The organism is Vibrio sp. SCP2 (assembly GCF_059295395.1).
This window is the reverse complement of sequence record NZ_JCAFVV010000001.1, coordinates 921,310-1,382,682: the sequence shown is the minus strand read 5'-3', so window position 1 is coordinate 1,382,682 and position 461,373 is coordinate 921,310. Positions and strand designations below refer to the sequence as shown.

At 45.1% G+C, this 461,373-nt stretch carries 439 protein-coding genes and 1 riboswitch (2 of these 440 cut by a window edge); of the genes, 190 read left to right on the top strand and 249 right to left on the bottom strand.

The genetic code is table 11. The annotated features are described in order from the left end of the window. The 4 genes from AC5O63_RS06595 to AC5O63_RS06580 all read left to right on the top strand — a co-directional run. Nucleotides 1-873: the 3' portion of a magnesium transporter gene (locus AC5O63_RS06595; RefSeq protein ID WP_494504360.1), read on the top strand. It extends 474 nt beyond the left edge of the window; 873 of the gene's 1,347 nt are visible here — the last part of the coding sequence; its start codon lies beyond the left edge, outside the window; its stop codon occupies nt 871-873. Between the two features lie 796 nt (nt 874-1,669). Beyond that, nucleotides 1,670-2,908 carry a cytosine permease gene (gene codB, locus AC5O63_RS06590; protein ID WP_494504359.1) on the top strand — a complete coding sequence of 413 codons (1,239 nt, stop codon included), beginning with the start codon at nt 1,670-1,672 and terminating at the stop codon, nt 2,906-2,908. Between the two features lie 9 nt (nt 2,909-2,917). Continuing rightward, nucleotides 2,918-4,195, top strand: a complete 1,278-nt coding sequence (locus AC5O63_RS06585; RefSeq protein ID WP_494504358.1) for a cytosine deaminase — start codon at nt 2,918-2,920, stop codon at nt 4,193-4,195. Between the two features lie 899 nt (nt 4,196-5,094). Beyond that, on the top strand, nt 5,095-5,556 hold the full coding sequence (locus AC5O63_RS06580) for a dCMP deaminase family protein (protein ID WP_272787498.1): 462 nt from the start codon (nt 5,095-5,097) through the stop codon (nt 5,554-5,556). Here AC5O63_RS06580 and AC5O63_RS06575 read toward each other — a convergent pair. Then, nucleotides 5,553-8,189, bottom strand: a complete 2,637-nt coding sequence (locus tag AC5O63_RS06575; RefSeq protein ID WP_494504357.1) for a hybrid sensor histidine kinase/response regulator — start codon at nt 8,187-8,189, stop codon at nt 5,553-5,555. The two genes, AC5O63_RS06580 and AC5O63_RS06575, sit on opposite strands and share 4 nt — an antisense overlap. A gap of 164 nt (nt 8,190-8,353) precedes the next feature. Between AC5O63_RS06575 and AC5O63_RS06570 the strand changes: the two genes are divergently transcribed. The 7 genes from AC5O63_RS06570 (at nt 8,354) to AC5O63_RS06540 (ending at nt 14,255) form a co-directional block, all read left to right on the top strand. Then, nucleotides 8,354-8,776: a hypothetical protein gene (locus AC5O63_RS06570; protein ID WP_239851208.1), complete on the top strand. Its 423-nt coding sequence runs from the start codon at nt 8,354-8,356 to the stop codon at nt 8,774-8,776. Next, on the top strand, nt 8,751-9,827 hold the full coding sequence (locus AC5O63_RS06565) for a sulfate ABC transporter permease (RefSeq protein WP_494504356.1): 1,077 nt from the start codon (nt 8,751-8,753) through the stop codon (nt 9,825-9,827). Before AC5O63_RS06570 ends, AC5O63_RS06565 begins: the two co-directional genes overlap by 26 nt. A 329-nt stretch (nt 9,828-10,156) precedes the next feature. After that, a complete protein-coding gene (locus AC5O63_RS06560; RefSeq protein ID WP_494504355.1) occupies nt 10,157-11,593 on the top strand; it encodes a glyceraldehyde-3-phosphate dehydrogenase in 1,437 nt (478 codons plus the stop codon). Between the two features lie 235 nt (nt 11,594-11,828). Beyond that, nucleotides 11,829-12,035 (top strand): hypothetical protein, encoded by a 207-nt coding sequence (locus AC5O63_RS06555; protein WP_004745088.1) that lies wholly within the window; start codon nt 11,829-11,831, stop codon nt 12,033-12,035. A 22-nt stretch (nt 12,036-12,057) separates the two neighbouring features. Beyond that, nucleotides 12,058-13,230, top strand: coding sequence for an alpha/beta hydrolase (locus AC5O63_RS06550; protein WP_494504582.1), 1,173 nt, complete (start codon nt 12,058-12,060; stop codon nt 13,228-13,230). Nucleotides 13,231-13,382: 152 nt separating this feature from the next. After that, the gene (locus AC5O63_RS06545) at nt 13,383-13,868 is read left to right on the top strand and encodes an acyl-CoA thioesterase (RefSeq protein WP_494504354.1); all 486 of its coding nucleotides are present in this window, start codon (nt 13,383-13,385) and stop codon (nt 13,866-13,868) included. Nucleotides 13,869-14,009: 141 nt separating this feature from the next. Further along, the gene (locus AC5O63_RS06540) at nt 14,010-14,255 is read left to right on the top strand and encodes a hypothetical protein (protein WP_494504353.1); all 246 of its coding nucleotides are present in this window, start codon (nt 14,010-14,012) and stop codon (nt 14,253-14,255) included. Nucleotides 14,256-14,593: 338 nt separating this feature from the next. Here the strand turns inward: AC5O63_RS06540 and malG are convergent, their stop codons facing one another. The 3 genes from malG to malE all read right to left on the bottom strand — a co-directional run bounded on the left by malG (nt 14,594) and on the right by malE (nt 18,328). Next, nucleotides 14,594-15,484, bottom strand: a complete 891-nt coding sequence (gene malG, locus AC5O63_RS06535; protein WP_004744595.1) for a maltose ABC transporter permease MalG — start codon at nt 15,482-15,484, stop codon at nt 14,594-14,596. A 12-nt stretch (nt 15,485-15,496) separates the two neighbouring features. Further along, nucleotides 15,497-17,071, bottom strand: a complete 1,575-nt coding sequence (gene malF / locus AC5O63_RS06530) for a maltose ABC transporter permease MalF (RefSeq protein ID WP_239824804.1) — start codon at nt 17,069-17,071, stop codon at nt 15,497-15,499. A gap of 75 nt (nt 17,072-17,146) precedes the next feature. Then, on the bottom strand, nt 17,147-18,328 hold the full coding sequence (gene malE, locus AC5O63_RS06525) for a maltose/maltodextrin ABC transporter substrate-binding protein MalE (RefSeq protein WP_494504352.1): 1,182 nt from the start codon (nt 18,326-18,328) through the stop codon (nt 17,147-17,149). A 663-nt stretch (nt 18,329-18,991) separates the two neighbouring features. Between malE and malK the strand changes: the two genes are divergently transcribed. Continuing rightward, entirely contained in the window at nt 18,992-20,110 is a 1,119-nt protein-coding gene (malK, locus tag AC5O63_RS06520; protein ID WP_171319982.1) for a maltose/maltodextrin ABC transporter ATP-binding protein MalK, read from the top strand. Nucleotides 20,111-20,190: 80 nt separating this feature from the next. Here malK and AC5O63_RS06515 read toward each other — a convergent pair whose 3' ends face one another. The 3 genes from AC5O63_RS06515 to AC5O63_RS06505 form a co-directional block, all read right to left on the bottom strand. Then, on the bottom strand, nt 20,191-21,006 hold the full coding sequence (locus AC5O63_RS06515; protein ID WP_494504351.1) for a slipin family protein: 816 nt from the start codon (nt 21,004-21,006) through the stop codon (nt 20,191-20,193). Continuing rightward, nucleotides 20,984-22,351 carry an NfeD family protein gene (locus AC5O63_RS06510; RefSeq protein WP_494504350.1) on the bottom strand — a complete coding sequence of 456 codons (1,368 nt, stop codon included), beginning with the start codon at nt 22,349-22,351 and terminating at the stop codon, nt 20,984-20,986. Before AC5O63_RS06510 ends, AC5O63_RS06515 begins: the two co-directional genes overlap by 23 nt. Nucleotides 22,352-22,477: 126 nt before the next feature. Continuing rightward, nucleotides 22,478-23,296, bottom strand: a complete 819-nt coding sequence (locus AC5O63_RS06505) for a phosphate ABC transporter substrate-binding protein (protein ID WP_494504349.1) — start codon at nt 23,294-23,296, stop codon at nt 22,478-22,480. Nucleotides 23,297-23,474: 178 nt separating this feature from the next. On the opposite strand from AC5O63_RS06505, the gene AC5O63_RS06500 reads away from it, so the two are divergent. Then, on the top strand, nt 23,475-23,828 hold the full coding sequence (locus AC5O63_RS06500; protein ID WP_494504348.1) for a DUF3024 domain-containing protein: 354 nt from the start codon (nt 23,475-23,477) through the stop codon (nt 23,826-23,828). 30 nt (nt 23,829-23,858) lie between these two features. Here AC5O63_RS06500 and AC5O63_RS06495 read toward each other — a convergent pair whose 3' ends face one another. Together AC5O63_RS06495 and rnb are read right to left on the bottom strand one after the other, a co-directional pair. Continuing rightward, nucleotides 23,859-24,473 (bottom strand): porin family protein, encoded by a 615-nt coding sequence (locus tag AC5O63_RS06495; protein ID WP_367938542.1) that lies wholly within the window; start codon nt 24,471-24,473, stop codon nt 23,859-23,861. Nucleotides 24,474-24,695: 222 nt separating this feature from the next. Next, a complete protein-coding gene (gene rnb, locus AC5O63_RS06490) occupies nt 24,696-26,699 on the bottom strand; it encodes an exoribonuclease II (RefSeq protein WP_494504347.1) in 2,004 nt (667 codons plus the stop codon). 465 nt (nt 26,700-27,164) lie between these two features. On the opposite strand from rnb, the gene AC5O63_RS06485 reads away from it, so the two are divergent. Beyond that, nucleotides 27,165-29,111, top strand: coding sequence for a DEAD/DEAH box helicase (locus AC5O63_RS06485; protein WP_004744581.1), 1,947 nt, complete (start codon nt 27,165-27,167; stop codon nt 29,109-29,111). Between the two features lie 141 nt (nt 29,112-29,252). Here the strand turns inward: AC5O63_RS06485 and AC5O63_RS06480 are convergent, their stop codons facing one another. Beyond that, nucleotides 29,253-30,596: a DEAD/DEAH box helicase gene (locus AC5O63_RS06480; RefSeq protein WP_272788401.1), complete on the bottom strand. Its 1,344-nt coding sequence runs from the start codon at nt 30,594-30,596 to the stop codon at nt 29,253-29,255. Nucleotides 30,597-30,940: 344 nt separating this feature from the next. Here AC5O63_RS06480 and AC5O63_RS06475 point away from each other — a divergent pair, with 344 nt between their 5' ends. Continuing rightward, nucleotides 30,941-31,189: an Lpp/OprI family alanine-zipper lipoprotein gene (locus tag AC5O63_RS06475; RefSeq protein WP_004744579.1), complete on the top strand. Its 249-nt coding sequence runs from the start codon at nt 30,941-30,943 to the stop codon at nt 31,187-31,189. A 49-nt stretch (nt 31,190-31,238) separates the two neighbouring features. Here AC5O63_RS06475 and AC5O63_RS06470 read toward each other — a convergent pair whose 3' ends face one another. From AC5O63_RS06470 to AC5O63_RS06455, 4 genes are read right to left on the bottom strand one after another with little or no spacing between them, the layout of a single operon-like run. Beyond that, nucleotides 31,239-32,144 carry a L,D-transpeptidase family protein gene (locus AC5O63_RS06470; protein WP_494504346.1) on the bottom strand — a complete coding sequence of 302 codons (906 nt, stop codon included), beginning with the start codon at nt 32,142-32,144 and terminating at the stop codon, nt 31,239-31,241. Next, a complete protein-coding gene (gene phrB, locus AC5O63_RS06465) occupies nt 32,145-33,560 on the bottom strand; it encodes a deoxyribodipyrimidine photo-lyase (protein WP_494504345.1) in 1,416 nt (471 codons plus the stop codon). It lies immediately after the preceding gene. Nucleotides 33,561-33,569: 9 nt separating this feature from the next. Further along, a complete protein-coding gene (locus AC5O63_RS06460) occupies nt 33,570-34,355 on the bottom strand; it encodes a MerR family transcriptional regulator (RefSeq protein ID WP_494504344.1) in 786 nt (261 codons plus the stop codon). After that, nucleotides 34,345-35,298, bottom strand: a complete 954-nt coding sequence (locus AC5O63_RS06455; RefSeq protein WP_494504343.1) for a YbgA family protein — start codon at nt 35,296-35,298, stop codon at nt 34,345-34,347. The genes AC5O63_RS06460 and AC5O63_RS06455 overlap by 11 nt, the downstream gene beginning before the upstream one ends. 351 nt (nt 35,299-35,649) lie before the next feature. Between AC5O63_RS06455 and deoD the strand changes: the two genes are divergently transcribed. From deoD to AC5O63_RS06410, 9 genes are all read left to right on the top strand, one after another. Next, nucleotides 35,650-36,360, top strand: coding sequence for a purine-nucleoside phosphorylase (gene deoD, locus AC5O63_RS06450; RefSeq protein WP_004744574.1), 711 nt, complete (start codon nt 35,650-35,652; stop codon nt 36,358-36,360). Between the two features lie 60 nt (nt 36,361-36,420). Next, complete coding sequence (locus tag AC5O63_RS06445; protein WP_494504342.1) at nt 36,421-37,890, top strand: transposase; 1,470 nt, start codon at nt 36,421-36,423, stop codon at nt 37,888-37,890. A 124-nt stretch (nt 37,891-38,014) separates the two neighbouring features. Then, nucleotides 38,015-39,502, top strand: coding sequence for a YiiG family protein (locus AC5O63_RS06440; RefSeq protein ID WP_494504341.1), 1,488 nt, complete (start codon nt 38,015-38,017; stop codon nt 39,500-39,502). Then, a complete protein-coding gene (locus AC5O63_RS06435) occupies nt 39,483-41,063 on the top strand; it encodes a diguanylate cyclase (protein ID WP_494504340.1) in 1,581 nt (526 codons plus the stop codon). Before AC5O63_RS06440 ends, AC5O63_RS06435 begins: the two co-directional genes overlap by 20 nt. Before the next feature lie 208 nt (nt 41,064-41,271). Beyond that, complete coding sequence (locus AC5O63_RS06430; protein ID WP_004744570.1) at nt 41,272-41,661, top strand: DUF3302 domain-containing protein; 390 nt, start codon at nt 41,272-41,274, stop codon at nt 41,659-41,661. Beyond that, nucleotides 41,661-42,791 carry an HlyD family secretion protein gene (locus tag AC5O63_RS06425; protein ID WP_494504339.1) on the top strand — a complete coding sequence of 377 codons (1,131 nt, stop codon included), beginning with the start codon at nt 41,661-41,663 and terminating at the stop codon, nt 42,789-42,791. Before AC5O63_RS06430 ends, AC5O63_RS06425 begins: the two co-directional genes overlap by 1 nt. Before the next feature lie 249 nt (nt 42,792-43,040). Beyond that, the gene (locus tag AC5O63_RS06420; protein ID WP_494504338.1) at nt 43,041-43,589 is read left to right on the top strand and encodes an ECF-type riboflavin transporter substrate-binding protein; all 549 of its coding nucleotides are present in this window, start codon (nt 43,041-43,043) and stop codon (nt 43,587-43,589) included. Nucleotides 43,590-43,595: 6 nt separating this feature from the next. Beyond that, nucleotides 43,596-45,281 carry an ABC transporter ATP-binding protein gene (locus AC5O63_RS06415; RefSeq protein ID WP_494504337.1) on the top strand — a complete coding sequence of 562 codons (1,686 nt, stop codon included), beginning with the start codon at nt 43,596-43,598 and terminating at the stop codon, nt 45,279-45,281. Next, nucleotides 45,278-46,117 (top strand): energy-coupling factor transporter transmembrane component T family protein, encoded by an 840-nt coding sequence (locus AC5O63_RS06410; RefSeq protein ID WP_494504336.1) that lies wholly within the window; start codon nt 45,278-45,280, stop codon nt 46,115-46,117. The genes AC5O63_RS06415 and AC5O63_RS06410 overlap by 4 nt, the downstream gene beginning before the upstream one ends. Nucleotides 46,118-46,155: 38 nt before the next feature. Here AC5O63_RS06410 and AC5O63_RS06405 read toward each other — a convergent pair whose 3' ends face one another. Both AC5O63_RS06405 and AC5O63_RS06400 read right to left on the bottom strand, forming a co-directional pair. Further along, on the bottom strand, nt 46,156-46,503 hold the full coding sequence (locus tag AC5O63_RS06405) for a GlpM family protein (RefSeq protein ID WP_494504335.1): 348 nt from the start codon (nt 46,501-46,503) through the stop codon (nt 46,156-46,158). Nucleotides 46,504-46,511: 8 nt separating this feature from the next. Beyond that, nucleotides 46,512-46,868, bottom strand: coding sequence for a hypothetical protein (locus AC5O63_RS06400; protein ID WP_004744564.1), 357 nt, complete (start codon nt 46,866-46,868; stop codon nt 46,512-46,514). 207 nt (nt 46,869-47,075) lie between these two features. Here AC5O63_RS06400 and AC5O63_RS06395 point away from each other — a divergent pair, with 207 nt between their 5' ends. Continuing rightward, nucleotides 47,076-47,972, top strand: coding sequence for a DMT family transporter (locus AC5O63_RS06395; protein WP_494504334.1), 897 nt, complete (start codon nt 47,076-47,078; stop codon nt 47,970-47,972). Between the two features lie 10 nt (nt 47,973-47,982). On the opposite strand, the gene AC5O63_RS06390 is transcribed toward AC5O63_RS06395, so the two are convergent. Beyond that, nucleotides 47,983-48,444 (bottom strand): GNAT family N-acetyltransferase, encoded by a 462-nt coding sequence (locus tag AC5O63_RS06390; protein WP_494504333.1) that lies wholly within the window; start codon nt 48,442-48,444, stop codon nt 47,983-47,985. A gap of 284 nt (nt 48,445-48,728) precedes the next feature. On the opposite strand from AC5O63_RS06390, the gene AC5O63_RS06385 reads away from it, so the two are divergent. The 4 genes from AC5O63_RS06385 (at nt 48,729) to AC5O63_RS06370 (ending at nt 52,089) form a co-directional block, all read left to right on the top strand. Beyond that, on the top strand, nt 48,729-50,162 hold the full coding sequence (locus AC5O63_RS06385; protein ID WP_494504332.1) for a methyl-accepting chemotaxis protein: 1,434 nt from the start codon (nt 48,729-48,731) through the stop codon (nt 50,160-50,162). A 123-nt stretch (nt 50,163-50,285) separates the two neighbouring features. Further along, entirely contained in the window at nt 50,286-50,621 is a 336-nt protein-coding gene (locus AC5O63_RS06380) for a hypothetical protein (protein WP_239851250.1), read from the top strand. 232 nt (nt 50,622-50,853) lie between these two features. Continuing rightward, entirely contained in the window at nt 50,854-51,282 is a 429-nt protein-coding gene (locus tag AC5O63_RS06375; protein ID WP_004744559.1) for an acyl-CoA thioesterase, read from the top strand. Nucleotides 51,283-51,384: 102 nt separating this feature from the next. Continuing rightward, entirely contained in the window at nt 51,385-52,089 is a 705-nt protein-coding gene (locus tag AC5O63_RS06370; RefSeq protein WP_425667626.1) for a DUF445 domain-containing protein, read from the top strand. Nucleotides 52,090-52,130: 41 nt separating this feature from the next. On the opposite strand, the gene AC5O63_RS06365 is transcribed toward AC5O63_RS06370, so the two are convergent. From AC5O63_RS06365 to AC5O63_RS06340, 6 genes are all read right to left on the bottom strand, one after another. Continuing rightward, the gene (locus AC5O63_RS06365) at nt 52,131-52,607 is read right to left on the bottom strand and encodes an Lrp/AsnC family transcriptional regulator (RefSeq protein WP_004744557.1); all 477 of its coding nucleotides are present in this window, start codon (nt 52,605-52,607) and stop codon (nt 52,131-52,133) included. A 99-nt stretch (nt 52,608-52,706) separates the two neighbouring features. Then, nucleotides 52,707-52,940 carry a hypothetical protein gene (locus AC5O63_RS06360; protein WP_494504331.1) on the bottom strand — a complete coding sequence of 78 codons (234 nt, stop codon included), beginning with the start codon at nt 52,938-52,940 and terminating at the stop codon, nt 52,707-52,709. A 178-nt stretch (nt 52,941-53,118) separates the two neighbouring features. Further along, nucleotides 53,119-54,606 (bottom strand): sodium/proline symporter PutP, encoded by a 1,488-nt coding sequence (putP, locus tag AC5O63_RS06355; RefSeq protein ID WP_494504330.1) that lies wholly within the window; start codon nt 54,604-54,606, stop codon nt 53,119-53,121. A gap of 70 nt (nt 54,607-54,676) precedes the next feature. Further along, nucleotides 54,677-55,375, bottom strand: coding sequence for a hypothetical protein (locus AC5O63_RS06350; RefSeq protein WP_004744555.1), 699 nt, complete (start codon nt 55,373-55,375; stop codon nt 54,677-54,679). Between the two features lie 23 nt (nt 55,376-55,398). After that, nucleotides 55,399-58,518, bottom strand: a complete 3,120-nt coding sequence (gene putA / locus AC5O63_RS06345) for a bifunctional proline dehydrogenase/L-glutamate gamma-semialdehyde dehydrogenase PutA (RefSeq protein ID WP_494504329.1) — start codon at nt 58,516-58,518, stop codon at nt 55,399-55,401. 187 nt (nt 58,519-58,705) lie between these two features. After that, nucleotides 58,706-59,521, bottom strand: coding sequence for an AraC family transcriptional regulator (locus AC5O63_RS06340; protein ID WP_171320075.1), 816 nt, complete (start codon nt 59,519-59,521; stop codon nt 58,706-58,708). A 495-nt stretch (nt 59,522-60,016) separates the two neighbouring features. On the opposite strand from AC5O63_RS06340, the gene AC5O63_RS06335 reads away from it, so the two are divergent. From AC5O63_RS06335 to AC5O63_RS06325, 3 genes are all read left to right on the top strand, one after another. After that, entirely contained in the window at nt 60,017-61,114 is a 1,098-nt protein-coding gene (locus AC5O63_RS06335) for a PEGA domain-containing protein (protein WP_069668435.1), read from the top strand. A gap of 142 nt (nt 61,115-61,256) precedes the next feature. After that, nucleotides 61,257-63,077 (top strand): SUMF1/EgtB/PvdO family nonheme iron enzyme, encoded by a 1,821-nt coding sequence (locus tag AC5O63_RS06330; RefSeq protein WP_494504328.1) that lies wholly within the window; start codon nt 61,257-61,259, stop codon nt 63,075-63,077. Nucleotides 63,078-63,341: 264 nt separating this feature from the next. Next, the gene (locus AC5O63_RS06325) at nt 63,342-64,055 is read left to right on the top strand and encodes a helix-turn-helix transcriptional regulator (RefSeq protein WP_004745801.1); all 714 of its coding nucleotides are present in this window, start codon (nt 63,342-63,344) and stop codon (nt 64,053-64,055) included. A gap of 13 nt (nt 64,056-64,068) precedes the next feature. Here AC5O63_RS06325 and pdxH read toward each other — a convergent pair whose 3' ends face one another. Beyond that, on the bottom strand, nt 64,069-64,704 hold the full coding sequence (pdxH, locus tag AC5O63_RS06320) for a pyridoxamine 5'-phosphate oxidase (protein ID WP_004745800.1): 636 nt from the start codon (nt 64,702-64,704) through the stop codon (nt 64,069-64,071). Nucleotides 64,705-64,915: 211 nt separating this feature from the next. On the opposite strand from pdxH, the gene AC5O63_RS06315 reads away from it, so the two are divergent. The 4 genes from AC5O63_RS06315 to AC5O63_RS06300 are packed head-to-tail and all read left to right on the top strand — an operon-like array spanning nt 64,916 to nt 71,070. Beyond that, entirely contained in the window at nt 64,916-66,307 is a 1,392-nt protein-coding gene (locus tag AC5O63_RS06315; protein WP_494504327.1) for an HlyD family type I secretion periplasmic adaptor subunit, read from the top strand. 46 nt (nt 66,308-66,353) lie between these two features. Next, on the top strand, nt 66,354-67,022 hold the full coding sequence (locus AC5O63_RS06310) for a transglutaminase-like cysteine peptidase (protein ID WP_239854825.1): 669 nt from the start codon (nt 66,354-66,356) through the stop codon (nt 67,020-67,022). Between the two features lie 5 nt (nt 67,023-67,027). Next, nucleotides 67,028-68,938 carry a bifunctional diguanylate cyclase/phosphodiesterase gene (locus tag AC5O63_RS06305; protein ID WP_494504326.1) on the top strand — a complete coding sequence of 637 codons (1,911 nt, stop codon included), beginning with the start codon at nt 67,028-67,030 and terminating at the stop codon, nt 68,936-68,938. 17 nt (nt 68,939-68,955) lie between these two features. Continuing rightward, nucleotides 68,956-71,070 carry a type I secretion system permease/ATPase gene (locus AC5O63_RS06300; protein WP_494504325.1) on the top strand — a complete coding sequence of 705 codons (2,115 nt, stop codon included), beginning with the start codon at nt 68,956-68,958 and terminating at the stop codon, nt 71,068-71,070. An 83-nt stretch (nt 71,071-71,153) separates the two neighbouring features. On the opposite strand, the gene AC5O63_RS06295 is transcribed toward AC5O63_RS06300, so the two are convergent. After that, nucleotides 71,154-73,691, bottom strand: a complete 2,538-nt coding sequence (locus tag AC5O63_RS06295; protein ID WP_494504324.1) for a glycosyl hydrolase family 18 protein — start codon at nt 73,689-73,691, stop codon at nt 71,154-71,156. 355 nt (nt 73,692-74,046) lie between these two features. Beyond that, nucleotides 74,047-75,444 (bottom strand): tryptophanase, encoded by a 1,398-nt coding sequence (locus AC5O63_RS06290; RefSeq protein WP_171320081.1) that lies wholly within the window; start codon nt 75,442-75,444, stop codon nt 74,047-74,049. Nucleotides 75,445-75,872: 428 nt separating this feature from the next. Here AC5O63_RS06290 and AC5O63_RS06285 point away from each other — a divergent pair, with 428 nt between their 5' ends. After that, on the top strand, nt 75,873-76,511 hold the full coding sequence (locus AC5O63_RS06285; protein ID WP_494504323.1) for a DUF2057 family protein: 639 nt from the start codon (nt 75,873-75,875) through the stop codon (nt 76,509-76,511). Nucleotides 76,512-76,582: 71 nt separating this feature from the next. On the opposite strand, the gene AC5O63_RS06280 is transcribed toward AC5O63_RS06285, so the two are convergent. Further along, nucleotides 76,583-77,854 (bottom strand): HD-GYP domain-containing protein, encoded by a 1,272-nt coding sequence (locus tag AC5O63_RS06280; RefSeq protein WP_494504322.1) that lies wholly within the window; start codon nt 77,852-77,854, stop codon nt 76,583-76,585. 225 nt (nt 77,855-78,079) lie between these two features. Here AC5O63_RS06280 and AC5O63_RS06275 point away from each other — a divergent pair, with 225 nt between their 5' ends. The 6 genes from AC5O63_RS06275 (at nt 78,080) to sstT (ending at nt 82,936) form a co-directional block, all read left to right on the top strand. Then, nucleotides 78,080-78,613 carry a GNAT family N-acetyltransferase gene (locus AC5O63_RS06275; protein WP_494504321.1) on the top strand — a complete coding sequence of 178 codons (534 nt, stop codon included), beginning with the start codon at nt 78,080-78,082 and terminating at the stop codon, nt 78,611-78,613. Nucleotides 78,614-78,713: 100 nt separating this feature from the next. Continuing rightward, nucleotides 78,714-79,142, top strand: a complete 429-nt coding sequence (locus AC5O63_RS06270; protein WP_494504320.1) for a hypothetical protein — start codon at nt 78,714-78,716, stop codon at nt 79,140-79,142. Then, nucleotides 79,139-79,732 carry an SCO family protein gene (locus AC5O63_RS06265; protein ID WP_494504319.1) on the top strand — a complete coding sequence of 198 codons (594 nt, stop codon included), beginning with the start codon at nt 79,139-79,141 and terminating at the stop codon, nt 79,730-79,732. Before AC5O63_RS06270 ends, AC5O63_RS06265 begins: the two co-directional genes overlap by 4 nt. Nucleotides 79,733-79,737: 5 nt before the next feature. Then, complete coding sequence (locus tag AC5O63_RS06260) at nt 79,738-80,187, top strand: copper chaperone PCu(A)C (protein WP_272278817.1); 450 nt, start codon at nt 79,738-79,740, stop codon at nt 80,185-80,187. A 224-nt stretch (nt 80,188-80,411) separates the two neighbouring features. After that, nucleotides 80,412-81,491: a ribosome small subunit-dependent GTPase A gene (gene rsgA / locus AC5O63_RS06255; RefSeq protein WP_494504581.1), complete on the top strand. Its 1,080-nt coding sequence runs from the start codon at nt 80,412-80,414 to the stop codon at nt 81,489-81,491. A gap of 224 nt (nt 81,492-81,715) precedes the next feature. Further along, nucleotides 81,716-82,936, top strand: coding sequence for a serine/threonine transporter SstT (gene sstT / locus AC5O63_RS06250; RefSeq protein ID WP_049843302.1), 1,221 nt, complete (start codon nt 81,716-81,718; stop codon nt 82,934-82,936). 50 nt (nt 82,937-82,986) lie between these two features. On the opposite strand, the gene AC5O63_RS06245 is transcribed toward sstT, so the two are convergent. Next, complete coding sequence (locus AC5O63_RS06245) at nt 82,987-84,129, bottom strand: tetratricopeptide repeat protein (RefSeq protein ID WP_494504318.1); 1,143 nt, start codon at nt 84,127-84,129, stop codon at nt 82,987-82,989. A 381-nt stretch (nt 84,130-84,510) separates the two neighbouring features. On the opposite strand from AC5O63_RS06245, the gene nagB reads away from it, so the two are divergent. Further along, nucleotides 84,511-85,311 carry a glucosamine-6-phosphate deaminase gene (nagB, locus tag AC5O63_RS06240; protein WP_494504317.1) on the top strand — a complete coding sequence of 267 codons (801 nt, stop codon included), beginning with the start codon at nt 84,511-84,513 and terminating at the stop codon, nt 85,309-85,311. Between the two features lie 59 nt (nt 85,312-85,370). Here nagB and AC5O63_RS06235 read toward each other — a convergent pair whose 3' ends face one another. The 3 genes from AC5O63_RS06235 to AC5O63_RS06225 form a co-directional block, all read right to left on the bottom strand. After that, on the bottom strand, nt 85,371-85,544 hold the full coding sequence (locus AC5O63_RS06235; RefSeq protein WP_004745783.1) for a hypothetical protein: 174 nt from the start codon (nt 85,542-85,544) through the stop codon (nt 85,371-85,373). Nucleotides 85,545-85,626: 82 nt separating this feature from the next. After that, nucleotides 85,627-86,439, bottom strand: a complete 813-nt coding sequence (locus AC5O63_RS06230; RefSeq protein WP_494504316.1) for a PilZ domain-containing protein — start codon at nt 86,437-86,439, stop codon at nt 85,627-85,629. 499 nt (nt 86,440-86,938) lie between these two features. Beyond that, complete coding sequence (locus tag AC5O63_RS06225) at nt 86,939-87,658, bottom strand: SDR family oxidoreductase (RefSeq protein WP_494504315.1); 720 nt, start codon at nt 87,656-87,658, stop codon at nt 86,939-86,941. A 153-nt stretch (nt 87,659-87,811) separates the two neighbouring features. Here AC5O63_RS06225 and AC5O63_RS06220 point away from each other — a divergent pair, with 153 nt between their 5' ends. Next, nucleotides 87,812-88,711 (top strand): LysR family transcriptional regulator, encoded by a 900-nt coding sequence (locus tag AC5O63_RS06220; RefSeq protein ID WP_494504314.1) that lies wholly within the window; start codon nt 87,812-87,814, stop codon nt 88,709-88,711. On the opposite strand, the gene AC5O63_RS06215 is transcribed toward AC5O63_RS06220, so the two are convergent. From AC5O63_RS06215 to AC5O63_RS06125, 19 genes are all read right to left on the bottom strand, one after another. After that, entirely contained in the window at nt 88,708-90,144 is a 1,437-nt protein-coding gene (locus AC5O63_RS06215) for a coniferyl aldehyde dehydrogenase (protein ID WP_494504313.1), read from the bottom strand. The genes AC5O63_RS06220 and AC5O63_RS06215 overlap by 4 nt on opposite strands. 134 nt (nt 90,145-90,278) lie before the next feature. After that, nucleotides 90,279-92,012 (bottom strand): protein-disulfide reductase DsbD, encoded by a 1,734-nt coding sequence (gene dsbD / locus AC5O63_RS06210; RefSeq protein ID WP_494504312.1) that lies wholly within the window; start codon nt 92,010-92,012, stop codon nt 90,279-90,281. Next, the gene (locus AC5O63_RS06205; protein WP_494504311.1) at nt 92,009-92,893 is read right to left on the bottom strand and encodes an FAD:protein FMN transferase; all 885 of its coding nucleotides are present in this window, start codon (nt 92,891-92,893) and stop codon (nt 92,009-92,011) included. The genes dsbD and AC5O63_RS06205 overlap by 4 nt, the downstream gene beginning before the upstream one ends. Next, nucleotides 92,883-94,106, bottom strand: a complete 1,224-nt coding sequence (locus AC5O63_RS06200) for a DUF3570 domain-containing protein (protein ID WP_171320096.1) — start codon at nt 94,104-94,106, stop codon at nt 92,883-92,885. The genes AC5O63_RS06205 and AC5O63_RS06200 overlap by 11 nt, the downstream gene beginning before the upstream one ends. A 16-nt stretch (nt 94,107-94,122) precedes the next feature. Further along, nucleotides 94,123-94,599: a DUF4266 domain-containing protein gene (locus AC5O63_RS06195; RefSeq protein ID WP_494504310.1), complete on the bottom strand. Its 477-nt coding sequence runs from the start codon at nt 94,597-94,599 to the stop codon at nt 94,123-94,125. Beyond that, nucleotides 94,596-95,060: a TlpA family protein disulfide reductase gene (locus AC5O63_RS06190; protein WP_494504309.1), complete on the bottom strand. Its 465-nt coding sequence runs from the start codon at nt 95,058-95,060 to the stop codon at nt 94,596-94,598. Before AC5O63_RS06190 ends, AC5O63_RS06195 begins: the two co-directional genes overlap by 4 nt. Before the next feature lie 29 nt (nt 95,061-95,089). After that, nucleotides 95,090-96,289: a vWA domain-containing protein gene (locus AC5O63_RS06185; RefSeq protein ID WP_239854816.1), complete on the bottom strand. Its 1,200-nt coding sequence runs from the start codon at nt 96,287-96,289 to the stop codon at nt 95,090-95,092. After that, nucleotides 96,279-96,833 carry a tight adherence pilus pseudopilin TadF gene (gene tadF, locus AC5O63_RS06180; protein ID WP_494504308.1) on the bottom strand — a complete coding sequence of 185 codons (555 nt, stop codon included), beginning with the start codon at nt 96,831-96,833 and terminating at the stop codon, nt 96,279-96,281. Before tadF (AC5O63_RS06180) ends, AC5O63_RS06185 begins: the two co-directional genes overlap by 11 nt. After that, a complete protein-coding gene (locus tag AC5O63_RS06175) occupies nt 96,823-97,251 on the bottom strand; it encodes a TadE/TadG family type IV pilus assembly protein (RefSeq protein ID WP_069668463.1) in 429 nt (142 codons plus the stop codon). The genes tadF (AC5O63_RS06180) and AC5O63_RS06175 overlap by 11 nt, the downstream gene beginning before the upstream one ends. Further along, complete coding sequence (locus tag AC5O63_RS06170) at nt 97,248-97,988, bottom strand: tetratricopeptide repeat protein (RefSeq protein WP_494504307.1); 741 nt, start codon at nt 97,986-97,988, stop codon at nt 97,248-97,250. The genes AC5O63_RS06175 and AC5O63_RS06170 overlap by 4 nt, the downstream gene beginning before the upstream one ends. Beyond that, nucleotides 97,985-98,839: a type II secretion system F family protein gene (locus AC5O63_RS06165; RefSeq protein ID WP_494504306.1), complete on the bottom strand. Its 855-nt coding sequence runs from the start codon at nt 98,837-98,839 to the stop codon at nt 97,985-97,987. Before AC5O63_RS06165 ends, AC5O63_RS06170 begins: the two co-directional genes overlap by 4 nt. Beyond that, a complete protein-coding gene (locus tag AC5O63_RS06160; protein WP_494504305.1) occupies nt 98,836-99,750 on the bottom strand; it encodes a type II secretion system F family protein in 915 nt (304 codons plus the stop codon). Before AC5O63_RS06160 ends, AC5O63_RS06165 begins: the two co-directional genes overlap by 4 nt. Next, complete coding sequence (locus AC5O63_RS06155; protein ID WP_494504304.1) at nt 99,750-101,084, bottom strand: TadA family conjugal transfer-associated ATPase; 1,335 nt, start codon at nt 101,082-101,084, stop codon at nt 99,750-99,752. Before AC5O63_RS06155 ends, AC5O63_RS06160 begins: the two co-directional genes overlap by 1 nt. After that, the gene (locus tag AC5O63_RS06150; protein ID WP_494504303.1) at nt 101,084-102,247 is read right to left on the bottom strand and encodes a CpaE/TadZ family protein; all 1,164 of its coding nucleotides are present in this window, start codon (nt 102,245-102,247) and stop codon (nt 101,084-101,086) included. Before AC5O63_RS06150 ends, AC5O63_RS06155 begins: the two co-directional genes overlap by 1 nt. Nucleotide 102,248: 1 nt before the next feature. Further along, nucleotides 102,249-102,866 carry a CpaD family pilus assembly lipoprotein gene (locus tag AC5O63_RS06145; RefSeq protein WP_494504302.1) on the bottom strand — a complete coding sequence of 206 codons (618 nt, stop codon included), beginning with the start codon at nt 102,864-102,866 and terminating at the stop codon, nt 102,249-102,251. Nucleotides 102,867-102,879: 13 nt separating this feature from the next. Then, nucleotides 102,880-104,265 (bottom strand): type II and III secretion system protein family protein, encoded by a 1,386-nt coding sequence (locus AC5O63_RS06140; RefSeq protein ID WP_494504301.1) that lies wholly within the window; start codon nt 104,263-104,265, stop codon nt 102,880-102,882. A gap of 20 nt (nt 104,266-104,285) precedes the next feature. Next, nucleotides 104,286-105,128: a Flp pilus assembly protein CpaB gene (cpaB, locus tag AC5O63_RS06135; protein WP_239824859.1), complete on the bottom strand. Its 843-nt coding sequence runs from the start codon at nt 105,126-105,128 to the stop codon at nt 104,286-104,288. Between the two features lie 24 nt (nt 105,129-105,152). Beyond that, complete coding sequence (locus tag AC5O63_RS06130; RefSeq protein WP_004745762.1) at nt 105,153-105,335, bottom strand: Flp family type IVb pilin; 183 nt, start codon at nt 105,333-105,335, stop codon at nt 105,153-105,155. Nucleotides 105,336-105,411: 76 nt separating this feature from the next. After that, entirely contained in the window at nt 105,412-110,268 is a 4,857-nt protein-coding gene (locus tag AC5O63_RS06125) for an Lcl C-terminal domain-containing protein (RefSeq protein WP_494504300.1), read from the bottom strand. Nucleotides 110,269-110,457: 189 nt separating this feature from the next. Between AC5O63_RS06125 and AC5O63_RS06120 the strand changes: the two genes are divergently transcribed. From AC5O63_RS06120 to AC5O63_RS06100, 5 genes are all read left to right on the top strand, one after another. Then, nucleotides 110,458-112,443 carry a hypothetical protein gene (locus tag AC5O63_RS06120; protein WP_494504299.1) on the top strand — a complete coding sequence of 662 codons (1,986 nt, stop codon included), beginning with the start codon at nt 110,458-110,460 and terminating at the stop codon, nt 112,441-112,443. Between the two features lie 371 nt (nt 112,444-112,814). After that, nucleotides 112,815-114,566 (top strand): SgrR family transcriptional regulator, encoded by a 1,752-nt coding sequence (locus AC5O63_RS06115; protein WP_494504298.1) that lies wholly within the window; start codon nt 112,815-112,817, stop codon nt 114,564-114,566. Between the two features lie 227 nt (nt 114,567-114,793). Beyond that, nucleotides 114,794-115,783: an ABC transporter substrate-binding protein gene (locus tag AC5O63_RS06110; RefSeq protein ID WP_004745757.1), complete on the top strand. Its 990-nt coding sequence runs from the start codon at nt 114,794-114,796 to the stop codon at nt 115,781-115,783. A 93-nt stretch (nt 115,784-115,876) separates the two neighbouring features. Continuing rightward, the gene (locus tag AC5O63_RS06105; RefSeq protein WP_272787551.1) at nt 115,877-116,776 is read left to right on the top strand and encodes an ABC transporter permease; all 900 of its coding nucleotides are present in this window, start codon (nt 115,877-115,879) and stop codon (nt 116,774-116,776) included. After that, nucleotides 116,769-117,998, top strand: a complete 1,230-nt coding sequence (locus tag AC5O63_RS06100; RefSeq protein WP_494504297.1) for a quaternary amine ABC transporter ATP-binding protein — start codon at nt 116,769-116,771, stop codon at nt 117,996-117,998. The genes AC5O63_RS06105 and AC5O63_RS06100 overlap by 8 nt, the downstream gene beginning before the upstream one ends. A gap of 66 nt (nt 117,999-118,064) precedes the next feature. Here AC5O63_RS06100 and AC5O63_RS06095 read toward each other — a convergent pair whose 3' ends face one another. Together AC5O63_RS06095 and aroG are read right to left on the bottom strand one after the other, a co-directional pair. Further along, complete coding sequence (locus AC5O63_RS06095) at nt 118,065-118,388, bottom strand: hypothetical protein (protein ID WP_494504296.1); 324 nt, start codon at nt 118,386-118,388, stop codon at nt 118,065-118,067. A gap of 108 nt (nt 118,389-118,496) precedes the next feature. Further along, nucleotides 118,497-119,552 carry a 3-deoxy-7-phosphoheptulonate synthase AroG gene (gene aroG / locus AC5O63_RS06090; RefSeq protein WP_494504295.1) on the bottom strand — a complete coding sequence of 352 codons (1,056 nt, stop codon included), beginning with the start codon at nt 119,550-119,552 and terminating at the stop codon, nt 118,497-118,499. Nucleotides 119,553-119,858: 306 nt separating this feature from the next. On the opposite strand from aroG, the gene AC5O63_RS06085 reads away from it, so the two are divergent. The 4 genes from AC5O63_RS06085 to AC5O63_RS06070 all read left to right on the top strand — a co-directional run bounded on the left by AC5O63_RS06085 (nt 119,859) and on the right by AC5O63_RS06070 (nt 123,196). After that, nucleotides 119,859-120,575 (top strand): amino acid ABC transporter ATP-binding protein, encoded by a 717-nt coding sequence (locus AC5O63_RS06085; RefSeq protein WP_494504294.1) that lies wholly within the window; start codon nt 119,859-119,861, stop codon nt 120,573-120,575. A 2-nt stretch (nt 120,576-120,577) separates the two neighbouring features. Then, a complete protein-coding gene (locus tag AC5O63_RS06080) occupies nt 120,578-121,372 on the top strand; it encodes an amino acid ABC transporter permease (protein ID WP_494504293.1) in 795 nt (264 codons plus the stop codon). Between the two features lie 11 nt (nt 121,373-121,383). Further along, complete coding sequence (locus AC5O63_RS06075) at nt 121,384-122,223, top strand: transporter substrate-binding domain-containing protein (RefSeq protein WP_171320119.1); 840 nt, start codon at nt 121,384-121,386, stop codon at nt 122,221-122,223. 61 nt (nt 122,224-122,284) lie between these two features. Next, the gene (locus AC5O63_RS06070) at nt 122,285-123,196 is read left to right on the top strand and encodes an amino acid ABC transporter permease (RefSeq protein WP_494504292.1); all 912 of its coding nucleotides are present in this window, start codon (nt 122,285-122,287) and stop codon (nt 123,194-123,196) included. Nucleotides 123,197-123,245: 49 nt separating this feature from the next. Here the strand turns inward: AC5O63_RS06070 and AC5O63_RS06065 are convergent, their stop codons facing one another. The 5 genes from AC5O63_RS06065 to AC5O63_RS06045 all read right to left on the bottom strand — a co-directional run bounded on the left by AC5O63_RS06065 (nt 123,246) and on the right by AC5O63_RS06045 (nt 126,972). After that, nucleotides 123,246-123,662 (bottom strand): VanZ family protein, encoded by a 417-nt coding sequence (locus AC5O63_RS06065; RefSeq protein WP_486795888.1) that lies wholly within the window; start codon nt 123,660-123,662, stop codon nt 123,246-123,248. 86 nt (nt 123,663-123,748) lie between these two features. Continuing rightward, a complete protein-coding gene (cyoE, locus tag AC5O63_RS06060) occupies nt 123,749-124,645 on the bottom strand; it encodes a heme o synthase (RefSeq protein ID WP_494504291.1) in 897 nt (298 codons plus the stop codon). Further along, the gene (locus AC5O63_RS06055) at nt 124,638-125,678 is read right to left on the bottom strand and encodes a COX15/CtaA family protein (protein ID WP_494504290.1); all 1,041 of its coding nucleotides are present in this window, start codon (nt 125,676-125,678) and stop codon (nt 124,638-124,640) included. The genes cyoE and AC5O63_RS06055 overlap by 8 nt, the downstream gene beginning before the upstream one ends. Nucleotides 125,679-125,696: 18 nt before the next feature. Continuing rightward, entirely contained in the window at nt 125,697-126,239 is a 543-nt protein-coding gene (locus AC5O63_RS06050; protein ID WP_494504289.1) for a redox-active disulfide-containing membrane protein, read from the bottom strand. Then, on the bottom strand, nt 126,232-126,972 hold the full coding sequence (locus AC5O63_RS06045) for an SURF1 family protein (protein WP_494504580.1): 741 nt from the start codon (nt 126,970-126,972) through the stop codon (nt 126,232-126,234). The genes AC5O63_RS06050 and AC5O63_RS06045 overlap by 8 nt, the downstream gene beginning before the upstream one ends. Here AC5O63_RS06045 and AC5O63_RS06040 point away from each other — a divergent pair. Further along, nucleotides 126,971-127,219 carry a DUF2909 family protein gene (locus AC5O63_RS06040; protein WP_494504288.1) on the top strand — a complete coding sequence of 83 codons (249 nt, stop codon included), beginning with the start codon at nt 126,971-126,973 and terminating at the stop codon, nt 127,217-127,219. The two genes, AC5O63_RS06045 and AC5O63_RS06040, sit on opposite strands and share 2 nt — an antisense overlap. Nucleotides 127,220-127,236: 17 nt before the next feature. Here the strand turns inward: AC5O63_RS06040 and AC5O63_RS06035 are convergent, their stop codons facing one another. Genes AC5O63_RS06035 through coxB form a run of 4 tightly spaced genes read right to left on the bottom strand, consistent with a single transcriptional unit; the run spans nt 127,237 to nt 131,516 of the window. Continuing rightward, complete coding sequence (locus AC5O63_RS06035) at nt 127,237-128,121, bottom strand: cytochrome c oxidase subunit 3 (protein WP_494504287.1); 885 nt, start codon at nt 128,119-128,121, stop codon at nt 127,237-127,239. Further along, nucleotides 128,118-128,720 (bottom strand): cytochrome c oxidase assembly protein, encoded by a 603-nt coding sequence (locus AC5O63_RS06030; protein WP_494504286.1) that lies wholly within the window; start codon nt 128,718-128,720, stop codon nt 128,118-128,120. Before AC5O63_RS06030 ends, AC5O63_RS06035 begins: the two co-directional genes overlap by 4 nt. 10 nt (nt 128,721-128,730) lie before the next feature. After that, nucleotides 128,731-130,395: a cytochrome c oxidase subunit I gene (gene ctaD / locus AC5O63_RS06025; RefSeq protein ID WP_494504285.1), complete on the bottom strand. Its 1,665-nt coding sequence runs from the start codon at nt 130,393-130,395 to the stop codon at nt 128,731-128,733. After that, a complete protein-coding gene (gene coxB / locus AC5O63_RS06020) occupies nt 130,392-131,516 on the bottom strand; it encodes a cytochrome c oxidase subunit II (protein ID WP_494504579.1) in 1,125 nt (374 codons plus the stop codon). The genes ctaD and coxB overlap by 4 nt, the downstream gene beginning before the upstream one ends. Nucleotides 131,517-131,891: 375 nt before the next feature. Between coxB and AC5O63_RS06015 the strand changes: the two genes are divergently transcribed. Next, a complete protein-coding gene (locus tag AC5O63_RS06015) occupies nt 131,892-133,598 on the top strand; it encodes a phospho-sugar mutase (RefSeq protein ID WP_494504578.1) in 1,707 nt (568 codons plus the stop codon). 59 nt (nt 133,599-133,657) lie between these two features. Here the strand turns inward: AC5O63_RS06015 and metG are convergent, their stop codons facing one another. The 7 genes from metG to AC5O63_RS05980 form a co-directional block, all read right to left on the bottom strand. Further along, entirely contained in the window at nt 133,658-135,217 is a 1,560-nt protein-coding gene (gene metG / locus AC5O63_RS06010) for a methionine--tRNA ligase (protein WP_494504284.1), read from the bottom strand. A 493-nt stretch (nt 135,218-135,710) separates the two neighbouring features. Continuing rightward, nucleotides 135,711-136,409 carry a DsbA family protein gene (locus AC5O63_RS06005; RefSeq protein WP_494504283.1) on the bottom strand — a complete coding sequence of 233 codons (699 nt, stop codon included), beginning with the start codon at nt 136,407-136,409 and terminating at the stop codon, nt 135,711-135,713. Between the two features lie 9 nt (nt 136,410-136,418). After that, nucleotides 136,419-136,919: a protein disulfide oxidoreductase gene (locus AC5O63_RS06000; RefSeq protein WP_494504282.1), complete on the bottom strand. Its 501-nt coding sequence runs from the start codon at nt 136,917-136,919 to the stop codon at nt 136,419-136,421. Further along, a complete protein-coding gene (locus AC5O63_RS05995; RefSeq protein WP_494504281.1) occupies nt 136,919-139,027 on the bottom strand; it encodes a protein-disulfide reductase DsbD family protein in 2,109 nt (702 codons plus the stop codon). Before AC5O63_RS05995 ends, AC5O63_RS06000 begins: the two co-directional genes overlap by 1 nt. Nucleotides 139,028-139,159: 132 nt before the next feature. Continuing rightward, nucleotides 139,160-139,543, bottom strand: coding sequence for a hypothetical protein (locus AC5O63_RS05990; protein WP_494504280.1), 384 nt, complete (start codon nt 139,541-139,543; stop codon nt 139,160-139,162). A gap of 65 nt (nt 139,544-139,608) precedes the next feature. Continuing rightward, nucleotides 139,609-140,028 (bottom strand): GNAT family N-acetyltransferase, encoded by a 420-nt coding sequence (locus AC5O63_RS05985; RefSeq protein ID WP_272239374.1) that lies wholly within the window; start codon nt 140,026-140,028, stop codon nt 139,609-139,611. Between the two features lie 230 nt (nt 140,029-140,258). Next, nucleotides 140,259-140,891: a LysE family translocator gene (locus AC5O63_RS05980; RefSeq protein WP_004749145.1), complete on the bottom strand. Its 633-nt coding sequence runs from the start codon at nt 140,889-140,891 to the stop codon at nt 140,259-140,261. A 220-nt stretch (nt 140,892-141,111) separates the two neighbouring features. Here AC5O63_RS05980 and AC5O63_RS05975 point away from each other — a divergent pair, with 220 nt between their 5' ends. From AC5O63_RS05975 to AC5O63_RS05965, 3 genes are all read left to right on the top strand, one after another. Further along, nucleotides 141,112-141,936, top strand: a complete 825-nt coding sequence (locus AC5O63_RS05975) for an AraC family transcriptional regulator (RefSeq protein WP_494504279.1) — start codon at nt 141,112-141,114, stop codon at nt 141,934-141,936. A gap of 88 nt (nt 141,937-142,024) precedes the next feature. Next, nucleotides 142,025-142,744: an AzlC family ABC transporter permease gene (locus AC5O63_RS05970; protein WP_494504278.1), complete on the top strand. Its 720-nt coding sequence runs from the start codon at nt 142,025-142,027 to the stop codon at nt 142,742-142,744. After that, entirely contained in the window at nt 142,741-143,049 is a 309-nt protein-coding gene (locus tag AC5O63_RS05965; RefSeq protein ID WP_004745728.1) for an AzlD domain-containing protein, read from the top strand. The genes AC5O63_RS05970 and AC5O63_RS05965 overlap by 4 nt, the downstream gene beginning before the upstream one ends. A gap of 179 nt (nt 143,050-143,228) precedes the next feature. Here AC5O63_RS05965 and AC5O63_RS05960 read toward each other — a convergent pair whose 3' ends face one another. From AC5O63_RS05960 to AC5O63_RS05940, 5 genes are all read right to left on the bottom strand, one after another. Next, the gene (locus tag AC5O63_RS05960) at nt 143,229-143,843 is read right to left on the bottom strand and encodes a fumarylacetoacetate hydrolase family protein (RefSeq protein ID WP_494504277.1); all 615 of its coding nucleotides are present in this window, start codon (nt 143,841-143,843) and stop codon (nt 143,229-143,231) included. A 190-nt stretch (nt 143,844-144,033) separates the two neighbouring features. Beyond that, entirely contained in the window at nt 144,034-145,062 is a 1,029-nt protein-coding gene (locus tag AC5O63_RS05955; protein WP_494504276.1) for a porin, read from the bottom strand. Between the two features lie 356 nt (nt 145,063-145,418). Beyond that, on the bottom strand, nt 145,419-147,569 hold the full coding sequence (locus AC5O63_RS05950; protein WP_494504275.1) for a TonB-dependent siderophore receptor: 2,151 nt from the start codon (nt 147,567-147,569) through the stop codon (nt 145,419-145,421). A gap of 140 nt (nt 147,570-147,709) precedes the next feature. Next, nucleotides 147,710-148,633, bottom strand: a complete 924-nt coding sequence (locus AC5O63_RS05945; RefSeq protein ID WP_171320140.1) for an AraC family transcriptional regulator — start codon at nt 148,631-148,633, stop codon at nt 147,710-147,712. Between the two features lie 140 nt (nt 148,634-148,773). After that, entirely contained in the window at nt 148,774-150,792 is a 2,019-nt protein-coding gene (locus AC5O63_RS05940; protein ID WP_494504274.1) for an alkyl/aryl-sulfatase, read from the bottom strand. Between the two features lie 120 nt (nt 150,793-150,912). Between AC5O63_RS05940 and AC5O63_RS05935 the strand changes: the two genes are divergently transcribed. Beyond that, nucleotides 150,913-151,812 carry a LysR family transcriptional regulator gene (locus tag AC5O63_RS05935; protein WP_494504273.1) on the top strand — a complete coding sequence of 300 codons (900 nt, stop codon included), beginning with the start codon at nt 150,913-150,915 and terminating at the stop codon, nt 151,810-151,812. A gap of 60 nt (nt 151,813-151,872) precedes the next feature. Here the strand turns inward: AC5O63_RS05935 and AC5O63_RS05930 are convergent, their stop codons facing one another. From AC5O63_RS05930 to AC5O63_RS05920, 3 genes are read right to left on the bottom strand one after another with little or no spacing between them, the layout of a single operon-like run. Further along, nucleotides 151,873-152,997: a M20 family metallopeptidase gene (locus AC5O63_RS05930; RefSeq protein WP_494504272.1), complete on the bottom strand. Its 1,125-nt coding sequence runs from the start codon at nt 152,995-152,997 to the stop codon at nt 151,873-151,875. A gap of 9 nt (nt 152,998-153,006) precedes the next feature. After that, nucleotides 153,007-153,474 carry a YjiG family protein gene (locus AC5O63_RS05925; protein WP_069668508.1) on the bottom strand — a complete coding sequence of 156 codons (468 nt, stop codon included), beginning with the start codon at nt 153,472-153,474 and terminating at the stop codon, nt 153,007-153,009. Continuing rightward, entirely contained in the window at nt 153,471-154,211 is a 741-nt protein-coding gene (locus AC5O63_RS05920) for a nucleoside recognition domain-containing protein (protein ID WP_171320144.1), read from the bottom strand. The genes AC5O63_RS05925 and AC5O63_RS05920 overlap by 4 nt, the downstream gene beginning before the upstream one ends. A gap of 322 nt (nt 154,212-154,533) precedes the next feature. Here AC5O63_RS05920 and nhaD point away from each other — a divergent pair, with 322 nt between their 5' ends. Continuing rightward, on the top strand, nt 154,534-155,970 hold the full coding sequence (nhaD, locus tag AC5O63_RS05915; RefSeq protein ID WP_494504271.1) for a sodium:proton antiporter NhaD: 1,437 nt from the start codon (nt 154,534-154,536) through the stop codon (nt 155,968-155,970). Here nhaD and AC5O63_RS05910 read toward each other — a convergent pair. From AC5O63_RS05910 to AC5O63_RS05900, 3 genes are read right to left on the bottom strand one after another with little or no spacing between them, the layout of a single operon-like run. Further along, nucleotides 155,959-156,363, bottom strand: a complete 405-nt coding sequence (locus tag AC5O63_RS05910) for a hypothetical protein (protein ID WP_425667594.1) — start codon at nt 156,361-156,363, stop codon at nt 155,959-155,961. The two genes, nhaD and AC5O63_RS05910, sit on opposite strands and share 12 nt — an antisense overlap. Before the next feature lie 4 nt (nt 156,364-156,367). Continuing rightward, a complete protein-coding gene (locus tag AC5O63_RS05905; RefSeq protein ID WP_494504270.1) occupies nt 156,368-156,844 on the bottom strand; it encodes a methylated-DNA--[protein]-cysteine S-methyltransferase in 477 nt (158 codons plus the stop codon). Further along, the gene (locus AC5O63_RS05900) at nt 156,841-158,205 is read right to left on the bottom strand and encodes a DNA-3-methyladenine glycosylase 2 family protein (protein ID WP_494504269.1); all 1,365 of its coding nucleotides are present in this window, start codon (nt 158,203-158,205) and stop codon (nt 156,841-156,843) included. The genes AC5O63_RS05905 and AC5O63_RS05900 overlap by 4 nt, the downstream gene beginning before the upstream one ends. Nucleotides 158,206-158,356: 151 nt before the next feature. Between AC5O63_RS05900 and AC5O63_RS05895 the strand changes: the two genes are divergently transcribed. Together AC5O63_RS05895 and AC5O63_RS05890 are read left to right on the top strand one after the other, a co-directional pair. After that, the gene (locus AC5O63_RS05895) at nt 158,357-158,560 is read left to right on the top strand and encodes a hypothetical protein (RefSeq protein ID WP_171320148.1); all 204 of its coding nucleotides are present in this window, start codon (nt 158,357-158,359) and stop codon (nt 158,558-158,560) included. Between the two features lie 232 nt (nt 158,561-158,792). Continuing rightward, entirely contained in the window at nt 158,793-159,371 is a 579-nt protein-coding gene (locus tag AC5O63_RS05890) for an FMN-dependent NADH-azoreductase (protein ID WP_367937169.1), read from the top strand. Nucleotides 159,372-159,460: 89 nt separating this feature from the next. Here the strand turns inward: AC5O63_RS05890 and AC5O63_RS05885 are convergent, their stop codons facing one another. After that, nucleotides 159,461-160,357, bottom strand: coding sequence for a LysR family transcriptional regulator (locus tag AC5O63_RS05885; RefSeq protein ID WP_494504268.1), 897 nt, complete (start codon nt 160,355-160,357; stop codon nt 159,461-159,463). Between the two features lie 197 nt (nt 160,358-160,554). Between AC5O63_RS05885 and AC5O63_RS05880 the strand changes: the two genes are divergently transcribed. Further along, complete coding sequence (locus AC5O63_RS05880; RefSeq protein ID WP_004745710.1) at nt 160,555-160,917, top strand: MaoP family protein; 363 nt, start codon at nt 160,555-160,557, stop codon at nt 160,915-160,917. Between the two features lie 87 nt (nt 160,918-161,004). On the opposite strand, the gene AC5O63_RS05875 is transcribed toward AC5O63_RS05880, so the two are convergent. Then, the gene (locus tag AC5O63_RS05875) at nt 161,005-161,811 is read right to left on the bottom strand and encodes a MalM family protein (protein WP_494504267.1); all 807 of its coding nucleotides are present in this window, start codon (nt 161,809-161,811) and stop codon (nt 161,005-161,007) included. 92 nt (nt 161,812-161,903) lie between these two features. Further along, the gene (locus AC5O63_RS05870; RefSeq protein WP_004745708.1) at nt 161,904-163,193 is read right to left on the bottom strand and encodes a maltoporin; all 1,290 of its coding nucleotides are present in this window, start codon (nt 163,191-163,193) and stop codon (nt 161,904-161,906) included. Nucleotides 163,194-163,636: 443 nt separating this feature from the next. On the opposite strand from AC5O63_RS05870, the gene glgX reads away from it, so the two are divergent. Then, complete coding sequence (gene glgX, locus AC5O63_RS05865; RefSeq protein ID WP_494504266.1) at nt 163,637-165,586, top strand: glycogen debranching protein GlgX; 1,950 nt, start codon at nt 163,637-163,639, stop codon at nt 165,584-165,586. 155 nt (nt 165,587-165,741) lie between these two features. Further along, a complete protein-coding gene (locus tag AC5O63_RS05860) occupies nt 165,742-167,505 on the top strand; it encodes a GGDEF domain-containing protein (RefSeq protein ID WP_494504265.1) in 1,764 nt (587 codons plus the stop codon). Nucleotides 167,506-167,587: 82 nt separating this feature from the next. On the opposite strand, the gene AC5O63_RS05855 is transcribed toward AC5O63_RS05860, so the two are convergent. From AC5O63_RS05855 to AC5O63_RS05825, 7 genes are all read right to left on the bottom strand, one after another. Then, nucleotides 167,588-168,658 (bottom strand): YjhT family mutarotase, encoded by a 1,071-nt coding sequence (locus AC5O63_RS05855; RefSeq protein WP_494504264.1) that lies wholly within the window; start codon nt 168,656-168,658, stop codon nt 167,588-167,590. A gap of 11 nt (nt 168,659-168,669) precedes the next feature. Further along, nucleotides 168,670-169,824, bottom strand: coding sequence for an N-acetylneuraminate epimerase (locus tag AC5O63_RS05850; protein ID WP_272788403.1), 1,155 nt, complete (start codon nt 169,822-169,824; stop codon nt 168,670-168,672). A gap of 227 nt (nt 169,825-170,051) precedes the next feature. Beyond that, on the bottom strand, nt 170,052-170,885 hold the full coding sequence (locus tag AC5O63_RS05845) for a MurR/RpiR family transcriptional regulator (RefSeq protein WP_494504263.1): 834 nt from the start codon (nt 170,883-170,885) through the stop codon (nt 170,052-170,054). Between the two features lie 126 nt (nt 170,886-171,011). Next, entirely contained in the window at nt 171,012-171,908 is an 897-nt protein-coding gene (locus AC5O63_RS05840; RefSeq protein WP_494504262.1) for a dihydrodipicolinate synthase family protein, read from the bottom strand. Between the two features lie 27 nt (nt 171,909-171,935). Then, complete coding sequence (siaM, locus tag AC5O63_RS05835; RefSeq protein WP_171320162.1) at nt 171,936-173,219, bottom strand: sialic acid TRAP transporter large permease SiaM; 1,284 nt, start codon at nt 173,217-173,219, stop codon at nt 171,936-171,938. A gap of 2 nt (nt 173,220-173,221) precedes the next feature. Next, complete coding sequence (locus AC5O63_RS05830; protein ID WP_494504261.1) at nt 173,222-173,731, bottom strand: TRAP transporter small permease; 510 nt, start codon at nt 173,729-173,731, stop codon at nt 173,222-173,224. Nucleotides 173,732-173,798: 67 nt separating this feature from the next. Then, entirely contained in the window at nt 173,799-174,764 is a 966-nt protein-coding gene (locus AC5O63_RS05825) for a sialic acid TRAP transporter substrate-binding protein SiaP (protein WP_494504260.1), read from the bottom strand. Nucleotides 174,765-175,001: 237 nt separating this feature from the next. Between AC5O63_RS05825 and AC5O63_RS05820 the strand changes: the two genes are divergently transcribed. The 3 genes from AC5O63_RS05820 to nagA are packed head-to-tail and all read left to right on the top strand — an operon-like array spanning nt 175,002 to nt 177,712. Further along, nucleotides 175,002-175,724, top strand: a complete 723-nt coding sequence (locus AC5O63_RS05820) for a putative N-acetylmannosamine-6-phosphate 2-epimerase (protein ID WP_272787593.1) — start codon at nt 175,002-175,004, stop codon at nt 175,722-175,724. Further along, nucleotides 175,712-176,575, top strand: coding sequence for an N-acetylmannosamine kinase (locus AC5O63_RS05815; RefSeq protein WP_494504259.1), 864 nt, complete (start codon nt 175,712-175,714; stop codon nt 176,573-176,575). The genes AC5O63_RS05820 and AC5O63_RS05815 overlap by 13 nt, the downstream gene beginning before the upstream one ends. Before the next feature lie 3 nt (nt 176,576-176,578). Next, nucleotides 176,579-177,712, top strand: coding sequence for an N-acetylglucosamine-6-phosphate deacetylase (gene nagA / locus AC5O63_RS05810; protein ID WP_494504258.1), 1,134 nt, complete (start codon nt 176,579-176,581; stop codon nt 177,710-177,712). 21 nt (nt 177,713-177,733) lie between these two features. Here nagA and AC5O63_RS05805 read toward each other — a convergent pair whose 3' ends face one another. Further along, entirely contained in the window at nt 177,734-178,858 is a 1,125-nt protein-coding gene (locus AC5O63_RS05805) for a multidrug effflux MFS transporter (protein ID WP_494504257.1), read from the bottom strand. 96 nt (nt 178,859-178,954) lie between these two features. Here AC5O63_RS05805 and AC5O63_RS05800 point away from each other — a divergent pair, with 96 nt between their 5' ends. Both AC5O63_RS05800 and AC5O63_RS05795 read left to right on the top strand, forming a co-directional pair. Next, nucleotides 178,955-179,728: an AraC family transcriptional regulator gene (locus AC5O63_RS05800; RefSeq protein ID WP_494504256.1), complete on the top strand. Its 774-nt coding sequence runs from the start codon at nt 178,955-178,957 to the stop codon at nt 179,726-179,728. Between the two features lie 48 nt (nt 179,729-179,776). Then, complete coding sequence (locus tag AC5O63_RS05795) at nt 179,777-180,643, top strand: glycerol kinase (RefSeq protein ID WP_494504255.1); 867 nt, start codon at nt 179,777-179,779, stop codon at nt 180,641-180,643. Nucleotides 180,644-180,664: 21 nt separating this feature from the next. On the opposite strand, the gene AC5O63_RS05790 is transcribed toward AC5O63_RS05795, so the two are convergent. After that, nucleotides 180,665-181,543: a LysR substrate-binding domain-containing protein gene (locus AC5O63_RS05790; protein WP_494504254.1), complete on the bottom strand. Its 879-nt coding sequence runs from the start codon at nt 181,541-181,543 to the stop codon at nt 180,665-180,667. Nucleotides 181,544-181,691: 148 nt separating this feature from the next. Here AC5O63_RS05790 and hisC point away from each other — a divergent pair, with 148 nt between their 5' ends. Together hisC and AC5O63_RS05780 are read left to right on the top strand one after the other, a co-directional pair. Further along, on the top strand, nt 181,692-182,810 hold the full coding sequence (hisC, locus tag AC5O63_RS05785) for a histidinol-phosphate transaminase (RefSeq protein WP_494504253.1): 1,119 nt from the start codon (nt 181,692-181,694) through the stop codon (nt 182,808-182,810). Beyond that, nucleotides 182,794-183,567 carry an ABC transporter substrate-binding protein gene (locus AC5O63_RS05780; RefSeq protein ID WP_494504252.1) on the top strand — a complete coding sequence of 258 codons (774 nt, stop codon included), beginning with the start codon at nt 182,794-182,796 and terminating at the stop codon, nt 183,565-183,567. Before hisC ends, AC5O63_RS05780 begins: the two co-directional genes overlap by 17 nt. 39 nt (nt 183,568-183,606) lie before the next feature. Here AC5O63_RS05780 and AC5O63_RS05775 read toward each other — a convergent pair whose 3' ends face one another. From AC5O63_RS05775 to AC5O63_RS05740, 8 genes are all read right to left on the bottom strand, one after another. Continuing rightward, nucleotides 183,607-184,416, bottom strand: a complete 810-nt coding sequence (locus tag AC5O63_RS05775; RefSeq protein ID WP_494504251.1) for a substrate-binding periplasmic protein — start codon at nt 184,414-184,416, stop codon at nt 183,607-183,609. Between the two features lie 160 nt (nt 184,417-184,576). After that, nucleotides 184,577-185,005: a YccF domain-containing protein gene (locus AC5O63_RS05770; protein ID WP_494504250.1), complete on the bottom strand. Its 429-nt coding sequence runs from the start codon at nt 185,003-185,005 to the stop codon at nt 184,577-184,579. Between the two features lie 50 nt (nt 185,006-185,055). After that, a complete protein-coding gene (locus tag AC5O63_RS05765; RefSeq protein WP_494504249.1) occupies nt 185,056-185,367 on the bottom strand; it encodes an antibiotic biosynthesis monooxygenase family protein in 312 nt (103 codons plus the stop codon). 35 nt (nt 185,368-185,402) lie between these two features. After that, nucleotides 185,403-186,131: a sulfite exporter TauE/SafE family protein gene (locus AC5O63_RS05760; protein WP_494504248.1), complete on the bottom strand. Its 729-nt coding sequence runs from the start codon at nt 186,129-186,131 to the stop codon at nt 185,403-185,405. A 79-nt stretch (nt 186,132-186,210) separates the two neighbouring features. Next, nucleotides 186,211-187,422, bottom strand: coding sequence for an MFS transporter (locus AC5O63_RS05755; RefSeq protein ID WP_494504247.1), 1,212 nt, complete (start codon nt 187,420-187,422; stop codon nt 186,211-186,213). Nucleotides 187,423-187,431: 9 nt separating this feature from the next. Next, on the bottom strand, nt 187,432-187,611 hold the full coding sequence (locus AC5O63_RS05750) for a hypothetical protein (RefSeq protein WP_494504246.1): 180 nt from the start codon (nt 187,609-187,611) through the stop codon (nt 187,432-187,434). 128 nt (nt 187,612-187,739) lie between these two features. After that, nucleotides 187,740-188,345, bottom strand: a complete 606-nt coding sequence (locus AC5O63_RS05745; protein WP_494504245.1) for a glutathione S-transferase N-terminal domain-containing protein — start codon at nt 188,343-188,345, stop codon at nt 187,740-187,742. Next, nucleotides 188,336-188,749: a rhodanese-like domain-containing protein gene (locus tag AC5O63_RS05740; protein WP_239824920.1), complete on the bottom strand. Its 414-nt coding sequence runs from the start codon at nt 188,747-188,749 to the stop codon at nt 188,336-188,338. The genes AC5O63_RS05745 and AC5O63_RS05740 overlap by 10 nt, the downstream gene beginning before the upstream one ends. Before the next feature lie 133 nt (nt 188,750-188,882). Here AC5O63_RS05740 and AC5O63_RS05735 point away from each other — a divergent pair, with 133 nt between their 5' ends. The 6 genes from AC5O63_RS05735 (at nt 188,883) to AC5O63_RS05710 (ending at nt 197,806) form a co-directional block, all read left to right on the top strand. Further along, nucleotides 188,883-189,824, top strand: coding sequence for a helix-turn-helix domain-containing protein (locus AC5O63_RS05735; protein ID WP_494504244.1), 942 nt, complete (start codon nt 188,883-188,885; stop codon nt 189,822-189,824). Nucleotides 189,825-189,939: 115 nt separating this feature from the next. After that, nucleotides 189,940-191,469, top strand: a complete 1,530-nt coding sequence (gene norR / locus AC5O63_RS05730) for a nitric oxide reductase transcriptional regulator NorR (RefSeq protein WP_494504243.1) — start codon at nt 189,940-189,942, stop codon at nt 191,467-191,469. Between the two features lie 593 nt (nt 191,470-192,062). After that, nucleotides 192,063-193,352 carry a phosphatase PAP2 family protein gene (locus AC5O63_RS05725; protein WP_494504242.1) on the top strand — a complete coding sequence of 430 codons (1,290 nt, stop codon included), beginning with the start codon at nt 192,063-192,065 and terminating at the stop codon, nt 193,350-193,352. 20 nt (nt 193,353-193,372) lie between these two features. After that, on the top strand, nt 193,373-194,674 hold the full coding sequence (locus AC5O63_RS05720; RefSeq protein ID WP_494504241.1) for a phosphatase PAP2 family protein: 1,302 nt from the start codon (nt 193,373-193,375) through the stop codon (nt 194,672-194,674). Nucleotides 194,675-195,056: 382 nt separating this feature from the next. Beyond that, nucleotides 195,057-196,718: a hydroxylamine reductase gene (gene hcp / locus AC5O63_RS05715; RefSeq protein WP_494504240.1), complete on the top strand. Its 1,662-nt coding sequence runs from the start codon at nt 195,057-195,059 to the stop codon at nt 196,716-196,718. A gap of 56 nt (nt 196,719-196,774) precedes the next feature. Beyond that, a complete protein-coding gene (locus tag AC5O63_RS05710) occupies nt 196,775-197,806 on the top strand; it encodes an FAD-binding oxidoreductase (RefSeq protein WP_494504239.1) in 1,032 nt (343 codons plus the stop codon). A 43-nt stretch (nt 197,807-197,849) separates the two neighbouring features. On the opposite strand, the gene AC5O63_RS05705 is transcribed toward AC5O63_RS05710, so the two are convergent. Beyond that, entirely contained in the window at nt 197,850-198,746 is an 897-nt protein-coding gene (locus AC5O63_RS05705) for an EamA family transporter (RefSeq protein ID WP_494504238.1), read from the bottom strand. 97 nt (nt 198,747-198,843) lie between these two features. Between AC5O63_RS05705 and AC5O63_RS05700 the strand changes: the two genes are divergently transcribed. Further along, nucleotides 198,844-200,226: an aminotransferase-like domain-containing protein gene (locus AC5O63_RS05700; RefSeq protein WP_494504237.1), complete on the top strand. Its 1,383-nt coding sequence runs from the start codon at nt 198,844-198,846 to the stop codon at nt 200,224-200,226. Between the two features lie 66 nt (nt 200,227-200,292). Here the strand turns inward: AC5O63_RS05700 and AC5O63_RS05695 are convergent, their stop codons facing one another. Both AC5O63_RS05695 and AC5O63_RS05690 read right to left on the bottom strand, forming a co-directional pair. Then, complete coding sequence (locus AC5O63_RS05695; RefSeq protein WP_171320196.1) at nt 200,293-201,666, bottom strand: YjiH family protein; 1,374 nt, start codon at nt 201,664-201,666, stop codon at nt 200,293-200,295. 185 nt (nt 201,667-201,851) lie between these two features. Then, nucleotides 201,852-202,754, bottom strand: a complete 903-nt coding sequence (locus tag AC5O63_RS05690; protein ID WP_494504236.1) for a LysR family transcriptional regulator — start codon at nt 202,752-202,754, stop codon at nt 201,852-201,854. 95 nt (nt 202,755-202,849) lie between these two features. Here AC5O63_RS05690 and AC5O63_RS05685 point away from each other — a divergent pair, with 95 nt between their 5' ends. Further along, entirely contained in the window at nt 202,850-203,809 is a 960-nt protein-coding gene (locus AC5O63_RS05685) for a nitrilase family protein (RefSeq protein ID WP_494504235.1), read from the top strand. Nucleotides 203,810-203,845: 36 nt separating this feature from the next. Here AC5O63_RS05685 and AC5O63_RS05680 read toward each other — a convergent pair whose 3' ends face one another. Genes AC5O63_RS05680 through AC5O63_RS05665 form a run of 4 tightly spaced genes read right to left on the bottom strand, consistent with a single transcriptional unit; the run spans nt 203,846 to nt 209,934 of the window. Next, a complete protein-coding gene (locus AC5O63_RS05680; protein ID WP_494504234.1) occupies nt 203,846-204,817 on the bottom strand; it encodes a helix-turn-helix domain-containing protein in 972 nt (323 codons plus the stop codon). Next, nucleotides 204,817-207,906 (bottom strand): efflux RND transporter permease subunit, encoded by a 3,090-nt coding sequence (locus tag AC5O63_RS05675; RefSeq protein WP_494504233.1) that lies wholly within the window; start codon nt 207,904-207,906, stop codon nt 204,817-204,819. Before AC5O63_RS05675 ends, AC5O63_RS05680 begins: the two co-directional genes overlap by 1 nt. After that, nucleotides 207,906-209,045, bottom strand: coding sequence for an efflux RND transporter periplasmic adaptor subunit (locus AC5O63_RS05670; protein WP_494504232.1), 1,140 nt, complete (start codon nt 209,043-209,045; stop codon nt 207,906-207,908). Before AC5O63_RS05670 ends, AC5O63_RS05675 begins: the two co-directional genes overlap by 1 nt. Then, complete coding sequence (locus tag AC5O63_RS05665) at nt 209,035-209,934, bottom strand: ABC transporter six-transmembrane domain-containing protein (protein ID WP_494504231.1); 900 nt, start codon at nt 209,932-209,934, stop codon at nt 209,035-209,037. The genes AC5O63_RS05670 and AC5O63_RS05665 overlap by 11 nt, the downstream gene beginning before the upstream one ends. Nucleotides 209,935-210,116: 182 nt before the next feature. On the opposite strand from AC5O63_RS05665, the gene AC5O63_RS05660 reads away from it, so the two are divergent. The 6 genes from AC5O63_RS05660 (at nt 210,117) to AC5O63_RS05635 (ending at nt 215,728) form a co-directional block, all read left to right on the top strand. Further along, nucleotides 210,117-210,656 (top strand): hypothetical protein, encoded by a 540-nt coding sequence (locus tag AC5O63_RS05660; protein ID WP_494504230.1) that lies wholly within the window; start codon nt 210,117-210,119, stop codon nt 210,654-210,656. A gap of 16 nt (nt 210,657-210,672) precedes the next feature. Then, nucleotides 210,673-211,563 (top strand): sterol desaturase family protein, encoded by an 891-nt coding sequence (locus AC5O63_RS05655; RefSeq protein ID WP_494504229.1) that lies wholly within the window; start codon nt 210,673-210,675, stop codon nt 211,561-211,563. Between the two features lie 7 nt (nt 211,564-211,570). Then, nucleotides 211,571-212,245: a response regulator transcription factor gene (locus AC5O63_RS05650; protein ID WP_494504228.1), complete on the top strand. Its 675-nt coding sequence runs from the start codon at nt 211,571-211,573 to the stop codon at nt 212,243-212,245. Further along, nucleotides 212,246-213,541 (top strand): sensor histidine kinase, encoded by a 1,296-nt coding sequence (locus AC5O63_RS05645; protein WP_494504227.1) that lies wholly within the window; start codon nt 212,246-212,248, stop codon nt 213,539-213,541. It abuts the gene before it with no gap. A gap of 63 nt (nt 213,542-213,604) precedes the next feature. Further along, nucleotides 213,605-213,757 carry a hypothetical protein gene (locus tag AC5O63_RS05640; RefSeq protein WP_004743893.1) on the top strand — a complete coding sequence of 51 codons (153 nt, stop codon included), beginning with the start codon at nt 213,605-213,607 and terminating at the stop codon, nt 213,755-213,757. A gap of 138 nt (nt 213,758-213,895) precedes the next feature. Further along, nucleotides 213,896-215,728, top strand: coding sequence for an MFS transporter (locus AC5O63_RS05635; protein ID WP_494504226.1), 1,833 nt, complete (start codon nt 213,896-213,898; stop codon nt 215,726-215,728). Nucleotides 215,729-215,737: 9 nt separating this feature from the next. On the opposite strand, the gene AC5O63_RS05630 is transcribed toward AC5O63_RS05635, so the two are convergent. Genes AC5O63_RS05630 through AC5O63_RS05620 form a run of 3 tightly spaced genes read right to left on the bottom strand, consistent with a single transcriptional unit; the run spans nt 215,738 to nt 217,836 of the window. Next, nucleotides 215,738-216,736: a succinylglutamate desuccinylase/aspartoacylase family protein gene (locus AC5O63_RS05630; RefSeq protein WP_494504225.1), complete on the bottom strand. Its 999-nt coding sequence runs from the start codon at nt 216,734-216,736 to the stop codon at nt 215,738-215,740. 33 nt (nt 216,737-216,769) lie between these two features. Continuing rightward, nucleotides 216,770-217,198, bottom strand: a complete 429-nt coding sequence (locus AC5O63_RS05625) for a MarR family winged helix-turn-helix transcriptional regulator (RefSeq protein WP_494504224.1) — start codon at nt 217,196-217,198, stop codon at nt 216,770-216,772. A 14-nt stretch (nt 217,199-217,212) separates the two neighbouring features. Then, a complete protein-coding gene (locus AC5O63_RS05620) occupies nt 217,213-217,836 on the bottom strand; it encodes a cytochrome b/b6 domain-containing protein (protein ID WP_494504223.1) in 624 nt (207 codons plus the stop codon). Nucleotides 217,837-217,983: 147 nt separating this feature from the next. On the opposite strand from AC5O63_RS05620, the gene AC5O63_RS05615 reads away from it, so the two are divergent. Genes AC5O63_RS05615 through AC5O63_RS05605 form a run of 3 tightly spaced genes read left to right on the top strand, consistent with a single transcriptional unit; the run spans nt 217,984 to nt 219,649 of the window. After that, on the top strand, nt 217,984-218,415 hold the full coding sequence (locus tag AC5O63_RS05615) for a c-type cytochrome (protein WP_494504222.1): 432 nt from the start codon (nt 217,984-217,986) through the stop codon (nt 218,413-218,415). A gap of 46 nt (nt 218,416-218,461) precedes the next feature. Beyond that, complete coding sequence (locus AC5O63_RS05610; RefSeq protein ID WP_494504221.1) at nt 218,462-219,127, top strand: PH domain-containing protein; 666 nt, start codon at nt 218,462-218,464, stop codon at nt 219,125-219,127. Between the two features lie 30 nt (nt 219,128-219,157). After that, on the top strand, nt 219,158-219,649 hold the full coding sequence (locus tag AC5O63_RS05605; RefSeq protein ID WP_494504220.1) for an enoyl-CoA hydratase: 492 nt from the start codon (nt 219,158-219,160) through the stop codon (nt 219,647-219,649). Nucleotides 219,650-219,681: 32 nt separating this feature from the next. Here AC5O63_RS05605 and AC5O63_RS05600 read toward each other — a convergent pair whose 3' ends face one another. From AC5O63_RS05600 to AC5O63_RS05590, 3 genes are read right to left on the bottom strand one after another with little or no spacing between them, the layout of a single operon-like run. After that, nucleotides 219,682-220,587: a DMT family transporter gene (locus AC5O63_RS05600; protein ID WP_004749152.1), complete on the bottom strand. Its 906-nt coding sequence runs from the start codon at nt 220,585-220,587 to the stop codon at nt 219,682-219,684. Nucleotide 220,588: 1 nt separating this feature from the next. After that, nucleotides 220,589-221,332 carry a 2OG-Fe dioxygenase family protein gene (locus AC5O63_RS05595; RefSeq protein WP_494504219.1) on the bottom strand — a complete coding sequence of 248 codons (744 nt, stop codon included), beginning with the start codon at nt 221,330-221,332 and terminating at the stop codon, nt 220,589-220,591. A 15-nt stretch (nt 221,333-221,347) separates the two neighbouring features. Further along, nucleotides 221,348-222,559 (bottom strand): argininosuccinate synthase-related protein, encoded by a 1,212-nt coding sequence (locus AC5O63_RS05590; protein ID WP_494504218.1) that lies wholly within the window; start codon nt 222,557-222,559, stop codon nt 221,348-221,350. Nucleotides 222,560-222,658: 99 nt separating this feature from the next. On the opposite strand from AC5O63_RS05590, the gene AC5O63_RS05585 reads away from it, so the two are divergent. Next, entirely contained in the window at nt 222,659-223,573 is a 915-nt protein-coding gene (locus AC5O63_RS05585) for a LysR family transcriptional regulator (RefSeq protein WP_494504217.1), read from the top strand. A 45-nt stretch (nt 223,574-223,618) separates the two neighbouring features. Here AC5O63_RS05585 and AC5O63_RS05580 read toward each other — a convergent pair whose 3' ends face one another. Further along, on the bottom strand, nt 223,619-224,548 hold the full coding sequence (locus tag AC5O63_RS05580) for a Gfo/Idh/MocA family protein (protein WP_494504216.1): 930 nt from the start codon (nt 224,546-224,548) through the stop codon (nt 223,619-223,621). A gap of 8 nt (nt 224,549-224,556) precedes the next feature. After that, the gene (locus tag AC5O63_RS05575) at nt 224,557-225,735 is read right to left on the bottom strand and encodes an MFS transporter (protein WP_494504215.1); all 1,179 of its coding nucleotides are present in this window, start codon (nt 225,733-225,735) and stop codon (nt 224,557-224,559) included. A gap of 214 nt (nt 225,736-225,949) precedes the next feature. Between AC5O63_RS05575 and AC5O63_RS05570 the strand changes: the two genes are divergently transcribed. Continuing rightward, nucleotides 225,950-226,441, top strand: a complete 492-nt coding sequence (locus AC5O63_RS05570) for a GNAT family N-acetyltransferase (protein ID WP_494504214.1) — start codon at nt 225,950-225,952, stop codon at nt 226,439-226,441. A gap of 16 nt (nt 226,442-226,457) precedes the next feature. On the opposite strand, the gene AC5O63_RS05565 is transcribed toward AC5O63_RS05570, so the two are convergent. Together AC5O63_RS05565 and AC5O63_RS05560 are read right to left on the bottom strand one after the other, a co-directional pair. After that, nucleotides 226,458-227,423 carry an aminoglycoside phosphotransferase family protein gene (locus AC5O63_RS05565; protein ID WP_494504213.1) on the bottom strand — a complete coding sequence of 322 codons (966 nt, stop codon included), beginning with the start codon at nt 227,421-227,423 and terminating at the stop codon, nt 226,458-226,460. 2 nt (nt 227,424-227,425) lie between these two features. After that, the gene (locus tag AC5O63_RS05560; protein ID WP_494504212.1) at nt 227,426-227,707 is read right to left on the bottom strand and encodes a GNAT family N-acetyltransferase; all 282 of its coding nucleotides are present in this window, start codon (nt 227,705-227,707) and stop codon (nt 227,426-227,428) included. Nucleotides 227,708-227,878: 171 nt separating this feature from the next. Between AC5O63_RS05560 and AC5O63_RS05555 the strand changes: the two genes are divergently transcribed. After that, nucleotides 227,879-228,613: a flagellar brake protein gene (locus AC5O63_RS05555; RefSeq protein WP_239852237.1), complete on the top strand. Its 735-nt coding sequence runs from the start codon at nt 227,879-227,881 to the stop codon at nt 228,611-228,613. Between the two features lie 59 nt (nt 228,614-228,672). Here the strand turns inward: AC5O63_RS05555 and gltS are convergent, their stop codons facing one another. Further along, a complete protein-coding gene (gene gltS, locus AC5O63_RS05550; protein WP_171320220.1) occupies nt 228,673-229,899 on the bottom strand; it encodes a sodium/glutamate symporter in 1,227 nt (408 codons plus the stop codon). A 654-nt stretch (nt 229,900-230,553) separates the two neighbouring features. Between gltS and AC5O63_RS05545 the strand changes: the two genes are divergently transcribed. Then, the gene (locus AC5O63_RS05545) at nt 230,554-231,474 is read left to right on the top strand and encodes a polyprenyl-phosphate transporter (protein WP_239852236.1); all 921 of its coding nucleotides are present in this window, start codon (nt 230,554-230,556) and stop codon (nt 231,472-231,474) included. A 138-nt stretch (nt 231,475-231,612) separates the two neighbouring features. After that, on the top strand, nt 231,613-232,344 hold the full coding sequence (locus AC5O63_RS05540; protein ID WP_494504211.1) for a siderophore ferric iron reductase: 732 nt from the start codon (nt 231,613-231,615) through the stop codon (nt 232,342-232,344). On the opposite strand, the gene AC5O63_RS05535 is transcribed toward AC5O63_RS05540, so the two are convergent. Then, the gene (locus tag AC5O63_RS05535) at nt 232,341-233,549 is read right to left on the bottom strand and encodes an MFS transporter (RefSeq protein WP_494504210.1); all 1,209 of its coding nucleotides are present in this window, start codon (nt 233,547-233,549) and stop codon (nt 232,341-232,343) included. The two genes, AC5O63_RS05540 and AC5O63_RS05535, sit on opposite strands and share 4 nt — an antisense overlap. A gap of 153 nt (nt 233,550-233,702) precedes the next feature. Here AC5O63_RS05535 and AC5O63_RS05530 point away from each other — a divergent pair, with 153 nt between their 5' ends. From AC5O63_RS05530 to AC5O63_RS05510, 5 genes are all read left to right on the top strand, one after another. Next, nucleotides 233,703-234,470 (top strand): ABC transporter ATP-binding protein, encoded by a 768-nt coding sequence (locus AC5O63_RS05530; protein ID WP_494504209.1) that lies wholly within the window; start codon nt 233,703-233,705, stop codon nt 234,468-234,470. A 17-nt stretch (nt 234,471-234,487) separates the two neighbouring features. Next, entirely contained in the window at nt 234,488-235,381 is an 894-nt protein-coding gene (locus AC5O63_RS05525; protein ID WP_494504208.1) for an iron-siderophore ABC transporter substrate-binding protein, read from the top strand. Next, the gene (gene fhuB, locus AC5O63_RS05520; RefSeq protein WP_494504207.1) at nt 235,381-237,378 is read left to right on the top strand and encodes a Fe(3+)-hydroxamate ABC transporter permease FhuB; all 1,998 of its coding nucleotides are present in this window, start codon (nt 235,381-235,383) and stop codon (nt 237,376-237,378) included. Before AC5O63_RS05525 ends, fhuB begins: the two co-directional genes overlap by 1 nt. Before the next feature lie 197 nt (nt 237,379-237,575). Beyond that, nucleotides 237,576-238,532 carry a GntR family transcriptional regulator gene (locus AC5O63_RS05515; RefSeq protein ID WP_494504206.1) on the top strand — a complete coding sequence of 319 codons (957 nt, stop codon included), beginning with the start codon at nt 237,576-237,578 and terminating at the stop codon, nt 238,530-238,532. Between the two features lie 308 nt (nt 238,533-238,840). After that, nucleotides 238,841-240,997, top strand: coding sequence for a TonB-dependent receptor (locus tag AC5O63_RS05510; protein ID WP_494504205.1), 2,157 nt, complete (start codon nt 238,841-238,843; stop codon nt 240,995-240,997). A 76-nt stretch (nt 240,998-241,073) separates the two neighbouring features. On the opposite strand, the gene add is transcribed toward AC5O63_RS05510, so the two are convergent. Continuing rightward, nucleotides 241,074-242,066, bottom strand: coding sequence for an adenosine deaminase (gene add / locus AC5O63_RS05505; RefSeq protein WP_004743923.1), 993 nt, complete (start codon nt 242,064-242,066; stop codon nt 241,074-241,076). 193 nt (nt 242,067-242,259) lie between these two features. On the opposite strand from add, the gene AC5O63_RS05500 reads away from it, so the two are divergent. Continuing rightward, on the top strand, nt 242,260-242,925 hold the full coding sequence (locus AC5O63_RS05500; protein WP_494504204.1) for a Crp/Fnr family transcriptional regulator: 666 nt from the start codon (nt 242,260-242,262) through the stop codon (nt 242,923-242,925). A 59-nt stretch (nt 242,926-242,984) separates the two neighbouring features. On the opposite strand, the gene AC5O63_RS05495 is transcribed toward AC5O63_RS05500, so the two are convergent. Then, the gene (locus AC5O63_RS05495; RefSeq protein ID WP_494504203.1) at nt 242,985-243,962 is read right to left on the bottom strand and encodes an arginine deiminase-related protein; all 978 of its coding nucleotides are present in this window, start codon (nt 243,960-243,962) and stop codon (nt 242,985-242,987) included. A gap of 361 nt (nt 243,963-244,323) precedes the next feature. Here AC5O63_RS05495 and AC5O63_RS05490 point away from each other — a divergent pair, with 361 nt between their 5' ends. Then, nucleotides 244,324-246,177 (top strand): ABC transporter ATP-binding protein, encoded by a 1,854-nt coding sequence (locus tag AC5O63_RS05490; RefSeq protein ID WP_494504202.1) that lies wholly within the window; start codon nt 244,324-244,326, stop codon nt 246,175-246,177. Between the two features lie 53 nt (nt 246,178-246,230). Here AC5O63_RS05490 and AC5O63_RS05485 read toward each other — a convergent pair whose 3' ends face one another. From AC5O63_RS05485 to catB, 5 genes are all read right to left on the bottom strand, one after another. Then, entirely contained in the window at nt 246,231-247,055 is an 825-nt protein-coding gene (locus AC5O63_RS05485; protein WP_494504201.1) for an AraC family ligand binding domain-containing protein, read from the bottom strand. A gap of 33 nt (nt 247,056-247,088) precedes the next feature. Beyond that, nucleotides 247,089-247,682 (bottom strand): LysE family translocator, encoded by a 594-nt coding sequence (locus AC5O63_RS05480; RefSeq protein ID WP_494504200.1) that lies wholly within the window; start codon nt 247,680-247,682, stop codon nt 247,089-247,091. A 179-nt stretch (nt 247,683-247,861) separates the two neighbouring features. After that, entirely contained in the window at nt 247,862-248,710 is an 849-nt protein-coding gene (locus AC5O63_RS05475) for a pirin family protein (RefSeq protein ID WP_494504199.1), read from the bottom strand. 117 nt (nt 248,711-248,827) lie between these two features. Continuing rightward, nucleotides 248,828-249,325, bottom strand: a complete 498-nt coding sequence (locus AC5O63_RS05470; RefSeq protein ID WP_494504198.1) for a DUF2867 domain-containing protein — start codon at nt 249,323-249,325, stop codon at nt 248,828-248,830. A gap of 267 nt (nt 249,326-249,592) precedes the next feature. Further along, nucleotides 249,593-250,225, bottom strand: a complete 633-nt coding sequence (gene catB / locus AC5O63_RS05465; protein WP_494504577.1) for a type B chloramphenicol O-acetyltransferase — start codon at nt 250,223-250,225, stop codon at nt 249,593-249,595. Nucleotides 250,226-250,402: 177 nt separating this feature from the next. Between catB and AC5O63_RS05460 the strand changes: the two genes are divergently transcribed. After that, nucleotides 250,403-251,701: an alpha/beta fold hydrolase gene (locus tag AC5O63_RS05460; RefSeq protein WP_494504576.1), complete on the top strand. Its 1,299-nt coding sequence runs from the start codon at nt 250,403-250,405 to the stop codon at nt 251,699-251,701. A 56-nt stretch (nt 251,702-251,757) separates the two neighbouring features. Here the strand turns inward: AC5O63_RS05460 and AC5O63_RS05455 are convergent, their stop codons facing one another. After that, nucleotides 251,758-252,138, bottom strand: a complete 381-nt coding sequence (locus AC5O63_RS05455) for a VOC family protein (protein WP_239824967.1) — start codon at nt 252,136-252,138, stop codon at nt 251,758-251,760. A 172-nt stretch (nt 252,139-252,310) separates the two neighbouring features. Next, nucleotides 252,311-252,844 carry a dihydrofolate reductase family protein gene (locus AC5O63_RS05450; RefSeq protein ID WP_494504197.1) on the bottom strand — a complete coding sequence of 178 codons (534 nt, stop codon included), beginning with the start codon at nt 252,842-252,844 and terminating at the stop codon, nt 252,311-252,313. Nucleotides 252,845-252,942: 98 nt separating this feature from the next. Between AC5O63_RS05450 and AC5O63_RS05445 the strand changes: the two genes are divergently transcribed. The 3 genes from AC5O63_RS05445 (at nt 252,943) to AC5O63_RS05435 (ending at nt 254,724) form a co-directional block, all read left to right on the top strand. Then, entirely contained in the window at nt 252,943-253,509 is a 567-nt protein-coding gene (locus AC5O63_RS05445; protein ID WP_494504196.1) for a TetR/AcrR family transcriptional regulator, read from the top strand. 108 nt (nt 253,510-253,617) lie between these two features. Continuing rightward, nucleotides 253,618-254,031 carry an alternative ribosome rescue aminoacyl-tRNA hydrolase ArfB gene (gene arfB, locus AC5O63_RS05440; RefSeq protein ID WP_004743942.1) on the top strand — a complete coding sequence of 138 codons (414 nt, stop codon included), beginning with the start codon at nt 253,618-253,620 and terminating at the stop codon, nt 254,029-254,031. Nucleotides 254,032-254,082: 51 nt separating this feature from the next. Beyond that, nucleotides 254,083-254,724, top strand: coding sequence for an START domain-containing protein (locus AC5O63_RS05435; RefSeq protein WP_494504195.1), 642 nt, complete (start codon nt 254,083-254,085; stop codon nt 254,722-254,724). Between the two features lie 16 nt (nt 254,725-254,740). On the opposite strand, the gene AC5O63_RS05430 is transcribed toward AC5O63_RS05435, so the two are convergent. From AC5O63_RS05430 to AC5O63_RS05415, 4 genes are all read right to left on the bottom strand, one after another. Further along, nucleotides 254,741-255,397: a hypothetical protein gene (locus AC5O63_RS05430; RefSeq protein ID WP_367937237.1), complete on the bottom strand. Its 657-nt coding sequence runs from the start codon at nt 255,395-255,397 to the stop codon at nt 254,741-254,743. Nucleotides 255,398-255,532: 135 nt separating this feature from the next. Beyond that, nucleotides 255,533-257,710 carry a 1,4-alpha-glucan branching protein GlgB gene (gene glgB, locus AC5O63_RS05425; protein WP_494504194.1) on the bottom strand — a complete coding sequence of 726 codons (2,178 nt, stop codon included), beginning with the start codon at nt 257,708-257,710 and terminating at the stop codon, nt 255,533-255,535. Nucleotides 257,711-257,896: 186 nt separating this feature from the next. Further along, on the bottom strand, nt 257,897-260,077 hold the full coding sequence (gene malQ, locus AC5O63_RS05420) for a 4-alpha-glucanotransferase (protein WP_494504193.1): 2,181 nt from the start codon (nt 260,075-260,077) through the stop codon (nt 257,897-257,899). Between the two features lie 100 nt (nt 260,078-260,177). Next, the gene (locus AC5O63_RS05415) at nt 260,178-262,631 is read right to left on the bottom strand and encodes a glycogen/starch/alpha-glucan phosphorylase (RefSeq protein ID WP_494504192.1); all 2,454 of its coding nucleotides are present in this window, start codon (nt 262,629-262,631) and stop codon (nt 260,178-260,180) included. 566 nt (nt 262,632-263,197) lie between these two features. Between AC5O63_RS05415 and malT the strand changes: the two genes are divergently transcribed. The 3 genes from malT (at nt 263,198) to AC5O63_RS05400 (ending at nt 267,836) form a co-directional block, all read left to right on the top strand. Next, nucleotides 263,198-265,906 (top strand): HTH-type transcriptional regulator MalT, encoded by a 2,709-nt coding sequence (malT, locus tag AC5O63_RS05410; protein WP_494504191.1) that lies wholly within the window; start codon nt 263,198-263,200, stop codon nt 265,904-265,906. A gap of 79 nt (nt 265,907-265,985) precedes the next feature. After that, nucleotides 265,986-266,864: an AraC family transcriptional regulator gene (locus tag AC5O63_RS05405; protein ID WP_494504190.1), complete on the top strand. Its 879-nt coding sequence runs from the start codon at nt 265,986-265,988 to the stop codon at nt 266,862-266,864. Between the two features lie 111 nt (nt 266,865-266,975). Next, nucleotides 266,976-267,836, top strand: a complete 861-nt coding sequence (locus tag AC5O63_RS05400) for a nuclear transport factor 2 family protein (RefSeq protein ID WP_494504189.1) — start codon at nt 266,976-266,978, stop codon at nt 267,834-267,836. Nucleotides 267,837-267,906: 70 nt separating this feature from the next. On the opposite strand, the gene AC5O63_RS05395 is transcribed toward AC5O63_RS05400, so the two are convergent. The 10 genes from AC5O63_RS05395 to AC5O63_RS05350 all read right to left on the bottom strand — a co-directional run bounded on the left by AC5O63_RS05395 (nt 267,907) and on the right by AC5O63_RS05350 (nt 279,705). Then, nucleotides 267,907-269,325, bottom strand: coding sequence for an alginate export family protein (locus AC5O63_RS05395; RefSeq protein WP_494504188.1), 1,419 nt, complete (start codon nt 269,323-269,325; stop codon nt 267,907-267,909). Between the two features lie 92 nt (nt 269,326-269,417). Next, nucleotides 269,418-271,004, bottom strand: coding sequence for a PTS transporter subunit EIIC (locus AC5O63_RS05390; protein ID WP_004743024.1), 1,587 nt, complete (start codon nt 271,002-271,004; stop codon nt 269,418-269,420). A gap of 3 nt (nt 271,005-271,007) precedes the next feature. Continuing rightward, nucleotides 271,008-272,414 (bottom strand): Sapep family Mn(2+)-dependent dipeptidase, encoded by a 1,407-nt coding sequence (locus tag AC5O63_RS05385; RefSeq protein WP_494504187.1) that lies wholly within the window; start codon nt 272,412-272,414, stop codon nt 271,008-271,010. A gap of 59 nt (nt 272,415-272,473) precedes the next feature. Beyond that, nucleotides 272,474-273,178, bottom strand: a complete 705-nt coding sequence (gene rpiA, locus AC5O63_RS05380) for a ribose-5-phosphate isomerase RpiA (protein ID WP_494504186.1) — start codon at nt 273,176-273,178, stop codon at nt 272,474-272,476. 2 nt (nt 273,179-273,180) lie between these two features. Then, entirely contained in the window at nt 273,181-275,175 is a 1,995-nt protein-coding gene (tkt, locus tag AC5O63_RS05375) for a transketolase (protein WP_494504185.1), read from the bottom strand. 11 nt (nt 275,176-275,186) lie between these two features. Continuing rightward, complete coding sequence (gene tal, locus AC5O63_RS05370; RefSeq protein ID WP_494504184.1) at nt 275,187-276,140, bottom strand: transaldolase; 954 nt, start codon at nt 276,138-276,140, stop codon at nt 275,187-275,189. Between the two features lie 4 nt (nt 276,141-276,144). After that, nucleotides 276,145-276,879, bottom strand: coding sequence for an HAD family hydrolase (locus AC5O63_RS05365; RefSeq protein WP_004743018.1), 735 nt, complete (start codon nt 276,877-276,879; stop codon nt 276,145-276,147). Nucleotides 276,880-276,899: 20 nt separating this feature from the next. Beyond that, nucleotides 276,900-278,057 (bottom strand): iron-containing alcohol dehydrogenase, encoded by a 1,158-nt coding sequence (locus AC5O63_RS05360; RefSeq protein ID WP_494504183.1) that lies wholly within the window; start codon nt 278,055-278,057, stop codon nt 276,900-276,902. Nucleotides 278,058-278,136: 79 nt separating this feature from the next. Next, a complete protein-coding gene (locus AC5O63_RS05355; RefSeq protein ID WP_069668620.1) occupies nt 278,137-278,853 on the bottom strand; it encodes a ribulose-phosphate 3-epimerase in 717 nt (238 codons plus the stop codon). 9 nt (nt 278,854-278,862) lie between these two features. Continuing rightward, entirely contained in the window at nt 278,863-279,705 is an 843-nt protein-coding gene (locus tag AC5O63_RS05350) for an HAD family hydrolase (protein ID WP_494504575.1), read from the bottom strand. Nucleotides 279,706-279,919: 214 nt separating this feature from the next. Between AC5O63_RS05350 and ulaR (AC5O63_RS05345) the strand changes: the two genes are divergently transcribed. Next, a complete protein-coding gene (gene ulaR / locus AC5O63_RS05345; RefSeq protein WP_272787680.1) occupies nt 279,920-280,690 on the top strand; it encodes an HTH-type transcriptional regulator UlaR in 771 nt (256 codons plus the stop codon). A gap of 58 nt (nt 280,691-280,748) precedes the next feature. Here the strand turns inward: ulaR (AC5O63_RS05345) and AC5O63_RS05340 are convergent, their stop codons facing one another. Together AC5O63_RS05340 and AC5O63_RS05335 are read right to left on the bottom strand one after the other, a co-directional pair. Beyond that, nucleotides 280,749-281,105 (bottom strand): YibL family ribosome-associated protein, encoded by a 357-nt coding sequence (locus AC5O63_RS05340; RefSeq protein WP_004743013.1) that lies wholly within the window; start codon nt 281,103-281,105, stop codon nt 280,749-280,751. A gap of 80 nt (nt 281,106-281,185) precedes the next feature. Further along, on the bottom strand, nt 281,186-281,827 hold the full coding sequence (locus AC5O63_RS05335) for a CatB-related O-acetyltransferase (RefSeq protein ID WP_494504182.1): 642 nt from the start codon (nt 281,825-281,827) through the stop codon (nt 281,186-281,188). 218 nt (nt 281,828-282,045) lie between these two features. Between AC5O63_RS05335 and AC5O63_RS05330 the strand changes: the two genes are divergently transcribed. From AC5O63_RS05330 to AC5O63_RS05320, 3 genes are all read left to right on the top strand, one after another. Continuing rightward, entirely contained in the window at nt 282,046-282,819 is a 774-nt protein-coding gene (locus AC5O63_RS05330) for a DUF4344 domain-containing metallopeptidase (protein ID WP_494504181.1), read from the top strand. 37 nt (nt 282,820-282,856) lie between these two features. Next, complete coding sequence (locus AC5O63_RS05325) at nt 282,857-283,243, top strand: thiol-disulfide oxidoreductase DCC family protein (RefSeq protein WP_494504180.1); 387 nt, start codon at nt 282,857-282,859, stop codon at nt 283,241-283,243. A gap of 197 nt (nt 283,244-283,440) precedes the next feature. Further along, nucleotides 283,441-285,102, top strand: coding sequence for a methyl-accepting chemotaxis protein (locus tag AC5O63_RS05320; RefSeq protein WP_494504179.1), 1,662 nt, complete (start codon nt 283,441-283,443; stop codon nt 285,100-285,102). Between the two features lie 64 nt (nt 285,103-285,166). Here the strand turns inward: AC5O63_RS05320 and gabT are convergent, their stop codons facing one another. From gabT to AC5O63_RS05280, 8 genes are all read right to left on the bottom strand, one after another. Further along, nucleotides 285,167-286,438 (bottom strand): 4-aminobutyrate--2-oxoglutarate transaminase, encoded by a 1,272-nt coding sequence (gene gabT / locus AC5O63_RS05315; protein ID WP_494504178.1) that lies wholly within the window; start codon nt 286,436-286,438, stop codon nt 285,167-285,169. 15 nt (nt 286,439-286,453) lie between these two features. Continuing rightward, nucleotides 286,454-287,881: an NAD-dependent succinate-semialdehyde dehydrogenase gene (locus AC5O63_RS05310; RefSeq protein ID WP_494504177.1), complete on the bottom strand. Its 1,428-nt coding sequence runs from the start codon at nt 287,879-287,881 to the stop codon at nt 286,454-286,456. Between the two features lie 72 nt (nt 287,882-287,953). Continuing rightward, nucleotides 287,954-289,036: an agmatine deiminase gene (gene aguA, locus AC5O63_RS05305; protein ID WP_494504176.1), complete on the bottom strand. Its 1,083-nt coding sequence runs from the start codon at nt 289,034-289,036 to the stop codon at nt 287,954-287,956. 12 nt (nt 289,037-289,048) lie between these two features. Continuing rightward, on the bottom strand, nt 289,049-289,915 hold the full coding sequence (gene aguB, locus AC5O63_RS05300; protein WP_494504175.1) for an N-carbamoylputrescine amidase: 867 nt from the start codon (nt 289,913-289,915) through the stop codon (nt 289,049-289,051). 45 nt (nt 289,916-289,960) lie between these two features. Next, nucleotides 289,961-291,238, bottom strand: a complete 1,278-nt coding sequence (locus AC5O63_RS05295; RefSeq protein WP_494504174.1) for an NAD(P)/FAD-dependent oxidoreductase — start codon at nt 291,236-291,238, stop codon at nt 289,961-289,963. Nucleotides 291,239-291,269: 31 nt separating this feature from the next. Continuing rightward, nucleotides 291,270-292,754: an aldehyde dehydrogenase gene (locus AC5O63_RS05290; protein WP_494504173.1), complete on the bottom strand. Its 1,485-nt coding sequence runs from the start codon at nt 292,752-292,754 to the stop codon at nt 291,270-291,272. 36 nt (nt 292,755-292,790) lie between these two features. Then, complete coding sequence (gene puuR / locus AC5O63_RS05285) at nt 292,791-293,348, bottom strand: HTH-type transcriptional regulator PuuR (protein WP_239855126.1); 558 nt, start codon at nt 293,346-293,348, stop codon at nt 292,791-292,793. Nucleotides 293,349-293,364: 16 nt separating this feature from the next. After that, a complete protein-coding gene (locus AC5O63_RS05280; protein WP_239855127.1) occupies nt 293,365-294,111 on the bottom strand; it encodes a gamma-glutamyl-gamma-aminobutyrate hydrolase family protein in 747 nt (248 codons plus the stop codon). Between the two features lie 344 nt (nt 294,112-294,455). Here AC5O63_RS05280 and AC5O63_RS05275 point away from each other — a divergent pair, with 344 nt between their 5' ends. Both AC5O63_RS05275 and AC5O63_RS05270 read left to right on the top strand, forming a co-directional pair. Next, complete coding sequence (locus AC5O63_RS05275) at nt 294,456-295,799, top strand: glutamine synthetase family protein (protein ID WP_494504172.1); 1,344 nt, start codon at nt 294,456-294,458, stop codon at nt 295,797-295,799. Nucleotides 295,800-295,817: 18 nt separating this feature from the next. Then, entirely contained in the window at nt 295,818-297,293 is a 1,476-nt protein-coding gene (locus AC5O63_RS05270; RefSeq protein WP_367939168.1) for a Na+/H+ antiporter NhaC family protein, read from the top strand. Nucleotides 297,294-297,362: 69 nt separating this feature from the next. Here the strand turns inward: AC5O63_RS05270 and AC5O63_RS05265 are convergent, their stop codons facing one another. The 3 genes from AC5O63_RS05265 to AC5O63_RS05255 all read right to left on the bottom strand — a co-directional run bounded on the left by AC5O63_RS05265 (nt 297,363) and on the right by AC5O63_RS05255 (nt 300,471). After that, nucleotides 297,363-298,472: an alkene reductase gene (locus AC5O63_RS05265; RefSeq protein WP_494504171.1), complete on the bottom strand. Its 1,110-nt coding sequence runs from the start codon at nt 298,470-298,472 to the stop codon at nt 297,363-297,365. 69 nt (nt 298,473-298,541) lie between these two features. After that, nucleotides 298,542-299,720 carry an MFS transporter gene (locus tag AC5O63_RS05260; RefSeq protein WP_494504170.1) on the bottom strand — a complete coding sequence of 393 codons (1,179 nt, stop codon included), beginning with the start codon at nt 299,718-299,720 and terminating at the stop codon, nt 298,542-298,544. A gap of 82 nt (nt 299,721-299,802) precedes the next feature. Further along, nucleotides 299,803-300,471 (bottom strand): SDR family oxidoreductase, encoded by a 669-nt coding sequence (locus AC5O63_RS05255; RefSeq protein ID WP_494504169.1) that lies wholly within the window; start codon nt 300,469-300,471, stop codon nt 299,803-299,805. A 115-nt stretch (nt 300,472-300,586) separates the two neighbouring features. Between AC5O63_RS05255 and AC5O63_RS05250 the strand changes: the two genes are divergently transcribed. Continuing rightward, the gene (locus tag AC5O63_RS05250; RefSeq protein ID WP_494504168.1) at nt 300,587-301,501 is read left to right on the top strand and encodes a LysR family transcriptional regulator; all 915 of its coding nucleotides are present in this window, start codon (nt 300,587-300,589) and stop codon (nt 301,499-301,501) included. Here the strand turns inward: AC5O63_RS05250 and AC5O63_RS05245 are convergent. From AC5O63_RS05245 to AC5O63_RS05230, 4 genes are all read right to left on the bottom strand, one after another. Further along, complete coding sequence (locus tag AC5O63_RS05245; RefSeq protein WP_494504167.1) at nt 301,498-302,412, bottom strand: tetratricopeptide repeat protein; 915 nt, start codon at nt 302,410-302,412, stop codon at nt 301,498-301,500. The genes AC5O63_RS05250 and AC5O63_RS05245 overlap by 4 nt on opposite strands. A gap of 37 nt (nt 302,413-302,449) precedes the next feature. After that, entirely contained in the window at nt 302,450-303,145 is a 696-nt protein-coding gene (locus AC5O63_RS05240) for a phage tail protein (protein WP_494504166.1), read from the bottom strand. Between the two features lie 325 nt (nt 303,146-303,470). Further along, nucleotides 303,471-304,208: an AraC family transcriptional regulator gene (locus AC5O63_RS05235; RefSeq protein ID WP_494504165.1), complete on the bottom strand. Its 738-nt coding sequence runs from the start codon at nt 304,206-304,208 to the stop codon at nt 303,471-303,473. Nucleotides 304,209-304,238: 30 nt separating this feature from the next. After that, the gene (locus AC5O63_RS05230; RefSeq protein WP_494504164.1) at nt 304,239-304,697 is read right to left on the bottom strand and encodes a carboxymuconolactone decarboxylase family protein; all 459 of its coding nucleotides are present in this window, start codon (nt 304,695-304,697) and stop codon (nt 304,239-304,241) included. 161 nt (nt 304,698-304,858) lie between these two features. Here AC5O63_RS05230 and AC5O63_RS05225 point away from each other — a divergent pair, with 161 nt between their 5' ends. The 3 genes from AC5O63_RS05225 (at nt 304,859) to AC5O63_RS05215 (ending at nt 307,774) form a co-directional block, all read left to right on the top strand. Beyond that, nucleotides 304,859-305,326 (top strand): Fur family transcriptional regulator, encoded by a 468-nt coding sequence (locus tag AC5O63_RS05225; RefSeq protein ID WP_494504163.1) that lies wholly within the window; start codon nt 304,859-304,861, stop codon nt 305,324-305,326. 72 nt (nt 305,327-305,398) lie between these two features. Beyond that, complete coding sequence (locus AC5O63_RS05220; RefSeq protein ID WP_494504162.1) at nt 305,399-306,733, top strand: dihydroorotase; 1,335 nt, start codon at nt 305,399-305,401, stop codon at nt 306,731-306,733. A gap of 39 nt (nt 306,734-306,772) precedes the next feature. Further along, complete coding sequence (locus AC5O63_RS05215; RefSeq protein ID WP_494504161.1) at nt 306,773-307,774, top strand: CobW family GTP-binding protein; 1,002 nt, start codon at nt 306,773-306,775, stop codon at nt 307,772-307,774. Between the two features lie 44 nt (nt 307,775-307,818). On the opposite strand, the gene AC5O63_RS05210 is transcribed toward AC5O63_RS05215, so the two are convergent. Together AC5O63_RS05210 and AC5O63_RS05205 are read right to left on the bottom strand one after the other, a co-directional pair. Further along, complete coding sequence (locus AC5O63_RS05210; RefSeq protein WP_494504160.1) at nt 307,819-308,691, bottom strand: aspartoacylase; 873 nt, start codon at nt 308,689-308,691, stop codon at nt 307,819-307,821. Between the two features lie 153 nt (nt 308,692-308,844). After that, nucleotides 308,845-310,233, bottom strand: coding sequence for an SLC13 family permease (locus tag AC5O63_RS05205; RefSeq protein ID WP_486788575.1), 1,389 nt, complete (start codon nt 310,231-310,233; stop codon nt 308,845-308,847). A 336-nt stretch (nt 310,234-310,569) separates the two neighbouring features. Here AC5O63_RS05205 and AC5O63_RS05200 point away from each other — a divergent pair, with 336 nt between their 5' ends. Then, nucleotides 310,570-311,346 carry an SDR family NAD(P)-dependent oxidoreductase gene (locus AC5O63_RS05200; RefSeq protein WP_494504159.1) on the top strand — a complete coding sequence of 259 codons (777 nt, stop codon included), beginning with the start codon at nt 310,570-310,572 and terminating at the stop codon, nt 311,344-311,346. A gap of 4 nt (nt 311,347-311,350) precedes the next feature. Beyond that, the gene (locus tag AC5O63_RS05195; protein WP_494504158.1) at nt 311,351-312,346 is read left to right on the top strand and encodes an AraC family transcriptional regulator; all 996 of its coding nucleotides are present in this window, start codon (nt 311,351-311,353) and stop codon (nt 312,344-312,346) included. A 42-nt stretch (nt 312,347-312,388) separates the two neighbouring features. Here AC5O63_RS05195 and AC5O63_RS05190 read toward each other — a convergent pair whose 3' ends face one another. Next, the gene (locus AC5O63_RS05190; RefSeq protein WP_494504157.1) at nt 312,389-313,237 is read right to left on the bottom strand and encodes an alpha/beta fold hydrolase; all 849 of its coding nucleotides are present in this window, start codon (nt 313,235-313,237) and stop codon (nt 312,389-312,391) included. A gap of 108 nt (nt 313,238-313,345) precedes the next feature. Next, the gene (locus AC5O63_RS05185) at nt 313,346-313,933 is read right to left on the bottom strand and encodes a TetR/AcrR family transcriptional regulator (protein WP_494504156.1); all 588 of its coding nucleotides are present in this window, start codon (nt 313,931-313,933) and stop codon (nt 313,346-313,348) included. Between the two features lie 245 nt (nt 313,934-314,178). Here AC5O63_RS05185 and AC5O63_RS05180 point away from each other — a divergent pair, with 245 nt between their 5' ends. Next, on the top strand, nt 314,179-315,201 hold the full coding sequence (locus tag AC5O63_RS05180) for an acyltransferase (RefSeq protein ID WP_494504155.1): 1,023 nt from the start codon (nt 314,179-314,181) through the stop codon (nt 315,199-315,201). A 95-nt stretch (nt 315,202-315,296) separates the two neighbouring features. Here the strand turns inward: AC5O63_RS05180 and AC5O63_RS05175 are convergent, their stop codons facing one another. From AC5O63_RS05175 to AC5O63_RS05090, 18 genes are all read right to left on the bottom strand, one after another. After that, nucleotides 315,297-315,818 carry a DNA mismatch repair protein gene (locus AC5O63_RS05175; RefSeq protein ID WP_494504154.1) on the bottom strand — a complete coding sequence of 174 codons (522 nt, stop codon included), beginning with the start codon at nt 315,816-315,818 and terminating at the stop codon, nt 315,297-315,299. Continuing rightward, nucleotides 315,818-316,204: an MAPEG family protein gene (locus AC5O63_RS05170; protein ID WP_494504153.1), complete on the bottom strand. Its 387-nt coding sequence runs from the start codon at nt 316,202-316,204 to the stop codon at nt 315,818-315,820. The genes AC5O63_RS05175 and AC5O63_RS05170 overlap by 1 nt, the downstream gene beginning before the upstream one ends. Nucleotides 316,205-316,424: 220 nt before the next feature. Further along, the gene (locus tag AC5O63_RS05165; RefSeq protein WP_494504152.1) at nt 316,425-317,063 is read right to left on the bottom strand and encodes an OmpA family protein; all 639 of its coding nucleotides are present in this window, start codon (nt 317,061-317,063) and stop codon (nt 316,425-316,427) included. Next, nucleotides 317,060-317,809: a hypothetical protein gene (locus tag AC5O63_RS05160; protein ID WP_494504151.1), complete on the bottom strand. Its 750-nt coding sequence runs from the start codon at nt 317,807-317,809 to the stop codon at nt 317,060-317,062. Before AC5O63_RS05160 ends, AC5O63_RS05165 begins: the two co-directional genes overlap by 4 nt. Continuing rightward, nucleotides 317,806-318,666: a type II secretion system F family protein gene (locus tag AC5O63_RS05155; protein ID WP_494504150.1), complete on the bottom strand. Its 861-nt coding sequence runs from the start codon at nt 318,664-318,666 to the stop codon at nt 317,806-317,808. The genes AC5O63_RS05160 and AC5O63_RS05155 overlap by 4 nt, the downstream gene beginning before the upstream one ends. After that, complete coding sequence (locus AC5O63_RS05150; RefSeq protein WP_494504149.1) at nt 318,666-319,583, bottom strand: type II secretion system F family protein; 918 nt, start codon at nt 319,581-319,583, stop codon at nt 318,666-318,668. Before AC5O63_RS05150 ends, AC5O63_RS05155 begins: the two co-directional genes overlap by 1 nt. A 4-nt stretch (nt 319,584-319,587) precedes the next feature. Beyond that, nucleotides 319,588-320,856, bottom strand: a complete 1,269-nt coding sequence (locus AC5O63_RS05145; RefSeq protein WP_494504148.1) for a TadA family conjugal transfer-associated ATPase — start codon at nt 320,854-320,856, stop codon at nt 319,588-319,590. Beyond that, the gene (locus AC5O63_RS05140; protein WP_494504147.1) at nt 320,853-322,130 is read right to left on the bottom strand and encodes a CpaE/TadZ family protein; all 1,278 of its coding nucleotides are present in this window, start codon (nt 322,128-322,130) and stop codon (nt 320,853-320,855) included. The genes AC5O63_RS05145 and AC5O63_RS05140 overlap by 4 nt, the downstream gene beginning before the upstream one ends. Then, a complete protein-coding gene (locus AC5O63_RS05135; protein WP_494504146.1) occupies nt 322,131-322,658 on the bottom strand; it encodes a hypothetical protein in 528 nt (175 codons plus the stop codon). Continuing rightward, nucleotides 322,655-323,995: a type II and III secretion system protein family protein gene (locus AC5O63_RS05130; protein WP_494504145.1), complete on the bottom strand. Its 1,341-nt coding sequence runs from the start codon at nt 323,993-323,995 to the stop codon at nt 322,655-322,657. Before AC5O63_RS05130 ends, AC5O63_RS05135 begins: the two co-directional genes overlap by 4 nt. Before the next feature lie 10 nt (nt 323,996-324,005). After that, nucleotides 324,006-324,803 (bottom strand): Flp pilus assembly protein CpaB, encoded by a 798-nt coding sequence (gene cpaB / locus AC5O63_RS05125; protein WP_494504144.1) that lies wholly within the window; start codon nt 324,801-324,803, stop codon nt 324,006-324,008. Further along, on the bottom strand, nt 324,800-325,237 hold the full coding sequence (locus tag AC5O63_RS05120; protein WP_494504143.1) for a prepilin peptidase: 438 nt from the start codon (nt 325,235-325,237) through the stop codon (nt 324,800-324,802). The genes cpaB (AC5O63_RS05125) and AC5O63_RS05120 overlap by 4 nt, the downstream gene beginning before the upstream one ends. Nucleotides 325,238-325,259: 22 nt before the next feature. Continuing rightward, a complete protein-coding gene (locus tag AC5O63_RS05115; RefSeq protein WP_494504142.1) occupies nt 325,260-325,445 on the bottom strand; it encodes a Flp family type IVb pilin in 186 nt (61 codons plus the stop codon). A 359-nt stretch (nt 325,446-325,804) separates the two neighbouring features. Beyond that, complete coding sequence (locus AC5O63_RS05110; RefSeq protein WP_494504141.1) at nt 325,805-327,337, bottom strand: pilus assembly protein; 1,533 nt, start codon at nt 327,335-327,337, stop codon at nt 325,805-325,807. A 1-nt stretch (nt 327,338) separates the two neighbouring features. Continuing rightward, entirely contained in the window at nt 327,339-327,857 is a 519-nt protein-coding gene (gene tadF, locus AC5O63_RS05105) for a tight adherence pilus pseudopilin TadF (RefSeq protein ID WP_494504140.1), read from the bottom strand. Between the two features lie 5 nt (nt 327,858-327,862). Beyond that, on the bottom strand, nt 327,863-328,450 hold the full coding sequence (locus AC5O63_RS05100) for a TadE/TadG family type IV pilus assembly protein (protein ID WP_494504139.1): 588 nt from the start codon (nt 328,448-328,450) through the stop codon (nt 327,863-327,865). 436 nt (nt 328,451-328,886) lie between these two features. Then, the gene (sigZ, locus tag AC5O63_RS05095) at nt 328,887-329,459 is read right to left on the bottom strand and encodes an RNA polymerase sigma factor SigZ (RefSeq protein WP_494504138.1); all 573 of its coding nucleotides are present in this window, start codon (nt 329,457-329,459) and stop codon (nt 328,887-328,889) included. Next, nucleotides 329,446-329,739: an ArsR/SmtB family transcription factor gene (locus AC5O63_RS05090; RefSeq protein ID WP_069668661.1), complete on the bottom strand. Its 294-nt coding sequence runs from the start codon at nt 329,737-329,739 to the stop codon at nt 329,446-329,448. The genes sigZ and AC5O63_RS05090 overlap by 14 nt, the downstream gene beginning before the upstream one ends. Before the next feature lie 209 nt (nt 329,740-329,948). Between AC5O63_RS05090 and AC5O63_RS05085 the strand changes: the two genes are divergently transcribed. Together AC5O63_RS05085 and AC5O63_RS05080 are read left to right on the top strand one after the other, a co-directional pair. Then, nucleotides 329,949-330,131 carry a hypothetical protein gene (locus AC5O63_RS05085; protein ID WP_239825026.1) on the top strand — a complete coding sequence of 61 codons (183 nt, stop codon included), beginning with the start codon at nt 329,949-329,951 and terminating at the stop codon, nt 330,129-330,131. Nucleotides 330,132-330,325: 194 nt separating this feature from the next. Beyond that, nucleotides 330,326-331,039 (top strand): glutamine amidotransferase, encoded by a 714-nt coding sequence (locus AC5O63_RS05080; RefSeq protein WP_494504137.1) that lies wholly within the window; start codon nt 330,326-330,328, stop codon nt 331,037-331,039. Here AC5O63_RS05080 and AC5O63_RS05075 read toward each other — a convergent pair. Next, nucleotides 331,036-332,313 (bottom strand): peptidoglycan DD-metalloendopeptidase family protein, encoded by a 1,278-nt coding sequence (locus tag AC5O63_RS05075; RefSeq protein WP_494504136.1) that lies wholly within the window; start codon nt 332,311-332,313, stop codon nt 331,036-331,038. The genes AC5O63_RS05080 and AC5O63_RS05075 overlap by 4 nt on opposite strands. A gap of 413 nt (nt 332,314-332,726) precedes the next feature. Here AC5O63_RS05075 and AC5O63_RS05070 point away from each other — a divergent pair, with 413 nt between their 5' ends. After that, the gene (locus AC5O63_RS05070; RefSeq protein ID WP_494504574.1) at nt 332,727-333,800 is read left to right on the top strand and encodes a permease; all 1,074 of its coding nucleotides are present in this window, start codon (nt 332,727-332,729) and stop codon (nt 333,798-333,800) included. Nucleotides 333,801-333,977: 177 nt separating this feature from the next. After that, complete coding sequence (locus AC5O63_RS05065; RefSeq protein ID WP_171320292.1) at nt 333,978-334,484, top strand: hypothetical protein; 507 nt, start codon at nt 333,978-333,980, stop codon at nt 334,482-334,484. A 63-nt stretch (nt 334,485-334,547) separates the two neighbouring features. Here the strand turns inward: AC5O63_RS05065 and AC5O63_RS05060 are convergent, their stop codons facing one another. From AC5O63_RS05060 to AC5O63_RS05050, 3 genes are all read right to left on the bottom strand, one after another. Then, a complete protein-coding gene (locus AC5O63_RS05060; RefSeq protein ID WP_494504135.1) occupies nt 334,548-335,033 on the bottom strand; it encodes a VOC family protein in 486 nt (161 codons plus the stop codon). 198 nt (nt 335,034-335,231) lie between these two features. Next, entirely contained in the window at nt 335,232-335,840 is a 609-nt protein-coding gene (locus tag AC5O63_RS05055) for a hypothetical protein (RefSeq protein WP_004747318.1), read from the bottom strand. A gap of 224 nt (nt 335,841-336,064) precedes the next feature. After that, entirely contained in the window at nt 336,065-336,436 is a 372-nt protein-coding gene (locus tag AC5O63_RS05050; protein ID WP_494504134.1) for a nuclear transport factor 2 family protein, read from the bottom strand. Nucleotides 336,437-336,536: 100 nt separating this feature from the next. On the opposite strand from AC5O63_RS05050, the gene AC5O63_RS05045 reads away from it, so the two are divergent. Together AC5O63_RS05045 and AC5O63_RS05040 are read left to right on the top strand one after the other, a co-directional pair. Then, the gene (locus AC5O63_RS05045; protein WP_494504133.1) at nt 336,537-337,412 is read left to right on the top strand and encodes a LysR family transcriptional regulator; all 876 of its coding nucleotides are present in this window, start codon (nt 336,537-336,539) and stop codon (nt 337,410-337,412) included. Nucleotides 337,413-337,512: 100 nt separating this feature from the next. After that, a complete protein-coding gene (locus tag AC5O63_RS05040) occupies nt 337,513-337,803 on the top strand; it encodes a hypothetical protein (protein WP_171320296.1) in 291 nt (96 codons plus the stop codon). Between the two features lie 65 nt (nt 337,804-337,868). Here the strand turns inward: AC5O63_RS05040 and AC5O63_RS05035 are convergent, their stop codons facing one another. Further along, a complete protein-coding gene (locus AC5O63_RS05035) occupies nt 337,869-339,098 on the bottom strand; it encodes a hypothetical protein (RefSeq protein WP_069668672.1) in 1,230 nt (409 codons plus the stop codon). A 522-nt stretch (nt 339,099-339,620) separates the two neighbouring features. Further along, nucleotides 339,621-340,079: a MarR family winged helix-turn-helix transcriptional regulator gene (locus AC5O63_RS05030; RefSeq protein WP_494504132.1), complete on the bottom strand. Its 459-nt coding sequence runs from the start codon at nt 340,077-340,079 to the stop codon at nt 339,621-339,623. Nucleotides 340,080-340,411: 332 nt separating this feature from the next. Here AC5O63_RS05030 and AC5O63_RS05025 point away from each other — a divergent pair, with 332 nt between their 5' ends. Continuing rightward, entirely contained in the window at nt 340,412-340,603 is a 192-nt protein-coding gene (locus tag AC5O63_RS05025) for a hypothetical protein (RefSeq protein ID WP_494504131.1), read from the top strand. A 74-nt stretch (nt 340,604-340,677) separates the two neighbouring features. Here the strand turns inward: AC5O63_RS05025 and AC5O63_RS05020 are convergent, their stop codons facing one another. The 7 genes from AC5O63_RS05020 to thiD all read right to left on the bottom strand — a co-directional run bounded on the left by AC5O63_RS05020 (nt 340,678) and on the right by thiD (nt 346,683). Continuing rightward, the gene (locus tag AC5O63_RS05020) at nt 340,678-341,445 is read right to left on the bottom strand and encodes a phosphatase PAP2 family protein (RefSeq protein ID WP_494504130.1); all 768 of its coding nucleotides are present in this window, start codon (nt 341,443-341,445) and stop codon (nt 340,678-340,680) included. 108 nt (nt 341,446-341,553) lie between these two features. Continuing rightward, nucleotides 341,554-342,516, bottom strand: a complete 963-nt coding sequence (locus AC5O63_RS05015; protein ID WP_494504129.1) for a sensor domain-containing diguanylate cyclase — start codon at nt 342,514-342,516, stop codon at nt 341,554-341,556. A gap of 177 nt (nt 342,517-342,693) precedes the next feature. Next, complete coding sequence (gene tenA, locus AC5O63_RS05010; RefSeq protein WP_494504128.1) at nt 342,694-343,359, bottom strand: thiaminase II; 666 nt, start codon at nt 343,357-343,359, stop codon at nt 342,694-342,696. Continuing rightward, entirely contained in the window at nt 343,359-344,309 is a 951-nt protein-coding gene (locus AC5O63_RS05005) for an ABC transporter substrate-binding protein (protein WP_494504127.1), read from the bottom strand. Before AC5O63_RS05005 ends, tenA begins: the two co-directional genes overlap by 1 nt. Nucleotides 344,310-344,323: 14 nt before the next feature. Further along, nucleotides 344,324-345,124 carry an ABC transporter permease gene (locus AC5O63_RS05000; protein WP_367939197.1) on the bottom strand — a complete coding sequence of 267 codons (801 nt, stop codon included), beginning with the start codon at nt 345,122-345,124 and terminating at the stop codon, nt 344,324-344,326. Continuing rightward, the gene (locus tag AC5O63_RS04995; protein WP_494504126.1) at nt 345,117-345,863 is read right to left on the bottom strand and encodes an ABC transporter ATP-binding protein; all 747 of its coding nucleotides are present in this window, start codon (nt 345,861-345,863) and stop codon (nt 345,117-345,119) included. Before AC5O63_RS04995 ends, AC5O63_RS05000 begins: the two co-directional genes overlap by 8 nt. Further along, complete coding sequence (thiD, locus tag AC5O63_RS04990; RefSeq protein ID WP_494504125.1) at nt 345,853-346,683, bottom strand: bifunctional hydroxymethylpyrimidine kinase/phosphomethylpyrimidine kinase; 831 nt, start codon at nt 346,681-346,683, stop codon at nt 345,853-345,855. Before thiD ends, AC5O63_RS04995 begins: the two co-directional genes overlap by 11 nt. Before the next feature lie 100 nt (nt 346,684-346,783). Further along, a riboswitch (TPP riboswitch) is annotated at nt 346,784-346,893 on the bottom strand. Between the two features lie 167 nt (nt 346,894-347,060). Here thiD and AC5O63_RS04985 point away from each other — a divergent pair. Both AC5O63_RS04985 and AC5O63_RS04980 read left to right on the top strand, forming a co-directional pair. After that, complete coding sequence (locus AC5O63_RS04985; protein ID WP_494504124.1) at nt 347,061-347,891, top strand: HDOD domain-containing protein; 831 nt, start codon at nt 347,061-347,063, stop codon at nt 347,889-347,891. Between the two features lie 95 nt (nt 347,892-347,986). Beyond that, complete coding sequence (locus AC5O63_RS04980; protein WP_494504573.1) at nt 347,987-348,877, top strand: LysR family transcriptional regulator; 891 nt, start codon at nt 347,987-347,989, stop codon at nt 348,875-348,877. Between the two features lie 12 nt (nt 348,878-348,889). Here AC5O63_RS04980 and AC5O63_RS04975 read toward each other — a convergent pair whose 3' ends face one another. From AC5O63_RS04975 to AC5O63_RS04935, 9 genes are all read right to left on the bottom strand, one after another. After that, complete coding sequence (locus AC5O63_RS04975; RefSeq protein ID WP_494504123.1) at nt 348,890-349,300, bottom strand: VCBS domain-containing protein; 411 nt, start codon at nt 349,298-349,300, stop codon at nt 348,890-348,892. Nucleotides 349,301-349,583: 283 nt separating this feature from the next. After that, entirely contained in the window at nt 349,584-349,742 is a 159-nt protein-coding gene (locus tag AC5O63_RS04970; RefSeq protein WP_154662709.1) for a hypothetical protein, read from the bottom strand. 337 nt (nt 349,743-350,079) lie between these two features. Beyond that, nucleotides 350,080-351,981, bottom strand: a complete 1,902-nt coding sequence (mrdA, locus tag AC5O63_RS04965) for a penicillin-binding protein 2 (RefSeq protein WP_494504122.1) — start codon at nt 351,979-351,981, stop codon at nt 350,080-350,082. A gap of 187 nt (nt 351,982-352,168) precedes the next feature. After that, nucleotides 352,169-354,061: a PhoX family protein gene (locus AC5O63_RS04960; protein ID WP_494504121.1), complete on the bottom strand. Its 1,893-nt coding sequence runs from the start codon at nt 354,059-354,061 to the stop codon at nt 352,169-352,171. Nucleotides 354,062-354,596: 535 nt separating this feature from the next. Continuing rightward, nucleotides 354,597-355,649 (bottom strand): TRAP transporter substrate-binding protein, encoded by a 1,053-nt coding sequence (locus tag AC5O63_RS04955; protein ID WP_272787733.1) that lies wholly within the window; start codon nt 355,647-355,649, stop codon nt 354,597-354,599. Nucleotides 355,650-355,741: 92 nt separating this feature from the next. Continuing rightward, the gene (locus tag AC5O63_RS04950; protein ID WP_171320313.1) at nt 355,742-357,019 is read right to left on the bottom strand and encodes a TRAP transporter large permease; all 1,278 of its coding nucleotides are present in this window, start codon (nt 357,017-357,019) and stop codon (nt 355,742-355,744) included. Then, entirely contained in the window at nt 357,016-357,549 is a 534-nt protein-coding gene (locus tag AC5O63_RS04945) for a TRAP transporter small permease (protein ID WP_494504120.1), read from the bottom strand. The genes AC5O63_RS04950 and AC5O63_RS04945 overlap by 4 nt, the downstream gene beginning before the upstream one ends. A gap of 514 nt (nt 357,550-358,063) precedes the next feature. Continuing rightward, nucleotides 358,064-358,897: an arginase gene (locus tag AC5O63_RS04940; protein ID WP_494504119.1), complete on the bottom strand. Its 834-nt coding sequence runs from the start codon at nt 358,895-358,897 to the stop codon at nt 358,064-358,066. 5 nt (nt 358,898-358,902) lie between these two features. After that, nucleotides 358,903-359,628 carry an IclR family transcriptional regulator gene (locus AC5O63_RS04935; RefSeq protein ID WP_253649304.1) on the bottom strand — a complete coding sequence of 242 codons (726 nt, stop codon included), beginning with the start codon at nt 359,626-359,628 and terminating at the stop codon, nt 358,903-358,905. Nucleotides 359,629-359,901: 273 nt separating this feature from the next. Between AC5O63_RS04935 and AC5O63_RS04930 the strand changes: the two genes are divergently transcribed. Continuing rightward, complete coding sequence (locus AC5O63_RS04930; protein ID WP_367939205.1) at nt 359,902-360,993, top strand: efflux RND transporter periplasmic adaptor subunit; 1,092 nt, start codon at nt 359,902-359,904, stop codon at nt 360,991-360,993. Between the two features lie 122 nt (nt 360,994-361,115). Further along, nucleotides 361,116-361,721: a TetR/AcrR family transcriptional regulator gene (locus AC5O63_RS04925; protein WP_494504118.1), complete on the top strand. Its 606-nt coding sequence runs from the start codon at nt 361,116-361,118 to the stop codon at nt 361,719-361,721. Between the two features lie 298 nt (nt 361,722-362,019). Here the strand turns inward: AC5O63_RS04925 and AC5O63_RS04920 are convergent, their stop codons facing one another. Beyond that, nucleotides 362,020-362,517, bottom strand: a complete 498-nt coding sequence (locus AC5O63_RS04920) for a GlcG/HbpS family heme-binding protein (RefSeq protein ID WP_494504117.1) — start codon at nt 362,515-362,517, stop codon at nt 362,020-362,022. Nucleotides 362,518-362,683: 166 nt separating this feature from the next. Between AC5O63_RS04920 and AC5O63_RS04915 the strand changes: the two genes are divergently transcribed. Continuing rightward, nucleotides 362,684-363,358 carry a response regulator gene (locus AC5O63_RS04915; RefSeq protein WP_494504116.1) on the top strand — a complete coding sequence of 225 codons (675 nt, stop codon included), beginning with the start codon at nt 362,684-362,686 and terminating at the stop codon, nt 363,356-363,358. After that, nucleotides 363,342-364,733: a sensor histidine kinase gene (locus tag AC5O63_RS04910; protein WP_494504115.1), complete on the top strand. Its 1,392-nt coding sequence runs from the start codon at nt 363,342-363,344 to the stop codon at nt 364,731-364,733. Before AC5O63_RS04915 ends, AC5O63_RS04910 begins: the two co-directional genes overlap by 17 nt. A gap of 274 nt (nt 364,734-365,007) precedes the next feature. Here AC5O63_RS04910 and AC5O63_RS04905 read toward each other — a convergent pair whose 3' ends face one another. Further along, a complete protein-coding gene (locus tag AC5O63_RS04905; protein ID WP_494504114.1) occupies nt 365,008-366,393 on the bottom strand; it encodes a glycoside hydrolase family 1 protein in 1,386 nt (461 codons plus the stop codon). 205 nt (nt 366,394-366,598) lie between these two features. On the opposite strand from AC5O63_RS04905, the gene AC5O63_RS04900 reads away from it, so the two are divergent. The 4 genes from AC5O63_RS04900 to AC5O63_RS04885 all read left to right on the top strand — a co-directional run bounded on the left by AC5O63_RS04900 (nt 366,599) and on the right by AC5O63_RS04885 (nt 369,382). Then, nucleotides 366,599-367,018 (top strand): universal stress protein, encoded by a 420-nt coding sequence (locus AC5O63_RS04900; protein ID WP_004747364.1) that lies wholly within the window; start codon nt 366,599-366,601, stop codon nt 367,016-367,018. Nucleotides 367,019-367,487: 469 nt separating this feature from the next. Further along, nucleotides 367,488-368,147 (top strand): nitroreductase family protein, encoded by a 660-nt coding sequence (locus AC5O63_RS04895; RefSeq protein ID WP_004747366.1) that lies wholly within the window; start codon nt 367,488-367,490, stop codon nt 368,145-368,147. A gap of 27 nt (nt 368,148-368,174) precedes the next feature. Beyond that, complete coding sequence (locus tag AC5O63_RS04890; RefSeq protein ID WP_272787739.1) at nt 368,175-368,465, top strand: putative quinol monooxygenase; 291 nt, start codon at nt 368,175-368,177, stop codon at nt 368,463-368,465. A 44-nt stretch (nt 368,466-368,509) separates the two neighbouring features. Next, nucleotides 368,510-369,382: a LysR family transcriptional regulator gene (locus AC5O63_RS04885; protein WP_494504113.1), complete on the top strand. Its 873-nt coding sequence runs from the start codon at nt 368,510-368,512 to the stop codon at nt 369,380-369,382. 9 nt (nt 369,383-369,391) lie between these two features. Here the strand turns inward: AC5O63_RS04885 and AC5O63_RS04880 are convergent, their stop codons facing one another. The 4 genes from AC5O63_RS04880 to AC5O63_RS04865 form a co-directional block, all read right to left on the bottom strand. After that, a complete protein-coding gene (locus AC5O63_RS04880) occupies nt 369,392-371,068 on the bottom strand; it encodes an amidohydrolase (RefSeq protein WP_494504112.1) in 1,677 nt (558 codons plus the stop codon). Nucleotides 371,069-371,274: 206 nt separating this feature from the next. Next, nucleotides 371,275-372,030, bottom strand: coding sequence for an alpha/beta hydrolase (locus AC5O63_RS04875; protein ID WP_494504111.1), 756 nt, complete (start codon nt 372,028-372,030; stop codon nt 371,275-371,277). Beyond that, the gene (locus AC5O63_RS04870) at nt 372,027-372,410 is read right to left on the bottom strand and encodes a DUF2784 domain-containing protein (protein ID WP_494504110.1); all 384 of its coding nucleotides are present in this window, start codon (nt 372,408-372,410) and stop codon (nt 372,027-372,029) included. Before AC5O63_RS04870 ends, AC5O63_RS04875 begins: the two co-directional genes overlap by 4 nt. Before the next feature lie 102 nt (nt 372,411-372,512). After that, nucleotides 372,513-374,198: an SgrR family transcriptional regulator gene (locus AC5O63_RS04865; RefSeq protein ID WP_494504109.1), complete on the bottom strand. Its 1,686-nt coding sequence runs from the start codon at nt 374,196-374,198 to the stop codon at nt 372,513-372,515. Nucleotides 374,199-374,265: 67 nt separating this feature from the next. Here AC5O63_RS04865 and AC5O63_RS04860 point away from each other — a divergent pair, with 67 nt between their 5' ends. The 3 genes from AC5O63_RS04860 to trmY all read left to right on the top strand — a co-directional run bounded on the left by AC5O63_RS04860 (nt 374,266) and on the right by trmY (nt 376,210). Further along, a complete protein-coding gene (locus AC5O63_RS04860) occupies nt 374,266-374,421 on the top strand; it encodes a hypothetical protein (protein ID WP_494504108.1) in 156 nt (51 codons plus the stop codon). Between the two features lie 142 nt (nt 374,422-374,563). Then, a complete protein-coding gene (locus tag AC5O63_RS04855; protein ID WP_494504107.1) occupies nt 374,564-375,409 on the top strand; it encodes an MBL fold metallo-hydrolase in 846 nt (281 codons plus the stop codon). Between the two features lie 201 nt (nt 375,410-375,610). Continuing rightward, on the top strand, nt 375,611-376,210 hold the full coding sequence (gene trmY / locus AC5O63_RS04850) for a tRNA (pseudouridine(54)-N(1))-methyltransferase TrmY (RefSeq protein WP_425667488.1): 600 nt from the start codon (nt 375,611-375,613) through the stop codon (nt 376,208-376,210). A gap of 106 nt (nt 376,211-376,316) precedes the next feature. Here the strand turns inward: trmY and AC5O63_RS04845 are convergent, their stop codons facing one another. The 6 genes from AC5O63_RS04845 to gcl all read right to left on the bottom strand — a co-directional run bounded on the left by AC5O63_RS04845 (nt 376,317) and on the right by gcl (nt 383,898). Beyond that, nucleotides 376,317-377,453, bottom strand: a complete 1,137-nt coding sequence (locus AC5O63_RS04845) for a glycerate kinase (RefSeq protein ID WP_494504106.1) — start codon at nt 377,451-377,453, stop codon at nt 376,317-376,319. Between the two features lie 9 nt (nt 377,454-377,462). Continuing rightward, nucleotides 377,463-378,728 carry a GntP family permease gene (locus AC5O63_RS04840; protein ID WP_004412799.1) on the bottom strand — a complete coding sequence of 422 codons (1,266 nt, stop codon included), beginning with the start codon at nt 378,726-378,728 and terminating at the stop codon, nt 377,463-377,465. A 138-nt stretch (nt 378,729-378,866) separates the two neighbouring features. Then, complete coding sequence (locus tag AC5O63_RS04835; protein WP_038197483.1) at nt 378,867-380,009, bottom strand: sugar diacid recognition domain-containing protein; 1,143 nt, start codon at nt 380,007-380,009, stop codon at nt 378,867-378,869. 371 nt (nt 380,010-380,380) lie between these two features. Next, nucleotides 380,381-381,277, bottom strand: coding sequence for a 2-hydroxy-3-oxopropionate reductase (locus AC5O63_RS04830; protein WP_004747383.1), 897 nt, complete (start codon nt 381,275-381,277; stop codon nt 380,381-380,383). Nucleotides 381,278-381,327: 50 nt separating this feature from the next. After that, entirely contained in the window at nt 381,328-382,104 is a 777-nt protein-coding gene (hyi, locus tag AC5O63_RS04825) for a hydroxypyruvate isomerase (RefSeq protein WP_494504105.1), read from the bottom strand. Between the two features lie 18 nt (nt 382,105-382,122). Further along, entirely contained in the window at nt 382,123-383,898 is a 1,776-nt protein-coding gene (gene gcl / locus AC5O63_RS04820) for a glyoxylate carboligase (RefSeq protein WP_494504104.1), read from the bottom strand. Between the two features lie 313 nt (nt 383,899-384,211). Here gcl and aceB point away from each other — a divergent pair, with 313 nt between their 5' ends. Continuing rightward, nucleotides 384,212-385,840 (top strand): malate synthase A, encoded by a 1,629-nt coding sequence (gene aceB, locus AC5O63_RS04815; RefSeq protein ID WP_367937405.1) that lies wholly within the window; start codon nt 384,212-384,214, stop codon nt 385,838-385,840. Between the two features lie 56 nt (nt 385,841-385,896). Next, nucleotides 385,897-386,334 carry a GlcG/HbpS family heme-binding protein gene (locus AC5O63_RS04810; RefSeq protein WP_004747389.1) on the top strand — a complete coding sequence of 146 codons (438 nt, stop codon included), beginning with the start codon at nt 385,897-385,899 and terminating at the stop codon, nt 386,332-386,334. A gap of 82 nt (nt 386,335-386,416) precedes the next feature. Here AC5O63_RS04810 and AC5O63_RS04805 read toward each other — a convergent pair whose 3' ends face one another. Next, nucleotides 386,417-386,899, bottom strand: a complete 483-nt coding sequence (locus AC5O63_RS04805; RefSeq protein WP_171320329.1) for a MarR family winged helix-turn-helix transcriptional regulator — start codon at nt 386,897-386,899, stop codon at nt 386,417-386,419. Nucleotides 386,900-387,018: 119 nt separating this feature from the next. Between AC5O63_RS04805 and AC5O63_RS04800 the strand changes: the two genes are divergently transcribed. Then, nucleotides 387,019-387,915 carry a DMT family transporter gene (locus AC5O63_RS04800; protein ID WP_494504103.1) on the top strand — a complete coding sequence of 299 codons (897 nt, stop codon included), beginning with the start codon at nt 387,019-387,021 and terminating at the stop codon, nt 387,913-387,915. Between the two features lie 114 nt (nt 387,916-388,029). Next, entirely contained in the window at nt 388,030-388,587 is a 558-nt protein-coding gene (locus tag AC5O63_RS04795; protein ID WP_494504102.1) for an SOS response-associated peptidase, read from the top strand. Nucleotides 388,588-388,614: 27 nt separating this feature from the next. On the opposite strand, the gene AC5O63_RS04790 is transcribed toward AC5O63_RS04795, so the two are convergent. The 3 genes from AC5O63_RS04790 to AC5O63_RS04780 all read right to left on the bottom strand — a co-directional run bounded on the left by AC5O63_RS04790 (nt 388,615) and on the right by AC5O63_RS04780 (nt 391,606). Beyond that, the gene (locus AC5O63_RS04790; protein ID WP_494504101.1) at nt 388,615-389,946 is read right to left on the bottom strand and encodes an MFS transporter; all 1,332 of its coding nucleotides are present in this window, start codon (nt 389,944-389,946) and stop codon (nt 388,615-388,617) included. 150 nt (nt 389,947-390,096) lie between these two features. Continuing rightward, nucleotides 390,097-390,690, bottom strand: coding sequence for an NADPH-dependent FMN reductase (locus tag AC5O63_RS04785; RefSeq protein WP_494504100.1), 594 nt, complete (start codon nt 390,688-390,690; stop codon nt 390,097-390,099). 1 nt (nt 390,691) lies between these two features. Beyond that, nucleotides 390,692-391,606: an EamA family transporter gene (locus AC5O63_RS04780; protein ID WP_494504099.1), complete on the bottom strand. Its 915-nt coding sequence runs from the start codon at nt 391,604-391,606 to the stop codon at nt 390,692-390,694. Nucleotides 391,607-391,729: 123 nt separating this feature from the next. Between AC5O63_RS04780 and AC5O63_RS04775 the strand changes: the two genes are divergently transcribed. The 3 genes from AC5O63_RS04775 to nqrM all read left to right on the top strand — a co-directional run bounded on the left by AC5O63_RS04775 (nt 391,730) and on the right by nqrM (nt 393,067). Then, nucleotides 391,730-392,221 carry a MarR family winged helix-turn-helix transcriptional regulator gene (locus tag AC5O63_RS04775; protein WP_038197476.1) on the top strand — a complete coding sequence of 164 codons (492 nt, stop codon included), beginning with the start codon at nt 391,730-391,732 and terminating at the stop codon, nt 392,219-392,221. Between the two features lie 229 nt (nt 392,222-392,450). After that, complete coding sequence (locus tag AC5O63_RS04770) at nt 392,451-392,876, top strand: NifB/NifX family molybdenum-iron cluster-binding protein (RefSeq protein WP_494504098.1); 426 nt, start codon at nt 392,451-392,453, stop codon at nt 392,874-392,876. Beyond that, nucleotides 392,873-393,067, top strand: a complete 195-nt coding sequence (nqrM, locus tag AC5O63_RS04765) for a (Na+)-NQR maturation NqrM (protein ID WP_494504097.1) — start codon at nt 392,873-392,875, stop codon at nt 393,065-393,067. Before AC5O63_RS04770 ends, nqrM begins: the two co-directional genes overlap by 4 nt. A 7-nt stretch (nt 393,068-393,074) precedes the next feature. Here nqrM and AC5O63_RS04760 read toward each other — a convergent pair whose 3' ends face one another. After that, on the bottom strand, nt 393,075-393,347 hold the full coding sequence (locus AC5O63_RS04760; protein ID WP_004749376.1) for a DUF134 domain-containing protein: 273 nt from the start codon (nt 393,345-393,347) through the stop codon (nt 393,075-393,077). Between the two features lie 289 nt (nt 393,348-393,636). On the opposite strand from AC5O63_RS04760, the gene cysS reads away from it, so the two are divergent. Then, complete coding sequence (gene cysS, locus AC5O63_RS04755; RefSeq protein WP_494504096.1) at nt 393,637-395,007, top strand: cysteine--tRNA ligase; 1,371 nt, start codon at nt 393,637-393,639, stop codon at nt 395,005-395,007. A 51-nt stretch (nt 395,008-395,058) separates the two neighbouring features. Here cysS and AC5O63_RS04750 read toward each other — a convergent pair whose 3' ends face one another. The 3 genes from AC5O63_RS04750 to AC5O63_RS04740 form a co-directional block, all read right to left on the bottom strand. Continuing rightward, nucleotides 395,059-395,478 carry a VOC family protein gene (locus AC5O63_RS04750; RefSeq protein WP_494504095.1) on the bottom strand — a complete coding sequence of 140 codons (420 nt, stop codon included), beginning with the start codon at nt 395,476-395,478 and terminating at the stop codon, nt 395,059-395,061. A gap of 113 nt (nt 395,479-395,591) precedes the next feature. Beyond that, nucleotides 395,592-396,152 (bottom strand): sugar O-acetyltransferase, encoded by a 561-nt coding sequence (locus AC5O63_RS04745; RefSeq protein ID WP_494504094.1) that lies wholly within the window; start codon nt 396,150-396,152, stop codon nt 395,592-395,594. A 162-nt stretch (nt 396,153-396,314) separates the two neighbouring features. Continuing rightward, a complete protein-coding gene (locus tag AC5O63_RS04740; protein WP_494504572.1) occupies nt 396,315-397,211 on the bottom strand; it encodes a LysR family transcriptional regulator in 897 nt (298 codons plus the stop codon). A 131-nt stretch (nt 397,212-397,342) separates the two neighbouring features. Between AC5O63_RS04740 and AC5O63_RS04735 the strand changes: the two genes are divergently transcribed. Both AC5O63_RS04735 and AC5O63_RS04730 read left to right on the top strand, forming a co-directional pair. After that, nucleotides 397,343-397,648, top strand: a complete 306-nt coding sequence (locus AC5O63_RS04735; RefSeq protein ID WP_171380939.1) for a monooxygenase — start codon at nt 397,343-397,345, stop codon at nt 397,646-397,648. Between the two features lie 9 nt (nt 397,649-397,657). Beyond that, nucleotides 397,658-398,035 (top strand): hypothetical protein, encoded by a 378-nt coding sequence (locus AC5O63_RS04730; RefSeq protein ID WP_494504093.1) that lies wholly within the window; start codon nt 397,658-397,660, stop codon nt 398,033-398,035. A 47-nt stretch (nt 398,036-398,082) separates the two neighbouring features. Here the strand turns inward: AC5O63_RS04730 and AC5O63_RS04725 are convergent, their stop codons facing one another. From AC5O63_RS04725 to AC5O63_RS04695, 7 genes are all read right to left on the bottom strand, one after another. Next, nucleotides 398,083-398,505 (bottom strand): hypothetical protein, encoded by a 423-nt coding sequence (locus tag AC5O63_RS04725; RefSeq protein ID WP_004746289.1) that lies wholly within the window; start codon nt 398,503-398,505, stop codon nt 398,083-398,085. Between the two features lie 199 nt (nt 398,506-398,704). Continuing rightward, nucleotides 398,705-399,586 (bottom strand): L-ribulose-5-phosphate 3-epimerase, encoded by an 882-nt coding sequence (locus AC5O63_RS04720; protein WP_494504092.1) that lies wholly within the window; start codon nt 399,584-399,586, stop codon nt 398,705-398,707. A gap of 9 nt (nt 399,587-399,595) precedes the next feature. Continuing rightward, entirely contained in the window at nt 399,596-400,243 is a 648-nt protein-coding gene (locus AC5O63_RS04715) for a 3-keto-L-gulonate-6-phosphate decarboxylase UlaD (protein WP_494504091.1), read from the bottom strand. 5 nt (nt 400,244-400,248) lie between these two features. Continuing rightward, a complete protein-coding gene (locus AC5O63_RS04710) occupies nt 400,249-401,070 on the bottom strand; it encodes a pyridoxal phosphatase (RefSeq protein ID WP_171320346.1) in 822 nt (273 codons plus the stop codon). Between the two features lie 21 nt (nt 401,071-401,091). Beyond that, a complete protein-coding gene (locus AC5O63_RS04705; protein WP_494504090.1) occupies nt 401,092-401,784 on the bottom strand; it encodes an L-ribulose-5-phosphate 4-epimerase in 693 nt (230 codons plus the stop codon). Between the two features lie 9 nt (nt 401,785-401,793). Then, nucleotides 401,794-402,270 (bottom strand): PTS sugar transporter subunit IIA, encoded by a 477-nt coding sequence (locus tag AC5O63_RS04700; RefSeq protein WP_004746293.1) that lies wholly within the window; start codon nt 402,268-402,270, stop codon nt 401,794-401,796. Between the two features lie 71 nt (nt 402,271-402,341). Next, entirely contained in the window at nt 402,342-404,102 is a 1,761-nt protein-coding gene (locus tag AC5O63_RS04695; protein WP_004746294.1) for a PTS ascorbate-specific subunit IIBC, read from the bottom strand. Nucleotides 404,103-404,465: 363 nt separating this feature from the next. Here AC5O63_RS04695 and ulaR (AC5O63_RS04690) point away from each other — a divergent pair, with 363 nt between their 5' ends. The 3 genes from ulaR (AC5O63_RS04690) to AC5O63_RS04680 all read left to right on the top strand — a co-directional run bounded on the left by ulaR (AC5O63_RS04690) (nt 404,466) and on the right by AC5O63_RS04680 (nt 407,804). Then, the gene (gene ulaR / locus AC5O63_RS04690; RefSeq protein WP_239855801.1) at nt 404,466-405,221 is read left to right on the top strand and encodes an HTH-type transcriptional regulator UlaR; all 756 of its coding nucleotides are present in this window, start codon (nt 404,466-404,468) and stop codon (nt 405,219-405,221) included. Nucleotides 405,222-405,336: 115 nt separating this feature from the next. After that, entirely contained in the window at nt 405,337-406,404 is a 1,068-nt protein-coding gene (gene ulaG / locus AC5O63_RS04685) for an L-ascorbate 6-phosphate lactonase (protein WP_367937422.1), read from the top strand. Between the two features lie 152 nt (nt 406,405-406,556). Continuing rightward, a complete protein-coding gene (locus AC5O63_RS04680; protein WP_494504089.1) occupies nt 406,557-407,804 on the top strand; it encodes a leucine-rich repeat-containing protein kinase family protein in 1,248 nt (415 codons plus the stop codon). Nucleotides 407,805-407,839: 35 nt separating this feature from the next. Here the strand turns inward: AC5O63_RS04680 and AC5O63_RS04675 are convergent, their stop codons facing one another. Next, entirely contained in the window at nt 407,840-408,187 is a 348-nt protein-coding gene (locus tag AC5O63_RS04675) for a winged helix-turn-helix transcriptional regulator (RefSeq protein ID WP_494504088.1), read from the bottom strand. Nucleotides 408,188-408,377: 190 nt separating this feature from the next. Between AC5O63_RS04675 and AC5O63_RS04670 the strand changes: the two genes are divergently transcribed. Continuing rightward, a complete protein-coding gene (locus tag AC5O63_RS04670; protein ID WP_494504087.1) occupies nt 408,378-409,034 on the top strand; it encodes a cupin domain-containing protein in 657 nt (218 codons plus the stop codon). A 47-nt stretch (nt 409,035-409,081) separates the two neighbouring features. Here AC5O63_RS04670 and AC5O63_RS04665 read toward each other — a convergent pair whose 3' ends face one another. Then, a complete protein-coding gene (locus AC5O63_RS04665; RefSeq protein ID WP_494504086.1) occupies nt 409,082-409,813 on the bottom strand; it encodes a glucose 1-dehydrogenase in 732 nt (243 codons plus the stop codon). 38 nt (nt 409,814-409,851) lie between these two features. Continuing rightward, nucleotides 409,852-410,757, bottom strand: coding sequence for a LysR family transcriptional regulator (locus AC5O63_RS04660; RefSeq protein ID WP_494504085.1), 906 nt, complete (start codon nt 410,755-410,757; stop codon nt 409,852-409,854). An 83-nt stretch (nt 410,758-410,840) separates the two neighbouring features. Here AC5O63_RS04660 and AC5O63_RS04655 point away from each other — a divergent pair, with 83 nt between their 5' ends. Next, nucleotides 410,841-411,077, top strand: a complete 237-nt coding sequence (locus tag AC5O63_RS04655; protein WP_494504084.1) for a DUF2798 domain-containing protein — start codon at nt 410,841-410,843, stop codon at nt 411,075-411,077. A gap of 57 nt (nt 411,078-411,134) precedes the next feature. Here AC5O63_RS04655 and AC5O63_RS04650 read toward each other — a convergent pair whose 3' ends face one another. The 4 genes from AC5O63_RS04650 to AC5O63_RS04635 all read right to left on the bottom strand — a co-directional run bounded on the left by AC5O63_RS04650 (nt 411,135) and on the right by AC5O63_RS04635 (nt 413,882). Further along, nucleotides 411,135-412,364, bottom strand: a complete 1,230-nt coding sequence (locus AC5O63_RS04650; RefSeq protein ID WP_494504083.1) for a lysozyme inhibitor LprI family protein — start codon at nt 412,362-412,364, stop codon at nt 411,135-411,137. Between the two features lie 138 nt (nt 412,365-412,502). After that, nucleotides 412,503-413,219 carry a YebC/PmpR family DNA-binding transcriptional regulator gene (locus AC5O63_RS04645; protein ID WP_008074122.1) on the bottom strand — a complete coding sequence of 239 codons (717 nt, stop codon included), beginning with the start codon at nt 413,217-413,219 and terminating at the stop codon, nt 412,503-412,505. Nucleotides 413,220-413,311: 92 nt separating this feature from the next. Continuing rightward, nucleotides 413,312-413,521 (bottom strand): DUF3283 family protein, encoded by a 210-nt coding sequence (locus tag AC5O63_RS04640; protein ID WP_171320359.1) that lies wholly within the window; start codon nt 413,519-413,521, stop codon nt 413,312-413,314. A gap of 163 nt (nt 413,522-413,684) precedes the next feature. After that, entirely contained in the window at nt 413,685-413,882 is a 198-nt protein-coding gene (locus tag AC5O63_RS04635) for a PA3496 family putative envelope integrity protein (RefSeq protein WP_004746308.1), read from the bottom strand. 360 nt (nt 413,883-414,242) lie between these two features. Between AC5O63_RS04635 and AC5O63_RS04630 the strand changes: the two genes are divergently transcribed. Genes AC5O63_RS04630 through AC5O63_RS04620 form a run of 3 tightly spaced genes read left to right on the top strand, consistent with a single transcriptional unit; the run spans nt 414,243 to nt 416,493 of the window. Next, a complete protein-coding gene (locus tag AC5O63_RS04630) occupies nt 414,243-415,091 on the top strand; it encodes an ABC transporter ATP-binding protein (RefSeq protein WP_004746310.1) in 849 nt (282 codons plus the stop codon). After that, on the top strand, nt 415,088-416,020 hold the full coding sequence (locus AC5O63_RS04625; protein WP_494504082.1) for an ATP-binding cassette domain-containing protein: 933 nt from the start codon (nt 415,088-415,090) through the stop codon (nt 416,018-416,020). The genes AC5O63_RS04630 and AC5O63_RS04625 overlap by 4 nt, the downstream gene beginning before the upstream one ends. Then, a complete protein-coding gene (locus AC5O63_RS04620; protein WP_494504081.1) occupies nt 416,017-416,493 on the top strand; it encodes a transcriptional regulator in 477 nt (158 codons plus the stop codon). The genes AC5O63_RS04625 and AC5O63_RS04620 overlap by 4 nt, the downstream gene beginning before the upstream one ends. A 706-nt stretch (nt 416,494-417,199) precedes the next feature. On the opposite strand, the gene AC5O63_RS04615 is transcribed toward AC5O63_RS04620, so the two are convergent. Next, nucleotides 417,200-419,170, bottom strand: coding sequence for a replication initiator protein RctB domain-containing protein (locus tag AC5O63_RS04615; protein ID WP_272787769.1), 1,971 nt, complete (start codon nt 419,168-419,170; stop codon nt 417,200-417,202). A 1,237-nt stretch (nt 419,171-420,407) separates the two neighbouring features. Between AC5O63_RS04615 and AC5O63_RS04610 the strand changes: the two genes are divergently transcribed. The 16 genes from AC5O63_RS04610 (at nt 420,408) to AC5O63_RS04535 (ending at nt 438,928) form a co-directional block, all read left to right on the top strand. Continuing rightward, nucleotides 420,408-421,625 carry a ParA family protein gene (locus tag AC5O63_RS04610; protein WP_171320365.1) on the top strand — a complete coding sequence of 406 codons (1,218 nt, stop codon included), beginning with the start codon at nt 420,408-420,410 and terminating at the stop codon, nt 421,623-421,625. A gap of 7 nt (nt 421,626-421,632) precedes the next feature. Next, entirely contained in the window at nt 421,633-422,604 is a 972-nt protein-coding gene (locus AC5O63_RS04605) for a ParB/RepB/Spo0J family partition protein (protein ID WP_494504080.1), read from the top strand. A gap of 92 nt (nt 422,605-422,696) precedes the next feature. Continuing rightward, nucleotides 422,697-424,694 (top strand): tRNA(Met) cytidine acetyltransferase TmcA, encoded by a 1,998-nt coding sequence (locus AC5O63_RS04600; RefSeq protein WP_494504079.1) that lies wholly within the window; start codon nt 422,697-422,699, stop codon nt 424,692-424,694. 360 nt (nt 424,695-425,054) lie between these two features. Further along, nucleotides 425,055-425,339, top strand: a complete 285-nt coding sequence (locus AC5O63_RS04595; protein ID WP_069668749.1) for an STAS domain-containing protein — start codon at nt 425,055-425,057, stop codon at nt 425,337-425,339. A 2-nt stretch (nt 425,340-425,341) separates the two neighbouring features. Beyond that, a complete protein-coding gene (locus AC5O63_RS04590; RefSeq protein ID WP_004746322.1) occupies nt 425,342-425,701 on the top strand; it encodes a response regulator in 360 nt (119 codons plus the stop codon). 42 nt (nt 425,702-425,743) lie between these two features. Next, entirely contained in the window at nt 425,744-427,828 is a 2,085-nt protein-coding gene (locus AC5O63_RS04585) for a chemotaxis protein CheA (RefSeq protein WP_494504078.1), read from the top strand. A 9-nt stretch (nt 427,829-427,837) separates the two neighbouring features. Further along, the gene (locus tag AC5O63_RS04580; RefSeq protein ID WP_494504077.1) at nt 427,838-428,398 is read left to right on the top strand and encodes a chemotaxis protein CheW; all 561 of its coding nucleotides are present in this window, start codon (nt 427,838-427,840) and stop codon (nt 428,396-428,398) included. Further along, nucleotides 428,398-428,868, top strand: a complete 471-nt coding sequence (locus AC5O63_RS04575) for a chemotaxis protein CheW (protein WP_494504076.1) — start codon at nt 428,398-428,400, stop codon at nt 428,866-428,868. Before AC5O63_RS04580 ends, AC5O63_RS04575 begins: the two co-directional genes overlap by 1 nt. Nucleotides 428,869-428,938: 70 nt before the next feature. Beyond that, the gene (gene aer2 / locus AC5O63_RS04570) at nt 428,939-431,338 is read left to right on the top strand and encodes an aerotaxis transducer Aer2 (protein ID WP_494504075.1); all 2,400 of its coding nucleotides are present in this window, start codon (nt 428,939-428,941) and stop codon (nt 431,336-431,338) included. Next, nucleotides 431,323-432,180 (top strand): CheR family methyltransferase, encoded by an 858-nt coding sequence (locus AC5O63_RS04565; RefSeq protein ID WP_494504074.1) that lies wholly within the window; start codon nt 431,323-431,325, stop codon nt 432,178-432,180. Before aer2 ends, AC5O63_RS04565 begins: the two co-directional genes overlap by 16 nt. Nucleotides 432,181-432,189: 9 nt before the next feature. Beyond that, the gene (locus tag AC5O63_RS04560) at nt 432,190-432,837 is read left to right on the top strand and encodes a chemotaxis protein CheD (RefSeq protein WP_494504073.1); all 648 of its coding nucleotides are present in this window, start codon (nt 432,190-432,192) and stop codon (nt 432,835-432,837) included. Beyond that, nucleotides 432,837-433,877, top strand: a complete 1,041-nt coding sequence (locus AC5O63_RS04555) for a protein-glutamate methylesterase/protein-glutamine glutaminase (RefSeq protein ID WP_494504072.1) — start codon at nt 432,837-432,839, stop codon at nt 433,875-433,877. The genes AC5O63_RS04560 and AC5O63_RS04555 overlap by 1 nt, the downstream gene beginning before the upstream one ends. A gap of 30 nt (nt 433,878-433,907) precedes the next feature. Continuing rightward, a complete protein-coding gene (locus AC5O63_RS04550; RefSeq protein ID WP_494504071.1) occupies nt 433,908-435,071 on the top strand; it encodes a methyl-accepting chemotaxis protein in 1,164 nt (387 codons plus the stop codon). 42 nt (nt 435,072-435,113) lie between these two features. Then, nucleotides 435,114-435,413: an STAS domain-containing protein gene (locus AC5O63_RS04545; protein ID WP_004746336.1), complete on the top strand. Its 300-nt coding sequence runs from the start codon at nt 435,114-435,116 to the stop codon at nt 435,411-435,413. A 17-nt stretch (nt 435,414-435,430) separates the two neighbouring features. After that, a complete protein-coding gene (locus AC5O63_RS04540; protein WP_171320375.1) occupies nt 435,431-437,128 on the top strand; it encodes an ATP-binding SpoIIE family protein phosphatase in 1,698 nt (565 codons plus the stop codon). 120 nt (nt 437,129-437,248) lie between these two features. Continuing rightward, entirely contained in the window at nt 437,249-438,928 is a 1,680-nt protein-coding gene (locus AC5O63_RS04535; RefSeq protein WP_494504070.1) for a flagellar assembly protein A, read from the top strand. Between the two features lie 4 nt (nt 438,929-438,932). Here AC5O63_RS04535 and AC5O63_RS04530 read toward each other — a convergent pair whose 3' ends face one another. From AC5O63_RS04530 to AC5O63_RS04510, 5 genes are all read right to left on the bottom strand, one after another. Next, the gene (locus AC5O63_RS04530) at nt 438,933-439,208 is read right to left on the bottom strand and encodes a nitrogenase-stabilizing/protective protein NifW (RefSeq protein WP_004746340.1); all 276 of its coding nucleotides are present in this window, start codon (nt 439,206-439,208) and stop codon (nt 438,933-438,935) included. Nucleotides 439,209-439,213: 5 nt separating this feature from the next. Further along, nucleotides 439,214-439,825 (bottom strand): 3'-5' exonuclease, encoded by a 612-nt coding sequence (locus tag AC5O63_RS04525; protein WP_494504069.1) that lies wholly within the window; start codon nt 439,823-439,825, stop codon nt 439,214-439,216. Nucleotides 439,826-439,932: 107 nt separating this feature from the next. Next, nucleotides 439,933-441,090, bottom strand: a complete 1,158-nt coding sequence (locus tag AC5O63_RS04520; protein ID WP_494504068.1) for a winged helix-turn-helix domain-containing protein — start codon at nt 441,088-441,090, stop codon at nt 439,933-439,935. Then, the gene (locus tag AC5O63_RS04515) at nt 441,087-442,292 is read right to left on the bottom strand and encodes a multidrug effflux MFS transporter (RefSeq protein WP_494504067.1); all 1,206 of its coding nucleotides are present in this window, start codon (nt 442,290-442,292) and stop codon (nt 441,087-441,089) included. Before AC5O63_RS04515 ends, AC5O63_RS04520 begins: the two co-directional genes overlap by 4 nt. Then, on the bottom strand, nt 442,292-442,933 hold the full coding sequence (locus AC5O63_RS04510) for a recombinase family protein (RefSeq protein ID WP_494504571.1): 642 nt from the start codon (nt 442,931-442,933) through the stop codon (nt 442,292-442,294). The genes AC5O63_RS04515 and AC5O63_RS04510 overlap by 1 nt, the downstream gene beginning before the upstream one ends. A gap of 258 nt (nt 442,934-443,191) precedes the next feature. Here AC5O63_RS04510 and AC5O63_RS04505 point away from each other — a divergent pair, with 258 nt between their 5' ends. Genes AC5O63_RS04505 through AC5O63_RS04475 form a run of 7 tightly spaced genes read left to right on the top strand, consistent with a single transcriptional unit; the run spans nt 443,192 to nt 448,886 of the window. Next, nucleotides 443,192-443,794 (top strand): DedA family protein, encoded by a 603-nt coding sequence (locus AC5O63_RS04505; RefSeq protein WP_069668774.1) that lies wholly within the window; start codon nt 443,192-443,194, stop codon nt 443,792-443,794. Beyond that, nucleotides 443,778-444,908 (top strand): D-alanine--D-alanine ligase, encoded by a 1,131-nt coding sequence (locus AC5O63_RS04500; protein WP_494504066.1) that lies wholly within the window; start codon nt 443,778-443,780, stop codon nt 444,906-444,908. The genes AC5O63_RS04505 and AC5O63_RS04500 overlap by 17 nt, the downstream gene beginning before the upstream one ends. 35 nt (nt 444,909-444,943) lie before the next feature. After that, nucleotides 444,944-445,480: a hypothetical protein gene (locus AC5O63_RS04495; protein ID WP_494504570.1), complete on the top strand. Its 537-nt coding sequence runs from the start codon at nt 444,944-444,946 to the stop codon at nt 445,478-445,480. Between the two features lie 2 nt (nt 445,481-445,482). Then, on the top strand, nt 445,483-446,229 hold the full coding sequence (locus AC5O63_RS04490) for an NRDE family protein (protein WP_239823883.1): 747 nt from the start codon (nt 445,483-445,485) through the stop codon (nt 446,227-446,229). Further along, nucleotides 446,226-446,663: a YHS domain-containing (seleno)protein gene (locus tag AC5O63_RS04485; protein ID WP_486788478.1), complete on the top strand. Its 438-nt coding sequence runs from the start codon at nt 446,226-446,228 to the stop codon at nt 446,661-446,663. The genes AC5O63_RS04490 and AC5O63_RS04485 overlap by 4 nt, the downstream gene beginning before the upstream one ends. 17 nt (nt 446,664-446,680) lie before the next feature. Beyond that, nucleotides 446,681-447,133: a hypothetical protein gene (locus tag AC5O63_RS04480; protein WP_171802569.1), complete on the top strand. Its 453-nt coding sequence runs from the start codon at nt 446,681-446,683 to the stop codon at nt 447,131-447,133. A gap of 1 nt (nt 447,134) precedes the next feature. Continuing rightward, a complete protein-coding gene (locus AC5O63_RS04475; RefSeq protein WP_486796094.1) occupies nt 447,135-448,886 on the top strand; it encodes a bifunctional lysophospholipid acyltransferase family protein/GNAT family N-acetyltransferase in 1,752 nt (583 codons plus the stop codon). On the opposite strand, the gene AC5O63_RS04470 is transcribed toward AC5O63_RS04475, so the two are convergent. Together AC5O63_RS04470 and AC5O63_RS04465 are read right to left on the bottom strand one after the other, a co-directional pair. Further along, nucleotides 448,859-450,670: a diguanylate cyclase gene (locus tag AC5O63_RS04470; protein ID WP_494504065.1), complete on the bottom strand. Its 1,812-nt coding sequence runs from the start codon at nt 450,668-450,670 to the stop codon at nt 448,859-448,861. The genes AC5O63_RS04475 and AC5O63_RS04470 overlap by 28 nt on opposite strands. After that, the gene (locus AC5O63_RS04465) at nt 450,667-451,818 is read right to left on the bottom strand and encodes a substrate-binding protein (protein ID WP_494504064.1); all 1,152 of its coding nucleotides are present in this window, start codon (nt 451,816-451,818) and stop codon (nt 450,667-450,669) included. Before AC5O63_RS04465 ends, AC5O63_RS04470 begins: the two co-directional genes overlap by 4 nt. Before the next feature lie 323 nt (nt 451,819-452,141). Between AC5O63_RS04465 and AC5O63_RS04460 the strand changes: the two genes are divergently transcribed. Both AC5O63_RS04460 and AC5O63_RS04455 read left to right on the top strand, forming a co-directional pair. Then, a complete protein-coding gene (locus AC5O63_RS04460; protein ID WP_494504063.1) occupies nt 452,142-453,317 on the top strand; it encodes a lytic polysaccharide monooxygenase in 1,176 nt (391 codons plus the stop codon). Nucleotides 453,318-453,479: 162 nt separating this feature from the next. Beyond that, nucleotides 453,480-454,094: a TetR/AcrR family transcriptional regulator gene (locus AC5O63_RS04455; RefSeq protein WP_494504062.1), complete on the top strand. Its 615-nt coding sequence runs from the start codon at nt 453,480-453,482 to the stop codon at nt 454,092-454,094. Nucleotides 454,095-454,098: 4 nt separating this feature from the next. On the opposite strand, the gene AC5O63_RS04450 is transcribed toward AC5O63_RS04455, so the two are convergent. Genes AC5O63_RS04450 through AC5O63_RS04440 form a run of 3 tightly spaced genes read right to left on the bottom strand, consistent with a single transcriptional unit; the run spans nt 454,099 to nt 455,673 of the window. Then, nucleotides 454,099-454,794 (bottom strand): hypothetical protein, encoded by a 696-nt coding sequence (locus AC5O63_RS04450; RefSeq protein WP_494504061.1) that lies wholly within the window; start codon nt 454,792-454,794, stop codon nt 454,099-454,101. A 33-nt stretch (nt 454,795-454,827) separates the two neighbouring features. Next, entirely contained in the window at nt 454,828-455,073 is a 246-nt protein-coding gene (locus AC5O63_RS04445; RefSeq protein WP_494504060.1) for a hypothetical protein, read from the bottom strand. Between the two features lie 9 nt (nt 455,074-455,082). Further along, complete coding sequence (locus AC5O63_RS04440) at nt 455,083-455,673, bottom strand: TetR/AcrR family transcriptional regulator (RefSeq protein WP_494504059.1); 591 nt, start codon at nt 455,671-455,673, stop codon at nt 455,083-455,085. 105 nt (nt 455,674-455,778) lie between these two features. On the opposite strand from AC5O63_RS04440, the gene AC5O63_RS04435 reads away from it, so the two are divergent. From AC5O63_RS04435 to AC5O63_RS04425, 3 genes are all read left to right on the top strand, one after another. Next, the gene (locus tag AC5O63_RS04435; protein WP_494504058.1) at nt 455,779-456,681 is read left to right on the top strand and encodes a DMT family transporter; all 903 of its coding nucleotides are present in this window, start codon (nt 455,779-455,781) and stop codon (nt 456,679-456,681) included. Next, a complete protein-coding gene (gene tsaA, locus AC5O63_RS04430) occupies nt 456,678-457,070 on the top strand; it encodes a tRNA (N6-threonylcarbamoyladenosine(37)-N6)-methyltransferase TrmO (protein WP_486788467.1) in 393 nt (130 codons plus the stop codon). The genes AC5O63_RS04435 and tsaA overlap by 4 nt, the downstream gene beginning before the upstream one ends. Before the next feature lie 244 nt (nt 457,071-457,314). After that, complete coding sequence (locus tag AC5O63_RS04425) at nt 457,315-459,021, top strand: S8 family peptidase (protein ID WP_494504057.1); 1,707 nt, start codon at nt 457,315-457,317, stop codon at nt 459,019-459,021. 64 nt (nt 459,022-459,085) lie between these two features. Here AC5O63_RS04425 and AC5O63_RS04420 read toward each other — a convergent pair whose 3' ends face one another. Beyond that, entirely contained in the window at nt 459,086-459,778 is a 693-nt protein-coding gene (locus AC5O63_RS04420; RefSeq protein WP_239853997.1) for an MOSC domain-containing protein, read from the bottom strand. Nucleotides 459,779-459,866: 88 nt separating this feature from the next. Between AC5O63_RS04420 and AC5O63_RS04415 the strand changes: the two genes are divergently transcribed. Continuing rightward, nucleotides 459,867-460,673, top strand: coding sequence for an AraC family transcriptional regulator (locus AC5O63_RS04415; protein WP_494504056.1), 807 nt, complete (start codon nt 459,867-459,869; stop codon nt 460,671-460,673). Here AC5O63_RS04415 and AC5O63_RS04410 read toward each other — a convergent pair. Further along, nucleotides 460,670-461,152: an Lrp/AsnC family transcriptional regulator gene (locus AC5O63_RS04410; protein ID WP_004749350.1), complete on the bottom strand. Its 483-nt coding sequence runs from the start codon at nt 461,150-461,152 to the stop codon at nt 460,670-460,672. The two genes, AC5O63_RS04415 and AC5O63_RS04410, sit on opposite strands and share 4 nt — an antisense overlap. A gap of 121 nt (nt 461,153-461,273) precedes the next feature. On the opposite strand from AC5O63_RS04410, the gene AC5O63_RS04405 reads away from it, so the two are divergent. Further along, nucleotides 461,274-461,373: the start of a LysE family translocator gene (locus AC5O63_RS04405; protein ID WP_494504055.1), read on the top strand. The gene runs 503 nt beyond the window's last position; 100 of the gene's 603 nt are visible here — the first part of the coding sequence; it begins with the start codon at nt 461,274-461,276; the stop codon falls past the right edge of the window.

Here is a 461,373-nt window from a genome sequence, read left to right as displayed (position 1 = left end):
ATACTAATGGAGCGATACAGCTACGACGCTCCGCAGCACATTTACCTGATCAATAAGCGTAAGCAGTTTCGGGGTTTAGTTAGTTACATTGACCTTCTTAGAGCCGAGCCGAACGAAAGACTCAAAAACATTTCAATCGAAAATGTACTGACACTCAATGCAAAACTAACGCTGGCTGAGAGCATTGAAGCTTTGGAGCACTCCTCTTTATCAGCGATGCCAGTGACCGACGACAAGCAAATTTTGGTCGGAGAAGTTGATTGGCACTTTGCTCTCACGACTCAAAGGGAAATCTACGAGACCCGCTTAATGGCCGGTACCGGTATGGATGAAGGGGATGACCTATTCGCCCCTGTGCTTAAGAGTTCGCAAAAGCGTGGCGTCTGGCTTGGTATTAATTTAATGACGGCAATTCTGGCATCAGTGACTATCGGCCTGTTTGAAGATGTGATCGCACAAGTCGTCGCTTTGGCAGTGCTGATGCCAATAGTTGCGTCAATGGGAGGAATCGCAGGTAGTCAAACTCTGACCTTGATGATTCGTGCCATGGCGCTTAATCAAATCACTTCAGGTAACCGCTGGGCGCTACTAAAAAACGAAATTGGCATTGGCTCTATTAATGGCTTGCTTTGGGCGCTAATCATTGGCGGTCTTGCAGGATTATGGTTCCAATCAACTATTCTTGGCGCAACCATAGCACTTGCTATTGTGGTCAACATTATCACCGCGGCTCTATTTGGTGTCCTTATCCCTATTATTCTCGACAAACTGAAGCTCGATCCTGCCCTTGCGGGATCGGTCATTCTCACGACGGTGACGGACGTTGTAGGCTTCTTTGCCTTCCTTGGAACAGCGAGCTTAGTGATGTTATAACTTTGGTTAAGTTATTATCATATCATTAGCATTATTGTGGTTATTCGCATTTTGCAATTTCAATATGCAATTTGAATGGCAGAAATGTCCTAAAATCGATTAATTTCAGAGCAATTTGGTGCTATTAAAGTTGGCACATATAGTGCAACAGTAATAGCGACCCTTAATTAAGCCGAGGGTCACCTAGCCAACTGACGTTGTTAGTGAACCCATTTTGTTCACACTTATAGCGGCCAATCTCACTTCTTGAGGTTGGCCTTTTTGTTTTTGGAGAACTGGAGAACTGGAGAACTGGAGAACTGGAGAACTGGAGAACTGGAGAACTGGAGAACTGGAGAACTGGAGAACTGGAGAACTGGAGAACTGGAGAACTGATAAAATAACCATTTGGTCACAATATCAAGGTTAAAGTTTAAAAATCTGCACTTTACCTAGTCTTAACATTAAAAAAGGCTCGTTTAATTATAAGAGGTGAACAAAAAGCAAGCAGATCGTCTTCTAAACAAGCCCCACCACCAAACAGTACGTCATTTATAATAACTACATTCCATTAGTGTCATTTATTGAAGTAAATTAAACAACTTACCCCCTATCTATCCATTCTTGCTGATATTTTTTGAAAGTCATAGAAATCATAACCTATTGGTTATTATGATTATTATCAAAACAGACTTTCACGCAATCGATTTAGTTATCAATAAAGCATTGACTCTGTGATTTATATCACCATAATACGCGCCGTTTAACTGATTTTTACCTACAATTTGTATTGATAATCTATTTGCGGAGGTTATAAATGGCTGCGGACAATAACTACAGTCTTGGACCCGTGCCGGAAACGGCAAGGAAAGGAGTCGCTTCACTTACCATGGTAATGCTTGGGCTCACTTTCTTCTCCGCAAGTATGTGGACAGGTGGTTCTCTTGGTACTGGCCTCTCCTTTAATGATTTCTTCCTCGCTGTTCTCATCGGTAACCTTATTCTCGGTATCTACACCTCTTTTCTTGGTTACATTGGCGCTTCTACTGGTCTCTCTACTCACCTTCTTGCTCGCTTCTCTTTTGGTACTAAAGGCTCATGGCTTCCTTCTGCTCTATTAGGCGGTACTCAAGTCGGTTGGTTTGGCGTCGGTGTTGCGATGTTTGCCATTCCAGTACAAAAAGCGACGGGCATTGATACCAACACATTGATTGTTGTATCAGGTTTACTGATGACAGCTACGGTTTACTTCGGCATTAAAGCCCTTATGGTCTTGTCAGCGATTGCCGTACCTGCGATTGCCATTCTTGGTAGCTACTCGGTTTCTATGGCAGTAGATAGCGTAGGTGGTTTCGAACAGCTACAACTCATTCAGCCTGAAACGCCAATGGACTTCTCTATTGCGCTTGCCATGGTAGTGGGTTCATTTGTTAGCGCAGGTACGCTGACCGCTGACTTCGTTCGATTTGGTAAAAAACCGGCTAGCGCGGTATTAGTCACTATGGTGGCATTCTTTATTGGTAACTCGCTGATGTTCATGTTTGGCGCAGCAGGTGCCGCAGCGACTGGTCAAGCGGACATCTCTGACGTCATGATTGCTCAGGGCCTGTTACTACCAGCTATCATTGTGCTTGGCTTGAATATCTGGACAACTAACGAGAACGCGCTGTATGCCTCTGGCCTTGGATTCTCTAACATTACTGGTCGCTCTAGTACCACTATGTCAATTATGAACGGCATCATTGGCACCATCTTCGCGCTATGGCTTTACAATAACTTTGTCGGTTGGCTAACGTTTCTTTCGACAGCCATTCCACCGATTGGTGGCGTTATCATCGCAGACTTCCTAATCAACCGTAAACGTTACAAAGATTTTGCAAACGCGCAGTTCCAAACCATTAACTGGGCTGGCATTATCGCTGTTGCAATCGGCGTAGCCGCAGGCAAGTTCATTCCTGGAGTAGTACCGCTCAATGCTGTACTTGGTGGAGCACTTTGCTACGCTATCCTAAACCCAATTCTCAACAAACACGCGCTGAAAGCACAAACAGCGTAAGGAAGCATCATGACAACGCTATTGATCAAAAACGCGACACTACGCAATCAACAAGGTCTAAAACAGATCCTTATTGAGGACGGTCAATTTAAGCAAATTCTCGACAACGATGCAGACCTTGCTTTTGACGGTAATATTCTAGATGCCGAGGGCGGCTTAGCTGTCGCGCCTTTCTGTGAACCGCACATTCACTTAGATACCACTCAAACGGCAGGTGAGCCTAGCTGGAATATCTCAGGTACCTTATTTGAAGGTATCGAACGTTGGGCGGAGCGCAAAGAGCTCCTCTCAATTGAAGATGTAAAAAGCCGCGCGAAACAAACCCTAAAGTGGCAAATCGCTAACGGTATCCAACATGTTCGTACTCATGTAGACGTTTCTGATCCAACGTTAATCGCCTTAAAAGCAATGCTTGAGGTTAAAGAAGAGATGAAAGAGTGGGTCGACATTCAAATTGTCGCGTTCCCCCAAGAAGGTATTCTCTCTTACCCAAATGGCAAAGAACTGCTAGAAGAAGCGGTACAATTAGGCGCTGATGTTATCGGTGCGATTCCCCATTTTGAGTTCACTCGCGAGTACGGCGTCGAGTCACTTCACTATGTGTTCGAACTGGCACGTAAGTACGATCGCCTAATCGATGTTCACTGTGACGAAATCGATGATGAGCAATCACGCTTCGTTGAGACACTGGCTGCCCTAGCACACAAATATGAAATGGGCGATCGAGTGACAGCGAGCCACACTACTGCGATGGGGTCATACAACGGCGCGTATGCGTCTCGCTTGTTCCGACTGTTAAAGATGTCAGGCATCAGCTTTGTCGCTAACCCGTTAGTGAACATTCACCTACAAGGCCGTTTTGACGATTATCCGAAACGCCGTGGCGTGACTCGTGTGAAAGAGATGCTAAACGCTGGTATTAATGTCTGCTTTGGTCATGACGACGTGTTTGACCCTTGGTACCCATTAGGTACAGCAAACATGTTACAAGTACTGCATATGGGTCTGCATGTTACACAGGTGATGGGTTACGATCAGATCAACAATGGTTTGGACTTAATCAGCACTAATTCAGCGCGCACATTAAACATCCAAGACAAACACGGCATTGAGCAAGGCAAGCCAGGTAGCTTACTTATCCTACCGGCAGAGAATGGCTTTGATGCAGTACGTCGCCAAGTACCTGTTCGTTACTCGGTTCGTAACGGTAAGGTGATTGCTGAAACACAGCCGGCAAAGACTCATATCCATCTTGGTAGCCAAGAAGAAGTAACGTTTAAACGCTAAAACCAGATTAGTGTGAAATGCATAAAGGGAAGCGGCTGCTTCCCTTTTTGTTTTAGAACGAGTCATGTTTTATCTAGATAAAAGAAAACCCCACTAAGCTCTCGCCTAGTGGGGTTCTATTCTTACTCGCAGCGATCCGGCTACTAATAGGTGCTCCCTGCATCTATTCCTTGATAGTACGCTGAATCCTTCAGCACTTTCCTTATCATCGCCATCCTAGCGGTGTCCTTGGCAATCCAGCCCGTTAGCTATCCTCGCTAACTCTCATCGCTTTATCCTTAAGCGGTGTCCCTGACTCTATCATCCTGATAGAAATTGCCTTAGTCCGTTAAGCGTCCATTGTCTATCCTTGAGTAACCATCCTAGTTACTAGCGTCCAGCCAATGTCCTTCGCTTTCCATGCCAATTATTCATCCTGAATAATCGAATCTTCGTCCTGAAGATGACCGTTCCTTGGGTCTTTCCTGTTCCGTGTCTGCTCCCTGCTGACAACTTAAGATTATGGCTTCACCATTATTTTCACAACGCTATTTCTCGCTTTTCGGCAGCTTCCCGACTGTTTAAGAAACATACATAACCATAAATTTCATATACTTAAAGACAAAGCATCCAAATTTCTCAGCGTTCGTTTCTCATAATGCTCACGGCTTTGTAAGAGATCTCGCACACAGATGCGGGACTATTTCCGACTTCAACTCATCGAGCACCATCAATAAAAGGTGACCAAACTCCCACTAATCTGCCACTGTTTTACTCTTCACTTCTCCTACCAGCGGTTTTTTCTGGACTATACGACGTTAAACTAGGATATTATGTGGAGATCCATATCACATAATGTATTTTTCTAGCACTACACCAGTCTCGGTCTATTTGCTAACCATCTCCTAGAGGAAGATTGAATGATTTCAAAATGGGCGCAACGCTTTTACCAAATGGCAGAACTAGTTGGCTCTTGGAGTAAAGATCCCTCCACTCAAGTCGGCGCTGTAATCACAAAACAAAACCGCATCGTTTCGGTTGGTTTTAATGGCTATCCTCACGGCATTTCAGACAGTGCAATGACCGATGATAGAGAAATGAAGTACCTGAAAACACTTCATGCCGAGGAAAACGCTATCTTGTTTGCAAAGCGTGATCTGGATGGGTGTGAGATTTGGGTGACTCATTTTCCTTGCCCTAACTGTGCGGCAAAGATCATTCAAACCGGTATTTCTGCTGTTCATTGTCCAGAGCAAACGCCCGATTTCTTATCTCGCTGGGGAGATAAGATCAAAGTCAGTCAAGAGATGTTCTTACAGGCGGGCGTAAAGGTTAACTGGCTTCCGCTAGATGACTTGAAAGCGATCGAACAGGCGAATTAAAGCGTCACTTTTAAACGTTCAAAGGTATCGAAAAGCTGTTGCGATTTATAAGGTTTAGGGAGATAAGCATCCATACCTGCATCGAAACAGCTTTGAATTTCTTCAGGCAACACACTCGCCGTTAGCGCGATTATTGGCACTTTTTCTCTTCCTTTATCCCGTTCCCATTGGCGTATTTCTCGTGTTGCCGTCAAACCATCCATAATCGGCATCATGCAATCCATTAAAATGGCGCAGAACTTTTCTTCCGTTTTCACCGCATTGACGGCATCTAATCCATTACTCGCAATCACATATTCAATACCGATTTTGTTGAGAAAAAATGAGGCGATTTTTTGGTTCATTAAGTTATCTTCCACGATTAAAACTTTCTTTACATCGAGGGGATGGAAATCTACATCTGGATTAGTATCACGATTATCCTGAAGCTGATGTTTACTGGTTACCTCTTCTAAGATGGTTCTAAATTTATGGCCCAATAAGGGTAGAGTGATCGAAGCTCCCAACAACACATCTAACTCAGGCTTCACATACAAATGATGGTTCATGCCAATGATCTGACCTGTAGGACAAAGGCTTCTGATTTTCGACACATCTTTCCGAGCACTTCGGTTAAGATTGGTGCAGTACAGGATGAATGGAACTTCGTTTTCAATTGCAGAGATATCTTCAACGGTATTGAAAACCATAAGATCGATACCTAATCGTAGGCTCTCTCCGATAATAAGATGTTGGTACCTTGAATCATTGGCGATGAGAATTCCACGAGTGGATAGATCAAGCCCCATCTCCTGCTGCTCGCTGATACTCAGCGGAATAGTCAGTGAAAAACGGCTTCCAACTCCGATTGTCGAGCTAACTTCTATCTTCCCTCCCATCAGTTCTACGAGTTGACGGCAAATCGCTAAACCAAGTCCTGTTCCACCAAATCTACGTGTGATGCTGCCATCTTCCTGGGTGAAAGGTTTGAATATATCGTTGAGCTTGTCTTGTGAAATACCGATGCCATTATCGATCACATGACACTGTAGATCGCCTAAATGGGTACCCAGTTCAATAGTGACCACCCCATTACGAGTAAACTTAATTGCATTGCTAAGTAGGTTCATCACCACTTGTTTGAAGCGGAAATCATCGATATCAATTGAAGTTGGCAGCGCTGGCGAATAGACAACCTGTATCTCTACCTGTTGCTTAAGCGCATTAGCACAGACCAAGTTCACCGTTTCATACACCATGTCCCTGAGGTCAACACTACGAACGGACAACACTAAGTTGCCCGATTCGATCTTAGAAAGATCCAATATGTCATTAATGAGTAACAGTAGCGCATGCGAAGAGGTATCCACATCGGCAAGGATTTCTCGCTGAGCTGCCGTCAAGTGACTGTCTGAAAGAATCTCTGTCATGCCGATGATACCATTGAGCGGCGTACGTATTTCATGGGACATGTTGGCAAGAAAAATACTCTTAGCTTTGTTTGCCGCTTCAGCACTCTCTTTCGCTGTGACTAAGTTCCTCTCATACTCTGTTTGTTGCTCGATAATATGGTTAAGTTGATTAGCAAACGAAGAAAACTCATCTTTACCATCAATTGGGATCTGCTCAGCGCCATCTTTCTCCTTTAGCTGCCCCATAACATTGATGATCTTGGCCAGCTTGGAGTTGATCCGGTAAATCGTGCTTGTTCCCCACGCAAACATCACAATAAACACAGAGCAGCCTGCAATCGCAATTAGCCACAGCCCTTGTTTGGCACTGCGGATACTTTGATTCAGTTCCGTTCTTAACGTACTTGAAAAAGCCATCAACTGGCTCTCAACGGTTTTGTTGCGTGCGTGAATAATCTCAACGAACTCCGATGGCGGTAGGCCAGCCCCAGCTTGATTGAGAAAAGCCTCTTTCACCACAGAGCCCCGTTGAAACTCTCGACTGGCGAAAATGTCGAGTAGAGCTTCCACTTGATGCGAGTTCGCACCTAAGTTGATAAATTTATCGAGGTACAACTGCTGCCTTTCTCGAATCCGAAAGTACTCTTCAGCATAATCAGAGTACTGCCAGTCCAACCATTTAATTTCTTGTGTTAGCCACGCCTCCCTTTCCATCCAAAAATAGAGCCAGCTTAGATCAGATAACACGATATCTAGGCTGTGAATTGAGGGGGAAGCCTCGTGGCTTTCAAGGCTATGTATTTCGACCAGCAGATCATGGTAAATGGTGTAGATCAATTGACCTAACTCGATGGTAGAAGCCGAATCCGAAGTAAGGAGTTCAGGCAATAGATATTGAAGCTCTTCAATATAGCTATTGGCTTGGTTCGACGTTTGAATCCCATGGTGGACATGGTCAGAGGTATGAGCGGTCTGCGCGATCATCGACATAGTTTGTTGCGCTCTCGTCACCGCAGCATTGGCACTTTGGCCATTCAATCGACGATTAAACGCAACATATAGGTGATGAGAAAACTCCGTCAGTAAACTTATGCTGTCATTCTTCTCACCCACCAGTTGATAACTGTGTAGCCTGCTCTGAAAGTCCCTAGCTAAATTGGCACTGAAGGCAAGAATAGCGAGCGTAGGTATCAGACACAGAATAAATAGTCTACTTTTAATAGACATATTAGTCAGTAACATCCGGACTCATTCCTTGAATCGACTTTGGCGCGTATAAGGTTTAAGTCTAGATGATCAATTAACCACAAGCGTAAGTAATTGCACAGTTGGTTTCCGCCTGACTACTATTTATATAACAAAAACAGAAAGCTACATTAGTAACAACGTCGACAAGAAAGGATATTTTGATCAGGCTAGTTCTCACTACACTTCTACTTGGGATAGCTATTCAAGCAAACGCCTCTGGTTTTGCTGTGATTACTCTTAACCCAGAAATGAAGGCATTGCGCTCAAATCAGGTAAAACTACTTTATCGAGGTCGCATGTCCCACGTAAACGGCGCGCCTGTTCGTCTCCTTGATCTTCCCCGTGATTCCGAGAGTCGTGAAGACTTCTACCGTAAGCTACTGAATAAGTCTCCAACTCAAATGTCTGCTATATGGGCACGGCTCTCCTTCTCTGGTAAAGCCATCGCACCTGTGGAAGTACCGGAAGAGTCTCTCGAAATCATTCTCCATTGGCTAGAGAACAACGCAAATGGCATTGCGTATGTTCCCGAAGAACTGCTTCCTGAGGACGCCTATGTCATTTATCAGCTCTCGGATTAAACGAACTCACTTGCTTTTGGCGATGGTTTCCATGTCATGGCTTCCCGCAGTAAGCAATGCACAAATTGCACTTTCAGATGATTTTCAACTAAGTGGGTTTGGGACCTTTTCTGCCGCCAAAAGTAATAATTCACTGCCGATACTTGCTGGGCGAAACATTAGCGATGATTGGTGCTTTGACTGTGATACCACCTTAGGTATTCAAGCTGATTGGCAGATCACACCTAAATTGCGCTCAACGGTTCAAGTCGTCAAAAGACCAGAAGACCATTTTTCTTCACCCGAATTGGAAAGAGCATTGGTGGAATACAATGCTGGGATGTTTCGCGCTAAAATAGGGCGCTTAAGAACCCCAATGTTTATTATGTCTGAGTACTACTATGTCTCTAGCGCCTACCCTTCTTTGCGCTTACCTCCTGAGGTATACGATAACAATCTTGGACTCACTTACTATGAAGGAATCGCCGCGGATTTCTTACACGAATTTGATAATGGCAATCAAATCGTTTTTTCTCCCTATATCGCCATTCCGAGAGAGGAACATTTCGAACAGTACGGCTCTTCCTTTTCATTGGATATTTCAAGGGCGCTGGGTTTGAGTTCAGAACTCTTCTATGACGACAATTTACTCCGTATTGCTTACGTCAACCTAGACGCCACAATGACGGGGCAGATAGCGTCACCTAGATTCTATAATCTTGATATTTATGCCTTGGGTATAAGTCATTACTTTGGTCAGCTGCATGTACAAGCAGAGACCATGCTTGCTGACGAGCTAAGCTCTGATTGGTACATAAGCTTTGACTACCAGCTAGGTAAGATCACACCCTATATTCAATACGGACAAGCTCGATTGACCAAGGACACTGAAAGCTACTTGTTCGGTTTTCGCTACGATTGGACACCCCAATTAAATACGTCAATCGAATGGCAACGCTTCTACGGTAGAGAAAACGTGATCAGTGGACACTTCACCGTACCGCAAGATCCGACTAAGCCTTTTAGTACCAAAGTCGATCTCTTCTCCATTGGTTTATCGTTTACCTTTTAAGTAGATAGAGTGATGTAGATCTAATTGAAAAGGTTTTTCTTATGCCGTATTACATAAATTATGTGCTTCTAGTATTTTTTAGTACAAATTAAGATTGCTTATTTAAAAATGTCAATAGGCACTACTACCTACAATTTATAGTGAAATCCGCCAAGGGTAAGTGCCATAACAGCTAAAATAACCTGAATTAATTTTACTAGCAGAATAAGATATTAGGCCTTACAATCCTGCCGCATAAAAATTACAAAATTAATACATTTCCTCTATTCACTCCCCCTACAGGTGAAATAGAGTCAGTCCCCAAAAAACGTGAAAGGTCCATACAAACAATGAGTCCAGAGAAACACCTCTTAGATTGGCAAACGAGCCAAACGATTGCGGAAACTATTTCTCCACTTCTAGGTCAACTTTACCGTCACAAAGGCGTCGAAGTTCTACTCTTTGGTAAAACACTGGTTAATGCAGCGACCATCGACATCATTAAAACTCACCGTTTAGCACGTCGCTATACAGGTACTGCTCTTACTCCAGAGCAAACTCTTCCTCTAATCAAAGCACTTGCTGAAATGGAACTTTCTCCATGTCGCATCGATATCGGTCAGCTTGCCCATGAGTTCTGGCAAGGTCGCGATGACTCTCATGGTGTAAAAGACTTCCTTCACACCTCTCTTCTAGGTGCAATGAATGGCGAAACCGTCTCTGAGCCGCGTGACGTTGTATTGTATGGTTTTGGTCGCATCGGCCGCCTATTAACTCGTCTACTTGTAGAAAAGTCGGGGCCTGGTTACCCACTTCGTCTACGCGCTGTTGTTGTACGTGGCGGCAAAAAAGGTGACTTAGAAAAACGCGCTAGCCTGCTGCGTCGCGACTCAGTTCATGGTCAATTCAACGGTAGTATCGTCGTTGATGAAGAGCGCAAGGCGATTATTGCTAACGGTAACTACATTCAGTTTATCTACGCGAACAAACCAGAAGAAGTTGACTACACTAGCTACGGCATCAACAATGCATTGGTTGTTGACAACACAGGTGTATGGCGTGATGCAGAAGGTCTTGGTCAACACCTAGAGTGTAAAGGCGCTGAAAAAGTACTGCTGACTGCACCAGGTAAAGGTGACATCAAGAACGTGGTATTCGGTGTTAACGACAACGTTATCAAAGCCGAAGACAGCATTATTTCTGCGGCGAGCTGTACGACAAATGCTATTACCCCAGTTCTTAAAGCGATTAACGATAAGTTCGGCGTGACTTCTGGCCACATTGAAACCGTTCACTCATTTACTAATGACCAAAACCTGATCGATAACTTCCACTCAGGTGAGCGTCGTGGTCGTAGTGCGTCTTTGAACATGGTTCTAACCGAGACTGGCGCGGCGAAAGCGGTAGCCAAAGCCCTACCAGAGCTAGCGGGCAAGTTAACAGGTAACGCTATCCGTGTACCAACGCCAAACGTATCAATGGCGATTGCTAATCTGAACCTTAAACAAGGCACAGATAAAGAAGAGCTAAATGACTACCTACGTGAAATGGCACTGACGTCTGAACTGTCTGCGCAAATTGATTACACAGAGTCGACTGAAATTGTATCAACTGACCTAGTGGGTTCTCGTTTTGCGGGTGTTGTTGATGGTGCTGCGACTATCGCTCAAGACAGCCGCTGCGTGCTATACATCTGGTATGACAACGAGTTTGGCTACAGCTGTCAGGTTGTTCACTGTATGGAACAAATGATGGGCGTTCGTTACAAAACGTACCCAACAAAATAAGCTCAGGGATTCATTAATCTGGGTAAGTGATTTAGCTTTCTCAGATTAATCATAAGAATATCGCCCCGGGGTTTCCGGGGCAAAACTCCACAACACAATACCTATAATAATCCCCCGTAGTTGCCACTTTCTTTTAGAAAGTGGCTTTTTTGTATTCACCTTAAATTGTGTACCTGTTCATGTTTGATTCATTTACCTGAGGTTAATATAGTCCTGTAATCGAGAGGTAAAAATTATGAATAGAGTCATTTCTGGTTTTCTGGCATTGTTTATTGGTGTATTCACCCTTCTATTTAGCTTGATCATGGTGATTCCATTGACCATTGCCGCGGTTATTACAGGCAAGAAGATTGAGAAATCACTTAAGATGAATCGCTCTGCTTCTTCGCAGCAAAATGATCGCTCGGTACTAGAGGGAGAATATGAAGACGTATCAAAATAAAAAGGAAAAACTAGAATATATGATGCGTAAAAAGACGGCTTTAGCATTTTACTTGGCAGCCGCTGCAACAGCTGTCATGGTTGGCTGTACAACCCAGACTCAAGACCCAGCGTTTGATAAAGCTCAGCGCCTACCTAGCTATTCTCAAAATAGTTTTGAACAGTATGTGACAGAGACGAAACAGTGGCTTGAACACAACCGTCTGTTCATGACAGAGGATAAATCCACCGAACTTAACATGGTGCTGCCAAAAGAGTACCGACCAGAAAACCCAAACGGTCAGGGCGTCTTGCTGGTACACGGTTTAGGTGACTCTCCCTACTCTTTCACTGACGTTGCCACTCATCTTGCTGAGCAAGGCTACTTGGTGAGAACTATATTACTTCCTGGACATGCGAGTAAAGTTGGCGATCTTCAACTCCCTACACTAGAAGACTGGCAAGGTGTCGTCAGCCATCACATTGCACTGCTGAAAAAAGACACTAGCTCAGTATGGCTGGGAGGTTATTCTACAGGTGCTAATCTAGTGACGGCCGAAGCGTTAAACGATGAGACTGTCAACGGTTTGCTACTTTTCTCACCTGCGCTGCAACCTTACTCTGATTCCGTCAAGTATGCCGAACTGGCGAGCTATTTCATTACATGGGCAGACCAAGATCCTGAGGACAACCCGCTCAGATACAACTCTCTGCCAATGAGCGCAGCCGCAGTTTATTACCAAACCTCCTCTGAGGTGCGCGAGCAACTGTCTACTAAAGAGTATCTGAAGCCAGTATTTATGATGATGAGTGAGGGCGATAAAGTCGTTAGTACTCAGTTTGCCATCGATACTTTCAGCCAAAAAATGTCGAATCCCCGAGGACACATCGTTTGGCAAGGTGAGGATGACCTAACAGAGCCTCGCTCGACTAGATTCAGCATGAACTTACCCGAGCAACGCATTTCAAACGGCTCTCACATGGGGCTCCTTTTCTCCCCTAACAACCCTAACTACGGCGTAAACGGCAGCAACTTAATCTGTAGCAATGGACAAGGCGAAGACAACGAAGCGCGTTGCTTATCTGGCGATACAATGTGGTACTCAGCGTGGGGATACACCGAGCCTAACAAAATCCATGCAAGACTGACTTACAATCCTTATTTTGAACAAAGCATGCAAATAATGGATAAAGTGATGGCTACTCCATCTTCATAACCTCTTTAAGCCCGATTTAATCGGGCTTTTTGCTCTCTGACCGTGCTCAAAATAAACAATAAGAACTAAACTCTAATAGTTGTTGCAGATAATTAACCAGTTTGTTATTTAATATTAAACCACATACAACAATAACAACTAAGGATTGATAGATGAGCAATGGTCAACGCGATATTACGTTACGTTTTCTAGCAGAACCGGGAGATGTGAACTTTGGGGGGAAAGTCCACGGCGGCGCTGTGATGAAGTGGATCGACTTGGCAGCCTACGCCAACGCGGCGGCGTGGAGTGGTAAATACTGTATTACCGCCTATGCGGGTGGGATTCGTTTTGTGGCACCGATTCATGTCGGTAACCTTGTCGAAGTAAGCGCTAAGGTCATCTATACCGGTAGGAGCTCAATGCATATCGCCATTGACGTTCAAGCAAGTGACCCAAAAGAGATGAACAATCGCTTAACGACTCACTGCATTGTTATTATGGTTGCGGTCGATGAGAACGGCACCCCGACCTTTGTTCCAGAGTGGATTCCAGAAACGCCAGAAGATATTGAATTGCGCGACTCAGCAATCCGTCTAATGAACATGCGTAAAGAGATTGGAGAAGAAATGGAAGCGCACGTTAAGTATCTAAAATAGTGAGCTTTCTGCCAAATTGGAGGCCAAGTGCCTCCATTTAAGAACTAGTCACCGTAACGCCACATTTCTGTCATTTTTCCTTCATCTTGATTTGATTAAATCCGCTGACTAAATCAAACATTGCGTATGAAGGAAGGTCTCTTGGAACTCAACGAAACCACTTTGAGTGAAACTACATTGTCAAACTTGAAAGCTGTTGAGTACCAGTGGGTTCGTACCATGTATGTTGAAGGCTATGGTGACGACGAAATCAATCACTATATTCGCACCTGCTTCGGTGGCGACGATACCTTCGCAGACCTATTTCGAAAAGTCGCCCTATCTCAAGAAAGCATCTATGTGCTTCTGCAATATCTTGGCTGTGCGCCCTCAAGTCGGGAACTTTAACCAGAACAGCGTGTTGTTCACCGCAAGTTAATGCAACAAACACCACTGTTGCAATTCAGAACTTATACCTAGTCGCACCAACTCATCCCGTTGATTTCAATCCAACCTAAGCACTTTATACTGACTCTGACTTAGCGTTATTCAGACATAAAAAAACCCGGGACAAAGCCGGGTTATGGTTACAAAAACTGTTAGTAGTGAAATAGTAAGGAATCTAGCTAACAGCCAGCTATGCGTAACGCCAGTTCTGCTCTCTACTTAACTGATCGGCGGCCAAACCAAAAGTGTTAAGCTGAGAAACAAAATGGGCGACCTTGCGGTCGCCCTTATCGTTCTTATTAACCTTTCACACCACCAGCGGTCAATCCTCCGACCAACCAGCGCTGTGCAAGCAAGAATACGATGGTTATTGGTAACGCAGACAATACTGCTGCTGCTGCAAAATCGCCCCATAGATAGTTCTGAGGGTATAGATACTGCTGCATACCAACCGCTAATGTATACGAGTTTACATCAGAAAGTAGTAAAGATGCTACTGGAACTTCACCCACCACACCGATGAACGACAGAATGAACACTACTGCAAGGATAGGTACTGACAATGGTAGTAGTACCAATCTGAATGCTTGCCAAGGCGTCGCGCCATCTAGTGCTGCTGCCTCTTCTAGCGAATTATCAATCGTTTCGAAGTAGCCTTTAATCGTCCATACGTGAAGTGCGATACCGCCTAAGTAAGAGAAAATCAGACCGCCATGCGTATTCAAACCAAGGAACGGAATGTACTGACCTAGCTTATCGAATAGGGCATAAAGTGCTACGAGCGCTAGAACCGCAGGGAACATTTGGAAAATCATCATCGCTTTAAGGATGGTGTCTTTACCTTTGAAGCGCATGCGAGCAAACGCGTATGCAGAAGTCGTAGACAGCGCAACGATAAGAATCGAGCTAATGCCTGCCACTTTCACTGAGTTCCATAACCAAGTTAATACAGGGAATGGCGGCGGCGTTACACTGCCATCTGCATTCGTCACCGAAAATCCAAGCGCCAGTTTCCAGTGCTCTAATGAAGGATTATCAGGAATAATGCTACCCGTTGCGAAGTTACCTTCACGGAACGAAATTGCAATTACCATCAACAGTGGGAAGATGATTGACGCTAGGAACACCCACATAGCAATATGCGTTGCCCATACACGGTATTTAAGTGATTTACCTTGTACCATTGCCATTGGAATCTCTCCTTAATCCTGAGACAGCTTAGTGAAACGTAGGTTGATTAGGGCAAGCGCACCAACCAATAGGAAGATAAGCGTTGCAATCGCACTTGCTAGACCAAAGTCTTGGCCACCAGCACCTTCAAACGCAATGCGGTAGGTGTAGCTTACAAGTAGGTCTGTGTAACCTGCTGGCTCAGAAGTACCAATCATGTTTGGACCACCTTGAGTCAGAAGCTGAATCAATACGAAGTTGTTAAAGTTGAATGCGAAACTTGCGATAAGCAGCGGAGTCAGCGGCTTAATCATCAACGGCATGGTGATCTTGCGGAAGTTGTCGATGAAGTTCGCACCATCGATGGCAGACGCTTCATACAAATCTTCTGGAATCGCTTTTAGTAGACCCATACACAGAATCATCATGTAAGGGAAACCTAGCCATACATTGACAATCAGCACCATGCTCTTAGCCATGATTGGGTCAGAGAACCAAGCTGGGCTAATGCCAAATAGTGCCTCTAGCATCATGTTGATCTCACCAAAGCTTTGGTTAAACAAACCTTTGAAGATCAGAATCGAAATAAACGCTGGAACAGCATAAGGAAGAATCAGGAGCACGCGGTAAATCGCACGACCTTTCAGCTCTTCCCACTGCACCACACTCGCAAGTACTAAGCCGATCACAACGGTTAGGCCAACAGTTAGTGCAGAGAATAGTACCGTCCAGATAAAGATGCTGATGAATGGTTCTTTAATGCCATCATCTTTCCACACACGCTCAAAGTTGTGGGTACCGATATCAACGATAAAGCCCGGTGAAACGGTAGAGCCTACAAACTGACCTTGTTCATCGACTGGTTGATAGAAGCCCACTTCCATATTTGGACGCAAGTATTCTTGAGTGCGATTATTAAAGATCGTCTCACCATCATCTTGAAGAGTGTATAGAGGCACAACCGCAGCGAACTTACGTAGGCCGCTCATGCGAATGTCTTCACCCGACGGTAGGTGCAGATCTAAGCCACCTAGCGCGTTTTTGTTTTTGATGATGGTTTTGATTTTTTCTTTCTCGCCCGCTACTGAGTCGACTGGAGCTAAATCCATATCTGACGCAGATAGAGTGGCAAGGTTGAAAGTATCGGTTGCTAGCAGTTGATCGCCTTTCTTAACAGCAAGGCGGTGGCCATTATCTGTTTTGTACAGAGTAAACGGGTAGCTATCGCCGCTTTGGAAAGTACGGTCCATTAAAACCGACTGAGCACGTTCAAAGGAAAGTTGGTTTTTCGCACTGTAGTTTGTGAAGGCAAGACCGACGGTATACGCAAGTGGGAACAGGATGAACAGAATCATGCCCGCAATACCAGGGTAGATGTAACGGTGTGCGTAGGTCTTTTTACTACCGAAAATAAATAACGCGAGTGCGGTTAAGATTAGGGTCAGAATGGCAAAGGCCATCTCACCGCGAGAATACATAAGAATTGTGGCATATCCATTAATGATACCCACAGAGCCCAGTAAGCCCCATTTAATGAATACACTTTTACTTGATGGCAAGCTCGTTGTTGTAGACGCCATCGCATCTGTACCTTGAACTGACTGCATAAAAGAACCTGCTAGCGATAATAAAACTTGAAAATGAAGGAGGGGTTACCCCCTCCTTAAAAGGGTAGAACTTAATTATTTAGTCATTTGTTTTTCTGCATCTGCAAGTGCTGCATCTACAGTTTGACGACCATCAACGATGTTGATGATTGCGTTTTTCGCGCTGCCCCAGAATGCGTTCATTTGAGGGATGTTTGGCATGATTTCGCCGTTCATCGCGTTATCCATTGTCGCTGCAATGCGCTTGTCTGCATCTAGCTCACGTTGGAAAGAGTTAAGCGCTACCGCACCCAGAGGCTTATCATTGTTAACTTTACGTAGACCCTCGTTAGTCAGTAGGTAGTTTTCGATGAACTCAACCGCTAGATCTTTGTTTGGAGAAGCAGTGCTGATACCCGCCGTTAATACACCAACGAATGGCTTAGAAGATTGACCGTTAAACTTAGGTAGCGTCGTTACGCCGTAGTTGATACCAGATTTCTCGATGTTACCCCAAGCCCAAGGACCGTTGATTGTCATCGCAGTCTTACCTTGGTTGAATGCAGACTCAGAAACTGAGTAGTCCATGTCTGAAGAGATAACGCCTTTGTCAACAAGACCTTTCACAAAGTTCATTGCATCTTTAACGCCGTCATTTGCGATACCTGCATCTTTCACGTCGTAGCCTGCTGCACCGTATTTGAACGCATAACCACCGTCAGCTGCCATTAGCGGCCAAGTGAAGTACGGTTCTTTTAGGTTCCACATGATTGCAGATTTACCGTCTTTCTTAAGCTGCGCGTCTAGCTCAGCAACTTCTTCCCAGCTCTTAGGTGGGTTAGGTACTAGATCTTTGTTGTAGATTAGAGATAGAGATTCTACAGCTACTGGGTAACCGATGATTTTGCCATCGTATTTAACTGCGTCCCATGCGAAATCTACAATGCCTTCTTTGATTTCTGCAGATGGTTTGATCTCAGCTAGAAGACCTGCTTCAGCATAACCACCAAAACGGTCGTGAGCCCAGAACACAATATCAGGACCGTCACCAGTCGCTGCTGTTTGAGGGAATTTGTCTTGAAGCGCATCAGGGTGAGCAACTGTCACTTTAATACCTGTGTCTTCTTCAAATTGTTTACCTACTTCAGCAAGTCCGTTGTAGCCTTTATCGCCGTTGATCCAGATAGTTAATTGACCTTCTTCGATAGCAGCATTTGCACCAAAAGAGCCAAGAGCAACAAGTGTTCCTAGTGCTACTGTGCTTAGGGCATTTTTCATGTTCATATCCTTTTTATATTTGTGTTGTAGGGCTCCACCAGAGGTTTCGCCGTATTTCAGCACTTATTTTCAGCCAAACTGACAAAAGGCTCATCCTCCTACTCCCTACGCCCTCGCTATTATGGACTATTTTCGTGATCATCATCGTTACAGGTTGGTGACCAAAGTCTCAAAACAATCTCTTTGTGTGATCGATTTCAATGTAATCAAACAGAAATATTTGAACTCCGTCTCGCTACGCCTTCTGCGCTCTTTGGTACCTCCTCCCCTCCTACTACCCCTACAAAAAATCGGATTAGGAGGATGTAGTAGAGGGGTGAAAACAGCAAACTACAGCCATCCAAGAGTGGATGGTAAGAACCCTTTCCAGTAACACGTGTTTCATGGTGACTGGTTACAATGCCGCTAGGGTTTGCAAATGAGTGCACAAGTCACGTAGGTATTCAGGAAACTGACTCGTTCGGGGGAGAAGCTTGTGTCACACGGGGGAAAGCAAACCTGAATTTGGCTTGGTGGGTGATGTGAGGAACTCCTTCACCCATATTTTCTTACATTCTGTTATATAGAATCCATTCCTTACCAAATTCCTACTATTATTGCCTGCTCCATAATTCATATAATGATAGGCAGTAAAATATAAAAAATTGATCGAGGGCGAGCTAGATGGCGAGTGTCACGTTAAAAAATGTATGTAAAGCTTACGGTGACGTACTAATTTCCAAGAATGTTGATTTAGATATCAAAGAAGGTGAGTTTGTTGTCTTCGTTGGTCCATCAGGTTGTGGTAAATCAACACTACTACGCTGTATTGCAGGCCTAGAAGACATCACATCCGGTGATCTCTACATTGGTGATGAGCGCATGAATGATGTCGAGCCATCCAAACGTGGTGTTGGTATGGTATTCCAGTCTTATGCTCTCTACCCTCACTTAAACCTATACGACAACATGTCTTTTGGTCTTAAGCTAGCTAAAGCTGACAAAGGTGAAATCAGTAAGCGTGTTGAACATGCCGCTGAAATTCTACAGCTTAGCCATCTTCTTGAGCGCCAACCTAAAGCGCTATCAGGTGGTCAGCGTCAACGTGTTGCTATTGGTCGTACGCTAGTTTCACAACCAAATGTGTTCCTACTTGATGAGCCGCTGTCTAACCTTGATGCCGCACTTCGTGTACAAATGCGCTCTGAAATCACTAAGCTTCAGCGCAAGCTTGGCTGTACCATGATTTATGTAACACACGACCAAGTAGAAGCCATGACCATGGCAGATAAAATCGTAGTGCTAGATGCAGGTTTCGTATCTCAGGTTGGTCGCCCACTAGAGCTTTACCACTACCCAGAGAACCGTTTTGTTGCCGGTTTCATTGGCTCACCAAAAATGAACTTTATGAGCGTATTCATTGAAGCGGCTGAGAAAGATCGTGTTATGGTTCAGCTAGCGAATGGCACTGCGTTCTGGATTCCAGTTGATGGCACGACAGTGACTCGCGGTGAACGTATGTCGCTAGGTATTCGCCCTGAGCACTTGCTACCAGCAAACGAAGGGGATGCGACCATTGAAGGTGAAGTTAACATCGTTGAAAAACTAGGTAATGAAACTCAAGCCTACTTACACATCGATGCAGCCGATGCCGATATGATTTACCGCCAACCTGACACGCTAGATGTCGAACCAGGTGATAAACTGTCTGTTGGTATCCCAGCGCACCGTTGTCACCTATTCCACAGCGATGGCAAAGCGTGCCGCCGACTGTACAAAGAAGCGGGTGTTGATTTCGAATAACCGCTAACTCTGAGACAAAAAGCTCCTTTGATAGGAGCTTTTTTGTTTGTGCGTTAATCAAATCTCAATTGCCAGCCCAATTAAGATGAGTTCGAAGAGTCGTTATCCTTAGGTTTTTGATAAGGTTCTCCCATTCGTTTAAACAGTCCTTCCATCAGTTCCATAGGCAGTGGAAAGGCAATGGTCGAACTCTTTTCTCCGGCAATCTCCGTCAGCGTTTGCAAGTAGCGCAATAGCATCGCATTGGGTTGAGTTGCCATTTTACTTGCTGCTTCAACAAGCTTTTCAGATGCCTCCATTTCACCAGAAGCATGTATCACTTTCGCCCTTCGAGAGCGCTCTGCTTCCGCTTGTTTGGCAATCGCGCGAATCATACTTTCATTAAGATCCACGTGCTTGATTTCGACATCCGACACCTTAATTCCCCAACCATCCGAACGAGCATCAAGAATCGTCTGAATATCTGTATTGAGCATCTCTCGATTGGCAAGCATCTCATCGAGTTCATGCTGCCCTAATACAGAACGTAAGGTCGTTTGCGCGAGTTGAGACGTTGCCGCTAAATAATCCTCTACGTTGATGATTGCTTTTTGGGCATCGACCACTCGAAAATAAATAACCGCATTGACTCTAACCGATACGTTGTCACGACTAATGACATCTTGACTCGGTACGTCCATCACCACTGTTCGCATATCGACTTTGACGATCTGTTGAATCATGGGAATAACAATGATCAATCCCGGCCCCTTGACCATTTGAAAACGCCCAAGGAAAAAGATGACGCCCCGCTCATATTCCCGCAACACGTGGAACATGCTGAATGCAATCAAAAGTACCAACGCAACAATCAACACTGGGGTCAGCATGCCACTAGTGATTATTTGTTCCATCATAGCCACTTCCTTGCTGTTTACTAATTTTCAAACTCAGACCATCAATGGCCTCGACAATGACAATATCTCCACGAGAGAAACTGTCATCACCATGCGCAGCCCAGCGCTCACCTGCTATATGCACATAACCTTCCGCTGTAAAGCTGTTTTCGACAACCGCTTGCTGACCGATCAGGTATTCGACACCACTCACCACCTGACTTTGTCTAAGCTGCAACACTCTGCGTAAAACAAACACAACAAACGCTGCTGATAGCACCGCTATTGAATAGATAAGATTTAACGAGACTTGTAGCTCTGGTAGATCACTATCGATAAGAAATATCGATCCCAAGACGAATGCGATAACACCGCCAAATCCTAAAATGCCAAAACTTGGCACAAGCGACTCAGCCACCAGCAGTCCTATACCCAGTAGAATTAAACCAATTCCGACGTAGTTCACTGGCAACATCTGGAAAGCATAAGTCGCAATCAGAAGACAAATCGCACCGACGACACCCGCGACGCCAAACCCAGGGCTATAGAACTCTAGCAACAAGCCATAGATACCGATCATCATTAAGATATACGCGATATTCGGATCGGTAATAGTTGAGAGAAACTGATGGCGCCAATCCGGTGTCTCATACTCGACCTTTGCTTCTGCAGTTGCTAACGGTGTGCTTGTATCATTTAGGCTAACAGTTAGCCCATCCGATTGGATAAGGAGCTGTTCAGGGGTATCTGCAATAAGATTAATCACATTTTGTTCTAACGCTTCACTCGATGAAAGTGTGGCGGCTTCTCTAACCGCTTTTTCCGCCCATTCTGCATTCCTACCTCGTAGCTGCGCCAGCGATCGTATATAAGCAATAGAATCATTAAGCATTTTCTTTTCCATTGCTGACGGCTCGTTTGGCGCCTCATCGGATTTTTCTGGGCTTGCCCCACCAATACTTACCGGAGTCGCCGCTCCCAATGTCGTCGCAGGTGCCATTGCTGCAATATGGCAAGCATACAGAATAAATGTACCGGCACTGGCAGCGCGCGCACCTTGAGGGTAGACCAAACACAAAATAGGAACTTTTGAGGCGAGGATCGATTGGTTGATCTCTCTAAGGCTGCTGACTAGGCCACCGGGAGTATCGATTGTCAGCACCAGAGCGTAGATATTCGGGGTTTGGTTTGCTAACGTAATTTCTTCAATCACGTAGTCCCCCACAGCAGGGCCGATTGCTCCGCTGATATTGATAACAGGAACCACCTTGGTCGTACTAGACGCCGGCTCACTTGAGCTAAAAACAGATGGTCCTGACAAGAGTACAAAGCAAAACAAAAGTGCTTTGACAATCCGTAAGGGCATCTGACTTTCCCATTTTCCAGTCTATTATCAGTTTAGACTATTTAATTCATCACAATAGTGCCGCATTGTTCTCAACCAAAATAAAAATGGAGAGCCGAAGCTCTCCAATCAAACATTGTATCAATACTACTTCTTAATTGGCGTGTAGCCGTACTCTTCAATCAAAGATTTTGCTTGGTTGCTGTTTAAGTAGTCAATAAATGACTTGGAGTCTTCATCTACTTTGTCAGGATTGTATAGAACAAGGAAAGGACGAGATAATTCATACTGACCCGTGGCGATTGTTTTGTTGCTCGCTTCTACCCCTTCAAACTGGATCGCTTTGATTGAGCTATCCACTGAGCCTGTAGAAACAAAACCAATCGCTTGTTTATTGTGGTTAACAATCGTCTTCACCATGCTGTTGCTGTTTACCACTAGGTTATCTGGGTTGATATCTGACACGAGACGGCTATTGATGATTTTCGTCAATCCCATCAAGCTTTCAAAGCTATAGCGCGATCCAGAAGAAGCTTCACGCGTGACAACCGCGATTTTTTGATCGTTTCCACCTAGCTGTTTCCAGTTAGTTATTTTGCCTTTATAGATATCAAACAATTGCTCGCGAGTAACGTTCTGAATCGGGTTAGATTTATTCACCACCACTGCTAATCCATCAAAAGCAATTGGCTTAACAGTGAGAGATTCATCTTGTTCGCTTTCTGTTAGGTAACGAGAACTCATGCCTACATCAGCCACACCTTTCTTAACCAGCGTAATACCGGCTGACGAACCAATGCCTTGAACCGCAACGTAGCTGTCTGGATGAGTGCTGTTGTAATCTTCTGCGAGCACATCCATGACACGAGCAACCGAAGTCGAGCCTGAAACATTCACCTCTTTAGCCAACGTTGGCACTGAAAACAGTGATGTAGATAAAAGTGCAGCCAACGCAACACGAACCATAATAAACTCCCCACTAATAGATGCGATTGGTTATAACTAAACAGCGCTATGTTATTGCGGTTAGATGACATTTTTGTGAAAGCCTATGCAGACAATGAAATATCTAGTACATACTATGCTTAGGTTAGAGAAGTGTAACCTTTTGCACAGATACTCATATTGTTGAAGTGAGAGCGTCATGGGGCTAGTGAGTTTACTACAACGTCAAGTCGAGAGCAGAGCGCAGCTTATCTGTAAGCAACGCAATCAAAGTACGCCCGCTGAATTGGGCAAAGCAAGCTTTGAAACCATGAACAATGGCGTCATTTTTATCAAGCAGCACTTTTTACTGGATTCGAGCCACTGCAATTACATGAATCCAATCGCGAAAGTGGCGTGGAACGGCGAACTCAATCAATGGCAGCTGTTTATGCCACAAGAAACGGATAGTGATCAGTGGGTGCCCTACCCATATTTAGCTCAAAGTAGCGACCTAACCGCTATCATGCGCGAAATCGATAAAGACCCGAAAGAGATGTTTTGGCAGGATTAGGAGAGCAAGTGCTCTCCTATCACTATTGCTCTAAAACTTGTAAGTCGAACCAATGTAGAAAGAGCCCATACCCAAGGTATGTTCTGTGGTTTTCTTGGTTAACGAATCTTCAACGTCGGCAGCAAACGCGTCAACTTCATAGCCTGCTCTAACCGCCCAACCATCAAACATGGCAGGTGCATACTCAAGGCCAAGTCCTGCACGTACAGCAAACGTACTTGAAGATTTGTTGTTCAAATAGGCTGTCGCACCCGCATTTCGCACATCCCAGCTAACAATACCTGCACCTATTACCCCGTAAGGTCTTAGGCCGTTGTCAAAGGTATAACCTAGGTTAGCCGCCACGATTAGAGACTCACTGTCCATCGTCAGTGCTTTAGTGTTAGACAATTTAGTGTTTGCCGTGCCGTACTTTGTGTACTGAGCTTCAATCGCAGCGATCTTGTTGAACTGATAGCCACCGATCAGTTTGAATGATGCTCCATCTGTTTCAGTTGAAGTCGTGCCCTCAGTAACACTTTTGCCAAATCCATCATCGTCGTAGCTCGTATCACCGATACCCGCACCAATATAGAAACCATCAACTTTCTGAGCTGCAAAAGTCGGTAGCGCTACAAGCGCTGCAAGTAAAACAACCTTTTTCATAATTCTTACCTAATATTCCCTAATGAATTAAATCGGTTACAAACTATAGGAATATCCAATAAGCGTCTTTATGCGAAATGTATAGAATTGTCTGAGCTTTGTAATCACAGCGCAAATACTAATCAAGAAAGTATTTCCAAAACAGATAGCGCGCCTCTAGTTGAAGCAACAAAAAAGGCGCTGTAATAGCGCCTTTTGGGGTAACTCTAATGAGTTGATTCGTTACTCTGCTGAGGTTTCAGCTTCTGTCGCCGTCTTCACTTCTTCAAAGATTTGTGTCGGTTTAGCGACTAGACTGCGGTTTTCCTGATTTACGTCAGTCAGAACCACCTCTAGTACATCACCTAAGCGGTAAGTCACTTCTTTGTCGATTGAAACCGTACCATTTTCACCATTGCACTCGAGGCGCTCTTTGTTGGCTAAGATGAGTGAGCCTGGGATAAATGCCGCAGCGCCATTTTCAATCAAACGGATACGCATACCTGCACGGTTGATATCAAAAATCTCACCGTTGAACTTGGTCTCTTTAGCAGGTTCATCCGCAAGGGTGCGAGCATACAACCAATCACCAACATTGCGCTCAGCAATCTTGTGGTGTTTGCGATGAATTGCTAACTCTTCACCTACGCTATCATCGGCAGTCTGCACTGGTTCTTTGCCTAAGATGTGCGCTTTAAGCATACGGTGGTTGATCATATCGCCATATTTACGAATTGGTGATGTCCACGTCGCGTATAGGTCAAGACCCATTGCATAATGCGGTAGAGGCTGGTTACCGATTTCGCTGTATGCTTGAGCTTTGCGGATTCGGTTATCTAGGTAAGACGTTTCTTGACTACCCAACCAACGACGCAGCGCCGCAAACCCTTCTAGAGTCGCAATAGATTCAGCGGTAAACGGCAGTTCACCTTCTGGGTTGACCAAATTGACGACATCTTCAATCTTTTCAGGTTTGAAGCCCGCGTGAGTGTTAAACACACCGGAATTAAAGCTTGATTGCAGCGTTTTGCCTGCACAAATGTTTGCTGTAATCATCGCCTCTTCTACTAGGCGGTTAGCGCTACGACGCATGTCGGCATGAATAGCGACAACATCGTTATCTTCACTCAGTTCAAATCGGTAGTCTGGACGGTCAGGAAAAACGACCGCATGAGTTTCACGCCACTCAGCACGAGCACGTGAGAAATCATAGAGGTCACGAACGATCTCTGCGATTTCTTCACTTGGTTGCCAAGCATCTGAACTGCCATTTTCAATCCAATCAGAAACATGGTCGTAAGCCAAGCGAGCATGAGATTTAATGTTGGCAGCGAAGAACTTAATGTCATCACCGATAACACCCTCTTTCGTCACGGTCACACTACAACAAAGAGCTGGGCGTGCTTCACCCTCAATCAATGAACATAGGTCATCGGCGAGATCACGCGGAAGCATTGGAATATTTCTACCCGGTAGATAGATGGTAAAACCACGCTCGCGCGCCACTTTGTCCATATCACTATCTGGTGTGATGTAGGCCGTCGGATCGGCAATCGCAATCGTCAGTTCGAAATCACCAGATTCTGTCTTTTTAGCATGCAGCGCGTCATCCATATCTTTGGTTGACTCACCATCAATGGTCACAAACGGAATGTGTGTCATATCGGTGCGTTCAAGATCAGCGTCGTCTTTTAGCTCCCAGCTATCTAGTCCTGCTGGTTCGCTGTTTGGCAAATCATTTTGCGCCAAGGTTACCCACCAAGGTGCTATCTTGTCGTCTGCATCAGTAATTTTGTCGCTGATTTCGACAAAGAAGCCATTATCACCTTTAAGTGGATGACGAATAAGGTGTGCAACCACCCAATCACCCTCTTTAAGATCATCACTCTTGATGCCTTTACGTGTCTTAGCTTTTAAAGATAACTTTTTAAGCTGAGGATGGTCTGGCGTAACGTTCAGTTTGCCTTTGAATAGTTTAACTCGGCCAATAAAACGGTTAAGCCCTTGTTCAAGTAGCTCTTCTGGTTCAGCTTGCTCGCGATCTTTCTCTGTACGAATGATCGCTTTTACCTTGTCGCCGTGCATACATTTTTTCATGTACGGAGGCGGGATAAAGAAACTTGTCTTACTATCCACTTCAAGGAAACCAAAGCCTTTCTCTGTCGCTTTGATTGTGCCTTCTTTTTTAGGCAGGGTTTCTTGGATTTGCTGCTTAAGTTGAGCCAGTAGAGGGTTATCTTGAAACATCTATCTTGTTTTACCGAGTAAGTAACCGAAAAATTGCGCCCACTATATCACCGAGCCCTTGCCCCTGCTAGCGTAGAAGCATGACAATCTGGTGTTTAACGAACAATTCAATCAGTTAGCAATCACCTAAATTTGTGCATAAATTTCGCACCTAATGCATCTAGATGAACAAGAACTACACAAAAATTCTCATATCAGGAAAAAATTGTGATGAAATTCAATTTTTTCTAGCTTTTTTTGTGCTTTTAGGGAATAATCCGCCCCCTCATATTGGTGGCCCCCTTTCTGTTCATAGATTCTTTGAGTGAACGGACAGTAAACAACACCAATATCTCTTACGTCCCTAGTGGCTTGATGCGATTTACGACTTTTCCGCATCTGAACGGAATCAGCTCTCAACTGGATTGGTATTGGAATTGGTAGAGCTCGTGGGACCTTTTGTTGACATTATATAGTAGGATCCCAATGACAGATTCTGTAATTCAGTTTAGCGATCTAGCGCTTAACGACTCTATCCTTTCAGCTCTTGATGGTATGGGTTTTGTTTCACCAACTCCAATTCAGGCTGCTGCTATCCCGCACCTATTGGCTGGTAAAGACGCACTAGGTAAAGCTCAAACTGGTACTGGTAAAACTGCAGCTTTCTCTCTACCTCTTCTAAACAAGCTAGACCTTGCACAGCGTAAACCTCAAGCAATCGTACTTGCTCCAACTCGTGAGCTAGCGATCCAAGTAGCGGCTGAAGTTAAAAACCTAGGTCAAAACATCGCTGGTCTTAAAGTTCTTGAGATCTACGGTGGTGCGTCGATTGTTGATCAAATGCGCGCTCTGAAAAACGGTGCTCACATCGTTGTTGGTACTCCGGGCCGTGTTCAAGACCTTATCAACCGTGACCGTCTACACCTAGACGAAGTACACACATTCGTTCTTGATGAAGCGGATGAGATGCTTAACATGGGCTTCGTTGATGACGTAACTGAAATCATGGAGCACGCGCCTGAATCAGCACAACGTGTACTATTCTCTGCGACTATGCCTCCTATGCTTAAGAGCATTGTTGAGCGCTTCCTACGTGATCCAGAGACAGTAGACGTTGCAGGTAAAAACCACACTGTAGACAAAGTAGAGCAGCAGTTCTGGGTTGTTAAAGGTGTAGAAAAAGACGAAGCAATGTCTCGTCTTCTAGAAACTGAAGAGACTGACGCGTCAATCGTATTCGTACGTACACGTCAAGACACTGAGCGCCTAGCAGATTGGCTATGTGCACGTGGCTTCAAAGCTTCTGCACTACACGGTGACATTCCTCAGTCTCTACGTGAGCGTACTGTTGATCATATCAAACAAGGTGTTATCGACATTCTAGTTGCAACTGACGTTGTAGCACGTGGTCTTGACGTTCCACGTATCACCCACGTATTCAACTACGACATCCCATTCGATGTTGAGTCTTACATCCACCGTATCGGCCGTACAGGTCGTGCTGGACGTAAAGGTAAAGCGATCCTTCTAGTTCGCACTAACCAACTACGTATGCTTCGCACTATTGAGCGTGTAACTAAGTCATCAATGGAAGAGATTCAACTTCCACACCGTGACAAAGTTGCAGAAGCTCGCGTAGCAAAACTTGGTGCAGAGCTTGAAGCAGATAAAGAACACAAAGCACTAGAGAAGTTCTCTGAGCTAGTTGAAAAACTACAAGAGTCTCTTGAGCTAGACGCGGCAACACTAGCTGCCATTCTTCTTAAGCGTCAGCAAGGTAAGCGCCCACTATTCTACATTGGCGAAGACCCAATGATTGAAGCGATTGAGCGTGACAAGCAGCGTCGTAAAGAGCGCCGTGAAGGCGGCCGTGATGGTCGTGGTCGTGACCGCAACTTCAACAACCAAGACTGGGATACATACCAGCTGCAAGTTGGTCGTGAGCAAGGCGTTCAAGTTAAAGATATCGTTGGCGCATTGGCAAACGAGCTTGGCCTAGTTAAAGGTTCAATCGGTGCGATTAAACTAGCTCAAGGCGAAACTTACGTTCAGCTACCAAAAGCGATGTCTTCTGAGACAGCTAACAAGCTACGTAAACTACGCATTCGTCAGAAAGAAGTTGGCGCGGTAGTGTGTGACTTTGATGATTTCCGTGAGCCTCGTGGTCGTCGTGATGGCGGTCGCCGTGACGGTGGACGTCGCGATGGTGGCGGTTACCGTGGTAATCGTGATGGAAACCGCGAAGGCGGCTACCGTGGTAACCGTGACGGAAACCGCGAAGGTGGCTACCGTGGCAACCGTGAAGGCGGTCGTGGTAATCGCGAAGGTGGTCGTCGTGATGGCGAACGTCGCTTTGACCGTAACCGTGGTGGCGATCACCGTGGTAACTACCGTGGCGAACGTGGCCATGGTCGTGGTAACCGCGAAGATTAATCATCTCTGCTAGCAAGCATTAAAAAAGGAGCCAAATTTGGCTCCTTTTTTTGTCCGTTGATTTTGCGCTGCTTCAACCAAACTCTTGATACAAAAAAAGCCATTTGGCACAACCAAATGGCTTTGTTAGTTTAACTCTGATTATTCGCTATCAGGTTTAGGCGGTGTTTTCTTCTTAGGAATAAACACGCTATCACCCACAGCCACATTCTGGTGGAAGCTCTTGTCACGCTTGACAGGTTTCTTAGTTGATTTCTTCGCTTGCGGCTTGGCATTCTTAGTCGCTTTACCCTTGTTGCGGAAATCAGGTTTACGCGGCTTTAAGCCTTTGAACTTGCCTTTTAACCCTTCAAGCTCAGAGAAGTTTAAGTCTTGCTGTAAATAAGCCTCTACACGCTTAAAACTATCCCAGTCTTTAGGGCCTACCAGAGAAACGGCATCACCTTTATTACCAGCACGGCCTGTACGACCTACACGGTGAACATATTCTTCCGTGTGCTTTGGCATGTCGAAGTTAACAACATGGGTAACGTTAGCGATATCTAGACCACGAGAAGCAACATCTGTTGTCACCAGTATTTTGAACACAGCGCGCTCAAACTGACTCATGATGGTATTGCGTTGAGTCTGGTTTAAGCTACCACTAAGCGCGATTGCTTTAAGTTTCTTCTCGTTAAGCTTTTCTGTTAAACGTTCTGTATCAACACGCGTTGCAGTAAAGATAATCAGCTGTTTGTATTCTGCTTCTTCTAGAATACGCTCTAAAATTGCTTCTTTATGATCAAGATGATCACACAGGTAGAACTTCTGAGTAATGTCAGTGTGCTTTTCGGTCGCAGCGCCAATTGCAATACGTTTTGGAGCATCTAGCATCTCCATAGCAATGTCGTTAACTTCAGCATGGTCTAATGTTGCTGAGAACATCAATGTTTGACGGCGGCGGTGCTTAGCAGCGTTGTGAATACGGCGCAGTTCAGGTGCAAAACCTAGATCCAGCATACGGTCAGCTTCATCAAGCACTAGAGTTTCAAGGCCATCTAGAAATAGAGAGCGATGCTCAAGGTGATCGGCTAAACGTCCAGGTGTGGCGACAATAAACTTAGGGTAACGACGTAGCGCTTTAACCTGATCGTTAAAGTTTTCACCACCTACAATTAGGGTCGCGTCATAAGACAAGCCACCTAACATTGAACGCAACTCACCATACACCTGCTTTGCAAGCTCACGAGTAGGAGCAAGAATCACTGCGCGTGGGTCTTTTGCAGAGAATGCTTTGTTTTTTAGCGACTTGTGCAGCATAGGTAATACAAAAGCTAGTGTCTTACCAGAACCTGTCTTTGAAGACGCCAACAGATCTTTGCCAGCAATCGCGACAGGTATCGCGCGCTGCTGAATTTCTGTCGCCTTCTTAAAGTCAAAGTGCTTCAAGTTCTTTAGTAAGCGATTGTCTAAACCTAAATCTTTAAAGTGCAAAGTATTCTCCAATTGGTTACACAGCGTTGTCACCACAGCTCAAATGGCTTCGTACAACACGAATTATTCTAAAAACAGGCTATGATAACTGGATTCACTCTAAGAGGATAGAGATCACAGAAAATATTCTTTTGCCCTTACTTTTACTCTAAATGTCAGCTCTATGTCTCTTACATCTATTGCTCTCACCAATGAGACGTAGCTCAACTAATTTGATAATTACTTAAATTCTTGGGTTTTTTTGACTTTTGCTGGCTTTAGCAAGCGTAGAATTAGGGCTACACTGATTGACGTCACTATACGATAAAAAGGTATAGGACATATTATTGATACTTATTTATGCAAGGAGTTCTCTCATGAACAAAATGTTGATCGCAGCTGCAGCGTCTTCTGTTCTTCTACTAGCGGGTTGTGCGTCTGGTCCAGACGAAGCGACAACGGCGAAAATGGATGAGCTAAGCAATCAAGTAAGCCAACTAAGCCAAGATGTTCAAGCGCTACAATCTGAAGTACGTAAGTCTGGTGACTCTGCTATGGCAGCACAAGAAGAAGCGGCACGTGCAAACGAACGTATCGACAACATTGCTCAGTCTTACACTAAGTAATTTCGTCTTTTAAAAGAAAGGGTCTGCATGCAGACCCTTTCTTTTTTCTTTAATTTATTAATGTCGGAGCGACGATTTCGACTGGTACACCATTTTGCGCCAATATTGCGGCTCTCGCTTTCACATCCGATTGGTCAAACTCCTCTAACCACCAGCTAAGCTCTTGTGGCATCTCTAGCGCTTTTTTTACGCCATCACTACGAGTTAACGGCTCGTGTGCTTCTAGGAACACACTACGATCTGGTTCAAGCGCAACCTTGATAGGCTCATTAATCACGGTCACTTTTTCACCCAGTTTAACTTGAGGGAAAAGCCACTCGATATCCTTTGGCTCCATGCGAATACAACCCGAGCTCACTCGAAGGCCAATGCCAAAGTCTTTGTTAGTACCATGGATAAGATAATCACCTGCACCATGAGCTAATCGAAGTGCATACTCTCCTAGAGGGTTTTCTGGTCCTGCTGGCACCACAGCAGGCAACTCAATCCCTTTTGCTAAATAGTCTTTACGAATCGAAGCAGGAGGAGTCCAAGTCGGATTTGGACGCTTTTGGCTGATAGAGGTTTCCATTTCAGGTGTGTCACGCCCTACTCGCCCGATACCAACTGGGAATATATGCACTTGGTTAGATTCAGGCTCGAAATAGTAAAGTCGAAGTTCCGCTAGGTTAATCACGATCCCTTCGCGCTCTACGTTCGGCAATATGATTTGAGTCGGGATCGTTAACACATAGTCCACTTTAGGTAAAAACGGGTCGACGCCTTTATTGGCAGCCATCAAAGACAAGAAGCCGACATCATATTGCTTAGCAATGTTAGCGAGCGTCTCCCCTTCTTCTACCTGATGGTACTGAGTTCGTCCCACGATACTACTGCCTTCGACTGGTAACTCATACGTCGCAGCAAACAGAGGCGAGCTGACACAACACAAGAATGCGAGAAACTTACGCACCATTTAAACTTCCTTGGCTTCTTTATAGAGGCTTAAGGTTATCTCTCTTTCGGTCTTATGATCAACTATCGGTTCTGGATATGACAAATCTTTAGCATTGCCCCACTTATGGGGTTGATGGATGTACTTGTCTGGCACGCTCAACAACTCTGGAATCCAACGGCGAATAAAAGCGCCATCTGGGTCAAATCGCTCTCCCTGCGTAGTGGGATTAAAAATACGAAAATAGGGTTGCCCATCACAGCCTGTCGATGCACACCACTGCCAGCCACCATTATTGGCGGCGTAATCACCATCAATGAGTTTGGACATAAAATAGTGTTCACCAACACGCCAATCTGCGTGAAGATCCTTAACTAGAAAGCTTGCCACTATCATTCTCAAGCGGTTGTGCATCCAACCTGTTTGGTTAAGCTGGCGCATTGCTGCGTCGACAATCGGATAACCTGTTAAACCCATTTTCCACGCATCGATAGCAGCAGTAGGATTGAGCCAAACTAAATTGTCTCCCCATGAAGTAAAACTCTTACCTTGCGACAATTTTGGTTCAAAGTAGGCTAAATGCTGATAAAACTCACGCCAAATCAATTCACTTTGCCAAACCTCACGCCCACCACTTAAAGGAAGGGATTGCTGGTACATGACACGTGCCATGCATTGTCTGACCGAGAGTGCTCCAATCGCTAAATAAGGTGAAAGAGTACTCGTGCCGTCAATCGCAGGAAAATCTCGATTGGAGTGATAACTAGTAACCTTGTCACTATCGAATTTTCTTAGCGCTTGGATTATCTGCTCAGTCTCTACCACGTATCTTTCACTCGACTCTCTCGGATAATCAAAATCACACTGACTCGAAAAATCCGCCACATGATTTGATGTCAGCTTACCTCTTATCTGCTGGGGATTTAGCTTTGTGACGGCGACTGGTTGACGATACATCGCTGCCAAGTAGGCGCGTTTAAATGGCGTAAATACCTTAAAGTAATCACCTTGCTTGTTAACTAGGCTACCGGGCTTGAGAATGCACTTATCATCAAAGCTTTTGCACTCTATACCCTCAGTTGCAAGAAGCTCGAACAGTAACTCGTCTCTGCAGCGCTCATTGAGTTCATACTCTTTGTTGAGATAAACGCCGCTCGCACCCTCTTTCACGGCGACTTCAGCTACCAATCTCGCGGCATCTTTAAAAGATTCAGTTTGAGCGTAATAGAGAGAGATGTTTTTCTTACTCAGATCGCTTTGCAGTGCCAACAGTCGGCGATAGATTAAGTCGGCTTGAATGGGAGCAAGGGCGTGCTCCTGCCAGGTTTGTGGTGTTGCGATATAGAGAGCAACCACAGGCTCTCTGCTCGAACACGCGCAGTTCAAAGCGGTATTGTCTTCGGCTCGTAAATCTCGGCGCAACCAAACTAGCTTCATTTTAAGGCCTTAGGTTTCAATTAAGTCTGAAAGTAAAACCTCTCCTGGGAAGGATGATTTTATCTTTTCAACAGTGGCAGTTTGCCCTGCGGTAAGAGGTCGCGAGCTGTAAATGGCAATGGCAGCGTACGCGCTCAGTCCTTCATGCTCAACCAAGCCCGACAAGTCTTCAACCCCATCTATAATCACCAAGCTCTTACCCGACTCAGATAGTTTTAGTGCCCATAGGCGCGCATGGATGTTAACGCTGTCGTAGTTAATAAATAGGCATTTTCCAGATTTAGCAGCTTTGTTCTCTGACTCAATAATCGCATTAAGCCGAGCGACGAAGATAGACTCCATTAAGCCTTTTTGTAGCGCTCGCAGACCAATTTTGACCACAGATAATGCTTTCTCTGCTGGCTTAACAAACTGCTTTTGCACCACATCCAGTGGGTATTCTTTAAACACCGTAGCGACGATTGAATCCGCTTTCCCTTTGTTCAGCTCAGATAACGCTTGTAAGAAAGCGCTCACTTCGTCCAATTGTTCACTCGCAAGGTACTCTTCACCTTTATTGGGCTCATTGGACTCAAGTACATCTTTCACTTTACCAATCGGAACCCCTTTGCTGAGCCACCCTTGGATCTCTCCGATTAAGGCGATGTGTTCGTCGGAATACAAGCGATGGCCTTTTTCAGTCCTTTGAGGTTGCACTAAACTATAACGTCTCTGCCATGCGCGTAAGGTTACCGGTTTTACCCCGGTAATCTCAGAAATCTCACGAATCGCGTACAATTTTTTCTCATAACCCATATCTTAAACGTAACTCCTGTGGGTGCGGTTGCAGAAAAGCTTGGTCTTCCAGATAACAGTCTGGATGGGCGGCTAAATAGTGCTTAATTAATGTTAATGGCGCAAGCAAAGGTAACAGCCCAACTCGATAATCCTCTATTACTTGCACCAGCTCTTTCTTCTGAGAGCGACTTAGATCTCGTTTAAAGTAACCTTGTAAATGCATCAGCACGTTAGTATTGTTTTTTCTACTCGCTCTATGAGTCATCGCCGCCATCAAACCTTGTCGATACAGTTTATAGAACTCTTCGATGTCGTAATCTTTGACATTCGCAACCAGTTTACCCAGTTCTTTGTAAGAGGTTGGATGATGTGCCATTAAGGTCAACTTATAGCGTGAGTGAAACGCAACGATTTTCCCACGCGTCGGCTCATCACCGATAGAATCGTAAAAATCTTTAAGTGTATAAATGCGAGTAATGAAGTTCTCTTTCAAAACCGGATCGTTAAGCCGACCATCTTCTTCAACGGGCAACCAAGGCATGGCTTTCATCAATTCATTGGTGTACAAACCGACCCCAACATTCTCCGCGCTGTTCTTTTTGTAGACTTTGACTCGCTCCATCCCACACGTTGGCGATTTAGCGCAGACGATATAACCACATAGCTGTTCGCGCTCAAGCTCTACTACTTTGCTCTTTGAGTAATCAACGACAGCCTGCGTATGCTCTTTGGTTGGATCTTTAGTTTCCACCAAGGCAATTCTATCTTCATTAGACATCAATCGTATGGTTGGCCTTGGTACAGGCATTCCAGAGCCCACTTCAGGGCACACAGGAACAAACTCAAAGTAAGGCGTCAGCTCCTTAGTGACAAATTTGCTAATCTTATGCCCCGAGTCAAATCGAACACGCTCACCTAAAACACAAGAACTGATACCAATTTTTATCTGCTGCTGATTCATGATGAACTCCTTTGCCTAGCCATGCTGTACAAAAACATTTCTTGTATAATTTTTAGCACAATATTTATATCCTGTACAAAAAAATGTTTTGTACAACTCGTAAATAAGCTACGTGAGTAACGGCTTTTTAGTTCACTTAATGAAGCAAACGTTTTTACAAATCGATTGCTCATTCACTTTCAACAGTTTTAGTTATCAACGAACAATAAAAGCATCAAACACCCCCCTTTTGTGACATACTTCTCATGGAGCAATCTCAGATATAGCTAGTATTGCCTCAACAGATTTTTCAAAATCAACATAATTAGTAATCAGCAGTTCGAATTACTAATAATTTTTGGAGTAATAACTATGGCAACCCCACACATTAATGCACAACCAGGTGATTTCGCTGAAACAGTACTGATGCCAGGCGACCCACTACGCGCTAAATACATCGCGGAAACTTTCCTCGATGACGTGAAGCAAGTATGTGACGTTCGTAACATGTTCGGCTACACAGGTACTTACAAAGGTAAGAAAGTGTCTGTAATGGGTCACGGTATGGGTATTCCTTCATGCTGCATCTATGTTCACGAGCTAATCGCTGAATATGGTGTGAAAAATGTGATTCGGGTTGGTAGCTGTGGTGCAGTACGTGACGACGTTAAACTGATGGACGTTGTTATCGGTATGGGTGCGTCAACTGACTCGAAAGTAAACCGCATTCGCTTCAACGATCACGACTTCGCAGCGATTGCTGACTTCGGTCTTCTAGAAGAAGCTGTTAACCAAGCTCGCGCTCAAGAAGTACCAGTAAAAGTGGGTAACGTATTCTCTGCAGACCTTTTCTACACTCCTGAAGCAGACATCTTTGAGAAGATGGAAAAACTTGGCATCCTAGGTGTAGACATGGAAGCGGCAGGTATCTACGGCGTAGCAGCAGATCTTGGTGCAAAAGCACTTACTATCCTAACAGTCTCTGACCACATCATCCGTGGTGAGAAACTAAGCTCTGAAGAGCGTCAAAAGTCATTCAATGACATGATGAAAGTAGCACTAGAAACTGCAATCAACATCTAATTCCAATCTTTTCGCCACCAAACCGAGTTTGGTGGCCCGAATAATCCCGAGGGGGAGATAGTGACAGCCGGCCAACTGCCAAAGGAAGCGAACGGGTTACAGCTCAACTTTTGTAAAACATTGGCGTGTGACAACTTTGGATTGAGTGATGCACATCGTTACGTTGTGCAGCATGCTAACCCTAAGCGACCTGCGATGGTATGTCGGGAATGTGGCGCTTTCCCCCCCTTACTTAATAACCAAGAAGTTCTCAATGAGCTTCATCGACTTCGTCAACTCCATAGTGACGGGCTTCCTGCTTGTCGTAACGACGATTGCGATAATTTTGGTTTATCTGTTCATACCCACAAACACCTCTACCATGCTTTTGGTTATAGCGGCGATCGCCAACGCTATCGTTGTAAATGTTGCCAATCGACCTTTGTCGACAAATGGTCTGGGGCTAACAAAAAACTTCAATTCCAAGAAAACCTCCTTGGTTTGCTTTTTATGGGCTACTCGGTACGCGAGATCTGCCGTAAATTAGAAATTAATCCAAAGACGTTTTATGATCACCTCGATCATATCGCGAGCCGTTGCCGACGTAAGCTCGCAATGTTTGATGCCCGCTGGGTAAATCACGCAGCAAGTTATGAGCTCGCGTCATTCTATGTCCCCTTGCAGCCTAAAAGTAATAATGGCGTGTTGTGGATGGCAACGGGCGAAGCTCATAGTGGCTACATACTTTGCCAACACGTAAACTATTCAGCGGAAGAAGAGCCAAACGGGGATGTGGATCATGATCCGTATCAGTACCCTGCGCGTTTTGTCTCAAAAGAGCACTCTTCTGAAGCGAACATGCCCGCGCCTACCCCGTCGCCAGTGTTGCGAGAGCGAATTGATCAGCAGTATCAAACCATCTTAGCGCGGGGAAATGTTGAAGACCCTATGGGAAATCTCACGGTATTCAACTACCCATCTAAAGGGGCTTTAATTCGCCCGCCTTACACATCGTATGCGCACTTTTTACACGTACTCGATTTATGCCAAGACGATCGCCAAGTTTCAATCTACTTGCCGCAAGATCCTGTTTTGCGTTCTGCAGCGCTAAGTGTCTGTCTGCCACGCATTTTGCGTCAAAATATCGACCTTATGTATGTAGAAGAAGATAAAGGCTGGAATGAGAGTAACGCGATCGACAAAGTGGATATCGTCCATATGGGATGGTGGCGAGACCGTTGGGCAATCGCGTCAAACCAAGAGTCATCGAAAGGTATTTGTTACCTTGCTGGTCAAAATAATCAACCAAAACAATGGTTACGCAGCGCATCCATCAGACGCACTCAATTTTACCAGCAGCGCTTCCAGACCCTATTCGAAAGTTTTGTCAATGAACCTAGGCGTAAGTTACGCCCGGGCGGCCTAATGCCTATGTTGGATATTTTCCGAGCTTGGCATAATTTGTGCTACCAAGATAAGACGGGAAAGACAGCCGCTCAGAATCTAGAATTGACTCAATCACCTTTGACACTGCGCGAGCTCCTTTCATAATTATCAGTATTGTGACGAGTACCGTTAATCGATCGGTGTTTTGGCACTTTTAGTAGAGTTTAGCGCATGGCTATTCATATAATATGTTGTGTGCCTACGGTAATAGCCTTAAAGGATTGATTCATTGGATAAAAGCCAGCGACTTCTAGAGGTCGAAATAGATCAGCTAAAAAGCAAGGTCGAATCGGAGCCCGAAAAAGTTTGGGCAATCGCTGAGCAGTGTGCCGCGCGTTCTGCGCAAATCCTCTACCCCGAGGGGGAGATTCAGTGTCTTATTATTATGTCCCGATGCGCTTGGTGTATCATGGAGTACCGCAAAGGACTCAAGTACATCAAAGAGGCTCACGGTAAACTCAACGCCCTAGACACCGACGACCTACTCCCTGAAATTCTTCATATCCATGCCCTACATTATTGGGGGCAAGCGAGATACTATTCTGCCCAGCAATACTGGATCAACGCCTTAGAGCAATCCGCTTTGGTTGACGAAGTTGAAATTCAACTCGAATCCTTGATTGGTCTCGGTAATGTTTGGCGAATCACTCACGAGTATAATCTCGCTAAGACCACTCATGAGTTAGCCGTCATCGTAGCGAACAATGCTCGAATCAACTGGTTAGAAGGTAAAGCGCGTATCTTGTTGGCGTGGGATCATTACCTACTCAACAACTATGTTGAGATGCTTTCAGTTCTAGATGGTGCTGCCGAAGCGCTTAAAGATCATCACGACAATACTTGGCAAGCAGAAGTTTGGGACTTTAGAGGCCTTGCCCTGCTCGGTTTAGAGCGCGTTGAAGATGCAGAAGAAGCGACGCGTAAAGCCCATGAACTGGCGATGCGCCATGACCTTGTGTGGATGAAAGCACACTCATTTATCAGTCGTGCCCGAGTTGAGTTACTGCGTAAGAACCCTAAACAAGCCGCAGAACTGCTCATTCAAGCGGAGCAGTCAGCAGTCACATTTGATAATGGCGAGTTACTTTCACAAATCTGTTTTCAGCAATCTCGCGTCGCAGAAGAATCAGGTGACTATAAAACCGCGTTAGAAGCCTTCCAAAAATACCGTAAGCACTCAACCAATATGCTTAGGGAGCAAACCGCAAGAGTCAGTAACGACAAAGCGAGAGCCTCCAAACGCCAGCTTGAACAGAGAGCACGTAAACTTATCAATCGAATTCGTGGTCAGCATGAATTTGACCCTGAGAAGCAGCTCAGCCAGATGGTGTCAGAAACCTACTGGTGGGAACAACTGGTATTGTTTAAGACCGAGCTAAAACGCTCGAATCATGCTGTGATTGTGATTCAACATAAAGATTCCAATTACCTAGATGTGTGTACAGAGATCGCTCACTCGCTCTGTAATAAGCAAGATATGCTGTCTCGCCTCAGCAGCGAGCGTTTAGGAATCTTACTCGCTGATAAAGGCGATGAAGCCGTCAACGTTTTCCATGTCTTGGCCAAAATGATTGAGATCTACCCTTGGCACAGAAAAGGATTGAGTGATGCACTACCCAAAGTGATTTTCCAAGATATCCTGACATTCCCATTTACCTTAGAGCAATTAGAAGATAGCCAGCAACAGGAAGAGCAGCATGGAAGCCTTACTCAATAAAATTTCCGATTCTGGCTTAGATCCCTCCTCCGTATCCGGTGAAGAGGCGATCATTTTTTGGAATCATGTACGTCGACATGTAGCAACGTCACCCCAAGAGATCGCTCAATGCTTAATAATCAGTGCTGAGTACCGTGTTGAGTTAAAGCAACTGCAAACCAGTATTGATGAACTGAAAGAAGCACTCGATTACTTATCACTGCCTGAAGACGCAGAACTAATACTGGAAGTGAAGAATGGCCTAGCAGATAGGCTCGTCGAAAACGGCGACTTTCACGGCGCATTAAATGAATATATTAGCTCCTCAACCATTGCGGTAGATAGCGGTTATATTGATGCTTATGTCCTTGCCGTTCTTGGTATGGGGAACCTTTGCGATGCCTATGGGGATCACAACCGCGCACTCAGGTACTATCAGAAAATAGACAGTATTGACCACGCTATTAGCAGTCGCTCATTACGCCTCCGCTATAAGCTCTATATGCTCTCTTGTTACATAGAGCTCAAACGAACGACAGCAGCGAATGACCTGATTAAAGAGTGTGAAGAGCTAAGCATTTTGGTCAGTGACAAAGTACTCTCCGGACAGATATTGCTCTACCAAGCAAAGCTCTACAGGCAAAACAAACAGCTCGACTTAGCCATGCAGTCACTGGGCAATGTCCAATACTCAGCTGGTAACATACACTCTACTTGGCTCTCTAATATGATCCGCCTAGAGCTAGCCGCCTGTCTTAGTGAGCAAGATAAACCTCATATCGCCAACTGGGTGCTAGAATCAGCAAGGCGTCGAATCAAACTCTATGCCTCTCCTATTCTAAACCTAAAGCTGTGCAACTCCTTAGCTGAGATATGTGAACAAAAAGACGATTTTAAGGGCGCGTTAGAATATCAAAAAAGCGCTTATCGTATCGAAAGCGATCTGATGAAAAAGATTCCAATTGGAGAGCTAGGAGCTAGCCAATTACGCCGCTTGTCGCGCTTTGAGCTGCAATTAAAACTGATTCTTTCAGAACAAGAAAATAGAGAGCTGAAAGAGACTACTGAGAGCCAGAAACATACCGTGGCTCAGCTTCAGCAAGACGTGTTTACCGATCCACTTACCTCACTGCATAACCGTCGTTGGTTAGATGTTAAGCTCAAAGACCTGTTACTCCACGATGTACCTTTTGCTTTGATGGTAGTAGACATTGACCACTTTAAATCGATTAACGATGAACTCAGCCATTTAGTCGGCGATAAAGCGATTGTGAATGTCTCTCACGAACTCGCCGCATATTTCAAGTTCCGTGGCGCTTCATGTGTACGCTTTGGTGGTGAAGAATTCTTGGTCATTTTAGAGCGCGCAACCTTAGAGCAAGCTGAAATGCACGCCGAAAACTATCGTGAACGCATTTTCAATTTCGGTTGGCAAAGCATTTTGGGTGAACGTGGGCTAACAGTCAGTATCGGAATTACGCTTCACCGTGAAGGCGAGAATACCCAAAGAACCTTCTACCGAGCAGATAAAGCACTTTATCGCGCCAAAGCCAATGGACGTAACCAAGTCTGTACTGAATAGCCTATCCCCTTTGCCTGCGCCTATGATGTTCAATTATAGGCGTTTTAACCTTATCTCTTCTGCTTGACCTCCAATCTCATCTCTGATGCTCTAACCGTGTCATTATTTCTAACCAGATCAAGCAACAAACGCCTAATTGTTTGATTTTATTTCTATACTGATTAGAGCAGCTCTCTATATTTAAATACTATGACCAAGGATTGTTAGTATGTTTCTAGACTATTTCGCGTTAGGTCTTTTGATCTTCGTTGCGCTGGTTATTTTTTACGGCATTATCGTGATTCACGATATCCCTTATGAGATCGCCCGAGATCGCGAGCATCCACATCAAGATGCCATTCATTACGCAGGTTGGGTGAGTTTGTTTACACTCCATGCCATTTGGCCATTTCTTTGGATATGGGCCACTTTATGGCGCAAAGAAAGAGGTTGGGGATTCAAACGGCTTGAAGAGGAGCAGCACGATATTCATCATCGTGTAGATGAGCTCATTGACCAAGTCAGTCAGTTGCAAAAAGAAGTCGCTGAACTCAAACAGCAGAGCTACTCATCTTCAACGATACAACCTCAGTTTGATCGCAATGAGGAGGAGCAATAATGGATCTATTACTCATTCTAACCTATGCGGCGCTGTGCATTACCATCTTCAAAGTTTTCAATATTCCGCTCAATAAATGGACCGTACCCACAGCGGTACTCGGTGGAGTGGTACTTATCGGAACGCTCATTTTATTGATGAACTACAACCACCCTTTTACTCAAATTGGTAATCAAGTTTATTCCACCACCCCAATAGTCTCTGGTGTAAGAGGACGAGTCATCGATGTTCCCGTCGAAGCGAATAAACCGCTCAAGCAAGGAGAAGTGTTATTCACAATAGACCCCATTCCTTATGAAGCCGAGGTAGCTAAGAAGAAAGCGCAGATTAAAGAGGCTAGCCAAGGTGCTCTGGGACTCGACTCTTCCCTTCAAGAAGCCATTGCGGCCAAAAACAAGGCCATTGCAGAACGAGACAAAGCGAAGCGAGAGTTTGACCGCTATCAGCGCGGGTTCGACAAAGGGGCTTTTACCGAACAACAACTCGACACTCGACGTCAAGCCTATAAAGCCGCAGAATCTTCAGTTAATGTCGCGAGCGCGAAAGTCGAACAAGCCCAGTTGGCACTCGATTCAGAAATAGGTGGCGAAAACACAACCGTTGCCCGTCTAATCGAAGAGCTGCGCCAAGCGGAATTCAATTTAGAGCAAACCATAGTGAGAGCGCCAACAGACGGCTTTGCTACCCAACTAGCTCTGAGACCGGGTGTGATGGCAGTTCCGCTTCCACTCGCGCCAGTTATGACCTTTGTTCATACCGAAGAGATCTTCTATACCGCTGCATTTAGGCAAAACTCTCTACAACGTTTACAGCCCGGCTTTGAAGCTGAATTTTTGTTTAGAGCACTACCGGGTAAGGTGTTTAAGGGCGAGGTGGTAGAGATCCTGCCTGCGATTGGTGAAAGCCAGTTTCAAGCTAGAGGTGCTCTGTTAGGCACCGAAGCGCTAAGAACCAGTGGCAGAGTGTTCGCGAAACTAAGAATCACTGACGACCTTTCTCCGTATCACCTCCCTTTAGGTACCGCAGTAGAAGTGGCCGTTTATTCTGATCAGTTCACTCATGTTTCGATTATGCGCAAAGTACTGATTCGTATGAAAAGCTGGCAGAACTATCTCTATCTCGACCACTAGAGCCTGTTGACCTAAGAAAAATGACAATCACCCAAAGCGGGATTTGCTCTCCATTTGGGTGATGTCTGTCCACCTCTGGAATTGTACCTTTCCGTTTGCACACAAGGTATCCAGACGTCTAGCCCGTTATCTTTCCAAGCCATCGCTTAGGGGGTATAATCGGCGCCTTACCGTTACAAGCGTATAAAACTTAATCAAAATAACCGCTTGTGAACTAAGTTCTTTAAAGATTTCGACGAAGGGTTATCTATGAATCTTACGGCTAAAACCGTTGTTGTTATTGCGATTGGTGCTGCTTTATATGGCATTGGTGGTTTACCAATGTTCGGCATCCCAGTTTTCGCTAACACCACACTTAAGCCAGCTATGGCAGTCCTAGCACTTTTTTCTGTCCTTTTTGGGCCTGTTGTTGGCTTTTTAGTTGGGTTTATTGGTCACTGGGTCACTGACCTTTTCGCAGGATGGGGCGTTTGGCTAACATGGGTGCTAGGCTCAGGTATCGTCGGTCTTGTGCTAGGTTTCTTCCCAACGTTAACCCAAAATCGCCTAGCTGAAGGTCAGTTTAATTTAAAAGACTTTTCGCTTTTTGTCGTGCTCGCATTGTTTGGCAATATCATCGGCTATGGCTGTTCTGCCTTCCTCGATACAATTCTTTACGCTGAACCTTTCACCAAAGTGTTTACTCAGCTTTCAATCATCGCCGCAGGCAACACAGTACTCATCGCCGTTGTAGGTTACTTTATTCTTAAGTCTGTTGCGAAACGCAATAAGCAAAGCCGCAATCTGACTGAGGCTTAATCATCAATGACAATTGAATTTTCTGACTTCTCTTTTAGATATGAGTCACTGGATAAACCGACGTTAAAACATATCAATCTAAGGATAGAGAAAGGAGAGAAAATCGTCATTATCGGGCCAAGTGGTAGTGGTAAATCTACCCTTGGTCAATGCTTAAACGGGCTGATTCCTCACGCTATCAAAGGCGAAATTTCAGGGAACCTAACTCTAAACAGTCAGAGTGTCTCAGAGCTAGACCTACACCATTACACCGAGCAAATTGGCACCGTATTGCAAGATACTGACAGCCAGTTTGTTGGGCTCAGTGTGGGCGAAGACATAGCCTTTGCACTGGAAAACCAGCTTGCTTCCAACCTTGAGATGTACCCGCTGGTACAGTCCACTGCCAAAATGGTTGAGCTAGAACATATGCTTGAACGCTCACCTCATGATTTGTCTGGCGGTCAAAAACAACGGGTATCTTTAGCGGGCATTTTAGTTGACGACGTCGATACCTTGCTGTTTGATGAGCCTCTCGCCGCTCTTGACCCTAAAACAGGGCGCAAGACAATCGAGATTATAGATCAACTGCATCAAGAGACAGGCAAAACCATCATCATCATCGAGCATCGCATTGAAGATGTGTTGCATCGTCACGTTGACCGAGTGATCTTGATGGAGCAAGGCGAAATCGTCGCCGATATGTCACCAAACGAAATCCTCTCGTCTTCTCTATTAAACAGTCATGGCATTCGAGAGCCTTTGTATTTATCTGCGCTGAAAGCAGCTCAATGCCCAGTAGATGCAAACCATTGTGCCTCCCTGAGCACGATGCCCGTAGAATCGTACAAACCCTTATTTGCTCAGTGGCAAGCTCACCCTATCAACACAAGTTTGAGCAGCGACACTCTGTTGTCCATTAAGGGGTTAACCTATTCTTACGACGGTGAAAAAAATGCCCTTGAAGATGTCTCATTTGACATCAAGCAAGGTGAGTTCGTTTCTATTTTAGGTAAGAATGGCTCAGGTAAGTCAACCATTACTAAACTCATTATGGGCGTACTGAGTCCAGACTCAGGCTCTATCTCTTTTCAAGGCCAAGACATTGCCACTTTATCCATTTTCGAACGCAGTCAGAAGATGGGTGTCGTGATGCAAAACCCGAATCATATGATCTCTCATCATATGATTTTTGACGAAGTGGCATTTGGTCTGCGTAACCAAGGCTTAACAGAGCAAGAAATCGAACAGAAAGTTCTTGATACTCTAGAGTTATGTGGTCTCAGTAAGTACAGAAACTGGCCAATCGAGGCTCTCAGCTACGGACAGAAAAAGCGAGTTACGATTGCTTCAATTCTCGCGTTAGAACCGCAATTATTAATACTGGATGAGCCAACGGCAGGTCAAGATTACCGAAACTACACATCGATGCTAGATTTCATCGGCAAACTAAACCAAAAATTGGGTATTACCGTCATCATCATTTCTCATGATATGCATTTAGTACTGGAGTATACCCACCGCTCGATTGTCATTTCAGACAGCAAGCTCATCGCTGATGCTCCAATGACCGATGTGTTTACTCAACCAGAGCTATTAGATAAGGCTAACCTAACTACCACCAGCCTTTACGATTTGGCCGAAAGTTTAGAGGTGGAAAACAAAAACGCCTTTATGCAGTACTTTATCCAACAAGAGAAGAATGTCGCATGAATGCCTCTAAAATGAAGTTTGGCATTAGCTATGTCGATACCAAATCTCCGCTACATGCGTTAAACGGAATTACCAAGTTTGCTTTATTCATGGCTTGGGTCACGGTTGTGCTTACTACCTTTGATCTTCGCATGATCAGTGTGTTGATTTTAGCAGGCCTTTATCTGCTTAAACTCACTCAAGTGCCTTTTAAGGTGTATAAACCTTTACTGATTGGAACGGCGAGTGTTCTACTCCTTAACGCCCTGTTTATGTTTTTGCTTGCCCCACAGCAAGGCTCAGAGTTCATCGGCAGCCATAACGTTCTGTTCGCCCTACCCGGTGGTTACTCGCTTACCCAAGAGACGTTGTTTTATTTGATCACAGTAACACTCAAGTACTTCAGTATGTTCCCGATTGCTTTGGTGTTTGTTTTTACTACCCATCCAACCGAGTTTGCTGCCAGCTTAAACAGAATTGGTGTGCCATATAAGATTGCTTATGCGGTGAGTTTGACCCTACGATACTTACCAGAAGTGAAAAATGATTTCGTCAACATCATGCATGCTCAGCAGGCTCGCGGACTCGATATCTCTAAAAACACGCCTCTTTTCCAACGTATGCAGAATGTCGCAAAAATCCTCGGACCGCTGATTTTTTCAAGCCTTGATCGCGCCGACCAGATTTCGAATGCAATGACGTTACGAGGGTTTGGTCGACATAAAGCGCGTAGCTGGTATAGCGCTAGCCCTCTGCAAAGCTCTGACAAGCTATGTCTAGTCGCAGTGGTGTTGATCGTCTTACTCGCAATCGTGAAACGCTATTTGGAAACAGAGCTTTTTTGGTATCCATTCTAAGACAGTAACAAAGCCTAGGGTCCGCTCTAGGCATTTGTTTAACTCAGAGCTAATGCTTTGGTCCAAATAAGCAGCAACACCATCGAAGAGGTAAGCCACACCGCTGTCGCCATCGATAAGGTTTGCAAGAGCGAAAAGGTATAGCTGAAATAATACACCGCGAGTAAATAACTAGCGTACGGCAACAGCGAATAGAGTCCAAACAGTGCGGTAACACGCAAGTCCTCCATACTTCGCTCACTTCCCACCACATAGTGTGCAATCAGTGCAAAGGTTGGAAATAGCGGTACTAATCCCGCAATATAGAAACTCTTCGACTTAGACAGCAATGCGATCATCATCACCGCAGCGGCGCCGAGCAAACACTTTAGAAATAGCGTTATCATCTCCCCCCCTAAGCCAGATTCAGAAACAGTTCGTCGTCGGTCATATATTTATGTTTAGTGCCCAAGTTTCTTAGGTGCATAAACATAAAGTCAGGAAATCCAGGGGCGAGCAGATCATTGGGTTGCCAGACGACACCACCAACGAAGACATATCGACCTTGCTTCTCATCACTGTGTAGCGCGTTGTTAATCTCGGTCGAAAGCTCAGGGCGAACACCTTCAATCACGCAGACTATCTGCCCACGAGCGACACCAATAACACGCTTCACTAAATTGGCTTTCATCCCACACTTCCATGCTTGTCGCGTGGCCATTTCAAAGCCGTGTTTTCGAATACCTTTGTGGACATTAACGATCAAGTTCATAACGTGATGTGCTTATGCTAGGTAAATAAGTTCTAGGTTAGTAGTACTGCATTACGATGACGATGCCCTAAATTGGGCACTTTCTCATCAGATGGAAAAACACCGCAACATAAGATCCTAGCCACTTTCGGAAATCTAATCCTTTCTACTATTGCCTATTACATCAGTTTGCTTCACATTGGCGTAACAAATAAGAAGGGAATAATAATGAGTACAGCAAGCTTTCTTCGCTTAATCTGCCTAGCCGCTATATGGGGTGGTTCGTTTCTATTTATGCGCATCGCCGCGAATACCTTCGGCCCTGCTTTTTTGATTGAGTTTAGGGTTGGGTTCGCTGCGATCAGTTTGCTGCTTGTTTCACTGTATTTAAAACGGAAGCTCGCATTTCGCAGTAATTTCAAACACTTTATGATCATCGGGCTATTCAACACCGCACTACCCTTTATGCTGTTTGCCTATGCAGCGCAGACACTTAACGCCTCTACCTTATCGGTATTAAATTCAACTGCGGCGATATGGGGCGCGTTGATTGGTATTTTTTGGCACAAAGCTATTCTTACTGCTAAAGCCAGTCTAGGCATGTTGATCGGGGTTGCTGGGGTGATCACCTTAGTCGGTGTCGATGCAATCAACATCGGCCTTGATGCTGCGCTACCAATATTTGCAGGTGTAATGGCAGCGTTCAGTTATGGCATCGCAACAAACTATACGAAGACGGCACCGAAAATTGCGGCGTTCGACAACGCCCACGGAAATATGTGGGCAGCCGTGTTAATTATATTGCCCCTACTCCCTTTTATGCCTATGAGAGGTGAACCTAGCCAACAAGAGATGTTGTCGGTTCTTGCACTTGGAGTCTTGTGTACTGGCGCAGCCTATTTGCTTTACTTCAAGTTGGTTGCTGATGAAGGTGCTGCTTCGGCTCTGTCTGTCACCTTCTTGATTCCCGTATTTGGTATTTTATGGGGAACACTGATATTAGATGAGCCGATAGGCTGGAACACTATCGTTGGCACCACTTTGGTGCTAAGTGGCACCATGATGGTGACCGGGTTTTCACCTCGACAGATGTTCCAACGCCCAAAAACGATTGAACAGAGTTAGTGGGCTTGCGCTAACTACGCAGTTCTAAAGTCATAAATTGACTGTTTGGATCTAATGTGTAGTCACCAAATGGCTCACAGTAGTGAAAGCCGTACTTCTCATAAAGGGCTCTTGCGGGGGCAAAAAATCCCATTGAGCCCGTTTCCAGACTGACTCTAGTAAAGCCCTCATGCCGCGCAAAGTCTAATGCGTGCTGAAGTAAAAACGAAGCAACACCCTGATTTCTAGCGGCACTTGAGGTGCGCATGGACTTGATTTCAACATGATTAGCGTCCAAACGTTTAATCGCAGCGCAGCCCATAAGTTTGTTGGCTTTCCATCCACTCCAAAATGTTACGCTCTCATCTTGCAGTGAGCTCACATCCAATGCGTGGACACTTTCAGGAGGAGATGTCGCATTCATATCAGCAAGGTGCTCTTCTAACAACTTAAGAATTGCTGGGTGGTCTAACTGACCAGTTTTTATTTCCATGATTACTCCACTCATCATCGTTGCTAATCGCTACAGCAAGAATCAAGCCGACATAAAAACACTCTCGAAACTCGACTCACTCATCAGTGAGTCCATTGTTTGATTGGGATAATTACCCAGCAAATATCGATCATTGTCACATAAATAGCATAAACACAAATTATGATTACAAATTAGTGCGACAAGAGACTCATAATTCTTCACCTCAGACCGATAAATTTATAAACATATTTTTACAAAATGACAGATAAGCCATTTGGTATTGACGGTGTAGGAATCCTGATATGAAAGAAGTTGAATTTCGAACGATAGACCGCTTGTTTATCAAGATGTCCATCAATGACAAGATGTGGGTAATATTTGCCTTGTTCCTAATTGCAGTAGCAGCGATTGCGGGTGGCAGATACTACCAAGAGACAAATGCATTAGAGCAGCAAACAATTCAGGCGGCAGAGCACCAACTTAACGGGATATTAAGCGTTGGCTCTGCAGAGAGTATTTTACAACTGCCAAACGTCTCAGCGACGAGTTCGGTCAACAAACCTCAATACAATGATGGTATCGCAACAGTGACCGCGCAGGCTCCAAGTGGTCAAGCCTATCAACTTGTGCTCAACAACAAGAGCCTAGTACAAGCAGCGAAATCACAAGCACTAACCAGTTTTTCATTAAGCTTCCTTTGGGTGATTCCGTTTGCCATTTTTTGTTATTGGGTTGCCACCTTCCTCGGTGGTGCGCTTTGGGTGCTCTACACGACAACGCAACGTATTGGTGAAGGGGATTTAACCTCACGCTTAGGTTTCCATCCTGGGCGAGACGAATTCGGTACAATCGGCTGCGCGCTTGATAAGGCGATGGATACTCTGACCGAACTGGTTGTTACTGTGAAAGAGAATGCGACGACCTTAAGTGAGACCTCATCCTCTTTTGAGCAAGAGATGAAACTGAGCGAAACCCAAATTAGCCAGCAATACGCGTCACTAGATTCTGTTGCCACGGCGATGGAAGAGATGACGGCGTCTGCTAAAGAGGTGTCTAACATTTCTCAGCAAGCCACTTCGCAAACAGAGAACGATGCCCAGCATATCGAACAGAGTCACACTCGTGTTCAGTCAGCGATCAGCGAAATCTCTCGACTCTCCGATTACATTGGTAAAGCTTCTGAGTCAGTGGCAAGCCTGACGGAAAATACCACTCAGATTAATGAAGTAATTACCACCATTAACGCGATTTCTGAGCAGACCAACCTTCTAGCACTTAATGCAGCGATTGAAGCGGCACGTGCGGGTGAGCAAGGTCGCGGGTTTGCGGTTGTAGCCGACGAAGTTCGCACCTTAGCAAGCCGTACCCAATCTGCTACGGTTGAAATTCAATCCATGATTGAAAAGCTGCAATCTGAGACCCACAGTATTGCGTCTATTACGGAGCAAACTGTTAGCCAAGCGCAAACCAGCAGTGACTTAGTCGCGGATATCGGTAATGACGTACAGTCCATTTCTGAATCGGCGCGCTCACTGATGGATATGAGCATTCAGATCTCAACCTCGGCAGAAGAACAAAGCGCTGTAGCAAACGATATTGCGACAGAGCTGAGTGATATCCGCACTCAATCTAACACCATCAGAAATGTGGCTGAGCAATCCTCTGCTGGTGTCGCTAACCTAACGCAGGCTTCGGTTTCGCTTGCCGACATATTGAAAAGCTATCGAACTCAATAACTGGTGCTTTACCTAAATAAAGGGCTTCAATGCCCTTTATTTTTGTCTCAATAAAACTCTCAGCTAACTTCGACTCCCTTACCTATACTTAACTTAACTTTTTGGTGGGATAAGGACGGCGAAATGAGCACTTTATTACTGTATGTGCTGCTGTTGACCAACCCAAGCGCAGCGCAACACTCTTCATCACTTCCTCTAAAATGTAAGCTACTGCATACCGAAGACTCGTTTTGGTTCTATAAAGAGCAACTCGTCTACGAAAGCGAACAATTTATCTTGTTGCAAAACTTCAAAGGTAGAACCGTCACTCAGGTGGATATGAAAACTGGCGAACTCATACGGACAACCTACATCGGAGAGCCATACGACCCTAAATACCAGATTTTGCTAGGTAAGTGCCTAGATGTCAGTCATACCCTAAAAATGTGGCGACTTGATGATGTGCCGTATGATAACTAGAGAACTGGAAAACTGGAGAACTGGAGAACTGGAGAACTGGAGAACTGGAGAACTGGAGAACTGGAGAACTGGAGAACTGGAGAACTGGAGAACTGGAGATTTGCATCATTTGACTTAAATGAGTCAAGTATATTTAGTGCGAAACCTTTTTTGATCACAATTTGATAACATCGATAACACTTTATCCTCCGTTCGATTTAGACTATTTGCTCGACATCAATGGAGAATGAAGATGGAAGAGCTACTTGCCGACTACCCTATCGTCACTGAAGTCCCTGTTGCGTGGGGTGAAATGGATGCCCTTCAACACGTCAATAACGCGGTTTATTTTCGCTACTTCGAAACAGCACGTCTGGACTATTTCAAAAAAATCGAACTACTGGTCGATCTCAAAACGCATCATATTGGCCCTGTACTAGGGCACACCGATTGTCGCTATAAAATACCTGTGACTTACCCTGATACCTTACTGATTGGCTCTAGAGTATCAGAGCTAAAGGATGACCGCTTTACGATGGAATACCTTGTTGTCAGCAAAAAAGTCGGCAAAGTCACCACCGTTGGAACCGCCACTTGCGTTATGTTTGATTTTAAGAACCAAACCAAAGCGACGATTCCAGAGCACATCAAGCAAGCAATTGTTGCCACGGAAGAGAAATAACATCGTTATAACCGGGTCGTTTATCTTGGCAAATCAGTGTCACACAAGGATCGAGTTGTTATATACTGCGCTCCATTGTCAGTTAATCACCCAATTTTCTCCATGAACAAAAGTTTACTTACCAACATCATCGCGCTCGCACTCCTAGCCGGAGGCCATCAGGCGGGTAATCAAGTCGCATTTTATGCCGGTTTATTCGCTTTCTCAGGCGCTATCACCAACTGGTTAGCCATTCATATGTTGTTCGAGAAAGTGCCCGGCTTGTATGGCTCCGGTGTAATTCCAGCTCGTTTCGAAGAGTTTAAAGCGGCGATTAAGAACCTGATGATGGAACAGTTTTTCACTCAAGAAAACATCGATAAGTTTTTGAGCAAAGAAATGGCTGGAGGTAAGTCACTTAACCTTGAGCCAGTGATCGAGAAGATCGACTTTAACCCGACATTCGACTCACTGGTTGATGTGATTGCGAACTCTCAGTTTGGCGGTATGCTGGCGATGTTTGGTGGTACAGAAGCCCTTCAGCCAATGAAGCAGCCGTTTGTCGATAAGATGAAAGAAGCCATTGTGGATATGAGCCAAAGTGACACCATCAAAGAGGCTTTGAAAGAGCAGTTTGAAGCGCCTGCAATGATGGATGAAATACGAACCAACGTGGAAAACATTATCGATCAGCGCCTAAGCGAGCTAACGCCTAAACTCGTCAAAGAGATGGTGCAAAAGATGATTAAAGAGCACTTAGGCTGGCTGGTTGTCTGGGGCGGTGTCTTTGGTGGACTGATTGGTGTGGCGTCATCATTTGTCGCGTAAAGCACAGTTAGATTCAGTACGGGAAGCGTCGCTTCCCTTTTTTATAGCTTGGAAATCAGATCAGCATTAACCCCAAAGCTTGTCTTATGCTCTTCAATCACCACTTCACTGCGGGTTTGGATCACACCAGGTAAAGTGCCAAGTTTCGTCGACATAAAGTTTTGATAAGCCTTCATATCTTTAACTCTCACCTTAATCATGGTGTCAAAGTCCCCAGATAGAGAGTAACACTCCTCAATCTCAGGCATATCGGCAACAGCTTGAGCGAATTTTTCAAATATAGAGAAGCTCGTTTGATCCAGTCTGATATGAATAAAAACCTGAACGTCCAAACCCAGTTTTTCAGGGTTTAATTCGGCGTGATAGCCGGTGATATAACCTTCTTTTTCTAAACGTTTTACACGGTCGGAGCAGGGAGAAGTAGTGAGGTTTACTTGCTTAGCAAGTTCAACAATAGGTAGCCGACCTTTGAGGTTCAAGGCACGAAGAATTTCTCGGTCGATTCGATCTAAATCCATTTATCGCTCATAGTAAGTGACAACAACGTACCGCTATCTTAAGCCAAAAGCGTTACGGCACTGATACCTAGGCGAAGTTGGGATAAAGTTTTTGTGAAGTTATGCGATTTTCACATCTGAAAAAGTTTCTTGCGAGGTAATCACTTCAGACTGGCTGTTACAAACTCGGCAAAAAGCCTGTTTTTCCATTTTGACATAGTGCGCACCTTGGAGCAGAGTCGAAAAGAAACACGCCATACTTTTTACTACCGAATCATGTTGGACTTCGCAACGTTTCATCACGATCTTATGTGCTGTGCTTTTTCCGCAGCAGTGGCAGTGCATATGTGGCATTTTCTTCTCTCCTTAAAAGTTCGCGCTATTGATAATCGACACATTGTGGAAGCGAGAGTTCATTTAATTCAAACATTAGTTTAGAAAACGTGAGGCAAGTTCAATAAATAGCCGATTTAACTGCTTCTATACGAAAAAAGCCCCGAACTTCGGGGCTTATTGTCAAAAGAGGCACGAACTAATCAAGTTCAGTCAGCTGCTTCTTAAATTTAGCGTGCTGTGCTTTCACCGATTCTTCTGGTTCACCTGTCATTAGGCTAATAGCGATAATCGCGATAGTAGAGAAGATGATTCCCGGTACGATTTCGTACACATCGAACCAACCACCTGATAGCTGTTTCCATACTACGATGGTAATACCACCAACAAGAATACCTGCTAGAGCACCATTGCGGTTCATGCGTTCCCAGTACAAGCTAAGTACAAGTGCAGGACCAAACGCAGCACCAAAACCAGCCCAAGCGTAAGAAACCAGACCAAGTACAGAGCTGTCAGGTGTCATCGCAAGAACAAGTGCTACAACCGAGATACCGATAACGGCAACACGGCCAACCATAACGATCTCTTCAGAGCTCGCATCTTTCTTAAATACTTGCTTGTAGAAGTCTTCCGCTAGAGCAGACGATGAAACCAATAGTTGTGAATCCGCGGTACTCATTACAGCCGCCAGAATCGCAGCAAGTAAGATACCGGCAATCACTGGGTGGAATAGCGAGTTAACCAGCAACATAAAGATTTTCTCGCCGTCGTCAACGCTCACACCAGAGTTAGTGACATACACAAGGCCAACTAGACCAACTAACATCGCACCGACCATAGATAGCGCAGTCCAAATTACAGCAATACGGCGCGCAGTTGTTAGATCCTTATTTGAGCGAGATGCTTTGAAACGCGCAAGGATATGAGGCTGACCAAAGTAACCTAAACCCCAAGCAGCAAGCGAGATAATCGCAATTGCTGAAAGTGGCTCACCTTTTGAATCATCCCACAGTGACAGCAGTTCTGGGTTAATCGCAGCTAAGTCACTACCTAGTTGACCAAAACCACCTTCCATCGCTGCAATCGGTACAATTAATAGCGCCGCTGCCATCAGTAGACCTTGAACCAAGTCAGTCCAAGATACCGCAAGGAAACCACCAAATAGCGTGTAAGAAACAACACACACTGTACCGATGATAACTGCCGTTGTGTAATCTAAACCAAATACTGTCTCAAACAATTTACCGCCAGCTACCAAGCCTGAGCTTGTGTAGAAAAGGAAGAATAAAAGAATGAAGAAAGCAGAAATTACCTGAATCAGTTTTGAATTATCGTTGAAACGACGAGATAGGAATTCTGGTAGTGTTAGCGCATCGGTCGTAATACTGTACGTACGTAGACGTTTTGCGTTAATTAGCCAGTTCAACCAAGTACCTACAAGTAGACCACCTGCTAGCCAGAACGCTTCGATACCCGCTGCATAAGCATAGCCCGGCAGACCAAGTAGAAGCCAACCACTCATATCAGAAGCACCTGCTGACAATGCCGCAGGCCAAGGGCCTAGTGAGCGGCCACCCAAGAAGTAATCGCTTGAGCTTTTCGTTCGCTGGTAAGCGATAACACCAATGGCCAGCATTAGTATCAAATACGCAATAAACGTGGTTGTAATAGCAAAGCTATTTTCCATGTGATTTGTCCTCTTTTAAAAGATCGCCTTCCCTGAATGCCCCCGCTAAACGAGGGCAAATCAATGAAGATTAGTGGGTTTCGCTTCCTAGTTCGAGCAAGGTCGCGTTACCACCCACTGCTGTTATATTTATTGTTCTAGTGCGCTCAGTAATAAAACGAAGCGCTAGATGGGGATCGTGTGCCACCGATAGGCTCACAAAATCCGTTTCAGACGTCAGGCTTACAATCGCACCTGAACGTTTGGCGAGTTGTCGGTTGATTGTCCTTTCAACCTCAGTGTTACCAACATAACCAATACTGCGTACATCCGATTCCAGCAGTTGATGATAGGCATCAAGCGCAGCAAACTGTACTAGGTTAGTCGGCAACGAAGACTGCAGGTAAGCAGCTTCTAATGATTGACATAGCTCAGCGTCATCACTGCATAAGATGATGCTGTTACCCGCGATAAGTGCTGCGCTGATTTGCGCTACTACCGCTAGCTTTGCCTGCTCTCGTGTATCGTCCTGAATCACAAGAGCTACACCACGACCTGCGGTGTACAATTCGTTGGTTTCACCTGTTGGGCCAACCAATTGATGCGTCTCAGCAAGTAGTGCTGAAGCCTGTTCAATATGGTAAGAAACAACAGAAGCCAACTCAGGCTGAACTTGTTGTAAAGCCTGTTTAAAAGCGAGCAAACACTCACTCTTAGAATCAAAATTAGTTAAGTTCCAGTTTTCCCATGCAGAGAAAGCGTCAGAAAAACGAGTTACTTGATGAACCATGATTATTCTCCTTGCTCACTCAATTAAGAAAATTGTGTTTGGGTAAAACGGTACAGGTAGTGAGGGCCGCCAGCTTTAGGACCCGTGCCAGATAAACCTTGACCGCCAAACGGCTGAACGCCAACCACAGCACCAACTTGATCTCGGTTGATGTAACAGTTACCTACGCGAGCGTGCTTTTCGATCCAGCGATAGGTCGTTTCGTTACGGCTATGAATGCCCATCGTCAAACCAAATCCAGTGGTATTGATCTGGTCAACAATCTGGTGCAGCTCACTCGCTTTGAAACGAACGATGTGCAAGATAGGTCCAAACTGCTCTTCTTTAAGGCAAGAGATATCACCAATTTCAAAAGCGGTAGGAGCAACAAAATCTCCGTATTCATGCTCTTCAGACAACGCAAGCTGAGCGACTTTCTTTTCACTGCTGCTCATTCGCTCAATGTGCTGAAGCAGTTTCGTTTTAGCCGTTTGATCGATAACTGGACCAACATCAGTAGAATGAAGATAAGGCTTGCCTACGCTCAATTCCTGCATCGCCCCCTGAATAAGGGCAATGATGCGATCAGCGATATCTTCCTGAACATAGAGAACGCGCAGTGCACTACAGCGCTGACCCGCTGAAGCAAATGCAGAACGGATAACGTCACGAACTACTTGCTCAGGTAGCGCAGTACTATCAACGATCATCGCATTTTGACCGCCAGTTTCAGCGATAAACGGTACTGGCGCAGCATCACGCTCGGCCAAGGTTTGGTTGATTCGCTGCGCGGTTGCGGTTGAGCCTGTAAACGCGACACCTGCAATTGCAGAGTGCGAGGTCAATGCTGAGCCAATTTCTGCGCCGCGGCCAGGAAGGAGTTGGATAGTACCTGCAGGGAAACCCGCATCTAACATAAGTTCAACAGCGCGAGCTGCTATTAAACTGGTTTGCTCCGCAGGCTTAGCAACAACCGTGTTTCCAGAGACAAGAGCCGCAGTAATTTGTCCAAGGAAAATCGCCAACGGGAAGTTCCATGGGCTGATACAAACAAAGACACCACGTCCTTGACGAGTGACCACGCGACTTTGACCATCAAAGCCTTTCACTGCCAGTTCGCCAAGTGCATCGACTTGTTTAGCATAGTAACGACAGAAGTCTACCGCTTCACGAACTTCATCAATGCTGTCATGAATCGTCTTACCTGCCTCTTGATGACAGATAGCAACCAGTTCTGCTAAGTGCTCTTCAAGTAGGTCGGCTAAGGTATCCAGTTTTTCCGCACGTTGAGATTTCGGACTCAATTGCCATGCACTAAATGCTTGCTCTGCACCTTCAATAGCAGCGGAAACATGATCAAGGGTAGCGAAAGCCACCTGACCAACATGGATACGTCTGTCGTAAGGCGCTGTTACTGATTCAGTGTTGATGTTTTCCTTGATCATGCTTTCGGCAAGGAACTCGCCATTAATGATCGGCCCAGCCGTCCAATTTTTGTTCAAGAAGCTTTCTACTTCATGCTCAAACGGCTTAGCTTCACTTTCAATATCAACGTTGACGCCAAGTGAGTTCTTGCGCTCAGGGAACACATCAGTTGGCAGTGGGATACTGGTATTATTTAGCGTTTCAAACGCATTTAGCATATCAACTGGATGCTGGGTCAACGTCTCTACAGGACAGCGTGCATCGACCAATCGATGTACGAATGAGCTATTAGCGCCGTTCTCTAGTAATCGACGTACCAAGTAAGGAAGCAGGTCTTTATGACTACCGACTGGCGCATAAATACGAACTGACTGTTGGTAGGCTTCCATCGCGTGGTTGTATAGAGAATCTCCCATACCGTGCAGACGTTGGAACTCAAAATCTTTGTGCTCTGCCATGACAGCAATTGAAGTCACTGTCTGAGCATTGTGGCTAGCAAACTGTGGGAAGATATTACCGCGAACATTGTCGCTCAGTAGGAATCGCGCGCAGGCTAGATAAGCTACGTCTGTCGCTTCTTTGCGGGTATAAACTGGATAGTTAGTGTAACCTGCTTGTTGTGACCACTTGATTTCACTGTCCCAGTAAGCACCTTTTACAAGGCGAAGTGGAATCAAGTCACCCTGTTCTTTTGCTAGACCATTGATCCAAACTAGCACAGGCAAAGCACGTTTCGAGTAGGCTTGAATCACCAGGCCAAACTTACCCCAGCCTTTAACAAGTTCGCTGCGATACACTTTTTCAAACAGTTTTAGAGAAAGCTCTAGTCTGTCAGCTTCTTCAGCATCAATGGTAATTGCAACATCAAGCTCAACCGCACGGCGAAGTAACTGCTGCAGCGTGTCATAGAGCTCAGTCAGTACGCGCTCTTCATTGGCAACTTCGTAACGTGGATGAAGTGCAGATAGCTTGATCGAAACAGATGGCGCAGGGCTAGTATCCAATCCGTAATTGTCGCGCCCTACGGCTTCAATCGCCATGAGGTAATCTTTGAAATACTTGTTAGCGTCAGCGGTTGTGAGTGCCGCCTCACCTAACATGTCATAAGAATAGGTAAAGCCTTTGTCGCGCATTGGGCGACCATTTTTTTGCGCTTCCGCAATGCTGCGTCCAAGTACAAATTGGTGCCCCATCACTTTCATCGCCTGATGCATCGCCTTACGGATCACAGGCTCAGACATTTTGTTCACTAGGCGGTTAACCGCACTCACTGGGCTCTGAGATTCGTTTTCAGAGAGACCAACAACTTTGCCTGTCAACATTAATCCCCATGTCGAGGCGTTAACAAACACAGAGTCTGAATTCTTAAGGTGAGATTTCCAATCCGCAACAGTCAATTTGTCTCGAATCAGTGCGTCAGCCGTTGCTGAATCTGGGATACGCATCAACGCTTCTGCCAAACACATCAGCAAGATACCTTCTTGCGTATCAAGGCTGTATTCAAGCAGTAGAGCATCGATCATCTGAATCGACTTTTTATCCGCTCGTATCGCTTCAATAAGTTGGGTCGTCTTAGCCGCAATTTGTTCTTTTTCGCCATCGCTTGGCATTGCTAATGGCAACAATTGATTAAGCCATTGTGATTCATCCACCATGTATAGTGGAGAGATCAACGACCAAAGCTTGTTAAGCGGTTGCTCAACAAACTCAGCATTTAACACGTCAGTCGCTGTAAACATGCGTTTTCCTCAATCTCACACCTGAAATCAGTTCAGGTTTCCTACAATGGCTTGCAGTGTATTTTGAGCCCGAGAAGATTACTTGTCAAAAACTCCGAGTTTTTTGCTAAAAACTCTGATTATTAACAAAACAAATACAGAGTCACATGCAAATAAGCAAAATAATATATGGTTAAAGTTATCTTATTTAACCAAATTGTTTCTTGTACAGAGACGGCGACATGCCTTGTAGGCGAGAAAAGGTATGTGTGAAGGCACTTTGACCCGAGAATCCGGTAAATTCGGCCACTTGACCTAGAGTGAGATGACCCTGCTCTATCAACTGCTTGGCCATATCGATGCGTTTGCCCAAGACGTATTGATGAGGAGTGATGCCCATTTGCTCTTTAAACAACGAATGAAACTGGCTCTCTCCAAGGAACACACTGCCAGCAAGCTGCGTGACGGAGATTTTTTGACTTAGATGTTGCTCGATATAACGATCGATCGCCTCTAAATCAAAACGCGAATCTCGTCGAACACTGGCAAACGCTGACATGTGGCGCTGCAACAGCGCAACAACCGTATCGTTACAGGCTCGGCTTAGCAGAAGGTCATCTGGGCTAGACTGCATTTCCGCTACCAGCATTTGAATCAACTTTTGAATCTGGCTATCGAGCTGAAAGTAGGTATCCTTTTGATTAAGGTCGTTTAGCCTTTGTAACAACAAAGGATCATCGTCTTTAGGCAGTGGCATATTCAGCACTAAGATATCCGATTGCTCCAATACGCTACCAAAAGCATGGCCCGTCCCAGAAGTCACCACACAGCCTTGACCGGGTCCCACCAAATTACCGTAACCACTGACTTCGAACTCCGCTTTTCCTTTCAATCCAATGACTACTTGCGTGTAATTATGGTCATGACAATCCATATAAGATGGTAAAGTGACCAGTTGCGCTGGCAAAGGCGACAAATCTTTGGCAGCTGATGGTTTATTTTCTGACTTAAAGGGCGAAGACATAGCGGTCCACTAGTGTATTTGGTGGCGGAATGTTCATGGTATACCAAAAGTGATTCAACTCGAAATTCCTATTGATAATTTATCAAATAGGTTGCATTTTGCTCAGTAAGGCTCGTCTCTGACTCGGTTTCCAGTTGTTGAAAAAATCATCATCCAGCCTACTGGAAGAATGATCAAGTGCACATAAATTACGGCTTATGTCACTTCTATCCATTTTACCTCTAATCGATCAAGATTCTTTACTTGCATATTTCTTCAATGCGCCCAAAATGGATTAGGTAATGGATAAGTTTATCTCGATTTATGATAAGCTTAGGTCAGACTCTCTAGAAATGGAGAGTAATAAATGGAAGAAATAGACCTTTGCAAGGCACCTTAGCAATGGACTGTCAAAAGTTTGTCTTTTTCCTATTTTAAGGTACATATCGATTCGAACATGTACTGGGTTTAAATATTTTACTTTGGTAATTTAAACGTTAATTGTTGCAGGGACTTATGATCATACGTCGCATCCCAGCGCTTTTGCTTGCGCTAAGCCCTCTTTGGGTTTCGACTTCGATTTTTGCAGATGAAAATGTACAGGCTGATCCTGTCGCTGAAATCGAGAGTAAATTAGAAAATAAAGAAGCGGAAATGGGTACTATGGCTACAGAGTTCGACTCTGAAGCTGAACGCCTCCAACAACTTCAGAATGATAAGAGTAAACTTAAGCGTAGTGAGCAAGAGCTCAACGCTAAGCGTAATCGAACCAAGTCGGCACTGGACAAACAGTATAACCGTCTTTTAGATGATCCAGACATCGACTTAGTTTCTTTCCAGAAGGCCTATCAGGACGCTTGGTCTGAAGTGAAAGAAAACCAGTCTTCACTGCTTGAGAACCAGCAAGCCATCACAGAAAGTGAAATGCGCCTTTCGCAAATTAAGCAGAAACAGGCTCGACTCAACTCTGAGCTTTCTTACCTGCAAGAGCAAAAAGTGGAAGCACGTGTGAAACGTATTGCCGCTGAGCTCCGTGAAAGCGACGTTCTAGAAACGAGTTTCAAAACGACCTGTTCTTCGACCATGACATTGGGCGAATGTACTAGCCAAGGCCAATACCTAACTAAGCAAAAAGCGGTGAAAGCGTTTAAAGCTAAGTTAATGGATCGCTTAACTGAGTCGAACTTAGCCAAGCAAAATGCGAAAGGTGTTCAGCTAAACGTGCACGTTCAGGAAAGCCAAATCATCCGTTCTGGTTTTGAAGGTAACAATAGTTACTTCACGCAAATGCAGTCTCAACTTCAAGCTCGTCCAGAAGCTTCAGCAGCATGTAAGCTGCTCAATGTTTCTTCTCGCTACTGCTTGAAAGGCGAGCAAGCAGCAAAAACCAAAAAGAACGATAAGAACTGGGTAAACGTAACCGTTCGCTCTGATCAGTATGACGATGCAGTTGTTATCAACGGTATCAATTACGGTAGCACACCAGTAGAAGTTGTTCTTCCTCGTGGCCAGCACCAAGTAACCGTATCGAAAAGTGGGTACGAAACCTACAACCGTGAAATCAGTGTGAATGCAAATGACACGGTTTGGGTTAAGTTGCGTCCGAGTGGATAACGCTTGAAATTCATACTGAATTCACAAGATTGAGCTAAAAACGCCATTTTGATCCTAAGTTATTAAAGGATAACTTAAGACAAAGTGGCGTTTTCGTTTAAAATAAGCCAATTAATCAATAATTAGATGTAGAAGAAAGACAATGCGCCCAGGTTTACCAGCCCTTTTGTTAGCATTATCTCCGTGTTTGCTTCTCTCTCCTGTGGTAGCAGAAGAAGCGCCGAAGACATTGGTTCAGATTGATGACCAACTCTTCACTACACACGATGAGTTAAAAGCTGCGCTAGAAGCGAAAGAACAGCAGCAAGCGCTGCTAGATAGCAAGAAATCAGAATTGGACTCTCTTGAACAAAAGGCCAAGTCTTTGGATGACGCGTTCTCCAACGCGAAAAGTAAGCTAGAAAATGCTTACCAACGCATGATTGACGATCCAAACATTGATCTTGCTGCATCACAAAAAGCTTACCAAGATGCGTGGTCGGCGGTTAAACAGAACCAAAAAGCACGCTTGTCGACTGAGCAAGAGCTGGTAGAAATACGTAATGTCTTTGCAACTCGCCAAGCTGAGCTTGAAGCCATTGAACAAAAGATCGCTAGTTTAGACGAAGACAAGATTCGTGCGAGAGTTGAGCAGCTTAGGGCTGAGCTGAAACAACCACAGCAGATTTCCGTTAGCTTTACTAACCGATGCCAACCTTCGCTTACGCTTTCACAATGTGACCAGCAAACGAAAGAGCTTGCTCTGCAAAAAGCCGTCAAACAGTTTAGAGCTGAAATTGCCGAACAAACCAGCGAAAGTGGTCTAGTTAAGCGCAATATCAATGACACATCTCTTAATATCCATGTGATTAAACACGCGACTAAGCAAGCCGGTTTCTACGATGGTGTTCGTTATCGCACTATCATGGATGTAGAGTTGGAAGCACGCCCTAAAGCGAAAGCAGCATGTGACTTATTACAGGTTGGCACTCAGTACTGTTTCGCACCTGGCGTATCACGTGAGCTTCAAGCTGACCAAGAAATGGCATGGGTAACACTTGCAGTACGTTCTAATCAGTTCAACGACAGTGTGTATATCGATGGCGTTTCCTACGGTAGTACACCCGTTGAGATTATGCTGCCTATCGGTCTTCACGACATTACCGTACAAAAAGAAGGCTACAAAGCCTTTACCCAGCAAGTATCAGTGAAGTCGGACACGGCTATTCGAGCAGTTTTAAAAGAAAAGTCAAACCCACTTCGAGCGGGTAGTAAGTTTGCTGACGGTATGGCAAATGATGGTCAAGCACCTGAAATGATTGCTATTTTACAAGGAAAATACTTCACGGGGGAAAACGCTTCGAAACAAGTATTCCTTGATCATGCTTTCGGCATTGGCGCGACTCCTGTAACGGTGAGTCAATTTGCTACCTTTGTCGAGCACACCAATTACCAAACGGATGCAGAACTTAAAAACACCTGTACTGCACTTGTGAATGGTGAAGTTACCCCTGTGTCTAAAGCAAGCTGGCGTGATCCTGGCTTTAAGCAGTACCCGAACTCTCCTGTGGTTTGTGTCAGCCAAAACGATGCCAAGTCGTATGCGAATTGGCTACGCAAGCAGACAGGCGCGGCTTATCGTCTACCTACTGAAGAAGAGTGGGAAGTTGCTGCACGCGCTGGTAGCCAAGATAAATATTGGTGGGGCGACGCCTTCATCTCAGGTGAAGCCAATACCGGTTGGAGTGGTACTCCGTGGTCTAACGCGAGCACATCGCCAGTCAGTGCCTTTAAGCCAAACCAACTTGGTCTCTATGATGTAGTGGGCAACGTTTGGCAATGGACAAGCAGCCCTAAAGGTATCGCAAAAGGTGGCGCTTGGAATTTTTCCCCTGAAATGGCGGCTTCTGATAAGCAACTGTTCTTATCTACCTTTGAAGCGGCAAACTACCTCGGTTTCCGCGTCGTCCGAGACATCAACTAACCAGTCTAAAGGGGGGATTTCCCCCCTTTTTTATTACTATCAAAGAGATATGATAACTAACGAGTCAGGTTGTATTACCTAACTCAGTATCTATTGATACGTCTATACTCAGTGAACCACTGAGTTCATAGAACCTCTTCTACACGTCGACAAGATTATTTCTTGTGTTTGCCAGTCATCGTATGGTGCCTGGCATTTTTTATCGTACAGAATATTTAAATCTGATATGATATTCGTTCTGTTTTATAAGATTTATATTGATAAGTGAACGAACAACAAGCCTCTCTATTCAATCAACTCCCCGGCTATTGGGGCTGTAAAGACCTCAATTCTGTTTTTGTTTACGCCAACGATGCCTACGCTAAGCTTATCGGCTTTACGCAGTCGAGCCAGTGTAGTGGTTTGTCGGATAGCCAAATGCCAAGCCCAACCTCTCGTTGTGCTGCTGATTTCGTGCGCCAAGACCGATATGTCATAGAGAACAAGGCCCAACTTAAGATCTTAGATATTCACCCCTACCCTGATGGTAGTTGGCGTGCGCACATCTTTACTAAGACCCCTTGGCTAGACGACAGTGGGCAGGTACAAGGCACCATATTTTATGGCCAAGAGTTGTCGAACACAGCGATTTTAGAAGTGAGCCACTGGATATGTCGAGCGACTGGACTCACATCAAATGAAACGTTAGCAGGTGATACGCCACCAACCAGCACCTTAAACAGTAAACTGACCTCTAGAGAATCTGAAGCACTGTTTCTATTGTTGTATGGGAAAAAGCCAAGCTATATCGCGAAAATAATGAAGATATCGATCAAGACATTGGAAAGCTATGTCGTTAGGCTTAGGCACAAATTTGGTGCTCACTCTAAGGCTCATCTGATCGATCTGGCACTTGAGCAAGGCTACGGGTCCTACATCCCAGAAACCTTGTTAAAGACTCAGATTTCCGTTGCTCTTAATGCAGAAAACGCCGCGTAATGCGGCGTTTTGACTATGGAGCAAGGCGATCAATATGCCACGCTTCGTGATCTTTGGAAAACAAGAAACGGTCATGAAGTCGATGCTCGCCTCCTTGCCAGAACTCGATGCTTTCTGGCCTAATACGATAGCCTCCCCAGAAACTTGGTACCGGGATTTCACCTGCTTCAAACTTCTTTTTAAGCTCTAGGAACTTACCTTCTAAAACCCCACGTGCTGAAATGCGGCTGCTTTGTTTACTGGCAATCGCCGCAAGCTGACTGGATTTAGGTCTTGAAGAGAAATACTTCATATTTTCGACAGCACTGAGTTTTTCCGCAACTCCAGTAATATGGACCTGTCTTTCCAACGGATGCCAAGGGAAATGTAAGCTCACCTTAGCATTGTGCTCGATTTGTTGCGCCTTACGGCTACCTAAGTTGGTATAGAATATAAATCCTTGCTCATCGACGTTTTTTAGCAAGACAATTCGTTGGAAAGGCTGACCTGTTTCATCCACCGTTGCCACTGTCATTGCTGTTGGATCTGTTAGCTTGGCATCAATCGCTTGCTTCAGCCATAAATTGAACTGAGCAACTGGGTCTGACAACAAATCTTTTCTTCGCAAACCACCTTTTGTGTATTCGCGACGAATATCATCAAGTTCCATCTTTTCTCCTCGGCGAAATTTTTTTGTCGATTGTGCGCTCTTAATGATAAGAACTCAAGCCCAAGGCAACGGATAGCGCTACACTCTATAAAAACCATCGATTAAATCTAAGTTAACTATTTTACTAGAATAAATATGACAGCAAATCCTTAACATTTCAGGTCATGAGTAATAAAATCAATAGAATAACTCTATATAATAAGGACTACCCATGAGTAAGAGCGGTTATGACAAGCTTACTCCAAACGAACTGGACTATGTCGACGACAAAACAGCGGCACTACTTCTAAACACTCCGAATAGTGCGCGTGTGATGCTGTGGATCATGGTGCTGTTTTTTGTGCTTGCCGCTTTATGGGCATCTTGGGCAGAAATCGACAAGGTCACGGTCGGTCAGGGTAAAGTCGTTCCTTCTTCTCAGATTCAAGTAGTGCAAAACTTAGAAGGTGGTCTGGTCAAAGAGATCCTTGTTCGTGAAGGCCAAAAGGTTGAAAAAGGCCAGCAGCTATTGCTTATTGACGATACGCGTTTCCGTTCCGATTACCGTGAGCGTGAACAACAAGTCGCCAACTTAACGGCAAGTGTTTTACAGCTCTCGGCTTCCATTACTAGTGTAGAGCTCAACGAAAATTTTGATGAAACCAACTGGCAAAAGAGTGTACTACTCAACTTTAACAAGTTGGCCTTCCCACCGATTCTCGAAGAAACGCAACCTAATCTAGTCGCTCGCCAACGCGCAGAGTATCGCCAAGATTTAAATAATCTGCGTAACCAGATATCGCTACTTGATCAACAGGTAAAACAGAAGCAACAAGATCTGGTTGAAATCCAAGCTCGCGTTAGAAACTTACGCGAGAGCTATCGCTTTGCCAACAAAGAGCTTGAGATTACTAAGCCGCTTGCTGAAGAAGGTGTCGTACCAAGAATTGAACTGCTCAAACTTCAGCGTCAGGTTAACGATACTCGCCGCGAGATGACTTCTAGCGAACTCAAGGTTCCAGTCCTTAAATCTGCGATTCGCGAAGCCATGCTTAGCCGCATTGATGCGGCGCAGAAGTTTCGCTCAGAGCAGCAAGAGAAGCTAAACCAAGCACAAGACAAACTCTCTTCGCTCACAGAATCAACCGTGGGTTTAGAAGACCGAGTCAACCGTACTATCGTCACTTCTCCTGTGACCGGCACGGTCAAAACCCTCAACGTCAACACAGTTGGTGGTGTTATCCAGCCGGGTATGGATATTGTTGAAATTGTACCAAGCGAAGACACGCTACTCGTTGAAGCTAAAATTGCGCCTCAAGATATCGCGTTTCTGCGCCCAGACCTTCACACTATCGTTAAGTTTAGTGCTTATGACTTCACTAAATACGGTGGCTTAGAGGGAACGCTCGAACACATAAGCGCAGATACAACCACCGACGAAGAGGGAAATAGCTTCTATCTTGTGCGAGTACGGACTAAAGAGACAAGTCTAGACAAAGATAACTCGCTACCGATTATCCCGGGGATGACCGCATCGGTCGATATCATTACGGGTAAGCGCACCATTTTAGAATATCTGCTTAAGCCGATTCTTAGCGCGCAGAACAATGCTCTAAAGGAATAGCTTGAATGATGAACAAAGAGTCAGAGAAAACAATTTGAACGTTCGCATGTTTGCCAACGGCCTGATTGCTTTTGCTGTACTGCTGTTAGCCACTACCACATCGTTTGCTCTTAATACCCAAGAGCAACGTTGGGTCGATGCTGTCCGAAAAACCTACGGTGATCGGGCCGGTCGCCGTGTCGAGACGTGGCGCAAAGAGATGGCGCAGTATAAGTCGATCCCTGAACGGGATAAGCTGACCAAAGTAAATAACTTCTTCAATCAACTCAATTTCGTCAACGATATTCACCTGTGGGGCAAAAACGATTACTGGGCGACGCCTTTAGAGTTCCTTGGCAGTAATGCAGGGGACTGTGAAGACTTCACCATCGCCAAGTATTTTTCCCTTCTTGAACTGGGTGTATCAGATAAAAAACTCCGCTTGGTGTATGTTAAAGCCATTGAGTTAAATCAGTTTCATATGGTTTTAGCCTATTACTCCAAGCCAAGTGCAGAACCGATTCTGCTCGACAACATCAACCCACAAATTAAACGTGCATCTAAACGCCGAGATCTATTACCGATATACAGTTTCAACGGTAAGAATCTATGGCTGATGAAGTCGAAACAGGGACAACTTGCAGGGAAGTCTTCGAGGCTAAGCCTATGGAATGACCTCCGTGCGCGCGAGAAATCGCTCAAACTAAATAAACCAGTAGTCAATTATGATGAGTAGGCAATATGACTTTATATAAACAACTTGTCGCAGGTATGATTGCGGTCATTTTGATGCTGTTAATCTCGGTGTTTATCATCGAATTTAACACCACTCGAAATAACCTCATTCAACAGCAGCGCTCTGAGGTGAATAACACCATCAATACGGTCGGTCTCGCGTTAGCCCCGTATTTAGAAAACAAGGACCAAGTTGCCGTGGAATCGGTCATCAATGCCTTGTTTGATGGCAGTAGTTATTCTGTGGTGCGTTTGATCTTCCTTGATACTGGAGACGAGATTCTACGCTCGTATCCAATAAAGCCAAACAATGTGCCTAAATGGTTCACTCGCCTCAACCTGTTTGAAAAGATCCACGACCGACGCGTTGTGACGAGCGGATGGATGCAGCTAGCCGAAGTCGAGATTGTCAGCCACCCTGGGGATGCCTACACCCAACTATGGCTTGCATTTGAGCGCTTGGTGATTGCTTTCTGTATCATCATGCTGATTGGTTTGTTCTCTATCTCTTTCATCCTAAAACGCGCGCTTCGTCCTTTGCAGCTTATCGTAAACAAAATGGAGCAAGTCGCGAACAATCAGTTTGGCGAGCCACTTCCTCGACCAGCAACACAAGACTTAATCTATGTTGTTGATGGCATTAACAGCATGTCCGCCCAACTTGAGAAATCCTTCAAAGCACAAGCAAAAGAAGCTCAGCAACTTCGTGAACGTGCCTACATTGACCCAGTGTCGCAACTTGGTAATCGCGCGTACTACATGAGTCAGCTTAACTCGTGGATTGGCGAAGGTGGTATTGGCGGTGTTGCAATACTGGAAGCTAGCTTCATTCGCGAACTGTATGAAGAGAAAGGCTATGAAGCGGGTGATGGTATGGTTCGAGAGCTCGCAGATCACTTGAAGGTGTCTATGTCATCTCCAGATGTCACTCTAGCGCGTATCTCTACAGAGGAATTTGGTTTTATCTTACCAAATGTCGATGATTCTGAGCTTAAGTTGATTGCCGAGAGCATTGTTACATACGTGCAAGATATCAACGCCGATCCAACAGGTATGGCGACCGCCAACTTGTCGTTGGGTGTGGTTTTCAATAAGGCTTCGACAAACTCGACAGAACTGCTCACCATGCTTGATAACGCTTTGGCCAATGCAAAGTCAAACCCAGAACTTAACTACGGTTATGTGACTGGAGAAGACACTGACAACCTAATGGGTAAACAGCAGTGGAAAACCTTGGTGGAAGAAGCGATCAGCAATGATTGGTTTAGCTTCCGTTTTCAGGCTGCCAATAACAGTTGGGGGCAAGCTTATCACCGCGAAGTTTTCTCTGCGATTGAGAAAGATGGTGAACGTTACAGTGCCAATCAATACCTGTTTGCTTTAGAACAGCTCAATGCTAGCCACCTATTCGACGAGTATGTGATTAAGGCGATTGTCGAGCGACTAGAAGCAGGTGAATTTAGTGAACCTGTTGCGATCAACATTGCGCAGAGCAGTATCTCTCAGCCAAGCTTTATCCGCTGGGTGACACAATTACTAAACAAACATTCGTCCGTTGCCTCACTGCTGCATTTTGAGATTCCGGAAAACTGTTTTATCAACTCGCCGCACCACACCGCCCTATTCTGTAACGCGGTACGCGGGGCAGGTGCAGATTTTGGTGTCGATAACTATGGCCGTAACTTCCAATCTTTGGATTACATCAACGAGTTCCGTCCTGCGTATGTGAAGCTAGATTATCTCTATACTCACCACTTGGATGATGAGAAGCAGAAATTTACTCTGACCTCTATTTCGAGAACAGCGCATAACTTGGGCATCAAGACTATCGCTTCACGTGTCGAAACGCAGACTCAGTTAGATTTCTTATCTGAGCACTTTATTGAAGTCTTCCAAGGCTTCATCGTAGATAAATAATTAACAAAAGGTATAGCATGCAGGATCCGCTATTAAATTCACTTATCTACGTCAGTCGATACTACGGATTAGCGAACTCTCCAGAGGCACTCATTAATGGCTTGCCTCTGTCAGACGGTAAGCTGACCCCCTTCCTATTTCCACGTTCGGCGGAACGTGCTGGGTTGGTAGCAAAAGAGAACCGATCTGCACTCACTGAAATCTCACAACTTGTGTTACCCGTTGTGCTGATCTTAAAAAGCGGTGATGCCTGTGTTCTTAACAGCATTAATGACGATAAAACCGAAGCGGAAATCGTTACAGGCGAGTCAGGTTTAGTACCGATTTCGCTCCCGATCGCCGAACTAGAGCAACTGTATATTGGTCGCTACTTTCTAGTAAAGAAACAGTTCCGTTACGATGAGCGCTCTCCGGAAGTACTTAAAACCCGTGAAGGGCACTGGTTCTGGGGTACGATTTGGCAATCGAAAAAGATCTACCGCGATGTACTTATCGCCTCGATCTTAATCAACCTATTTGCCGTCGCTGCGCCTATGTTTACCCGCTTAGTGTATGACAAGGTGGTGCCTAACCTTGCTTTTGAAACGCTTTGGGTACTGGCAAGTGGTATCTTTGTTATCTTCCTCTTCGACTTAACTCTCAAGTTAATGCGTAGCTACTTTATTGATGTGGCGGGCAAGAAGTCAGACATACTGATTTCATCTAAGCTGTTTAGTAAAGTCATGGGGATTCGTATGGAGGCTCGCCCTGCTTCGGTCGGTGCATTCGCACGCCATCTTCAGGAGTTTGAATCTATCCGCGAGTTCTTCACCTCTGCGACCATTGGTTCATTGATCGATTTGCCTTTTGCGATTCTGTTCTTAGTGCTGATTTGGTTAATGGCAGGGAACTTAGTCATCGTCCCTATCGTCGGTGTGCTGATTTTGGTGATCTACTCTGCCTTGATCCAAGGTCCATTAAGACACACCATCGAAGAGGGCTCGCGTTTAGCGTCTCAGAAATATGCCAACCTTATTGAGAGCCTTTCAGGTCTCGAAACGGTCAAGCTTTTTGGCGCACAAAGTCAGTTCCAGTTCCGTTGGGAAGAAGCGGTTGCGCACATGGCAAACTGGAATATCAAGAGTCGCCGAATCACTGATGGTATCCAAAACACCGCGGGCTTTGTTCAGCAAGCCTCCAACGTGGGTATGATTATTCTCGGTGTTTATCTGATTTCCGAAGGCGAACTGACTATGGGTGGGCTTATCGCCGCAACCATGCTTAGTGGTCGTGCAATCGGCCCTATGGTTCAGCTATCTTTACTTTCTACTCGCTACAACCAAGCGAAATCATCAATGACTATCATTGAACAAGTAATGTCGATGCCAGACGAACAAGAGGAAGGTAAACGCTATATTCACCGCCCAATTGTTCACGGTAAGATCGAGCTAGATAAGGTCACATTCCACTACCCTGACTCTCCGATTGCCTCTATTCGAGATTTAAGCCTGACGATTAACCCAGGTGAAAAAGTGGCTATTATTGGTCGTATTGGTTCAGGTAAAACCACCCTTGAGCGCTTGATCATGGGTTTATATAAGCCTACTGAGGGCCATGTCCGAATCGATGATACCGATATCGAACAATTGCACCATATTGATATTCGCAGAAACATCGGTTGTGTGCCGCAAGATAGTCAGCTCTTTTATGGCAGCATACGTGACAACATCACGCTAGGTCGTCCTCTTGCTGACGACAGAGATGTACTCGATGCTGCTAACCGAGCGGGTGTTACCGTGTTTACGCAGCAAGACCCTGCTGGACTGGAGCGCCAAGTGGGGGAAGGCGGTATGTTGCTCTCTGGCGGCCAACGTCAGGCAGTGGCTATTGCTCGCTCTTTACTGGGTCGTCCGCCCGTCTTACTTATGGATGAGCCAACCAGTGCGATGGATAACCGCTCTGAAATGCACATCAAGCAGCAACTTTCGCAATTGAAGTCGAGTGAGACGCTGATTCTAATCACTCATAAAACATCGATGCTCGATGTAGTAGACCGCGTCATTGTAATGGAAAAAGGCTGTGTGATTGCCGATGGTCCTAAGTCTGAAGTTCTGACTAACCTTAAACAAGGCAAGGTTAGAGCAGTTAATTAATTACTTAGTTCAAACCAATAAGAAAAGCCATTCGGAGAACCCGAATGGCTTTTTGTTAGAGTTTTACATAGAGCTGGATTGTATTAGTTAGTTGGGCACTTCGCCGCACCTACTTCTTTCCACACACCCCATTGTCCAGACTGTGATGGATTATCACCTTGAGTCCACCATTTCGCTTCCCAAACTTTACCTGCCCAAGAAACTTGCTCACCACCGTTGTATACCGCTGTATCAACCCAAAGATTGCTACATAGCTCTCCACCTGTTGACTTCTTAGCCACGACAACGGTCGCAGAAGCCGTTGATGTTGCTTTTCCATCACTAACCGTCACAGTAAAGGCAAGTGATGTGTCCGCAGTGTATTCTGCGGCAGTAAATGTCACGCTAGACCCGTTTACTGTTGCATTAAGACCTGCTGGCAAATCCCAAGCGTATGTAAGTGGATCGTTGTCAGCATCCGTTGAAGCAGAGGCATCAACCACAACAACATCATCCGCATTAACATTTGCTGGCGCTGTTACTGCCGCAACCGGCGCTTGATTCACTGGCGGAACGTCTTTCGAGTTAACGGTAACAACTACGGTATCCGAAGCTGACGCACCTTCATTGTCTGTCACTGTAAGCTTAAAGCTAAGCGTTTCTGTCTGCGTGACTTCAGCCACAGCGAAGCTTGCACTCGCACTATTCGCTCCAGTAAGTGTCACAGGAGTTCCAGACACTTGTGTCCATTGATAACTCGCAATCGTGCCATCTGAGTCTGCTGACGCACTGCCATCCAAGGTCACATTTGCTGGACCAACAACAGTCACATCCGCACCAGCACTTGCTTGAGGTGCACGGTTTACTGGAGGACCACCAGCTAAACCTTCATGCATTGCATTAAGGATATCGCCGTTATCTGCATCAATCTCCCAAGAGAACAAGCCTGCAAGACCTAGACTACGAACATAAGCCCCTTTGGCTTTTACAGAACGGTCATCATCGAATGTGATCAGCTGACCTGTAGTACGGTTCCAAACCCAAGCGGCTTCAGCTTGTGCATCATAGCCATACTCAAAGCCGTTGATACCAGTGTTGTTTGCCCCCAACATGTGCGCTTTCACACCTTTGTAGTCAATAACACCATCTTCCCATACACCTTGAGCTGTCGAGCCTTTAAGTTTGCCGTTACCAACACCGGTCATAGGATCGGTTGGATCTGATAGAGTATCAGGTGTTACACCTTCCCAGCCTCGACCATACATTGCTGCACCGAGTACTAGCTTGCTCGCAGGTACACCTTGTGCCAATAGAAGCTGAATACCGTTGTCAGACGTGTAAGCAGGGCCTTTATACGCTTCGCCGTTTTCGTCGACACCACTGCCATCACATTGACCCGGACGCATGAAGCTACCGCAGTAAAGCGCAGTTTGGTGGCCTACAACGTTATTCCAGCCGCCGTAGAAGTCGTAAGTCATTGCGAAAATGTAGTCCATGTATTGAACCGCATCTGCATAGTTCACATCTTCAATCTTGTCGTAACCAACACCAATGGCAGAGGTGAGTTCATAAGTTCTGCCTGTCGATACTTCAAGCTCATCAAGCATTGCTCTTAGCTCTTGCATCAAGGCAACATAAGCTGGGCCATCATTTACTGGGTCACCCAAGTTTGCCGCAGCACCGCCGCCACCTGGGAATTCCCAGTCAATATCGACACCGTCATAGAATTTCCATGTGTTCAGGAAGCGCTTAACAGAAGCGACAAAGGTGTCTCGATTGGCTTTAGTGGTGAAGTCGAAAAATGGGTCAGATAAAGTCCAGCCACCAATTGACGGAATGATTTTTAGGTTGGGATTATTCTTCTTAAGCGCCATCAACATAGCGTAGTTACCCTTGATAGGAGAGCTATACTCATGGCCTGCCTGAGGGAAACTCTTTTGGTACGCAGCCCATGGGTCATGAATAACCACTTCATAATCAGGCACTCCCTGACAAGCGGTCATCAAAGCATTGTAACTATTGCCGCCCACTGACTTAACCGATTCATTCGGTCCACAAATTGGAATAAAGCCATATAGAATGTGAGTCAGATTATCGACTGGTAAGTTGTCGACCGTGTAATCGCGCCCATAAATACCCCACTCAACAAAGTAGGTACCTACAACCGTGTTTGGATCGATGTTGTAAGATTTATTGTTCGGATCGATGTTCATCACTAATGGCTTCAAATGCGAGCCATCAGTATCTGCTACGGTCACCTCTACCGGAGCACTTGTGCTACAACCAGTCGCATCACAAGCTTCAATGGTCATTTGATACAGGCCGCCTTGACCATATTTGAAGTTTGCTGTGGTTTGACTGCCAGTAATTGGGCCAGTTGCGACTTGCACACCATCAAAATACACCTTGTAGGTGTCACCTGATGTGCCACTCCACTGGTTAAACTTAATGGTGATATCTGCCTCGTCGAAATACTTAACCATCTGGTTATAACCAGACGTTGTCTCCATCGCCAACTGAATCTTAGAAAACTGAAGATTGTTGGAGCCATATACATCAACACTTGGAGCCGTTGGTGCCGCTATTGTCGTGCCTGAGATCGCTAACGCGATGCCCGCCGCGCACAATGTAATACGATTCATACCTATTTCTCTCATTCCTTGTATGTTCACTCTAAAGTCAGAGTTAAATCTGTTCTTCAACAAATCAAAGAACATCACACTCAAGTATTTAAGAGACTTTTTTTTAGGAGAAAAAAATAAAGGCTATTTTCGAGTGACGATAAGAAATCATTTTGTTGTTGCTAAGTTGTTACATTCCAAAGTGGATATCGAGCCAAAATTTATAAATTCAATTCGCGTTAGCATAAATAACATATCAATCAACAATTTACAGACATCGGTGCTATAAAGCCATTAATAACCGACATAGAAAACTGCCACAACTTAGTCAAACTGTGGCAGTTTTAATAACATTTGTTAAATCAGAAAAAGCCGATTACTTGGACTTAAAACGCGCCGTGAAATGACGAAGTACCGGCGGTTCGTAATCAAATGTCAGCCCTTTTAGCTCGTGGGCACGCTCTTTCAAAGCGATGATCGCATCGGCAATATAGTCCATGTGATCATTGGTATAGACACGTCTTGGGATGGTCAGACGCATCAACTCTAGCTCTGATGCTTTCTGTTCGCCTGTTTCAGGGTCTCTACCAAGAAGCAGTGAACCTATCTCGACTGCGCGAATACCCGCCTCTAGATACAAAGCATTACACAGAACCTGCGCAGGGAACTCATCAGCTGGGATATGGGGAAGTATTTTAGCCGCATCAACAAACACTGCGTGTCCACCCGTTGGATATTGGATTGGAATTCCACCTTCTCTTAGGCGCTCACCGAGATACTCCACCTGACTAATTCGGTAGTGTAAGTAGTCTTCATCCGCGCCTTCATACAAACCACGAGCAAGCGCTTCCATATCACGCCCAGCCATACCACCATAGGTAACAAACCCTTCCATGGGTACGCAGCGAGTCTGAACAGCTTGAAACAGCTCTTCATGATCGCGAATACAGCAGAGGCCGCCGATGTTGACCATAGGGTCTTTCTTCGCCGACATGGTCAGCATGTCGCCGTATTGGTACATCTCACGAATAATTTCTAAGATGGACTTATCTTGATAGCCCTCTTCGCGCTGTTTGATGAAATAAGCATTTTCACAGTAACGCGCAGAATCAATCACAACCGGAATATCGTTTTTGGTTGCAATCTCATACACGGCACGCATGTTCTCCATTGAGACTGGCTGACCACCAGAACTATTACACGTCACGGTAGTGATAATCGCGCAGATGTTTTCTGAGCCGTGCGCCTCAATCGTCGATTGTAACTTGTCTAAATCAAAGTTGCCCTTCCAATCGTAAGGTGTTGTCGTGTCAAAAGCGTGTTTATCCACCACGTTAATAGCCTTACCACCGTTGAGCTCAATGTGACCTGCCGTAGTGTCAAAGTGATAGTTGGAAATGAAAACTGGCTCCGTTCCCCCACGGACGGCTTTCATCCGCTCAATCAGTGCAGGAAATAGAATTTGTTCAGCGCCACGTCCTTGATGCGCTGGCACGGTGAGTTTATAACCAAAGAAATGTTCTACCGCTGCGCATAGGTTGTAGTAGTTTCGGCTACCCGCATAAGACTCATCCCCCATCATTAAACCAGCCCACTGGTTATCACTCATCGCTCCGGTACCTGAATCGGTCAACAGATCAATGTAGACATCGTCACTTCTGAGTAAGAAAGGGTTTAATCCCGCTTCATTTAACGCGTCAACTCGATCGTCATACGTCGTCATTTTGATCGGCTCAACCATTTTGATACGGAAAGGTTCTGGAATACGTTTCATCATTAATTTCCTTTAAATAGATCTAGTCCCCCGCTGCAGTTAATCGCGGGTAATATTGATTTTGAATAAGATTGCTTCGGCGCGGAAAGCACCTCAAGGTCATTAACGAAGAGTCGTTTCTTTGTTGAGTAGGGAAAGGGTGTAGTCAACGTTATACCATGGCGACAACACTAGTCTGCTGTCTAACATATCGGTATATGCCATAGCGTTATCCTCCTGATTCATTGTACACCTAGTTAATATAGTCTAGTTATTATCCAGATTACCGTGAAAGATAGCTCAAATTTATAAACTGACGTGCCACATTAACGTGAGCACTAGTTAAGATTTGATGAATTTTTCAAACTTCTTACATTCGCATCTTGAAATCATGCGGCGAGCTAGGCACTCTCTTTGCAGTTTAAGTGCCTGTTTACTAGGAACCAAAAATGAAAATAAAAACAACATTACTTGCTGCAATCGCTTTAGGTACCAGTGGTCTAGCTGCTGCTGACGTTACTATCTCGATTCCAGACACTATCGACGTCTTAGTGGTGAACGATGCAAAACCTGAGCTATCAGGCAGCTTCTTTTCATCCAAAACGCTTACGCTACCTAACGGTGAAAACCAAATCTTATTCACGTACCAGCCATACTTCGACCAAGGTAAAGATCGCGTCATCCTTGAAAGTGATCCAATCATCGGAACCTTCAATATCGCTGATCAAGAACTGGAATTTGAATTGCCTAAGTACCGCAATGAGAGCGAAGGCTCGAAGAAAATTCGTGACTTAGAGTGGTCTTTAAAAGATGAAAGCGGTCAAGCGATCGAGATGAAGCAAGACAAGCTGGTGAAGGAAGGGATGCAAATCGGCCGCAACCACAAGATTGAATTGGCTGAGTACAACCGCCGTGGTGGCATTGCAGCAGTTTCAACAGCAGCTGTGGTTCCAGTAACCTTGCCAGCACAAATTGACGGTAAGCCGGTGAAAGCTGGCGATAACACTGCAGAAGAAATGCTGCATTTCTGGTACAGCAAAGCAGATGCGGAAACCCAAGCTCGCTTCAAAGCATTTGTAAACCAGTAATGAACTGAGGGCCCACTGACCTTTAAGCTGACTTTGCAGTAGAAAGGCGCGCAAACCCTAACAAGCCAGTACTAAACGAGTACTGGCTTTTTACTTTCTTGGCCAGTCGAGATCCGGTAACACTCCTGCGCGTTCACTACCAAGCAATCAAATACCTTGCGATCAAGCTGATTGCGATTAACCATCTCTTCAATGATTTCAATCGCCTCCTCTAAAGGAAGACCTTCTCGATAAGGGCGGGATTGGGTGAGAGCTTGAAAGACATCCGTCACCGCAATCAATCGACTTGGCTGGTCGAGCTGGCAAGCGGACAATCCTAATGGATAACCTGATCCATCAAGTCGCTCGTGGTGATTCGATGCCCATTCTACGATTTGCTGATTGGTAAACATGCGTTGTATGGCATGACGCGAATCTGTGGCGTGACGGCGAATACACGCATACTCTTCATCCGATAGCTGAGCAGGCTTATGCAATATCGCACTCGGCGTTTTAAGTTTGCCAATATCGTGAATTAATCCCGCTAGATAAAGCATTTTTCTTGCTCGTTCAGAGTAACCTAATTTATGGGCGAAAAATTCAGCGAGCTGAGCAACGTGCAAAGAGTGTTGATAGGTGAACGAGCTTTTCGCATCGACGATTTGAGCAAAAAGCTCTGCCACTTCAATCGACTCGTCTAAGCCAATAGGATCTCGATAAAGCGGGGTGAAAGTATAAGACAGGCTCTCTATATATCTCGCTTCCATCGAAAACCAAAAATCATCGCATTGAACCAACTCACTCATCACTCCGACTTGAGTCGGTTCAAACATAGTACCCGAGTTTGCTTGTAGCTCACCGATAATACTCTTCTTACTTGCTTCGGTGATATTGCCATACGAATCTAACGCGTAGTTCCCGTGTAGGTAATCAAGCCGATCAGCTAAAAAGAGTAAGGTCGCATACTGCTTAACATCATCACTCACAGCATGAATGCCCTTTAACTCTTGCCACCAGGTATGATGGAGCAAAATAGGCATGGCAAGCTCAGACAAAGGCCGACAAGCTTTAAGCAGCTCATAACCTTTGACACAGTGTTTGCGAGTATTCCTTGGCGCGAGAGCAGCCAGCAGTTCACCGACCTCAGCACTCTCAGACACTCCGCAGTCATGAATCAAACCTAATGAGAAGATGGTTTGACATCGGTCTTCATTCCAACCCATCCGTTGAGCACAGCGATAGGCGATATACGCGACTCGGTGTCCATGATAAATATCATCAACACCTACCGCATCGAGGGCATAAGCAATTTCAAATAATACGCGACGTAGATCTACGCTAACATCGTCTTGGGGCACTTCCATACTAACGCTTTAGTCATTTATAAATAATTTTTATGCAAGGCAGGGTAAACGAAAGTACTATCTATAAACCATAAATTATGAATGGTTATTAACAGAATTGTGAACCGTGCAACGTAGTGCGTATTTTTCGTGCTAGAAATCAAACTCTTTTTTCATTTAATTAATCTAGCCATCACCTTTGTAGTTTGTTAGGTTAGTTTAATTAACATATGCAAGGAATAGACTATGTTTACACATAAAGTGGATGACGATATTTCCATCGCACTGGTTCAAGAATCCTTTGCAGTCAAATACAGTGAACTGGTCACTGACCAAATTGACTATTTATCCCAATGGCTTGCTTGGCCACCTCATTACACGAGTGAACAAGATTTTCGTCTGTTTGTACAACGCGTGCTGCATGAATACGCAGAAGGAAAAACCATTACTTGTGCCATTGTGTATCGTGGAGAAATCGTTGGAAACTGTAGCTGTTTCAATATTGACTATGACACTAAATGCCTAGAAATAGGCTATTGGTTATCAAAGCACCACCAAGGCAATGGAATTGTCACTCGCGTTGTCAAACATCTAATCGATTTTGCTTTCAACGAGTTAAACATGGAAAAAGTCCAACTTTCAGCAGCGGTAGAAAACCGAGCAAGTCGGAGTGTTGCTGAAAGGTCGGGGATGACTCTGGAAGGTGTGATCACCAATCAAGAAAAAATCGGTGAACGGATTCTCGACCACGCTATCTATGGCATTCACAGAAATCGCTAGGGTTGAGTTGACGCTGAGCACAATTTTACTCGTTATCTCATAGATATAGAGTGCTTTATGCTAGGATTGCGCTCGTTTTTAAACTCTCGGGATAGATGTTATGCCCAGCTATGCAAAGTTTCTTCTTATTGCCGTTGCGTTAGGTGCCGGTTTCTTTGCCAGTGATATTGTTAAGTGGTATCAATCAACAAACCAGCAGGTATCTCTAGACGACTACTGCCTGCTTACGACTAGCCAGTGTCAGCAAGACGCTATCTCTGTTCAGGCAAACAAAGACATCACTCACCCACTCGTCCCTACCCAAGTGACGGTTAACTGGGCAAACGCCAATAGCGATAGTCTGATGATGACTTTAAAAGGGTATGAGATGGAGATGGGCACTGTTGTGTTTAAGATCGACAAATCTGGCTCAGGAATCTTTACTGGTGAAGTCGTGTTACCTGTGTGCACAGAAGACGCGATGACTTGGTATGGCACCATCACTGACGGCAAACAATCAATCAATACATCAATAAGGATGGAACGATGAGTAAGAACTGGTCATTAATCCTAGTCGCTGCCTTTGTTCTTGGCTTTGGACTGAAAAGCTATCTCGATCATCAAAATAGTGATGCACCCGTCGCGCAAGATACATCTAGCATTACGCTGTTCGGTGAAGATAACAAAGCGGTGTCACTTTTCGATCCTCAAGATACACGAATTAGAGTCGTTTACTTTGGCTTTACTCGTTGTCCAGATGTATGCCCAACGTCTTTGGCCATGCTGGCAGGCGCGCTGAACCAAATTGATCAAGAAACGAAAGAACACTTCCGCCCAGTGTTTATCTCGCTGGATCCGGAGCGTGATGCGGCTGCTGACTCATACAAATACGCTCAATACTTTCACCCAATGATTGAAGGACTTTCAGCGCCTTTAGAGGTGACTACCCCACTTGCTCATCAGTATGGTGTGATTTTCCGTAAAACCGAACTAGAAAACTCTGAATTGAAATATACGCTGGATCACAGCTCCTATTTCTATTTCCTCAAACCAGATGGCACATTAATCACAAAAGTGCCACACACGCTCACTCCAGCACCGCTGGTTGAAGCCTTTAAAACGATTACATCGAAAGGATAGTCAGGATGAAACTTAAAGCCCTTCTCTTAGCCTCTTTGGCATTAAGCCCTTTTGCTTATGCAGATTCAGATATCATGGCTCATCACACCTACGCACGTGCTACGCCACCCAATGCAGCAACCAGTGCCGTGTTTGGTGAGTTTATGAATCATAGTGATAAAGACCGTTATATCGTCTCCGCTACCACAGATGCGGCAGGTAAAGTTGAACTGCACGATGTGATCAAAGAGGGCGATGTGATGAAAATGCGCCAAGTTGAGCAAATTACCATCCCTGCAAATGGGACTGCGGTCCTAAAACCTGGCAGCCTACATATTATGCTATTCAACCTAACGAAACCTTTTGCTGAAGGCGATAGCATTGATGTTCAGCTCACCTTTGCCAACGGTGACCAACAAACCATCACAGCTCCGATTAAGAAAGTGATGAGTGGTATGAAACATCACCACCACTAAGCAATGATTTTAATATAAGAGGTGGGCAAATGTTCACCTCTTTTGCTATCATAGCCGGCGTAAACAGAAATAAGTCCATAGGAGGATACGATGATTGTACTTAAACCCACTCGGCAAAATTGGTGAAGTCACTTTAATAACCCACTTCTACCCTTCCTTTGCCCGGTGTTATCTAAACCGGGGTCTTAAGACCCTAGCAAATTTATATGGATACAGATATCTGTATGCTTGGGGCAACTATGAATACCAAAGCAAATACGCCAATATCTTTAGCGACACTTGGTTGGAACAACCTATTTCAACAACAACTAACACTAGAAGATTTAGATCAAGAGTTCACTGCCGCTCGTATCACTGAGCACCACCGCAGTGGCTATAAGCTATTGAGCGAATCTGGTGAGTTTCCATTGGAGATCCACAAGTCACTACCCTCTATGACGGTGGGTGACTGGATTTTGATCGATAGCAATCAGCACTTTGTGAAGCTTTTGGACAGGCAATCCTTGTTCCATCGCAAAGCAGCAGGTAGCAAGGTCAACGAACAGCTCATTGCTGCTAACGTCACAACCTTGTTTATTGTTTGCTCGCTGAATGAGGATTTTAATCTCAGTCGAATTGAGCGTTACCTTGCGATTGCTCATGAAGCCGATGTTGAGCCTGTTATTGTTCTCACTAAAGCTGATTTGGCGAGCGATGCTGAAGACAAGAAAAGGCAACTACAGCAGCTAGACCCATTGTTGATAATCGAAACTGTAAATGCGCTTGATAAAACACACTGCGAAAAACTATTGCCTTGGTGTCAAAGCGGGAAAACCGTCGCCTTCATGGGCTCATCAGGTGTGGGAAAATCAACATTGGTGAACACCTTGCTGCAAGACCAAGTCCAGCTCACAGGCGGTATCAGAGAAGACGACAGTAAAGGTCGCCACACAACAACGAGTCGCTCTATGCACTTTATGCCGACAGGGGCCGTTTTCATCGACACCCCGGGAATGCGTGAATTACAATTGATTGACTGTGCAGATGGCGTGGCTGAAACCTTCTCTGACGTGGAGTCACTGGCTGCACAATGCCGATTTTCGGATTGCCAACATCAGGATGAACCTCACTGCCGAGTGAGAGAGGCCATCGAGTCAGGTGAATTAGAAGAGAGACGATTAACGAACTATATGAAACTACTGCGAGAGCAGCGTCGCAACAGTGCAACCATTGCTGAAAAACGTGCCTCGTTTAAAAAGCAGACCAAGTTTTATAAAAAAGTTCAAAATGCGAGCCGCAATCAGAAGCACAGTAACGGCTATTAGAGTTATTCTCACAACATGGTAAAAGGGGCGCTTGCCCCTTTTTTTGTTACTCACAAAGCACAAGATTAAAACATAAAATTCACAAAAACCGATTATAGTTAATTTTTAATGCTAATTTTCAATTAATTCTAGACACAATGTTTCAAGTCGCTAGTATGTCTGTCTCAGTTTGCAATAACTGAAATTACTATAAATTTATAAAACTATTCATTGCAGGGATAACTATGCAACACAACTCTCTTATTGCACGCTTTGCACGTGGCAATCTGGTTTTGCAGATCCTAGCCGGCATCATTCTTGGTGTGGGTTTAGCGACCGTCTCTCCAGAGCACGCAAAAAGCGTCGGTTTACTTGGAAGTCTTTTTGTCGGAGCACTAAAAGCAGTAGCGCCTATTCTTGTTTTCATTTTGGTAGCAGCATCGATTGCTAACCAAAAGAAAAACCAGCATACCTACATGCGCCCAATTGTGGTTCTTTACCTTTTCGGTACCTTTACTGCCGCTTTAACCGCAGTTGTACTTAGCTTCTTATTCCCAACCACGTTGACGCTTGTTTCTGGTGCTGAAGGGGCAACGCCTCCGCAAGGTATTGCTGAAGTACTTAACACGCTACTGTTTAAACTTGTCGACAACCCAGTCAATGCATTAATGAGTGCGAACTACATTGGCATCCTGGCTTGGGCTATCGGTCTAGGTTTAGCGCTGCACCACGCCTCTGGTACAACAAAGGCGGTGTTTGAAGACTTAAGCCACGGCGTTTCTCAGATCGTACGTTTTATCATCCGCCTAGCACCATTTGGTATCTTTGGCCTTGTGGCTTCAACACTGGCAACGACAGGTTTCGAAGCACTAGCTGGTTACGCACAATTGCTCGTGGTTCTTTTAAGCTCAATGGCGATCATCGCATTGGTTGTTAACCCAATCATTGTATTCGTTAAAACAGGTGAGAACCCTTATCCACTGGTTCTGCAGTGTATTCGTGAAAGTGGCGTAACAGCATTCTTTACACGTTCAAGTGCTGCCAACATCCCTGTGAATATGGCACTGTGTGAGAAGCTAAAACTGGATGAAGATACTTACTCAGTATCCATTCCGTTAGGTGCAACCATTAACATGGCAGGCGCTGCAATTACCATCACGACGCTAACACTTGCCGCTGTTCATACTATGGGTATTGAAGTTGATCTGCTCACCGCATTACTGCTTAGCATTGTTGCTGCGGTATCGGCGTGTGGTGCATCTGGTGTTGCGGGTGGCTCACTACTCTTGATCCCGCTTGCTTGTGGACTATTTGGCATTCCAAATGAAATCGCGATGCAGGTTGTTGCGGTTGGCTTCATTATTGGTGTTGTACAAGATTCAGCAGAAACCGCACTTAACAGTTCAACTGACGTAGTGTTTACTGCCGCAGTATGTAAAGCGAAGCAAAAACAAGCTCAGCAGTAATTGTTAGATGATATCCAATAAAATGGCCTCGTGAGTAACGAGGCCATTTTTTATTGCTTATCCATTGGCGACTGAGAATAGTCTACTTTGCCTGATGGCTCACTGACTTTAACTTCTTCATCAGGAGGTGGGCTTGCTTCCACTTGCGATGTGTTATCTGCTGTACCTGCTCCCAAAGCATCAATATGTTCATCTGTTGGTATAGAGCGCTTGTACAGCTTATTTAGAGCTTTAATAATCGAATGTTTACTGACTTTATTGTCGCGGATCCTTTTAACCATAGGTTTCGCTAAGCTTTGTAAGCCAACAACCGTGTCTACCCCGATATTCAAAGCGACCTGATCTCTTAAGTTTCTCGCTGGTTCATGGCCCAACTGGCCGGCTAAGAACAGCCAAATATACGCCAAAGCATTGCCATTGGTTTTTTGATCCATCCATGCTTCACCCGCTTTATACATAGCGTCAAGATGGCCTTTTTCAGCGGCTCGCTCAAGCCAGTAAATACCGCGTTCAAAATTACTCGCTACACCACGTCCTTGGATATAGTTAAGCCCTAACTTCATGCGCCCTTCATTACTGCGCAGCTCTGCTGCTTTGCGGTAATAGTCTGTTGATTTACTCGGACTTTTGTCTGGGTTATTCGCCGCGATATACCAATCGCCGAGGAAAACTAAAGCATTGATATGATCTTGTGCCGCGGCAGACTCCATGACAGATAACCCTTTAGGCAAATTCACTTCGGTTCCTCGACCAGTAAACAGTGCCTGAGCCATCTCAAATTGATGAGGTAAACTGCCCTCTGAAGCTGCAATGCACACCTGCCAAAACTTTGCTTGCTCCTTAAGCACAAGATCCTGCTTCATCTTGTTACTAATCCGCACCACACCGTACATTCCAGTGACGTTATCAAGTCTCGCAGCTTTGGTATACCAGTAGACCGCTTCCTGTGGTCTTGTTCTTTCAGCTTCTTTTGCTAGATACAAGATAGTGGGAACATGACCTCCTTCCGCTTGTATCACTCGCTCTTCTTGTTCCTGCTTACGGTTCTTTTCCATCGCTTTACGATAAGCGATTTCACGTTCTTTACGCTCCTGTTCGAGACGTTTTTTACGCAAAGATAGGGCTAGCATCCACAAAAACATGCAGAGAAGCAGCAAACCTGTCGCCCCAATGGCGATCCCCATGATATTCATTTGTTGTTCTTTTACTTCCTTTAGGCGCTCTACTAATAATAGTATCGGCACAAAAACCAAATGGTTGAGCGCACTATCTTAACTCAGAACACTAATCACCGTTATGCAATCGACATAAGGGTGGTATCTGCTTCACAACGTCAATCATAACTCTAATTCTATCACGCCTATATCTTATTTTAGCGACAAAAATTTTCTTCCATTCGACACCTTCGCTACTACTATTTTAGTCAACGCAATCGAATACACTGAACTCAGGCAAGAGACTTTCACAAGAAATCGAGAAAAATTGACCAAAAACAATAGCGGTGACGATGAACTTATTTTATAATGCGAATTAATGTTTCAGAGCATCATAAATTCCAATACTAGGGGCAAAAAATGAGACTTATCCCGTTAAATCAAGCAGCACAAGTAGGTAAGTGGGCAGCGGCGCACATTGTTAAACGTATCAACGATTTCAAACCTACTGCAGAGCGTCCTTTTGTTCTAGGTCTACCAACTGGTGGTACACCTTTGGCGACTTACAAAGCGCTTATCGAACTGCATAAAGCTGGCGAAGTTAGCTTTAAGCACGTAGTAACATTTAACATGGATGAGTACATTGGCATCCCTGCGGATCACCCTGAGTCATACCGTTCATTCATGTACAATAACTTCTTCAACCACATTGATATTCCAGAAGAAAACATCAATCTTCTTGACGGTAATGCACAAAACAACGAAGAAGAATGTCAGCGTTACGAAGACAAAATTAAGTCTTACGGCAAGATCAACCTATTTATGGGTGGCGTAGGTAACGACGGTCACATCGCATTTAACGAGCCAGCATCTTCTCTATCTTCACGCACTCGTATTAAAACGCTAACGGAAGATACTCGTATCGCTAACTCTCGTTTCTTTGATGGCGATATCAACCAAGTACCAAAATACGCGCTAACCATTGGTGTAGGTACACTTCTTGATGCTGAAGAGATCATGATCTTAGTAACAGGTCACAACAAAGCACTAGCTCTTGAAGCAGCAGTTGAAGGTAGCGTTAACCACCTATGGACGGTGTCTGCACTTCAGCTACACCCTAAGTCAGTAATCGTATGTGACGAGCCTGCAACTCAAGAATTGAAAGTGAAGACTGTAAAATACTTTACTGAACTTGAAGCAGAGAACATCAAAGGTTTCTAATTCCTTTGCCCAAATTGAAAAAATCCGAGCGATGCTCGGATTTTTTTATTCGGTCAATACTAGCTTTCAGGGATCTCTCCTCGCCCTTTCTGCCCTGCACTCGCAACCCAATGTTCATTCGGGTCAAACGCTTCATCACAAAGGTCTATCGAATAACCCATCTCTAGCACTTCTTTGATGGTGAGATTGTCCGCGACTTGAGTCACTTCACCACGTTCGTTACGTAATTCCATATGCGCATTCCTCTCAATATTATGATGTCTTCTTACTAAGTATAATCAAGAATTGAGAATTCATATGACGATTAGAGAACTGCTACAAAGTGAACTTCTGTTGCATGGAGCAGAAATTTAATCCTTCAATAAGCGCACTTACATACTCCAAGCTTTCATCTTCAAACTTAACGCCATACTTTACATAATGGCTAGTTTTTGACACGTTTTTAACTATTGCTTTGAGTACCTCATCAACAGCAGGGCTTTCTTCTTCTATACTGTGAATTTTTAGCTCCACCATTGATCCAACTCTGTAGTTAGTTTTACCTCTATCTACAACAATAAGACATCCTTGTTGGGACACGTCTCTAATTTGACAAAGATACTTACTGTCTGCAGGCGCAAGTATTCCATCAAGACTAATCTCTAAGCGCGCACTTTCTCTCAGGCCAACAACCACTTGAGTAGCCTTCGGTAAGGTGACGAGAAGTAAATCATTTTCCCCACCACTCAAAACGTACTCAATCTTGCTCTTGAAGTAGACTCGCGCCCCTTCTCCTTTTGAAGAGATTACACAGGCTTTTAATAGGTAACCTCGCTGCATAAACTGTGACTTTTCTTTAGGAGATACCGTCGGCATTTCGAGCAGCAGGATATTGTTTGAATGAAGACCTATGTACTTGGTGCGACATTTGAGAATTTTCCCAGTTGGTGTTGTCACTATGCACGCCACCTCACATAAAGGCATCACATTGAGAAAGGCATCTTCTCCATAATGAATCGACCCAGATGGCTCTGCACTTTTATCCATTCGATCTTGAGGTTGATTTTCTGGAGAATTAGCCTGTTGTTGGGGACTATCAGATAGTTGTAACTCTTCTAAGTTTTCGTTTTTCTTTTCAGCTACGTCCACAATCAGCGACTCCTATGCAATTTATCACTTATTTATTTATAGTCGCTCAAACGTAAATTGGAAAACTAGTCTGACCCGTTATATATGCAACTATAATTCTAGCCTGGTCATCCTACTACAAAAATCAAATCTGAAACATTAGCTTCAATAAAAAACTAAGGAATCAAATATGAAATATAGTAATCTTGTAATTTTCCACTCCTCATCGACTAAAGTCTAATGCACCACGGAATATATAGGCTTACAGAGCAATAACCAAGTCATCACTTCAAATATCACCCTTCGCAAAACATCAAATAAGAAACAGACAGACACAAATTGATTACATAAAGACAAGAAATCCTTCATGACCAAATCAAAAAAAAAACCGCTGCTATTTAGATAATTGTAAGTTAATCAGAAAAAACTGACTTGTCCGACGTTTTCGTCAGTTTATCCGCCAATAAAAAAGCTCTAGCGGAGGCTAGAGCTTTTTGGTGTTTGAACCTGCAATGAAGAATTATGGTTGCTGCTTAGTAGGCGCTAAAGCAATTTCGCGAACACAGACGTTTTGCGGTTGGTTATAAGCAAACTCCACAGCACGCGCCACATCATCGGCAGCCAATACACCGCCCATGTCAACTTTCCAGTCATCGTAACCATCTTTGATCTCTTGAGACGTAGTATGCGATAGCAGCTCAGTCTCCACAGCCCCTGGTGCAATGGTCGTAACGCGAACATTAGACGCGGCCACTTCTTCTCGAACGTTTTCAGAAATCGCGTGAACGGCAAATTTAGTACCACAATATGCAGCGTGATTAGGGAATGTCTTCTTACCTGCGATTGAGCTGATGTTGATAATTGTGCCGCTATTACGCGACATCATTGGCGCTAGCACTGCCTGCATACCGTTCAAAAGACCAATGACATTTACATCGAACATACGCTTCCATTCGCTAGCATCTTGAGTATCGATTTGACCAAGTAGCATCACGCCTGCATTGTTCACCAAGCCATCAACTGGGCCAAACTTAGCTTCCGCTTTAGCAATTGCCGCTTCAAAAGTTGCTTTATCTGTTACATCGACATGCTCGCACATGGTGTTCGGAAGTTCTAATGCCTCTAGGCGCTCTACACGACGAGCCAACAGAAGTAGAGGATGACCTTCGTTGCTTAAACGACGAGCAATCGCTTCACCAATACCTGAACTAGCACCTGTGATTACAATAAGTTTTTTCATCTTAATATTTCCTCTGATTTGGATTGAGATACAGCCTGTTTCGCTGCGATGGGGGTATATTAAGAAAAATAACTTTGTTGATATATATCACTTCAGTTGAAACACTGTTGCTATATTGCAACAATTAAGATTACTCAATTGATGGACTCTTATATGTTGAATCAGGTTAACCTCGCAGATGTACGCTCATTTGTTCTAATTGCTCAGCTTGGCAATTTTACCAAGGCAGCCGAAGCACTAGATGTATCTCGCTCCCACGTTTCACGCCAAATAAGCAACCTAGAGAAGCAGATGAAGGTAACGTTGCTAATTCGCACTACCCGCAGCTTAAAACTCACTGACGCAGGAAAACAGTTCTATTTGCAGTGTGAGAAGGCCCTAGCGGGAATTGATCAAGCCATCTTGTCTGCAGTCGATGACGTGGAGCAAGTTCAAGGTGAGATTCGCATTAACTGTGTCGGTGGCTATTTAGGGGAAGAACTCATTGCACAGATTACCTGTGACTTCATGAAACAGTACCCAAATACGCAGGTTAATCTAGATTTTAGTAGTCATAGAGTCGACTTGCTAGAAGAGGATTTTGACATCGCCTTCCGCATGGGACGCTTGGAAGACTCAGGCTTTGTTGCGCGCAAGTTGATGACAATTGAAATGAGCACACTGGCAACGCCTCAATATCTCAGTACTCATGGTCAACCTTCTCATCCTAAAGAACTCGCGCAGCATCAATGCCTAACTGGTTCAGTAAAGCGTTGGGGGTTCACCCATCAAACCAACCAAGATAAGGCTGAAATCGCCATTCATGGGCATTTACAGTGTAAAAATGGACGTGTCTTAGTGAAAGGTGCGTTGAATCATCAAGGCATTATTCGAGTCCCTGCCATCTACTGCCGAGAGGAGTTAGAGAAAGGGGAACTGGTTGAAGTATTCTCAGAGTGGGCTATCCCTAGTGTCGATTTCTCTGCAATCTATCATCGAGACAGATACCAGCCCAAGCGCTTAAGAGTGTTTATAGATTTCGTCAAACAGCGATTTGACGCACTTGCCATTTAGCGTAGAAACATACGCCCAAGTATCTTTGTGGCTAACTTACGGTATTTTAGCAGCAAGTAACTCCGCGGTAACCAAGCAGGAGAGTACAGCACTGTCTTCGCTTTAGAGAAAGTACGAAAGCCTTCCTCGCCGTGATACTGCCCTATCCCAGACTCACCTATTCCACCGAATGGCGCATCCTTGGCTGCCACGTGAAGCAAGGTGTCATTGACCACCACGCCACCGCTGTGAGTTTGTTCAATTACTTGGTGCTGTAAAATTTTGTCGTTTGACATCAGGTACAAAGCCAATGGCCGTGGCCTAGCGTTAATAAAAGCAAAAACTTCATTCAGGTGACGATAGCCAATAATTGGCAATATTGGACCAAAAATCTCTTCTTGCATAAGGAGCATTTTATCAGAGATACCCGTCACCAAGTGTGGAACCATCTGTCGAGGCTCAAGATTCAAGTAATCTATGGTGTGAACGGTTCCACCTAGGCTTTTGGCATCTTGTAAATAGTGCTGCAATCTTTGATATTGAGCGTCACTGACGATCGATGTTGAGGACTCTAGCTCCCCTTCTTTTACATAAAGTTGATAAAAGCGTTCTAAATAGCGCTCAATGAAACCTAACTCTTTACCCTGTGGCACCAAGACATAATCAGGTGCAACGCAAATTTGCCCGGCATTAATAGATTTTCCTAGTAAGATGGCATCTACCGCCTTGGCAATATCTGCATCGTTGGCAACAATAGCCGGAGACTTACCACCGAGCTCTAAGGTTACTGGTGTCAAGTTTTTAGCCGCTTCAGCAGCTACTAGTCTTCCTACCTTGGTTGAACCCGTAAACAGCAGGTGATCAAAGGGTAGCGCACTAAAATACTGTGATATATCAGCCCCGCCTTCAACTGGATAAACGTGCTCGCCTACTTCAGAAAATAGGTCACAGAGTACTTGATTGGTGTTTGGCGTGTGTTCGCTGAGTTTAACCATTACCCGATTTCCCGCAGCAATCGCCGTCACAATAGGGGTAATACTCAGTACGATAGGGAAGTTCCAAGGCACCATGACCCCAACAACACCTAAAGGTTGATAATTAACACGGACTTTGGAAGTGAACAGTAATAACCCTGCAGATCGCTTGCTTGGTTTGATCCAGCTTTTGAGATGTTTGATGGTGTAGTTGATATGGGTAATTGCTGGCAGTAAATCGCAGATCAAACTGTCAAACTCACTGCGGTATCCATAATCTTGGCGCAGCGCATCGACTAACAATTGTTTGCGCTCTAACAGTTCATACTTGAGGATGCGAAGCCATTCTAAACGCTGCTCCAACTCCGGATAAGGCAGACTGCTATAGCTCGCTTTTACTTCAGAAAACAGGTGCTTTAAGTCTTGCTCTGTTTTGACGTGTTCCTTCTGCCAACGATTAAGATCGACCACTTTTTCCATACGATAGCCAACAAGTTTTTCTTCAATTCTTGGTTAAGCTTAGTCATTTTCACAAACAAAGTCGCCTTATCCGATTGTGAAAGTGAAACTCCAATAAAAAAGCAGCGCGAGCACTGCTTTTTTATTCTTACTCTCTACAGGTTGGGAAATATTTGCTGAAACTTCTCTAAATCCACACCGCCTGCGATTCGATGACTCTCAAGCTCAACACCTTCTGGAGAATAGAAAAAGATCGCGGGAGGACCAAATACATCCCTTTCAGCAAGCCACGCCATTTGCTCCGGAGTGCTGTCAGTAACATCTAGTTTTATCGATGACCAGCTTTTTAACTTCTCTCGAACATTAGAGTCATTGAAAATCTCTTTTTCGATGACTTTGCACGAGACACACCAGTCGGCATACAAATCAACCACCACTGGCTCTTGATTGGATTTGGCAGACGCCAACGCCAGATTAAGCTGCTCAATGGTACTCACTTTATTGAACGCAGTTTTAAGATCAGATTGGCTTGACGTATTATTCGCGTGTTCCAAAGGATTAAGTGGGTCTTCATTGCCGAGAAGATAACCGACAAACAAAACCAATCCATAAAACAACGAAAGAAACGCCGCAAATTTTCGAGTCCTCGCCCATCCAGCTTCTGCTGCATCTAAGGCGCCAAAATGGATACCTGCACCAATAGCTAACATAGACCACATGAGAATCGTTACCCAAGCAGGAATGAAACGGCTCAGCAATACAATGGCAACCCCTAGCAGTAGCACACCAAACAACTGCTTAACGGCAATCATCCACGGACCACTCTTTGGAAGCAGTTTTCCACCACTGACGCCAATAAGAATCAGCGGAATACCCATACCTAAAGCCATGACAAACAAGGTAATACCACCAAATACCCAATCCTGAGTAGTAGAGACATAAAGTAGTGCCCCAGCCAAAGGAGCACTCACGCATGGTGAGACAACCAAAGCAGAAATTGCTCCCATACCAAACACACTCAGTACTCGCCCTCCTCCCAACTTATCGGAACGTGTATTGAGCTTGTTTTGTAGCGCTGACGGCAATTGCAGTTCAAAGAAGCCAAACATCGCAAGAGCGAGCAAAACAAATACCCCTGCAAATAGACTCAGCAACCAAGGTTGTTGCATTGCAGCTTGTAAATTGATCCCTTTTGCAACGGTAGTCACCAAAATACCGGTAAGCGCATAGCTTGTTGCCATCCCTAACACATACGATGATGAAAGCAGCAAACCTTTACGCCCAGTCATCTGAGAATCACCACCAATAATGCTAGAGAGGATTGGCACCATAGGTAAAACACAGGGGGTAAGCGACAGGCCTAAACCTAACAAAAAGAAGACCAACAGCGCTTGCATTCTAGAAGCACTATCAAGAAAGCTCGAAAGCCCCTTAGTATCATCAGCTAAGTTGGAAAGACGTTGCCAAACTGACGTCGCACTGTCTTGCATCCGATTTGGAAGAACCACTTCGAACGTTTGAGGTAGATAGCAAAGCCCTTTGTTGGCGCAGCCCTGATATCTAATTTTCACTTGCCCCGCACCTTGATAAGGCAACGATATGGTTACTGGCTTATCGAATACAATGACCTCACCAAAGTACTGATCTTTCTTAGACTTACCATTCCAAGAAAACTCTGGTGCTAATAAAGTGACACCATCACTAGAGGTGAATTTAAAGCGTGATTTATATAGGTAGTAATCTGGATGAACTGCAAAATGTAACTGAAGTCCAGAATCGCTTACAGACCACTGATAAGGGAAGGCCTGTTCGACAGGTAAAAACGTATCGTCGTCGGCAGCAATGGAAAAAGAAAACAGTAAAACGAACGCTAGTAGAAACCGTTTCATCGGGTCAAAAACTCCGTGTCCTGATGAATTTGTAGTTGATCATCAATAAAAATAACTCCTGCCCCTTGCGGCACAGGTAATAGAGGCTCAATCGTCAAGGCTGTGCTAATCGCACCCGCTTCTAACGCAGTTGGTGCAACTACCGTTACCGATAGAATTTTTGAATGCGTACCTTGATGGGCCAAAATGTGAGAAGTCGTCTGGTCAGAAAACTCTACTTTTCGTTCGTAGTGAGCAGAAGTCGTTAAAGCGGCATCCACTAAGGGTAAGGAAAAGTATGGCTCTGATGGCTGAGCAGGATTCAGCACCGCTACATTGAAAGGCAACGAGCCAGGTTTCGTTCCTAGCGTGCGAATATCTCCACCAAAGTTAATCAAAGCTGCCGAAACACCAAAGCTATCCGCAATGTTGATCGCTTGATCGATAGCAAACTCTTTAATTACGCCCCCGAAATCAAATCGTGTTTCTGAATGCGCAACCTCTAACGTCTTTCCATTTAACCTCCATGACTCCGTGCCCATGGCAGGCTGTGCACGCTGATATATTTCTTCGCGGCTGAGCTCACTATTGTTGGCAAGGAGCGACTTTACCGTCCCAACTGTTGGGTCAAACACACCATGAGTCCCATCAACAATATTACGTAGTGCACTGAAAACAATTAGAGACTCTTCATCTAGCTCTACCGAATGAGCAGAACGGCTGTTCACATATTGACTAAGCCAAGACTGGTTAGAATAGAAGTTATATTTTTGCTCTAAACGGCGAGTATTTTGTTCTATCATCAAGGCTATTTGGCTCGCGTCTTGCGAACCAAAAAGCTGAACCTCACAAGGAACCGTCATTGCCCGAAATTTATGGATAAATGGGGCACTAGAAGGCATAACTTGCTCCAATCGCCCACCAGCGTGCTTTAAAACCATTTGATTGCTCATAGTAAGCGCCAAGAAGGTTAACACTTAGCCCCTTATAAATCTTAAAGCTGCCGCCAAGTTCATATGCATTGGCGGTGAAGTCGCCTAAACGTAAATCTGATGTAGCGTATCCAGTAGCTGCAAAGGTTTTATCCGCACTTTTCGGATCACGGAAGAAATCCGCCCCATCTTGTGTATACCAGAAATAACCAGGCGCGAGCGTAAACCAATTAGTGACTTTCCAAGAGAGCTTACTACCAATTTGATGAGACTTAACGCCCCAGTCATCTTGGAACCACTTATAACGTGGTCGGATGGTCAGTGAATCCGTTATCGACCAGAAGGCTTGAATATTCACACCACCTGATAAGCGTTTATCAGGACGAGAATCTTGGCCTAAAAACACCTCATCAGAGCCAATCTGACCGTCATTGTTGATATCGATCTCACGCAACACTGTTAGATAGTGGTTGCTTAAGTAGCCTTGTCGATACCCCGCGTAGCCAGTGAATACCATATAGTAGTTTGGGCTAAATACTTGTGATAAGCCTGCCTCTACACTTCCTGTAAAGATACTCTCCCAATCTTGGGCATTGGTATTATTTGCAAACTTCTGAAACGCAAGCGTCTTATCAAACAGCATGGATGCACCAACGCTATAAGAGCGGTTTTTCAAGGAATCGGCAAAAATCAGTGCTTTTCCGTTAACACCAAGGCTTTCATAATCTTCTTCGCGGGAAAAGTTTTGACCTATGGTCCATTCATTACGACGTTCGTCTCGGTAAGTAACACTCGCTGCGATAGACTTACGAGTATCTTCCAGTTCGTATTTCTGAATTTGGTAACCGCTCGCATGGGGATCATAACCTCTACGGATCACTTCATCCGTCTTGCCCTGAGCGGCTTCAGTCGCTTTTACTCGATTAGCGGCATCACTTGGGCCACTGATTGGCGTCGTTGGTCCCCAAGATGGAGAAGCGCCGGAAACACTGTCGTAACCGATTTCAGCATTTAAGGTCCAATCAAGGCCGATGCTTTTTTCAAATGAGATAACGTGATCGCCCGCTTTAACACGACCGTCGTACTCTTCATAATTTAGGTAATGCTGTGAAATATGATCTTCTGCCAAGGCTGGATTGGCCACTGCTGCTGCACCAAGCAGCGTTAAAGGTAATTTTTTCATTTTGTTTTAGTTTTAATTAGTTACAACCACAACCGCCGCCACCGACGCCACTACCACCTACCGAACCTTGCTTGTAGGCGAATACTTTCTCTGAAAACAGATCAAACTCAGGTACAGGACCACCCGGCTTCATCTCTTTTTTAGCCAACGTGCCTTTTTCCCATGACTTAACCGGCTTAATACCAAGCGCTTTATCAACAAACTCAAATGCAGATTTGTTCTCTTTAACAACCTTCGGCTTTTTCAGCTGAAGTTGAGCCGTTGTCGGCCTCACAAGTTCTACGTTTCGACGCATACCAATGTCAGATTGCCCACTGGTATATACACGCGTTGAAATTACTTCTTCCTCAATCAATCCCGACTGAGTATCGACCTGCTGTACTTGCGGTGCTTTCTTACCTAGATTACTCAGGTCAACTTTAGGAGCGGCGACCGTAACTATTGGCTGCAGAGCGGCTAAAATAACGGCTAACTTGAAGGTATTACGCGTCATAACTGAACTCCCATTTCGGCGAGATCGTCAGTAATGACTTGGCTAATATTGTTAATTGCTCCGAAACGAACTTTGAGCACTTGTCCTTGGTAGATGTAATAAAGTGCTGGCATACCAATCGGCTTAAACTCACCAATTAGAGACTGTTCAGGGTCATTCACGACGGGAAAGTCGAGTCCAAGAGCTTTCTGAAAAGCCAAGCCAACTTCGACTTTTTCATCAACGTCAACACCGACGACAGTAACTCCGGTACCTTCTAATTCTCCATACAACTCATTAACTTCGGGTAACTCATGACGACATGACACACACCACTCAGCAAAAAAGTCGACGATAGTGAGTTGCTCAGCATCAAGATTTAAACGCTGAGCGGCTGAATCAGTAAGTACGTCACCTTCTTGGAAGGCCATAGCCGGTATCGTCCAAATGAGAGCCAGCAATACGATTATTCGATTAATCATCTTTTCTCCATAACTTATTGTTTTAATGTTTATTTATTTCCAAAATTGAGCACTGTTTCGTATTCAAGCTTTAAAATTTGTTCAAAGTACTCATTAAGCTCTTCGGTACTATTGGCTTGAAAAACCTTGCCTGAGTTAGCTGAACCACTCTGCGCACAACGTCTAAATTGTTCGAGACGAGGAGCTAGAACGTTAAAACCAATGAAATTCAACTGGATACCAAATGTGTTTGACGCTTTATCACATAGACCTGCACTGATGAGTTGATCCAAAGTGTCATTTGAATCAGCACCGTCCGTCATCAGTACCAGCTTTCGGGTTGGGCTTGTAGAAGAGCGAGAGGTAACACCCCAGTCCTTCTGCCAATTGGGAGTTAGCTGCCTAATTCCCCATATCAATCCTTGATACGATGCCGTTCCTCCCGTCACAGCCAACCTGTCAATATGATTTGCCACGACATCTAGATCTGATGTCAGCGGTAATAATGGGGAAGTCGCGCTACAATCCGCTAACCATTGATTTGGCGCTTTGAAGTCAACACTCACTTTGTCGTGGGAGGCATCTAGGTTTGATACCGTCTCGCTCGCTGAGACGTTGCCTCCTTGCTTCGTCAACCCATCAACACAAAACACGCCTGCTTGCGGTAACCAAGGAGCGTTGCTGACTGAGACTCCATCAGCGAATGGCACAACAGAGAGTTTGATATGATCTCTGCTGTTGGCTTGCGCTTGCTGGCTTTTTAACGAAGTAAGGGCATTGTTTAATATCTGCTTCAATGCCGTAATTGAGCTCGACATAGAACCAGAAATATCAAGTACCACTACCAATTCGGTTGGAGATGAGGAGACGCTAGGCTCTACCCTGACCAGTTCACTTGAATTCGCACTCGCTACAAAAGAAGTGTCAGATAAAGTCAAAGAGGTGAAGATTGAGTTTAAACGATAGCCCATCTTGACCTTGCAGCCTGAAGACATGTCGGGTTCAGCCGTCACACCAACTACTTTTGGACGATAGAAATCCAAATAGCGTTGATTCATGTTCTTGTCCGCTGTCCCTGCAAAAGCACAGGCCAAACTCGCCGCATCTACAGCTTGTGTCGCACGGTTAGATAACTGAACTTGGTAACCGATAACAATAGTCGCAGCGGCCGCCACCACCATAGGAATCAACAGAGCTAAGTAGCTTAAAGATACCGAGCCTTTCTGGCGCATTATTGGGTTATTTAGCATAGTGCCTCCCAATCAAAATTGCATTGCTAGATAGTTCGCTAGGTAAAACCAGACCATCAATCGCAAAACGAGACTCTGGATTAAACGGCTCTAAAACGCATAGGTGCAATTTTATCAAGGTCGCTTCTCTACCGTAGAAAGCACTGGAAACTTGTTGGTTAACGGGAACCAAGCTCTTGGGCTTCACTTTCGTCCCTGCCTCTTGGCATTGAGCGCCTGCGATTACTGAGTAAATCGGTACATTTGAGGTCTCATCATAGATATCTAATACAACACCCACCTTTTGGCGTTCAAAGCCTGTTGGTAGCATTCGAGTCGCAACTTCCAGCAAATTTTCAGCACTGTATTGACGGCTGTCTGGAGTCCCATTTAGGGTTCTGGAAACAGCCTCCGCTACCACAAAAGCACTGCTGTCCATGCGAGTTTGAACGTACATCAAGCGATAGATGGAGACTAAACCAAACACGATGACCATAATGCCGAGCACGACAAAGGGGAACTCGACAACCGTTGCACCTTGTTGTGATTTGATTTTAGCGGTCATAGCTCACCACAACCGTTCGCTTCAAAGTCGTCACTTCTGAAAAGGCTTCATTCAATCGCGGAACCACTAGGAAGGCGAATCGATATGAAACACTGTACTCCCCCAAAATAGCTTGTGAGGATGACACCGGAGTTTTCTGTGCCAACTGAGCGAAAGTTTTTGCGTAGCGAGGTTGACTCACTTCAATATCCTCAGAGCGCAAAAGAGGAAACTCCGCAATACGAGCCGCAAACTTTTGGTCCGCAGCATACGAAGGGCTTAGTACTCTCACTTCACGTATCGCGCTGTTTACCGCAGACTCAAAGATCATATTGACCCACAAGAATCGGGTTAACTCGAAAATCGCCAACATCAATAGCATAAAAGGCAACGCTATCATGGCGAATTCAAGAGTTTGGCTGCCTTGTTGACGTTTCATTGAGACACACCACCAAACTTGTTCGCCACACTCTGATAAAAACGAGCATTATTCTCTAGTTCTACTTGTGACAGGTCTTGCTGAGCGACCACTTTCGCTGCCTCCGCATCCCCACTCATCGCATATGACAACGCTAAATTAAGCCGTAGCTTACTGCTAGCCTCTCCCCTTTGATAAATGGGATACAGAATCCGAATACTCTGTTGAGGGTTGCCATCTAGCATCCATGCCAATGCCAAATTGTTTCTATATTCCAGACTATCTGGTTTTAATGCGAGCGCGTCAGAGAAAGCTTTTCTTGCCAATCCATATTGATGATTGAGGGAATGAGTAACCCCAAGGCTGTTTAAAGCGACATCGTCATTAGTGTCACCCTTTACCGACTTTTCAAGTGAAGATTGAGCTTGTACCAAGTTGCCGAGAGCCAAGTGCGCGCGACCAATTTCCCTCTCAAATTGATACGAAGGCGCGAGCTGATTACCCTTATTCAGATAGTGTAATGCTTCATCAAAACGAGCGGATTGATTGCATGCGGAACCGGCGAGAAACAACAGTTCAGTATCATTTGGACTGATAACCAAGCGCTGTTTATAAATTGTCAGTGCATTATCTGCATGCCCATTTAACAAGGCTGTATTGGCTAGTTTTAAATCTTCCTGCGCGCTATTGGTTTCTGGCGCAGACTGGCAACCCACTAGCAAGCCACAAAGCGCGATGGAAACAAGAGTTTTGTTCATAATTGCCCCAATGTGTCAAATAGGCTTAAGACGATTGGCGCTACGATAATGACCACAACGGGCAACATGATGAATACGACCAATGGAAAAGACATTTTGGATGGGATCTTGCCGACCCATTCTTCGAGTTCTAGCAGATGATACTGGCGACTATCGGAGGCAATAAGCTTGAGCGCCTCTGACATAGGAGTACCAAATTTAAGTGCTTGCGACATGGTAACCACCATGTTGTTCACTTCAGGTAGAGACAAGCGCTCATCGAGGTTACCTAGAGCTTGATATGGGGAATCAAGTACTGACATTTCAGTCGCAGTGAGTAACCATTCCCGTGATAGCGCCCTTGAGATAGACTCCATCTCACCGCCAACGGTTCTGAAAGTTTCCTCCAGTGGCAAACCAGAATTCACACATACCACCATCAGATCCAAAGCATCTGGCGTAATTCGTGCGATCTCTTGACGAACTATTTCCACTCGCCAGTCGAGGACCTTATCGACCGCAATACCAATCGAAATTGCAATTGCAATACCCTGCGCAAAACCTGCCGCATTCATCGCTAGCTGCTGCGAAACCATCCACACTGAGCCACCTATGAGCATGAGTGTTAAGCGCATCAGCATAAAGACCGTCTCAGCATAACTGGCTGAATAGCCGATCATTGCAAGCTTTTTCCCGCGTTTAGGGTTCGTCGCCCATCGCCATTTGTTACCTGAAGCCTTTGGAGTGGAAACTGATGTGGCAACTTTGTTCAGCCTTTGCTTTACTGCATCTCTTTGCGATGCATAGAAATAGCTTGAAATGGCTCCGATAACTCCCATGAGCACCAAGCCAATCCCCAACATAGGTATCATGAAAACCTCCGGTTTTTAGTCAGCGCTTGGAGGAGAGCAGCTCCAATTAAAATACTGATGCCGCAGTAAATTAGAACCGCTTGTCCGCTTTCTGTATCAATCAATAGCGAGAACAAAGATGGGTCCATCCAGGCAACAACGCCAAGTAAAGCAAACGGAAGAATCGACAAAAATCGAGCCGTCATACGAGGCTCTGAAGTCAAACTTTTTACTTTTTTCTGCATAGCACGATTGTCGTGCAAAGTGCGGCTTAGGCTATGCAGGATATCTCTCAGTTGACCACCATTACTTTGGTTGAGAATCAAAGCGACCGAAAAATAGCGAAATGCTTTATATGGAAGGCGTGCGCACGCCTCATCAAGCGTACTGCGTAGGCTACGCCCCAAGGAAAGCTGATCCTGAATTAGCAGAAATTCACGGCCAAGTAATCCTGACTGAGACTGAGCAACTTGTTCAATCGCTTGAGGAACAGACAGTCCCGCAGAAACAGCACGACTGATTAAGCCAAGTACTTGCGTTATATCGCGCTCAAATTCTTCTGACTGCTGACGCTTACGAACAATGTACAGAGCGCAACACGCCAACAATCCAGCGGTAAGACCGCTGATTATCCGCCAAGACCAAGCAATCTCTGTAACGAAATACAAGCTCAGACATGGTAAAGCGATCATACCAAGAGTAAGGACGAGCTTATCGCCTCTGGAAAACAAGGCATCCAAACGGGCAAACAAACTTCTCACAATGCCTTTAGACGTTGCTTTCTTTATGATCGAAAGTTCAGCGTCATGCCTTGGGGATAACGCCACCGAATCGACCCGCTGCTTAACCACTTTCTTGAGCGAGTGTTGACGCAACAAGTACAAGATCGCTAACAGAAAGAAAACGACAGCAAAAACTAAAACCTGAATCATTAATCCAGCTCCATAGCACTGCGAAGTTGTGGCTCCAACTGGTAATAGCTTGCTTTGTCGGCAAATCCTGGCACGGTTTTGGCGCTTTGGAATTGACCAAATAGGTTACCTTGAACATCTTCGCCTTGTGAGACATAACGATAGAGGTCTTGGGTAACGTACTGCTCACCTTCTAACCCAAGAATTTCAGTAATGGCAACCACGCGACGTTTACCATCTCGCATTCGCTCCACCTGAACAACAATGTCGATCGTATCTGCCACCTGACGACGCAATGCGAATAGCGGAAGGCTAGACTGCGCCATCATCAGCATATTCTCGATTCGAACCAGAGCATCTGTTGGTGAATTAGCATGCAAGGTAGACAAAGAACCATCGTGGCCAGTGTTCATTGCTTGCATCATTTCGAACGCTTCATCACCGCGGACCTCACCTAGAATGATTCGATCTGGTCGCATACGCAGCGCATTTTTCACTAACTCTCTCTGACCTATAGCAGGTAAACCCTCTGCATTGGCAGGGCGAGTTTCTGCACGAACAACATGTGGCTGCTGCAACTTAAGCTCTGCTGCATCCTCAATTGTGACAATACGTTCATTAGGCGAGATGCTAAAAGAAAGCGCATTGAGCAAGGTAGTTTTACCAGCACCCGTTCCACCAGCGACCAGTACGTTCAAGCGGCTACGGACAACGACATCAAGCAACTTAACCATTCCTTGCGACATCGCGCCGTTTTCAGCCAATTGATTCAAAGACATTTTGTCTTGGCTAAATTTACGGATGGAAATGTAAGTACCATCGAGTGCCAGAGGAGGTATCATGACGTTGACACGGCTACCATCTTCCAAGCGAGCATCAACCAAGGGTGACGTTTCATCAATTCTACGACCAATTTTTCCTACTATACGTCGAGCTAGATTGAGCAGCTGTTCTTCACTACGAAATACCACGTTGGTTTTTTGTAGTTTGCCTAACTTCTCAACATACACTTCGCGATAACCATTGACCATAATATCGGTGACGACAGGGTCATCGATTAAAGGTTGTAGCGGCCCTAGACCGCGCAACTCATCAACAAGCTGCTTCACTACCAGAGAAACATCTCGATGTCCCAGTGGTAGCTGATCCGTAGCAACAATCTCGTTCACGAGCATATGGATTCGGCCTTCAAGCTCTTTCGCTGAAAGCTTTACCACCACACTCGCCTCAATGGCATTGACGACCTGAGCATGAATGCTCTGATAATGCTCGCGTACGGGGTCCGTTGCTTTCTCTTGCACCACACTACTTAGCGTATGATTCGAAGGCGTTTTGACTCTAGAATGACCAAACATTACGCACCTCTTCGCCAGAAGCGAGGTTTAGCGACGGCAACTTGCCCAGAAGCAAGATCAGCCAGCTGCGCGAAAGCACGATTTACTTTGCGGTTACCTTTCAAAGACGATTGACCAAGCGCGCCTTTAGCAAGGAAATGTGTCGGAGCAAATGGCATAACCACGTCCACACCAAATCCAAGCGCTCGCTGAATGTCATGACAAGAGATAAGCGACGCTTTATCTGATTTAGTGTGGTTCGCCACTACAATATTGGTTTTACCAGACTGCGGCTGCTGTGAACTTTCTAGGGCAGAAAGGATTTGACCAGCATTTCGTATCGACGCCAGTGTCGGCTCAACTACAATAACCCTAACATCCGCATGTGCTAAGGAACTGAAACCAATCTGGTCACGCAGAGAGAACGATGGAAGGTCTAGAATAAGCTTGTCACTGTGCGATAAGCAGAACTTGCGAAAATGATCTAATGCACTTTTCTCAGGCCAAAACGGACTCACATCAAGAGGTAAATAACCAGTAAATAAGCTTATTCCTTTCCCAACTTGAATCGCGCTGCGTTCATAAACAACCGGCTCTAAACGCTCTGGGAATTGCAGCATCTCTACTAGAGCGGTATTGCCTTGAACATCAAACTGCAAGTCAAGGTCACCGGTAGAAAAGTCCATATCCGCAACCGATATGGTGTCTCCTCTTTGGTGCAATTCTCGGGCAAGGTTAGCAGCAATGGTTGAGGCTCCAACGCCTCCTTTAGAACCGACCACAGAGATAACTTGGCCTTTACTCTCTTCTTGAAAAGAAGTCTGAAAGTCAACGTTATTTAGTGCACCAGCTTCTACGGGATTTAACACATATTCTTGTGCCCCTGCTTTCACCACTGTTCGATAAAATGCAATTTGTTCATTACTGCCAATGGCAACAATATGACATCCAGTACGAACTTTGAGCGTATGAATCATAGCTTGCGCCTGCTCTAACGGCTGTTCAATGATATCTAAGGCAATGACTTTAAAGGCATGCTTAACAACCTGTTTGACGATTTCCTCTTCATTAATCGCCACGCTAGTCAAAGAGGTGATGCCCTGCTCCGCAAAAGCGGTGCTTAGAGCGTACGAGTCCAATAACGGGGAAGCCGCGACTAATACAGAGATATTTTGCTTTTGCATATTAGTTAGTTCCAAACGCAGACGGTAAAGTTTGCTGAGTATCTTCAGCCCCATTGGTGGAAGGTGGTGCGATATAGCTGTCGATCGCCGATACAGCCTTAGCACCATTGCTTGGACCGAGCTCTTCGCCAACAATGAGGTCTTTCGGATTTGCTACCATTTGCGCGAGTGCAGTTTGGTTAGCACAACCGAAGGATGGGTGTGTTTTAAACTGGTTTAAAAAGGTATTGCTGTATTTTTGAGGCTGACATTTCGGCACTTTGGCACGGAAAGACTCGACAAAAATTTGAATGTCACCCACTTTGGATTGTTCAATATGCGCTTGTTCTATATTGCTCAGCGACACCCCTTGCAATGCAAGGGTATTGACGAGGCGTGACGCTTGAGCTTGCCCCTTCTTGGTGTGGCTAACCACTTTCGCCCTTAGTGCATACGGCGTTCCCTTACGCTCAATAAAAGTACTTACATCTTGTCGCTGCTGCGAAGACAGAGCATTGCCTTTTAAATTGAGCGTTAGCTTATTGGTTACCGGGACAACATTAATTGTTGGCTCACGCTCAATAGGCGCAGAACTACAGCCACCTAAGATGATCAGAGCGGGAATTAAATACTTCATCATTCTCATAATTACCTCAGTAGTAGAATCCATTGTCACCGAGTAGGCGAGGTTTGCGGTTGTCTGTGTAAGTATTGCTATCTTTCACTTTTCTACCCTTAGGGCGAGGGATTGCCAGTAGACGTTCTAGATCGCTAAGTGGAACGATATTGTCAGTCGGCAATGGTAGAGAATCATTTCGCACAGGCTCTACTAGGTATGCTGTCGCAATAATGATCAGTTCGGTTTCACGACGTTGATATTCGGTAGAACGGAACAATCCTCCAAGCACAGGGATATTGGAAACACCCGGTAACTTCTGAATTTGGTCTATTTCGTGACTTTGTAGTAGTCCACCGAGAGCAAAGCTTTGTCCGCTCGCCAATTCAATCGTGGTAGAAGCTCTTCGTGAGGTGAACGATGGATAAAAGTTCCCATTCAAACTTGTCTGATTTTCGACAGCCACACTGCTCACTTCAGGTGAAACTTTAAGACTGATGCGATCTGGACCTAACACAACCGGAGTAAAGTTTAAATTGACACCAAAAGGTTTGTACTCAACTGTCGCTGTATCACCCTGAATCAATGGAATGGGTATTTCACCACCCACTAAGAAACTCGCATCTTCACCTGACATAGCGGTTAGGTTCGGCTCGGCTAAGATAGACATAGTGCCATCTGATGCTAGGGCATCGACCAATGCACTTAATGTCGGTTTGCCCCAACTGCTTACATCCCATGGTTTGGTGTAAAGAAAGCTTCCGACACCTTGACCTACAGAGCCCCACTTAATACCTAATTTGTTCGAAACGTTACGCGACACTTCAGCAATGCGAACACGGATATTCACTTGAGTGGGCATTGTTACGACTAACTGGTTTACCAGCTCGTCTTCTTTGTTGCTCTCGTTTGAACTGTTTTTGCTTGAGCTAGATGTACTCGTTGTAGAGTTGTTCGACTTTTCCTGCTGAGGGGCGACTGTCGGTGACAGATAACTTTTAGCCACACTCACAATGCTATGAGCCATTACCGGTGTTGGTACAGAACCTTTTAGCCATAGTTTTCCACCCAAAGATTCTGAGTGAACTGAGGCTTGTGGAAACTGCTCTTGAATTAACGCATCAAGCTCTTTGGTGTCATGTACTACTCTTACTTTGTTGCTATAAATCACGCGTTCTTGAGCATTCAGAATAGTGATTGTTGCCGTCCCCGCCTCTTTGCCAAAAACCATGATCTTGGTATCTGTCATTGGCTGATAGTCAGCAATATGGGTATTTGAAATAAAGATCGATTTCGCGTCTTGCGAAAGATTAATCATCTTTGCTTCATTGATATTCACATCTAGGGCCGCAGCCAAAGAAGATACAGAGAAAAATAGGCTAGGAAGTAGCAATAAGCTCGACCAACGCACAAACTTGTTCATAGTTTCGATTCCTACCACTACTAGTTACTTTTGACTGAATTGGGTCTGAGCTGAATAAGACCAACATCCGGTTCAACCTGCTGGCTGTCAGGGTTGATCAGTTTTGAAGTCACAGTGAAGGGCTGCTCTAGCGCCGAATCCACTTCATCAGCCCCGCGTAGCGATAGCGTCAACTTGCCTATTTGGTTGGCTAAAACGATTTGAGTAGCCTGCTCTGGCGTTACCTCAAGAGATACAGAGCTGTTATCAGGCAAATCTGCCCCGTAGGAACTGCGCTGCTTTTGAAAATCTTCCGAACTGGATAATTCATTAAACGCCAAGACTCTCACGTCCTTTGCGATAGTGGTAACGTATAAACCTTGAACTAGGTTATCGTATTTTTTTAACTCGCTAACCTGAGAGCCAAGCATCAAGATATCGACTTTATCTCCAGGCTGAACGAAACCAGAGTTAGCGGTCACTTCATCAACAGGTACTGAAATTGCGCGATAGCCAGAACGCACGTTGTATGCCATGGAAACGCCACCTTCGGGACGAATTAGGTCTGCTGAAGACATCACCTGGCCCGACTTAATCGCAATATGTGCGATACCCGCTTTTATCGACAGTCGCGAAAACTGCTCCTCGGTGATGTAATCTAAGTAGTTAGTTAGCTCTTGCTCTGAGATCTCTTTCCACTTAAACATATTAAGAGTAAATGGCTGACCAACACGAATTGACTGTTTAGCGATCAGTACCTTAGTAAATTGTTCACTTGAACTTTGCGGCTGAGGTGCAACACTATTGGCTTGCCCGAGCAGTAGTATTGCGATACCTACCACCGACAAGACCAAAGACAACACCATTAGACGTTTTGCTGTCATGCTAATTCCTATAGAGCAGGCGAGTTACTCGCCTGAGTCCTGTGTTTTCTCTAATGATTCAATAACGGTTTCGTAAGCACCTGTGATGGCTTTGGTTAGCTTCCCATCACTACCGCCAACAAGCGAAAGTAAAACTACCGACATAGCTGCTGCTAAAATTGCATATTCAATCGCGGCTGCACCGCGTTGTTTTTTCTTATTAAGCATGAATAGACTCCTGAAATAAGAGATTCAGCCTCCCGAAAGAGGCTGGATTAATTGTTATAGTTAGAAATTGTTAGTGTTATTTTGAGATAAAGCGGAATAGGTATTTGTCATTAGAGCCCTTGTAACCCTTCTGAGACTCGCTAGACTCCATATCAAATCGTTCAACGTTGCTGTAACTCGTTGAGCCATCAGTCACGTACATATCATTGTCATAGTAAGAGCTGCTGGTAGGATTGTAATAAGGGAATACAGTCGAGTTATTTGGTACCAAACCTAGCATATTGTCAGTCGACGGCAGCACCCAGTTAGATTTGCCACATGTTCTTTGCGAATTGAAATTTGCAAGTTCAGTAACGATCTGGTCGTAGGTTTTGTATCGCTCACTTGGTGTCGCGTTTTGGAAGATCTGCCAAATCTCACCAGTACGCGGGTTTTTAGCACATTTTGCAGAAAGCCTATCGCTGGCAACTGAACCGTCAGCGGCAATAAACTCCCAAGCTATGATATCTTCCCGCATTAAACGAGCTATTGTCACAAAAGCATCGTAGCCGTCGCCCGCTACCGGGAATGAACGTAGCTCCGGTCGCTCACTTGTGTTCGCAAATACGTAAGTATTCTGTTTAGAAGAACTTGATGATGAGCTCGTCCAGTAATAGAAGCGTGTACCTCCACGAGAGTACGTTTTATCGTACTCTGGTAACAGGCCTTTATGATTAGGGAATACACGCACATCAATGGTTTTACTCGCCCCTTTCAAGTCGACAACCGACGCGGTCTCTAGCGACTTTATCTGATTTGGGTGCGGTAATTTCCAATCATTAAAACCACAGAGATTGGTGCTGTTTGTCTGTTCTAGCACGCCTCCAGAACCCAATACACTTGGAAGATCTGCTCCAGAAGCATTGTAAACAACCTCATCTTTACTACCTGGAGTGCCATATCGTAGCAATGTCCAAACTCGTTTAGCTCCCACTAACTTTGTATCAAGTACACAGCGCCACCCTTGTTGATAAGTAGCCGCTTTTGGTAGGTAGCGACCTAGCAAATCTAACTTGGCAAATTGTCCATCAATTAGAGCGTCTGCTTGCGATACGACATAACCATTACTATGGGCTCGATTCAAACCATCTTTGGCAGTGGTATGCAATGTATCTAAGTTATTAAGCGCAAGCGTAGAATCTAACTGCGACAGCAATCCATTAATGTTAGAAATCAGAGTTGAAAATTGGCTATCAATCTGACTCAATGCATTGTTCAGTGATAGCTTCAGTGCACTGGCAAGCATGTTGTCGTTTTCGACATCAAACAACGCAGAATAAAACGCAAGAGTTGCTTGGTGAATATCACTACCTGAATTAGCAGCAACCAGCGCAGATTGCGCCGAACTCATGGAGTCCGCGTGAATCTGTATGCTTGCTAATTTTCCTGCAACTAAAGTAGCTTCCACATACCCTAATAATGCGAGATTATTCTTGCTTAGTTGATCAAATTTGTTTTGGAACTCTGATACTTTCGAAATATAGTCAACACTTTGCGCATCTGTACGAGCTTGAGCCATTTGCGCATTGAATGCCAACTCATCTAGTCTCTCTTTTTGCTGTGACTTTTGCGTTGCCCAACTAGCTGCTAGTGACTGTAAACTTTGCAGTTTCAAATTCGCTTCACTATGCAAGGTAGAATAACTCTTTTGTTTATTCTGATTCGATGCTAACCAAAGTGTTAAGAATGATTCAGCCTGCTTTAACTCATTAGATTGTTGAGATAAAAAGCTATTCATCGTTGACATTTTTGAAGTAACGTCACCCAACAACACTGAACCACTTGCTAGCTGCCATTTAACAAACGGGTATTTACTCGTATATTCGGAAGTATCTTTCACGCCGTTTTTATAAGCGATTGCAGTACCCGATTCATCAACCCACGTAATTTGATAGTCACTAATCAAATACGATCGCGCAAAGCTAGGTAATGTATCTCGCTTTCGTCTGGTTAACGGAACAGCTTCCGCAGATAGAGGCAATTTCCAATGTTTGATACCACAAGCCGTAAACTCGGATACTTTTGTAAATACATCTTCACCTTTCGAGGGTGACATTTTGACCCAAAATATGGGTTCGCCTTGTCCCTGAACATCATATTCCGCGATGCAGTTGGTGTGATAGCTATTCCAGCCATGATACAAACTGTAACCAACGGCCTGATTCCAGCTTGCCATCGGTACGTACTGAATAGGCCCAAATTGTCCAGTTAGTGACGTTGCCCATAAAATACTTCCCGAAGCATTATCTTTGCCTGTGATAGCGTTCTTCTTGATACGAAGACCAACATTACTTTTGTCGTATGCTCTAGGTCCAATAAACTGGGGATTGCTCGTTACCGCGTTCCAAGTAGCTCCTTGATCAACGGTAAATTCGTAATGTTCGGGTCTGTTATAATTTTCACCACTATTGACGTAATCCCAGCCAATCATATTGGGTGCTACAGAATTGTTCGCTACCTTAATTTCTCCATTGCTAGGAGCGGGAAGCAAGGGTGTTTCCGTAAATGGCAGTGGGTTAGAAGCAGCCGCACCTGCTGGCATACCATTTTGAGAATTGGCGCGAACACGAATCTGAACAGCACCGTTTGATTTAGCGATATCACCAACAACAATTGGCTTAGCGAGTACCGGCGTCCAATTGGAACCGGAATCTGCTGACCATTCATAATTTGCTAATTCACTAAAACCAGCGACGTTGGTCCAATCTAGCGTATTAGCATTATCATCCACCACTAGGCTTGTTGGTGCAGACGGCTTATCTGGTTGCTTAGTGAATGCGGATTGGTTTGACAACGCGGCACCTGCCGGACGCCCATTGACTGGGTTAGCTTTTACACGTACCTGTATACTGTTTATTGCATAGATACGATCTTGCAATGTAACTGGCTTACTCGCTACAGGAGTCCAATCACCAGATCCAATGCTGACTTCATAACCAGCCGCAGTCTCGAAGCCCGCAACCCAACTCCAATCGAATGTGTTAGCAGCATCATTAACAATCCCACCAGTTGGTGCCATAGGAGCATTTGGCGTCACCGTATACAGTTTGTTATTGCAAAGTAAACTGCCCGCAGTGTTGCTTGCATTTGCTTTTACGCGAACACAAACTTTGCCAACATTGTAGTTATTGTCAGGAATCGATAAAGGGTTAGTCGTAACAGCTTGGAAGCTCTGGCCGCCATCAATAGACAACTCATACAGGTTTGGCTGATCGTAACCGGCAACTACCGTCCATCCAAACTGGTTGTTGGCATCGTCTACTAGAGGCAGTGTTGGAGCTGCGGGTTTGTCTAGTACTTTGGTGAAAGCTTGAGTAATAAGCAGCTCTGCCCCAGCAGGACGACCATCTATCGGGTTCGCTTTTACACGTACTCGAATAGTATTAGCATTGAGATTAACGTTACCCACGACGTAAGGGTTAGAGATCAATTCCTGCCAGCCTGAACCAAGGTTTATCTCGTAATTTTTTAAGACATCAAATCCCGTCACGAATTGAATCTCGAACTGATCCGAGTCGTCATTGGCACGCACCAGCGACGGCGCACGCGGTGAAGCAGGCGTTACCGTCATGGGTTGCGTCGATTTAGTGCTTAAACCTGTTGGACGAGCAGAACTAAAATCTTCGCGTACACGGAGTTTAAGATCCCCAGCAGCAATGGCGACATCCGCAAGCTTTTGAGGTTTTGTATTTACAAGCAGCCATGTACCACCACCATCAAGCGTGTATTCGTAGTCGCTGACCTGCGAGAATCCTGCTGAGTGTTGCCAGTCAAAAGTATTTTCCGCATCGTTTACAACTAAATTTGAAGGCGCAGGTGGAACTCGAGTTTCTGTAAATGCTTTAGCTGACTTCAGCGGCTTACCTGCTGCAATGAATTTAGCGGTTTTTGCTGCAACTCGAACCTGAACCGCACCTTTATCAATTGCAGTGGTACCGACTGAAATTGGCTTTTGTGTCACCTTGATCCAGTTAATGCCGTTGTCCAATGAATATTCGTAGTCAGAGAGCGATACAAAAGGCTTAACTAACGACCAATCAAAGGTATCTGCAGAATCATCCACTACGCCTTTTTTCGGGGCACGTGGAACGGTAGTAACAACGTCTCCCTTAATATCATCGTGGCCGATTTTTAGGTCATCACGGTAATCGCTTGCTAACTGTTCTAAAGCTTGTTCTGTGTTCTGAGCACCATGGGATAAGTTATCTGTACGCTGCTTCATTGCTACGACATCTAAGTTTGCTAATCGATTCATTGAACCTTTGCGAGCAAACTCTTCTGTAACTCCACCATCTTTCGAAGCGTTTTGTGCAGACTGAATGACTCGGGTAATACCGCGCGCAAGCATATGGATCTGTTGACTTTCTGAGCTAGAACCAGAGACGTAGTCAGATTTCAGCACGTCTTCTGAAACGTTAAGATCGGCGGCAAGTGTGCGAGCAGCCTCATCAAAGCTTTCCCCTGTAAGGTCTGCCATACTTGCAATCATCGAAGTCATTGGGCTGACAACATCCGAGTGAGTCACAGGTGATTCAAGAGTAAAGTCTTTAGTAATCGTCTGATTAGGGTTGTCTAAATCAATGGTTTTGTTAGCAATAGCTTCAACTAAAACTCGGTAGCCTTGGGGGCTGCCTTCCACTGGTAATTCATACTTACCTTGAGAGTCCGTCTGAACAATGTTTCCATCACCGCTATCACAGATTGAGTTCTTGTTCTTATCTAGGCATACGTTGGCATTTACAAGATATCCATCCATAACGACACCTGTTAGGCGGTTACTTGCTGATGGTTCAACCGATGGTGATAATTTACTGTCAGGTTCACTTCCCCCACCACATCCGATAAGGGCAACCGAAATGGCTCCTGCCCCAAGCTTTTTGACCAGTACTCCCACCGCTCGAACTCCGAATTTATAAAACAATCACAAAAATGAGCGGGAATATTAATTTAAATGATATTTATTATCAATATCATTTGATCTTTTATTTTGTGTAGTGATTAAATAGTAGAGATAAATACTAGGTATATTAGAAATAGATAAAATAATTGGTTAAATATGCTCAAAAAACACACAGTATGCAATTTGGCACTCAGTATATCGAGCGCCCTTTTGCTCTCCGCATGCGGTGGTGGTTCTGGTGATTCCGGTTCCTCAGCAACAACAGCAAATGTCTACAGTTACTCCGGCTTAGCTCAGTGCGCAGACACTGACGCAGATGGCGTATGTAGTCCTTTAGAACAGCAAATTTCCTATAGTGGGAATTACGCTAGAATCGTCAATGATAATGGAGCGATCTTAACGGCTCATAAGACCTCAGAACTAGTGTCGCCATTTACCACTTTAATCTACAGTGAAGTGCTGTTTAACCCAGCGTTAAAAGGCGACCCAACCAGTGCAGCAACTTATCTTCAGACCGCTCTCGGAGACAAGTTAGGGGTTAACTTTGCCAGCGCGGGAACCACTCATGGTCCTAAGCAACAAACAGAGACGTTGCTCAAATCCTTACGCCAAGCGCAAACTCAAGGACAGCACGATCCGATGGTGAACATCGCCCATGCTGTTGATGTTATGATTGCGAATCAAACGCTTGATTTATCAGGATTCGATCTTAGATCTCAACCGAATAGACATGTTTCGTTTGGTAGTCAGCTAATCGTTCATGGATCGCAAGCAGACTCTGCTTTAGTCGGAGCGAAATCCGTCGCTTTCAACCCTGCAAACAACAAAATTGTCTATGTTGACGCAACTGATAACGTTAAGCAGATCGATATCACTAACTCAAACCGTGCTGTACTCGCAACGCGTACGATTGATTCGTACTCCTCCGCCTCTTCAGATGATGACGATGATGATGATGACGATCATAAACACGGCGGAAGTATTCTTGACCTGTTAGGCTACCAGCCGAAAGCTCACCAATTGACACAAGTTGTGCCTGCACTAAATAGTGTTCAATCTTACAAGCTGTACCAACCTAAAACAGGTTCAGCGGGTATGCGTAGCACAGTATGTGACGCGACAGGTTCAAGTGGAATTTTCTTAACTAGTTTACGAGACAAATCAGTCCAGTCTCGCTCCCTAACAATACAAAAAGTCGATGCTTACGCTAGTGCTTCAGGAAGTGTAATTCCTCCAGTCCCAAAACCGACGCCTGTAAACCCTGACGCAAATTTATCGGCTAAACGTTGCTTCAATGATAACTTCAACTGGATTAAGCCACTCTATTCCCAAAAAGCAGTCATTGCTGAACTTGATGATGGTTTTAGTACCCAAGATTATTTGCGTCGTCTAAATGCCGATACGCTGGCAATGGAGAGTCAGAGTTTCACCCTCAGCTCTACACAAAACCTCGTAGTTCCCTCACTGGATGAGACAGAATTGTTGGTCGTGGACGATGGAGGTAGCGCTAACGCTGTGCTGTTGAATTCGCAGACCCTAACACTAACAAACCCTAGTACAATTGGGGTGAATAATGCTTCGGCTGCTGCGTTCGCGGTAGGGAATCAACTGGTGTTTGGCTTGAAGAACAATAAGATTGTATGGGTTGAAAAAACCGCAGCCGCCAATCAGTTAAAATCCATTGATGTCGACGGAACAGTGCGCATGCTCAAGTCCTCACCAAATGGAAAGTTTTCAGCGGCAATTACAAGTAGCTCGTTATATATTTTGAACAACAATTCACGTAGTACAGTCAAAAAGATTTCAATATCAGGCAATGACGTAAAAGAACTGATAGTGCTTAACAGCAAAGCTGTCGCAGTTAAAAATAATGGTTTGGATTACGTCCAGTTTGGCAATATCTCTGGACCAAAACTCAAGGTAGCCGCGCAATTAATCACTAACTCTCTCAAAGACGAATGGGCGAATACCCCTGGGATGACCTGGAATACTTCAAACTTCGGTTACATCCTTGAAAAGACAGGGGTTGATCAGCAGATAGCCAACCAATTTGATAACATTGAAGTCACTTGGTTACCTGCTGGTGTATCTCAAGCAAGCAACGTAACTGGTGCTAACATTAGCGGCTTAGATAGAGGTCAATGGATCACTTTAAGTAAAACGATGTAGTTGTAGAAAAAAGCAGCACCAGAAAACCGTTCGTGGGGGTCAGGAGCATGTTGTCAGGTGCTGCTTAGTTTTACCAATTCATCAATTGCAAAAGGCTGAATAGTGCCAGTCGTTCGATGAAACAAGATCCCTCTTCAAGCTTAGAGCGATAGTAAACACTGAGTTGAGATTCCAGTTTGTCTTTTTTCATCACTTCCTCCTCTTTGCCACCTATTTTGCGACTTTATGAGGAAGGTAAAAACTGTCAATCTAGGTTAATTTCATTCCCCATAAAGACATCAATCTGTCAATAAATGGCAAAAAAGAGTAGCAAACTGACAAAACTAGGAACAAAATCAATAAACAGATTTCTGGTTTGATGAGTATTTTTTGTGTCTGACTTAAATTTATTGCGTTATTACAGCCGTTTGGTCCCACTTGGTGTTGGCGTCGAGCATAAAACAACATTGCCAATCGTTGCCGATTCGCTATTTACCACCTCCCGTCACGCACGCAACTTGCTTAATCAAATGCTTGATTTGTCTTGGTTATCTTGGATTCCAAAAGCTGGACGTAATCAAAGATCTACGTTGATCCTTCACCTTCACCTAGACGAACTTAAAGCACAGCTGGCTTCAAAACGAATCCTAGAAGGTAAATATGAAAAGGCGCTGTCGATACTGGATGACGACGAAGTGGCGTTTGGACGATTGCTACAAAGTACCTCTGGCGCAACAATACGTGAAGGTTTGCTGCATATTCAGCTCACCTACAAACGCCCTTTTGAACGCATTGTGCCACATCAACTCCAGCGCTCCAGCGAGCGCTATCTGCTAAGGCAAATCTATTGCTGTTTAGTATCGAGTGCTGCCAATGGAAACCTAGAGCCACAGCTTGCTCACCATTGGCGCTATGATGAGTCTAAACTTGAATGGAGCTTTTACCTGCGCCCAGGATTAACCTTTCACAATGGTGAAGCGATCAGTGGTGAGTCGATAGTAAATCTGTTTAAAAAGCTCACAACCTTGGCTGATTATCAGAGCGAGTTAAACCATCTCATCGACGTCTACACACCTTCGCCAAACAAGATTGTTTTTAAGCTTTCTAAACCTGACCTCGGCTTTGGTGGCTTGATTTCAGGCGTTAAGTATTCCATTCAGCCCATCTCGCAAATCAGTGAGGCACCAATCAAGCAAGTCATTGGTTGTGGGCCATTTGAAGTGACCGAACACTCTGAGAGCAAACTCTGTTTACAAGCCTTTGAGCGCTACTACGCTTGCCGCGCGTTAACTGACCAAGTTACGATTTGGCACCTTGACGAATCTGAACTGCAAAACAAGCAAATTCAGACCAATCAGCCAGGAGCTCAAGCAAGTTCAGACTGTAATTACTACGTTTCTCACGCCGTAAGTAAGCACTTAGACCGCAATGTTCAACAAAGCCGTACCGAAGATGGCTGTATGTTTGTGCTCTTTAACCAATGCGGAGAAACGGTATTAGATGACAATCAACGCCGCTTTCTGTCTACTTATTTAACACCGCACAAGGTGTTTAATTACCTAAAGCAGCACAACCTACTTTTCGGCTGTGAAGTTGCGCAAAACCTGCTGCCGATGTGGCACAAGATCACCCGCCCTGAGATGCCCGAGGCTGCCCTGCCTAAACGGCTGACTATCGCTATCTATGATTACAGCTCGTTGCGAAACTGCGCTTTAGCGGTGAAATACCTGCTGGAGCAATATGGTGTGGAAGTGGTGATTAACAGCTATAGCTATCGCCAGCTGACGAATCTGGCGGAATCTGGTCAGCTTCAAGAGTCTGTCATCATTACCAATATCAATCTTGATGACAATCGACACGCCTCCGCATTTAACAGCCTTTACCATAATCCGATTATCCAACGCTGTATTGGAGAACAATCGAAGACATGGCTTCTAGATAGGCTAAATCACCTGCGTTCGGAGACAGAACTACCGGATTACCTCGATGCTCTCGAACCTATTGCTTCCGCGTTGATCAATCAGTTTTGGCTCTCTCCCCTGTTCCACCATAGACAGACATTGCGCTTTCAAGGAGTGCTTAAAGACGTTGCCCTCACCAACTGGGGGTGGCCTGATATCAAAAATGTCTGGTCTGCCGATTAGTGTGATTTTTATCGCACAGCGTTAATCCTTCGAACTCAAAACATAAAACCCTCTCTTAGCTCTTTCTGGCCATGAATTTCCGTGACAACAGTGCGGTTTTTAACTGACAAATGTTTTATTTTTGTCACAAAAAACATCAACACTGGTTCACAGAGTCAACATATTAATTTGAACTCTAAATATCATTTCGCTATTTTTATAACGTATTCATTAAAAAGGAAATTACAATGAAACTAAAAACGGCTGCATTACTAACCCTAAGCGCAACCGCTTTCCATGCCCAAGCTGAAGAGTGTGGCAAGGTAACAATCGCTGATATGAACTGGAATTCCGCCACAGTGATTGCCAACGTAGATAAGTTTATTCTTGAGCACGGCTACGGCTGTGACGCTGAACTAATCCCGGGCGATACTATGCCAACGGGTACATCAATGATCGAAAAGGGCCAGCCAGACGTGGCACCTGAACTTTGGAGCAATAGCCTGAAAGATGCCTTGGATAAGGGCGTTGCAGAAAAGCGTCTTCGTTACGCGGGTAAATCGCTCGTCGATGGTGGTGAAGAAGGATTTTGGGTTCCTGCCTATCTCGTTAAGCAATATCCTGAAATAGCAACAATTGAAGGTGTTAAGAAGCACGCGAAGTTGTTTGAGCACCCTGAAGATCCTGATCACTCAGCCTTCTACAGCTGTCCAGCTGGTTGGAACTGCCAAATCAGTGCAGGTAACCTATTTAAAGCTCTAGGTTTAGAAGGCTCTGGCTTTACCATTGTTGACCCAGGCTCAAGTGCTGGTCTATCTGGTGCAATAGCAAAAGCGTATGAGCGTGAAGAAGCTTGGTTCGGTTACTACTGGGCTCCAACTGCTGTTCTCGGTAAATATGAAATGGTCAAAGTGGACTTCGGCAGTGGCGTAAACGAAAAAGAGTTCGTCGGCTGTACTACACAGGCTGAATGTGAAGCGCCTAAACCAACCATGTACCCGCCTTCACCTGTACACACAATTACCACTGAAGAGTTTGCTAGCCGCGCACCACAAGCTTATGACTATTTCACTAAGCGTGGCTTTAGCAACGCAGATATGAACCAACTTCTTGCTTGGATGGAAGATAACCAAGCAGATGGCGAAGAGGCGATGTTCCACTTCCTAGAAGAGTACCCACAAATTTGGCAAGCATGGGTACCTCAAGATGTGGCAAACAAAGTGAAACAAGCACTTTAAGCCGATAAGAAACCTATAGCGCCGTTAGGCACTATGCTTTAGATGTACTCCTTCGCTACAAGGGTAGCGAAGGAGAATAAAAGGAACTTATTGATGTCTAATGACAGCTGGTTCAACAGCTTTCCCGAAATGGAACGCTCTGATCTAAGAGCAATCCGCAAAACCCTCGATGGTGCATATCGAGATTTCTCACGAGAATATGGCGACCTTATTGAATCCTTCTTCGACCCTCTACTCTCCTTTCTAATCTGGTTTGAAAAGTTATTAATTTCAACGCCCTGGATGATTGTCTTGGCGGTATGTACCGGCCTTGTCTACGCAGCTAGCCGCTCTTGGAAATTGGCTGTTGGGTGCTTTGTTTCTTTGATCCTTATTGGCTACTTTGGCATGTGGGAAGACACAATGCGCACCTTGAGCATTATCACCGTCTGTACCATGCTCTCGATAGTGTTGGGTATTCCGATTGGTATTGCCATGGCGCGATCGAATCGTGTTCAGTCGGTCGTTACGCCAATGCTCGATGTGATGCAAACCATGCCAGCCTTCGTTTACTTGATTCCGGTCGTGATGCTGCTCGGTATTGGTAAAATCCCAGGCCTTATCGCGGTTGTCATTTACGCCATACCGCCTGTCATTCGCTTAACTAATCTAGGCATACGCTTGGTCGATAAAGAAGTGCTCGAAGCTGCCACCGCTTTTGGCGCTAGCGCTAAGCAACGACTGTTTGGTGTGCAACTTCCGCTCGCCATGCCCACCATTATGGCGGGAATCAACCAAACCATTATGATGGCGCTTTCTATGGTAGTTATCGCATCAATGATTGGTGTTAAAGGACTAGGTCAGCCTGTACTTAAATCGATCACTAACCAGTACTTCACGCTTGGTTTACTCAACGGCTTCGCAATAGTCGCACTAGCGATACTGTTTGATAGAGCCTCTCAAGCTTACGCGAAACGCACACAGGCTCATTTAGGAGATCTAAAACATGACTAAACCACTTATTGAGATCAGTGGCTTATATAAGGTTTTTGGTCAAAAGCCTAAGTCAGTGATGGAGCGCGTTAAACAAGGTGACAGCAAGGATAAAGTCTTAGCAGAAACTGGGCATACCGTTGGTCTGAAGGAAATTAACCTGCAGATCAATCAAGGTGAGATTTTTGTCATCATGGGTCTATCTGGTTCGGGTAAATCAACCTTGATTCGCCACTTCAACCGCCTAATCGATCCCACCGAAGGTCAGATTCTGGTTGAAGGTACAGATGTCATGAAACTGAGCCAAAAAGAGCTTGAAGAATTTCGTCGTCATAAGATGTCGATGGTCTTTCAGCGCTTTGGTTTATTGCCTCATCGCACAGTGGTCGACAATGTCGCTTATGGACTGGAAATTCAGAATATTGAAAAATCTCAACGGCTACAAAAAGCCAACCAATGGCTCGATACAGTCGGTTTGAAAGGTTATGAGAACCAGTATCCTTCACAACTTTCCGGCGGCCAACAACAGCGTGTCGGCTTGGCTCGTGCACTCTGTACTGATGCGGAAATTTTGTTAATGGATGAAGCTTTTTCTGCCCTCGACCCGCTGATCCGAAGCGAGATGCAAGATCAGTTAATCGAACTGCAAGAGAAGCTACACAAAACCATTATCTTCATTACGCACGACTTAGATGAAGCACTTCGTCTTGGTGACCGTATCGCCATTCTTAAAGATGGCGAACTTGTCCAGCAAGGCACACCCGATGAGATTTTGCTTCACCCTGCCGATGATTATGTTGAAGCCTTCGTTAAAGATGTCAACCGAGCGCGAGCACTAACGGTTGAAACCGTCATGAATCCGCCAGCATACCGAATTACAGCAAACACGATTCAGGAAGCGATTGCTCAAATGAAGGGCTTTAAGCAAGATTATGCTTACCACGTTACCGAGGATGGCTATCAAGGCGTATTAACCAAAGAAGGCCTGCTCGATGCGGCTAAAGACACGGCTAAGGAAGAGACCATTAAAGAGGAGTTCTATGAAGAAGTTCCTGCTATTTCTCCAGATGCCGCGATTGAAGAAGTATTGGTCGATACCATGTCTTGTGATTACTCACTACCCGTTGTCGATGAAGACGGTAACTTGCAAGGTGAGTTAGAACGAAGCGCGGTGGCTGAAATATTCTCTGACAGCTCAGAGGAGGAAACATCACCAGCCCCAAAGTTGGATAAAGCCTCTTAGCTTCGGACAAAACAAAAACGCCACTTACAATCAATGTAAGTGGCGTTTTTATTTCAACTTCTTAGTCTACGGCTCGTAGTTCGGGTTCATCAGTGAATAGCGGTATTCTTGGTCAGCCTTACCTTCCGCAATCATTTGCAGCAAAACCAATCCGGTAGTACTAACACCACATTTGATATCACAAGGCTCGTTGTAATCAAGTTCAACTGGCAATGAAGAGTGACTAGCAACCAAAGGGATATTGCTCTCTTCTGGGGCCACTAATATATCCGCCTCTTCAGCGGCTGGTAGCGAAAACAGAAACAATTCCTTTTGTGCATCAGCGGCAGACGCCACCTTTGTTGCTGACAGTAGTACAACACCTAGCAGCGCAAATGTATTCAGTTTCATAATTCAGCCAAGTTTATAAATTCAACTGTATTATAGCTTTCGACTATCTATCAGCAACTAAAAAAGCTCCCGAAGGAGCTTTTGTGAATGCTTAAAAAGCCGCGCAATTTATTTGTTGTTACGACGCGCTTCCACAGCATCAGCAAGTCGGCGTAGGACTTTTTCAGTATCGTCCCAACCAATACACGCATCTGTGATTGACTGGCCGTAAGTTGGAGCTTGGCCATCAACCAGATCTTGACGACCTTCCACTAGGTGAGATTCAATCATCACACCGAAGATAGCCTGTTCGCCACCAGCAAGCTGACCTGCAACATCTTCAGCAACAACCATCTGACGCTGATATTGCTTAGAGCTGTTTGCGTGACTGAAATCGATCATAACTTTTTGCGGTAGACCTGATGCTTCTAGCTCTTGCTTGATAGAACCAACATGGTCAGCGCTGTAGTTTGGCTCTTTACCACCACGAAGAATGATATGACAGTCTGGGTTACCCGCTGTCTCAATGATTGCAGAGTGACCATATTTAGTTACAGACAAGAAATGGTGCGAAGCACTTGCGCTGCGGATTGCATCTGACGCAATCTTAATGTTGCCGTCGGTACCATTCTTAAAACCAACTGGGCAAGAAATACCTGAAGCAAGCTCACGGTGAACCTGAGATTCGGTCGTACGCGCGCCAATTGCACCCCAGCTAATCAAATCTGCCACATACTGTGGAGTGATCATATCTAGGAATTCACTTGCCGTTGGCATACCCATGTCTGTTAGATCGAGTAGCAGTTTACGACCCATGCGCAGACCATCGTTGATCTTAAATGTATCATTTAGGTATGGGTCATTAATTAGACCTTTCCAACCCACCGTTGTACGTGGTTTTTCAAAGTAAACACGCATGACAACTTCTAGGCGATCACCCAACTCATCACGCAGTACCTTAAGACGCTTGCCATATTCGATTGCCGCTTCTGGGTCATGAATAGAACAAGGGCCGATGATCACAAGTAGACGATCATCTTCACCTTTTAAAATATTTGAAATGGCTTCACGAGAACGAAACGTAGTCGAAGAAGCAGATTCTGTTGCAGGAAACTTCTCTAAAACTGCAACTGGTGGTAATAACTCTTTGGATTTGTTAATTCGTACATCATCTGTTTGAAACATTGCTACTTCTTCCTATTACTCTTGGTTGAACGCATCACCGAAAGTGAGTGGTGAAAAAACGTTCACGCTTTCTTGTTCCTGTTCTGTGTAACTTATCTATCAAAAACCAAGGTTGCAACCACTAATTTCAATAAAAGGCAATATTTCCACCATTTTTACATTTTACATGACATGTAAATAATTAATTACACCCTTATAAATAGGGAGCTAGAGAAGAATTTTGCCCTCGTTTTTTATACCACCAGATGCATTATCAGTCTGATATTGCTAAGGTATTAATACAATAACAAAATCAGCAGATCAGGCATGAACGCCATAGAATTTACAAATGTCAGCAAGTGGTATGGTCAGTTCCAAGCACTCAAAGAAATAAATCTCAGCGTACGAAAAGGCGAAATTTTAGTCGTTTGTGGCCCTTCGGGATCCGGCAAATCAACCCTTATCCGAACCATAAACGGATTAGAAACGCTAGACCAAGGGGAAATAACGGTTTTAGGCCAACTCAATTCAACCCTAGCAGCGGGCAAGGTGGGAATGGTGTTTCAACACTTTAATCTCTTTCCGCACCTCACTGTGCTAGAAAACTTAACACTCTCTCCCATACGCACACTCGGGCTGACTAAAAAAGAGGCGACTCAGCGCGCGTTACAGTTCTTAAAGCGAGTCAATATTGAAGAACAAGCCAACAAATACCCAGTGCAACTCTCTGGGGGGCAACAGCAACGCGTCGCTATCGCCCGTTCACTGTGTATGCAGCCAGAAATATTGCTCTTTGATGAGCCGACTTCCGCCCTCGATCCAGAAACTATTCAAGAAGTGTTAGATGTCATGGTCGACTTAGCGCAAGATGGCATTACTATGATCTGCGTTACTCATGAAATGGGATTTGCCAAAAAAGTCGCAGACAGAGTGATCTTTATGGACCAAGGGCAAGTACTTGAAATGTCGACACCAGAGCAGCTGTTTTCCGCTCCGGCACATCCGAGAACGCAGCAGTTCTTAGCACAGATATTGAGCCACTAAGAATGAAGAAAATAATCCAACCTGTTGCGTCTGCCCTGCTCCAAATTACCTTGCTCATCCTAGCCCTTGCTTGGTTGCTTGATTCCGGAGCTAAAAGTATGGGGTATCAGTGGCAGTGGGAGCGTGTACCCGATTACATAGCCTTCTATGAAGATGGCGAATGGTGGCCGTCTGAGCTCATTGAAGGTTTACTCATTACCATCAAGATCTCGGCGATTAGCTTAGGATTTACGCTGCTCATTGGACTGACAACGGCGCTACTTAAGCTGTCTAACTCGTGGGTAGGACGAGGTATCGCCACAGTGTACATTGAGGCGATTCGCAATACGCCTTTGCTTGTGCAGATATACTTGCTCTACTTTGTCTTTGGCCCAGCGATTGGATTAGACCGATTTTCGACGGCCGTTCTGGCACTGTCACTCTTTCAAGGTGCCTATACCGCAGAGATCTTCCGAGGGGGGTTAAACAGCATTGCCAAAGGGCAATTTGAGGCAACGAAATCTCTCGGCCTTAGCCCATTTTACACCTACTACGACGTGATATTGCCTCAGTTGATTCAACGTACACTGCCTCCGTTAACCAATGAGGTCGTGTCTCTGATTAAGAACTCATCCATTGTCAGTGTTATGGCCATTTTCGATCTCACTACCGAGGGGCGCAATATCGTCTCGGAAACCGCTATGCCATTTGAAATCTGGTTTACTGTGGCTGCTATCTACCTCGCCTTGACGCTGACACTGTCAGGGCTTTCTGCTTGGCTAGAACATAAACTCGGCGCTAGTTGGCGCACACAATAAAGGACATCTCTATGAAAAACATAGGAAGAAAACTCATTTCAAGGAATGGATTCAAGGCTGCAATTACGGCTCTGCTAGGTTTAGCGATTAGTTTGCCAGCATTGGCTTCAGAAACACCCAACTTAGACAAAATTAATGAGCGCGGAACGTTACGTGTTGGTATGTCGACCTTCGTTCCTTGGGCGATGCGGGATAAGCAAGGCGAGTTAATTGGTTTTGAAATTGATGTAGCAAAACGCTTGGCGAAAGATTCCGGTTGGCAAGTTGAGTTTGTTCCAACTGCTTGGGATGGCATTATTCCAGCTCTACTAGCGAAGAAATTTGATGTCATCATTGGCGGTATGAGTATAACTCCAGAACGTTCAAAGAGTGTGTTGTTCTCTGCTCCCTACTCTCATTCTGGTGTTCAAGTTGCGGCGAACAAGGAGCTCGCGGAAGGATTCTCTGAATTTAGTGACTTCAACTCTCGCCGAGTAAAAATTGCAGCCCGTCGCGGAGCTTTTACCGTGCAAGTTGCTCGTGAAACCTTCCCTAAAGCTAAGATTCTTCAATTTGATGATGATGCGCAAGCTTTCCAAGAAGTACTGAATGGCAATGCTCATGCGGTCATCGCGTCGAGCCCAAAACCAGAGCATGAAGCGGTTAAAAATAGCGACAAACTCTTTATCCCATTCACGGAACGTTTGTCTAAAGGCAACGAAGCGTTTGCTGTTCGTTTAGGCGAGGCCGACAAAGAGGCTTTCTTTAACCAGTGGATTCAAGCACGTACTCAAGATGGGTGGCTGGAACAACGTTATGAATACTGGTTCTCAACGCTAGACTGGCAAGATCAGATCGCATCTGGTCAATAACTGGATTGGCTCCAACTTATCAAAATGAATTGGGGCCACTTTTCGTGGAATAGACAAGCACGTGACTAAAAGCAACACACTAACTTCAATCGCCCCACCAGTCGTTAAGCGCTCGACTAACAAGCTCGATGTCCTTCTATTACTGATGTTGGCGGGGTTAAGTTACTGGATATACGACCGTTCTTCTGTCGGTATTAACTACACTTGGCGTTGGCAAGAAGCGTTCTCTTTGCTGTTTACGCCAAGAGCAGATGGCTCTCTGCCCTACTTTTTTCAGGGTTTGATCTCTACTTTGCGCCTGAGTGTTTGGGGGATGGTTCTAGCGTTGAGTTTAGGAACGGCACTGGGTGTCGCTCGCCACTCTAAAATCACTCTCTTTTCTGTACCAGCAAACATGTTCGTTCAACTTATACGAAATATCCCACCTCTGGTGTTTGTCTTTATTTTTTACTTTTTTATCTCTAACCAACTGATTCCATTGTTAGGTTTAGATAGTTTGCTAAGAGAGCACTCGGGAGAAGTAAACTGGTTACAGTCCACCTTATTTGGCCCTGCCAATCTTTGGGAAAACCTACTATCGGGCGTGTTATGTGTTGGTCTACTATCAGCGGCGTACGTTGCTGAGGTGGTGCGCTCCGGCTTATCGGGCATCCCTAAGGGGCAGTGGGAAGCGGCAGATTCGTTAGGCATCAGCGGATGGACTAGATACCGCTATGTGATAGCACCACAAGTTCTCGCGGCGATAACACCCGCATTAGCAGGACAAGCGATTTCCTTGGTAAAAGACACATCCATCGTGTCGCTGATTTCAATCCAAGAGATGACGTTTGTTGGCACTGAGATCGCCAACTCTTCAGGTTTGATTTTTGAAATCTGGTTGATAGTTGGACTTTGCTATCTTCTCATTTGCTTATCGCTATCACTGTTATTCAAACGACTAGAACAGCGAAGTTTGAAACACCTTCAGCGATAGTTAAAAGCTTACCGCCATACTATTTATGGCTCGATAGGTGCTCGGTTATTTATTCTGATTGGTATAACGGAAACTTTAGCTTCAAATAACTCACATAAAGCATGGCGCCCATTGCTACGCATACAAGATTGATACTCAGATCGAGGAATGAAAACTCGCGTAGAGGATTAAACATTTGCAGAAACTCGTCCAAACTGACCATGGCCAATAAGCCTAATACCCATGGCGACAACACCAAACGATGGTAATGGTAGTAAGAGATTGGTGTTGACCACGCAGCGATAAACCCGAGTGTGGTGGCTACCGTTGCGTGAAGCACCCATGCCCCACCCAGTAGCACTTCAAGCGCTCTTATTGAATCGCCATGAAAGTCAAACGACTTTGCCATCGAGGCTCCACCGCCAAGCGCCATTAGGCCAAAAAGAACAATCAATCTTTTACTAAAAAGCTGCGTAGCTAGGTACATAGAGCGCTCTATTCAAAATCAAAACGCTCAGTAGACTAGCCGAAGTTGATAGCAGAAAAAAGACCATCTCGGCTTCGTCTTATAATTTAGACAGTTATGTAATGATCCACCAGCAGAAGCAAGAATAGAAACATTAGGTGGTAGATGGAAAACTTAAACGTTTCAATTGCTGATTTCTCATCTGGGTTAAACTTGAGTTTCCAAGCGTGACCAATAAAGCCTAAGCTCAGAATTGTCGAACCAACCCAATACAATGTTCCCGCCATACCGACTAAAGCAGGCAGCAAACAGACTAAAGCGAGTAAAACGGTATAGAGCAAGATAGATGTTTTAGTGTATTCAACACCGTGGGTAACAGGCAGCATTGGAATATCCGCTTTTGCGTAGTCATCTTTGCGATGAATCGCTAGCGCCCAAAAATGTGGCGGTGTCCAGATGAAGATAATCATCACTAGCAGCCAACCGTTGGCGTGCATCTCTCCAGTCACAGCTGTCCAACCTAATAGTGGTGGCATGGCACCCGCTATCCCTGCGATAACAATATTCTGCGGTGTCGCACGCTTTAAATACATGGTGTACACCACAGCATAACCAAGCAAACTCGCAAAGGTTAACCATGCCGTTAAAGCGTTTACGCCGATATAAAGAACGGCAAAACCCATTGCTCCAATAGCAACCGCGAATGCGAATACATGGCTTGAGTTTATTTCTCCTGATGGCAGTGGCCTTTTGTAAGTTCGAGCCATAATGGCATCAATGCGCTGGTCGATCAGATGATTAAACGCTGCCGCCGAACCTGCCATCAAGCCAATACCTACTAGCCCAAGCACTGTGCCTTGCACGGGTAGCGCCCCAGGAACCGCAAGACACATCCCAACTACCGCGGTCAGTAACATCAGAGCGACGACTTTAGGCTTAGTCAGAGCCAAATAGCTACGCCATAGCGCTCTCTCTTGAGCAGTAACAGATAGTGTTTTACTCATGCGCACTCTCCTTATTAATCAGAGCAGAATCCATTGCAGACTGATGACTGGTTTGCCAAATGAGATAGTTGGTTCGTAATACGATCAAGAGCAACAAAGCCGCCCCTAAATTGTGTGCCACTGCGACAACCAAAGGTAAGCTCAATAATACGTTACCGATGCCCAGTGCAATTTGAATCGCGAGCATCAGCAATAACCCTTTCGCCACTTTGGTATACGCTTGTTTTTTCTCCGCGAGCAACATAAGCACGAGTGCCGAAACAAACAGAGTAACGACAACCGCCCCCATTCGATGGGTAACATGAATCGTCATCCGAGCGCCGTAATCTAACGTGCCAAACTCATAGCTTTCTTGTTTAGGTTGGATCAACTCAAAAGCGCGCCCGAAATCGAGATAGGAAGTCCAGTTTCCTTCACATATCGGCAGTGTCGTACACATCAGCGCAGCGTAGTTAGAAGATGTCCAACCGCCTAACGCAATTTGCATTACCACGACCACAAGCGTAGAAGCGGCTAATAACTTCAACCTCTGCCTAACCTTATTGCCATCCTTAACCAATGGGGCTTGTCTCGCTTGAAGCCCCCAGTGAGTTAAGGCGAGCAAACTAAATAAGGTAAAACCTCCCAGCAAGTGACCCATTACAATGATTGGCATTAGCATCATGGTCACTGTCCACATTCCCAGTAAAGCTTGAAAAATCACCACAACGGAGATTGCCGAAGCCATTGGCGTCGGAATTTGCCCCGTTCTAATACCGATAAAAGTAATGGCAAACACCACTAAGCCCAGTGTTCCCGCAAAGTAGCGATGAATCATTTCTAACCAAGCTTTGTCGGCTTCAACGGTAAGAGACGGGTACAGAGATTGAGCCAAAGCGATTTCATGCTGCTCATTAGGGACGGTTAGTTGACCATAGCAGCCCGGCCAATCAGGGCAACCAAGTCCTGCATCCGCAAGTCGAGTGTATGCGCCGAGCATGACGACAATGAATGTGAGGATAAGACTGAATCTGACAAGGTTTATCAACTTCATATCATGACTCCTAGCGATTTAGCCGACGCGAGATAACTTGAGCAACTTACGTAAATCTGCAAGTAGCCCTTTGCTTTGTGCAACTAACTCACCTTGCTTGCTCACTTTGGGATAACGCATCACCAACTGGCCTAGCGGATCAACAATCACGTATTCAAATTGGTCAACAACCTGCGAAAAACCATCATTCACTTTTATCTGAGCATATTCCGAATTTGCTAATACCTCACTGCTAGGCGTAGAGATCAGCACAGGTTGCACACGTTGTTGATACTTACCCAGTGCGATGTGGCTCTGACCAAGTAAATAGATTTGTTGCTGACAGAACTCATCGCATTGCTCCGGAACCACATAACCAAGCTGCCACTGGCTCTGTTGGTAAGGGTTATCGATACCTAACGATTCCAATGTCGCCACCGGTTCAATAAGTTCGCCCTTGTTGGTCACACCCGATTGATACCAGTGCTGGCTCAGTACTGTTTTTGCAATAATGGCAGGTAAAGCAAACATCACCACTAAGCTGACAAAAATGATTCTTCCTCTTAAAACTGGGTTACTCATCTTTTACTCCCTGCTTCAAAGCTTTGACTAGTAAGCCGGCACTTAACAGCGCAAGTACTGCTGCCATGGAAAACCATTGCACTGCATAGCCTAAGTGCTTGTCTGGATTCATCGAGACTGGTTGCCAAGGCTGAATATAAGGCCAAGGCTCGACCAACGGCTGAACAACATAAGGCTCTAATTCGATCTGCCAATGCTGCTCTAACTGAGCAAAATTAAGATTCTGAATTCGGCTCATCGTGCCTTGCTCTAAATGCAAATCTTTGCTGAGCGGATTACTCGACTTGCGATAAAGTCTGCCTTCCAGCGCAAGCTCACTATTTAACCAATTAATCTGTGGCAGCTGTGAACGTAAATCAGGCGCTTCAACAAAACCGCGTTCAAGCAGCAGGTGTTGTCCAGATTGTGTTTTCACTAACTGCAACGCCAAATAACCTACCTGACCATCAACACTTTGGTTATCTAGTAACAAGTACCTATCCGTCACTGGGGTCGCGCTAAACACGACTCTTACACCGGTTGGGTTACTGATTTGTTCCTCAGTCAACTCAGATAAACCAACAGGTGACATTTGCGCTCTCTGTATAACCTTTTGCTCTATTTGGCTTTTCTCTTCTGCTCTAGATAATTGCCATAAACCTAAGTTGATCAATATCGAAAAGGCGACCACAGTTATTAGACAAACAACCACAAACCTCGTGGTTTTCAGCGGAGCAAAAAAGGAACCACCCATGGTATTCATATTCAAACTTGTCCTAGTACTGCTGCTACTCTTCATCCTTGTTAACCTCGGTAGAGCGATGTTTGAAATGGTTAAAGGCCCTGAATCGGAAGACGACTCTGACCAAGACCCCCTCGCAGATGACAAACCCATGAGCTTTTATTTGGGTCGCCGCATTTTCCTTTCTGCACTCGCTGTTGTGTTAATGGTGGCTGCCTTATTAAGCGGCCTAATTGAACCGAATATACGCCCTTACTAACACTGTTTAACTTAACGTTAAAGCACGTAAACAAAGACGAACAAACATAACCACACCACATCAACAAAGTGCCAATACCAACTGCCAGCCTGAAAGGCAAAGTGGTCTTTTGGCGTAAAATGATCTTTTGCCACTCTAGCAAGCAATATGATCAAAAATGTGGTTCCTAGCAGGACATGCATGCCATGGAATCCGGTCAATAAGAAAAAGGTATTGCCATAAACTCCCGATTGAAGCGTTAAGCCCAAATCTTGATAGGCATGTGCGTACTCAACCCCTTGGTAGTACAAGAAGAAGCACGCCAAAACTATGGTGATTTCAAGCCAGATAATCAGAGCCATACGCTTATTCTGCTCTAAACTGACATGCGCTAAGTGAAGCGTAATCGAAGAAGTGAGCAGGATAATGGTATTGATTAATGGCAACCCTTGCCAAGGCATAGCATTGGTCGTGTCTCCACCTGGAGTGGTCGTCAATGGCCATAAAGCCTCAAATGTCGGCCAGATAACCTCATGGGTCATCGCATTGTTACCTGCCCCGCCAAGCCAAGGCACAGAAATCATACGTGCGTAGAAAAGTGCACCGAAGAAAGCACCGAAGAACATGATTTCGGAAAAGATAAACCAGCTCATCCCCTGTCTATAAGAACGAGACAACTGCGCGGAATTCTTACCACTCATAGACTCTGTAATAACGTTGCTAAACCAACCCGCGAACATGTAGAGTAGAAAGATAAAACCCGCGAGCAAAATCAGCTTACCAAAGACACTTCCATCCCCGCCTTCAGCCATATTCTGTACCGTCAAGCCTGCACCGACAGCAATCAAAAATAGGGCAACTGCGCCAACAATTGGCCAGCTACTTTGTGCGGGCACATAATAGGATTGATGTTTTGAACTCATTGTGTTGCTCCTTGCGAAGTCTCATCGGTTACCTTAGATGAAACATTAGCTAACTCGGTTGAGGTCGTTTTATCCGTGATGTCATAGAGGGTGTATGACAACGTTAGAGTATGAATAGAGTCTGGAATATCAGGCTCGATATAGAAAATCAGTGGCATTTCTGCTTTTCCATCGGCCTGCAAGGGCTGTTGATTAAAACAGAAACATTCGATTTTGTTGAAATAGGTAGCACCTAACCCCGGAGAGACCGATGGCACGGCTTGGCCAACAATATCTTTGGAAGAGAGATTCTTGGCAAAGTAAGCGGTTTGAATCACTTCGCCGGGATGCACTTCCATATAAGTTTGTGCAGGGACAAAAGACCAAGGAATCCCTTGATTATTGTGCGCCATAAACTCTACACGAATAAGACGTGATGTGTCAGGAACCATACCTTGTGGTTGTAGCGCAGACTCTGTATTGGTTTTTCCGTTGATTCCTAAAGCTTCACACATCACGTTGTATAAAGGGACAAGAGCAAAACCAAAACCAAACATGGCAATAACCGCAGCGCAAAGCTTCAGCGTAAGCTTTCTATTGGATTTCGCTTGCCCGTCCATAACAGAGCCCTTAGTCCACTTTCGGCGGAGTTGAGAAAGTATGATGAGGCGCAGGACTTGGGACTGTCCATTCCAATCCTTCTGCGCGATCCCAAGGTTTCGCCGAGGCCTTCTCTCCACCTTTGATGCATTTGATCACCAGCCACAAGAAAATTAACTGTGACAGACCAAAGGCAAAGCCCCCTATTGAGACTATTTGGTTAACGTCTGCAAATTGAATCGCGTAGTCTGGGATACGCCTTGGCATGCCTGCTAAGCCTAAAAAGTGCATTGGGAAGAAAAGCACATTGACCGAAATGACCGAGCACCAGAAATGCCATAAGCTCAACCTGTGGTCATACATGTTCCCCGTCCATTTAGGCAACCAATAGTACGCCGCCGCCATAATCGAGAACACGGCACCCGAGACCAACACATAGTGGAAATGAGCCACCACAAAATAGGTATCGTGATACTGAAAATCAGCAGGAACAATGGCGAGCATCAGCCCTGAGAAACCGCCAATGGTAAACAAGATGATAAACGCAATAGCGAACAGCATCGGCGTTTCAAAGGTCATCGCCCCTCGCCACATGGTTGCTACCCAGTTAAACACCTTAACGCCCGTCGGCACCGCAATCAGCATGGTGCAATACATAAAGAAGAGTTCGGCGAATACCGGCATACCCGTGGTAAACATGTGGTGCGCCCAAACAAGGAAGGACAAAAGCGCGATACTACAAGTTGCGTAGACCATCGAGTGATAACCAAACAGCTTTTTGCCACTAAAGGCTGGAATAATCGCAGAGACAATACCGAAGGAAGGCAAGATCATTATGTACACTTCAGGATGACCGAAGAACCAGAAGATATGTTGGAACATCACAGGGTCACCGCCCCCTGCAGCGTCAAAGAACGAGGTTCCAAAGTACTTATCGGTGAGCACCATGGTGACAGCCCCTGCGAGTACGGGCATCACGGCTATTAATAGAAACGCGGTGATAAGCCAAGTCCAAACAAACATTGGCATTTTGAACCATGTCATTCCCGGAGCACGCATATTAACGATGGTGACGATCACGTTAATTGCCCCCATGATCGAACTGATCCCCATAATGTGTACCGAGAAGACAAACAACGCGGTACTGTCAGGTCCATAGGTCGTCGAGAGTGGCGCGTAGAAAGTCCAACCAAAGTCAGGACCGCCGCCTTCCGTAAATAGTGAGGCAATCAGAATGGCAAAAGCGAAAGGGAGAATCCAAAAGCTGAGGTTGTTCATCCGCGGAAGAGCCATATCTGGCGCACCGATCATCATTGGGATCATCCAGTTTGCTAGCCCAGTGAAAGCTGGCATCACTGCTCCAAACACCATGATTAAGCCATGAACGGTTGTCATCTGGTTAAAGAACTGCGGTTCAACTAATTGCAATCCGGGTTGAAAAAGTTCGGCGCGAATGATCATTGCCATCGCACCCCCGATTAAGAACATGCTAAAGCTAAACCAAAGGTAAAGCGTCCCAATGTCTTTATGGTTCGTCGAGTAGAGCCAACGCGTTATTCCCTTGGCTGGCCCATGATGGTCATGATCATCAGCTTCAACGGCAATCGTGCTATTGGCGCGGCTGATATCGGCATCAGTAGCTGGCGCTGATTTGGTTTTGTCTTCTACGATCGAATCAGGTTTGGACGTTTTCATTGTCCCTCCTTAGACGCCTTAAGCTGGTTAACATCTGATGCTTGAACTAAATCACCCACACTGTTACCGAGACCATTTCTTTGGTAAGTCACTACTGCCGCAATCTCTTTGTCTGTCAGCTGATTAGAGAATGCTTGCATTGCTGTCCCCGAACGACCATTAACCACAATATCAATGTGCGACGAGACATCGCCCGTTGCGACTTTACTGCCCGTAATGGCTGGGAATGCTCCGGGTATACCAGCACCGTTTGCTTGGTGACAAACCGCACATCGATCGAGATACACTTTCTCACCAACACTCATTAACTCATCCAGAGACAACGAGGCGGTGAGTGATGCTGCGGCTTCCTGCTTCGCTTTCTCTAATTCAGCTTTCTTCGTAAGCAGCCACTCGTCGTATTTCTCTTCTTCCATCGCGTGAACAACAATTGGCATGAAGCCGTGAGCACGGCCACATAACTCGGCACATTGACCGCGGTAGACACCCGGTTTGTCTATTCGAGTCCAAGCCTCATTAATAAACCCAGGGATGGTATCTTTCTTCACCGCAAAGTCGGGCACCCACCAAGAGTGGATAACATCATCTGCCGTCATCAAAAAGCGTACTTTACGATTGATCGGTAGCACCAGCGGATTATCCACTTCCAATAGATAATGCGCGCCCTTTTCCTCGATGCCATCAATCGCTTTTTGGCTAGTTGCGAGCAAACTGAAAAACTCGACGTCTTCACCGAAATAGCTGTAATGCCACTTCCATTGCGAACCCGTGATTTTGATTGTCAGATCAGATTGAGAAGTATCTTCCATCGCGACCAAGGTTTTGGTTGCGGGAATAGCCATTAAGACGAGGATAATGATCGGAATTACGGTCCAAATCACTTCCACTTTAGTACTTTCATGGAAGTGTGCCGCTACCGCCCCTTTAGATTTTCGGTGGTGATACATGGAGTAGAACATCGCCCCAAAGACCACAACCGCGATGGCGCAGCAGATGTAGAATATCAGCATATGGAGGTCATAAACCTGCTCACTGATATGGGTGACTCCCTGAGTCATGTTGTAGGCACTTTCTTCTGCTCGTGCAGAAGCAGTGATGCAAATTAACAAAACACTACTCAATCGCCACAGTATCAACTGTAAACTTTTCAAAAGACCTCTCCTCTACCAGAGTCATCAACCGTGATGCGGGTACTTAGTCTTTGCATTGAGCCTACATCTGCAAGAAAGTACCAATCAGCCTTTGGACTTGGAAAATTCCTTGTAACCAGTAAATTTCATGTAATTTGTTATATTTATGTTAATAAACGTTAGTTGGCGTTTCTAAATTGTGCAAGAAAGTCCTATTAGAAATGGTGACTAGGCAGAGCATAGAAAGGTTTAGCGATTGCGCTCTCGCAAATGATAATCAATATCAATTAAAATCAGGCTAAATTCAGCAAATAACATAGACTTAAGTTAGATATCAACTTGAGACATGAAGAAGGTAAAAACATCATGATGGAACAAGTGACGCGTTGGTTAGAGAAAGATCCTGACCCACATACAAGAGAAGAGCTTCAACACCTAATCGATGAACAAGCATTTGATGAACTCGACGATCGCTTTAGCCAACGTTTGGAATTTGGTACTGCTGGCCTACGAGGCAAAGTCGGTTGTGGGCCAAACCGAATGAACCGTTTAGTGATTCAAGAAACCGCGACGGGCCTTGGTCACTATCTTGTTGAACAAGTCAAAGATGCAAAAACACGCGGTGTTGTGATTGGTTATGATGGTCGTACAGACTCTAAGCAGTTTGCTCATGATACAGCTTCTGTTCTTACATCTCTTGGGATTAAGGTTTTCCTAACACACGCAGTAGCAGCAACACCAATTGTTGCATTTGGGGTAAAACACTTTGATGCAGCAGCGGCTGTTGTAGTTACAGCAAGCCACAATCCACCAGAGTACAATGGCTTTAAAGTGTACTGGGAAAATGGCGCGCAAATCATCCCGCCACATGATTCAGGTATTGCAGCTGAGATTGATATCGCAGCGACCAAGCCAATACCACTAATGGCACTAGATGATGCCGAGAAGCATGGCTTACTAGTGTGGTTGAAAGAGGATTACTACGAAACTTACCGCCAAACGATGAATAACAATCCACTCTTGGCTAACCATACTGCGCCTAACGATATCGCTATCGCATACACCGCTATGCATGGTGTGGGGGCAAACATGGCGCAAACCCTACTCAACGACGCGGGCTTTAACCACTTCTACAGTGTTGCAGAGCAAAGTGAACCAGACGGCACTTTCCCTACCGTCAACTTCCCGAACCCAGAAGAAGCTGGGGCGATGGATATGGTCATGGCATTGGCTAAACAGCACAACGCCGACATTGCATGTGCCAATGACCCAGACGCAGACCGATTTGCTGTCGCTGTGCGTAAGCCAGACGGTAACTATCAGATGCTGACTGGTGACCAAGTGGGCACTTTATTTGGTCATTACCTCTTGTCACAAACACAGGCGAGTAAGCAACTTGTCGGCAATACGATAGTTTCATCCACTTTGTTAAACAAGATAGCCGATGAGCACGGTGCCACTTACTTCCAAACACTGACTGGCTTTAAATGGCTAACCAATGTGGCAATGCAAAAGCAAAGCGACGATCAGCAGTTCCTATTTGCCTATGAAGAAGCATTAGGTTACACGGTAGGGAACAAAGTCTGGGATAAGGATGGCCTATCTGCATTGGTTGCCTTTGCACAATTAACCGCCGAGCTTAAAAGCCAAGGAAAAACCATTTGGGATCAATTAGAAGCCATCTATCGTCAGCACGGCATGTATCTGAATTCGCAACGCAGTATTGCGCTTGATCCGAAGGCACCACCTGTAGGTGATAAGCTCAGGGCTAATCCTCCGACTATGATTGCGGGTAGTAAAGTGGAAGTGACAGAAGATCTTAAGTCACTCACCAAGTACTTTGCTGATGGTTCAACTCAAACCATCGACCTACCAGCAAGTGACGTACTTATCTATCACCTATCGTGTGGTGCACGAGTTATCGTTCGTCCTTCGGGAACAGAACCGAAATTGAAGTGTTACTACGAAGTGATCGAGAAGTTTGAAGATTCTGATAGCTTTGAACACGTACTTGATAAGGCGTCAGAGTCTATGGGGATGCTGATTTCAGAACATCAGCACAGCTTACTTTAAGCTCTAAAACAATCTCCCCCTTAAGTTGCTTCACAACAGCTTAAGGGGAGCCCATCATACTAACAACTCAATCGCCTTAAGTGGCTTTTTGCAGAAACAACCTCTACCGATTTTAGAACTTCTCCACTAGCATTTAAGTGAGAGCTAGGTTGTTCAGAAAGCTCAGTAATAATATGCTGGCATAGCTCAGGAACAATTGGCGATAGCAACCACGCCAACTCTCGAACGAAATTGCAGACGATCAAGCAAGTTTGTTGTGACTCTTGGACTGGCTGCCCTTTTCGAATCAACCACGGTGCTCGGTGATGGAAAAAAGCATTTAGCTTTGATAAAAGCGCATTGCACTCTTTAGTCACTCGATAAAGATCTCTGTCATGATACGCACTAACGATTCGCTCAAGATCGCAGGAAAACTCGCTAACATAAGTTCGACAATCAGAATCTAACCTCCCAGCTGATTCAAGTGTTAATGAGCCAGAAAACTCCTTCAAAACTATGGTGTGGTTACGTTTTACAAGGTTGGCAAAATTATTAAGTAAATCTCCATTTATTAGCCCAGTAAACTCCTCTAGCTCAACGTTACCATCTCTATATAGCGGCTTTTGACGAACTAAAGCATAGCGAATTCCATCAGTTGATAAACGCTGAGCAAATGACGAAGGATTCACAGTCGTCAGAGGATTCGATTTAGAGATCTTTTCACCACCGATGGTCCACCAGCCATGAACAATCAACTTTTTAGGAAGCGGCAGTTCCAATGCTAATAAAAAAGCTGGCCAGTACACTGCGTGGAACAGCAAAATATCCTTGCCTATGACGTGTTCTGTTCGCTCAATTGCTGATACATCGGCGTCTTTTTCTGCAATCGCGGTGATGTAACTAAACAGAGCATCAATCCATACGTATACCGTATGCTCCTGATTACTCGGTACCTTTATACCCCATTGGTTGTTAATTCTTGAAATTGATAAGTCTTCCAATGGCTCTGAAGCAAGTTGCTCGATTAAAGTGTTTTGATAATGCTGCGGGACGACTACACCGGGATTATTCTGATAATACTCTAGCAGGGCCAATCGATATTTCTCAAGCTGAAACAAATACGTTTTCTCTTCTACACGAGTGATTGGTTGTTTGTGAACCGGACACAATAAGCCATCGAGCAGCTCTCTCTCTGGATAGAACTGTTCGCATGCTACACAGTAGTCACCGGAATAGTGCCCTAAGTAGATATCACCTTTCTGCTCCAACGTCCGCCACACTCTCTCAATATTGGCTTTATGCTGATCCGCCGTGGTACGGATAAAAACGTCTGGGTTAATGTCGAGCTGTGGCCAAAGATTGCGAAAGCTTCGAGACGTTTTCTCAACAAATTGCTCAGGGGATTGTTGATTCGCTTGTGCAGTGTTGGCAATTTTCTGACCGTGCTCATCAGTCCCGGTAATTAAGTGACTCTTCACTCCGGAGAGAGAATTAAAGCGATGGAGAATATCAGCGACGACTCCTGTATAAGCATGGCCTAAATGGGGCTCACCATTGGCATAAAATATAGGCGTAGTGACAAAGCATTGCTCAGAGTGACGCGAATCGGAAGAACTGTGGAGTAGCGATTTGAAGCTCATAGATAAATCTCCTCTAGTTCCCAAACAAAGGTCGAAAAGAGATCTCTCTAAATGCTTATTCGCATCACCTTTCCAACACTTTGTTAAGGAATGGTGGTGCGAAAAAAAAGAAAAAATCAGTACACGCAGCCCATCCCTCCCAGCATTCGCTGAGAAGGCATGTTCATCATCATTTCAGTGACAATGTTAGATGAGCAGTGTGTTAATAATACTAAGTTCATAACTCCACACTAACAGAGTCATTTTTGTTCGACAAGCGTTAATCTTGAAAGCCAACACTGATACAGCAACACCCAAATGCTAGAATGTGCCATCAATGAAAAGGGCGTTTGCAGACTAGACATCCTAACCCTCAAAACAAAGTAACCGCTTTGACAACAGTGTGATTATTAACAAAGATAGAAAAATCTATTGTTTGCTTTAATACAATAAAGAGCTCTACAGATAAAACCCCATACCTATTGGTATGGGGCTTTTTTCTTGGTACAGAAGCTTACAGTTGCTCTTTAACCACTTCCTCAAGTTGCTGATAAGGCACATAACCTGGGATCACTTGTTCACCCATGATAAGTGCTGGCGTACCTCTTAAACCTAAACCAGTAAACATGGCATAGTTGTTTTCTAACTGCGCCTTCACTTCATCACTGACATTCAGATGCTCCGTCGTCCCAGTTTTTTGCGCAATTTTCATTAAAGATGCAGCATTATGTGTGCCCGGTTTTGACACCAATAAATCATGTACTTGCTGATATTTATCACGATCTTTTTGCCAAACGTTAAGCGCGTAAGCGGCCGAGTTCACCGAAGAGCTGCCTTCTTTAAGCGGTACATAGAGATTCACCACTTTGATTTGCGGGTAATCTTTCACGAGCTTATCTAACTCCACATCTAATTTCTTGCAGAATGGGCAGCTGTAGTCCGTCACGTTGATGATCATGAACTCGCCGTTTTCTGCACCCATAAATGAGTGGTTAGGATCGTTAAGGTAGTTTTGGCTACTCTCTAGTAGGTGAGTAAACTGCTGTTGCTGCTTGATATACATTCCTAGGCTTTCATGTAATCCATCGACAACCTGCGGGTTTGCCTCAAGCATCTCTACAATCTCAGCAATCTTTTGATCTTGAGGTGCTGCCAATGCTGGTGCAGTAAAAAGAACACTTGTAACCAGCGCTATCGTAAGTTTATTGAACATAGTAAATTCCTATTTGTTTAACCAAAGACGTGCAAGTATGCCTGGCGGAGTCGTGATGCCAGTCGTGATTGATTCGACTTTGCCGTCTCTGACAATGAATATGGTTGGTGTCACTGAGATACCCCACTGCTTAAACAGCTGAGAGTTCTCGTCGTTGACGTTGGTAAATTGATAATCGTGTTTTTGCTTGAATGCCTCAACACGCAAGTCTGTTCCAGAGGCCCCTGAGACCGCGACCACAGGGTAATATTGACTCACCCAATCAACAGTAGGACTGACAAACTTACATACCGGACACCAAGTTGCCCAAAAATAGATAACGACCGGGGTTTGGTAACTCATCTCGATCACATCAACTGGGTTTCCCTTTTCATCCACTGTGACTAAGTCCGGCGCCATTTCCGTCGGTACATCTTGGGCACGATAGAGATCAATTGCAGTGGTGATCACAATCGCGAATAGCAAAAGCTTTGATATTTCTTTGAGCCAGTGGAGCGGTCTTATCTTCATTAACCCGCCTCCCCACTCGCTTGCTTAAGCGCTTGTGTGACCGATTCATCGGTTAATATCACAGGCAGTGGAATGCCTTGAGGCGCATTAGGTCCATAGACAATATTAAACGGCACACCAAATCTGCCATTGGCTCGAAGATAATCCGTTACTAGACCATCAGGGTGAGTCCAATCACCTTGAATAGGTGTCACATTCGGGTGCTGCAACGCTGAGTAAACGGGATCTTGCAAGATCACACCAATCTTGTTCGCTTTACAGGTCACACACCAGTCTGCTGTCACGTTAACAAACACAGTATTGCCATTAGCTACTGACTCAGTAATGGCTTCATTCGATAGCCTTACCCACGGCAAATCTTCAGGTAACGGCGTTGACCAATGATCCGCCGTCATACTTCCAATCACTAGCCCGCCAGCGAGCAGCAGTAAAGATGCGCCACCAGAGATGACAAACGCCTTATCGCCATAAACCTTTTTGATGCGCATAAGCACGACGACCAATGCGGTGACTGCTAGAACAATGACCCAGAACACTGGAAGATGGTTGGCGAGCAAGTAAAGCAGCCAAACGCTGGTGAGAAGCATCATCACACCAAATAGCAGCTTAACCTTATTCATCCAAGCACCCGGCTTAGGCAGGTAAGAGGCAAATCCAGGGAACAATGCCACCACTATCCAAGGTAAAGCCATACCTAGCGCAAGAGCAGTAAAGATAACCAGCATATCTATCGTGCTAGCCGCTAATGCAAATGCTACAGCCGTCCCCAAGAAAGGCGCAGAACATGGCGTGGCCAGTAGCGTGGCAAACATACCTTGCAGATAGTGCCCTGCATAAGAGTCATCCCCTTTTGAGGCTAGCCATGTATTGGTATTCGACGATAGCCTAATTTCAAACAAACCAAGCATATTGGCACCAAACAGAGCAGTAACTGACACCATAAAGCCGATAAACCAAGGGCTCTGGAACTGTATCCCCCAACCAATGGCACTACCAGAGAACTTCAGAATCAACAGAAATGCCGCCAACAACCAGAACGAAGTCAAAATGCCTGCCGAAGAAGCAAGAAACTGCAAGCGCACTTTACGACGCTCTATACCTTGGGCGCTAATAACGCCGCTCAACTTCATCCCCAACACTGGGAGTACACATGGCATCACGTTGAGAATCAGTCCGCCTAGTAAAGCAAAACCAATCATCTCAAACAGAGAGAAGCTTGGTATTGGTGCAGACACAAGACCTTTTGTCACTTGCGCGGCTTGTTCAGCGATAAAATCCGTATCCTTAATGGTCACATCGACGGACTGTTCGCTTAGGTTGATGTCACCAAGCCATGTCGATACATCGAACACTGCGACAAGTTTTTCTCCCTCAACTTTAAGGTGGTTGAGCGCATAACTGTAATCACTGATCGCCTCTACTCGACTATCCACAATAAGTTCGGGGGCATCCCACCCTAGTGGTTTTATCAAAGTCACTTGAAGCTGATTGGTTGAACTATCCCAAACTGCACTTTGCTCTGAAATCAAAGGAGATGCTTTAGGCACCTGACTGATCGCTTGAGCATGTTGGTACATAGCCTGTTCTGAGACGACCAACTCACTCGGTATAAAGTCCAAGCTAAATGGATAATCGGTCAGTACGCAGATGGTGGTACATGAAGATAAAGTCAGCTTAGCATCGAGACTTACTGGCTTGTTAAAGTCTTCGACGTGCAGCGTCATTGGGATCAAGGTATCCCCTTTGTAACCAAGAGTGTTGATACCGAGTAGATTAAACTGCTGTGGGTAAGGCCAATGCCAGTCAACGGATTCAAGATTAGAAGAGCCCTGCCATGAAATACTTGGCGCTATGCCTCCTTCACCTGGCGAGCGCCAATAGGTTTTCCAATCACCTTCTAGAGCAACTTCGAGAAAGCCTTCGACAGTTTTATCTGTAGGGTTTACTTGCCCTGTCACGACAAAGCGAGTTTTTGCAGGCGGATGATCCGGATTAACCATCCACCCCGTCTCAACCTGCGCAAATGCTAAGGTCGAGAAAAGCACACTGCTCAGCATAAGAAAAAAGCTCAGCAGACTAAAAAGTGCAAATCGAGTTTGTTTTATCATTGTTGTGTCCAATTGAAACCAATCTAATAAATAGATACTCAGATATCTATTCTGGTTGGTACATGCCCCTCAATGGGGGAATAACAAATACGAGCTATCTCTGGCTAAAACTCAAGCCAGTAACGAATTTGTTTACTCTCGGAACACACAGAAAGTGAGATGAAGACGGGATTTGGGGACTATAGGTTCAGTAAACTGAGGAGAAGCCTGCCTAGTGGAGACAAGCCAAGCAACAATCACCAACAGCGCAACAAAGAAAGAAACCACGACGTGGTCAAGATTAACCTTGGCACTGCCTAAAAGCTTCTCCGTTAAATCACACTGCTTGCTAATGTCCGTCGATTGATCGGTAACATGAGTGCTATCGGCCAGAGAAGCATACTTGTACTCACACACCGTTAGCATGCCTGAATTTTGCGTAAGACAAATAGCAAACACCCAGCCAATCAGGGCTAGAGTGATTTTTGCAGATTGTGCCGTAGCAAAGTTTTTAAACATACTGTGCGAGTTACTCACGAATTAAAGCCAGAGATTATGGCAACCCTAAACGCCAACATTGTTAGTTTAATGTGAGAAGTCTCTTAAACAATTTTCTTTTGTAAGAAAATCTTATCAACGCCCGCGGTTGGAAACCCGGTATAACGTCCAACTTCTTCAAATCCTAATTTGGCATAAAAACCCGGAGCTTGAAAGCTGTAGGTATCAAGATATAAATCTGTAACGCCTAAAGCACTTGCTTCAGACTCGATGCGTTCCATGAGCAGTGAACCAATGCCAGACTTTCTTTCACGCTCATCCACCCAAAGAAACTCGACAAACAGCGTATTGGTAAATATTTCGCCCGTTAGGCCACCAGCGAAATTACCCTCATCATCTTCTATGTAGCAAGCGAGACTCTGAATGTCCTCATCAGGGAAGTGCTGCATGTTGAATGCTTTCAAACCATTGTAGATAACATCTTTAATGTTCTTCGGCGGGTTAAGTACAAACTGAACATTCATAGGCGATCCTTCCTTGTTTCCATATAGATCAAAAAAGGCCAGCAAACGCTGGCCTTTTATACCAATCTGGATAAGTAGGTGGTCAGATAATTGCACAGGAAAAATCGCTTAGAGCAAGGCATAGATTGCAGCTAGCTAGTTGACCTACCTACAAAATCTATAACGCAGCTATCAGCGATTTTAACTAGCAAGAATGTCCAGATACTTATTTAGGCTGGTATTAAATGCGGTTAGCTCGCAAAAGAGCTTAACATCCAAATCGCTAACACGACAAATATCAGCCCCATAAACTTATGCTGATATGTTCTAAATTTAGCGTTTTCGAGTAACGGTTTACCTAACGTTCCCACTAACGCCACAAGCAATAGGTTGAATAAGAGACCTAATACATTCAGTAGCAAACCCAGTGCTAACATTTGTTCGCCAGAACTTGCGGTAATATTGCTAGAAACAAATTGAGGCAAGAACATCACAAAAAACACTAGGGCTTTAGGGTTGAGTAAGTTGCTTACCAAAGCTCTTTGGTAAAAGGTGGTCGCGACCTTGTTTGAACCATCCATTTGAGGCGCATCAGCGGCACTTGCACGAATACAGTCCCAGCCCATTTTTAGCAAGTAAGCCCCACCTAATAAGTGCAACGCTTTTAACGCAATCGGGCTCATGGCTATCAGTGCAGAAACACCGAGTGCAGCAAGCAGAGTTAGGATGATCCCTGAAGTGGCGTTACCTAAGCTAGCAAAGATACCCACTTTACGACCGTAGCTCATACTTGAACTGGCGATAAGCAACATATCCGGACCAGGCAACAATAAAAGTGCAACAACAGCGGTCAAGTAAACCGGCAGCACAGAAATATCAATCATGGTTATAATTTTAGAAAAGCAAAAACGGCGGCATTTTAGTCCAACAAAATCCATTTATCCACCACAAACAATAAATAGAGAATAACAAAGGTAGATTAAATGACTTTTGCGATTGTTAATAAAATGAACATCAATTTGAGCAATTTTGTACAAAAATAACTAAGGCCTATAAGCTAGACTGTGAGATCCGTAAATAGACATTAGAGCGCAAGGAAAGCTTATGGCGAAAGGCGGTAAAGAATCAGCCAGTTTTCATTTAGCCAGTGAGCTAGGTGGGCTTGAATTGTTAGATGCGAAATATACGCATCAGAACTTCTCTCGTCATAGCCACGAGGGCTATACCATAGGTGTGATTGAGAAAGGGGCACAACGCTTTTATCGCACGGGAGGTAATCACATTGCCCCGCAAGACAGCATCATTTTAGTCAATGCAGATGAGGTTCATAACGGCCAAACGGCGACTGAAGGGGGATGGGAGTACAAGGCCATGTATCCATTACCTGAGCAGTTTGCGCAGCTTACAGAAGGACTCTCATCTGGCTCATCCATCCCTTACTTTCCTGAGCCCGTCGTTTATGACCCAGAGCTCGCACAACAATTACGCTTAGTGTTTGACACTTTGGCCCAATCAGACAATAAGCTGCTTAGGGAAACATTGATCTATGGCACCTTAGTCAAACTCGTTTCGCGTCACAGCAAGTCGAAACTCGATTGGGAGCCGAAGACTCGCAGCCAGCGCCAGTTGTTGTTAGTTAAAGAATTTTTGGACGATTTCCCACAAGCAGATGTCAGCCTTGAGGATTTATCCAAGCTGGCGGGACTCAGCCCTTATTATCTTACGCGTAGTTTTCAAAAAGAGTTCGGCTTACCACCACACGCCTATCAGATCCAAGCCCGGCTCAGGGTAGCAAAACAGCTTCTCCGTCAAGGACTTAAGATTTCAGACGTTGCTCAGGAAACGGGGTTTCACGATCAAAGCCATTTCCATAGGCATTTCAAGCGTGCTTTAGGTGTCACACCCAAACAGTTTATCGGTAAAGCATAGAGCAAAATAATCAGCAATTTTGTACAAGCCGATTGTATATCCGTGTGAGTTAATACGACCATTATCCATCACACTAAAAACAATAATTATGAATACCATGACCTTCGAACAAGACAGACAACTCAGCCACTCTCAACTCTTTTGGCAAGGTACCCTTGCAATGGTACCACTCAGCATTGCCGTTATCCCTTGGGGACTCCTTGCAGGTTCATTTGCCATAGAATCTGGATTAACCGTAGTAGAGAGCCAAGCTTTATCAGCCATCCTCTTTGCTGGCTCTGCTCAGCTCGTCGCAACCGGGATGTTTAAAGCTGGCGCAACACTCGCGACCATGCTGCTCGCGATATTTTTTATCACCTCTAGGCATTTACTCTATAGCGTCTCAATGCGAGATAAAGTAAGCCCGCTTCCACTCAGGTGGAGGCTCGGACTCGGGTTTCTTTTAACAGATGAACTGTTTGCCATTTGTGGTCAACAATCTGAAAAGCAGTTTAATCGCTGGTACGCATTGGGAGCAGGACTGAGCTTTTATTTATGTTGGAATCTCGCCACACTCGCAGGCATTGTTGCAGGGAGCTATATCCCAGCTTTAAATGAATTAGGATTAGAGTTTGCTGTCGCAGCGACGTTCATCGCTATTGTCGTTCCCAACGTGAAATCTTCTCCGGTACTTCTTGCGGTCGCTGTTTCACTGGTCACGTCAGTCATTTGCTATGCCCAAGGAATCGAGTCAGGGCTGATGATCGCCAGCGTTGCAGGCATGCTTGCTGGCTACTTTACCGAATCGCTAAAGGGAGATAACCAATGATTATGCTGTCTATTCTAGCGATGACTGTGTTGGTTTTTGCGAGTCGATATCTTTTCTTAGAACCGCGCTTACCTTTAAGGCTCAACCCTCAGGCTCAGCGACTACTGAAATACTCTAGCCCTGCCGTGTTGACCGCAATTTGGGCACCAATTGTCTTTATGCCAGAAAAACAGCTTTGGCTCTCGGCAGGTAACCCTTATTTGATTGGCGCAGTCATTGCGGCGTTTTTAGCTTGGAAAACCAAGAATGTTCTCTTAACAACCTTGGTCAGCATGGTGGTGTTTCTGTGCCTAAAACTGCTCTAGCCAAACAAGGCTGCGAGTAGGAGCAAAACAACCGCCATTATCGCCACGCACTTAAGAAGTAGACCGACATTGTTGCTTCCACCTTTGGGCGCTTGATTACAACAACCCATAATAAAAACCTCCAATTGAACTCTCAATTGGAGGTTAACCCTTGACCTAGGGGCAGAGTAAAGCGTTAATTATTGAGCAACCCACTCAATCTCTATCAGCGTTTTGTCACCGGACTTTAATCGAGCTAAGAACACATCGTCGACATGCACTTCACCTACACCTTGTGGGGTACCGGTCATAATGATGTCACCATCGCACAAGGTGGTGTAACTCTTGAGCTCTTCAACAATCACTGCTGGCGAGTAGATCATTTGTTTCACCGAGCCTTTTTGAACACGGACACAATTGATAAACAGCTCAATTTCTAATAAGTCTATCTCTAAACCAGCCAAAGGGACAAAACGACTAAACACCGCAGAGCCATCAAAGGCTTTTGCGCGCTCCCAAGGTAAACCTTTTTCTTTTAGTTGAGACTGTAGGTCACGCTTGGTCAGATCGAGCCCAACGCCCACCGCAGACAATTTGCCCTGCTTAACGATAAAGCAGATTTCGCCTTCATAGTGGAGCCTCTCTTGATGAAAGGAGCTCAGGTTAGAGGAAATCGAGGATGGCGGTTTGGAGAACACGACCATTTGCTCAGGAACAGAATTGTTCAGCTCTTGGATATGTTCTAAATAGTTACGACCAACACATAGAATCTTGCTTGGCTCAACCAAAGCCTCTCCAAGTTTTACTGAACTCATGCCACCATCCCTGACCTAATTTAAGAAGCTAATATTCTAAGCTAAGTGGCTAATAAAAAAACGATTTGGTTTCAAAATTAAGAGCTCATACCCAATATTACTGAGGTATCACTTATCAAAATAGAAAAACGCCTATCCAATCCCGAATAGGCGTCAACACGATAGATGTGTTAAGGCAGTAGATTCTTAGTTATAGGAAGTAACGTGCGCCAAATGTCCAGAAGTCTTCCTCTTTCTTATTAATATCATTCCCTAAATCAAACTGGTATCCAGCGAATCCAACTAGATTAGGAGTGAAGCTATATTCGGCTTGAAGCGCAGATTGACTGTATTGTGTTTTCTTCGCCTTATCGTCAATTTCAGCTTCATAGTTAACGCTGAGATTTAGGCCGTTACCCAATGCATAAGCCATCAAAATCTCATATTCATCACTTTCTGCAAAGCCGTTCATGTTTTCATTCATGGCGTATACAACCGCAGAATACAAACCATCACCGTATGAACCCGAACTAAAGGCAAATGCATGTGAATTAGCATCAACTTTGTCTACATCACCACCGTTGTATACATAGCCTAATTTGAAGCCGTACATACTTAGCGCTAAAGCAACTTGCCCGCGAGCATCATACTCTTGAGTTGCACGTGTAACAGTAACGGCGCCATCACCAGTAGAGCTCGTCTCAGTGGAGTCTGAGTGTTTACCCTGCCACCCGAGCCCAATACTCAAATTGGCCATATCAGCTAAATCGAAAGCATTACGATAACTCACCATACCCTCGGCACGCCCTGTACCTAGGTTGTAATGATCGTCGTATAGGAAGTCGTTGGCAAAAGCGATAGGTTGGTCAGCTACTCCGGCCACATCATAATATGGAGACCACTGCGTACCGACTACAACTCGTCCAAACTGCTCGTGTGTGACACCAAGATAGCCTAGTCGAGTTTTAAAGGAAGTATCTCCTCCATCAAGGTAATTGAGTTGCCATTCACCTTTAGCATCAACCGTGACATCACCGACTTCTTGAGTGCCCGAAACATTGAGTCGTGGAGAAACAGAATGAACTTCTACTTCGTCACTAGATTTATACTCACCAATCCCTACATCAACATAACCACCGATTGAGAGAGTAGAGCCTTCACTGCTGTATATTTCTGCTGCGAAAGCGTTAGTACCACATGCTGCTGCCGCGATAGAGACGGCTAATAATTTAATGTTCATAACGTATGTCCGTATTGGGTTAAACCATGTCCGTATTAGTGCTCAAAGACTAAAAACTGCGCGAACACCTAAAACGTAGTAGGTAAAACTCAAAAATGAAGTGCAACTAAGCACTTATGGACAAATAAAACTTGTCACAACGTAACACTGAAAATTATCAATTAACCATAAGTATTTGTAATAACTATTATTTATCCATACATCTAAGGTATGAATCATTTACACGATCAAGTTCACACTTTTGTAAATTTAAACGGAACTTTTCCCTAAAATAAAAAATCCCCCGATAATTGGTTATCCAACTATTGGGGGAAATTTAATGTTTACTAGGCAATACAGCTAAGTTACGAGTGCAATTAGAAGTCGTATTTAACGTTCAACTCTACACTTTGCTCCGCGCCAAACCAGCAGTTCGTTTTATCGAAACAGGAGTAGTACTCTTTATCAAATACGTTATTCACAACTAGGTTTGCTTGAGCGCCAGAAAAAGCCTCACTCATGTTACCAAGTTCATAGCCCAATGACAGATCAACCACGGTGTAAGATGGCACTTTACCTTGCGTGTTTGATGCATCCATCTGCATTTCACCCATGTAACGAGCACCACCACCAAATCTCATTCCAGACAATACGCCTGAATAGACGTAGTAGTTAGTCCACAGAGTCGCACTATGCTCAGGAACATAAATCGGCGTTGTTCCGACTGATTTCTGGTCAAGTGCCTCTGTTACTTTCATATCTATGTAAGTGTATGACGCCTGAACATCCCAGTTTTCCGTTAAGTCTGCACGTCCTTCTAGCTCTAAACCTTGCGAACGCACTTTACCAACTTGGATTTTATCTCTATATGTTGGATCAGCTGGATCGGCAACGATGCTGTCATTCTTCGTAATATTGAAGTAAGAAGCGGTGAGGCTTTTCGACATATCTGGTGACATGTACTTAATACCCACTTCAAACTGTTCTCCCGTTTGCGGTTTAAACGAATTGCCTTTGGAATCTGTGCCTGCGGCAGGCTCAAAGCTGGTCGCAAAGCTTGCAAATGGTGATACGCCATTAGCTAACTCATACAGGGCACCAACGCGGTACGAGAACTGATTGTGGTCAGATTTATCGGTCCCATCACCCGGAGGATTAGAACTCACTTTCTTATCACTAGACTTAAACAAGTCATAACGACCTCCAGCAAGCAGTACTAAGTTGTCATAGCGCATTTGGTCTTGGAAATAGAAACCAGTCTGAGAGTATGAAATATCATGGTTTTCTTTGTAGACCTCTTTAATCTGGCTGCGATCTAAGAGACTGTTATTTGGTTTATAGGCATTGAAGCCATAAAAACCTGCGTTTGCAGAGTACTCTTTATACAAAGAGTCACCAGTCAGATCTTGATAATCAATTCCGAGAAGTAAGTTATGTTCCCAGTCACCAGTAACAACTAAACCAGAAAGTTGGTTGTCAATCACATAGCTTTTCGAACTTTCATTTGTAGAGTAGATACTTCTTGTCAACTGACCAGTTGATGCATTAAATCCTGTGCCTCGATGATAAGTATTCTCTTGGTAGAGAGAGGCATCCATATAACGTGCATTCTGTAAGAACGACCAATCATTACTAAACTCATGGTTAATTTTGTAGCCAAGCATAAACACGTCACGCTCAAACTTGCTCCAGTTCTCATCGCCCATTGACACGGATGGAGATTGCGCTTTCAGCACTTCCAATGGCATAGATGAGTTAATACCCATGGCAGGATCTTTCTGGTAGTACATGTTGAAATTAATCAATGTACGGTCAGTGACTTGCCAATCTAGTGATGGCGCAAAGACATAACGCTCCTCTTCGGCGCCATTAACTTGGCTATCTTGCTTACGCGCTAAAGCAACCAATCGGTATGAAAAATCGCTATCAGCAATCTGACCTGCTGAGTCGATAGAAGCTTCGACTAGATTACGCGATCCTGTTGCAAGGCCTACAGAAGTGCGATCTTCCACTTGTGGGTTTTTGGCAATGATATTCACCATCCCACCTGGTGGCATTGAACCGTAAAGAACAGATGTCGGCCCTTTAAACACTTCGATTTGCTGAATAGCAATTGGATCAATTTGAGGCTGTAGGTTCCAACCAGGTAAGTAAGGTAATACCAGACCATCGTAGTAACTTACGTTGTTTGTATTGAAACCTCGGATAGAGAAATTGTCATACATGGTGACTGCCGCACCTTTTTGTTCAGTGACCACACCCGGTGCGTAACGCAATGCTTGAGAAACAGATTTAACACCACGTTGTTCGAGCAACTCCCCTTCAATGACCGTTATACCTTGCGGGGTTTCCTCAGGCTCCAAGGCCGTTTTCGTTGCGGTATTACGATAGGCTTTGCCCATTACCGTAATGGTTTCGAGTTGGGTTGTGTCTTGTTTTGTCTCGTCCGCTGCTAAAACTGGATGTGAAAAGGCGGTCAGCAGCGCCAATGAAAGGGTTGAGCGCTTAAAATAGGTTGGAGTTGTCATGATTCCCTCAAATACCAATGCTTTTTCTAATTAAGAATAAATATCATTTGCATTGTACGAATCTAATAAGAAGAAAGTTAACAATTTGGTGCATCTTTATCAGATTTACTCATTTAACTATCAACAGTAAGCAGACTGGCCTAGAGAGAATCAGCAATAGGTACCCAATACTCCATTTCTGCCTCGTCAGATAAATGGTCATATTGCGCAGGGTAACATTCCAGCTCAAAACCATCGACGCCCCTGTAACCAGAGTTAGGCAGCCAATGAATAACAAACCACTCTAAGGTTTTAGGCAGGTTAGCCACTGGCCCCTTATGTTTGATAACGGCATAGGTTTGGCTAGGGACAGAGAGGGTATCAAGTTGGTCTGATATCAATGAAGGTAACTGAGGATAAAGTGGCATTTCACCCAACTCAACGCCTGCCCAGTAGTGGATATTACTGCCATCAAAGTGGCTGTGGGTCACATCAATCACTCCCATAGCAGGTAAACGCTCTGAGGTGCTGCTAGCGACGGTCTCTTCTAGCTTGCGCCAAAGCTGTGGGACTTTTTGTTGAAAGTCAGGGGTAATCGAAAACAAGCCATGAATTTCATCATGAATACCTTTGAGCAAAAAGCCACTCTTCGACTCAACTCTTACCTCAACAAAGCTCGCGACTAGCGCACAGTTTCTCTCGGCTGGGTTTTCTATCGGCTTACGTAGTCCTGTTCTGAGCCCTAACTTACGGTAGGCTCTTGGACTCATGCCGAATTTCTGTTTAAACGAGCGGCTAAAACTGATCTCTGAACTAAAACCAAGCGATAAACCAATATCAATCACACGCTCTGAGGTATCCAATAGCTGCTCTGCAGCGCTGCTCAATTTTAACTCTCGCACATAGCTAGCAACGGAGAGTCCTGTTTCAGCTTGAAAAACGCGTTGCAGTTGCCAGCGAGACCAACAGCTTTGTTGGGCGAGCTCATCCAAACCTAGCGGCAAATGTAAGTGAGAATGGATGTACGACAGCAGTTTACTGACTCGATTAAACCCATTTGAAAATCGCTCGATACTGTTATCCATTGGATTCCCACTCTTTGCCTCTAGATGAATCACGGATAGTATCAGAAATGTAAATGAGAATTAATATCTGCGGAGTATCATAACCCAATACAACAGCGCCTCGGCTATAATGACCGAAGCGCCTTTGTTGAAGTTAATCGTTACTTATTCGGCATTGGCAAAATTTCAAACATACCGTCAAAGTCATCCAAGCTGCTGGTTAGCTTTTCAACTAAGGCAATATCCCCTTTAAGCTTCGCTTTTCCAGATTGAGTAAGCTCTTTTAGAGTTACCTTTCCAAGCACCATATCCGTCATATCTGTTTTGCTGATGTCTAGCATTACGTCCGTTTCTGGCAAGGTTTCAACTTGGATATTTGCCATGTTCGAGTTTGATACTTCACCAAAATAGTATTCATTCAAATCAGGGTGATGAATACCAAAGTTGAAGTCCAACTCAGCTTGTTCAGCTTTCTCTGCATTGAGCCTTACCGCTAGGAAATCTAGGAACATACCTGTTGGTGTATTGGCAATGACGTCCGGAGAAGCCAGTTTGATAGACGGTTTAATTTCTCCTGTTCTCAGCTCTACCGCTCCTTGCAAGTACGAGTTGCGCCACGCCATGGTTTCTGACTGGTAGCCTTGCTGTTCAAAACTGTCTGCCAGAGCAAAACGATACTCGATATTGCTTGGTTCACACTGGACTAAATCATTAAATAACTGAGAGGCTTGCTGATATTGCCCATGTTCGAAATGTTTCTGCCCTGCGCTAAACAGTACATCCGCCCCCGCTGCTTCGACATAAACACAAGATTTTTCTGTCGTTTGGAGTGGATTGGTATTTACTGGGTTCATATCGTGATAGCCAAGGTAAAGGTTGACCACTGCACGAGCATTGTGACTGTATGAACCGTGATAGCCGTTGGTATGCCAAGTATCAATTTGCGACTGCGGAACAATCTTTTCGATTTCACGACCGACATCGTTAATAGTCACACCATGGTTTGCTAAGCGCATGGCTTGGTTATGGATGAAACCGTAGTTGTCACGCTGTAGCGTCATGTATTCTGAGATTTCGTTGTTCTCAGTCTCTGGATCATTCCACACAGGTGCAGAGTGAGCGGCATGAATATTATCGACCAAGCCACTATCGACATAACGCAGCTTGAGTTCAGTGAGGTATTTTGTCCAAACTAGCGCATCACGCACTTTAGCTCCGCGGAAGGTATAGATATTGTGCATCCCATCGTAAGTAAGCTCTGCAGTATTTAGTGAACGATACTCCGGAACATAAAGCACTATTTCGGCTGGCGCTTCCGCACCCGGCATGTTTATCGCGTGGAAGTCTAGACCATCAATAGTAATGACCTTTTCTCGCTCTTCTATTTCTACTGTCGGAGCAACCAGAGTGACTTCGCCACGTGAAGTGCCTAGGCCCAACGCGTTATCAACAATGCCTTGGGTATTGTTATCCAAGGTTGTGCCATATTGATAGTTAGCGCGACGGCTCATGGCAGTACCCGCTATCACATTTTCATCAGCTAGCTCTTTAATGAAATCGTTAGGCGCATAGATTGGCGCATCTTTAACAAAATCGCCCGACTCTATAATGCCGCGTGAACCGCCAAAATGGTCCGCATGCATGTGTGAGTAAATCATACCGGTAATCTTATGCTCTCCATTTATTTTCGGCAGATGCATTTTGGCAAATTCCCAAGAGGCCGCAGCAGCTTGCTTGGATAACAGCGGATCATGAATCACGTAGCCATTGACAGTACGATAAATTGTCATGTTAGAGAGATCGGCACCGCGAATTTGGTACACGCCATCAGTCACTTGATACAAGCCTCCCGCAGCGTAATTGAGCATACCTTGACGCCAAATCGAAGGGTTCACCGAAGCAGGTAACTGCTCAACACTCATATCAGACATATACTCAAAACGATTCTTTAATTCACCCGCTTCGTGAGTGCCAAATTCTGCAATCAGCCCCTTTTGAGTACGTTCAAATGCGGTCACGTCTTGCCAAGGTAACTGCTTTGCTAATGCTTCATTAGCTTGCTTTGTGTGCTCTGAAGCAGGCTTTCCTTGATAGGTATCTAAGCTGGCGTAATCCGCGGCCGCTGAAAATGAAACGATAAGCGCTAGTGAAATAGCAGATGGTGCAAAACGGGTAGTCATAGTGAGCCTCGTTAGGTCTTATTGTGGGTACGTGGCTACTTTATTCGGTTGACACATCACAATATATACACCAATGTTTATTTAAAACATCACAAATCACGATGTATTGGGGCACCTTAGATGCAAGAAAGCAGTATCGATCTGAATTTGTTGAAAGTATTTATCTCTGTCTACGAGCATCGCTCAATTACCATCGCGGCAGAGGTGTTGGGCTTGACTCAACCCGGTGTGAGCGGCGTGCTTAAGCGTTTGCAGCAGCAACTAGGCGTTCAGCTTTTTATACGTTCAGGTCGAGGCATCGCACCAACTCATCAAGCTCATGAACTCGCCCGTCAAATAGAACCTGCACTGAATCAGATTACTAACGCAATAGAAGGGATGGAGTCATTCAGCACTGCTAGTTCACGTCGCTTTGTCGTTTATACATCCGAGCCAATGATGTTAATGCTGCTGCCAAAAATCGAAGCAGACCCAACACTGGGTAAGGTGCAAATTGAACTTCACCCAACGCAGTCGAATGAAGAGAAACTACTCCACAACTTAAGCCAGCAAAAGGCAGATTTGGCCATTGATTTTGCCAACTATTCCGCACCCTCCTTTTTTTCCGAATATTTTTATACCGATGAACTGTGTGTGATTGCCCGCAAAGAGCATCCTCGAATAAAAGGGGGACTGAGTTTAGAGCAGTTTTATAACGAAAAGCATGTGACATTAAAGCTGAGGCGGGAAGATGCCTATCTCGCCGATTATTTTACTGAAGAAGTAATTGCAGAGCGAAATGTCGCCGCAGAGTGTGACTCACTCGTGTCACAGATGACTATGATTTCCAACAGCAACTGCCTAGCCGCCATGGTAAGAAGCATTGCGGATCAATTTGCCGACAAATTAGATTTACAGGTACTTAATGCTCCGTTTACTAACCTTCCGGTTAAATACCGAATGATGACGCATAATCGGATGAAATATAGCCCCGCTAATCAATGGTTAAGAGAGAAGCTTAAGTCTTACTTTGAAAGCTGAAAATAGAAAGCCCCGATATCAATATCGGGGCTTGTTTTTGTTAACTATGTAGGCAAGAGATTAGTGCGCTAACTTTTCAATCACGCGCATTAAAAGATTGATACGTGGCTCGATGGATTCTAGTAACAAGTACTCTTGGTCACTGTGGAAGCCCGCACCGATTGGGCCAAGGCCATCTAGTGTTGGCACACCTAAAATCGCCGTGTTGTTCGCATCGGAACCACCACCGACTTCCTTCCAGTTGATATCAATCGATAGCTCTTGCGCAGATTGTTCAACCAACGCCATCAAAGATTCAGTTGCAGCGCTCGGCACCATGGAAGGTTTGTAGGCTTCACGCTCAAGCTCAATCTTCACACCTTCAACAAATGGCGTTTTCGCCATTCCGTTGAGCTTTGTATCGACCTCATCGTATTCCGCATTGTTCCAGAAACGGATATCAACGATCGCCTCTGCTTGCTCAGGTACAATGTTGGCGCCAGCACCACCTGAAACAATCCCAACATTAAGTGTCGTGCCCGATTCAAAGTTAGTCATACCATTAATGGCTAAGATCCAGTTTGCCATTTCAGTAATAGCGCTACGCCCCTTCTCAGGTTCATTTCCAGCGTGCGCGGCAACGCCATTAAAGCTCAGCTTGTAACGTGCCATACCCTTGCGAGCTTTAACCAAACCACCATCAGCACGTGCCGCTTCAGCAACCAAAACGTTTTTTGCTTGCTTAGCGACGGATTGAATCCACTCGACAGAATCTAATGATCCAGTCTCTTCGTCTGGGTTCATACAAATACAGATAGAAAGCTTATCTAGCACCGCTTGGTCAAGGTTGCGCATTGCATAAACAATATTGAGTAAGCCAGACTTCATATCTGACACGCCAGGACCATAGGCTTTTTCTTGGTCAAGGGACATCGGCCTTAGTTCCGCTGTCCCGACCGGGAACACAGTATCCATGTGGCCTACTAGCATCACATCAATCTGCTCAGCTTGAGGCTTATTGCGAATCTGTAAGCCAACGCCAGCTTTAGCGCAATCAATACGCTGAACACTCCATCCCGATAGCGCTTGGAACTTAGCTTCAAACTGAGAAGCGATAAATTCGATGCCATCAAGTGTGTAAGTGCCGCAGTCCACATCGATTAAAGGACGCAGTTCTTCTAAATACTCATTTAAAGAGAAATTCATCGTTAACCTCTACACAAACAAGTTCATGACAAGCATTGCACCGAATGCGTTAAGTACTGAGATAGCGATCATTACAGGAATGTAGCGACCTTCAGTGCCGATTGGGCCCATGATGCGTCCCATGTATTGAACTTGAGAACCCATCAGATAGATGGCAGGGGCAAGAATCGCGATATGTGCGCCGTTAAGAATGCCTTGGTCAAACAGAGTGATGACCACACCTACCGCGCCACCCATCGACATCCAAGCACCAATCAGAACTGCAGCTGCCTCTCCCGGTAGACCAAACACCGCCATAATTGGAGAGAAGATTGTACCCATCAAATCCAATGCACCAGTAATTTGCAATGCTTTGATGATCACAAATGCCATCAATACATTAGGGACAGTCGAGGTTGTCGCAATTACCCAGCCTTTCTTAGCACCCTCAACGAAGATGTCGGTTACCATTGGCTTTTTCGCTTGTACTTCGCTCATTGTGCTGTCTCCTCTTTTAGATTTTGTGCATTATCTTTGTCTTGTTTGCCTTCTTTACCTTCCGTGATGTTGAGATAAATGCGGAATAGATTCGCGCCGATAAATTTGAAGATGAACATAATCGCGACAGCGAGGCCAATAGACGAAGTCACCGCTAGAGAACCATCAGCCAAAGTTAAGGTGAAAAGTACCGCTCCCGATGAGAAGAAGTTAACGATGGTTGCACCCGCGGTGAACTGGAACATGGTAAAGACATCCGTTTCACGCTTGGTGAGTCGCCCTTCGTCTTTAAGCTGACGCGTCATAGCTGCACCCGCGTCGGTACTTTGCAGAGACGCAATCAAGGCAAGACCAGAGCTGCCTGGAATGCCCATTAAAGGACGTAATAGAGGAGAGAGCAGTTTACGCGCCGCATCCAGTGCACCATAATGCTCAAGTACGTTGATCACACCAAGTGCGAACATAACCGTCGGGATTAGTGTTAGAGCAAAGATAAAGCCATCGCGCGCACCACTACCGCCTTTACCACGTAGAGAAGTAGTCGCGGCTTCAACGCCTTCTGCAGTCTCTTTGACATCATAAGCAACAGAACCAAACGAGCCGTTCAAGGTGGTAAAGTCAAGCACCCCATACCATTCGTTCGACTTCATCAAGCCAGAGAAAAACACTACTGCGAAGGCCAAGGCGGCATAGCAGCCCCATGTTACCTTTCGCTCTTTTTGAGTTGGATTAGACATAATTCACCTATGTATTCATATGTGGAACAGAACACATAGGATCATGAGGTAAAGCGTCGCGCAGTATGATGATCCGTATCAAGTAGTAATACGACTTATGTTTCCCCTTTCAATCGCGATCATATTTTGTGATTGCTCGCATAAATAGCACATCAAACCACACCAATAAATCAACATTGCACATCATAAAGATTCATAACTTGTTAATTAATCGCTGACAATTCAAGCAGATCAAACCTACTTCACATACGTAAAACGTATTCGTCTTTAGAATGGAACTACAAAACATAAAACAACAATCCGCTTTCAAAGGAGTGAAAGTATGAAATTGCAGTGGTCCATTTTTGTCGCCCTTTTTTTTCTGCCCTTTTCAACATTCGCCGCATCTTCTTCTTATCAAATACTCCCTCTTACCCAGTCAACCATAGGTTATGCCGCGCTGATCATTTTCGGCATCGCTTATACCCTTGTGATGCTGGAAGAGTATCTGCAACTTAGGAAGTCAAAACCGGTTCTACTTGCAGCCGGTATCATTTGGGCAATGATCGGTTACGTGTATTCCCAGCACGATCAAATCGAGGTAGCTAAAGCGGCGTTAGAGCATAATTTGCTTGAGTATGCAGAGCTGCTCCTGTTCTTGCTCGTCGCCATGACCTACATCAGTGCAATGGAAGAAAGGCGGCTATTTGATGCCTTACAAGCTTGGATGGTGGGTAAAGGCTTTAACTTTAAAACCCTGTTTTGGCTGACTGGTATATTGGCATTTTTCATTTCACCGATTGCCGATAACCTCACTACGGCGCTACTCATGTGTGCTGTGGTGATGAAAGTGGCAGGAGACAACACCAAATTTATTAACCTTGCGTGTATCAACATAGTCATTGCAGCAAATGCCGGCGGTGCATTTAGCCCGTTCGGTGATATTACGACCTTAATGGTTTGGCAAGCAGGCCACGTCTCGTTTGCTGAGTTTATGCCGCTGTTTATTCCGTCAGTCGTTAACTATGTTTTGCCCGCGATTATCATGTCGATGTTTGTGCCGGACGCGAGCCCAAATGTTGTCCACCAGCATGTCGAACTCAAACGTGGTGCAAGACGAATCGTTGCCCTGTTTATCCTCACTATCGCAACCGCGGTGGCCTTCCATGCGGTGCTACACTTCCCGCCAGTGATTGGCATGATGATGGGCCTAGCATACCTACAATTCTTTGGCTTCTTCCTGCGCAGAACGCTCAAAGCCTCTCTACATAAGAAATCCTTGATTGCAATCGAGAACCGAGATGATATTGCGTTAAAGCGCTTAGGCTCTGTGGTGCCATTCGATGTATTCCGACGCGTGTCCCACGCCGAGTGGGACACGCTACTCTTCTTCTACGGCGTCGTTATGTGTGTAGGCGGCTTAAGCTTACTTGGTTATCTAGGAATGATCTCAGAAGTGATGTACACCCAATGGGATCCTATTTGGGCTAACGTCATGGTTGGTATTCTTTCAGCCATCGTCGACAACATTCCGGTGATGTTTGCTGTACTCACCATGGAACCTGCAATGGATATGGGTAACTGGCTACTGGTCACTTTAACCGCGGGTGTGGGTGGTAGTTTACTTTCTATTGGTTCTGCGGCAGGTGTGGCTTTGATGGGAGCGGCTCACGGTAAGTACACCTTCTTTGGTCACCTAAAATGGATGCCGGTGATTGCAATTGGTTATGCTGCGAGTATTGCGGTTCATATGATGCTCAACGGAAGCTTATTCACTTAACGGCGCCGTAGGGGGCACAAAATCTTTCTTCAACCAGATACTTGCAATGTCATACTTTGCGCAGACATTGCAAGTCAGAAGCTCACTCTGACCATGGATACGCATCACAATATCTTCACGTTTTTCCTTCGAGCTGTTGCGCATTTGAATCGTTAAATGGTCTTCATCAACCTCAAAGGGCTTGGTAAAATCAAGCCCTTCAGAGTTGATATAAGTCACTTTAGCATCTTTGAATTCAAGTAAGTCGCTATTGTAGTGATTCTCAAACACCCCTGTAAAAGAGTAGGTTTCTTTATTAAGCATGCGCTCTGCTTTTTCTTCTGTGCAGCCAAACAGAGTTACTGACACTACGCTAGAAAGTAATATCGCTATAACAGATTGCTGCTTAACCATGGCGTTACTCCATTTGTTCTAGTTCCAGAAGCTTAGATTTTCTTTCTACACCACCCGCGTATCCAGTAAGCTTGCCATTTTTGCCTATGACTCTATGGCAGGGCACAATCACCGAGACAGGGTTCTTTCCGTTGGCTAGCCCGACGGCCCTTACTGCTTTGGGGTTACCGATAGCGTTGGCCAAATCTTGATAGCTCCAAGTTTCACCGTATGGAATGGTCATCAGCGCCTTCCATACTTGCTGCTGAAACTCAGTTCCAACCGCTGAAATTGGTAAATCAAACTCCGTTCTATCGCCAGAAAAATACTCTTCTAACTGCTTGATTGCTTTAATAAGTATAGGATCATTTTCCGACAATTGACCTAACTCTTCAGGTTGTGTTGTCTGAATTTCAAACCAAACGCCAAGCAAACCTTTTTCATTGGCTTGCAGTGTAATTGTCCCTAATGGTGAAACATAGGTGGTGTAACGATTATTCATGCATGACTCCAGCAATGGAATGTTGCGTAGCTCCCCCAAGGAGAAGCCGTCGCAGCCGATAATTTAGGGAACTGATCAAGGGCTTTTTTCACCACCAAATCCCCATCCAGAAAACAGTTTGGTTCAGAAGCACCACGCAAACGCGCGTAGTTGACCGTCCAAGGCCCAACACCTTTCAGTTCTAACCAAGAATCTAATGGTGCCTCAAATCCTTCAATCATAAAGTGTGCAAAGCGTGACAGTGTTTCTTTACGACTTTGCGGCATGCGTAAGAAGCTCAAATCAGCCGCTGCGACTTCTGAAGGTGTGGGAAAATGTGTCACACACTCAGGTTGTAAAGTATTCACTAATAAGTTCAACTGACCAATCGCGGCCTTAATCGAAACTTGCTGACCAAGAATCGCACGAACACCTGCTTCCCACGTACTCCAAACACCAGGAATGCGAATACCAGAGCATTTGACGAGTTGTGGTTCAATATCAGATAAGTGCTGCTCGATCTGCAATACATCACTATCGAGATCGAACATACGCCTTAATTGATTGACCAAGCTTCTCAGTAGCGACATATCATCAAGCTTAAACTCGACACGCATAATACCGGGCTTGGGGTTAGAGATCGCAAACCAGCCTGCTTGTCCTTCCAACTCAAAGTGCCTTTGATAGCCAGTATCCGTCACTGTTTCTAACCCTGATATCGCTCTCAAATGATAGAAGTCCAACATATGTTGCCAATCCAGTGGACCGCGAAAAGCGAGATCCACATGATTAGATTCCGTTTGAATCGAACTACTCTTTCTTACCTGAGAGGGAGGCAACTTCATAACTTGTTTAAACGCATCATTAAAACGTCGTACACTATTAAAACCACTCGCCAGAGCAACATCAGTGATCGACAAGTGACTGGTATGAAGCAATTGCTTAGCAAACATCAGTTGATAATAAAGCGCATACTGCTTCGGTGACATGCCAAGGTATTGGTTGAAAAGCTTGCGCAGATAGCGATCACTAATTCCTAATCGCTCAGACAGTTCAACCAAAGAGGCATGATGCAGTGCGCCCTGCTCTATCAGCTTTACCGCGCGCTGAAAGGTCACTTCCACCCCTTTCCACGCCCAAGAGCTTGGCGCGCTATCTGGCCTGCAACGCAAACAAGGACGATAACCGGCTTGCAGAGCTTGCGCTTTATCGAAGTAATACTCTACGTTCTCTTCTTTAGGTAGATTTGCAGGACAAATAGGTCGGCAGAAGATGCCTGTCGTTTTAACTGCCACATAAAATCGCCCGTCAAACCTGCTATCGCGGGCTATTCTGGCGTTATGACAATCTTTTTGTGTCAGGGTGACAAGGCCACTTTCCATGTGCTTTTCCGATATTGTTCAAACTGTTACCCAAAGTCTAAATCTTCACACAATAATTACTAGCCATTTTCGGAACTGTATCGAATTTGCCAACTGTTTTTCTTCTTCTAAAGTTATTAATGCAGACTAAAAAATAATAAGGAAGTTGGCTATGAACCTGCACTCTTGCACTATTGTGCTCAATGACGAGCTCACTATGACGTGTGACAATGTTGAACAAACTCTCGGCATCATTGATCAACACGGACCAACCAATATTCATCGAATACTGATTGATACCTTTGATGGAAATGCGATCCAAAGCTTTCACGAGCTGAGTATTGAAGAATCAATCGAAAGTCTAATGAGTATGTGAGCTTTGATTAGCTAGGTGGATTCGCGACTGGTTTCCACCTCATCCAAAAAAGTTGTGCAGGAAAGCGGCCGTAGACTTACTCAACTTTCCTCTGCTCACTCTTATTCAAAAATTTTGAACATTATGCTCAAACTCAACTAGTTATTAGTAGATCTGCGTCTCCCTATACTCTTTTCATAAAGAGACAACAAGGTTTGAATGATTCGAACCTCTATAGATAAGAGACATGATTATGACCAATACACTTGTACTGAAATCCAGCATTTTGGGCCCTCACTCTCAATCAAACCAACTGATTGATCACGCACTTGAAGGTAAAACTGGCATTATTGAGCGTGACTTGGCTGCAAACCCAGTACCAGTACTGGATATGAGTGTTGCTACAGCGCTACGTGGCGGAGACGATCTTTCGGACGAGCAACAAGCGGCACTTGCTCTTTCAGATCAGTTGATTGAAGAGCTGAAAGCAGCAGACCAACTGGTTATCGCAGCACCGATGTACAACTTTATGGTCCCGACACAGCTAAAAAACTGGTTCGATATTATCGCCCGTGCAGGTGTGACTTTCACTTATACCGAAAATGGCCCTGTGGGTTTAATCGAGAATAAGAAAGCGATTGTCGTCACCACTCGTGGTGGTCTACACAAAGACTCTCCGCGTAACTCAATTGAAAGCTACGTCACCACTATGCTTGGCTTTATTGGTATTACAGAAGTTGAGTTTGTCTATGCTGAAGCGCTTAATATGGGCGAAGAAACTGCTCAAGCTGCTCGTGAAGACGCACTAAAACAACTAGTCAGCTTGGTTTAAGAGGCTCTTTCTTTAAAAGACTGAGGGTAATCAGATACTAAACGCCTCGCTAAAAGCGAGGCGTTTTTACATCTTGTTAAAGCGAAATACTATTCGTCATCTATTGGCAAATCTGCCATTTGTTGAAGACTGTACGCCGTTACCGGATCGATAGTTTTGACTAGCTCTTCCACTTGTTTAATCGCTTCAATCGATGTGCTCGCTTTACGATAGCTCAAATAGATTGGTCGATACCAATCTTCCACCCCTTCAACCTTATGTAGCTGACCAGAAGCAAGGAAAGGCTCAACTAACGAAGCAGGTAGGTAGGCACTGCCACCCTTTTCAAGGATAAAGTCCAATGCGATACGAGCGGTCGACGTGCGCAAGTAAGGCGCAGGGATCTTCGGATGACGCTCAGCGTGCTCTGAGGCGAATTTCGTTCCCCAATCCACATAGACATATTTGTCTTCAAATACCGACTCAACCGCATCTTCACTGGTAGACACCAGAGATAGCACAACATCGGCGACTTTCTTACAATTAAGCTCGTCAGCTTTGATTTGATCAAAAGCGAACGCCATATCTAGGGTTCGCTCTTGTAGGTTTCTCATTAAGGCTTCGCGTCCCATGATCTCAGCCATAAAGCCATAGCCTTCGAACTCGTCGGTGACCAGGCTCAGACAATTCTGTAGATATGCATCCCAGACGTTGGGAGTTCCACCTAAAGTTAATTGCAAAGCCTTGCCGCTTTCCAACGACAACTCTAATTTTGCTTGCTGTAAGGTGCTGACCATGACCTCAGCGTAACCAATCAGTCTTTCGCCCGCCGAGGTGAGTTTGATGTTGTTACGATCACGAATAAACAGCTGGGTATCAAAATAGCTTTCTAGCTGCTTAATTCGCGCGCTCACAGCCGCTTGGGTGATGTACAGGTTTTCTGCAGCCTTACCAAAGTGCCTTACTTGCGCCAGTTCTAAAAACGTTCTAAAGACTTTTACGTCCATGGGATTTCCTCTACCGACAATCTTGAAAGGTTAGCAAGAACGGTAATTTTTTATCATCTTCAAGTCACTAAAGTGTTATCTAAATTTAATAAAACTATTCGATAGTTAAGATAAAAATGTTTTGTTTTTCTTTTATGAATTTTACGCCTACTTTTCGCTCTAGTTCACCCATGTAGGTTTTTATAGAGGCTACCAAAATGTCAGACACTCAATTTCGTCATGGCAAAAAACGTTTTTACGACAACACTAAGTTTCCGCGCGGTTTCGCTAAGTCTGGGGATTTTACGCTCGCAGAAGAAGAAATCCTAACGCTTTATGGCGACACCATGCTTGGTCTTGAGTCTGGAGATCTGCAACCAGAAAATGCCGAAGAGAAACACTTCGTTAAAGTATTGGTCCATCCAGGCAAAGCAAAGTCTAAGTTAGAGCGAGTATGGTTAAAGTATGTGCAGTTAGCTCGTGGTCGTAAGCGCTTCCACACACTGAACGGGCGTACTAAGCCTGATGCGAGTAGCGTTGAAGATTACTCAGATGACGTGAGCTTAGTCGAAGAAGATTAACTCTAAATATAAAATGCCCCCAGTAATGGTTTAACCAATTAATGGGGGCATTTCAGCATCTAGGGCTTTATAACAAAAGCAGAGAGGTTATTTAGCGTTTACAGCCTTAACAAATGCTTCTTGGGCACCGTCTATGTTAAGTGCTTTTGCCTCATCTAGTAAGCTTAATGCTTTAGGTATATCTCCATTTTTGACAGCCTTTTCTATTTGTTCAATGTAGAAGTCAGAACTGTCTACGCTCGAAGGAACATACTCTGAATGTTCTCTGATACGCTTTGTCACTATGTCGTTGGCAGAGACATTAAATCTTAGAAGTCCGTTCGAAGCATGAAAGACTGTTGGATCTTCAACCTGTGGTGGGACTGTACTCTTTGCCATCGCAAATAGTTTTGCAGGGTGCAATACCGTCGAAGTATTCTGGACATCGGATAATGTAGTGTAGATCAGTACACGAAGAGGCTGTAATGAACTATCAGGGACCACTGTCAATTTAGTTTCAAACATATCAGGGTCGAGATATTTGGCATGCTTGTAATTAAATTCGTTGAAGTTTCTCTGATACAAGACGTTATCACCTGCATCAAGAATCATAATATTTGCAGCGTAAAGTGATTTCTCGTTCTGAACTAAAGTTGATAATTCAATATCTAAGCTACCTCGATTTCCAGGTAACTCAAAAGCAGCAATTGGGCCAATGCTGTTTTCATTCAAAAGCGACTGGCTCTGCTCCGATACTTTAAATTCAACAGACGCTGGAACTTCTAACTTTTGCCAATCAACATCCGCTATTCTTGTAATCTGTATCGAATCCGCCGGAGCTACCGTTGACACAGTATCAGTACTGGTGCATCCAAACAGTAGAGCAGAAAATAATAGAGGGTAAAACTTATTCATACTAATCTCCAGACATAAAGCCAAACGAAAAGCAGCCAGAATAACTCTGGCTGCATGCAACTATCAATGTGAAAGTTGTTTACTCACTTGGCTTACCACCAAGCTTCTACCTGAACACCAACCATTGTTTCAGCTTTATTGCCGTTGGTGTCGTCTTTAACTTTATCGCCAGAGTAGTTAGTTACGTATGCGCGAATAGAAGGACGAGCCCAGAAATTAGAACCTGCGTTCCACTCTTGCGCTAGCGTAACTTTAGTTAGGTCTTGCCAGTCGTTACCTTCAGTTCTCTCATTTGCGTAACCCAACTCTAGCACTGTAGCCATTGTCTCATTCCATTTATAGCCAGGGCGTACAACAAAGTTGTAGAAGTCTGTTTTGCCTTTCATGAAGCTATTTTTAGAAGTTGTTTCATCAATATCTTTAGAACCATAAATTGCTGAGTAACCTAGATTCCATTGATCTTGTTCAACCACACCCCAATCGATGATACGCCAGCCGTTACCTTTCACTGCGTTCATACCTTCGCCAGCATGGTTATCGAAGCCACCAATTGCCAAGCCATCAGTACCGTACTGGAAGATTAACTTGTTAAAGCCACCGAAGAAATTACCTTGAGTGTGCTCAATTGTCGCAAGTGCACCAGTATTGTCAGTCAATGACTTGTTGCTTACTGTTTTTTCTTGCCCTTCAGAAAGAGACGCTGTACCAACAATTAATGCTAAGTCAATTGAGCCATTTTCGTTTGCTTGAATGCCAGACAGACGGAAGTCACCTTTGTATGAACGACGCCAGTCGTCACCGTGAAGGCCATTTGAGTAATCGTCTTGCCAATCTTCAGAAGACATTGTCACTGCAGCAGAAAAGTTACCGAATCCAGTATCGATGTTCTCAATACCAGCACCATAACCTGAGTTGTTTAGGTAGTAGAAATCAAGGATGTGAATGTCTTTACGTTGATAGAAGCGCTTACCACCCCAGATAGTGTAATCTGCATAGTCAGCCTTAACAAAAGCTTCGCGAAGAGAAGTGTTGCCACTATCCCAAGGACCACCATCGCCTACACGCTGCATAGAGTTGCCTTGGCGATCAACGTTTCCTTCTTTTGACGCGTAAGCAAAACGAGTGTGTACAGAAAATGCAACGTCATTCTGATTGTAAACTTCTTTACCCAGTGCGATCTCAGCATAAGTATCTACTTCATCACCAAGACGGCCTACCGCATGACCTGAACCACCATTACCATATGATGCTGCAGCACCACCATCTACGTTGGTCCCGATACCCGCACGCATGTAGCCATTGAACTGAAGCTCACTTGCGAATGCAGAACCAGCAACTAAGGCACTTACCACTGCGGCAGCCAATACACTTACTTTTTTCATTTTTAACTCCATTTAGGGTTTATTATTCTTGTTCCGCTCTGATTAACTTTTCCGTAAAGGCAGAAACAGAAGTCATTAAAAAGAGAGGTAAGATGGGCAAGCCCCCCGAGACTTAACCCCATTTGCTTCAACTGCAGCAAGATTACCTAGGGAGGAGAAAAATCGACTCATCCAGATGAGAAATAGTTAGGGGGGATGAGAAAGGATGAGAAATCATACCGCACAATATTTTTATGTATTGAGTCACAAAAATTGGGCTGAGAAATAATGTTGTTAGAAAATTAGCTAGATCAAAACGTAACCTAGCTCACTATTTAACGCTTAATCATCATAATTCTGAAATAAAATTACATTTATAATTTTGTCGTAAGGCGCTTGACCAATCTCCTTCAAAACTATTTACTTAAGATTCAACAATAAATAAATACAGTAAAGTAGTGATCATGACGTGCTCCCGTCCATACCCTTTAGGCGCAACACCAGATAATAAAGGGTGTAACTTTTCTATATATTCTCCTAATGCAGACGATATCCAGTTGGCGCTATTTAATGACAATGGTGAATTTAAGACCTACCCATTAACCGACGAATACGCTGGAATCAAGTTTACCTATATTGAAAATATCTCAGTTGGGCAAAAGTACGGGTACATAGTGAATCAAGGTGATAAACCGCATTTGATTTCTGATCCTTACGCCAAAGCGATAGAAAAGCCGCTCCACTATTGCACACCTTTTAATTCTGAAAAGAGTTTTCAACTGGCTAAATGCGTTGTGGTCGAAGACACATTTGACTGGCAAGGCATCGCTAAACCCAGCCGCCCTCGCGAAGAGATGGTGCTTTTTGAAACTCATGTGAAAGGTGTAAGCAAGCTCAATTCTGCGGTTCCTGTCGAACAGCGCGGTGGCTATCTTGGGTTAGTCAGTGACGCTATGCTTAGCTTCTACAAACAGCAAAATATCAATACGCTGCAACTACTGCCTGTTGCCACCTGTATGCACGAGCCTCATCTTCTCAAGATGGATAAGGTTAACTATTGGGGCTACAACCCATACCTATTTATGGTTCCTGATCCGCGCTACGCCGCCAAAGATGCTGTAGTGGAATTGAAAACTGCGATTAGAGAACTGCACCGCAATGGCATCGAAGTCATCCTTGATGTGGTGTACAACCATACCGCCGAAGGTGGCGCAGACGGTCCTGTTTTTAACCTCAAGGCTCTCGACAATCGTTACTATTTTAAACACGGCGATCATTACGCTAACTTTACTGGTTGCGGTAACACGGTTGACCTTTCTTATCAGCCTGCCATGAATTTAGTCATGGACACATTAAGATACTGGGCAAATGAGTTTCAAGTTGATGGATTCCGCTTTGACTTGGCCGCGACACTGGGTCGTCATGGCGAGCATTTCAGCCCAGATTCAGCATTTTTCAAAGCGGTTGCCCAAGATCCAATCCTTCGTGAAGTCAAACTGATCGCAGAGCCATGGGACATAGGCCCGAATGGCTACCAAGTTGGAAACTTCCCGTTTGGATGGAATGAATGTAACGATCGACTGCGTGATATTACCCGTAGCTTCTGGCGTGGTGATCAAGGTTTCTTAAAAGAGTTCGCGACACGCATTATGGGCTCACGTGACCTCTATAGTGCAGCCAATTGGCCTTACAAACTCACCGTTAACTACATTACCTATCACGATGGTTTTTGTATGCAAGATCTTGTTTCTTACAAGCATAAGCATAACGAACCCAACGGCGAGCAGAACCGAGACGGGCATGGTGACAACCGCTCAGACAACTACGGTGTAGAAGGCGAAACGGAAAATCCAGCCATCATTGAGCTACGAGAAAAGCAAAAACGTAATTTTATGGCGAGTTTACTGTTTGCGTTTGGTATTCCTCATATTCTTACCGCAGATGTGCTCTCTCACACCCAAAAAGGCAACAACAATGCGTATTGCCAAGACAATGAAACAAGCTGGCTAAACTGGCAGCCTTCGGAAAGCAAAACACAATTTAAGTCTTGGCTAGCAGATATGGTCGCGGCAAGACAAAAATATATGGTGCCATTTATTCGCGCATTCAGTGGCGAAAAGCGCAATGACAACCGTATATACTGGCGACGACTCGACGGTAGCTTTATGGAGCACGATGATTGGAATCGCCTTAGCTCAGTGGCATTACATTTAGGCATCGGCAAAAACGGCGAAGAGCTGTTCTATTGCATTAACCAAACCAACGCTCCTGCTCGCTTTACCATGCCTGAAAATGACAAAGCTGAGTGGACCATGATCTGTAATACAGACTCCCACGAACTACATCAAACCATTGATCACAAACAAGTCTTAGTCGCGCCCCGATCAATTGCGATCTTTTTTGCCCACAGCTAACTTCACAATAATGAGCAGTATAGTGACATACTGCTCATTTTTAACTCAGCATTTAGATATAACCTAGACTTATATTCATTGATGTGCCTGTGAAATCCATTTAATATACGCCGCAAAATAATTATAGCTTCCCCGTTATTATCAGTTGGCACATCATGGCGTTACCAAAATTTCTCCTTCGAACGCTCAGACCGTACGTAATTCTCTTAGTTATAGGGATCATCTATGCGGCTTATCATCAATTTCAGAAATCTGAAAAAAATGCGTATTCTCAATCATTTGCAAACGTCAAAACGGCTTCGAGCCTGATATCTTCTCAAGTTGAGGCTGCCGTCAGTAAACTCTATATATTGGATGATGCGACCTCCGTCAGTGAATTCGATACCACGGCAAAACGCATTCTGGAGCATACTCCTTCATACATAGACATCATTTCCGTTAACACTGAAACCGGCCAGTATCGCTCAAGTTTACTCGCAGCCACACCTTCAGAACGAGCGTCACAACTCGTTTGGCACCCCCTAGACCATGTTTCCCCGCATGTTTATGTCTCCTCTCTTTACGAGAAGCAGCCGAGAAAGTGGGTCTTTGCGGTAAAGTTCATCCAACAAAACAACAATGAAATTTGGATAGAATTTGACCTCAAATCTACAACACAAAGTTTGTTAGGTCTTCGCACGTTAGACTGCGGCTATCTGTTTGTGGTTGACAACACCAGCGGACGATTAGTGTTTCACCCCACCCCTCACCGCATCGGTACAAAATCGATCAGCTATCGAGCTGGGATTGATGAGAAGATTAATAGCGGACACCTCTTTGGCAAGCACGAGTACTTTTACAAAGGGCATTTAAAGCTATCTGTGTTCGACGGCAACAACCCTTACAACTGGGTGTTCATAGCGGGAACAAATCGATCCGATGTCCTCGCCGCGACGCACCAGTTCGCATTAACTGCCGTCGTTATCATTTCACTTCTGCTCCTCGCGGTTATCGTTAATTATCTGATTTATCAGCTTAATAGCCACCTTGCTGAGCTCAATACTAAGATTGACCTGGCAGATTTCAAACACTGCTTGCGTGATATTTTAAATCGCTTTTGCCATCACAAAGGCATTCAGATTTGTTTCTATGATGCAGATTATGGGCACTTTACGACGATTGATTATCATGGAAATAGCCATATTGTTTTACACGATAGTGAACTCGCCAAGCGGTTTACCCCAAGTTCGATGAGCTATAAAGGTCGCCGTTACGCTGATCCATTAGCCAAACGATTACAAATCAACTCGCGCCACTACACACTGCCACTCTTTGATAGAGAGAACTTAATCAGTGTCATCTATATCAAAGCGACCTTTCCTGGTTTTCATAGTGTCTTGAGGATGATACGGGACTACTCTGAAGTCACGTTATCTAACCTTATGATTCATAAAAGACTTCGCAGTAAAGATGTAATGACGCACCTCGACAACAAGCTCACGCTTCGCGAGCAAATGGAATCACACATCGATGGTGAGCATATTTATATGGCGATGCTAGATATTGACCATTTTAGGCGTATTAATGACCAACACGGTCACTTGTGTGGCGATCAGGTCATCATTCATACGGCAGAACTCATGAAGAAGTGCTTTCCCAAACCTAAGGCGCTCAGCCTTGCTCGCTACAGCGGCGAAGAGTTCTCGCTTCTATTTAGAGCTAACGATGAGAACGATGCCTATGAACAATGTGAGCTATTACGTTACATGGTAGAACAATCTAAAGTCGTGTTTGATGATGTTCCGGTCAAGTACTCAATCAGTATCGGGATCACGTCAATGAAAGGGAATCAGAACATGACCATAGGTCGCGCAGACAAAGCGCTCTATCAAGCCAAAGGGCTCGGTAGAAACCAGGTGGTGTTAAACACCTTTGACTAATTGAGAAAGGGAAGTGGCTGAAGTCACTTCCCTTTTTAAAGTTAGTGCCCTTGCCACTTTATTAGTGGCGAGCTTGGAAAAGTCACGATTGACTGCTAATCGTATAACATCGAGCTTGCGCGTCTCCTTTATTATCTTCACCTCCTAACAGATACATTGTATTGTTGTGAGAAATCGACACGCCATACGCAGCTCCATGAGGAAGCTGCATAACTTGGTGCCATGTTGTGCCATCGAATTGCCAAACTTTGTTATCGTAATGCTTGGTCAATCCTTGATGGCTATACCACTGCCCTTTCTGGAATTTGTTCTGGCTGCCAATAAAGTAAGCGCCGCCAGCCACAATGATTTGTTTTTCAACTTGCCCCGCAAAATGACCTGCCAATCCCTCATGGCTAGTATCGACATGACAAATCGAAGGGAGTAAGCGGCTTTTGGTCATATCGCCGTTGTCGAACTCAAAAACCTTGCTCTCCAAGCTACGTAACCCCGGCTTAATCTCTCCTTCAATTAAGGTGACCGTATTGTTTTGCTGGATAATGCCAGCGCCACAATTGGTAAGATAAGGGGTCATTCCAACCTCAGACCATGTTTCATCGGCGCAATCAAATAGCCAAATAGTTTGATTCCAACCGTAGTCCTGCGCCGGGCTAGACATAAACTTGGTTAAGGTTGCCTGATGTTTTTCTGGTTGCTGAACTGGGTCAATTTGTGAAATTTCAGCGACAAAACGATCAAAGGTCTCTTTACTGTAGCCGCCAAAGCAGATCAGTTTACCCATCTCGATCTGGCACATAGACGCTCCCAGTAAACCCACAGGAATATGAGTCTCGATGGATTGCCAACAATTACGCTCAGCGTCAAAGACGTAGCCATCCTCTAAAACAATTGGCGTAGTACTGTTTTCAGGTTGGCCTGCTCCAGAAAATACATAGAGCTTGTCATCACACACTGAGAATGCCGCATCATTACGCGTAGTACCCGGAAACTCAGACGCCCTCTGCCACCCTTTTATTGGCGCATCCAAATCATAGAAAAATAGGCGCGTCCCTGCGCTCCCTAAACCGACGTAGAGTTTGTTACCAATCACGCCCCCAACGCCGTTTTTCACCCCAATTGGCAAAGGTGGAAAAGATTCAATCACTAATGACATGCTCTGAGCCCTTAGTCCGTGACATCAACAGTTGTGCCATTCCACGCTAGCATGTAGACCTTTTTGCTAGCACTGCGATCACTTTTCTCACCACCAGCGATGAGTACACCTTGTGCGGTGGAATAAGAGGTCCCATAAGCCAAACCTTGCGGAAGACCATTAACTTGCTTCCACAGTCCCTGTTGCTGAACATACATTTCTGGATTAAATGCTTTGCTATAGCCGTCGTGTGCAAACATTTTCCCACTCTCGAAAGCGGATTTCGCACCATGGAAGTTCGCTCCACCTGCAACAATGACCACGCCATTGCTTTCACCGGCAAAAGCACCCGCGACACCTTCTTGAACACTCCCCTCAGTAGGCGCTGGTAACGCATGCTGGCTTTGCCAAGGTTGTGCTTGGCCAAATTGGTACGTTTTCACTTCAGACGTTCTGAGTCCTGGCTTTATCTCACCGCTAATCAATACAGCCTTGTCACCTTCCGCCACTAGTGCGCTGCCGCAATTGGGTAAATATGGCGATAAACCAAGATCGCTCCAAGTTCCCGTCTCTGGCTTATAGCTCAACACATGTCGATTCCATTTATAATCCTCTGGCTTCATCCCCATGTAATCATCAACAATCTTTTGCCATGCTTTCGGCTCAGCTTGTTTGTCAGTGGTAAGCACATCATGGAGATATTGATCAAAGTATTGTTTGTTGTACCCGCCAAAGAAAACAACTTGCTTGCCATCTGGCGAGTAAGAAGCCGCGCCGAGCAAACCAACCGGTGAGGTGGTATTGGCTTGTGCCCAAGTATTGGTTTCGAGGTTATAGCGATAGACAGTATCAAATAGAATCGGCGCAGCATCGGTCGACTTCACCTTTCCTGAACCGCCAAAGACATATATTTCATTACCGATGACCGATGCGGTTGCTCCGCTTCGCGATGGAGCGATAAATTCAGCTCTCTTTTGCCAACCTTTGTCGAGATTGCTTAGGTCAAGCATATAGAAATCTTGACCGGCTGAACCTAGGCCAACAAACACTTTATCGCCGACTTGAGCGCCGATTCCGCTTTTAATTCCTACCGGTAAATCTGGCCATTGATTCGCGCCAAACGCATTTAGACTTAACACCAGAGAAGCAGCAAGCAAAGGTGTATGAAGTCGTTTAGTTTTGTTCATCATTATTGTTATTTCCTTATTGGATGGCCGTGAACAATCACGGATTCCTATTGGCTCAAGTGGTTCTTTACCCACCTTTATTGTTCAAATTTCATACTAATTATTGATCAATGAAAAAATATTTCTTTGACCAACTTAATAATAAAGATTATTTTCACCAATTGATAAAAGAAAAGCTCACCAACTAGGCGAGCTTTAAATAAAGAATTAAATCAATGTGATAAGAACTACTTCATTAATGGAAGCACGACCTCCGCCGTTTCCATTACTGACTCAGAATACTCCGGATAGGTATCTAGCAAGGTGTTGATTAATGCATCGACCAGCAGTAGTGCGCCAACTTTAGAAGCAAATGCACCGCCTGTTAAAGGCCCTTCTGGTCGCGCTGCAACCAAAAGCTCATCTGAAATAGCCGACAACGGACTATGACTTATGTTGGTCAAAGATACCACGGGCACACCTCGGCGATGTGCCTGTGATGCCGCATGAATAACCTCTTTGGTGGAACCTGAACTCGATACCGAAAACCACAGATCGCCCGCATCGCTTCGACCCGCACTCATCGCAGCCAAATGGGTATCTTCATACATAATCGCTTTTTTGCCGATACGTACTAAACGATACGCTAAATAACGTCCGACAATACTGGATGCTCCTACCCCAACACAGCCAATAAACTGTGCCTGATGAACTAACTCGCAAATTCGTGTAAGAGACTTTCTGTCTATTAGCTTGGCAGTATCTAGGAGACTATCAACCGCGCTCTGCGCAGATATATCACAGATATCACCTTCTAACTTAGGCTGATTTTGGCTAGCCGTTTGGCTCAAATCTACCGCCAACGCCATTCGAAAGTCAGAGTAGCCTTTGTAACCCATATCACGACACAGGCGCACAACAGTCGCCTCGCTGGTTTGGGTATTACGAGCAAGATCCGTAATAGTCTGGAACTGGACGTCATGTGCATTCTCAAGCACATAATCCGCTACCAAGCGTAACTTTTTACTTAAGGGCTCGATATTAGAACGTAAACGAACCATTAGATTTTTAGGCGTACTCACTAGGGCCTCATTAGATTGGTTTGGCTAAGCTAAAAGTATCAAAGACCTACGAATATTGACACTACCTCAACACGATTTCATCGCAAAATCCTAAAAGAGGGGAGGAAGCCTCCCCTCTCATTGGCATTATAAAGACATAAAGCCCGCGTCACGCAGTTTAGCGAGCACATCCGCTTTCTGCTTGTCACTCAGTGAGCGAATCGGTTGACGAGGATCACCCGCATCAATGCCATGCAACTGCATGGCGACTTTACCTGCCGCTACGCCGCCATATTCAACTAATACGCGAATAATGGCGATCACTTTGTCCATTAGCGACGCAACCTCATCGTGCTTACCTTGGTTAAATGCTTCAATGATCTTCAAATACAAAGGCGCAGCATAGTTGTAAGTACTGCCAACGGCACCCACCGCTCCTACCGCCAAGCCAGCAGGGAGAAACTCATCGACACCAAAAGGAACATCGAATTTGCCTCCCGCCACTCGCACACAGCGCTGATATTCGTAGAGGTCAGCGTTATTAAATTTCGCGCCCGATAAGTTAGGAATGCGCGCTTCACCTTGAATCAGGAACTGTTCGAGATCGAGGTTTACTCCAGACATGCCAGAATGGTAGTAGTAAAAGCCCTTGGATGGTGCAGCCGCAGCCACTTGCGCGCAGTACTCAACCAGGTCTTCAACACTACCCGGCTTAAAAAAGCAAGGGCCAATCGCTGAGGTCGCTAAAATATCCAACGTCTCTGCGTGTTCAGTAAGGTTAATGGTATCAACAATACTCAATGCGCCTGTATGGAGAATCAAATCCAACTTACCATCGGCGGCTTTAACCCAACGTTCAGCGATCGCTTTACGCTCCTCAACACTACAGTGGATCCCTTCCCCTGTCGTCCCACATACGTAAGCGCCTTTCACGCCTTGATCAATTAACAGCTCAGCAATTTGATCAATAGCAGCAAAGTTTACCTTATTGTCCGCAGTAAAAGGGGTATGAGGCGCTGCAATAAGACCTGTCAGTTTTTTCATCTTAATTACCTTAAATATTGTTCGTTATTACTGCCCGTAACCAAGGAAAATTTCCGGTAACAGCAGCGTAAATTGAGGGAAGACAGCAACTAGTGCCAATACGATGAATAACGGCACCAAAAGTGGAATCACACCACGAGTCAACGTGTGGAATGGAATATCCCCAACACGTGAGACAACGTACAGAGCCATTCCCATTGGCGGGGTTAGAATACCAATCATCAGGTTCAGGATTGCCATGACACCGAAGTGAACAGGATCAATTCCCACCGCGCCGGCAACGGGCACCAAAAATGGAACCAATAGCAGTAACAGAGCAAGCGACTCAATAAACGTCCCTAGGAAAAGAAGCAGTAAGTTGATAAGCAGCAACAACACGAGTGGATTATCACTAATGGTCAAGAAGTAATCCGCTAGCATTTGCGGTAGTTGCTCACGAGCAACAATCCATCCAAACACAGTGACACCCATTACCATTAGCGCAACCACAGCAGTGGTGTTCACTGTCTCTTTCAAGATTTCAACAAAGCCGCCGAAAGTCAGCTGTTTGTAGACCACAGTTCCTAAGAACAACGCGTACAAAGAAGAAACAACCGCCGCTTCTGTTGGAGTGAACTTACCGGAAAAGATCCCACCGATAATGATCACAGGAGTCAGCAGAGATAAAAACGCTTCTTTAAAGGATTTGAACTGATCACGACGCGATGCACGAGGCAGCGTCATGTAACCACGTTTCTTACAAATGAAGTAGCTCATTGTCATCAACGCAACACAACACAAAATGCCCGGAATTGCCCCAGCAAGGAAAAGGGCGCCGATGGATGTATTTGACACTACTCCGTAGATGACAAGAGGAACCGAAGGGGGAACTAAGGGACCAATGATACAAGAAGCAGCCGTCAAACCACCGGCAAAATCATCGTGATACTTTGCATCACGCATCGACTTAATTTCAAGTTGCCCAAGACCACCAGCATCCGCCAATGCTGATCCTGACATGCCTGAGAATAGTAGGCTCGCCATAATGTTTACATGGCCTAAGCTGCCGGTAATATGACCGACCATAGATTTTGCGAAATTAAAGATACGTTCTGTGATACCTGCGCTATTCATTAAGTGCCCAGTCAAAACAAAGAACGGTACCGCAAGCAATGTAAAGTTATCAATGCCGCCCAGCATCTGCTGAGCTGCGAAGTTGATGCCTGTGCTGTTGGTTAGCACCAAAAAGACTAAAGCAACAAAAATCAGTGAAAAACCGACTGGCATACCTGCAAACAGCAGCGCTAACCAGCCAAAAATTGAACCTGCCATAACTACCTCTCAGCCACCTGTGAATCCATCGAAGATGCCGACTTATTGCCATTGTGAAGCTGCTTCGCAATGCCCCACATTTTCTGTGCCTGTCTAAACACCATAAATACCCCACCAAGAGGCAAGCTGTAGTTCATCCAACTACTTGAGACACCTAAGGTAATCAGCTCAAAGAAAGCGGTACGCTGCACGTGTTGATAACCTAAATAGATAATTGCCATGATCGAGACTAAAACGGCCAACTCAAGCGAAAGCACCAAACATAGGCGTATCTTTTCAGGCAGTTTGTCCGAGAAAAAGGTGATATTGACGTGTGTGCTGCGCTTAATCGCAATGGCACACCCGATTAACGACATATACATAAACAGAACTCGGGCGAGTTCTTCACTCCAAAGGGAAGGATCATTCAGTAGCCAGCGGGTACCAATTTGCCAAGTCAGCACCACTAGCAGCGCCGCCATTAACGGCACAGTGATGATCTCTTCAATATTATTTACAATCTTACGTAACATCTTGAGCTCCATGGCTGGTCAAAAATGACCAGCCTGAATAGTAGAAATTAGCGTCAGCTAATTCCCCTTACATTGCTGCCAGCTTTTTAACGATAGGCTCGCCAATCTTGTCTTCAAACTCAGCGTACAATGGCTGCATCGCTTCACGGAATGGCGCTAAATCTGGATAAGTCACATTCACTCCCTCTTTTTCAAAGAAAGAGATCAGCTCAGCTTCTTGTTTTTTCACTGATGCGGTATGAGCTGCACCTGCCTTTTCAACGGCTTTTTGCACAATCTCTTTGTCCGCATCCGACAGCTTTTGCCACGTTGACTCAGAAATGATCACCATCTGATCGTTAACAATGTGATTAGTCATTGCGAGGTTGCCTTGAACCTCATAGAACTTCATTGTTTTAATCGTTGGTAATGGGTTTTCTTGACCATCAACCGCATTGGTTTGCAGTGCTAGATACACTTCAGAGAAAGCCATCGGCGTTGGTGATGCACCTGAAAGTTTTGCGTAGTTTAGGTTTGGTTTAGCGTTTGGAACTCGAAGCTTAAGACCTTTAAAGTCTGAGATATTATTAAGAGGGCGGTTAGAGGTCGTTTCACGAGTACCGTTGTACCAAGTATCGAGTGCTCGCCAGTTAAACTTAGTCAGCATCTCTTGACGGATACCTTGACCAAATTCTGAATCAAACATACGACGTAAGTGTTCATAGTCACGTGCCACATACGGCAGGGTGACCGCTTCAGCGCGCGGAATCCAGAGTCCCATGCGGCCAAACTCAGCATAAGTGATATCGAGATCGCCCATGCTTAACTGTTGCAGCATCGCGCGGTCATCGCCTAGCTGAGCACTAGGGTAAAGAGAGAGTTTTATTTCTCCATTACTCATCTCTTCTAGTGTATCAGCCAGTAGTTTGGCAGATGTGTACTCAACAGAGCCCACGGATGCCTGCATCCCCATTTTTAATGTCGTTGCTGCGTGAACCGACGCAGCACACCCGAGAGTCAGCATAGCGAGAGTAATAGTGTTGATGGCTTTCATATTGTTCCCTTTTATTCGATTTATATCTTGTTTCACCGATTTCAAAAAAAACTTTTATTTTGTTTGAAAAAAATCTTCGTTATGGATTATTATTGCCGTAAAGATTATTTTCAAACCAACTTTTTACAAAATGTGATCGCGGACAAAAATTCGCCACCGGTTATTAATAGGCAGACGGATTAGACGAATTGTGATGGTTGTTCATTCACCATCACTCCGCAATACAATGCTTAAGTTATGAGGCCCGTCGTGAGAACAAAAAATCAGAATATCAATGAGTTAAAGCAGTCTTTACAAGGTCAAACCGTCGTTTCTATCCAACCTGTAGTTGGTAGCCCGCTCGAAAAAACCGAGTTTATTGTTGCAATGGCTTTAGCTGCTGAACAAGCCGGAGCTAAAGCGCTTCGCATTGAAGGAGTTGAAAATGTTGCTGCTGTTTCAGGCGCTGTCAGCATACCAATTATCGGTATCGTGAAACGTGACTTGCAGGGCAGTCCTGTCCGGATCACACCTTTCGCTTCTGATGTTGATGATCTTGCCAATGCCGGAGCGACCGTAATCGCCTTTGATGCAACAAACAGAACGCGTCCAGAAAGCCGAGAGCATATTGCGTTAGCGATTAAAAACTCTGGATGTTTCGCTATGGCGGACAGCTCTTGCTTTGAAGATGGGGCTTGGGCACACAGCCAAGGCGTTGAAATTATTGGTTCAACCTTGTCAGGTTACGTGGGCGAGCAAGAACCTGTAGAGCCAGATTTGCAACTGGTTAAACAGTTTTCACAAGCGGGTTTCTTTACAATGGCGGAAGGACGCTACAACACACCAGAATTAGCCGCAAAAGCGATCGAATCTGGCGCTGTCGCGGTGACCGTTGGTAGCGCAATTACTCGCCTAGAGGTTGTCACTAACTGGTTCAACTCAGCGACACAAACCGCAGGAGCACAACAATGCGTACGCTAGCCATTGACATTGGTGGAACAAAAATCGCATTAGGGTTCATTGAAAACAATAAATTGATTCAGCGCTGCCAAATTGCAACGCCTATTGCACACAGTGCTGAGCAGTTTGTCGAAACGATTCTCGGCAGTGCATCGCAGTGGCTCGAACATGTCGACAATATAGGTATTTCCACCACTGGGCTTGTTACACAACAAGGCATTTCGGCGATTAACCCCGAGACTTTGGCTTTCCCTACTCCTTTTCCACTCGCCCAAGTATTGCAATCCATCGTTGGCAAGCCGGTCTTAATGCTCAATGATGCGCAAGCGGCGGCTTGGTTTGAGTACACTATGCTAGAGACATCGGTTAAGAATATGGCCTTTATCACCGTGTCTACTGGTGTCGGTGGTGGCATCATTATTGACGGTCAACTTCATCAAGGACAAGGGGGGTTGGCTGGTCACGTCGGTCATATGGTTATTGATCCCAATGGCCCACAATGTGGCTGCGGACAAACAGGTTGCGTGGAATCGATAGCGTCTGGCACGGCAATTAAAAAAGCGAGTGACGCTGCCTTCTCCAATCCAATCAGCAATATTGAGCTATTTGAACAGGCGTCATCCAATCCAGAAGCCGAAACAATTATCAGTCAAAGTGCTAACGCTATTGCCACATTATGTTGTAACTTGAAAGCAAGCCTTGACCTCGACTTGATTGTGTTAGGAGGCGGAGTGGGACTTGCACGCAACTACATACAGCGCGTCGAGCAAGCTATTCAACGTCGTCCTAAAGCTTTTCAAATTCCTGTGCAGGCAGCCAAAGGAAATTACGACGCTTGCCTATTAGGCGCAGCGTTTCAGTTTAAGGAGTAATCCATGGCACTCAGAGCCATTTCTGCACCACGTATTTTCGACGGTGAGCAATACCACAATGATGCCGCGTTAGTCTGGAAGGATGAACAGATCGAATCCATTGTGGCTATCAACAACCTACCGCAAGGTATCGACCACCAGCATTTCGAAGGGGCGCTGATTGCACCTGGATTTATCGATATTCAGGTCAATGGTGGTGGCGATGTCATGTTCAACAACGACATTACTCCACAAGGCATCGAGACAATTTGCCGCGCCCATCGAACTCATGGCACAGCCTATTTATTGCCGACCTTGATCAGCGCAACACCAGACAATATCCAACAAGCGCTATCTGCAACCGAGAGAGGGCTCAACGCCAAGATCTCTGGACTGCTTGGGGTACATTTGGAAGGACCTTGGCTTAACAAAGAGAAGAGAGGCGCGCACGATGCCAATCTTTTTTACGCGCCAACGGTCAGCCAATTAGATCAATTTGAGTGGCCAACACAGGGTAAAGTACTGGTTACCGTTGCGGTAGAAAACATCGAGCCATCTGCTCTACAGTGGATGAAAGATAAGGGGATCACCCTATCCTGTGGTCATAGTAATGCCAAAGCGGAGCAATTGACTGAAGATAAACTCTCGTTAGTGGATGGCTTTACTCATCTGTTTAATGCGATGTCGCCTTTTGAAGGTCGCGAGCCTGGCGTGGTGGGAACTGCTTTAAACAGTGACCACGCGTGGTGCTCGATCATCACTGACGGTATTCACGTCCACCCGCAAAGCTTCCTTCTTGCGCACAAGGCGAAACCTCAAGGCAAGCTGCTGATTGTTACCGACGCCATGGCGACTCTAGGAAGCAAAACCAATCAGTTTGAGCTCGATGGCGAAACGATCCAAGTTGTCGATAACAAACTGGTCAACAGTCGTGGAAGTTTAGCTGGTGCGCACATCGGCATGGATGAATCCGTTGCCAATGTGATTCAATGGGGAATTGCAGAGGAAGAAGCGCTGAAAATGGCGTCTACCTATCCTGCCAACGCCCTATCATGCGATAATCTAGGAAAACTCAAGCCTAATTTCCGCGCAGCGGCCACAGTGTTAGATGACAACTACCGCAGCCAAGCGGTACTCGTCGATGGTCAGCTGTATTAACAATTAGGAGGTGCTCACCTCCTAATTCTTACGAAGCAAACTAGCTATCACTAGCAGCAAACTGCTCATAAGAAGGGCTGTCCCTAAGTTCTGCATTAAACCAACAGCGGATAAACCAAAACCTATCAGCAAATAATAGAGCAAGCCAAACAGTGCACCAGCACTACCAGTCTGTGATTTATACTCTATTAGGGCTCGGCTCAATATATTTGGAATCCCTACACCAAATGAAGCAACTACCAATAGCATTGGGGCTAGCAGGGCAACTCCGTCTTGAAGCAACCACACCATAATCGACCCGAATGTAGCGCCCCATGCCGACAATTGAACCAAGAGTTTTGACTCATAACCTCGGGCAAGAAGCCCCTTGTTTAGCCAACTACCTGCGAAAGTTCCAACTGCTAAGATAATCCCGCTGTATCCAAATTGTTTGCTGGTATACCCCATAGCATCAAAGATAAATGGACCAAGCAAATAGTAGCTGAACAATAAAACATTAAAACAAGCCACCATTATTCCATCTATCCAGATGTTTCTGTTTGCTAGCATTTGCTTGGCAAGTGGAACTATGTGGATGTTGCCTTTCATAGCAAGCTTGGTTTCCGGTAAACTCACTAAGCAAAGTAGGAACAAAGCTATCGCCATAATTGATAAAGAGAGAAACACGGCTTTGTGACCTCCAGTATCAGCGAGTACTCCTCCAAACATTAACCCAATAACCGGACTCAGTGATATACCGATCCCCATCAAACCAAATACTTTGGCTAACCGTGCACCATCATAGCTATCACGTAGCATAGTCTGGGTAACTACTGAACCAACCGCTGCCCCAAAGGCACTCAGTGCACGCATGAGTAGAAGTGTTTCAAACTGCGAGCACTGCATAGCACCAACAGCTGCTACGCCGTAAACCACTAGCCCTAATAACATTGAATATCTTCGCCCTAAATAATCAGCAGCCACTCCCCAAAACACGACACCTAGTGCGAAGGCACTAAAGTAAATCGATAGAGTTTGTGCAGCAGTATTACTCGCAACATTAAAAGCGAGGGCAATGTGGGGTAATGCAGGGCTGTAGATAGTCTCGACAATTTGCGGAAACATCATCAGAGCTAGCATTACCCCAACGGAAGGAGTCTTATTCATTACAATATCCCAACTAGAAAAAGTGGGCGTAGTTTAGACAAGAGTGCTAAAGTCCCAATAACGACATTGGAACAATAAACTTCAATATAAGAACAAATGGCGCTAATCAATGACAAGTCCGAATTTGACGTCGATACACTAGATAACACAGTGATCGGAATCGCGGCTCGAATCGGCAAGCATGATTCAGGGATGCATATCCACAGTAAATCCCAACTTCTCTATGCTCCTGAAGGGTGTATCAGCATACAGTTGGACGATAAAAAAAGTGTCTTGCCTCCCACCCGTGCTGCTTGGATACCTGCGGGCGTGCGCCACTGTGCAACCATGAACAACGTCGTTGAATATCGTTCACTCTATTTCGAAGAAAACATAGTCGCGTCGTTCAACGAAGTGAAAGTCATCTCTGTAAACTCACTGCTTAAGGCTCTGATCGAGCGAATGTCTTTTTGGCAATGGGACAAGCCTAAGCGAGAAATGCACGCGACACTCCAGCTGTTTCTGGAAGAGCTTCAATCTGCGTCCGAATATCAACTGACGCTACCTTTTCCTAACGATCCTAGACTCAATCAATGGCTTGATTCACTTCAAAAACCGGACTCTAACGTGCCAAATTTGAACAACTTAGCCAAACAGATTGGCGCTAGCAGCAAAACAATAAGTCGCATATTCTCCAACCAAGCGGGGATGCCGTACCAGTCATGGCGACAGCAATGGAGACTATTGAAATCAATAGAGCTTCTTTCTCAAGGAAAACAGGTCAACGATGTCGCTTACCAATTAGACTTTTCAAGTGATAGCGCTTTCATCACATTCTTTAAGCAACAAACAGGGACTACGCCGCTCCAATATATACGCACAACAACTTGATTCATTTGCAGATTACTCTAACAATGACGTATCAATGAGGGAAAGCCTATGTCCGACAAAATCTCTACAACTGCATTAGCGAAATTGCGTGAACTGGAACCTAAGCAATTGTTCAATGAACTGAAATCTGCGGGTTACATTAATCGTGCTGAGGACAGCTGGGTTTTGACCGAGATCGGCGCCAAGTTCGGTGGCGAATACGTTGAGCACCCGAAGTTTGGTAAGTTCATTGTCTGGCCAGAAAACCTACTCATAGACAGTGTAGCGACCAGCGGTAAAGCACTGAGTGCTACTCAAATTGGAGAACGCTTATCTCTCAATGCCAAAAAAGTAAATCAGCTTTTGCAAGAGCTAGGTTGGATTGAAAGGACAGAGAAAGGTTGGACGGTAACGGAATCAGGGCTAACGGTTGGCGGTTATCAACGCGAAGATAAGGAAAGCGGTTATGGGTTTGTCGTTTGGCACGACTCTATCGTTCGTAACAAGCGCTTAAAGCAGTCTGTGATTGAGTTTTCTGGTCAAGATTCCGAAGCACATGCAACAGACAAATCCCTTTCTAGCTTTAGACAAAAATTTGAAGCGAAACATCGCACTCTAGACGGTCACTATGTACGTTCTAAAGGTGAACTCATAATCGACAACTGGCTCTATATGAATGGAGTGGTTCACGCCTACGATCGTCAATTACCGATAGAACAAGACGTCTTGAGCGATTTCTATTTACCCACTGGAAAAGTCTATTTGCAGTATTGGGGAACTGACGCTGGCAACACATCAGACAAAGAACAGCAATCTATCCGCGAGTTGTATCAGCAGCATAACTTTGCGCTGATAGAGGTATTCCCTGCAGACATCGACAAACTCGATGACGTTTTACCAGCCAAACTCAAAACCTTCGGCATCAAGGCTTACTAGTAGGCTGCCAAAGATAGATGGCTATTGATTTCGCTCTGTCAGCCACTCAATCAATTTAGCGACCATCGCATTGTCTTGCTCTCGAAGGTATAGCAGATGATAGCCATTCCCAGTGGTCACACTAAGGTCAAAGGGTTGTATTAACCTTTTAAGTTTTAAATCTTGCTCAGCCAAAGTCAGATCACCAATCGCCACTCCAAAACCTTGCTGAGCAGCATTCATCGCTTGATCTAAAGTTGCAAAGGTTTGGTTTCCCTTGCCTTTTAATCGAGTATTGCCATGACTTTCCAGCCATAGCTTCCAGTCTGATTGCTCTTGATTGGCATGCAGCCAAGTAAACTGATTGAGCACGTCCTTATCACCATTTTCCACGATTTGCTGCCATAGCTCTGGAGCGCAAACTGGCGCTAAAAACTCTTCAAACAGTAGTGTCTGATTGACCACTTTGCTTCGAGTCGGCTTGCCGTAGGTAATGATCAGATCGAAGCTATCAAAATTCGGCACAGCTTCGTGTTTAGTTGTCGAAGTTAGCTCAACGTTCACGTCAGGGTATGCCTGCTGAAAATTGGCGATGCGTGACAACAGCCATGAGGTAATACAACTAGGAGCGTTGAGTTTGATTCGATTCGCGCTGTCAGCAACCTCACGAATCGACATCTGAAGCCGCTTAATAATTTCTTCCGCCAGCGGAACAAACTTATCGCCTTCCGGAGTTAAAGACAGCCCCCTCGCCTGACGGTAAAAAAGCTGAACTCCCATGATCTCTTCAAGAGTTTGAATCTGCCGACTGATGGCACCTTGGGTCATATTCAAGGCTTCAGCCGCATGGGTAAAGTTAAGGTAATACGCCGTAGAAAGAAAAGCTTGGAGGTTTTTCGTCGAAGGCAATCTTGTGTTCATTATTATCATCCATGACTTTTTTGCATAGCTAGTATGCCTTTATTTCGATTCTACACAAAGAGCATATTGACTAAATTATTACTCATTAGGAGAAAGTACCTAATTAAAATCCTTTTAATTGACTAAATATTCAGTAAAGGTATATGAGATGACGTCACTCGCGGAAAAACTTGCGCCAGAGAACATAAAAAAATTAATACCATATCAATCTGCAAGACGAATCGGCGGTTCTGGTAGGCTGTGGTTGAATGCCAATGAGCTAGAACAACCTCTTTTCTTTACTGAGCATCAACCCGCACTTCATCGTTATCCTGACTTTTTGCCACACGATATCGCTGCAGCATACCAAGCGTATTGCAAAACCACGCAACCAACCATCGCAGTGCGCGGGGCCGATGAGGCGATCGATCTGTTAGTAAGAACGTTCTGCCAGCCTATCCAAGATAGCATTGCGATTTGTACCCCTACCTACGCAATGTACGAATTTTGTGCGGAGTCATTTTCAGTCAATGTCATCGACTGCCCTTTGTTAGCTCCAGACTTCTCACTGGATGTTGAAAACGTGATTAAGGCAGCAGATAGCGCTAACCTACTGTTTCTTTGTTCGCCGAACAACCCAACTGGCCAACTGCTAAACAGAAGTGACATTGTCGCAATACTTGAAAGCACCCAAGACAAATCGCTTGTCGTCGTAGATGAGGCCTATATTGAATTTGAACTCGCTGAGAGTGTTGTCGACCTGATCGAACAATACCCGAATCTGATTGTCATTCGTACTCTATCCAAAGCTTTTGGACTTGCGGCGGTACGATGTGGGTTCATCATTGCTTCTTCAAGCGTTATGGCGTTTATTTCTAAACTGGTTCCGCCTTATCCAATGCCAGATAGCTCTGCTGAGATTGTGCTCAAAGCGCTGAGTCCTAAAGGGCTTACTCATGTGCATGACAATACACAAGCATTGATTCGTATACGCGATAACTTTGTTCAGCAAATACAGAACCTTACTTGGATAGAGACCATCTACCCATCTTCAACCAATTTTGTCCTGATTCGAACTCAACCTGGTATTGAGCTGTTTGATTACCTGCTTAAGCAAGGCGTCGTTACTCGCAATCAAAGTCATGAGCCTAGTCTTAAGCACTGCGTACGAATCACCATCGGCTCAGAAACCAGTATGCAGGAAGTCAGTGAAATCATTTGCAACTTTTCTGGCACCCTGACACCATCCAATAAAAATAGGGATATTACTCATGAACAAAATGCTTAGTGCCTTTGCTTGCGCCGCAGCTCTGCTATCTGCCCCTCTCATGGCTAAAGAAGTCCGTTTAGCCTCTGACTTTACCTATCCACCATTCAATTACATGGATGCCAGTGGAAAGCCAGTAGGCTTTGACATCGAGATTGCCGATGCCTTGTGCTCTGAAGCTAAACTCAAATGTACTTGGGTATCCCAAGGGTGGGACTCGCTAATTCCAAGCCTGCTGGCAAGAAAATCAGATGTCATTATGGCTTCAATGCGTATCACTGAAGAGCGCAAAAAGCGTATCCTCTTCACGGATAAGTACTACCAAACTCCAGCGCGATTTGTAGCAAGCGAAAAGAGCAATATTGAGCTAACTCCTCAAGGCTTAAAAGGTGCGGTCATCGGTGTCCAGAGTGGCACTATCCACGACCGATATGTCACCGACAAGTTTGGTGATGTTGCAGAAATTAAACGCTACTCTGGTCAAGATGAAGTCTACATCGATTTGCAAAATGGCCGCTTAGACCTGACGTTTGGCAACTCAGACCAATTAGCGCTGGCCTTCTTGGACAAAGAAATCGGTCAAGGTTTCCAGTTCGTCGGTAAGCCAGTAACAGACAAAGCCTATATAGGCGAAGGCACCGCTTTGGCCCTACGTCAAAATGACAAAGCATTAGCCGAAAAGTTTAATCAGGCGATTAAGACGATTCGCGCCAATGGCACTTATGACAAAATTGCGGCTAAATACTTCTCCTTCGATATCTACGGCGAAGAACTTTAACGCAATGAAAAAGAGGCTCAAACGAGCCTCTTTTCCTATCTATTTCATCGCGTTACGATACCGAACCATAATCTCGCTATCCGGATGATACTGTTGCATTAGATCGGCAAGCTTGCCCTGATTTTTTAGTTCATCGAAACTATCGCGCAACGCTTCGACTACTTGCTGTGATGTCTTATTCCCCGTCACTAACCAAAGCTCTTTGCAGAGCTTATCGACTTTCACCACTTCAACAAACTCTTTAGGATCATACCCATACTGCTCCATACGATAGTAGTAGCTCGACGTGACCAAAGGGGCAAAATCAACTCGGTGAGCACGCAGCAACTTGATAGCCACTTTGCCATAGTTGACTGGGATGATATTGGTAAACCCTTCTTCTCGCGCCATCTCCTCAAAATTGCTCGCGGTTTGGGCAGCAAAACTGAAATTCTTTAAATCTTGAAAAGAGTTAGGAGAAACGTTAGGGCCATCAAAGTGACGATAGATCGCAACCTCGTAGGGTGATACGGGCCCTATCCACTGATATTCAAGTTCGCGGCTAGGCGTACGCGAAAGAGAGAAAAACAGCGTGTTTTCATTTTCTTGAGTATTGCGAATCGCACGTTTCCATGGCGCAAAGTGGACATTCGCCACTTCCATGGGAAGCGCTTGTGAAGCGTGTTCAACAACCGCTTCTACGAACCTCACCACGTATCCTTCCGCTTGATCATCCACTTGGACCTGTAGCGGTGGAAACTCTTGGGTATACAGTTCTAATTGTATCGGCTCAGCAAGGCTAGCAGTCCCCCAAAGGAGCGCCATCCATCCAATCGCAATATTGCCAAACTTTCCAGACTGACGAGTCATATTATTGTTCTTTATGTTTATAAAATAGGCAGCAATTGGCTACCTACTATAAACCTCTTATTGATAGGATCAATTAGCGATTGGTCGAACCTGTTGCACAATCACTTTATAACTAAGTCTTTGATAGTAAAAAGCCCCTTTCGGGGCTCAGTGAGTTGCTTTACTTCGAATATCTTGCCATCGCTGCCTGTTCTTTGGGTACGACAGTCTTACCTATAGGAGCAAGTGATATATAAGCTAACTTAAGGTGCTGAAGCGCAAATGGAATACCTATGATGGTCACAAAGCAGGCCACTGCCGACATAATATGACCAATCGCTAGCCAGATACCCGCTAGTAAAAACCAAATGATATTGCCGACCATACCTAATGGACTGGTACCTATATCCATTTCATTAGTCAGCTCATCGCGAGCGATAGCTTCGTGACCAAACGGGAAGAAAGAAAAGTTACCCATGACGAAACAAGCTCGTCCCCATGGAATCCCCACAATACTAATAAACGCAAGTAGTCCGAAGAACCACCACAACAGTCCCATGATAACGCCACCACACAGGAACCAAATGATATTACCAAGAATTCTAAGCACTTTGTTTCTCCTTATAGAAAACGATACCAATCGTGATGAGTAGCTGAAATCTACTTATCCCGATTGGTACAACCGTAGATTGATTCGTAATGTTCTACGGTTGGGAATGGGTCATAAAAATGGTGTAAAAGAGCCTTCCATTCCTGATATTCAGCAGACCGCCTAAAGCCCTGCTCATGGTCTTCTAATGTTTGCCAGTTCACTAACAAGATATAGCGATTTGGTTTTTCTATACAACGTTGCAACTGATGCGAAACGTAACCCTTCATAGACGAAATTATAGCCTGTGCTTTACCAAAGTTTTGTTCAAACTCTTTCTCTAAACTTGGCTTTACATCTAAGATTGCGACTTCCAGTATCATGGTTTTTCCTTAACGTAAGATGAACAAAACGGTTTCTAGCTCAAACCTTGCCAAACGGCCGTTGCGCCGCTGATCGAGCAAAGCAAAAGGGCGCCAGTGCGAATTTTCTCTTTCGGTAAGGATTGAGTGGTCATCATGGCGAGTTTATACCCTACCCACGCGGCTGGAATTAGCGGAATACTGATCCAAAGATGATGAAAGGTTAAAAAGCCTGCTGGCATTTGAATCACAAGCGAGATGATAGAGCTAAAGACAAAGAAGGCAGATAAGTTACCACGCAGTTGATTAGCTTCTTGGTGCTGAAGGAGCAATGCCATTGGAGGCCCGCCTATCGCAGAGCTGGTACCAAAGAAGCCCGAAAAGAAACCCGCGACGCCCATTCGCATTGGCGTTGGCTCAATGCGAAAAGGCAGTAAGCTCACCACAACCGCAAACAATACTAAGGCACCTAACCACAATGCCAGCAGGTCGGTCGAAACCATAACCAGTAACACACCACCCGCAATCGAACCCGGGACACGACCAATCAGTGCCATTCTAAGGCCACCAATTTCGACACTGTCTCTATGCTTTAGCGCATTGAGGATTGAGATAAACAGAGCGACTAAGCAGATTGGAGCAGGCACGTAATCAGGAGAAACAAGAAACAATAAAGGCGCGGCGACAATCGCCAGACCAAAACCGATCGCTGTTTGAACAAACGAACCAAGAAATATTAAAAACGCGGCAATTAATGCCTCAGGCGTCATCCATTCAGCGAACATATAAACCGTTTAAATAAAAAGAAAAGTTAAGCAATGATAATCGAAATGAGCATCATCAGCTTAACTTTTATTCAGATTTTTACGCAGTTGCCAAACGTCTAACTGGTTGATCATTGATTGGTAGATGAATCAATGCAGCCGCAAATGCGAGAACCACCGTTGACCACCAAATTGGGTCATAAGATCCGTAGTAATCATAGATTCGTCCACCAGCCCAAGCCCCGAGAAAACTACCGACTTGGTGGGTAAAGAACACCAGACCATATAGCGTAGACAAATACTTGGCTCCGAATATTTGGCGAACCAGTCCAGATGTCAGCGGTACGGTACCAAGCCAGCAAAAGCCGATCGCCCCACCAAAGATTGCCGCAGTGTGCTCTGTAACAGGCAGAGTCACAAAGGCACCAATCACAACAGTTCTCACTAGATAGAGTGCGGACATCACATGACGCTTGTTGAATCTGTCACCCATTACGCCCCAGAAATAGGAACCAAAGATGTTAAAGATACCCACATAAGCCAGAGCCATCGCGGCAGTTGAGGCCGGTAAATGCTTATCAGCCAGATAACTTGGCAAGTGCGTCGCAATAAACATCACGTGAAAACCACACACAAAGAACCCAAGGTGAATTAACCAATACCCTTTGTGTGCGAAAGCTTCTTTTAACGCCTGCTTAAGCGTTTGGTTGTCATCTTCCTGATTGGCTGACGATTGATTTGTTGTTGCACGACCATTTTTCATAAACAGAGCAAACGCAATCATTAAGCTGGATAAGATTGCGAAGCCTTGGAGCGCGCCTTGCCAACCAAAGTCACTGAGTAAAGTTTGAGCGCCAGGGATCATTGCAAACATACCAAATGAACCGGCCGCCGTTGTTAGGCCAAAAGCTTTCGCTGCGTGCTGCGCGGGCACAACTTTCGCCACTGCGCCAAGTACAATCACATAACTGGTCGCACTCAGACCTAAGCCAACCAACACACCTAAAGAGAGGTAAAGTAAGCTCGGCTCCACAGCGATCGAAGTTACGTACAAACCCGCGCCATAAGCAATCGCGCCCATGATGATGATTCTTTTCGCGCCAAAGCGATCCGCTGCCATACCGACAAATGGCTGGAAAACGCCAAACAACAAGTTTTGCAGTGCGATAGCAAAACTAAAAAACTCTCGGCCTGTCTGAAAATGGTCCGAGATAGGCATCATAAAGATACCGAAAGATTGCCTGATCCCTAGACAGATAATCAGAATGGCTATCCCAAGCCAAACAATTGGTGGAAATCGGGAAATGCTCATCGCAAAGCCTTAATGGTGATGGTGGTGAGAATGGTCGTGGCCGTCGCCCGTCGTCTGATGACAACCGCTATTGATCGCCTGCTGAGCCAGTAGCTCCAACAACTTCGGTGAGTTGTGGATCGCAACCAAAGAGAGGGCTAACAGCAGGATCATTCGCACTAGCTGAGCAAAAAGTGATTGAGAAAACATGATTCATTATCTCAGCATGGGTTAAAAAAGAGCGCGAAGTGTAGAGCTCCTCGCGCAATGACTCAAATGACATTTAAACAAAGATATTATGCATAATATGCATAGTCTTAGTGGCTATGCCTCGACCTTCACTCAGCGTTTCTCTCCCACTGTCTCATTTGCTCTATCCCTGATTGCATTAACGCCCAATCCAATAGACTAGCCTGATATTGCCCAGCCTTACCTTCTAAGCGAATACCATAACTGTTGAGGCGGTAAGCAAGCACGGCATAGAACGCATCAACGGCACCTGGTCGAGCAAACATAAAGGGAAGTTCGGCCTGCGAGAAAATAGCGGTAACTCGTTCAATCTCAAGTCGTAGTGCTTGGTTTGATAAATCTGATGGCGGCACAGAATCTAACGTGAAACCGCATTGAGAACGCAGGGTAAAAAAGCCTGAGTGCATTTCATTACAGAGCGAACGCGCTATCGCCCTCTGGCTTTGATCTTGCGGGTACAGCGCCCCTCCAGATTGCTCATTGAGGTATTCAACGATGGCCAACGAATCATGCACCGCCAAGTTGCCGTCTTTTAACACCGGTACCAAAGCAGAAGGCGACAATTGAGCCAGTTGCTGTTTTGACGCTGGATTAGAGAGGTCAATGACTTGAGCATCCAACTCTAAGTTCGCCATTGTTGCGCATAACCAGACGCGTAGTGACCATGTTGAGCCCGTTCCGACGATTAACTGCATTGTGCTTCCTCCTCTGTTGCCAGTTCAAATCCTTCATCTAACCAACCTGTGATACCACCAATCATCTTTTTCACTGGTCGGCCGAGCTTTGCTAAACGAATCGCCGCTTTCTCTGTGCCATTACAATGTGGCCCGGCGCAATACACCACAAACAAGGTATCGAGTGGAAACTCAGCTAAGCGCTTTTCATTGAGTCTAGGGTGGGGAATGTTGATGGCACCATCAATATGCCCTTGTTCAAACAAGCTTTCGCCTCTGACGTCAACCAAAATGAAATCTTGCAGACCATTGCTAAGAGCATGATGCACATCCCAGCAATCGGTTTCGAATCTGAGTAGTTGTTCAAAGTGCGCTAGAGCTTGTTCACTTGCTGCGGCTTTAACACGAGATACTGCACTGGTCATAACTTGTCCTTGTTTTGTTATAGATTGTGTCCATAGTGCAACCAATTCTCGATGTATTAAACTGGCTTAAAAGCCAACCATCGTTAATAATAAGCCAAAGTAAGAAAATGAACTTAGTCTTCAAGGAAGAGAAATGAAACGCGTCGCGATACTCGCCCACAGCCATGCCGCGCTGTTTGAAATGTCTTGTGCTATTGAACTATTCGCCCTGCCTAGACCAGAGTTTGAGTCTTGGTACGAGACCGATGTGGTCACGTTAGAGAGCGCTGACATCCACACCACAGGAAACATCACCCTTAGCGCGCAAAAGGTCGAAAGCCTTGAAGATTACGACACTCTGATTATCCCCGGATGGCCGACTTGGGACTATGCGATTCCTGAGAAAATAGAAGCGGAAGTTAGTCAATTTTCCAAACAAGGTAAGCGAGTGCTCACTTTGTGTTCAGGTGCGTTTTTATTGGCTAAGCTAGGGCTACTCGATGGTAAAACGGCGACTACTCATTGGATGTACGAGCAAAGCTTTCGCTCTCAGTTTCCAAACGTAAATTATCAATCTGATGTCCTTTACGTTTTTGATGGCAATATTGGCTGCTCTGCTGGAAGCGCAGCAGCACTCGACCTTGGCTTAGCCGTTATTCGTCATGATTTTGGTTATAGCTTTGCCAATCAAGTGGCGAAAAGGTTAGTGATTTCCGCCCACCGGCTTGGCGGTCAAGCACAGTTTGTTGAGACGCCGATGCTAGAAGTTCCCAACAATTTTGCATCGGCACTCGACTGGGCAAACAGTCATTTAGATAGGAGCATTAGCGTTGATCTTCTTGCCGAAAAAGCCAGTATGTCACGTCGAACGTTTGATCGAAAATTTCGCGCCAGTTTCAACTTATCTCCTAAAGAGTGGCTAATTCAGCAACGCATTGAGCGCGCAAAAGGTCTGCTCGAAATCGAGTCTCACTCTATCGAACGCTTAGCCAGTATGGCAGGCTTCGAAAGTGCCACGACTTTACGTCATCACTTCCGGCGTTTGGTCGGCGTCTCCCCGCAGCAATATCGTAAGCAATTTGGGGATTTAGCCTAGCTCTGCTGTCGTTTTTGACTCACATCAACCGTACGGCGTTTATACCCTTAATGGCGATGTGAAAATTACATCACCTTGTTAGCATGGCGACTCTTCAAAAAGGGATCGCCAAATAATGAAAGCTAGCTTGAATAAAGTCCTGTTGGATATCGCGCTCAATTTAAGTTCCAACCAAAATAGTGAAACCCAATATCAGCATCTTATTGATGGTATTGATCAGGTATTTCCTTGTGATGCGAGCGCGTTATTTATCCTCGATCAAGATGGCTTTCTTACTCCCGTTGCGGTTAAAGGCATATCGAGCAGCATCCTAGCACGGCGATTCTTCCCTAAAACTCACCCTCGATTACAAGCCATCATGGAGAGCAAACAACCCGTCCGTTTTGGTGCCGACTGTGAATTGCCCGACCCATTTAGTGGCATCTTGTTAAGTGAAGAAGCCGAGCTTGATGTCCATGACTGTATGGGTTGTAGCTTGTATGTCGGTGGGCAGTTGGTCGGAGTGCTGACGCTAGATTCTTTGACTGTGGGGGCATTTGACAGCATTGATCCGGTGACAATCGAAACCTTCGCCGCACTTGCTGCTGCCACTCTGCGTAACATTGCCCAAGTGAAAGCCCTTAAGGCGCAAAACAAGAAGCAAAAACACGTCACGGAAACCTTGATTCAGCAAGCTCGCTCCAAGCAAGGAGAGATGGTTGGCGTTAGTCCGCAGATAGAAAAACTACGCACCAACATAGCGACGGTCGCGCAGTCTGACTATGCCGTGTTGATCACAGGGGAAACCGGGGTGGGAAAAGAGCTCGTTGCGCACAGTGTGCACGCTCAAAGTCACCGCGCCAACAAACCAATGATCTATGTAAACTGCGCCGCGCTACCTGAAGGACTGGCTGAAAGTGAGTTATTTGGTCATGTTAAAGGCGCATTTACAGGAGCAAATAGTTCCAGAGCCGGTAAATTTGAACTTGCCGATGGCGGCACTATTTTCCTAGACGAGTTGGGCGAATTACCGCTAGTGCTGCAAGCAAAATTGCTGCGCGTGATTCAGCAAGGTGAACTGCAACGAGTCGGCAGTGACCAACACTTATTGGTTAATGTGCGCATTATCGCCGCCACTAACCGTTCTCTAGCGCAAGAAGTCGAAAATGGGCAGTTCAGAGCCGACTTATATCACCGCCTAAATGTCTTTCCTATTTCAGTGCCACCGCTAAGAAAACGTGAAGGTGACCTACCCGTACTCGCGGGCTACCTGCTAGAAAAAGTCCGCAGTCAGTTCAACATCCCTAACCTGCATTTACACCCTAAAAGCCTTAGCCTACTTGAGCGTCAAGCATGGCCAGGCAATGTCCGAGAGCTTGAGCACACGCTGACTAGAGCCGCGCTGCGTGCTATTCAAGATCAGCAGCAGATCATCACCATTCAACACTTTGATGGTGGTATTGAGACTGCAACAAAGCTGACAAATAACAATTACCTACCCAAACAGAGTCAAGCTATGCGTGGATTGGTTGAAGACTATCAAAAAGATCTGATCCTACATGCACTAGAAAAGTCGAATGGCACGTGGGCGAAAGCCGCTGAGTTTCTGCAAATGGATCGAGGCAATTTATACAGAATGGGTAAAAAGCTTGGCGTAGAGGTGTAATACAGTGAATCTAAAAATGAAGGCGGGAATCCCCGCCTAAAAACAGCTAATTCTAAGTGTAGTGAACATGAAGACCATCGATGAGCGCGTATAACCAATAAATCATATTACAACCAAAGTTTCACTATAAAAATAAGGTCACCTTAAAATTTATTCGTCCATATCGCCCCAAAGAAACCCTCCTAGACATCCCAATAACATTATGATTAGAAACTTAAAAAAAACAGCCACAAGAAGATAACCATCGCTCAAACCCCAATCAGACAAACACAAATTAACAATAAAGGTTTTACATCAAATCTTTATTGACTTATAATCTCCGCAAATGATTTAAATGAAGTTAATTTTTGCTACAGGATGCAAAGATATTAGCGCAATACATTTTGAACTTGGTTACCGAGCAGTGTTTCTCAAAATAGAAACTGGTCACAAGTTAATCGAATTTAACGCGCCTAACCAATGAGTTACGGTTATGATAGACACGGTGAATGTAACGGCAGGGAGCATTTCACACACTATCGGGAACGCTTCTGTCATGCCATTTCTCGCTTCATCTCTATAACAACTAAGACCAACGTTGATGGTATAACTCTATGAAAAAACTTTTTTTGTCAGCGGCGATAACCACTGTTCTTGCTCAAGGAACTGCATTTGCAAATCCAACAACGAACGCAATCACGTCAAACACTGATGACGATATCGTTGTTGCTGGTGACTATATTCAAGTCGCGCTACCTCTGACAGGCCTTTTTGCTGCATGGCTACATGATGATGCTGAGGGCGCAAAGCAGTTAACCTATTCGCTTGCCACGACTATAGGTATCGTACAAGCAGGAAAATATGCCGTCGGTCGTATTCGACCTAATTCTTCAAATTCAGCGTCCTTTCCTTCAGGGCATACTGCTGCTGCTTTTTCTGGTGCAGCATTTCTACAAAGCCGCTATGGTGCTAAGTGGGGTCTTCCTGCGTACGCGGCCGCGAGTTTTGTTGGCGCAAGTCGTGTACACGGTAACCGCCACTATGCAGATGATGTGGTCGCCGGTGCTGGTATTGCCTTTTTAACCAATCAGTTTTTTGTCTCAGAGTACACGCCTGAAGGGGTGAACCTAAGCGCAGCGCCGATGAAAGATGGCATGATGGTTAACGTCAGCTTAACCAATGATGCCTTCGAGTATGACTCAGACAGAAAGCGTACGAACCCGGTATACGCCAAGAAAAAAGCACATTCATTTACGCTAGACATCGGTTTCAACTTATACGATAGCATGGGTGATTTAGGCGCGAACCAAACGATTGAAAACTCAGCACCAGTCGATGAATACCAGCCATTCTCACGCGCAATCTATGCCTACCAACTGAACGATGACAGCGCGATTGAGTTCCAACTGGCACCTAATGAAACTCGCCGTACGGGCAAAGTAAGTGGTGGCTTTGAAATCGACAACAACGCCTATGCGCAAGGGGAAGATATCTTTATCGCATTGCGTCAGTGGAGCGCAGGTGCCCTGTACCAGAAACAGTACCAAGTCAGTGATGCTGTCTCTCTTACTGCTGGTGCAGGTTTATATGCCTACTTGCTTGATATCGAAACCGATCTCATCAATGGTGGTAAGCACTCCAAATTAAGCTCTACGCCAGTCCTTCCATCCGTATCAGCAGAAATGGAATACGCATTCAATGATAAGTGGTCAGTAATGGGCCGTATGGATTACCAAATCTTCGATAGAGATCGAGTGTTTGCCTCTGAAACTGGCGTTAACTATAAGGTCAATCCAGACTGGACGGTCGCGTTGAAATACGCTTATACCAACAACAATTGGGAAATGTACCAAACAAGATATCGCTCTGAGTCAGTCTTACTGTCGGTAACTAACCGATTCTAAATCTGGAGAGACGATAGGCGATGAAAAGAACATTATTTGCGATAAGCTTAACTATGCTTGTAGGCAGTCCGTTGGTCTCCGCGCAAGACTACAATGCCATCAACGAGTCAGTGAATGACGATATCGTTGAAGCGGGTGATGTTCTTGCCATCGCCCTACCTGCAACCGGTCTTTTTGCTTCCCTGATTCATCAAGACCTTGAAGGGGCAGCTCAACTGACCATCTCGGTTCTCGCCGCTCAAGGCATTACCGAGGTTACCAAAAATACGGTCGGACGTTACCGACCAAATTCAGATCTGACAGGAGCGAGTTATAAGTCTTTCCCTTCGGGTCATGCAGCTGGCGCGTTTTCCGGTGCTGCATTCTTGCAAACTCGCTACGGCGCTGCTTGGGGAATACCAGCATATGCAGCGGCGACGTTTGTTGCTGCAAGTCGCGTTCATGGTAACCGCCACTACCCTGATGACGTACTAGGAGGGGCAAGTATTGGTTTTCTTGTTAACCAACTGGTCGTTTCGCCGTACGTTAAAGAGGGCGTAAGCCTAACCGCAGGTCCAAGCTCTGATGGCGGTGTCATGTTCGGTGTGTCAGTAACGGATAAAGCGTTGCAATACGATCAGGGTCGTAAGCGCGGTACTGGTGAGTTACCTAAGCGGAATCGTCATCGCTTTCAATTTGACGTCGGCTTTAATATGACAGACTCGGTTGATCAAATGGATGATCACGACCTGTTACCAGGCTCTAAGCTGGTTGATGACCACCAACCCTTCTCCTCAGTCATTTATGAGTACACGATAGACAATGAAACCTCAGTTGAATTTTCTTTAACACCGTCTGAAACTCGTCGTTATGGTACGGCTAACGGAGATTTTTCAGTCGACAATACCACTTATAGCCAAGGTTCAGACATCTACCTAGCTTTTAAGCAGTGGAGTGCTGGCGGTACTTATTATCAACATTACCAAATTAACGATAAGCTCAACCTCTCTGCCGGTGTTGGTTTATATGGATTTTTGGTTGAGTTAGAAGCTGATCATCTGCGCGGAGGCAATTACGCCAGTGAAGGAGGCTATCAGTTTATGCCTTCCGTCACAGGTAAGGCTCAGTACAAGCTGATCGGTGACCTGTATTTGCAGGGGCTTGCTAACTACCAAACTTGGAGCAATGATCAAGTCGGGTATGTAGAAGCTGGTTTCAACTACGCGGTGAACAAAGATTGGGAGCTCGGATTGAAATACACTATGTCACGAAATGAGTGGCGTGATGTCGGCGTTAAATATCGAGCCAATGCGGTAGTGCTCTCTTTCGCCAACCGATTTTAATTCATAAGAGGCTCATCAATTTCGGTGAGCCTTTTTACTGCCCAATAGTCTTTGTTGTAAAAATCACATCACCCTTTAAAGCCCCCACTAAGCTTGTGAATCCTCACCTGTTTTCTTGTTTGAAGTGACGTCATTTTCTCCTTTTGGCTTAAAGTGTGACCTCAAAAAGTAATGACAGATTACACACTATCTTGCTCAACTCCGCTTTCCGATGTCATTTACACATCACTTGCGATGTAAAATCAACATCACCACAGTCCCACAAGTAACGTAAAACCTTTAAATAACAAACAGTTAAATATTGGCACACTACCTGCTCTATCAGTCTCAAAATAAAATGGCGGACGGTTCCGCTAACAATTATCACGACTGGAGACGCGCAATGTTCTGTATTCAATGTGAACAGACTATTCAAACCCCTACTGTAAAGGGCTGCTCATTTGCACAAGGTATGTGTGGCAAAACTTCTGAAGTTTCTGATTTACAAGACGTATTAGTCTACACCCTACAAGGTGTATCTTACTGGGCTGAGCAAGCGCGAAAATTCGATATCATCGATACTGAAATCGACCAGTGGGCACCAAAAGCTTTCTTTTCTACGCTGACCAACGTTAACTTCGATCCAGAGCGCATTCTTGAGCTTGCGTCAGTGGCAGCGCAATACAAAGCTCGCTTAAAAGAGCAAACGCTCGCGGCAGCTAAATTGGGTGATATCGAGTTAGATGAAGCACCATCTGTCGCCCACTTTGAGCTTCCGGCAAGTGCGGAAGATATTCTTGCTCACGCGCCACTTGTTGCGGTTAACCGCGGCTACCAACATCTGAGTGAAGATGTAATTGGTCTGCGCCTACTTTGCTTATATGGCTTAAAAGGTGCAGCAGCCTATATGGAACACGCACGCGTACTAGAGCAAACCAACACGGATATTTATGCCGAGTACCACCAAATCATGGCGTGGCTTGGGACTGATCCAGAAGATTTAAACGCTCTGTTAGAGTGTTCGATGCAGATCGGTCTAATGAACTACAAAGTGATGGAGATGCTAGACGCAGGCGAAACCGCGACGTTTGGCCATCCTACTCCTACTGCCGTTAACGTTAAGACAGTAAAAGGCAAAGCGATTCTAGTGTCTGGTCATGACCTACATGATCTAGAAAAGATCCTGCAACAAACTGAAGGTAAGGGCATTAATGTCTACACCAATGGTGAAATGCTGCCTGCACACGGCTACCCAGAGCTAAACAAGTATCCTCATTTGGTCGGTAACTACGGCAGCGCATGGCAAAACCAGCAAAAAGAGTTTGCTAACTTCCCTGGTGCGATTGTGATGACATCGAACTGTTTGTTGAATCCAAATGTTGGCCAATACGCCGATCGCCTATTTACTCGTAGCATTGTTGGCTGGCCGGGTGTTGCGCATATCGAAGGTGATGATTTCAGCCAAGTGATTGAGTGCGCTCTAGCTCAAGACGGTTTCCAACATGATGAAATCGAACAGATGATCACGGTTGGCTTCGGTCGCAATGCACTAATGGAAGCAACGCCAGCGGTGGTTGAGCAAGTGAAGGAAGGCAACATCAAGCACTTCTTCTTAGTGGGTGGTTGTGATGGTGATAAGTCTGAGCGTAGTTACTACACAGATTTCACCGCAGCAGCACCAGAAGACAGCGTTATCCTGACTCTGGCTTGTGGTAAATTCCGCTTCAACAAGAATCAGTTTGGTGACATCAACGGTATCCCACGCCTACTCGATGTGGGTCAATGTAATGATGCTTACTCAGCAATCCAACTAGCACTAGCGCTGTCTAAAGAGTTCGACTGTGATATCAATGAGCTTCCGCTAACTCTCGTTCTATCTTGGTTTGAACAAAAAGCGATTGTTATCTTACTTACCCTGTTCGCTTTAGGTGTGAAAGGTATCTACACAGGTCCAACTGCACCTGCGTTCTTGACCGACAACCTACTGGCAATCATCCAAGAGAAATTCGACATGCGCAGTATCGGTAATGTTGAAGACGATCTAAAAACCATCTTAGCTGCTTAATCCTCGCCAATTTGCCTAGCTCTAATTGGAGCTAGGCACTTTTTTAAGAGAAAACTATGACAAGTGAATGGCAAAACAACCTGCCAACAACTTTACGCTGCGTAGAGAAGTGGCAAGAAACCCCAGATACCGTGAGCATAACGCTGGCCCCTATAGGCGATGAAAATATCGCTTTCGAATTTAAGCCCGGCCAGTTTGTCTCACTCGGTTTTGAGATGGAGGGTAAAGTTGAATATAGAGCCTATTCTATTAGCTCTGTGCCTAACGAACCTCTGTTAAAGCTGACTATCAAGCGCGTTGAGGGAGGCTTAATCTCAAACCACATTGTCGATACCTTCGCCCCGGGTGATACTGTGTTAGCCCTTGCGCCTACGGGTCCATTTAACAGTGTCGATTGCGCGCCAAAAGAGAAAGTCGTTATGCTTAGCGCAGGTTGCGGTATTACCCCTGTAATGTCGATGACAAAGACCTGGTTAGCTGATGAAAAAGATATCGACATCGTCTTTATTCATATGGCTAAAAGCGCTCAGCAAACCATCTATTTTGATGAGCTAGAGTCAATGGACAGCATTCACAGCCACTTCCACTTTAAGTTGCTGCTAAAAGACAACATCGGGACGCGTCATCCGCAAGGTCGCCTAGATAAGGCGTGGCTACAAACCCTATGTCCTGACATCGCACAGCGCACCGTTTATCTATGCGGGCCAACTCAGTTTATGCAGGATATGGAGTCTCACTCACTCGCACTCGGAGTTGAACCTCAAGCGTTTCATCAGGAAAGCTTCACTCCAATCGAAACCCATCAAGAGCCATCTGCTGGCGGTGTGGTTCAATTTGAAGTGCCTGCTTTTGGTGTCACTGCTGAAGTAGAACAAGGTGCGACACTTGCCGATGTTCTAGAAGACAATGGTGTACCCATCATCATCGCTTGTCGCAGCGGTATGTGTGGTTCTTGCAAATGCAAAGTGACTAAAGGGGAAGTGTCTCGTACTAGCACCGAGACTCTGACTGAACAAGACTTAGCGGAAGGTTATACGCTCGCTTGCTCTAGCCAGATTCAGAGCGACGTTGAAGTCGAATTGATGTAATTGTACACATTCCGAGTAAGTCTTCACTTACTCGGAATCCTATCTATCGTGCTAGCTTACCAAACGCTTTAGTCGGGCTCTTTTGCATCGATGCAGGCTTAACGATTAACCCAATCCCAACCAAAAACAGTCCAGAGGCAATGATCTGTGCCATCGACAGCACCTCATCATACATAAAGTATCCACTCACTAAAGCAAACACTGGAACTAGTAACGTCAGTGGCGCAGTGGTACTTAACGGGTACTTAATCAGCATAAGATTCCACACCCAGTAACCAAACAGAGTGTTTGGATACGCCTGAAAAACCACGGCTATCGTCGTGTTCCAATCCCACTGTTCAAACGCCTGCCAGATGATCGCTTCACCATGCAGAGACACGGCAAATAGAACAAGTGGCAGTGGCGAAAATAGCATTCCCCACACATTGAACGCGAATGCCTGTGTCGTCTTCGACGCTTTAACAATGACTCCCATCAAGGTCCAAGAGCACGCCGCGATCATAATCAATGCAACACCCTTCAAGGTGACATTCCCGGTCGTCGCTGAAACCAGTACCGCTAAGGCACACATCGCTAATGCCGCCCCAACAATTTTTCGCAGCGGTGCTTGCTCTTTAAAAATCCAAATCCCGACGGCCATGCCGATAAGTACATTGGTTGACAATAGAACGGAAGACATTCCAGACGAAAGTCCTGCAGTGATAGACCAAGAGGCCATTCCCCACACACCGACCCCAAACACAATGCCGTAGCCAATTAGGTAACGCCACGCGACATTTGGCCGAGCAATAAAGAAGATCGCAGGAATCACCGCGAGCGCAAAACGTGCTGCTGTTGCCAATAAGGGGTGAACATTGGTTACCCCCATTTTGATCATCGAGAAGTTAAATCCCCATATAGCCATGACAAGCACGGCGAGCAATAAGTCATTTCTTTTCATATTCGTCCCTCTTATGTTTTGCCACAGTATCCCTTGAGCGATAAATCATATACAGATACAATTTTTCAAATAAAAACCAGTACAGTTCAGGGACAGAATGAGTATCTACCAACAGCTAGCGAATCAATTTATTCAAGAGATAGAAGACGGTAAAAGAGTCGAAGGGGGTAGAATGCCTTCGCTTAGGCAGCTAGCCAAACAGCAATCCGTCAGCATGTCTACAGTGGTCAGTTGCTATCAAGAGCTCGAATCGCAGGGTTGGATTCACTCTAGGCCACAAGCGGGTTACTTTGTTTCACCTCGCAAGCCAGTGCACTCAACGCCAGATTGGGCTCAATTTGAAAGTAAGGTCTCTCACGTCATCAGAAGTTCACCAACCCACAGTGCGAAAAGTGGTCCATTGGGCGTGTCGAGCACCACGGCGGATGAACAGTCTGTGATTGAGCTGGAACGCAGCTTTCGCCGCGCACTGAAACGGATGGGAGACAGGCTCAATCACTATCCCGATATTCAAGGCGAGCCTTTACTGCGCAGCGCTTTATCCACCCACTTTGCCAAGCTCGACTTACATTTCAATCCTGATCAGATCGTCGTTACCGCGGGGTGTATGTCTTCAATCAAAGCAGCACTAGAATCCTGCACCAAACAAGGCGACACCATCGCGATAAGCTCTCCATGCTTTAATGGTATTTTAGAACTGCTAGGCAAGATGTCGCGCAAGATCATTGAGATCCCTTCTTTGGATGATGGTATCGACCTTGAACAACTTGAAGCGCATCTCAAGCACAGACGTGTCGATGGAGCGATATTTTGCACCTCGCATATGAATCCACAAGGCATCAATATGTCGGCTAACCAGAAACAAAAACTAGCCCAGCTCGCCAATGATTACCGCATCCCGGTGATCGAAGACGATGTCTATATGGAGCTCTCCTACTCTTCCCATACACCCTTACCGGCTAAATATTATGATAAGGAGGGTTATGTCTTATGGTGTGGCTCTGTCTCAAAAAGCCTTTCACCCAGTTACCGTTTGGGCTGGTGTCTTCCGGGAAGATACCTAGATACGTACAAGACCCAATTTGCATCGGCAAGTTATGGCGTTGCCCTGCCAACCCAACTCGCTGTAGCGGATTTTATCGAATCAGGTCAGTACGCCAAGCATGTAAAGAGAAGGCGCACCCAATTACTTAGCTTGCGGCAGCAATACCTTGAATACCTTACTCAGCATTTACCGCGTGACGTGAAAATCAGTCACCCACAAGGCGGCATGGTGCTATGGCTACAAATACCCAACTTGGACCAAGGTGCCCTCGCGCAAAGTGTCGAACAGCATCAACTCGATGTCCGGCTTGGTCACCTATTTACCACGCTCGACCTGTATAACGAATGCATTCGAATCAATATGGGCTATCCACTACAAGGGCAAGCGAAACAGGATCTAGACTTGCTCATCAAACTCATAAAGCAAGCGTGTTAACAGACAAAGAAAAAGCCCGACAAACAGCTATTTGTCGGGCTTTTAGGAATGAACAGTTCAGTTCGATTAGAAGATCGCGTGTGCCACTAGAACAATAATCGGAAGCGTCACTAACGTACGTAGTAGGAAAATTGCCACCAATTCTAGGAAGTTAATTGGCACCTTACTGCTTAAGATCACCGAACCTGTTTCTGACATGAAAATCAGCTGAGTAACAGACAGCGCTGCAACAACAAACTTGGTTAAGTCCGCATTCACAGATGACGCCGCGATGATTGAAGGAACGTACATATCAGTGAAGCCCACTAGCATAGTTTCTGCCGCCGCCGCTGCTTCTGGTACATTAAGCAGCTCTAGTAGAGGTACAAACGGAGCACCCAACATTGAGAATAATGGCGTCGCTTCTGCAACCACTAGGCCTAGTGTACCAATCGCCATAACAACAGGGAGGACACCAAACACCATATCTAGCGCATTATGCACGCCTTCTTTAGCCACAGAGCCTAAGCTTTTTACTTTGTCGGCACGTTTAAGGGCTAGCTCCATACCAAAGCCTAGAGTCGATTTACCAGCTGGAACCAGTTCATCATCTCGATTCGGCGCACTACCATCAATGTAGAGATCTTTCTTGTAAGATAGCGGTGGCAGGAATTGAATCACCATCGCCGCGGCAACGCCAGACAAACAGATCGCAAAGTAAAACGGTACAAAGTAGTTCGCTAATCCAACTTGAGTCAGTACCACAAGCGAGAATGAAATACCCACTGGCGAGAACATAGTTGCAACCACCGCTGCTTCACGCGCTGTGTATTTTTTATCTTCATACTGCTTGCTGGTTAAGATAACACCGACCGTACCGTCGCCTAACCATGAAGACATACAGTCAATCGCCGCTCTACCCGGTAGACGGAAAACAGGGCGCATAAACTTACTCAGTAACGTACCCAACAGCTCTAGCAGACCAAAGTTAAGCAGCAGCGGAAGTAATAATCCCGCAAGGAAGAAAGTCACCAATAGTGATGGAAGTAAGTCATTTAAAACTAGACCACCCGTGTTACCGTTCCAGATGATCTCTGGCCCGATTTGATGCAACGCCAGTAGCGTAAATAACGCACCTAACGAACGAATCACCAGCCAAGTTGGCGTCAAAATGAAAAGTCTTGTAAGCAGATAAGATTGCGTAACAAAAGTTGGCTTTAAAAGACTTGCAGCAAGTGATGCAAACGCTGAAAAACAGATTACGCCCGTGACTGTCGGTAAAATCGCATCCCCTAGCAGCACTTTAACCCCTTTCGCCATTAAAGCCAGTGGGAAGGTAAAGTTACCGTCGTATGTTAGCGGAGCAAGGAAAAAGAATAATCCTAGCAATGATGGAATCGCAAACATCAGCAGATTCCGGTTAGTTTTGTGGTTCTCTTCAACGAGAAGTGTATCGCTCATCTGACTACTCCCTAGATGACTACAATTTCACTTAAAGTGAATAAATCTTCAATATGAGCGATTATATATCCTAAAAAATCCAACACAAGCTAAAATTGCAATTTTATTCACCATTAATAAATAAAAAATCAAACTTAACATCTATAACAATAACTAAACAACAAAACATAACACTAGAGAATACTTCACGACTTACTGAGAGTATCTGGTGTCCCTCCTCGCGAGTTTAGCTCTGTCACTAACTCAACAAAATTATCTAGCAGTGCATTGGGCGAATGCGGTAACCACACCAAACCGATTGGCCACTGGGCATAGTCCCCCTTCAATGGAATAAAACGCACATATGGATTGCTTATCGCTTGAGCGCTTTGAGGAACGATAGTAAACCCCAGTCGAGCAGAGACTAATGCGAGTAGTGTTAAGATGTCGTCCGCTTCTTGGGCAATGGTTAACTCCAGTTGATTGGCTGCGAGATAGCACCCTATTTGTCGGCTGAGCCCTGGGCCTCGATTGGTCGCCAATTTTAAATAGTTATGCCGAACTAATGAATGCCAAAGCTCTTGCTCGTCAATGTCTTCATCTCGATGAATGGCGACCACCAATTGATCATCAAACAGAGGTAAGGTTTTGAACTGACTATCGCTCGGAATGCGATTGAAGCTTACATCTAGCTCACCACTTTGCAGTTGGTCTAGTTGGGTTTGGGAAGGAATGTCGTTCAGCACAATATTGACGTCGGGATAGCGCTGCTTGAATGCGGCCACAAAACGAGGCGCCTCATGGTAGGTCGAAACTCCAAAGCCGATTTTCAAACTTCCGTACAACCCAGATGATACTCGCTGCGACAGGGTGTCGAACTGCTCAAATTGACGCAGTAGGCGTTGAGCCTCGGGTAACAGCGACTGTCCTGCTGCGGTCAAACGCGCCCCATGGCGACCACGCTCAAACAGTGGAGCACCCACTTTGCTTTCTAAACGTTGAATTTTCTTGGTAATGGCAGGTTGCGTGAGAAACAGTCTCTCCGATGCCAACCGGTAGTTTTGGCTCTCAGCCAAAATACAGAACGCTTTAATTAACTCAACTTCCATTCCTAACCCTTATTGAATAGAGAATTTGTTTCATTATATGGAATGAAATAATTTTCTTAAACTCGCAACCAGTTTTTACCAAGTAAGGAATCTCCGTGGAAAAGTTACGTGTCGCATCCGTTCAATTTAATCATCACCCTGGGGATAAAGCGTACAACCTTGCTGTGATTGAGCGCTATGTAAAAAGCGCTCAAAAGCAAGGGGTTGAGCTTATCTGCTTCCCAGAAATGTGTATTTCAGGCTACTGGCATGTTTCTAAACTGAGCAGAGAGCAAATCGTTAAACTGGCTGAACCTATTCCGGCAGGCAATTCTAGCCAGCAGATTTTGTCACTTTCCAAGCAAACGGGGATCAACATTGGCGTTGGGCTGATTGAAATTGATGAGCAAGGCTGTCTCTACAATACCTTTATCCTAGCGATGCCAAACGGCAACATCACCAAGCACCGAAAACTGCATACCTTTGTCAGCCCGCACATGAGTAGCGGCGACCAATACACAGTGGTCGAAACCCCGCAAGGTTGGCGAGTTGGCATATTGATCTGTTGGGATAACAACTTAGTTGAGAACGTAAGGATGACAGCACTCAAGGGCGCAGACGTACTGCTTGCCCCGCATCAAACAGGAGGTTGCCACTCACGTAGTCCGAACGCGATGGGAAGGATCGACCCGCAGCTTTGGCTTAATCGACATAAAGACCCAGAAGCTATTCGAACTGAAATGCAGGGACGAAAAGGACGCGCTTGGCTAATGCGTTGGCTGCCTGCCCGAGCGCACGACAATGGGCTGTTTCTAATCTTTAGCAATGGTGTTGGCGTTGATATGGATGAAGTAAGAACAGGCAATGCGATGATCTTAAACCCTTACGGTGAAACTCTGGTTGAAACTGACGCAATAGACAACGCGATGATCATTGCCGACCTTGATCCCAACGAGCTTGATATGTGCACAGGTAGGCGTTGGATAAGGGGGCGCAGACCAGAACTTTATCGTGAACTTGCCCATCGACAAGGCTATGAGCTTGACCCTTATCATGCCCGGTTTAACGATAAATAGTTCACCACTATCTGACCTTAGAGCTAGCCTCTAAGGTCACTTAACGATGGGGATCTGAAAAGAGAAAGTGACACCGCCCACTTCTGTCAGCTCTATATAACGTATCATTTCGACAAAAAAGCCGTCTTCATCAATCTCAAGATTCTTCTTCAGAGCAATATCGAACAAAGCTTCAAGCGCGGCACTGTAACCAGCGTCAGAGACGAGGTAAACATCACTACATAAGTAGTAACCTTCCGGCAGAGTAAAATCATACTTTTGTTCTTCAACTTGCCAGTCGCCAATATAGGTATCGATTTGATCCCAGCTTTGCTCTAGTTGGTTAACCGGGGTTGCCCCCATCAAACGAACCGATTTCTCACCATAGGTTTCCATCACGCTGTCCCAGTCTGGGTCAACCATGGACAGCTTTTTCATCCCCCGTTTCGGATACCAGATCAGCTCTGTCGGCATAGACTGAGCCAATTCGTTTTCTAAAGGGATATCTTTCCCCGGATGGCCGAGTTGACGGATAAATGCAGCAGATTCTCGCGGCGTTAATTCACAACCCATTTTACGTACTTGTTTAGCCGTCACACCGAGCTCTCGCTTAAGCGCTTTACCCAGAGCTTGAGAAGAAGAAAACCCACAATATTGAGCAATCTCTGTCACGCTCCAAGGATCATTGTTCATCAGTAAGCTAACCGACACCTGCAACCTTAAGCGACTTAAGTATTGCCCGGGCGTCTCGTTAAACAGCTCGGTAAATTGGCGGTGAAAGTGATAGGGAGAAATCGCACTGGCCGTCGCGATTTGCTCCCAAGTTCTGTGCTCATCAAGTTCTTTATGCATTAAATACAAGGCGTGTGAAAATCGCTTGCGCAGATGCTCAGGCAGCGGCTCCAGCAAGGCTATCTCGGGAACCAACAAGAAAGGCTGCTTTTCATTTTCTGCCATTGCACTCGGTCCTTTTAGATCAATAAAATCACTATCGCCCGCTTGCTCGCTTAAATCAAATACCTTACTCATTACACCGCATCCATCACCAGTTGTTCTTCCATCGGTTTTGCCTGCTTACGACTAGTCAGTCCGAGTAGTATCGGTATCAATAATAAAGTAACCGCTGTAGCAAATAACTCGCCAAACACCAATGATACTGCGGCAGGTTTAAGGTATTGGGCTTGTTCTGCCGTCTCACTCAACAATGGCAGCAAGCCGCAAACCGTCGTAATCGTGGTCAAGAAAATAGCTCTCAGGCGACTCGTACCTGCCGTCACCAATGCTTGTTTAAGAGGCATGCCATTACGGTATTCATGATTGAAACGAGTAATCAAAACCAATGAATCGTTAATCACTATCCCTGTCATCGCCATCATGCCGAACATAGATAACAGACTGATAGGTAAACCCATAATGTAGTGACCGAATATCGCCCCAGCAAAACCAAAAGGAATCACAGCCATAATGATAAACGGTTGCCAATAAGACTTAAGAGGAACCGCTAACAAGATGTAAATCAACAAGATGGTCAGAATCATTGCCGATTTAAATCCATCGGAGACTTCACTGATCTCCTCAAACTCTCCCCCCGCTTTTATTTTCACTCCGGGGTATTGAAGTTCAAGTTGTTCAATCCGCTGTGTCAGTTGAGTCATAGTCTGCTCGGGAGCTTGTATATCTCGATTTTGCTTCCAGTAGAGATTCACCACCTGCTCTCGATTTCTACGATACAAGATTTGAGGTTGCTGCTCATGCTGAAACTCAGCGATATCGCCTAACAGAACGGTTTTTCCGCCTGCTAACATTACCTGTGATTGCTCTAACTGCGCCAAGGTCTTACGCGCATCCCTTGGGTATTTAAGCAATACTTTCGTTTCTTGGCCTTGTTCTAAAAGACGGTGAATTTCACGCTCGCCATATGCTTCACCCGCCAGTTTGGCCAACTTGTCCTGCGTTAGGCCAAGCTGGTGACCAAACTCATTAAGCACCAAGCGAACCTGTGGCTGACCCCCTTTACCATCATCGAAGACATCGGCAACACCCGGTAGCACTGACAAGGTATCACCCAGTTCAATCGCCACGCGTTTTGCTAACTCTCTATCGCGGGATGATATAGAAATAAACGTGCCACCAGCTGGCGCTTCTGCAGCACTAAACTCAACAGAGTAAGCCCCTTCAATCGCGCCGACTTGTTGTCGCCAACTGTCAGTCAATAGGTTGCCAGGGAGTATGCTAAGAGACTCGCTCGTTAACTCTGCCGTTACCTCAATCTCGCCATATCCATCAGACCATGCTAACAGGTTAACGACTGGTGGTTTGCTAAGTGAGTAATCGGCTTGAAGCTGTTGCTCGACAGTGAGCATCGACTGCTCAATCTTATCCAATGCTTGCTTTTGCAAAGGTAGCGGAGCGCCATCTTCCAACGCCACTTTAGCGGTAATGTAACGCCCTGGAATTTCAGGAAAAATCGCACTGCGGATTGTTCCAGTCGACCACATTCCGTAGGCCAACACGATCATGGCAACAAAGCCCATCAAGCTAGCAAGTTTGTACTCCAGTACTGCCTCTAGCGCAGGTTTATAAACACGTTGATTAAACCAAGTCAGCCCGCCTTGTGCAGTGGATTGAATCTTAGCAATTATCCCCTTTCCTCGCTTATGCGTAGAAAGCTGCGCCAAATGCGATGGCAGAATGAACTTACTTTCAATCAAAGAGAAAATTAGGGCGAAAATCACCACTGCCGAAAAACCAGCCAGTATTTTGGCAAAGTCATTATTGATCCACAGCATAGGAGAGAACGCGGCTATGGTGGTCAAGACGCCAAAGGCAGTCGCCACAGACACAGAGTGGACACCGTGCCACGCCGCTTCTTTACCACTCTTATATTGAGAGCGCTTTTCATGAATGGCTTCACCGACAACAACGGCATCATCGACCAAAATACCCAGCACTAAGATGAAGCCAAATAGCGTGATATCGTTGATGCTGTAATTGGCTATTTGCATTGCACCTAACGTACCTGCTAGTGCAACTGGAATCCCTACCGCGACCCAAAAAGCCAGTTTAAGCTCTAAAAAGATTCCCAGTAAAACAACGACAATCAATAGACCTTGCCATGCATTATCCCCGAGTCGAAATAGCTGCTCCTCGATATAAGGCGCCATATCAGCCATAACATTGAGCTCGATATCGTTAGGTAGAATTCGCTGTTGCTCAGCTAACGTCTCTTCAATCGCTGAGCTCACTTTAAGTAGATTATCGGTTTGGCTAGTGCTGACCAACAAAGCAATGGCATTAGAACCATTGTTTCTTACGATTGCACCGCTTGATTCGTAATCTCTAGTAAGTGTGGCTATATCACCTAAATAAACCGTACCTGATGGCCTAGACACCACCACCAGTTGCTTAAGTTTCTGTAAGTCATCGGCGTAACCGTCACCACGAATCACCATTCTTCCTTTATCACTGACTAACTCGCCAGTTCGTGACTCCAGTGACATTTGGTTAATCGTGTTAGCAAGATCGTCTAAGGTCATGCCGAGCTTTTTTAACTCATCAGGACGAGGCTCAATAATCAGCTGAGGAGCACGTGAGCCCCAGTTACTAACTTTTGAGATCCGTGGATTGCTCTTTAATGCTTGCTCGACTTGACGCGCAATTGGCTGAAGCTGCTCATCACTGCGGTCACCCGACACCACGACGAAAGCCGCTAAATTGGTAAACTCATTGCGCACCACTTGTGGTCTTTCTGCTTGAGCAGGGAAGCCATTGATGGCATTGACGCGATTGCGTACGTCATCCAAGAGTTTGTTCAAATCCGTGCTACTGGTTTTGCGCACCACAACACTCGACTGACCCGCGCTAGATTGACTGGTGATCTGCTTGATTCCCGCAATACCGCTGATGGACTCTTCGATACGCTGGGTGATGCTTTCGTCTATTTGCTTAGCGCTTCCTCCGGGGTAAGCCACTGTAATAGATATAGAAGATGGAGCAATCTGCGGAAATGACTCAACCCGCAACTGTCCAAATGCCATCACGCCACTTGCGATGATGGCTAGCATCAGCAAGTTAGCGCCGACAGAGTTGTTAATAAACCACTTGGTTAACCAGCTCATTATTCACTCCTCAATTTGGCCGTCATTTCAGTCATGCTGTGAGGTGCCATTTGCTTACCAACCAACATCGAAATCAAAGGATAAACCACCACTCGACGAGACTGTTCACTCTGCTTGTTAAAACGAACGAACACTTGGTCTTGCTGTTGACCAACCAGCGTTACCCACTCTTTCTGTAATCTATCTTGGTTATCTAAAGTCCAAACAAAGCCATCACGTGTTAAGGCGCTAAGCGGCAAGGTCGCAATGTTCTGCTGATTACCTAAACTCACCTCAACTTTAACTTGCTGATTAGGAAGCAATTTTTCCTTTTCTGCATAAGGCTCGCTTACTGCTAACACAACCTGACGTTGACGAGTGTTGGCATCGGCCTGAGGGGCAACATAGCGAACCTTAGCAGGCCAATGCTGCCCTGCTCTGTTTGATACCGATATTTCTGGTTTGCTCAGCGCACCTTGTACTTTCTGCCAGTGGAGATCTGAGACGGGCAGTGCCACATCAACTGAATCGCTCGCCGCTAACTCAAACAGCACTTGTCCTGACTCTAACCACTCGCCCGGGCTAATCATGCGTCGTAATATAATCGCGTCAAATGGCGCCACTATATTGGCTTCACTCAGCAGCTTGTTGGCGCTCTGCAGCGCTTGTTGTGCTCTGTCTAACTCCGCTTTCGCTGCCGCCACTTGCGGCTCTCTGCGTGCAAAAGGTGAGCTGGATTTAGCTGATAACATTTTCAAAGCCACTGTCTGTTCGTGTTTCGCCTGCTTGAGATTAAGCTCAGCTTGCGTTACTTGGCTTTTCGCTTGCGCCAAATTTGACGCTAACGCACTGGTCTCTAGCTTGGCGAGAATATCCCCTTTCGCCACCGTCACCCCCGGCTCTAATTGAGAATCTAACCAAGCGAGTTGAGCGGTGCTCGATGCTTTGAGTTGAATCGGCCACCTTGCTGCTGTGGTGGCAAGTAAAGTCAAAGACGATTCATGTGCTTGCGGCGTCACCTCAACAATTGAAACCGGTGCTTTCAGCTCCGCCTTCTCTTTAATCGGAGTCGGCTGTGGCTCTAAGTAGTCAACCATAACCAAGGCAGCGAAAATTGCGCTTACGCCTAACGCGACAGCTAAGATAGATTTAACCTTCATAAGAAATCTCCTGTTGGTTAGGGGTTTCGGCCTCAGCCTTTGATGAAACATTGAGACGTTGAGTGATTTCAGCCAAACGCGATAATGTCTGTAGTGTCACTGGTAACACAACGGCGACTTCAACGAACTCAAGTGAATAAGTTACGATCGAAAAGATCTGCCCTACACTAGGTTCGACCAAGGCGCTCACCATCCACAGGTTGGCTAAAACCGCGCTCAGTAAGACGATAAAAATCAATCCATAAGCGATGGCTTCGGTATCTGACAGTTTAATTTCGCAGTTTTTAAGCCGTTTGAAATGCCCGCGAATGTTGGCAAACTTACCGCTATTAAGCGCTGTTACTTGCTGTTCTAGCTGATCGTTTAGCGCACCATTTAAGCGAGTGAAAGTGCCATGAAACAGGGCGTAGATAATCAAGATGCCGATACCCGAGGCCAAGACACTCAGAGCAAGATAGAAGTGGAAAGCAGCTAGGATAACAACGGTAGCAACAAGCTGTACCACTGCCGTCATTAACGCCGGCAAATCATCTTCTAAGAAGTCCACCAGCTCACGAGACATGGTTAAGCGTGCACTACGTACTGATACTGGTGCGTGTTTTAAGTTTCGCTCAACCAACCTGGCTAACTTAAAACGAATCTGACCATAAACGCGAGTATCATAAAAACGGCGCAATACACTGACGACCACAACGGCTAGCAGCAGCAGGGCGAAGTGAATCAAGGGTTGCATGTCATGATTTAATACACCATCAATCGCGTAGCCTATCGCGAGTGGCAGTAATATCAGCATTACGTTTTCCACCAGCACCATGAACCAAGTAAGCGCTACTTTGAAGGGCTCTAAGCCAATGGTGGATCTAAGTGTTACTTGGAAACAGTCAGACATCATTATTCCTGTGAATGAATTTGGCGTTAGTATTGCCAATTCATCTCAAGAAAAAGTGTCCCAGATTGCTGTTTTGATCATTTGAGTATCGATAACCTTTTGTTAACGCCTACCCACTTACACTCCTACCATAATCAATAAATCACACTTAGGTATGTGTTTAACCTAGGTATGGAGTCAGCATGAAATTATTCGCATCCATCGCCACCACCGCCTTAATTACTGGCTCAATCTGGGGGCTTGTCTTAGCTCAGCCTGCCGTTGCCGAGGATGCCAGTAGCGCAACACCGTCAGCAGCACCCGTTGTCGATAAAAAGCCCAACAACTACTTGCGCGGCGTCACTCAGACCATCGCATTACAAGGCGTGCCAAACTTATGGGATAAGTTCTACGCCAGAATCGATGAGGCTAACCCTCTACCTCAGAAGGTCGATTACATCGTCGTGTTGTATCAAGCATTTAATGCAGATTTCTCTGAAGCAGAGGTGACGATTGGTTACCCGACCACAGCGGGCGCAATCGCAAGTGACCTGAGCAAATTACCAGACATAGCCGATGCAAAACTTCTGCTCAAGGAAGGAAAGCACAATGAGGCTGAGCTGACAGAGGCATGGCAGAAAATAGACTTTGCTAAAAAGCCTTATGCGGTGGTGGAAACTCACTACCTCAACCAACATGGCTTACCTGAAGCGAGCCAAATGTCCGTCTACTATAAGCAATAGGGTAAAGGAGATAACTATGTTTGAGTCTATGTCTCAAGTGTTCTCGGAAAGCACCATCATATTTACCGAAAGCTGGGTGGATGATAATTTTCTGCTTATTGCGGTCGCTATCTTCTTATTCGAACTTATCCGCTATGCGTTTAAAAAGAAGCTTAGCTGGAACATGATAGGAGATAGTGCGACTAACTTTGTCACGCTATTTTTCCTACTGATTACACTGTTTGTTGTCGGTCTAGCTTATGTGGGCGCGTTTGTTTTTGCCTACGAAAACTTTAGCCTTACTCAGCTGCCGATCACAGGTTGGACAATTCTTGGCTGTTTGATTCTTGCAGATTTAGCTTACTACTGGGAGCACCGATTTTTACACAGCAATGGAATCGCTTGGGGAACGCACTCCGTTCACCATAGCTCGCCCTACTTCAATATATCGGTGGCATACAGATTTGGACCTTTGGACTGGTTTTTCCCGTTCTTTTTCCATTTGCCTTTGATTTTACTCGGCTTCAATCCGTTTGTTGTTTTGATGTGTGAAACCTTCGTTCAGTTGTTTCAAACCCTTCTTCATACTGAAGCGGTGCGAAAGTTTCCTCGTCCAATTGAAGCGATATTCAATACGCCGTCGCATCACAGGGTTCACCATGCAACCAATAAACAGTACCTCGATAAGAATTATGCCGGAATATTGATCATTTGGGATCGCATGTTTGGTACCTTTGCCCGCGAAGAGGAAGAAGTAAAATATGGCGTTTACCCACGGATTAACTCCGTCAATCCATTTAAAGTATACTTCAATGGATATATGAAGCTTTTCAGCCAGATATGGCATGCGCCGGAGTGGAGCGTCAAGTTCAAACTACTGGTTAAACCGCCTATCTGGGCTTGGCAGCAAGAACAAAAAAGGAAGTAAAGGTTCAATGACGATTAGTGCCCTGTTAATTGAAGACGATAAAGATCTCGCCGAAGCAATCAGCGATTACATGGAGCTAGACGGAGTCGAATTTGACTTTGCCTACAACGGATTATCAGGGCTTAACCTAGCGTTAAGTAACAACTACGATATCATTCTTACCGACCTAAACATGCCTAAAATGGATGGCATTGATGTCTGCCAATCCTTGCGAGATAAAGGGGTCAGTACGCCAATCTTGATGCTCACCGCCCGAGATACCTTAGACGATAAGTTGACTGGCTTTGCCGCAGGTTCTGATGATTATCTGGTCAAGCCATTTGCCATGGAAGAACTCAAGGTTCGCGTACTCGCACTGGTACGCAGAGCTAAAGGGGCAGTGACCTCACTTTCAGTTGGCGATCTCAAAGTCGACCTCGATCAGCACCAAGTGAGTCGTGCAGGTCAAGCAATTAAGCTTCCTCCTGTGTGCTGGAAGATGTTGGTATGTCTGATTCAAAATAGCCCCAACGTTGTCAGTAAATCCAAGCTAGAAGAAGAAGTATGGGGGGATGAACTACCTAATGCTGACAGCTTGAAAGTGCATTTGTTTAAGCTAAGACAAGCGATAGATGCGCCCTTCGAAAACAAGCTGATTCATACCCTCCACGGCGTAGGCATTGCGATCAGAGAGGAAGAGTAAGTGAAGCGCGTTAGTATTAAGCGAGATATCTATCTTTACTTGTTTGGCTTGGTGATCAGTTTAACCGCTATCTATGGGTTGATGATCAGCCAAAGTTACCAGATTGGTCTTAATGAATCGGCTAAATATGGCTTTCTCTATGAGCTGAAGCTGGCTGAGACTGAGTTTCTCGCTACTGGCAAGGTCCCTCAATCTCAAAGCAGCACCCTGCAGGTTTACTCAGACTTCAATCAAATCCCAGCAAAGTTTCTGCAACAGTTCGATTGGGAGACGTTTGAAAACGATGTGATTTACGAAGACTATATCGCCAATGCCAGTGGCGGTTATGGTGAGTACCTTTACGCTGCTCTTCACTATGTCAAAGCGAAAAACAGCTATTTGTACGTCGTCTCACAATATGACGAGGCTGTCTATACCGAGCTGCTTAGCCAGAGTCCACCGGAATCCGTCAGCAAATTTAACTCCGCTTTCTTGATCGTCGGCGCTTTGCTGCTGTTCGTTTTTCTTCTGATTCGTTTACTGATTCATAGGCTCACCAAGCCGATCATTACCTTGTCTCAATGGTCACAGACTCTCAATTTACAAGAGACCAACAAGCTAGAGACGTTTCGCTATACCGAGGTCGATCTTTTGGCAAAGCAGCTTATAGAGAGCGTTAAACAACAGCGAGAGGCAATTGAAAGGGAGGAGTTCTTTCTCCGCGCCGCTAGCCACGAGTTAAGAACCCCCGTATCCATTATTTCTGCCAGTGGTGAGATGTTAACCCGCCTTTCAGATTCGATGACCAAAGGCGGCCAACGTGCGGTCGCTAGGATCAATCGCTCCGTCGTAACGATGCAAAACCTTATTACCACCCTACTTTGGATGAGCAGAAACCAACTTGATGATCTCGAAATTAAAGAGGTCGATTTAGAGCAATTGGTACAGACTATCTTAGCCAACCATCAATACCTGCAAGATGGAAAACAGGTGGCAATCAAAGTGAGTGCATGCCCCTCCAATTCACCAGTAATACTGCCAAGCATCTTGGTTGAAATTGTCCTAACAAATCTTATCCGCAACGCTTTACAGCATACTAAGCAAGGGGCAATAAATATCGAACTCTCGGGCTCTGATGTTCAAGTCACTAATTCATTGGAAGACTCGGAATCAAGTAGCTCTGAAGTTTCATTTGGTATCGGCCTCATTCTAATCGAGCGATTATGTCGCCACCAAGAATGGAAGTTTGAATATCATCAAGAGACAGAGTTTATCGCCAGTGTGAGTTTTCAATCAGGTAACTCACAATCAGAGTGATAACCAAATCTTAACCCCCATTCACCTAAACTTACTCGTATAGTGAATTTTAGGAGTCAATTAATGGGTACTTGGATTTTAGAAACTCTACTTTGGGCAATTGTCACCGTTGCTGTCTGTGTCGCAATTTGGGGCTTCAACCTACCCAATATTCTCATCGCATTGGGTATTTCCGTCGGGGTTTCTCTACTGTTAGGAAATAGCTGGCGAAGCTAAGTAAACTTCCCCTACCTATCGAGCAATTTTTCATTCACGTTTCTCTCCTTTTTGAATAGCACACTTACAACACATTTACGCTACAAGCCATTTACAAAGCTCTTGTAAATGGCTCTTTTTTACCTTTAAATCAAAGCTATGACTTTAACGGCGACGCTAAGACCACTCACCCTACTTTTTATCAGCTCGTTTTTGCTGATGAGCAGTCATGGCTTAAGTGGCATCCTCCTTCCTGTGAAACTAGCCGATGAGCAAGTCGGAGTGCAATCAATTGGTTTTGTACTTTCGATGTACTCGGTCGGATTTCTGCTTGGCGCGATTATTGGTAAGCGAGTACTGCGCCAAATTGGCTTAGTTAGAACTTTTGCCATGTGCGGCAGTTTAGGTGCTAGTGCCATCTTAATCATGGGGCTTAGCTCGGAAATTTGGCTTTGGGCCATAATGCGTGCTGTGATGGGGTTTTGTATCGCTTGTGCTACCGCAACACTAGATACATGGTTCAACAGCGTGTCGACCGAGTCTAATCGTGGCAAGATCTTAGCCGTCAACCAGGTGGTGATCTTGAGTGCGATAACCTTGGGTCAATTTGGCTTAGCTCTCGCGCCGCCGAGTGAAACCACGTTGTTTATTCTATGTGGGGTGCTTTTTAGTATTTCGGTCTCACCTGTTGTGTTCGTTTCTCACTTTGAGCCACAAATAGAGCAGACCGAATCGATTCCGCTCAGAGAAATCTATACTTTGTCACCACTGGGTTTTATGACCTGTTTTGTGTGTGGCATTCTCTATTCAACCATCGCGAACATGCTACCTGTCTATGCTGATGGTCAAGGAATTACTGGCTTCCAGTTGTCTGTTTTCATGGGTGCAGCGACAGCGGGCGGTATCCTTCTCCAACTGCCAATGGGCTATTTATCCGATAAGTTCGAACGGCGTAAAGTTATCTTATCTGGGTGCTTTGTTCTTGCTATCGTCAGTTTCGCGTTACCCGTTTCAATGCAGTATCAATGGCAATTAGCACCGCTCATCTTGGTTGCACTGACTATGGGATTAATCGCCTGTTTATATCCACTCAGTATTTCAGAAACCTTTGATAGAGCGCTCAAAGCTCAGTTAGTTCCCGTCTTGTCAGGCCTACTGTGTATCTATGCGATCGGCTCAGTCATTGGCCCTTATACAGCGGCACTTATCATGGAGCGCTTTAATGGTAGTGCTCTATTTGGCTTTTTAATATTTGTCGATCTTGGCTTGATTGTCTTTACCATCTACCGAATGTCGGTCAGACAAGCACTCCCTGTGGAAGAGCAAGAAAGCTTCGTTATGCATACTCCAGCGTCAATCCATGAAGAGCTTGATCCACGTACTGAGTACCAAGACTATTCACTCTATGTTGATGAAGCTTGGGAACAGGTAGAGTCGTTAGCCAAGGACCACCCAAGCAAGGCAATTGCATTGATACGTGGACTATCAAACAAAAACCCAGAGTGGGCCGCTTCTTTAGCAGAGAAAGCCGCCCAACTAGATAACATAGATACAGTGGTGCTGTTTCGCTCTCTTACCCTGACCAACCCAGACTTGTCGATTGAGATCGCGAAAAAGCTCGCAGAGTCAGAGCATGAACAGGTCGATGAGATTGTTGAATGGCTGATTGAAAAAGAACCTGAGAATACCATGCAGATCTTGGTAGCCATCAGTGATGCCATGGAAGAACAACCAAACAACTTGGTTGAAACACTCGCAGAACAATCTCCAGAGAAGTTGGCCGAATTCAGTCAGGAATTGGTCGCCAATATGGTTGAAACCAACCAAAATCTAAGGCTGGCGGACCGAGAGGAAAGTGATATTAATGAATCGGTCGAAGAGTTTATTAGTACGATTGCGGAATCCGCTCCCGAGCAAGTAGAAGAGATTACTCAGCTAGTTGAGCAATCTATACAAGAACACGAAGAGCAGATCAACCCTGACACACCATAGTTGTCGGGGTTACTTTATCAATCGAACCACTAGCGAACCCGGTGCACGAACCGATTCCACGTTATGGCTGATCACGGTTCCGCTTGTAGGTGAGTAGTAGGTTTGGATCTCATCACCAAAGCTATTGTATTGCGTAGCAAGTTTTTGCCCCTGTTCGACATTTTCCAACAACTCAACATGACAAATCACAAAGCCACCTTGCTCTGCCCTCACACTGGTGATGGTATTTCCCTCAACGCATTGCTCTTGTGTCGTCTGTACCTCTCCAGCAAGCATCTCGTAAGAGCGCAGTACATTCAAAACACCCAGCGTTGCTCTATCAACCATCTCTAAATCGGTATAACGGCCCACACCGACTTCAATAGTAATGGAAGGAATATCGGCGCGATTGTAAACCGTTTCAAGAATTCCAGGGTCACCGGGGTCATTGAGAATCACATCAGGGTTGATCAGCCTCGCCATCCGAATCGCATCGTCAATTCGGTAATCGGCAAACGCATAAAGTGGATACGCACTACCGCTGGTTTGAGAGTGGAGATCAATCGCAAGATCAGCATTGGGCTTGAGCAGATTCTCCCATAAGCTATAGGCATAGCGACTGGCATCATCGCCATTAGGGCTACCTGGGAATATACGATTAAGGTTCGCAGATGAACTGTCTGGCGCAGCAGAGTGAAAATCGCGACTGTGGCGAGCAATGCCTGATAAATTAACCGCCGGAACGATAGTAACGCAGCCGGAAATCGCTTTGCGCTCTAGCTCTCGGGCAAGCTTTTGCGCGGTTAAAATACCATTTTGCTCATCGCCATGTACACCCGCCGTTATCACAATGCGTTTTCCGGGCTTAACCCCTTTAAACACTCTAACAGGCAATGTTTGCGGATGACCAATCGCGTCCGTTGCCACCGCAAACCAGAATTTATGCTCTCCCGCCTCAAGCGCGTTGACGTCTAGCGCTTGAATAGTTGGGTACATAGGCACAATACATTCATTGAGTGGCTTGGTCATTCTATTCTCCATCTGCATAAAACCTCTAGCAAGTTACACTTGGGCAACCAATTTTTGCAATAAACGAATCAGCTCATCACGCTCTTTTGGATCAAGTGCACTGAGGATTTTTTGATTAATCCCTAAAGGAATGGGGATGAGTTGCTCTCTAAGCGCACGCCCTTCATCCGTCAGGTAAATTCGAAAAGAACGGCGGCTGTTGGGATCCGCTTGTCTTTCAACCAGCCCGAGATTTTCAAGTTTATCGAGTGTTCTAGTTGTGGTTGAGTTTTCCACCTTAGATTTCTGCGCAATCTCGCGTTGGGTCACGCCCTCTTCTTCCCATAAACACATCAACGTTGGCCACAGAGCAATCGTCAGGCCATGTTTTTTTAGTTCCGTATCAAATGTTTTCGCGGCGTCATTAGCCACAACATTAATCAGCCAACCAAAACTACGTTGTCTATCGAATTCTTCACTCATTTACAACTTACTCACTATGAGAATGCAACTATTGCCATGGTAACTGATGTTGCTACAACTAGCACTAATAATGCGCGCCATTGAGAGACTAGCAATACACTCCCTGATTGATTTAAAAAGGTTTGCTTACCGGTTACCATTGCCCAAGTCAGTGGTTTGGAGCGTAACTTGTAAAACACAATTGCACCAACATGCAAAGCCACTAATGCAGGTAGGAGGTTTGCCAACAGTAAGTGCGCAGTTTCAAGCAAAGAGAACACTGAATCCGTTAGCCAAACTTCAGCATGCGGCAAATTATCAAGCAATCCCGCCAAGGCCATTCCTGAAATACATTGAACAAGTAAAGCGCAAAGCAAGGTTAGCACCATCCATCCTCCCGCTGGGTTATGGCCTGGTCGCGATGACTCCCTACCCAATAGGTAGTTGAATACACTCTTTGGTGAACGCAAAAACTGCCTAAAACGACTCGTTTCACTGCCAACAAATCCCCAAACTATCCGCCATATGATCAAGGTCGTAATAGCTAAACCCAACTGGACGTGCGGACCATTACCGGAAAAACCACTCGCCAATAGCGCCATAAAAAGTCCTGCTTGAGCCCAATGATATAGGCGTGTTGATAGATCCCATACTTTCATTTGATACCTCTTCAATTGTTTGGTTGTTTATTTTATTTGCATTAATTTACACAGCAATAGTTGCAATTGCAACTATTGCTGTGTAAATTAAACACCAACAACACGCCATGATCGAAAATGATCAAACGATAAGAAGAGACGACCAATATGAACAAAGTCATGATCAGCCTATTGTGCTCAACCCCATTACTGGTGAACGCGCAAGACTACTCGCAACAAATTGAACAAAGGCAACAAGCTTTTGAACAAGTAGAAACATTAGTTAAGAGTGCGAATCGCACCATAGATGGTTCAAATACGGAGTGGGACAAGCTTGGCTCTACCAGTTCACAGTTAAAAAACCATAGCCAAAGCCTATTAGCTCTGTTTCCAACTGGCAGCCAACAAGGCAGTAAAGCGAAAGAGAGTGTATGGAGCAAACCCGAGAAATTTAATCAACTGTTGCTGCAAATGGATAAAGGCTTTGAACAGCTTTATCAGGCTAGTCAGCAACAAAACCTATCCCTTGCTGAGTCTAGCTTAGACTCCGCGCAAAAAACCTGTAAAAGCTGCCACCGAAGCTACCGCTCGCGCTGGTAATCAACCACAAACAATAACTTATCCAAATTACATAGAGGAACATGACATGAAAGCATTAACTACCGCAGCACTCATCACATCACTTTTCGCTTCAACTTTTACAATCGCGGCAGACTTCGGTGTCTCGCTCGAATGGAACACCGACAATGCAGAAGAAGTTCTTAACACCATGCCAGAGCAAAAAGCAGCCTTTGGCAAACTCGTGGAACAAGGTGAAATTAAAGATATGTTCGTGTCTCGTAGCCAGATTGATGACCGCTCAGTACAGATGCTGCGCTTTGTTATCGAAGCCGACAGTCCAGAGCAAGTAGAACAAAAACTGAAGGATTTACCGCTGTATAAAAAAGAGTTGGTCAAAATAGCAAATATTCAGCCAATGGGCTCAAAATGGTTAGATAACACACCGGTTTACAACAACTATGGAGTAACAATTACATGGAAAAAAGGGATAGAAGCACTAGAGATGGATCGTGTACTAGGCATCGACTTGCAACGTGTCATCAGTCTAAATCAGGCGGGGCTCGTCACGTCCTCTTACCTAGATACACAAGAGCTTAACGACGGAATTGTACGTCCAATTTACTCAGTTGCCTTTCTTGCTAAAGACGCACAACATGCTCAAGAGTTGAGTAAACAGTTTGAAGCCGTGATGCTTGGCTACGCGACAATTCAGGTTCAGCACTTGGGCCACAAGCTTGATTTAAAACGCTAAATCAGTGATTTAAATCCAGCGATTCCATATATGAAAATTAAATTTATTAATTTTATCAACGAATTAGGAACTATCATGTATGTGGGAGGGATTCTTTCTCACATCGTGATTGGTACAACACTAGGCCATGAAAGCCCGATAACGGCTTATCATGTGGGAATATATAAGGAGTTAAGTGCATATATTCTAATACTACCTGGGCTAGGGCTGAAGGTGCTTGCAGACCTGTACCTTTACCGCCAATTCGATTACAAGCCAAATTGGTTAAGAATAAAACTATTACTTTTAAGTTTTCTCGCAGTCAACGCGTTTGTATTCTTAGTCCCAATGATGCCGGAAATGGTCGAACTAGCTAAAGCTTCACTCAACAAAGATACTCTCGATCCAGAGTATTTTGAGAAAGCTAAAATCGAGCAGCTTATAGGTATGTCTAACGCTATACCGTTATTCTTAGAGTTAGTGCTTGGTTCCTTCAAACCTAAGTTGTTTGGTGAACGCCCCAAGCCAACATTCACTGATTGACGTAGAAAGTCGGGTCTTTATTGACCCGATCTTTAACTCTCTTTCGTTGAGGTGACAATAACACTAAACAGAATCAGTGCCCCACCAACCACCTGTAACAGACTCAATGACTCCTGCAGCCACACCATAGCGAATATCGCACCAAATAATGGCTCGCTGCCCATCAGCAAAGAAACCCGTGTCGGTGACGTTCTGCGCACCGCATAGTTTTGAACATAGAAGGCAAACAAAGTACAAAACAACACAAGGTAAGCCACTGTAATCCAAAACTCTGTACTGGTTGGGATTACAAATTCAGATGCAGGTAAGTACGCCATAGCAGCGAATATCGCAACACCCGCGACCACGAGCGATTGGAGTGACGTAAGCGTACTTGTGGTAATTTCTTTTCCTTCGGTAAAACGCTTAGTTAGCGTCACCATTAAGGCTCTGAGCAATGCCGCCCCTAGGATAAAATAGTCACCTGTATTGAGTGACAATTCGATACCTTGGTTACTGGTTAGCAACAAGACGCCCACTACACTGCACAAAGTTAAACCCCATAAGGTATTGCTGACTCGTTTCTTATTGATTATCAACTCGGCGAAGGCCGTCAGTATCACTGATAAGCTAATCAAAAACGCCGCATTTGATGCTGAGGTTTGAGAAACCCCGAACACTTCGCAGAAAAAAATCGCCGATAGGATAAAACCGGTCGGTATGGCAATCTTCCAGTCTTTATTGAGCCCGCGGCGAAAGTCTCGAATCACTACAGGTAGCATACATAGAAAAGTGATCGAGAAACGAATCGAAATGAAAACTAAAACGCTAGTGTAAACAAGAGCACTCTTGGTCAGTCCATAACTTGTGCCCCAAAAAACTGCGACGAGTAGCAACAATGATTCGGTTAACGGAAACTTAAAACTTCCTTTTTTTAATTGACCCGTAGCCGTTGTCATCTTATTCCTCCATTTTTGTAAAAGCGATAACGAGTACATCCCTGTACGCGCATTTATCTATACTGTTTGGTGTGATGGCGGTCACCTCATGCATGGTTTTTTCATCATTGGCTAACACCACATCAAATGTTTTATCCAGCGTCAGGGATTCCAAAGTATTGCCCTTGTCGTCTGTGATCGTAGTTTCACCGCCAGACACATTGATCTTATTGATCATCAGTGACGCAATATAGGTCACGCCGTCACGATGCAAACCTTCTGGAGTTGGCTCACCTTGTTCAGCTTCATCAGCGATGATTCGATAGGGGTGTAAGCGAATGTTCCAATCCGTTGCTTGTCCTTCTGCCAAGTCATACACGTCACTTAATAACAGCAACAATCTCTCTAGAATTGGGGATGTGACAAAACGATCCGTTAAAGGCTCAAAATGACGCTCAATGTCACCATTCAATGAGTTGATATAAGAAGGCTGCACATAAGGCTCATGGGGCAGCATTGAAATCTGCTTACCACCTTTTGCTTTTAAGAACTGACCATAACGTCGATAACGATACGCCCCACCATCTGCCATATAGCGATCACGCTCTAGGTGGTTCCAGCAGTTTTTAAATCGAATCACCTCATCTACATTGGTTGTCAGCAGATTGGTCATCTGCTTACCACTGACAAAAACATAACTATTTTGACTGAGTATCTGAGCAATAACCGATGCATGACGCTCGATAGGCTTTTTCACCGTTTCCATATAGGTCACCTCGCACTACGCCGTTTGTTGTTGTTTTTTTAATGATGAGGGAGAGAGTGTGCGCAAACTTCTTTTATGAGCGGTTTGCACCTCCCATGCATCTCTATCACGAAGATACTTAGGCGCATCTGCAACTATGCTAGTTGCGAGAACATGTCCACGTGATAGTGAGAATAAAACACTGCCAGAGACATGCTCGGCAGTGTGAGCGATGAACGCATAACTTGAGCTCTGCAACATGCTTCCCCAACGGCCTTCAACCGCTTCTTGGGTCCACATTTCATTGTGCATCGCTTTTGCTTTGAGAACATCGGTAGGTAAAGTTGCTGTTTCCAACAACTTATATGCTTTCATAAGGATGTGAGCAGCGGGTGCTTCGCGCACCTCTAAGACTTTCTCATCCTCATCTAGGTGGTCGAAACCTACATATCGACCGATTTCATACGCGCCAACGTGGTTGTTAATGAAAGCAATTAACTCTTTAAGATTCATCGGTAAATCATTGATTGTTACCGGATATCCCTTACGAAATCCTATTCTTACTTGATGGTTGTCAAGCTGCTTCGCTGGATCCCATTTTGACCAGCTAAACAGAGATTCTGAGACAGTAAATGATTCTGGGTCATCCAAAACACCCGACTCAAATTCACGGCACCAAAGATTGGCATCACCGCTGACATTGCGAGATTTAAATCCAACTAAACCAGAATGAAATAGCGCTGCGGTTTTCTCTTCACGAGTCAGTGCGGAGTATTCATAGGGCGAGCCGTAATATCCCTGATAGCCACTCGCCTCAATTGCGCCATTTAGACGTCTGAGGCTATTTTGAGATTGATTAGCGGTGTGGATGATGGCCTGACAATTGAGCTTTTGTGCCACTTGCACTGCCTTTTTGACAATGATTGGACGTGATAATGAAGAACTGACAGGGTAGTCGCCAAGATAGAGGGCCTGTGCTTGTATTGCAGAAACCAAACTATGTTCAACGAATTCTTGTTTAGCATCGAGGATCATGAGTTCGACACCATAATGATCGGTAATCAGCTTTAAATTGGACTCATCAATGCCTTCTCCAAGATCAACCACTAATGCGGTCACCTTCACTTTTTGTTCTTTAAGTATCTCGAGGAGGTATGTGCTATCTAAGCCACCACTGAACAGAGTTAAAACATGCTTAACCGTACTAGAGATGGTAAGAATGTCTTCAATACTTCTTAACTTCTTCACGATGTCCTTTCCGCTTTCCTTGCTGTCAATTGACTTAATTAGTATCCATAAGTAACTTTATCGAAACAATACTGCAAATATGCAAAGGATTTTTGCGCCATGGACACAAATAGGCTTATTCCACTGTTATCTGAGATGGCAATCTTCGTCAACGTCGTCGACTCTGGTAGTTTTTCAAACACGGCAAAAAAACTCGGGGTTTCACCCTCATCGGTCAGCCGCTCGATAACCCGCTTAGAAAATGCATTAGAGGAAAAGCTGCTTGAGAGAACCACGAGACAAATGCGCCTAAGCTCCACCGGTCAGGAAGTCTATAGTCTGTGCAGCGATATGATTAACTCAGCAAAAATGGCGGTCTCAGCGGCTCAGGCGGACAAAACCGAAGTTTCAGGTGTACTGCGTGTTGCGGCGCCTAAAGCTCTCTCTAGACAAGTGCTAATGCCGATGGTACTCGATTTTATTGATGCCTTCCCCAATGTGGCGCTACAGCTAAAAGTCGCGGATCACTATATCGATCCTATTGGGGATGAAGTTGATGTCATTATTCATATCACTGACAAACCTACGGAAGGATTGATCGCCAAAACGTTAACCCAGTGCCGCCTAGTCATGTGCGCCAGCCCTGCATATATCGAGCAACAAGGAATGCCAATCCACCCAGAAGATATTTCATCCCACAACTGCCTTTGTCTTGGCGAAAACCCTCGCGATCGGGTTTGGGACTTTACCAATAATCACAAGAAAGTATCGATTAACGTTAATGGCTCATTTGCCGTCAACCACAGTGAGATTCGTCGTGAGGCCGTGTTACGAGGAGTCGGAATTTCGGTATTTCCAGAGTTTGCTATTCAAGATTATGTGGAATCAGGAGAGGTGATTGAAATTCTGCGCGACTGGCATGTAGGCGGCAATTACCAAGGTAAGGTCATTGCTCAGTATGCTCAGTCAAAGTTCATCCCAGGACAAATAAAAACCTTTGTCGACTACATTCAAGACAGGTTTAGTCAGTTATAAAAAAGCGGAGGTTACCCTCCGCTGATTCTATTTTATATGTGTTTACTATTTCATCTGCGCTTCTAAGTGGCTAACCAAGTGTTCTGCGAGTTGATGGCTAGCCATATTTCGAGCTATCGTTTCAGTAGCGATCTTGCCAACTTTGACTACATCAAGCCAATCTTGAATCATGCAATCAAACCCTTTGCTGGCAAGCATTGGAGTCCAATCTTTCAGCACGAGTTTTGATTCTCGATTTTGTTGCCAAACTCGCCCCTCAACAAAAGAGTCAAACTCTAACGCTTTGTTTGCATAAGTCGCTGACACTCTTTCTTTGGTAACGCCAAATTGTCTATTCATCGACGCATGTAGCAACGTTGAATCCGATTGCCATTGAACATCGACCCGAGCAAGCTGACGCTGCTCAAACTGCGCAGTCACATAGACATCATCCAGTGTTGCTTGCCCGTTTAGGTTTACGCTGTCTAGAGGATGGATGAAATCATCAAACACAAAGGTACGGATATCACCCGGTTGATCGTATCTGTGTTTCTCCCACCTTAGGGAAGTGAGGTCACCAACCGCCCCTTGACCAAGTTCCTTAATATGCTGGTTATACAAAGGAATATGGCGGCGATTAAAACCGACATACAGTGGCTGGTTGTGCTTTTCAGCCAGTTCATACAGAAACTCAACGTCTTGTGCACTATCAGCTAGCGGTTTATCGACAAAAGTGGGAACCCCTTGCTGGATAAAATAGGCGGCAATCTCACGATGAGCGGATGTAGCAGCATGAATCATCACCGCGTCAGGGGCAAAAGCTAAAAGCTGTTGATAGTCTTGGCACTGCTTTTCTACTCGATACTGTTGACCGAGGCTAGCTAAAATTTCAGGATTGCGCGTACAGAATATTGGCTCAACATCAGCGCGTTGACAAATCACGGGTAAGTACGCTTTTTGCGCTATATCACCCAATCCAATAATGGCTACTTTCATCTTTTACACTAGCTCCATTTTAAAATTCGAACTTCATTACCCTCTTCAGGTAATCTCGGGATATTGAGAGACAATAACAAAGAAACCAACGCCATTCCGGCACCAATGTAGAAGACCGCTGCTGGCGATACTAGCCAGATAAAGCCGAACGTCACCGGAATAAATACTGCTGCGATATGGTTAATGGTGAAAGAGACACCGGCGGTAGACGCCATATCCGCAGGGTCAGCGATTTTTTGGAAATAGGTTTTGATCGCGAGCGCTAGAGCAAAAAACAGATGGTCGATAACATAAAGTGCCGCAGCCCATTCTGCTGTCTCTACCAAAGCGTAACCAACAAAGACCCCTATCAAGCCAACGTATTCAAACATTAACGCTTTACGCTCACCGACTTGACCAATAAAGCGACCAATACGCTTGGCGAAAAGGAAGTTAAACACGTAGTTGATGATAAATAGTAGCGTGACATCGGCGGCAGAGTAACCAAAACGCTCCACCATTAAAAAGCCTGCAAACACAGTGAAAATCTGACGGCGTGCACCACTCATAAAGGTCAGCGCATAGTAGAGCCAATAGCGTTTTTTCAGAACCAATTTTTTATTTTGCTGCACCTTGGTTTCAAATTGAGGAAAAGCAAACGCCATCCACACCACGAGCAAGAACCCAACGCCGCCAAAGGTTAAGTAGACCCATTGGAAATCCATCTTGAAGACTTCTAGACAAATCCAAAGCGAGCCATAGGTCACCAATGAGGCCAATGCGCCAACAGAGATAAACTTACCAAGCATTTCTGGTGCTTCATCTTTAGAAAGCCACTGTAGTGATAAAGACTGTTTCAGCGTTTCGAAATAATGAAAGCCGGTAGACATGAGAAGAGTCGTAAACAGCAATCCAAAAAGTGAAGGAAAAAAGCCAGTGATTGCAGTACCTAGTGTCAAAGCAGCGAGGGAAAGTATCATAAAGCGCTGCTCTCGAATGAACAGCAACACAAACACTGCCGTAAAAGCGAGAAAGCCTGGTATTTCGCGCACACTTTGCAGCAAACCTATATCTGAACCATCAAAGTTTGCTCGCTCAATAACGAAGTTGTTAAGCAGCGCCATCCAACTTGAAAAAGCAATGGGGACGACGATTGAAATAAGCATGAGGAAGTTTTGCGGAGTTTTCCAACTCGCGGAATGATTCATGAGTGATTCCTTATGTGAACAAGCTGTTACATTAGATCGCCTTCGCTCCAGAAACAAACGAATTTACAATTTATACCATCGTAGCGCGCTTAGGCTTTGAAATGGTGTATCACCAACAATACTCAAGAAAAAATTTCTTTAAAACAATGCTTTAACATTCCTATTATTCTGGTTATGGTGAAGGAATGTTTAACCAGTCGAAAAGGCAAATAATATGGAAATAATAATACGTCCGACTCAAGTCAGCGATGCCGCTGCATTGTGTGAAATTTACTCACAACCTAAAGCGCAACGTGAGACACTCCAGCTCCCAAAACCTTCGTTGAGCATGTGGACGACCCGACTGGAAAACATGCCTGCTGGTGTCTATAGCTTTGTGGCAGAAGATGACGGTAAAGTGGTCGGCAATATTGGCTTCGAACATTCACAACGTCCACGTACCGCTCACTGTGCAAGCTTTGGTATCGGTGTTCACGATGATTACCACGGGCTAGGCATAGGCAGTAAGTTGATAGAAACTGTGCTTGATTTAGCCGATAACTGGCTGCAAGTGAAAAGAGTGCAAATCGAAGTCAACGCCGACAATGAACAAGCGATTGCCTGTTATAAGAAGTTTGGTTTTGAGATAGAAGGTGAGTCCAAGTTTGGCTCTTACCGAGATGGCGAGTACATCAATACCTACTACATGGCACGTATAAAATTGTAGTAAATATAAGGCTTACCTAAGGGTAAGCCTTTAACATTTCTAGCGCGCGATCTTTCAAACTCTCGGTGTAATCATTGATTTTCCAATGTTCTGGGCTCCAACCTTTCACAAATCGCTGAAAATCCGCCCAAGCAATAACAAACAGTGGCCGCCAAGCCGTTTCAACCTCTTCGGCAGACAAATGAGGTTGATGTGTTTGCAAGGCCATTCGTAGAGCAGCGAAATACTCATCCAGAATCCAAGCTTCCATTTCAGCACACTGCTGTGGTTCTACCGCACTACTCATAAACAGCGCAACATCTTTCATCGCACACCCTTTACCTATGTACTGAAAATCAACCGCTGCTGCGTTTTTGCCATCAGGCGTAAAGCAGAAATTTGCCAATTTCGCATCGCCATGCACCAGCGTTGTATAAGGGGCATTTTGAAGCACACTATCTATCTGCTCAGCTCTAGCCTTCAACCCCACATCACTCAATGCTTGTAACTCATCAGCTCGTGTAGCCAAATGCCAATAGGTACCAACTTCCCACAATCCCTCGCCTTGATGGCCGATATGCTGAGCATGAAAGTTGGCAAGCCAACCAAGGCAGGCACTTAAGTGATGCTGACTTGGCGTTGTAACGACTTCGGTAAAACCCACTTGCTTGAGGTCTTCCATCACCAACAACAGCTCTTGCTCATGCTGCTTAACCATTATCGTTGCTGGGACTTTGGCGTGACATCGCTTCGCTGCAAACTGATACCAGTTCAATTCAACTTGATACGAGCGAAGTTTACGTTGGTGCGAGACATCAGTATTCCAGCCTTTTGGATGATGCTTGGGTTTGGGCAACAGAACATGCTTAACGATAACGCTCGTATTATCGACATAAAGGCGAACAAGTTCGCCATAGCCGCCCCATAAGGTTTGCAGAACATCTAATGAATGCAGCGTGGAGTAGCCAAGCTCTAAAACAAGCGGTTGATAATTGTACTTCATTGTTAGTCTGCTTTGAGATGAGACCACTGAGCATTACGATTCAAGTAATGCACAACATAGCTACAAATCGGTTCAATCTTTACACCAAGTTGTTCGATTTGCGGTAAAACCGCTTCCATCATCACTTTCCCGTAGCCTTTACCTTGAAGCGTCTCTGGTACCTTGGTCGAGGTGATCGCGTACACATCACCTTTGTCTTCAAACTTCACGATTGCGTAGTGATCTCCCTCAAGATGAACACGAAACTGTGAGTTTACTTCATCAAAAACTACCTTATGAGACATGTTGACTCCTTAAAATGATACTTAGCTCAACTTTATTGAGTGATTTGATGTTTGAACATACTGCCAAGCAAACATAGAATTGAGACTATCCACTCGTCACATAATGTCATGTGGATGTCACATATTCACCTACCTCAAAAACAATAACATGGTGGGGACAACGGAGGCTAGATGAATACCCAAGCAGCAGCAATTAAAGAACAACCGGCTCGCTCTGCAAATGATAGAAATGTTTCTACTTTAAATAGTACTGATGCGCTCGCCATGATTGAACATGGTGGGGAGCTCACTATTGGCATTACAACACCAGTCGGGACAACATTTCGCTGTAAAACCTCTTTTATTGGTACGCACTCTGGCAATGTTATTTTGGCCGAGCTACCAAAGCTTTCAGAAGACGACTTAAACTTTTTCTTCCAAGAAGGTTTTTGGGCAACCATTCGAGCGATTTCACCAAGAGGTGAAGGTGCTATTGTCCACTTTCGAGGGCAGCTACAGCATGTGTTAAAAGCGCCCGTACCTATTTTCACGCTCTCCGTTCCTCAAACGATGCAAGTGACCCAACTGCGTAAAGAACCTCGCTTCGACGTGAATCTAGCCGCTAGAGTGATTGCAGAGACTCATAAGCTCGACTGTGAAATTCGTGATCTGTCGAAAAGTGGTTGTCGCTTTATCACTGCACCATTGAGTCGCCCATTTCAAATTGGTGATGAAATCGCTTTAAACGTTCAACTAAGCTCGCAAAAAGGAGCTGAGTTCGCACCTCTCTATGGCAAAGTGTGCAACTTACAGCGCTCATTACATTATGCTCGCTATGGTGTTGCGTTTACTGACGACGGAAAAGAGAATGCCAAAGTGCTACTCGGTCATTTAAAATTTGATGGCACTAAGCTTACGCTAAGATAACCAGACCAATACAAAAACGCCCTGCAAATTTGCAGGGCGTTTTCATATCTAGCCACTCATTAACCAATAAATGAAATGTAGCCTTGTAGGATAATCAAGTTAACAATGTCGATGAAAAATGCGCCGACAATTGGCACGACCATAAATGCTTGTGGTGACGGACCAAACTTATTCACCAATGACCCCATATTCATTACTGCAGTCGGCGTAGCACCCAGACCAAAGCCGCAGTGACCACCAGCAATAACCGCCGCGTCATAGTTAGAACCCATCACTTTGAACGTGACAAAGTACGAGAAAACACCTAACACAACAGATTGCACAGCCAGAATGATTAAGAACGGAATTGCTAAGTCAAAGATGTTCCAAAGCTTCAAGCTCATCAGAGCCATTGCCAAGAACAAGGACAAAGAAACCGTACCTAATATATCCACCGTCTCTGCGTCCACTTTATGTGTCTTAGTCACTTCCAATAGGTTGGTAATGAACACACCAATGAACAATGCATAAACGAAGTCAGGGATCATTAGCCAACTGATTTCAAAACTGCTGACCCACTGCTCTAGGTATTTAGCACCCGTCACACAGATCAGAAGAATAAACAAAATCTCGATAACCTTTTTTGCGGTTACTTTGTCTTCTTCATATTCATTGTAAGTCACGAGTTCTGGAAAACGTTCATGGGTTTGTGTACCCGTGCCGTACTCAGATTCAAAGCCATTCTTGTTGATCAGCTTTTGCGCGACTGGACTACCAATAATACCGCCGATGATAAGACCAAATGTGGCCGAGGCCATTGCGATTTCAAGGGTATTAGATAAGCCATAACTGTCAGCAAATGTCTGCGACCAAGCCGCGCCTGTACCATGCCCACCAGAAAGTGTAATAGAGCCTGCAATCAAGCCCATTAAAGGATCAAGCCCCAAAGCGGTCGCCATAGAGACACCAACACCGTTTTGGATAATGATATAAAAAGACGCAACGGCTAAGAAGATAAAGACTTTAGCACCCCCTTTCATCAACTGGGTGTAGTTAGCCGCAAGGCCAACAGTACTAAAGAACATCAACATAAATACTTCTTGCAGCGGTAGAGAGAACTCTAAGTCTATGCCTTTGAAATGCATTAATGTGATGATGACAGCTACGATAAGACCACCGACAATCGGCTCAGGGATATTGAACTTCTTTAAGACAGGAAGTTTAGAGTTGACGAAGTGCCCTAAGAATAAAACGCTGATAGCGATTAAGAAAGATTCTAGTGGTCCAACTGAAATTATCTGATTCATATAACCTCTTTTTTTGATTCACTCATCTTCCCTAACGAGTCCAGAGTCCTCATTGACCCTGTGGAGCTATGCTCATTGATTCAATTTTTCTATTGAAATTTGTCCTTATACAAACAGCCTCAAGATGCTCGTTTCAACAGTTAACCCTACAAATATTAGTCTGGGTTGCGAAAAGAAAGCGGGCATTATTAATAAACTTGCGCCCATTTGTCGAGTATTGACTTTAAAAACACTACTTAAGAGGGTGTAAACGTGCGCTAGATATTAGCTTTACACACTCAGACGAGATAAAGATTGACAAGGTTTTAGGCAAAAAAATAGCCAACCGCAATGTTGCGATTGGCTTATATATAGTGTGAACAAATTACATTCACTAACAACGTCAGTTGGCTAGGTGACCCTCGGCTTAATAAGGGTCACTTTTAGTAATGCAGTTAGCGTGCCAACTTTAAAACCACGTTATTTTTGTCTTACACCGCATTTTTGGGGCGGTTTTACTTCCCAAAATGCAATATGAAAATTGCATTTTGCAATTATTTGCAAAAACATATTAAACCATGTTCCTATAAACACAATTATCAACGTTGATTTTTCATACTTTTTCTACATAAGAGTCGGTATACTCTTGGCACCTAAATTTAGTTATCACGAAGAATGAACTACTTAACTACTTTTCTTAAAGGCATGGCCATGGGCGCAGCAGACGTTGTACCTGGGGTGTCAGGCGGGACCATCGCATTTATTACTGGTATTTACGACACCTTGCTTGAAAGTATTCGTCGTATTAACCCGAGTGTTATTGGCATCTGGAAGCGCGAAGGTTTCAAAGCGGCATTTGCGCATATCAATGGCTTATTTCTTATTGCCCTGTTTGGTGGTGTGCTTACCAGTATCGCGACCCTTGCTAAACTGATCTCATGGCTACTGGTCACTCATCCGATTCCACTATGGTCGTTTTTCTTCGGACTAATTCTGGTCTCTGTGTTCCATATGCTTAAGCAAATTGAACAACGAAGCCTAAGTCGACTCGTCTTCTTACTACTCGGGGTAGCGTTCGCTTACAGCATTACAGTGCTTAATCCACTCCAACTTGAGCCAACCAGCATCAATGTCCTGCTCGCGGGTGGTATCGCGATTTGTGCGATGATCCTACCAGGCATCTCCGGCAGCTTCATTTTGTTATTGATTGGTATGTACACCCCAGTATTAGGAGCGGTTAAATCCTTTGACCTTCCTATCCTTGCTTTATTCCTAACAGGCTGCGTTTTAGGCTTACTGAGCTTCTCTCACGTACTTTCTTGGCTTCTAAAGCGCTTCAGAGATCTTACTCTCGTCTTTCTAACTGGTTTAATGCTTGGTACTTTACCTAAAATCTGGCCGTGGAAAGAGACCATCAGTTGGCGTACAAATTCAAGCGGTGAGCAAGTTCCTCTGATTCAGCACAACTTATCACCTTCAGCCTTTGAAGCATTGAATTCTCAACCGTCTCAACTCGGCATTGCTATTGTCTTAATGCTTTGTGCAATCGGCTTAGTCTTAGGCTTAGAGAAGTTCGCTGAAAATCGAGATCTATAATCATTCACTTTGAAAAAACGGCTTCTATTGAAGCCGTTTTTTATTACCACTAGAAACTTTCGTAATGATAATCAATTGTAATAAAGGTTGGATTTATTTATTCTTGGCTCACTGATTTAACGGAATAAGTACAACAATATGAGTGGCCATTCGTTCTTTGAGCACCTTTTCGAGCACTCACAGCAAGTCACCCCTTATCTACACGGTGCAATAAAACCTCTAGCTGAGATCAATGCCGAGCAGCCGCTCATTCATATCGATCGCTCCAGTTCAGAACATATTCGTCAACTGTACGAAAGTCTGCAACTAGAGCACCCCGAAGCCGGGGCACCGTACTGGCTGACTCGTACTTGGACACTGCTTTGTTGGCAACCTATTTATGTCGCTTTTATTGCTATCTATTCTTGCCAAGGTTTACCTAAGCTGTCAGCGATTGGTCAGCAAGTTCAGCCTAACTTTATCAGTGGTTATCAGTTTGATAATGAAGACTACTTTCAGGGGACTGAACAAGAACTAATTGAACATGCGGGCAAAGAGCTCAATGCTCTATTTGATTATTTCCGCCAAGAGATGAGTATTTGGACCCGTATCCGACCTGGATTTACTAATCACTTGTTTGCTGATGGGGTACTCGGTTGTTTAGTTAAGTTAAGTCAATTTGCTCCCGACCTTCCCGGAGAGTATTTGATTGGTCAAGCTCGACAGTGGTTAGCCGCCTGCAATCTTCCTGAAAAACTCATGGCCTCACTTAGCTATGACGAGGCATCAAAGCAACTCGTCTTTGTGCGAACCTCTTGCTGCTTAGTCTATAAGTGCCAAGGTCGAGAACTGTGTACTGACTGCCCTAGGCACCCTAACAACAAGCGTTAAGATATATCTGCGACTTCGTTTGAGGGGCGCTTTGTAACTAAATAAGCGGTTGCGACTATCAAGCCCGAAAACGCGAGACACAAATATATGGGATACAAAGGGTTTATGGTTGCGGTGAACGCCAGCAACGAGGCTAATCCATAGCCAATGGTATGCGACATCGCAATGTAACCCGCCACAGAGCCAGGTGCATCGCTTTTTTTCTCGGTCGCCTCAGACGTATATGCCGGAACAAGTAGCGCAGCTCCGCTCGCCGCAATCGCCATCGCTAAAGCATACAGCCAAATATTAGGTAATAGGAAAAGCACCAAACCACACAGCAAGCCCACCGCCCCGAGTCGATACATTTTCATTGGCGTAACTTTTTTGTTTTTAACAACAATAAGTTGAACAGCAAACGTAGATGTAGCGCTGATCGTCAAAAGTACCCCAATCCCATCACTGATTTGAGCCGTCGACCAACTTGTTACCGATTGCATAAGCGGAGTAAAACTGTACTGCAATAGCGCAATCGCCGCACACAGCAGCAAACCACTCAATAAATAAGGCATAAAGGATTTATTCGGCAACCAAGGTAAAGCCTCAGCGGGTTTCTCACTCTCTAAACCATGTTGAGGAGTTGGCTGAAAAAGCACCGTGAGGAGGGCGATAAGAGGAAGCGCGATCATTAGCATCAATGGCGCATAGGGAGAAAACTTTAACGCCACTATCGCGATCAATGGCCCAACAAGCCTACCCACGCTCAAGCCAATACTGATACTCGTGATGGCTTGTAATCGATTCTCTGCACCACACAAAAGGATTGCCCAATGTTGGCAAGCGGGAACCATTCCCGAAACAGTGCAACCGTATATAACCCGAGCGAGTATCAAGCCGACTAACCAGAACATTACCAAATGGGGCTGATGGTCACTTAAGATGGCAAATAGAAACAAGAGCACGAAACTGATCGCCATGCCAAACAAGGCTTGGACAACCACATTTCTCGGCCCACGTTTGTCGCTGTACCTTCCCCAGTAAGGTGCCGAGGGCAAAAACAGAAAGCTGCCAATCGCGATAAGAATCGACCAAGTAGGTAAACTGAATGCTGAGCGTTCAACTAAGAAAGGCAATGAAACCAGCAAGCCATTTTGACCAATACCCATGAGTGCTGCTGCTGAACTGATTGCCCACAGTTGAGCCTTTTTTCCGTGTAAAACTGACATATTTGTAATTCATTGTAATTGTTATAAAAATCAGCAATGAACAATTCATATCATTAATGATAGAGTTATTGATTGTGAAAATAATTCTCATTGCCTTTTTGGCGTGATAAAGTTAGCGGCTTAAAGCCAATAACTCAACTTCATATTTTACTTATGTATCAACTTGTCGATGCGTCGTTCGAAATCGACGGTAAAGTTATCCTATCTCCCACTACGCTCGATTTTGCTCCGGGGAAGGTGACAACACTTCTTGGTCACAATGGTTGTGGTAAATCGACCTTAGTTAAACTTCTTAGTCGTCAAAATGCGCCAACTCATGGGCAAGTTTTGTTTAACCAACAACTCATTTCTTCGTTTTCAAGTTTAGAGTTCGCCCATAAAGTGGCTTATTTACCTCAACATCCACCGATCACTGACGGCGTCACCGTTCGCGAACTGGTCTGTTTTGGGCGCTACCCATGGAAAGGGGCATTTGGTCGTTACGGAAAAGAAGATTACGCCATTGTAGACCAAGCGATTGAGAAAGTTGGCTTAACATCATTTGCAGAGCGATTTGTCGCTACCTTATCAGGTGGTGAAAGACAAAGAGCTTGGGTCGCTATGCTACTCGCTCAACAAAGCCAATGTATTTTGCTTGATGAACCGACTTCGGCTTTGGATGTCGCCCATCAACATGAACTATTAGCCTTAATTCGAGAGCTCAACCAATCGATGGGTTTAACCGTGATCATGGTACTACATGATGTCAACATGGCTGCTAAGTTTAGCGATCATCTGATTGCCCTCCATTCAGGAAAAGTCATTGCCGCAGGCTCTCCTCAAGAGCTAATGACGCCAGAGACGTTAATGAAAATATACGGTATGGAGCTCGCGTTGTTCGAACACCCTAAGACGGGAAAACCGATCAGCTACATCCCTTAAACAAGAAGGAACCTGTTGTGAAAAAACTCATAGTAATGCTCTCTGCAGCATTGGCATTCAATAGCTACGCGCTCGATATTACCCACGAAATGGGAACAGCTTCCTTTGGAACGACACCGAAGAAAGTCGTGGCACTAGATTGGGTACTGACCGAAACGGTACTCAGCCTTGGCGTTGACCTCGAAGGTGTCGCCGATACCAACGGCTATCAGCAATGGGTTGTTGAGCCAAGCCTAGATTCTGATGTGATCGATGTTGGCTCACGCCGCGAACCTAATTTAGAGTTACTCACGGATATCAAACCCGATGTCATCTTAATCAGCAAGCATATGGCCGCTGCCTATGAGCAGTTGAATAAGATTGCGCCAGTTCTCGTTTACAGTGTTTATAGTGAAGAAAAGCAACCATTAGCGTCAGCAAAATCTATTACGACCTCTTTGGGTAAACTGTTCGACAAAGAGCAACGTGCCAAGCAAGTGATCGAGCAAACGGACCAACGCCTTGCGAACAACGGAGAAAAAGTGGTATCAGCCGGAAAGTCAGACAAGCCGCTACTGTTTGCGCGATTCATTAACGATAAAACACTGCGTATTCACAGCCAAGGTTCTCTGGCGCAAGACACCATCAGCGCGATGGGGCTAAAGAATGATTGGCAAGAGCAAACCAATCTTTGGGGCTTCACCACAACGGGAACAGAAAAGCTGGCCGAGCATCAAAAAGCCAACGTAATGATTTTTGGTCCTTTAAAACAAGAAGAACGTCAGCAACTTACGAAGTCTCCTCTTTGGCAAGCGATGGAGTTCACTCGTACAGATTCTGTTTACGAGCTTCCTGCAATTTGGACTTTTGGTGGTCTGATCGCAGCACAAAGATTTAGTGACCACATTACCGAGCAACTCATCCAACAATAATGAATACCTTAAAGATCGCAAACCAAGCTAACGGGCGATTAAGTTTTAAAACAGCAGCGTTATTCAGCGCTGCTGTTTTGATCATTGGCTCTCTGCTGCAAATAACCGCTCCCTATTCACAAGGTATTGGCCTCATATGGGACACCATTTTTCATTTTGACTCTGCCAATTATCAGCATCTCATCACCCATTTAACCTATTTGCCGAGACTGGCTGTCGCGATCATTTGTGGATTTGCGCTAGCCGTTGCCGGTTGTGTAATGCAGTTTGTCTTGCGCAATCCGATCGCTTCTCCAACAACATTAGGCGTCGCAGCAGGTGCTGAACTGGGCATGGTGCTGGGTATTTTGTTAATCCCTGCCAACCTTGTCATTCCTGGTTTTGTTCCGGCCTTTATTGGTGGCTGCCTCGCAACCGGACTGGTGTTTGTTTTAAGTTCCGCTAGAGGCTTTTCACCACTACATATGGTGCTCGCAGGTATGGTGGTGAGCCTGTTTTTAGGTTCACTCAACACCATGTTGTTAATGCTCCATGAACAGCGACTTACCAGTATCTTTGTCTGGGGAGCGGGTGTACTTAATCAAAATGACTGGTCGAGTACTCAAATGCTATTGCCTTTGGTTCTCTTACCTACCAGCTTACTCTTAGTCTTACAGCGTCCATTATCCGCACTCCAGTTTGGTGACAATGTCGCGACATCGTTGGGCGTGAATATCAAACAGATCAAACTGCTCTGCTTATCGTTAGCCATTTTCATTACTGCTGCAGTGGTCAGTGAAGTGGGCTTAATTGGCTTTGTCGGTATCGTTGCACCTGCGATTGCCAGAATGCTTGGTGTTAGAGCCCTTGCCAAGCAAATTTTAGCCAGTGGTGTTATCGGTAGTGGTATCTTGCTCACTGTTGATCTAGTAATCCAACCTTTCTCTGGTGTCGGTGGAGAGCTGTTACCGACAGGCGCGATGACAGCCTTAATTGGCGCGCCTTTTTTGTTATGGCTACTGCAACGAACTAAACTGCAATCCGACCTTAAAGCACGCTCTGAACATGTCGAGCATTACAAATTGGTCAGCACTCGCAATATTTTGGCTGCACTGACCGTTGCACTCATCACTGTTTCTCTCTTCGCGATTATGGTCGGTAAGAATCAGTTTGGTTGGAGTCTTGGTTTCAACCAAGCAATGTTCGAACTGCGCGCGCCACGCGTACTTGTCGCGCTGATTGCGGGGATAGGTTTAGCATTCGCAGGAACGATTATTCAGCGTATCTCTAACAACCCAATGGCTAGCCCGGAAGTGTTAGGAATTAGTTCAGGTGCGGCGCTCGCACTGGTTCTCGGCACCTTGTTTGGTATCGCAGTAGGCCGAGAACAACAAATGTTACTCGGTACGCTTGGCGCGGTTTCGGTAACCGCAGTGGTATGGTTAATGGGCAGAAAACACAATTTTGCCCCGACACAAACCCTACTGACGGGTATTGCCTTGAGTGCAGGTTTAGATGCCTTACTCAGAATCGCAATGAGCTCAGGCCATGATAACGCGTCTGCACTGCTCACTTGGCTATCTGGATCGACTTACTTAGTGGCAAACAATGACGTTGTACTACTCGCGATTGGTGTCACCTTAGTTGGTGCGATTGCGCTATCTCTCAATCGTTGGATTGAGTTGATTGGCTTAGGTGAAGTCACGGCGAATGGTATTGGTATGAACGCCACTGTGGTTAGGTTGGTGCTACTGTTATTGGTTGCTGCCTTAACGACGCTGTGTACCATAGTGATTGGCCCACTCAGCTTTATTGGCCTACTGGCTCCGCATATGGCGCGTTCACTTCACCAATATCGAGCCACTCCGCAGATGCTCACCGCGGCCTTACTGGGGGCTACCATCATGGTGTTGGCGGATTGGATAGGACGAACACTTTGGTTCCCTTGGCAGTTCCCTGCTGGACTGCTTGCGTCCTTGATTGGTGGCGGCTACTTCCTCTACCTAATGAGACGTTAGCCTCTAGAACCACAACTCGCCGCAGAAGGCTAACGCATTGGTCTTCTGTGGCAACACTCCTCTCTATTGAAGCGCCCTATCTATCTGTTACTTATTCCAAATTCATTTAATTGTATTTTGGTTGCAAAAATACAATTAATGGTAATGAGATGAATTTATGATTACTATGGGGGCAAGAACACTACAAATTGTCACTCATGGAAAAGACAGCAATCACTAAACTTCAGCAAGATTTATTCAATAAAGTCGTCAGCAAGCTCAAAGCAGAGCATGCAAAAGTTGGCGACAGCCTGAACGAATCTTCGTTAGCCCAACAGTTTGAAGTCTCAAGAACGCCGATGCGCGCTGTGCTCACTTATATGTCTGCTTTAGGGATCGCGAAAGCGGTTCCCTATAAAGGCTTTGTCTTACAGCTTGATGCGCAAGCCATCAAATCTGATGATGCCTCCGATAAGGAAGAATCTCGTCAGGAGAAGCTTTACCTGAGACTACTCATGGATCTGTTCTTCGGTGATATCGACGCGGCATTTTCTGAGAAAGAGCTTCAAGAGCGCTATAACGCCAACCGAGGTGAAATACAAAGTGTGCTCCGCCTACTAGAAAGTGATGGCATCTTGCGCCGTAGTCCCGGCTATAAATGGCATCTAGATGGCGTACTCAATACGCTTGAACGACACACCGAGAGCTACCGGTGTCGGCTTATCTTCGAACCTGCCGGTCTTCTTGAGCCAAGTTGGTCACTCGACCGCCACACGTTAGAGGAGTGTCGCGACCATCATCTTAAAGCGATTCAAGATCCTGATGCAGTGAGCGCCAGTGATTTGTTTCACTTAAGTGCAGAGTTCCATGAGCGGCTTGCCGCATGTTCTGGTAATCGCTTCTTGCTTGGCAATATGCAGCAACATAATCGAATGCGTAAAGCGACCGATCTCGTGTCTATGCATATTCAATCTTCTGTCACCAAGTCTTGTCAGCGCCGTCTGGATATCATCGAGCTTGTATTGGCAGGTGACAACCAAGGCGCGTCATCTAAACTCACTCAACTACTAGAAAATGATATTCGCGTCATGCAGCGCACCTATAGCAATGTGGTCAATCTTTCGTTGCCTGAACGCGAAAAGCTCGTGGCCAGTATTGCTGACATCGACATCTAGTTAATTTTCGTCGAGATTAATAGGTAGCTAAAGCACAGCTGCCTTGTTTTTCTATCCCACCCCAAATTTGTTGTTACTCATAAACTCGCACTGAGGTCACCATACAGCTCAGCGCTACCGACTCTTTTGTCCTCCTCAAGCTGCCATTCTTATCCCGCTATTGAGCTAAAAGAAAATAATTCGCATTAACATATTGCACTTTCGCTGCAGAAATACAATAATAATGATTCTTATTTAGAATAAATAAAACAGTCTTGCCGCCAAATACTAATTTGCGCAGCTTTGTATTGATAAACATAGAGAAAATAATGAAAGCGAGTAAAGGGAAGTTCCCTCTATCCACTGTTGCGATGGCGATCGCCGCTGCAAGCACAGTGTTTACAGCCCAAGCACAAGAGTTCACACCTGAAGAGAAAATGGTGGTGGTTTCAAGCCGTACACCAAAAGCGATCAGTGATATTCCTGGTACGGTTTGGTATATCGATTCAGAGAAAATTGAACAAGAATACCGCGGTGGTAAGACTCTTGGTGATATTCTAGCTTCGGCAATTCCATCTTTGGATGTCAGCAGCGGTGCCCGTACTAATCTAGGTCAAAACCTTCGCGGACGTAAGATGCTCGTGATGATCGATGGCGTTTCTCTGCAATCTTCGCGCTCTATCAGCCGCCATCTAGATTCAATCGACCCATTCAATATTGATCGTATCGAAGTGCTTTCCGGTTCTACGTCAATATATGGTGCTGGCGCTTCAGGCGGTGTGATTAACATCATCACCAAAAAAGCGCAAAGCGAAGAGTTAGAGTTTGAATCCTATGTAGGTGGTACATCTGGTCTTAACTCAAGTGAAGACTTTGACTACAAACTTGCACAGTCTATTTCGGGCGGCAATGAAAAAGTTCAAGCACGTACTTCTGTCGTATACACAGAGACCCAAGGCTTCTTCGATGCCAATGGCACCATCGTTACTCCAGATATCTCACAGGGCTCGTTACAGTTTAATCAGACTGTAGATTTTCTAACAACAGTAGGTGTTAATGTTTCAGACACCAAAAAGCTGAATCTTCTTGCGCAGTACTATGATAGCCAACAAGACTCGCCATATGGTCTGTACATTGTTGGTAGCGACTTTGTAGATGTACGTAAAGGTTTTGATTCTGATCGTGAACACGGTACGGAGCGCATTATGCTTAGCGCCTCTTACGTGGATGAGCAATTCCTTGGCCATCAGCTCATAGCAGAAGCGTCATACCGCAAAGAAGACCAGACTTACACTCCTTATTTCCAGTCTTCTGGTCAACAGATTACAGATGTCATTTCACTTAAAGCAGCGCTCGCGAAAAACTTCGATAAATTTAACATTGTTTATGGTGTCGATGCTTATCAAGACAAGTTGGAAAGTAACCAAGCACTGTATGATCCAACCATTGCCAATAATTCTGGCAACCTAATCAACAAGACTTATGCCCAAGTTGGCCGTTACCCGGGAGTTGAAGTCAGCTCAGTTGCCGCTTTTGCTCAAGCAGACTACTCAATCACTGAAGATTGGACAGTCGAAGGTGGTGTACGCTACCAATACATGTCAAACAAGATTGATGATTTTGTTGGTTATACTCAACAGAAAAAAATTGCCGCAGGTAGCGGTACTTCAGCAGATACAGTTCCTGGTGGTAAAACAGATTACGGCGTCGCGCTATTTAACTTGGGAACAATTTATCACCTAAACAGTGACTCTCAAGTATGGGCAAACTTCTCACAAGGCTTTGATCTTGCTGATCCCGCTAAGTACTACGGACAAGGTAACTACACACTGGTTGGAGATCATTGGCAACTAAATGACAGCATTAACGTCAATGAATCAAAAATGTCAGGGATTAAGACCAACAGCTTTGAATTAGGTTACCGATTAGATACAGGCGATCTAAACCTACAAACTGCGGCTTACTATTCTCAATCAGATAAGAATGTTAAGTACAATAAGACAACACTGCTTATTGAAGAAATCGAAGATAAGAAACGTGTCTACGGTTTAGAAGCAATGGCATCTTACTGGGTTCATGACAATATTCAGCTTGGTGCTTCCGGTCACTATGTAGTATCTGAAGTGAAAGGCAATAACGGCTGGGAAGATTATGATGCTGGCTATGCAAGTACTTCTAAAGCCAATGCTTGGGCAGGTTGGTACGACGCAGATCTTGCGGTAAAACTGCAAAGCCAAACCATGTTTGACTATGAAGATGCTTCAAACAATAAGCTAGATGGCTACACCTTGTTTGATCTGGTCGGTAGCTACCAGCTTCCAGTAGGTAGCCTAGGTTTCGGTATTCAAAACCTATTTGATAAGGACTACACCACAGCTTGGGGTCAACGTGCGCAAATCATCTACTCTACGCACTATGAATCAGCAGCTTATGATTACAAAGGTCGTGGACGCACCTATACTCTTAACTACCAAGTTAAGTTTTAAACAAAGCCGCCAATACAACAAAACCGCCCTATTCGGCGGTTTTGTTTTATCTACTAGGTCCTGTTGACCTAGTGATTTATGCGTACTGCATTAAGTGTTTTTTCACTTCATCAGAAGCAAAAGACTGTTCAACACTCGCGGTATAGATCTGTTTGTAATCTTCAGCGGTAAGTTCAAACTGCTCCATCACCTTTTGCACTTCATCGGTCATCGTCGTATTTGATACAGTACGGTTATCCGTGTTAATCGTAACTGCTAGACCGTCGTTGTGGAACTCTTTCAGTGGGTGCTGCTTAAGCTCTGGAATCGCTTTGGTTTGAACATTACTACTTGGACAAGCTTCAAGACCAACCACATCTTCTTTAACGCGTTTGTAAGCCTCTGCATGATCTTTGATTGCTACACCGTGACCAATACGCTCTGCACCTAGCAACTCGATGGCATCATAAACGTTTTGACCACAGCCTTGCTCACCCGCGTGAATGGTGATTCGGTAGCCTTTATCACGAGCATACTGAGTGTACTCAACATATTCATGAGCAAAGTTGTCTAGCTCAGCACCCGCTAAGTCAAACGCAGCAACGCCTTTACCTAACAAAGGAGCGCCGGCATCAATAATGTCGTTAACTGAATCGATTGGTAGTAGTTTCACCAATGACAGAATATAGTTACCTTTAATATCGTACTGCGCTTCAGCACGTTTCATGCCTTTGACCGCACTCTCAATGATTTCTGCGTAAGTCAGCCCTTGCTGGGTATGCAGCTGAGGGCCAAAGCGTACTTCAAGGTACTTCACGTTCTCTTTTGCAGCATCTTCGAACAGCTCGAAAGAAATACGTTCAATGCTGTCTGCGGTTTGCATCACTTTAATTGGCAGTGCAAAACGGTCTAAGTATTCTTGCAGGTTAGGACAAGTTTCCGGCGCAATCATCATTGTTTTGATCTCTTCGGCATTCTGGCTAGGCAGCTCAATGTTATTTTCAGCGGCTAAATCAAGCACAGTTTGCGGGCGAAGGCTGCCATCTAGGTGACAATGAAGATCGATTTTAGGGAGATCAAAGTAGTTCATCTGTTTTTGTCCTAACTTTCCTGCTTATTGAGTAAGCGTAGCTCAACACACCAAAGTGGCGGTAATGACACTTAATCATTTGTTTTGATAACGATAAAACTCATGGTATATGATTAACGATGATATATAACACGACAATTGTCCGGTCGCACGCCAAAATAGCCAAATCAATGTTAAGCAAAGCAAATTCACTATGGATAAGAATAAGATTTTAAGTGACGGGTTGAATAAGATCCGCCAACTAGTGAAACGTGAACAGTACAAAACCTTGCACGTCAGCAAAGGCGATTTCATCATTCGCCAACATAGCGAAGTCAATGAAGTGTATTGGACAGAAGCGGCGCAGTTTTCAGTGCTGCACACCGCAGAGAATGGGAAGACTCTCAGCTTAGGGGACTACTATCTGGAAGATAACTTCTTTGGTGAGATGGAGTTCTTCTCTGATAAGCCTAGCCCTTTTAGTGTCATTGCAACACAAGATGCTCAACTGACCGTGATTCCAAAAGAGCGCTTTGCTGAGTTCCTGCTTGAAGATGCCCAGGTGGCTTTTTGGATGAGCCACCGTATGTCGAACATCTACCTAAATACCATGCATATTGCGATGGAACGTTCTCTCTATCCGCTGAAGTTCAATATCATCAAAGATATGCTCACTAGATATACCTCTGGTACTCATACTAGGGGACACAGTTATATGTACCAAGAAGCGCAAAGATTCGGCTGTACGGAAAGAGCCTATACGCGCATTATCCACGAACTGATTAAAGAAGGCTTGGTCAAGAAAGGCGCAGATAGCTCTGAGATAGTGCCCGTTGATATAGACAAGTTAAACGACTATCTAGAACAGTACTACCAATAGCACTAAACCTAAAATGGGCACCAATAAGGTGCCCATTTGTTTTTAAATTCGCTTGAAGCTTATAGGTTGTTGGTACGTGTTGGTAAGAACACTTCACCTAGCATACAACGAACGCTACCACCGCCAATGTTTTCAATCGTTTTAACGTTAAATGGCAGCAACTTACCATGGCTCGACAGTTGAGCACGTTGAGCTGGAGAAAACGCATCAAACGCTGATTGAGACATCGCAATCACTTTTTCACCGTTAACCGTTTCAAGCTGTAAAATGTTGCCACAGAACTGATTCATCTGTTCTAGTGAAATCGAAATCACCTGTTTGTCCTTCGCTAATGACTTGATGACAAAGCGGCGTTCAAACTCAGGGATGACCTCATCACAGATAACGCAAAAGCTTTCACCGATCGCCATCATCACATTAGTGTGGTAAATCGGCTTTCCTGATGGCAATGCAGTCTGGAACGAAACCACTCGATCGTAACCAATACGCTCAGCGTAATCTTCCAATACTTCACGATCACAACGCTGAGAAAGCGCTGCGTAGACGGTTCTATTGACATGATCTTTTACCATCACGCCTGTACTCTCAAGATGCGCATCTTGCTCTAGATATGACAGAAGACTATCTTGAGATTGTACTGGGCGACCTGCACTTTCAAGCGTTGCAACTAATGCATCGACTTTAACTTCTTGCTGACGGTTTTTGCACGCCATCGGGAAGGTATATAGCTCGCCACTCGCTGTCGTACTAAACCAGTTATTTGGGAACACTGCATCAGGTGTTTCTACCTCACCCAACGGGTAATCATAGACAACAACTTGAACACCCACTTGACGCAACTCCGCCACCATGGCGTTAAACTCTTGCATCGCACTTTGGCGAACTTCGCTGGTAGACAGAGAAACTTGGTGTTGGAATTCATTGTCCTGCGCCGTTTCGGCATTAAACGCAAACTCTTTTGGTGGCACCATCACCACACAATTAGCGTTTTGTACTGTTGATTGATTTTTCTGTAGTAGGGTTTTCTGTTTCAACATTGTGACAGACTCAATTAATCTCACTCATTACTGCCAATTGTAGACATAATGTTAAATGAAATATTACTGAATTAACCTGATAATTGACCACAACCACAGTAATAATTACTGCTATTAAACTTACAGCCAGTTATTTTTATTGTCACCATGACTTTTTATTATCTTTGATTGAATATTATGCAAAGGAAAGAATAATAAACTGGTTACATTTCCCCCACTAAGGGTATACCATTGCTGTACCAAGCTAGATAGGTGACTAGATTGGTGTTTCACCCTTCCTTTTAGGGTCTATTGACCCTAGTGGACGTACGCATCTGCCACATAGGCAACTTTCTATCTTTGCGTGTTTAGGAATTTATTTATGTTTAAAAAGTTTGAAGGCTTTACTAAGCCTTTCCCCGAGCAGGAGCCAACACAGCCTCCTTCGGGTATTTTTGCGTTTTGTCGCCACTACACCCGCGGGTTCGAAATCCCGTTGATCATCATGTCTGTAATGGCAACCATTGTCGCAATTGTTGAAGTTTCTCTATTTGGAGCGATGGGTAACTTGGTCGATTGGCTGTCGAACAGTAACCCAGAAACGTTTTGGCAAGATAACCAGAGTGATCTGATTTTCTACGGCATCCTTTTGCTGGTTGTAATGCCTGTTCTTGTGGTTGGTTACTCGCTACTCGTTCACCAGACGTTACTTGGCAACTACCCGATGTCGATTCGTTGGTTAGCTCACCGCTACTTACTGAAACAAAGTCTGAACTTTTATCAGGATGACTTTGCTGGTCGTGTCGCGACTAAAGTGATGCAAACCTCGCTGGCGGTACGCGAAACCGTGATGAAGACGATGGACGTGTTCGTTTACGTTTCTGTCTACTTTACCTCGATTGTCGTGCTATTAGCTCAGGCCGACTGGCGCCTGATGATCCCAATGATCATTTGGCTATTCTGCTATGTCGGTATTCAGCTCTATTTCGTACCTAAGCTGAAACAGGTTGCTTCTGAGCAAGCGGACGCTCGTTCAACCATGACGGGTCGTATCGTCGATAGCTACACTAACATTGCAACCGTGAAGCTGTTCTCGCATAGCCAACGTGAAACAGAGTACGCCGAAGAAGGCATGAATGGCTTCTTAGGCACCGTTTACCGTCAAATGCGTTTAGTGACAGGGTTTGATGTCGCGGTCGAGATTACTAACTACGTTTTGGTGTTCTCAATCAGCGCGCTCTCTATCTACCTGTGGATGGATAACTCGATCAGTATCGGTGCAATTGCGATTGCGATTGCCCTAGCACTGCGTATCAACGGTATGTCGATGTGGATCATGTGGGAAGTCGGGGCTCTGTTCGAGAACATGGGTACCGTAGTTGATGGCATGAAAACCATGTCTAAACCCATTGATATTCAAGACAAACCAGACGCGAAACCTCTAGTAGTCAATCAAGGCGGTATCGAGTTTGACGATGTTAGCTTCCACTATGGTGACAAAACCAAAGGCGTTATTAGTAACCTTAACCTGAACATCAAGCCAGGTGAAAAAGTGGGGCTAGTCGGTCGCTCTGGCGCGGGTAAATCTACTTTGGTTAACCTGCTTCTTCGTTTCCATGATGTTGAAAGCGGTAAGATCAAGATCGATGGTCAGGTTATCTCTGATGTCACTCAAGACTCACTGCGCAGTAACATCGGTATGGTAACGCAAGATACCTCACTGCTGCACCGCTCTATCCGCGATAACATCTTGTATGGCAACCCTGATGCGAGCGAAGAAGAGTTACACCGTGCAACGAAACAGGCGCACGCACATGAGTTCATCGAAACACTGAACGACCCGTTTGGCAACGTAGGCTACGATGCTCAGGTTGGCGAACGTGGTGTGAAGCTTTCTGGTGGTCAACGTCAGCGTATTGCGATTTCACGTGTCCTACTGAAAGACGCTCCGCTTCTGATTCTTGATGAAGCAACCTCAGCCCTAGATTCAGAAGTTGAGGCAGCCATTCAAGAGAGCCTGAATGAGTTGATGCAAGGTAAAACGGTTATTGCCATTGCGCACCGACTTTCAACCATAGCCGCTATGGATCGATTGATCGTTCTCGATAAAGGCGAAGTCGTCGAGCAAGGCACTCACCAAGAGTTAGTTCAAAGTGGCGGAATCTACGCTCAGCTTTGGGCCCACCAGACAGGTGGCTTTATCGGTGATGAAGAGGCTGAAAAGCAAAGCGCTTAAATCACGCGTTAAATAGATAAAAAGGAAGCCTCGGCTTCCTTTTTTATTGCTGCTCAATCTACAAAGTGTGATTGATAGAACTTAGGGGTAACGGCAATTTTCTTTTTAAACTGACGCTGAAAGTGCGCTTGGTCAGAAAAACCAAGCTCTTGAGCTACCTCGACGATCTCCTGACCGGATTTAAGCATCACCTTAGCACGTTTGATTTTCTCATCCATCAAATAGGCATGAGGCGGAAGACCATAGTAGTGCTTGAACGCTCTAAGGAGCTGGTAACGGCTCATCTGGGCTTCTTGCGCTAAATGATCCAATTGATGAATTTGGCTAACGTCATCGAGCAGTTTTTCTTGCACCCTCTTTAATGATGAAGAAGGGGAGGGTTTAACCTCCATAGAGCTCTGCACGTGAACAGCTTCAATAAAGTCATACAGACGAGTTTGTACCTGTAATTGGCTCGATTCTGACTGGAGATCGTTAAACAGAGCTAAATAGTGATTTTTGATTAGCTCACTGCGCTCAAATGCGTGACGAAATGGTGTGTAGTCTGCACTATACCCAGCCTGAGATTGGCCGAGAATTTCTCGCTGAATCGCCCCCATCTGTTTAGTATCAACAAACAGCATGCTATAAGACCAAGTTCCCGCTTCTGGGTTACAAGAGTGAACATCGGCGGGATTAATCGTCACTATGTCACCGCGACCAATATGATGCGTCGAGCTGTGATTACGATAGTCAGCTTTGCCTTGTTGAATTATCCCAAATGAAAACTCATCATGAGAATGCGCTGCATAACAAGCGGTGCTTTGGCTTGCGATTCTCATCTCAATCCAAGGCAATACCGTACTTTGCTTAAAGTTCGCGCTGTTATCTTTTTTCATGCGCAGCTCCTTGCGCTGTATAGGTTTGCAAAACTATAACCAAATCATGCTAACAGAAGCGGCCAAGGTTATCGCCATCATTCGATTAAAAATGCGCTGCTTATGGGGCTGAGATAAGTAACTAGATAAAGCGCGCCCACTCACCGCCCATAAGCCGACACCCACTAAGCAACAAACTAACGACACCAGAGTAAATACCCAAAGCCAGTAATCTGTGTTGCCCTGTCCTACCACATACAAGCTGACTCCAGACATCGCCACCAACCAAGCTTTAGGATTAAGCAATTGGGTAAGCGATCCTATCCACCAGCCTGAGGTCTGCGTCGTTTGCCCTTCCAATTCAGCCACAGGTGTAGCAAATATCTGGTATGCGAGATAGAGTAAAAATGCGCTGCCTACCCACTTCAATGTGGCTTCCAACAAGGGCAAGAACTCAACCAACTCATGCATTACACTGCCAGAGATGAGCACAACTAAAGCATAAGCAATTGACGCCCCTATCACCAATTTACCGGCTTCTCGACTACCCCGCTGAGCGGCAGTGGCCGTCGCCAAAAGATTCACCGGCCCGGGTGTGGCGGCGCCCACAAATGCAAACGCCAACATAGCAATAATTAGACTATTCATTTTGTTCTCCTTCACTAGCCATTTAGCCTAGCCAAAGAGAAGTAAGAGTTATTGAACGATATTGCAGGCGTGTAAAAACGAAAAAAGCCACATTCGAAATGTGTGGCAAAACAAAAAGAACTGGCAGTGAATAGTTCGCTTTGCGTTAATTGAAGTTCAAGCTGAACTCCTAAAGTTGATTAGTAAGTTTCAAACACACCAGAATTGTAATCCTGTATGGTTTGATTAATCTCATCCATTGTATTCATGACAAAAGGGCCGTAATGAACGACAGGCTCATCAATTGGCTCGCCAGCGAAAATTAACACGCTACTTTGCTCAAGCGCTTGCAAGTCGACTCGCTCACCTTTACCCAGCAGCGCAAGTTCACCCTGCTTGAGTGTGTAATCACCAACTTGTACCTTGCCTTGATAGTTTAAGATCATCATGTTGAATTGCTCAGGTACCGACACACTCACTTGCTGGTCACTTTCGGCGCGCCAATCAGACACGCTAAGCTCAACACCCGTCTTATTTAACGGACCTTTAAGCTGCATTTCATTGGCATTGATCGTTCCGGCCAGTACGCGGACTAGACCAAGCTGCTCGTCACTATGTTCAGTGATCGTCTCTGGCTGAAAATCGACATATTGAGCTGGCTTCATTTTGTCTCGCGCAGGTTGATTTATCCAAATTTGGAAACCATGTAAATCACCTTCTTCCATAATAGGCATTTCACTATGGATAACTCCTCGGCCAGCTGCCATCCACTGAGCACCACCACTTCTTAGCTCGCCAACATTGCCCATATGATCTTTGTGTTGAAAATGACCTTTGAGCATATAAGTTAGCGTTTCTATTCCGCGGTGAGGATGAGGAGGAAAGCCGCCAACGTAATCTGAACGTTGGTCCGACTTAAGCTCATCAACCATTAGAAATGGAGAAAACTGCGCATTATTAAACCCAGCCACGCGCTGTATCTTAACCCCATCACCATCTGAGGTAGGATGAACTTGGATTACTTGATTAACTTGTCTGGTTACACTCATGCTGTCTCCCCTTAGTTTGGCTCCATGAAGGAATGAAGACAGTTTACTGACCTTGAAGAGTAAATTGAGTGGGGAGATTAGAGCCTGTCGTTCGAATAATTCGAACGACAATGAGATTTAAGCTAGCACGAGTGTTTTCAAAGAGGTGGGTACTATCAGCTTGTGTACTGGGGCCACAAAAAACATATACACTTTGCCGAACGTGTTCTTAACATCGACAACCGTTGTTGCATGCAAGGTCATTGTGTCGCCATCAGGAACAATAAGAAAAGAGAGCCGAACATTGAGGTGCTTATCGCAATCCTCCACTAGCAGTTCGTTGTCGCTTAAACTCACAATCGAAAATATACCCACTTGATCGCCAACTCGATAATCGCTTATCGGCTTGTTTTCATCCAGATCCGCCATACGCCCTAGGTGTTTCAACCCCAGTTTAGAAACAATGCGATTGCGTAAATCCATCAGCGCATTGACCCAGCGGGGCGTCTTATTCACCATCGCAAAGTAGACTTCGAGTGCGGATTCACCGTTATATGGCAACTCGATATTGTGTGTATCAGCGAAGTAGGCCCCTTGCAAATAGGGGTGAATGTTAGAGTGACTGGGCAGAACCATAGCAAAAACCTTGTTGGGTGAGTAGTCCTTCAATTTATACCAATCGGGATAAATGGCTGATCAGTTAATTGCGCAGGAAAAATCGCTTAGAGCAAGGCATAGATTGCAGCTAGCTAGTTTCTCTACCTACAAAATCTATAACGCAGCTATCAGCGATTTTAACCAGCAAGAATGACCAGAAATTTATTCTGGTTGGTATTATGACCTTAAAGGTGACCATAGATAAAACAAAGGCACAGAAGTGAATATCTGTGCCTTGTCTCAATTTTAATCAGTGGTGTGTTGCTGCCAGTAGCGATACAACCCATCCACATCACACGAGCAGAGTAATGACATAGCGCCTTTAAGCTGCTCGTCACGCCAGTGCCACCATTGCATTTCATTTAGCTTCTCTCGCTCACTTTCTGAGAAACGATACTTAATATGCTTTGCAGGATTTGATCCCACGACTTCATAGGGTGCGACATCCTTGGTCACAACAGCACGACTGGCAATAATAGCGCCATCTCCTATGGTTACCCCCGCCATAATCATCGCTTCGGAACCGATCCACACATCATTCCCCACTACAGTGTTTCCTGCGCGGGAAAATCCATCTTGTGCATCAGCGAAGTTCTCATCCTCTTGATAGAAAAAAGGAAAAGTCGAAATCCAGTCGCTGCGGTGCCCTTGATTCCCTGCCATCATAAACGCAGCACCCGAGCCTATCGAACAAAAGCTACCGATGATCAGTTTATCGACATCGTCTCTATCCGGATTTAAGTAACGCGCGCAATCATCAAAGCCATGACCATGATAATAGCCGGAGTAATAGCTATGACGACCAACAATAATATTGGGGTTGGTTACCTGCTCAGTGAGCGGTTTGCCTGCAAATGGAGAGTCAAAAACATTCATAATTTCATTCTTTTGGTTATCTATGATTTAGTCCAAGGTTAGGATAAGGGTAAAGATGACTCAGGTCACTGAGATTTATCATTGTCATCGCTCAGTCCACACTAAGTGATTCTAGCATTGGTGTCCGCATGGCAACACGATAAGATACCGCATCTCAACGTCACGGATGTACTAACTATTATGAATACCGCTCAGCAATTTATTGATGCAGGAGTAAAATACACTCCGCATTACTTTCAAGTCCCTTTAAATTACTCAGACGATACGCAAGGTGAAATTACCGTTTTTGCTCGTGAGCTATCCTTGGTTTCAGATGGTAACAGCGCAAAGCCTTGGTTGGTCTACTTTCAAGGCGGCCCAGGCTTCCCCTCTCCTCGTCAAAATGGCAATAGCGGATGGGTAAAACGTGCGCTGCAAGATTACCGTGTTTTACTGTTAGACCAACGTGGAACGGGGAATAGTTCAGTGATCTCTCACCAAACTCTGGCACATCTGACACCTGAAGAGCAAGCGGAGTATTTAAGCTACTTTCGTGCTGACAACATCGTTCGCGATGCCGAGTTTATTCGCAAGCAATTTGGGGTTGAGCAGTGGTCAATTCTAGGTCAAAGCTTCGGTGGTTTCTGTTCACTTACCTATCTATCACTTTTTCCTCAGAGTTTGTCTCGCAGCTTTATTACTGGCGGTGTCCCGTCGATTTCTCGTCACCCAGACGATGTATATCAGGCGACGTTTAAACGAACGATGGAAAAGAACCAAGCTTTCTTCCAGCAGTTCCCTAAAGCTCAACAGCTGTGTAAACAGATTGCCGATCACTTGATCGATAACGAAGAATACCTACCCAACGGACAGCGATTTACCGTTGAGCAATTCCAGCAGATTGGAATTAACTTTGGGATGAGTGATACTTTCTTGCCAACCTATTACGCGCTAGAAAATGCCCTTGTAGAGGTGAATAGCAAAACCGAACTGCGCTATGAGTTTTTAAGTAGCATGCTGATGGAACAAGGTTTCCAGACCAATCCAATCTATGCAATTTTGCATGAATCAATCTATTGCCAAGGCTTTGCGTCAAACTGGAGTGCTCATAAAGTTCGTCAGCAAAACCCAGCGTTTAACTACGACAAAGATAAACCTTTCTACTTTACTGGCGAGATGGTCTTCCCTTGGATGTTTGATCAATACAAGAACTTGCAACCACTTAAACCTGCCGCTGAGTTACTCGCAGCAAAACAAGATTGGCAACCGTTATACGATGCGAAGCAGTTAGCAAGCAATAAAGTACCAGTAAGCTGCGCTGTCTATGCCGATGACATGTTTGTTGAGATGGATATCAGCCGAGAAACGCTGACAGAGATGCCGAATGCCAAAGCTTGGATTACCAATGAATATGAGCACAACGGTTTACGTGCTGATGGCGAGAAGATCTTAGATACTCTGATTGCAATGGGTGACCAAACCGCAGCGACACTTATCTAACCATTGAGCCCCCTGCATACAGCTTGGGGGGCTCAACTTAAAATGTGTAGTCGGCGTTATTCCATCGAGTGAAGACCAATCATATTGCCTTCAGTATCGGAGACCATTGAGATAAAACCGTGTGGGCCAATAGCAAATTTAGGGTGAACCACCTTACCACCAGCGCCTTCTACTCTTGACTGCTCATTAGCGCAATCTTGGCAAGAAAAGTAGACCAGTGTGCTATTGCCACCTGGAGAAACCCCTGCCATTTTTGCTAACGCACCCGCTGCCCCGTACTGTTCCATAGAGGATGGAAAAAGCCACATTTCTATTTCCATCTTAGCGTCACCATCAAGTTTCTCTAACGACGTATCAAACACCGCTTCATAGAACGCTTTCGCCCGCGACATATCGTCAACATAGATTTCAAACCAACCAACTGGATTCATTTGCATTTTCCTCCTAGACCTGAGCGAATGACTCTTTAAAACTAGCTCAGATGTCGGTGATTGCTAGCTCATCCGATTATGTATACCGAAGCGTCTCATTCTCGATACAATGAAAGTAAGCTTGAATCTAAACTCAACTCGCTGTTTAACGCTTGCCTAACCCGTATTCAACTAAGAACTATCGCTGACGCAGGTAGCGACTTTGTACAATCGCATCAAGATAGACCTTGCTTTCAACCAAATTGTATTTCTGCAAACCATCCAGTTCACCGAACAGTTTTGCGCCACCACCGAGAACGACAGGAATAGTGGTGATAGCAAGTTCATCAATCAGATCTAGCTTTAAGAAGTTTTGAATTGTCACCCCACCGTCGATATACAAATCCTGATAGCCTTGAGCATTAAGATCCTTAACGATGTCAGGCAAATCTCCGCTGACTAAGAACACCTTGTCTTGGTAGCCAGATGGGACTTCTTTCAATGTGTTACTCAGCACAAAGACGGGCTTAATGTATGGCCAATCAACGTCAAAGCTTAGTACTGCTTCAAGGGTATTTCTGCCCATCACCAGCGCATCGACACGCTCAAGCAGGGGCACAAATCCCATATCAATATTGTCTGGGTTAGGTATCGAGTGCAGCCAATCGAGTCCCCCATCCTTGTCTGCAATATAACCGTCAAGACTGGTTGCAATAAATACGATATTTGCCATGGTCAGGTTCTCCGATCAACGAGTTTGGACAAAGTATAAAACTGAGTTACAATTAATTCTACACCGTAGAATTAATATTAGATTAATGAGATCCTAAGATGTCTGTCAAGCAAAAACGCAGAGGGCGCCCCCAAGCTCAAACAAGCCAATTAGATGCTGAACGTATTCTTGATAAAGCAAAAGAGTTGATGCTTAGAGACAATAAAATGCCAAGTGTCAGAGGGTTAGCCACCGAGTTATCCGTTGACGCAATGGCGATATATCACTACTTCCGTAACAAGAATGCATTGCAAGAATCTATCGTCATTTCTCTGATTGAAGATATCTACCAGCCGGATTCAAGTGAAGATTGGCGAGCGCAATTATCACAGCTCTGCATCAGCTACGTATCACTTTTGCATCGCTACCCTGGGTTACTTGAAACGCTGCTCAAAATGGACTCTGTCAGCCCTGCTAATGTATTTATCGAACGCTTTGAAACGATCGTAGAACCGCTTGGACTCACTCCAGAGACCACTAAGCACGCTATCGACCTCCTTGCCGATTACTTGCATGGCTTTGCTTTAGCCCTCAACTGCCAGCCTGGCAGTGAGCTCACATTAGATATGCTTTCTGGGCCGTTAAACCTTGTTTATAGATGCTTAGACCCTCATTTTGACCGATAGAGCACTGTGTAATTTACCAACAATATGGCTTCAAAAAACCTGAAAACCATGGCGAAGAGTTTCAGTCAGGCTACAATAAGTCTTCATAATCTAAATCACCGATACTGAATGCTAAAGATATCCAACAACGTCACCCTACAAGCTTGGGAGATACAACTCACAGCAATACGAGCTCAAGGGGCGGGCGGGCAAAACGTCAACAAAGTCTCTAGTGCGATTCATCTTCAGTTTGATGTTAAGCACTCTAGCTTACCTAGCATTTATAAAGAGCGAATTCTTGCTCTGCGTGATTCTCGTATTTCAAAAGACGGGGTCATAACAATAAAGGCCCAGCAATTTCGAACTCAAGAGCAGAACAAAGAAGATGCGCTCAACAGACTCGCTGAACTGATCACATCGGCAATGGTGGTGCAAAAGAAACGTCGAGAGACAAAACCAACCCGCGCATCTAAAGAAAGACGGCTGAAAAGTAAAAACATCAAATCGCAGACCAAGTCTCTTCGGGGGCGAATTAAGCATTAAGCTCAGTGTCATGTAGACTTAAACAAGGACGGTTAGAAATCAGGTAAGATAATGACAAACTTAGGGAAAAGTATTTGTATCTTCAGTTTCATCGCCTCAAGCGCTGTATGGGCAAAGCCTGTTGCTAACTGGAAGTTTGAGAGCGATGGTAACGGCATTACCATTTACTCTCGCGAACACAGTGATGGACTGGTCGAAATTAGAGCAAGAATGTTCGCCCCCACCAGCTACAGCGCGTTTTTGTCGCTGTTGGAAGATACCGATAATGTACCGAACTGGATTGATAATGTCAGTCACAGTCGCGTTGTAAAGCAAATCTCATCCAACGAAAACATTGTCTACACACAATTTGCCGCACCTTGGCCTGCAAAAGACCGCGATATGGTCACTTACTCAAAATATTCCGTCGATGAAATAGGCTTTACACTCAACATCAAAGACGCCCCTCCAGCCAGTTTGCCCGAGCAAGAGGATTACATCCGCATTACCTCAGTAAAAGCCACATGGACGCTGCAAAAGCTCACCAATGGTAGTGCTCTTATCGAATACGTTGCTTTCGCTGATCCTGGCGGTGCTCTGCCTGATTGGCTAGCCAACAAACTCGCTAAAGAAAGCGCTCGCAATACCTTTATGGGACTGCGAGAACAACTTCCTAACTACCAAGGCAGTGCGCACCCCAATATCAAAGAGTGATAGAAAACCCGCTAACCTAGAATGCAAAGCTTGGGGTATTAAAGCCGAAATGTTCAAGCTGTTGTGGGGACATGTAATAGATTCCCTCTGCAGACGCCGCATGCATAGTAAACCAATAAAATTCTTCAGGTTTGCTTAGCCCAATATCTTGGTAGTATTCAATATACGGCTGATGTTCTGGGCTGCTTTTTGGTAAGTTAACGCCACCCACTACTTTTCCTTCATCATCTTCGAAAGCCCACGAATGCACGCCAACTTTCGCGCCTTTTTCCGCCTTTCTGGTTACTCCAGAGAGAAACAGATCTGTCCCACCTGACTCAACGATGCCTTTCTCACCTAAGTAAGTACTGATCCCCATCTGATGAATCTTCTTCGATAAACGAAGGTTGGTTTCATCGTCGACAGAGCCTGGTATCTCCTTTAATCGAAGTAGCTTTACTTTCGGGTACTGTTTAGTCATTTGTTCAAATGCGGTGTACGAGCCCGAACAGATAACACCATTGACTCGCGCCTGCTCAAAAGACGAATCGACGGTAAAAGTCAGAGGCTCAAAATCATACTCATCCGCTTCTTGGCACTGTGACTGAAAGACATAGGGAGCAAGATTATCTTTTGAAGACTGACAACCTGAGAGTGCGGTAACGGCGATAAATAGCGGGATTAAGGGTTTCAATTTCAGCTCCAAAACCATTCATTATTGTTATGGATAGTTTATTGAGCCATTGATTATTAATGTATATGGATGTTGTAAGGCTTTGTCATCAAATGTCAGAGCTAAAAAAGCCCAGTTTTCACTGGGCTTAAATCACTAATCTAACTTGTAAAAGACGGTCGCTAACGGCGGCAATCTAAGGTGAATCGACTGCTCTAAGCCCTCGCTTGCTACCTCTTCGCTCGTCACCGAGTTTAACACTTCAAATCCACTACCGTGGTATTTGTTGTCATCAGTGTTAAGCAGCAATTGATATGTTCCTTTGTGCGGTACGCCCAATCTAAACTCTTCATGTGGAACAGGAGTAAAATTGGTCACAACAAGAACACGCTCTCCACTATCGCTCAAGCGTTCATGAGCCAAAATCGACGCTTCAGCGGCATCTTGCAATCGCCACTCAAAGCCACGCGGTTCGCAATCTAGCTCATGCATCGCTTTCTCGCTGCTGTATAGCTTATTGAGATCGCGAGTCAACGCCTGAACCCCTTGATGGCGTTCAAAATCAAGCAGGAACCATTGCAGTTGATCGTCATGGTTCCATTCCGCAGTCTGACCAAATTCTGCGCCCATAAAGTTAAGCTTTTTACCCGGTTGCGCGTACATATAACCAAGATACGCACGCAAGTTGGCTGTTTGCTGCCACTCATCGCCAGGCATCTTATTGTGAATCGAACCTTTACCGTAAACCACTTCATCGTGTGATAGCGACAGTACATAGTTCTCACTGTGGGCATAAACCAGTGGGAAGGTAATCGTATTGTGATGGTATTGACGGTGAATTGGATCTTCTTGAATGTAAGACAAAGAGTCGTGCATCCAGCCCATATTCCACTTAAACCCAAAGCCTAAACCGCCCATAAAGGTAGGTGCTGACACTCCCGGGAATGCGGTCGATTCTTCTGCAATCGTCATTGCATTCGGGAAGTATTTGTACACTTCCTCATTCATCCATTTCAACGTGGCAATCGCATCGTAGTTTTCATTGCCACCATCAACATTTGGAATCCATTGGTCATGGCTACGTGAGTAATCGAGGTACAACATAGACGCCACTGCATCGACTCGAATGCCATCAATGTGGAACTGCTCAAACCAATACAATGCATTAGAAACTAAGAAACGTCTTACATGTTCACGGCCAAGGTCGTAGATGTATGAGTTCCAATCTTGGTGCCAACCGCGACGTGGATCTGGGTCGTGGAATAAAGGCGTACCATCAAAATTGGCTAAGCCGTGATCATCTGATGGGAAGTGCGCTGGCACCCAATCAAGTACCACACCTAGACCGGCCTGGTGACACTGATCGACGAAGTATTTAAAGTCATCTGGTGTACCAAAACGACTGGTTGGCGCAAATAAACCCACAGGCTGATAACCCCAAGAACCATAGAATGGATGCTCGGAAACAGGCATCAATTCGATGTGGGTGTAGCCCATATCGACAAGATAAGGGATTAACTGCTCAGCCAATTCACGGTAGTTTAGGAAGTCACCATTCGCACCACGACGCCAAGAACCTGCATGCAGTTCATAGAACGAGAGCGCTTCTTTGCGCTTTTCCGTCACCGGACGATTTTGCCATTGCTCATCTTGCCATTGGTAACGGCTATGATCGTAAGTCACTGAGGAAAAAGAAGGATACTGCTCCGCAAATGCGCCCCAAGGATCAGCCTTATGAGGTAAGCCTTCACCATTTGGTCCTTTTAACTCAAACTTGTATTGAGTACCTTCAGGGAGATTTGGAATAAAGATACCCCAGATACCATAATCGAGACGCTGCATAGGCGTGCGACGTCCATCCCACTGGTTGAACTCACCCACCAAACTACACGCAGAAGCATGCGGTGCGTATACCAAGAAACGGATACCTGAAATCTGTTTGCCACCACGCTCAAGCGTCATAAACTGCGCGCCCATATGCTTGTACATTTCTTTAGGCGTATGCAGATCATCATATTCAGCGTAAATGTTGTGATACTGATAAGGATCATCCACCAATTGCTCGGTGCCATTCCAATCGACAGCAAGCAAGTAGTGCGTTAAATGCAAATCTTGCTCTTGTTTAAGGATAAAGCCAGAGGCATCTTCCCTTTCAAGTTCTACCCTCTGATCTTCGATCACTAATTCAACTTTATCAGCACCTGGCATCCATACACGCAAAGCGCCGTGCTCTGGATCGATAAACGGCCCGATAAACGAAAATGGGTCAGCAAAGGTAGCGTGTGAAAGCCGGTTATATATCTTTGTCGCCTTATCTAACGTTGTTGTTTTCAAGTTACTTCTCTCCCTAACCTAACTTTCATAATCCAAATAAGATTAGTTGTCGTATTGACAGGTCATATGACCCAAAAAGCCCGCTATGCAGCGGGCTTAATTAGCGTTACAACAGTTTACCGAATTCCGGCTCTACATAGAGTGATACAACCTAAAATTTTCTATGTATGAACTGCAATTAGACGACTATTTGCTTACTTTCGCTCGAACTTCGGTGAGCTTGTGAGCAATGCGATTAACCCCTTCATGCGCGAATACTTCGTCGAGATTCATCGACAGTTTACGACGCCAGTTTGGATACTCATCGACCGTGCCTGGGATGTTAACTGGCTTGTCCATTTCAAGCCAATCTTCCAGCTGGACGCTGAGCAGTGTCGAAGAGCCCGCTGCAACATGAAGTTGAAGTGCTTCCGCTAGGTAAGAGTCCATTGGCACATATTGCGCATCACGTCCTACACCTTCTGGTAGGTAACCATGCCATGCCACTGAATCAAGGATACCTTGCTTACATTCTAGACGGTCAGCGAACAGACCTTTGAGCTGCTCTGCGTCAGGATATAGGCCAAGTTCTTCACCCATTTTAAGGTCTTCACAATGCCAGAAACCACGTAGCGTTGGCATATCGTGAGTACACAAGGCAGACATAGATTGCTCTGCGTAATGAGCAGGTGAAATAAAGCCGCCGTCATCTTCAGACGTTTCAAAGAAGAAGACCTTGTATGAATGAACGCCAGCATCACGTAGAATCTCAACGATTTCATCAGGCACAGTACCCAAATCTTCACCAATTACGCTACATTGATAGCGATGCGACTCTAACGCCAGAATCGCTAGCATGTCTTCCACTGGGTAGTAGATGTAAGCGCCCTTAGTAGCGTTTTCACCTTTAGGAATCCACCATAAACGTAGCAGACCTAACACGTGGTCAATACGCAGTGCGCCACAGTGTTTCATGTTCGCGCGTAGCAGCTTAATGTATGCATCGTAGCCAGTCGCTTGCAGCACTTGTGGGTTAAGTGGAGGTAGTCCCCAGTTTTGACCCAGTGGACCAAGGATATCTGGTGGAGCACCGATGCTTGCATCCATGATTAGGTTGCCATCATCCGCCCAAGTTTCTGAGCCTGAATCCGCCACACCCACAGCCAAGTCACGGTAAAGACCCACTGACATGCCTTTTTCTTCAGCCAAAGCTTGCGCTTCTTTAATCTGAGTATCGGCAACCCATTGTAGATACATGTAAAGATGAACTTGATCTTGGTTTTGTTCGATGAAACTTTGCACCGCACTGTTTTCAAACTTACGGTACTTTTCAGGGAATACAGGCCAGCCCCAAACATTAGAATCTTCAGCGTGCAGTTTGGCGTGAAGCGCATCAAACGCAGCTTGATGAACTAAGCTCTCGCCACCCTCTTCAACGAAGGCTAAGAAAGTTTGCGCTCGCTCTGAATTTTTATCTAAGTGACGTTTCTTAAACTCAGTAAATAGCTGAGGAAGAACACTCATTTTCAGATCAGAGACTTCGGTGTAGTTCACCCAGTGTGACTCGCGTGCTTTTTGCAGGCGTTGTTGGAACTCTGCACTGCCCACCTTTTGCTGCGCTTCAATGCTTAGCGCAAACTCAGGTACAGAACTAACGTCAATGTACATGATATTTAGCCAGCGGCGTGACGACGGGCTGTATGGGCTCGCCCCTTCTGGGTTTGCCGGGAACAATGAATGAATTGGGTTTAAGCCAACAAAATCACCACCGCGTGATGCGATATCAGCAACTAACTGTTTAAGGTCACCAAAATCACCAATACCCCAGTTGTGCTGAGTGCGAAGTGTGTAAAGCTGAACACTTGGCCCCCACATTTTCTTGCCGTTTAAGATGCCATCTTGTTTGAAACACGCTTTTGGCGTCACAATCAATGTCATCTCATAAGGGGCTTTACGACGTTTACGAGTGATCGTCAGCTTGTGATAACCCCAAGCGATATCTCTCGGTAATGCAAACACTAAAGGGCCACCCTCTTTGCGCTCATCGCGTACGATTTGCGATTGAAGATAGCCTTCAAGTACCTCTCCCTGCTCAGTATCTAAGCGCCAGCTAAACTCACTTTCGCGAGCACTCGCTCCTAGGTTCAGTGCCACTTCGACAGGTTCACCATCGCGGACAACCAGTACTGGGTCTAGCACATCTTTCTTATGCTTTTTCTCTGCTGATTTCAGAAGAGTTTCATCATTTGTCGTGTCATAGCCTAAAGACGCAAGTAAGTGACGAATGGTTTCGTCTTCAACTTTAGCTTCATCTCCCCACGCGCTAACGTAGCTGTCGGCAATTCTCGCCATTTCAGCGACTTGTTTTAATGCGTTATCTTGTTTCATCGCTCTCTCCGAAGGACTGCTAATACCTTCAAAATGTAGGGTTATTAATCATTATAAAAAGAGTAGAGCCAAGGCACGTAGCCTTGGCTTTTTTAATCAATTAGCGCTTAACAGCTTCTAATTTCCAAATGTTGTTCACGTAGTCTCTAATTGAACGGTCAGAGGTGAACTTACCAACCAAGGCGGTGTTCAATATGGCTTTCTTCGCCCAACCCGCTTGGTCTTTGTATTGTTTGCCCATATCTTCATGTGCTTGAACATAAGAAGCAAAATCAGCTAAACATAAGTATGGGTCACCACCATCTAGCAAGCTATCGAATGTGGCACGAAGTAGGCCTGGTTGACCTGGGGTAAACTCTTCGCCCGCAAGTAGGTCAAGCGATGCTTTCAATAGAGGGTCTGCGTGGTAGTAATCGTAAGGGTTGTAACCTTGCGCTTTCACCGCTTGCACGCCTTCAACGTCTAGACCAAAGATGTAGATGTTTTCATCGCCAACTTCTTCACGAATCTCTACGTTCGCACCATCCATAGTACCGATAGTTAGTGCGCCGTTTAGCGCCATCTTCATGTTACCCGTACCTGATGCTTCTTTACCCGCTAGCGAGATTTGTTGCGAAACGTCAGCCGCTGGAATGATGATTTCAGCCATGCTTACGCGGTAGTCTGGGATGAATACCACTTTCAGCTTGTTGCCAATGCGCGGATCGTTGTTGATCTTCTCAGCTACCTTGTTCACTGCGAAGATGATCTCTTTCGCTAGGTGATAGCCTGGCGCTGCTTTCGCTGCGAAGAAACACACGCGTGGCGTACATTCAAAACCAGGTTCGTTGATGATGCGGTGGTACAGAGACAAGATGTGTAGCAAGTCTAGATGCTGACGCTTGTACTCATGCAGACGTTTGATTTGAACATCAAAGATAGCATTTGTATCTAGCTCGATACCCATGTTCTCTTGAACCCAATCAGCAAGGCGCTGTTTGTTTTGCTTCTTAACTGCCATGAATTCCTGTTGGAACTTAGCGTCAGTTGCAAACTCAGCAATACCTTCTAACTGCTCAAGTTTTGCTGGCCACTCGCTGCCAATCTTATCAGTGATAAGCTGAGACAGACCTGGGTTACAGAACTTCAACCAACGACGAGGCGTTACACCGTTTGTTACGTTAGTCAGTTTACCTGGGAAGATTTCGTTAAACTCAGGGAATAGATCTTTCTTAACAAGCTCTGAGTGAAGCGCTGCCACACCGTTGACTTTGTAAGAACCGATAACACAAAGGTTAGCCATGCGAACCATGCGGTTGAAACCTTCTTGGATGATAGACAGCTTCGCTTGCTTCTCACCATCACCAGGCCACATCTTACGTACTTCTTGTAGGAAGCGGTGGTTGATTTCAAAGATGATTTCCATATGACGAGGTAGTAGACGCTGAATGAGCGACTCTGGCCATGTTTCTAATGCTTCTGGAAGTAGCGTGTGGTTAGTGTAGGCAAAAGTATTTGCACTGATGTCCCACGCTTTATCCCAGGATAGACCTTTCTCGTCGATCAGGATGCGCATTAGCTCTGGGATAGCAATTGTTGGGTGCGTATCGTTAAGCTGAATTGTCTCTTGCTTAGGAAGATCTGCCAAAGCAAAACCCGCTTCTTCATGACGACGTAGAATGTCGCGTACCGATGCCGCCGAGTGGAAGTACTGCTGCATTAGACGCAGAGTTTTACCTTTCTCGTGGTTATCATTCGGGTAGAGAACTTTAGTAATGTTGCCCGCATCAATCAGAGCGTGCTGCGCTTCAAAGTAGTCACCATTGTTAAAGCTCGCTAGTGAGAATGGTGCAATTGCCTGACATTCCCAAAGACGTAGTGGGTAAACTGTATCTGACTCGTAACCCACGATAGGAAGATCCCAAGGCATCGCTTTTACACTCATACCCGGTACCCATTTACGAACTTCTTTACCGTTCTCATGTGTTACTTCGACATGACCATAGAAGCCGATTTCTTGTGCAAGTTTAGGACGCGCGACTTCCCAAGGGTAGCCTTCAATACCGCGCCATGCGTCTGGTGCTTCTTGCTGACGACCTTCTTCGAATGATTGTTTAAATAGACCGTATTCGTAGTGTAGGCCGTAACCTACTGTCGGATATTCTTGTGCAGCACACGAATCCATGAAACACGCTGCCAGGCGACCTAGACCACCGTTACCTAGTGAAGGGTCACGCTCTTCTTCAAGTAGATCCGTTAGGTTTTGACCAAGCTCAGCCATCGCATCAGTGATTTGGTCGTATAGACCCATGCTGATCAGGTTATTACCTGTTAGACGACCAATTAGGAATTCTAGAGATAAGTAGTTAACGCTTTTTGCGTTTTTGATTTTTGGATCTTGCTCTGTCTTAAGCAAGTCAAACGTTGTTAGTTCAGCAAGCGCTTTGCCCATAGCTAAGTACCACTCACGCGCTGTCGCTGTCTCTTCAGTCTTAGCGTAAGTTGCTGAAAGGTGCTTTTTCACGTCAGCTTGGAAAGTCGCTTTATCAAAATTTTTCTGTTGCGTAGGTTTCATTAGAGAAATCTCACTTATTGGTTCTAATCCATCTGTGCCATATCGTGCATTGACATGAACAGCAAAACATCCTCCTACAACACGGCAATTTGGGAGGAGGACGAAGGGCGTAGAGGGCGTATTACCAAGGGCTCAGTGATCTAACTCTCATTTAAATTCAACATCGTCTGAGCTCTGGTGATAAGGATCACACCATCAACGCATTTACCCTATAACTGATGTATTAAAGATATGTGTAGAGGAACATAACCAATTGAACAATATGCATACTCGGTCACAATAAGAATCATCACATGATGCAAATTACACAGCTATTGGTGCAAACAGGCGTTCAAATCCCACTATTCAGCCCACCGATAAGTGACAAGAATCACAAAAACAGGGCGTAGTTAGCATCAAAATGTGAATTACGCGAAAAACCCGCCGTCGATCAATAACTGTAGCGATTATTCTCAAGTAACATCCTTGCCAATAAGCTTAGTTGTACAATATTTGCTCAGCAGCGTACCAAACTAATTGGAAACACGTGGCCCTCTCTCTATAGGGCATAGCATAGGGATAAAAAGATGTGGATTCCTTCGAAATTAACTCGCCCGGCTCGCTTACATAATGCGATTGTCAGGCCAAGAGTTTTAGATCTCCTTCAACAAGCCCCGTTTTACAAACTGGTTTTATTTAGATCTCCCGCCGGCTATGGAAAAACCACGATGGCCGCACAATGGCTATCGGATAAATCACACGTAGGTTGGTACAGTATTGATGAGAGCGATAACGATTCATTCCGCTTCATCAACTACCTGCTACAAGCGCTCAATAAAGCGACGGATGGCTGTTGCCCGAATTCACAAAAGCTGGCAGAAAAGCGTCAATTCTCTTCTCTTCACTCCTTGTTTGGCGAAGTTTTCACTGAAATGTCGAATTTCCATCAAGAGTGTTATTTGGTGCTGGATGACTACCACCTAATTTCGGAAGACGAAATTCACGAGGCAATGCGCTTCTTCCTCAAACACATGCCTGATAACGTCACTTTGGTTGTCACTAGCCGCGCGGCACCACCACTGGGGACTGCTAACCTTCGTGTTCGCGATCTGATGATCGAAATTGGAGACGAATTGCTCGCTTTCGATACCGAAGAAACCACTCGATTCTTTAACCAACGGGTCGCAGACGGCATTGACGATGCCACGGCAAATAACCTACGCAACTATGTCGAAGGCTGGCCATCGGCGTTGCAGCTAATCGCTCTGCAAGCCCAGCACCAGCATAAAACCTTAGCTCAATCAGCAGAATCCTTCTCTCAGTTTAACCACGCTCATCTTTGGGATTACTTGGTTGAAGAGGTGTTTGATCTTCTCGACAAAGAAACGCGTCATTTCTTACTTCAATGTTCGGTACTGGATCATTTCAATGATCAGTTGGTCTGCGAGCTGACAGAGCGTGAAGATGCCCTTAGCATGATTGAGTCACTAAACCGATTCGGCCTGTTTATTCACCCACTAGAGGGCGAGCAAAACTGGTATCGCTTCCACAACCTGTTTGCAGAATTCCTTGCACACGAGCGTACCGCGCGTATCCCTCAACAAGAAAAGCAACTTCATCAGACGGCAGCAAAAGCTTGGTTGAAACTCTCTTCGCCTCATCAAGCATTGCGTCATGCTCAAGAAGCCAATAACAGCCAACTAACAGCGGATATCTTAAGCCAGTATGGTTGGAAGATGTTTAACGGCGGAGAGCTAATCACGCTTGAACAAGCGATTAATACCCTCACCCCTGAGCAACTTTATAGCGAGCCTAAACTCTGCATGCTGCAAGCTTGGTTGGCTCAAAGTCAGCATAGATATAACGACGTCGGTGATTTATTGTCGAGAGCCGATGAGCAGATGAAGCAACTAAACATCGTATTAAGTGCTAAGGAACAGGGAGAGTTCAATGCTCTACGTGCTCAGGTCGCGATTAACCAAGATGAGCCAGAGAAGGCGCTCGAACTTGCTGAACTGGCACTTAGCCAAGTAGATAGTACGGTTTATCGCAGCCGAATTGTTGCGACCTCTGTGGTCGGTGAAGTTAACCACGTACTCGGGCACCTAAGCCGCGCCCTGCCTATGATGCAGCAAACCGAAAAACTGGCTCGCCAATATCAGGTCTATCATCAAGCCTTGTGGGCAATGCTTCAACAAAGTGAAATTCTGATTGCTCAGGGCTATGTTCAAGCGGCGTACGAAGTTCAAGATAACGCTTTCAAGCTCATCGAAGAGCATCAATTACAGCAAGTGCCTCTGCATGAGTTTTTGCTACGTGTCCGAGCGCAAATTCTGTGGTGCTGGAACCGCCTAGATGAGGCAGAAGAGTGTGCCTACAAAGGGCTGCATGTTCTCGGTGACCATAGCCCGAGTAAGCACTTACATAGCTATTCCATGTTGGCACGTATTGCAATTGGCCGAGGTGAACTGGATAAAGCGGGTAAATTTATCGAGCAAATCGCCCACTTGCTTAAGCAATCTACTTACCATGTTGACTGGACCGCCAATGCATCACTTTCGTTGATTCTGTTCTGGCAAGCACGTGGCGATCTAGACTCCATTCAACAGTGGCTTGAAACCACAGTACGTCCTGAAACGGCGTGCAATCACTTCACTCAACTGCAGTGGCGCAATATCGCTCGCGCGCAAATCGCTCTAGAACAATATGCAGATGCAGGCAAAACACTTGAATTCTTACAGCAACAAGCGCAAGAAAACGAGTTGTTGACTGATACCAATCGAAACTTGATTGTTGAAGCAGTACTTGCCGTTTCTCAAGATGATGAAGAAGCTGCACGTGAACACCTAAAACGCGCGTTGGAGTTAACCAATCAAACTGGTATGTTGGGCAATTTCCTCGTTGATGGCGCCAAGATTGGTCATATTCTTGAGAAGCTTAACCAGAAAGATGAACTTGGCGACCTAGAGCGCCATCGCGCACAGCAGTTGCTTAAAGATATTTCGACGACTCAACGCAGCAGCTCCGTTCACTTCGATGAGGAGTTTGTTGAGAAGCTCGTTAATCACCCAAATATCCCAGAACTTGTTCGTACGAGTCCGCTTACTCAGCGTGAGTGGCAGGTGCTGGGGCTGATCTATTCTGGGTTTAGCAACGAGCAGATAGCTCAAGAACTCGATGTTGCAGGTACAACGATCAAAACGCATATTCGTAACCTATATCAGAAGCTCAATATTGCTAACCGCAAAGAGGCGATTAAAACCGCTGAAAACCTTCTGCAATTGATGGGTTATTAAGTGAGGATTTAAAGCACCTCTTACGTTCAAGAGGTGCTTTCCTATTATCTACTCTATAGGGCACTTTGTGGAGCAGCTAATGACAATTCCAGAAATTGCATTCAACCACCGTAAGGCAAACAATGCGGAGTTAGAGATTTTTGAACTAGAGAGCCTTTACCAGAGAAAAGGGCTACGTCACGACCCAACTGAACCTCACCGTGTTGCATTTTTTGCTTTGATTTTTATTCAAAAAGGCACTGGTATTCACCATATCGACTTTGAACCCTACCCTTTTAAACCGGGTTCAATTCTGTTCGTCCAACGTGAACAAGTTCAGGCTTTCGATTTTAGTCAACAGCCGAAAGGCAAAATGCTGATTTTCACTCAAGCATTTCTCGACCAAGTCCATATCAATATGCGCTTGCCCAATTACACGCCTACGCATTTAAATCCGCACCACTCTCCTCTGCTCGATCTCGACGTAAATAGTAAAAGCCGAATAGATATATTGGTAGAGCAAATGCAACTAGAGATGAAGCAACCTAACCCTGATCCATTAATCGTTATGTATTTGTTTTCAGCCCTCGCACTCATTTTACATCGGTTAAGACCTGAAGTTCCTCAGGATAAGTTGTCTGACGAACAAAGCGCAAAGTTTGCGCGTTTTTTCGAACAACTTCAGGCCAACTTCCACAAAACGCGTGACGCCAACTGGTACGCGCATCAACTAGGAACAACATACAAAACTCTCAATCTCACCTGCAAATCAGCAACGAACTTAACGGTAAAGCAATTGATCGACGCATTTGTCATTATCGAAATCAAACGTCGGTTAGTGGTGAACCAAGCAACCTCTCAACACCTTGCCTATGAATTTGGCTTTGAAGATGCAAGCAATTTCGTAAAGTTCTTTAAGAAGCATAGCCAAATGACACCGAGTCAATTTGCCAAGTACCACACAACTCCAAAATTGTGACCCCGTAAGCTTACGGGTTCGATATCTACCATTTTTTATCCTAAATGCACAATGATTTGCTAATTCGATATCCCTAACATGTTTCTCGAGCCAACATTGAGGTATATCAGAATGAATTTGTTAACTACATTAAAAACAACCACGCTTGTTGCGGCAGCAGTGAGTTTAAGTGCTTGCGCAACACAACCCGAGATAACCGACCCAAGCCAGACGCAAAAAGCCGTTGCGGTTATCTCCAGTATTGAAACTGGTGACCAATCTGCAATTAGCTATATCAACCCAAACAAATACATCCAACATAATCTGGCTGTAGGTGATGGTTTAGCTGGGTTTGGCGAAGTAATGGCAGCGTTACCCAAAGGCAGTGCGAAGGCAAATGTGGTCCGAGCTTTCGAAGATGGTGACTACGCTGTCACCCATACCGAATACAACTTTTTTGGCCCCAAAGTTGGCTTTGATGTGTTCCGCTTCGAAGATGGGAAAATCGTCGAACATTGGGATAACTTACAAAGCATTATGCCAATGAACCCAAGTGGTCGCACTCAACTCGACGGACCGACACAAGTACTAGATATTGAGAAAACAGAACAGAATAAGCAACTCGTCACTGATTTTGTTCAGACCATCTTGATCGATGGCGATATGGCAAAAATCAATCAGTTTATCGATAACGGAGAGAATGCCTACATTCAACACAATGCGATGGTTGCTGATGGTCTAAGTGGTTTAGGTAAAGCACTAACTGCGCTCGCAAAAGCAGGCACTCCAATGATTTACAATGTAAACCACAAGATTCTTGGACAAGGGAATTTCGTGCTATCCATCAGCGAGGGCGAGTTCCTAGGCAAACATACCTCATTCTACGACCTGTTTAGGGTTGAGAATAACAAGATTGTAGAGCACTGGGACGTTATCGAAGCTATCGCTCCTCAATCTCAGTGGAAGAACCAAAACGGTAAGTTTGGTTTCTAACAAAAAAGCCCGACCTGAGGTCGGGCAATAGACAGACGATCATCATTCCGTGACAATCAAATAGGACTTACTAGAAGTTATAGATTAGAGCAAGTTCGACACGCATTGCGTCTTTGCTATCGGTGCTGACTACGTCACGAGTGTAATCACTTGCTAATGCATAGTAGGTGTTCACTTCCGTTTTCAGGTTACCCGTAATGTAGTTATGGAACTGCAGATAGAACTGGGTATAAGCATACTTCTCATCCGAGTCTGCACCGAACAACACGTCTTGGTTTAGGGTGTAGATGGCGTCATCTGTATTGGCACGCCACGTCGACATAAAGCCCGTAATAATGGTTTGCTTTGGAGAGTATTCAATCACTGAGTAACCACCGAGCTGCATGGCGTTACCGTAAGCGCCATCATGGGCAAAGCCAAGTGGGTCACCCGTCCAAAGTGGGTTAAAGGTATTCACCTCATCACTGTTCTTATCCGAGCCAGAAGCATAGTGAAGGTTCATACCCACACGGTAGTTCCAATCCGCTTTCCAGTTGTAGTTAAGGTCTGCATACCCCATGTAAGCCGAGATATCTTTACCTGCGTGATCACCAAACTGGTACACGCCGTCTAACATGTAGCCAAAGCCTTCACCGACGAAGTTATGCGCATGTAAGCCTAACACTTGGATATCCACGTCACCGTCTGGCGCATTGACAAAGCTTGAGTTAGTTAGCTGATTGCTCATCACATAAGCTTGCATCACACCAAAGCTTGTTCCCCAGTTAGCAAATAAGCCCGTCGATTTCTTGCCGTTGGTTTTATCATCCCAGTTACCACCGAAGCTGCCATCTTTAAACAGCGGGAAGATCTCTTCACCATAGTAGGCATCAAAGTTAATGCCATTGACGCTGTACTTAGCGCTGACGGCATTCCAACTTGATTGAACTGGAGTGGGTTCTCGGTTCATCATTTGCCACTCATTGAGATAGATCTCTTGGCGACCTAGACGAGTACTTAAATACTGATCTCCATCATCAAGTAGCTTGAATTCAGTAAAGAATTGATGGAAATCCGTACCCGCATCATCGACAGGACCCGGAGCATCTAAGTTGGTATAGTTAGTGCGAATCTCACCAAACACACGCATCCAATCTTGATAAGTCACATCCGCTGAAAAATGCATTCGTGAGCGAAGCTCGTTGTGTTTACGTACATCAGGGTCGTACATATGATTCCAGCGATTATCAAACGCCAGTTTCACGTTACCAGCAAACGAGACTTTCCACTCACCATCGTCCGTAATATCTAGACGTTTGAGTTTTTCAGAGAAGCTCTTGTCGCTCTCTTTTAGATTATCAACATAGCTCCAATCTTCGTTAGCGCGGTCGCCCCAGAACACAATTGGGCTACGCTCTGGCCAAGAGGGAGTTTCTGCTTCACTGGCATGTAGGACACCGGAAATACTCAATGCAATTAAGGTAAGCGAACATTTTGTTATGGTTTTCATTATTCAATTTCCATATTTTGGGCACAAGGAGTCCCGCCTGTGGCCCATCAGCCACAGGAGGAGTTTGTTGTTATTGGTATTTATTTTTTTAGTTAGGAATCCACGCCAAGCGCTTCTTTAATGCCTGAAGCTATGGTAATCACATTGGCACCGTAGATAACTTGAATACCTTTCGGCATACGGACAACACCGATGGCATTGAGCTCTTTCTTCCAGAAGTCATCGCTTGCGGCCAAGGTTTCGTCATGGAGTGAAACACGTAGTCGAGTCGCGCAGTTAGAAACGTTTTCAATGTTCTCTGCGCCACCAAGTGCTTTGATGATCTCTACTGGCAGCCCTGCGGTGTTTTGCTTCTGCTTCTTCTTGAAATCTTCTTTGCTATACAGCGCGATATCACCTTCATCAGCGTCTTCACGACCCGGCGTTTTCGAATCAAACTTCAAGATAAAGAACTTAAAGGTGTAGAAGTAAATCACGAAGTAAAGCGGAATGATCCACAGCAGTGCCCATGCATGTACTTTCTCAGGTTGCAGTAAGTTTGGCACCATAAACAGTAACTGGTTACCATGGATAGATACGCCCATCATCTCAGTAATGACATACGCAAGGCCATTTAAAGGCACGTGCACAGCAAAGAACAGGAATGGCTGAACGAATAGGAAGGTGTACTCTAGCGGCTCTGTAATACCGATAACCGCGGCAGTAAATACCGCTGGGACCATGATCGCTGCTACTTTCTTGCGGTTTTCCGTTTTCGCCGTAACGTACATAGCGTATGCAGCACCTGTTAGACCACCAATTTGGATTGGAATACGACCACTGGTGAAGTTATGCGTAATGTAGCCAGTCGCATCAGGTGAGCTCATTTGGCCGTTCATGATGTTACGAACACCTTCGTAGATCACGCCGTCAATTTCCATCACACCGCCGACGCGAGTGTATTCGATTGGGAACGCAATCAGATGGTGAAGACCAAACGGCAATAAGCCCTTATCGAACACACCAAACAAGAAAGAACCAAAAATGCCAGAGCTCGTAATCAGAGTAGTAATAGACTGCAAACCGCCAGCAATTGGTGGCCACGCGTAGTAGGTAATTAATCCCACTGGCATGATCGCCATGTAAGAGAAGATCACTACCGCACGAGGGCCAGAGAAGAAGCTCAGCATTGCAGGCATTTCAAATTTGTAGAAACGGTTGTGTAGCCATGCCGTTAAACAGCCGACGATGATACCGCTGAAGATCCCCATGTTGTATGAGAATACCCCTAGGTTTTCACCCCATAGCGAGTTAAAGTTTTGCGCGGCAACCATCTCGTAACCGAGTTCGTTCACTAGGTAGTCGACGCTTGTTGTTTCTGGTGTCCAACCGTTGAAAGCGGCGATAGAGCCAACAGCAACGTTGAAACACATAAACATGGTGAAGCCAGTGAACGCCGCCCAACCTTTTTCTGATTTAGAAAGGGCGAACGCCAAACCAATGGCAAAGAATGGTGGTAGGTTACGCATTACCATCAAACCGAGATCCAACATCAGTTTGAAGAATGCCCAGATAACAGAGTCTTGGCTGGACATTTGGTTGACAACGCCCGCACCAATACCAATGTAAATACCTGCAATTACCAACACGATGATAGACACCATCATGCCGCCAGCAAGTGCTTGAACCTTATCTCTCATAATTTACTCCTGAAGTGATATGAGAACTTTCACGTATATTGTTATTGCTTTTCTCAATGACTCTAGGCTGAGCTGTTCATTGGGCTCGTGCACATGAGTCACATCACCTGGAAAAGTAGGTCCGAATGCCACACCATTGCTTAACGCACGCGCGTACGATGCCGCGCCTTTGCTAAAGCATTGAGATTCCATTCCCGTAACTTCGGAATACGCTTTTCCCATCGCTTGGATAAGGGCACTTTCGGGTGAGAGGTAAGATAGAGGTAGGTACTGTCGCTCGTTGAAACTCACTCCATACTTTTGGGATAAGTGTTGGAGTTGGGTACGGGTCTCTTCGATGCTCAGTCCTTTAGGAAACCGAAAATCAAAATCCAAGTTGTATCCATGTTCGTTAAGGTTGAGAGAAGAGACGCAGCAACTGGTGCTACCCATTTCCTCATCGTGATACGCAAGCCCTAATTTCGCTCCATCAATCGACTCTGTAAAACAAGAATCGAGCAACTCAATTAAGCTTTTTGAGTTTGCGTCTAACCCTTCAACATGGCGCATCGCAGTCATAAACTTGTCCAAACAATTTGGGACGCGATGCGGGTTGCGAGATTTCTCCCACGGCGTTGTCAATACAACGCGATACAGCTCCTTCTGCTGAGTTACTTCGGCAACACTGTCAAAGTGTTGTGCCACTCTTGCTGCCTGTTGTCCTGAAAACCAAACCGAAAGGTGGTGACACGTTGAAGTACGGTCTCGCTCACTTTCAATCCGGTGAATCTGGCAACATCCTAAGTCACGTAAAGGTGGGAATTCTTTTTGTAACTCGGCATACAAGATACCTTTCTCTCCATTGACGATTGGGAAGTCGCCATCCGGAGAAAAGCCAACAGCCGGTTGCGGCTGATGACGAAAATAATGCTCTACACATTCCCAAGTTGTCTCTTCAGCCCCACCGATAATGACGCGAATTTTCCGCTTCATCGGTACATTGAGCTGCTTAAACATCTTGAGGATGTACAGCGAAGCCATAAGAGGCCCCTTGTTATCCGTTACACCTCGGCCAAACACCAAAGCGCCCTGTTGGTGAAGTTCAAACGGAGGCGTTTTCCAACGGCTTGCGTCCCCTGCAGGGACGATATCGACGTGATGTAAAATGCCGATTTCTTCTTCACCTTGACCATAGCTAATGTCCATTGCATAGCCTTGGTGATCGCGTACTTCTAACCCTTCTCTTATGGCAAAATTAATAAGGTAATCAAACGCTTCTCTAATACCTTTACCAAACGGTGCGTAGTGAGATTTGGTGCTCTCATCACGCACTGACGGAATAGCAATTAATCCAGATAAGTCGCTGAGTAATTCATCAGTACGGTGTTCAAAATACTCTATCGCTAGGTTGGAAAAATTGCGTTCCGTCATCTTTTGTTCCTAATTTATTTACTGTTGATAAAGATATAATTAGAGTTGTTACGCAAGTCTCAATTTCTCGCTAACCAGTGCACGCCACCCTGATCTGAAAACGCCATAAAATCCGCTTTCCTGCGAGCAAAAATGCCATTTTCGACCACGCCAGGAATGCTGTTTAACGCCGCTTCTGTTGATTCTGGCTCACTAAGATCAAGGCCTGAGCAGTCAAGGATGAGATTGCCGTTATCAGTGATGCAATTTTCTCGTCTGATAGGCGTTCCACCTAAGCTCTGCAAGGCGCGGCTAACGGCAGTCTCAGCGGCAGGCAACACTTCAATCGGCAGTGGAAATGCGCCTAATGTGAGTTTTAGTCGCCCGCTATCAGCGATGGTGATAAAGCTCATTGCCAATGTGGCGAGCACTTTTTCGCGTGCTAGGGCAGCGCCTCCACCTTTTACCGTCACGCCATTACTTAAGCCTTCATCAATGCCATCTACATAGACATCAATTCGCTCACATAAGCGGATAGGTTGCTCTGCTAATCCCGCTTCGCTTAATGCTTTACTCGAACGCTCCGAGCTTGAAACGCAGTGAGAAAACTCAGCGCCGCTTTGCTTGAGCAAGTGAATAAATATTTCAACCGTCGCTCCAGTGCCGATACCAATCACTGATGAAGGAGTCAGTACGCTCAATACTTGCTCTAAGGCCACTTTCGCAGCCTTAGTTCGCAGGCAATCTGAGCTTTGCATTTCAATAAAGCGCTGTGCCATGCCCATAATCACTGATCCAACAATGCGTTAGCTTTTGACACCACGTTGTCGACGGTAAAGCCATACATTTCAAATAGCTGCTCTGCTGGTGCCGATTCACCAAAGGTTGTCATACCGATGATGTCACCATTCAGGCCTGTGTACTTAAACCAGTAATCGGCAATACCCGCTTCAATCGCGATGCGTTTAGTGACAGAGCTCGGTAGTACCTTTTGACGATAGTCAGCACTTTGAGATTCGAACAAGTCTGTCGACGGCATTGAAACGACGCGGCAACGCACATTAGAGAGCGCCTGTTTCGCTTGCATTGCGAGTGTTACTTCAGAGCCTGTCGCAATCAAGATAAGATCTGGCTCACCAACACAATCAGACAAGATATAACCGCCTTTCGCGACATCGTTTAATGTGGCTTGATCACGTTCGAACTGAACCAGATTCTGACGCGAGAAAATCAGTGACGTAGGACCTTCTTTGCGCTCTATCGCCGACTTCCATGCCACCGCTGTTTCCACTTGGTCACAAGGGCGCCAAGTGCTCATATTCGGTGTTAAGCGCAGCGACGCGATTTGTTCTACAGGTTGATGCGTTGGGCCATCTTCACCTAAGCCAATCGAATCATGGGTATAGACGAAGATGCTGCGCTGCTTCATTAGCGCCGCCATACGCAGAGCGTTACGCGCATACTCCATAAACATCAAGAAGGTGCCACCATACGGGATAAATCCACCATGTAAGGCAATACCATTCATCATGGCAGACATGGCAAATTCGCGTACGCCGTAGCTTAGATAGTTACCCGACGCATCTTGAGCGCTAATCGCTTTTGAGCCAGACCAGTTAGTCAGGTTCGACGGGGTTAAGTCCGCAGAACCGCCCAAGAACTCAGGCAAATGTGCGCCAAAAGCTTCAAGCGCGTTTTGGGACGCTTTACGTGTCGCAATCGTGGCAGGGTTGGCTTGCAGCGTCGCAATCACATCTTGACTGATTTGCTGCCAGTTATCCGGTAAATCACCCTCGACTCTGCGCTTAAATTCTGCGGCTAGTTCAGGAAATGCTTGTTGATACTCGTTGAAGCGACTTTGCCATTGAGCTTCAGCATCTTTACCCGCCTCTTTGCCATCCCATTCAGCGTAGATTTCCGCCGGAATTTCAAATGGTGCATAGTCCCAACCTAAGTTAAGACGTACTAAGGCGACTTCATCATCACCAAGTGGTGCTCCATGGCAATCATGGCTGGCAGACTTGTTCGGCGAACCAAAACCAATGATTGTTTTGCAGCAAATTAGCGTCGGCTTGCCTGTTTCCTGCTGCGCTTCAACGATCGCTTGATGAATCGCCTCAGAATTATGTCCATCAACGTCAGAAATAACGTGCCAGCCATAAGCTTCAAAACGCTTCGGCGTATCGTCAGAGAACCAGCCATCCACTTCGCCATCAATGGAAATACCATTGTCATCCCAAAACGCAATCAACTTACCCAAGCCAAGCGTACCCGCGAGCGAACATGCCTCGTGGGAAATACCTTCCATCATGCAACCATCGCCCATAAACACATAAGTGAAGTGGTCCACAATGTCATGGCCAGGGCGGTTAAACTGCTCACCAAGCACCTTCTCAGCCAACGCCATGCCGACACCATTAGTAATGCCTTGACCTAAAGGACCTGTCGTCGTTTCAATACCCGGAGCATAACCATACTCAGGGTGGCCTGCCGTTTTGGCGTGTAACTGACGGAAAGATTTAATATCTTCCATCGTTAAGTCATAACCGCTTAGGTGCAATAAGCTGTAGATCAGCATTGAACCGTGACCATTGGACAAGATGAATCGATCGCGATCGGCCCAGTTCGGATTGGTCGGGTTGTGCTTTAAAAAGCTGCGCCACAAAACTTCGGCAATATCTGCCATACCCATTGGCGCGCCAGGGTGACCTGAGCCCGCTTTTTGCACCGCATCCATGCTTAGAACACGAATTGTATCTGCAAGTTTAGAACGTGAAATCATAGTCAAACTCCTTACAGACGCGCTTCAATCATGGCTTCTAGCTTGCCCTGATCGACCGCAAAATTGCGGATACCTTCAGACAGCTTCTCTGTTGCCATTGGATCTTGGTTCATTTCCCAGCGAAACTCAGCTTCAGTCATCGCAACAGGTGCTGATTTCACCTCATCGCGCGCAGCAAACAGTGTCGGTTCAACGTCACCCTCTTGCGCCGCCAATTGGTCTAGAATGGCTGGGCCAATGGTCAAGCGGTCACAACCCGCCAACGCTAGCACTTCTTCTGCATTGCGGAAGCTTGCGCCCATCACTACCGTGTTATAGCCGTGGTCTTTGTAGTAGTTATAGATTTTAGAAACTGACACAACGCCCGGATCTTCAAACGGTAGGTACTCTTTCTTATCGGTATTGGTTTTGTACCAATCGAGAATACGACCAACAAATGGTGAAATTAAGTAAGCACCTGCTTCGGCACATGCTTTTGCCTGCGCAAAGTTAAACAGCAAAGTTAGGTTACAGTTTATGCCCTCTTGTTCTAGCACTTGTGCCGCGCGAATGCCTTCCCAAGTGGAAGCTAGCTTGATCAAAATGCGCTCTTTCTCAATGCCTGCTTCTTGGTACATGGCAATCAACTTGCGTGCTTTTACAAGGCTCGCTTGTTTATCAAAAGATAAGCGTGCATCGACTTCCGTTGAAATACGTCCCGGTACAGTTTTTAGAATTTCGACGCCAATATTGACTGCCAACTTGTCACTTGCGTCAATCACCTGTTGCGCTTTGTCAGCACTTTGTTGCTGCGCCCATGCAACAGCATCAACAATCAAATGATCGTACTGAGGCATTTCTGCCGCTTTAAGGACGAGCGATGGGTTAGTCGTTGCATCTTGAGGCTGAAAGGCAGCAATAGCATCAATGTCACCGGTATCGGCGACAACGGTGGTGTATTTTTTCAGTTGTTGTAATTTGTTCATGGTTCTATCTCGATAAATGTTCAATCAAATTTGCTAGCGATAACTGGCTCATAGACGACAACACCACATTGGCGTGCGACACATCCAAATGCCGGGTTAACAGGTTGGTTACCGCAACCGTAGAAATATCTGCTGATCGAGCCGCTGTGACTCCGGGTGGAGAGTCTTCAAAGGCAATGGCTTGATGGGCAGAGACTCCCAATTTAGCGAGGCTAGTTAGATACACATCAGGACATGGTTTTCTTCGCTGAGGCGAGATTTCTTCTGCGCCAGTGAAGCAGTCGAAGTAACCGTCTAGCCCTAGTCGTTGTAAGATTGGCATGTAGTGCTCGCGCTCCGAACTTGTTGCCAACGCAAGCTTAAGCCGCTTTTGTTTGGCAAAATTAAGATAGTCGCGTACACCCTCACGCTCTGGTATGGATTCGATTTTTTGATAGGCAAGTTCTAACACTTGCTCGCGAATTTGCTGATCGGAATAGGTCAGACCGGAATGACGGCGATAAAGATGATAAAGGGCGGTTGCTGGCGCTGAGCTCCCAACTAGTCCAGCAACCTGGAGAGGCGAAACGTCAACACCGTATGGCTTCATCAAAGCTTCCCAAGCTCTGAACATACAGCTTTCCGTATCGACTAAAAGACCATCGAAGTCAAATATCAGTGCTTGAAAACGACCACAACTCATGTCCTCTCTTTCCACATTCGTCTGGTTTGTTTTTGTCACACTCATTTTGCCTTCCATGCTCTAAACTCCTATTTTCTTTATGCTAAGCTGGCATGAAGAATCGACTTCATCTCTTCACCCGTCGTCAATGGCAAGTCAAAGCAGAATGCTGGCTCTAATGCCTCGACATCTTGCTTACTTACCCCAACTTGCGTAAGGTTTGACTCCAAGCCAATGTCTTGTAAGAAACTCACCAAGTGACCTGCCAAAGATTGCGCTTTCTCTTCAGTGCTTCCCACGGCACCAAACAGTTCGGCAACTTGTGCATATCGCTCTGGCTGCTTACGCCATTGCAGTTGGACATAGGCGGGATAAACAACCGCTAATGTCAGACCATGTGGCAAATTGGTTTTCTGGCTGCCGAGAATCTCACCCAGTGGATGAGGAGCCCCTGCGCCGCCATTAGCTAGCGAAATACCACCTAATGTATCAGCCGTGGCAAGCTCGCAGCGACCTTGAATATCAGAGCCGTCTGCCACCACTTTTGGTAAGTTATCCACCACCAGCTTCATTGCACGCAACGCAAGTTGGTCAACAAATGGCGAAGGTCGAGTGCCCGTGAATGATTCAAACGCATGTGAAAACGCATCAAAGCCAGTCATCGCAGTCATTCTCGGTGGAAGTGTTAGCATTAACTCTGGGTCAATCACTGCTTCAACCGGGAAAAACTGCGGATGGAAAAGTGTCAACTTAGCGTGCTGTTCTACGTCAGTAATCACCGCTGCTTGAGTGACCTGAGAGCCAGTACCTGAAGTTGTTGGCACCGCAATTAACGGCACAACCGAGGCTGGTAGGGCTGCAATGTCACCAAATGGAGAGTCATAGGTGTTAAACCAATGCGTCCAATCGATGTCAGGTGCTTTGATGGTTGCGGCGATGATTTTCGCAGTATCAATTGATGAGCCGCCGCCCACCGCAAGCACGACATCACACTCCGCCGCTTGAGCAACTTGACGGCCTAATTCGACAACCGTGGTTGGAGGGTTAGGAACCACACCATCAAAGTGTGTCACTGTAATCCCTTCACTTGCCAACAGCGCAAAGATGCGATCATAAGCAGGTTTGACGGCATCAAAGATCGGCTCTGAGACAACAAGGCAGCGTTTCCCGTACTGAGCGACTAGCTGACCAATTTTTGAAATTTCACCCGCGCCAAACAGTAATTTGGTCGGCTGATAATGTTGAAATTGTGTCATGATAAAATCCTTGGTAGAGGTGCCAAGCCGGAGCATATCGGGGGAACATCAGCCCGGCACCAAATTCTTTAACGGGCAATTAAGCCGGTTCTACTTCAGCTGCGACGTTTTTCTCTGCTTGGTCCAATGCAGCACGGAAGTCATGCACACCTGCTGTAATACCTTTCTCATGACCAAAGATATTGGTTGAAGCAACCATCACGTCGATGTCTTCTTTCAGCAGAGCTTCTAGGTTGTGGTTACGGATACCGCCATCGACACACAATTCACAATTAGGGTTACGTTCGTTAATAAGCTGGCGAGCTTCACGAATCATTTCGATTGCTGATTCACGCCATAACCACTCATCGTTGTTCACACCGTGAATAACAATGTGCAAGCGATCTAGGTAGTAAATGGCTTCTTTAACGAAAGAAACAGGGGTGAAACAACCGACAGTCAAACCAAATTTCATGTTGTAGTCGCGGCAGTACTTCATCATGTACGCGAGTGGTGCGCCCAGAAAGTTTTCTGCTGGAAGGATAAGCATGTCTGCCCCTGCCGCTGCGATTTTTTCAACGAATAGACGATCACAATCTTTAAAGTACGCATGTACTTCAATTGGCTTGTCAGTGTACTGACGAATACCTTCAACAATTTGATGCCCGCCCATTAGCTGCATATTTTTTAAATCATGCATATCTGCTGCATCACAGTGGATGTAGTCTGCACCTGCATCTGAAACTTCTTTTACGATGTCAGCCATATGACCGTAATCAACGTGCGCTAGACCTGCAGCAATTTTTACTTTTTTCATGAGATTTCCTTAGTAGCTAAATGAGTGTTGGCATGTGTGTTGGCCTTCACGAACGATCAGTCGTAAATACTGGCCAATGCCGCAACCGTTGTTATCTGTGATAATGAGATTCGCGATTCCTCGAAGTGCCGGACTCGCATTGTCCATCGCAACGGGTTCACCGACGGCTTTAAACAACTCGATGTCGTTGTCTCCGTCGCCAAATGCGATGGTTTGAATTGGATTTAAATTGTTGTTTGTGAGCCACTTCAGTGCAGAGTGACCTTTGTTGGCACCGATAGCGGTAATGTCCAACTTATTCGGAGCCGATAAATCGGCTTGCAGTGTGTGTTGTAGTGCGCTTCTCAACTCGCTTAGCGCCTGTTTGTCACTGCTCGAAACCAGCACTTTATAGACATCCCCACATCTTTCTTGCAGTTGATGTAGCGATGGAATGACTTCCATATTAACCTTCACGCCCAAGCTGCTAGCTTGCGCCTCAAGACCATTGAAATGCTCAGAAGGCTTAGCGCTGAAGATGCCTCTCTTAGTGTAAAGAGTGAAATCAAAGTGACCGAGGTTCAGTGTGGCAAGCAGCTCTGAGAGTTGTTTTTTTTCAAAGGGCTTAGCATCAACAATTGCTCTCTTGTTCATGTCATAGTGGTATGCGCCGTTGCAACAGATCATCGCCGTGGAAATGCCAAGCTGCTCGGCATAAGGCAGCATCAAATCATGTGGACGCCCACTCGCCAACGTCACCACTATCCCCTCTTTCTGTGCTTGTTGAATCGCTTCAACATTGTTCACACTGATCTGGTTGCGATCATTTAGTAGGGTTCCATCTAAATCAATAATCACAGCTTGATAGTTCACTTTGGCCTCCGTTGACTCTTTGTGACGCAACATGAATATAAACCGTCAAAATCAGTCATGTAAAGTCAATTATGACTTTTTATGACGCTTAATTTGCTAAAGATCACAAAATAACGTCATTTAAAGTTCAAAGCACGTCAAGTTAAAATTTAAATTGCTCAAAACGTCAAAATCGGTCAAAATAGTTCAAAATAAAAATCAGGATGTAACAGATATGAATGAAGCCCAACGTCATAGAAGGTTGTTAGACTATTTAGAAAGCCATACTTTTATTACCACCAACGATTACGTCGCTATGTTGGATATTTCTCTTTCTACGGCGCGTCGAGATATCACTAAGCTTGCTGAAGACGGGAAACTGAAGAAGATTCGTAACGGTGCTGAAACACTGCGATCAGACACTGGCACTCACCACACTCCTTCCAGCTTTATTCCCCATGAAGGTGATATTGAAAATGTTGAAGCAAAAAAACGAATCGCTCATGCGGCGGCACAGCTTTGTGATGAGCATGACAGTATTATTGTTAGTGGCAGTAACTCAACGTTTCTAATGGGTCAGTATTTAGCGGGGCGTGATGTTCAAGTTGTGACTAACTTTATGCCGTTAGCTCACAGCCTGATCACACAAGATCATCAGAGCATCATTATTCTCGGAGGACAGTACCTGCCAGAGCGTCAAATCACCATCTCGCCTGATGAAGAAGCATCGGATGATCACAAAAGTCGCTTTGTGTTCTTCACTGGAACTGGCGTCACTGCAGCAGGAATCCATACCTCAGATTTGCTAGTGTATATGGCAGAGAAAAAACTCTTAGAGTATGGCGCTCGTTTGATTGCTCTCGTCGATGGAAGCAAAATTGGTAAACATGGCGGTAAGCTACTGGCGACGACAAACCAGCTAGATACCTTAATTACCGATGAAGCGGCAGACGGTACCGTTCTAGACTCACTGCGCAATCAAGGCGTTAATGTCGTTGTCGTGTAAATCTCACAGACACAAAAAAAGCGCCATTGCGGCGCTTTTTTAAAATCTCAAATCCCGATTAGAATTTTTTCGGTGCGTAACCTGTCATCACTTTAAGCTGCAGCTCTTTACCCAGCTTGGTCATTGGGTGAACCACTACTAATCCCTTAACCGACTTCTTCAACTTACCCATATCCGCTTGCTCTGCTTTGGTAATCTCGCGAGAAAATGGCATATCCAACAAGCTCTTACGCTCTTTATTCATATCGTAACTCTGCTTATGCTTCATAGAGTTCGCTTTTTTCGTTAGCTTGTCGATATCGTTGGTAAATTTAGTGATCATTTCTTGGTCACCACGGCCTTTGGCTGCCTCTAGTTTACGTTTGCAGTTATCTAGACGGTTGTGGATGTTTTGTAGTTCTTGCTTAAGGCTCATGGTTACACTCTTATAGAAACGGAAAAGGGCGGCGAGTGTAGCACAAGCCCACTCACTGCCCTAATTATAATCATTCAAATCTACTTGTCGTGCTTTTGATCGTACTGATTTACCGCACCTTCAAGCATTCCAAAATCAGCTTGGGTCAAATAACTTTGCAGTGCCGAGAACTTCTCTTCCGACCATTGATAGATTTCCATCGCAAGCAGCTTTGTTATCTTCTCTGGCTCAAATCGATACTTGATGTGCTTGGCCGGATTACCACCAACCATCGCATAAGGCTCGACATCTTTAGTCACCACGCTATTAGCAGCGATAACCGCACCTTCACCAATGGTTACACCTGGCATGATCATCGCTCTCATGCCAATCCAAACCCCATCATGAATGATTGTGTCACCTTTACTTTGATACGAGCGCTCGACATCTTCGAGAAATGGGTACAGACAAAACCAATCGACACTATGGTTATGGTTGCCCCCCATTAAGATAACCGCTTCAGCCGCGATACAAACATAATCGCCGATATAAAGCTGGTCTATCTCCCATCTCGGCTCCCATTGTCTGCTTACCTCATCCCCATGTAAGTAGCGGACAACGGACTCTTCAAACCCATTGTCCCAACAATCACTGTAGTAGCTGTGGGTGCCTTTTATATGGATGTTCTCGTTACTGACAACTTCGTGAAGTAACTGAAATTTAGACCAATGTTTTTTAGTCATGACAAATTCCTTTGATTAATTGAGTTTGCCACGGAACGAATTTTCGTGGCGTTGTTTACACGTTCAAACTAAACAACGCCATTTGCACTCTAGGTTGCTTTAATAATGGTTGAGTTTTCATATTAAGACTCCTTTGTGCGTGAACTATAAGCCAAAGCTTAGAATTTGTGTCAGTATTAAGTGAGTTTATTGATGTAAAAGAACAATAAGGAATGTTTATGCTTTTGCGCCTAGTGCTGCTGCCAATGCTCGCTTTCTCAACTCACGCTTTTTCCGCTTCAGATAACATCACCATCCGTTATCTTCAGCCGGATAGTAGCGCGGAAGTTAAGTTGAAATCACAGATTGAGCAAAGTGGTGTTAATCAAACTCTCATTGATCTCTCAGACGACCTGTTTCCTTTTAACAAAACGCTCACCGTAGAGTATGGCAGCGAAGATGGACCACTGTACGATCCGGAAAAACATGTTGTACAGATGCCATATCACTTTTACCAAGAGGCATTGGACTACTTCAAAAAGAATAAATATGACGAAAAGTACGGGAAGTCAGCCGAACTTGGGGCGATGGATACGGTGCTTCACACCTTGCTTCATGAAGCTGGGCACGCCTATATTGCCGATCAGAACATCCCTATTTTAGGCAAAGAAGAAGACGCCGTAGACAATTTTGCCGCAGTGATGATGATTGAGTATGTAGAGAACGGCGAAGATGCTGCCATTAGCGCTGCGGATATGTTTGCTTTTGAGTCAGAAGATAAACCCGATTACTATGAGTTTGGCGAGTACATTGATGAACACAGCTTCGACTTGCAACGCTATTTTTCAACGCTTTGTTTAGTCTATGGTAGCAATCCAGAAAAACATCAGAACTTACTCGATGAAGTGGAAAATGACTACCTTACTGATCGTAAAGACTTCTGTGTATTCCAATACCAGAACATCGCCCAGAATTGGCACAACTACTTAAATGTAGAAGTGGTTGATCAATAAGTTAGAGAACGTCGTAGAAAGCTAAAAAGGAGCCCATATGCCAACACTCACTCTCTTCTACGACGGTCACTGCCCACTTTGCGTTAAAGAAATGAACAAACTCAAAGGATACGACACTTATAGTCAACTGCTTCTCGTCGATACACATTCACCTATGTTCGACGACTATCCTAATATTGATGCACAAAAAGCCGCAAAAATATTGCACGCAATAGACGATAAAGACACGCTACTTTTAGGGCTCGACGCCATTCACTGCGCATGGAAGCTAGTTGGAAAAGGCTGGCTTTACGCTCCACTCAGATGGCCATTGATTAGACCCATTGCAGACTGGGCTTACATTAAATTCGCCAACAATCGATACCAGATCTCTAAGTTATTGACCGGAAAGGCTAAGTGCGACAACGGTCAATGTTTTCGCTAGATTCTACTAACGTCTAACTCATAAGACCTATAAACCCTTCAAGAATCACAGCCATTTGCCGATAAATTGGCTAACCTTATATTTATAAACTTTTGGTCTATAAGCATGATTCCAATAACCAAGCTCTCTGCTTAGACAGCAAATATTACGTTTGTTTCTGGGTAGAGAAGCCATTATTACTAAAACAGGATGTTTGTATGAGTCTTACTATTCGTAGCCGCCTCTACATTTTGGCACTGGTCCCGCTGCTAGTCATTGCATTAGGTATGCTGAGTTTTACCTATATGAAAACCACTGAGCTAAATCAGCAGCAAATAGAAGTTACCCGCACTAACATGATGAACATGAAAAAAGCGGAACTTCGAAACTACCTACAAATGGCTAAATCTGCCGTTCAACCTTTCCTCGACCAAGGAGCAAGCTTAGAAGAAGCCTACCCTACTTTAAAAACACTTGAGTATGGCAAAACAGGTTATGTGTTTGGCTACGACTCTAAAGGTATCCGTCGTGTCCAAGGTAGCAGCGAAAAAGGGATTGGTGAAAGCTACTGGAATCTGCAAGATAAGCAAGGCAACTATCTCATTCAGGATCTTATTCGCAACGCTAAAACGGGCGAGTTCACCACCTATTATTTCCCTAAGCCCGGAGAAACGGTCGCTCTACCTAAGCTGAGCTACTCGATCTTTATCCCTGAATGGGATCTGATGATAGGGACAGGTTTCTATACCGATGACATTGATGCGATTATCGCTGAAATGGAAAATGCCACCACCAGCGCACTGCAAACCACACTTTCAGCCATTATTGTGTTCTGTTTGGTGATTGCAGGTATCGTTGCTGTCTTCGCTGTCGCAGTGAACCGCACCATCATGAAACCACTTGAAATGTTTGATGAGTCGATTAGCTCGTTCGCGAGCGGTGACGCAGATTTAACCGCGCGTATGGATGACTTCAAAGCCCCTGAATTCTCCCAACTAAGTAAGAACTTCAATGCCTTTGTTGCAAGCCTGCAAACCATTATCAGTAGCGTGAGTAATGTGGGACAACAAGTAGTTTCCGAGACCAACAACATGTCGCTGCGCGCTGCAAAAGTTGATGAACTAGCAACAGGGCAACGTGAAGAAACAGAGCAAGTTGCAACCGCGATGACAGAAATGACAACAACCGCTGGTGAAATTTCAAACAACGCTAGCCAAGCTGCAGATTCTGCCAAAGAAGCTGACGACAACGCTAAAGAAGCGCAAGGTATTGTTAACTCAGCAGCTCAGTCTGTTGAAGCTTTAGCAGAAGAAGTCTCGCAAGCAAGTGGCGTAATTTCTCGCTTAGAGGGTGACGTGCAAAACATTTCGTCTTCTCTTGAGGTGATTCAAGATATTGCCGAACAAACTAACCTGCTAGCACTGAACGCAGCGATTGAGGCAGCTCGTGCAGGCGAACAAGGTCGCGGCTTTGCTGTCGTTGCTGATGAAGTACGTAAGCTAGCAAGTCGCACACAAGACAGTACTGGTGAAATCCATAAGATGATTGAGCAGCTAAAAGCCGCCTCTGATGATGCAGTAAAAGCCATGGAATCAAGTCAGAGACGTGGCGCTAGCACAGTGGAAGAAGCCAATGCCGCGGCTCAAGCTCTGATCCAAATCCAAGAATCTATCGGCACTATCATGGATATGAACTCGCTGATTGCAACCGCGACAGAAGAACAGAGCTTAGTTGGTCAAGAAATCTCACAACGTATTGTGGTGATCTCTGATCAAAGTTCTCAATCGGCAGAACTGGCGAATGAAAACCGCTCAGGCAGCCAAGAGCTCAACCATAGAGCGAACGAACTCTACGAGCTGGTTGACCGCTTTACCGTTTAAAAAAAACCACAAAAAACGCCCTAAACCAAACGGTTAGGGCGTTTTTATTTTCTAGACCAAGTTGTTACGCTAGTTCTAAGATGATCTTCTCTAGTTTATCTAAACCTTCATTGAGCACTTCTGACTCAATCGTTAACGGAGGTAGCAGGCGAATGACGTTAGCTTTGACACCACATGAAAGCAAAATCAAACCGTTTTCTTGCGCCTTACCAATCACTGCCTTAGTCAGATCTTGTAACGGCTTACCTGTTTCAGGGCAGGTAAACTCAATCGCCATCATTGCACCTGTGGTTCGAACCTCGCCAATAGCAGGAACCGATTTTTGCAGCTGCGTCATGCGAGTATTTACCACTTCGCCAATGCCCATCGCTTTGGCGCAAAGGTCGTCTTCTTCAATGATTTTCAGCACTTCTAGGCCGGCAACACAACCTAACGGTGACCCTGCGTATGTACCACCTAGGCCGCCCGGCAGTGCTGAATCCATCACTTCCGCTTTACCGACCACAGCAGAGATTGGGAAACCACCGGCAATCCCTTTCGCCATCGTCATCATGTCTGGCTCAATACCAAGATATTCCGTCGCGAACATCTTGCCAGTGCGCGCAAAGCCAGTTTGAATTTCGTCTGCGATGAGCATGATGCCGTGCTTATCACACAGCTCTCGTAGCCCTTGTGCAAACGCTGGCGGAGCTTGGTAGAAGCCACCTTCACCTTGTACAGGCTCAAAGATAATAGCCGCAACGCGTGACGCCTCGATATCACAGGCAAACAAGTCCTCTAGTGACTGTAGGCTTTGCTCGACGCTAATGCCGTGGAATGCATTGGGGTAAGGGGCATGAAAAATCTCATTCGGAAACGGTCCAAATCCGGCTTTGTAAGGGGCTATTTTTCCGGTTAGGCCCATGGTCATATTAGTACGTCCATGGAAACCACCTTTAAAGGCAATAACGCCACTGCGACCCGTATGCGCGCGCGCAACTTTAACGGCGTTTTCGACCGCTTCTGCCCCCGTTGTCAGAAATATCGCTTTCTTATCTGACTCACCCGGCGCAAGTTGGGTCAGCTTTTCAGCCAATTCCACAAATGACGCGTATGGCGTGACCATAGCGCAAGTATGGGAGAAATTATCAAGCTGAGCTTTAACGGCTTCACTAATACGCTTGTTAGAGTGGCCAGTGTTTGTCACCGCAATTCCGGCAGCAAAGTCGATGTATTTGTTGCCTTCAATATCCCAGACGTGCGCGTTTTCAGCCTTTTCCACATACAGTGGGTAAAGCGCTCCCATACCCTGAGCAATAACCTGACTTCTTCGTTGATGTAGTTGTTGGTTTGTCATTGATTTGTCCTTAATTTAGTTGCCGCCAAAGCAGAGATATTTCACGTCCATGTACTCTTCGATACCTTGTTTTGCTCCTTCGCGCCCAATACCGGACTGTTTAACACCACCAAAAGGAGCAACTTCGGTTGAGATCATGCCTTCATTAATGCCCACCATGCCGTACTGAAGCGCTTCTGCGATCTTCCAAACACGGTGGATATTCTGACTATAAAAATAAGACGCTAAGCCATAGATGGTGTCATTCGCCATCTCGATCAGCTGCTCATCATCATCAAATGCAATCACTGGAGCGACAGGACCAAAGATCTCTTGTGACACTATCTTCATGTCGTGAGTCACCTCTTTTAACACCACAGGCTGCATAAACAGACCATCGAGATTCTTCAGTGGCGAAACAGGTTTGGCGCCTTGTTCAATCGCCCCATCTATCAGAGCTTGGATGTTCTGTTTTGCGACTTCACTAATGACGGGGCCAATAGTGACACCAGACTCTAGGCCATTACCCACCTTGAGCTTTTGTACTTCGGCATCAAACTTGGCAACAAACTGGTCGTAAACCTTACTGTGAACATAAAAACGGTTAGCACAGACACAAGTTTGACCTGCATTGCGGAATTTAGAAGCCATGGCTCCGGCGACCGCTGCATCAATATCAGCATCATCAAATACGATAAATGGCGCATTGCCCCCGAGCTCCATTGAAGTACGCTTAATATCGTGCGCACTTTGCTGCATTAAGATGCTACCGACTTTGGTTGAGCCAGTGAAAGAAAGCTTTCGAATTAACGGATGCGAAGTAAAAATCGCCCCCACCTGCTTAGAGTCTGTGCCAAGGACCACTTGCAACACATCGCGAGGAATGCCTGCTTGATAAGCGAGCTCTGCGACTGCAAACGCAGATAACGGAGTCGCTTCCGATGGCTTAACCACGAAGCTACAACCAGCAGCCAAAGCAGGTCCAGCTTTGCGAGTTATCATTGCAATTGGAAAGTTCCAAGGGGTGATTGCACAAGCTACGCCAATCGGCTGTTTGATTGTTACTAAGCGCTTATCACCACTCGGCGCTGGAATGGTCTCGCCATAAGTGCGCTTCGCCTCTTCAGCAAACCATTCAATAAAGCTCGCACCGTAAAGCACCTCACCTTGTGCTTCAGCAAAGGGTTTACCTTGTTCGAGCGTCATTAACCGACCGAGGTCTTCTTTGTTCTCTAGCAGCAACTGATTCCATCGTTGCAAAAGTTGAGAGCGCACTTTAGCAGGCTTCGCTGCCCACTCTTTTTGCGCGACGCTTGCACGTTCGATTCCATCAAGAATAGCTTGTTCCGACGCTATTGGCGCGTAGCCTAATACCTCTCCGGTTGCGGGGTTAGATACCGCAATGCCTTGTTCTTCATCCGACACCATAAACGAAAGAAGCGTTTGATTTTTAATATGTTGCATGGTGATTCCTTATGACAGCTTGACTGGCCACTGACTTAAAGTGGCAAATTATTTAGATCTTAAGAGCGCTTGTTATGCTGGGATTTGCTGCGTTATACAGTGAATATTCCCGCCGCCAAGCAGTACTTCTCTTGACGGTATACCGATGATTTGATGCTCAGGCATCGCCGCTTGCAAAATCTCTATTGCTTGCGCGTCGGTTCTATCATCAAGTAGCGGCAAAAATACATAGCCATTTACGATAAGAAAGTTTGCATAAGAAGCGCTTAAACGCTCCCCTGCTAAGCGATTCATACCGTCACTGGCGTCAATTCCTTTGGCTTCACTAACACTGTAGTGCAGTGGACCCGGCAAAGGTAAACGTATCACTTCGATTTCTCTGCCTTGGGCGTCCTTTTGCCCTTTGAGTACGCCTTCCGCCTGACGAGACAAAGCATACTGCGGGTCGCTTGGATCATCCGTCCAACTCAATACTACCTTGCCCGGCGCAATGACGTGCAGCAAGTTGTCGATATGACCGTCTGTTTCATCGTTAAACAAGCCGTTAGGTAGCCAAATCACTTTCTCGATATTGAGGTACTGTTTGAGCTCAACCTCAATCTGACTTTGACTCAACTGAGGGTTTCTGCCAGGGCTAAGCAAACACTCTTCGGTAGTGTATAAAGTGCCTTGCCCATCAGTGTGGATGGCTCCCCCCTCTAACACAAACGGAGCGCGATAATGGTCAATGCCGATAATGTCGCATACCGAGCTTGCCACTAAGTCGTCCTGCTGCCAGTTTTGGTACAAGCCGTTATAGTCTCCGCCCCATGCATTGAATCGCCAGCTGATTCCGCGCTTATCCCCTTTGTCATTGACAACGATAGTTGGGCCAATATCTCGCATCCAAGCATCATTGAACGGGATTTCCACCAGCCTGACATCCGAATGTAGTAACTCACGGGCGTGATCAAATTGCTTAGAGCTAACCGCTACACACACTTTGGTCACTTCAGATATCGCATTGGCGATCAGCGCAAAGGTTTTCTGGGCAGGTAACGCCCCTTCACGCCAGTTGTCAGCCCGTTCAGGCCACGCCAGCCACACTTCACTAACCGGCTGAAATTCAGCAGGAAAGTAAAAGCCGTCTTGAGCGGGTGTTGTTGATAGTTGCATTTTAACGCCCCTTTAAACAGCCAGCTTTCCAACGCTAGTGTATAGGTCAGGTCTGCGGTCTCGGAATAGCCCCCATGAGTGACGAGCCTTCGCCGTTTCTGCGAGATCGATCTCTGCGTAGATAATCGCTTCGCCTTCTCTTGGCGCTTCCGCTAACTTGCCGCCGGTATGGTCGGTAATAAACGAGGAGCCATAAAACGTGGTTTCAATACCATCGTCGACTTCTGTGCCAACACGGTTAGAAGCAATTACAGGAACGAGGTTAGCCGCAGAGTGACCTTGCATGGTGCGTTGCCAGTGATCTCGGGAATCCAATGTCGGATCTTGCGGTTCACTGCCAATCGCTGTTGGATAAAAAATAGCTTCCGCGCCGTGAAGAGCCAAACTGCGCGCAAGCTCGGGAAACCATTGATCCCAACAAATACCTGCACCGAATTTGCCAAACTTTGTTTGCCAAACCTTAAAGCCAGTATCGCCTGGGCTGAAATAGTATTTCTCACTGTAGCCCGGACCATCAGGAATATGGGATTTACGGTAATTATCTAATACCGAGCCATCTGCGTCGATCATCACCAGTGAATTGAAAAAGGTGTTGCCTGCTTTTTCAAAGTAGCTGACAGGGATAACCACACCAAGTTCTTTCGCTAGCTCACTCATCTCTTTGATCAAACGACAGTTTTGAGTCTCTTCGGCGAGCTCAAAATACTTCGCTTCCTGCTTTTTACAAAAGTAAGGAGCAGCAAAAAGCTCTTGCGGCAAAATCACATTAGCACCGTTGTTTGCAGCTTCACGAATGGCACTCTTGGCTTTATTGAGGTTATCTTCCAGATCCCAACTCTTTGTTAGCTGTAGAGCGGCAAACTTTACGACTTTACTCATTGAATCTTCCTTTTATATCAATCTGGATAAGTGAATGTCTCGGCATTAAATAGCCAGTTTATCTCTTAGGTTGTAATACGCGGCTCCAATCGCAGTGAACGGAATTTGGAAGTGGCGTCCACCCGGGAAGGCGTAGTGCTTAAGCGCAGCAAACGCATCAAAACGTTCTGCATGCCCGGTTAAAGCCTCGGCAAGCAATTTACCTGCAAGGTGAGTACAGGTGACGCCATGACCACTATAACCTTGAAGATAGTAGATGTTGTCGGCAAACGAACCAAACTGAGGCATACGTGAGTAGGTCAGAAGGAAGTTACCCGTCCAAGTGTAATCAATTTGAATTCCCTTTAACTGCGGGAAAACGGTTTCCAACTTAGGGCGAATCAAGGCTTCGACATTTTCTGGATCACGCGCGCCATAGACCACACCACCACCGAACAGTAAGCGCTTGTCTGCACTAAGTCGGAAGTAATCAAGCAAGTAATTACAATCTTCGACACAATAATCGCTTGGTAGAATGTGTTTGAGCTGTTCCTCGCTAAGCGGCTGTGTCGCTACAACCTGAGTCCCACACGGAATCGCTTTGTTGCTGATGTTAGGTGCAAGACCACCAAGATAGGCATTGCCTGCCAAAACCAGATATTTCGCTTTCACGCTACCGTGTTCAGTTTTAGCTACTGGGTTAGCGCCCTTTTCAATTGCAGTGACGGCTGATTGTTCAAATATTTGACCGCCCAGTGAGCAAAACGCAGCCGCTTCACCTAGCGCTAATTTGAGTGGATGAATATGTCCGCCGCGCTTATCTAATAAGCCTCCGGTGTACACTTTAGTGCCGACCGCTCGCTCAACCTCAGAAGCATCCAGCATAGACAACTGATCATTGCCATAGCGTTCCCAGTTCTTCTTATGCTCTTCTAGACCTTTAAGTTGCTTAGTATTGAGCGCCGTAAACAATCCACCCTGTTTAAAGTCACAATCAATACTGTGCTTATCAATCAGGCCGCGAATAATATCGCCACCTTCAAAAATCATGTCACATAGCGCTTTAGCCTGATGTTGGTCGTAACGGCTTTCAATCACATCAACATCTCGGCTGTAGCTGTTGACGATCTGGCCGCCGTTACGACCGGTTGCACCAAAGCCCACTTTTGCACTTTCTAAAACGACCACTTTGAAGCCTTTTTCAGCTAAATGGAGAGCGGAAGAGAGTCCTGAGAAACCAGCGCCGACGACACACACATCGCACTCAATATTGTCTTGAAGTTGTGGATACTCTGGCATGTTGGGTACAGAGTGGGCGTAGAACGAATCCGTATGCTTATTCATAGCGATATTCCTTTATTTGTCGTCAGCAGGCTTAAGGGTGAAGACGAATCCAAGTCGTCTTAGTTTCAGTGAACTTCTCTAGCGCATGCAAAGACTTATCTCTGCCATTGCCACTCATTTTGAAGCCACCAAATGGGACTGTCATATCCCCTTCGTTATAGTTATTAACCCATACCGAACCAGCTTGAAGCTGCTTCGCTACACGGTGAACTCGATTGATATTGCTACTCCAAAGCGCAGCCCCTAACCCATACTGAGAGTCGTTAGCGATAGCGATTGCCTCTTGCTCATTTTTAAATGAAATAACACACAGAACAGGGCCAAAGATCTCTTCCTGAGCAACTCGCATTTGGTTTTCGACGTTGTCGAGTATGGTCGGCTCAACGAAAGCGCCAACGCCATCCACATCTCCACCGCAGCGCAGTGTCGCGCCTTCGGACTGGCCCAGTGCAATGTAATCAAGCACTTTAGACTTATGCTCTTGGTCGATAAGCGCGCCCATCGAAGAAGAGACATCAAGTGGATCTTTAGGCATAAATGACTGAGCCGCTGAGATCACTTTATCCACAAATCTGTCTTTGATGCTTTCATGGACTAGCAGACGTGTTGCGGCAACGCACACTTCGCCTTGATTGTAGAAGCAACCACCCGCCGTCTCTGCGGCTGCGCGATCTAAATCATCACAGTCTTCAAATACAATGTTGGCGTTCTTACCACCAGCTTCAGCGAAAACACGCTTTAAATTGGTTTCACCAGAACTCACCATTAACTGGCCAGCAATACGAGTAGAACCTGTGAAAGTGATACAATCGACATCTAGGTGTCTTGCTAATGCTTCACCCGCTTCGTGACCAAAGCCCGTAATGACTTGGAATACACCATTAGGGAGGCCAGCTTGCGCGGCGAGTTGACCTAGATAGATAGCAGTTAGGGATGATTTTTCGGAAGGTTTAAGAATCACGCTATTGCCTGCAGCGAGCGCCGGGCCTAACTTCCAACAAGCAATCCACAACGGGAAATTCCACGGCACAACAGCAGCGACAACGCCAATCGCTTGATGAGAAACAAATGCATGGACGTCTTTTTCTGTCGGTGCAACTTCACCATACACTTTATCGACCGCTTCCGCGTACCAGCGCAGCGCACTTGCCGCGCCCGGTATATCAGTCGAGTAACTGTGTGAGATCGGCTTACCAGTATCGAGCGTCTCAAGCAGTGCGAGCAGTTCTCTATGTTGCTCGATAAGATCAGCAAATTGGTTGAGTATCGCTTTACGATGAGATGGGGCAGACTCACTCCATTGACCTGATTGGAATGCCTGTCGAGCGCATTTAACCGCAAGATCCACATCTTCACTTTGGCAACGAGCGATTTCAGTTAAGGTTTCATCCGTTGCTGGGTTCACTACCTTTAGCGTTAAGCCGCTTTTTGCGCTGCTGTACTCACCATTGATGTAGGCCCGATTTTCGATGTTGAGATTGTTCTTTAGTTCAATCCATTGCTCTTGGGTTTTCATACGCTCTCCTTGTTATCACAACAAGGCAAGGCCCACTTAGAATGTGGTTGGCGTATGCGCGCTTATCATTCGACAAGCCTTGTCTGTGTGATTTGTAAACTTATGCGGTTGTGTCGTATCTATGATGTACGACTCACCTTGTTTGATAACGTAAGACTGACCTTGATATTCAAGAGTGATCTCTCCCTCTAAAATAGTGCCAATCTCTTCGCCTTCATGTTTTATTTCTGCCGCTCCGGTCGTGCCATGAGGGGCGTACTCTTCAATCAAAAAGCCAATTACCTGATCTTTACTGCCGTTGGTCACTAGCTTCATCGAAACCGACTCGCTGCCCATTTCAACTAATTCTTCAGGTGTAACGACAACCTTAACCTCATCACTTTGTGGCTTTTCAAAAGTGAAAAACTCCGAGAGTGACAAAGAAAAAACGTTCACTATTTTTTGCAACGAACTGACTGACGGACTCACCTTGCCATTCTCAATAGAAGAGATAGCGCTATGTGTAATGCCAGCTCGCTCGGCTAATTCTCGTTGTGACAATCCATGTTGTTTTCTTAACTGAACAATATTTTTACCAATCTGTTGATTGTCCATTCATGCAGCTCCTAACTTAGAGAGAGGCTGCCATCATAAATTCTTTAAACAAAATTTGGGAGAAATGATTGTTTTTCGCTTGCCATTCTGGATGCCACTGCACGCCAAAGAAGAATTTGTGATCTGGCAGGCTAAAGGCCTCAATTAACCCATCTGGCGCTTTCGCTTCGACTTGCAGTTGAGAAGCCAGTCGATCGACACCTTGGTTGTGCAGTGTATTCACTTCGAAAAGTGACGTTGTTTCCCAGTGATTCTTGATAAGCCATTGTTCAAACTTGCTTTGTTTCTGAACCAATACCGCATGAGCGGGGGAATATTTTTCCGCAAAATCTTCAACAGGGCTTTCTCTGTGATCATTGAAGCCAGATTCATGTACCGCTGGATTTAAAGTCCCACCAAGCGCCACATTCATCTCTTGGAAACCTCGGCATATCCCTAAGCATGGAATGTCTTTATCAACGGCCAAGCGCAGTAAACTGAGAGAAAGTTCATCTCGTGTTTCATCCATCTTCTCTTCATGGTGGTCGCCGTTATAACGAGAAGGAGCAACATTGGAGTGACTGCCTGGAAACAAAAATCCATCGCAAAGCTCACACAGGGATTCGAGTTCTTCACGTTCCATGCTCGGGGCTAAAATAACCGGCAAGCCACCAAAGTCTTTCACTGCTTTGAGGTAAAAGTCATTCACCGCTTGAATTTGATAACCACTCAACTCTTTTGCGCAGCTCACAACGCCAATGATTGGTTTGCTTGATTTAGACATTGATGCTTCCGTGTTCGATTTATTTAACATTCACACTACAAACCATGTACAAAATTATCAACACGGATGTTCGAAATTATGACCAAATCGTGACCAAAGCCACTTTTTTGGTCAAAAAAAAGACAATTTACGTTCATTATATTGAGCAAAACACCATCAGCTGTTACAAAATAGTTAACAAAACAACCCTGCAACACGATGCCAATTAATAGTTATGGTTATTTAAGTTGCTGTATATAAAGAAAATAATTGAATGAGCACCTATCAAAGGCCTTTTTGTGTGACTCAATTGTTAATTTAAGAATTTAAGCTCGCCGTTCGTCAGGCTATTTGGAGAACAAAAAATGGAATCGTACTTACAGGAAGTTAAAAATTTTAGACAACAATGGCCTAATATAGAATTTGTTGATCTCATCTTTACTGATATCAACGCAACGCCGAGAGGAAAGCGGATTCCTATATCGGCTTTAGACAAGCTCAATAAAGGTGTCGCCTTACCTCTGTCAACAATTACCCTTGATACCAAAGGCAATGTTGTCGAGTCAGCGGGGTTAGGTGAAGATCTCGGTGAGCCTGACAATATCTGTTTTCCTATTCACGACACGCTCATGCCAACCGCTAAGCAAGATGTCGGACAGTTACTGCTAAGCATGATGGACGAAACAGGTGCCTCCCCAAGCCCACTATTTATCCGCAATATTGTGTCTGACATGTTGGAAAGGCTTCACGCTAACAATCAATATCCATGTGTCGCATTAGAACTTGAGTTCTATCTGATCGATAAAAAACGTGGTGAACAAGGTGAGCTGCTTACCGCAATCAACCCGACCAAGAAAACGCGGGAGAAAGATACTGAAGTGTACGATCTAGATGGCCTAGATGATTACGCTGAGTTTCTTGCCGATCTCAACAAAGTAGCGAAAGAACAGGGATTGAATACGTCAGGTGCTTTATCAGAATCAGCGCCTGGTCAGTTCGAAATCAACTTCAACCACTCTAAGGATGTGCTTAGAGTATGTGATGAAATTGTCATCGCTAAACGCCTTATTCGCCAAGTCGCCCATCGACATGGATTCGACGCCACCTTTATGGCTAAGCCATTCGGTGATCAAGCTGGCAACGGCATGCACATTCACTTGAGCTTGGTCGATGAAGCTGGCAACAACCACTTTAGTCATCAAGATGGCAGTGCTAGTAATCTCTTTTATCAAACCATGGCCGCGATGCTTGCTCAAACATCCGATTCTATGGCTTTGATTTGTCCTAACGTCAACTCTTACCGCCGTTTTGTCCCCGGAGCTTACGTTCCAACCAAAGCAGACTGGGGTGAGAACCATCGTGGTGTCGCGTTACGTGTTCCTATCAGTGATAGCAAAAATCGCCGTATCGAACATCGTATCGCAGGGGCTGACGTTAACCCTTATATTCTCGCTGCAGTAGTACTTTCCGCAGTATTAGCGAGTGAAAACTATACCAAAGAACAATGTCCTTCTTCTCTTAGTGATGATGCAATTGACTTGCCGCTGCGCATGTCAGAAGCGCTGGACCAACTGGAACACAGTGAGCTGGCTCAGTACATTTCTAAAGAATTTATCGATTTGTATCTAGCTTGCAAACGGAGTGAACTCGCAGAGTTTGAGCGTGCTATCACCCCAATGGAAATCGACTGGATGTTGCACTCAGCATAAACAAAGGAAATACAGGTTATGACTACGCAAACTAAGGCGCTGGATGCGCCGCTGAAGATTAACAGTCAGCATATTATGGTCACTCTGATAGTGGCAGCGACGTTCATTTTGTTTACCTCTATCGGGTTGAACCACGAAGAAGGTCAAGCCTATGGATGGATGAGCCTTTTACCTACCGCTCTGGTGCTCGTCTTCGCCCTCACCACTCACAGAACGGTAGAAGCACTGTTTAGTGGCACGATTGCTGGGGTATTGCTCCTCAACCCAGCCGAAGCGGTTGAGCAAATCGTGGGCATCTCCATGGACGTGATGATGAACGAGACGATAGCTTGGATCATCCTAGTTTGTGGCCTGATGGGCGGCTTGATCGCTGTGCTTGAAAAAGGCGGGAGTATCCTCAGTTTCTCCGATATGTTGGTGACTAAAGTTAAGAGTCGTAAACAATCTATGCTGATGACCTTTTTCCTCGGCATTCTTATCTTTATTGACGACTATTTAAATGCCATCGCCATTTCATCTTCGATGAAAAAGATCACCGATGGCTACAATGTCTCTCGCGAAAAGCTTTCTTACTTGGTCGATTCCACTGCCGCGCCGATTTGTATCTTAGTGCCAATTTCAACGTGGGCGATCTTCTTTAGTTCTTTACTAGAAGCCAACGGTGTTGCTGAAGCAGGTGAAGGGATTAAAACCTATATCGAAGCGATTCCATTTATGGCGTATGGCTGGGTAACTTTAGCCCTTGTTTTTCTCGTTGCTATCGAAAAAATGCCGGATATGGGCGCAATGAAGAAAGCAGAACAGCGCGCTAAAAATGGCCAAGTTCGCCCAGATGGCGCAACGGATATCGACTTTGGTGCCGATATCAAATCTCATACCAACCCAACCATGGGCTTAGTTAACTTCCTTCTTCCTATGGTTGTACTGGTAGCCGCGAGTTGGTACTTCGGTATCGACCTGTTAGCAGGGGTATTTGTCGCGATTATCTTTACCATCTGCTTCTACGGTGCGCAGAAACTTATCTCAATGAACGATATGTTCGAAGCTGTCTACGACGGTATCAAGGTCATGCTGCTACCATTAGCAACCGTCATCGGTGGTTTCATGCTGAAAAGTGTCAATGACTCGTTGGGCGTCACTCAGTATGTGATTGAAACCGTCAGCCCTTACCTGTCAGCGTCTTACTTCCCAGCCATTATCTTTATGATTACTGGCGGCCTAGTATTCGCTACGGCATCTTCATGGGGCACCTTTGCAGTTGCGATGCCAATTGTCTTGCCTCTTGGTGAACAGCTCGGCGTACCTTTGCACCTCACTGTTGCGGCTCTGCTTTCTGCTTCAGCGGCTGGTAGTCACTCTTGTTTCTTTAGTGACTCGACGGTTCTATCAGCGCAAGGCTCAGGCTGTACCTCAATGCAGCACGCGACCACGCAGTTTCCTTATGCTCTGATTGGTATCATCGCCACCTGTATTTTCTTCCTGATTGTGGGTTAATGCACTAAAACCAATAAAAGCCGTACCCAACGTATTGAGTGGAGTACGGCTTTTTTGTTTTGAGAGGCATCAGTCCATAGCATGCTCCAAAGTAATGCTTGGATAGTCGGTATAGCCGACTTCGTTGCCACCAAATAGGGTTGAACCCTCGAGTTCTGCTAACGGCTGCCTGTGTTTTAGACGTTCAACCAAGTCTGGATTAGAGACAAATGGACGCCCAAATGCGACCAGATCGGCATAACCTTTCTCAAGCACTTCATTGGCACGTTCTAAGGTATAACTTCCCGCGACGATAATGGTATTGGTGAAATACTCACGTAGCTCAATGCGGAAACTTTCTGGTATCACAGGGGCATCATCCCAATCCGCTTCCGATAAATGTAAATAGGCAATGTTTCTTTCTTGAAGCTGTTTCGACGCCTGCAAAATTGTTGGCACAATATCTGGGCAATTCATATCTTTAAAGGTAATAAAGGGAGCAAGCCTCACGCCAACGCGACTTGCTCCAATAGCAGCGCTGACTGCATCGACAACATCGAATAAAAAGCGCAGGCGATTTTCTCTGCTGCCACCATAGTTGTCTGTACGATGGTTGGAGTTGGTTCGCAAAAACTGGTCGATAAGATAACCATTGCCGCCATGAATTTCGACACCGTCAAACCCCGCTTCAACAGCCCGCTTCGCCGCATTAGCAAAATCTTGAACAACGCGATCAATATCCTTTTGCGTCATCGCTTTTGGCTCAACACAGTCCACCATATTGCCATTGCCCTGCTCGTCGGCAATCCAGACTTGCGTTTCCACTGGCTTTAATGCCGAAGGTGCTATTGGCAACTCGCCGTTTTGAAACACAGGATGTGAGACTCGACCAACATGCCATAGCTGACAAAACATTGCAGCGCCTTGCTGCTTAACGCCTTGAGTGATTTGCTTCCAACCAGCTACTTGCTCTTCGGTATAAACCCCTGGGGTAAATGAGTAACCTTGCGAGTCATCTGAGATTTGAGTCGCTTCAGAGATGATCAATCCAGCGCTGGCTCGTTGTTTATAGTAAGTCGCCATCATCTGATTAGGAATATTGCCCGGCTGACTGGTTCGCGCCCGAGTCATTGGTGCCATTACAACACGATTTTTCAGGTTAAGAGATTGAAGCTGGGTTGGTTGAAAGAGTTTACTCATGATGAGCTCCTTATCATTGGGACAGCCAGACAACTATTCTGGCTGCGAATACTGAGGGGATAGATCGGATTAATTAGTGACGCTAACGGATTGCGGATTCTCTCCACGGTTGGCTTTGGCAATAAACAGCAAACCGATGAGTGGAACAATGATGGCGGCATAAGGAATCATGCTTGCTCCTAATTGACTATCGAGAACCATCCCTCCTAAGAATCCGCCAAATGCATTAGCTAGGTTGAAAGCAGAGATATTGGCTGTTGCGGCCAGTTCTTGGCCCTCACCACCGTGATTCATCACTCGAAGCTGCATTGCAGGTACATTGGCGAACGAAGCGATACCAAATACAAAGGCTGTGGCAACAAACAATACTTTACTTTCGACAGCCACACCCACTAGCAGCAGGGATACAATCATGGCTAGGGCCCAAAACATTGAGGCTTTTTGTAAGTTTTTGTCTGACGAACGACCGCCCATGGAGTTACCGACAATCAAACCCACACCGACAATGACCAGAATCCAAGTCACTGCGCTCTCGCCGAACCCCGTGATGTGCATCGCGATAGGAGCTAGGTAACCATACAGAGTCATAAAGCCAGACCAAGCAAACACTGTGATAGCTAAGCTAATAATGAGCATAGGATTTTTGAATGCAGCTAGCTGCGCCTTCACATCCTTCGCTTCACCGTGACCTGTCGACTTAATGACAGAAGTGATGAAGAACAGTGCAACTAATCCAAATGCAGCCACGGTCAGGAATGTGGTGTGCCAGCCGAACTGTAAGCCAATCCAAGTCCCTCCAGGAACACCTAGCACGTTTGCCAAAGTTAAGCCTGCAAACATCTGTCCAACTGCTCTCCCTGCCATTTTCTCTGAAACCAGATTCGTCGCAACGACTGCACCGATACCATAGAAAGGACCTTGGACCAGACCAGTAATAACCCGGCTAATCATCAGAGTTAGATAATTCGGCGCAAAAGCTGACAACACGTTGCCCGCGATAAACAGAACCATAAGCCCTGCAAGTACCATTTTCTTGTTGAATCTGGCGAGATAAATGGTTAGCAATGGCCCACCAAATACAATTGCGAGCGCGTATGCACTAATCAAGTAACCAGCTTGCCCCTCAGAAATGGATAACGAATGTGCGACCTGAGGAAGGATGCCAGCAATAACAAACTCGGCAGTACCGATAGCAAAAGCAGCAAGTGTTAAGATCCATACCTGCAGCGGCATTTTTTCTTTGTTCATGGGAATATCTCTATTTAAATCTAATGTGGAACTTAGGCACCAACGACTATTAGTGGCTGATACCTAGTACTCGCGGAATGAATCAACCCAGCAACGCGCCGCCATCGACGTCAAGCACGGCACCTGTCATGTAGGTGTTTTGAATCGCAAACTGGTAAACCGCCGCAACGTCGCTCGCTTCTCCGACCTTGCCAACAGGCAGGCTCTGTTGCGTTTTTTCGTACATCGCATTTCTGTCTGCTTCAGCCATGCCTTGATATGCCTCGGTTTTCGTTAATCCTGGGCTTACAACATTGACCCGAATCGGAGCCAGTTCTTTCGCTAGTACTTTTGCCGTCGCTTCCATTGCTGCATTGATCGCGGTTTTTACATAGGTATTGGCGACGACTTTGCGCGACAACATGCCAGAAGTAAGGGTGATAGAGCCGCCTTTCTTAACATAACGAGCACCGTGTTTTGCCGCATTTATTGCTCCCCAGAATTTAGTATCAAAAGCGTACTTGGCTTGGGAAACCTCAACGTCTACTACCTTGCCAGTCGGAGCATAAGATCCCGCAGTAACAACAAGATGGTCAAAAGAGCCTATCGTTTCGAAGTAGTGGTAAACCGCCTGCTCATCGCTAATATCTAGTCCTGTTTTGCGACTGGCTACATGTACGATGCTGTTATCGCTGACTAACTGTTTAGCGAGCTCCGCACCAATACCTGATGTTCCACCGAGGACAACGTATACCGTTTTGTCTGTTTTCATGACTTCTTGCTCCAATCTTGTTTCGATGAGGTCAGTATATTGATTGGATTGAATTTGATAATTGAGTAATATTTAAATTGATTATTCAGCTATACCGAATAATAAGGAGAGGAAGGTGGACAAGTTTTCCGATATGACACTGTTTGTCAGCATTATCAAAAATCAGGGGCTAGCAGCTGCTGGAAGAGAGCTCGGCCTATCACCAGCAACGGTGACGGCAAGACTACAAGCATTAGAAGATCGCTATGGCGTTAAACTGCTCAATCGAAGTACTCGGCACATCTCACTGACTGATTCAGGCGCTATGTATCATCAGGCTTGTCTTGAAATCATCGATAGCGTCAAAGAAACAGAAAACCTGCTTCAAACGGGTATCAAAGAAGTACGCGGAACATTAAAGATTTCCGCACCACGAGATATAGGTAAACAATACATCTCACCGCTGTTATCTGAGTTTAGCGAACTGTATCCAGAAGTGATTCCCTATCTCTACCTGAACGATAACTTGTCTAACTTGGCAGAGTCTGGATTGGATATCGTGATTCGTTATGGAGAACTTGCAGATAGCAATCTTATCTCTCGCAAACTAGCACCAAGTCGACGAGTACTATGTGCCTCTCCAACTTACTTAGCGAAGAAAGGGACACCTATCACCCCGCAAGATTTAGCCCATCACGACTGTTTAGCTATGGTGCGAAGTAATGAAGAGCTCAAAACTTGGCACTTTCAAGACGAAGACAAACACAATGCGATTACTGTGGTGCCAAAACGCTTTTCTGATGATGGTGAAGTCATACGTCAGTGGGCACTCGATGGAGCAGGTATTGCGCTGAAATCGATTCTTGACGTGCAAGAAGACATCAAACAGCAACGTTTAGTGACACTACTGAATGGCTATATGAAAAACTTCAATGCCTCAACCTCTTCGGCAGGTGCAGACTTAAATGTTATCTATCTAAGCAGACAGTACCAACCAAAACGAATCCGGCTGTTTATTGATTTTTTGATTGAGAGGTTTAGTCGCGTTTAGTTCTCTGTATCATTGAGAAACGCTTCAACTTGGGTATCGAGTTTATGCTTCCACTGAGGAGGTAATTCACGTTCGATCTCATCCAGGAGAAGTGAAGTTTCGTCACTCGGCATCACTTGCTGCGCGGCTTTAGCCCAAAGATAACTTTTCGCCATTATCTGTGAGCCATCTTGATCCATTTGCTGCAATTTTTTCCAATACAGCTTAGCGGTCGGTTGGTAAGCTTTTTCCAACTTCAACGATGATGCCACTTCGAAGAAGTAGAGAGCTTTGTTAGAACTATGTTCGTCTCCCTGAGTTTCTCCGGTCGCTTCTAAGTAAAGCAATGCCAATTTATATGCTGCATCTCCCGAACGATTGTTAATCGCTTGCTGATACCAGTACTCTGCTGTTGCGGCATCAAACACTTTGGGGTTTGTACTATAGATATCTCCTAGCGTGACCTGAGCTTTAACCGCATTTCTCTCCGCCGCTCTTTGACACCATTCAATCGCGCTATGCACGTTGGGGACATGCCATTTGGTACCGAGATACAACCGCCCCTTATCACAGGCCGCTTCGTGAACACCACTCTCATAAGCCATTTCAAACCAGTCACTTGGACTTTCACTGGAGTCACTATGCAATAAACAAAAGCCGTATTCTTGTTGCGCTGCGGGTACACCTTTTTTAGCCGCGACCGAAAACAGCTGACAAGCCTGCTCTGAGTCTTGCTTAACCTCTCCCCAGCCTAACTTATAGAACAACGCTAACGCGAAATGCGCTTCGGCAGATCCTTGCTTTACCAGTCGCTCAAATATACCGAACGATAACGGATAATCGTCAATAGCAAGCGCATCATACGCTCGCGTTAGCTGTTCTTTCTGGTCTTCTGCATAACTCAACGACGTTAAAACTAGGCTAAGTATCATCAGCCCAAAGCATTTACTTATACTGTTTATCATTCAACTAGTTTCTCGATGGGAAAATACCTTGTAGCGCAATTATCCAGTTCACCACAACATAAGGCATACGATTCTCGTGAGACTGGTCGCCACCTGCACTATCAACTGTAGTTGAAGCGGAGAGATTATTTGAGGCAACCAAACTAAAAGAAATTGAATCAGGACTCATCTCGACATCTGGCACATCGGCAGAGTACATAGATTTACTTTTCGCTTTGGCCAATACATTGCCTGTTGGGCTTTTCTCACTCGCATTACCACTAAACGCATGTAAGCTGATCACGCCATCGACATCGATGTCTCCAGACATCTGAGTGGAAGCCGTGTGAGTGTGAGAAGGCATTTGATCTTGAGTAAGAACAACGGTTTCAACACCGCCACGAGCACCCAGTAAATAGCTGCTTAGGCCCGGTCCAGTTCCTGCACCTATCAGAGCGCGACCACGGGTATCTGGCAAGCCAAACGTCGTTCTCCCATCTCCGCCGTAGGTGGTTCCTAAGATAGAGAACAAAGCCGTATTCTGTGAAATGCTTAATAGCTGCCCTTGGGCCAGCGCATACCCACGAGGTGCAAAGTTCCCAGCAAACGCACACATGGTTCCAATTAGCGGCGTATCACTGCACGCTAATGCATTAGAGCCAAACATTAACGAAGGTACTAGTGCTCCTGTAAGTACCAGCTTTCTTATACAAGGATTCATAACTCAACTCCTATACTCATAAGGTTTATTGGGTGCTAGCTGTTTATTGACGCAATCAAAACAACAATCATAGAAGCTCACCCAAATAACGATTTATATTTTAAATCAACACGTTGGAATAAAATCACTCTAAGAATGTTATTATTAATAATTAAGTCAATAGCACTAAGCCTTTACAGTATAGGTTGGATTTATGTGGTAATGAGACAAATTGGCGTGGATAAACTTTCGATCTTATTCCCTGGTGCCAGATTACCATTGCCATGCTTGGCTAACGGAAACCCTTAGCCATTACTAATCAAGTAATTCACATAGAACATTGGCTTCAATTGTCCGTAGGATGACCTTTGATACGACGACTCATTTCTCCAGGCGTCGTCAAAACAAATGCCTTAAACTCTCTGGTCATATGCGCTTGATCCGAGAAACCATGCTCAAATGCGAAATCTGCAAGCGAAACATCTGGGTTTTCTCTCAGTTTACTCAAGCTGGAATGGACTCTACGCAACCTTTGAAAATATTTGGGGCTCATTCCGAGCCACTGGCGAAACCTACGCTCGACTTGCCTTTGATTGTATGGAAACTGCTCTCCAATTTTCCCTTGTGTCGCTAACTTGATTAGCATCGCCCGTTTAGCAAAATCCTCTTCCAAAGGAAGTATTTGCTGCGCACACCATCGGTAAAGTGTCGTGAGATGTCTACTTTGATTTTGCTCGGACAATTGCTCATGAAGTGCCATAAGTACAGACATAATCTGCGTATCATTGTTGATCAATGACGGTAACATCATCCCTGGCTGAAAACGAATTCCACATAGCAGGGCGCCATGAGAAAGCTCAATAATTTGAGTTCTGTGATTGTATTTTTGAACAATAATTGGATCACTTATCGGTGTATTTGATAAGCAAACTTCACCTCTCAACAGCAAGGTCAATCCAGAACCACCATCACAATACAATGGTTTCTTAATAACGCCACCCTGCCCACCCGTGACCTTTACCGACCATATCGCTTGAATATGGTCGGATAACTTGCCACGCGGTTTAAAAATCCGAAAATCCATTTCGTTATTAAATTCTCCTCAGCCAGATTGTTACTTTGACAGGCTGCCAATTTCTGGCTTGAATGTTTTGGCCACGCGATTCCAGCTATTGATAGCATTGATCGCAAGTGTTAACACCACTAGGCCTTGCTCACCAAAGACTGCTAATGTCGACGAAAAATCGTCATCAGATATCGCATTATTACTACTGACCATTTCAGCCCAATGTAGCGCAACTTTCTCATCGTCGCTATATATAGGCATCTCTCGCCATGCAGTTAATCCAATCAAGCGATGCTCAGACTCTCCACTACTCAACGCCTCTTTACTATGCATATCGACACAAAAAGCGCACTGATTAAGCTGAGACACTCTTAATTTAACCAACTCCCATAGATCCAATGAGAGCGTTGGTTGCTGCTCAAACTGAGCTCTTAAATAGTTTTCTTGACCTAGTAGAATCTGAATCCCTTCTGGCGCAGCATTAAAATAGTCTAATCTTTGAGTCATAGTATTATCTCCTTTAATAGATACGCTCAGATTATTGCTTTCCCTTATTCTATGATTGAAAATTTTCGACACCCATCCAGTCTTCCTAGCCGTGCTCAGTCATGGCAATTTAAAATGTTATGATATAACATATCCAAAACAAGCAAAGTTCACTGGATTGAATGCAAGATATCGAAAAGACCATTAAGCACGTTGAGCAAAGCTGCAAACATCGCGGCAAGCAATTAACGACAAAACGTAAGATCGTTCTACGCGCCCTAATACACTCCAACAAGTCTTTGTCTGCCTATGAATTGGTCGACTACTGCAAAGAGCATTTCGACGCCAACATTCAGGCGATGACCATCTATCGTGTTTTAGACTTTTTAGAAAGCGAACAGTTGGCTCACAAGATCAAAGTCTCCAATAAGTACGTTGCCTGTTCACACATTCATTGTGACCATGACCACGGTGTCGCTCAGTTCTTAATTTGTTCTAAGTGCAACAAAATCAGTGAGCAAACAATTGATCCTGCTATGGTTTCAGGACTTCAGTCCAATGCGCGCCAAGAAGGTTTTACCGTGATTAATCCGCAACTCGAGATCAGTTGTGTGTGCGATGATTGCGCAAAAAAGGAATCGGGCGGCTAAAGCAATCACCTCTCAAGCCAATCCCTACTGCTCATCCCCGTTTAGTTTTAAAACAAGGAGACTTCAAGGACCATGTCTGCCACGCTCATTAAAAATGCCCGAATCGTCAATGAAGGCACTGTTATCGAAGCCGACTTACGCATTGTCGGCCAAAGAATCGAAAGAGTTGAACAGGATATTACCGTCCAACCGACTGACACCATCATAGAGGCTAATGGCAAGTACCTTATTCCCGGAATGATTGATGATCAGGTTCACTTCAGAGAACCGGGACTCACACATAAAGGCTCTATTGCATCAGAGTCCCGCGCGGCAGTTGCCGGTGGCATCACTAGCTATATGGAAATGCCCAATGTTAGCCCTGCAACGACAACCGTTGAAGCTCTCGAACGTAAATTTGATATTGCCTCGGCTAGCTCATTGGCTAACTATTCCTTCTATCTCGGTGCGACAGAGGACAATCTAGAGGGGATTAAGCGCCTCGACCCTAAGAGACACTGCGGCGTTAAAGTGTTTATGGGGGCCTCTACAGGTGATCTTTTGGTTGAGGCACCGCAGGCGCTCGATGCTATCTTCCGTGACTCTCCCGTTCTGATTGTTACCCATTGTGAGAGTGGTCCGGTTATCGCTCAAAACAAACAACGCCTTTTGCAACACAAATCGGAACTCACCATCGAAGATCATCCTCTTCTAAGAGATGACGAAGCTTGTTTCGCCTCTTCCTCTTACGCGGTTGAGTTGGCGAAAAAGCATGGAAGCCAATTGCACGTTTTACACATTACAACGGAAAAAGAACTCGCTCTGTTTGAATCAGGTCCAATCGCAAACAAGAAGATTACTGCGGAAGCCTGTGTCCATCATTTGTGGTTTAGTCACCAAGATTATGCAACCTTAGGTAACCAGATCAAATGTAACCCAGCAATCAAGTTTCCTAGTGACAGAGACGCGCTGCTCAACGCGCTGAAAACAGGCCAAATTGATATTATTGCCACCGATCACGCCCCTCATACATGGCAAGAAAAACAGGTCGCCTATGAACAAGCCCCTGCGGGTTTGCCTTTAGTACAACATGCGCTACTGACCCTGTTTGATCAGGTCAAATCGGGGTACCTGACCATGGCACAGGTTGTTGAAAAGACTGCGCATAACCCTGCCATTCGCTACGCAATCAAGGAACGCGGATTTATCCGTGAAGGTTATTTTGCTGACTTAGTTCTGGTCGATCCTCAATCAACGACAAGAGTGAGCAACGAAAATAGTTTATACCACTGCGGTTGGTCGCCGTTTGCGGGGCATACTTTCTCTAGCCAGATTCAAAACACTTGGGTCAACGGTGACTTAGTGTATGCAAACCAGCAAATAAACCCTTCATCTAACCCAGCAATGCGCTTGTCATTCAATCGATAACCGTCAATCACTCTAAGTCAGTCTATAGGAGAATAACTAATGAGCACTGATAACTCCGCAATAGTGGGAGTGCCAACCAACATCATCACCGGATTTCTCGGCGTAGGGAAAACATCGGCGATATTGAACCTAATGAAAAGCAAACCAGAGGATGAACGCTGGGCGGTGCTGGTTAATGAGTTTGGTGAAATTGGTGTCGATGGCAGTTTGTTCCAAGGACAAACCAATCAAGGTCAGCAAGTATTTATCCGAGAAGTACCAGGCGGTTGCATGTGCTGTGCAGCTGGTCTGCCGATGCAAATCGCCCTCAACCAGCTGCTATCAGAGGCAAAACCTGATCGGCTATTGATTGAACCAACAGGTCTTGGTCACCCTAAAGAAGTGTTAGAGGTTCTCTCTTCTGAGCATTATCGCCAAGTGTTATCACTGCAAAAAAACGTCACTTTGGTCGACGCACGTAAGTTGTCTGAGCAACGTTATACTCATCACGAGACCTTCAATCAGCAGATTGCCATTGCTGATACCGTGGTCGGCAACAAACAGGATTTGTATCAGCCCGGTGATAAAGCCAAACTCAAAGATTATGTTGCTGAAGTCAGTCGTCCAAATACTAAAGTTGTCTTTGCTGAGCATGGCAGACTTCCATTGTCTGAGTTTGAAGGAAAAGCAAACCTAGACGCACATACTCCACATCACCACCATCATCATGAGAGAAAGCCGTTGGCTTCCGAGTTGCCGATGCCAGACAGCGGTATGCTAAAAGCCACCAAGTCAGGTGAAGGTTTTCAAAGCGCAGGATGGCGATTTGCAGCGAACAAAATCTTTGACCGCCAAAAATTGCTGAGGTTGTTAATCGGCTTAAAAGCTGAACGCATGAAAGCGGTATTCATTACCCAAGACGGCATCTTCGGCTATAACCTAACCGAGGATGGTCTGACTGAGTCTGAGCTGGACGAATGTAGTGAAACTCGAATCGAAGTGATCGCCGAAACGATAGCAGCAGACTTAGAAAGCAAGCTCCTTGAATGTGTTATACACTAAATGCAGTCAATCCTGAGTGCTCTCTATGAGCACTCAGGATTTTTCTAACTTGCTGAAACTGTGCGTTTTTCTGCCAAAGCCATCGCAATATTGGCTTTGCTATAAGCACTCTCATTGATGAAATGTGGGTAGATATCTTGTGCCTTCTCCCAAAGAATATCATGACCTAAAAACGTTGCTAGTAGCGGCTCTCCTTGCTTCACCACTTCAAAATCTCTCCCGCATATCATCGGATGAACCATAGCACTGCGCATTCCATCTTGATCGAGCAGAATCGGCACCTCTTCCGTGTAGAAAAACGCGCTGTAATCTTGCAAGTTATCTATCTGATTGAGATTGTGCTTTTCTACGTAATCTAGCACCGCCGTGAGCATTTGTTTCATCAATTCAAGTGTTTCCGACTTCAGCGAGCCATGAGCTTGAGCCCCGACTTCAATCATTACGCCATACTCACCTGTTGAGCACAAATAAGGTTGCTCTGACCATGGCTTTCTATCTTCAAACAAGATGTTAGCTTTTGGCATGCGCTGTTTTACGTAGGCCCCCATTTTACGGTAGAAGGGATCCGTAGAGAGTAGAATGAGCGTCGCACCCATATTGCTGGTCGTGTTATGTAAATCAACGATGAGCTGATTGTTATTGGCGGAATATTTGGCAGCGAATGCAGCAGCGACTTTACTCTCATGCAACACGTGCTCTTTCTCGTTATTAAGCTCAGCAAATTCACGATTTAAGTCTGTCTCTAAATAGCGCACATTCTGCTGTACCGCTTCTGGGTTAGCGATCACCGAAGAGGTAGCAAATGTTGAACGTTCAGCGGAGTAAAGCCTGTCATTAATCAGCTTATGTAAATAAATACCTGAAAGCTCATTACCATGTGTCCCCGCAACAATCAGCGCGCTATTGATCTTGTCCATTATATTTCCATTCGAAGGTTTTAAATTATACAAATGTTATAACATAACAAAACATGAAAAATAAACTTTCTAGGGTTTGAGATAAGCGCAACTAAAAAAGCCTACCGGATTCAGGTAGGCTTTAGGGATTTTCGATATCAAGCTAGCTAGTGGCTAGGTCCAAAAGCTCAGAGCGATAAAGGTGAGCACGCCGATACAGGCAATGTTAAGAATAATACCAACTCGCATCATCTCACTCTGTTTAATGTGCCCAGATCCAAACACAATCGCATTCGGAGGCGTCGCAACTGGCAACATAAATGCACAGGATGCGGCAACCGCTATCAGAACAGACAGGATGACAGGCGACATGCCAAATGCTTCTGCAACACTTGCAAACACTGGGATTAACAAAGCCGCACTCGCCGTATTACTGGCAAATTCCGTTAAGAACACAACAAAAACCGCAATGATCGCGATGATGAAGAAGATCCCCCAGTGAGCAATCATCTCACTCAGAGTATTGGCAAGAAAGACACTTGTTCCCGTTGCCTTTAGAACATTACTCAAACAGATACCACCACCAAACAGGAGCAAAACGCCCCAATCTGCAGTCTTCTCAATATCTTTCCAGTGTACAACGCGGGCAAAGCTAACTGCGATAATAGCCGCTAGCGCTACGAGCGTATCAAACTTAGCGTAACCGCCGAGCATGGCATTAATTGGTTTGCTGAAGATCCATAAGCAGACGGTAGCGCCAAAAATAGCCAGAGTCACAACTTTGCCTTTATCCCAGTTGATCGCATCACGATTTAACTCGAACTCTCCAGATAGATTAGGCTTTAGCGTCGCGTAAAGAACAGCTATCGCAACAGGTAACAAAATCAAGGCAGTAGGCACACCAAAGCTCATCCACTCAGTGAAGGTTAAGCCAACTTCCGCAGCGGCGATAGCATTCGGTGGGCTACCAACAATTGTTGCAATGCCACCAATACTTGCACTGTAGGCGATGCCAAGCAGAACAAACACATAGGTTTTATGACCACTTTCTGAGTTCACTTTGCTTAACACACCGAGTACCAAAGGCAGCATCATTGCCGTGGTCGCAGTGTTACTAATCCACATTGATAGCGCAGCGGTAACACCAAACAACATGAACACTGCCACACTCATTTTACCTTTAGCGAGGATCAGCACTTTATCGGCGATAACTTTATCCAACCCCTGACGGTGCATAGCCGCGGCTAAGGCAAAACCACCCAAGAATAAGAAGATAATTGAGTTAGCAAAATTGTTCAGTGCCGTTTGAGTGTCAAATACACCAAACAAAACCGCCATAATCGGGACCAAAATGGCCGTTACGGTGACATGTAATGCCTCTGTCAGCCAAAGAATCGCGACAAAGGTGAGCATACTAATACCCAGCACGACTTGAGGGTCAAAAGGCAAGGTAAAGTACAAGGTGAGAAACAGAGCAACGTCTGCGAGGATAATCAGACTATTGCGGTTGAAAAACCATTCTCTAGTGTTGTTGGGCAAAGGGACACTATCATTTCTATTCATTATTATTTTTTCCTTATTAGGGCCTTGTGGCATTGCAAATGATCCCACATAAATACCTTCTGGAAATATTTTTCATTGCGAATTTGTTAACCATATCAACAATAAGGTTATGAATGTTAACAGCATGAATGGATTAGATATTTAAGCATCACTATCAGGTCTATTTTCTAGAAAAACAATTCACGATAACTATCACTCAATCCTAATTGGTAAATTTCAATTGGCGTCATTGGCGAGCAATGTGTCACCTTTTGCCAGTGTGTGGCGCGATTAGATTGCTTATTATTTCCTCATCCCAATTACATAACGTTTAACAATCAGAAAGTGAGGCACAACATGGCAAACACAGCATTAATTACTGGCGCATCAGGTGGCATCGGTTTAGAGCTAGCAAAAATACACGCACAGAAAGGTGGCGATCTTGTGTTGGTGGCGCGTTCTGAAGATAAGTTAAACCAACTGAAAGCTGAATTGGAAAGCGAATACCAAAGCAAGGTGTTTGTTATTGCCGAAGACTTATCTGATCCTGAGTCAGCAGATAGAGTTGCCGCTACTGTCGAAGCGATGGGACTACAAATCGATACTTTAATTAACAATGCGGGTTTCGGCGGCCATGGTTTGTTCCACGAACGAGCACTCACGGATGACCAAGCCATGATGCAGTTAAACATGGTGACCTTAACCAACTTAACTCACCACTTTTTGCAAGGTATGGTTGAGAGACGAAATGGGCGCATTCTTAATGTTTCATCGACTGCGTCATTTATTCCCGGTCCATTGCAAGCGGTTTACTACGCCACTAAGGCTTATGTCACCTCTTTTACTCAAGCTATTGCTGAAGAAGTCGCACAATACAATGTTACTGCAACCGCATTATGCCCAGGGCCTGTCGCAACAGGTTTTGTAGCAGCGGGCAACCTAGATGGTGTCGACATTTGGAAAAGCGCCAAATCACCTCGTTCAGTCGCTGAGTGCGGATATCAGGCAATGGAAAAAGGCAAATTGGTTGCATTCAACGAACGTGGGCTAAAATTTCAACTTAATTGGGTAATTCCATTCTTACCGCGTAAGATGGTATTAAAAATGTCTCGTAAGTTTATGGAAAAGAACTAATAAAATGAAACGTGCGAACCGATTTGCCGTCTCTCCATTATGGAAAGTACTACTCAATGACATGCAAATAGATCTCCAAGCTGTGTTGGCTTTTGCCAACCTGCCGGGAGATTTATTTAGCAGAGAGAGTGCCAGCTTAGCACCTCACGAATACTTTCAATTGTGTAATGGTCTAGAAAAAGCAGCAGGGGATAAAGAGGTCCCACTCTTGTTCGCACAGCACCTCTCAGTGGAGGCATTTGATGCCCCTCTGTTTGCTTCTATCTGCAGTCCAAACCTCAACGCAGCCTTAAGCCGTTTGAGCCAATACAAACCACTGATTGGTCCGATGATGTCTGTAGTGAATCAAACCGATCAATACACAGAAATCACAGTACGTTGCTACGGATACCGCGAAGAACTGCCAAAAACGCTGGGCCTAATGGAAACTGTCTTTTTTACCCAGTTGGCACGATTGGCGACGCGAGAGCAAATTCACCCCCTTAGTGTTGAACTGCAAGTGCTACCGAAGGATATCGCTCAATATGAAGCCTACTTCGGCTGCTCAGTTCGCAAAGGGGAAGAGGTAAAAATTCGATTTTCTGCGCAAGATGCCGCAAGAACCTTCCTTACCTCGAATGCGGCTATGTGGGAGTTCTTCGAGGCGAAACTTAATCAAAAATTATCTGATCTCGATAGCAGTGCCACCACATCTGATCGAGTCAGAGCGGTACTACTGGAAGCGCTGCCAAGTGGTCAATCTAGTATTGAAGATGTCGCAGGAAAACTTGCGATGAGTAAGCGCACACTTCAACGTAAGCTCAGTACTGAAAAGGAGAGCTTCCAAAGTATCTTACAGACGGTTAGAGAAGAGCTTGCTGATCATTACTTAGAGAAATCAGAGATGTCTTTAGGAGAGATTTCGTTTCTGCTTGGCTTTCAGGAGTCCAATTCTTTTATTCGCGCCTACAGTACTTGGAAAGGCGTTTCACCTGGTCACTACCGAGATCAATGCCATTAATCAATTGGAGGTAAGGGGACTTAGCAGCCCCCTTTAGTAAACCTATCCAATCAGCTTATCGAAGCTTTCCATTACTTCAGCACACTTCATCACTCTGCCGTGGCCTTGCCCTTGGGTTGCCACCAGCGTAACGTTTTCCATTTCTTGAGCCGCCTTCTGCGACACCTCAAACTTAGTAAACTTGTCACCTTGATCGTGGACAATAATGGTTTGCGCACTGCGTAACTTGAGCTTGTTGTACGGGTCGACGGATTGAATTGGGTAGTGGTACTGATCTTCAACCTCAGAAACAACAGCATTGAACAAACGCATTGAGTAGCCTGAGCGAGCGACACTACCAAATAGATTGTCGAGGTAATCCAATACAGGTGCAATCAACAAGAATGGTTTATCGACCAACTTCTGATGATGACACTCGATCGAAGACGCCGTTCCCATGCTATGACCAACAAGTCCAGCCACATCATCAACGCTATCTAAAATCGCTTCTAAGCCATGAACAAATGCCGGAATATGCCCGTACACGCCGCCACTTTGACCGTGACCCGGGTGATCATACGCCAAGGCGGTGTAGCCTTGACTAGCGATGTGTTCCATCAACGGATAAAACTGACTCGCACTCCCCGACCAACCATGGGTCAGCACCCACACTGGGCCAGTACCTAATTGGTACGTTTTGAGTACGCCTTCCTTCGATTCTACTTCGCCTTTAATCAATCCGGTTGGCTCAGCATTCTTAGGCTTGGTACGTGCAGGGGTCAGCAGTAACTTGCGCGCGGTGTTCTTCGCATGGTTAGGTGCGAGAGTGTGATGAAGCCGAGTGGTTATGTTGACCAAGCTTTTCTTTACACTGAACTTTTGCGAGGTATTAAAGTAAATCTTCTCACTCATAGTCTTATCCTTTTGGTGCCAGTCTCTACTTCTCGCCCAAAAGCGAACGACCGTGCTATTTTTAGTTAAATAATTAGCTAAGTGAACTTCACTTAGCTTAAATTCGTCCTACTTCCAGTCAGCTAACAGGCGTTTAACGCCCTGCCAGAAGTGCTCGTTGCTCGCCTGCTCTCCGTGTATCGAATAAAACAGGTGGGCACTTAAATACAAGCCATACAATTCAAACGTGGCCTGCCTAGGTTCAAGATCTTGGCGAAACTCACCATTCTCGACCCCTTTTGCAACCTGAATTCGTAAGTACTCTATCCAAGTCGCGATGGTTTTCTTTAATACTTGCTGGGTAGGGGCAGCTTCTGCGCTCGTCTCTTTCCAAGCATCTAAGAACATACAGCTGCCTTGAAAAGAGTGGTTCCACCCTAACCAGTTATCGAGCAGCAGTATGAGCTTTTCTTCGATGGTGATCGAAGTTCGCTCCCTCGCGGGCGCAATCACGCGCTGAGTAAAGATCAGGTTGGCATAATCCAAAACTGCTATTTGCAGGTTGTCCTTGGAGTTAAAGTGAGCAAACAAGCCACTCTTCGACATCCCACATTGCTTGGCTAATTCCCCAATGGTTAAGCTCTCAAGCCCATTTTCACTCGCTAGCTCAAATGCCTTACTTAAGATATTTTCTCGGGTAACTTTGCCTTTACTCATACTGCTCTCTCGTTACTGTCAATGCTATTTTTAGCACACTCGTTCTTTTTTGCAAATTTTATCTCACTTGCAATTGAATGAAATCACAAAGTCTAACCCGTAAATGTAACAATTCTTAGGGTTAGATTTGACTCTCAAATTACTCTGGTAACTGATAGTAGCCTCAGCATAATTTGATTTAGATTCATTCCTTGAGGTTGATTTATTGATATACCCTGAACACTTTTAATGGTTTTGATGTCGTTATGGAAAGTAAGAAAATACAAAGTATTGAGCTAGGCCGAGTGGTTGCGATATTAGCCATTGCCGCCATGCACTGTCAGATGTTTCTCAGCTACTGGCAAATTAATGAGACACCCTGGGTTGGATATGTGTTTAACCAAGCAACACGCTTTGCCGTCCCTTTGTTCTTTTTGATTTCAGGTTATTTGATCCAACCCAAGCTAACCGTTGACCCAATCGCGACGCTTAAGCGCTACACCACTCCTTTGCTGCGCATTTTTGTTGTCTGGAGTGTGATATGCCTTGTTATGCCTTTTAACTGGGCGACTGTGGCTGAGCATGGTTATCTCGCCGAACGTCAAGGATATTGGGGTTACCTTGGTCAAGCACCACTCAACTCGCTGCTAGAGGGTGGCCTCGTCCACTTATGGTTTATTCCCGCGCTGATTTTTGCAGCTGCGATCGGTGCTGGATTGCAAAAGTTTAAGCAGATAGAGCTTTTTGTCCCGCTTGGCGTCGCACTGTATGTTTACGGTGTTCTTGCAGGCAGCTATCAGGGGCTGACAGAGTTCTGGTCTCCATTCTTTACCCGAAACGGCCCGCTTTTTAGTACCTTGTTGTTTGCGATAGGTTTTTCGATTCGTCAGCAAACGATAAATGCAGCTTCTCATCAGGCCTTGCTGCTAGCATCAGTCGGTATGCTGTTACATTTCGTTGAAGCCTTTATCCTCAATAACTATCAGCAACCTTTTAATGGCAATGACTTCCTGTTTGGCACTGTACTGTGGGGAACAGGCTGTTTTATGTGGTTACTATCAAAACCAGCGCTCGGAACTCACTCTTGGCTAACCAAGCAATCTAAGTATGTGTTACCTCTCTACGTGGCTCATCTACCTATGATTATTGTGATGATGAACGTTTCTGGAGTATTGGGCCTGACTGGATTTGCCAAAGATATGACCGTCCTGTTTGGCGCGATAGTGATAACCTTTGGATTGATTAAAGGGTTAGAGAAAACACCCCTCTATCGACTGCTATTTAGGTAGCTATGTTCGAGGATTGTAGAGGTTAATGTTTAGGGGATTATTTAGGTAACCACCGAACAGAAAACAAAGCGATGGGTAAATCCATCGCTTTGTGGTTAATTGGGCTTACGAGCCAAGTCTCTGGCAAGGATCAAAGCTAAGCCAAACACCTGCAGAAACAAGCCAATGTTCTTGTACCAAGCGATCCTTTCATTAAGCGTTGTCATCAGCTCAGAGATAGAGAGATTCTCTAGATAAAAGTCATCAATTTGATTTCGATATGCCTGCTGGGCTTGGTTTATCAGCATCATCAATTGCGGAAGATTGTCTAAGCTAATCTCTGGTATTGGCTGATTAACCCACTGACTCAATTGACCCTGTAGCGTCGCCTGCAGTTGCTGTTGAACTTCGCCCTCGTGATCGATATGCAAGAGCAACATTTCACGCTTGCGTTCGAGCATTTCAACACTGTTCCACGCAAGCTGAATTGAATAGATGTTTTCGTCTTTTTGCTCAGATAGCTGACCAATCTCTCCACTCAACTTGTCGAGCACAATGCTCGACATCAAAAGCGCCAAGACATTGAGGACTAGCCCCGTCAGCACTAACGCCCATGCAGGAGGAGAACGCAACATCATTACCACATCCTATCAAATGGTAGATAAGCAATATTAAGCACAATCAGAACCGCCATCACTAAGAAGGTCATCTTCATCCCCGAAATGCGGCCTTTTAATCTATCCGCAAGGATGCCTTTCGCATGTAAAATACGACCCAGAACAAAAACAATACCACACGCATGGATCATCCAAAGGCTTGCACCGTTGTACTCCACCATAGCCATCAGAATCAGGGTAATTGGGATGTAATCCACCGCATTGCCCTGTGCACTTCGGGCGATCGTCAGGGCATCTACCCCGCCATCCGCATATTTCACCTGAGCTTTGCGGCGCTGCTTAATCACTTGAATAGAGAGCCAAATCATTAGTGCAGCAAGAATTGCAGCGTAAAGCGCTGTAACCATCAACATTCTCCTTGTGATTCAATACCAACCGAACAGTTCTCTGTTCACCTGTTTATGCCGATTGGTATAAGTATTTATTTTAGTTAACAATCCATAACCAAGAACAATTAATCACAAAAATCTTCTATTGGATAGTGTCATAACTCTATTCAGCTAACGCAGATACAAAAAACGAGCCCATATGGACTCGTTTCGAATTGTTGCAGTGCGCTACGCTTAACTAGCTTTTGATCTCAACTCGGCGGTTTTTCTCTTGCCCTTGTTTGGTTGAATTATCAGCCAGTGGTTGGGCTTCACCTTTAGATGTGGCTTGAAGCGTGTCTGGGTTGACTCCTTTACTAACAAGGTATTGCTCGACCGCTTGGCTACGACGAAGACCGAGCGCTAAGTTATAAGCCTCGCTGCCTTTTGCATCGGTATGCCCTTCTAGAGTGACTAGATTAGGGCTCTTCTTAAGCTCAGACGCAATGTGATCAAGGATGCGTACTGACGTTTGGCTGAGCTCAGAGCGATCAAAACGGAAAAAGACACGCGCTAAAATAGGCTCACCTTTTTCAACTTGCTTAGAAGTCGTCGTGACTTTAAGGATGTTATTGTGCTGCAAGTAGGCTAAGCAGTCATCAGACACTTGGCTATCGCCAACAAGCAGAGATGAAAATCTGCTCACATCGATATCGGCATTTTCCTCTCCCGATAGCATGCGACCATTTCTATGATGAGCGATGACAATCGGCGTATCCATTGTCACTGTCAGCTCTTGATTGAACGCCGTTGTTTCACACATTTGTTGCAATAGCGTCGGCTGTGCTACTGCTGGCAACGAGCTGACGAGCAAAGCGCCAAGTAACCATTTATTCATTCTATTTCCTCGTCGGTTGTCGCCTGCCCAATCGCTTTAGGCCAGGAATCTAAATCATCTTTCAATTGGGCAAAGTAGAGCAATGCCTCTTGCTCGGTATGCTCTTGGAGCAACATTCGCTTTACCACATGCTCTTGATCCGAGCGCATTAAACTCACGATTAAGTTGGCTCTGATGGTTGGGTCAACCTGGCCCTTTTTGTATAGTGGCATTAAACGCTCTGCCGCTTCGGCGTAACGACCTTCCATCATCTCTGTCATGGCAAGATTGTTGCGAATAGCGCTCTCATCTTTAAAGCCTAAACGAGCTTCGAAGAAATAACGTTTCGCAGTCTGGTAATCACCTTCTGTCGCCATGATGATGCCGTAGAGATTTTTAGCAGCGTAGGTGTCTTTCTGTACCGCTAAGCTGTGATCGATAAAGTATTTCGCGTTGTTGAAATCTTCATTGGCATAGGCGATATCAGCGCGAGTGATCCAACAGCCATCAAGGGTATTGCACGTTTCATCCGGGATTTGATCCAGATAGTAGGTCGCCGCTTCTAAGTCACCACCTTTGAAATAAACCCGCGCTAAGCTCACCGCAGCCGCATGATCTTGTGCGTTATTTTGCAAACGTTCGCGATAGTTTTCCTGTAATCCTTGGAAGTTTTCAGTGATCTCCATTCGTTGTTCATCACTGATGGTTTTCGGCGCTGACGAACAGCCTGCCAATAATGCCACCAGTGCAACGGATAAAAGTCTCATTGCATTAGCCTCATTACACCCGGCGCGATAATTAAGATCACGATAGGCATCATAATAAAGATGATAAGTGGGACACTCATTTTTGCCGATAGAGAGCCAATTTTCTCTTCGGTTTCGAGCATTTGTACTTCTCGGATATCTTTCGATAAGGTGATAAGCACTTGATAAATTGAGCTACCGTGTTGCAAACTTTGCAGCAAGGTAAAGGTAAAACTGCGCACTTCTTGGGTGTTGATTCGCACCGCAAGCTCGGTTAAGGCACTTTCTAGACCAGTAAGACGAGCACGCTCTGCAGTGCGCTTAATATGATAGGCAAGGTGCTTATCAAAGCCTTGTAGCTCATCAGCAAGATACGCCAGTGCAGACTCAAGCGTCATACCGGTTTGCACACACACCGCCATCAGGTCAATCAGGTAAGGCAGTTCACAGCCTACGTTACGCTCAACGGTTTTCTTCTTCGATGCGAGTACCATATCTGGCACTACAATCACAGTAACCAGAATTCCACATACAGGCAGAAGAACATCAGATAACTCCCAACCTTCACTCATCACCAAAAAGGTAGCGGCGATAAAGGTAGCCAAAATAATACCGAATTTGGCAGGCAAGTAGTAAATCGCTAAGCCTTTGTTATAAATACCAGCCTGTTCTAGTTTTTGCTCAAACTCGTCTTTGTTCTCAGCACTGATTTTTTTCATCGCTAAGCGAAATTTCTTTTTCGCTTCTGATTCCACTTCTTCGCTTTGTAACAGCTTGTGCATACGTGTGCGCTGCTTAGCTTGTGCAGTCGATCTCAGCAAGCTAAACGCAATCACGCCAAAAAGAAAAAGGATCAGAGAGACAATCATTGAAGACATTAGCGAATCCCCCTGATCAAAAACCAAATAATGCCCATACCTATCGCTTCACTACCGATCAAGTAGTAAAGAATCATCCGCCCATCAGGGTCATGAAGAACAAACTGAAAGTTCTCTGGGCTCATATACTGCATGCCGAACAGGAACAGAAACGGAATCGCACCAACGATTTTTGCTGACAAGCGCGCTTCCGACGTCATCGCCATGGTTTTCTTTTCCACCGAGCGGGCATCGAACAACACTCGGTTAAGCCGCGTCATCACCTCTTTAAGTTGACCACCGCGGATCATATTGGCGCGCAGAGTAATGATGAAAAAGCGATAGCTTTTGTAAGGGCAGTTCTGACACGAACGGCGGAACACTTCATCTGGCGACTCACCAATTTGCAAACGTTGACCGACCCATTTGAACTCTTGACCAACCACACTATCAAGCTTGTCGCCAACGAATTGAATCGCCTGCATAACACTCTCGCCTGAGCTAACCGCACTGGTCATTAGGTTGATGGCATCAGGGAACGAGTCTTCAAACTTCTTTTGGCGGCGTTTAAGTAAAAACCGAAACAGTAAAAGCGCCGCAACAAAAGGGGTCCCCGCCAATGCTGCCATGCCTGACACAAAGCCTAATGCTAAATAAATACCGACCACATAACTCATCGTAAAACTGACGATGGCGATACCAATGGCAGCTTGCATCAAACCTTTCTTACCAAGCTGTTTTGCTAAACCATTAAAGCGAATCAAAAGCTGATCTTTGAAGCTCTCACCTTTCAGCGATGAAAGGTTCACCAAGTTAAGGTCTTCTTCACTTTGGGTATGCTCGTCTTTACTTAACAGTGCCGTTTTCTGCTTTTTTAAATTGCCACTATAGAACCAAGCAACGCCACCAATCAGCAGCAAGTAGACATAGAGACTCATACCACTACCTAAACGCCGACATTAGCTCTTCGTACAAACCAAAGTAGCGTGATTTTTTAGCCAGCTCTGAACGTTGCATTAATCCAGGAGTGACAAATCTTCCCGCAATTTTTTCACCTTCAACTTGGCGATCATCAGGCTCAAAACGGAAAATCTCTTCTAAGACCACATTTTCCCCTTCAAGACCCACCACTTCTGAGATGGAAGTGATTTTACGAGAGCCGTCATGCAGTCGGTTTGCCTGAATAACAATGTTAACTGCACTGACAATCGTGCGACGAATCGCTTCTAAAGGTAAGGAAAGGTTTGCCATCATGATCATGCTTTCAACACGAGCGAGCGCATCACGAGGCGTGTTGGCGTGCAAGGTAGACATAGAGCCATCGTGACCTGTGTTCATCGCTTGAAGCATTTCGAATGCTTCTGAGCCACGACACTCACCAATGATAATTCGATCAGGGCGCATACGCAGGGCGTTGATCACCAAGTCACGCTGAGTGATTTGGCCAGTGCCTTCGGTGCCTGCAACGCGAGTTTCCAAACGCAAAACGTGCGGCTGTTGTAAACGCAGTTCCGCCGCATCCTCAATGGTTAGAATACGTTCTTTTTCTGAGATGTATTGCGATAAGCCGTTGAGCAAAGTGGTTTTACCTGAACCTGTACCACCGGAGATTAAGATGTTGCAGCGACAACGAGAAGCGATCATCAACACCTTAGCCATTTGTGGGCTCATAGCGCCAAACTCAACGAGCTCTGGTAAGCCAATACTCTGCTTTTTAAACTTACGAATCGAAATCGCCGTACCATCGATACTGACCGGATTGATCACCACGTTGACACGGCTACCATCAGGTAATCGGGCATCGGCTAGCGGAGTCGCCTCGTCCACACGGCGACCTACACGAGAAACAATTCGCTGAGCAATTTGACGCAATTGATTATCGTCGACAAACGACACATCGGTATGCTCGACTTGACCGTGGCGCTCAACAAACACCGCTTCAGGGCCATTGACCATAATGTCCGTCACATCTTCATCATCCATCAAGGATTGAAGCGGGCCTAAACCGGTCAGTTCATCAATCAAGTTAGAGACAAACTGACGGCGCATAATGGCTGGAATGGCTTGCTCTTTCTGCTCGATGAGCATATCAACGCCATTGGTCAGCTGGTTACGTAGCTGCTCTTTACTGGCATTTTCTACTGCACTGGTATCTAAGGCTTCATAGATGCGATCACGAATATCTAAATAAAGGGCTTTGGCGGCACTCATTTCGCTGACCTCTCAATCAACTTGATTCGTAAATCCTCAATAAGATCTTTAAGGGGATTCGATTTTTTAGTGATCTTTCTTCCCAACACTAAGGCGGCAAGATCGAGCATTCGAGAAGAAAAACGCCCACGCATGGTAGTAAAGCGTTTGCCCGATAGAAGCACCGATGGAATAGATTTCTCATACGCCACTTCAACATCTATTTTGCGTTTCAGCTGCTGCTCTATCTCTTTGGCGTAGAGCACGCCATCTCGGAAAGTGCGATGCTGATTAAGCACCAAGATTGAACGCGGGGTTCTTAAACTGTTACGGGCTGCCAAATCCAAGTTGTGCATAATACGTTTTGCCGAGCGAACTGCCGAGACTGTCGGGTCCGCGACAACAATCACTGAATCATAATGTTCACAGAACGCCATGTAGTCGAGCGGGAACTCGCGCGAGCTAGAGAAGTCTTCAACCACTAAGTTGTAGCGGCGTAGCAAAAGAGAAACCATGGCATCACTTTGGCTATTACAGTCTTTGATCGACGCTTTCAGTCCATCTACCGCAAGCAGTGCGACACCATCACAATCTTTATGCAGCAGGGCTTGTGCTGAGTCTTCGTCTAGCTGGGAAATTTGCACCGAAGACTTGCTGATATCGAGCTTGGTGTACTCTTCAATACCGAGTAAAACATCGAGGTTGGAATCACAATAGTTATGATCGACCAACATCACTTTCGAGTGAGTCTCACGGTGTAAAAAGCTTGCCAATTCACAAGCGATCAGTGAAGCGCCAACGCCCCCTTTCGCACCAACCACGGCAATACGTTTGGCCTTGCGCTCTTTACCCAAGCCTTTGCCACCATGATGGTTGTTCACCACATGGCGCATAAAATCACTCAGCTCAGCTTTAACTACGGGCCAGAATACATAGTAAAAGCCCATCTCTTTCAGTGAGCGAATGGTGGAGATAGCATCTTCTTTACCAATCACCACCACAGACGCCGTATTTGGGATTTGCGGAGCAAGTTCATTGACTTTAGCAATGACATCGTCACTGCTGGTCAACTCAATCAACACCAAATCAAGTGAGACGGTATTGCTAGCAAAGTAATCCCCCCACGCCGCTGGCTTCATTGCATGAATATCAGGCGCGCCCAACGAGTCAAAGCTAAACACCTCAGAAACCAACTCACGGCAATGCTCAGACTGATAAAACAGTACCGAACTTAGACCTTCTTTACCTTCGGATAAAGACTCGGTTGCTTTGAGCGCTTCAGTTAAATCTAACATCTACTTTTCCTCAGCAATCGAAAGTTCTGACACAACGGGCTTAAGCGTTGACGGTGTGGCGAGCGACTTATTACGCGCGCGCTCAACGAAGCAGCCATCTTGCATTGTCCAGGCGTTATGGCTGCCCAGTGCTTGGCATGGTGGCATAATCACTTGAGTACGTTTGGCACGAATCAAGACATCGTGTAGCGAGTCGGTTTTACGCTCGGTTTTGTAGCTCATCCACGGGCGGTACTTGCCCAACTGGCTCTGCAATTTTGCTTGTAGCTGCTGGCCTTTTGCACTGTAGGCGATCACTTCAATCTGTTCTGCATTGGCTTCAAACTGAGTCACAATAAAGTCGCGTGCTTTATCGTTAACCTGCTGGGTTTGACTGGCTTGATTAGACTTATAGCCAAGCTTAAGCTCAGTTTTTACGGGTACTAAAACGGCCTCTGCCCCGGTCACGGATTGATTTGAACAGCCAGTGAGTACAACCGCGGCAAGAGAGAACGTTAAGCAAGCTGCTTTCAAAGAGTGTTTGATCATTTTTTAAAGCCTCCCTGAGAAAGCAAGTCGTAAGTCACACGGTATTTCGGCGTTTCACTCAAACCGAATAAGCGTTTAAAAGTGCTGGTTGGCTGCATGCTTGGTAGTTGGATTTCTGATGCATGCTGAGGTTTGACTCGATTGACGGTTGCCACAATCACAAGCTCGCGTTTTTCACGTTTGGTGGCGGCGCTGCGGAATAAAGCACCTAGTACTGGAATGTCGCCTGCGCCTGGAATCTTCGACATACCTTCGACGTCTTCGCTGCTCATTAGGCCGCCAATAACAAAGCTTTCGCCATCTTTTAGCTCTAAGGTGGTTTCAGCTTTGCGAGTGCGCAGTGCTGGCATAAACTCGTTTTTAGCCTTATAGGCCTGATCCAACGAACTCACTTCTGGCTTCAACTTAAGGCGTATCCGACCACTTTCTAGTGTTTTGGCAGCAAATGCGAGTTTAATACCGTACTCTTTGTAGGACACATTGCTTCCATTTGAGCTGGACGTGACAATTGGTAGTTCTCCACCGACTAGGAAGCTCGCAGACTCACCTGAAATTACAGATAGGTTGGGCTCAGCAAGCATTTGACCCAATGTATTATCATCAAGCGCAGTAATTAGAGTTTTTAAATCGCCCGCTTTAAAATCAGTCAGCAAAAACTGTCCAGCAGCACCCGCAGCTTCATTACTCCACTTAAAACCCAACTCTTCATTCAGCTGACGACTCACTTCAGCGATAGAAAGCTTAACGTTGATTTGATCGGCCGAGGCAATTTTTAACTTATCGACTAAACCCTTGTACTCAACTTTTTTATTAAAGTCCGCTACTAACGTCTTAAGTTCGGTAGGCTTAGAGTTTTTATCCTCTTTTTCCTTTTTCTTATCTTCGATTTTTTCTAACTTGAGTAACTCACCGACCAAGGTAATCACTTCAAGATGTTGGGTTTGGTTAATGATTTCACCTGTCACTAACACCTGCTCATCAACCGCTTCGACTTTAACTCTAAGGTCTGGGTAATGAAGCTTAAGCTGACGATTAACTAAACTGACATCACGCACCACGTTAACTTTGCGGTCATAGATTTTGCTGTTGTCTTTAGCAAACACCATTATGCGCGTATCACCACGCTGCTTGCCAAACACGACAAACTTATGGCCATCAAGAATTTGGTAATCGGCAACGTCAGGGGAAGAAACAAAAATAGTACCGATTTCTTGCTGGGTAGAGACACTGCTGGCGTCACCCATTGCAATAGTTAAACCTGCACTCCATGCTGGAATTGAGGTGCAAGCGGCCGCAGCCAAAACCCAGCGGCTTAAGCGAAGTAAAAATTGTTGCATGTTATTAACCTTATCCGCGGCGAGAGCCACGCAGTTCGACAATACCCTGATAGCCCGGGAGAATATCTTTGGTTTGAGCCTCTGGTAGATACATTTGCTGGCGAGACTTATAGATCTCTAGTGCTGACAGGCGACGCGCTAATGTCATCTTACTGATAAATGGGTGAGGAATTTCTAACACCAAGGTCACTAAGCTTGACGCTTCATCTGCACCATAATGGGCGAGCTTTTGGTCATCATAGGTTTTACCTTGTACAGCCAACACGCGTACTTGGTTAAGTAGCGGCTTAACATCAATATTGGCGGAGCGCGGCGACTCAACACTGTCACGCTGGGCCATATTTTGCTGCAGCGACGTGAGCGACAAAATGTCGATAAAATCCCCCGCCTTCACACCGGCCGCAATGATATGGCTCTGAGCCACCACGAGAGGAAATGGCGTCATACCTGGTTTGATGATCGCATCAACGTAGTCAGGATCGTCAGGAGTGATCAGGTCTTCCGCCGTTATAATCGCATCTTGATTGATACGATGACGAAACACCGCTCCTTTACTATAAGGCAAATCCAACAAAGCGTAGCTTGCTTCGCTTTCAGGCAAAAGTTCAGCCTCAAGCAACTCGGGGCTAAAGTTTTGCCCGCGCTTTACATTCTCGGCAGCGCGCCACACGCGAATTTTGTTTTCTGGTGCTTCGGTTTCGGCAACAGTTTGAGGCTCAGGTGGGGAAGCAAACATCTCACTAAAGATGCCATATACACCCACACCCAAAGCAATAAGGGCGATCAGGTGAGTTAATCTCTGTTTCATAGGCGAGCAGGGTCCAGTACTAGGCAAACAATATTAAAAGTGCTAACGCTGGCAATGGCGATTCCGTACGGAACGCCTCTTTCCTTAAGCTCCTGATACCCTACGGTTAAACAGGCCCAACCAAATTGAGCTATTACCACCACACCACCGACCAATAAAAATCCAATTAAATTATTGAGTGCAAGTGGAAAGGTAAAACAGAGCGAATACCCCATTAATAGTTTGATATCCCCGGCGCCAAAAACTTTAAAGCGAAAAAGAAGCAGGCCAAGTACAAAGGTAATTAATGAGATCACAATCCCTTGCCAGAGTAACGAAACATCCAGCAGTAGCGCTAAAACTAAGCAAACTACAAAGTTAAGACCGACAAGCTTGTTGCTGATCCGTCTTTCTTTCCAGTCTGAGAGACAAATATTGACCGCGAGAGCGGTCAATATAGCAACTAATAGTAGCAACTTAGCGGCCAGCTCCGCCCATCGCTTCAGCGATGCGCTCCATTGCGTTGGTAAGTGCTGAGTGGAACGTACCACCATTTGAGAAAAGCACACCTAGTAAAGTAGCCATTGCAACACCGATTACCGCGTACTCAATTGCCGTTACACCATCTTCGTTTTTAATAAAATCGTTCAGTAGTTTTTTCATTTGTAAAAGTTCTTACATAAAGGTTGGACAACAAGCCAATCAAAGTAGAGGCAGTAAACTTTAACTAGCAACGTTTTTTTGACAGGCGCTAGTTTACTCAAACAAGATTACATTTCAAGCACTTTATTCAATATCAAACCAATTTAAATAAAACTTATTTTACACATCTAAAACAACAACTTAGACAACAACCACAGATAACAGCCGTCAATAAAGCCACTAAAGATACATAATCAAATCAAATGAATCATTAATTTCACATTCGCCAATCGCCGACAAATAACGACATTAGTTTGACGAAATCCAATTTAGACATATAAATAAAAACCCGCCTTTACGGCGGGTTTGTGGTTTGTTAATTATCGTTCTACGTTATAAGAGGTCGTGGTGCTAAGAAGCTCCATAATGACATCTTGGAGCTTATCCAGATCTTTGACTTCGTAGATGTGTTTTCCGAAGCAAGTACGATACGCCCAGTCTTTCTTATTGTTAAACTCTAGACCAATCACAAACATTTCAAACTTCACTGTTTCGCCTTTAGCATTAACTGAAAGCTTTTCTCGCATATTTCGACACAATCCGTTCTCAACCAATTTTTTGAATGACACTGTATTCTCATCTCCATCTGAAAGTACAAAAATAAAACGATTTTTATTAATTGCACCATCAAACTGCCCTGGAGCAGCGAGCAAACCGTGATACATATCCGTTCCTCCCCCCTCCTTCATTGTTGATATTTTGCGATTGAAATCTTTTACACTTTGCTCGCTCGCCAACTCTTCTCTGTCTATATTGTAGAAATTTGGCTTCCCTCGCCTGTACTGACAATATCCATACGGTGAAAAATGGTTGTGTCCGATCTTCATGGGTGTAGACAAAACATAATCTTTCGACATTTGTAACTCTTTTGCCGTTCTTGAATAACTAATATGATCATAATAGTCAGACGTACATGTTTTCCATCGTCCCCAGTCATAACTTCCATCACCATAGTTACAATCTAGTGGTTGATAATTTCTGTGCCCCCCTCTATTGGCATAAGATAGATATTTATTCATTGCTAGCTGCTCAGAATAACTATACTTATTGTCGCCAAACCACTGTTTTAAATCATAACTCCACATGTTACCAAGTTGGCTAAACCCTTGCTCTAGCATTGGCCTATCGTATTGAGAACCCTTCGGTGGCTTCAACATTGAAGCACAGTAATAATCCTGCCCTTTCTTAACAACAATTCGTTTAGAGAAAGGAACAAAGCCAAAACTAGAGTTGTTTATAATCTCACCTGTATGCTTTTCTTTTAGCTCTTTTGTTGCCTTAAAAATCGTTGTAGTTACGGATTCAATTGCTTCCTTTAGTTTGCGGATACGTCTACCTTGCATAGAACTAGAAAAATCCGAGACAAACACCACATCTACCGGTTCAAAGTCGGTTCTAACTCGAGCAGCCGTTGCTTTGTTGTACACCTTTTGCTGCTTATCAAAAGATGGAACGCCCTTCATATACATCCAAGAGTCATGAGTCGTGGTGCTGTCAATTTTGTAATGATGTATCGTTCTTTTTACTGTCGCCCCAGAGTCGAGCTTTTTCTCGTACACTTTTTTCTCTCGGCTAACATTAAACTCGGAAGCTTTATTATCTGGAACTAGATAATTGACCCACGCAGTAGCTATTGCTTGAGCTTGCTTCTTATCGAACGTCGCATCATCACGAATGTCATCACTTTCAGAAACGGCAATCGCTGTTGCCTCCATCACATCACCAAGGTGTGCTTTTTCAGTAACATAGCGCGCACCTTCGACTCCCAAAGCCCCCATTCCCAAAATAGCAAAAGCAACAAACACAAACCAAATAGAAGCAGAACCCGATTGTTTTTTTATCACTGTATTCACATTAGCGCCCTACAAATAACGAAGTTGACTTAAGAACTCGGCTGTCTTTATCCGCTTGTCCTGAAATGGCTTTTTCGAAGAAAGCAGGCACACGGCGACAGACGGTCACTCGATAAACATTGAGATCATGTTTACTGCCCTCGGTAATTTCGTTACCAATAGACTGCGCACTGCATGCTATCTCGCTATTTCCGGCTTGATACGTCTGCTCTGCTTTCTTGCCGCTTTTAAAACCAATGTTGACTCGTAAATTGTCTTTGTTTTTCCCCAATAAGTTTTGGGCTATGCGTAACATCTCTTGCGCTTCATTTGCATTGATGTCCCAGTTCGTTGCGCTGGTCCCTTTGGTGAAAAAGGCCTTTCTTTCTTTCAGAACAGAGGCAATTGAGTACGAAGTTCGATTAAGCTGGCTCTTTTGCACAACCTGATAACCAAGATCAAAAATAAAAAACAGTAATGCGCACATACCGATAAGAACGAACGATAGCTCAATACTGAATACCCCTTTTTGTTTATTCATTTTGGCTAACCTTTCAATTGATCGCGAAATAGCGCTGTATCTTGCACGATTAACAAACGACGGGTGATTGGGTAGCCGAAAGCTTCTTTATTGAACATCAACGGATGATAGGTATAAGTCACTTCATATTCAGCTAATGTTGCTTCACTCCAAGCATTGGTGCCCGAATAAACATCGCCTTTGGCATAAGCAGCCGGATTTAAAAATGGTTTCACATCAAGCTCAAAGTCACTTTGGCTGGTAAAGATTTTTAATAGCGTCGTCGAGTTTTCTTTAAGAAATGTGTAGTACCAAATAGCCAGTTCATTTCCGAGCATACTTTGAACACGAAAACACTCTTCCATTTTGGAAGGCTGCTCTTTGTAGTCCAAAGAGCAATCGGCAGATTTGTACTCTTTAAATTTGTCGTTTTTCTGTAACTGCACTCGCGCATCTCGTGCAGCTTCGGCCGTAGCGTAATCGAGCACAGAGCATATATAGGTTAAACGGCAGGTTTCAAAAATCAGCATGGTGAACATAAATAGCACAATGAATCCAATTGCGAATTCAACGACGAACACACCTTTTTGCCTACGTTTGAGTAGCTTCTTCATTATTGTTGGTCATCTTTGTTGGTTTTATAAAACAAGGAGTTAGCAGCAAGCAAAATGCAAACACCTATTGAGTCTAACCACAAATTGATTAGGTTCGACATCGTACATAAATGTCAATTTTGCGACAACAACCATGGACGAATTAACAGCAATAAATGACAAAGGTTTGACATTCCCACTTGTCACAAAAATGTCGTTCAGGCTTATTTAGAAAGGAAAAATTGAGGTGAAGGGAGAGAAACAAAGGAAAGCGGACTGACACAGTATGAATCCTAATGACGACTATCAATTCAATTGTTAGTTATAATACCTTGATAAATTCAACTTAGATTAGAGGCGGCTGTTAAGATTCCTTACTCTCCCTATTCTTCGGTCTAAGGAATGACAACTTTTGGCGTTTCGAGGCAGGATTTGGGAAAGTAGTGTGGAGTTACTCCTAACAACGTCCACACTGTTTTGATTTCGCTTCACAGTCTAGGAGGTTACCGTGTTTGTCGAGTTGGAAGGTGCAGCATTCCTCGAACAGTTTTTTTAGCTCAACACGGCCTTTCTGCACGCGCGACTTTAACGTTGAGTAGCTGACGCCGACTTTCTCAGCAATCTGCTTTTGGCTCTCACCGTTTAGTTCAACAGCTTCGAGAAGTTGCGATTGTTCAGCAGGCAGAGCATTAACAAAAGGTTTAATACACCCTGCCATTTCTTGCTCTAAACTGGCCTCTTGCTCTTCAAACCACAAGTCATCGGCTTGGAGTTCGCCATCACGCTGCTGGCGAGCGCGCTTGCGGTAAAAGTCGATGATGGTGCGATTAGCCAGTTGAAACAGCCAAGCTTTAACACTACTGACATCCGCAATGGTGGACAGGTTCTGATAGGTTTTGAGTAAGATCTCTTGCTGCAAATCTTCCACATCATCTGGGTTACTTACCTTAGAGTGAAGGAAGGATTTTAGCGCCTGCTGATACTCAGCCCACACTTGCTCTAAGCTGAGGCTTGGGTTAGCAGTTCTCATCGGCGCAGCACTCATCCTGCAAGAAGCCAATAACGCCTTCTAAACATTGGTAATCGGTGACACAGTAAAGGGTTCGACCTTCTCGTCGCTGGCTAATCAATCCTGCTGACGCAAGGCTAGAGATATGGTGAGAAAGCGTCGAGCCTGGTATCCCTAGCTTCTCTTGTAAGCCACCTACCGCAATACCTTGATAGCCTGCTTTGACCACACTTTTGTAAATCGAGAGACGAGTTGGATGGCCAAGCTCTTTAAGTGCTTTGGCAACGACTTCAAGTTCCATGACAGACTCCACATAAAATCATATATTTCCAAAATAATAGAAATATAACCAAGATGCAATAGTTAGAAGCCCCACTTTGTAGACAAGCATAAAATGCCGATTTCACCACCCATATTTGGTTAATCTAATGTTGCACATTTAACAGCTGCGAAACATCCGAGATGCCGCTAATGTTTCTTATACGTGCTACAGGAGTGAACGAGAAATCAATGAAAGTACTGATCCAATACACGCAAACAGGCAAATATAAAGACAGAGTATGGGAGTCCCTGACGCTTAAAGCTAAGGGGGAAGTTCAAGCAGTAACGCCTTCTTCGGCTGTTCGATTAATAGAGCAGAACAAAGCCGTATTGTTTACTACAGAAGACGATGACATTGTTCTCCAAAGCTAATTGTTGCCAACCGATTTCGACTTAAGGGTTCATTTTGCTATTCCCCAAATCGCAAAGCGAATGCCCACAACCGGAACCAATCTATTCCCTCAGATAGCTTGCTGTTCCGGTTTTTCTTTGCTCCCTATCCATTGCCATCGAACTTCCAATTCTATAACTTAGCCAAGTGACATGGATGTTATTCGAGGTAGATTGTGAAAAAGCTATTGATTGTCAATGTGGGCTCAGCTCCTGAAAGCCAACTGAACAAATTTGGTGATTTTGAACTGTGGGCCAAGCAAGCCATTGGCGCTACCACGCTTGAGATCGAGTTTCACAATGGAATCGCTAACCCACTGCCAAAACCGCACTTGCTCGCAGGCGTTATCATTATGGGTTCGCTATCCATGGTGACAGAAGAAACCAACTGGATGAAGCGGCTTGCAGCAGAAATTGTGCAGCTCTCAGAGTTTCATGTTCCTACATTGGGCATCTGCTTTGGTCACCAACTTATCAGCTACGCTTTTGGTGGTGAAGTCGACTTCAACCCAAACGGATTTGAAGTCGGTACAGTCGATATCTCGCGTTTGACCAGTAGTAACAACGATCCACTACTTAGCCAACTGCCAGAACAGTTCCACGCTCAAGCCGTCCATTTTCAATCTGTACTTACATTACCAACACAAGCGGTTCGATTAGCACAAAGTAATCTTGATCAGAACCACGCGTTTCGTGTCGGAGAGTGCACATGGGGCGTACAATTTCACCCCGAATTTACCGCCGATATCATGCTCGATGTACTTGAGAACTTTAAAGATGAGCTAGGGGAAGAGGTTGTTAGCCGTAAAATACAGCAGGTTGTGCCTGCTGATGAGGCACAACGCGTATTGGTGAATTTCGCTCGACTATGCGAAGAACGAAAGGACTAGCGGCTGTTTGGTTCACCCTGTGATTTAATTGAGGCTGTGGCACTTTGTTCACCTTTCACTAAGCTATCAAACTCAGAGATACGCGCTAAAAATGCTGGCTTATCTTGCTTTGAAATTGAGCTAGCGAGCGGAAGGTTGGCTTTCATTGGGTCTACCGCTCGGTTGCGCACTAAGACTTCAAAGTGCAAATGTGGCCCAGTGATCCTACCCGTCGCACCTGCAATCGCAATTTTCTGACCACGTTTAACGTGTTGGCCTTTCTTGACCAGAAAGCGGTGCAGATGAAGGTAACGCGTCTTGTAAACGCTGTTGTGCTCGATCACTAGATACTTACCCGCATATTTGTGGTTACGTACCGCAATCACTTTACCATCCCCCGTTGAGTAAACAGGTGCTCCGACAGGAGTAGCGAAGTCTGTACCATTGTGCGGAGTCACTCTCCCCGTCACAGGGTGCTTTCGTCGTGGGTTGAATGGTGACGTGATACGACGATATTGCTTTGCGACCGGATAACGGTCAAAGGCTTGTTCTAGGCTATTACCTTGTCTGTCGTAAAAACGACCATCTTCCGCTAGGAAAGCGGCAACTTCTCTACCGCGAAGATAAATCGCGATACCTTGAATTTCGGTATTACCCGTTAGATGGCTACCTAGGTATTGTTCTTTAACCAACACATTAAAACGATCCCCTGCGCGCAGCTCTTTGGCGAAGTTTACTTTGTCACGCAATACGCGGGTAATGTTGGCAATCTGATTTGGTGTTAAACCCGCACGGTAAGCCGATAGCGAAAAGCTGCCTTGAATATCACCCGAATAGAGTTTTTCTTGCCATTCACCCGCTTCTTCGACAAAACGGTAGCTAAAGCTATTGTCTTCCTCACGACTAAACACTGCCCTTTCGACCAAACTTTGATGATAGATCAAGGTCGCGAGCTGTTTAGTATTGCTATCAAGCACGAGTTCTAAGTGATCCCCCGGCTTAATGGTATCTAACTTCAGCGATTCTAGGTCGGCCTCTAAAATGCTTTGCAGCGTGTCGTAAGGTATGTTCCATGCCGAAAATATCGTGCTTAAGGTATCCCCCACTTTAACAAAGTAGTGAGCACGAATTTCAGACGACTGCTGAGGAGCGGGAGTCGTATTTTCTTGCGGCTGATAGGCCGTCACTTTGATCGGAGTAGGCTCACGCTTCGACTCAGACTTGAAAGTCAGCACAGCAGAGAGAGAAAAGGCGGTGATCGCAACCGCAACTAATATGGGACGAACGAGCTTCATAAAACAAACAAATCAGAACTTAATGTTATATTATAACATTTATGGGATGGTAATAACATGCGATCTTTGCCACCGAATATTGATCAACAATAGCACCAAAGTTTCACAAACGAACTTGAAAGCTAAAATAGCGCAAACCAGACGTATACAAAATCATATTCACATCAAATTAGTTACAAAAATAGAGTAACTGGCGACATTAAGAGTTCATTTCGGCCAAAAGCCAATCATTTTTGGTCTTAAAATTAAAATCTGTTGATTGATTTTAGTTCCGTTTAGCTCACTTAAACTTATCTATCTGATAAACAATAGCTTTGCATTTTATTTCGATTTTTATAGAAATATTTATTGATCTTTTTTTTCTCACTTCTATAATTCGAGAAAAATCGAAATAATTTTTGGAGTCAATGATGATGAATAACGATTTTATGACCATGGCGAGTGAAGCTCTCGATATGTTCGCGTTTTTAGCCACCGAACTGATCATCCTGTTCTTGGCCATTAGCTACATTGTTGGTGTACTACAAGAGTTCTTAACCCCAGAGAAGATCCAATCGATCCTAAGTTCGCGCAATGGCAAAGGTTATGTTGTCGCTGCACTACTTGGTGCGATCACACCATTTTGCTCGTGTTCCACGATACCTTTCTTAAAAGGTCTACTCAGAGCCAGAGCAGGGTTTGGCCCAATGATGGTGTTCTTATTTGGTAGCCCACTACTTAACCCGGTCATCATCGGCTTGTTCGTCGTGACCTTTGGTTGGAAAGTCGCGCTGTTCTACTTTGCTATTGCTATGTTGGTGTCAGTGGTTGCGGGCTATTCGCTAGAAAAACTCGGTTTTGAACGCTATGTAAAACCAGAAGCATACCAAGCGGCACAACCTTCAAGTTGTGGCGCAAGCTGTGGTGAGAGTAAACCTGAAGTAAAAGCAGTATCGTCATGTGCGACAACGAGTTGCGGTGAGACTGCACCGATTGCAGCAAAAGAAGCGGCTTGTGGCAGCGAAACCAAAGTTGAAGTGTCATGCTGCTCTTCTGACGGCACAGCCACGGCGACAGTGGTCGAGAACAAAGAGCCAAACCGTTGGATCAAGATTTGGCACTCAACGTGGAAAGATTTTAAGCAGGTCTTCCCTTACTTAATGCTAGGTATTGCTATTGGTTCATTTATCTACGGCTTTATCCCTACTGAGCTTATCGCTGAGTACGCAGGGGCAGGAAAATGGTACGCCATTCCAGTCGCAGCCATTATTGGTATTCCTTTGTACATTCGCGCCGAAGCGGTCATTCCACTAAGCGCAGCATTAGTACAAAAAGGGATGGCATTAGGCTCGGTGATGGCACTGATTATCGGTAGTGCAGGAGCAAGTTTGACCGAGGTAATCTTGCTTAAGTCTATATTCAAAAATCAGATGATTGCTGCCTTCCTAGTTGTCATTCTCAGCATGGCGATAGGCGCAGGCTTTCTCTATAGCTTCATCTTTGGTTAACCACCGCTGTGCTAAAAAGGCTCGAATTTTCGAGCCTTTTTTATGCATGCGTTCGATATAAACCGCATTCAGTTATCACCTTTTGCACACCAATTTGACGATTCATAGTTTATGACCTGTTCTTAACTGGCACATATTCACAATGCGCATATTATCAATTATGGAAAGAGGTTAACTATGAAGATCTTAACGTCAGTGTCGCTACTCTCTATCGCCTTTTTGGCAGGCTGCCAATCTACATCTTCTCCAGAAGAACAAGCAATAAAATCAAATCTGTGTAAGGTTGGCGATGGCTCAGGAGCTGCTTATACCCACGAAAAATTTGAGCAAGCCGTTATGGACTGTGGCGGTTACGAAATCTTTACTGATGATATGGTCGTAGGGCAAGAGCTTGTGTTTTCGTTCAACAACGGTAAGAAGAAACGCAAAATGGTCTTAAATGATGATGGGACCGGCGCATACACAAAAATGGATAAAGGTAGCACCGAAAACATCACTTGGGAGTTCCAAGACAACGGCAATTTACATTTAGAATTTGAAGATGGCTATCAATGGGATTGGAGATTGATTGCCGAACAAGGTGGATTTTGGGCAGTGAAATCGTACGGCTATGGAGCAGATTCCGCAGATCGTGACATCTTGTCTATGGTTGTCACCAATAAAACAGCGATGATGACGCAGTAAATAGGACATCGTCATATAAAAAGGATTGGCATCTGTGCCAATCCTTTTTTAGTTTGGAATCTATTACTCGTAGTCTGACGCGTAAGTCTCTTCATAGGTGTGAGAGTAAAGCTCAAACAGGTTGCCAAACGGGTCTTCTAGGTAAACCATTTTCGCTGGCTTGCTGTCGTCTTCTGGATGGTAGCGCATCACGTCCATACGTACTTTGCCACCAAACTGCTCGACTTTCTCCATTACACCTTCAAAGTCATCCGTTTGTAGACAGAAGTGGAAGATGCCTAAACGAGAGAAGTCGACCTCATGGCGCTCTTGACGCTCTTTCATCTCAAACAGCTCCACACCGATACCGTCTGTTGTCACTAGGTGAGCGATATTAAAGCCTTTAAAGCCTTCACCGAATACGGCGATACACATACGACCAATAGCCGTTTCGCGCTCTTCAACGACTTTAGTGTTATTCATAACAATCCTCAGGCCTAACGCTTGAGTGTAAAACTCAACCGCTTTGTCCATATCACCCACCATGATACCAACGTGATTCATTTTCATAACTTTCTCCAGAATTAGTGCGATGTTTTGTTTCGATGGAGAGAGTGTATGCACTGATGTTGATTAAACGAAATTATCAATAATTATAAAAACAATAATATAATTTTATCAAACAAAAAGGAGAGGAACGTATATAGCAATGGGATAGAAAACCCAGAGGAAAGTCAGGCTCCTTTACTTCGGAGCCTGAGTAGATATTTAATCGTTAGACCAACTGTACCATTCGGTAGAGAGTGCGCGGACAGATTGATTCACCAACGTCATTGCACGTGATTCTACGACATAGTTTCGCAAAGGACCTGCGCCTTTTCTTTTATTGTAGATATCGTCATACATATCCTCGTTATGGTCCATCATTGAGAACATCGAATGACACCAAGCATAAATCACCACTTTACCTTGGCTTATTTTACCTAAGGTTGCACTTTTGAGTTTTTCTGTCGTATTGAGTGTCGCGACATCCACAACTTCGACTTTGCTGCCAAATTCTTGGGCCGCTTTTAAATCATCGAGATAAAACTGCTTTTCAATGACGTACTTTTTATTGAACTGGCCGGTACTCGAATCAACGGCTTGACCTGCTTGAGTACCATGTCGACCTGAGAATACGACATACCCTCCGGGATGGTTGAGGTGTCGAGCCAATGTAGGCCAAGAAGAGTTGGCTGTCTGAGTAACGGAAAGATAAAGCCTGCCGACTTGAACCCAAGGACAGGTTGTCCACGGATCATCAGGGCACGAGATAAGATGATCATTCATCAGTGACAGAGGAGTGCGTTGATCATTACGAGGCACAACTTCAAACATTATTGGCTCCTATCGGGTAATAAACGTTTGAATTTTATCATGGCACATTAATGGGGGTTACAAAAATGTTAATACAACTTTAGTTTAGAGCATGAATTCTAAATCAAATTTAAGACTGGAAAATAAAACAAAAGCCAATTCAGTGGTGTGATGCTTTAATCTCACTAAATTGACTTTTTTGCTATCGGGATAAGTCGATGTTCAGATATTCATTCTGATAGATACTAACGTTCACCTTGTACTTCAAACTCGTCGTAAGTTAAGCGAGCCTTACCATCATCTTGAATTGTCCATACTTCCTTGTGAACCACACCGAACGCTTTGTTCATTGTCCACTTCGACGTAAGGATGTAATTGCTCTCATCCACTTTTTCCCACCTTGTGTCTGTGTATGCAACGTCACTGAAACCCTGGTCCATGATGTTTTGCCAAAAAGCTTGGATCTGCTCTCGACCTTCAAAACGGCCAAAAGGCTTAGCATGCATAATCGTGCCTTCTTGGTATTGCTCCGCACAGCCTTTTGCATCTTGATTGTTAAAAGCGTGTTTCCACGCGGCAATACCTGCCTGACAGGCTTCTAATACGGCTTGGCTCATTTCTATTCTCCTCTCAATGAATACGCTCAGTTTAGTGCTATGATTAACACGCAAAAACAAACAAATTAGAAATTACTGTTCGGCTTTAGAGAACAATAGAATGAACAAACACCGCCAAATGACCCTGTTTATGTACATTGTTGATTGTGGGTCAATTTCAAAGGCAGCCGAAAAGCTAGAACTTTCCAAATCAGTGCTTAGTGGCGCTCTCAAACAGCTAGAAAGCGAACTGGACACTACTTTGCTCAAACGTACCACTCGCAAGCAAAGCCTGACTGTACAAGGAGAGATGTTCTACCAGCACTGCTTAGCGATGAACAAGATTGTCGACCAAGCATGGGACGAGATGCGAGAAACTCATCAGACTCCATCCGGCAATCTCACCATTACGGCTCCCCATGCATTAGTAGAAACTGTGATTACTCCTGCATTGGCACGCGCATTTGCGGCCTATCCTCAGGTTTGTCTCAATATCAGGGCGGACGATGATCAATTAGACTTGATGCAAAACGATATTGATCTCGCTATTCGAGTCGGAGAATCTGGCGACAGCAGTTATAAACAAAGAAAAATAGGCGCATTTCGCGACGTCTTGTGCCAGCAAGCCTCTTGCAAAACAGCCTTAAAAGACGCCAGCTACATCGCCAACCATTGGCAAGGCAAACAGATCACTCACACAATGCACTCCAATTCGACTGGAGAGGTCATTGAACACCGTTTCCTCGCCAAGCACAGAGTAAATACCATTAATCAAGTGGCTGCCATGATCGCTCAAGGTATGGGGATAGGTATCGTGCCTGAGTTTGTTCTTCCTCGATACCCGCAGCTCTCCCCTTGTTTACCTGACTATGCACTTCCTAGTACGAATGTTTACGCCCTACACCCCTATTCGAGAACACCACCGATCGCGGTTTCAATGGCGAGAGACGCTATAGAAGAGCAGCTAATAAGTTTTTACTCAGGTAAAAGCGGGTAGAAATTAACCTGCATCAATATTCTTATTTATTTCACTAATCATTCAAATTTGATCGCCTACACTTGTTTAAAACGTCAGTGACTAGAGTAAGGAGAAAGCCGTGATTTCAGTACATAGAGAATACGAACTAATCGATGTGAACCACTCCCATGCCCATGTTGAGATTAATCCTATCGGGCTGATTGACGTAGAGATCATGGAAAACAAGCAGCACCACCAAGCAGAGTTTAGTGAACTGTCATTTCAAAAAGTCGGTGGTCACACACGATTATGTGGCAAACAAAATAAGAAGCCGTGGCAGCTAGAGTTAGACAATAAAGATGCAGAAGAGATAAATCGCTTAATCGACCAAGCGAGTGAAGAATTTGAAACCTTGATGCGCGATCTTTGATTTGTGCTGTACGCTAAAAAGCCATATCAAACCCAAAATTTGATATGGCTAATTAATCAAGGTGGCTAAGGCGTTGCTTTGTTCACAACAAATTCGTGACCGTCCAATATACCTTTACCCTTTTTAAGTTCATTTAAGCGCGCAGTAATGACGCCATCAGAACTGGTGAAGTCCACACTGTAGCTATCGACATATTCTTGAACGTATTTGCTTGAAAGGGATTTCAACTTGTCTATGTAAACCACCGCTTTGTCAAACTCCCCTTGCGAGATAACCTCAAGCTTTGGCGTCAGCAACTGGGCAAACTTATAGGGGTGGGCGACAAATCCGCTGCCCATGACCAGAGCCGCAATAATAGGCGTGGTGATCACTGCACTTTGGAACCACTCAGAAAACATCTTGTGGTTTTGAACTAAGCTACCGTTGGCATTACGATTAGACCATTCTTTCTTAGCGCGCTTAAGTACCTTACCTACTAAGCAGCGTTGGATCATGTAATCCACCAGCTTGACGATACGCTCAAACAATCCAGTTAACACGCTCACTAATGTGCCCACGCCAGCAAACGCATCCCCCGCAGCCTCTAGCCCTATCTTAGTGATACCAACTGCTGCGTTTTTAATTCCGCCTAACGCACCTGTTGCAGAATGGCGAGCCAATGCATTGGCAATAATACTTGGGTGACCGCCCAATAGTTCAACACCACGGCCTGCATACACTTGCGTGATGAGATCTTTAGATTTACATACCGCTTGTTTTACACCCGAGTAGATATCGGAAGCACTCTGAACGTAGCCCCAGCCTGGAATAAAGCTTGAGAAGTTACCGGCAAACTCACCAGTCATCCACGTCGCGAACTCGGCAAACCACTCGACACCGTAGAGCAAATCACCATAAATGTTGCGCGCTTTGTTCATCAGCATACGGAAAAAGTCAGAAATCACCTGTTTAACTTTGGTGACCACTGCACTCGCGGTATCGCCGACCACTTTCGCTGCACCAACAATCTTTTTACCGGCTTTAGTTTGTTGCAGCTTGTTAATCGCATTGGTTTTATCTAGAAGGCCAGACGCTGCTGATTTGAGATCGCTCAAAGGTTCAGAGCCAATCACAAAGTTATCGAAGAAGTGAGCGTTAGAGAATGCAGAAACCTTAGAGATCTCGGTACTCGCTAACATATACATGGCACCCATTCGCGCATCCGCCATTTGGGCGACTTGAACATCTAACGCAGTATTTTTGGTTTTACCAAACATTTTGTCTTTAATCAGACGCTTTAGAATTTTTACCTGCATGCAAGCCTCGCAACAAAATCAAACGCAACCAAATATAAATCGATTGCTAATATTAGTGTTATTTATACATTTGCAAGGATAATACATTTTTTTGCTAATAAGGTGGTCTGTTTAGACAAATGATGTGGAATGGGTTCCATTCGATATCACCAAATAGGATCCAAAAAGCTTATTTCTGCAGCATTTAGACTCAGCATTGAAAAGATAAGGGCATCTAAAATCATTTATGATAAAATTAACAACCAGAATTGATTTATGGTTTAATCTAGATAAGGTAATATTGAACTAACAGTGGGTATTAGCTAGTTACTAGCTCCAATAATGATAGACAACGTCTACATTAAAGATATTTAGGCAAGAGAGAACGCGATAATGAACAAACAGAACACAATTATTCAGCTTCCGTTTCCGCTGTTGGTGATAAGCTTATCGACTTGCGCTTATCATATCTTACAATGCATCTCATAGATGCACGAGCAACAAAAAGGGTGCTGAACAGCACCCTTAGTCGAAGCTATTTTATTACACTTCGTAAAAATCAGGTTTGTAACGAAGAATGATTTTTTCCATCGCAGAGAAAACATGCTTGCGTTCTTCATCATCTAGATCTTGAGTTGCAAAGCTCATTTCGTCACGAATCATCTGTGCTAGTTGATCGTGTACCTTCTTACCTTTAAGAGTCAAGAATAGTCGCTTAGCATTTTTGTGGCTTGGATCTTTCGCACTCGCAATCAGTTCATTCTTTTCTGCATGGCGAATAAGACTGGTCATAGTGCCTTTACTGCGATGCAAACGCTCAGCAATAACGCTTGGGCGAAGTCCATCTTCATAGTCTAGTTCCATCAGTACTAGCATTTGTTCAAAATTCACATCATCGCGAAGCTTCGAAATTTTGTTTTGAATGGAGTTCTGAACCATACGGGTAGCAATAAAGCTCATACCAACAGTGGTTTCAAATAGTTTCTTTGATTCTTCAGACATTGTGATCATTCCAATTTATGTTATCTGCCCTATTATCCATTTATTAGTTCGATACGAAAGCATTTCCAACACACTTTATCATTTAATTTGTGAATTTGTGCGACCAGATATGCATATGTGTTAATGATTGTTTGATTCATCGCTCGTATAAGTGAGGGTAATCATTGAGTGGTGATCAATTTCCACCGCCACCACAAATATCAAGATTCGAGTAATGCTAAGTGATGAGATAGCGAGACAAACCACCCCAGAAACTCTCTCTTTAATTTGACACCAAACCAAAATAACTGCAAAATACGCCCGATAAAAAACAGTGTACATTATGAGGAAGCATGACTTTTGAACTCAAAGTGACTCTAAAAGACATCATCATCACAGTGATCTGTGTTGTCTGGTCTACGCTCTGGATCTCTTCAGAAATCGATAGTCACCAAGAGATGCAGCAAAAACAGTTTGATGAGCTAAAAGATGAGCTGCAAAACATCATCCAACATGAAGCAAAAAAGATATCAGCCTGCCAGTAAACAACCGCTTCCCTACCGCCTAATACAACAACACCCAGTAATCAACTCGATTACTGGGTGTTTAAATACTCATTTCAACGCTTTACTTGCTTGCCCTTTATAAATAGATGACTCTCTATCATCGGCCAAACTTTGTTAGCCAGTTTGTCTAAACTCGGTATTAGCAAATACACCATACCGACAAACAGAATTGAGCCAACCAGGTCGATCGGTCGATGCATGCCTAGCCACAATCGACTAAAAGCGACCCCAATTGCCCACACACTGACGACTGCTACCAATCCGTATTGTTTGTTTTGCCAAAATAAACCACCGAAAAAAGCCAAACAAATCGCGGCGAAAATCGTGTGACCAGATGGGAAAGAGTAATCTTTTTCCCCTTGCCAATGGCGAGTACGCCAAGTGGTCACCTGTTGTGAGATTTGGTTGATCACCTCTGCTTTTTGTACGGTATCTAACTTGTAAAAATGCGCGGGTTGAGGGATCAAGAGTTGATGCGAAAGTAGCTCTGTATAAGGACGAGGGCTTTCCGTCATGTGCTTAAGTCCCGTTTTCGCCGCAAAGCCAATCACTAAAATAATACCAAGCTGAACCAGTTTGCTAAGCAATTGTGAGTTGGTACCCACTATCTTCCAAGAAGCTAATACAAGAAGGGAGAGAGTGATCAGAAAGCCTTTTGATCCCGCTGAATCTGTCAGCAAGGTGTAACTTAGCCCGCTCAGATCAGATACTTCACTCAATAGATCAATGTGGCTGACAAACAGCGACATCGGTGCAACAACAAGTAAGAAGGCAACAAGCAGGAGCAAGCCTTCACGTTTGTTTTGAATGAAGTTTTTCACAATAGGGATTCACAACAGCTAAAAACGAAGCTGAATTTTAGTCGAGAAGGCGTGGAAAATTTATCAATACAATGTCAATTTAATGAAATTTCGTGTTGATTGACGACGTTACCCTCTATTTGTGTCCTTTACTCTCAACATACGTTGGTCGGCAATATTCAATAGAGACTCCAAAGTAGTCTCATTAAGCACTTTAGACGACGCGATACCAACACTGAAACCTAACTGATATACATGACTGGAGTCTTGATTAAACGCTTCGACTGCTTGTGTGAAGCGATCAATAGCGATGTGCGCGACCATTTCAGTCGTGCCCGACATCAAGACAACAAACTCATCGCCCCCCATACGCGCGTAAACATCCGACTCTCTAAAGGAAGCCTGCAGTAATCGGGTAAACTGCTTAAGCGCTTCGTCCCCTACTTGATGGCCGAATTGGTCATTGAGTTGTTTGAAATTGTCTAGGTCGAAATAGGCCAAAGAAACAGGGAAACCACCAAAACGGCAGTAGTCGAGTAACTTTTCTCCGAGCGATGAGAACCCACGTCGATTAGATATTTGGGTCAACGGATCTGTCGTTGCCGTCACTCTGGTCGCTAACTCTTGTTCAACAATTTTAGCTAAATCGACAAGGTCGTTCACTTGCTCTTGATTGAACTGTCGAGGCTTAGTATCAATCACACACAAGGTGCCAAGCATAGAGTCATCATGGTGGATAAGAGGAACGCCAGCGTAAAATCGCACACCCGGCTCACCGACAACGAGAGGGTTATCTGCAAACCGCTCATCTTTAGTCGCATCAGAGATGATAAAAGGATCAGTGCCAAGAATAGCATGACCACAAAAAGAGACGTCGCGCGGAGTTTCTTGCGCATCAATCCCATAGCAAGACTTAAACCACTGCCGATCGCTATCCACGAGGCTCACGACGGCAATAGGCACATCGAACAATCTTTTAGCCAATCTAGTCACACGATCAAAACGTTCTTCAGAATCGGTATCTAGAATTTCAAGCTGCTCAAGAGCATTGAGACGCTGAGCTTCATTATCAGGCTTATCGGGTACTTGCATTGGTCATCAATAATTTCTCAAAACATACTAAAAATCTTAGCAGTCGAGGATTAAGATGCCTGAAAGTTGACCAATAAATTTCAATTTATGCCGTTCGAGGTAACAATTTCATCAGCAAAAACTACAAGGGCTTGAATACCTTATGCACTCAAGCCCTTACTTTTCATCATGGTTGGATTAGATGTTGACGTCTAGCCCTTGCTGCCAAAATGCCACTTCCATGCGCGTTGCCGTTTTAAACACCTGAATCAAGTTTTGGCCGCGCTGGCTACTGATATCAATCTCTTCTAGCAATTGATTAAAATGCTCTGCACCTTGTTCAACGCCAGATTGAAACTCTTCACCACCATACAGCTCTATCCAGCTGCGGTATGGGTTACCTTCCAGTTTAGTCGTATCACTTTCACTCAAGGCCTTACCGATCACCGCGTAGCCAATCGAACAAGGCGCAAGCGCAGCATACAACTCGACCAGATCCCCCGTCATTCCTGCATCAAGCACATAGCGAGTGTAAGCCACTGTGCCAAAATCTTCTGGCTCATTCTCTAAGTCAGATTCAGTGAGCCCCCACTGGCCACAATATGTCACATGATAGCCAATTTCTGAATCAAGCAAAGCATGGACGCTTGGCAAAGCACGGCGCATATCTTCCAAGGTACGCGCTTTATAAACGGCCAAGGCATAGGCTCGCGCATATTGCTTTAAGAACAAGAAATCCTGCTTTAAATAATGCAAGAAACAAGGCTGAGGCAAAGTGCCCAGTGCAAGTTGCTGAACAAACGCGTGCTCTGTGTACTCTTGCCAATCAGACTCACAAGCTGCAATCAGGTCTTGATACTTCATTAGTTAAACTCCGGTACGTAATCCGCCGCTTTTGGCAAATTCTCAATCAGTTTTTGTGAATACATAAACTGTGCGTAATCGTCATAGCGTTTTAGATCCACCGCAGACGGGCGCAAGGCAAAACGGGTCAAAGTATCATTCCATGCACGTTGGTTAAGTTCATTGTTCAGCGTATCCGGTGCGTACGCGACAAACTCTTTCCAAGAAGCTTGCGGGTGGTTAACGATATAGGTGGTCGCTTGCTCTAATGCTTTGTTGAATGATTTGATGGCTTCAGCATCATGGGTTTTCGCATTAGCGACAAACACTAACTCATCGTAAGCAGGCACGCCGTGCTCTTCTGGGTAGAAAGCCTTCGCCTTGTAACCTTCTAGTTCAAGCTGGTTGGTTTCAAAGTTGCGTAATCCTCCCCAAATCGCATCAACCTTGCCCGATGCCAATGATGAAGAGAGCGCCCAGCCAACATTGATGATGTTCACATCTGAAAACTTCACGCTCTCTTGGCCTAGCATGGTGCCAATGGTGGCTTCTTCGTTGCCCGCAATCGCGATGCCAATATTTTTACCTTTTAGGTCAGCCAGATTGTCGTTTTTACCGTTATCTAACACCATCAAGGTATTAAGCGGCGTTGCAATTAGTGTCGCAGAACGAATCAGTGGTAAACCGGCAGCGACATCAATGGTTAAGCTTGGCTGATATGAAATCGCTAAATCAACTTTGCCCGCAGCGACAAGTTTTGGTGGCGTGCTCGGATCGGCAGGTTCTTGGATCTCCACTTCTATGCCTTGCTGCTTAAAGTAACCACGCTCTTTAGCAATGACGATTGGCCCATGGTTAGGGTTAACAAACCAATCGAGCATTAGAGTGAGCTTCTTCTCTTCTGCAATAGCATTCGCTGACAATAATGAGGTGAGTAGTGCCACTGCACTGATTTTTTTAGTTATTTTCACGAGGTGTCCTTTCTTTATTGATTTTCCCAAGGAATAAATTTTTTAAGTAGTTTGTCTGTAATGAAATAGAGAGAAACGGAAAGCAGAGCGAGGATGAACAATGCGGCGAACATTTCATCAATGATCATGCGTGCATTCGCTTGAAGCATTAGGTAACCAAGACCGGCACTTGAACCGACCCACTCTCCGACCACAGCACCTATCGGTGCTATCACAACGGCGACTCGTATACCTGAGGCCAAAGTTGGCAGCGCAGCAGGCAGTTGTATGTGTCTTAAAAGCTGCCATTTACTTGCTCCCATCGTCTTAGCCAGATCGAGGTACCCTGTCGGGGTATTACGCAAACCGTCATAGCAACAAGTGGTCACAGGAAAAAAGATAATAATGGCTGCCATCACCACTTTGGACGCAATACCGTACCCAAGCCAAAGCATCAGTACAGGCGCGATGGCAAATACAGGGATTGCTTGGCTTGCAATAAGAATCGGTAACAGCCAACGTTTTAATGGTTTAAATAGCAGCATTTGCAGTGCAAAGATAAGCCCCATAGAGAGACCAAGCAGCAAACCCAATATAATTTCTTGCCCAGTAACGAGCGTATGTTTCATCAACACATCAAAACGTGAAATCAATCGCTCGAAGACGTCTAGCGGAGCAGGCAAAATGAAGCTTGGCATATCAAACAAAACCACAACGCTTTGCCATAAGCCCAAAATAACCAACAGGCTAATCGCCATACGCACCATTGGATGCGTCACCTGAGTTTTGATTCTCTTGTTGGGTAGCGTAAGTTCTAGGTTCGTCACCTTACTCATAGTCTTGCTCCAACTGTTCAAGAATATTTCGCTGCAACGCCGCGCACTCGCCATCTATCGCGCGTGGAGGCAGTGAAGCAGGAACGTCTAGGGGGTGCGCATGGGCAGGCGCACCTTGAAGCAAATAGAGCGCATCCGATAAACGTACCGCTTCTTGGGGATCATGGGTAATCAACACAACGGTTTTACCCTTGAGTAACTTGGCAGACAAGGTTTGCAACTTATGGCGCGTGACAGCATCTAGCGCGGAAAAAGGCTCATCCATCAACACAACGGGCTTGTCTTGCATTAGAGTACGCGCAAGAGCAACACGCTGGCGCATTCCCCCAGATAGCTGAGCAGGCATTGTATTGATATGGGCGGCTAACCCTACTTGCTCGAGCAGTTCAATTGCCTTGTCATGCTCGATATTCTGCGCACCAAATTGACGGCTTAACATGACGTTATCAATAACATTTAGCCATGGTAGCAACAGATCTTGCTGTGCCATGTAGGCAATTTTGTCTTGCAAGCCTTGCCCTTGGCTTAGCTTAAGCGTCCCTTGCCACTCCACTTTGTGATCAAGCAAACCAGCAAGATAACGCAGTAAAGTGGTTTTGCCGCAGCCGCTTCGACCCAGCAAACTGGTCCACTTCCCTGCGGGGATGTGCATATCTAAGCCAGTTAGTGTCGGGGTTTGGCTATCAAGGTAACGAAGCTGTGAAGCCTTGAGCTCTATCCCGATCGCTTCAGCGCACATTTGTGTGCCCACAGAAAAAGTGGTGCACTGGGCCATGACCTTGACCCACATCTAACTGATAGGCGTGCGCAATGGCTTGAGAGATATATTGCTTACCAAGATACACGGCTTTATGAAGACGGTTACCTTGAGCAAGATAAGAAGCAATCGCAGAAGAAAGGGTACAACCTGTTCCGTGAGTATTTTTAGTCGCGACACGTTTGGCGCTCAATAACTCACTGCTCTCTTGCTCGATAAGGAGATCATTACTGTTTTGGTCTTTCTCTAAATGCCCACCTTTTAGCAACACCGCTTTCGCCCCAAGTGCGCGTAATGACTCAATCATCGCCCCCATTTGCTCTTCATCTTGAGGGACTTCACCACCAATCAAAGCAGCCCCTTCAGGTAGATTCGGCGTAATTAAATCAGCGAGAGGTAACAATTCTTGTTTGAGCGTAGAGATTGCCGATTGCTCTAATAACAGGTCACCGCTTGTGGCAACCATGACAGGATCAACCACAAGATGCTTAGGTTGATATTGACGTATTTTTGCCGCGACAACCTTGATGATTTCCGCATCCGCCAACATGCCGACTTTAACAGCAACCACATTCAGGTCGGTGAATACCGCATCTAACTGGCTTTCAATATGCGCTAATGGAATCGGGTGAATGGCACTGACACCCTGTGTATTTTGCGAAGTGATAGCAGTGATGACGGAGCATGCGTAACTGCCTGTCGCAGAGATGGCTTTAATATCGGCTTGGATACCTGCACCACCACCGCTGTCAGATCCAGCAATGGTTAATACAATAGGGGTTGTGTCTTGTGAATGTGGCATAGATGCTCCTACTACAAGACGTATAGGAACTCTCGACCACCAAAAGAACGCTCATAAACAGAGTGACTCTCGAATGCGAGTACACTAAACCCGAGATATGGAATTAGTGCGCATAGTTCCCTACGTCAGTGCTAACTGAATCAGGTTCTACGGGTCTCGCTTCGCGATCTCAGCCCTTTCCCTATTGGGTAGGCTCCCCGACTATTTCCGCAGATGATAACAACAAAAGTAGTTTTATTGCATCAATATTTGGTGCGTCGCTGCAAAAAAACAAACAAAACCCCAGCCCGAACATATGGCATTAATTGCTTATTTTTGTAACAGGATAAATTTCTGAACTATAGTAACTTAGCTTACATGGAATTAAGGAGAGAGCTATGAGCCAGGAGGCACTACTATCTCGACTGAACGAATTACCGAGAATCCAAAAAGTACTTCAAGAGCTTCTCGATATGGTCAACAAGAGTGACGTCGACTTTAAACTGTTAGCGAATAAAATAGCGACTGATCAAGTTCTTAGCGCGCGACTACTACGCTTAGCCAATTCCGCTCACTTTGGTGGAAGCAAGAGTGTATCTTCGATAAATGAAGCCTTACTTCGAGTTGGAACAGGCCCAGTCAGGACCCTAGTTGTTGCTTCAGTTCTCTCTAGCGCCTTCCCTAAAATCAAAACATTAGATATGGACAAGTACTGGGAAGAGACGTTCGAAGTCTCGATTATTGCCAGTAAAATTGCCATTGAAACAGGCATGGACAGTAATGACGTATTCACTACTGGAGTATTGCACAACATTGGCGAGTTGATGATCCACACTTTAGTACCGGAAGAAGCACAAACGATTGCCCAGCGAGCAGAGGAAGGAGAAAACGCTATCGCAGTGCAAGAAGAAATCTTAGATATCACAGCGCCAACTCTTGGGGCCAAACTAGCCAGAGCGTGGCGCTTTCCTGATGATATGGTGGATGCCATCGCAAATTTTGCCGAGCCTAGAGATGCCGAGATTTCTCCTAAAATGGCCACCACTCTTCATTTAGCCCGTTCGATTCATCGCGATTGGGATCAGCTGGAGAGCGAGGAAGGTAAAGCTCGCTACCTTGCTGAACATCCAGACTCTCGCCTTTTGCATATCTCAGCAGCCTTCGCACCAACAATCGACAAGTATCGAGGCAATGGTCGTGACCTCGCTTCACAGTTAAACGCGGCGTAAAACAATAGGTGAGCACTAAGCTCACCTTTTTCTATTCAAACTTTCAGTTATCGCATAGACTCAGATGAATAATTTTTTGTTATGAGAATAATGTGATGATCAATCCTGTCTGGCTCAAGACCTTTGTTACTCTGATCGATACAGGTCATTTCACAAAGACCGCTGAGAAGCTGTTTATGACTCAGCCAGGTGTTACCCAGCACATTAAAAAACTTGAGCAGGCTTGCGGTTACCCCTTAATCGAAAGACACAACAAAAGTTTTGATATCACTGAAGCGGGTCGTAATGTCTATCAACATGCGATTCAGCTTGAGCGCCAAGAATCAGAACTGCTTAACTCTTTAAACATGGAAGACCCCTTTTCAGGTAGCGTTTCGCTTTCTTGTTCTGGTTCGCTAGCACTGCTGCTCTACCCACATTTGCTAAATTTACAATGTAAATACTCTCAGCTGATACCAAGACTAGAAGCCGCACCTCATCACAAAATTGTTGCGGATGTCCTAACTGGTGTGACAGATATTGGGATTGTGACACAAATTCCCTCTGATTCTCGCTTTGAATCAGAAATGTTAGGTAAGGAGCCACTGTGTTTACTATTACCGAAAGCGCGTGCAGCCAAAGATTTAAGCCAAGAGAGCTTGAAGGAAATCGGTCTAATCCAACACCCTGATGCGATTCACTACCTTTCAATTTACTTTGCTCAATGCGGGGAGTCTGAACTGGAGAAAATGAATATCGATGATATTCCGGTCACAGGCTACATCAATCAGTTAAGCCAAATCCTGTTGCCTGTGGCCAATGGATTAGGATTTACCGTCTTGCCGAAAAGCGCACTCGATTCGTTTGCTGAGAGTGAGCGAATTTCTATCTTCGAGCCAAGTAATGAAGTGGTAGAGACCTTATACTTCTTGACTAAAAAACATCGCCAACTACCGAAGCGCTTTGAAACTATTAAAAACGAAGTGGTGCAACATTTTCAGCAGTAAAATATACGCTCGTTAGCCAAAACTAATCGTAGTTTCTAACTCTTCAATCAAAGCACCACCATGAGCGCCAACAAGCACAATCGTCACAGCAAAACGATTACCGTCTGTTGAACGCAAGAAGAAGGTTTCAATCTTTCTTTCCCCCATCACTAAGTACTGGGTTTTAATGCTATAGACAGAGTAATCCCAGTGGCCAGATTCATCGATAACTAAGGAGCCTAATGTGCCTACCTTAGCGGTGACACTCTTAGGATTAAAACGAACGCGACGACGGTTTTCTCCACTGATCGAGAACATACCGGAATCAAACAGCAATGGGGAAAAATCACGTTGTACCATTGATAGTAGGCTCGCATCGCCCGACGGTGCACCAAAAGAGTTCGCGGTATGGGTGTTATTGGTCATTTGATTTAGGTAAGCCATAACGTTCTCCTTAAGATATCTAAGCTCAACCATTGTGAGCGTTCATATCTTCTACCAACGCAATGTGCATGCCAAAAAAACAATACTCAACCAGATGAATATTTCTTTGTTGTTTCAATTAGATAATCATTGGTTCGAAAATTAGGTCAAATGGTTCTCAAAATGAGATGCAAAACAGGACAGATACACTCAGAATAAAAACGCAATTTGCATATTGAGAGTAGTGCTTCTGAAACGCAAAAAAGGAGCCTAGGGCTCCTTTCTTTTCTGGTGATATTTTTCGTTATGCTTCAAGTACGTCTTCGCCAGACATCTCTGAAATCAGCAATAAATCATCTTCATCGAGCTTCATACCCAAGACTGGTAGACCGTGCTGAACCACCCAGCAGAAGAAGAATACGAATACGCCTAAAGCGACCAAACCTAGTGATAACATAGCCAAACCTCCTCCTTGGTTATCAAAACAGTATCGATAACTTGAAGATGCGACTACTTGAGAGGGATAAAGCAAAAGGCCTTTGAAAATACTTAGTTCTTATACGTTTTTCGATGCACTCTTAACGACGGATTCGTTAAGCCCTGTGTCTCTTTTTGCGTTCAGTTTATTCGTATTAACTCTGGGAGTTTACTCGTTTCTCTACACCTTTAAGTTATTGGGATACCCTTTCAATATAGTGATACCGTACAAATGTCGCAACTAGATTTAGTGCCATATCAACATAAGATCACAAATTTTATGCTTCCATACGCATAATTATCCATTGGAGCACTTTTTACCGCTACGAGTGATTCGATTTCTGCTGTTTTTTTCCTGCGATATCTAGGTAATCAAATACCTGACGTACAAAAGGAGCCCCCACTTTTGAGCCGCCATTACCATGTTCGATCACCACAGTGGCGACATATCTTGGCTGATCACAAGGTGCAAAGGCAGTAAACAAGCCATGGTCAAGAAGATCATAACTCAGCTCCTTGGAGTTATAGACCTGATCCTTCTTCAAACCAAACACCTGAGCTGTCCCTGATTTGCCACCACTGCAATAATCAGCCCCTCGAAACGCTCTACGCCCCGAGCCTCGACTACCAGAGTTAACCAGTCGCATCGCGTTCATCGCAATGTCCCAGGTTTTATCACTCACCCCTTTAATCCGGTCATCGGCCTTGGTCGATTTGGGCTTTTCTTCACTAAATGGCGTACCGTGAGATAATGTCGCTCTTAACAAATGAGGCGCAATGACTTGACCGTGATTCACTAATACAGACGTTGCCTTAGCTATCTGCAAAGGTGTCGCTGTCCAGTAACCTTGTCCAATACCAATAGGCACGGTATCGCCTTTGTACCAAGGCTGACGATAACGGGACTCTTTCCACTCTCGAGTTGGCATATTGGCTCGCGTCTCTTCCGGAATATCAATACCCGTCAATCGACCAAAACCAAACATATTCATCCAATCTGAAATACGATCGATACCTAGCTCATACGCAATGTGATAGAAAAACGAATCAACCGACTCTTCAATCGCTAGCGTGACATTTACAGGCCCGTGCCCCCAACGTTTCCAATCTCGCCACACCTTAGTTTGTCTTGTCGTTCCCGGAATTCGCCATGCGCCATGATCATTACGAACTGTATCTGGCTCAATGATGTCTTCACTTAACCCAGCTACTGCCATAAAGGGTTTGACTGTCGAGGCAGGAGGATACACGCCCAAAGTGGCGCGATTGACTAACGGATGAAATGGGTCGTTGAGCAGCTTACTATAGGCTTTACTCGAAATCCCTTCTACAAACAGATTCGGGTCATAACTTGGGCTAGACGCCATAGCAAGAACACTATTGTCACGAGGGTCCAGCACCACGGCACTGCCTTCTCGATGATCAAGCTTATCGAATACAAACTTCTGCAAGTCGATATCAATGTTCAGCACCAAATCCTGACCTGAAACAGGTGGGACATACTCAATAGTTCGGATAATGCGGCCGCGACTATTTACTTCAACCTCTTGATAGCCTTGCTGACCATGAAGTAGCTGTTCGTAGTACTTTTCAATACCCAGTTTGCCGATCGTTTTCGTGGCCCGATAATTGGCAAGCTCGCCACTCTCATCGAGCTGCTTGAGATCGCGGTCATTAATATGGGCAACGTAACCCAAAACGTGAGTCAGTATTTCACCGTATGGGTAATCTCGCTTCATCTCGACATCAATAGAAAAGCCCGGCAGCTCATATTGATGTACAGAAAATCGGGCAACCTCTTGTTCTGTTAAACCATTCTTGACGATGACAGGTTTAAAACTCTTACCGTGATGGTTGTAAATTTTTTCTCGTTGAGCATCAGAAAGCGAGACCAACTGCCCCAGCTTATCCAAAGAGGCATTCAAATCCTCTACTTTTTCCGGAATCATTTGTAAAACGTAAACCGGAAAGTTGTTCGCTAAGATTTTGCCATTGCGATCATAAATTAACCCTCGGGTTGGAGCGATAGGCAAGACCTGAATTCGATTATCATTAGCGCGGGTTTTATAGTAATCGACTTGCTTTACTTCTAAGCGATAAAGGTTGGCAATAAGTACTCCAAGCAGAGCAACCATAGCGACAAAAGCAACAATCGCTCGATTTCGAAACAACTTGGCTTCTTGATCATGGTTTCGTATCGCTTTGCTTTGGTGATGAAAGTTCATAGGCAAGATTTTAAAGATTGGCGAAATGCCACTCTTTACGCATTTACATTTAGTTACATTTGCCGCAGACGTTACCAATAACCGAATTCAAGTATGTACGAGCAATGTAAACAAAGTCAGAAAACGCCCAAGTAAAAACAAAAAAGCCCCGAATGATGGCATTCGGGGCTCAACCATTTGATAACGCTTATGCGCCGATTACGCCACCATCTTCACGCGTAATCGCCATGATAGTAGAGCGCGGTTTGCTGTTACCACCAGCAGGGAAATGCGAAGGTGCGCCACTTTCACCTGGGTGCTGAACACCAACAAACATGGTTTTGTTATCCGCCGAGAAAGTAAGTCCAGTAATCTCACAAGCAACCGGGCCAGTTAAGAAACGGCGCACTTCGCCCGTCATTGGGTCACCACACAACATCTGGTTGTTGCCTTGGCCGGCAAAGTCACCTTTGTTCGAGTAGTTACCATCGGTTTGAATCCATAGGCGTCCTGCCGCATCAAAACCAATGCCATCTGGGCTGTTAAACATGTTATCAGCGTTGATGTTATCACTGCCTGCGTACAAGTTACCTTTATGCACTTCTGGGTTGCCAGCAATCAGGTACAGATCCCACTCAAAACCATCACTTGTATGGTCATCATTTTGTGGTACCCAACGCACAATCTGGCCGTAGTGGTTTTCTTTGCGTGGGTTAGGACCACCAACAGGCTGACCTTCTTTTACACCGCGATGTTTATTATTGGTCAAGGTACAGAACACATGTTTGTTATCAGGGTGAACCGCAACCCACTCAGGGCGGTCCATCGTCGTTGCGCCAACATGCGTAGCCGCGCGGCGCGCAAAGATCATCACCTCTGCTTGATCTTTAAAGCCGCTCTCTTTGGTTAAGCCATTTTTACCATACGTCAGCTCTAGCCACTGGCCTTTGCCTTTAAGCTCCTGGTCATCCATTTCGAACTTAGCCACATACAACGTGCCCTCTTCGAGCAGATCGCGATTCGCTTTGTCGTTACCTGGTTGGTATTTGTTCTTAGACACAAACTTGTACAGGTGCTCGCCACGCTCATCATCACCTAAATACACCACAACATGTCCGTTGTCGTTGATTAGCAGGGCAGCATTTTCATGCTTAAAGCGACCTAATGCAGTGCGCTTAAGTGGTGTTGAGCTTGGGTCGTTAGGATCGATTTCAACCACCCAACCAAAACGGTGTGGTTCATTTGGATGCTTAGCAACATCAAATCGTTCGTCAGTATCGTGCCATTGATATTTGCTCTTAGCTGCTTTAACACCATAGCGTTTGTGATCAGCTGACACCTCAGCGCTACCACTAGTACCAAAGTAACCGTTGAAGTTCTCTTCACAAGTCAGGTAAGTACCCCAAGGCGTTTGACCGTTTGCACAGTTGTTGAACGTGCCTAGTGGCTTCATACCTGATGGATCGAGTTTGGTTTTCATCAAGTCATGACCAGCGGCAGGGCCTGTCAGCTGCATTTCTGTATTCGCAGTAATACGGCGGTTACGCTGGCCGTTTTTGTCTAGCTTCCACTGGTCACCAGACTTGACGATTTCAAATACGGTTACGCCATGTGCTGCTTGCGCTTTTAGCACATCATCTGCGGTCATAGCGTTACCACCGTGGTCAAACAACAAATCATAATTAGTGTATTCGTTGTTTACGGCAATCACAGCGCGGTTATCACTGATTGGGTAGAAACTCATACCATCTGTGTTATCTCCAAACTGGCGCAATTGTGCTTTCGAATCTTGCTTACCACTTGGGTCAAATTCTGGGGCGTCTGCGAAAATTGGATCTCCCCAAGAAAGGAGTGGCGTCGCTTTATAGCCTTTAGGCACGATAAACGCATCGGCCGTTGAAGCTGGAACCGCTTCAAAGTTAAGCAGCGGACTGTCATTTTTCGCTGCAAAAGCTTTAGTAATTGGGTTAAGTGAAAGAAAAGCACTCGCACTTACTGCTGCTGTTCCCGCTAAAAATCGACGACGAGATAGACGTGCATCGATCATTTGACTGAATTCAGAATCCTGATTGTCACACTTCTTGTCTGAAACCGAACGCATTGCTGACTCCTTGCTTGAGTAATAATTATATAAATGCGAGCAAATCGTAGACGGAGAAAATGACACTTTGGTTAAGTTATTGTTTATTTAATATTAATTTGCAATATGACACTTACCCACAAGTTACATTTCAAACTTATTAAACTGCACCATGGTTCACTTTTAACTAATAAGGTATGGCGTACATACAAAAAAATGTGATCAAAAACCTAGATCTTTTCGAAATTGGGGTCTAAATTAATCCCTGTTCATGAGGAACTACATTCACATAAGCTCAATGACGAGCTGCATTGTTTCTAAGTGAGGGATTATCATGAAGAAAATGAGAAGAGCACAATTGCATCGCGTACGTATTCAGTACTGGAAAGAGTCGAACAAAGACGCGAACAAATCTTAATGTGCTAACACCCAACTAAGCTGGCTTAACCGCCAGCTTTTGCGTTTCTAGCGACCAGCAAAAGTTCATCATTAAGTCTTGCCCACCGCTAAAACAAAAAAGCCCCAACCAACGTTGGGGCAAATGGCTGGAGAAAGCCTATTTCAAATATGTCGAGTGATTCGCTTTATCTACTTCTTCAAGGAAGAGATTTAGCAGTTCTGTTCCTTTCTCTCCATGGGTCTCTTTGACGTAAGCAATCACACCAGGTTGCGTTGCTTTTCGCATCGATTCACGCTGCTCTGCAGTCAAAGAGTTGACCTTCATACGCTTTTTCAACCCTTCTAGTCCACGGTCACTAGATGCTTCAATCAAGCGCGACAGACCACGGTTTGCACTCAATGCAATCTCAACCGCATCAGAGACAATCTTCTTCTCGTCTTCCGTCAGACTATCGTAAAAGCTTTTGTTGACCATGAAGGTGTAAGGTGCGAATAGATGGTTAGTCAGCGTCAGATACTTTTGAACTTCATTGAATTTAGCAAAAGAGACCGTGGGTACCGGGTTCATCTGTCCGTCGATAACCCCAGTTTGTAGTGATGAGTAAACCTCACCCCAAGACAGTGGATATGCCTCAGCGCCTAAAGACTGGATGATTTTCTGGTGCGTTGGCAGCGTCATTGTACGAATACGCAGACCTTTAAAATCTTCAAGATCTTCGATGGCACGCTTAGAGTTAGTTACTGAGAAGAAACCGCCTGTGTCAGGGAAACCGAGGATTTTGACATCTTTTAGTTCTGACTCAATGTCAGAAGCCAATGCTTGCCCGAACTTGCCATCGAGGACTTCATAGGTAGAGGCGTTGTTATCAAACGCAAATGGCACATCCAAAACACCAATTCTTGGGTAATAACCCGCTAATGGTCCAACTGGGGACAGCGTTCCTTGAAGTTGCCCATCACGTACCATCTGGATATGTTCTTTCGCCGTACCTAACTGATTACTTGGGAATACTTGAACTTTAATCTCACCATTGGTTGCCGTTTCAACAATGTTCTTAAACACACCAGTGAACGCATGCGCCGGGTTTTCCATGATATCGGCTTTGTTGTCATGACCAATACGCAGCACTTTCTCAGCCATGGCAAAAGGGGCAGCCAATAAGCTCGTAGCCAGAGCAGTAGCAATCAATGATTTGGTTAGCTTTTTCATAATAACTCCATTATGTATGAATTTTAGTTATTACCTGACTAGGCTCCCGCGCTAGCCAGGGTTTGTAGGGTTGAAGGGGTTAGGTATTAGTGTCAGTAGCCCAGTAAACGCGGGATAAACAACACAATGTCAGGGAAAAATGCGATAGCAAACAAGAGTAATAACTGCCCGATAAGGAATGGCATTAGCTCTTTCGATATGCCTTCTATCTTCGCTCCAGTCACTGATGAAAGGACAAATAAACAAGCACCGATCGGTGGTGTCATCAATGAGATGTTCAGAGCAAGAATGAAGACAATGCCTGCGTGCAGTGGGTCCATACCGATTTCCATCGTTAATGGCACTAGGATAGGCGCAAGGATGATCAACATGACATTGATATCCATGATCATACCGACCGTTAGCAGCAAAGCGATAATCAGTGCCAAGATAACGTGTGGGTTATCTGACAACGAGATAAACATATCCGCAATCATTTGTGGAATTTGGTTAAAGCTCAACCACCAGCCAAGTATCGATGCCGAGCCGATAATCAGGTAAATCACCGCTGAAATCTGCGCGGTACGAATAACCATCTGAAACAGCGCATCTAGCGTTAGATTGCGGTAGATAAATGTACCAATGATCAGCGCATAGGCCACAGCAATGGATGCTGCTTCTGTAGGCGTAACAATACCAAATACAATGCCACCAAGAATGATCAACGGCATCAACAGAGCAAGTGCTGAGTTTTTGAAATGATCCAACACTTCCGCCAAAGACGCTTTTTGGCTCATCTTAGGCAGATTTTTACGCTTACCCATTGCGCCAATGATTGCCATACAAACCAAACACACTAAGATGCCCGGTAAAATACCTGTCGCGAAAAGACCACCAATAGAGACGCCCATCAGTGAGCCGTAGACTACCATCAGACCCGATGGGGGAATCGTTGGACCTATGATTGAACCAGCGGCTGTTACGGCGCAAGCATAGTCTTTTGAATAACCTTGCTTAACCATCGCTGGAACCAAGGTTCGACCAAATGCCGCAGCATCAGCAGTCGCCGAACCCGTAATGCCAGAGAAGAACACCGAAGCAACCATGTTGGAATGTGCAAGACCGCCGCGAAAATGGCCAACTAGCGCTTCTGATAAGTAAACCAGTCGATTCGTTATGCCTGTGTGGTTCATGATCTCGCCAGCGAGGATGAAAAACGGCATCGCCAAAAACGGGAAGATGTTCAGTCCATTAAAGATCTTACTGGGAGCCAGAGAGGCAAAATGCGCCCCGCCCATATCGTACATGCCCGTGATACCCGCGACACCTAAGGCAATAGCTATCGGGGCACCGATAAGCATCAACAACAAAAATACAATGCCGACAATCATAGCTGCTCTCCTTGCATATCAAATTTCTCAGCCGCCAAATGCAACCTCAGTGCGTAGATATCCTCTAGCCAAACTAAAAAGGCTTGAAAGCTAGACAGAGCAAAAGTAACGGGGATAGCAGCATAGGCATACGCCATTGGCATAGAAAACACGGTAGAGAGTTGATTGGCCCCTTTTTCAGCGAAGGTGTACCCCAAGTAGGCGATGTAACCGAAGAAGCTAAACGTCAGAGCCCCAACACAAATCCTGATAACTTGTTGAATGGTTTGAGGGAATCGTCGAGTAACGAACTCCAGTCCCATATGCTCCCTTCCGGCTGTACAGCATGGCACCGCCATTAAGATGGCCCATATCATGATGTAGCGAGCGAGTTCTTCGACCCAAACCAATTGTAGTTTGAGTATGTATCGATCTAATACTCCCAACCAAACATCCAAAATCAATAAGACCGTCAGTATGCCTACCGCAAACTGGTTGGCCTTATTGAGCCGATTCTTTGTTGTTGTAATGATGTTATTCGGTAATGCCATAATCCCGATGTCCTTCCTTTTTGACTGCTTTCCTTGGAGGCGCATCCACATCCAATTTGCTCACTGTAGTGCGGATAAATTAACCATACCGATAAGGTTTTAAGGGTGAAGTGTCCACGATCACAAATTTAACCTTGTGTGATAGTTTCTAACATTAAGCCACAATCATTAATTTAAATTACTGTTTTTGTTTGATTTTAATTTTAAACCGCAGAATTGCAGTTTTCGAGGCAGTTAAAAAGTAACATGACGCTAGATACGTCATATCAACGACTTAGTTACAAAGGTGTTAATAAACCTGAGAAAAGTAACACGACACAAAGAGTAAGGACTTTATGATAAAAAAGTGAATTGTGTCACACCCAATAAATCAAAGCATTAGAAGGAATAGGCGAGGTTAGCCCTGTAAATTTCACAGAGTCATTGAGTGCAAGAAAAGCGGAAGATGTTGGGTTCAATGTTGGCGAAAAATCCTACGCAACATTGAACGCCGACCAAATGTTAGAAAGTAACATTACGCTGCTCGATTATTCGATGGAAACATCTGAGTTAACTCATGCAGAATACTTTGGGTTTGCTTTGAGTAAAGGTGTTTGTCTTTAAAGCCAACCAACTGTACCTGACGAACCTTACCGGAAATTAACAGCTGGCGAATCATCCGATTGACCATTTGAACATCCAGTGCGGAGCCTCTCTCTAATCGCGATACCGGATAGAGACAAGAGAGATCAATGTTGACGATAACATCATCACAATGGGCTAAATAATTGGCTAGCTGCTGTTTGACCTGCAATCGGTAACTGAAGCTGCATTCCGCCAATGTCATCCAATCGCAGCCAAGATCTTCGGCATACTCCCACGTCCTTTCATCTTGGCTCGCTTGATCGATACCCAAACAGAACAGGCGACATTCGTTATAACGAGATAAAGCGAAATGAAAAGCGCTCCCTTGGTCTGGTTCAAGAGAAGCTTTAATCTCAAATTGCCGACCAATATGTATGATGCCGAGCTCACGCCGAGGCGAGTGGATAAGAGGTAAGGTGTGCAGCACCGTTTCACTGTGGTTCGTTAACACAATGGGCAGTGCTTCAGAGCCAAGAAAACGACTTAAATGAAGTTGATACTTGCCGACGGGTTGTGTCTCAAGGTTGTAATGACCACCGTTTATCCAACAGTGCCCTTCTAGCTCAGAGACCCAATCGTACATCTCTTCTAAGCTTTGATCGGCCATTTCGAAGTCCACTTGTTTCATTGGCTTCAAGCGCTCACTGACGCTCAGCAATACCAAACGATGGGACAAAACACCTGTAACACTTTGCGTTTTATTGCGTCGAAATAGCCCGAACATACCTATTACCTTTCTGGGGGCAATGCCCTCGCTGCTTGAAGAACGTGAAGAATAATCTTCTGTTGATTCATTTGAACTCGATGCGCGGGCGCCATCACCGAAATGGCCCCCACCAGCTTAGAACCTTTCATCACTGGCGCACTGATCCCAGAAACGCCAGAGTCAATTTCAGAGGTACTTAGCGCATAACCTTGGTTACGGATCTGCTCAAGCTCTTGTTGCCACTCTTCCAAGCGCTCTTGTTGACCAAAGTAACGCAGGATCTTTTCGCATCTCGCTGCGGGCATATAAGCCAACATCACTTTCGATGAGGCGCCTCGCAGCAGGGGTTGACTTTGACCCTGGACGTAGCTGCAGCGAAGCGCCTGCATACTCTCTTTACGACTGACACAAAGTGCTCGATAACCAACCGGCACCATATATGCCGCCATTTCATTGGTCTGCTTTTGCAAACGATTGAGCACTGAATCAACAGTATCTAAGTCATGCTGGCTGGTTTCGTAACTACGCATAAGCAGTAACGCTGCCGGACCTATGATCAAGGTTTTGTCATTTGGACTCTCTTCGATCAAGTTCCATTCCCGCAGTAGTTTTAGATGTCTATATAGGCTACTGATAGGCGTACCTAACTGCTCACTAAGTTGTTTCGCTGTCACGGGTTCATCATTTACCGCCACTTGCATGAGTAGCTGAAGAACCTTTTCGTTTACTTGCCCACTATTTTGCTTCATTGAGTTCACGCTATTGTTGTATCGCCACATTCAGGTCATGATCAAATTGTATTCTTACTCTGTAGGAATGAGTAAGTAAAAATAACCTTCAATTCTCATAAAGTGAGAATGATTAAGCTCTGTACATATCTCTTGCTGCGAAGAAAACTGACATCATTCGAGACAAAACTTTACTTAACGGTAAAGTTAAAATATCCTTCAAATCATAAAAATAGCGAACCAATTATAAAGTTTGATAAATCATATAAATAAAACAACGAATCAGGGACAGATATGAACAAGCTCGCCCTATCATTTGGCCTTACCCTAACACTTGCTCCAACACTGTTTTTCAGCTGCCAGCTTTCTCAAGCAAAATCGTCAGCTAATTCGACCGCTTACATGGTTCAATTACCTATTGAACGAAAAGCGACTAAATTGATTGCGCTTGAAGGCGAATTTAAACCTTCCAAGTACACACAGATTCTGGCGGAAAACAGCGGAAAAATTGCCAACATCTATGTCCAAGATGGCGATTACGTTGAAAAAGGTCAGCCATTGCTCGACTTCGATGCCACCTTAGCCGCTCTCGCAGTAAAGACTGCTCAAAACGAATATCAAATGGCAACTCGAAACATCATCGAGCTCACTCGTACCACTAGTGAGGATGACCCTAGGTTTGAAAGTGCAGTCAGTGCGGTGGAGGCAACCAGAAATAACTTACTGATCGCCCAGCAAGATCATGAAGCGACCACCATGTACGCGCCATTCTCAGGCACACTGGGTCAATTCCATTTGAATGCAGGCAATTACGTGAATGAAGGTGAGTTGATCACTGAATTGGTGGCGACCGATACCGTAGAGCTGCACTTTACCGCGTCTCCTCAGGTCCTGAACGTCTTTCGCAAGGTGCTAAACAACTACCCTGACCGCTTACAGGCTTCCGTTGTCAGTCAGGAAGGCGATTATATTGATGGCAAGTTGCGCTATGTTGATTCTAAGCTCGCTAACCAAAGTCAAGAACTCAGCGCTTATGCGGTTTTCAACAACCAAAATGGCGAGCATTTGATCGGCTCAAAGACCGCTTTCTATTTGAACAGCCCTCAGCAAGAGCCTCAGCTATTTGTGCCTGCCTCCTCTATCCATACTAATGATGGGATTCCAACCCTGTTTGTCTTGGATGATAAACGTGTAGTAAGGCCAAAGCAGGTGACAATCGCAAAAATCAAAGAGAGCTACACGGGTTATGTTCCGATCAAATCGGGATTGGAAGCCAATGACTTCGTACTGACTACCCCAGAAGCCCCTGAGCTGGTCGGTAAGAAAATCGACCCAATGGTTGATCTTGTTAATCAGCTCAATGAGATACTCAATCGCCAATCTTGATGGTAAAAGCAGCAAACAAGTCGATAAAAGATGAAAAAACTCTCAATAAGCTATTTTAGTGATAGAAGGCATGTTTATTTATGGTAGCTTTGCATCTTTCCCCATCCTGTACGGATAAAGGTATGGATAAACGAAACCAGCGCAGCGAGAGAACCAAGCTCAGCATCATTTTGGCTGCGATTGAGTGCTACAAGGAAATGGGCGTACAAGGCGCCTCGTTAGAGCTCATTGCGAAAAAAGCGAATTCGACAAAGCCGACTGTCTACTCTCATTTTGGTTCTAAAGAGAACCTGTATAAAGCCGTTGTTGAGTACATCATGGAAGAGGAGAAGCTCAATCATGCTTTACCTGATTTCAATCCAGCTATCGGTATTCGCCAGCAACTGATCGACATTTTTACCCAGCAACTTGAGCATGTCATGCAGTGTGAAAAGCGACGTCTACTTGTCGCTATTACCATTGAAGCCATGTGTCAGGGAAAATGCCATCTCAATGAGGTCGAGAGTATTAAAGCTTGCCCGATGGAAGCTTGGCTTGAAGAGGCAATCCGTCACGGTACTTTACCGCCGCAAAACACATCAGAACTGGCTACTAACCTTTGGGCGTTAGTTAAAGGGAGAACCTTCTTCCCCGTCTTCCTCGGTATGGCTCCGAACGATGCAACCGAGCGTCAAACCAACCTAGAGTCTGCCATAGACTTCTTTCTTGGCTGCCAAGGAATAAAGTAAAGGAGCCAGAACCAGTGATTGTTGAGAGCCCCCCAATCTGAATGACTCTTTAAGATTGAGGATGGAATAATGTCAGGCGGCTCTTTTAGCTCGAAAATACCCCAGGGCGTGCTGACGCCCATTTCGACAACATGTCTTTGCCCCAAAACGTGCTGAGCACAATAAAGCCAAACATACTCTAACCTAGTAATTGCATAACTAAAGCTAATGAGCAGGGGAAATGAGCGAGTCTGAAATTAAAAACGAACACTCCACCGGTGGCTATGAAGTGCTCGAATGCAACCTATTTATGTATAGATTACAGAAGTTTTTTCAACGCAGCTTCCGCACAAGCCACATCCAAGTGGCCACCCGGCGCCCCACCAACACCCACAGCACCAATCATCGCTTTATTTAGCCCTACAGGTACACCGCCAGCGAGGAACAGTAGGTTTTCATCCATGTATTGAAGCGGCTGTAAGATTGGTTTTTCAGCAATGGTTTTCATTAAGTTGCCTGATGGTTGCTTCATACTTATCACGGTAAACGCTTTCTTACGTGAGCTGTCTAGAGTATGGATACCTGCACCGTCGGCACGTAGCTGAGCCATAACGTTACCTGATAGATCAACGACAGTTGCAGACACTTTGTAGCCCTCTGCGCTGCATTGATTGACAGCCTCTTGTGCCAGTTCAAAAGCAAACTGAGACGAAATTTGAGTCACTGAAACGGCCTTGTTATCTGCAGCAGAAGCGTTGAATGATAAAGCTGAGAAACCTAGTGTTGCGGCGATTGATGCGATTTTGATTGTTTTCATGTTTTACTCCGTTAAGACATCATGTAGTTGATGGAGCCATCTTAACGAACACTCAATTACACAAGGCTTTCCCAAACATTACAAAGCCGTAATGTTGGTTATATTCAGGTAAGGATGTTGATAGAGTATGTCTCGAACGCAGCAAAAATAGAGTAACGGACTATAGATGAAACTACTTTTGATCGAAGATGATATGCATATCGCTAAGTTTTTGGTGAATGGATTTCAGCAAGAAGCGATGACGGTAACGCATGCAACTAATGGTATCGATGGGCTGCATGAGGCACAAACTGCCGACTTTGATGTGATCATTCTCGATATCATGCTGCCGCTAAAAGATGGATTTGAAGTATTGGCCGAACTCAGAGGACAAGGTCATACCGTGCCCATTATTATTCTGAGTGCCAAACACTCCGTTGAAGAGCGGGTGAAAGGATTACAGTCTGGCGCTGACGATTATCTGGTCAAGCCCTTTGCCTTTCCTGAGCTCCTTGCGCGCTGCCATACCTTGTCTCGACGTGGCAAACCAGCAACAACACAAGTATTAGAACTTAGCTATGGCCCATTGACGCTCGACCTACTTAAACACACTTTAGAGCGAGATGGTAAGTCGATTGCCATTAATCAACGTGAGTTCATGCTGATGAAACTTCTTCTTGAGAGCAAAGAAACCGTCATATCCAAAACTGCCATATTAGAGCATGTTTGGGGCCATCAGTTTGACCCTCAAACCAACGTCGTTGATGTTCTGGTATGTCGACTAAGAAGTAAGGTAGACAAAGGCTTTGCAACACCGCTTATCCACACATTAAGAGGGGTGGGCTATGTCCTCAAGTCCTAATGTAAAACAAGCGCTAGATAGAGCGCAACGCAACCTTTTGATGCGCTTTATGGCAATCCTGCTGCTCTGTTTTCTGGTGGTTGAAATCGCTGTCAGCGCACTATTCTTTCTCGATCTGTATCGTGTTGAAAAAAAGATTCTCAATTCAATGGCGACTGAATATCAGAGAATTTTAACTTACGATTCGGCGCAACGTTTACACCATGTACTAGAAGCCAACCCACAACGTTTAGTTAGTAACAACATCGCAGCCTACATGGTTAAAAATACTCAACCGGAAAGCCTTGAGTTTATCGCAGGCCAAGCAGGAATCTCAACCGATCAGCCGTTTTCTAACTACATAATCGATGATAATTTTTGGCTAGAAGCGTTTTTTTTAAATCCTTACATGACACGCGAAATATCCGGTGAAGATTACTCATTCTGGCTAGTGTTAGATAACCAGTCTCGCTACTTTATCGCCGTTAATCAATCCGCTATTACCTTTGCTGCTCTGATTGTACTCATTATTGTTACGACTCTATTTACACGTAAAGTTATTGGTGGTGCGATGTCGCCATTGGTGACACTCGGTTCACTCTTAGACAAACTGAAACATGGCAAGCTGGAGATCTCTGAACTTCCCGAAAAGTCTCCTCAAGGATTGGATGTTATCAATATGAGCGTGCACAACACTGTTGCAAGATTGCAGCACGTCACGACAACGTTAAACACGACCGTTGATGCCATTGCTCATGATGTTCGCACGCCTTTATCACGTATCACACTCTCTTCCCAATCAGCATTAATGAACGATGCCGACCCACAAGCAATGCGCGATGCGCTTTCTGACTGCGCCGAACAAGCAATGCTCGCAAGCAATATGCTGACCACGCTGATGAAGCTCAACGATGAAATTCTTGGAAAGCAACTGCCCAACTATGTACCTACAAACCTGTCAGAAGTAATTCATAATGTCATTAGCTGGTATGAAGATGTGGCCGAAGAAAAAGGAATTGCACTAGAGGCTATAGTGAGTGATGAGCTCAACATAGTGTCTGATCCAGATAAACTAATCCAAGTGCTGGTCAACTTAGTCGACAATGCCATTAAGTACACCAACCCAAAAGGAAAGGTAACCATCCAAGCTGAGCAAAGTACGAATGGGGAAGCGGTAATCCAAGTGACCGATACGGGTATCGGTATTGAGCCTAAATATCATGACCTGGTGTTTGAGCGTTTGTATCGAGTTGACAGCAGCCGAAGCAACATTAGCGGCTATGGACTTGGCCTATCGTTCGCAGCAGCTATCGTTGATAACATCGGAGGAACGATTCGCCTAAAATCAGAGGTCGGTGTAGGCTCAACCTTTATCATTACTCTCAGATTTCACTAGATATATAGATTTATGGCCGCCTCGTAATTACAACTGCAACGTAAGTGCCAGTTACTCGGTATGCAGTGGATTATTGATTTCAGCCTGCCGATTAGAGGCTCAGCTATACCTCAGATAGTCCGTTAAACGCTAATTTACCGATCTATATAACTCACTATTGTCCAAAGACGAGCTAAACAACCGTATTCAAGAACAAGAGTGAATCGTATCTTGCTAAAGATGTGCCGATAGTGACACCGACACACCTTTTCGTTTTTGGAGTTAGGAACAGACTTTATAGGCTCGCACCGTTGCTTGAAATGACCTCCTGATACCAGTAGTAACTTTTCTTAGGTTTTCGCGCTAGCGTTCCGCTTCCATCATCGTGACGGTCAACGTAGATGTACCCGTAGCGCTTACTCATTTCTGCGGTTGAATTTGCCACAAGATCGATCGGTCCCCAACTGGTAAAGCCCATCAGCTCGACACCATCAAGCACCGCTTCCCTTGCCTGAACAAGATGATCATTCAAATAAGCGATACGATAGTCATCGATGATTTCGCCATTTTCATCAACTTCATCGCGAGCACCTAGACCGTTTTCAACGATAAACAGTGGTTTTTGGTAACGATCATGAAGGAAATTAAGCAGAATCCGCAGACCTTTTGGATCAATTAGCCAACCCCACTGACTCTTTTCGAGGTATGGATTTGGCACGCTATCAACGATGTTGCCCACCTCTTTTTGCTTAGGATCGGCGCTCGCACAGCCACTTGCATAGTAACTAAATGAGATAAAGTCGACACTTGCACTCACTAGCTCTTCTAGGTCACCCGGTTCCATAGCAATTTCTATCCCTTGTTCACGGAAGTAACGCAGCATGTAGCCAGGGTACTTGCCTCGGGTTTGCACATCGCCAAAGAACAGCCACTTATTGTTTTCGTGCATCGCTGCAATCACATCATCAGGGTTACAGGTGTACGGGTAGTTGATCGCCCCTAGTAGCATGTTGCCAATTTTGCCATCAGGTATGATTTGGTGACACAGTTTAACTGCTTTAGCATTCGCAACTAATTGATGATGAATAGCCTGATAGATCGCTTGCTCTGAGGCATCTTCTTCGAGCCCGACACCAGTAAACGGAGCGTGCAACGACATATTGATTTCATTGAACGTTAGCCACAGCTTGACTTTATCTTTGTAACGTTCAAATACCGTGCTGGCGTAACGCTCAAAGAAAGTAATCAACTCACGGCTCGCCCAACCACCATAATTTTCCACCAAGGCATAAGGCATTTCATAGTGAGACAAGGTGACAAATGGCTGGATATCGTATTTCGCCAGCTCATCGAAAATCTTGTCGTAGTAGGCTAAACCTTCCTCATTAGGCTCAAGCTCGTCACCATTGGGAAAGATACGTGTCCACGCGATTGAAAGGCGCAAACAGTTAAAGCCCATATCATTAAATAGGGAGATATCTTCAGGGTAACGATTGTAGAAATCGATCGCCAAATCCTTAATGCCATCGGTTCGCTGTTCGCGGGCTTGATGAGGGCTTAAGATGCCATTTGGCAACATATCTGATGTTGATAAGCCTTTGTTATCTTGATTAAAAGATCCTTCAACTTGATTGGCAGCGATGGCGCCACCCCAGAGGAAGTTGTTGGGAAATGTAGTCATGAACGATTCCTAAATCAGCATTAACATCTGCAAATCATTGTAGATCTGAAACTAGGAACAAATGAGGTCTGATTGATTAGCTGTTATTTCCTATTTTTGCCGAATTTACAGTGGATAATTTTCGTCATTTCGAGACCTTTACGACAATATTCATTCAGGACAAATATTATGCTTATTGTAGGATATTCAATAAGAGGACACGATTATGAACTACCGACATATTCTTGTTGCCCTTGAGCTTGAGGAAGAGACTAAAGCTCTTATTGACAGGGCCGTTTACTTGGCAAAACTAACCGACGCGCAAATCTCTTTTATCCATATTGATGGCTCACATGGTGAAATTTATCCAGAGTTAGTCGATTTAAAAGATAGCCCCGATCAACAACCCTTAGGTGAACGCGCCATCGAACAAATTATCGCTTTTGAAGAGTACAGTCCGCTTACAATCAGACAGATATTTGTGGGCACTGGCGAACTGGCTGACAAGCTCAAAAATACCATAGAAGACAACAATGTCGATTTATTAATCTGTGGTCATCACCATGATTTTTGGAGCAAAATTGTCTCTTACTCTAAGCATATCGTCGATAAGTCACCGGTTGATATTCTGGTTGTGCCTCTTTAGAGCGAGGGGATCACAACAATCTACTTTTATGGCGAGATGATAACGCTCTCGCCATTTCTTTTAGTATCTCCTTCACTCCGAAGCCAGTTCCACATGCAGACCCTTTTATTATGGAAGTTTTGTTCCATAGTGATTGGAACAATTGGCTATTTTTCTCTGTTACCAACTGCACTAAATTAGCCCCATCGACATGAGCAAGAGCGGATTTTCGATAATTGGGGCATGTTCCAGCCATACGTTAATTGTTGACGCACCGAACATCAAACCCGACTGAATTCGTAATTTTTAGATAGTTATACCAATTAGGATAAGTAGGTGTTCAGATAATTGCGCAGGAAAAATCGCTTAGAGCAAGGCATAGATTGAAGCTAGCTAGTTATTCTACCTACAAAATCTATAACGTAGCTATCAGCGATTTTAACCAGCAAGAATGTTCAGATACTTATTCTGATTGGTTTTAGGAGCCAACATGACTCATCCAATCATCAAAGATTTAAACACTCGTTACACAGCGAAAAAATACGACGCAACAAAACGTATTTCTGCAGAAGATATGCAAGTAATCAAAGAAGCTATCCGCTTATCTGCATCGTCAATCAACTCTCAGCCTTGGAAATTTATCGTACTTGAGAGTGATGAAGCCAAACAGCGCTTTCACAACACGTTTGCCAACATGCACCAGTTCAACCAACCGCATGCAAAAGAAGCGTCACACACTATTTTGTTTGCTCATAACCCGCACTTTACTAAAGAGCAATACGCAAAAGTTGTCGATGCAGAAGTAACTTCTGGACACCTGCCAGCAGAGCGTTACAACGACATGCTAAATGGTGCTTACGGTTTTGCTGAGCTAAATACAGATGAAACTGGCTTCAACGGTAACTGGACTAAAGCTCAAACCTATATTGCTTTGGGCAACACGCTGCACACTCTTGCGCGTATGGGCATTGCGTCAACTCCAATGGAAGGTGTTGACCCTGAGCTAATCGGAGAAGTCTTCAAAGATGAGCTAGACGGTTACGTGTGTGATTTTGCTTTGGCTATGGGTTACCACAAAGAAGGTGAAGACTATAACCATGGTTTACCAAAAGCGCGTCTTCCAATGGATGACGTAATCACTACACTTTAAAAACTAATTGAGAGAGTGACATCAACCATGACAAAGTTAACCATCATTGCCAATATCATTGCTAAAGACGGTCAAGTAGAGCTAGTAAAATCTGAGCTTATCAAGCTAATCGACAAGACTCGTGTTGAGCAGGGTTGTATTAACTATGACTTGCACCAAGACAATCAAAACCCAGCTCACTTTGTATTCCACGAGAACTGGGAGTCAGAAGCCGCGCTTGATCAACACTTGGCAAGCGAGCATATTGCGGCATACTCAGCAGCGGTAGAGGGCTCAATCGAGAGTTTTACCCTCAACAAGATGACGCACATTGCGTAATCGAGGATAATAGGCGGTGTTTTTTCCAACCGGAGCTCCGCCTTATGAATGTCACTCATCTCAAAGCACTATTACTTGCCATCGAGCTGGGGTCGATTTCCGCTGCGGCGCGTAAGTTAGGTAAAAAACAATCTCAGGTCAGCCAGTGGATCTCTGACCTTGAGATTGATTTAGGTGTCAGCTTTTTCGATCGAACAGGCAACAAAAGCACCCTAAGTGCTCAAGGTGAACAACTACTCCCTTCCCTAACTCATACCCTTGCGCAACTTGATAAGCTCAACCATCGAGCAGCAGCACTAAGCCAAGGAGAGCCATCGTCCATTCGCATCGGACTTGAACATTATATTCCTGAGTCCCCGTTAACCAAGGCAATCACTACTCTGTTTCAACTGCCTAACTTGTGCCTAGAGATTTACCGAGCAGAGTTTCAAGAACTCAGCGAAGATCTGCACAATGGCGACACAGATATCGTCATCCGCCATGAATCAGGACAGCTGCATCAAACTGAAATGGAATACGCCAAACTAGGCTGCTATCAAGAAGGCTTGGTCTGCCACCCTTCTCTGCCTCTAAAACAATCGCAGCCTGTCTCTGTTGACGACTTAAGCTTGTTTAAAGAGTTGATTTGGGGAGAGCTTGGAGAAGAAGAGGGAGAAGGGTTTAGCCCCGACTATGCCGTGATCAATGATCTAACGCTACTCATTCGGCTGCTAGAAAACGGCCAAGGGTTTGCGTTCTTGCCTCTTGATAATCTCAATCAACAGCTTGAATCAGGCTCTCTCGTCGCTCTTGACTCTGATTTTGAGCAAAGTGCAATCCCACGTCGTGTAGAAGTAAACTGGCGTTCCGGCCTCACATTATCAGAGACCGGAAACAAGGTGATTGAGGCAATCAAAAACCTGCACCAATTTAGGTAATGCGAGTGCTTACTGCTGCTCTAAATCAAACACTATCTTACCTTTTAGAATCGTCATCCAAATATCAGTGGATTTAATTTTTTCTGGTGAAAGTTGGGTAATGTCATGAGAAAGCACGGCAAAATCGGCAGATTTACCTAGCTCAATCGAGCCCGTTACCTCATCAATACCTAGACTAGCAGCGGCATTAATCGTATAGGCCTCAATGGCGTCTTTAACGCTCGGCAATCCTGTCTTGCCCATAATCACACTGTTAGCGATCCCTACCAATGGATTGATGTCGTGTACGTTCCAATCACTACTTAACGATACGTTAGCACCAGTATCGAAGATAGCTTTTAGGTTCATCAAGGCTCTTGTGCGTTTAGCTCCTAAGAAAGCTTCTGCCCACTGGTGATCGTGGTAAGCGACGTAATCAGAGCCGACTTGAAAGTCTGCAGTCACATCTAATTTAGCAAAACGTGGCACATCTTTAGAATTGACTAACTCAACATGAGTTAAGGTGTAATCTTTATCGCCACCTTGGCCGCGCATTGCTTCGATCGCGTTCAACGACTCGCGAATCGCTCCATCACCAATCGCATGGATATGAGCACCGTAGCCAATCTTATCTAGGGCTTTTAACCACGTCTCCATCGCTTGTGGTGGAATATAGTTAATGCCATACGGTTCATCTGGAATATAGGTATCAAGATAAGGGGCGAGCGTCTTGGCGGTACCATTAACCAAAATACCATCGCTGTACATTTTGACTTGATCAACCAGCAACAACCCTGACGTATCCGCAGAATATATCTCGCTTAAGAACGATAACTGAGGCTGCATACTGTCCGTTGGGTAAATCCAAGGTCTAAGTGAAACACGCGCCGTGAGATCCCCGCGCTTTTCCGCTTCTTGCCATACGTCATACCAGCCGCGCTTCCAATATAGGCGACCATCACCAATCGTAGTAATACCATGAGCTCGCGCCTCTTCTAGCCCAGCCATAAGCCCTTCATAGCTTTGATCAAACTGCTCTTCTAAGCTGTTCCAAGCCATTTCCATCACGATATCACCCGCATTATCAAACAAAATGCCATTAAGCTCACCCGTGTACTCATCCTTTAGGATCTTACCGCCTTGTGGCTCTGGTGAGCTTTTAGTGATACCAGCGAGCTCTAAAGCCACCGAGTTAACCCACATAGAGTGAGACGTTTGCTCCATAATAATGACTGGCTGATCTGGAAAAACGGCATCGATCACTTCAAGTGGGGTTCTCTGATTATCTTCTGCAAGAAGCGCTTCTATTGAAAAGCCGTAACCCATCACCCACTCCCCTTTGGTCGCGTCTTTGCGACACGCCTTAAGGTAAGGGATTTGATCCTCTAGTCCTGCATCCATGCTCACTTCGCATTGCCCGCCCGCCTCTGATGCTGCTTCAAAGACATGGTTATGGTTATCGACAAAACCAGGCATTACATATGCACCTTCTAAGTCGATCACTTCGGTATAACGATTGGTGAATTTATCTGATTCAGCGTTTTGGCCAATATAAAGAATTTTTCCGTTGGCGATGGCTATCGAATCTGCCGTTTGGTGACCATAAATCTTGGCGTTAGTTAACACCATATCCGCACTGTCTGCTGCAAAAGTATGAGTACTCATTGATAAGCTCGCGAGTAATGTCAGAGTGAAAGCTCGTTTCATTGGCTTGTTCCTTTTTATTCTTCCCTAACGCTTCTCAGTATAGGGTGAGTGAATACGCATAGCCTAACAAGTGATTAAATTGATAGAAAAATAGTCACTATCAGAGAATTGGGATAGTGAGGTCGGTTTGGTTATTGCAATGTTTTAAGGCGCTAAAGTTGCTTAAGCATTCAGCCACCATTGAATTAATAAAACGATATCAGTCTCTACCTCAATACCCGCTGCAGCCCTGAAACATAGGAAGGAAACTGTGAAATCGTGTTGTGGTTGGCACCGGGTATGACGATAACGTCTCTCAGCTGATCGCTAAACTTAGCAACTAACTGCTCGGTTCTTGCTCGTGTGATCACTCGATCCTGTTCTGCAATAAAGATATAGGTTTTAGCCGTAATGTCTTTCACCCTATCTGCGGATTTGTATTTATCTTTGAGCAACCAAGAAACAGGGAACATCCAATAGATATCTTTGACGACGTTTTCGATACTATCAAATGGCGTCACCAATATGAGCTTGTCTACCTGTCTATGAGCAGCGATATGTGTCGCGATACCAGATCCCAGACTTCGACCCATCAATGATATGGAATTATGTTTGCTTTCGACTGACTGAAAAATCTGCATGGCATCGCTATACAATGCCTTTTCCGTCGGTATACCTGAATCATTACCGTAGCCACGGTAAGGAACTAAGTAGATGGTATAGTTTGGGGCCACAGACGTGAACAAGGGAATGTTGGCCTCGATACTTTCTGCGTTGCCACCATAATAGATTAGCGCCTTATCTTGACCATCATTGAGCACCCAACCATGCCGTTGGACACCATCAACAATGAAGCTGGTATTCATCTCACCATAGGCATTGCTGACAGGCTGAGGGAAATACATAAGCCGACGTTGCAAGGAGTAGATAGTCAGCGCAATAAGCAAGTAGCTTACCACCACTGTAATTAGCAAGCTTTTCATTCTTGCCTCCCACAAGACTTGATCTTATGCCGCCAATAGACAAATCCATAAACCACTATATTTATTCCCACTGCAGCCACACCGAGAAAAACCTGAATGTCAGAACTCAATCCAGGCGGATAAATTATGGGAACGACATAGTGCTCAACAAATCCCCCCGGATAACCTTCAACACCTGCAGAAAACCTGAGTTTGTTTTCTAGTGGTGTCAAAGGACAAATCCAGCCATTAACACTTATCGCTACAGCCCATAAGGCTGCCGGAATATGGACATACAACATATGGCGGCGCCAAAGCACTAGCATGCCTCCAAGCAAGGCGAAGACAATAAACAACAGATGAAGTATGACGACTAGATCTGCCAACGTTCGATAAATCATATTTTTTCACCCTTCTCTAGGTCAAAAATAGCTTACCGATACAATTAGTGTTACCTACATATTTAGGGGTTTAAAGTAATGCTCCGATGCACAAACAAGAGTTCAGCTATCAAACCAGAGTTTTTGTAGCGATAAGATTCCAGCACTGTCTGTCTCCAAACCGTGCAGAGAGTTAGCGACATCGTAACTCTCAGAATCGCGCCACAAAGGCACAAACACACCGTTCTGGATCAGCCAATCCTCACAGCGATAAAGCTCATTGAGGAAATCTTGCTCGGTATCACTTGCCAACATCAGTTGATCAACAATAGAGAGAAACGCTTGCTGCTGCTCCGCTGAAAGGCAAGAAGTGAACGCCAAGCTAGTGAGCAACCATTTGTAATAGCCAAACACAGTGTTGTTAGGAAAAACATACCCTCCAACGGCAAAATCAATCCATGTCTGCTTCAAATGCTCTAGAGGGAAGAGCTCAATCTCAGCACCTTGCTGTCTAAGGTGCTCAATCAGTTTTAACCTAGGCTCAGTCTGACCTGAAATACACACTCTCAGTGGTCGAGTAGGCTTACTTTGATTCGGGTGATAAAGAAACACACCTTTGTTTTGATGATAACCAGTGATGGAGTTGGCAATAGGAATGTAGTCACTGGCTTGTTGTCGACAGAACTCTCGCGCTTGGTGAAAAATCCATGCTTTTTCGTCCATCGACAGTTCTGATTGATGATGTTTAAATTCGATCACATCACAGCCTGTTTGCAATGAGATCTTGTCAACACCTCCGCTTGGAGAGGCTGGGCATCGATGATGTACGATATGCCCTTGAACACTGCTATCTGCGTCATCACTCGTCCAAAACTCCGCCCGGTCGATAAAGCCACCGGCTGAGAAGTAATTAGGATTCTTCGCCAATATCCAATGATGTTCCGAGCTGGATTCAAGTGCATAAGGCCCCGTCCCGTAAGGAATCTCCCGCTCTGCGCAGTCTAAATAGATTGGAGCATGAGCCTCGGACAGTAGATGTAGAATCGACTCATGGCGCTGAGACATCTTGATCACCACCCATAACCCTTCGGCCACCACTTCCAGGATATGGCGATAGAGGATTTGGTAGTTGTGCGGCTTACTCACTCGGTCTTCGATACATTTTGCGACGTGCTGAGCAGTTAGCTTTTCACCATTGTGAAAATGAACATCGGGCCTGATTCTTAGCCACAGCTCATTTTCTCTAAACTCGTAGTGGTGTGCTAGATGTGGTCGTATCGCCCCTGTTTCATTGTCGTACTTAAGTAACGTATCGAACATGGCTTCAATGTACAGTCGTGAACTGGATCTATAGGCCCACAATGGATGCATAATAGGAAGAGAATAAGGAACTAAGGTCACTAGGGTGTTCAGGTTTTTTAAGCTTTCCTGTGCCTGCGTCAGCCAACTTGGTAGCTTTTTACGAAACATCTCCTCATAACCAAACAGATCCGCGTACCTTGCCGCTTCACTCAAATGTCCTTTGTGACAATGCTGCTCAAGAACACTCATCAATGCGGACTCAAAACTATCGAGCAAGGTTATCTCTGACTTGTTACCCCGACCTCTACCCGGCTTCCACGAAATCCAACCAATACTCGCTAAGGTTTTCATTAGCTTGGCAATATTTCGCTCAGAACAGCTAAGTTGCTCAGCCAATGTCTGGACATCGGTTGTTGCTGCGATGTTCAGCGAATAATAACGACTCAGCTGCTGCAATCGCTGCAAGTGGATCTGAGTGATAAAAGGTGAACTTTGATTTTCTACCATATCATTATTACTTCCTGTTTATTCAACAATAATAACCAGCAGAGACAGAGAGAGTAGGAGAGATTTTATGGACCCTTTAGGCTATGCACTTTACACATTGAATGGTAAGGACTATTTAGTCAACCCAGAAGTAAAACAACCCGTTAAAGGCAAAGTACCACCCGCTACAACGCATGTTTTATGTGTTTTTTTCATCGGCTTGTTTGTTGGGATGTTGTTTTAAGAGGCTCGAGTTTTGGAAAACCAATACGACAAGCCGACTAATTTAGGTTAGTCGACTTATCTAATGGGGAGAGGTAGCTAAGTGAGGATCTTTCTTTTTCAGTTGTAGTAGACTCAACTAAACAGTGGTTTCGGCAGTAGATATGATACTAACAGCATTAATTGACAATAATCGACTTGAAGATAGGCCCGACCTTGCGGTTGAAAGAGGGTTATCTTTTCATATAAAAACGATGGGACAAGAAATTCTGTTTGATGCGGGTAGCAGTCACGCTTTTTGTGATAATGCCACTTTGTTGGGTATCAATATGGAAGAGGTTGATGCTGCAATTATCTCCCACCGTCATCACGACCACTGTAATGGAATCACTCATTTTCTTGACCGAAACTGCAAAGCACCAGTTTATTTGCGCGAGTGTATGGAGACAGAGTATCGATTCAAAGCGTTTGGTTTTAAAAGCAACGTGGGAATGGATAAAACCTTATTAAACAAAGATAATGACCGATTCTGCTTCATTGATAAAACAACTGAGATACGGCCAAATATTTTTATTATTACCAGCCTGAGTCGTAAGTATGAACAGCCAAAAGGTAATAAATATCTCTTCACAGATTCCGGAGAGGGCTGCCAACCCGACACATTTGACCATGAGTTACTCTTAGTCATCAAAGAAGGTGATGGCCTTATAGTTTTTACCGGCTGTGCTCACAGCGGCGTACTCAATATGATCGACACCGCAATAGAACTGTTTCCAAACACCAGAATTAAAGCTGTTGTTGGTGGGTTCCATTTGGTCGGGTTACCCGTATTCAATAGCATTGGCGGAACAAAGAAAGACATTGAAGAAATCGCTAAAACGATACTCACTTATCCAATAGATAAACTCTATACTGGCCACTGCACTGGTATGAAAGCCTACAAAATACTTAAAGACGTATTAGGTGAGCGTCTTGAACACTTCCCAACCGGGCGCAGGGTAACCATCTAAATATATCAGTCAACCCATTACAGCTTGGTGGAAACTACCCATCTTATCAACCACTGAGGCTTATGCTATTTCAAGTAGTGGGTAACTTTTCAGCGTGTTTAGCAACAAACCAACCCACGGATGCAAATAATTCAAAATGCAAATAGACAGAGCGTTGTACATCGTTAATATAAGGGGCAATTTTCGCTCTAATGGTTATCTATGAATAAAGCCTTTGTAATCCGTGCCCGCGCAGCTTCGACTGACCATAAGGTTTTCGTTGAGGGAGTCGGTGGCGACGCTCATTCCGAAATTCTTGCTCATGTATTGATGAATGCGATTTTCACTGCTCAATCTCATCGAGATGACGTGAAGGTCTATCTGGTCATTGAAAGTACCGCGGACTTTTCGCGCACTCTATGCTTTGAGTCCTCTCAGCTTTCCAACATTGGTGGCTTTCATGAATCGGCGTTAATCGCTTTAATTGCGAAAGCATTGGAGCACTCTGTCGGCATGAAAAAAGAAGAGCTGCGCAATGTGGCAAGCGGCTTAAGTGTCGAAACCATCAGCTTTGAAAAACTGGTTCAGCGCTTGGCAGAAGACTATACGCTCTACTTACTTGATAAAAAGGGCACGGACATTCGTGACGAGCCGTTTGATGGCAATGCTTGTTTTATCCTAACCGACCACATTCCAATGCCGAAAAAGAGTTGGAACAGTCTTAAGCGTTTAGGCACACAAAAGGTCAGCCTTGGGCCTCAAATGCTGTTTGCGTCTCAATGTATCGTACTTATTCATAATGAGTTTGATCGACGCGGGTAACGCAGTTAGTTAGAGTTCATATAGGTGCCAGTTGCCTCTATAACTCGAACTTCATTAAATACAAAAACGGCCGCTAACTAGCGGCCGTTTACAGTGTAAAGGGAAGTTATTTTAGCGTCATTGCCAGTGCAGCGGCAACGTTACGTGAGGTCATCTCGACATTGAATGCCGCTTCTTTAAGCGCAGTCGGCAGATCGGTTGCTCCCAGCACTACGCTGTAGACGGCATCAATGCCGTGTTCATGCACAACGTGGCAATCTTGCGCGATACTTCCCGCAATACCAATCACAGGCAAGTCGTACTGTTTGGCAGTGCGAGCGACACCGATTGGTGTTTTGCCATGAATGGTTTGGCTATCGATACGACCTTCACCAGTAATCACTAAATCCGCATCTTTTACCACTTCGGCCAGATTGACTGCATCCATGACAATGCTGATACCTGGGCGTAGGCTCGCATCAAACAGACCAAGTAGAGCCGCTCCAAGGCCACCCGCAGCACCTGCGCCAGCTTGATCTATCACTTCTTTACCGTTAGTTTGGCGAATCACCTCAGCGTAGTGAGTTAGGTTACTGTCTAGCTGCTCTACCATTTCAGGCGTTGCGCCTTTTTGCGGGCCAAAGATATGAGATGCGCCTTTCGGGCCACACAGTGGATTATCAACATCACACGCCACCTCTAACTTAACATCAGCTAGGCGGCTATCTAGACCAGACAAATCAATGCTAGCAAGCTTCTCAAGCGCTCCGCCCCCATAAGCTAGATCAGCGCCTTGTTCGTCTTGCAAGCGAGCCCCTAACGCTTGGGCCATACCAATACCACCATCATTGGTCGCACTGCCACCAATGCCTACAATGATATGTTTCACCCCAGCATCAAGTGCTGCTTTAATCAGTTCGCCAGTCCCATAGGTCGTCGTTAACAGTGGATTACGCTTCGCTGGTTCAACAAGGTGTAAACCCGATGCCGCGGCCATCTCAATCACGGCTGTAGAGCCATCGCCCAACAAGCCATAGAAACCTTCAACAGGCTGACCTAACGGTCCTGTCACCGTTGCCGTTACAATGCGACCACCCGTTGCATCAACTAATGACTGCACGGTACCTTCACCGCCATCAGCCATTGGCAACTTAACAAACTCTGCGTCTGGCATTACTTTTTTAAAGCCGTTTTCAATCGCAGTCGCCACTTCCATAGCAGTTAAACTTTCTTTGTACGAATCAGGAGCAATTACAATCTTCATTTTCATTCCTTAAACAAATAAACCAAACACACCGAACATCATGGTCGAGACGAAGGCGATCATTAGACCTACCGCAGACTCGTATGGAATCAACTTCAGACGTTCGCGAATATCCATGTGCACCGCACCACCCGTCGCATGGAAGAAGCTGCCATGAGGCATGTGATCAAGAACTGTCGCTCCCGAATGAATCATTGCAGCACCTGCTAAAGCTGGCACTCCGAGTTCTAAAATTGTGCCGCTAAACACACTTGAAGCGACTGCCGTACCCGCCGTTGTTGACGCTGTTGCCAGTGCCATCATTGCACCTGAAATTGGTGCCAGTAAGAATGAAGGCAATCCAGATGCCGTTAATACATCAATCAATCCATCTTTAAGGCCAGAGTTAGCGATAATGCCCGCCAATGTACCTGTACCAAGCAACATCACCGCGACTGGTGCCATACGGCTAAGGCCTGCAACAGCGAAGTGATTGGTATCTGCAAAGCGTCCCATGACTACAGCGCCGATAAGGCCACCTAAAGGAAGCGCAATTAATGGGTCAACGTTAATACCAGCTATCGGGCGCAGTGACAGCAGTGCAATCGCAACCAATGGTGCAACAATCGCTGCCTTAAAAGCGGGTAGGCGCGAGTGATCTACTTCTACCACTTCACACGCATCCACTTTAGAGCCTTTGTTTACAAGCTTTTTCGCGATGAAGTAAGCCAATACTAAACCGCACAAACCAGGAATCACACCTGCCGCCATCACCGATGTCAGTGGAACATTAAACGCATCGGCTGCTGCAATCGCGTTCGGGTTTGGTGACATCACATTACCCGCTTTACCGCCGCCCACCATGGCGAGCAAAATTGCGGTCTTAGAGATATCAGCGCGGCGTGCAATCGCGAGTGCAATTGGTGCCACCGTAATAACAGCTACATCGACAAACACACCAACCGCAGTCAAAATCATCGTCGCGATAGCGAGTGCAAGAAGCGCGCGTGTTTCACCCACTTTTTTCACTATGGTTTCGGCAATCGACGTTGCCGCACCCGACTCAATCAAGACACCCGCTAGTACACCAGCGGCAAGAATACGGAGTACCGCAGTAACGATACCTTGCGCACCACCAATCATCAGTGAAACTGTGTCAGTTAGTGATACACCACCGACCACACCACCAATTAAGGCACCAATAATCATGCCGTATGCAGGCGGCACTTTTTTCAAAATAAGGGCGATGGCGACGACCAAAGCGGTCAACGCACCAAGGGTAGTGACTTCTATCATTTTGTTGTTATTTCCGATTATTTTGTGAACTGCCTGAAGAGTAAGAGCAGAGACAAATAAATTCTTTATGCAAAATGACAGATTTATTATTATCTGAAACGAACGTTTTTGTGCAAAATGACAAAAACCTTCAAATGATCACACACATTTTAGGGCTAAATACAGTTGAACTTTATGGTCTAACTTATTGATTTTTAAACTTGTAACTTCTTCAATCTTTTCTATTCGGTAACGCAGTGTATTGCGGTGAATATGGAGAGCTGCACAGGTTTGAGCCAGATCGCAATCCTGAGCAAAAAATTCCTTTAACGTCTTAACCAGAACATCTTTACTATCGTGTTGCTGCAAAACTTCAATCGGGTGACTTATCTGATTGCGACGCCACTCATCTTGCTTCAAATTATCAATCAGAACCGACAGCTTGTGCTCTTGATAAAATAAGATCGCATCTTTGCTTTCATCGCTACAAGCTAGGGTCGCCTTGGCCGTTTCATAAGAGCGAGATAACCCGGTAAGGCCGGGGAAATACTCTCCCATGGCGATTTTGACCGTAAAGTCCGCCTCTTGAGCGATCCGCTTAAGCAGGCGTTTAACCCGCTTTTTCTCTTCAGCTTTACTCCATGTATTGTCGACTAAGGTCACTGGCTTGAGCACGACAACTTCGTTTTGAGAGACAGACACAATACCTACAATGTTGTCTCGCTCTGGGTACTCCAACAGGTGCACCAGCTTCTGCAACTGCTCTAACGTCAAAGGTTGACCTTGCTTAGGTATCACCTTAACTGTTGCAGCGATCCTTGGCTGAGCTAAATCCAAATCTAATCGTTCTGCTATCGATAGCAGCTGGGTTTCATTTAAGGTAGAACCCTGTATTAGCTGCAGCAGTAGCTCTTCTCTATGACGTTTATTCCACTGAATCTGAGCCATTAAATCAGCTTGCTCAACGATGAGTTCAGCGGTCATCTTAACCAGTTCGCCATAGCGTCTGACCTCTTCAGGCTGCCCTGAAATACCGACTACACCAATCACACTATCTTGATGCAAAATAGGCAAGTTAATCCCTTCTTTTACACCAATCAGAGTACTGGCAACCGTATGATTAATTTCAACTGTTCGGTTGTCATGTATCGCCAATAAGGCGCCTTCATGGGTTCGGTGCAATCGCGCTGGATCGCTTGAGCCGATAATTATCCCGTTCTCATCCATCACATTGACAGGAAACTGGATAATTTTTGTCGCGCGCTCAACGATTTGTCTCGCGATTAACGTATTTAACTGCATCTCTTTACTCGTACTCGAAGCCTTACTCTTCCTAGGGCTAACATAGCACAACTCCCCCGCGCTTTTATTGCGCCAACAGTGCCTGCAGCTGAGTAACCAAGAAAAAATCCCGATGTAAGCACGCGAGGTGCCTGCTAAGACGAGGCCCGAACGAGCCTCTACCTGTTGCCTTACAACGGGAACGCGTACAAAAGGAGACGAAAAACTACGCGATTTAAGTAATATCAACCCGACTGATTTCCCCCACAACGGCTAGTCAGCAAGATTGATATATAGATACCAATCACCACCAATTGCTTGTCATGATTGGTATGGGATAGCGAGGGAGAGGAATCCTTGCTATCCCAGACGGAAACTAGAGGCAGTAGACCCTAATCTCGAATCGAATGTCCTGAGCGCTTCTCAATCGCTTTAATCAGCGCTGAGTGGTCCCAGTCCTGTCCGCCTTGAGCCGCACACTCTTCAAACAACTCTTGTGCGTTTTGCGTATTAGGCAGTGCAACTTCTAGCTCTTTGGCACCCGTTAGCGCTAGATCTAAGTCCTTCTGGTGCAACGAGATTCTGAAGCCAGGATCAAACGTGCCTTCAATCATACGCTCGCCGTGGACTTCTAAAATCTTAGAGCTTGCAAACCCACCGAGCAGCGCTTGGCGCACACGTGCTGGATCAGCGCCCGCTTTTGAAGCAAACACAAGCGCTTCAGAAACCGCTTCAATGTTAAGTGCCACAATAATCTGGTTGGCGACCTTACAAGTTTGACCGGCACCGTTTTCACCGACTAGGGTGATGTTTTTACCCATCACCTCAAACAGAGGGCGAGCTTTATCAAACGCTTCTTGCGCGCCGCCTACCATGATGCTTAGCGTAGCGTTAACCGCACCGACTTCTCCACCAGACACTGGTGCGTCTAGGTACTGTGCACCACTTTCATTGATGCGCGCAGCAATCGCTTTGGTTGCCATTGGTGAGATTGAGCTCATGTCGATCACAAGCTTACCTTCAGCACCCCCCGCATTCAGGCCTGCTTCAACACCTTTCTCGCCAAATAGCACATCTTCCACTTGTGGTGTATTCGGCACCATAAGGATAATAACGTCTGCTGCTTCAGCGGCTGCTTGCGCAGAGTTAACAACTTGAGCTCCTGCATCCACCAAGTCTTTTGGCGCTGGGTTAAAGTGATCAGATAGCACAATGTCATAACCGGCTTTTTGCAAGTTCGCTGCCATTGGGCGGCCCATAATACCTGTACCAATAAATGCAATTTTCATATTCTGTTCTCCGTAACGTTAGCCCACCCTTTGGCGGGCACAGACCGCACTTAGCGGTATAGGTTGATCCAATCTAAGCCTTCAGTGGTGGTGGTTTTCGGCTTGTACTCGCAGCCAACCCACCCTTGATAACCAAGCTCATCAAGATGTTTCAAGACGAATGGGTAGTTAATCTCCCCAGTACCCGGTTCATGTCTGCCTGGGTTGTCGGCTAACTGCACATGGGCAATTTGGTCGATGTTGGCACTCATGGTTGGCGCTAGGTCCCCTTCCATGATTTGCATGTGGTAGATGTCGTACTGAATGAACAGGTTGTCACTACCCACTTCTTTAATCACCGCTTTCGCCTGCTCAGTGGTGTTGAGGAAGAATCCCGGGATGTCACGCGTATTGATGGCTTCAATCACTAAGCGAATGCCAGCCTCTTTTAGAGCCTGCGCGGCATAACGTAGGTTGATAACAAACGCCGCGTGCGCATCATGTTGGCTTACCCCTTGTGGAACGATCCCTGCGAGGCAGTTGATTTGGGTATTACCCAATACTTTGGCGTATTCAATGGCCTTGGCGACGCCTGCTTGGAACTCTTCAATTCGGTTTGGGTCCACCGCGATACCGCGCTCGCCCGCCTCCCAATCGCCGGCAGGAAGGTTGAACAGCACTTGGGTAAGTTGGTTTTCATCCAATTTCTCCTTGATTTGAGCGGCTCCTAAGGCGTAAGGAAATAAATATTCTACGCCACTAAAACCCGCCTTTGCTGCGGCCTCAAAGCGATCTTCGAAGTCCAATTCGGTAAACAACATGGATAAATTTGCTGCAAACTTTGCCATTTTGATTTCCTTATTCTGTTAGCTGTTATTGATTAACGCCGTTGGTGCGTCGTCAGCGCTTTCTGCCAAGGCTTCGAACTCATTGATTGAGTCAATCTCGACGCCCATCGCAATGTTGGTTACACGCTCTAGAATCACTTCAACCACAACAGGCACCTTGTGCTTGTTCATTAACTCTTTCGCTTGAGCAAACGCCTCTTGCATCTGCTCTGGGTCAGTCACTCGAATCGCTTTACAACCTAAGCCTTCAACAACCGTCACATGGTCAACACCGTAGCCTTTGAGCTCTGGTGCGTTCTGGTTCTCAAACGCCAACTGAACACAATAATCAATGTCGAACTGACGCTGCGCTTGGCGAATCAGACCAAGGTAAGAGTTGTTTACCAAAACATGGATATATGGCAGGTTAAACTGCGCGCCAACGGCCAGCTCTTCAATCATGAATTGGAAGTCGTAGTCACCGGAGATAGCAACAATATCGCGATTAGGATCCGCGGCACGTACACCAAGAGCGGCAGGTGTCGTCCAACCCAGCGGGCCAGCTTGACCACAGTTAATCCAATGACGTGGCTTATACACGTGTAGGAACTGCGCTGCCGCAATTTGAGAAAGACCAATCGTGCTGACATAACAAGTATCACGACCAAACGCTTTATTCATCTCTTCATAAACACGCATTGGTTTAATCGGTGCGTCGGTATAGTGAGTTTTACGTAACATCGTCGCTTTACGCTGCTGACATTCGCCAACCCACGCGCTGCGGTTTGGTAATTTACCTGCGTCACGCCATTCACGCGCCACTTCCACCAGCAGTTCAAGTGCTGCTTTGGCATCAGAAACAATGCCAAGATCCGGACAGAACACACGCCCAATTTGAGTCGGCTCTATATCAACGTGAACGAACTTACGCCCTTTGGTATACACATCCAAAGACCCGGTGTGGCGGTTAGCAAATCGGTTACCGATACCAAACACAAAATCAGACTCAAGCAGAGTTGCGTTGCCGTAACGATGTGCCGTTTGCAGACCAACCATACCTGCCATCAGTTCATGGTCGTCTGCGATGGAGCCCCAACCCATCAGAGTTGGAATCACTGGAACACCTGTAATTTCGGCGAATTGTTGCAGCAACGTTTCAGCTCCCGCATTAATAACACCACCACCAGAAACGATCACTGGGTTAGCAGACTCACACATCATTTCGATGGCTTTTTCTACCTGAGCACGTGTTGCTTTTGGTTGGTATGCCTCTAACGGTTCATAAGTATCAATATCGAACTCGATTTCCGTCAGCTGAACATCTAATGGTAAGTCAATCAGTACCGGGCCAGGTCTGCCTGAGCGCATTAGATGAAACGCCTGCTGGAATGCACGTGGCACCTGTGCTGGCTCTAGTACGGTTGTCGCCCACTTAGTGACGGGTTTGGCAATAGATTCGATATCTACTGCTTGGAAATCTTCTTTATGCAGGCGAGCTCGTGGCGCTTGCCCTGTAATACAAAGGATTGGAATTGAGTCCGCTGATGCAGAATACAATCCGGTGATCATATCTGTGCCTGCTGGACCCGATGTGCCGATACACACACCAATGTTACCTTGATTGGTACGCGTATAACCTTCTGCCATATGCGAAGCACCTTCCACATGGCGAGCAAGTACGTGATCAATACCACCGAGCTTTTTCATTGCCGCGTACATTGGGTTAATCGCTGCGCCAGGAACACCGAAGGCAATATCTACACCTTCCTTTTTAAGTACTTCTACCGCCGCCTCAATTGCCTTCATCTTTGCCATGCGAACCTCCATTTCGATTGTATACAATTCAAAGATACTTTGTGTACTATGAATCATATTCAGAATTTGGCAACCCCTAAATGCAACATTTTTTCAACATAGAGCCATTGCTCGAAGCGAACACTAACCCCGAAAACCCTAGAAATCATTGCTTTATATAAAATATCTTTACATAAAAATATTTTTCCAACAGAGTAAATGAAAAATAAATGTTAAATACCCTTTGATTGTTTACATGAATTGAAATATAAGTATTCGTGCAACATGATTTTTGTACACAAAATCATTCGATATTGTTTAAAGGAGACGAACAATGAGTCTGAACGATGTAGCAGAAAGAGAAGAAACCGCCTGTCTGCGCGTAGTCGGTAACATGGACAACCCTGAATACCAAACCATCCTTAACAAAGAAGCGCTCTCATTCTTAACCAAGCTAGTTAAGAAGTTTGCTCCACGTCGAGATGCGCTACTCGCTGCTCGCGAAGAGCAACAAAAGCGCTTTGATGCTGGCGAACTACCAAATTTCCGTGCGGATACACAATCTATTCGTGATAACAAGAGCTGGAAAGTCGCCACTCCGCCACCTGAACTGTTAGACCGTCGAGTAGAAATAACCGGCCCGATTGATCGCAAAATGGTGATCAACGCACTGAATTCAGGTGCTAAGGTCTTTATGTGTTGTTTTGAAGACGCCTCTTCCCCTACTTGGGAGAACATGGTTCAAGGGCAGATCAACTTGCGCGATGCCAATGCCCGCACGATCAGTTATCACGATGAAGCAAAAAACAAACATTATCAGCTCAGTGATGACCCAGCCCTACTGATTGCCCGTCCGCGAGGCCTGCACCTGCCGGAGCAATCGATCCAATTTGACGATAAACCCATTCCTGGTTGCTTGATGGATTTCGCGCTCTACTTCTACCACAACTACCTATCACGAGCAGAGCAAGGACTTGGGGTTTACTACTACATTCCTAAGCTAGAAAGCATGGAAGAATCACAATGGTGGGATGACGTTTTCTCCTTCACCGAAGATTACTTTGGTGTCGAGCGAGGCACGATTCGTGCGACCGTTCTTATTGAAACGCTACCTGCCGTATTCCAAATGGACGAAATGCTTTACGCCATGCGTGACCATATCGTCGCAATGAACTGCGGCCGCTGGGATTACATCTTCAGTTACATCAAGACCCTCAAAAACCACACCGACCGCATTCTTCCAGACCGACACGTGGTTGGGATGGATAAAGAATTCCTTAATGCCTACAGCCAACTGTTAGTACGTACTTGTCATCAGCGTGGCGCCTTGGCAATGGGCGGTATGTCAGCTTTCATCCCAGCCAAAGATCCTGCAGAGATGGAGCGAGTGACCGCCAAAGTGATCGAGGATAAAGAACGTGAATCTCGCAATGGCCACGACGGAACTTGGGTTGCACACCCGGCGCTCGTCGATTTGGCAATGTCTGTATTCGATAAGAATCTTGGCGGAAAGCCAAACCAACTCGATTTTGTCAGCCCAACACATGAAATTGGCGCAGATCTGCTGCTAAAACCGTGTGAAGGGACACGCGATGAAGCAGGTGTTCGCAAGAATATCCGTATTGCGCTTTATTACATCGAGGCTTGGATTCAAGGCCATGGCTGCGTGCCGATCTATGGCTTAATGGAAGATGCCGCAACCGCAGAGATCTCGCGCGCAAATATCTGGCAATGGATTCATCACTCAGTCGAACTTGATGATGGGCAAACCTTTACTAAAGAGCTTTTCCACCAATGGCTGTATCAAGAGCTCAACACTATCAAACAGGAAGTGGGCGATGCTCGATTCGCAGCTGGCCGCTTTGAACAAACCGCTGACCTTTTCTTCGAGCTGTCAACAGCGAAAGAGTTCGCCACCTTCCTGACCTTACCAAGCTATCAGCTTCTTAACGGGGCTGCGTAATACCAACCTAGTTCGTCTATTCGAGCTAGGGCGGTAGAACATTAACAGGAGATAACATGGGAAGTTTAACTCTAGATCAAGCACTCTCCGTCATTGACGGTACCTTTCAGGCAGGTTCAAAGAGCAAAAGCGCACCGCTCACGGTCGCCGTTCTCGACAGTGGAGGGAAACTCATCTCTCTACAACGCCAAGATGGTTCTAGTATGATGCGACCAGATATCGCGATTGCTAAAGCTTGGGGCGCACTAGCGCTCGGGTGTTCTTCGCGAAAGCTCGCTCAGGATGCCGACAATCGACCTGCATTTATCTCCGCTGTTAATGTTCTCGCACACGGTAATATGGTTCCCGTCCCAGGCGGATTGCTCATTCGCGATGCCGAGAAAAACATTCTTGGTGCAGTCGGGGTCAGTGGTGATCTCTCTGATATCGATGAAAGCTGCGCACTCGGGGGAATTGATCACGCCCAGCTTTATTGTGATGACGCCGTCTCTTAGCGCTGACTAACAAAGCAAAACAAAACGCCCTCAGTTGCACACGCAAATGAGGGCGTTTTTCTATTTCGTCTTTTCGAGGAGATTACTCGTATTGAGTGAGCCAACCTTTCAAGATGGTGTTCATCTGTTTCTTCTGATTAGCATTAATGCCTTTAACCAACTTTTCCTGTACTGCGGCGTGCTCTTCAATAATTTTGTCGATCAGCACATAACCATCTTGGCTCAGCTCAACCGTCACGCTGCGGCGGTCTTCTTTACTGTGCTCGCGGCTGATCAAACCTTTAGACTCAAGCTTATCTAATCGGTTCGTCATCGCGCCAGATGTCAGCATCATAGAATCAATCAGCTCTGAAGGGGTAAGGCGAAAAGGTTTACCACTACGACGCAAAGTCGCCAACACGTCGAACTCCCCAAGTTTCAAGTCATAGCGCTTATGTAGCTGAGCCACTTCTGTCTCCATATACTTGGCAATACGCATCAATCGACCCATTATCGCCATAGGTTCAGTTTCTAGCTCTGGCTTTTCCTTAGCCCACTGGTCTACTACTCTATCAATAGCGTCCATGAATATTTGTCTCCAGTAACAAAATGCTGTTTTGAATATCTTAACATAAAGATACTTTACAAACAGCGTTTTTAGGCGTACATTCCTCACAAAAGTATCTTAACGTAAAGATAGTTGTTATGAATATATTACTTGCCATGATTCCGGCGTTCTTTTGGGGAACCACTTATGCCGTCACGCAATACACACTTGCGGACTGGCCTCCCCTATTACTGGGTGCGATCCGTGCACTGCCAGCCGGACTTCTGTTGTTGGCATTTAAGCCAAGCCTGCCGAAAAAAGGCGACTGGCAGATTTTGTTTAGCTTAGGTTTGATCAATATTGCGACCTTCTTCGGGCTAATCTTTGTCATGGCGCTGACGTTGCCTTCTGCCATTTCTGGTGTTGGCATGATTTCAGTGCCTGTATTTGCGATGCTCTACAACTGGTTGATCAACAAACATCGCCCAGGCTTGATTCAGTCGGTATGTGGTGCCACCTTGATCGTGCTCGCCTGGATGCTGTTTGACCCAAGTTCAATTAGCCTAAATCCGATTGGTTTGGGGGCTATGCTCGCAGCGATCATGTGTATTGTGGTTGGCAGCTCGATCACTAAATCACTCGGAAACCGTATGCACTGGTGGACAGTCTTAACCTGGCAGCTCATCCTCGGTGGTTTGATTCTGTCTATCGCCGCAGGTGTTCAAGGGGCGATGGAACCAGCAAAATACGCCGCGATTTTCGATAACTTCTCAATGACCAATCTGTCTGGTTTGTTATGGGTTGTCGGGCTTAACACGGCACTAGGGTACGGCATGTATGTGTGGCTATTGCAACGTATGTCTGTGGTCGACTTTACCTTTGGGGGTATAGCCAATCCGATCGCGGGGATCGTGTCTGGACTTATCTTGCTCGGTGAATCCTTTACCCCATTCCAGTACAGCTTGATGATCGGCATGATTGTGATGTCTTTGTTACCTCAAGCGATACTCGCCATAAGACAAAACAGGCCATCACCTGCTGAGTGCCAAAGCTAATAGGCACAAATTATTGCTCAAATAGCCGCGCCACTAAGCGCGGCTTTTTACTTTTTAAAACGGTTCCCGCGTGATTGCTATACTGACTAAGCTCATTTAAGAAAGGTGGAAGCAATGTGCGGAAGACTCAATGTCATCGACGATCCCTTGTGTAATATCGTCTGTGAACAGCTTGGCTTAAATTTTTATACTCATAGCAACAACGATTTGCGTCCGACAGAGAAGGTGGCTTGTTTAGCCAGTGATGGCAGCAAGCTACAGCAGCGCAACCTCGCTTGGGGCATTAAGCCTGACTGGGCAAAGCGAGTTATCATTAACGCCCAAGCAGAAACTGTTTCACAGAAACCCACCTTTGCCAGTTCGTTTCAGTTCAGTCGAGTGATTGTCCCATGCAGTGGCTGGTATGAGTGGCGTGAGGAACAAGGACGAAAAGTGAAATATCTATTTGAGCAGCCAAACAAAGGAGCTCTGTACATGGCAGCTATCACACTTGAAAACAACTCAAAAGTGGTCACACTCACCACGAAACCCAATCCGCAATGCGCTCAATATCATCACCGCATGCCGCTACTGATTGACGCAAACCATGTTCCTAACTGGGTTACAGGAACCGTAGAGCAAGCTCACTCTTTATTGAATGTTGAATACAATCAAACATTAAGAATAAGCTAGCCCAACAGGTTAACAGGTTAACAGGACTTAGAAAATCGGCTTTTGCTTGTCTTTCACGTAGAAAAACAGACTGATAGCAACAAACAAAAACGTAAAGTAGTAGAAGAATGAAGAAAGAGACGCAATAAAGTCGATGTGTTGCTCTATCTGCTCTTGGCTATAGTTTTTAGACAGCAATTTGTAATAGTAAGCGTACAAAATACCAATCATCCCATAGCCGAGGTTAAACATTAGCCCTTTAAAGCTCAGTACTGTGGCTCGGTTGTGTGATTCGGTGTTTTTGTTGAGGTGGTAACTAATAAAGATATTCATCGTCATGATGATGAAGATTAATAGCAACGCCGGAATCACCCCGTAAATAGACCAACCTAAGCTAATCCAGTAATAAGTCGCCATCGTCGCGATGCCCATGATGGCAATAAACCTTCTCGGAGCGATGCTTTCCGCCAACTTTCGACTTTGCCCAGCTAACACAATTTGCAGCAAGCTTATCCCTGCGCCAATCAACCCAAAGTAGATGATGGGGATATCGATCGCTCGATAGTACTGGCTGTTCATGGTTAAAAACATCCGTGAAGTGTGCTCAAACAGGCTGTAATAAAGCAGAATAAACAGAACATAGGGTGTGGAGATCACCCACTTACCCGTGTTCAGGGTGAGCTTAAGACTTGCCATGGTCGTTGCCAACTTACCGCTGTCACTTGGCAATGATGTCTTCTCTTCTCTCATGCTAAATGCAGCGTACATGGCGATAAGAGCTACAAACAAGGTCGCATAAACAGGGATACGCATTATATCCTGAGTCGTTTCTGGCGCTGAGAGCCCCAGTAGATGATAAACATGAGTCATAAAGTTAACATCGTACATAGCAGCACCCACCAAGGTCACAACTATGCCGACACTTGAAGCGATACGTAACTGAATCTGCAACACTCGCGGCCAGAGATCTTCTTTGCCTTGCTCTTTAAGCGTGTCATAAGCCAGTGCTTCATCGGCACCACTGGCTAATGCCATAGCCAAACCGCTCAAGACCCGGTTTACCAAAAATACCATGAATACTAAGGTGGGGTTGCCAGTCGGAACAAAGGCGATCATGGCGATTTCTATAAACATGACAATTGAGGACAGCACCACCAGCTTTTTACGCCCTAGAGTATCGGCAAATGCACCCGATGGTACTTCTGCTAGAACGATGGTTGCCGCCCAAACTACATTGAGCATGGCAAACTGAGAAAGGGTCAAACCATAGTCTAAGTAGAGTAAAGTGAAGACTGGATAGTAAAAGCGCGCAAAGTAGCTGCTTCGAAACATTAAGAAGCAGCGAACATTGCGGATTTGAAGGATTTGTTTGAGAGTCATTAAATACTCAGCAGATTGAATAACATAAGATTATGTATATACCCTTTTTTAATAGGACTCTAGAATCTTTACTAAGTTGACCAAATCAAGCGATAAACAGATTCCATTATTAGACAACCTCCCGACTTAAGCTTTTACACTGTAAAACAGCTACATTCCGTAACGGAATGGTTTTCCGATAGTCACCATATCGCGATGAATAGGAGCAAGCGCTTGAGCATAGTGGGCAAGCAATGACAAGGTATATTGACTACGTTGGTGCATCTCATCATCGTGTAGTTGGTGATTTTGGGTCATCAGCGTTTCGATATTGCGAAACATCAGATGATCAGGCAAAAAACAGGCATGGTTGTTTTTGCTGCCAGTCATACGTAATTCACTTATCGGATAGACACCATTCACACTGGCAGAAACACTCACTAGCAATACAGGCTTGTGCGCTAGCTCTTCATCAGTTGTTAACAGCAAGAAATTCTTAATTGCAGGTGTCGCCATTCCATGCCACTCAGGCGAGATAAGAATCACAGCATCAGATTGCCTTAACATTTCTGCAATAGGGGGCCATTGCTGCCACTCTTCGGATTGCTGCCAAACACCTTCATTCCAGAGCGGCAAATTAAGCTGATGTAAATCCAAGATATTGATAGTTTCAAAGTGCTTTTCAGATAATGATTCTAAATAGCGAGCGACGTTTAAGCTCTGCGAATTGTCACGCTGGCTGCCAGATACGATAGTAAGATTCATATTAGTTTCCTTCTAGTGATCGAACGGTTGGAGTTTGATTAGATAGAGTCGATTTGCCTGAAGAGCGATGGCTTGCAAGTACAATAGAGACTAAAACCAGTAATGCTCCAAACAACTGAAATACCGACAAATGCTGGTCGAGAACGATATAACCCAAGATACAAGCAGAGACACTGCTTAAAAAACCGAGAAATGAGACCGTAGTGGTAGGCAGCTGATCAATGCCTCTAAACCACAGAAAATACCCAACTACGGCTCCGATAACACTCAGGTATAAGTAACCCAGAGCGTTCATTAGCGTTAGTTGATGAGGTACCCCCTCAAACCATATAGCAACTGGGAGCAGCATTAATCCACCAAACAGGAGCTGCCAACCCGTAAAATTCAGCACAGACATACCTGTAGGTTTGCCCCATTTTTTAGTCAAAACGACCCCACTCGCCATGCTTAATGTTCCAACATTCGCGACAATGAGACCGACTAAATCTAACTTCGCGGTACTATTTAGGACCAGTAAAGCGATTCCAAAGATGCCCACTACTGAGGCGATTAGCTGTATTGCAGACACCTTTACACTGAGTAACCACCAACTCAGCAATATCACGACAACAGGTTGAATAGACATCACCATAGCGGCCATACCACCCGGTAAGTAGGTCGCTGCAAAAAATAGGCAATAAAAGAACAGCCCAATGTTCAAAAAGCCGAGTACCCCAAGTCGAGCAAGCCACACTGAGCTGGGTAGCGTTTTACCAAACAATACGAGCAACAAACCTGCCGGTAGGGCTCTAATCGTTGCAGCGAGCAAAGGGCTTTCCGCTGGCAGTAACTCTGTCGTCACTATGTAAGTACTTCCCCATACGATAGGGGCGAATGCCGTCAATACTATGGTTTTAATCTGATGCAAATCCTTCACTAGAGTCTCTCCATATAACCTTTATAAAAAGTATCTTTCGCAAAAGATACTTTTTATAAAGTAATGGCAACTTAACTTTTAATCAAGTATCTTTTTAAAAAGATATTTAGATGAGAGATAAAAATGCCATCAGATAGTGTCGATTTAATTTTGGCTCAATGGAAACAAGCAAGACCCGATTTAAACTGCTCGTCGATGGGAGTTGTTGGCCGCTTGCGTCGCACAAGCAATCTGTGGAAGTCGAAGATGGACAGCGTGTTTAAGCAACATGGACTAAGCAGCATTGAGTTCGACATCTTAGCAACAATGCGCCGTAGCGATGCCCATGGCATTACCCCAACAGAGTTATATAAAACTCTTATGCTGTCTTCTGGGGCAGTGAGCACTCGGATAGAACATTTGGTTAAGCAAGAACTTGTGGAGAGAGTTTTCAGTGAACATGACAGACGCAGCTGTAAGGTGATTCTAACCAATAAAGGCATTGAACTTGTCGATAACGCCCTGAACGATCACGTCGACAATATGAACAATATGCTTAGCGCTCTAAACCCAGATGAACAAGATCAACTTGCCAATCTACTACGCAAAGTACTGCTATCTGAAGGTAAACAATAGCTACCCCAAAATCGATTTCCGACGAACTCACAGCAGAAACATAGAAGACATTCATTTTCTATTTAATCAATAACATGAACCCACTGAAAAGCGGTTCTTGTTTGCCGAAACTGTATGTAAACATTAGTTGTTCTCGAAATACGATAACTAAGAAACCAACTTTATTATTGGCATATGCCAACAATAAGTCGTTATAGTGCTCTAAATTTCAACCAATTTTGGAGCTAGCATGATCTACGCAATTCCTTGTATTAACAACGTGGTAAGTAATCACTTCTCTCGCTGCCAGCAAATCGCCATCATTGATTCCATCACGCGGCAAACACAGTACCTCTCTATCTCTAAGGATGAATCTTGTTGTAGTGCCAAGAAAAAGTGGCAACAAGTTATCGCTGGTTACAAAGTAGACATTGTTGTAGTGAGAAACATTGGCCAAAATATGCTCAAAGGGCTGTTTCAATCTAAAGTTAAAGTGTTAGCCACAAAAGCGAAGCAAGATGTGCACAACATCAATTTTTCCGAGCTGATTGCAGTAGAGAGTTTGGATTACGGTCGAATATCACCAAAGAAAAAAGCTTGCGGCAAAAACAACGCTACTCTCGCTTTCGCACGGTCGCAACCAAACTGGCGCTCAATCCGGAGGATTAGACGATGACGTTACTACTTACAGTACTTATTTTCGTTTGCTTTATAGCCTTAATGGCGATCGGGGTGATGTTCTCTCGCCGACCAATTCAAGGCAGTTGCGGTGGTTTATCGAAACTAAACATCACTAGGGAGTGCGACTGCAAAGATGCGTGTGAAGGGACAAAGCGCTCGCTTTATCAAATCAAAGAGCCTGAGTAGCTCAAGCCTATTGAAGTTTTAGGGCATGACCTTGGATGATGCTACTAGCAACCTTTTGCCTAGCGCGTTTGATGATGTTTCCAAACGTTTGGCGCGACACCTGCATTTGCACAGCGGCATCAATCTGATTCAGTCCTTCTTGATCGGCAAGTTTCAGTGCTTCTAATTCATCCGGCAACAGCTCAACAATCTGCAACTCATCCATAGTCACACCATTGGGTTTGTAAAAAGCATGAGCTGCATGAGTGCAAATGTGACGATGTTTCTTAGGACGGGCCATGATCAAGTTCCAACACCAATTCAATGATGCTTCAAAGTTGCTTAGCCTGTAATTGTAACAACCTAACCAATTCGAAACCATGTGAATCCAAAGGTTGCATTTATCACACCTCTTCTTTAGGGTAAAAGCATGACATATTTGTTTAGCTACACCTCTCCAGTTTGTTGCTACTGTAATCGCTTCGATATACGGCGGCTTTCGTGTAGCTATTAGTTAGCAAAAATCTATACCTAATCACAGGCCGCTGATGTTCTCATCCGCGGCCTTTTTGTATTTGAAGGAACAATCTATGACCTCAGCGACCCTTTCGTTATTTGACACTATGGCTCGTGAACAAAGACCATTTAAGTCCATTGATAGCAATACCGTAGGCCTTTATGCTTGTGGTCCAACCGTATATGACTACGCTCACGCGGGTAACTTACGTACCTACCTTTTTGTCGATACCTTAAGACGCGTGTTGTCACTCAATGGGTATCAAGTAAATCACGTTATGAATATCACAGACGTTGGCCATCTGACTTCAGATGCCGACACTGGCGAAGACAAAATGGAGAAAGGCGCTAGAAAACAAAATAAGTCTGCCTGGGAAATAGCGAAATATTTTGAGCAAGCTTTCCTAACGGACTTAAAGCAGCTCAATATCTTGACCCCAACCACCATCTGCCGAGCAACAGAGCATATCCAAGAGCAAATAGACTTCATCACTGAACTTGAAGAGAAAGGCTTCACCTACCAGACCCGTGATGGAGTCTATTTTGACACCAGTAAATTAACTGAATATGGTCGACTCGCACGTTTGGATACATCAGGTTTAGAGGCCGGAATTAGGGTCAACATGGCTGATAAAAAACTGGCGACAGACTTCGCATTGTGGAAACTTTCTGGCGAGCAGGCAAGGCAAATGGAATGGCCTAGCCCTTGGGGTGTTGGATTTCCTGGCTGGCACATCGAGTGTTCCGCAATGGCGGAAAAATACCTAGGAGAGCAATTCGACATTCATGTCGGCGGCGAGGATCATATTCCTATCCATCACACTAACGAGATCGCGCAGTGCCAAGCAAAAAACGGACGCATACAAGCAAACTATTGGCTTCACGGTTTTTTTCTACAACTTAACAAAGAGAAAATTTCTAAATCTGGCACTTCTTTGCGCCTAGAAGCGTTACTCGAGCGCGGATTTGAGCCCTTAGCCTATCGCTACCTAACATTAACGAGTCACTATAGAAGCCATCTAAGCTTTACTTGGGAGAGTTTACAAGGAGCGCAAACAGCACTAAAACGACTGAGAAACAAGGTGGCTAAGCTAGCAGATAACGGGCAGTTGATAGAGGAATATAAGCTGCGTTTTATCCAGCTCATCAATCAAGATCTAAATATGCCAAAGGCTCTCGCTTTGTTATGGGATGTATTAGACAGCGCCTACCCTAGCCAAGATATAAAAGCTACTGTGTTGTTTTTCGATAAGATATTCGGCCTGAATATTGACCATATTGAAGAGGTTGTAGTACCCGACGAGGTCATAAAGCTTGCCGAAGAGAGGCTGGTACTGAAGCAACAAAAACGCTTTGCGGATGCCGATAAGATCCGAGAACAAATCACAGCACTTGGATACCATGTTGCCGATAAAGGCGACAAGTTCGAATTTACTCCGCTGTAATAACATCACTGACGCGCAGAAAGGCTCAATTGCTTTCTGCGCTCTAGATCTTTAACTCGATAAGTTACGCAGTTTTGGATCGTCGGTTAGGTATTCAACAAACTCAATCTCAAATCCTGCGGGATCAACGAAGTAGACATTTTTACGGTAAGGTTCTTCAGCGCCCGGCTTAGCGATAGGATAACCCGCTTCAACCAATCGGCCGATCACCGCATCAATGTTATTGGTGACATAGGCAAAGTGGGCTAGTCCTACCTGATGGCCTGCCAGTTCTCGATTGTTTCCTTCACCGTGGTCACTCATTGCAATATATTGGTACTCATCGCCGAAATGTAGCCAGTTTCTCGGCTTGCCACTCCACTCTCCTTGTCCTTCATCTCGCACCGACCAATGTGGAAATGCCGCTTTATAGAACTTCAACATCTCAGGGATGTCCTTAACCACTAAATTCACATGCTCTAGTTGAATCATTGCTTTCTCCTTATCAATTCCTAGTCAACAAGAAGCATGCTAAAACCTCAACCAAGGTTGAGGTAAAGAACTTTTTTAGATTTTTATTGGTGAAGGTTTTCAGGCATCAATACTCAGGATTGTTCGATAGGTTTAATCACTCGACACGGGTTACCTGCTGCGACAACGTTAGCTGGAATGTCTTTGGTCACGACACTCCCCGCTCCAACCACGCTGTTTTCACCGATAGTGACGCCAGGGCAGACTATCACGCCACCGCCAAGCCAAACATTGTTGCCAATAGTAATCGGTGTACCAAACTCGACGCCCTCTTCAACACGACCTTTTACGTCGAGCGGGTGACCTGCTGTATAGATTTGTACGTTAGGGGCAAAGAGGACGTTATCACCGATATGAACTTCAGCCACATCCAACACCACGCAGTTGAAATTAGCGTAGAAGTTTTTGCCGAGTTTTATGTTCGAACCATAGTCACATCGAAATGGAGGTTCTAGGTAAGCGTCTTTAGAATCAGGGATTAGAGTATCAATCGCGCTGCGCCACTCTTCGGTATCTGGAATACTATTGTTGAGGTTTTGCAGAACTTTACGACATTCAATTCGTTCGTTGTAGAGCTCTTTGTCCCACGCATCATATGGCTCGCCAGCGAGCATTTTCTCTTTTTCGCTTCTCATATCACTTATCAGTCAATCTTAAAATTACCATCGAAATATCGCATACCAATGTCAGCTTATAAAAAGATTAAATTACTAACTTAACGCAGCGTGTGGTAGGTCACTTTTTGCGTCATACCGACGTAAACAAATGGTTGTAAGTAATTACTCACTGTTATGTTTTCACTTGTTGTGATTCGCTTTTGATAATAACAACTCGTAGAAACATTGGGCGGCTGGGCCAGTTTTCGCTCCCTTAGGAAGGGTAATATGCAGCGGGACTTGATACTTTTCATTGTGCTCGACTTTAAGCACCTTAAGCTGGCCGGTGTTTCTTAACTTGATGATGTGCTCTGGCAAGCGGCAAAAACCGACACCTTGCTCCACCGCTCGAAATGCATGATCAAAATTGTCGACGGTTATCCGCTGATTCGCTTTTAACCAACCGACATTTTGCTCTTTGTTCTCAAGCTGAGTAGCCCCCAGATCGCGAATGACAACTTGGCAATGAGTGGCAAAATCCGCCATACAAACCTGACTTTGACTTGCGAGTGGGTGCTTACTTGAGACAACGGGCAACATACTCGTCATCGAAAAAGCTTGAGCCGGGTAATTGGTCACCGGCAAAGTAATAATCGCAATATCCGCTTGCTCGCTGGTCACCATTTCTGCCGTTTTAGATAAAGACGTCTCTACTACTTGAATCGAGGTGGTACTGTTTTGACTAAGATACTCTGCCATCGGTTGATAGAGCAGGCTCGGGTCGCATAGGTGATCCATCGCGACTGTAATCTCTGACTCGACACCCGCTGAGATTTGTTGGCTTAAGTCTTCCAACTCTCTTGCCTGTTCAAGCATACTGCTCGCTCTTCTAAGCAGTGAACGGCCATGCTCTGTGACTGTGGCACGTCTGCCCTTAACCTCCACCAGCTCAACGCCCAGTTGATCTTCAAGCTTTTTGATCGAGTAAATCAAGGTTGTATGGCTTTTGTTTAAAGCCGAAGCCGCGGCTTGAATACTGCCCGCCCGATCCACTTCTTTCAGCGTAACCCATTGCTCAAGGGTACTTTTCAGTCTCATCGCATGACCTGTCAATTTTTTAGACATTTATACACAACATTATGAACTTTTCTGTTCAATTTATATAGACAACAATATCTCCATCGAACGGAAACACGCGTTCACAACAGACAACAATCGGAGAAACTAAAATGAAACTACTACAAGTCGATTTTGAATATCATGGCCCTATGGGCGCAGAGATGTCTAAAGCATTAGTTGGTCTAGCGGAGTCAATTAATCAAGAGCCTGGCATGATCTGGAAAATCTGGACGGAAAGCGAATCTGAAAAGCTAGGTGGTGGTATCTATCTTTTCCAAGATGAGGTCAGCGCACAAAATTACCTAGACATGCATGCTGCTAGGCTGAAAGAAATGGGCGTAGCAGAAGTACGTGGCGTTATTTTTGACATCAATCAGCCACTGACTGAAATCAATCGTGGGCCAGTAGGTCTGTAAGGAACCGCTATGACGAACAGACTGTTTTTAACCTTACACGGCAGCATCTACACTGTGTTTGCATTCGCACTGTTTTTTCTGCCAACCATGATGTGGCCAATGTATGGCGTTGAGATTAACGATAAGTACGCTTACTTCCTGTCACAACACACAAGTATCTTTCTCGGAGGCGTAGCGGCAGTAAGCCTGTTTTTAAGAAAAATAGAGCACAAGGAGACAATGCAACAGCTACTCAAAGCTCTGCTTGTCACCAATCTTCTCGGTGTCGTAATAACTGGCTATGCTGGATTGACAGGGATCTTTGTCGGCTTCGGTTGGAGCGATCCGGCCTTCTTCGCTCTGTTGTCACTATTGAGCTATTGGCAGTTGAGTGCCCAAAAGAATTGAAAACAGTGCACTTTGGGCATGGTCTAAAAGCTACGCCCAAAGTTGTCCTATTTCGTCACGATAAACTTACTGTAAGTGCTAACTTTACCGTTGATGTATTCGATTCCGCAGTGAATGTTTTCTAGGTTACTGCCAACGATTTGATACTCAACAATAAACTCACCACTTATGACTTTTATAAACAAGAAGCCTTCCATCACTTTCCACAAGCCCTGAAGCGACTTGTCACTGAAGAGATCTTTCTCCGACAAAGTACCGTTTGGGTTGAGCCTAATCTGTGAGGCAAAGCCATCAACATTTACTTTTACCCAAGTCTGTTGGTGGACTTCATAACTTAGAATTTTTCGGCGCTGTTTCACCCACTCTTTTAGCTCTTGTTCTTGGGTAGGAGTTAAGCTTGGTAGATCTTCCATCTCCAGTAGAGTGTGGTGTTTTTCGTACCAAAACAGTTGTAAGTGAAGCAGTTTCATTCTTGTATGCAGCTTATAGATAGGAAAGTCAGCGCAACTGTGCTCCAACTCAGACTTGAAGTCAAATCTTATGCATTCGATTGAAAATGCGCAGTGCAATACGGGGGGCTTGCACTGCACTATCCCATAAAGGGGATGAAGGGCGCTCTGATTGAGCGCCGGAGCATGATGCCCTTGTGCTAGGCACCTCTATTCAATGCTAAGCTGCAAATAGCTTTGGCAAGCCAACATGATCACAAGCTTGATTTAGCCGACGCTGAGCAGTGACAATATTCTGTTTCCAATTATCATCCTGAGCCCACATTTCAATGACCAAAGGGACGACGCATTCTGTCTTCTTGAGGGTATCGAATATCGAGTTGAAATCGACCTCGCCTTCGCCGATAACCAAATCGCGAAATTGCCCTTTATAATCTGAAGTCACTCGATAGGTGTCCTTAAGGTGAATTTGAGTGATGTGTGGTTTACTCAATTTCAGCTCAGTTACGATATCGTAGTTCCAACCAGAGATGTTGCCAACGTCAGGGTAAGCCGTAAAATAAGGAGAATCGACCTCTCGGCTTAATACCTCAAATTTACTTAATGAATTCAGGTAGTCGGTATCCATAATCTCGACAGCAAGCATGACACCGGCTCTTTCAGCTAGCTTCGCTGACTGTTTCATTCCTTGAATAAACCGCTGGTGAGTCGCGTGATTGGCTGGCTCATAATAGACATCATAGCCTGCTAGCTGAATCGTACGCACGCCTAGTTTGTATGCCAATGAGATCGCTTTCTCCATATGCAGTAAGGCTTGCTCGCGAGTTTCAGGATCAGCTGAGCCGAACGGGTATTTGCGATGAGCGCTTAAACACATCGATTGAAGAGGAACCCCATAACGTTCGCACTGGTGACGCAGAGCATAAATGGTTTCATCATCCCAATCTAAGCGGCTGCGACGTTCGTCAGATTCATCCACAGAGATCTCTAAAAAATCGAATCCTAGCTCTTTGGTCGTTTTAAGCTTTTCTTCCCAACTTAGCTCGTTAGGTAGGGCCTTTTCATACAAACCGACTCGGTGGCGTTGAAGATTTTGATACATAGACGACTCCTAGTTCCAGAAGCGGTCAATTTGAGCACGAAGTGCTTCAGCGGTTTGCTTACCCTGCTCACCCGCTAGAGCTCGACCCGCAATAAAAGTTTTGGCCTTGATACCCTCAAATAGGTAAAGATCTTCAGGCACGATACCGCCAGTGATCGATAACTCTAGACCAAGTTCAGACAAGGCACGCATTTTTTCCAAGTCTTGTTCGGTCCAGCCAACTCCTGCCAACTCTGCGTCACGAGAGCGGTGATAAATGGCTTGTGAGACACCTAAATCAACCCAATCTTGAGCGTCTGCCATTGTCCAATTACCGTAGATCTCAATCTGAATTTCGCCCTTGTGTTGATCCGCGACTTTCTTGCACGCTTCTATAGTTGCAATATGTGCGGCAGCGGAAACCGTAATCCAATCAGCTCCCGCCTCGAAGGCCATTTTGGCTAGAATGGCTCCGCCGTCTGTCGTTTTCATATCGCACACTAAAATATGATCAGGGTGATTAGCACGCAGAGTCGAAACCGCATTCATGCCCTCAGCAAATGCGAGGATAGTGCCCACTTCAATCACATCAACAAAGCTTTCAACATTGTTCGCCACTTCAATGGCTGCAGGTAAATTAGTTTGGTCTAGGGCGATTTGAATCATTGGTTTTGTCATTATCGTTATCCTTTAATTTTTTCACGTATTAGACGGGCCAAGCCATCTTGATTGTTATCTGTCGAGCACACGAGTTTGGCGTGTGACTTCACGGTGTCGTCGGCATTGCGCATTGCGACACCTAAATTGGCGTATTGAAGCATTGAGATATCATTGTGATTGTCGCCAACCGCGATCACATGATTTGCGTGGTAACCAAGTTCAGAGACATATTCAGCAAGACGGAGGCCCTTGCTGTTTCCTTTTGCGGCAAAGTCAATTCGGTTTGACCAAGAGCGCTCACCATTGAACTGTCGCTCAACCCAAGGGTGTTCCAACAATCTCTCCACTGAGCTTGGGCATCCCTCAACAACGAACTTCCATACATGCTCTGTCTGTTTTGCTGTTTCACTGAATGAGTCAACCTTGTATATCTTCGGGCGGTGGGCTTGTGGTGCAGTTTTAGCCCAGCTTTCCAAAGCTTGCATGTAGGTTATCGGGTTGTAGTTCGAGTAAGTCATGGCGTCAGAAATGTACATAACCATCTTGACTTGAAACTCGCGCGCCAGCTCAATAAATATCTGCGCATCTTCCTTATCAATCGAGTTCTGCTTGAGAACCTTCTCATTGGCATAGTCATAAACGTACGTGCCGTTACAGCAGATTATTGGAGTGTCTAGTTCAAGCTCGTAGTAATAAGGCCTAGCAGCAGTATGATGACGCCCTGTTACCACGACGACTTTACAGTGCTGCTTGGCTTCTTTAATCGCGCGTTTAACTTCAGGATGGATAGTGTGTTCATCTGTTAGCACTGTTCCATCTAAATCTAATGCTAATACCTTGTACATGGGCTCTTCCTCCAACAAAGATTAACGCTGACCGTAGTAAGCATTTTCACCGTGTTTACGCAGGTAGTGTTTGTCAGAGAGCTCTGGCTGAATTTTAATGCCACTATTCAGCGAGCGAGTTGACAACGCCATTGCCGAAATCTCTTCCAGTACTACGGCATTGTGAACCGCATCATTCGCGTTCTTGCCCCAAGAAAATGGCGCATGCCCTGCCACAATCACGCTAGGAACTGCCATAGGCTTAATGCCGCGTTGCTTGAACTCTTCAATGATAACGAGCCCAGTATTTTTCTCATAAGCCCCTGAAATTTCATCGTGAGACAACTTACGGGTGCAGGGGATATCTCCGTAAAAGTAGTCGGCATGAGTGGTACCGAGTGCGGGAATATCAATCCCAGCCTGCGCCCAGATAGTGGCACTACGTGAGTGAGTGTGCACTACGCCACCAACCTCTGGAAACGCTTTATAGATTTCAATATGCGTCGCTGTATCACTCGAAGGATTTAGTTTCCCTTCAATAATTTGGCCTTCTAAATCCACGATAACCATGTCGTCTTCGGTCATGGCATCGTACTCAACACCGGAAGGTTTGATTGCCAATACACCAAGTTCGCGATCTATTTCCGAAACGTTTCCCCAAGTGAATGTCACTAAGCCGTATTTCGGCAGCTTGAGATTGGCTTCGAAGACACGTTGTTTTAGTGCGCTATACATAGTTTCTCCTTACGCCGTTTCCGCTAGCGCTTCATCAATAACGTCAAACACATCAGTTTTAGTTCTGCAGCGGCGCAACTTGTTAAGATCAACGCCCGTTTCACTATCTTCGTCATCAAGTACCGTGGTCACTTCCATTAAGCCTTCCATATGCTCATCAGAAGAGCTTCCAGCTAACGTAATCAGTACATCAACAGGCTCATCCTCCCCTTCAAAGAACACAGGCTCTTCGAGAGTAACGAGCGCAAAAGCCGTTCGAATTACGCCATCTTCTGGGCGAGCGTGAGGCAGTGCCAAGTTAGGTGCAATGCAGATGTAAGGGCCTAGTTTCTCTACACTGTTGATGATCGCCTCATGGTAGCTTGGCAAAATCGCACCGGATGCGGTCAGCATGTCTGTACCAATGGTGATAGCTTCACGCCAATTAGAAGCAGAAGCTTGTAGTTTGATTGAGTTGTTGTCGATCAGTGATTGCTTAAAACCCATTGTTCTATCTCCAGTGAAGTGCCAGCAATAACTGGCACTTAGTTATTGTTATTGGTTGTTTGGTATAGAGGTTACTTTGCTCCAGCGAAGTTCTTATCGATGATTTCTAATAACTCATCACCAAAAGAGTTCGGATTGAGCATGTTCTGTACACCCAAGACAAACTTGCCTTCGCCTGGCTCCATTTCAGCAGATAAGTGTTTCGATGAGACGATGATGTCAGTCGACGCAAGCTTAGACTTGTAGTCAGATACCGCACATGAGTCCATGACATGAGGGATACCTTTTTTCTCTAGGTATTTACCAATCTTCATCTTCATCATCATTGAAGAGCCTTGCCCATTCCCACATACCGCTAAGATGCTTACTGGGCGAACACCGTCGCTCGCTTTGATTGCTTGCTCTACCGCTTCAATCACTTCAGGTTCTTCTGTAACAGAAACAACGCCTTGCGCATCTTCTTCTGCTCGAAGTTGTTTGGATGCAAAAAACATGTATACCAGTGACAGTGCGACTAATACCCAGAAGAAGGCTTTTGACATTGAGATACCGGCAAAGATAGGTGGGAACACTAGAGCCCAGTCAGCCATACCCATCCAACCACTGAACTCCACACCATGATTACTAATCAGCTGAATAGCCCAAGCGGAGCCAACCACTTCGATAATACCCATCACGAAACAGATCTTCATAACCGCTTTCCAGCCACCAAAGTGGTTAGCGAAGACACCAATTGTTGCGTTCGAGAAGAACATTGGAATGAAACCTGGAATGATCATGATTGGAGAGTCAGCAAGTAGCAGCGCGCCAACAGCAAGGAATTGGCCAATAGCACCCCACATGAAGCCAAATACCATAGCGTTAGGAGAAAACGCGTAGATCGCAGCACAGTCGATAGCCAATACTGCATTTGGAATCACGCGTTCAGAAATACCCTTAAATGCTTCTGACAGTTCAGCAACGAACATACGAACACCAGCAACGATAACTTGAATCGCTACGGCAAACTTCAAGCCTGTTTCTAGGATGTAGATTGTCCAGTGCGTTTTACCCGCCATTGTTTGTAGGTTATCTAGGCCAAACGACAGCAAGATAATGCCAAAGAAAACCGTCATAACGATCGCTGTTGCAGCGATACTGTCATGGAAGATATGCAGCCATTTAGGCAGTTCGATATGGTCTACACTATCGTTCTTATCGCCAAGTTTTGGTGCAATCTTAGTCGCGATCCAAGAAGCAACCTGCTGTTGGTGACCAATAGAGAAACCAGCCCCCCCCGTTACTTCCTCAGTAGGCTTGAACATGATATTGGAAGAGATACCCCAATACAGCGCCATTAACACTGCTGAATATAGGATGGTCTCCCACATTGAAGCGCCAAGGATGAAGTAGAAAACAGCAACCAAACCTGCCTGTTGGAACATGATATGCCCAGTCAGCATAATGGTGCGAATGCCAGTGAAGCGGCGGAAAAGGACGAGGAGAATGTTAATGCCTAACGCTAGCAGTACTGCATAGCCAACCCAGGAATACATGTCTCCCATGTTTTCCATCGTCGCCATCATGGTTGTATATGGGTCAATAACGGATCCAGTCAATCCATGATATTCCGACAACTTTTCAATGACGGGTTTAAACCCCTTAACCAATGTGCCCGCACCAACTTGGACTAGCATAAAGCCAACAATCGTTTTGATTGAACCTTTGATTATCGTCGTAGGATCGCGTCTCAGCAGCCAATAGCCAATAAAAGTAACGAGACCAAGCAGCAAGGGGGCTTTGGTCATTACTTGGCTGTAAAATATATAGAAGATGTCGTATAAGAACTCCATATCTTTACCCCTAATAGTATTTGTAATTTTATTTGGTTCGTAGGACAGAACGTTTTCAACTTAATGTGTGAAATACGCTCTCTTTTGCTCACGAATTAAACTTTAACAATCAAAAGTAATCATTCAATGCTCATTTGTGATTATTTTGATTTTTATCAATTTTACCCTCGTTCAATGGCTGTTTTTGGGTCACCGATCACACCAAAACCACTAAATATTTAAAAATCAGCAACTTATAATTATTTGTGATTTATGGCATATTTTTGTTTCATGGTTATTTGACAATCAAACTGATGATTATTAGAATCAAAACAAATCACAAGCAATCACCAAGTAATCACAACACTTGAAAAGGTGATAAGAATGAACGAAGTACAAAGACACGACGGTATCTTGTCGTTATTAGAAGAAAATCGGACGATCAACGTCTCGCATATCATCAACAGCTTTAATGTTTCTCCTGCGACAGCTCGTCGCGACATTTCAAAGCTCGATGAGTTGGGCAAATTACGTAAAGTTCGTAACGGTGCTGAGCGTATTGAGAGCCAAAAGAAAAAGTGGTCACCACTAAACATCAACAGTACTGAGCACTATGAAGAGAAGTCTCTTATAGCCTTACGTGCCGCTGAGTTGTGCGACTCAGGAGATAGCGTGGTCATCAACTGTGGTTCAACCGCATTTTTACTGGGCCAAAAACTGTGTGGCCAAGATGTACAGATTGTCACCAACTACTTTCCATTGGCGAGCTATCTAATCAATGAGGATCATGACGATGTGATCATTATTGGTGGCCAATACAATAAAGCGCAAAACATCTTTCTTAACCCTGCTCCTGATTCGTTGGGTGGGTACGCGGGTAACTGGATGTTTACCTCAGGCAAAGGCTTAACGGAAGCAGGGCTTTATAAAGCAGACATGCTTACCGCTGTAGCAGAGCAGCAAATGCTTGAGCAAATCGATAAGTTAGTCGTGGTAGTGGATAGTTCAAAAGTGGGTCAAAGAACAGGGATGGTTTTCTGCCCCGCGAGCAAGATTGATATCGTTATAACCGGCAAAGATGCCAACCCTGACGTTGTCAAAGCGATTGAAGCTCAAGGAACACAAGTCATTCTGGTTTAACACCACCCAATAGATAAATAACACCATAAATTGCTCAGTGTCTTAATCTCATATTAAGACGCTTGGCTCCCTACATCCTAAATAAATCAAATTTCGTGAAATTAAAGGTACTGTTATGAGTAAAGTGAATGAAATAACCCGTGAATCTTGGATCTTAAGCACTTTCCCTGAGTGGGGTACATGGCTAAACGAAGAGATCGAAAACACTGTAGTAGAACCAAGTACATTCTCTATGTGGTGGCTAGGGTGTACTGGGATCTGGCTTAAAAGTGAAGGCAATACCAATATTTCGATCGACTTCTGGTGCGGTACTGGTAAGAAAACGCAAAAGAATGCGTTCATGAAAAACCAACACCAGATGATGCGTATGGGCGGTGTAGAAGCGCTTCAACCAAACTTGCGTACTGCAATTTTCCCACTTGACCCATTTGCGATCAAAGAGATCGATGCTGTACTCGCCTCTCATGATCACGCTGATCATATTGACGTCAATGTTGCCGCGGCAGTTCTACAAAACTGCCCTGAGCACGTTAAATTTATCGGCCCGCAAGCTTGTGTCGATTTATGGATGGGCTGGGGCGTTCCAGAAGAGCGTTGTGTGGTAGCAAAAGTTGGTGATGTATTAGAAGTGGGTGACATGAAGATCCGCGTTCTCGACTCATTTGACCGCACTGCACTAGTAACACTTCCAGAAGGCACATCGTCGTACGATAAAGAGATCTTGGATGGAATGGACAAACGTGCCGTCAACTACTTGATCGAAACAACGGGTGGTTCCGTTTATCACTCTGGCGACTCACACTACTCGAACTACTACGCATCACATGGTAACGAGTACCAAATTGATGTTGCATTACTTTCTTATGGTGAGAACCCTCGCGGTGTCACTGATAAAATGACTTCATCGGATATTCTCAGAGCGGCTGAGTCACTAGACTGTGAGGTCGTAATGCCATTCCACCACGACATCTGGGCCAACTTCCAGAATGACCCTCGAGAAATTGAAGTGCTATGGAACATGAAAAAAGATCGTCTTCAGTACAGCTTTGCTCCGTTCTTCTGGCAGGTTGGCGGTAAGTACACATACCCAACAGACAAAGGGCGTATGCATTATCAACATTTCCGTGGTTTCAAAGACATCTTTAAAAATGAACCAGAACTGCCATACAAGGCGTTTCTATAACCGTCCCCATATCTTCCAAGCCGAGTGTTTGTCCACTCGGCTTTTTCGATTATCGAACCTAATCCCCACCTAACACTCACCTCGCCTTTTACAGCTAACCTGCGTAGAATACGCGCTCTTTTCCCATTCACGAGCAACTATAGGCAGTCAGTTTGCACACAGTAGAACAACTTAAAAGCGGAGCGCTTGCAGGCATTCAGCGTCTTCAACTTTCTGAACAATTAACCGAGTTACCACAAGAGATCTTAGCCTTGGCTGATACGTTGGAAATTCTCGATGTTTCAAACAACCTTTTAAGTGAACTGCCGGAATGGCTCACTGAATTACAGCAACTCAAGATAGTATTTGCTTCCAACAACCGCTTCACTCATCTGCCACTGGTTTTAGGTCGCTGTGACAAGCTTGAGATGGTCGGTTTTAAAAGCAACCAAATTGTTCGTGTCGCCGAAGAGTCATTGCCAGAGCAACTACGTTGGTTAATTCTGACCGATAACCAGATCGCTAAGTTGCCAGAATCTTTGGGCCACCGCCCGCGCCTGCAGAAATTAGCCTTGGCAGGTAACAAACTGACCTCACTACCCAACAGCTTTAGCCAGTTGATCAACTTAGAGTTAGTGCGCCTGTCTGCAAATCAACTTCAGTGCTTCCCTAGCGTATTACTTGAGCTTCCTAAACTGGCGTGGATGGCTTTTGCAGGCAACCCTTTCTGTGAAAGAACCAGTCTTGAAGAGAGTGTTCCACAAGTTGCTTCAAGCGCTTACAAACTTAATCAGGTTTTAGGGCAAGGGGCATCTGGGGTGATCTCTCAAGCGAATTGGCTCGACGCCGATTTCGACTTCCCAGCCAATGTTGCGGTAAAAGTGTTTAAGGGGGATGTAACCAGTGATGGCTACCCTTGCGATGAGCTGCAAGCTTGCCTGCAAACAGGTCACCACAACAACCTTGTGAAATCTATCGCTCAAGTAAACGAGGACAATCACCTTGCCTTGGTGATGGAGTTGATCCCAGATAGCTACTTCAATCTTGGTCTACCGCCAACATTACAAACCTGTACACGAGATGTTTTTGGGCAAAACTTCACCCTTTCGGTCAGTCAGATTGAAAAGATTGTCGACCAGATGATGGATGTGTTTAATCACCTACACGATAACAAGGTATGTCATGGTGACCTCTACGCGCACAATGTGTTGATCAATGAACAAGGTGAAATGATATTTGGCGATTTTGGCGCCGCATCAGTCTACGACTACTTAACCGAAACCCAACAACGCGGTATTAGAAAGATTGAAGCCCGCGCTTTGGGGCACTTTATTGATGATCTACTTTCGGTGTGTAAGCCGATCGAAACACAAACTGCGGCCTACAAAAGCTTAAAGAACCTCGCCTTAATCGCTGGCTAAACTGCTTTACAAAGAGCGCTAGTATTCCATGCCTATTAGCGCTCTTTATCACGGTCAATCTCTTGCTGAAGAGCTTCAAGTTGCTCAAGTACGGCGAGAAACTTCTCCCCAAAATCCGTCACCTGATATTCCACCCTTGGCGGCAACTCGTTGTAAACCACTTTATCTAAAATACCGAACTCGACATTACGCTTTAGACATTGGTTTAGCACCTTAGTCGACAGCCCTTCAACACTACGTACCATCTCTCCAGGACGATTGATGTCTGCAGCAAGCAATTGATAAACCGTTAGTGACCATTTGCAGCCATAGATGGTTTCGACCATCCGTGCACTGCTTTGAGGAGCGACTTTCCTCGGAAATTTTTTTTCTTTGTTATTCATAAAGATGTACCAATAAGTACCTACCCCACCAGTTAGTACTTACTATCTAACGCCTTGGTATATGGATAGTATAAGTACCAACAAAATAACCAAAACGATAAGAAACTGGAATATTCTTATCTAAATAATCCCATTACCTGATGCCGATAACACTGCCTTAAATTGAACAAGTAACGGGAAGGAGAAAAGTATGCTCAATATGAATTTTGCTGAGCGAGTCGTGATTGATACTCAGTCTATGCCTTGGATCGCCAGCCCTGCCCAAGGTGTTTGGCGTAAACCACTCGAACGTGAGGAAGCAGAATCAGGCCATACGACAAGTATCGTACGCTATGAAGCAGGCTCTCAGTTTAAAACCCACCCTCACCCAATGGGTGAAGAGATCTTTGTATTAGAGGGGGTGTTCTCCGATGAAAATGGCGATTACCCAGCAGGGACTTATTTACGTAACCCACCGGGCAGTAGCCACGCTCCATTTAGCGACAAAGGCTGCGTTATCTTAGTCAAACTAAATCAATTTGATGCCCGCGATAGTGCGACAGTACGAGTCAATACAAACACACAGCAATGGCTTGCGGGGATTGGTGGGCTAGAAGTGATGCCCCTGCATGACTTTGAGCATGAGCATGTTGCCTTAGTTAAATGGCCAGCCGGAGAAAGGTTTCAACCACATAAGCATTTTGGTGGTGAAGAGATCCTTGTTCTCAGTGGCAAATTCTCCGATGAACACGGGCAATATCCACAAGGTTGTTGGATACGCAGCCCGCATATGAGTGAGCACTTTCCTTACGTCGAACAAGAAACCGTGATCCTAGTAAAGACAGGCCATTTGCCTCTGGGGGTTTAGCCCAATGTAAGGGCATCGGCTTAGCGAATACCTTTGTTAAAAAGCGATCATCGACCACCCGCTATATCAATAAAAGAGCCAGTGACGAACGACGCTTCATCAGACAGTAGCCAAGAAATAGAGTTCGCCACTTCCAATGCCGTTCCTCCGCGGCCTAGTGGAAGTTGTGGCCCAAGTCTATCGACTCGTCCTGGCTCACCGCCATCGGCGTGCATCTCAGTGTAAATACAACCTGGTCTGACACCATTAACACGGATATTTCGCGACGCAAGCTCAAGTGACAGCCCTTTGGTTAACGAATCCATCGCGCCTTTAGAGGCTGCGTAGTCTACATATTCAAATGGCGCTCCTGTTCTTGACGCAGCGGAAGAGACGTTAACGATAGAGCCATTACTATCAAGCTGATTGATAAACGCCTTACAGCACAAAAAGCAGCTTATGACATTAGCATCCATTACCTTCTTGAATCGTTCTAGGTCAATCTCGCTCAAGGTTGATTGAGTAAACAGAATACCTGCATTGTTCACCAAATGAGTGACCGTGCCATAGCGCTGGGTAACTTGGGCAAACATAGCTTCAACTTGCTCTTGGTCTGAAACATCAGCCTGAATCGCGAACGCATTTCCGCCTTCGGAAGTAATCTGCTCAACCACTTCATCAGCACGCTGGTGGTTTTTAAGATAATTGACCGCGACGGCATAGCCTTGGCTTGCAAGAAGTTTTGCGGTTTCAGCGCCAATACCCCTACCCGCTCCCGTTACAATAACCACTTTATCCATTTGATTTCCTTTACTCTTCAATTCCAATTAAGGTGACTTTACAGTGTAAAATCCGTTGGCTCTTGCATCTTCTCTACGCCAGCCATTAAACGCTCTACCAACAAACTCAGCGCCTTAGGTTGATAGCGCCTTTGCTTATACACCAAGTAGGCTTGCCTAACACTGCGTTGATACTGAGGCAGCACCCTAACTAAGTTCATCCCTTTATGCACATGTCTGAAAGGCAACGACGCCACACCTAAACCTTTCTCTACCGCGCCACATACCGCCAAAATATCATTGACGATCAGCTTAGGCTTCACGCTCATCACATCAACCAGATGCTCTTGCTCATACACGGAAATGTCTAGAGCATGATCAACGCTAACCCAGTCAAGCTGACTCAAAGAGGCAAGATCGTTAACCTCCCCTACTTGGGTTAAGTACTCAGGACTGGCAAAAAAGGCATGGCGAGCTTTAAATAAAGGTCTGGCGATCATGTCATTCATCTCAGCCAAGTCGAATGTGATCAGCAAATCTCGGTCAGTCTGCGGTACAGCTTGCTCTTGGCTAAGCACCAAGTCGAGCGATACTTTGGGATAATCAACCAAAAACTGCTCGACCACCTCCCCCACAAAGGCTCGATAAAAGTTGTGTGGAATAGCGAGCTTTATCTTGCCCGACACTTCCTGCGTTTCAGATAGCATTTGCCCGAAGCCAGACTCGACCGATTCCATTCCACTTCTAAGCAACTCAAAGGCTTCTGAGCCACTTTGTGTTGCAACGAGCTCTCTGCCCTTCTTTTCCAATAACCGCGTGTTGAGGCGCTGTTCAAGCGCAGATAAGCGGCGTGACATGGTCGAAACCGGAAGCTGAAGCTTTTTAGAAGCCGACAGCAAAGAGCCTTCTTCCACCACACTACAAAACAAATAGAGATCATCCATGTTTCCAAATATGGAATTCATACTTCTATACCTGCTTATTTTTTTCACTATTGGATAGTTATATCCTTAAATACATCAGAACAACAACAAGAAGAGGAGAATTTATGAGCCGCAAACATTTTTGGATTTCCGCCCTGCTTTCGTCTTTGACCATGGCCATCATTATGTCGGGATTAATTTCTGGCTATAAATTGGGTTTCAGTAGCGAGTGGCCAGCGATTTGGTTAGATAGCTTTCTTCTGGCATGGCCGGCAGCGCTAACACTTAACTTGACTGTCTTACCGCAAATTAGAAAGTTGTCTAACTGGTTAGCTAACACAAGCGCAGTCTCGCAGGCTTAAAGCGTTTAAAAAACAAAAAGGGGACCTCATGTCCCCTTGTCATATTTGTTCGTACCACTATGGCGTGATAATACCTTGCAGCTCCTGCTCTCTTTGAGCCGTTATCCAGTTGAGGCATTGCTCTTTTAACTGTGGCTCGACTGAGGCAATCAAGCGACATGTCGCATCACGATGTTTAATCCACTGTCTTTGCACTTCTCTTACATCGTCAGCTTGTGGTTTTGGCATCGCATAGTCTTCAGATGGCAGTTTAAGCGCACTCATTAGCTTTTTGTACGTCGTATTTAATTGGCTATCTGTTTCACTGAGTGGCGTGGAAACGGCCTCTATATCACCTTGAATGGCTTTATCTAGCGTTGAAAGGTAAAGATCCTTCTGCGATTGAATCGAGTCTATTATCCAAGCAGTACGCCCCGTACCACCATGCATTTCTTCTTGCTGCGCTTTGAGCGTGACATAATCTTCCATCTCTTTATAGGCGAGATTCAACAGAGCTAGGCTCTCCTCAGGCAGTTTTTCAGTTAATGCGGAAAGCTCACTTTGGCGACGTTTCTCCTGCTCTACGGCATCCCTATCAGCGCAATACCCTGCCCCCGCGCCACTGGTCACGTAATGACAAAGGTTAAAAGGCACCACTTGATCTTTTTTCCAATGCTTATAGTAATCGGTCACCGCGAATGACAGCTCAGCAGGCACATCCCCCCCACGCGTGATCAACCAAAACACAAGTTCTGGATCGGGTTTACCAAACTTACTTCCCTCTGTTGAAGCTTGTTCAGCTAACTCCCACACATCGTAGAAGGGCCAATCTCCATCTTCATCCTCTACCTGATAAGTTTTAAAGAACGCATCAGGGTCACGCTCGGGGACTTCGGCAGCGTAGGTCAGTACTTGCACCTTTTCTTGTTCGTCATAGAGAGACAAACTAGGATTTGTCTGTTTGGCTTTATAGTAAGTCTCTAGTGCGCTTTTAGGGTCAGACATTCTAATGCTGCCTGCGCGGAAAAAGATCTTATCTAGATAGTATTTTAGTGCCTCTTGATGACCATTCGCCGCGGCTTGCTGCAAATGGTAGACGCTATCTTCATCCGTTAAAGTGTATTGGTAAGCAAGTCTAAAGTGCGCTTCTGCACTGCCCTGATCAGCCGCCTGAGTAAACAAAGTCTGCGCTTGTTTTTTATCGCCCGCTTCATAGAGCTGCTGCGCTTTCGTCACGAGATCCAGCTCAATAGAAGCAGCGGAAAACGCCAAACTACAACCTAGTACAATCGGAATAAATTTGGTCATCATTGGTCCTTCAATAACAGAGTGAGCAGAATGAATGCTCTTTCGAGTTTGGTATCAGCCCTATTTTTAACACGCGAAAACAAAAAAAGGGATCGAATCGATCCCTTTTTAGTTTATCTGATTTGCAGCGCTTAGCGATTACAGCTCAGCGTTGTGGTAAACCTGCTGAACGTCATCACAGTCATCAAGAAGGTCTAAGAACTTCTGGAATTTCTCTGCATCTTCACCCGCAACTGGCGTGTGAGTTTGAGGTACGAAAGTGATCTCTTCTACATCAAGAGTCAGGTCTGGGAACGCACCGTTTAGAGCAGTCTTAGTTTTGAAGAACTCAGTGTGAGGAGCGAAAACTGTAATCACGCCATCTTCAAGTTCAACGTCAGTCACGTCTACGTCTTCCATCATCAGCGTTTCTAGAATGATTTCATCATCATCGCCTTTGAACTGGAATACTGCTTGGTGATCAAACATGTGTGAAACAGAACCTTCAACACCGATTTTCGCACCTGTTTTAACGAAACACTGGCGTACATCTTGGAAAGTACGGTTACCGTTGTCAGTTAGACAATCAACGATGACGCTTGTGCCGCCAGGACCAAAGCCTTCGTAGCGCGCAGGAACGTAGTCTTCACCGCCACCACCGTTTGCTTTATCGATCGCTTTGTCGATAACGTGTGCAGGAACTTGGTCTTTTTTCGCTTTTGCGATCAGGTGCTTAAGAGACAAGTTCATGTCTGGGTCTGCACCGCCATTTTTCGCGCACATGTAAATTTCTTTACCGTATTTGGAATAAACTTTAATTTTTGCGCCAGCAGTTTTAGCCATTGAGGCTTTGCGCACTTCAAAACTTCTTCCCATCGGGATGTTCTCTCTAATTCAATTTAACGCGAAGGATTTTAGCAAAAAGCGAGCACATTTCAATTTCTCGCCTTGCAGAGGAAATGGTTACGTTACGCGACGCCCATTACTCGCTTATATTTAGCTACAGACTCTAGGAATGAAGCCTTTTCTTCTTCATTGGCAATTTTGGCTGCCTCCTGATCAATCTCATCAGGCACAGCTTTCGCTTCACGAAGCTTCCAAACCAAAAATGAGGCTTGCTTATCAAGTTCAATCTTGTTTTTTTCGCTTGCAGGGAGAGTTGACAGGTTTATCGACATAGCAAAATTTAAATCTGTAAAAATATGGGGAGGGAATATACCACACCCAACGCGAATGTAGCGAGGAATTGCAGTGGGAGTGAAGGGTTAGATCAAAAAACTCTCAAAAACAAAGGGGGGCTTTCCTGTGCCCCCCTTAGGTAATCGCATATGTGTGTCACAACTAGTGCAGAATGCCTAGTTCCTTTGCCTCTTCGATAGTTAACCCACTCTCACGAATCTCTTTTAATGCTTCGATACGACGACGAGCTTCGGCAGATTTGGCACCCTTAGTCGGCTTTTGTGACTCTACTTCTTCCGTGAAGTCCCACTTGCCAGCAATTTTACTCATTTCATCATGGTCAATAGAATTAATGGACATAATAACCTCCGAACAAACCATGCTAGGGACAGGTAATCTGTAGCAAAACCTCTCGCCCCTTGTTAAGAATTTTAGCTCCATAATGTGATTGTGCTAATAGTTCAGAAACTCTTACTGTTTTTTGTATAAATAAGTTTTGCGCCTGCCGTTGTCGCACAGTACATTTAAAGGATTACCCCTACAGAAATGAAGGCGATCCGGGTCTCATTTTTTCTTCAGCGTTTTCTTCTCTAGCCCCCAGTGCTGAACACATTCTGAGCCCATTTTTCGAGTCACTTCACTGTTTTCAATCGTACTTCTTTTCACTCAAAAAATAAGAGTTAATGATAATCATTATCTTTTGTGTTTTTGAGTAAGATTATGAGTAAACTAACCAGCACGCATGCTTATCATGCAGACCCGATCATCAAGATTCGGGATTTATGTGTCGACTACATTACCGACACGGGCGACTTCAACGCGGTGAAGTCAGTCAGTTTTGACATTGGTAAAGGTGAAATATTTGGCCTTGCCGGCGAATCAGGTTGCGGTAAAAGCACCATCGCTTTTGCAATTAATCGTCTACATAAGCCACCTGCGTTTATCTCTGGCGGTGAAATTCATTTCGAGGGGCAAGACCTACTTAGGCTATCCGATAAAGATCTCGGTGCTATCCGCTGGAGCGAAATTGCTATGGTCTTTCAAAGTGCCATGAACTCACTTAATCCCGTGTTGCCAATTCAAGAGCAATTTGCCGATGTACTGCGCCACCATAGAGGCATGAGTGAGGAACAAGCCAAAGATCGCGCGGAAAAACTGCTCGATTTAGTCAACATTCCCCGAGAGCGACTCACTGAGTACCCTCACCAGTTTAGTGGTGGTATGAGACAGCGATTGGTCATCGCGATTGCTCTATCACTCAATCCAAAACTGATCATTATGGATGAGCCGACTACGGCGCTCGATGTGGTGGTCCAGCGCGAAATATTGCAGCAAATCTATCAACTACGTGAAGAGTTTGGATTCTCGGTTCTGTTTATTACCCACGATTTAGCTCTAATGAGCCAATTGTGCGATCGCATTGCCATCATGCGTCATGGCGAAATTGTCGAGGTTAATCAGTCTAAGCAAATTCGCAACAACCCTCAGCACCCATATACACAAAAACTGTGGGCCTCATTCCCGAACATTCACGAAGGTAAACATCAACAACAAGGAGCCCTCGCATGAGCCAACCCATCATTCAACTTAACAATGTGGTTAAAGAGTTCACTATTGGCGGAGGATTTGCGTCTGTTGAGCGATTTAAAGCCCTGCAAGGGATAACCCTCAACCTGCATAAAGGCCGTACCTTAGCGCTAGTTGGAGAATCTGGCTGCGGTAAGAGTACTTGCGCACGCTTGATCACTAAGGTTTACCCAACCACTTCAGGCGAGATCCTGTTTAACGGTAAGAACATCGATGAAATCACCAGTAAGAAAGAGCTGCTAGATTATCGCAGCAAGGTGCAAATGGTGTTTCAAGACCCATTTGGCTCGTTAAATCCAACCCAAACCATTGAGCACCATTTAACTCGTCCACTGAAGATACACAAACAAGTGGCAAACAAAGCCGATATCCCCGCTAGGCTGAAGGAGCTGATCGAGTTAGTGGAACTGGCTCCTGATACATTAGACAAGTACCCACATGAGCTAAGCGGCGGCCAAAGACAAAGGGTGAACCTGGCACGAGCACTCGCGGTAGGCGCTGAGGTTATACTTGCTGATGAGCCAACCTCAATGTTGGACGTCTCCATTCGGCTCGGTGTCCTCAACCTGATGCAACGGATGAAGAAAGAGCTCGGTATTGGCTTTTTGTACATTACCCACGATCTTGCGACCGCACACTACATTGCTGAAGAAACTGCCGTGATGTACAAAGGCCAGATTGTTGAATGGGGTGATACCCAAGCGATCTTAACCGATCCGCAACATCCTTACACTAAGCTACTGATCTCTGCGGTACCCGATCCCGATCTGCCATTTGGCCAATTAGTGGAAAATGAACCAAACTATTCTTTAGATGCCGATCAGATCCGTGAGCAAAGTGCGATTGTTAAAGAAGGGTTTGATCAAGTCGGACCAAATCACTTTGTAAAACAATGGGTTAAGGCAGCATGAGTCAATTAGATACGTGGGTAGAACAGATCGGGATCTGGTATCAACACCGAAAGCATGATCAAGGTAGTAATCTTGAATCATTGATCCTGTCACCTCCAGAGCAAATTTGGGGGCCGTTGATTTCCGAGCAACAGAGTAAGGCGATTGCCTGTTGGTTAGATGGTTGCCTGCGTATCTTTAATCATGCTCGTTACGACGCACCTGATAAAGCGTACCAATTTTTACAGCTGGCCTATAGCAGACTGCAAAATGTTGTTTCGAATCCGGCTAGCGAGCTAGAACTAAAAGATTGGTGTATGAAGCGCATGCAGCACCTGACAGTATTAAGCTTGGAGTTCTGCAATCAACAAAGTCATTGCAGCTGGCAGGAAGAGTCTCATCAATTGATCGATGCCCATGTTCAGTTTATGGCAGCCCATGCTTGGAATGAACCACGGAACGATGATCAAGGATTACCGAGTATGAAACACTAAACCTTCACTCCATCAATCAGTGAAACCTGCTCTGCAAGAGCTCTCCCCTGCTCCACACGATAGATTCAATGCAATAACGGAAAGATGATCAAGGGAGATTACCTTGATCATCGTTTCGTAGATAAATAGGGTCTGTTGACCTTTCGTGCTGATTTTTGCAGCAGTTTGTGGGTTCTTAATGCAAGGCAGAGGCTTTGAATTGTAGTTACTCTACCTGATAAGCCGATAACGCAGCAGAAAGGGGCCACAAACGCTGCCCGAAGGGTTCGGCTAAAAGCGTTTTACTCTTTGTTGAGAGGTGTTTTGCTTAGAGTGACTAGGCGTCAAACCTCTCGCCGCGATTAAAACGCTTTTATCTCGAACAAAATTTAACCGCGAAAGGTCAACAGACCCTAGGTAATTTACTGAATTTTAGGCAAAAAAAAGCGAGCTCGGAGAACTCGCAAAATATTCAGAATGAATGTAACAATATGAGCCAATCTATCAGGGATAATCCTATCCCTCATTCATCAGAAAGGACAAAAGGTTGTCTATTCGGGATAAATATTATCCAACTGCTCCTGAGCCAATGTCAGTGCACTGTCAGGGGAATGTAGTAGCTCTGTTTAATAGCTCAAAGAATGTAACAAGGTGTATATCAGCGTAAAAAAACACAAAAAAACCAGCGTTTGAATCGCTGGCTTCATATCTTGCCCTATTTTATGGCTTAAACGGCCACCTCATCTAGCGCTCTGAACACCGTTTCGTCTAGGTGACCTTCAAAAACTTGTTTACATACTTTACGACGAACAGCCAAGCCCGCAATTAGGCGCTCAATAGACAAATGCTTGTTCTCACTTTGACCATTGTAGAGCTCTACCATCTTGCTCAGTGTCTCGTAAGGAATCGCCTCTTGACCGACTCGGAGGTAATCAAGCTTGTCAATCAGCTCCAGACACTCTTCTTGGATTGAGCTATGGGAATGACCTGTCATAGCAGCCAAAGCCGATATAGAGCGTTCTAGAGCCTCTGAGGAGGTATATTTGGATAGAGTAATGGTAATCTCATCCGCATTGATCTCAACCAGGTGCTTACGTTGCTTAACACGACGGCCTAACTTACCGCGCGGTGAACGCTCTTTGCGTTGGATTGGCTCAAATTCACCATCGATGATCTGAGACATCTCTTCAAGCTGCTGTTTTGACACCATTTCGTTACGAAGCGGGTTTGGCAAGGTTGGTGCCATATTACGCTTACCCGCATTGGTGGTTCGGGCGCGCGAGTAACGCAAGACTTCTTCTGCATCACACTTGATATCAAATTGATAATCTTTGACTTTGCCATTTTCGATCATTGCCGAGATCGTTAGGTGGTAACCCCAAAGATTGACCAAAAACAGATCTTCGGTGCCCTTGTCTTCAGCTAGCCTTTTCAATTCACGGATCAAATCCATCGAGAAGCGACGCCATTCAATGTTTCGCGCCAGTTTCTGGTTCAACTCACTCAGTAGCATCACATCTGAATGACGACGCGACATACGGCTACGGAAGTAGCTGTACAACTGAAACACTAACGTGTGCTGCTTTAGGATTTCAGGCGGAAACAGGAAGAAATAGTCGCGCGTCAGCAGTTCTTCATAGAACGACGGCTCCCAAACTAGGATGTATAGATTTGGTTTAATGCGAATTTCGCCGTCAGCGCCCTCTGTAGGGGCTTCTTCCGATGCGGTAATGGTGCGGGCCAAAAATCTAAAACGATCGCTCTTAAAGCCTTCTGGCATGTTCTCACTAAGCCATCGACCAGTCAGCTCGTGTAACTGGAAGTCAGTAAACTCAATTCGATCAATACTGTCACGAATAGAATCACGAGCCGGACCACTGTCTTTTTTCCCACGTAGTGAAAGAATATCCGTGATATACAGCGGAGTTTTATTCGGTACATGAGTACCATCTAACTGATACTGATGTTGGTGATGTTCATGATATTGCACCGTCAAAGTGAACAGCGCGAACAAGGTCATCAGATCATCAACCGTCATAATATTTTTAGATGATCGTGTTTCGATCACTGCGCGTGTACCAGAGATCGACACCATGCTCTTTTGGTAGCTTTTGCGGGTACGTGGTGGCGCTAAAGCTTGATCTATGATACCTGCCCAATTAGTTGGTGAAACAACAAACTGATCCGCTTCATCTTTCATCGCTGGTGGCGTGTTTAAGCCATGCTCATTCAACAAGCGTTTATTGACTTGAGTTTGCGCCAGAGCTTTTGATCGCTTCTGTTTTTCCGTTTGTTTTACCGATTCTGTAACCAGGCTTGTAGCGCCTAAAACGGAGATGAGCTGGTTAGGGTTAACGAAACGATGCAGCATGGTTTTGCCTGCCAGTCCTTCTTCAAAACGAACCGGGACTTGTTGAAACAAACCAATATTGACCGCTGCGCGTAACCTTTGCTGGATAGCGGCACGGGTAACTTGGCCATCAGTCGCATCAATCAGTTCAGTGGTTGAAACTAATCCGTCTTTGCTGCTAAAGCCTCTTAGGGAGATAAGATTAAGAAGTTCGACGATACTTTTGGTAACGCCTTTGAAGTGTTGATACTGCTCTATCCAATTAACAGCAACTTCAGATACTTCAAATAAGTGTCCATCTTTGTGGCTTCTTGGCGCTTTGATCAGTAGTTTTTCGTCTGAGCTCATTATTAGATCCGTGTCACACTAGCCGTAATATCGCTATAGTTCCGAAAGAATAAAGAAAAAAAGATCATAAATAAAGAAAAAATTATTGCTTTTAAATAACTGATCTTTTTGATTAATCTGATCTTAATTGATTATATGATCTATTGATCCGAGCGTTGCCAGGCTTGTAAGTGCATGTAGATAAAAGGATTTTTTTTTAACGCTTGGAAAGCATGATCATGATAATCCCGAAAGCATGATCAATGAGTCTTTGAAAGCATGATCAAATATTACTAGAACGATGATCATCATTGATTCGAATCTATGATCAACGTGTCTATGAAAGCATGATCATCAGCCCTACACACTTTATCCACAAGACGAAGGATAACTGTTTGGGATGGACGGTGAAAGCTTGTCTTTTTCCTGTTCTCGTTTTCGAAAGAATGATCAAGGAAGAGGATGTAATTGCGGATATTGATTACTCTCTGAACAATATCTTTAGTTGAACGACAAGTTGCCTATTTTGTTGTCTCTTATTCGCTAGTCTTTAGCGTTTCGAAAGCATGATCAAGTAAATGACATCGTTCCTGCATTGATTAAGCTGTCGTTCAACAATTCGTTCTCTTAATGCCTTGTCGGCTCTTATCTCTTAGTCCATCTGCATTCGTCCGTAATTCGATGGTATTTTTTCATGCTTCCGGTAGATAGTGTTACTTGATCATTGTTCCGATCTTTGATCATTTGTTTAGGATCTAGAATCCCTTTGATTCTGTGCTGAAATTTCCTTGATCATCGTTCCCTAAGCATCAAAAGTTATCGAAAGCATGATCACCATAGCTTCCTTGATCATTGTTCCGAAGAAATGTTATCGCGCTTGGTTTTTAACATTAACTACGCTGTCTACTTGAACTGTTGTTTTCAAATTTAACGGTGTAACTTAAGTCAAAATTGCACCAGCCGTAAATTAGAGCTAATTCTTAATCGTTCCGAAGATATAGACGATTAAGTAGGTTCATTGAGTTTTTACATTGTAAATAAGTGATGCTGTAACACTTTTATTATTTGTAGGATTTGGAGGGTTTCTTAGGGATTTTTTGACAATCATTTGACCTATTTTTGCTCCTTGACGTTAAAATTCATGTCATATTTCTATTTAATGTGATTAATATCTATAATTGCATGTTCACCTTTTTATTGTATGTTGTACAAAGTGCTGTACAATAATTTCTAGGTCACTAATAACGGAATTTGGCAAATGAAACGAGAACATACGATTGAGAGTCTCATTCAGCTAGCGGAAAAAACAGCTCAGGTTCAAGCTGATCGTATTGAAATAGTGTTGGAAGAACGTAGCGATGAGCATTTTCCTCCAATGTCGAAAGCGTTGATGGAAACGCGTTCAGGCTTAACACGACGCAAATTGGACGATGCAATTAGCAAGCTTGAAGAGTCTGGTCATCAATTTACTAAGAATAATGCCAATCATTATTCTATTTCTTTGCAAGAAGCGCATATGTTGATGGATGCGGCTGGCATTCCTAAGTTTCATGAACGTAAGAATAATAGCGACAATAAGCCGTGGATCATCAATGTACAAAACCAAAAGGGTGGTACAGGTAAATCGATGACGGCTGTACACCTTGCAGCTTGTTTGGCGCTCAATTTAGATAAGCGTTACCGTATTTGTCTTATCGATCTAGATCCTCAGGGGTCGCTACGTCTATTCTTAAACCCACAAATTAGTCTGACCGACCACGACAACATTTACTCAGCCGTTGATGTTATGTTGGATAATGTGCCTGATGGGGTAGAAGTCGATAACGAGTTTCTACATAAGAATGTTCTACTGCCAACGCAGTATCCAAATTTAAAAACGGTTTCTGCTTTCCCAGAAGACGCTATGTTTAACGCTGAAGCGTGGCAACACTTATCGCAAAACCAGTCTTTAGATATCGTTAAGTTGCTAAAGGAAAAACTGATCGATCAGATTGCTGACGACTTTGATGTCATCATGATTGATACGGGCCCACACGTTGATCCACTGGTATGGAATGCTATGTACGCTTCAAATGCGTTACTTATTCCTTGTGCGGCGAAGCGTTTAGACTGGGCATCAACGGTTAACTTCTTCCAACATTTGCCAACCGTGTACGAAATGTTCCCGGAAGATTGGCAAGGGCTTGAATTTGTTCGTCTGATGCCGACTATGTTTGAAGATGACAACAAAAAGCAGGTCGCGGTATTAACCGAGATGAACTATCTATTAGGTGATCAAGTGACGATGGCGACTATTCCTCGTAGCCGCGCATTTGAAACATGTGCCGATACCTACAGCACAGTATTTGATTTGACGACAGGCGACTTTGAAGGGGGTAAGAAGACCCTAGCGACTGCGCAAGATGCGGTACAGAAAAGTGCATTAGAACTTGAACGAGTTCTGCATAGTCATTGGTCATCATTAAATCAGGGGTAATTAGAAAATGGCAATTAAAACTTCAGATTTAAACGCGAGATTATTTGGCAAGGCGAATAAGCGTCATGTCACTACACCGCAAGAAGCGCAACAAGCGGCTAAAGAACAAGCTCAGGTGATTGAACTTGCCGTTGCTGGTGAAGAGAAAGTTCAATTTGAGTTAGTGCGTATTCCTGCTGAAAAAATTGGTGAGTCAACGGTTGTATTTGCAGAAAACGCTCGTGAGCAGTCGTTCTTAAATGAGCATGCGCTATCAGATGTATTGGTTACGTTGAAAGAGCGTGGTCAGCAATATCCAGCCGTGGGTCGTCGACGCGAAGACGGAAAGATTGAAGTGCTTGACGGTAGTCGCCGTCGCATGTCATGTATTCTTGCTGACAAAGAGTTCATGATCTATGTCGGTGAAAACATCAGCACTGAACACGCGAAGTTCTTGTCTGACGTTGCTAACGCTCACAAGCCTTTATCCTTGTATGAGAAAGGTCGCGAGATGCTAGCTAAGCTAGAAAGTGGTGAAGCAGAAGATCAAAAAGCATTGGCCAAGATGTTCCAGTGCAGTGAAGCACTTGTGAGTGGCGCACTCAAAGCTGCTGATCTTCCACTTGAGCTTCTACAAGCTTACCCAAATGTGGCGGAACTTGGTCGTCCAACTATCGTTAAACTGCACAAACAATTTAACGCTTTGGAGTCAGATAAGCAGACTAAGCTTCTTAATAAGTGCAGCTCAGATGAAGGTTTTGTTTGGCAGCGTACTCAATCTCAAGGGGTGGCTCGAATCACTAAAGAAGTGACAGAAACTATCGAAGCTTGGATTGAAGAGCTATCACCAACTAAGAAATCCGCCGTGGCTAAAACAGAGTTAGTGAAGGGACGCGCAAGCTACACCCGCAAAGGCAGCAACTTGACGTTAAACTTGAAGAAGGTTGATGATGCCTTGATGCAAGAGTTACTAGACTTAGTGGCGAAAAAGCTAAACTAAGCCATCCCACTGTTTGATTCATTAAGCCGCTTTTTGCGGCTTTTTTTATGCCATAATATCGCTAATTCCAATCTTACCGCGCTTATGAGTTCATGACTGCAATCAAAGACTATTTTTCCAATTTGCTCGCGTTATCTGCTAAGTCTAATCATCGTTATGGTGTCGTCTTACAAGGTAGTGAACATTGGCAGACGCAATGCCTCGATACGCTGTTTTCTTTGGTTGCGAGTAAGGATGTTTTCTTCCTCGGTGGTGAAAGAAAGCATGAAGTTGAAAAGCATGTTGGTTATAAGAAAGGCCAACAACTCTTAGGGCAGGAATGCCTATTGTTGTGCTGTGATTTCCGAGATGGGTTTGACGCCAATAGTTTTACCGCTGCAACAGGCTGTGTAAGAGGCGGTGGACTGGTGATTATTCTACCAGAGCAAACTAGCAATCCAACGCTCGCTCACAGATGGTTAGATAACGCTTTTCACAATCTCATTTTGGTTGAAGAGGGTAGTGAGCTATCAATTCCTCAGAGCCGTGAAAATCAAGCGCATGATAAGTTCAAGCAGCAAAACCAAGCCATTGAGAAAATCCTCAAAGTTGTTGAAGGGCATCGTAAGCGTCCTCTTGTGATGACTGCCGATCGTGGCAGAGGAAAAAGCAGTGCGTTGGGTATTGCTGCCGCGAAACTCATGCAAGAAAGGTCTATCCATATCGTGGTGACTGCGCCGAGTTTAGCGACCGTTCAGCCAGTTTTTGAGCATGCTCAAAGGCTACTACCTCAAGCCACCGCGGATAAAGGTCGGCTTCAATTTCAGCAATCAGTGCTAGAGTTTGTCGCCCCCGATGAACTGCTTCGCAGCCAACAAGCGTGTGATTGTTTGTTTGTCGATGAAGCATCTGCTATCCCAATCCCGATGTTGAAAACCATGGTTGAGCAGCATCATCGCGCTGTATTTTCCACCACGATTCATGGATATGAAGGATGTGGCCGAGGCTTTACGGTTAAGTTCCAAACTTGGCTCAAGCAACAACGCCCAGGCGCACAGTTTTTCCATCTAGATGCGCCAATCCGCTGGAATGTGGGAGATCCGCTTGAGCAGTGGCTTTTTGATGCGTTCTTACTAGATGCTGATTTGTCCGATGTGAAACAGCAAGATTCGTTGAATCAACTGATCCAGCTCGATAAGCAGGTGCTCGTCGATCAGCCTTCGATTCTTAGAAGGTGTTTTGCTTTGTTGGTGAATGCTCATTATCAGACCTCACCCAATGACTTAATGTTGTTACTAGAAGATGATGCGATACAGTTGCACGCGATATTGGATGATGACCAATGCCTTGGTTGCATGCTTACCGTCGAGGAAGGGAAACTAACCCCAGAACTTGTTGAGCAAGTTCAGTTAGGAAAGCGTCGTCCCCGTGGGCATCTAGTTCCTAGTCTATTAGCCAATCATCTGGGCATTACTGAGGCTGCTCTGCAATCGAGCCAAAGAATCATGCGTATTGCTGTTCACCCTAGTATGCAGAGAGCAGGCATCGGCAAGGCAATGATCAAGCAACTTATCCAGAGTGGAGGTTACGATTTTTATTCCACCAGCTTTGGTGCGACTGCGGAATTGGTCGATTTTTGGCGTAGCTGTGGGTTTACTCCGGCTAAGCTAGGCAGCCAAAGAGAGCAGGCGAGTGGCACATATTCACTCGTCATGGTGAATGGTGGTCTAGATTGGCGTCATCAAATAGAGGATTACTTTGACCTCTCTTTTCAATATGCCGTGAGTGAAACTTACCGTGAACTTGAGATTGAACTTGTCCGTAGTTTACTCACAAAAGATAATGCTTCCGTCGAAAAGACTAACTTGAACGGCCTAATAATAAATTATTGTTACGGCGGAGCAAGCTTCGATAGTGTCGTGCCACTACTTGATTTATGGTGGAAGAGCTCTCCTCATATCCTCGCTAACATGAGTGACTTGTTCATTCGAAAAGTGGTTCAACGCAGAGACTGGCAATGGTGTGCAAAGGAGTTTGGTTTTGTGGGGAGTAAGCAAATCGAACAAGAGTTTAGAGCCCAACTTCTCTCTTCAATCACTAGTGGCAACTAGGTTAGTCGTTTCCTCTCTCCAATTTACACTGTAAAAGAGTGTCGCTTTCGCAATTAGAGTTGAGAATTTACAGTGTAAACAACGACTTTTTTACACTGTAAATTGAAATTATGCCTCACGAAGTTCCTCAAAATTGATTCATCTATCGGAAAAAAGTCATATTTTTTTGAAACGATGCAACTCAATGTAATTATCTAAAAAGTATAGATAAACTCCGATAGCTTTAATTCTATCAACAACGACTCATCCATATTCCGTATATAAGCAACTTGCGAATTAATGATTCCTTCCTACACTCATTCTTAAGCAACATGCTTAATATCGGCTAGGAATAATAACAAAGTAGTTAAGGTTGAAAACATGGAATGTTTGTTACCTGAGTCATTAGATATCTCTACGGTACTCGACTCCGCGACCCAATACAAAACTTGGCTTGCTCAAGACAATCAACTCAATGTAGATGCGTCACATGTCAGCCGCGTTGATGCTGCTGGTATTCAAGCGCTGGCGTCATTATTCCTCTCTGCCAAATCCAATCAGATAGACATTCAATTAGTACAACCTACTCCGTCACTGATCGAAGGTATTAGTACACTTGGACTGGATGATCAGTTTGATATGAACACCGAAGTTGGAGAACTGTAAATATGACTAAAATTCTAGCTGTGGATGATTCCGTCTCAATTCGTCAGATGGTGAGTCACACTTTGCGCGACGCAGGGTATGACGTTGAAACCGCAAACGATGGGAGAGATGCGTTAAGCAAGGTGACAACATCCAAATTTGATGTGGTGATATCCGATGTCAACATGCCAAATATGGGCGGCTTTGAGTTAGTGAAGGCACTGCGCGAGAAGCCACAATACAAATTTATACCGATTTTGATGCTGACGACCGAAACCAGTACAGATAAAAAACAACAAGGTAAGTCAGCGGGAGCAACTGGTTGGTTAGTGAAACCGTTTAACCCAGATACGCTATTAAAAACACTAAAACGCGTCATCTAAACGGTTTTTTCTCACAGCAACGTCAATTGGTGAGGCTACAATATGGCTTTAGATATGGAACAGCTGCGCAAGATGTTTTACGAGGAATGTCGTGAAAATCTTGAAGTGCTGGAAGATGTATTACTTAACTTAGATCCGACTCAGGTAGAAGAAGAGTCAATCAACACCATATTTCGCGCTGCCCATTCAATCAAGGGTGGGGCAGGGACGTTTAATCTACTTGATATCAGCGAGTTTACCCATAACGTCGAAGCCTATCTTGATTTGGTGCGCAATAACGAGCGTTCACTTTCCGCTGAAACTATCGACCTATTGCTTAAGAGTGGTGACTGTATTCACAGCATGCTCGAAGGTCATGAGTTGGGTAACGAAGTTAACGTCGCGCTAAAAGAAGAAGTCGGACTTAAATTAGCCGAGTTACTCGGTGAAGCCCCAATAGATACCGCAGATGTTCAACCAGAACAGAATCAAGAAGCGAGTAGCTCTAATTCGAATCAACCTTGGAGTATCACCTTCTCTCCTCACCCTGAAATGTTTTTCAGTGGTAATGACCCATTACGTATCCTGCGCGAACTGAAAGATTTAGATGAGTCTTGCCAGATTATTGCGGATACAACAAAGCTACCTGAAATCGATGACATTGAAGCTGAGCTCTGTTTCCTCTCTTGGACTGCTAGCCTAGATAGCGGCGTCGAAGAGGCGCAAATTCAAGAAGTGTTTGAGTGGGTAGAAGATGAGTGTGATCTAACGATTGAAAAAGCGCCTGCTCCGCAAGCGGAAGAACCGTCCTCAGATATTGTTGAAAATGCTGCAGAGCAAACTCAAGCACAGAGCGTAGAAAGCCCTGCTTCGGAAGTTGCAAATACGGCAAAAAGCAAAGAATCAAACAAATCGACTAAGGTGGCTAAATCAGACTCCAATGTCAGTTCTATTCGTGTCGATATCGATAAAGTCGATAGCTTGATCAACTTAGTCGGCGAGCTCGTGATTACGCAATCTATGCTGACTGAAATAGGCAACGACTTCACCATTGAAAAGCTAGAGAAACTCAAGACTGGCTTAGATCAGCTACTGCAAAACAGCAAAGACCTGCAAGAAAATGTCCTTAATATTCGCATGTTACCGATGAGCTTTGCGTTCAGTCGTTTTCCGCGTCTTGTCCGTGACTTATCGAGTCGATTGGATAAACAGGTCGATTTGCAAATAAAAGGTGAGCAGACCGAACTGGACAAAACGGTTCTAGAACGCATTGTTGACCCTTTAGTTCACTTAGTCAGAAATGGTATCGATCACGGCATCGAGCAACCCCAGCAGCGTCTTGATGCAGGTAAAAGCGAGATGGGGACCATTGGGTTGAATGCTTATCACCAAGGTGGCTCGATAGTTATCGAAATCAAGGATGATGGTGCGGGGCTCAACTGTGACAAGCTGTGGAACAAAGCTCTAGAAAAAGGCGTGCTTGCCGCGGAATCTCGCCGCGAAGAGTATTCCGATAAACAGATCATGAACCTGATTTTTGCCCCTGGTTTTTCAACCGCTGAAGAAGTCTCAGATATATCGGGTCGCGGGGTCGGTATGGATGTCGTGCGCCGAAATATCGAAGAGCTTGGCGGACATATTGAAGTGGAGTCTGCGCTGGGTGAAGGAAGCTGCTTTACCATTAGCTTGCCTTTAACCCTTGCTATTCTCGACGGACAGCTAGTACGAGTGGGTGGGGAAGTGTATGTCATCCCGCTTCTTACGATTGTTGAGTCTATTCAAATTGATCCTAACTGCATCAAGCTCGCATCTGGAGGCATCGAACTCTATCGCCTCCGAGAAGAAAACATTCCTATTCTTCGTCTTCAAGACGAGCTTGAAATGGGTAAGAGCGAAGGTTTAGATCAGCGTATTCTCTGTTTTGTGGAAGCTGCGGGTAATCGAGTCGGTTTGTTGCTTGATGAACTGCTGGATCAGCAACAAGTGGTCATTAAGAGCTTGGAATCCAATTACAGCAAAGTCGCGGGTATCTCGGGTGCGACCATTTTAGGGGATGGCTCGGTATCGCTCATTCTCGATATTCAGGGGCTAATCACTAACTTTTTGAAAAGAGCCTCCGAAACCACTCACAAAGGCGTGGCAGCCTAAGGAGCGAGCATGGAAGCAGTGACCAGCGAAGTAACCAATATTCATGATATGTCGGATGCCGCTAAGCAGAGTATTGAAGCTCAGGCGGAAACATTATTAGACAATGTTAGTGGAGAGGTTAGCGAAAGCGCCGACTTTCTCAGCTTTAAACTCGCTCACGAGTTGTATGGCGTAGAAATCAAAGATGTGGAAGAGATTCGAGTGTGGGAGCGCCCAACTCCAATACCAAGAGCACCTCAATATGTTCGGGGGGTGATTAACTTACGCGGAATGATTGTCCCTGTGGTTGACCTTAGGTTGAGGTTCTCGGTCGGATCTAATGAATACCGCCCCACAACCGTTGTTATTGTGCTTCGCTATAGCGATGAAGATCAGGATCGCTTAATGGGGCTTGTGGTTGATGGAGTGAGTGATGTTGTCAGTCGTGGCGACAACGACCTGTATCCAGCTGTTGGCGAGTCTAAAGTAACGCCTTACCTACAAGGTTTGATCAACGTGGGCGAACACGTTATGTCACTGCTCGATACTGAAGAACTGCTCAATATAGACCGAATTCTGAGGGCTGAATAATGATTATGACAGAAGAGTTTCTCAGCTTCGTTTTAGAAGAAGAAGAGTATGGTGTGCCGATTTTGGATGTCCGAGAGGTTCGCGGTTGGAGCTCTGTTCGTGAAGTGCCAAATTCTCCAGAGTACATGAAAGGCGTGCTAGAGATTCGAGGCGAATACGTTCCTATCGTCGATCTAAGAATGCGTTTTGGCTTGTCTCCGGCACAGATTAGTTCGACGACCGTAGTCATCGTGCTAAATGATTCACATAAACACCCGCTTGGCATCATTGTCGACGGAGTGTCAGAGGTTTACCCGTTAACGGAAGAACAAATCAAACCTTCACCACATGTCTCTACTAGCGTCGATCACAGTTACGTGCGCGGCATAGCATCGGTGACTAACGGGCACTTAATACTTATTCATTTGGAGGCTCTCTTTGATGTTGCCGAGCTTCCTGTACCCAGCCAAGAGGAAGAGAGTTGGGCCTAATACCAAGACGGGTGTGGTCTATTCGTTTTGGTAATACACGTCAGAAGAAGCAACCAGTGAGGGAAAACTCATGGCATTTTGGAATCGGAAAACAGCGCCTGCTGCTCAATTTGAAGCGCCAACGCAGGACACACTAACTGAAGAATTTGAACCTGAGCATGAACAAGGTGTCACCAAGGAACAGCTTTTCTCTGCATTAAATGCAGCGCAAACGGCTTTGATGATGATTGACCGTGATTTCAATATCACTTATCTCAATCAAAAATCAGTCGATCTGCTGAAAACTCATGAAGCCTTGTTTCAGTCAATTTGGCCCAATTTCCGCGCTACGGAAGAGTTTCTATTAGGCTACTGTATTGACTTGTTCCATTCTAATCCAAGTCATCAGCGTCAGATGCTGTCTAACCCATCTAACCTGCCGTATACCACCAACATTCAAGTCAAAGATGTTCTAATTGAGCTTAACGTCGGCGCCATTATCGATGCTCAAGGGAACTATGTTGGTAACACTCTTGAATGGTCTGACGTTACCGAGAGTGTAAAACGAGACAATGAAATCTCTCGCTTACAAGCGGCTGTTAACCAAGCCCAAACCGCTATGGTGATGATTGACCGAGATTTCCAAATTACCTACGCAAACCAAGAGACTATTACTCTGTTCAAAAAACACGAGGCGACAATGCGAACGGTCTGGTCTGGGTTTACTGCTAGTGAAGAGTGGCTGATGGGACGCTGCATCGATGAGTTTCATCGCAATCCTGCTCACCAGCGCCAGCTTCTCGCTGATCCAAGCAACTTACCATATAGCACAGATATCACCATTGCGGATATAAAAATTGAGCTAAACGTTGCCGCTATCCATGATGCTCAGGGTAACTACATTGGTAATACGCTGGAGTGGCGCGATGTGACAGAAGAGCGGGCGAAGGAAGAAGAGATTGGCCGCTTGGCTTCTGCCGTTTCAGGTATGACGACTAACATCATGATGGCGAATAAAGATGGCATCATTACTTATCTCAACCCAGCGTTACAAACCTTGCTCAGCAGCCGAGAAAGCGATCTGAAGAAAGTATTACCTGGGTTTGATGCCAGTAAACTGGTTGGCAGAAATATTGACGTGTTCCATAAAAACCCAGGTCATCAGCGAGGTATTATCACTAACCCTGATCGCCTACCATTCTCTTCCAACATTGCAGTTGGTGGACTTGAGTTTAATCTTACTTGTATTGCTATGCGTGATGGTGAGGGGAACTACATTGGTCCTGCGCTTCAGTGGGTTGATATTACCGAGCAGCAAGATGGTCAGCGTCAAGTTGAATCATTGATTCAAAAAGCGATCGCGGGTGAACTTCATGAGCGTATCGACACCAGTGTCTATAACGGTTTTATGAAAGAGTTAGGCGATGGGATCAATAACCTGTTAGACACCATGGTGACACCTATCGGGCAATGTATTGATGTGATGAGTCAAGTTGCCGATGGCAATCTCAATACCACAATGCCAGAAGATAATACCGGTGAATTTGCCCGACTTTCTAATGCGGTTAACACCTCAATCCTCAACTTAAGGAACATGGTTGATAAGATTACTCAATCTTCTGCTCGAGTTGCCACAGCATCTACAGAGATTGCTGAAGGTAATAATGACCTTAGCCAACGTGTTGAAGCTCAAGCTTCTAACCTAGAAGAGACAGCGGCAAGTATGGAGCAGATGACGGCAACAGTGCGTCAAAATGCGGACAATGCGAAAGGTGCTAACGAGCTGTCTGATGATGCAGCGAAAAAAGCTGGTAAAGGGGGCGAAGTCGTTGGACAGGCAGTTTCTGCTATGGCTGAGATTAATACCGCCAGTAAGAAGATTGCTGACATCATTGGCGTTATTGATGAGATTGCCTTCCAAACCAACCTACTCGCACTAAATGCTGCGGTAGAGGCTGCGCGAGCGGGTGAACAAGGTAGAGGCTTCGCGGTTGTTGCGGGTGAAGTTCGTAATTTAGCACAGCGCAGTGCGGCGGCGGCGAAAGAGATTAAGGGCTTGATCAAAGACAGCGTTGAGAAAGTCGATGAAGGCTCTCGTTTAGTCGACGAGTCAGGAGAAACGCTGAACGAAATCGTCGAAGCGGTGCAAAAAGTGACAGAACTTATCGCACAAATTGCCTCTTCTAGTCTTGAGCAATCTACGGGTATTGATGAGATTAATCGCTCTATCACCACTATGGATGAGATGACTCAGCAAAATGCTTCTTTGGTTGAAGAAACCTCAGCGGCGAGTCAGTCGCTTAAAGATGAAGGTAAAGAGCTACTCCACCTAATGAACTTCTTTGCCACCGATAATAATGTCACCACATTTGAATCAAAGCCGAAAGATAAGGGGGCTCGCGATACCAATATCCGTGAGATTCGAACACCGAAAGTGGCGAACTCAAGCTTCAAGCTTGAAGAGGATGGAGACGAATGGGAAGAGTTCTAGCTCAAACTGAGAGTGCGATGCCAGACAACGAAGAGTTCGAACTGACTGCAAAAGACTTCAAGTTTATTCAGTGGTTCATGCACAAGAACGTGGGCATCTTCTTCTCAGATCGAAAAAGAACCATGGTGTATGGAAGGGTTAGCCGTCAGCTTAGGCGGCTAGGCCTCAAGCGTTTTAGTGAGTATCGCCAAGTTATAGAACAAGACCCGCAAGAGCAGGTTAACTTTATCAACTGTTTAACCACCAATAAAACGCAGTTTTTCCGCGAGTATCACCACTTTGAGTTTATCGAAAAAGTCTTAATGAAAGAGTGGCGTCAACAAGGGGTTAAAAGACTTAAAGTTTGGTCTGCTGGGTGCTCTACAGGGGAAGAGCCTTATAGCTTAATTTCATCCTTACATTGGGCGAACGCGCTATCCCAATTTGATGACGTCAGCCTTACTGCCACGGATCTCGACACCAAAGTTTTGGCGCATGCAAAACAGGGTATTTATAGCGATGAGGCCATCGCAAGCATACCCAAAAAATATCTTAAACCCTGTTTTGTGCGGGGGGTAGGGCAGTATCAAGGTAGTCTTAAGTGCAAAGCTGGCCTACAAAAAAGAATCAATTTTCATCGGTTGAACTTACTTGAAAAGTGGAACTTTGAGGATAAGTTTGACCTCATCTCATGTCGCAATGTGATGATTTATTTTGATAGGCAAACCCAAGAAAAGTTAATTAAACGCTTTCATCAGCAGTTAAAACCCGATGGGGTACTGTTTTTAGGTCATTCAGAGGGTGTGCCTTCGAGCTTAGATATCTTTCATCATCTAGGACATACCATTTACGTAAAAAAGTAGGCACTGACAATGAATTGGGCAAGAACTGAAACACCCAAGTACGAAAACAGTCACTTTAATCGCTTCTACCATCCTTCTAAAGAAAAGCACATTGTGAAGGTGTTTCCTGGCGGGGTTTATTGCAGCAGTAAGACCGATGAAATTATTGCCACTGGGTTAGGTTCTTGTATAGCGGCTTGTGTCTGGGATTCAGAAGCCGCGGTTGGAGGAATGAACCACTTTTTACTACCTTTCGACAGTAAGTCGCAGTTAAAAACGTGGAAGCCAGAAGAGGTCGTGTCTACTGCCTCTCGCTACGGTAGCTACGCAATGGAAATGTTGATTAACGCACTAATTGAAAGAGGAGCAAGACGTAGCAACTTACAGGTCAAGCTGTTTGGCGGTGCCCAAATGTTAGGACGTAACAGCATGGTCGGGGAAAAGAATATCGCTTTTATTTTGAGTTATGTTGAGCAGGAGGGATTGAATGTTGTCGCGCAAGACTTAGGAGGATTAGAGCCTCGAAAAGTGTTGTTTGATCCTATCAGCGGAAAAGCGTGGCTTAAACGTATTCCATTTAACGAAGTACATAACCTGCAACACCAAGAAGAAAAATATGCCAGTCAGTTGGATAAAGAGAGTCATCGCCCACATGACGATGACGTGGAGCTGTTCTAATGAAAAAAACAAAAGTCTTGATTGTCGATGATTCCCCAGTGTTTAGAGCATTGCTATCGCAGCTTATTAACTCAGACCCAGAGCTACAGGTTGTTGCTATGGCAGAAGATCCATTTCAAGCGCGAGATCTGATTAAGCAGCACAATCCTGATGTTATTACTCTAGATATTGAGATGCCAAAAATGAATGGGGTTCAATTTCTAAAGAATCTTATGCGTCTGCGTCCGATGCCTGTTGTCATGATATCGACACTCACTCAGCATGGGGCTGAGGCGACGTTAGCGGCTTTAGAGCTTGGCGCGGTTGATTATTTTCCCAAGCCTTCTGTCGAAAGTACCGCCGAGATGGTGAACTACAAGCAACTGGTTAACGAAAAGATAAAAATGGCTGCTGGGGCGAATGTGACTGGTAATAGTTCTGTGGTTGAAACTGAAGTATTAACCACGCCCAAGAGCCACAGTAAAGTTGAAGTGATAGCGATTGGTGCTTCAACTGGCGGAACGGAAGCCGTGAAGCAGGTGCTTTCGGCATTACCCGCAGGGCTCCCCCCTATCATTATTACTCAACATATTAGCGCTATGTTCTCGACCTCTTTTGCTGCGCGGCTTAACGAGCATAGCAAGATTAATGTTAAAGAATTAAGTGCGAATAGAGCGCCCTTGGTCAATGGTTGCGCTTATCTTGCTCCAGGTGATAAACACCTCGTCGTTGTACGTCGTGGCAATCATCTTTATTGCCAATTGGATGACCGGCCTGCGGTGAATAGGCACAAACCTTCGGTTGACGTTATGTTTGATGCAGTTGCAGAAACCGTTGGCAAAAATGCAATTGGCGTCATTCTTACGGGGATGGGCAAAGATGGCGCACAAGGAATGCTTCGCATGAAGCAAGCGGGTGGCAAGACCATCGCTCAAGATGAAGCCTCTTCGGTTGTTTGGGGAATGCCGCGTGTTGCAGTGGAGATGAATGCCGCTCTATCGGTTCTCGACCTGAAACAAGTTCCCAAACAGATATGTCAATTCTTGTCTCCTGATGCTTAGTTAGGTGACATATAACCTCAAGGAAGACCGATGAAAGCTAAAATAAGTAATATAAAAACTCGATACTTCATCGCAATTGGGTCTCAAATAGTGCTCTTGTCTATCGCTATGAGTATGTCTACCTCGATAGCACATGTGGCGTTGACTGTACTTGCTGCAGCGATTCCATGGTTTGTGTTGCCTAAGCGATTGACAGGCGAAACACCTTCCACAAAGGCGAGTGCTAACCTCCCTTCGTCTAACAGCACGCCTCCTAGTGAAATTTCTCCGATGCTGAATTTGATTTCTCAGCAGCTCATCAACCCGCTTGATCATCAACGAAGCGTTGTCGACGAATCTGTAGAGACGCTAAATGAAAGCTACTTTGAACTGCAGAAGCTTGCGGAAGGGCAGAACCAAATCACCACGGAATTGGTTGATAACTTACTGGGCAATCGCAACCAAGATAGCGATATCAGTCAAGTACTACCTAAGACTGAAGCCATTATTCGTCAATTTGTCGATACCTTAGTCAATGTCTCCGAAAAAAGTATCTCGGCTGTGCACAGCATCCATGATATGTCGGACAAACTAGATTCGGTATTTAAATTGCTTACTCAGGTTAGAGGGCTATCCGAACAGACGAACCTTCTGGCACTTAATGCGGCGATTGAGGCGGCTCGCGCTGGCGAAGCGGGGCGCGGGTTTGCGGTCGTCGCACAAGAGGTTCGCAACCTTTCACATAAAGCAAAAGAGCTCAACGATGAAATTGAGGCAGAAATCAATGTAGCGCAACAGACGGTGAAAGAGGCCAACAAGACGGTCGGCGAGATGGCATCAATTGATATGACCGAAGCGATTGAATCGAAAGAGAAGGTCGATGAAATGCTGCGTGGCGTCCAACAGGTGAATACTTCAGTGGAGCAAGAAGTTCAGAAAATACGTTCAAGTGGCGATCTGTTACATACCCAAGTTGATAATGGTATTCGGGCGCTACAGTTTGCAGACATTATTGTGCAACAGGGGGACTACGCTAAGCAGTCCGTCGCCTATCTCCAAGAGTTCATTGGCTTATGCGAACAATGGACTCGTCAAGACATCGACCAGCAAGATTTTGCCGAGGCCGTCGTGGCTCTTCAATCGGAAATTGAAAGTAGAGGCGCACCTGCCGCATCACAAGAAAGTATTGAAGAAGGGGAAGTGGAGCTTTTCTAACCATTTACATACGTTCACTAGATAAGGTCAAAGGGGAAGAGAATGTCAGTAGAAACAGTGATTGATTCCGCAACCAAGCATGTCACCATTTTGATTGAAGGTGCGTTTGGATTTAATTTGGTTCAAGAATTTCGTCGTTGTTATAACGACCGCCAAGAGTTTCGTTTCACAATTGATCTAAGAAAAGTCGATTATATTGATAGTGCGGGTCTTGGTATGTTGCTCAACATGCACAACTATCTGGGTCAAGAGGATGGCATGATTCGAATAACCAATACCTTGCCACAGGTGAGAAAGATTTTAACCATATCTCGCTTCGATAAGAAATTTGCCATTGAGTAAAAACTCGGAGGTTAGTTATGCATGTAATGATCGTTGATGATCACGCGACCAATCGAGAACTATGCAGATTCATGCTCAATCATCTAGCTGAAATTGTCACTACGTTTGAAAATGGCGAAGGGGTAGTGGAGGCAATGAAAGCGATGGACACTTTGCCTGACGTTATCCTGCTAGATGTGATGATGCCAATCAAAGATGGTTTCACTACAGCGGAAGAAATTAAGCATGCGTTTTCCGATGTTCACATTCCGATTATATTTCTCACGGTGCTCGATGATCATGTCTCGTTTGAACGATGCTTAACCGTCGGAGATGACTTTATCCTTAAGCCGGTTGAGCGCAGTGTTTTGATCGCCAAAGTTCAAGCCCATTGTCGTATCGTAAGGATGCACAATGAAGTGAAAGAGCAGCGAGATGAACTGAGCCAGTTCCGTGAGCAAGTCAGCTATGATTATGCGATTGCTGAGTCTATCTTCTCGAACCTAATGCATGAGATGAGCTCGCAGGTCAAAAACATATATGGCATTAATTATTTATCTACCCCTTCCACGGTATTTAATGGCGATTTGATCGTTGTTGCTAACCGTCCTCATGGCGGTGTGTATGTCATGATTGCTGATGCAACGGGCCATGGATTACCAGCAGCGATTTCAGCGATTCCTGCAACCAGAGCCTTCTTTTCTATGGCAGCCAAAGGGCTATCATTGGGTGAAATTGCACGAGAAATTAACGATGTCTTGGTTCGTTTTCTGCCGATGGGGATGATGTTGGCAGCCAGCATCTTTGAAGTTCGTGCAAATGGGTTTGAAGTTTCTTGGTGGGGAGGCGGACTACCTGACGGCTACTTAATCGATAATGATGGCACCATTGTCAGAAGATTGACCTCTACCCATATGCCACTTGGAGTATTACAAACCCACGAATTTGAAGCTGACTTGCTTCACTTCAAACTGGAGCCCGACCAACAAATCATATGCTACACAGATGGCGTTATCGAAGCGACCAATGAGTCTGGAGAGCAGTTTGGTCAAGAACGCCTTGAAGCCTCATTTACCAGTGAGCAGTCGGTGATCCCTGTTCTCTACGAATCTGTACGTCAGTTTGCCGATAAATCAGTGGGTGATGATTTATCGATACTGACCATGAAATTTCCTATTTTAAATGGCAATAACCAAGACGTTCCTACTGATCCTGTTCAATACAACAAAATTCCTAGTAACTCCACGCTACGCCTCGATGGCAGTGTGCTACGCCAAGTGACAGTCATGACTGAGGTTCGTAAATTTTTAGCGGGGATTTTAACCAGTGGTGCTCATTTAGACTTAGTGTGTTCTGTTCTCTCTGAGTTGTTTGCCAATGCTATCGACCACGGTTTACTCAAGCTTGATTCCTCGATTAAAGAGCAGCCCGATGGCTTCTTTCTCTTCTATCAAATGAAAGAAGAAAAAATAAAACAAATTGATGACGATACCTGGATTGAACTCGGAGTGAACTACGATCCGAAGCAACAGAAAGTAACGTTTGAACTTGAGCACAACGGCGAGGGATTCGATTACGAGAAGGCCCATAACTCGTCAGGTCAGAACTTGACGCATGGTCGAGGCATTATTCTTGCTTCTGAATTATGTGATTCGTTGGAGTATTCCAAACAAGGCTGTCGTGTTACAGCTGTGTACTCTTTAGGTGCTGCTCATCACTTTCCGAGCTCTAGCTAACGTTATTTACAGTGTAAAAACGCCTTCTAGTGATGTACGCCTTAAATTGTCACACTCTTGATACAGTTGGAGGAATAACTTCTATACACTCAAGTAAGGAAGTACATAGGGCAGAATGGCATGTGGAACAAGTTTGTCGCTTTTTCTGAAGACAAGGAACAAGTAGTTGCAAAGCTGTCACCGGACATTACGGTAGACAACAATTTTGATACGCGAGGGCTAACTGAGGCCCTATCAGAAATCGGTGCTGGTGAGTTATTCGTCTTAGAAGATGACGTTACGCGCTTTATCAACTTTGCTAAGGAGATGAAAAGCGAGGCCTATGTCGGAATTGCTATTGCCGAAGTTCGTGACGCGACGGTTGAAGTTGTTCTCTCAGACCATGACATGTTAGCCAGCATGGTTGTCACAGGGGCATACAAAGGAAAGCCCCTTAAAGGCCCTCAGATCGTTCATGCCCTTGCGCAAGCTCATGTGACTAAAGGCATCAATAAACTCGCGCTAAAAAAAGTGTTAGTAATGAGCCACCAGCTCAAAGCAGGTGAAACTTTTACTCAAGCGGTTGCCAAAGGTAAAAACCCAACCCAAGGTGTTGACGCCAAGTTTGTTCCTCTCGTTAAAGATCCCACCAAGCAAGTACTTGCTCCTAAAGCGAGCGATGAAGATGGAAAAGTTGATATGCTCAACCTTGGTGAAACCATCACAGTTGCTGAAAATGATCCGCTAATGAAACGGGTGCCTGCAACTAAAGGTAAGCCTGGGATCACTGTCCAAGGTAAAATTATTCCGCCAAAGCCGGGTAATGACTCCGTACTGAAAGCCGGTAAAGGCACTAAGGTTTCCCCTGATAACCCTAACCTTTTAATTGCCGAAGTTTCAGGGATGCCAATCCTAAAAGAGCGGGGTGTGGATGTTGAAGACGCACTGTGTTTGCCAACAATAGGTGTGTCTACTGGACACGTTAAGTTTAAAGGCAATGTGGTTGTGTTTGGCAACATTGAGTCCGATATGGTTGTTCGTACCACAGGTTCACTGACTGTCGGCGGCTTCATTGAGTCTGCCGACGTTCAGGCTCAGGGCGATATTGAAGTCGCCAAAGGCATCATTGGCCATAACGTGTCAGAAGATGAGAAAAAGAGCTGCGTAGTGAAATCGGGTGGTTCTATTACAGCCAATTACGCGCAGTTTAGCGAATTGCAAGCGGCCACTGATATTCACCTTGCCGTACACTGCATGAACAATGAAGTACGATGCGGACACAATTTAGTGGTGTGTGACGCGAATGAAAGGCAAGGAACACTTAGTGGTGGTAGTGCAAAAGTCGGCGATAAGGTGACTTGTGTAAATCTTGGGGTTGAGGGTGACACCGCCACTCATGTGCATGCCTTTGCTCGCTTCCAGATGTTTAAAGACAAGCAAGCTAAGTTGAAAGAGCAGTACACACAAGCTCAGGAAGCCACCATGGGTATGGTACGTAAGGAATTGGAATTTAAAAAGATTCCCAAATCTGAACGCACACCGGAACAAGAAGAGAAGCTAGAAGCCGATAAAAGCAGTGCTAATGCACACCTTGAGAAGGTGAAACATGCTCGCGACACCCATGAGCAGGAGTTAGAAGTGGCATTAGAAGACTCTATCATTGAAGTGAAAGGCAAGGTCTATACTCACGTAACGGTTCAATTTGGCGAAGAGAAAGTCACGACCAAGCGAGTGCATGGCCCAAGTACATTTAACTTCAATCAATTTGAAATTAAGTTCTCCTCTATGCTAGAGGAAGAAGATGTAGGGCAAGACGTTTAGCGAGTTACCTTCTCTGACACGAAGTACACCCGCGACATGCCGAGCGGGTGTGCTTATCTAAACGGCTGCGTTGCACCTTACAATAGGCATTTTTAAGCGCTCGTCTACCCGCAAACCAATCCTCAGGTTTTTCTAGAATTAAGTAGCCGTTAAACCGCTTCACCAACACAGTTCGATACTCGTCAATGAACTTACTGTCGTAACCTATTTCAAAGTAATCTAACGCTTGTTCAATAGACGTGAAGCTAGCAATTTTCTTCTGCAGTTCGTTTTGACTCATACTTATTATTTATACTGACTCAGTAGCTTTCCAACCGCATGTTTACTGGTTTTGCTGATTTTCTGCATCAGTTCAAACGAAGGTTGGTGGATACCTTGTTGTTCCATTTCATCAATCATCATTAGCCATAATTTTGCTGTCATTTGCGAGTCAGCTAAAGCGCGGTGAAATACGCCATCATTGTCAATGTTTTTGAAACGCACTAAGTCACCCAGTTTATGGCTTGGTGCTTCCTGATTCAGTCTACGAGAAACCAATAGCGAGCAAGCAAAGTGACCTTGGTAGGAAAGACCGATACGCTCTAGTTCTCCGTCCAAAAAACGCTTATCGAACGAAGCGTTATGGGCAACAAGGTTGTCGTCAGCGATAAAGTCACAGAACTCTGCCATCACCTCTTCACAGCTTGGCGCACCTGCCAACATATTGTTGGTAATACCCGTATAACCCTCAATAAAGGAGCTGACTCTAAAGCCCGGATTCATCAATTGTTGAAAGGTATCCACTACCTCGCCGTTAACGAGTTTTACTGCACCTATTTCAATGGCGCGATCGCCCATATTTGGCGACAAGCCAGTGGTCTCAAAATCGAGGACAATAACGGAATTTGCTGATGGCATAGAGAATCCTAATTGTTGCGCGAGTAAAACTCGAAATTTCGTGCAGCAGTACATAGTGGAAGACGAGCAGTATAGGTTTACCTTGGGTATGGGTAAAGCTATCTTGATTAACTTGCGTTTTCAGACAGCTTCAAGATGGCGAAATGTTCACAGTGATTGAACGTGGAAAATGCTTGGAGCTCTTCGTCTAATGCGGTTAGAAATGCCGCTTTATCCTTTATTGAAGGCTCGGTGAACAGGTGAAGTACGTTTAGCACAGACTTCTTCTTATCAACCTTGCAGTCTGCCCGTGCGACTAATTTGCCATCCCATAAAATAGGTAGACAGAAGTAACCAAACTGCCTTTTAGCCTGTGGTACGTAGCATTCAATCAGATAGTCAAAGTTGAATACGGCATTGGCACGTTTTCTTTGAATAAGCAGATTATCAAACGGAGAAAGTATCTTTGCCCGTTTGCGATTGATGCGTTTGTCGAGCAACTGAAGTGCTTCGCTTTCTACCACATACTCGCCTTCACCTATTTTTATCTGCTCAACTTCTCCACTCTCGATTAAATCATGTAGCGCTTGCTTCACATGCTGTTTGACGTCTTTAAGCAGGTAGGTCATCTCTGCGAGAGTGCCAAAGCTGTGCGCTTTCAGGTAACTCATGACAAGAAATCGCGCGTGTTCTTGAGGCGTTGGCATCGAAGTATCGACGCTAGTGGGTAACACGCGTGAGGTTAAGTCATAGACTTTGTGAAACCCTCTTCGTTCAGCAATCATTAGTTCGCCCTGCATATATAGGTTTTCTAAGGCTTGTTTGGTCGGCTTGGTATGCCACCCATCCGTTTTATGGGCTTTTGACTCAAAGTCTTTTGCCATCAGTGGGCCTTCAGACTCGATGCGCTTAAGCACATCGCTCATCAATTGACGGTCATTGCAGTACCAGTGTTTTTGCTGACCGGATTTGATCGCCGCCTTTCGCGGTAAACTGTAGCGAAAGTTACTCATAGGTAGATAAGCGGCGGCGTGAGACCAGTATTCAAAGACTTTACGGTCAGCGACAAGCTGATCCAGGTGCTTAGGTTGATAGCTTGGGTTACGACTCCAAAGTGTATGGTGATGGGCTCTTTGAACTACGGAAATCGTATCTATCTGCACATACCCGAGTTGCTCGAAAGCGTTGAGTGTTTTGCTGTAAGCGCTGCCTTTTGACTTTCCTACGGGAAGCCCTTGGGCGATGAGGGCAAGTTTTTGTGCTTGAGATAGAGAGAGTGACTTCATGTTGTGATGCTTTTTCCTTGTTGCTCCATGGATTGCACCGCATTAAAGCCGCGCAAGATATTCCCTAGGGTAATCACAGCAAAAATCACGATAACAATCGATAAATGCCATGCCTGACTTAAACCAAGTTGAACTAGCGCCATACTGACAATCGAAGAAACGATCATTTGCCCACCTCCAGACATTGCCGCTGCCGCTCCTGCCTGTTTTTTGTATGGTTGCATGACCATAGCTTGGGCACAAGGGAGCGCAATCCCGTTTCCGAGAATCATCAGCAATTGGCCGATCATCAGATAAAGAGGTTCAAGCGGACAAACGAAAAACCACAGTGCAGAGCTTAAATGCAGTATCGGAGTAAATAGCAGTAATTTTTTGCTACCAATCATAGGTCTGACACGATTGCAGATACTGGTACCAGTAATCATCCCCAGTGCGGGAATGATCGCCCATAGTGCGTATTCGTCTGATGTCATGCCGATCTGGTCTTGCATGATAAAAGGCATGATGGAGACAGTGGTAATCATCAGACTAAAGTTAAGCCAACCTATGCTAGCAAAGCTCATGAAATAGCGCGATGTCAGCAAATGTTTATATTGCTGAACCATCTGTTTTGGCGAAGGGATTTTGTTGGTCGCTGAGAGCGTTTCATCAAATTTGAATGCGAGTAGTCCCCAGGCTAAAGAAACATAACCTAGTAAAGAAACGAACACCATCGTCCAACCAAAATGGTAGTTAATAAATCCACCGATAACAGGAGCAACCAATGGAGTAATGGAAGCGGCCATTGCGATGTAGGATAGGGCGACAGGTAACTGGGCACCACTGTATCTGTCTCTGGTTGATGCTCTAGCGAGTACTGCGCAACAGCCCGTACCTAACCCTTGCAGAAAGCGCCCTAACACCATGCCATTAAAGGAATCTTTCAATACAATGATCACCATCAGACCTGAAAGGGCGATCAGTAATCCAGTAAGCAGTACTTTTTTGCGCCCCATAGCATCGGAAATTGGGCCGTAGATAAATTGTGAGGGACCAAAGCCTAGTAAGTACACACTGACTAAAAGCTGTGCTTGATCGAGCGAGATAGAAAAGTCTTTCGCGATCCATGGCAGTGATGGAAAAACCAGCCCCATACTGAGCTGACCAATACTGATGATTAAACACGCCAGAAAGATAGTTCGAAATTGAATGGGTTTACTCATTACACCTCACCAGATGGGTCGCCATGATGACCGCGACGGCGTAAACAACCTTCTTGGTCGAGCTTGTTGAGTTTGGCTTTGACCCGTTTGACGGTCGATAGGCTAACATCGCAGGCAGTGGCGACACTTTGCATCGTTTCACCTTCAAGAAGCAAAGACTTGATCTGCTGATGCTTTTGTTTGTCGGCAGGTCGACCACGAAACTTCTCCTTCCACCGCTCGGGATCTCCCTTTAACTCTTCTCGACCTAACTCAGCAGCAAATAGCCGATGTTGGATTTGAACTTTCGCGTAACCGGACAGCAAGCTGAGCATTGCTTGAGTGTGAGTACAGCCGCTTTGTAGAGTTAATGGCTCGCACAGGGTTTTGATGGTTAGCCCTTTTCCAAGTAGCGCTTCTAGCGTGTTTTTAGCCTGAGAAAAATCGCGGCCAAAAACCGTTAACCACCAGATGTATAGGGTGTCGCCGGGCTTAAGCTTCTCCAGTAACAGCTTGAAACCAGGGCGTTCCAGTGGCGGTACATTCCCCCGGACTTTGTCTTCAATGTGTTCACTCTCTGCAGCAGCACTTTGCAGCAACTCTAGGTGTTCAGCGTAGGCTCGGTTCTTAGGTGAAAAACGCGTGTAGATGTAAGTGGCCATAATCATTGCATTGGTTCATTTAATGTAATGGCTCATAAGATAGTTTGGTTCATATTTACAGTCAACACCAAATGAACCGATTCTTAAAATTTGCCCCTTAGTGAAATTTTTCTGCGGACTATCCTATCTTTATCAATGTGGCGTATGAAATGGGTGCGAATCATAAACTTATTAACCCAATCGTTGCTGCAGAAAATAACACTCAGTTAACACGCCAGTTGCGTGTTGTTTTTAGATAAGGGCAGTTCGGGGCGAGTTATGACAGAGTTAGCGGCGACAATAGAAGCTTGGCTGTTTCAAGACAATGTCTCTGTGACGATGCTATTTATTGGCATCGTTTTACTCTCTTACCTATTAGAAGACCTAGCGATAGTGACCGCAGCGACCTTAGCGGTTGAGCAGTTGATGCCGACCTCTGTTGCCCTGATGGCGATATTTGTCGGTATCAGCACTGGAGATCTTGGTCTTTACTTGATGGGTAAAGCGGCGCAAAAAGTGCGCTTCCTTCGTTATCGTTTGTTCCGATACCAGCGAGCAAGGAGTATGCAGCGTAAGCTTCATCAGCAAGCGTTTATGACCTTGTTTATCGTGCGTTTTATTCCTGGTCTCAGAACGATTGGTTTCACATTGAGTGGTTTTCTAGATGTGCCAAAAATCAAATTCTTTATTGCTGTCTTGACGGCGACGGGTCTGTGGACAGCGCTGGTTTTTGGCTCCTTTTTCCAACTTGGCAACGCGCAATGGCTTCAAGATAGTCAAGTGAGCTGGCTACTTATTCCACTGGGTCTGTGCCTGATGTTGCTGCTAAACAAACTGATTACTAAAACACTTTTAAGGGATGCGTATGACACAGCTCGCTAACGTTGAAATGATTCCGCAGGGAATGGTCAATGCGGGTATGCCCGTACTCCAAGAGCCTAAACGAGTAATTTCTCCGTTTGAATTCTTGCCTGCTTGGTTTTTCTACACACCCGTTGTGCTGCAAAGTGCGGCGTTGAGTGTCCTTCATCGAGATTGGGCACTGCCATTGATCGCCAACCCAGCCATCAAATTGAGTGGTATGGTTGGGGAGTCAAAGCACGACATTTTCACTTCTGCGGGTAAACAAACCAAAGAATGGATTCTGCCATTTATCACTTTGACTAAAACTGAACAACGTACTCAAGACTTACTCAGTGATGCTAAAAGCCAACTTGAAAAAGCAGAGCTGACGTACCCGTTAGTGGCAAAGCCTGATCTGGGTTGCCGTGGGGCTGGAGTGAAACTTATTCATTCGGACGAGCAACTGCAAAATTATATTGAAACCTTTCCTGTCTCTGGTCGTTTCTTACTGCAAGAGAAGTCGCAATACAGTGCCGAAGCTGGCGTGTTCTATGTCCGGCAGCCTGGAGAGTCGCGCGGGAAAATCATCTCTATTACTTTGAAGTATTCCCCAAGGGTGATTGGAGATGGTCATTCTACCCTGAAAGAGCTAATCGAAAAGTGTCCAAGAGCAGGCAAACTTCAGCATCTTTATCTTCCTCGCCATAGTGATCATCTCGATCTGGTGGTTGCTGATAAGGACGAGTTTCAATTGGCATTTGCAGGTAGCCATTCTCGCGGTGCTATTTTCCGCGATGGTAACCATTTCATTACACAAGCGCTGGAAGAAAAGTTAGATCAGATTCTCGGCGACTTTGAAGGCTTCCACTATGGTCGTCTCGATATCAAGTTCCAAGACATCCAAACCCTAATGAATGGTGAGTGTTTCGATATCTTGGAAATCAATGGGGCGAGCAGCGAAGCCGCGCATATTTGGGATAGCGATACACCGCTAAGCGATATCTTTACTACGCTTTTAAAACAGTATCGTTTGCTTTACCAGATTGGCTCTAAGCATAAAAAACAAGGCCACAAAACCCCAACATTGGGTGCATTACTGCAAGCTTGGCGGGAAGAGAAACTCTTAACTCAGCTTTATCCAATGACCGATTAACCGCCGCGCTTAGGAAGAAAAACATGAAAAATGTAATGACACGCTTAGCGACAAATGCTCAGACGCGCCCTTCCCAAGCTGTGGTGGGATGCATTGAAACACTCAATCAAGGTTACGAGTTTTTAGAAACGCTCAGTCAGGAAGATTATGTCTTTATTGCTCAACCGCATGTAAGTAGTTCGATAGGTGAGCACTTTCGTCACTGGCTTGATTTGTTTTACGCCATCAAGCTTGATCCGCTCAAAATCGACTACAACGTTCGCCGTCGCGGGCACGCGGTAGAAAGAAGCTTAGACGTCGCCAAACAGGAAATCAGAGAGCTGGTCGAGTGGCTGTTTGAATTACCGTCCAATGAACTTCGCCAAGTCGTCAGCGTTGAAACGGAAGTCATGTTGTCGCAAACCCATGTCGAGGAAGTCTCTTCAACATTCGTTCGTGAGCTGACGTTTGCTGCGCTACATGCTACCCATCATTTTGCGATGGCTAAAGTCGTTGCCTCTTTGCGTGGTGTCGACTCTGACAGCCACTTTGGCGTCGCTCCCACAACGGCAACTTACCAGAGGGCTCAATAGGTATGTGTACATTATCTTGGGTTTATCATGGCAATAATCACTATGAAGTTTACTTCAATCGAGATGAGCAACGTTCTCGCCTGCCTGCACTTGAGCCGCAAAGTGTTCTGATTGATGGTGTTCACTGTCTGATGCCGATTGATCCTGTCGGTGGTGGCAGTTGGATTTCAACCAATGAACATGGCGTCACCGTCTGTCTGCTCAACTTTTATCAAGGCATGACGCCAAATGGAGAGTTAACCAGTCGAGGTCTTATCATCAAACGACTGGCGAGCAGTTGTTCGAGCCAGACTGTCGATAGCCGCCTGTTGGATATGGATTTAAGCTCGTTTGCCCCTTTTACCGTCGTCTCTTTTGACACCAGGCGTACCGCCAATGAAACCGTACTTTGGACTTGGGATGGCGAGCAACTTAGGCGTTCTCATGCTTTTGCTCCGATAGTGTCTGCAGCGATGCACTTTGAAGAGGCGCGTCAGTATCGCCTAGAACTGTTCAATGAGTTGATCACCACGATGCCTGATCATGAAGTGGGTCGACTGTTCCATCAAACCTATGACGCAAACTATCCGCACCTTTCACCATTAATGGAAAGAAATGATGCGCGCACTGTAAGTTTTACCTCGGTTGTCGTGTCTTCTTCTAAACAAGAAATGAATTACCAATCTATCGACAATCATCGCAATGTTGATTTTCGCACTAGCCTAAGTTGCCTTAAAAACGACATTGTCGAACAAGGAGTTTTCAAATGAAAAAGTTATTCGCCCTGCTGATCATGTTATTCAGTTTTCCTACCTTTGCTGCGGATGAGATTTATACCGGAATCTTTAGCAATAAAGCCGTCAGTGGTTATGACACCGTGGCCTACTTCACTCAAGGTAAGCCAGTGAAAGGAGATAGCAAATGGCAAACCGAATATAAAGGCGCTGACTGGTATTTCTCTTCACAAGAAAATCTCGACAAATTCAAAGCAGACCCAGATGCATACGCACCGCAATACGGTGGTTACTGTGCATGGGCGATTTCAGCCAAGAATGACTTTGCTTCATCCGATCCGAAGCAGTGGGCAATCGTTGATGGCAAGCTTTACCTTAACTATGACGCAGAAGTTAAAAGCTGGTGGGACGACGACCGCGCAGGTCACATCTCTGCGGCAGATAAAAACTGGCCGACATTAATCCAATAATAATAAGGACCCAACCCATGAAATTTGCGCCACTAAAGCATATACCCTCTGCCTTTATCGCCTTTGTATTTATTCAATCGCTATTCTTTAAGTTTTCTGGCTCTTACGAAACTGAGCATATTTTCGGCACTTTAGGTGAGTGGTCAGGAATTGAATGGTTCGGGGTTTATGGCGGTTACATGATTGGCTTTGCTGAGCTCATCGCTTCTATCTTGCTGTTCACTCGACTACATGGTGTTGGAGCTGCCATGAGCGCGGGCATTATGACTGGTGCGATCTTCTTCCATCTGTTTACTCCGTTAGGTGTGGTTATGCCAGAGTTTAATGCGATGGGAGAAGTGGTGGGCAGTGACGGAGGTTTACTGTTTGGTATGGCGTGTATCGTGTGGAGTTGCGGTGTCTTCTTGTTTATTCGCGACGTTAAAACACAAGGTACATTCACTCACAACCTTTTAGCGAAAGGAGCTTAGTATGATTGATAGTCCTTTTCGATTACCGCGTAAAACACCATTTGGTATTGGAGAATCCGTTGTAGAGTGGGCGACAGGGCTTGCTACGCTCGACTCGTTGTACAAACAAGATGCGCTACCGGAAGACAGTTTTGAGTTTATGCATGAAGCGTTGGCTCGAATTGGTACTCAGTATCAGGTTGATCATGGCAGCCTTGAGAACATCCCAGCGGAAGGCTCGGTTTTAATCGTTGCCAATCACCCATTTGGTGGTATCGAAGGGATTATTCTCGCTTCTTTGATTTCTAAAGTACGCAAAGATGTCAAAGTGCTGGCGAATGAGCTGCTCAAGCGCATACCAGAGCTTGATGAGTTGTTTATTGGAGTTGATGTGTTTGGTGGTGAAAAAGCCAAGCGAACCAATCGACAAGCGATCAAAGAGGCCAATCATCACTTAAAAGAAGGTGGAGTTCTGATTATTTTTCCTGCTGGTGAAGTCTCCTCGTGGCAAGCGAGTGAGAATAAGATCACCGACAAAGCGTGGAGTAAGTCAGTTGCTAAGTTTGTTAAGCATGCCGAGGCGACCACCGTTCCGCTATTCATCAATGGAATGAACAGCAAACTGTTTTATCAGGCAGGGCGAATTCATCCATTACTCAGGACGGCGATGTTAGGCCGAGAGCTACTCAATAAATCGGGAGAAACTATCTCGGTCTCAGTGGGTAATCCTATTCCTTACAGTGAGATTAAAGACTTCGATAACGAAGAGGATATTACTCAGTACTTTCGATTAAACACCTATCTGATGGGGAGTATGGGCAACGAGCAAGCGCCGACCCTACAAGATGAGAATGCTGAGCCTATCATTGCTCCTGTGTCTGTCGAGACATTGGAAAGCGAATTGCTCGCACTAGAGTCTTATAAGCTGCTAGAGCAGGGGGATTTCGAGGTTTACTGCGCGCCAACGCCAAGCATGCCAAGCATGATGCGCGAAATTGGCCGAGTTCGGGAAGAGAGCTTTCGGGAAGTCGGGGAAGGCAGTGGACGCAGTTGTGATATCGACCAGTTTGACCAACACTATTATCAGCTCTTTGTATGGAATAAGGCCAACCGTGATTTAGTCGGCGCTTACCGTTTGGGTTTAGTTGATGAGTTGCTTGCCAAAGGTGGTATTGAAGCGCTCTACTCGACCAGCTTGTTTAAATACGATGAGGCTTTCGTTGAGAGTTTAGGTCAATCTATCGAGTTAGGACGCTCAGTGGTCGCAAAGCAGTATCAAAGGAACATGCACTCTCTACTTCTGCTGTGGAAAGGCATTGCTGGCTTTGTGCAACGTAACCCTAAATACACCCATTTGTTTGGCCCAGTCAGTATCAGCAATGACTACAGCCCAGTTGCACGCCAGTTAATTGCATCAGTCATGTCCGTTCACTATTACGATGATGAAAAAGCTAAGCTCGTGGCACCGACAACGCCACTAGAAAAAAGTGGTCAGGAATTCTGGCGCCCAGATATGCTTAGTTCTTTGTCCAAGCTACCTCTGTTGTCTAAAGTGTTAAGTCGTTTAGAGCAGGGTATGGGGTTACCTGTTTTGCTCAGACAGTATCTGGGTATGAATGGCAAACTGGTTTGCTTTAATGTGGACCCTGCATTCAATTTTGCTCTAGATGGTTTGATTGTGGTTGATTTGACGACAGTCCCTGCGCGAACATTAGGTAAATATATGGGCAAAGAGCAGGCTCAGGCTTATTTGGATTCGCATTTGCCCTCATAAACCACTTGATTACGCCCTTGCTTTTTAGCGCGATAGAGATACTTATCTGCATTAGCAAGGGCTTTTGAAAAGCTTCCTCCTTGCCAAACGCTAACACCGATACTTATCGTAAGCGGTTGATGTGAAGAAGGCTCTGGAAGAGAGTCACCCAAGAAGACTTCAATCGATTTTCGAATTCTCTCGGCAATTTGTATCCCTTTCTCAAGTTTTGTCTCTGGAAGTATCACGGTAAATTCTTCCCCTCCCATTCGACCAAAAATATCACTATGGCGAATATCTTGTTTGATTAATGCAGTTACGTTGCGCAGTACATTATCTCCGACTGCATGACCAAATTGGTCATTAACCATTTTAAAGTGATCTAAATCGAGCATAAAAACGACGGTCGTATGGTGATGAAGTGCTTCTATATCTTTGACTGAATCCATCAGTGCCCTTCGGTTAAAGATCCCTGTCAGAGGGTCATACTGGGCAAGTTTGGTTAACTGCTGCTCTTTATGGCGAATGGTTTGGGTCATTTTCTCAAACGCGTTGAGCAGTTCGCCAATTTCGTCTTTTCGCGTGGTTCGCTCTATTTTGGGGTTCCCGCCTGTAGAAAGAAGGCGTATTTGTTTACGCAAGGCGATGATTGGTTTAGCAACGTATCGGGAGACAAATAGAAACAGTACTATGAAGAGCGTGATTGAAACAGCGATATAGATATCTACTTCTTTTCTGATGGTTTGGCTGATTCGATTGATTTCATCTCGGTCGACAAAAAGAACCACACTAATGCCAGTCTTATGTGAATGACTTGTGTCTAATAACAGTGAGGAGGCAATACTGGGGTTAATATCAACCGCTTGATTAGTCAGAACACCACCAAGATCTTCTCTCATCACGGGCGTAGTATTTTGGTTGAGTTTGTTCTCTGAGAGCTTATTTTGCTCTAAGTACCGATAGCCAGTGATGATGTGTTGATCTTTATTGCGCACAAGTGCCACATCTACCGCATGTAACCCTTGTTTTAGAAAATTCTGTTTTACCGCAAACAGTTGATCTTCCAATATGGTTCGATCGAGAACAACGGTGTAAAAGCCGATGAGATTGTGCTGGCAATCCAGTAGAGGACGAGAGAAAAAATAGGTTGAGGTATTATAGATCAAGCCGAGCTTCGCAACGGTTGTATCGTCAACCATGGTCACTACCGCTTTTGGTAAGTGCTTCATCTGGCGGAGCTTAATCAGTTCTTGGGTTAAGTTACGGCTTGCTATAGAGTTCTCTTCACCGCGGATTTTAAGCTGTGATAGCGCAGCGACCAGTTGTTTTAGCTGCTTTTCACGTTTTGGCGCAGCTAACTTCCAATCTGTAGCAGAGCGCATCAGTAGTGATAAATGATGACTGTCGAGCAACGAGGCACCATCTAAGTTTTTGCGCAGTACATAGCGGTTACTGGGGTTGGCGGAAAGAGTGAACTGATTGGCGTGGCCGTTGATATCTGAAACAAAAAGTGCAGAGAAACCCGCAGAATAGCTCAGCGCACTGGCGATAGAAATCGGTGAAGTAGAAACTTCAATCTGATGGCATTGCTGGAGTTGAACGCTTATATCATCAAATTCGCCAAATCGTCTTTCAGCGAAATAGCCAATATCGACAGCGACTTGGGCTGTTGCCAGCCGACTGGTTTGGTTGATGTGCTCTAGCATCAGGTTTTTGCGAGCAACGAAGTAGCCGTGACCAAACAGGAATATGCAGGCTATTAAAGGGACAAACAGTAAAAAGATCTTATATCTCAGTCGGCTCATTGCACTCCTACTCGTTGATCCGGTGGAGAGATAACGCCAAACTGCTTGACTACTTTTAGCGTGCCTTGTTGGTATTGTCCAAGATACATGGGTAAGTCAAAATGATTGTCTTCTCGAAGATGTATTTTTTCTGCACCTGAATAGCGAGTCAGACCATGTAAGTTATTCATGACTTGCTGATGGGTTGCAAGGTCAGACTTTTCTATTGCCGCCTTGAGTAGGTAGATTAAGTCGTAGTGGGCTTTGGATGAGTATGTGATTATCTCCTCTTCGCCATGAAAGTGCCGATACTGCTTAGTGAATTGTTTGGTGAAATCAGTTTGCAGGTCACTGAAAAAGTGCAGGGGTGTATAGATGCCTTCTAATAGCTCTGCATCTACAGCGTCGAGATAAGTTTCGTCTGCGGCGAAAGCTACGACTTCTATCGGTCGGCTAAAAGCGTAGCGGCGAAACTGCTTAATAAACTCGAAACCATCCGTGCCAGGTAAAATAAGCATTAATACATCACTTTCAGAGGCTTCCAACCTTTCTAGAACAGGGCGATAGTCAGTCACACCAAATGCGGTGAATTCGACAGCCGTTACCTCGCCTCCATTAGCGTCTACAGCTTGTTTGATGCGCTGTGACATTTTATGGGGCCAGATATAGTCATAACCAAAGATAAAGTATTTTTGTTGATTCTTAGCGATGAAATAGGGAATAACAGGGTCGATGTAATGTTCTGGAATTGTGCTATAGCAAATTAGGTAGTTGTCATGGTGTCCCCCCTCGTAGTCGATACCGTAAAGCATGGGGATTTGGTATTTGCTGGCAATTTCACTCATCGCATATCGCGATGAACTGCTTATGGGACCGAGCAAGGCATGGACGTTGTGTTGTTGAATTAGCTCACGAGTGTAGGCAACGGTTTTCGCCGGATCGGTCTGATTATCTCGGACAATCAGTTCTATCTGACGGTTATTGACGCCTCCTCTTGCATTGATTTGCTCTACTGCGAGCTGAGCCCCTTTCAGCGCTTTATCTCCATAGCCACTGAAAGTTCCGGTAAGGGGTAACACCACACCAACTTTGATTGGAGTGATGGGCTCGGTGCAGCCGAGTAAGGAAAAGAGCCCAAATATCGCGAATACTCTGATGAAATGCGGCATGTATTACTGTCCTTAGTAAATGATTGAACATGCGTACTGGCTTTATCCTTAATAATAATACAGTTATAGCGATTAGAGAGTAAAAAGGCGGCTTTAACTCCAATATCGGCGCAGTGTTCTAAAGTGCCGAGAGTTTGAAGTGACTCGAAAGAGTGAACTGGCTCTTTAGTCAGGCGACAAAAATCTTGGAAAGCAGGCGAAAGTCTAACAATTCATCACGTCAATCTAACCTGTTACTTCGATTCATCCTGCTAGCTTTGATGGACAAACAAAGGGATCACTCTTTGTTTGAGCAGTCAGTTAGCTAATAAAAAGGATGAAAAATGAAGATGAATCTAACCCTACCTCTAATGAGTTTAAGTGCATTAGCCGTATTGAGCTCGATGAATGTGAGTGCTCATGGCTGGGCGGAGTTCCCTAGTGCGCGCCAAAATACATGCTATGAAGATGGTGGTTTTTGGACTGATGAAATACCCAATCAAGCGTGTCAGGCCGCTTATGACCAATCGGGGGCTTATCCATTTGTGCAGCGCAGTGAAGTGGCCGCGAATGTGGCTAACTATCGAGACATGGCTCATGTCAAAGCGATAGTGCCTGACGGTGAGCTGTGTTCTGCTGGTGATTCGGCCAAGAAAGGGCTTAATGCTGTGTCTCCTCATTGGCAGCGTACTAACGTTGCATTAGATGCCAACAATCAAATAGATTTTGTATTCTACGGCCAAGCGCCGCACAACCCTTCTTATTGGGAGTTCTACTTAACCAAGCCAAGTTATGACCCTTCACTACCTTTAACGTGGGATGATCTTGAGTTAATTGATACCGCAGGCGATATTGTAGTCGATGCGCAAAAGCGATATCGAATGAAAGTCACTTTCCCGGCAGATCGCTCTGGCGACGCGATCCTATACACTCGATGGCAACGTATCGATGTGGCAGGTGAGGGCTTTTACAACTGTAGTGATATTACCTTGCGAGGCAGCGGAACCAACCCACCAACCGATCCTTCCGACCCAACGGATCCGAACAACAATCTGACGGCATTGGGCTACTTTGTGCCACAAGGGTTTGGTCCGGTAGAATCTGGTGACACGATCAGATTCCGTACATTTGATGCCACTGGGGCAGAAATTGTCGATGTATCTTTAGTTATTAGCGCCAACAATACCACGACTTGGGCGGCTGAAATTGCAGATCAGTTTAACTCTCAGCAAACGGGTGATTGGTATGTGGGGATTTGGCATGCAGAAATGAACCACTATATGTTTGATACCAATAATATCTACGCCAACCAAGTCTTAGCACCAAACAATACCTTCAGTTATGCCCTTTCGCTCATCAAAGCAGATACACCTCCTGTCGAACCTACAAACCTTTGGGATAAAGATAAGGTCTACGACACGGGAGATGTTGTGACTCATAATGGTAGAGAGTGGACAGCGCAATGGTGGACAAAAGGAGAAGAGCCCGGAACCACTGGAGAGTGGGGCGTATGGCGATAATTTACATTGTAAATCTATGCTAGGCACACGAAGAAGTGGCGACCAATCGGTCGTCACTTCTTCGTTATGACTGTGATGTAGGCTACGTGGAGCTGTTTCTCGTCTTGCCTTAAATAACATATTGTTTACACTGATTTCGATGTGAACGTATAAGGGTATCGAATGAGTCGTATTAGGCAGAAAAATCAGCAGCTAATTATTGAAGTAGCCAGTGAACAGTTTGCTACCCATGGTTATGCGGCGACAAAAATTGTCGATATCGCTAAAGCGGCTGATATTCCTAAGGCGAACGTCTTTTACTACTTCAGCTCCAAAGATAAGCTCTATTACGCGGTACTAAAGACAGTAACCCAGCCATTGCTTGAAGCATCACGACCAATTGAAGAACTGACAGACCCAGTTCAAGCCTTATCCGAGTATATCGAAGCGAAACTTCGTATTTCACGCGACCATCCTTATGCATCAAAGGTATTCGCCAATGAAGTGATGTCAGGGGCCAAGGCACTACCAGAAGATATTGGTCAAGAGCTGTTTAAGCAGTCACAAATGATCATCGATAAGTTTTCAACCTGGTCACAGCAGGGGTTGATGGATGACGTTCCGGCGCACCACCTGATGTTTACCATCTGGGCCGCCACTCAAACCTATGCCGACTTTGGCTGGCAAATCTGCAATGTCATGAAAAAAGAGCAGCTAGATAACGAAGATTATCATCAAGCCGCTCAGTTCATCACTCAGCTTATTATCAACGGCTGCGGCGTTAAAACTAACAGTTGAACGGTTAAGCGAAACGTCCCCACACTGTTAAAGGCGTTAAAATCTCAAAACCAAGTGGCTCAAGTCGCTGTACTTCTTGTTCATCTCCATAGCCGACAATATCTTGATTAGGGTAAAGCATTTGCAAATGCCCAATAAGAGCGGAGAATAACGCCGGCTCACCCCATAAGTTGTAGATGCCGAGCGTGTGTGTATCGTTGAAACTCGTAATACCCGCGACTTGCCCATGTGACTCAGAAGTGAAGAACCGGATGGCCTTGGAATCTAGCACGCTGCTGGGGTAAATAGGCGTATAGTTTTCTTCCCCACGCCAGCGGGTTTCCCACTCAGCCAAACTTTCAGCGCTTGTCGCTTCTGAGATTTGGACACTATCGCGTTGTTGAAGCGGTGGTTGAGCTTTCTTAATATACCAATTTGCATCAAATAACTTAGTGAACCCTAATAGGTCGAGGCTTAACGCGGCAAAGCAATCTTTTACAAAGTAGCTGCCTTGTACAGGAATGACTTCTTCCAATAGCGCTTGTGTAGCAGACGTATTGAGTGTGACTAGGTTGGGGAAAAAGGTCGGCATTGGGTGTTTCGAACACCAGTAATTCGCTTCAAGTTTTGTTTCCACTTGGTGTATTTCTGCTACACGCTGGCACCAGTTTTGATTATTGGTTATGGCGCTAAGAGTGGCTTGTTCCATTCTGTCTTTCACGATATTCCCTGTATTTGTTGATAACCCTAGTGGTTAACGGTATTTGTTTTGGTGTTTAGATTTGGCTGATTTTTCATTACCACGTTTATAGTTACCTGTTTCTCTCGCCATCAGCTGTTGCTGCTGTTGGTGGTTCATTTCAGCAGCCCGCGCTGTAAAGTGAATTGCACTTTTTCCTCGCAGTGTCGTCACCAAGCTCCCATCACGGTAGATATGCACGTAATTCTCTGTACAGTGGTAGGTGAAGCCAAGTGTTTGCTCAAGAGGGATCGGTTTCATCGTACTGGCCTAGCCTTTAGTCATATTCGCGAGTATGACATCAGTAGCTTCTGTCGCGTGTTGTACTATCTGAATCTTAGATAAAGCTGGCAAACCCAATAGTAACGAGGATCTCGGGGCCAGCAGCATGCCAAGCCAAAGATCGATTTTGCTGTTTGGTTGCGTAAGTTCAAATCGTTCTTCGAAAAATTTCTTTAATACTGAGTCCGTCTCGTCTGGGCCAATATCCATAAAACTCTTAACCAGTTCTGGAGCTTGAACGGCTTCCGTAATTAACAGCCTATGGGTTGCGATGTGTTCTTCGGATAAATGGAAGGTCATAAACTCAATGGCGAAAGCGATCATGGCTTCTCGGGTGCTTTCTACTTCGAGATGTTCTGAGTACTTGCAGTTATAGCTTTCTCCTAATTGCAGAAGAGTCGCTTGAAATAGTTGAAGTTTTGATGGGAAGTAACGGTATAACGTTTGCTTTGTTATTTGAGCGTCCGCTGCAATGTTATCCATACTGGCTGAAGTGTATCCTTCTGATAAGAATATAGTTTTCGCCGAGGTCAGTATAGCCTGCTTTTTCTTTTCTCTGTTTTGCTCAATCTTACTCATCAATTATCCTGGCTTCTCACATCATACTAATGAGTATGATTTATATTGACACATTAACATTTAAAAATCATACTCGCGAGTGTGATTTTTAAATGAGGTTTTACAATGATTAGTTATTTTCTCCCTAAGCTAGAAACAATGAACGCTCGAATGATGGGCTTTATGGTCGCTATTTTGGGGGCCATACTAATGAGCGCGGACCCTATCTTTATTCGTTTTGCTGGCGTGAGTGGCTTTGATACTGCGTTTCTTTTTGGATTGTTCAGTGCCATCTCAATGCCCATTTTGCTTAAATTGAACGATGAGCGTGGTATTCGAAAGGCTGCATTAGAAAGTGGTTGGCCATTACTTGTTGCAGGGCTACTTATGCTTGGAAGTGCAACAGGGCTGGTCTTTAGTATTAAAAATACATCCATTGCAAATACCTTTGTTATCTTGAGTGCTTCTCCTGCTGTTGCTGCTTTTTTTAGTTGGCTGCTGTTACGTGAAAAGACAGAGCGATCCACTTTAGTCGCTATTATTGCCGTTATGATCGGGATTGGAATTGTGGTGTCAGGCTCAGTAGGTTCTGGAAACTGGTTTGGTGATGCACTTGCGATGTTTTCGGTGATTTGTTTGTCTCTCATGTTTACCTTGCTACGCAAGTATCAGGATGTCAGTCGATTGGCGAGTGTTGCTTTAGGTGGCTTGCTGTTAGCCTTAGTGATGTCTTTTTTTGCCGAGCCGAGTGGCTATAACTGGAGTACATGGCTCATTATGGGAGCAATGGGATTGTTTACCGCTCCCCTAGGTCGCGTAATGTCTATGGTTGCGACTCGCTACATTACGGCTGCGGAAGTCTCGATGACCTTAATGCTTGAAACGGTACTTGCACCAGTGTGGGGTTTTATCTTCTTTGCTGAGATTCCAGTTGTAACCAGTATCTTAGGTGGTGGAGTGATCTTAGTGACTATTTTCATCTACACCTATGCTTCTATGAACAGCAATAAAAGTGAGCAGGGATTATGAGTGCAGTCGTTAACTACATTGGCACAATACATACACCATATAAAACGTTAGCAGCGTGCCCAAGCAACATCAACGTATATGACTCAGTATGCCAAATAGAAATTCAAGAGACCTATCAAAGTGCAATTAAAGGGTTAAATGTTGGAGACTTGATACTCGTACTGTACTGGCTAGATAAAGCTCAGCGAAATTGTTTGGAATTTAATGTTGGTACAGAGCAAATCAAGGGAGTATTTTCACTGCGATCTCCACATAGGCCAAACCCTATTGGTGCTGCTGTGGTTTCAATAAAGAGTATCGATGAGACAACAATAAAGATACAAGGAATGGATTGTCTTGATGGTACACCATTACTTGATATCAAACCTGCAATTTATCTTGAGCGGTAATAATCTATAAATATAGATCTATTCGTTAGTGTTTAATTTATTGATTACAAAGGGTTTTCAATACAAAGGGCGGTAAGGGTAAGTGTTGAATATGTTAATAGAATGTGGCTCAAACTTTGACAGAAAAATAATACTCACAATGAGATCTTAAACTCAATTAATTACTTTCGTGAATGATATTCATAGTGTTGCATTTTATCTTTTGCTCGCTTTTTAAGCATACAAAAATATAGGATGTAACATAATGAAAAACGGATATAAACTTTCCGCCCTTGCTGTTGCTATTTTGGCTTCAGCGTCGGTTTCAGCAAACGTCAGTGCTGACCCAACTCCAGTCAACTCTCCTTTCATCACAGATGTTAAAGGCAATATCGTTGAAGATTATTCGGCGAAGCCAGCTGAACCTGCATTTTTCTCAATGCGCATGTTCAGTGCACCTGCTGAAGATCGCGGTGATTGGTTCAATATGTCGGCCAATTACTCAAGTATTCAAGGTGTAGGTTCAGACATTGTTTATGATTTCATGCTGCCACCACTTAAACCTCAGCCTATCATTGTTGCGGTGCTAGATTCAGGTGTCGACATTGACCACGAAGATTTAAAAAACAAACTTTGGACCAACGAAGATGAGATCCCAGGTAATGGCATTGATGATGACGGTAACGGCTACATTGATGATGTGCACGGCTGGAACTTCTTGGGTAACTCGCTAGGAATTAACGTTGATCAAGATACGTTAGAAGTGACCCGTGAGTACAAAAAGTACTTAGAACTTAAAGAGGGTAACCACTGGATTCCGCCAAAGAAACGCAAATACTATCAAGGTGTTGAAGCTGACTACTTAGAGAATGTTGAATATTACACCAAGGCTCTAGAACAAGTGACAGCAGCGACTGAACAAGCTAATGGCTACAAAGCGCAAATCTTAGCCTTGGTTGAGCACAAAGATTTTACTGTTGATGGTCTACAAGTTCTGCTTTCTCACTCTAACGCTGATGTGGTTGCAGCGGCTCAAGGATTACTTGGCGTGTTTGATTCTTGGTATTCATTTGAGTATCTAGAGTCACGTACAAGCCGTTATAAGGAATCATTGGACTATCACTATAACCTAGACTTTGATACCCGTAGAGACATCGTTATGGACGATATCACTAACCCTTGGGAAAAAGGCTACGGCAACAATGATGTAAAAGGTCCAGTGGGCGCTCATGGTACACACGTAGCGGGTATCATTGCCGCTGAGCGTAATAATGGTTTAGGGATTGAAGGTATTGCAGATCACGCACAGATCATGGCAGTGCGTATGGTACCTAATGGCGATGAGCGTGATAAAGATATCGCAAACGCAGTCCGCTACGCAGTAGATAATGGTGCAAAGATCATCAATATGAGTTTTGGTAAGAGCTACTCGCCACGTAAACATATTGTTGACCATGCGTTCCGTTATGCAGCGCGCAAAGGGGTGCTTATTGTTCACTCAGCGGGTAACAGCAAAACAGATAACGATATCAAGCCAAGCTTCCCGAACCGTTTCGCTAAGCACAAATGGTCTCGTCCAATCTCTACTTGGATGGATGTTGGTGCATCGGCGAAATATGCAGATGACTCTATGGTCGCAAGCTTTAGTAACTTTGGTCAGGAAACGGTAGATGTGTTCGCTCCTGGTTATCGCGTTCTATCCTCTACGCCTGACAATAACTACGCTGCGTATAGTGGTACCAGTATGGCTGCGCCTGTGGTTTCGGGTGTTGCTGCCTTGGTATGGTCTCATTACCCTGAGCTATCAGCAAAAGAGCTTAAAGCGCTGTTGATGAGCAAATCACGTACGTATCCAGAGTTATTAGTGAAGAAGCCATCGTCTCCGGAAGATTTAGTACCATTTAGTACGCTATCTATCTCTGGTGGTATTGTTGATGCAGAAGCGATTTTCGCTGAGCTAGCAAGTCGATAGTACGAACTTTGGATGTAAAAGAGGTCGCGTGATGCGACCTCTTTTTTTGGTTTTTTGAAAAGGCTCAACCTGCGGTTGGCCCGACGAGTCTTTGCTGCCAGTCTTCGAGTATGCCTGTGTCTAAACGGCGTTGAATCAAAGCTCCCCATGATTCAACTAAGGGTAAGGTAGACATCTCTTGTAGAAGTGTCGGCTCTAAGCAACCTTCAAAAACAGCACCCATGACACGCGCAAGTGACCAATCTGGATAAGGCCTCTCACACAGAATGATTTCATCACCTGCGCCAATGTCACCTTCTTCTAAGACACGGAAGTACCACCCGGTTCTTAGCGTATCTTGAACTCTTTTCGCCATATCATGTTGGTCGATTCGGACATTGAGTTTCCAACACGGCATGCGTCCTTGCGACACTTCGAGCAGAGTTGAACCAATACGTATTTTATCTTTAAGGCAGATGTTGGCTTCTGTCACTCCGGATGAACTTAGGTTTTCGCCAAAAGCGCCCACGGACTGCAAAATGGCTTTATCACCGAGATCTTTTTGCCAAAGTGGGTAGTGCTCGCTTGGGTATATGTGAAGGGCTTTTTGAATGCCACCATGAAAGCGCGGATCGCCTTGTTCATCGTTGGTAAAGCCAACTTCATTGGCGTGTTGTCGCTCTGTGCGAACCTGTTTGTTGATGGCACTTTGTGCGCCATGCGCGAAGGGCTTTGTTGTTCCTGTCAGAACCGCGTTTACAACACCGAGCTTTTTCATGCTTCCTCTCACACTCTCTTCAATCAATCTATTTGGCATGATAGCCTAGCTCTGTAGTGACGGAATAGGGATGTAAAGACAGTTAACCATGCCAACTCGCCAAATAGAATCTAACTCAGGGGTGGCCACTTCCAATGAGATGATGGCTGCAAACCCTCATTTACCCGCTTTAGTGAAAACGATAGATATGCCGAAAGGCTATATTGATCATCTGCACCAACATACTTGGCACCAGATTATTTTTCCGTTAAAGGGCTTGCTACAAACTCAAACAGAGCAGTACCAGCACCTTGTGCCTCATACATCGGTTTTGTTTGTTCCTGCGGGTGTCCAGCATGAGTCGATCGCGTTAAGTCATACTACTTTTATTGGTATCTACCTCAATCCTGCGTTTGGTGTGCCTTACGAGTCTGATGTGCGCACAATTTCTCTTACGCCATTTCTCAATGAGCTATTGCAAGAGATTCGTCGCCAGTGTGAGCGTCATGTAGAGGACGATGAGTTAGTGCGTTTGTTAGCGGTGCTGCATGACCAAGTATTGCGAGATAACGTACAGACTTATCAGCTACTGTTGCCCAAAGATCGGCGCTTAAAGCTTATCTTCGAACAACTTACAGAAACGCCTGCATCGACAACCTCACTCAAAGAGTGGGGAGAGAAAGTTGGCGCCTCGGAGCGAACATTATCGCGCTTGTTTGCCAAGGAGTTTAATACCTCATTTCAGTTATGGCGTCAGCAGATTCGCTTAATCTACTCGCTCTCATTGCTGGATGAAACGCTTTCGATTCAAACCATCGCCGATCGCGTCGGGTATCAAAATGACTCCTCATATATCAAAGCTTTTAAGGCGTATTTTGATGTGACTCCTCAGCAGTTCCGTCATCAAACCCGTTAATCTAAAGGTAGCTGGAAGGTACTCTTGATCTCTTTTACCGACACATTTGATTGAATGGCGCTGACTCCTTTGACGCGTCTGATCGAACTGATTCGTTCAAAGTATTCATCCAGATCTTTCGCGACCACTTGCACAATGTAATCTGCTCCGCCAGCAATACAATGACACATGAGTATCCAATCGGATTCTGCGACATAATCTTCAAAAGGTTGGGTGTTTTCAACCTCATGGCTGCCCAAGGTCACCAGCGTAAAGCCCGAAACCTGAAAGCCGAGTTTCTTACGATTCAATCGAGCGGCATACCCCTCGATATAGCCCTCTTCCTCCATCTTTTTCCAGCGTCTCCAGCAAGGTGTTTCGCTTAGGTTCACTGTCTCTGCCAATTTGGAGTTACTCATTCTGCCATCTTTCTGTATATGTTCTAAGATGGATAAATCTGTACTATCTAGCTCAAAGTTGGTGGATTCTTTCTTTTTCATATCTTTAATGGAAATAGTCTGCCTTAATTTGCTTTAATGTTAACCCAAATAGCAATTTTATTCCTGAGCGAATCGTTAGACTGGATCTCATATTGAAATTATCACTTTATGGGAGAGAGCAATGAGTGCTCAACTGATGACAGCTTTTATGTTGTTTGCAATATCGATTTCATTAACGCCAGGGGCGGGGAATATTGCTTTAGTAGGGCTGTCGAGCCGCT

Excerpts from the sequence above, each read along its gene's own strand:
- codB (WP_494504359.1), top strand. The coding sequence starts at position 1,670 with ATGGCTGCGGACAATAACTACAGTCTTGGACCCGTGCCGGAAACGGCA.
- AC5O63_RS06585 (WP_494504358.1), top strand. The coding sequence starts at position 2,918 with ATGACAACGCTATTGATCAAAAACGCGACACTACGCAATCAACAAGGT.
- AC5O63_RS06580 (WP_272787498.1), top strand. The coding sequence starts at position 5,095 with ATGATTTCAAAATGGGCGCAACGCTTTTACCAAATGGCAGAACTAGTT.
- AC5O63_RS06575 (WP_494504357.1), bottom strand. The coding sequence starts at position 8,189 with ATGTTACTGACTAATATGTCTATTAAAAGTAGACTATTTATTCTGTGT.
- AC5O63_RS06565 (WP_494504356.1), top strand. The coding sequence starts at position 8,751 with ATGTCATTTATCAGCTCTCGGATTAAACGAACTCACTTGCTTTTGGCG.
- AC5O63_RS06560 (WP_494504355.1), top strand. The coding sequence starts at position 10,157 with ATGAGTCCAGAGAAACACCTCTTAGATTGGCAAACGAGCCAAACGATT.
- AC5O63_RS06555 (WP_004745088.1), top strand. The coding sequence starts at position 11,829 with ATGAATAGAGTCATTTCTGGTTTTCTGGCATTGTTTATTGGTGTATTC.
- AC5O63_RS06550 (WP_494504582.1), top strand. The coding sequence starts at position 12,058 with ATGCGTAAAAAGACGGCTTTAGCATTTTACTTGGCAGCCGCTGCAACA.
- AC5O63_RS06545 (WP_494504354.1), top strand. The coding sequence starts at position 13,383 with ATGAGCAATGGTCAACGCGATATTACGTTACGTTTTCTAGCAGAACCG.
- malG (WP_004744595.1), bottom strand. The coding sequence starts at position 15,484 with ATGGCAATGGTACAAGGTAAATCACTTAAATACCGTGTATGGGCAACG.
- malF (WP_239824804.1), bottom strand. The coding sequence starts at position 17,071 with ATGCAGTCAGTTCAAGGTACAGATGCGATGGCGTCTACAACAACGAGC.
- malE (WP_494504352.1), bottom strand. The coding sequence starts at position 18,328 with ATGAAAAATGCCCTAAGCACAGTAGCACTAGGAACACTTGTTGCTCTT.
- malK (WP_171319982.1), top strand. The coding sequence starts at position 18,992 with ATGGCGAGTGTCACGTTAAAAAATGTATGTAAAGCTTACGGTGACGTA.
- AC5O63_RS06515 (WP_494504351.1), bottom strand. The coding sequence starts at position 21,006 with ATGATGGAACAAATAATCACTAGTGGCATGCTGACCCCAGTGTTGATT.
- AC5O63_RS06510 (WP_494504350.1), bottom strand. The coding sequence starts at position 22,351 with ATGCCCTTACGGATTGTCAAAGCACTTTTGTTTTGCTTTGTACTCTTG.
- AC5O63_RS06505 (WP_494504349.1), bottom strand. The coding sequence starts at position 23,296 with ATGGTTCGTGTTGCGTTGGCTGCACTTTTATCTACATCACTGTTTTCA.
- AC5O63_RS06500 (WP_494504348.1), top strand. The coding sequence starts at position 23,475 with ATGGGGCTAGTGAGTTTACTACAACGTCAAGTCGAGAGCAGAGCGCAG.
- AC5O63_RS06495 (WP_367938542.1), bottom strand. The coding sequence starts at position 24,473 with ATGAAAAAGGTTGTTTTACTTGCAGCGCTTGTAGCGCTACCGACTTTT.
- rnb (WP_494504347.1), bottom strand. The coding sequence starts at position 26,699 with ATGTTTCAAGATAACCCTCTACTGGCTCAACTTAAGCAGCAAATCCAA.
- AC5O63_RS06485 (WP_004744581.1), top strand. The coding sequence starts at position 27,165 with ATGACAGATTCTGTAATTCAGTTTAGCGATCTAGCGCTTAACGACTCT.
- AC5O63_RS06475 (WP_004744579.1), top strand. The coding sequence starts at position 30,941 with ATGAACAAAATGTTGATCGCAGCTGCAGCGTCTTCTGTTCTTCTACTA.
- AC5O63_RS06470 (WP_494504346.1), bottom strand. The coding sequence starts at position 32,144 with ATGGTGCGTAAGTTTCTCGCATTCTTGTGTTGTGTCAGCTCGCCTCTG.
- phrB (WP_494504345.1), bottom strand. The coding sequence starts at position 33,560 with ATGAAGCTAGTTTGGTTGCGCCGAGATTTACGAGCCGAAGACAATACC.
- AC5O63_RS06460 (WP_494504344.1), bottom strand. The coding sequence starts at position 34,355 with ATGGGTTATGAGAAAAAATTGTACGCGATTCGTGAGATTTCTGAGATT.
- AC5O63_RS06455 (WP_494504343.1), bottom strand. The coding sequence starts at position 35,298 with ATGAATCAGCAGCAGATAAAAATTGGTATCAGTTCTTGTGTTTTAGGT.
- deoD (WP_004744574.1), top strand. The coding sequence starts at position 35,650 with ATGGCAACCCCACACATTAATGCACAACCAGGTGATTTCGCTGAAACA.
- AC5O63_RS06435 (WP_494504340.1), top strand. The coding sequence starts at position 39,483 with ATGGAAGCCTTACTCAATAAAATTTCCGATTCTGGCTTAGATCCCTCC.
- AC5O63_RS06430 (WP_004744570.1), top strand. The coding sequence starts at position 41,272 with ATGTTTCTAGACTATTTCGCGTTAGGTCTTTTGATCTTCGTTGCGCTG.
- AC5O63_RS06425 (WP_494504339.1), top strand. The coding sequence starts at position 41,661 with ATGGATCTATTACTCATTCTAACCTATGCGGCGCTGTGCATTACCATC.
- AC5O63_RS06420 (WP_494504338.1), top strand. The coding sequence starts at position 43,041 with ATGAATCTTACGGCTAAAACCGTTGTTGTTATTGCGATTGGTGCTGCT.
- AC5O63_RS06415 (WP_494504337.1), top strand. The coding sequence starts at position 43,596 with ATGACAATTGAATTTTCTGACTTCTCTTTTAGATATGAGTCACTGGAT.
- AC5O63_RS06410 (WP_494504336.1), top strand. The coding sequence starts at position 45,278 with ATGAATGCCTCTAAAATGAAGTTTGGCATTAGCTATGTCGATACCAAA.
- AC5O63_RS06405 (WP_494504335.1), bottom strand. The coding sequence starts at position 46,503 with ATGATAACGCTATTTCTAAAGTGTTTGCTCGGCGCCGCTGCGGTGATG.
- AC5O63_RS06400 (WP_004744564.1), bottom strand. The coding sequence starts at position 46,868 with ATGAACTTGATCGTTAATGTCCACAAAGGTATTCGAAAACACGGCTTT.
- AC5O63_RS06395 (WP_494504334.1), top strand. The coding sequence starts at position 47,076 with ATGAGTACAGCAAGCTTTCTTCGCTTAATCTGCCTAGCCGCTATATGG.
- AC5O63_RS06390 (WP_494504333.1), bottom strand. The coding sequence starts at position 48,444 with ATGGAAATAAAAACTGGTCAGTTAGACCACCCAGCAATTCTTAAGTTG.
- AC5O63_RS06385 (WP_494504332.1), top strand. The coding sequence starts at position 48,729 with ATGAAAGAAGTTGAATTTCGAACGATAGACCGCTTGTTTATCAAGATG.
- AC5O63_RS06380 (WP_239851250.1), top strand. The coding sequence starts at position 50,286 with ATGAGCACTTTATTACTGTATGTGCTGCTGTTGACCAACCCAAGCGCA.
- AC5O63_RS06375 (WP_004744559.1), top strand. The coding sequence starts at position 50,854 with ATGGAAGAGCTACTTGCCGACTACCCTATCGTCACTGAAGTCCCTGTT.
- AC5O63_RS06370 (WP_425667626.1), top strand. The coding sequence starts at position 51,385 with ATGAACAAAAGTTTACTTACCAACATCATCGCGCTCGCACTCCTAGCC.
- AC5O63_RS06365 (WP_004744557.1), bottom strand. The coding sequence starts at position 52,607 with ATGGATTTAGATCGAATCGACCGAGAAATTCTTCGTGCCTTGAACCTC.
- AC5O63_RS06360 (WP_494504331.1), bottom strand. The coding sequence starts at position 52,940 with ATGCCACATATGCACTGCCACTGCTGCGGAAAAAGCACAGCACATAAG.
- putP (WP_494504330.1), bottom strand. The coding sequence starts at position 54,606 with ATGGAAAATAGCTTTGCTATTACAACCACGTTTATTGCGTATTTGATA.
- AC5O63_RS06350 (WP_004744555.1), bottom strand. The coding sequence starts at position 55,375 with ATGGTTCATCAAGTAACTCGTTTTTCTGACGCTTTCTCTGCATGGGAA.
- putA (WP_494504329.1), bottom strand. The coding sequence starts at position 58,518 with ATGTTTACAGCGACTGACGTGTTAAATGCTGAGTTTGTTGAGCAACCG.
- AC5O63_RS06340 (WP_171320075.1), bottom strand. The coding sequence starts at position 59,521 with ATGTCTTCGCCCTTTAAGTCAGAAAATAAACCATCAGCTGCCAAAGAT.
- AC5O63_RS06335 (WP_069668435.1), top strand. The coding sequence starts at position 60,017 with ATGATCATACGTCGCATCCCAGCGCTTTTGCTTGCGCTAAGCCCTCTT.
- AC5O63_RS06330 (WP_494504328.1), top strand. The coding sequence starts at position 61,257 with ATGCGCCCAGGTTTACCAGCCCTTTTGTTAGCATTATCTCCGTGTTTG.
- pdxH (WP_004745800.1), bottom strand. The coding sequence starts at position 64,704 with ATGGAACTTGATGATATTCGTCGCGAATACACAAAAGGTGGTTTGCGA.
- AC5O63_RS06315 (WP_494504327.1), top strand. The coding sequence starts at position 64,916 with ATGAGTAAGAGCGGTTATGACAAGCTTACTCCAAACGAACTGGACTAT.
- AC5O63_RS06310 (WP_239854825.1), top strand. The coding sequence starts at position 66,354 with ATGTTTGCCAACGGCCTGATTGCTTTTGCTGTACTGCTGTTAGCCACT.
- AC5O63_RS06305 (WP_494504326.1), top strand. The coding sequence starts at position 67,028 with ATGACTTTATATAAACAACTTGTCGCAGGTATGATTGCGGTCATTTTG.
- AC5O63_RS06300 (WP_494504325.1), top strand. The coding sequence starts at position 68,956 with ATGCAGGATCCGCTATTAAATTCACTTATCTACGTCAGTCGATACTAC.
- AC5O63_RS06295 (WP_494504324.1), bottom strand. The coding sequence starts at position 73,691 with ATGAATCGTATTACATTGTGCGCGGCGGGCATCGCGTTAGCGATCTCA.
- AC5O63_RS06290 (WP_171320081.1), bottom strand. The coding sequence starts at position 75,444 with ATGAAACGTATTCCAGAACCTTTCCGTATCAAAATGGTTGAGCCGATC.
- AC5O63_RS06285 (WP_494504323.1), top strand. The coding sequence starts at position 75,873 with ATGAAAATAAAAACAACATTACTTGCTGCAATCGCTTTAGGTACCAGT.
- AC5O63_RS06280 (WP_494504322.1), bottom strand. The coding sequence starts at position 77,854 with ATGGAAGTGCCCCAAGACGATGTTAGCGTAGATCTACGTCGCGTATTA.
- AC5O63_RS06275 (WP_494504321.1), top strand. The coding sequence starts at position 78,080 with ATGTTTACACATAAAGTGGATGACGATATTTCCATCGCACTGGTTCAA.
- AC5O63_RS06270 (WP_494504320.1), top strand. The coding sequence starts at position 78,714 with ATGCCCAGCTATGCAAAGTTTCTTCTTATTGCCGTTGCGTTAGGTGCC.
- AC5O63_RS06265 (WP_494504319.1), top strand. The coding sequence starts at position 79,139 with ATGAGTAAGAACTGGTCATTAATCCTAGTCGCTGCCTTTGTTCTTGGC.
- AC5O63_RS06260 (WP_272278817.1), top strand. The coding sequence starts at position 79,738 with ATGAAACTTAAAGCCCTTCTCTTAGCCTCTTTGGCATTAAGCCCTTTT.
- rsgA (WP_494504581.1), top strand. The coding sequence starts at position 80,412 with ATGCTTGGGGCAACTATGAATACCAAAGCAAATACGCCAATATCTTTA.
- sstT (WP_049843302.1), top strand. The coding sequence starts at position 81,716 with ATGCAACACAACTCTCTTATTGCACGCTTTGCACGTGGCAATCTGGTT.
- AC5O63_RS06245 (WP_494504318.1), bottom strand. The coding sequence starts at position 84,129 with ATGAATATCATGGGGATCGCCATTGGGGCGACAGGTTTGCTGCTTCTC.
- nagB (WP_494504317.1), top strand. The coding sequence starts at position 84,511 with ATGAGACTTATCCCGTTAAATCAAGCAGCACAAGTAGGTAAGTGGGCA.
- AC5O63_RS06235 (WP_004745783.1), bottom strand. The coding sequence starts at position 85,544 with ATGGAATTACGTAACGAACGTGGTGAAGTGACTCAAGTCGCGGACAAT.
- AC5O63_RS06225 (WP_494504315.1), bottom strand. The coding sequence starts at position 87,658 with ATGAAAAAACTTATTGTAATCACAGGTGCTAGTTCAGGTATTGGTGAA.
- AC5O63_RS06220 (WP_494504314.1), top strand. The coding sequence starts at position 87,812 with ATGTTGAATCAGGTTAACCTCGCAGATGTACGCTCATTTGTTCTAATT.
- AC5O63_RS06215 (WP_494504313.1), bottom strand. The coding sequence starts at position 90,144 with ATGGAAAAAGTGGTCGATCTTAATCGTTGGCAGAAGGAACACGTCAAA.
- dsbD (WP_494504312.1), bottom strand. The coding sequence starts at position 92,012 with ATGAAACGGTTTCTACTAGCGTTCGTTTTACTGTTTTCTTTTTCCATT.
- AC5O63_RS06205 (WP_494504311.1), bottom strand. The coding sequence starts at position 92,893 with ATGCCTTCTAGTGCCCCATTTATCCATAAATTTCGGGCAATGACGGTT.
- AC5O63_RS06200 (WP_171320096.1), bottom strand. The coding sequence starts at position 94,106 with ATGAAAAAATTACCTTTAACGCTGCTTGGTGCAGCAGCAGTGGCCAAT.
- AC5O63_RS06195 (WP_494504310.1), bottom strand. The coding sequence starts at position 94,599 with ATGACGCGTAATACCTTCAAGTTAGCCGTTATTTTAGCCGCTCTGCAG.
- AC5O63_RS06190 (WP_494504309.1), bottom strand. The coding sequence starts at position 95,060 with ATGATTAATCGAATAATCGTATTGCTGGCTCTCATTTGGACGATACCG.
- AC5O63_RS06185 (WP_239854816.1), bottom strand. The coding sequence starts at position 96,289 with ATGCTAAATAACCCAATAATGCGCCAGAAAGGCTCGGTATCTTTAAGC.
- tadF (WP_494504308.1), bottom strand. The coding sequence starts at position 96,833 with ATGACCGCTAAAATCAAATCACAACAAGGTGCAACGGTTGTCGAGTTC.
- AC5O63_RS06175 (WP_069668463.1), bottom strand. The coding sequence starts at position 97,251 with ATGAAACGTCAACAAGGCAGCCAAACTCTTGAATTCGCCATGATAGCG.
- AC5O63_RS06170 (WP_494504307.1), bottom strand. The coding sequence starts at position 97,988 with ATGAACAAAACTCTTGTTTCCATCGCGCTTTGTGGCTTGCTAGTGGGT.
- AC5O63_RS06165 (WP_494504306.1), bottom strand. The coding sequence starts at position 98,839 with ATGATACCTATGTTGGGGATTGGCTTGGTGCTCATGGGAGTTATCGGA.
- AC5O63_RS06160 (WP_494504305.1), bottom strand. The coding sequence starts at position 99,750 with ATGATTCAGGTTTTAGTTTTTGCTGTCGTTTTCTTTCTGTTAGCGATC.
- AC5O63_RS06155 (WP_494504304.1), bottom strand. The coding sequence starts at position 101,084 with ATGTTTGGTCATTCTAGAGTCAAAACGCCTTCGAATCATACGCTAAGT.
- AC5O63_RS06150 (WP_494504303.1), bottom strand. The coding sequence starts at position 102,247 with ATGCAAAAGCAAAATATCTCTGTATTAGTCGCGGCTTCCCCGTTATTG.
- AC5O63_RS06145 (WP_494504302.1), bottom strand. The coding sequence starts at position 102,866 with ATGATGAAGTATTTAATTCCCGCTCTGATCATCTTAGGTGGCTGTAGT.
- AC5O63_RS06140 (WP_494504301.1), bottom strand. The coding sequence starts at position 104,265 with ATGAACAAGTTTGTGCGTTGGTCGAGCTTATTGCTACTTCCTAGCCTA.
- cpaB (WP_239824859.1), bottom strand. The coding sequence starts at position 105,128 with ATGACAGCAAAACGTCTAATGGTGTTGTCTTTGGTCTTGTCGGTGGTA.
- AC5O63_RS06130 (WP_004745762.1), bottom strand. The coding sequence starts at position 105,335 with ATGCTTAATAAGAAAAAACAACGCGGTGCAGCCGCGATTGAATATGCA.
- AC5O63_RS06110 (WP_004745757.1), top strand. The coding sequence starts at position 114,794 with ATGAAACTAAAAACGGCTGCATTACTAACCCTAAGCGCAACCGCTTTC.
- AC5O63_RS06105 (WP_272787551.1), top strand. The coding sequence starts at position 115,877 with ATGTCTAATGACAGCTGGTTCAACAGCTTTCCCGAAATGGAACGCTCT.
- AC5O63_RS06100 (WP_494504297.1), top strand. The coding sequence starts at position 116,769 with ATGACTAAACCACTTATTGAGATCAGTGGCTTATATAAGGTTTTTGGT.
- AC5O63_RS06095 (WP_494504296.1), bottom strand. The coding sequence starts at position 118,388 with ATGAAACTGAATACATTTGCGCTGCTAGGTGTTGTACTACTGTCAGCA.
- aroG (WP_494504295.1), bottom strand. The coding sequence starts at position 119,552 with ATGTTTCAAACAGATGATGTACGAATTAACAAATCCAAAGAGTTATTA.
- AC5O63_RS06085 (WP_494504294.1), top strand. The coding sequence starts at position 119,859 with ATGAACGCCATAGAATTTACAAATGTCAGCAAGTGGTATGGTCAGTTC.
- AC5O63_RS06080 (WP_494504293.1), top strand. The coding sequence starts at position 120,578 with ATGAAGAAAATAATCCAACCTGTTGCGTCTGCCCTGCTCCAAATTACC.
- AC5O63_RS06075 (WP_171320119.1), top strand. The coding sequence starts at position 121,384 with ATGAAAAACATAGGAAGAAAACTCATTTCAAGGAATGGATTCAAGGCT.
- AC5O63_RS06065 (WP_486795888.1), bottom strand. The coding sequence starts at position 123,662 with ATGTACCTAGCTACGCAGCTTTTTAGTAAAAGATTGATTGTTCTTTTT.
- cyoE (WP_494504291.1), bottom strand. The coding sequence starts at position 124,645 with ATGAGTAAAACACTATCTGTTACTGCTCAAGAGAGAGCGCTATGGCGT.
- AC5O63_RS06055 (WP_494504290.1), bottom strand. The coding sequence starts at position 125,678 with ATGAAGTTGATAAACCTTGTCAGATTCAGTCTTATCCTCACATTCATT.
- AC5O63_RS06050 (WP_494504289.1), bottom strand. The coding sequence starts at position 126,239 with ATGAGTAACCCAGTTTTAAGAGGAAGAATCATTTTTGTCAGCTTAGTG.
- AC5O63_RS06040 (WP_494504288.1), top strand. The coding sequence starts at position 126,971 with ATGGTATTCATATTCAAACTTGTCCTAGTACTGCTGCTACTCTTCATC.
- AC5O63_RS06045 (WP_494504580.1), bottom strand. The coding sequence starts at position 126,972 with ATGGGTGGTTCCTTTTTTGCTCCGCTGAAAACCACGAGGTTTGTGGTT.
- AC5O63_RS06035 (WP_494504287.1), bottom strand. The coding sequence starts at position 128,121 with ATGAGTTCAAAACATCAATCCTATTATGTGCCCGCACAAAGTAGCTGG.
- AC5O63_RS06030 (WP_494504286.1), bottom strand. The coding sequence starts at position 128,720 with ATGGACGGGCAAGCGAAATCCAATAGAAAGCTTACGCTGAAGCTTTGC.
- ctaD (WP_494504285.1), bottom strand. The coding sequence starts at position 130,395 with ATGAAAACGTCCAAACCTGATTCGATCGTAGAAGACAAAACCAAATCA.
- AC5O63_RS06015 (WP_494504578.1), top strand. The coding sequence starts at position 131,892 with ATGATGGAACAAGTGACGCGTTGGTTAGAGAAAGATCCTGACCCACAT.
- metG (WP_494504284.1), bottom strand. The coding sequence starts at position 135,217 with ATGAGCTTCAAATCGCTACTCCACAGTTCTTCCGATTCGCGTCACTCT.
- AC5O63_RS06005 (WP_494504283.1), bottom strand. The coding sequence starts at position 136,409 with ATGTTCAATAAACTTACGATAGCGCTGGTTACAAGTGTTCTTTTTACT.
- AC5O63_RS06000 (WP_494504282.1), bottom strand. The coding sequence starts at position 136,919 with ATGAAGATAAGACCGCTCCACTGGCTCAAAGAAATATCAAAGCTTTTG.
- AC5O63_RS05995 (WP_494504281.1), bottom strand. The coding sequence starts at position 139,027 with ATGATAAAACAAACTCGATTTGCACTTTTTAGTCTGCTGAGCTTTTTT.
- AC5O63_RS05985 (WP_272239374.1), bottom strand. The coding sequence starts at position 140,028 with ATGAATGTTCAGTTTGTACTTAACCCGCCGAAGAACATTAAAGATGTT.
- AC5O63_RS05980 (WP_004749145.1), bottom strand. The coding sequence starts at position 140,891 with ATGATTGATATTTCTGTGCTGCCGGTTTACTTGACCGCTGTTGTTGCA.
- AC5O63_RS05975 (WP_494504279.1), top strand. The coding sequence starts at position 141,112 with ATGGCGAAAGGCGGTAAAGAATCAGCCAGTTTTCATTTAGCCAGTGAG.
- AC5O63_RS05970 (WP_494504278.1), top strand. The coding sequence starts at position 142,025 with ATGAATACCATGACCTTCGAACAAGACAGACAACTCAGCCACTCTCAA.
- AC5O63_RS05965 (WP_004745728.1), top strand. The coding sequence starts at position 142,741 with ATGATTATGCTGTCTATTCTAGCGATGACTGTGTTGGTTTTTGCGAGT.
- AC5O63_RS05960 (WP_494504277.1), bottom strand. The coding sequence starts at position 143,843 with ATGAGTTCAGTAAAACTTGGAGAGGCTTTGGTTGAGCCAAGCAAGATT.
- AC5O63_RS05955 (WP_494504276.1), bottom strand. The coding sequence starts at position 145,062 with ATGAACATTAAATTATTAGCCGTCTCTATCGCGGCAGCAGCATGTGGT.
- AC5O63_RS05950 (WP_494504275.1), bottom strand. The coding sequence starts at position 147,569 with ATGACAACTCCAACCTATTTTAAGCGCTCAACCCTTTCATTGGCGCTG.
- AC5O63_RS05945 (WP_171320140.1), bottom strand. The coding sequence starts at position 148,633 with ATGGATAACAGTATCGAGCGATTTTCAAATGGGTTTAATCGAGTCAGT.
- AC5O63_RS05940 (WP_494504274.1), bottom strand. The coding sequence starts at position 150,792 with ATGACTACCCGTTTTGCACCATCTGCTATTTCACTAGCGCTTATCGTT.
- AC5O63_RS05935 (WP_494504273.1), top strand. The coding sequence starts at position 150,913 with ATGCAAGAAAGCAGTATCGATCTGAATTTGTTGAAAGTATTTATCTCT.
- AC5O63_RS05930 (WP_494504272.1), bottom strand. The coding sequence starts at position 152,997 with ATGAATTTCTCTTTAAATGAGTATTTAGAAGAACTGCGTCCTTTAATC.
- AC5O63_RS05925 (WP_069668508.1), bottom strand. The coding sequence starts at position 153,474 with ATGAGCGAAGTACAAGCGAAAAAGCCAATGGTAACCGACATCTTCGTT.
- AC5O63_RS05920 (WP_171320144.1), bottom strand. The coding sequence starts at position 154,211 with ATGTCTAATCCAACTCAAAAAGAGCGAAAGGTAACATGGGGCTGCTAT.
- nhaD (WP_494504271.1), top strand. The coding sequence starts at position 154,534 with ATGAAATTGCAGTGGTCCATTTTTGTCGCCCTTTTTTTTCTGCCCTTT.
- AC5O63_RS05910 (WP_425667594.1), bottom strand. The coding sequence starts at position 156,363 with ATGGTTAAGCAGCAATCTGTTATAGCGATATTACTTTCTAGCGTAGTG.
- AC5O63_RS05905 (WP_494504270.1), bottom strand. The coding sequence starts at position 156,844 with ATGAATAATCGTTACACCACCTATGTTTCACCATTAGGGACAATTACA.
- AC5O63_RS05900 (WP_494504269.1), bottom strand. The coding sequence starts at position 158,205 with ATGGAAAGTGGCCTTGTCACCCTGACACAAAAAGATTGTCATAACGCC.
- AC5O63_RS05895 (WP_171320148.1), top strand. The coding sequence starts at position 158,357 with ATGAACCTGCACTCTTGCACTATTGTGCTCAATGACGAGCTCACTATG.
- AC5O63_RS05890 (WP_367937169.1), top strand. The coding sequence starts at position 158,793 with ATGACCAATACACTTGTACTGAAATCCAGCATTTTGGGCCCTCACTCT.
- AC5O63_RS05885 (WP_494504268.1), bottom strand. The coding sequence starts at position 160,357 with ATGGACGTAAAAGTCTTTAGAACGTTTTTAGAACTGGCGCAAGTAAGG.
- AC5O63_RS05880 (WP_004745710.1), top strand. The coding sequence starts at position 160,555 with ATGTCAGACACTCAATTTCGTCATGGCAAAAAACGTTTTTACGACAAC.
- AC5O63_RS05875 (WP_494504267.1), bottom strand. The coding sequence starts at position 161,811 with ATGAATAAGTTTTACCCTCTATTATTTTCTGCTCTACTGTTTGGATGC.
- AC5O63_RS05870 (WP_004745708.1), bottom strand. The coding sequence starts at position 163,193 with ATGAAAAAAGTAAGTGTATTGGCTGCCGCAGTGGTAAGTGCCTTAGTT.
- glgX (WP_494504266.1), top strand. The coding sequence starts at position 163,637 with ATGACGTGCTCCCGTCCATACCCTTTAGGCGCAACACCAGATAATAAA.
- AC5O63_RS05860 (WP_494504265.1), top strand. The coding sequence starts at position 165,742 with ATGGCGTTACCAAAATTTCTCCTTCGAACGCTCAGACCGTACGTAATT.
- AC5O63_RS05855 (WP_494504264.1), bottom strand. The coding sequence starts at position 168,658 with ATGTCATTAGTGATTGAATCTTTTCCACCTTTGCCAATTGGGGTGAAA.
- AC5O63_RS05850 (WP_272788403.1), bottom strand. The coding sequence starts at position 169,824 with ATGAACAAAACTAAACGACTTCATACACCTTTGCTTGCTGCTTCTCTG.
- AC5O63_RS05840 (WP_494504262.1), bottom strand. The coding sequence starts at position 171,908 with ATGAAAAAACTGACAGGTCTTATTGCAGCGCCTCATACCCCTTTTACT.
- siaM (WP_171320162.1), bottom strand. The coding sequence starts at position 173,219 with ATGGCAGGTTCAATTTTTGGCTGGTTAGCGCTGCTGTTTGCAGGTATG.
- AC5O63_RS05830 (WP_494504261.1), bottom strand. The coding sequence starts at position 173,731 with ATGTTACGTAAGATTGTAAATAATATTGAAGAGATCATCACTGTGCCG.
- AC5O63_RS05825 (WP_494504260.1), bottom strand. The coding sequence starts at position 174,764 with ATGAAAGCCATCAACACTATTACTCTCGCTATGCTGACTCTCGGGTGT.
- AC5O63_RS05820 (WP_272787593.1), top strand. The coding sequence starts at position 175,002 with ATGAGGCCCGTCGTGAGAACAAAAAATCAGAATATCAATGAGTTAAAG.
- AC5O63_RS05815 (WP_494504259.1), top strand. The coding sequence starts at position 175,712 with ATGCGTACGCTAGCCATTGACATTGGTGGAACAAAAATCGCATTAGGG.
- nagA (WP_494504258.1), top strand. The coding sequence starts at position 176,579 with ATGGCACTCAGAGCCATTTCTGCACCACGTATTTTCGACGGTGAGCAA.
- AC5O63_RS05805 (WP_494504257.1), bottom strand. The coding sequence starts at position 178,858 with ATGAATAAGACTCCTTCCGTTGGGGTAATGCTAGCTCTGATGATGTTT.
- AC5O63_RS05800 (WP_494504256.1), top strand. The coding sequence starts at position 178,955 with ATGGCGCTAATCAATGACAAGTCCGAATTTGACGTCGATACACTAGAT.
- AC5O63_RS05795 (WP_494504255.1), top strand. The coding sequence starts at position 179,777 with ATGTCCGACAAAATCTCTACAACTGCATTAGCGAAATTGCGTGAACTG.
- AC5O63_RS05790 (WP_494504254.1), bottom strand. The coding sequence starts at position 181,543 with ATGAACACAAGATTGCCTTCGACGAAAAACCTCCAAGCTTTTCTTTCT.
- hisC (WP_494504253.1), top strand. The coding sequence starts at position 181,692 with ATGACGTCACTCGCGGAAAAACTTGCGCCAGAGAACATAAAAAAATTA.
- AC5O63_RS05780 (WP_494504252.1), top strand. The coding sequence starts at position 182,794 with ATGAACAAAATGCTTAGTGCCTTTGCTTGCGCCGCAGCTCTGCTATCT.
- AC5O63_RS05775 (WP_494504251.1), bottom strand. The coding sequence starts at position 184,416 with ATGACTCGTCAGTCTGGAAAGTTTGGCAATATTGCGATTGGATGGATG.
- AC5O63_RS05765 (WP_494504249.1), bottom strand. The coding sequence starts at position 185,367 with ATGATACTGGAAGTCGCAATCTTAGATGTAAAGCCAAGTTTAGAGAAA.
- AC5O63_RS05760 (WP_494504248.1), bottom strand. The coding sequence starts at position 186,131 with ATGTTCGCTGAATGGATGACGCCTGAGGCATTAATTGCCGCGTTTTTA.
- AC5O63_RS05755 (WP_494504247.1), bottom strand. The coding sequence starts at position 187,422 with ATGAGCATTTCCCGATTTCCACCAATTGTTTGGCTTGGGATAGCCATT.
- AC5O63_RS05750 (WP_494504246.1), bottom strand. The coding sequence starts at position 187,611 with ATGTTTTCTCAATCACTTTTTGCTCAGCTAGTGCGAATGATCCTGCTG.
- AC5O63_RS05745 (WP_494504245.1), bottom strand. The coding sequence starts at position 188,345 with ATGCAGTTAATCGTCGGAACGGGCTCAACATGGTCACTACGCGTCTGG.
- AC5O63_RS05740 (WP_239824920.1), bottom strand. The coding sequence starts at position 188,749 with ATGACCAGTGCAGTATCTCGTGTTAAAGCCGCAGCAAGTGAACAAGCT.
- AC5O63_RS05735 (WP_494504244.1), top strand. The coding sequence starts at position 188,883 with ATGAAACGCGTCGCGATACTCGCCCACAGCCATGCCGCGCTGTTTGAA.
- norR (WP_494504243.1), top strand. The coding sequence starts at position 189,940 with ATGAAAGCTAGCTTGAATAAAGTCCTGTTGGATATCGCGCTCAATTTA.
- AC5O63_RS05725 (WP_494504242.1), top strand. The coding sequence starts at position 192,063 with ATGAAAAAACTTTTTTTGTCAGCGGCGATAACCACTGTTCTTGCTCAA.
- AC5O63_RS05720 (WP_494504241.1), top strand. The coding sequence starts at position 193,373 with ATGAAAAGAACATTATTTGCGATAAGCTTAACTATGCTTGTAGGCAGT.
- hcp (WP_494504240.1), top strand. The coding sequence starts at position 195,057 with ATGTTCTGTATTCAATGTGAACAGACTATTCAAACCCCTACTGTAAAG.
- AC5O63_RS05710 (WP_494504239.1), top strand. The coding sequence starts at position 196,775 with ATGACAAGTGAATGGCAAAACAACCTGCCAACAACTTTACGCTGCGTA.
- AC5O63_RS05705 (WP_494504238.1), bottom strand. The coding sequence starts at position 198,746 with ATGAAAAGAAATGACTTATTGCTCGCCGTGCTTGTCATGGCTATATGG.
- AC5O63_RS05700 (WP_494504237.1), top strand. The coding sequence starts at position 198,844 with ATGAGTATCTACCAACAGCTAGCGAATCAATTTATTCAAGAGATAGAA.
- AC5O63_RS05695 (WP_171320196.1), bottom strand. The coding sequence starts at position 201,666 with ATGAGCGATACACTTCTCGTTGAAGAGAACCACAAAACTAACCGGAAT.
- AC5O63_RS05690 (WP_494504236.1), bottom strand. The coding sequence starts at position 202,754 with ATGGAAGTTGAGTTAATTAAAGCGTTCTGTATTTTGGCTGAGAGCCAA.
- AC5O63_RS05680 (WP_494504234.1), bottom strand. The coding sequence starts at position 204,817 with ATGAGTAAGGTATTTGATTTAAGCGAGCAAGCGGGCGATAGTGATTTT.
- AC5O63_RS05675 (WP_494504233.1), bottom strand. The coding sequence starts at position 207,906 with ATGAGCTGGTTAACCAAGTGGTTTATTAACAACTCTGTCGGCGCTAAC.
- AC5O63_RS05670 (WP_494504232.1), bottom strand. The coding sequence starts at position 209,045 with ATGAAGGTTAAATCTATCTTAGCTGTCGCGTTAGGCGTAAGCGCAATT.
- AC5O63_RS05665 (WP_494504231.1), bottom strand. The coding sequence starts at position 209,934 with ATGTCTGACTGTTTCCAAGTAACACTTAGATCCACCATTGGCTTAGAG.
- AC5O63_RS05660 (WP_494504230.1), top strand. The coding sequence starts at position 210,117 with ATGAAATTATTCGCATCCATCGCCACCACCGCCTTAATTACTGGCTCA.
- AC5O63_RS05655 (WP_494504229.1), top strand. The coding sequence starts at position 210,673 with ATGTTTGAGTCTATGTCTCAAGTGTTCTCGGAAAGCACCATCATATTT.
- AC5O63_RS05650 (WP_494504228.1), top strand. The coding sequence starts at position 211,571 with ATGACGATTAGTGCCCTGTTAATTGAAGACGATAAAGATCTCGCCGAA.
- AC5O63_RS05640 (WP_004743893.1), top strand. The coding sequence starts at position 213,605 with ATGGGTACTTGGATTTTAGAAACTCTACTTTGGGCAATTGTCACCGTT.
- AC5O63_RS05635 (WP_494504226.1), top strand. The coding sequence starts at position 213,896 with ATGACTTTAACGGCGACGCTAAGACCACTCACCCTACTTTTTATCAGC.
- AC5O63_RS05630 (WP_494504225.1), bottom strand. The coding sequence starts at position 216,736 with ATGACCAAGCCACTCAATGAATGTATTGTGCCTATGTACCCAACTATT.
- AC5O63_RS05625 (WP_494504224.1), bottom strand. The coding sequence starts at position 217,198 with ATGAGTGAAGAATTCGATAGACAACGTAGTTTTGGTTGGCTGATTAAT.
- AC5O63_RS05620 (WP_494504223.1), bottom strand. The coding sequence starts at position 217,836 with ATGAAAGTATGGGATCTATCAACACGCCTATATCATTGGGCTCAAGCA.
- AC5O63_RS05615 (WP_494504222.1), top strand. The coding sequence starts at position 217,984 with ATGAACAAAGTCATGATCAGCCTATTGTGCTCAACCCCATTACTGGTG.
- AC5O63_RS05610 (WP_494504221.1), top strand. The coding sequence starts at position 218,462 with ATGAAAGCATTAACTACCGCAGCACTCATCACATCACTTTTCGCTTCA.
- AC5O63_RS05605 (WP_494504220.1), top strand. The coding sequence starts at position 219,158 with ATGAAAATTAAATTTATTAATTTTATCAACGAATTAGGAACTATCATG.
- AC5O63_RS05600 (WP_004749152.1), bottom strand. The coding sequence starts at position 220,587 with ATGACAACGGCTACGGGTCAATTAAAAAAAGGAAGTTTTAAGTTTCCG.
- AC5O63_RS05595 (WP_494504219.1), bottom strand. The coding sequence starts at position 221,332 with ATGGAAACGGTGAAAAAGCCTATCGAGCGTCATGCATCGGTTATTGCT.
- AC5O63_RS05585 (WP_494504217.1), top strand. The coding sequence starts at position 222,659 with ATGGACACAAATAGGCTTATTCCACTGTTATCTGAGATGGCAATCTTC.
- AC5O63_RS05580 (WP_494504216.1), bottom strand. The coding sequence starts at position 224,548 with ATGAAAGTAGCCATTATTGGATTGGGTGATATAGCGCAAAAAGCGTAC.
- AC5O63_RS05575 (WP_494504215.1), bottom strand. The coding sequence starts at position 225,735 with ATGAATCATTCCGCGAGTTGGAAAACTCCGCAAAACTTCCTCATGCTT.
- AC5O63_RS05570 (WP_494504214.1), top strand. The coding sequence starts at position 225,950 with ATGGAAATAATAATACGTCCGACTCAAGTCAGCGATGCCGCTGCATTG.
- AC5O63_RS05565 (WP_494504213.1), bottom strand. The coding sequence starts at position 227,423 with ATGAAGTACAATTATCAACCGCTTGTTTTAGAGCTTGGCTACTCCACG.
- AC5O63_RS05560 (WP_494504212.1), bottom strand. The coding sequence starts at position 227,707 with ATGTCTCATAAGGTAGTTTTTGATGAAGTAAACTCACAGTTTCGTGTT.
- AC5O63_RS05555 (WP_239852237.1), top strand. The coding sequence starts at position 227,879 with ATGAATACCCAAGCAGCAGCAATTAAAGAACAACCGGCTCGCTCTGCA.
- gltS (WP_171320220.1), bottom strand. The coding sequence starts at position 229,899 with ATGAATCAGATAATTTCAGTTGGACCACTAGAATCTTTCTTAATCGCT.
- AC5O63_RS05545 (WP_239852236.1), top strand. The coding sequence starts at position 230,554 with ATGAACTACTTAACTACTTTTCTTAAAGGCATGGCCATGGGCGCAGCA.
- AC5O63_RS05540 (WP_494504211.1), top strand. The coding sequence starts at position 231,613 with ATGAGTGGCCATTCGTTCTTTGAGCACCTTTTCGAGCACTCACAGCAA.
- AC5O63_RS05535 (WP_494504210.1), bottom strand. The coding sequence starts at position 233,549 with ATGTCAGTTTTACACGGAAAAAAGGCTCAACTGTGGGCAATCAGTTCA.
- AC5O63_RS05530 (WP_494504209.1), top strand. The coding sequence starts at position 233,703 with ATGTATCAACTTGTCGATGCGTCGTTCGAAATCGACGGTAAAGTTATC.
- fhuB (WP_494504207.1), top strand. The coding sequence starts at position 235,381 with ATGAATACCTTAAAGATCGCAAACCAAGCTAACGGGCGATTAAGTTTT.
- AC5O63_RS05515 (WP_494504206.1), top strand. The coding sequence starts at position 237,576 with ATGGAAAAGACAGCAATCACTAAACTTCAGCAAGATTTATTCAATAAA.
- AC5O63_RS05510 (WP_494504205.1), top strand. The coding sequence starts at position 238,841 with ATGAAAGCGAGTAAAGGGAAGTTCCCTCTATCCACTGTTGCGATGGCG.
- add (WP_004743923.1), bottom strand. The coding sequence starts at position 242,066 with ATGAACTACTTTGATCTCCCTAAAATCGATCTTCATTGTCACCTAGAT.
- AC5O63_RS05500 (WP_494504204.1), top strand. The coding sequence starts at position 242,260 with ATGGATAAGAATAAGATTTTAAGTGACGGGTTGAATAAGATCCGCCAA.
- AC5O63_RS05495 (WP_494504203.1), bottom strand. The coding sequence starts at position 243,962 with ATGTTGAAACAGAAAACCCTACTACAGAAAAATCAATCAACAGTACAA.
- AC5O63_RS05490 (WP_494504202.1), top strand. The coding sequence starts at position 244,324 with ATGTTTAAAAAGTTTGAAGGCTTTACTAAGCCTTTCCCCGAGCAGGAG.
- AC5O63_RS05485 (WP_494504201.1), bottom strand. The coding sequence starts at position 247,055 with ATGAAAAAAGATAACAGCGCGAACTTTAAGCAAAGTACGGTATTGCCT.
- AC5O63_RS05480 (WP_494504200.1), bottom strand. The coding sequence starts at position 247,682 with ATGAATAGTCTAATTATTGCTATGTTGGCGTTTGCATTTGTGGGCGCC.
- AC5O63_RS05475 (WP_494504199.1), bottom strand. The coding sequence starts at position 248,710 with ATGAGTGTAACCAGACAAGTTAATCAAGTAATCCAAGTTCATCCTACC.
- AC5O63_RS05470 (WP_494504198.1), bottom strand. The coding sequence starts at position 249,325 with ATGGTTCTGCCCAGTCACTCTAACATTCACCCCTATTTGCAAGGGGCC.
- AC5O63_RS05460 (WP_494504576.1), top strand. The coding sequence starts at position 250,403 with ATGAATACCGCTCAGCAATTTATTGATGCAGGAGTAAAATACACTCCG.
- AC5O63_RS05455 (WP_239824967.1), bottom strand. The coding sequence starts at position 252,138 with ATGCAAATGAATCCAGTTGGTTGGTTTGAAATCTATGTTGACGATATG.
- AC5O63_RS05450 (WP_494504197.1), bottom strand. The coding sequence starts at position 252,844 with ATGGCAAATATCGTATTTATTGCAACCAGTCTTGACGGTTATATTGCA.
- AC5O63_RS05445 (WP_494504196.1), top strand. The coding sequence starts at position 252,943 with ATGTCTGTCAAGCAAAAACGCAGAGGGCGCCCCCAAGCTCAAACAAGC.
- arfB (WP_004743942.1), top strand. The coding sequence starts at position 253,618 with ATGCTAAAGATATCCAACAACGTCACCCTACAAGCTTGGGAGATACAA.
- AC5O63_RS05435 (WP_494504195.1), top strand. The coding sequence starts at position 254,083 with ATGACAAACTTAGGGAAAAGTATTTGTATCTTCAGTTTCATCGCCTCA.
- malQ (WP_494504193.1), bottom strand. The coding sequence starts at position 260,077 with ATGAAACAAGATAACGCATTAAAACAAGTCGCTGAAATGGCGAGAATT.
- AC5O63_RS05415 (WP_494504192.1), bottom strand. The coding sequence starts at position 262,631 with ATGAAACCTACGCAACAGAAAAATTTTGATAAAGCGACTTTCCAAGCT.
- malT (WP_494504191.1), top strand. The coding sequence starts at position 263,198 with ATGTGGATTCCTTCGAAATTAACTCGCCCGGCTCGCTTACATAATGCG.
- AC5O63_RS05405 (WP_494504190.1), top strand. The coding sequence starts at position 265,986 with ATGACAATTCCAGAAATTGCATTCAACCACCGTAAGGCAAACAATGCG.
- AC5O63_RS05400 (WP_494504189.1), top strand. The coding sequence starts at position 266,976 with ATGAATTTGTTAACTACATTAAAAACAACCACGCTTGTTGCGGCAGCA.
- AC5O63_RS05395 (WP_494504188.1), bottom strand. The coding sequence starts at position 269,325 with ATGAAAACCATAACAAAATGTTCGCTTACCTTAATTGCATTGAGTATT.
- AC5O63_RS05390 (WP_004743024.1), bottom strand. The coding sequence starts at position 271,004 with ATGAGAGATAAGGTTCAAGCACTTGCTGGCGGCATGATGGTGTCTATC.
- AC5O63_RS05385 (WP_494504187.1), bottom strand. The coding sequence starts at position 272,414 with ATGACGGAACGCAATTTTTCCAACCTAGCGATAGAGTATTTTGAACAC.
- rpiA (WP_494504186.1), bottom strand. The coding sequence starts at position 273,178 with ATGGGCATGGCACAGCGCTTTATTGAAATGCAAAGCTCAGATTGCCTG.
- tkt (WP_494504185.1), bottom strand. The coding sequence starts at position 275,175 with ATGATTTCACGTTCTAAACTTGCAGATACAATTCGTGTTCTAAGCATG.
- tal (WP_494504184.1), bottom strand. The coding sequence starts at position 276,140 with ATGAACAAATTACAACAACTGAAAAAATACACCACCGTTGTCGCCGAT.
- AC5O63_RS05365 (WP_004743018.1), bottom strand. The coding sequence starts at position 276,879 with ATGGAAGGCAAAATGAGTGTGACAAAAACAAACCAGACGAATGTGGAA.
- AC5O63_RS05360 (WP_494504183.1), bottom strand. The coding sequence starts at position 278,057 with ATGACACAATTTCAACATTATCAGCCGACCAAATTACTGTTTGGCGCG.
- AC5O63_RS05355 (WP_069668620.1), bottom strand. The coding sequence starts at position 278,853 with ATGAAAAAAGTAAAAATTGCTGCAGGTCTAGCGCACGTTGATTACGGT.
- ulaR (WP_272787680.1), top strand. The coding sequence starts at position 279,920 with ATGAATGAAGCCCAACGTCATAGAAGGTTGTTAGACTATTTAGAAAGC.
- AC5O63_RS05340 (WP_004743013.1), bottom strand. The coding sequence starts at position 281,105 with ATGAGCCTTAAGCAAGAACTACAAAACATCCACAACCGTCTAGATAAC.
- AC5O63_RS05335 (WP_494504182.1), bottom strand. The coding sequence starts at position 281,827 with ATGACTAAAAAACATTGGTCTAAATTTCAGTTACTTCACGAAGTTGTC.
- AC5O63_RS05330 (WP_494504181.1), top strand. The coding sequence starts at position 282,046 with ATGCTTTTGCGCCTAGTGCTGCTGCCAATGCTCGCTTTCTCAACTCAC.
- AC5O63_RS05325 (WP_494504180.1), top strand. The coding sequence starts at position 282,857 with ATGCCAACACTCACTCTCTTCTACGACGGTCACTGCCCACTTTGCGTT.
- AC5O63_RS05320 (WP_494504179.1), top strand. The coding sequence starts at position 283,441 with ATGAGTCTTACTATTCGTAGCCGCCTCTACATTTTGGCACTGGTCCCG.
- gabT (WP_494504178.1), bottom strand. The coding sequence starts at position 286,438 with ATGACAAACCAACAACTACATCAACGAAGAAGTCAGGTTATTGCTCAG.
- AC5O63_RS05310 (WP_494504177.1), bottom strand. The coding sequence starts at position 287,881 with ATGCAACATATTAAAAATCAAACGCTTCTTTCGTTTATGGTGTCGGAT.
- aguA (WP_494504176.1), bottom strand. The coding sequence starts at position 289,036 with ATGCAACTATCAACAACACCCGCTCAAGACGGCTTTTACTTTCCTGCT.
- aguB (WP_494504175.1), bottom strand. The coding sequence starts at position 289,915 with ATGAGTAAAGTCGTAAAGTTTGCCGCTCTACAGCTAACAAAGAGTTGG.
- AC5O63_RS05295 (WP_494504174.1), bottom strand. The coding sequence starts at position 291,238 with ATGAATAAGCATACGGATTCGTTCTACGCCCACTCTGTACCCAACATG.
- AC5O63_RS05290 (WP_494504173.1), bottom strand. The coding sequence starts at position 292,754 with ATGAAAACCCAAGAGCAATGGATTGAACTAAAGAACAATCTCAACATC.
- puuR (WP_239855126.1), bottom strand. The coding sequence starts at position 293,348 with ATGGACAATCAACAGATTGGTAAAAATATTGTTCAGTTAAGAAAACAA.
- AC5O63_RS05280 (WP_239855127.1), bottom strand. The coding sequence starts at position 294,111 with ATGTCTAAATCAAGCAAACCAATCATTGGCGTTGTGAGCTGCGCAAAA.
- AC5O63_RS05275 (WP_494504172.1), top strand. The coding sequence starts at position 294,456 with ATGGAATCGTACTTACAGGAAGTTAAAAATTTTAGACAACAATGGCCT.
- AC5O63_RS05270 (WP_367939168.1), top strand. The coding sequence starts at position 295,818 with ATGACTACGCAAACTAAGGCGCTGGATGCGCCGCTGAAGATTAACAGT.
- AC5O63_RS05265 (WP_494504171.1), bottom strand. The coding sequence starts at position 298,472 with ATGAGTAAACTCTTTCAACCAACCCAGCTTCAATCTCTTAACCTGAAA.
- AC5O63_RS05260 (WP_494504170.1), bottom strand. The coding sequence starts at position 299,720 with ATGAACAAAGAAAAAATGCCGCTGCAGGTATGGATCTTAACACTTGCT.
- AC5O63_RS05255 (WP_494504169.1), bottom strand. The coding sequence starts at position 300,471 with ATGAAAACAGACAAAACGGTATACGTTGTCCTCGGTGGAACATCAGGT.
- AC5O63_RS05245 (WP_494504167.1), bottom strand. The coding sequence starts at position 302,412 with ATGATACTTAGCCTAGTTTTAACGTCGTTGAGTTATGCAGAAGACCAG.
- AC5O63_RS05240 (WP_494504166.1), bottom strand. The coding sequence starts at position 303,145 with ATGAATCCTTGTATAAGAAAGCTGGTACTTACAGGAGCACTAGTACCT.
- AC5O63_RS05235 (WP_494504165.1), bottom strand. The coding sequence starts at position 304,208 with ATGGATTTTCGGATTTTTAAACCGCGTGGCAAGTTATCCGACCATATT.
- AC5O63_RS05230 (WP_494504164.1), bottom strand. The coding sequence starts at position 304,697 with ATGACTCAAAGATTAGACTATTTTAATGCTGCGCCAGAAGGGATTCAG.
- AC5O63_RS05225 (WP_494504163.1), top strand. The coding sequence starts at position 304,859 with ATGCAAGATATCGAAAAGACCATTAAGCACGTTGAGCAAAGCTGCAAA.
- AC5O63_RS05220 (WP_494504162.1), top strand. The coding sequence starts at position 305,399 with ATGTCTGCCACGCTCATTAAAAATGCCCGAATCGTCAATGAAGGCACT.
- AC5O63_RS05215 (WP_494504161.1), top strand. The coding sequence starts at position 306,773 with ATGAGCACTGATAACTCCGCAATAGTGGGAGTGCCAACCAACATCATC.
- AC5O63_RS05210 (WP_494504160.1), bottom strand. The coding sequence starts at position 308,691 with ATGGACAAGATCAATAGCGCGCTGATTGTTGCGGGGACACATGGTAAT.
- AC5O63_RS05205 (WP_486788575.1), bottom strand. The coding sequence starts at position 310,233 with ATGAATAGAAATGATAGTGTCCCTTTGCCCAACAACACTAGAGAATGG.
- AC5O63_RS05200 (WP_494504159.1), top strand. The coding sequence starts at position 310,570 with ATGGCAAACACAGCATTAATTACTGGCGCATCAGGTGGCATCGGTTTA.
- AC5O63_RS05195 (WP_494504158.1), top strand. The coding sequence starts at position 311,351 with ATGAAACGTGCGAACCGATTTGCCGTCTCTCCATTATGGAAAGTACTA.
- AC5O63_RS05190 (WP_494504157.1), bottom strand. The coding sequence starts at position 313,237 with ATGAGTGAGAAGATTTACTTTAATACCTCGCAAAAGTTCAGTGTAAAG.
- AC5O63_RS05185 (WP_494504156.1), bottom strand. The coding sequence starts at position 313,933 with ATGAGTAAAGGCAAAGTTACCCGAGAAAATATCTTAAGTAAGGCATTT.
- AC5O63_RS05180 (WP_494504155.1), top strand. The coding sequence starts at position 314,179 with ATGGAAAGTAAGAAAATACAAAGTATTGAGCTAGGCCGAGTGGTTGCG.
- AC5O63_RS05175 (WP_494504154.1), bottom strand. The coding sequence starts at position 315,818 with ATGATGTTGCGTTCTCCTCCTGCATGGGCGTTAGTGCTGACGGGGCTA.
- AC5O63_RS05170 (WP_494504153.1), bottom strand. The coding sequence starts at position 316,204 with ATGGTTACAGCGCTTTACGCTGCAATTCTTGCTGCACTAATGATTTGG.
- AC5O63_RS05165 (WP_494504152.1), bottom strand. The coding sequence starts at position 317,063 with ATGAATAAATGGTTACTTGGCGCTTTGCTCGTCAGCTCGTTGCCAGCA.
- AC5O63_RS05160 (WP_494504151.1), bottom strand. The coding sequence starts at position 317,809 with ATGAGACTTTTATCCGTTGCACTGGTGGCATTATTGGCAGGCTGTTCG.
- AC5O63_RS05155 (WP_494504150.1), bottom strand. The coding sequence starts at position 318,666 with ATGTCTTCAATGATTGTCTCTCTGATCCTTTTTCTTTTTGGCGTGATT.
- AC5O63_RS05150 (WP_494504149.1), bottom strand. The coding sequence starts at position 319,583 with ATGAGTCTCTATGTCTACTTGCTGCTGATTGGTGGCGTTGCTTGGTTC.
- AC5O63_RS05145 (WP_494504148.1), bottom strand. The coding sequence starts at position 320,856 with ATGAGTGCCGCCAAAGCCCTTTATTTAGATATTCGTGATCGCATCTAT.
- AC5O63_RS05140 (WP_494504147.1), bottom strand. The coding sequence starts at position 322,130 with ATGTTAGATTTAACTGAAGCGCTCAAAGCAACCGAGTCTTTATCCGAA.
- AC5O63_RS05135 (WP_494504146.1), bottom strand. The coding sequence starts at position 322,658 with ATGATCAAACACTCTTTGAAAGCAGCTTGCTTAACGTTCTCTCTTGCC.
- AC5O63_RS05130 (WP_494504145.1), bottom strand. The coding sequence starts at position 323,995 with ATGCAACAATTTTTACTTCGCTTAAGCCGCTGGGTTTTGGCTGCGGCC.
- cpaB (WP_494504144.1), bottom strand. The coding sequence starts at position 324,803 with ATGAAACAGAGATTAACTCACCTGATCGCCCTTATTGCTTTGGGTGTG.
- AC5O63_RS05115 (WP_494504142.1), bottom strand. The coding sequence starts at position 325,445 with ATGAAAAAACTACTGAACGATTTTATTAAAAACGAAGATGGTGTAACG.
- tadF (WP_494504140.1), bottom strand. The coding sequence starts at position 327,857 with ATGAATAAACAAAAAGGGGTATTCAGTATTGAGCTATCGTTCGTTCTT.
- AC5O63_RS05100 (WP_494504139.1), bottom strand. The coding sequence starts at position 328,450 with ATGAAGAAGCTACTCAAACGTAGGCAAAAAGGTGTGTTCGTCGTTGAA.
- sigZ (WP_494504138.1), bottom strand. The coding sequence starts at position 329,459 with ATGAGAACTGCTAACCCAAGCCTCAGCTTAGAGCAAGTGTGGGCTGAG.
- AC5O63_RS05090 (WP_069668661.1), bottom strand. The coding sequence starts at position 329,739 with ATGGAACTTGAAGTCGTTGCCAAAGCACTTAAAGAGCTTGGCCATCCA.
- AC5O63_RS05085 (WP_239825026.1), top strand. The coding sequence starts at position 329,949 with ATGAAAGTACTGATCCAATACACGCAAACAGGCAAATATAAAGACAGA.
- AC5O63_RS05075 (WP_494504136.1), bottom strand. The coding sequence starts at position 332,313 with ATGAAGCTCGTTCGTCCCATATTAGTTGCGGTTGCGATCACCGCCTTT.
- AC5O63_RS05070 (WP_494504574.1), top strand. The coding sequence starts at position 332,727 with ATGAATAACGATTTTATGACCATGGCGAGTGAAGCTCTCGATATGTTC.
- AC5O63_RS05065 (WP_171320292.1), top strand. The coding sequence starts at position 333,978 with ATGAAGATCTTAACGTCAGTGTCGCTACTCTCTATCGCCTTTTTGGCA.
- AC5O63_RS05060 (WP_494504135.1), bottom strand. The coding sequence starts at position 335,033 with ATGAAAATGAATCACGTTGGTATCATGGTGGGTGATATGGACAAAGCG.
- AC5O63_RS05055 (WP_004747318.1), bottom strand. The coding sequence starts at position 335,840 with ATGTTTGAAGTTGTGCCTCGTAATGATCAACGCACTCCTCTGTCACTG.
- AC5O63_RS05050 (WP_494504134.1), bottom strand. The coding sequence starts at position 336,436 with ATGAGCCAAGCCGTATTAGAAGCCTGTCAGGCAGGTATTGCCGCGTGG.
- AC5O63_RS05045 (WP_494504133.1), top strand. The coding sequence starts at position 336,537 with ATGAACAAACACCGCCAAATGACCCTGTTTATGTACATTGTTGATTGT.
- AC5O63_RS05035 (WP_069668672.1), bottom strand. The coding sequence starts at position 339,098 with ATGCAGGTAAAAATTCTAAAGCGTCTGATTAAAGACAAAATGTTTGGT.
- AC5O63_RS05030 (WP_494504132.1), bottom strand. The coding sequence starts at position 340,079 with ATGTCTGAAGAATCAAAGAAACTATTTGAAACCACTGTTGGTATGAGC.
- AC5O63_RS05025 (WP_494504131.1), top strand. The coding sequence starts at position 340,412 with ATGACTTTTGAACTCAAAGTGACTCTAAAAGACATCATCATCACAGTG.
- AC5O63_RS05015 (WP_494504129.1), bottom strand. The coding sequence starts at position 342,516 with ATGCAAGTACCCGATAAGCCTGATAATGAAGCTCAGCGTCTCAATGCT.
- tenA (WP_494504128.1), bottom strand. The coding sequence starts at position 343,359 with ATGAAGTATCAAGACCTGATTGCAGCTTGTGAGTCTGATTGGCAAGAG.
- AC5O63_RS05000 (WP_367939197.1), bottom strand. The coding sequence starts at position 345,124 with ATGAGTAAGGTGACGAACCTAGAACTTACGCTACCCAACAAGAGAATC.
- AC5O63_RS04995 (WP_494504126.1), bottom strand. The coding sequence starts at position 345,863 with ATGTGCGCTGAAGCGATCGGGATAGAGCTCAAGGCTTCACAGCTTCGT.
- thiD (WP_494504125.1), bottom strand. The coding sequence starts at position 346,683 with ATGCCACATTCACAAGACACAACCCCTATTGTATTAACCATTGCTGGA.
- AC5O63_RS04985 (WP_494504124.1), top strand. The coding sequence starts at position 347,061 with ATGAGCCAGGAGGCACTACTATCTCGACTGAACGAATTACCGAGAATC.
- AC5O63_RS04980 (WP_494504573.1), top strand. The coding sequence starts at position 347,987 with ATGATCAATCCTGTCTGGCTCAAGACCTTTGTTACTCTGATCGATACA.
- AC5O63_RS04975 (WP_494504123.1), bottom strand. The coding sequence starts at position 349,300 with ATGGCTTACCTAAATCAAATGACCAATAACACCCATACCGCGAACTCT.
- mrdA (WP_494504122.1), bottom strand. The coding sequence starts at position 351,981 with ATGAACTTTCATCACCAAAGCAAAGCGATACGAAACCATGATCAAGAA.
- AC5O63_RS04960 (WP_494504121.1), bottom strand. The coding sequence starts at position 354,061 with ATGCGTTCGGTTTCAGACAAGAAGTGTGACAATCAGGATTCTGAATTC.
- AC5O63_RS04955 (WP_272787733.1), bottom strand. The coding sequence starts at position 355,649 with ATGAAAAAGCTAACCAAATCATTGATTGCTACTGCTCTGGCTACGAGC.
- AC5O63_RS04950 (WP_171320313.1), bottom strand. The coding sequence starts at position 357,019 with ATGATTGTCGGCATTGTATTTTTGTTGTTGATGCTTATCGGTGCCCCG.
- AC5O63_RS04945 (WP_494504120.1), bottom strand. The coding sequence starts at position 357,549 with ATGGCATTACCGAATAACATCATTACAACAACAAAGAATCGGCTCAAT.
- AC5O63_RS04940 (WP_494504119.1), bottom strand. The coding sequence starts at position 358,897 with ATGTTCGGGCTATTTCGACGCAATAAAACGCAAAGTGTTACAGGTGTT.
- AC5O63_RS04935 (WP_253649304.1), bottom strand. The coding sequence starts at position 359,628 with ATGAAGCAAAATAGTGGGCAAGTAAACGAAAAGGTTCTTCAGCTACTC.
- AC5O63_RS04930 (WP_367939205.1), top strand. The coding sequence starts at position 359,902 with ATGAACAAGCTCGCCCTATCATTTGGCCTTACCCTAACACTTGCTCCA.
- AC5O63_RS04925 (WP_494504118.1), top strand. The coding sequence starts at position 361,116 with ATGGATAAACGAAACCAGCGCAGCGAGAGAACCAAGCTCAGCATCATT.
- AC5O63_RS04920 (WP_494504117.1), bottom strand. The coding sequence starts at position 362,517 with ATGAAAACAATCAAAATCGCATCAATCGCCGCAACACTAGGTTTCTCA.
- AC5O63_RS04915 (WP_494504116.1), top strand. The coding sequence starts at position 362,684 with ATGAAACTACTTTTGATCGAAGATGATATGCATATCGCTAAGTTTTTG.
- AC5O63_RS04910 (WP_494504115.1), top strand. The coding sequence starts at position 363,342 with ATGTCCTCAAGTCCTAATGTAAAACAAGCGCTAGATAGAGCGCAACGC.
- AC5O63_RS04905 (WP_494504114.1), bottom strand. The coding sequence starts at position 366,393 with ATGACTACATTTCCCAACAACTTCCTCTGGGGTGGCGCCATCGCTGCC.
- AC5O63_RS04900 (WP_004747364.1), top strand. The coding sequence starts at position 366,599 with ATGAACTACCGACATATTCTTGTTGCCCTTGAGCTTGAGGAAGAGACT.
- AC5O63_RS04895 (WP_004747366.1), top strand. The coding sequence starts at position 367,488 with ATGACTCATCCAATCATCAAAGATTTAAACACTCGTTACACAGCGAAA.
- AC5O63_RS04890 (WP_272787739.1), top strand. The coding sequence starts at position 368,175 with ATGACAAAGTTAACCATCATTGCCAATATCATTGCTAAAGACGGTCAA.
- AC5O63_RS04885 (WP_494504113.1), top strand. The coding sequence starts at position 368,510 with ATGAATGTCACTCATCTCAAAGCACTATTACTTGCCATCGAGCTGGGG.
- AC5O63_RS04880 (WP_494504112.1), bottom strand. The coding sequence starts at position 371,068 with ATGAAACGAGCTTTCACTCTGACATTACTCGCGAGCTTATCAATGAGT.
- AC5O63_RS04875 (WP_494504111.1), bottom strand. The coding sequence starts at position 372,030 with ATGAAAAGCTTGCTAATTACAGTGGTGGTAAGCTACTTGCTTATTGCG.
- AC5O63_RS04870 (WP_494504110.1), bottom strand. The coding sequence starts at position 372,410 with ATGATTTATCGAACGTTGGCAGATCTAGTCGTCATACTTCATCTGTTG.
- AC5O63_RS04865 (WP_494504109.1), bottom strand. The coding sequence starts at position 374,198 with ATGGTAGAAAATCAAAGTTCACCTTTTATCACTCAGATCCACTTGCAG.
- AC5O63_RS04860 (WP_494504108.1), top strand. The coding sequence starts at position 374,266 with ATGGACCCTTTAGGCTATGCACTTTACACATTGAATGGTAAGGACTAT.
- AC5O63_RS04855 (WP_494504107.1), top strand. The coding sequence starts at position 374,564 with ATGATACTAACAGCATTAATTGACAATAATCGACTTGAAGATAGGCCC.
- trmY (WP_425667488.1), top strand. The coding sequence starts at position 375,611 with ATGAATAAAGCCTTTGTAATCCGTGCCCGCGCAGCTTCGACTGACCAT.
- AC5O63_RS04845 (WP_494504106.1), bottom strand. The coding sequence starts at position 377,453 with ATGAAGATTGTAATTGCTCCTGATTCGTACAAAGAAAGTTTAACTGCT.
- AC5O63_RS04840 (WP_004412799.1), bottom strand. The coding sequence starts at position 378,728 with ATGATAGAAGTCACTACCCTTGGTGCGTTGACCGCTTTGGTCGTCGCC.
- AC5O63_RS04835 (WP_038197483.1), bottom strand. The coding sequence starts at position 380,009 with ATGCAGTTAAATACGTTAATCGCGAGACAAATCGTTGAGCGCGCGACA.
- AC5O63_RS04830 (WP_004747383.1), bottom strand. The coding sequence starts at position 381,277 with ATGAAAATTGCATTTATTGGTACAGGTATTATGGGCCGCCCAATGGCA.
- hyi (WP_494504105.1), bottom strand. The coding sequence starts at position 382,104 with ATGGCAAAGTTTGCAGCAAATTTATCCATGTTGTTTACCGAATTGGAC.
- gcl (WP_494504104.1), bottom strand. The coding sequence starts at position 383,898 with ATGGCAAAGATGAAGGCAATTGAGGCGGCGGTAGAAGTACTTAAAAAG.
- aceB (WP_367937405.1), top strand. The coding sequence starts at position 384,212 with ATGAGTCTGAACGATGTAGCAGAAAGAGAAGAAACCGCCTGTCTGCGC.
- AC5O63_RS04810 (WP_004747389.1), top strand. The coding sequence starts at position 385,897 with ATGGGAAGTTTAACTCTAGATCAAGCACTCTCCGTCATTGACGGTACC.
- AC5O63_RS04805 (WP_171320329.1), bottom strand. The coding sequence starts at position 386,899 with ATGGACGCTATTGATAGAGTAGTAGACCAGTGGGCTAAGGAAAAGCCA.
- AC5O63_RS04800 (WP_494504103.1), top strand. The coding sequence starts at position 387,019 with ATGAATATATTACTTGCCATGATTCCGGCGTTCTTTTGGGGAACCACT.
- AC5O63_RS04795 (WP_494504102.1), top strand. The coding sequence starts at position 388,030 with ATGTGCGGAAGACTCAATGTCATCGACGATCCCTTGTGTAATATCGTC.
- AC5O63_RS04790 (WP_494504101.1), bottom strand. The coding sequence starts at position 389,946 with ATGACTCTCAAACAAATCCTTCAAATCCGCAATGTTCGCTGCTTCTTA.
- AC5O63_RS04785 (WP_494504100.1), bottom strand. The coding sequence starts at position 390,690 with ATGAATCTTACTATCGTATCTGGCAGCCAGCGTGACAATTCGCAGAGC.
- AC5O63_RS04775 (WP_038197476.1), top strand. The coding sequence starts at position 391,730 with ATGCCATCAGATAGTGTCGATTTAATTTTGGCTCAATGGAAACAAGCA.
- AC5O63_RS04770 (WP_494504098.1), top strand. The coding sequence starts at position 392,451 with ATGATCTACGCAATTCCTTGTATTAACAACGTGGTAAGTAATCACTTC.
- nqrM (WP_494504097.1), top strand. The coding sequence starts at position 392,873 with ATGACGTTACTACTTACAGTACTTATTTTCGTTTGCTTTATAGCCTTA.
- AC5O63_RS04760 (WP_004749376.1), bottom strand. The coding sequence starts at position 393,347 with ATGGCCCGTCCTAAGAAACATCGTCACATTTGCACTCATGCAGCTCAT.
- cysS (WP_494504096.1), top strand. The coding sequence starts at position 393,637 with ATGACCTCAGCGACCCTTTCGTTATTTGACACTATGGCTCGTGAACAA.
- AC5O63_RS04750 (WP_494504095.1), bottom strand. The coding sequence starts at position 395,478 with ATGATTCAACTAGAGCATGTGAATTTAGTGGTTAAGGACATCCCTGAG.
- AC5O63_RS04745 (WP_494504094.1), bottom strand. The coding sequence starts at position 396,152 with ATGAGAAGCGAAAAAGAGAAAATGCTCGCTGGCGAGCCATATGATGCG.
- AC5O63_RS04740 (WP_494504572.1), bottom strand. The coding sequence starts at position 397,211 with ATGAGACTGAAAAGTACCCTTGAGCAATGGGTTACGCTGAAAGAAGTG.
- AC5O63_RS04735 (WP_171380939.1), top strand. The coding sequence starts at position 397,343 with ATGAAACTACTACAAGTCGATTTTGAATATCATGGCCCTATGGGCGCA.
- AC5O63_RS04730 (WP_494504093.1), top strand. The coding sequence starts at position 397,658 with ATGACGAACAGACTGTTTTTAACCTTACACGGCAGCATCTACACTGTG.
- AC5O63_RS04725 (WP_004746289.1), bottom strand. The coding sequence starts at position 398,505 with ATGAAACTGCTTCACTTACAACTGTTTTGGTACGAAAAACACCACACT.
- AC5O63_RS04720 (WP_494504092.1), bottom strand. The coding sequence starts at position 399,586 with ATGTATCAAAATCTTCAACGCCACCGAGTCGGTTTGTATGAAAAGGCC.
- AC5O63_RS04715 (WP_494504091.1), bottom strand. The coding sequence starts at position 400,243 with ATGACAAAACCAATGATTCAAATCGCCCTAGACCAAACTAATTTACCT.
- AC5O63_RS04710 (WP_171320346.1), bottom strand. The coding sequence starts at position 401,070 with ATGTACAAGGTATTAGCATTAGATTTAGATGGAACAGTGCTAACAGAT.
- AC5O63_RS04705 (WP_494504090.1), bottom strand. The coding sequence starts at position 401,784 with ATGTATAGCGCACTAAAACAACGTGTCTTCGAAGCCAATCTCAAGCTG.
- AC5O63_RS04700 (WP_004746293.1), bottom strand. The coding sequence starts at position 402,270 with ATGGGTTTTAAGCAATCACTGATCGACAACAACTCAATCAAACTACAA.
- AC5O63_RS04695 (WP_004746294.1), bottom strand. The coding sequence starts at position 404,102 with ATGGAGTTCTTATACGACATCTTCTATATATTTTACAGCCAAGTAATG.
- ulaR (WP_239855801.1), top strand. The coding sequence starts at position 404,466 with ATGAACGAAGTACAAAGACACGACGGTATCTTGTCGTTATTAGAAGAA.
- ulaG (WP_367937422.1), top strand. The coding sequence starts at position 405,337 with ATGAGTAAAGTGAATGAAATAACCCGTGAATCTTGGATCTTAAGCACT.
- AC5O63_RS04675 (WP_494504088.1), bottom strand. The coding sequence starts at position 408,187 with ATGAATAACAAAGAAAAAAAATTTCCGAGGAAAGTCGCTCCTCAAAGC.
- AC5O63_RS04670 (WP_494504087.1), top strand. The coding sequence starts at position 408,378 with ATGCTCAATATGAATTTTGCTGAGCGAGTCGTGATTGATACTCAGTCT.
- AC5O63_RS04665 (WP_494504086.1), bottom strand. The coding sequence starts at position 409,813 with ATGGATAAAGTGGTTATTGTAACGGGAGCGGGTAGGGGTATTGGCGCT.
- AC5O63_RS04660 (WP_494504085.1), bottom strand. The coding sequence starts at position 410,757 with ATGAATTCCATATTTGGAAACATGGATGATCTCTATTTGTTTTGTAGT.
- AC5O63_RS04655 (WP_494504084.1), top strand. The coding sequence starts at position 410,841 with ATGAGCCGCAAACATTTTTGGATTTCCGCCCTGCTTTCGTCTTTGACC.
- AC5O63_RS04650 (WP_494504083.1), bottom strand. The coding sequence starts at position 412,364 with ATGACCAAATTTATTCCGATTGTACTAGGTTGTAGTTTGGCGTTTTCC.
- AC5O63_RS04645 (WP_008074122.1), bottom strand. The coding sequence starts at position 413,219 with ATGGGAAGAAGTTTTGAAGTGCGCAAAGCCTCAATGGCTAAAACTGCT.
- AC5O63_RS04640 (WP_171320359.1), bottom strand. The coding sequence starts at position 413,521 with ATGTCGATAAACCTGTCAACTCTCCCTGCAAGCGAAAAAAACAAGATT.
- AC5O63_RS04635 (WP_004746308.1), bottom strand. The coding sequence starts at position 413,882 with ATGTCCATTAATTCTATTGACCATGATGAAATGAGTAAAATTGCTGGC.
- AC5O63_RS04630 (WP_004746310.1), top strand. The coding sequence starts at position 414,243 with ATGAGTAAACTAACCAGCACGCATGCTTATCATGCAGACCCGATCATC.
- AC5O63_RS04625 (WP_494504082.1), top strand. The coding sequence starts at position 415,088 with ATGAGCCAACCCATCATTCAACTTAACAATGTGGTTAAAGAGTTCACT.
- AC5O63_RS04620 (WP_494504081.1), top strand. The coding sequence starts at position 416,017 with ATGAGTCAATTAGATACGTGGGTAGAACAGATCGGGATCTGGTATCAA.
- AC5O63_RS04615 (WP_272787769.1), bottom strand. The coding sequence starts at position 419,170 with ATGAGCTCAGACGAAAAACTACTGATCAAAGCGCCAAGAAGCCACAAA.
- AC5O63_RS04610 (WP_171320365.1), top strand. The coding sequence starts at position 420,408 with ATGAAACGAGAACATACGATTGAGAGTCTCATTCAGCTAGCGGAAAAA.
- AC5O63_RS04605 (WP_494504080.1), top strand. The coding sequence starts at position 421,633 with ATGGCAATTAAAACTTCAGATTTAAACGCGAGATTATTTGGCAAGGCG.
- AC5O63_RS04600 (WP_494504079.1), top strand. The coding sequence starts at position 422,697 with ATGACTGCAATCAAAGACTATTTTTCCAATTTGCTCGCGTTATCTGCT.
- AC5O63_RS04595 (WP_069668749.1), top strand. The coding sequence starts at position 425,055 with ATGGAATGTTTGTTACCTGAGTCATTAGATATCTCTACGGTACTCGAC.
- AC5O63_RS04590 (WP_004746322.1), top strand. The coding sequence starts at position 425,342 with ATGACTAAAATTCTAGCTGTGGATGATTCCGTCTCAATTCGTCAGATG.
- AC5O63_RS04585 (WP_494504078.1), top strand. The coding sequence starts at position 425,744 with ATGGCTTTAGATATGGAACAGCTGCGCAAGATGTTTTACGAGGAATGT.
- AC5O63_RS04580 (WP_494504077.1), top strand. The coding sequence starts at position 427,838 with ATGGAAGCAGTGACCAGCGAAGTAACCAATATTCATGATATGTCGGAT.
- AC5O63_RS04575 (WP_494504076.1), top strand. The coding sequence starts at position 428,398 with ATGATTATGACAGAAGAGTTTCTCAGCTTCGTTTTAGAAGAAGAAGAG.
- aer2 (WP_494504075.1), top strand. The coding sequence starts at position 428,939 with ATGGCATTTTGGAATCGGAAAACAGCGCCTGCTGCTCAATTTGAAGCG.
- AC5O63_RS04565 (WP_494504074.1), top strand. The coding sequence starts at position 431,323 with ATGGGAAGAGTTCTAGCTCAAACTGAGAGTGCGATGCCAGACAACGAA.
- AC5O63_RS04560 (WP_494504073.1), top strand. The coding sequence starts at position 432,190 with ATGAATTGGGCAAGAACTGAAACACCCAAGTACGAAAACAGTCACTTT.
- AC5O63_RS04555 (WP_494504072.1), top strand. The coding sequence starts at position 432,837 with ATGAAAAAAACAAAAGTCTTGATTGTCGATGATTCCCCAGTGTTTAGA.
- AC5O63_RS04550 (WP_494504071.1), top strand. The coding sequence starts at position 433,908 with ATGAAAGCTAAAATAAGTAATATAAAAACTCGATACTTCATCGCAATT.
- AC5O63_RS04545 (WP_004746336.1), top strand. The coding sequence starts at position 435,114 with ATGTCAGTAGAAACAGTGATTGATTCCGCAACCAAGCATGTCACCATT.
- AC5O63_RS04540 (WP_171320375.1), top strand. The coding sequence starts at position 435,431 with ATGCATGTAATGATCGTTGATGATCACGCGACCAATCGAGAACTATGC.
- AC5O63_RS04535 (WP_494504070.1), top strand. The coding sequence starts at position 437,249 with ATGTGGAACAAGTTTGTCGCTTTTTCTGAAGACAAGGAACAAGTAGTT.
- AC5O63_RS04530 (WP_004746340.1), bottom strand. The coding sequence starts at position 439,208 with ATGAGTCAAAACGAACTGCAGAAGAAAATTGCTAGCTTCACGTCTATT.
- AC5O63_RS04525 (WP_494504069.1), bottom strand. The coding sequence starts at position 439,825 with ATGCCATCAGCAAATTCCGTTATTGTCCTCGATTTTGAGACCACTGGC.
- AC5O63_RS04520 (WP_494504068.1), bottom strand. The coding sequence starts at position 441,090 with ATGAAGTCACTCTCTCTATCTCAAGCACAAAAACTTGCCCTCATCGCC.
- AC5O63_RS04515 (WP_494504067.1), bottom strand. The coding sequence starts at position 442,292 with ATGAGTAAACCCATTCAATTTCGAACTATCTTTCTGGCGTGTTTAATC.
- AC5O63_RS04510 (WP_494504571.1), bottom strand. The coding sequence starts at position 442,933 with ATGGCCACTTACATCTACACGCGTTTTTCACCTAAGAACCGAGCCTAC.
- AC5O63_RS04505 (WP_069668774.1), top strand. The coding sequence starts at position 443,192 with ATGACAGAGTTAGCGGCGACAATAGAAGCTTGGCTGTTTCAAGACAAT.
- AC5O63_RS04500 (WP_494504066.1), top strand. The coding sequence starts at position 443,778 with ATGACACAGCTCGCTAACGTTGAAATGATTCCGCAGGGAATGGTCAAT.
- AC5O63_RS04495 (WP_494504570.1), top strand. The coding sequence starts at position 444,944 with ATGACACGCTTAGCGACAAATGCTCAGACGCGCCCTTCCCAAGCTGTG.
- AC5O63_RS04490 (WP_239823883.1), top strand. The coding sequence starts at position 445,483 with ATGTGTACATTATCTTGGGTTTATCATGGCAATAATCACTATGAAGTT.
- AC5O63_RS04485 (WP_486788478.1), top strand. The coding sequence starts at position 446,226 with ATGAAAAAGTTATTCGCCCTGCTGATCATGTTATTCAGTTTTCCTACC.
- AC5O63_RS04480 (WP_171802569.1), top strand. The coding sequence starts at position 446,681 with ATGAAATTTGCGCCACTAAAGCATATACCCTCTGCCTTTATCGCCTTT.
- AC5O63_RS04475 (WP_486796094.1), top strand. The coding sequence starts at position 447,135 with ATGATTGATAGTCCTTTTCGATTACCGCGTAAAACACCATTTGGTATT.
- AC5O63_RS04470 (WP_494504065.1), bottom strand. The coding sequence starts at position 450,670 with ATGAGCCGACTGAGATATAAGATCTTTTTACTGTTTGTCCCTTTAATA.
- AC5O63_RS04465 (WP_494504064.1), bottom strand. The coding sequence starts at position 451,818 with ATGCCGCATTTCATCAGAGTATTCGCGATATTTGGGCTCTTTTCCTTA.
- AC5O63_RS04460 (WP_494504063.1), top strand. The coding sequence starts at position 452,142 with ATGAAGATGAATCTAACCCTACCTCTAATGAGTTTAAGTGCATTAGCC.
- AC5O63_RS04455 (WP_494504062.1), top strand. The coding sequence starts at position 453,480 with ATGAGTCGTATTAGGCAGAAAAATCAGCAGCTAATTATTGAAGTAGCC.
- AC5O63_RS04445 (WP_494504060.1), bottom strand. The coding sequence starts at position 455,073 with ATGAAACCGATCCCTCTTGAGCAAACACTTGGCTTCACCTACCACTGT.
- AC5O63_RS04440 (WP_494504059.1), bottom strand. The coding sequence starts at position 455,673 with ATGAGTAAGATTGAGCAAAACAGAGAAAAGAAAAAGCAGGCTATACTG.
- AC5O63_RS04435 (WP_494504058.1), top strand. The coding sequence starts at position 455,779 with ATGATTAGTTATTTTCTCCCTAAGCTAGAAACAATGAACGCTCGAATG.
- tsaA (WP_486788467.1), top strand. The coding sequence starts at position 456,678 with ATGAGTGCAGTCGTTAACTACATTGGCACAATACATACACCATATAAA.
- AC5O63_RS04425 (WP_494504057.1), top strand. The coding sequence starts at position 457,315 with ATGAAAAACGGATATAAACTTTCCGCCCTTGCTGTTGCTATTTTGGCT.
- AC5O63_RS04420 (WP_239853997.1), bottom strand. The coding sequence starts at position 459,778 with ATGAAAAAGCTCGGTGTTGTAAACGCGGTTCTGACAGGAACAACAAAG.
- AC5O63_RS04415 (WP_494504056.1), top strand. The coding sequence starts at position 459,867 with ATGCCAACTCGCCAAATAGAATCTAACTCAGGGGTGGCCACTTCCAAT.
- AC5O63_RS04410 (WP_004749350.1), bottom strand. The coding sequence starts at position 461,152 with ATGAAAAAGAAAGAATCCACCAACTTTGAGCTAGATAGTACAGATTTA.